We start from the raw sequence: 461,373 nt of genomic DNA, 5'->3' as shown, positions 1-461,373 counted from the left end.
CACCCGATCTGGAAATGGTGAGAAAATCGCGACCTGGACTCCTGCGCTCAAGGAGGAAGGCTTCTATGACATTTATGTTTATATGCGAGGAAAAAATCAGAATACATGGGTAGGGCGTGACAGTGAAGGCAGGCAATTCGATTATCACTACGTCATTCATAACAGTGATGGTACCGATAACATCAAGTACAACATCACCAATGCAGAACCGGGATGGAACTACCTGGGCTCGTACTATTTCAACAAAACCGGAGGAAGTGTTTCGTTAACAGATGAATGCGACCTCTGGACCGTGTATGCAGATGCCGTTAAATGGGTGAAGCAGTAAATTAATAAGTAGTAAGTAGTAAGTAGTAAGCAGTAAGTAGTAAGTAGTAAGTAGTAAGTAGTAAGCGATATAAAATGAATCAATCCGTAACGACACACTTCAAACTTAATCTCCATGAGTTTTAGAAAAACAATGAAAATAAAACATGTGCCCACTATGGGCGCTGTGCGCGTGGCGCTAGTGCTCCTGATTATCTGCTGCGTGCTGAGTTGGGAAGATGCACAAGCTCAGCGAACGCTAACCTTGAGTGAGGCTATTGAAATTGCTCAACTCAGCAGCCGCAACATTAAGAAATCGAAGTTAAATCTATACGGAAACCAACGAAGTCTGGATGCCCAACGTGCGGCATTGAAATCAAGATTTGCGTTAGATGTTACGCCATTCGATTATAACCGGAACCGAGGTTTCAATGACCTGTTTTCACTTTGGAACACCAATGAAGACTATAACTCCTTTGCCAATTTCTCTGTAAGCCAACCCATAGTAGCTACAAACGGTACCATCTCGTTGATCAACCGATTTGGCTATCGTGATAACTATTCGGAATTCCAGGATGTCAGAACCAAGACCTTTAGCAACAACCTTTACCTTCAACTTGACCAACCCATTTTTACGTACAACAGAACGAAGATGCAGTTAAAAGAGTTGGAGTTAAACCTGGAAAACGCTACGCTCAGCAACGCATTGGAATTGTTAAGCCTTGAACAAAGCGTTACCCGGTCATTTTACAATTTTTACCAGCAGCAAAACAACCTTCAGATCGCCAGGGATGAATACGAAAATCAAAAAATAAGTTACGAGATCACCAAGAACAAGGTTGATGCAGACTTACTGGCACAGGAAGAACTGTATCAGGCCGAGTTAAACCTGGCTACATCGAAATCGACATTGGAAAATAACCAGGTGCTAATGGATAACGCAGCAGATGATTTCAAGCTTTTGCTCGGTCTTGACCTGACTGAACAAATTACCGTTGAAGTAGACATTAACTTTGTAACGAGGAAAGTCGACCTCAATCAGGCACTAACCTATGCACTGGAGAACAGAATGGAACTCAGGCAACGTGCTATTGACATCGAACGATCCAAGTTTGAGTTGATCCGAACAAAAGCATTAAATGAATTTAAAGGTTCCATTGGCTTGTCGTTGGGTATTTTTGGTGACAATGAACGTGCACCTAGTGTATATGAAACGCCAACGGTAAATCCACGTGTGGCTATTTCTTTTAACATTCCCATATTCGATTGGGGCGAGAACAGGGCACGAATGGATGTGGCCAATTCTACGCTTGAAATACGAAAAGTTGACCTGGAAGTAGAGAAGAATGATATCACCATCAACATCCGAAAAATTTACCGGAATCTTCAAAATCTGGAAAACCAAATACTGATCGCGGAGCAAAATGTTAAGAACGCAACATTAACATACGACCTCAATTTAGAGCGATACAAGAACGGAGATCTTACTAGCATTGATCTCAACAGGTTTCAAAGCCAGCTCTCCGAAAAAAAGAGCGCACTCGCAGATGCACTGATTAATTATAAAATTGAATTGCTGAATCTCAAGATTCAGTCATTGTACAATTTCGAAACGCAAGAGCCACTGATCGTTCCAAACAACTAATTATCCCATTGAACTAATGCTATACACAATGAAAAAGCTTATAAACGGAATTCTTCCCCTGCTGGTATTGATTATCATTTCTTCCTGCAACTCCGATGATTCAAATATTAAAACAGAAATAAAAATTCCTGTTTCTGTAATCAGTATCAAGCCACAGAGCATCTCGCGTTTCATTGAAACGACAGGAACGGTATACTCCTTTAAAGAAGGTGCGATGAAATCGGAACTCGGTGGCATTTACAAACTTCAGCGTAATCCGGCCACGGGAAGACCTTTTGCCTTGGGTGACGCAGTCAAGGCCGGACAGACCTTGATCAGACTTGAAGACAAGGAATTTGAAAACAACCTCCAGATTGAAGGTAAAAAACTAAACCTGGAACTGGCTGATAACAACCTTAAAAAGCAACAGTCTTTGTATGACAAGGGCGGAGTAACGCAAACCGAATTAAAAAACGCTGCGATACAATATGTTAATGCCAAGTATGCATATGAGAATGCAGAAATTCAAATGGCCAAGATGTCGGTGAAGGCTCCATTTGATGGCGTGATTGTCGAATTACCGTATCACACGGATGGTGTAAAAATTGACCAGGGGCAAACATTGCTAAAAGTAATGCAATACGACAAACTGCTGATGGATGTGAAACTTCCGGAAAAGTATTTACCTGAAGTAATGATGAATCAAACGGTCCAGATATCAAACTATACGGTCGCTCGGGATACTATTTACGGAAAGATAAGTCAGATCTCCCCTGCTATTAACGCAGATACCAGAACCTTTCAAAGCATTCTTCAAATTGATAATGAAAAACGGTTACTGCGTCCCGGAATGTTTATCAAAGCCTTTATCCTTTCTGAAAAGCGTGACGACACAATCGTTATCCCGAAAGAAACGATTATTTCGAGACAGGATGGAAAAGTAGTTTTTACAGTTGAGAATGGTATTGCTACCGAAAAGAAGATCACCACCGGTTTGGAAAACGCAGATGTAATAGAAGTGGTGAGCGGATTAAAAGTCAATGACAGGCTTGTCGTCTCAGGTTTTGAAACCCTGAGAAACAAATCGAAGGTAAGTATCATTCAGTAATAATATTTAAATAACCGCCTAGTGAAAAAGATAGTCTACCTGGCCGTCTCCTACCCCGTGTCGATCCTGATGATGGTATTGGCTGTTCTTTTGTTGGGGTTTATATCGTTTGGAAAACTCGGCATTGAGTTAGTACCTGATCTGAAAAATCCTACGTTGTTTGTTGAACTCAAGGTGGGGATTAAGCCTCCATCTGAAGTTGAAAAGCAATTCATTGAATCGATCGAATCCATCGCAATCAGGCAAAGTGGAGCAGTTGAAGTAAGCTCCATTAGCCAAACGGGTTATGGCCGCGTTACCGTGCAGTATGATTGGAGCAAGGATATGGATGAAGCCTTTCTAGATCTTCAAAAATCACTCTCTTCATTTTCATTGAACGATGAGATCGATGAATTTGTCATCTCGCAATTTGATCCCAACGCAGCCCCTATTATGATAATAGGAATCTTTAATCCGGCTTCGAATGACACGGACGCATTGAGGCGGGTGGCAGAGAACAATTTTAGAAACGAGTTTATCAAACTTCCAGGAATTGCAGAAGTACGCCTCTCCGGTGAGCAGGATAAGGAGGTTGTATTGGAAACGGATCCTGCTGTGTTGGCCTCGGTTGGTTTAACCGTTAATGACCTGGTTGCAAAAATTCAAAACTATAACCGAAGTGTATCCGGTGGCTTTATCGAAGAGCTTGGACGGAAGTATGTGATTAAGGGGTTGGGCATTATTGAAAAGCCGGAAGACCTTGGAGACCTGGTAGTGGGCTACACGAGTCGTCAGAATACGACAGCCAATGCTGAAACACTTCCATCAACACCTGCAACAACGACAACACCCACCAGTACCAACGTGTCTTTATCTGATCAGGTGCCGGTTCTCCTTCGCGAAGTCGCTACCATTAAAATTCTGGATAAAGAAGCAACCAGTATTGTGCGCGTCAATCAGAAACGCAGTATCGGACTGTCGATTTATAAAGAGACGAACTACAACACGGTAAACGCGGTAAACGAATTGATGACCTCCCTGGAGCAGTTGAAGAAAACTGTTCCCGGTTACGAATTTGTAATCATTCAAAACCAGGGAAGATTTATTCAAGGTGCCATTGATGAGGTGAAGGAATCTGGTCTCTACGGGGCTTTTTTCGCGGTAATCGTTTTGTTTCTTTTTCTCCGAAGAATTGGTTCTACACTCATTATCAGTATTGTTATCCCGATCTCCATCATTGCCACCTTCAACCTGATGTACTTCAATGGCCTCACGTTAAATGTGATGACGTTGGGTGGATTGGCATTGAGTGCCGGAATGTTGGTAGATATTGCTATCGTAGTGGTAGAAAATATTTTCCGGAAACGCGAAGAAGGATTAAGCGTTATTGATGCAGCGATTGAAGGCACGAGCGAGGTAAGTGGAGCGATCACCGCCTCTACGCTAACCTGTATTGTTGTGTTTCTGCCAATCGTTTACCTGCAAGGCCCGTCTGGAGAACTTTTCAAAGATCAGGCGTGGACCGTTGCATTCTCTCAAATCGCATCGCTGTTTGTGGCCATCCTCGTAATACCCATGCTCTTTGCTCAGTTTTTCCGCAAAGACAAAGTGTTTGCGAAAGAGAGAAAAGTATTCTCTGATGAAAAACATATCCGATTTAAAAGGTATCGGTCAGTTTTGGAAAAAGTGTTGAACTACAAGGGTGCCTGGATAACTGCATCATTCGTCATGATTGTGGCAGCAGCCCTTCTGCTTCCCTACATAGGTAGCGAATATATGCCTCAGTCCGATACACGGGCCATTTCAGTGGACGTTACGCTGCCAAATGGTACTCCCCTCTCAAGGACTTCATCTACGATCCACCAAGTTGAAAGTCAGCTGCAACAGTTGTTTGAAGGACAGCTTGATAAAATTTATTCACACATCGGCCCACAGCAAAGTCAGTCGGGTATTACGAACGAAAATGTTTACAATGAAAATAAAGCCACGGTTAAACTCATTTTCCGGGAGGATATTGAATTGGACATAGCGCCCGTGACTTCAAAGTTGTCGGCTTATTTTGAAGCACTGCCGGGAATTGAAGCGAGATTTTCCAACGATGAAAGCGCACTGTATTCCGTAATGGGTGAGGATGAAATGCCTCTTGTTGTGGAAGTAAGCGGTACAGATTTCGGAAAACTAAAGCCTCTCTCCGATTCAATCCTGCTCGTGATGGCAGCCCATGAACATGTTTACGATCCTGTGTCAAACCTCGAAGAAGGTGTACCGCAAATTCATGTAGACGTTGATAAATACAGGGCCGGAATACTCAATTTATCGATCGATGATGTCATCGTTCAGATCAAAGATCAGTTGGAGGGCAAGAATGCCGGTACGATTGAGCGCGGTGGTGAAATGCAGGACATCAAAATAAAAGTACCTGAAGTCTCATTGGCAGGATTAGGAAACATAAAGATAAAGAGTGGTCAGCGCGAGTTTCCATTGAGTGAGATCGCCAGTGTGAACGTGGAATATGCGAGCAACTCCATTCACCGGAGAAATCAAACGAGGACGGTCTCTGTTGGGGCGCGTGTAAATCCGGAAGAACCTTACGATAAGGTAGTGAAGTCGATTCAGCATTCGCTTTCGAAGCTTTCGGTGCCGCCACAATACAAGATAAAAGTAGCCGGGCAAGAGATCAGACGCCAGGAATCGGTAGAGAACCTCACGTTTGCGCTTATCCTCTCTATTATATTAGTGTATATGGTTCTTGCCTCGCAATTCGAATCGCTGCTGCATCCTTTCACCATTTTGCTAACAATCCCCTTTGCAGTTGTTGGTGCAATCCTCGCCTTCTTCATTCTCGGAATGCCCCTGAACATGATGGGGTACATCGGAATTATTCTGTTGGGTGGTATTGCGGTTAACAACTCCATTATGATTGTGGATTGCATCAATCAGAACAAAGAGAGCGGCATGTCCCTGCGCGAAGCCATTCTGGACGCAGCCGAGCGAAGGCTCAGACCAATTATGATGACTACCCTATCGACAATCCTGGGTCTTCTCCCGTTAACGTTGGGATTCGGAGAGAGCGCAGCACTACGGTCTCCAATCGCTATTGCCGTGATTGGTGGAATGGTGACGTCAACGCTCTTGACACTCATTATCATTCCTTGCTATTACGAAAGCATTGAAAACATTGTCAGTTGGATCAGTCGTAAGAAGGAAGTGAAAATTAAAGTTTCGCATGGGTAATAACAGTCTGCTACAAACAATCATCCGAAGAAAAGTCTTCGTTTCGATGTTGTTCATCGGCTTCACCGTGATGGGCTATATCTCCTATACCAAACTTTCTGTTGAACTGTTCCCCAATGTTGAGTTGCCGGTGCTGATCGTGCATGTACAGTCAGTATCCGATGTTGACCCAAAATATATGGAGCGCCAGGCCATCGTGCCGCTGGAAAGTGCGATCAGTACCCTGGAAGGTGTTGCAGAAATTACCGCGAATGCCGATAGTCAACAGGGAATGATATTCATCTCGTTTCAACAGGGCGTAAACATCAAATATGCTTACCTCAAGCTTGAGCAGAAAGTGGGCGCCATCAAGTCGAGCCTCATGCCTGAATTTCTTGTGAACATCATTAAAGTTGACACAGAGGAGTTTTTGAATGGGTTTATGGATTTGCAGGTTCTTGGTAGCGGTGGTGTAGATCGCATAAGAAACATTGCCGACCAATACATAAAGGATCGGCTAAGCGATGTAGATGGTGTTGGCGGAGTAGAAGTTTTTGGCGGTCGGCAGAAGACGGTGGAGATCATCATGCATGCTGCCATCTGTGAAGCAAACGGAATTACGCCCAATACCATCAGCAATGCCCTTTCCCGTAACTCCAACAAAAGTGCTTTTGCAGGACAAGTAGAAATGGATGGACAGAAAGTTTTTGTTAATGTAACTGCGGAGCTGAAAGACATCAAGAACATTCAAAACCTGGTGATTTTAGAGAAGGGGCCATTGCTTTTAAGTGATGTGGCAGACGTACACTTTGGTGTTAAGGAACAAACATCATTAAGCCGTGTCAACGGTAAAGATGCCGTTTCGCTTCGGATATCGAAAGACCCACAAGCCAACCTGATTGCACTATCAGAAAGGACACTTGAAGCTATCGAGGCGATCAATAAAGATCTCGAGCCGATGGATGTACAGATCATCGTTGAGAATAATCAGGCGGAGATGATGTCCAGAAATATTGATCAAATCCAAAACCTGGCCGTAACGGGAGGGCTCCTGGCGATTTTTGTACTCTGGGTGTTTCTCCGCAGGTTAAAATTCATTTTGAGCATAGCGCTTGCCATTCCGATATCTGTTTTTACTGCGTTCAATTTCTTCTATGCGTACAACATTTCCATCAATAGCCTTACACTCATTGGAATGGCCTTAGCCATCGGCATGCTGATGGACAACAGTGTGGTTGTGATTGAAAATATTTATCGTCACGTTATAAACAAAGAAGATCGCGAGCAAGCCGTAGTGAAAGGAACCAATGAAGTGATGCGCTCAATTATAGCAGCAACGCTCACGACAGTGACAGTTTTTCTACCTTTTATCTTTTCTACAAATTTTCTCATCACGCTTATTGGTACGCATATTGGAGTATCCATCATATCAACGCTGCTGGTTTCATTGGTGGTAGCTTTGGTGCTGATTCCGATGTTGGCTGATTCTGCCATTCGAAAAAAAGATCAGGAAGGAGATCCGCTGATCAAGAATGCATCAATTCGTCAACGAATGATTCAAATTTATGTGGTGTTCTTGAAGTCGTGTTTCAGAAGGCCCATGTTTACGGTTATCGGAGGACTGGTTTTATTCTTTGTCACCATCGGACTCAGTCTCCTGGTCAGCATGTCGGGCCCGAGTGAAGTTGAAACTCCGGACATGAATCTGTTTGTCACCATGCCACAGGGCAGCACACTTGAAACTACCGATTCTAAAATCAAAAAGATTGAAGAAAAGGTAATGGAGATACCGGTAGTTGACAAGGTGATCAGTCAGGTTTCTGAAAACGAAGGAGTGATCACAGTCAAACTGGTGGAAGGATTTAAATATCTTGATACCATTTCGGTAGCGGATGTCCGAAGCAGGCTTTCAGGTTTTTCAAAGCTTTTCGATGATGTGAACATCTCACTGGATCAGCCACCGAGCCAAAATACCCAACAAAGTAGTGCAGGAAATTCTGCGCAGGATGATTTTCAACGGATGCTGGGCATTGGCACGGCCTCGGAGCGTATTGTCATCAAAGGACAAGACTTTGAGTTGATGAAAACAATCGCGCAGGACATCAATACCATGGTGAGCAGTCTGCAATCCGTTTCGCAAAGTTCGGTAAACCTTAGTCCGGAGCGCCCCGAAGCGCACATGGCATTCGACCAGAAACGAATGAGTGAGAATCACATTACACTGCAAAATATAGCCACTGCTTTAAACGATTTTCAGCCTTCGTTTACCTCAGGCTCTAACTTTATCAGTGGTGGTGAAGAATATGAAATTACCATCCGCACCCAAAATCAGGTGGATACCAAGGCAAAGGAAATGCGTGATTTGCGCGAGATGAAAGTCCGCAGTACAACAGGTGCGGTATACGCGTTTTCCGATATTGGTACAGCGCTCTATTCATCTGGAGAAAGTACCATCACCCGAACGAATCAGGAAAAGCGCATTCAAATTACCTATAGTTTTATTGACGAAGTTTTAAAATCAAATTCACTACAAGAAGCTTCCCGCCTGGAGATCGATCAAATTGTAGCAGGTGTTAACATTCCGTCAGGTATTGTGGTGGATGTTATTCATGATGAAGGTTTGTACGATGATTTTATCTTTTTCATTTTTGTGGCCATCGTGATCATCTTCATGATTCTTGCGGCCGTGTTCGAGTCAGTATACCTACCAATTGTGATCATGTTTTCAATTCCGTTGGCTGGTACCGGAGCACTTCTGGGCTTAACACTCACCGGTAACTCCATGCTGAGTACAAACACATTAATCGGTTTTTTGATCTTGCTTGGCGTGGTGGTGAACAACGGGATCATACTCATTGATTATTCACGCATTCTCAGAAGAGAAGGGTACACAAAATACCGTGCACTGATCATGAGCGGTATTTCACGGTTGCGACCCATTCTCATCACTTCCATCACAACCATTATTGCGATGCTTCCATTAGCCCTTGGCGAAGCAGAATATGTGATCAGCATCGGCCAACCATTTGCAGTTACCGTGATGGGTGGACTTGCCTTCGCGACTATATTGACGCTGTTCTATATCCCTACCATGAGTGCAGGATTGGAAAGTGTGCTGGACTGGTTCAGGAATTTAAAACCCGGTATTAAGGCCACACAGATTGTGCTCATGATTGTTGCCGGAGTATTTATAAGCTTGCAAATAGACGGGCTGATCTGGCAAATGATGGCCTACATTGGTGCTATTATTTTAATCCCTGGAGGAACACACTTCATCATGTCATCCTTACGGCAGGCCAATGCTAAAATGGTGGCGCCAGGTGAAGCCATGCACATTGAAATCCAAAACCTCACTAAAGTCTATGGAAGAGACAAGCGCTGGATCAGGGAGTGGAAAGGAAATAAAAGTCTCTTTGATGCGCGAGGTGAAGAACCGGTTACGATAAGCAAGGTATTGCAAGACCTGATCTGGCAGAGCGCCTTGATCAGCTTTCTGATCTATTTTATTTACTTTCATTTAGATAAAGCGTTCTGGCAATTGGTCTTTATGATTGCGTTGCACGCGCTGTTGCTGTCAATCTTCAACACCGTTAAGCATCTGCTACCTGCTTATCAAAAACTGATAAAGGGCACCAACGCATTGCTTTACTGGGGATTTCCGGTGCTTAGTGCAATCTATCTGTATAGCGATGTTCAGATCAAAGCCTTTGGGGTTATACTCATCTTCTTGTGGTTTGTCGGACTTTTCCTCGTATGGGTCTCAAAACGACTGAAGGAAAATCCTGTAGATATTCATGAGATCAACGGACGGTTTAAGAAAATTCGAAGATTGTATTATACACTACTACACTCGATTCCGTATGTCAAACCCAGGAAAGTTGAATTCAAAGCACTCAAAGGAGCAAGTTTAACGATTGAGCAAGGCATGTTCGGATTATTAGGACCCAATGGTGCGGGCAAGACTACACTCATGCGTATACTCTGTGGCATTTTGGATCAGAGCTACGGTAAGATTTGGATCAATGGCCATGATACCACCTTGCGAAGAGAAGAACTGCAAGGACTCATCGGCTACCTTCCCCAGGCCTTTGGCACGTATGAAAACATGACACCATATGAGTTTCTGGATTACCAGGCCATCTTGCGAAAAATTTCCAATGCCGCAGAAAGAAAAGCCAGGGTGCAATACGTATTGAAAGCCGTTCACATGGATGAGCATCAGCATAAGAAGATCGGCTCTTTCTCCGGAGGCATGAAACAACGAATCGGTATTGCGCAGATTTTACTTCACCTACCAAAGATATTAGTAGTAGATGAACCCACTGCAGGCCTTGATCCGCTGGAGCGTATTCGATTTCGTAACCTGCTGGTAGAGCTTAGTCGTGAACGGATCGTAGTGTTCTCCACACACATCATTGAAGATATTGCCAGCAGCTGTAACAAGTTGGCGGTTCTTATCACCGGAAATATCGAATATATCGGTAGTCCGACCACCATGGCTGAACTGGCCCATGAGAAAGTATGGGAGTTCCATTTAACGCCTAATGAGTTTGAGGCAGAAAAAGAAAACTACCTGATTGTGCACCACATGCGCGAGGGTGACCGTATACGTGTAAAGTGTTTATCTGAAGAGCGACCCCGATTCGATGCCATTTCAGTACGCGCCAATCTGGAGGATGCCTATTTATGGTTGATGAAGAGTAAATCCAAAACAAAATATGAAGAGCTACCTGCTGCTGTTGTATAAGTTGGCGACCTACAACATCAAAGTAATTTTTGGGAACAAGTTTGTCTACTTTGTAGTAGCAGCCTTTTTGTTCTTTGCCTTCATCATCACGATTAGTATCCTGGAGGGTGATGACGACATCAGCGAAGCCTTAATCTATGGCTTCCTGGTTTTCCCGGGATTGCTGCTCATCTTCTACCCCATGGCGTACGGTATTCAAAATGACGATGATGCCAAGATGCTGGAAACAATTTTTGGTATTCCAAACTACCGGTACAAAATCTGGCTGGTGCGTTTCGTACTAACGATCGTAGTCGCGGCAGTAATTTTAATGATTCTGGGCAACCTGGCCAACCTCACCCTGTATCGATTCAATATCCTTCCAATGATTGGGCAGGTACTTTTCCCCATTACATTTCTGTCTTCGTTGGCATTTATGTTGTCTACACTAATCAAGAACGGCAACGGTACAGCAATTGTACTCGTGATTGTTTCTTTCATATTTTTTGTTTTTGCAGAGCCGTTGGAATACAGTGCTTACAACATCTTCCTCAATCCATTCTCCGAGCCGCGCGGCATGAGTGAGTTTATCTGGAATACTGTTATTTTCAAGAATAGAATGTATCTCATAACCCTGAGTGTACTTTCTCTTCTCTATGGCATGTTCAACCTTCAGTTCAGGGAAAAGTTTGTGTGAGGGTGAATAGGATGATGCGAGACCTGGCAGGTCCGAATTCCAGTGTAATTAAGTTTGCTTTACTGCCCACTCCGTTACATTTTAGCGCCCGATTTAACGCCCAATACCCATTATGCAGCATCAAAAAGTTAAGACTTTTGCCTCGATAGCCTTACTGGAAGGCATTTCATATGTTTTACTGTTGGGTATTGCCATGCCTTTAAAGTATTTCTTCGATTTTCCTGTTGCCGTAACCGTTGTAGGTTGGGCGCATGGAGTTTTGTTTATGCTTTATGCCTTGTGGTTGGTGTTATGCTGGAAAGAATATGCCTGGAGCTTCAGTCGGGTGGCGGGGTATTTTATTGCCTCACTCCTGCCAATCGTGCCATTTGTGGTGGAGCGAAGATTGAAAAAGGAGTATGCATTAGTGTGATTGACTAAACCCATTCTCCATTAAAATTGCTTTACAACTGCTTTTCAAAAGTATACACCGCATCCACCTTTGTGGTCACTGTAAAATTTGGATCGCTTTCTGTTTCCTCAAGTTTGATTTTTACCTCTAATACCGTGCTGGTTTGACGGGTTATTGTTGCATCCTGAGTAATTGCTCCGTTGGTTATAGTCAACGTTCTTCCCTCCAATGTCCAGGTGCCATCAATAACGGCTTCATCAAAAGGATACTCCTCTGTAGTGGTTTGTCCCAGCATGGTGGTAGTCAAAACAATCGTATAGCTACCTTCGCTGGTAACGGTATTTGGGTTTTCACTAAAAGTGGTAGTCAAATCCATATCTTTACCAGTTCCGGTGAAATCCGCTTTAATGCTGACACCTGAAACTGTGGTGGTGGTTGATCCTTTGTAACTGATGGCGGTAACGGACCATGTGCCCAACATTCCCTCACTGGTGGGCAGCGGAGCTTCATCATCGCTACAGGAAAAAAGAACTACAAAGAGAGCGAGCAATAATAATCTTGTATAATTCATCATGTTATAATTAAGGAAAAGCAAATATAATGATCGGTAAAATAACAAACTACCGATAAGTGTTTGTATAGAATTTCAACATTATCTTACATTAAGAGCGAACCAGTAAAAGCACTCCTTATTCCTACCCCGGGGAGTAAGATTTACATCAATTTTGACTTTTTTACTCGAATAGATTCTTGCTATGCCTACACAACCTTAAATGAAGATTCATGTCCAAGAAATAGACAACACAAAGCTATATTTGGGTAAGAAGCGTAAATCTCATGAATATCAAAAGCTATCAGGTTTACAGCAAAAATTGTTACCGAACACAGCGAGTTATCTCGGCATAATTTATTGGACTGTTATAATTTCAATTATCACACCACTTGTAGTTGAACTTAAATAAAAAGGCTCTGGAGATGAAAGCACTACAAGTCTGCTACCATCACGCGCAAGAATCCAAGGGTATCCTTGTGTTTTGATCACTGTAGTGGAAATATTGTCATTAACTATGGTTGACTTTAAAATTGAGTTTTGATTGGTGACTGTAGCATAAATAGTATTCCCATTAGAGGAGAATTCAAAGTCTGCTTTATCAGAACCACCTTGATTGATTTTGGCCACATAGGTCATTGATTGATTGGCCGTGTAGATAAAACCCTCTCGAGAGGTAACTATGTAGTCATCAGAAACGCACAAGCGATCACTTTCCATTTCATAATCATACCCATACGGATCGTCTGTTCGACTAATTAGAAAGCCTTCATCGTTAAAAGTATAATAACTCATGGTAGCCGGAGTTAAATGCTTTGAGACGGTCACCAGGTTGTTATCATTTTGTAACGCTAAACCACAATTACTTTCAGCCTGTACTGCCGTAATCAATTCATGCGTGTTGCGATCATATACTCGTATATGACCAGATTCAAAAAATCCAGAGCAAAAGATTTTACCTAAACCATTAACAACTACTGCTTCAATTGGCTTGTCTACATCTATGGTATCGATGGGCAACAGATTTCGAGCATTCAAAATGTAGATATTGTTATCGGTACATGGAATAAAAAGTTCTAGTATACCCTTCCTTTGCTTAATAAACATCTGCCCTACTCGACCATCAAAAGAAAGTTCCTTGAGAATAGTACCTTGTTCAAAATTTATTAAAAAGATATCTCGGTAGCCCCTTACAATAGCTAATTTCTCATTTGGAATAAGCTCCATTTGGTAAGGAAGAATTGGCAAACTTTCTGCCCCTTCAATTTGAATCTCATTACTTTTTAATTCTTTGCCCTCAACAATTGTTGTCAAATAATAAGTTAGAGAGTGACTTAAAGGAAGGTTATCATCGATATAATGTAGCGTGGATGGGTCAACAGTACCCATGAGTTCAGGATCATTACCATTAACCTTGTTGTTTACGCGCCAGATTCTAAATTCGTCATTAGTCGAAACTGAATTCCATGTTAACAAAATCTGTGAGCTGGAAATTTTTTCAACTTCCAATTTAAGTTTTAACTCTGAATCATTTTGCTCATTACAAGCGAATAGCAGGACACCAATCAAGCATAAAAATAGTATTGTAGAACGTTTTACAATTAATACATTATCCGATATCAAACAGAAAGTAATATGGATTAACAGTTTATTTGCATAATAATTTAAAGTCATGGGGACAAGTTTATTTATACTCTCAAATATAATAAATCGAGATATCTTAAATTCAAAGATTTATGCTCAGGGTATGAATGCACAGCATTGACATCATCAATTAACAAGTTTAGCTAAAGGGTTGAGTCATTGGTCAAAAATGGAAAACCTAATCCCGTTTAAGTGTTTGTATCGAATTGCACCATTACCTTACATAAAGGAGAACCAAAAAGTACCCTCTATTCCTGCCTCAGGAAGTAATATTTACACCAATTTTGACTTTTTAGTTGAATAAACTCTTGCTAATCTTAGCCCGACCTTTACCTAAACCCTTATGCATCAAGAGACAAGCAACCCATTTGTCAGTAAAGTATTGTTGCGCCAGTCCATTGGCTCCGTACGATTGGTTATCGCCCTATTTACTGTTACCGCGGCCATAACCAAGCTATTGTATGACCGTTTTTTGCCGGACCTGAAAGACCTTGATGGTATACGCTGGGCGATCATTGCGCTGGGATGTGTATTTTTCGTTATAACGTTTTTCCGATACAAGCGTGGTACCATCATCGCGTGGTTTTCGTTCTTCCTATACATGTGCACCCTTTTTTATGTCATTGCGTTTGTGGTCATCAATAAATTCGATCCGAACGCTGTAACCATTCTAATCCTGGTTGTGGGTGCCAGTTCCATTATAATTAATAGTTTATTCTATTATGGAATCCAGTGTTTTATTATTCTGCTGGCAGCCCAGGTTGCCTATGCCGGATTTGATTTGGGCAGCGAAAACCTGATCGCCTTCTTCAATCTAATGCTTGCGCTTGGTGTTTTCGGAATTGTAATCACGGTACGCTTAAAGCTCCTATCTGGAATCAAGCACTCTCACGCTCACCTGGAAAAACTTAATGTTATGTCGATTGTAGCCAATAAGGCTGGTGAAATTGTGTTCGTAAGTCCTTCGGTGCGTAGCGTGCTTGGCTACGAACCGGGCGAGTTGGTAAAAGATGGGTGGTGGCGTTCACAGAATCTGCGAGATGGATGGATCAGTCGGGATTATATTTTGCACTACCCAAATATTCTAACAAAAGAAATCGTATCCATGGAAACAAGCATTATAAATAAAGATGGAAAGAAGCTGTGGTTCAATTGGTCGAACTCGATGTTGCCCAACGGTAACTATATGGGTATTGCTTTGGATATTACACGGTATAAGAATGTGTAGAACTCGGTATCGTCAATTAACAAATTCAGCATTAATAATTTATCTCCACCACCTTCTTACTCTGCAACTTCTGCATAGGCTTGGGCACAATGTTTAGAATTTCTTCTTTCAAGGTTTTGATCAGTTTGCTCTTGATGTAGTCGCGGTGAGTTACCAGGCTTACCTCACGTGCCGGACTTGGCTCCTTTAATCGCTTGACAAGTTTGAGTTGGGGTTTGCTGAATTCCATTACGGCCAGTTCGGGAAGAATGGTTATGCCATCACTTTTATCTACCATGCGCTTAAGGGTTTCAATGTTACCGGTTTCATACCTCACATGAAAGTCGCCTCGCTTCCGCAATTCACACAAGTTCAGCACTTGTGAGCGAAAGCAATGCCCTTCCTCCAACAGCCACAGTTGATTCGGATCAATGTCGTTGGGCAGCACGTACTTCTTGTCGATTAACGCATTTTTCTTTGAAACGTACACAAACAGCTCCTCATAAAACAAGACGTCTTCTTTTATGGAGGGGTCTTTCAATGGAGTTACCACCAATCCACAATCCAGTCTGTTGTTTTTTAATTCGTGAATCACTTCTTCGGTTATCGTTTCCTTAATCACCAGGTTAAGCTGCGGATACTTCTCCCGCATTTCTTTATATAATGGAGGCAACAAGTATGGTGCAAGCGTAGGTATAATCCCGATGCGCAACTCACCGGTAAGTGCATCTTTCTGATCGCTAATCAATTGCCGAATCATGCCAGCCTCTCGCAATACCACCCTGGCCTGCGCAATAATACTCGCTCCAATCTCCGTTGGAATAACAGGCTGCTTCGTGCGATCAAATAGTTTCACACCAAGCTCATCTTCCAATTTTTGAATCTGCATGCTTAATGTAGGCTGAGTCACAAAGCATTTTTCAGATGCCAGCAGAAAATGCCGGTACGTATCCAACGCGACCACGTATTCAAGTTGAGTTAAAGTCATAGATAATAACTATAAGACCATAAATATAATCAATTTGATTTATTACGGTATCAGGTGTAATCTTGAAGGTTGACTTTAGTCATAGACAAACTGGTGATCAGTAAGTATACTGCACAGTTGTCGGAAGGAAACTCGTAAATAATTAAACGCTTAAATACTAAACAACCATGGCAGATCACACACATTCAAGCAATGGAAACGGCATGGGCAAGTGCCCGTTTCATACCGCAAGCAGCGGTCCACAAAATCAGGATTGGTGGCCTAACCAACTGAAGCTAAATATTCTCAGGCAACACTCATCCCTATCCGACCCGATGGGAAAGAAATTCAACTATGCGGAAGAATTCAAGAGTCTTGACCTGGCAGCCGTAAAGAAAGACCTTACAGCATTAATGACCGACTCACAGGACTGGTGGCCGGCAGATTTTGGACACTATGGTCCTTTATTTATTCGTATGGCCTGGCACAGCGCAGGTACATACCGCATTGGCGATGGCCGCGGTGGTGCAGGTGCTGGTCAGCAGCGTTTTGCCCCGCTTAACAGCTGGCCGGATAACGTAAACCTCGACAAGGCACGCAGGTTACTTTGGCCAATCAAACAGAAGTATGGCAAAAAAATTTCATGGGCAGATCTGATGATCCTGGCCGGAAATGTGGCCCTCGAATCGATGGGCTTCAAAACATTCGGTTTTGCGGGTGGTCGTGAAGATGTGTGGGAACCTGAGCAAGATGTTTACTGGGGTTCAGAAAAGGAGTGGCTGGGTGACAAACGCTATTCGGGTGAGCGGGATCTTGAAAACCCACTGGCCGCTGTGCAAATGGGATTGATCTACGTAAACCCGGAAGGCCCTAACGGCAATCCTGATCCGATTGCTGCCGCCAAAGACATACGCGAAACATTTAAGCGCATGGCCATGAACGATGAAGAAACCGTAGCGTTGATTGCGGGTGGCCATACGTTTGGTAAAACACACGGTGCTGCTCCTGCTTCGCATGTGGGCAAAGAACCGGAAGCCGCAACCATTGAGGAACAAGGCTTGGGTTGGCACAGCAGCTACGGTTCTGGTAAGGGTGGCGATACCATCACCAGCGGACTGGAAGTAACGTGGACCAGTACGCCTACCAAGTGGAGCAACAACTTCTTCTGGAACTTGTTCGGTTATGAGTGGGAACTATTTAAAAGCCCTGCCGGTGCACACCAGTGGAGACCGAAGAATGGTGCAGGTGCGAACAGTGTACCGGATGCACACGACAAGTCGAAGCGCCATGAACCGCGCATGCTTACAACCGATCTTTCCTTGCGGTTTGATCCGATCTATGAAAAAATCTCCAGACGCTTTTATGAAAACCCAGATGAGTTTGCCGATGCGTTTGCCCGTGCGTGGTTCAAACTAACCCACCGCGACATGGGGCCGCGTGCGCGCTACCTCGGACCGGAAGTACCGAAAGAGGAATTGATCTGGCAAGATCCGATTCCGGCAGTAACACATAAACTTGTTGATGATAAAGATATTGAAGCCCTGAAGAAAAAAATCCTGGATTCAGGTTTGAGCACTTCTCAATTGGTTTCCACCGCATGGTCTTCAGCCTCTACCTTCCGTGGATCAGACAAGCGTGGTGGTGCCAATGGTGCACGTGTCCGCCTAGCTCCACAGAAAGATTGGGACGTGAACAATCCGGCCCAATTGAAGAAGGTAATCTCAACACTTGAAGGCATTCAAAAAGACTTCAACAGTTCGGCTTCAGGTGGTAAACAAATTTCACTTGCTGACCTGATTGTGTTGGCTGGCTGTGCCGCCCTCGAAAAGGCTGCGAAGGATGGTGGTTATGATGTAAAAGTTCCTTTTACCCCTGGCCGCGCAGATGCTACACAGGAACAAACGGATGTGGAATCATTCGAACCACTGGAACCAGTTGCTGATGGCTTCCGCAACTACCTGAAGAAGAAGTATAGCATTTCAGCAGAAGAGCTGTTGGTGGACAAAGCACAATTGTTGACGCTTACACCCCCTGAAATGACCGTGTTGGTTGGCGGTATGCGTGCCTTGAATGCAAACTTCGATGGCTCAGCACATGGGGTATTCACGAAACGCCCCGGTACGTTGACCAACGACTTCTTTGTAAACCTGTTGGATATGGGAACTGTGTGGAAAGGAATTAAAGGTTCAGAAGATGAATTTGAAGGTCGTGACCGTAAAACAGGCGAAGTAAAATGGACCGCAACCCGTGTTGACCTCGTATTTGGTTCGAACTCCGAACTGCGTGCTTTGGCCGAAGTATACGGAAGCTCCGATGCCGGTGAAAAGTTTGTACACGACTTTATCGCAGCGTGGAACAAAGTGATGAATGCGGATCGGTTTGAGTTGAATTAAGTATTTCATTATTCCAATGAACAGAAAGAGGTGATTCAGCAATGAGTCACCTCTTTTGTTTTTGTTGATGTTCACAGAATCAGAAAACGCCCGATACGCCCTGTATATGCGCTTTTATGCATTTGATTTCAATAAAAGGGATTTTGTTGTTAACTTAAATCATCAGAACCCTCAAATTCAACCTCATGTATTCTTTACAGTCAAGGCAATTTATCCTTGGAATACTGTTGCTGTGTATAGCCAGCGCATCAGCCCAAAGCATCCGTAACTTTGCGGCACATTTTGATGGAGAGCATGTAATCATGAGCTATGACCTCATTACGGATGATGTTGCAGACAGATTTGACATCAGCCTGTATTCCTCCATCGATAATTTTCAACAAAAGCTTTCTTTACTGGTTGGTGATGCCGGTGAAAATGTAGAACCAGGAGCGGCTAAAAGAATTACGTGGGATGCCAAGCGATCGCTGCCCGCGAATTTCAATCAGGAAATAGTTTTTAAAGTTAAAGCTACACTAATGGTAAGCTTGAATCACCCCAATCGCCTACAGCTAAAGCCGCTTGACTTCAATGCGTATAAACGTGGGGGTGTTGTAAACGTAGAGTGGAATGGAGGCAAAGCCAATGAGTTGATCACCATTGAATTACTTCAGGAAAAAACGGTTGTAACTAAAATTACAGATGTTGAAAACACCAACGTTTACTCATGGAATATTCCTTCAAAAGCAAAGACAGGCAAAGACTATAGCCTTCGTATTTCAAAAAGTGAAAACCCAACGATTCAATCAACCACCTTTCCGTTTGAAATAAAACCTAAAGTTTCCTTGCTTACAAAACTGATCCCCGTACTGGTTGTGGGAGGTGTAGTGGCGGTGTTATCCGGAGGATCTGATGAAGAAGCGCCCGATTTGCCCGGACCACCAAAACCTGGAGAATGAAAGCAAAGACTATACTTTTTGTCCAAACACTTTTCCTGATTGTCACTACAGGAAATGCCCAACACATTAAGCAATCCTTAATGGGCGTAAAGCATACTTCAGGGTTTGAAGAAAATAAGGGTCAGGTTGCTGACGAATCAGGTACAGTCTTACAAGATGTTTTATTCACGCTAAAACAAAATGGAGTTACCGTCTATTTTCATAAACAGGGTCTCTCCTACCAATGGAACACGTTCACAAAATCATTGCCCGATGACTTTTCTGTGAGCGAAGCCTCAGGAAAACCAGACATAAACCAACCCAGTGATGAACTAACTCAACTTGTCTATCGGGTTGATATGATGTGGGATAATGCCAACAACCATGTTCAGGTAAGCGGGCTTGATGAGCAGGATGGATATAGCAATTATTATTTGCCCCATTGCAGTGCTGGTGTAACCAAAGTTAAGCACTATAATAAAATTAAATACACCAATTTATATCCAGGTATTGATGTAGTGTATTACATCAATGAGCGCGGCAATCTAAAGTATGATATCATGATGCAGGCCAATGCTGATGCTTCACTGATTTCATTTGATTTTACTGGCGCCTCACCAAATCTTGAAAATGAAAAGCTTAAAATAGTAACACCACTTGGCCACCTGGAAGAACAAGCTCCTGTGGCCTGGGTTGCGGACAATAAGCAAGAACCTATCGATGTATCCTTTGTCAAAAGAAAAAATGGAATCGGATTTAAACTTCCCCGTATCGATAAACCCATTGTGCTGGATCCTGAAATTATCTGGACTACATACTACGGAGGCACCGCCTCTGATGATGGTAAAGCCGTTGGGGTTGATGCTTCCGGTAATGTATTTCTAAGCGGAACAACAACAAGCACAGCCATGGCCAGTTCCCCCGGCTGCATAACCACCAAACCTGCCGGTGGCACGCAAGATCTTTTTATCACTAAGCTAAGCAGTGATGGAACTACACGTTTGTGGGCAACTTATTATGGTGGAAATGCCGCAGATAACATTTCTGATTTGGTGCTTGATCCGTCCGGAGATGTTGTCGTTTCAGGTTGGACGCGAAGCAACAATCTTCCGCTACTGCTTTATGATAATCAATATAAAAGTGGGGATGATAGCTTTCTCGCAAAATTTAAGAGTACCGGTGAGTGCGATTGGGCTACTTACTATAGTACAAACGATGATGATCGTGGGCTTGCAGTAGCAACTGATAACATTGGGAATATATACCTGGCTGGAAAAACCGAAGCAGCAATCAGTGATATTAATCAGTCAACACTAGGCTTTGACAAAGATTACTCAAATCCGCAACTTGGGTACAGACCAGACGCATACCTTGTAAAGTTTAACAGCACAGGAACAACACGTTTGTGGGCAACGTACTACGGTGGCGAATATGATGAGGAAGCAGTTGCTTTGGCTGTTGATGAAAATAACAACATCTACATGGCTGGCCAAGCTACTACACAGTCAGCAGATCAGGATGCAAATCTCACTACATCCGGATCTTTAATACAAGTAAATACTGGATCGGCCAATAATTTTATAGCGAAGTTTAAAGAGGATGGGGAGCGATTATGGGGAACCTATTTTAAAGGAAATATAAATACCATAGCAGTTGATCCTTCCGGCAACCTCTATGTCGGTGGAAGTGCCTCTTTCATTTCAGATTTTTCAACAACGGGAACCTTTCAGGAAACAACTGGTGGCGGACAAGATGCATATATCGCAAAACTAAGCAGTAACGGATCGACACTCCTATGGGCCAGCTACTTTGGCGGTACGTTGGAAGATACAGGCAAATCTATTGCTGTAGACGGTAATGGACATCCTTTCCTTCTAGGAGAAACCTTAAGCAGTGACATTGCCATTAATGGTTTTGATAATACCTATTCAGCCAACTATGATGTATACATTGCCATGTTTACACCCGATGGCAGCGACATTAAATGGGCCAGCTACTTTGGTGGCAACAATAATGATTTTGCTGAAAGCATAGCTAAAGATGACGAAGCCATTTACATTACAGGTAGAACGGCTACGAGCGGACTATCCACCGCAGGAGCATTTCAAACCAACTATGCAGCCGGTGGTGCTGATGCATTTCTTTCAAAAATTCTGGTACCCGAAATTATTGATGAAGATTACCCGGAGGTTGCGGATAAAACTGCAAGTACACCCGTGAGTGTAACGTTAAATGCTATTGGTTCATCAACCGGAAAGTTCTGGAGTAAGGGAATAACCGAAGAGCAAGCCGGTTGGACATCGGAAGACATAACCCCTACCGGAAATACATTTACCAAAACCTTAAATTCATCAAACCTGACCGATCCGCTAGGGCTTACATATTATTTTGAAATCACAGATAATTCTGGTGTTCGTTACCTGAGTAGCGAAGGAAACACACATTTGCGCTATGGAAATGGTCTTGCTATTCCGGCACTGCGTTTTGGCAATAAAGTAGAAGACTACCAGATCCTCTCCATTCCCCTATCACTCGACAACCCTTCTGTCACGACCGTATTTGATGAACTTGGAACCTACGATCCAAAAAAATGGCGCCTGTTCGCGTATTACCAAAATGACAACCGTGAGTTTCCTGGGTTTTCATCCGTTGCCCCCGGTCTTGGATACTGGCTCATTTCAAAAAGCAATGTCAGTATAAACACAGGTCCGGGACGAACCGTGCCAGCAACAGAAAGCGATCCGTTTGAGATTTCTTTAACCCAGGGCTGGAACCTGATCGGCAACCCGTATGACTTTACAATCGTGTGGCAGGATGTGCTTGATGCAAACACTCAGCTTACAGGAAATGAACAACTCGTTACGTTTAACAGTGGCACCCTGGCAGAAAGCGCTACACTTGGTCGTTTTCAGGGAGGCTTTACTTTTGTCAACAGTGCAACCACCATACAGATACCCGTACTAAAAAATAATACTTCTGGTGGACGCACCGCCAAAGGCAGTAACAACACACTAGACGAGCCCGCATGGGTATTGCCCCTGCATCTTACCAACGGATCATTAACCAACCAGTTGGGCGGAATTGGCATGCATCCAGATGCGAAAATTTTAAAAGACGAGTTTGATCGAACCAGTATGCCCTTTTTACAAGGAATGGGATTTTTTGAACTTCAGGTACACAACCTAGAAGAAGGTAGACCCTTCACTAGGGACATTGTGCCAACTCAAGATGCATACACCTGGCGGGTAAAAATTCATAAAGACGATCAGGGTTCGTTAATAATGCAATGGGATAATACAAAATTTGGAAACAATGATAAGCAGTTGTTCCTATTCAATCCGCTCACACAAGAAGCCGTAAACATGCGAAAGAAATCTACTGCTCACTTAGGTACTGAAACTGAAAATATTGTGATTATGTATGGAGACCAGGCATACATTGAAGAGGAGCTGAAGCGGGAAACACTTACGTTTGCCCCGGCATTCCCTAATCCATCCATTGGCAAAATTTCAATACCGATGTATATTCCTGAATCGGCCTGGGGTATGCCTGTAAAAATATCCATCTTCAATGCGCAAGGCCAACTCCTTTCGCATGTGGTCGATAAATCGTTACCGCACGGCAATCATACGTTTGAATGGACTGCTACTCAAACAGGGTTATACTTATTAAGACTTACTGCCGGAAATAAAACCACCACACAAAAAATCATTATCCGATGAAGAATTTACTGCGCAATTTTCTGTTAGTCGGACTTTACTTGTTGCCGATACTCCTGTTTAGCCAGGAAATTGAAGCAACCAGTAACCCGGTTAAAGTAAGTTTTAAAACTCAGGAAACTAATGCGCCTGAAATTTTTATGATTTACCAAAATTCGGGTATCCCGAATGACGAGGGAAAAGTAGAAGTAAATATTCGGGTATTAGATGAAAGCGGGATTACCGAATTAAAAATCAATAATGAATCCGTTGGAGTCAATGGACAAGATACACTCATGCTGACCTATTCCCTTATATCTGGAAAGGAAATAGAAGTCTTTGCCAAAGATCGTTTTAACAATGTGCGCGAGAAATCTTTTATTGTGCAAGCTCAGGCGGTGCCTAAAACAGAAGTTACTTCCACAGCTCTGATCGATCGGTTTCATGCGTTGATTATTGGAATTGATGAATACCAGGATCCAAAAATTACTTCGCTTTCCGAAGCCATTAAGGATGCGACTGCGCTTAAAGACGTGCTAATTGAACAGTATACTTTTAAAGATGAGAACATCATCTTTCTGAAAAATCCAACCTACGAAGAGATCATCATCACCTTTGAGGAACTTAGTCGCAATATTGGCCCCGGGGATTTATTGTTGATCTTTTATGCCGGTCATGGGTACTATAATGAAAGAACAAACATTGGATATTGGTTACCCGCTGATGCGCAACAAGCGAATACAGTCAGGTGGTTTCGAAATAGTGCCTTGGTTGAAAACATCGGTGCCATTAATTCAAAACATACGTTGCTCATTTCTGATGCATGTTTCAGTGGCTCAATATTCAAGACGAGATCCGCATTTAACAATGCCAGCGAAGACATTTCCAATTTAATGAAACGAACCAGTCGTAAAGCGATAACCAGTGGCTCTTTGAGTACGGTTCCTGACAAAAGTGTATTTATGAAGTATCTTCTAAAAACGCTTACCGAAAACAAGAACAAATATCTACCTACCGAAGATTTGTTTGATGAAGTACGTATGGCAATGCGGAATAATTCAGATACACGTCCGCTTTTTGGCGAAATCAGAAATGTAGGAGATGAAGGCGGAAATTTTGTGTTTATCAGAAAAGATTGATTCACTAAGTCGTCCTGAAATTCAAAATCAGGATACCTTCAGCTTTTTGTGATGATACATGTACGATAACCCGCCCAGCACAAAAGGCACCAGCATGATCAACATCTGTGGATTAAACCCACCGGTCATGAGTCCCGAGTAAACTGCTCCGGTTAAGTCGAAAAACATCCCGGCATACGCCCACTCTTTGATCCGTGGAAAGCCAGGGACCAACAAAGCGATTACTCCTAATAATTTAGCTACGCCAATGAACGGCAACATGTACAACGGGTATCCAAGCATTTTAAATACCTCTACCCACTCAGGAGCAGAAAGAATATTGGGGATGGTAGACATCATCATGAAGGCGCAAAACAATATTGTAAAGACCCAGAATAAGATGTTGTTACGTTTTGCCGTTGGCTGTGTCATCGTAATGGTGTTTTTATTTAAGTCGTTTTAACTTTTTTAAATCGCTGGTTGAAGCCTCCTGAATTTGAATGGCATATCCCCCACCCGCAGCCGACCATTGTTTCAATTTTGATTTAGAGGTTATCAACACCTTTCTGATAACATACGCTTGCGGATTGGTTTTATAATGGGCATCAGGTGCATCGGAATAGATGGTGGCCACATACGTTTTGTTTGATTCCAAAAAGTCAAAAGTAAACGTGGATGTTCGGGGCGTCTCACCATTCACATTGCCTACAAACCAGTTTGCTTTACCTTTTGCTTTGCGTGCAATGGTGATGTACTGTCCGGGTTCTGCTTCCAGGTATCTGCTCTCATCCCAATCAAGGGCTACATCTTTGATAAACTGAAAAGCATCTGGGAAGCGTTCGTAGTTTTCTGGTAAATCGGCAGCCATTTGCAACGGACTGTACATGGTAACATACAAAGCCAGTTGGTTAGCCAGCGTACTATTGCAATGCGAATTGTTATTCGGATTTACCTTGCTGATGTCCATTTCAAAAACACCCGGAGTATAATCCATGGGGCCGCCAATCAGGCGGGTGAAAGGCAAAATGGTTACATGGTTAGGCTTCGATCCACCAAATGCCTGGAACTCTGTGCCTCTAGCCGATTCATTTCCTATCATGTTTGGCCAGGTTCGGGCAATACCGGTAGGCCGAACCGCCTCATGAGCGTTAACCATGATTTTGTATTGTGCTGCCTTTTCAATTACATATTGATAATGATTGTTTGTCCATTGATCGTAATGGTAATATCCCTTTGGCAAAATATGCCCAACGTAACCAGTCTTTACTGAATTATAATTATTGTCTTGCATAAGTTGGAAGGCCTGATCGAGGTGGCGTTCGTAATTACGTGTTGAGCCCGAAGTTTCATGATGCATCATCAGCCTCACCCCTTTTGATTTTGCATAATCGCGCAATCCGGGCAAATCAAAATCAGGATATGGTGTTACAAAATCAAATACATAATCCTTTGCCTTCCCAAACCAATCTTCCCAGCCAACATTCCATCCTTCCACCAAAACGGCATCAAAACCATGCTGTGCAGCAAAGTCTATATATCTCTTAACATTTGCTGTGGTTGCCCCATGGATTCCGTTCGGTTTAACCTTAGTATAATCTGTTACACCTAACTGAACAGAAGGCAACTCATTGGTATATGCCCACGAACTTTTACCGGTGATCATCTCCCACCACACACCAATATACTTTACTGGTTTTATCCACGAAGTATCTTCAATCTTACAAGGCTCATTCAGGTTATACGTCATCCGCGATGCAAGTATATCGCGTGCATCATCGCTTACCATAATGGTACGCCATGGTGTTTGGGTTGGGGCTTGCAGATAGCCTTTCGCACCTGTTGCATCAGGTGTTAGCCAACTTTGAAAAACCAGGGTTGTATCGTTCAGGTTAAGGTGCATGCACGAATAATTGATCAGTGCAGCCTCATGAATATTTATATAGAGTCCGTCATCCGTTTTCATCATCAATGAGGTTTGAACTCCTGTGGGCGAGAACGGAGTCTGTGATGCATTAGGTGTTACAGCAGAATGCATCAGGCTTCTGATTTGCGTGAGCTTGGAGGTAGTGTAGTCATATTCCTGCGTATCGTAATCACCGGCAATCCAAAAAGCTGTGTGATCACCGGTCATGGCAAACTGGGTTTGCTCTTCTTTTATAACAAAATATACCAGGTTGGGTTGTTGTGGAAACTCATAGCGAAATCCGAGGCCATCATTAAACAAACGGAACCGTACCACCATAATCCGGTTGGTGTTACGTTGTGTCAGTGTAACGGCCAACTCGTTGTAATAATTGCGGATACTTTTTTCTTCTCCCCAAACCGGTTCCCAAGTTGAATCGTGAGAATCGGTTTCTGTTTTGGTGATGGTAAAATCATGATCCAATGATTTCTCCTCATTCAGCAAAGCAAAACCCAATGAGCTTGGTTTGATTATCGGTCTATTTCGGAAGGATAATGTATATACAGGAACTCCCCCATGTTGTATGGAAAATTCCATAGTCAGTTCACCGTTTGGGGATTGCAGGACTTGTGCACCGGCAAAGGTTAGTATTAACCAAAGTCCGGCAAGGAGAAACATTCTTTTCATCATTACGAACGAATTGTCACAATCAGTTTTAGTTGACAATAATAGAAAGTTCCCCGCGTATATCCATGCAAGAATTAACAAACACTGCTATCAGTTAAGTGACTTATCTGATTAATGACAGTCACTTAACTTAGCTTTGAAGCCTACATCAAAACAGAGCGTGATTTCTCAGGCACATGAACCGTAACCCGTAAAAACGTAGCCGGAATAATGGTTTGGTTTTCAACTTTACTCGTATTCTGGCTCTTGAACAGATCTTCAAGTTCCCGCTGTAGCTCAAGTGCTTTTCCATTTTTTTCAGCGGCCTCAAAGGCATTCATGGTTGGGCCATAATAGGTTTGAAAGTTTTCAACCAACTTCTGTGGCGTGCCGGTAAAGTGAAAGGTATAGGTGTCGCGATGAAAGGAAATTTGTTTTGGATCAATGCCAGCTGCTCCGAAGCGTTCCACTACGTGGCTCTCAACGCCCCATAACATCGGACTGATAAATCCTTCGGGGGGCGGAGGTGTATACACGGAGCTGATCTTGAGAATTTGTGCCACCAAGGTCGGGTCGCCCGGAATCCAGTTGCCCATAATAATTCTTCCACCGGGTTTAGTAACCCGAACAAGTTCTTTAGCCACTTCGGTTGGCTTGGGGGCAAACATGGCTCCGAAAATACTCATCACCATGTCAAAGGATTTATCAGGAAGGTCCAGGCTGCAGGCATCACCATGCTGGAAGGAGATGTTCTGTAACCGCTCCTGCCTGGCGCGCATGGCTCCGGCTTCTACAAGGTTCCGGGCAATATCAACGCCAAGTACTCGTGCACCAAGTCGCGCAGTTGGTATTGCGGTAGTTCCATCTCCGCAGCCAATATCCAAAACAAAATGATCCCTCAAGATACCTAACTGCTTAACCAATGCTTCACCACTTGTGCGCATGGTTTCTGCAATGCGTGTAAAATCACCTTTTTCCCACAATGCCTGATTGGGGTTGATTGCTGTTGTCGTTGTCATGTATTTGTTTGATTTTATTTTAATAGTTGATAGAGATTTTCACAAAGCAAGACCGTCTTGCAGAATTTTCATTACGATAAAAGTCACCACACCTATGCCCATTAATAAGGCTAACACTCGTTTTCCCTTTGTTGCATTCATGTTACGTTAAAAAAGTTTAGCGATTAATTTTAATCCAATTGCCTAAATGAACGGCAAAACTACCCCGATGGCTGCATGGTGGGGTTGTGAAAATCTCCCATTTGCATGGTCTTATGTTTCAACCATGCAGCGTGGCAGTAATTTGAAACCTTAGCACAACAGGGTGGAACATAAAACCAAGCCCGATTAAGCGTGCAACTGCTCGGATGCCTCGGTGTAATGCAAATAACCGGAAGGTGAAACCCCAAAATGTTTTTTAAAGGCTTTTGAAAAATGAGAGTAATCATCAAAGCCAACCATCAGGGCAACCTGTGCGGCACTATCCACCTTACGGGCAATCAATTTGGCGGCTTTTCGCAGGCGTATGCTTCGGATGAGTTCACTTGGAGGAAATCCCGTTATCGATTTAATCTTTCGATGCAAGTTAGTTCGGCTCATGTTCAGCTCATTTGCGAGGCCTTCCACACCAAACTGAGAGTCGCTGATGTGGTGTTCAACAACGGCAATTGCCTTTTTTAATAATTTTTGATCGTGCGATTCCAGGGCTTCAGCTGAATCGTTTACCAACTGATCTTTGAACTTTGTCAGCGTTTCCTGCTGTTGGCGGGTGAGGTAGTCGATTTCCAGGTTAAGCATATCGCGATTTTTTCGATAGCGATAACGTTGAAGAAAATACAGCGCAATTAAGAGGAACGCCAGGAGCACAACCATTCCAATCATCAGGTTTTTCCAGATCGTTTGAATGCGATTTTCTGCTTTAAGCAATTGAAGTTGTTGCTCTTTGAGTTGCAGGGCATGCCGCGACTCCAGTTCAACAATCTGTCGGATTTTGGATGAGCTTAATAAACTATCGCGAACCGCATAGTATTGTTGCAGGTAAACTATCGCTTCATCTCCCCTATTCTGTTTTAATTTTATATCCACCAGACCTGCATATGCATGGCGAATGACCCTGCGTAGCCCCAATGACCGAGCCAATCCAAGCGCGCTTTGTAAGTTTAGTTCAGCATTTTTTAAATCATTCGCCCTTAAAGAAGCATGCCCGATGATATCTGTGATAGAGGCTTCTGCAATCCGGTTATTGGTTTCCTTTGCCAGTCGTAGTGCTTCATGAAAGTGTTTGAAAGCCAACCCGGGGTTATCTTCATAGCACTCACCGATGTTTGAAATAATTCGGGGAAAATTAATTGGTGCTACTCCGTGAGTTTTTCCTACTTCATAGGCTTTGGTATAATAATAGAGTGCGCTGTCCTTCTGGCCTTGCACAAACTTGATTACCCCGCGCAGGTTATAAATGCTGCAGAGTTGTTCCCAGTCGCTACCATTCAACGCTGTGTGTTCTGCCTTTGCAATGTACTCGTTTGATTTCTTCTGTTCGTTCAAATCCATGTACGCGCGGGCGAGAATGTAATAGCTTTCTGCTTCGGCACGTGTGTGACCAATGGCTTTGATGATTTCCAGGGCTTCCAACGCAACTTCAATAGCCAGGTCGTTATCACCAAACGACCAAAAGCAAAATCCTTTAAGATTATTAGCTATGGCAATACCTTGCTCATATTGAATATTTCGGGAAAGTGCCAGGGCCTGCTCAGCATACTTCAAAGATTGATAGGAGTCGATCCATTGAAAATTTTTGGCCAGCTCCAATAAAGAATCAGCTTGCGAAATATTGCCATTTGTGTGATGTTGAGAAAAAGCCGGAAAACTAAGCCCAAAAGCCAATATCAGCGGATAGCACCAATTCATATGGCTCTTCATACGTTTTTTACTGAGATTGGTTCTTAAATTCGCAACCAGCAGCATATCAAAGGTATCGAAATATTGAACGCATGAACCGATTCCAATATTCTTTAGTGGTGCTTCGGGTTACCATGGGCATCATCTTTATTACCCATGGCATTGCACGCCTTTACCACGAATCGGTAGCTGATTTTGGAACCTATTTAAACAGTAAAGGTTTACTGATTGGTGTACCCATTGCCTGGGCGATCACCATAGGCGAAATTATCAGTGGCGGTTTACTGGCACTCGGAATTAAAGTACGCTATTGTATAATTTTCCACGCATTGATTATTGCTTCAGGATTGCTTATGGTTCACTTGCCAAACGGTTGGTTTGTGGTGGGCCATGGCAGTGGTGGTGTTGAATACAGTGTACTTATTTTGGCGGTATTGCTCGTGTTATTTTTTATAGCTGATAATAAACGATAAAGGGTACAATGCGATATTCTCTAAAAACAAATCTGCACCCGCGTACCTTGTCCAGGCTCGCTCGCTATGGATAACACTCCGTTTATTCGAGACAATAATTGTAAACAAAGTGAAATGCCAATACCAATGCCATGCTCGTTTAATGTTCCGCGTGAACTAATGCCGGTTTCGGCCATCACCTTTCTAACAACTTCCGGATCCATTCCAATACCTGAGTCCTGAACAACAAGCTCATAAAAACCATTGTGCTCAGCACCTCTGATCTCAATTCTTCCGCCCATTGGGGTAAACTTGATGGCATTGGATATCAGGTTCCTCAAAACAATATTGACAACATCAGGATCTGAGATGGGTTTGTCCTCCGCTACATTCAGCGCCACATGCAGTTGCTTAATTTGAACGAAATTATCATATGCCAAAAGTACTTGCTGAGCAATCTGCTTTACATCTACCTGTATACGCTTAAACTGAATGGTGTTGAAATTTGACTTAGCCCAGAGTAAGGTGGTATCCAGCAGGTCAAGTATGTTTCGACTTCGCTCATGCAAATCACGAAGAAGTTTAATAAATTCTGCCTGCGAAAGATCATCACGAAAAGCTAGCTTCATAATACCCTGAAGACTTTGAATAGGTGAACGCAAATCGTGTGTAAGAACTGAAAGCACCTGGTTTTTATTCTCGTTTAACTTTTTCAGTTCTTGTTGCTGAAGTACTTCTTCATGGATATTAACAAAAGCCACAACCTGCATGTTGTCGATGATGGAGGCTTTAACCTCATACCACCGCATACCATTCAATTTTGTCTGGATTAATACCTTCATCATGACGGCATCTTCCCTCGCCTCCTGGGCCGCAGCAAGCTTGATCGACCATCCGCTCATCACTTCTTGTCGATACTTTTCGTCTGGATAAGCATGAAGAAACCATGCATCAATGGTAGGAATTTCCTCCAGGCCATACCCTATCTCTTGATAAAACTTTCGGTTGAGGTAAAAATTCCTGTATGTGCCCGCTTTGAGTTCAGAAAGTATAAACGGATAGGGTAGAAAATCCAGAATTCGTTCCAGAAAATCCTTATCAGAAGTGAGACTGTTGAATGTCAATGTCATACCTACTAACAAAGCCAAGCTGTAGATACCTTTGACTTGCCAATCGAATAGGAGTTAATCCCATACGAAGATAAAAATAGTTTATCGACAACCAATAAAAAACGGGCAGTGAACTAATGCTCGAAATTCAAATTACCAATTGCTAAAGAGGTAATGCAAGGCACTATAACCCAGACAGCCTTCAAAAAAAAGTCACATTCATTGAGCCAGTTTACCTGAAAACCGTGTGTGTACCGGTAGAAGAAAACCAAAAAACCTATGAAAACACATGCAAAACATCTTTTTAGTGCAATTATGCTGGTTGCGCTCATCACTTTCAACGCCTGTAAGGACGATGAACCGGCTCCGGAAAATAACGCACCTACCTTACAGATTGGTGACGATATTATCGGTCGTACGGGTACGGCAAGCAACATTACTATTACGGCTACCGACCCTGATGGCGACCCACTTGACATCACCTGGACCATTATTGAGTCCCCTGCTGGTTCAGCACCTGTACTCAACAACACAAGTGCCACCAACGCCACCTTCACTACCAATATTGCCGGATTTTACAGAATTGAGATTGAGGTTGAAGATTCAAGAGGCGCTTCGGTTTCAGCAATTTTGAAACTCTATATCGGTGGGGTGTTGCCCAATTCCATCACTTCAAACACTACTTACCCAGATTTGTTTGAAGAAGAGGCTATCCCCGATTACTATGCACCAAACACGATTCAAGCGACAGCTGGTATTACATTGGGTGCTGGTGTTGTTATTGAATTTGGAGCAGACGTATTCTTTTGGCTTAATGGAAACCCCTCGTTCCTCAATGCAGAAGGAACAGCCGAAAAGAAAATTATACTTCGTGGAATGGATAAAGTAAAAGGAAGTTGGCGCGGTATTTCATTTACCTCCAACAATGTAAACAACAAACTCATTCATGCAAATATTTTACATGCCGGAAGTTCAGAGATAGGTGGACAAAAAGCAGCAGTTCGTATCCAAAGCAATGTATCCGCACGCGCAATTATCCAGAATACATCCATCACACAAACTGCTGGATATGGTATCTTTATAGATGGGAATACTGGTTATATACCAGATTTCAGCAGCAATACGATTAGCAATAATGATGCCGCTCCAATACGGTTAGGTGCCGGTGGAGTTGTTTCACTAGATAAAAATTCAACCTACGCCAATAATGGAGCACAAGCCATTGAAGTAGCAGCAGCAGGAAATACGAATGTACGTTTTGAGAATGGAGGGACCATTCCGGCACTCACTATTCCATATCATTGGTATAGCAGCGCTGAACTGAGAAGCAATGTAACCTTTGAAGCAGGCGCTACTTCCCTATTCAATGCAGGACTTCGATTATGGGTAACTGATGAGGGTGCCTTAATCGCTGACGGTACAGCAGCCAATAAAATCACATTTAGTGCGCTTACGCAATCAGCCGGATCATGGGAAGGCATTGAAATTGCGTCACCCTCAAACCTGAATAAAATCAATCAGGGTGTTGTATCGTATGGTGGAAATCTATCCGGTCGGGGCGCCAACATTTACATGTTTGGTTCAGGTGCAGGATCACAATTAACCCTTACCAATAGTACCATATCAAACAGTCAGACGTATGGTCTATTGACTGCTGCAGGCACCATTAACTTAACACAAAATGGGAATACCTTCAGCAACAATGCATCTGGCAACATTCAGCAAAATTAATTAAGTATGTTTCAGGTACAGAAGAAATACATTTGCCACGGATAGATACACGAACGTAGTATCATAGCGTGGGTAGTAGTTTTCTTCTGTTGGCAGGCTGCAAAATGCAGCCTGCCTATTTTTATGGAGCAATCGCAGTTGAACGCAAGGAATCTGTTTCCTGTATTTTCGAACGCAAGTAGGTCAGACGCGGATCGTCATCCTGTATCATATTATCCTGGCTCAAGGTTAATGATCGTTGGTAGTACCGTAACGCTGAATCATACTGGCCGCGACTCTTAAAAATTTCACCAGCTAACCGATAGGTGACTACCCGCTGGCGGTCCTGTATGCGTTCAGAACGACTCATCATCAGTCCCTTTTCCAGGTATAAACTCGCTGAATCAATTTGTCCGGTTAAATGGAAAAGATTAATCAGGTTATTCAAAGAGATCATGGTATGAACATGTGCTTTGCCAGAAAAAATCTTCTCTCTGATCTGATGAGCCCTTGATAGATACTTGTATGCACTGTCGTATTGATCGAGATCTAACAGCAATTTACCGAGGTTTGCCATAGTGGTGCCTGTTTCACTGTGCCATTCACCAAAAAGCTTTACAGCAATTGCTGGTGTTCGTAACGCATATTGCAAGGCCTGATCGTGCTGACCAGCTTGATTATGAAGCGTGGCCAGTAAATTGAAATTGGCCAGCGTACCCGGATAATATTCACCCATTACCGATTGGCATATGGCTAGCGATTGGGAAATTTGCGCAATCGATTTTTCGTACTCCTTCTGATCTTTATAGATAGTACCAAGTATGTAATAGCTCTCGGCCAACTTAAGATTGTTGGCTTCAGGCCAGATGCTTTCTTCCAACGCTATTACTTGCTCAATTAGTCTAATGGCACTGTCCGGTTCGTCTTTTAGTTTTACTACAAAAGCCAGGTATTTTAAAGAAGTGGTGTATACACTATCCTGCTTTGGATACTGAATCTCATCATATAAGCGAAGCACATGATTCAACAGCGTTTGTGCTGAGTCATAGTTACCCACATCGCGTTGGTAAAGTGCTAACTGCTCTATGGCTTGTATGTACGAAACCGAAACCGGCAATTCGGCTTCGCGGGCAAAATCAAATGCACTGTCCAACACAGCACTTGATTTCTGATAATCGCCTAGCGAACGGTAAAGCTTACCAAATGTAGTCAGCATATCGAGCTTTATTTCGGGCGATCCATCATAAGTCGAAGAACGTTCGTAACCCAAATCAAGAAATTGAAAAACCGTGAGGGTATCACCTTTCGATTTACTGGGATGCGCAGCCATGAATAAATCAATAAGAAAATTTTTGGTTGCTGCAGATACTTGTTCGTTCCGAATGGCGAGATCGCGCTGTTCACGCGCTTCATAGGCTTGCCATAAGCTGACCATCGTTCCAACTACTAATGATGTAAACACCAGCATGGCACTTAGTGCAGCTACACGATTTCTTTTTATAAAACGATTAAACCTATACCCTCGCCCACCATTAACCGCAGCTACCGGTCGGTGATGCCTAAAATTCTCAATGTCATCAGCCAATTCATCAACATTGGCATACCGGTTCAATGAATTTTTCTCAAGGCATCGGTTAATAATGGCCCGAAGTTCAAATTGAATGGAGTCTATCGCTCTTCGTTCCTGATCAACCCAGTGAGATAAATCCGCCCGGGTTATGCCCTGATCAGATTCTTCCGGTTGACCTGGAAATTTCCCAGTTAACAGTTTGTGCAACAATATGCCCAGCTGATACACATCGGTTGCCAAGGTAAGCGGTGTATTGGACATTTGCTCGGGCGCGGCAATTTGAGGCGTTCCAAGAAAAAAATTTGCCTGAGGCACTTCTTCTTGCAATGCTGTGGCAATGCCAAAATCGAGCAACTTAACCTGACCTGTTTCTGTGACTAAAATATTTGAAGCCTTCAAGTCAAGATGGAGAATAAGGTGCCGATGTGCATACGACACAGCTTTGGTAACCTGTAGAAATAAATCAAGCCGATCGCGGGTTGTCAGGTCGTGTTGTTCAACATAATCATCGATGGGCTTGCCATCGATATACTCCATAACAAAATAAGAAATTCCCGCTGTTGTTTTACCGGCATCGTACAAGGTAGCAATACCCGGATGCTGAAGCTTGGCAAGCAATTGCTGCTCCGCTTTATTCAGCGCGATATGTTTCTGACCATGTGGCAAACACTTTACGGCAACCAACTGCTCAAATTCTCCATCCGATCGCTCAGCCAGGTACACGTTGCTCATGCCGCCCCTGCCAATTAACTTTTTAATGGTGTACTTGCCTACCTGGCTTCCTGACTCTAACTCTGGGTTTCTTGTGCCAAGCATTGAACCCGCTATTGTTTTCTGAAAAAGATCAAAAAAATCATCAGCGCCTTCATCCACGCTTAACATCCGGATAAGGGTTTGTTTTAATTCCGGATTATCAGAACAAGATTCCTCAATGAATATCAGGCGCTCCCCTTCCGATTTGTCAAGACATTCGGCATAAAGCTTTTCGAGCAGTTCAAATGAGTACCTCATAAAATATGGTTGAATCAGGAAAGGTGAATGTAAAGCCAGTTTCTGGCGAGTTGCCATTTGCGTTTTATGGTTGCCGGAGAAACCTGCAACGCTTCGGCAGTATCATCAATACTCATACCGGCAAAAAAGCGGCATTCCACTATCCGGCCATATAGTATATCCTGTTGTTCGAGTTGCTGAAGGAGATCTTCAAAGTCGATTAACTTCTCACTTGTTTCGGGAGAGAGTGTGATGAGATCATGAAGTCCATCCAATGAAGTATGTTGCACCTCTCCGCCACGCTTGTCTGAATTTTTAGCTCGTGCGGCATTCAGTAATACCTGGCGCATGGCTTTGGCTGCCACACAATAAAAATGAGAACTGCTTTGCCAGCGATTATCAGTGTTCGATAATTTCAGGTAAGCCTCATGAATAATGGCTGTGGTGTTTAATGTATCAACACCATGAAACTGAAAACGGACGCTTCTCGCAACCCGTTGCAACTCTGTATAAATATAAGGAAACGCTAACCGTGAAGCCTCCGCATCACCTTCTCCAATTCGGATTAAGTATTGTGTGAGTTCATCAGATACAGTAGTACTTTGCATGTTGTTGGCAACGTTCCTTCAAGTATACAAAATCATGCGCTAAAAATCATGTGATTTTGATTTGGTAAAACGAAATTTTGGTGAATCTAACATTCATATCGTATTTTTAGGCCATTAGATTTACTCCAGTTTTATGACTTCCCCCATTAATTATTCTATTGCTTTTGTCCTTGTCATTTTTCTTTCCGCAGAAATCAGTTTTTCACAAACAGAAAAGTCAATTGTAGATAATTATCGCCTTGCGCTTAAGCAAACACTAAACGACAGCATCTATCAATCAACCAAGTTGCAGGGTACCATGAGCATGGAAAAACTTTCATTTCCGGTGGTCGTGTATTTCAGGCTTCCCAATACCTTTCGCATGGAGATGCAGTTTCAAAACCTGACCTTTATACTAATGACAAATGACTCCATAAAATGGGAATACAATGCCCTGGAGGACAAACATAGCGTTACACCAGTTGACGAGGATGAAAGTAATAAAAATGGCGAGGACAACAATTTTGACTATGCCAACAAAACGCTTCTACAGTACCAGGAACTCGGCTACCGGTTGAAGTTGCTGGGGAAAGTAAGGCTAGATTCTATTGAAGCTTATGAACTGGAACTCACTAAAACAAAACCACGCGTAAAATCCCGTTATTACATCGGCACCAGAGACAACCTACTCTATAAAATTATAGACGAAAAGGGCGAACGCATTTTCAGTCATTACAAAATTCAGCAGGAATTTGTTTTTCCATTGTACATTAAGGATTCAGGAGATGATCAGCCTTACGAAGCCCGGTTTTCAAACATAGAAATCAATTTACCACTACCAGACACTCTCTTTGAGGTTCCAAAGCATGTGTTGGAAATGAAAGCCAACAAAACAAATCAACAAAACTCCTTATTCGATATAGCCGATGGGTTTTTTAAAACAAAGCAGTATGACAGTGCTGTGCATTACTATACCAAAATAATCACTGAAGATGCCGGTAATTTTCGCGCGCATAACTCGCGTGGTTTTACAAGGCTACAGCAAAAGGAATACTACGATGCCATTGCCGATTTTTCCAAAGCCCTTGAAATTGATCCCAATCATTCAAACGCATATAATAATCGCGGACTGGCTAAATACTACCTGGGCGACAATACTGGAGCCATTAAAGACTACGACAAATCGTTGAGTCTTAGCCCAGGTATAGTAACGTACAAAAACAAAGGAACAGCAAACATGAACATGAGCCAATACGAACAGGCGATCGCTGATTTTGATAAAGCGCTGACCCTTGACCCGGAAGATGCAGAAGCGCACTACAAGCGAGGTGTTTCGCTGGCACAGTTAAACCGGCTTGAGGATGCCCTGCTGGAATACAACAAAGCATTGTCCCTCAATTTGCGAAGCGGTGAATTGTACAATTATAAGGGCGTTTCAGAATTCAGGTTAGAGCAATACGATAGCGCCCGCAACAGCTTTGCCATTGCTGTAAAACTTAATCCTGAAAACACACAGTACATCGAAAACCATGGAAGGGCTTTGTACAAATTGCATGAATATGCGTTGGCAACAGAACAATTTGCCAGTTACCTGAAATTAGAAGCCGATAACAGCGACATTCATAATCTTATTGGGTTGTGTAAGTATCACGAGGAAAATTACAAAGGTGCCATCAAGGATTTTACGAAAGCTATAGAGCTTAAAAATAACGAGGCTGTTTATTACGATAACCGGGCTGCAGCAAAAGAGATGATTGAAGATTACGAGGGAGCCATTGCCGATTACAACGAATCCATTCGGGTTTATCCAAATGATGCCAGTGTATTTTACAAACGGGGCATGATCAAAATCCATACCTCGCGCAAACTGGATGGCTGCCTGGATCTGTCCACGGCCAAAGACATGCAATATGAACCAGCCAAGGAAGCCATTATGAAGAACTGCAACTAGCAAACCCATCCTGATGGTCGGGACTCTTCAAGCCACAAACATTCCGCCACCGCACGTACTTTGAATTAGGATTATCTCGCTTCATTGTGCTATCTTATGAAGGCAATAATTCTGCTACTATTTAAGCTGGCCAATGGAAAAAAAAATTCTCTTTAATCCGCTGGAAAAGCCTTTGCTGGCAGCCATTGGTGTATTCATTGCGGCATTATTACTTACACAAAGCCTTACCTATCAGCAATACCTGATTAATAAAAAAGCCGAGCAAGAAATTGTTTCCGCTGAACTTGGCGCGGTACAAAACAAACTAACCACAGCATTAAGCAATAGCCTTGGGGCAACTAAAACCCTTGCCTTTATGGGTGGTGGTATTTACTCAACCACCGAAGACCTGGTGCGTTGGGGGAAATTATTGTATAGCGGTCAGGTACTTAGTGCACCCTCTATGTCGTTGATGTTGGATGGTGTACCTGCTAAACTCGGACCGAATTCAAAATACGGGCTGGGTGTTATCATCAGGCAAACCCCTATGGGCACGGCATATGGCCACAGCGGATTTTTTCCGGGGTTCCTTACTGAGCTCATCTATTTCCCGGAACACCGCGTGTGCATAGCCCTTCAAACGAATAGCAGCGATTTTAAAAACTTAAAACTTGGTTTATACCGGATTGCATTAACCGTTACCGAGCAGCTTGTTAAAAAATGAACACTTTCCTGTTCACACGCGTACAAGTTGATCGCCATCACGGCATGAACCTGTGAGCATTCTCTTATTTTATTAATGGCATATTTATTGGGCTTGTCGTATACGTTGACCAAAACCCAAGCGTTACTTCAAGCATGCAGCGTATCACTTCTTTCTTTCTTTTTGCCTCCGGAGTTGATAGAAAACTACTGGACGAATGCCCTACCGAAACAAGCAAGTACGTTGGCATTGGAGCCACCATATTTTTTACAGGCGTTTTTGCTTCACTGGCTGCGGGCTATGCCTTGTTTACCGTGTTTAACAGTTACTGGATTGCCGGCTTGCTTGGACTTATCTGGGGGCTGATGATTTTTAACCTTGATCGGTACATCGTTTCCAGCTTGCGCAAGGAAAACAATTCGAAACGCGAATGGATTATGGCAACTCCCCGTTTCGTGCTGGCCATTGCTATTTCACTAATCATAGCCAAGCCGTTGGAATTAAAAATCTTTGAAAAAGAAATTGAGCCCGAGTTGATAATTATGGAACAGGAAGTTTACCTGCGGCAGGAAAACGAAACAAGAAATCGGTTTAGCCCTACCCTTTCGTCCATTCAACATCAAATCAATGAACTTAAAACAGAAATTTTTCAAAAAGAGCAGCAACGCGATGCCCTGATCAAGGAAGCTCAACAAGAAGCGGACGGAACCGGAGGAAGCAAACGCAGAAACCTCGGTCCCATTTATAAACTTAAAAAAGCAGATGCCGACAAAGCTGAAGTTGAACTTCAGGAACTTACGAACCGGAATAGCACACGAATCAAAAATCTCGAAAGCGATTTGAATTATCAAGACTCGCTGATGAATGCCAGCTTGATGAATCTTGAACGCAACAAGCGTGATGGCCCGGCTGCAAGGCTTGAAGCGCTAAGCCGGCTAACAGCACAAAGCAGTGCCATCTGGTGGGCCAATGTATTTATCATTCTCTTATTTATTATTGTGGAAACGGCCCCCATCATGGTAAAGCTCATCTCAAAAAGTGGCCCGTACGATAATCTGCTGCGCATAACAGAGCATCAGTTTATTTGCAAGGAAACAGAATCCGTAGCCATTGCAACAGCCGAAACCAAACAACGAACATCAACACTGGGCCAAACCGAGCAAGTCTTTGTGAACACCCGGTTGGATGCAGAGATAAGCTAGTACCTTTTTCGGCAAAATACACCCTAACCAATTCAGCCATTTGAATATCTTTGTCAGCGAAGGGAAACAGAATTCCAAATCACTGATGACAGAGCAACCAACCGTTAAAAACCTAAAAGGCAAAAGACTTAAGCAATTACTTGCCTTATTCATTTTGGTTCCTACTCTTTTGTTTGGCATTCTTACCGCCTTGCTCTATTGGAAACAAGATTCCGTGGTTCAGGAATTAGTAGCTACACTGAACGAAGACTTTACGGGTACCCTGGAGGTTGACGACAGTCACATCTCCCCTTTTGCCAATTTCCCATACATCTCCATTGACCTGGATCATGTTCGTATTTATGAGGATAAAGAAAAAGACGATCAACCCCTTGTTGAAGTGGAAGATGTTTACCTCGGGTTTGATATCTGGACACTGCTCAAGGGTACATTCGAAGTAAAATCTCTAAAATTTTCCAATGGAACCATAAAGCTGATTCAACACCTGGATGGAACCTTTAACATTGGAAATGCCTTGAGTAAAACAAAAGAAATTGAAGATCCGGGAGAAGAGTTTCACATGGATCTAAAGAGCATTCAACTACAAAACATAGATCTGTTAAAAATTAATGAGGCTAATGATCTGATGCTTGAGTTTTTTATCAACGATGCCAAATCCAGGTTTAAAGATGTTGAAGATCACATGCTCATCACGCTTGATAGTCGATTTCTGTTGAATATTATTTCAGGCGGAGATACCACATTTGTTAAGCATAAGCATTTTGAAATACACACGCAGCTGGACTATGATGAAGTCAAGCATATCCTTACGGTGCAGCCTTCGGAGCTGCGATTGGAACGGGCATACTTCAAGGTAGATGGCTCCGTGGATGTGGATGATGACATGAATCTCGACATCCGGATTGAAGGCAACAAACCTAACTTCGATTTATTTCTGGCGTTTGCCCCGGAAGAACTTGATCCGGTTTTTCAGCGCTATGAAAATGCCGGAAAGATTTTCTTCAACGCATCTATTACAGGCAAAGCTGCCAACGGCAACAACCCACGCGTAACAGCTGACTTCGGTTGCGAAGATGCCTTCTTCAACAATAAAATCTCAAGCAAGCGTTTAGATGACCTGTTCTTTAAGGGACACTTCACTACCGGTGATTCGGGAACGGTACAGACAATGGAATTTCATTTACTGGATTTCTCAGCAAAACCAGAGGCAGGAACGTTCAGCGGTAATCTGAAAGTAAAGAATTTCAACTCTCCGGAAATTGACATGCAAATTCGTTCTGAATTTCAACTGGATTTTCTGGCGCAATTCCTGAACATAACCGATTTACAGGATTTGAAGGGTGAAGTTGCACTCACCATGAACTTTCATGACATCGTTGATTTATCCAGGCCGGAACGAAGCATTGAACGACTGAATGAATCCTACTTTACTGAATTGGATGTTAAAAACCTGAGTTTCACCACACCTTCGTTTCACTTACCCATACACGACCTGGATATTAAAGCCAACATGGATGGACACAAAGCCATCATTGATCACTTTAACCTGAAAGTGGGTGACTCAGACGTTCAAATCAGTGCAAGCATCAGTGATTTACCGGCCATTCTGCATCACACAGCCGACCCGGTAACGGCAACTTTGCTCGTAAAATCGAATTTGCTCGACATTCAGCAACTCACCTCGGGCGATACGCTTAGGCGCAAGCCGGTTAATGAGCAAATCCGCGACATGAGTATGAAATTCAAATTCAACAGTTCTGCACGGGCATTTACCGAATCGCCTAACCTGCCGGTGGGTGAATTCTTTATTGAGGATCTATATGCCAAACTCACACACTATCCACACACCCTGCACGACTTTCATGCCGATGTATTCATTGACTCCAGTAATTTCAGGATCATAGACTTCACCGGCATGATCGATAAGAGTGATTTTCATTTTAATGGTAAGCTCAATAATTACGACCTGTGGTTTTTAAATCAACCCTTAGGCGACACCAAAATTGAATTTAACCTCACCTCAGATTTACTGCAACTTGAAGACCTGTTTTCCTATGAAGGAGAAAATTACGTGCCTGAGGATTATCGTCATGAAGAATTTAAGCAGCTTAAAATTCATGGCTTTGCTGATTTGCATTTCAACAAAGGATTGAAATCATCGGATGTTTACATCGACAAGCTGGAAGCCCAAATGAAAGTACACCCTATGCGTTTTGAGAAGTTTAAAGGGCGCATACATTATGAGGAACAACACTTGTTGGTTAAAAACTTCAGTGGCAAATTGGGAAAAAGTGAATTCACGGCTGACCTCCATTATTACTCAGGCACAGACAATACCATTAAAAAGCGCGACAACCATTTTTCATTAAAAGCAACCCATCTGGATTTTGATGAGTTGTTTGCCTACAACCCCCCGCCTCCCAATACAACTCTTACGCCTCAAGATCATGAAGATGTCTTTAATATTTATGATCTTCCTTTCACGGATATGACATTTGACTTCGACATCAAGCGCCTGAATTACCACCGCTACCTGATTGACGATTTCTTTGTTAAAGCCCGAACACAGAAAGATCACTTCATCTATATTGATAGCATGTCGTTGAAAGCTGCTGGGGGAAACATTCATTTAAGCGGCTACATGAATGGCTCAGACCGGAACAAGATTTACTTTAGTCCAAAAATGACCGTTGAAAACGTTGACCTGGACCAACTACTCTTTAAGTTCGAGAACTTTGGTCAGGATCATTTGGTTTCTGAAAACCTTCACGGGAAGCTTACCGGGAAAATTACGGGCAAAGTTCACCTACATGCCGACATGGTGCCCATCATTGATGATTCAGAAATTCAGTTGGCTGTTGAAGTAAGACAAGGAAGACTTGAACGGTACAGCGCATTGGAGGCACTTTCAGATTATTTTAAGGACAAGAATCTATCAAAGGTTTTGTTCGATACGCTTCGCAACCAGTTTGAACTGAATAACGGAACGTTAAGTATTCCAAAAATGACCATAAACTCTTCGCTTGGGTTCATTGAAATTTCGGGCAAGCAGGATATGAGCATGAACATGGAATATTACATGCGGATTCCATTGAAGCTCGTTACCCAGGTAGGCATGGCCAAATTGTTTGGCAAGAAAGAAGACACCAGCAACCAGGAAGACGAAATTCAATACCGCGATGAATCAAAACGCATTCGCTTTGTTAACCTGAAGCTTACGGGCACACCTGATAACTATAAGATTTCGTTGGGGAAGGATAAATCGGATTGATCAAGAACCTAAGCAGTAGCCAGCGCCCGATTGTATTTACTTCTATATTGTATAGGTGAAAGCCCCGTGTAACGCTTAAAGGTATTCCGAAAAGCTTTGCTATCGGTATACCCTACCCGGTACATTACTTCATTCACATTTTCGGATGAGGTCTCGAGGCTTTTCTTGGCAGCTTCAATTTTTACCCGCTGCATATACTCAACAACTGAGTTGGACGTTGCCTTTTTAAATCTGCGCTCCAGGTTTCTGCGGCCTAGGGCCAGCATAGAAGCCAGTTGCTCCACGGTAATTCGTTCCTGAAAATTATGCTCAATAAAATTCTGCGCCTTCTTTATAACATCATCGGCATGATCCTTTTGCCCCTGAAACATGATAAAAGGTGATTGACTAAAGCGGTCGATTTCAATGGCATAGTATTTAGAGAACAGAATTGCCATTTCGCGATCTGTATACTTCTCAAGTAAATACAGCAGCAGGTTCCAGAATGAATTGGCGCCACCACTGGAATAAATACCATCCTCATCGGTAATGACCTTTTCTGATACCAACTCAACATCCGGAAACATTTCCTTAAACGTGTTCACGGCCATCCAGTGCGTAGAACACTTTTTTCCATGAAGCAAACCCGTGCCTGCCAACAAAAATGCACCCACACACAAACTGGCCACTTCTGCTCCCTGCGCATGTTGATTCCTGATCCACGGGAAGAAATCTTTATTCTGATGGATGACTTCTTTCATGTCGCCATTTACGGCCGGTATGATGATGAGGTCAGTACGTTTCACTTCGTCAACAGTGCAATCCGGTTTAACCGAGAAAATCCGGTGATATTCCTGGGATTCTTCCGACAGGCCAACCAGCTGAACCTGGAACAGTGGCGCTTTGCCCATAGAAGCTAAGAATTCATTCGCTTTATTGAATAGAATAAATGGGCCTTCAATACACCCAAGCGCAACAGCACCGCGCGGTACAAGAATACTGATATGTTTCATTCTTACTAAACGGGGTTTGGTTAATCAAAACTATGAAAGTCAATTGTCGCAATCAACCCCATATAATGGCGGAATTACACCAGCATTGAGATTAGTTAGAGAAGTAAGTTTGACTCCAAATCCGGTTTGCATGAAAATCCTTCATCTTGATCACGACATTCCAACCTTTTGCGTTACAGCTGAGTCATTTCCCCATGAAATTAATAAGGCTTTTGGACGACTAATCGAAAAACTGCCTACGGAAAAAGGACGAACGTTTTTTGGTATTGCGTTTCAAGCGGATTCGGGAGGAATGATTTATAAAGCGGCCGTGCAGGAAGATTACCCGGGTGAAGCCCGACACGCGGGTTGTGAGGTCTTTACCATAAAAAGGGGAGCATATATTATGGAAACAGTTAAGAATTGGAAAAGCGATGTCACCCGTATTGGCAAAACATTTCAGAAGCTTGGCAATGCCAGGCCGGATACCACCTTTCCCTGCGTAGAGTGGTACCAGGGTGCTGATGTAATCTGTATGGTGAGAATCGAACCGTTCTAAAACTTTGTTACAGCATGATTGAAGTATTCAAGACCAATGTGAACAAACGGGCTCAGGCCGAACAGCTTGTTCAATTGATACAGCAAACTTTTGTAGGCTATAATGCCAATTTTGATCTGGAGGATTGCGACAGGATTTTGCGTATAAAATCACGTACAGTTATTAACTCGGATGAAGTCATCAGACTACTAAGCCGGATGGATATCAGCGTATCGGTTTTGGATGAAACGGTTGCGCCTGAGGCTAGTCAAAAGACCCAATAAATCAGCAGAATTTGAACCCGTGTTGAAAATCGCTGCAATTCTGCTTTTTCACATGAATTTCTTACGTGAGGAAATCAGACTAAAAATTAAAAAATTACCTTTTTGACAGAATTTTTGATCACCCAATCAAATAAAATAGTTCTTTTTACAGAATAATATTCCGATTACTGAAATCCTTCAAAATAAATTTCGCCCCATGGGCAAGGGCACAAATTTGCTCTGCCAAACAACGCAAACGAGCATTTAATATACCGTTAGAAACGCCTGCATTCTTTATTACAAGTGCATTTCATACGCGCTTTTTAACATCTGTTGGATAATTCTGAGTGGCACTTTTGTACCACATTTAAATCAGAAAACTCCATGAAATTTGTATTCAGCATTCTTGCCATTATCAGTTTAACCACTACAACGTTTGCCTTCTCTTCTACCCCGGCAACCATGGCCATTGTAGCCAATGAAAGCACCGGCATTTACAAGGTTGTTTATCAGGGTGAAAGCACCGGCAAAGTAAAAATGACGATCTTAAACAATCGCGAACAGGTTGTATTCACAGAAGTGATTACACAGGTATCCGCGTTTATCCGTCCGTACAACTTCAGCGGAATGGAAGCTGGAGAATATACCATCGTTTTAGAAGATAAGAACGGCAAGCAGGTTGAAAAAATCAGCTACAGAAAAAATACAGTAGAAAGCACCATCCATGTGGCCAGGTTGGCAAGTGAAGAAGGAAAATATGTTTTAAGCGCTACTAACAATGGAACGGAAAACATCCAGATCAACATTTACGATGCCCAAGAGAATGTGGTGTATAGCAAGCTGGAAAAAGTTACCGGTAAGTTTGCATTGATTTACAATTTAAAAGAAGTGAAATCATCTTCCATTCGTTTTGAAATTGTAAGCAGCAATGGAAAAGTAACTTCGGTTGTGTATTAAAGATAAGGTTAGGTTAATTTTGGTTGTAAAAGCTGCCTTGGGGCGGCTTTTTTTATGCCCTATTGAAGACATACGAATTCCATTAATTCCGATTAATTTGGGAAAATGAAATCCGGATTTTTTAAGTCGGTATACTACCTGCTGGTGAAAGCCAGGCGACCGGTAAGGTTGGTAAATGCCATCACATTTTTCAGGGTAGCTGTATTTCCGTTTTTCATTTTGGTATTGATACTGCACCGCATTGACATTTTTAAGTGGTTACTACTGATCAGCTTTCTTACCGATGCCTTAGACGGATTTCTTGCACGAAAGTTAAAAGCCAACAGCATTCTGGGTTCCAGGTTAGATTCTATCGGTGATGATTTAACCGTGTTGGCCGGCTTGCTGGGCATGTTCGTATTCCGGTGGGAATTTTTGAAAGCGGAATGGATGCCGATTGTAATTGTGCTGGGAATTTTTCTTATTCAAACCCTGTACGCACTCTTTAAATATCAAAAGACGACCAGCTTTCATAGTGTGGGTGCAAAAACAGCAGCCATGTTGCAAGGCATATTTCTCTGCAGCCTGTTTTTTTTTGATGCGCCCGTATATTGGCTTTTCTATACCGCTTTGGCAGTAACCGCGCTGGAGTTGCTGGAAGAGATTGTGATGGTAACGATTTTACCGAAATGGAAATCGGATGTGCTGGGTATTTACTGGGCGTTAAAAATAAAAGATAGTGAACAACAACCCGAACAGGAATAATTACCTCAATGCAGTTGGTGAAATACCAAAATGCTTTTTGAAGGCCGCAGAAAAATGATTGGGGTTTTTGTATCCGATCATCCGGGCTATGTCAATTATCCGTTTATCGCTTTCGCGGATTTGATTACGGGCAAACTCCATCCGCAAGTCATTCAAATATTCGAAAATGCTTTTATCAAACAGGCTTTTGAACAAGGTCATTAATTTATTGGTGTTCACACCAAACTGCCGGCTCAAATCACTTAGCGTATGATCGTGTAAAAAAGTTTCGGAGAGGTGAATCTTAAGTTCCTGTGCCACTTCGAGATCGCGTTTGCCAAACTTCGAAGTCAGGATATTTGCTTCTTTCCCAAACAGGCCATGAAGTTGCAACAGCAACAATTGAATGATGGAAGTCTCCATCATCATCTCCCCCAGTCGTCCTTCAAGCGGGCAGTTGAAAATATTCTGAAGGGCATTCTCCTGTACAACACTCAGGGGTAGTGAATGACCGCCCATTAAACGTTGCCGGGTCAAAATCCGCTCACGTAACTGTTCTGCCCATACTTCATTCTCAGGCAAAAACTGATTCAGGTATTCCGAAGTATAGGAGAAATGAACAAAGTGCAAAGGTGTATTGGCCGGTGCCAGGTGTAGGAAATCATTATCCGGATCGTACTTGAAGTTATGGGTGCGGTTGTAAATATCTACTCCATTATCCTCACCCGGTAACACGGATTTCAATCGTGCTTTAAAAAAAATACAACTCCCCAACAGTTCTGATCCATGTGCATGTGTATTGTAAAACACTGTGTTCTCCAGAAACTGCGCATCAATTTCCCTCAATGAAAAATTAGGCAAATACATATCACGCACACGAAGTGTTGCCAGACCCTCGGGCCAGTCATTTTCGTTCACCGTGTTCTCAATAAACTTGCCGTACTCAATATGAGCGGGCTTGGTATGCGAGAGCACCGGAATATTGGGATTATCAACCGTAATAAAATTATGGAGTTGCATAAGAGGGTGACAGATGTCAACAAGCTCCTTTCACGAAAAGCGTTCAACAAAGTTTCATAGAATCATTCTAAAGACAGCGCAAGGGTCAACAGAAGTTGATTTAGCGTATCAGAGAAGTGTTTTAGCGTAGTCTGCCAAACCCATTGGTTTCGTGTAACTCCACAAAAACAATTTTAACCAACTATGAAACCAACAGCAAAATTTCTTTTTACGGTGGTACTGGCTGGTCTGATGGCTGCCTGTATGTTCAGAACACCCGATAAAAAAGAAGTCGATACCAACTGGTTGAAGGACGAAGAAATGATTAAGCGTGGGCAACATTTAGTTACCGTTGGCGCCTGTCACGACTGTCATTCACCCAAAATCATGACCCCGCTGGGGCCTGAACCCGACCCGGAACGTTTGCTTTCCGGCCATCCGCAAGGCGAACCATTACCTCCTATTCCTAATGAAAATGAAAACTGGATACTATTTAATATGGGGTTAACGGGATTTGTGGGCCCTTGGGGCATCTCCTACGCAGCCAACCTTACACCCGATGATACCGGAACGGGAAGTTGGAGCTTTGATCAATTCAAACTCGCCATCCGAAAAGGAAAGTATAAAGGCCTTGAAGGAAGTCGTGATTTGCTGCCGCCTATGCCTTGGCAGATGTATCAACACTTCAACGATGATGAACTGAAAGCCATTTTCGCTTACCTGCAATCCCTTAAACCCGTACGCAACCTGGTACCAGCTCCGGTATCACGAGCTGATATGTAACCGAACTAAAATTTAACATCATGAAAAACTTATTTCTTCTATCCGCCATGACTATCACCTTAACCTCATTTACACCACAGCCGGAACCTTTAACGGTTAACCCAATCGGAGAGAATACGATTGAGGCGCTTCAACGTCAAGCCTTTTCATCGTATGCCGCACTGCAACCAACCCTGGCAGATTTTTATACGGTGATGGATGCGCACGCTGCAGCGTATGGCAACACCCTGTTTGAGGCGAAGAATGATTTCGCACTAACCTACGCCAAGAAAATCATTCCTGATCTTCATGAATCTTTCACCCGAATCATTGAAGAAGGGAAAGCAATCGGTATTGATTGGAATGATGTAGAATACTTACGTATTGAACATGGCCCTGCACCCAAAAGTAAGTTTGGTGTATCCACACTTACCATTGTATTCACCGCAAAAGGTCGGGAGCACAAAGTGATTGTTGAAAACGCCCTGGTGATTAACGGTGAGTGGAAGTTAAGTCAGTTTGCAAGATTAATTTAATAAAATGAAACCTGTTATGATGTTTTTCGTTTTGTTCTTCGGAAGCCTGATCATACTAACAATAGCCATGATGGTAAGTTGGCTGATACAATTGCCAAAGGAAGTATTTGGTAAAAAGTAAAGAAATCATTTCTAACGAAACCCCGGATGAAGCTGGCCTTGTCTCAGAAGTAATCCGGGGTTCGTGTTTTCAAGTCTTCAATATTCCAAGAAATTCAATCCACGGACCCACCTCATATTTATAATGCTTTGCCATAACACGCGAAATCTGCGACAAGTGGTTAAGATCGTGAACCACCCAGGTAGCCAGTAATTGGCTTAGTGTAACGGCTCCAAACACAGGATGAATCCCTGTCTTTGCAAAATCACTTTGCGTAATATTTTTTGCTCTGACAATTTCCAGGTTGTGCTTTCGCAATGCTGAGAACTCATTCAACAATTCTTCCAAACGTTTTCCTTTACTGGCTACAAACTGCGCAAACCGGTCGAATGGCTCAAAAGTTTTGTCCTCATGATCGGAAAGTATTTTCTCCAACCGAGGAATCCAATCTGTTTTCTCCCCATGAATAAGGTGACCCACTATGTCAAAAGCATTCCACGTATCAGCACCTTCGTTTGTCAAAACCCAATCGCTTGGTAAATCGCGCAACAGACTGTCAAGAACCTGTGGTGTTCTTTCCAACAAACGCAGCGTCTTTTGTAGTTCGAAAGCCATATTACCTCAAATTAAATCCGACCCCGGTTTGCCAGCAACGGCAGGTTATTCAACTTCTTCCCACTGGCATCATAAATCGCATTGCGGATAGCGGGAGCAATACCCACAATTGGTGCTTCACCCGCTCCGGTTGATCGGATATCTGGCCTGTCGATTAATACAATCTCAATGGGTGGTATATCGCTGAATCGTGGTACACGGTAATTCGCAAATGAGGGGTTGGCGATTTTTCCATCTTTAAAATCCACTGCTTCTAACAATGCTCCGCCCAATCCCTGAAGAATACAACCGATAACCTGACTTCTTAGATGACGTGGGTTGATAATTTTACCACATTCAAATGCAGAAACAATTCGAAGCACCCGTACTTCACCACCTGGTGATACTTCTACTTCCGCAGCAAGCGCGGTATACCCACCCTTTTCAAACCCACAGGCAATGCCATAACCTCTTCCCTTTTGTTTTGGCTTTGTCCAGCCAAAGGCATTTGCTGTGGTTTCTAATACTTTTATCAACCGGTCATCTTTCAGGTGCTTAACGCGAAAGGCAACCGGGTCAATGTTGAGCGATACGGCCATGTCATTCATCTGGCACTCACGGGCAAACACGTTGGCCGTTGCCGCCAATGCACGATAAGAACCTTGTCGCAACGGAGAGTCAACCGGATGGAATTGTATTTTCTGATTATCAATATCGTATGGCGTTTGAATTCCTGCAGCACCTGAATTATAATTATGAAACTCCCAGGCAGTTACATTTCCGGTTGCAGCAACCATACTCTTTACTTCGATAACCCCGGCTGGCCGGAAGTAGGCCCACTTAAATTCTTCTTCACGCGTCCACACCACTTTAACAGGCTGTCCAACAGCTTTTGCCAAGCGAGCGGCTTCAATGGCCGTTTCTCCGGTGTGCTTGCCTCCATAACCTGAACCTGTATCTGGCATAATCACCCGAATGTTGTCCTTGCTAATCCGGAAGTGTCGCTCAAGTTCCTCCTGCACGCCAAAAGGCCGTTGTGTACCAATCCACACCGTAAGCTTGTCACCCTCCCATTGGGCTACAGCAGCACGGGGCTCAAGTGGCGCATGGGCGATATAGTTGATGAGATACGTTTGTGACAACACTTCCTTTGAGGATGAGAATATCTTGTTTACATCGCCTTTGTTACTCTCCGTACGCGCATTACCAGCCTTCTCCTTCAAATAACTAAAAATATTTTCACGAGAAGGTTGTGCCGTATGCTTCCAGTCGGCCTTGATTTCCCACAGTGCGCTTTCGGCAGTTTGTGAATCGTTGGCGACAACACCAATAAAATCACTCTCCTGTACGACCGTAACACCTGATATGCCTTTAGCCCGTTGTGTATCTGCTGATACAAGTGTTGAGCCATAAGCCGGAGCCCTCAGAATTTTTCCGTATAACATTCCTGGCAATACGATATCCGATGTGTATTGGTGCTTACCGGTTATAAAATCACGACCATTTATTTTTTGAACAGATGTACCCGCCACTTTCCATTTGTCGGGTGGCGTTAATGCAGCCTTGTCATTTAATGGTTTTAGGATTTTCTTCCCTTGCGCCAATTGCTGATAGTCAACAGATTTTTTAGATGATGGGTTAAGCACCTTTCCATTATCAGCTCTTAGCGTAGTTGCCGAAATTTTCCATTCAGTTGCTGCCATCTCCACAAGAACTTCCCGCAAAGAAGCTGCTGCTTTGCGCAGAATAGGTGACATATTTGGAGTGGTGAGGCTGCCAAATGTTCCACGATCGTAGGGCACAAGACTGGTGTCACCCATGATCATGTCAATATCTTTAACTGAAACACGTAATTCTTCTGCCACAATTTGCGTAAGCGATGTTCGGATATTTTGTCCTACTTCTACTTTGCCGGTGTACACAACAATTCTTCCTGCTTCATTGATATGTATCCAGGCAGCAATGGTATTATCATCCAAGATTTCACTTTCCCGCCTTTCAAAATCCGTTATCAGCGTTGAGGCAAGAACATCTGAGACCGTTAACGCCACACCTACTCCACCGCCAACGAGCCGGAAAAAATTTCTTCGGGTTACTGGTTTTTGAATGCCTTCGTACAATTCGTATTGCTCAGGATATAATGTATTTTCTGATTTCTCCATGACTTCGATTTTTAAGCGTTAGCGACTTTTGCAATGGCATCGACAATATCGGGATAGGTGCAACACCGGCAAATATTGCCTTGCATCGCATCTTTAATCTCCTCTTTTGATGGAGACGGATTCCGTTCCAGCAACGCTACAGCCGACATTACCATACCCGATGCACAATACGCACATTGAAATGGATCTGCTTCAAGTAGTGCTTCCTGTACACGATGAAGTTTTCCGTTTTGCTCCAGGCCTTCAACCGTAATGATTTCCTTGTTCTGTGCACTGCCTACCGGAGTAATACACGACCGCACAGGAACACCGCCAATCAACACGGTGCACGCTCCACAAACTCCTTCCCCACAGCCGTATTTACTTCCCGTCAGGCCCACATGTTCCCGTAGCGCCACCAGCAAACTGGTACTGCCACTCACATCAAGCGAATAATTTTTTCCATTTACTGTGATATTCATAAAGGAGAATTTTGGTGTTACAGATCAAGTTTAAATTACCCAAAACGCAGAGCAATTGCAACTTGAACCAATTAAACCGACATAAAACTTATCTCACGGGTTTTAAGCAAAGATCATATCAACAGGTGTATATTGATGGCAGATTCATTATGGCACATACTTTTGATTGCATTGTAGTTGGCGCAGGATTCTCCGGGCTGGCAGCCGGTCGGATTCTTCATAAAGAAAACAAATCATTTCTCCTCCTGGAAGCACGTGATCGCGTAGGTGGCAGAACCCACACCCGCCATTTTGAAAATGGAAAATACGTTGACATTGGTGGCCAATGGATCGGGCCCACGCAAGATCGCATGTATGACCTGGCCCGTGAACATGGCATTGAATGGTACGAAACCTACAATGAAGGAAAAAATATTCTGGACCTGAATCGGGTTATCAAAACGTACACCGGATTAATTCCAAAAATGGATATTCCTTCTCTGATCAACATTGACATGGTGTTAAAAAAGCTTGATCGGATGGCCAAAAAAATTGAGTTGAGTAATCCGTGGTCAACTTCGCAAGCCAAAACCTGGGATAGCATGAGCTTGGAAGCGTTCGCTCGGAAGCATTGCTATACCAGAAATTGTTACAAGGTTGTTCGGGCCGGGCTTGAAACCGTATATGCCTGTGAACTGAATGAAATATCGCTTTTGCACGCCTTGTTTTACATCCGTTCAGGAACAAACCTGAATGTATTACTAAGTATTAAAGACGGAGCGCAGCAACATCGCATTAAAGGAGGCATGCAACCTTTTGCTGAGAAACTTGCTAAAAAATTTCAAACTTCGATTCGATTAAATAATCCTGTTAAACGAATTACCCAGTCAGATGATTTGATTTCCGTTTCAGGCGATGGTTTTGAATACAAGGCTAAGTGTGTTATTGTGGCCATTCCTCCTGTGTTGATTCAAGATATCGAATTCAGTCCCTCGCTCCCACTCAAAAAGCAACAGTTACTACAGAAACTTTCAATGGGCATTGTTGGAAAAGTCTTTGGTGTGTATGAGAAACCCTTTTGGAGGAAAAATGGATTCAGTGGACAGGTAGTGGCTGATGAACATGCTCCATTTCAAACGTTTTTTGATTCTTCACCGGCTGATAGTTCGTATGGCGTGTTACTGGCTTTTTGTATAGCCAATCGGGCACGTGATTTTTTTTTGCAGGATAAACAAAGTCGGAAAAAAATTGCACTTGAATATTTTGAACGCTATTTCGGAAAAGAAGCTGCACAGCCGATTTACTATACTGACCATTGCTGGGCCGATGAAGCCTGGAGCAAAGGATGTTATGCAGGGATTTACCCTACCGGGGCGTGGACAAATTTTGAAAACGAGTTAGCAAAACCATATGGATCAATTTTTTGGGCAGGCACGGAAACATCCGATGTTTGGTATGGCTATATTGAGGGCGCAGTTAGGTCGGGTGAACGAGCCGCACAGGAAGTATTAAAAAGTCTGAATCCTTGAAAAAAATTCTTTTATTCATTCTCATTGCTGTTGGACTTTGGACGATCTGGTCATCAGTAGGGCGCACTACGGAATGGAAAGAACCCAATGGTTATATTGATGTAGTAGAATCCATCTCCAACGATTCTGTCTGCTCAAAAAATATTGTTGGTATTCAACCATACATGGTTCCCGAAGATTACCTGAGTGAAGGGCACTTCTACGAAAAAATCAAGCTGTACTTTGGTAAAGCCCAACAATCAGGTTTTTTCAAAGAAAATACAGTTGTTCTTTTGCCGGAATACGTGGGTACTTGGCTCGTGATCAGTGGAGAGAAAACGAGTGTAGCTGAAACGGCACATCTCAATAAAGCCATGACGCTAATGGTATTGAGTAATCTCCCAAAATTCATTCGTTCCTATTTTGATAATAATAATGAGCAAGATGTCTTTGCTGCTTCGCTTTTTCGGATGAAAGCCAAAGAGATGGCAAGAATATACAGCGAAGTCTTCACGGAGTTAGCTTCCACCTATCAGGTTACCATCAATGCGGGCTCAATCGTTTTACCTGATCCCAGTGTAAGGGATAATGAAATTAATATTAACATAAGTGGACCTCTCTATAATGCAAGTTTCATCTTTTATCCGGATGGCTCAATCGACAAAAAACTTATTAAAAAATCCTTTCCCATTACAAGCGAGTTACCCTTTGTGCAAGCTTGTCCGATTACTGAATTACCAACGTACGATTTAAGCATTGGCAAAACCTCTGTTCTGGTTTGTGCTGATTCCTGGTATCCGGAAGCTTATGAAGAAATCAACAGGTCAGCGGCTGAAGTAATACTGGTGAATTCCTATGCAGCTGGGGATAACGCCATGGCTGCATCATGGAAGGGATATGACGGCAGCGCAATGCCCGATGATGTGAACAAAAACGACATCGGCACCATTAAAGAAGTTGATGCCTGGAAAAAATATGCGCTGCCCGGTCGAATACAATCAACTCAGGCTAAAGTAGGAGTTAACGTTTTCTTGCGCGGAAAACTTTGGGATTTGGGCAGCGATGGTCAACCCTTCTTTAGTGTAAATGGTGAATTATTGAATACTTCTACATCAGATCGAGGCGGTATATATAATATTTGCTTTTAATTCGGCATCCATGTGCGATACCTTCATTGCCCTTCCTTCCGTTACCTGCGATAGCACACTGCTATTCGCTAAGAATTCCGACCGGGAGCCAGATGAAGCACAGGCTATCGTTCACATGCCGAAAATGTTTCATGCTGAAGCTACGGTTAAGTGTACCTACATCAGCATTCCACAAGTAGCGGAAACGTATGAATGTATTTTATCTAAACCCTTTCAGATGTGGGGCGCTGAAATGGGCGCAAATGAGCATGGACTCGTTATTGGCAACGAAGCAGTGTTTACAAAAGTGAAGTTTGAAAAACACAATAACGGTCTTACAGGCATGGACATGCTCCGGCTGGCACTGGAGCGTTGCAAATCGGCCCGCGAAGCTATCGAATGCATTTCTGGTTTACTTACCGCGTATGGACAAAATGCTTGTGGTGGTTATCGGAATAAAAAATTCTACTACCACAATAGCTTTTTGATTGCCGACCCTACTGAAGCCTGGGTGTTCGAAACTGCAGGCAAGGAATGGGCAGCAGAGAAAGCAAAAGACATTCGAAGTATTTCAAACATGCTAAGCATTTCAACGTATGCAGATCAACTTAGCAACTCAGCCATAAGCTATGCCCACAGTCGGGGTTGGTGGAAGAAAGACACTCCCTTCAATTTTCAAAAAGCATACTCCGATTGGCTTTATACTACGTTGGGTCGGGCTTCGAGTCGGCAGGCTTGCACAACTGAATTGAGTCTTAGGCATGCAGGAAAGCTTGATGTAATTAATTGCATTAGCATTTTAATAACGCACAATCTCCCTGAAGATAAATTTAAGCCGTCAAAAGCCAACACTGGTTCAGTATGCATGCACGCTACCGGCTTATTAAATCCAAGTTCTACAACCGGAAGCATGGTTGCAAAAATAAGGAAGGGAGCCCCGCACACAGTTTGGCTTACCGGCACCCCCCACCCCTGTTTATCGGTGTATATTCCATTCTTTTTTGGAACGAACGTATTGGAACAACTGGTGGCACCTGGTTCACAACCGGATGATTCTTTGTGGTGGAAAGCAGAACTTGTGCATCGTTGGATCAGCAAGGATTATCGGGAACGGAAAGCACTCATTGAAACCAAAAGACATGAACTTCAATATCACTTTATTGAAAAAGAAGCTGCTCTGATACGAAACAACAGTTCAACATCTGAATTAGAACAGTTTAGTAAAGCGTGTTTACAGGACGTGATTCACGCATATTCCGATTGGATGAAGCTGATAAATTGAGCGTAAAAATTATCTTTACAGATACGCTTGTCAGAAATAATGCGCTTCCTATTCTTTAAGCTACTCCTAATTACTACCAGCCTTGCTTCTGCGCAAACCTGGGATTCATTAAACACCCAAGGGCTAAAGCTTTACCTGAAAGGCAATTATGAACAGGCACAAGCAATCATGACAAAGGCGTTGGCGCTCGCTGAAGCCGACTCAGGCAAAATAAGTACAGCTTACACGATTAGTCTTACTACACTTGCGCAAATCAATAAAGCTACTGGCAATTACACACTTGCTGCAGAGCAGTTTCTGACAACCGTAAACATTACCGACAAGCTATATGCAAGTGCTCATATTGATCGAATCGACACCCGAATTCAATTGACCAATTTATTTCTTGAATCAGGGCAGTACGATAGCTGTGAGATCTACCTGAAACAATGTTTAAAGTTATTTGAAAATGCCCTGGCTCATAATCGCGATCATTACAATGAAAACTATATATCATTTGTATTAGCCTTTGCCAATACACAAAATTCAATGGCCTCCCTTCACCGTAGAACAGGGCAACTAAAAAAAGCCACACAAGAATTGGAAGAAACTGTCTCCTTTTTAAAAGAAAGATTAGATACACTTGCCGCAGAAACTATTGAATATAAAACGCTATTGAGTAATCTTACCAGTTATTACCTGGAAGAAGGAAACATTGAAAAGGCTGGAAAAGTTAACAATGAATATATTTCATTGATTACCAATAAAAAGTCACTCTCGTACCTATATGCACTTCAAAATCAAGGCAACATCTATCGCAGATTAGAGGAGAATGATTCAGCAATACATGTGTGGAACGCTGCGCTATCCATTATTGATGGTGGGCTGTATGTGGGAAGCCAACTACACCTATCCATTCTTGTAAACCTGGGGGAGGTATATAGTTATGCAGAGAATCACGAAAAGGCCATTTTGTATTTGTTGAAGGCCCGTGAATTACTGGAAAAGCCTGGAGGTGTCAATCCCAGAATTTATCAAACCACATTATTAAACCTTGCACTTACATATTTCTATAATCTTAATTATAAGGAGGCTGATGCCGTGTTTGCTACGCTGACTGATCATCTGCTAAATGAGGTGCAACATAATTTCACTTACCTGAGTGAAAATGAAAAAATAGCGTTTTACCGAAACCAGCAAGATATTCTTACAGAGTATATATACTTTGCTTTACATGCATCGGGTGTTATTCCTACGGATGGTTCCTATCAAAATCCGGATATCACGCAAAATCTATATAACCTTCAGATTTTGACTAAAGGTATAATTCTAAATGCCAGTCATAAAGTAAAAAACGCTATAGTTAGTGGGGAAAATCAACAATTAAAAGACGATTATCTTCAATGGGAATACCTTAAAAATGAATTGGCCCGATTAATCCGAAGCGAAAATCCATCGGCCAATCAAATTGGTCAACTCTCCGCTATGGTGGAAGACCTTGAAATGAAATTGAGCCGCGAATCGGCAGCCTTCAAAAAAGGATTTCTTGTTGAGAGTATTTCATGGAAAGACATTCAACAAAAACTAAAACCCGGTGAGGCCGCGGTGGAGATGGTACGCATGTACAATGGATTGCTATACGGAGCATTAATCATCACACCGCAAACAACAGAAAGACCCATACTGGCCATTGTAAAGAGTACCGAAACCCGAAGACTTGAAAAAGAGTATGTGCGGCAGTACATCAATGCCATCAGCTACCGGTATACGGACACACTCTCCTACTCAGTGTATTGGAAGCCCATCGCGGATGCCATCAATAAGACATTACCAAAAAAACAGAAATTGAACCGTGTGTATTTCTCTCCGGATGGCGTCTACAATCAAATCAACTTGAATACCTTGTTCGATCCGCAATCCGGAAAATACCTGATCGATCAGGTAGAAATTCATCAACTCACCAACACTAAGGAATTACTGAAACCTACAACAGCAGAAAAAAATGTACTCAAGCATGCTGTGCTATTTGGAAACCCGGCTTTCACACTAGCCAACAAAGCAGACCAGGAACTATTCACCGAATTACCCGGAACTGAAAAAGAAGTAAACGCCATTCATGACCTGTTAAAATCAAACAAGTGGTCAGTGGAACTTTATAAAGGAAATACGGCTAATGAATATCAGGTAAAGTCCATATCCAAAACTTCTATTCTTCATTTAGCCACGCACGGCTTTTTTAGCGATTCCGAAAATGAATCAAATTCACTGGTGTGGATGCTGATTAATTCGGGCATTGCCTTGGCAGGTGCCAATCAACCCAACTTACTTGACTATGAAGATGGTGTACTGACTGCCTACGAAGCTGTTAACCTCAACCTGGATCAAACCCAACTGGTTGTATTGTCGGCATGCGAAACCGGTTTGGGTGAGTTTTATCCTGGTGAGGGTGTTTATGGTTTGCGGCTGGCGTTAAATGCAGCGGGCGCTTCAAATATTATGATGAGTTTATGGAAAGTAGATGACACCGCTACCCAGGAGCTAATGGTTTACTTTTACCAGGAGTGGTTACGAAAGCCTGGAAATATGCGTCAGGCTTTCCGATCGGCACAACAGCAGTTGCGCAAAAAATATACGCATCCGTTTTATTGGGGGGCATTTGTGCTATCAGGCTACTAAAGCCTTATTTTATTTTTTGAAGAAAATCAAAAATGTTGTTCCCTCACCCACTTTACTTTTAACCTCAAGCTTTCCACCCAACGCTTGCAACTGAGATTTTACCAGGTATAGTCCTAAGCCCTTACCTTCTACATGCGTATGAAAGCGTTTGTACAGCTTAAACAAATCCTGCTCAAATCGTTGTAAGTCAATTCCCAAACCGTTGTCTGATATTTCGAGTTTTACAAATCCCTGCTCCTCAAACCCACGGATCATGATCATGAGTTTTCTTTCCGGATCACGATATTTTATGGCGTTGCTGATCAGGTTGTAAAGAATGCTCTCCATATATGGACCAAGAAACGGAACCCGCGGAATGCCGTTTAGCTGAATGTCAATTTCTGAACCTGTAATTTCTAAATCAGGACGGATCAGGTCAATGGCACGAATAAGGTAATCGTGAACATCCAATCGGTTGAGTGCTTGTGTATTCAACTTATCAATTTCAAGAATAAGGTTGATATCACGAATAATTTGATCGAGCTCCTGCGTGGATGTTGTCATTAACCCCAATATCTTATTTCGTTCCTGCTCTTCAGTGGATTTGAGTAACGAGCTCAATCCCAGCAAACGCGCTACTGGCGACCGCAAATTATGAGAAACAATGTAGGAGAACTGCTTTAGCCTGTTATTATGTTCAATTAATTCGGTATTGGCGTTTCGCAAATCAACTGTTTGACGCTGCACCTCGGCATACAATTGCTGGTTTGATTGCTCGATAATTTCCTTTTGCTTTTGAATAATGATGTTGGCATGATTTAAATCTGCATTCTTGAGCAAAAGTTCATTATGCTTGGCTTCAATTTCTCTTCGCTGCAACTCAAGTTGTTCATTATGCAACGTTATCTCCTCGTTTTGCGCTTGTATTTCTTCGTTTTGCGCCTGTATCTCTTTGGTTCTTTCGTAAACTAATTTTTCAAGCTGAACATTTTGCTCGGTAAGCAATTTCCTGCGATCAATTTCAGATTGACGTAAGCGCTCTGAAATACCAAACAACGATTTTGTTTGGTATGCACCAAAAAACAATAACGGAACTGCCAAAACAAAAATAACAACCTGAATCAGGTATGAATTTCTAAGGGCTCGATGGTAATCATGATCGGCTCTGTTAGCAACCTCATCTTCAAATTGAGTTACAGATTCCGAAAAAACAACATATCGCTCAAATAAGGAGTACCCCGGATCTTGAGCTAGTCTTGCCACAAAAATTTCAACATGCCCCTCATCAATTACAGTAAACATACTGTCTACAAAACTAAAATAAGCCTCCACCGACTTTTTAAAGTCGTTGTACTCATCCATATGCGGAAACTCTTGCTGAGTCAGCGACTGATCAAGCTCATCCAGTGTTTTGCGAATTTCAACTTTTGCTGTTTGAGATGCTCCCCGAATCTGAGGATTTTCCCGTACAAGCGCATACCCTCTCAAACCGATATCAGCCAAATGCAAATACCGGATAATGTTATTGGTATTAACCGCCACTTGTTCTGCTTCCTCAGCAATCTTACGGCTTTCCCGTATGGATTGGCTATTTTGGTACGCCAGGTATATGCTTACCAAAAGTAACACCGTAGTAAGTGTAACCACTGGGTAAAGATTCCTGATCCGCAAGGGCTTATCAACTTTCATTAACACTCAATAACAACAGAAAAACAAAAGCGTTACTTTTTTGTGATACTTTAAGCTTCAAACTATAAGAATGCCAGCATATAAAGATAAAGTTTACCGCAACGCCTATAGTTAGCTTACCGGTCAGTTGCAAACCTAAGCGAAAAATCCAGATCAACCCATTCACTCACTTTTACCATGCCCATCATCCGTACCGGTGGGGTTAACCCATAGTCGGTAAGGGAAATTTTCTGCTTGCCGAATATCAGTAGACTTTCCGGATTCTCCACCTTACACCGCACTACATACTTTTTGGTCACTTGGTTAATGGTTACGTTTATTTCTGCCTTTCCCTCCCGCCAGGCAGCATTTGGCAACCATTGTGGTATCAGCGCTGCAAGCTCAACCTGAATAAACGGATTATCTTCTTCCTGCAGCATCTTCCGGAAATCCTTGTTCATAATTCCATTTCCGGAATCGAATGCCCGGACCTTCAGGTCTATAATTCCACCGGAAAGACGAAGCGCGCCCTCGTTGCGCCTAACGCGCACAGGTCTATCGAGCGTGATGTTCTCGGTATATTGAAATTTAAAATTGTTAACATTCGTAGAACCGTATACCGTTACATCGCTGGAAGGATGGATAAAAATCTGATACTCCTGGGCCCTCAATTCATTTTCTGCCCCGGCAAACAATAAACAACTGATAATAATTAACGGCAGTTTGGGCATAGGAAATTCAACTTCGCTAAGATGGCGAAATAGCAGCTTATTTTGAAGGCTGAAAAACCATTTTAAAATGAACATCAACTTCGTTACCCGTTTTAATGGTTCCAAAAAGTGCAGTGGGCGGATCAATGGAGTAGTCCGTCATCTTTATCGGTACCTTACCTTCAAACACTATACCACCTTGTTGTATTTTAGCGGTAGCCGAAATGGAAACAGATTTTGTAACACCTGCAATCCGCAGGTTTCCTGTGGCATTAACGGTGGCTAAACCATTTTGCAGACGCGTCAGGGAGGTAATTTTACTCAAAGAAAACGTTACACTTGGATGTTGCTCAGATTTCATCGCCCGATATACATTCTTATCCATTCCCTTCTCATAATAAGACCCATCTTCACGAATGCTCCGGATTGCAGCTACACTTGCTGTAGCAGAGAGGCTTTTCAGTTCACTTAGTTGATTCTGTTCCTGCACAGCCTGTAGTGTTCCGGTTAGTTGTTCGGCACGGCACCACCAATCGTGCAAGGATGATGTGCCTTTTATGATCACCTCACTTTTCGCCAGATCCAATTGATATAACGTTTGCGCTTGTGCATACAGCGTTAGCAGACTCAAAATACATGTACACCAAGTCAATCGAAAGTTCATAATCCCCAAATATAGGCAAGCGCATACTCATACACCTGATGTTTGTCAGGTTCAGTAAATGCCAAACATCATGGAAATTAAGCTTAAACACTGCTTGGTTTGAACTGAGATAACCAAAAAAGAAAATGAGCAAGCTATTAATTGAAAAAGTTGCACTGGTAACCGGTGCAGGTTCAGGAATCGGACGTGAAGCTGCTATACGCTATGCCCGTGAAGGCGCACATGTAGTAGTGTCCGATATGAATGAAGCTGGCGGATTAGAAACCGTTGAAAAAATTAAAGCGTTCGGTGGCGATAGCATCTTTATAAAGGCAGATGTAAGCCAACCCGAAGCACATGAAAAACTGATCGCAAAAACACTTGAAAAATATAAAGTACTTGACATAGCCTGCAACAATGCCGGAATAGGCGGAGAAAGTAATCCCGTTGGCGATATGAGCATTGATGGCTGGAAAAAGGTCATCGACATTAATCTTAACGGAGTTTTTTATGGCATGCACTACCAGATTCCTGCCATGTTGAAGCAAGGCAAAGGCGCGATTGTGAATGTGGCTTCCATACTCGGCCAGGTTGGCTTTATGAATTCATCGGCATATGTAGCGGCCAAACACGGGGTTGTTGGACTCACCAAAAATGCTGCAATGGAGTACTCGGCAAAAGGCATTCGAGTAAACTCGATAGGCCCTGGATTTATTAAGACTCCCCTGCTCAATCAGTTGGATGAAGCCACCATGAACATGTTAGTATCGTTGCATCCGATTGGCCGGCTGGGTGAATCGAAAGAAGTGGCAGAACTAATTGTTTGGCTCAGTTCCGATAAAGCCTCGTTTGTAACAGGAAGCTACTACGCGATTGACGGTGGCTACTTATCGCAATAGCCTTATTTAAAAACGCTCATCTCCTTCCAAAGCTGACTGAATTCCTTCAGGTACGAACGGATTACGGGTGTCTCTTTGGTAAGCAGAATATTTTCGTGATTATATCGGGCTGCACTGCGCGTCCAGTTATAGCTTCCTGTTAACAGCGCGCGTTCATCCACCACCATAAACTTATGGTGCATATGGTTAGGTGTGTTGTCTATTTTAACCGGTATACCCTCATCGGCCAACTGTTCAATGTCCGATCCTTCATCTTCCATTTTATCATTGTCGGTAATAACCTGAATCGGCACTCCTTTTTTATGGGTAGTAATAATGGCATCAGTAATCTGATCATCACTAATGGTGAATACACAGATTTTCACATCACGTACGGCCTGATTCAATTGGTTAATAATTACCGACCGGCACGCCTCTCCCGGGCTGAAGTACACATCTGAATTCTCCTGCTTATCGGAAGTAATGAGTGCACTGTTTGCTCCCTTTATCCATTCGATTATAAACCGATAGTTTTCGGGTGTAACCCGCTCGTTGGCCATTTCATAAATCCGGCTTCGTAAAAAGTTTAATTGATGCTGATCCAACGGTTTTTCACCAATGAGAGCGCGAAGACTTTTCCGTTCTGCCTTCGAGAAAAATTCATCCTGGATACTTTCCTCCAGGTGTGCGATAATTTCTTCCATAAGAATTAAACATACAAAATCTGAACAGGATTTGTAACTTGCCGACCATTTTTAAAATCAATTTAAACCATGAAAATTGCTGAGATCCACACCAAAAAGGGGGTTATGAAAATCAAATTCTTTGAAGAAGATGCCCCGAACACTGTAAAGAATTTCATTGACCTTGCTGAACATAATTTTTACGATGGCTTAACCTTCCACCGGGTTATACCCAATTTTGTTATTCAGGGCGGTTGTCCGAATGGCATTGGAAATGGCGGACCGGGCTACCAGATTAAATGTGAACTAACAGGCAATAATCAATATCATGATCGCGGAGTTTTATCCATGGCGCATGCCGGAAGAAACACTGGTGGATCGCAGTTTTTCATTTGCCACAGCCGTGATAATACCAGCCACCTCGACCGTAACCATACCTGTTTTGGTAAAGTGTACGAGGGATTAGAGGTTATCGATCAAATCCGTCAGGGAGATGTAATGGAGAAAGTCATTATTAAGGAAGTAGATTCAATTTAAGTTTAGCCCATTTGCAAAAGTATTTTCCTGATCCGAATATGGATTGGTATAGTTTATGTTACCTTCATACAGGTTTTTAAATCAACCCTCACATGAAAAATCTCATAACAGCTATGCTTGTATGCCTTACAGGTCTTTCGTTTGCACAAGGCTTTATTGCCGCACTTGAAGCCGATGATATGGCCGTAATAAACGGAAAAGAATGCACGGTAAAATTGGTGAATGGCGATGAAGTGACCGGAAAATTTTTAGGAGGCACATTAATCAATGGCTACCTCAGCAATTTCAACATTCGATTGGAGAATGGCGAAAAAGCAAAATTCAAGCCTGAAGAGGTTGCCAGGCTTTCCGTAAAAGCATCAAAGCTTGCCAAACTGGCCATGATGATGGAATCAGCATCATCTGTTAAAGAAATGACAAACTCGAATTTTGATGAAATTGTAAACCGGGAATACATTGTTTTTGAAACCGCCATGCGCCATAACAAAGCAGGTAAAGTTCGACTGATGCAGTTACTGAATCCTGGATTTGACAGCCAGATAAAAGTATTTGCCGACCCGAATGCAAAGGAAACGATGGGTGTTGGAGTTGGTGGCGTGAAACTCACTGGTGGTGCAGATAAATCCTACCTGTTCGTACAAAATGATGAAAAAGCAGTGTTGGTCAAGAAAGGGAGCTACAAGAAAAACTTTGATGAACTATATGGAAACTGTCCGGCCATGCTTCAGGTTTTTGCCGGTGAAAAAGTGAAGTGGAACGATGTGGCAGGGCATGTGTTTGCATACGATCAGGTATGTAAGTAAGCGAAATACAAAAACCTAATGTGGTAAACGTTGTTAGTACAGTATAAACCTGTATAGATGAAAAAACTATTAACCGTTCTATGTCTTATACTTTCCGTTGGTACTGGCATAGCTCAGCGATCAGCACCCGATGTGATTGAAACTTCTGCAGGAAAATTAACTATCCAACCCATTCTGCATGCTACACTGGCCATGACCTGGAACAATGTGACGATTTATGTTGATCCCTATGGAGGTGCTAAAGCGTTTGAAGGATTAGCCGCACCTAATTTAATTCTGATCACCGACATCCATGGCGATCACATGAACCTCGAAACCTTAAAAGCCATTGAGACATCACGCGCACTGATCATTGCACCCCAAGCCGTTCGGGAAAAACTGCCTGAAGAGCTCGCCAACCAAACCATTCCACTGTCGAATGGGGCTTCTCATAAACAATTTGATATTACCATAACCGCTGTACCCATGTATAACCTTCCGGAAACAGAAGATTCGCGCCACCCGAAAGGCCGGGGCAACGGGTACGTACTGGAATTGGGCGGTAAGCGTATCTACATTTCTGGAGACACAGAAGACATTGCCGAAATGCGTGCCTTGAGTGATATTGATATTGCTTTTGTTTGCATGAACCAGCCTTTTACCATGACGGTGGAGCAAGCGGCCAGTGCGGTTTTGGAATTCAAACCGAAGATTGTCTATCCCTTTCACTATCGCGGACAGGGGGGCTTCAGCGATATAGAGGCATTCAAAAAAATAGTAAATGCGGGCAATGAATCAATCGAAGTAAGGTTGCGCAATTGGTATCCGGATTATTCGAATTAGTCACTTTTTAATGAATTTCTTACATTTGAAAGGAATTTAGACCATTCAAATGAGAATTCTTAGTTGGACTTTAATCTCTGTTAGCAGGGCCATCCTGCTTATGTCATGTCTTCTGTTTCTTTCTTCGTATGCACAGGCACAAACAGCCGGACAGGTGATGTTTGTCGGCTATAATGCAGATGGCACAGATGGTTTCGCCTTTGTAACATTTGTTGACGTGGCTAACGGTACAACTATTTATTTCCATGATAGCGAATGGAATGGAAACCCAATAGGTGGCGGAGGCGCATTCGTTGCTGGTGAAGGCTCAATAACATGGTCTAATAATACGGGAAATACAATTCCTGCTGGAACAGTCCTGATAGTGGAAAATAGCGCCTCTGCTACTCCAACTGTAAATATTGGTTCGGTCTCGAGATCGGGAGGGTTTGATGTTGGAGCCGGAAATGAGGTCTTATATATGTTTTTAGGCACAGATGCTTCAACACCAACCGTATTTCTCTCCGCAATTGCAAACGATGGATTTGGTGCCAACGGAACATTAACTAATACGGGACTCACCACAGGTGTAAATGCTATATCAATTACAGGCGATGAAGACGTCATGGTATATACCGGCAATACAAATTGCACCTCAACCATTGCCGACTGCGCTTCAGAAATTGCAAATGCTACTAACTGGACCACAGCTGATGGAGGTGGAAATCAGGCTACCGGCTTCTTCCCCGATGATGTTCCATGTGTTTTCTATGGCGTTGCATTGGGCCAAATCACATATTATTCAAGAAATGTTACATCCGGTGGCAATTGGGATGACCCAAATTCCTGGACAACAAATTCGGATGGTTCAGGTGGACCGCTTGCAGCGGGTGTTTGGCCCAAACGCCATGATAATGTTGTTATTCTAAATGGTCATAACATTACGATCAATAACATTGCCGATAATATGGCCTGTGGTATTTCACCTGATGACCTTGGGCGTAGCAATGTTGGCCCTTTCGTATCATCGAACATTGCCATGTTCTACCAAACGGGTGATATTGAAATTGGTGGGACGCTTACCGTTAGCGGTATTGAAATGATGACTGAAGGCTACACACACGTTTTGGCTGGAGGCTCATTTATTTTAGGATCAAACCTGGTAAATCTTGGATACCTGGAAGCTGATGCAACTTCTACACTCACCTGTCTTGACGACCTTGTACTAACCGGTAACAGCATCACTATCATCAATACAAACTCAACCTCAACAGATGATCTGATAATTGATTTTACGAATGCCACCCTCTGCGGAAGCGGAACAGCCACATTACAGAATGGAGCCGGCAGTCAGGTTACCTATACCAATGGGGCAACACAGGCCCAGATTTGCTCAACCTTTACCATCAATTGTATTGGAGCAGGTTGTTCGGGTTTTCCAGTTGTAGGAACCGGTACTGCTGTTGGAAATGTTGGACCCGGTGGCGTTGGTCAGGCAGCTTCGAATTCAATATGGTACATGGCCAACTTCGGAACGTTTACGGATGTAGGTGTAACGCCAGCTACCAATGGTCAGCAAATCCGGCAATGGAACGACCGATCAGGAAACAACAGGCACGCCACACAAGCCACAGCCGGAAACAGACCGTTACTTCATACCAATGGCGCAAATAGTTACGCTGCTTTGCGCTTTACTGGTGACCTGTTTATTGATGGCCCATCACCGGGCATGGCAAGCACAAGCAGCTATACCTACCTGATTGTTTTCAGAGATACACTGGGTGCTGGCGTTGGATTAGGAGGAACAAATGATGGTGCCGGTCACTTTATTCTGGACAGAACTGCGGTTACGAATGAACTTGTATCACTTAAGCCTGTAACCGGTAACAGATACTTCTATCAAAAGCGAAATAATGCGGGTGGTGGACTAGGTGGCATAACGGGAACTACGGCCATTAATACCAATACGAAAATCATACAAATGCGCAGGAACTATAATGTCAATTATCAGATGTTCTATAACAATGCGCAGGAAGGCGGAAACCTGGCTGATGCTGATGGTGCCACAACACCACCAGGCCCCAGAATCGGTAGGCACACAAACACAACCAATGGCGGACTAAGAGGATACATTAATGAATTTATCGTTTATAATTATGCGATCAACACGGCTCAACGAATAATTATTAACAACTACTTAAGCGCGAAATATGGCATCACATTAGGGGCTGATGATGTGTATACAATGGATGACCCAGGAAATGGAAACTATGACCATGAAGTAGCAGGAATCGGACAAGCCAGTGATGGATCCAGTCATCGGGATGCCAAGGGAACCGGAATGGTTCGCATGACAGTAGCGGGACCAACTTTAGCAAACAATGAATGGTTGTTATGGGGACATGATAATGCATCGCTCACCAGCAACTTTGCAGACATTGGCGCCCCCATTCTTGAACGGCTCAATCGGGTTTGGCGTATAAGCGAGACCGGAGATGTAGGTAACGTAACCATTTCATTTGACATTAGTGGATTAAGTGGAAGCCCTATTGGATCTAATTTACGACTGCTAATAGACCGAGATGGCGATGGATTTTCTGATAATGATGTGACACCCATTAGTGGCGGGGTGATCGCTGGCGGAGTTATTTCATTCAGTGGAGTTAATTTTCAAAATGGAGATCGGTTTACTTTAGGTAATACTGATCTGAGTGCTCCGCTGCCCATTGAACTCAAAACTTTCTATGCTGAAGCGCGTGAACAAATGGTTCACTTGTTCTGGACAACCGCCTCAGAAACCAATAATGATTATTTTACGGTTGAGCGCTCTAAAACCGGAAGTAAATGGGAACAGGTGCTGCAAGTGGATGGCGCAGGCACCACAACATCTTTGAAAAATTATTCAGCCGTTGATGACGGGCCTTTTGCCGGACTATCCTATTACCGCCTAAAACAAACTGATTTTGATGGAACATTCTCTTATTCAAAAGTCGTATCGGTAACCATTGAACCGCGTGGCGAGTTGGAAGTTTTTCCCAATCCATCAACCGGATTGTTTACGGTGCGCTCACCTTTTCAGTTTAATCAGGTTCAGTTATTGGATCAGCTTGGGCGTAACGCGCACATTCGGGTTGAACCGATAAACAATCGGGAAGCGACAATTGATGGCACCCAAAATACACCGGGTTTGTATTTCCTCCAGGTTTCCGATGGCCACGTTGTTAAAACCGTACGAATTATTATCCGCTAACCCTTCGGTCATTATTTAATTGATATTATCGGAAAATCTCCGGAGCTTTAGTGTATTCTATTGATCCGGAAACCGATGACAAAAATCTGCCTCGTCATCTGCTGTGTTGTGTATTCATGGAGTGCCTTCAGCAATTCTATGCTCATCCCTATGGATGATCACCAACACAACCACTTGAAAGCTTATGGACTTGCCTATTTCATGTTGCAACGGCAAACTGAAGTTGATTGGTTGTTGAACTATCGGGGTGGCAGCTTTTTATTTTCTTATTCGGCAGAAGCTGAAACAGAATGTAAACTGCGTGGTATTTCATACGAAATCATCAGTGCCGCTAAAGTCAATACACTTTTAAATGAGATATCAAGTCCTGCCGTAAACATGAATGTGGTGCGTCTCGAAAAAGTACCCCGCATTGCTGTTTATTCTCCCAAAAGCGATTTTATTCAGGATGAAACGGATGCCGTTATTCTCGTACTCGAGTACGCAGAAATTCCATTTGATATTATTTATGATGAAGAAATACACAACGAGGCGCTAGCCCGCTACGATTGGGTTCACCTGCACCATGAAGACTTTACCGGACAACCGGCACGCGCCCGGTGGCGCGAATCGGCCATGCTGGAATACCAGACTCAAGAAACCACCGCTGGTCGACTGGGGTATTCATCGGTGCCCGCTATGAAACTGGAAGTGGCAAAACAGCTCAAAACTTTTTGTGCTTCCGGTGGCTACCTGTTTGCCATGTGTTCGGCTGCTGAATCGATTGATGTTGCATTGGCCGTAAATGGCCTGGATTTATTTGAGTTAGCGGATGATGAAGCACAACAACAGGCACTAGACTACTCCCTTTCACTCGCCTTTGAAAACTTTGTGCTTGAGCCACCGTACAGCAGGCGGTTCAGTGACATTAACGTGGGTCGCGGCTACGGATCCATGGGTTCCTATTTTTCATTATTTACATTCTCCGCCAAATGGGATATTATTCCTTCCCTGCTAACACAAAATCACGAACATATGATTCGTGAATTCAGCGGATTGACCACAGCTTTTAATCGCGGATTGGTAAAGCCAGAGGTGCTGATTTTAGGCGAAAACAAGGAAGCTGGGAACGTGCGGTACATGTTTAACGAACTCGGTAAAGGGTTCTGGACATTCTACAGTGGTCACGATCCGGAAGGTTATCCCGGTCGCGGCAGGTCAGCCACCGATTTGAATTTGCATCCAAACTCTCCGGGATACCGGTTAATTCTGAACAACGTATTATTCCCATCAGCACAAAAAAAGAAACAGAAAACCTGAATTGATAGACGTTAGATTTAAGACATAAGTAATAAGACTTAAGTTATAAGACGAGAATTAAAATAATAGCCATTATGAAAACTACTTTCCTATTATTTCTGATTATACACGTATCGTTCGCTCAGATACCCTCTACTGAAATCCAAATTAAAATTGCTGTATTAGCCGCACCGGAAGACAAACGGGATGGCGCGATGGTTTATGGTTACAATACAAAAGGCGAGTTTGTTGTGCTTCGAAAAGGAACAAATGAATTTGTTTGCATAACGGATGATCCGAAAGCAAGTGGCTTTAATGTATCTTGTTATCATAAAGACCTTGAACCGTTCATGGCGCGTGGGCGCGAATTGAAAGCTCAAGGAAAATCCTTCCAGGAAATTTTTGACATACGGGAAGTTGAAGTAAAATCAGGAAAACTATTCATGCCCAAGCAAGCCACCAACCTGCAGGTGTTCTCCGCTCCTTCCGAAAACTACAATGCTGAAACAGGTGAAGTAACAAAGGGAAATTTTAGATATGTAGTTTACATCCCGTGGGCCACAGCGGAGAGCACAGGACTTCCCCTAAAACCCGAAGCACCCGGCATGCCGTGGATCATGGATCCGGGAACACACAGGGCGCATATTATGATTAATCCGCCTGCGAAGAACTGAAAGGATTTAGTGAACACAGTTTCTACTTCCATTTGCCAGACCACTTATTGGCGGTACGCAGTTTTTGAAGTGTCCCGTCTGAGAGAAACTGTTCAAGTTTTTTATTCATGATACCAGTTGACGTAAGGTGAAACTGACCACATTCATCACATGGATACACCGCAATGGGGCCTGATCGCTTGCCATAGTCGAACTGTATATGCACTTCGATAAGTGCTTCAACCGCTATGTCTTCGCTTAAGTAAGATCGTTTACCAGATGAACAACCAGCCATTACCGTTTGCGTAAATGTTGAATCAATTTCGCATAAAAACCTGAAATACAATGAAAAGTTTTCGCATCTTGATCAAACGAACTTGATTTTATAACTATTTTCTTTGCTCCAGGGCCGCAGGGCCCCGCATCCCCGGTCAACACGGCTTTCTATCCGCACATGCCAATGCCAGGCCAAAGATAGAAAGAGGTGTCGCCCGGGCATGCTGAAGATTTGTAGTCGTGATGTAAGCAACTTGAACTTTTAACATTAGAAATAACCTAAACACAATGAAAAAAAATTTGCTCCTTTTCTTCCTTTGCTTACTCGCACTGGGGGTAACAGCCCAACAAAATCCTCAAGATGTTTACAATAAGCTGGCAGAAATTGCCGTCATCGATCAAAAAGTGATGATGCCTATGCGCGATGGTGTGCGACTGGCAACCGACATCTATCGCCCAAAAGGAAATGCCAAAGTACCAATTGTATTTTCACGAACACCATACAATTTCAACACATGGGTAGATGGCGAAATGCGGACCCGCACACTTGAGGCTGCGATTGATGCAGTCCAACGTGGTTACGCCTACGTAGTTCAAAATGAACGCGGCCGCTTTTTCTCTGAAGGCGAATGGGATATTCTGGGAACACCCCTTACCGATGGTTACGATGCCTTTGAATGGATGAGTAAACAGCCGTGGTCGAATGGAAAGATTGGCGTGATCGGTTGTTCTTCTACGGCCGAATGGCAAATGGCGGTAGCATCACTGAATCACCCCGCTCTTGCTGCTATGGTGGCACAAGGATTCGGAGCCGGTGTTGGTAAGGTTGGTGAATATTATGAACAGGGTAACTGGTACCGCGGAGGAGCTCAGCAAATGTTGTTTACCGCGTGGCTCTATGGAACACAGAATGATAAATACAAACCCACACTACCAAAAGACATTACGCAACAAGACCTGATCCGCATCCAACGTTTTTACGATATGGCCACAGAGATGCCGCGTCAGGATTGGGCACAAGCGCTTCAGCATTTACCCGTACAGGACATTATCAAAAATGTAAACGGCCAGGAAGGCGTGTATGAAAAGATGATCAGGCGTAAGCCAAACGACCCAGCCTGGTTTACGGGTGGCCTATATCACGACACCATGCCACTGGATGTGCCGGCCTATTGGTTTGTGTCCTGGTATGATGTGTCGTCCAGTCCGAACCTGGCCTTATTCAATCACGCTCGGAATAATCCGAACAAAGAAATTGCAGACAACCAATACCTGGTTATTGCTCCTACCCTGCATTGCGCCTATAAACGCGCAACCGAAAATACCATTGTGGGTGAGCGCAGTGTGGGCGATGCCCGCTTGAACTACGATGAGCTTACCTGGGGATGGTTTGATCTACTTTTGAAAGGTGAGCAAAATGATTTCAAGAAAAATACACCACGTGTTCAATACTATACCATGGGCAGTAACAAATGGCAAATATCTGACACATGGCCACCCAAAAATGCTGTAATGACAAACTATTTTCTAAGCAGCGAAGGCAAGGCCAACACCCGTAACGGTGATGGTAAACTCGTAGCGAAAGCACCGTCTGCTGATAACCCCGATACCTTCAAATACGACCCAATGAACCCGGTAAAATCGCATGGCGGAAATGTTTGCTGTACCGGCAATGCGGTACAAGGTGGCGCATTTGATCAATCGGAAATGGAATTGAGGGACGATATTCTCGTTTATACATCCGAGCCATTGAAGGAAGGCATTGAAGTAAGCGGGTTTATTGAATCCACGCTGTATTTGTCGAGCGATGTAAAAGATACCGATGTGACCATTAAACTTATTGATGTGCATCCGGATGGGAAAGCCTATAACCTGGATGAAACGATTCAGCGGGTTCGCTACCGTGAGGGCTATGAGAAGGAAGTGTTTATGGAAAAGGGAAAGGTGTACGAAGTAAAGCTGACTCCGATGAGCACCAGCAATTACTTTGCAGCCGGTCACCGCATTCGCATTGAAGTGTCGAGCTCCAACTTCCCGCGCTTTGAACGCAATTTAAATACTGGTGGTAACAACTATGATGAAGTTACAGGTGTGGTAGCCACAAACACTATCCATCACTCGAAGAAATACCCATCGGTAGTGAGATTGCCTATCGTTAGAAAATAATGATTGAACTAAATTCTTTGCGTCCTTGCGCCTCTGCGGTGAAAATTTAAGCTTACTGCTGAATCAATAACCGCTGAGGCGCCAAGGCGCAAAGTGAATTTCATCGCAACACTACCTAACCCCCAGCACCTTAAACGGAAACATTAAAATGGCGCCTATGAATTGAAACACCAGGCTAATGGATAGCCCGATGATCTTAAACGGAAGCAAGATCAACCAGATCAGTGGAAAGAGAAAGATCAGCAAGAGGGCCAACGGCCAGCACAGCACCAATAAAATGAACCAAAGAATAACGGCTATGAGTGTACGCATAGGTTAATAAGTCTGCGTTGGGCTATACAAAATCAGCACCACAATGGTAATACGTTGATTTTCACCCTTAAACACAAGCTACTCATTTACCTGCTATCCGGTACTGTACACCCAACTGTTCAGGGGTGTACAGCAGTTGGACATCAAAAAAATTCCTATTTTTAACCACCATGCCGAAACTTATCATCAACAGCTTTGCCGAGTTTGAGCAACACATCGGTAAAGAACTTGGGGTATCTGAGTACCACAAAATCACGCAGGAGCAAATCAACCTGTTTGCCGATTCCACCCTCGACCACCAATGGATTCACACCGACCCGCAACGGGCGGCAACGGAAAGCCAATTTAAGTCCACAATTGCACATGGTTATTTAACCCTATCGTTGGTACCGCACCTATGGGACCAGATTGCCGAGGTGAACAACTACACCATGCTGGTAAACTACGGCATCGAAAATTTAAAGTTCAACCAACCGGTGCTGGTAAATCAGGAAGTAAGGTTACGCGTGGTGTTGCAAGCCCTTACCAACTTGCGCGGCATAGCAAAAACTGAAATGAAGGTAACGCTGGAAATCAAGGATAACCCGAAGCCGGCCTTTACGGCTACTATTGTGTTCCTATATCATTTCAAGTAATATGACCTGTACCAACTGTCAGCAAGAAGTAAGCGGAAAATTCTGTACGAGTTGCGGCCAACGCACAAATGTAAAGCGGATTACTTTTCGCGAAGGCTGGAATGACTTCTGGTCGCGCGTATATGGGTTTGATGGGATGTTCCCAAGAACTCTTCGTGACCTGACTATCCGACCAGGTGTTGTTGCCAGAAAATACATTGAAGGAAATCGGGTACTCTACTATGGTCCGGTGGGGTACTTTTTTCTCATGTTAACAATTTACATACTTACTTTTTCAATGTTGGAAATCGATTTATACGAATTTTCCAAAGCGGTAAACCCATTCGATGAGGCAAAACAAGGGAGCGGACAAGAGCAGGTCAACATGGGAATAATGGGATGGGTAAAAGATAACCAACGCCTAATGTCCTTTCTTTTTATTCCGTTTTATGTTTTCGCTGCTGCATTGCTGTTCCGGAAGAGTAAACACAATCTATTGGAACACTCTGTTCTTGTATTCTATACACAAGGACACTACCAATGGCTTTCGGTTATATTTTTGATAGTCTTCAAATTTACAGGAACTTACATGCACTTACTATTATTCATGAGTTCCAGTGCACTCTACTATGCTTTTGGATGTACCCAGTTGTACGTACAATACAAACCAGGATGGGCAATGTTTCGTGGTGTTTTTGTTCATATCTTCTTCTGGCTCTCTCTTTTCTTTTTTACTTCGCTATTAATGGTTATTGCAATAATTATGAACCCTGAATTACTGGAGATGATGAAACCAAGTAATAATTAAAGACCCATTCGAATTCAATTCTAATACCACCTTAATCATTACATCAAAAATCCATTTTCATCCTTTATCGGTGGCGGAACATCCGTCTCACCCAGCATCTCCCGTAAATCGATTTCAATGGCGCGTGATATGGATGTTATCGGCACATCGTTATACGTGCCTTCAAATGGATTCTCGGAATAATCCCCGATTTTTTCGGTAAGAAAGAACACCCAGATAATTAAGGCCGAAAACGGAACCGTTAGCCACACCCATGTTCCTTCTGTAAATACATCCAATAACCCAAAAGGGACAAGCGCACTGAATACAAAAGTGGTCCATAAGGCCGTTGAAGCATACTGTCGCGGAAAGGGGAAGTTTTTAATGCGTTCACTTTTGCCTTGCTCATCATATAAATTTCCGATCAATTCCTGCAACCGAAAGTGTTCCATTTCGGTGAGGTAATTAAGTTCTTTTAATGCTTTTAACTTTTGAGTTTGGGTAGTCAGCAGTTGAGTGGCCATGTTTGTCTTTCGCTTAAGTTGTTCAAGCTCTTCCGGCCTGAGCAAATGTTCAATCTCTTTATCCAGTGAATCGAAATAAGCTTCACATATCGTAGGCACATACAAGCCGCTTAGCCGCTCGTTTGTATGTTCCCAGGGGCGGCTTAGCCTCAATTGATAACGCAGTGCGGTGAGCCAGGCAATGTGCCGGTAGATTAAGGTTTGTTTAATGGACTGTGCCTCGTCTTTATTTTCAGTTTTGACAAATGCCATAACTGCGCTGGCAAATGAGCGACTGCTATTTACAATTCCACCCCAGATTTTTCGAGCCTCCCACGTGCGGTCGTATGAACTGTTGTTTTTAAAGCCCAGGTAAAAGGCAACTGCAATACCTACTATGCTTAATGGCTGCCATGGAATAGCGATGTTGAGCGGTAAAAATTCATATGCTGCCGTAATGGATGCAGCATAGAGTAAGCCATAGAGAAAAGGTTTCTTTGACCAGTTGAAGGTCATCCATAAACCATAATTTCGTTTTATAAACATGGGCGTTTATCTGGTTATTGATCAGATCAAAATATAAGAAAAGAACGAAAAATAAATATCTAACTCCTAATCAACATATAATGTTTTACATGATTGCGTATCTTTAAAAACACATTGGAGAATAAAATGAAAAATCAACGAAGAAATTTCCTTTTTAAAGCATTGGCTGCAACGGTCGGGCTGGCAGCACTTCCCTTTCGTCATGTTGCTAAACCAACCGCAGAGCAAATGAAACCATTGCCATCCCTGAAAGACAGAAAAGTGCTTTTTACCTATGGTGGTTGGGATGGACACGAGCCTGACAAGTTTGTTGATTACCTGGTGCCTTGGTTAAAAAAAGAAGGTGCTGAAATAATACTTTCCAAAACGTTGGATTCCTATACCGATAAACAACTCATGGGTTCAATTGATTTGGTCCTTCAAATCTTCACCATGTCGCAAATCACAAAAGAACAGGAAGCAGGTTTATTGGAAGCGATTAAAAATGGTGTTGGTATAGCCGGATGGCATGGCGGATTGTGCGATGCTTTCCGAAACAATACGGAGTACCAATACATGACGGGCGGACAATGGGTTTCACACCCCGGTGGGGTAATTGACTACAGGGTTAACATTGTCGATCATGAAGATGCCGTTACGCAAGGCATCAGGGATTTCAACATGACCAGCGAACAATATTACATGCATATAGATCCGAATGTAAAAGTACTGGCCACCACGCGGTTTAATGGCAAAATTGATCCATGGATTGATGGGTGCGTGTTGCCCGTTGCCTGGAAAAAGACCTATGGAAAGGGCCGCGTATTTTACACGTCCCTCGGTCATAACCTGAAACACATTACCGATCAACCCCAAGCTGTAACCCTTATGAAACGAGGGATTATTTGGGCAAGCGCAAGCAAATACGAGCCAACAGAAGCGTGGGTAAATCCTGTCTACGGGTAGTTTTATAGAATCAATTCCAGATAGATCGGCATACCCAGTGTAATGTTCAGCGGAAACGTAACAGCTAATGTCATCGGCACAAAAATTCCTGGATTGGCCTGAGGTGCAGCCATTTTCATAGCAGCCGGCACTGCAATGTACGAGGCACTGGCCGCCAGCACCGCGAACATAAACCGATTACCCGGATCATCCGTTATCAGGCTGCTCAGCAAGGCCACGGCACAGCCATTTACAAGGGGTATCACCAAGGCAAAAGCCAACGTGAACCAACCACCATCCAGAAAGTCCTTCAGCTTTCTGCCGCTGGCAATTCCCATGTCCAGCAAAAAGAGCGCAAGAAAACCTTTAAAGATGTCGTTTGTAAATGGTTTAATACCGAGTGCCTGCTGATCATTTGCTAAAAAGCCGATGATTAAACTTCCGATAATCATAAGCACACTGCCATTTGTAAACGAGTGATGCACTACAGAACGCAACCGTGTATCTCCTGTTTCTTCACGGCCATACATGCGAATCAATATCACACCTATAATGATGGCTGGTGTTTCCATCAAGGCCATTACGGCAATCATGTGTCCGCTAAACGGCACGGCCTCCATCTCTAAAAATGAAATGGCTGTTACAAAGGTTACAGCACTTACCGATCCGTATGCAGCCGCTATGGCCCCGGCATTTGATACACTTAATCTCTTCTTTAGAATAAAGAATGTATAAAGCGGTATCAGACTGGCAATGGCCACACCAAATAACATCGACCACACAATTTCCAGCGAAAACTCGCTGTGCGCCAACTCCTGCCCTCCTTTAAAGCCAATGGCGAAAAGCAAGTACAGAGAAATAAACTTAGATGAAGTTGACGGAAGTTCCAGGTCACTTTTGAGTCGTACCGCAACAATGCCTAATACAAAAAATAGTAGCGCTGGGTTGGTCAGGTTGTCGACCAACAAGGCTAAACTCATGCTTTGACCAGGTTTATGTTAATATTTCCTTCAATCACCAGGTCGTATCCCTCCTGCTCGGCCTGCTCCAGTAATTCGCGCAACGATTCCTTTGCTTCGCTAAGTTCATGAATCCTTTTAACAGAGTTAGAAACATCTCCGTTAAAATGTTCATAAATTGAAAGCATCTCAACATTGTGGTAATTAATTTTGTCACTGATTAACTGCATCAATACACGGGCGGCATCTTTCGGATGAAAATTTCCATCAATTAATTTAATCTGGTGTTTCGTCTTCATAGTTGTTGTATTAACCGCTGCAAAAATCCATAACCGGAATCATAAATTTTTATTTATTTTTGTAATAGATAACATTAAGTATTCTTATGAATTATACGCTCCATCAACTTCAAATCTTTCTGAAAATCACGGAGACGAAAAGCATTACCAAAGCTGCCGAAGCCCTTCACCTCACACAGCCGGCTGTTTCGATACAACTGAAAAATTTTCAGGATCAATTTGATGTACCCCTAACCGAAGTAATTGGGCGCCAACTCTTCATCACTGATTTCGGAAAGGAAATTGCCAAATCTGCTGAAACCATTTTAAATGAAGTAAACGGAATTAACCAGCGACTTCAAGCCTTTAAAGGAAAGCTTACCGGAAGCCTGCGTATTTCAGTCGTCTCAACCGGAAAATATGTAATGCCTTACTTTTTAACCGGCTTTCTGCGTCAGCATACGGATGTGGAATTACTGCTTGATGTTTCCAACAAGGAGCGGGTAATTGAAAGCCTTGAGAATAACGAAGTTGACTTTTCGCTCGTATCGGTATTGCCGAAAAATATTCAGGTAGATGGTATCGAGCTCATGCAAAACAAACTTTACCTGGTTACCAATCATGAAACAAAAGCCGACAAGAAAACGCATACCAAAAAGATTTTCGAAACACTTCCGCTGATCTATCGGGAAACGGGATCGGGTACGCGTCAAACCATGGAAAAGTATTTCCGGTTGCATGGCATTCATGCCCGCAAAAAAATGGAACTCACGTCAAATGAAGCCGTAAAGCAAGCCGTAATTGCAGGACTCGGTTCATCCGTTATGCCGCTTATTGGCCTTAAGGATGAACTAAGCAATGGCGACCTGCACATCATACCTGTTAAAGGATTTCCGATAACGTCTAAGTGGCAACTTATTTGGCTGAAAAACAAAAAGTTTTCACCTGTTGCTCAGGCTTATCTAAACTATGTAAAAAAGGAAAAGAACCACATCATACATCAGCATTTTGATTGGTATGAGCGGTATTGATTCGCGCATGTAAGGAAAAAGCAAAATGTTCCTTTTTCAGGTGCCCAAAAACGTCAAACTTGGGTTCATGTCTGAAGATGTGCTTAATCGTGCTGATCTGCCGGGTACCGATCTGGAAGCCTTGCACCGTGTGGAAGAAACGCTTCGAAAGAATGAGTTTCGGTTGCGAACCCTGTTCAACACCGCCCATGATGCCATCTTTACCATGGATTACAAGACCTTTACGGATTGTAATGATGCCACCCTTCGCATTTTTCAATGTAAGAAAGAAGATATAGTTGGTCAAACTCCCTACCGATTTTCACCCGCTCATCAACCTGATGGCCGTACTTCGGAAGAAGCAGCTATGGAGAAAATCAATGCGGTGCTTCAAGGCGAACCGCAATTTTTTGAGTGGATGCACATCCGGCTTGATGGTACACCTTTTCAGGCCGAGGTTTCACTTAATCGGCTCGACCTGGAGGGTGATGTACAGATACTTGCCATAGTTCGGGACATCAGCAAACGCAAACAAACCGAGCAGGAAAATAAACGCCTGGCCCTGGTGGCTAACAATACCACTAACATGGTGGTGATCGCTAACGCTGCAGGCGAAATTGAATGGGTTAATCCTGCCTTTGAACGCACAACCGGTTATAAACTTGAAGAAATTATCGGGCGTAAACCCGGGCATTTTCTACGCGGACCGGAATCTGATCCGAAAGCAGCGCAAATGATGCGGGAGAATCTTCGCAAAGGCGAAGGCTTCAAAGAAGTTGAATTGATTAATTATACCAAAGAAGGCAAACCGTACTGGGTAAGTATTGAGGTACAGCCCATACGCGACAATCAAGGTAAGGTAACGCAATTCATTGCTATCGAAAGTGATATTACCGAACGCAAAGCAAGCCAGAAAGCACTTGAAGAACGAAATGAAGAACTGGTAAAAATCAATGCGGAACTGGATCGATTTGTTTATTCCGCTTCGCATGATTTACGTGCACCCATATCATCGTTATTGGGGCTTGTTGAAATTGCACGGATGGAAAAAGATCCGCAAAGTCTGGAGCGGCTACTCGATCTGAAAAAGAAAAGCTTGTTGCGTCTTGACCAGTTTATCAAAGATATTGTTGATCATTCCCGCAACACACGCCTTCAGGTAGAGGTGGAGCCTGTGCATTTTGAATCACTGGTTAACAGTGCCCTTGAGCAGCTTCAATTCATGGATAACATGGAGCGCATCTGGCGTGTGGTGGATGTGAAGCAAACTGGAAAATTCTATAGTGCACCCAGTCGGTTGAACATCATTTTCAATAACCTGCTTTCCAATGCAATCAAATATGCCGACATGACCAAAGAAAACCCGACCATTGAAGTTCGGGTGATGGCCAATGAAAAGGAAGCTGAAATACGAATTTCCGATAATGGAGAGGGGATTGAATCCAGTTCACTTCCCAAAATATTTGAAATGTTCTATCGGGCCTCCACAAAAGGTGTCGGTTCAGGGCTTGGGCTTTACATTGTAAAAGAAGCTGTTGATAAAATTCAGGGTACCATTCAAGTAAAAAGTGAACCGGGAAAAGGAACCGAATTTACACTTTCAATTCCAAGTCTGGGGAAAAACTAATCAGCGAAAAATAGTGGTTACCTCAATCCGATTGTTATCCGGGTCAAGGGTTTCAAATTCGTAGTAACCATCACCAGTTTTGCGCGGACCCGATAAGATTTGAAAACCCGCATTCTTCAGCTCTTCGGCTTTCCTGTCAACTTCGTCCATGGTATCAACGCCAAAGGCAAGATGAATAATTCCCAGGTATTGCTTTACAATTGAATCATTTACGTTTGCCGGTATATCCGGTCTCGACATTAACTCAAGTCGCGCACCAGATTTAAAGCGAATAAAATAGCTACTGAATTGCTTTTGTGGGTTGTTATATTTTTCATTTGGTAAACCTCCGAAATACGTCACGTAAAAATCCTTTAACTGTTCGAGGTTTTGCGTCCAAATGGCAACATGTTCTAAGGTCATAGTGTTTTGAGACGGATTTTATTCTACATTATTCAAGAGCACAGTACTCATTATTCAACTCGGTTTCAATAGTAAAATGCTCAAAGGGATAATTCTTCATGAGTTCCTTGATTCGATTCTTTACCATGAGCAATTCAGATATGCTAACACCCGACTTAAGCCGGACGTGCGTGGTAAACACATGGTGCTCACCATCCAATGACCAAATGTGCGTGTGGTGTAACGAATCGACATAATCGATTTGCAGTATCTTATCCTCAATTTCTTTCTGATTAATATCAACCGGATGCCCCTGCAAAAACAAGAACAAGGTTTCCTTTAACCGCTTACCTACATTCCACAGAATAAAAAGTGTTATGACCAACGACAGTGCCGGATCGAGGTAGTGGTTTTCTACAAACATAAGTACCACCGAAACGATTAAGACAGCAACCCATCCGAGTACATCCTCAAGCAAATGCCAGGTAACAATGCGCTCATTAAGCGTTTTTCCGGAACTTGTTTTCCATGCGGCATATCCGTTAACAGCCACCCCGACCAACGCAAAAACAAACATGCCTTGGGCATTGGAAGATTCTGGTGAAAGGATTCTGCCAATCGCAGCCTGAATCACAAAAACCGAACCTATAATCAATACAATACTGTTGATCAACGCACCCAGCAAGGAGAAGCGCCTGTAACCAAAAGAGAATGATTGACTTGCGGCCTTTTTCGATTTAGCATCCAGGTACCAGGCGGTTCCAAGCGAAAGGCAATCGCCCAAATCATGAACGGCATCCGAAATGATGGCAACACTGTTTACATAAAATCCACCAATCAATTCAAAAATGGTAAAGCCAGCATTCAAGAGAAATGCTGCTCGTAAATTTTTTCCAGAAGAATGGTGGTGATGATGTGCCATTAAATTTAATAACACGATTATTCCGCACGAAACACTTCCTTTCCTCCTACCCAGGTATTCAACACACGAACGTTACGGATTTGATCCGGAGCAACGGTGCGCAAGTCCTCACTCAATACCACAAAATCGGCTAGCTTGCCCGGAGTTAAGGTGCCCTTTAACTTCTCATCAAAAGAGGCATATGCTGCATTTCGTGTATAGGCAATAAGCGCTTGTTCAACAGTAATCTTCTGTTCCGGAACCCAACCATCCGGATTTTGATCATCAAGGGTTCTTCGGGTAACAGCCGCGTAAATTCCTTCAAGCGGTGTTGGCGGAGCTACAAACCAGTCACTACCAAATGCCACCATTGCTCCTGCATCAAATAAACTTTTAAAGGCATAAGTCGTTTTAATCCGTTCCGGACCAATTACTTTCTCTGCCCAGCGCCCATCATCAATGGCATGATACGGCTGCATACTGGGAATAACGTTTAACGCAGCAAACCTGGGAATATCTTGGTGAGCAATGTGCTGTGCATGTTCAATTCGAAAACGCCTGTCCTTCGATCCGTTTTCCCGTTCTACACGTTCATAAATATTCAGCAATGTATTTATGGCCCGATCACCAATCGCATGTACCATCAATTGCAGTCCGGCTTTGTCGGCTGCACTTATCCAGGTATATAATTGCTCGGGTGTGTTCACCCATAACCCTGTATCACTTGGCGCATCGGTAAACGGTTCAAAGAATGCTGCCGTATGTGAACCTAAGGAGCCATCCACAAAACCTTTCAAGCCTCCAACTTTCAGCCACTTGTCGCCCCTGCCTTCACGTGCTATCTTTTCATTTAATACTTCCCATTGACTGATCGGGTACATGGCATAGATGCGGGTAATCATGTTATTACTTTTTCGTGCCCGTTCCAATGCATCTATGTGCCCTGCCATATGATGAACGGATGTTACCCCAAACGAGGCCACATATTTCATGGCTGCCTGCAAGGCGTTATCCACCTGTTCAGGTGAAGGTTCAGGTACATGCCTGTCGACAATATTGGTGGCGTTATCCTTAAAAATACCCGTCAGGTTTCCATTGGCATCACGCACAATGGTACCTCCTTCAACATCTTTAACAGCACGATCAACTCCGGCAGCTGTTAACGCTGCGGTATTGGCCAACGACATATGCCCGTCAAGCCGGGTTATCCATACCGGATGATCGGGTGTTACGGCATCAATCCATTGCCGTGTTGGCAATTCACCGCCCCAGTTTTCATGATCCCAATCGCCACCCAAAATCCAGGTACCAGCGGGCACGGTTTCTGCGAAAGCCTTAATACGACTAATAAACTCCTCTTTAGTTTTTGCGTCACGTAATTGCACACCAGAGAGGTTAAAGCCACCCATTAAAAAGTGCACATGAGAATCGATAAAACCGGGGGTTACAAATGCTCCGTTTAGATCAATAACCTCTGTGTTTGGTCCTATGTACTTTTCAATTTCAGCATTGCTGACGACAGCCAAAAGCGAATCTCCGGCAATAGCCATGGCTTGCGCAGATGGATTGGATTGATCGCCTGTCCAGATATCAGCGTTTAAAATAATACGGTCGGCTTTTGGATTTCTATCTGTGCAAGAAAGCAGTAGACACAAAAAAAATCCTGTGAATAGAAGGGCAAATTTTTTCATAAACTAAAGTTAACAATTCCTGTTATCCACTACTGTTATTTTTGCCCAGGATGATAGGTGCGCTTCGCCCGTTTCTCCACATCTTCCCGGTAATAGGCCACGTCTTTAAAATCAACATCGGCATAACGCTGCGCCTGATCGGTAAAATGAGGCGAAGCAGGATCACTGTTTTGGCCTCCGGCAAGTATGCTTTTTGCCTTTACCTTTGGACCGAACTCAACCACGGCTACAAAGCTATTGCCATAGGTACCGTATATTTTTTTTGTTCCCTGATTACCACGCGCACCGTATGAAGCAAGCGCTCCCCAATTTCCGGAAGCCAACCCGACCGGGATACTGGGCTTGTTATCATCAAACTTCTGTTGGATGGCGCCATCCAAACGTTGAAAGCGATTCACTTCACCCCAGGGCATTTCCCAGGTTCCAAAATCAGTGGTGAGTTTTTCAATCACTTCTGAAAAAATGGCCAGTCGTTCTTCATGAGGCGTACTCGTTCCAAAATAATTTACACGCTCCATCATAGTAAGTCCTTCAGGTCGTGGGCCCTTCTGTAAGTAAATGGAAATATAGTAATGAGCAAGTGTCATCGCCACCGATTCTTTGGTTACCCGCATATCCCAATTACGCAACACATCAACAGCAGGCTTAAGCTTTGCAAATTTCTTACCCGATTGATCAATAGCTTGTACCAGCCCGGGTATCAGCTTTTCAAATGCAGGCAGGTAAGGATCATAGGCGGTTTGTAAAAGCATATCAAGCGTGTATCCGCTGCTACCGGTTAGCACTTTTATTGCATGCACCCCTCTAAAGTTCTCGGGTTCGGTGGCCATGTAATACGGGTAGTCTTCTTTCTTGGGGCTGAATTCTGCTGCTGAGGTAAAAGGCGTAGAGTTACAATTCTGAATCCATCCGTTTTCAGGGTTGAGTAAATGAATGCTCTCATCTACCGAATGTAATCCCTGCCAATCTGTGGCAGGGTTGCTCCCATCCACCGGATTTTCATAATCAAACTGTACATCGCGTTTTGGAATAAAATTTCCTTGAAAAAAAGCAATGTTCCCATCTGCATCCGCATATACCGTATTATTTGATGAGTTGGTACGGTAGTCCATCATTTTTTTGAACTCATTATACGAATTGGTCTTGGTTCGGATGAATGCTTGCTGCAATGCATTGGACGGATCCCACATCATGGAAGTAGTTATCCACTTATCATCTTGTTTACCGGTTACAGGGCCATGGTGCGTACGATAAAGTTTGAAATCCCTATGTTGTATGGAATCTCCAGTGGTGTAATTTAATGTAATGTCAACTTCATGAACAGCACGTTCTTCACTACCGTACTGATAAAAAAACCTTCCATCTTTCTCCGTTATGGTTTCTAAAAATTCATCCATCACATCGGTGTAGGATGATGTATGCATCCAACCATTTTTCTCATTAAAACCTTGATAAATAAAAAACTGTCCCCATGTTACCGCGCCATAGGCATTCAATCCTTCTTCACTCACCACATGAATTTCTCCGCGGAAGTAAAACGAAGTATGCGGGTTGATCAGCAGCATGGCATTGCCTGACTCGGTAAGCTTGCCTGAAATAGCAAAGCCATTAGAGCCCTGGGGTTCGTTTACTATTACATTGGGTTGGTCAGTTTTCGACTTGCTCAAACTGACAAAATGCTCCCCATTGTCATGTTGAGCTTGTCGAAACATGACAGAACTTAACTGATCAGTCTGATTGACATCACGTTGATCATAAAATTCCTTAATGCTTCTTATCGATACCGACTCAATATCGCCTCCAATACTTCCCTCACTGAAATACATCGGCATCCACGGTTCGAACCGGGTGAGCAGCTTGGGCGTAACCTCAGGATGGGTGTAGAGATAATAATTAACCCCATCGGCAAAAGCCTGACAAAGTTCCTTTAACCATTCAGGACTTTCGTTATACCGATGCATGGCTTCCTCTTGCGTCATAAAAAGGTTAGCGCGCACATCGCTATACAGCATTTCCTCCCCTTCTACTTCAGCCAATCGGCCGATGGCCCAAATGTAGTTTCGTTCCACCCGGGCAAAGTCATCTTCACATTGCGCATACAACATCCCAAAAACCGCATCGGCATCGGTCTTTCCATATACGTGTGGAACACCAAAATCATCACGGATAATCGTTACACGTGATGCCTGTTCTTCCCATTGTTGAATTTCTGTTTTAGGTACCTGGCATGAAATTACCAGGCATAGAAAAAGGATACTCAATACGAAGCGCATAGATTAGGTTTATGTCTCTCAATATTAAGTATCCTGGCGGGTGATGAGCAACCGCTAATCACAAAATTTTAATGATCGTAGCTCACTACCCTTGAAATCTTCCAGTTTCCGTTGTTATTCTTCCATACATGAACAAACTTAAAGGTGCCGCAATCCTCTTTTCCATTTTCCATATGGCAAAAGCGATGGGATGCTATCTGTACTGCTCCATAATTACCAATGGGGTAAACCTCCATACTGCCGGGTACCAGAGTACGAACCAGTCCAAGCTTTCGATCGCAATTCAATTTGATCGCCTTGACCGTGTGATCATATCCTGTTAATCCATCTTTATCATGATAGAATTCCAGATCATGGGTAAACATCGATTTGAGAGTCTCTATATCGCATGTATTGAATGCGCGGAATACAGCGCTATCGAGCGATTCAATTTTTCTGTACAACTCATCTGATGCCTGTGCTCTGGCGAATTGTGAAAGAGTAATAGAAAAGATAATAACCAAAGTTAACTTCTGAACCGAAGCTAAATTAATCAATCTTGAATGGGCGTGCATAAAAGGTAAATTGATGGTGTGTGAAAAGAATTGGAAAGTTGAACTGGTTCTTCCGGAGTTTGTCGTTGATAGTGATACCCGGTGGTTTTGGCTAACGATATAGTGAATTGATAGCTACCCCCTTCTTCCAGACTACGGGGCTTTGCCCAGGCATCCAACCATTCAATGGCCACAATAATTTTTTCATTTCTCAGGATTATGTCCTCCCAAATCCTCACTTCTACCCAGCCCTTTTTCTGATTGATTGTATGAAAGATATTTTTTTGTTGACTTGCGAGAGGAGTTAACTGTTCATTATTCGCATAAAAGAAATTAATGCGGACCAACGCACTATCAAATTCACATGCATCCAGGTGAAAAAACACACTATTAACCCGTACTGGCAAATCATTTGCGGGTATAAGCAATCCAATTGCCCTACCTCGTGAACTTGTAAAATCACCCCAACCCGTATGTCGCGAAGATTTGCTTTTATTGCCCAACACAATCATTTCCTTTTTACCATGAATAACAACTTCATTTAATTGCATGGTTGAAGGAACAAGCCTTATCTCCACTTCTTTCATAAAATCAAGTTTAGAAACCTGAATAACTTCACTGGAATAGCCTACATAACTTACCACCAGTACATCGGCTGGCATTGCATTGGCAAGATCCAATAGAAATCGACCTTCACGATCGCTTATTCCCCCAATTTGCTTGCCCTTAATTCCAATGTTCGCATAGGGCAACATTTCTCCCGTCTTACTATCCCGAACAGTACCCCGTAAAACCTGGCTATTTCCGGAAACAGTCACAAACAAAATACTTACTAAAAGAAAAACCTTATTCATGAAACAGGGTTAGATTTTCGGATCGCATTATACAAGTAAAAATTATGCCGAAATGAAAATCGGCATTACAAGGCGTTAAGATAACGTGATGAACATAAGGGTGTACATATCCGAATACTAAAATGTTCAAAATTGAACTGCATCTTGTTCTACCATAAATCTGACATAAATCATGGCGGGGGAAAAACGCGGGGTTTATCTTACTTACAAAAAAGTCATGACCATTGATCCAAAATATAAACCTATTCTCCTTGAAGCCCTGGAGGATATGATGTATAAACTCTCCATTCAGCAGGAGAAATTGAAAGGCAAACCATTAACCGCTGAACGGAAAGAAATCACCAATAAGCAAACACTGGTTGAAGAGTTACAACACCAGATCTCGAAAGCAACTAATTAATTACGCGATGGCCCGCGGTTTTCTTTTTTGCAGAATGATCAGCTCGGCCACAATCAGGTTGGGTACCCAACACAACCAGGCTATAATCTGATAGGATTCATTAAAATTCATGTTTAATGCATGTTCAAATGTGGGCAGGTAAATGCGCAAGGTTACCGCTGCCCAGGTAAGCGCATAGCTTCGTATCATCCAACGCTCATGTGCATCAATATCTTTACTTCGTACTCGCCAGTAAGCCATGGCACTCGTAAACAACCAACTTACTGCCAACCCGACAAAGCCGGCCTGTGCGGGAACTCCACCAAACGTATGCAACGCTACATAAAACCCGGCTGCCCCACTTAGCAGCACGGCCACCAGGTAAATTTTTCCAAACAAGCGATGCAACCTCAGGTTACGAGTTCGCATTTTTTTGCTGAATTGGATGAACCCACTAAGCATGGCAATACCGCCTAATGAAACATGTTGAAAAAACATCCACCGCCAAACCGACACATCGTACAATTCACGATTGATTAATACACCATGATCGGTGGTCAGCACCAAATAACTAATTGGATAAAGCCCGATAGAGATGGATAGCAGAATGAAGAGTGCCCAGAGAATATTTTTCATAAACTTAACATAAAAGTTACTGCTACAAAGCCTGACCAAAAGTTAACAAATTATGACTTGGATCAAGTAGTGCAAATTCCCTTTGCCGCCAGGGCCTATCTTGAAGGTGTCCGAGTTCAGGTATGCTGAGCTTATTCTTAAGTGCATGTGCGTATAACACATCAACATCATCGGTGCGAATGTAACACATGCCGTAATTGGTCTTCACATCAATTTCGGCATAGAGAAAAAAGTGAATTTCAATCTGATCCTTCTTTACCATTAGGTAATCCGGATAGAAATCATGTGGTGCCTCAAACCCAAGTTGATCAACGTAAAAAGCTTTAGTTTCTGCTTTGCTGCGCATGGGCAATTTAGGATGAATAGCTAATAGCATTTATGGGTTGAGTTAATTTTAACTAAAGTAGTTGAAATTTTTGTTCCACCCATCGTTAATTTGAAAAAGAGGTTGAATTGCTTAACTTGATATTGAATACATCATGAATCGGAAATCGACCTTTCTATCAAAGGAGCCCGAAGAGGATCCCTCAAAAAATTTTCATCTTTCGAAGCAAGGTGACCAGGTAACCATCAGGTGGAACGCATCATTTACCTTCATTGTCCTTTTTGGGATATTGGTGCTTTTTAACGCCTTGTTCATTGCAAATCATGCACGCTTGCCATATTGGTTCATTCAAGACTCGCTTATTACATCAAGTATTTTAGCAATCATATTCTGGTTTGCCACCCGTCATAAAATAGTAGTAACGCCAAATTCAATTTCGTACAAAGGTGGCTTTACTGCTCCCTTCGGTAAAACAATTCTGAATAGTGACATTCAGGCTCTTTATTATGCGTACCGGATGGGTGATGGTGCAGATGATGAAAGTGAATACATACTCTTCATTGTGCTCAGCCAAACCGAGCGTGTCCGAATTAGTAACAGGTTAATTCTTTCAGAAGTGAAGTGGTTACAACAACAAGTTGGAATACACATACCAGGTAAAGTAAAAGATCGATACGAGTTTCCAAGTGGTTTTCTTCGATTTGTAAAACAACATGAGTTTTCACTTGCGTTGCTATTTTCAATTATCCTTGGCATGCTGGCCTGGTTAGGACACAGTGAAGAGGATATCGAAGTGACTGAGGCTACCCAAATGGTTCTTGGCTGGGCTACTTTCCTCATAGCAGCCAGTATAAGTTGGTATCGAACCAAGTATGCGGAAATACCCATCGGATTATCAAAAAAAATTATCCTCATAATACTTAGTACACTGCTCTATTGCCTGATCTATTATTGGAAGTTTCACACATAAGGCTAAATCAAGTATTTCCTAGATGTTAAAATCTTTGATTATGTGATTAATAACCAATTAAAGCAGCGCATAGGATCTAATCATCAATTTCCTCTACGTTTTTCTTCACACCAGAAAAAATCAAAAATAACTTTCGTGAGCCCTCATTGCCAATTTGCAATTCAAACTGAGTATCACCTTGATTATCCGCAAATACTTTGGTTTCAGATTCGGGAATCAGGTGAAGTCGTCTCCTGCCACCACTAAGTAAAAAAAGGCTATCGTTCTCTATCTTTAACTCAAAAGGTTCTCCATCGAATTTATACTTGCCTTCAAAGCGAGATAGCTGAACGCTGTCTAACTGGACAGAAACATGTTCATACGGCATAATCACTGAATCACCATGCAAAAGAGCAGCAATGGCATTTGAAATTCTTGGAGACGCTGCATTATTATTGGACAATACAATGATGGTAACATCACGGTCAGCATACCGTGTCAAATATGTTGCGTACCCGGGCCAGCCACCACCATGGGCTACCTGCTTACCATATTCACTATCTTCCAACATAACGCCATAGCCGTAGTATACATTGGATGTTGTATCGACCAGGGAATGACGGCTAAGAAGTTTGTCGATAGCTGCTGATGGTAACCCTTCATGGTTTGCCAATGCCCTATCCCATTTCAATAAATCTGCTGTGGTTGAATTGATAATGCCGTCTCCCTGAATGCCATCGAGGTAGCGAACAAAATCGAGATCAGGCACAGAATCGGGCAGTACATGTTTATTTAGGCTATCAGACCAAATGTAGCCGAAGGCATAATTCTCAATCCGCTCACCTGAGCGTCTGGTGTTGTAAACACGCGTATCAGCCATCTTTAACGGATCAAAAATATTCTCCTGCATATATGCTTTGAACGATTGTCCTGAAACCTTTTCGATGATACTGGCCAGAAGTGCAAACGCAGTATTACTGTACTCCCACTTTGTGCCCGGTTTAAAATGAGCCTCCGGTTTTTCCTGTGCCAGTAAAGCAACGATATCAGCATTACCGGCAATTCGGGTACGATCCCATTTTTCATCCATTACATCCATATAATCAGGTAAACCTGAAATATGTGTAAGCATGTGGTGAATGGTAATTCCGGAATACGGAAGTTCTGGAAAAAATTTTCGTAAGGAATCCTGCAAACTCAACACTCCCTTCTGCTCCAAAAGCAAAATACCCATGGCCGTAAATTGCTTACTCACGGAGGCCAGTTCAAAGACAGATGAATCATTCAATTGACGATTAGAATCAAAGTCGGCCAACCCGAACGACTTCTCGTAAATTATTTCACCGCGCTCGGCAACCAACACGTTACCATTGAATTTAAAATACTTTGATTGGCCAGAAAGGTATTCATCAATCTGGCCAAGGCGATGATCCTCCTTTTCAGGAGAACAACTTACCAAAAGAGAAAACAAGCAGAGGTATAAAATGTATTTCATAATTAAAGATGCAAAAATTTAGGGCAGAAATACAAAAATCGATTTAACCTCAATCAAAGGTAATGCTCCAGGTTCAGTTGCATGTAGAGCTGCCGCATAAGCAGATTACTTTAGCTTTTGGTATACAAAAGCGATTGCATTGAAAAGTTTTTCCACCTGGAATTACCTGCTTCTTTCAAAAACACATTTCTTCCGAATACTTTATCCAGTATTCTACACCAAAGACGGATCAACGATCGGATTTTTTTATTTCCATGTTTATACAATTCCCTCCAAACCACCGGGTGGGTATACATGGACTTTACCGGTACACCAAAATAATTATCGCATAGTGCCCTCAATTCTGTAGGAAAGAATTCCTGAACATGCATCTCGTCTTCCGGTAATTCCGTAATCCTGACAGGTGTTGTAATGATAACATGACCTCCTGGTTTTAGTACGCGTTTTATTTCCTTTAACATTTTATCGGGGTGTTGAAGATGCTCAATTACATCGGCCATAACCACATAATTGAAATGATTATCAGGATAGTCGAATGTGTAACCTTCGGATACGTTGAATGTTCCCGAGTACCCGTGCTTTGAAAACATTTCTTTGCAGAATTTAATGCCAATTTCCGATGGCTCAACGCCTACCAGATCGCATGCAAAAGATTTATAAATGAGACCACTTAAAGCACCATCCCCACATCCAACCTCAAGTAACAAGGAATCTTTACGTATGCCACCCACTTTGAGTAATTGAATTACGATATCATAGCGGGCACGTACAAAACTGTTTATTTTAAAAACACTACCGAAGTAATTTTCCCAATGATAAGCTCCAAGCTCTTTGTACTTTATAAAATCAATTTCCTCGGCCATACTAACATACATTTGCAGGCAAGATGTTAATTATTCCAATAATATTCAAAGCATATCCATCTACATCATAATGCAGTAGATCATGAACCTTTCGTCTTTAGTATTTGATTTCCTCAAATGACCACTATTGGTCGAGGGCTTTGATTTGGGCTCGGTACTGGGCAGGTAAAATAAGGTATCGGATCATTGGATCAATCCGTAAGAACTTACTCACATTGTAGAGCGTCAAGATGGGACTCAAAAAAGATTTGCGATGAAACCCTAACCTTTCCCGCACTTTTTCAGGCGCAATCAGATGCTGCACCTCCAACAAAATCCGGTAACGAATAACACCCAGGTGCTTTTTGTATTGATGATACAGGTCATCAGTAAAAGCTGTTCGAAGCAGGTTTTGGTGCAGATGCATTTGGCGCATAATCATATAGGATGCAAACGTTTCGGGCAATCCGGTTATACCCATGCGGGTGCCCATTCGGGTAAATACATCAAACACCTCTTGCTTTTCAGCAAGCGTTAGTGTTCGTTCCAATACTTCGTAAGCGCGAATGGAATAATCAATCAGCATAAAAAGTACATCGCGGTATGCCCAATCGGGAATGGAGGCACCTCGCGAATGTTCTACACTACTATGTATGGCCGTCATGGCATCTATAGCCCTGTGCGCAGTTTCAGTTTTTGAAAAAACGATTGTTCTGGCATAGGAAACCGTGGAGAACAGCCGGCCCAGCGGATCGGCTGGCAGGCGGCCTGTAAAGTAAAGCCAGTCGACTGCCTTGTTCAAGGCGAATTCAGCAGCACCTCCTGCGAAGATGAAGAGAATGGTATCACCTTTACCCCATATCTGGCGAACGATGGAATTCTTATCGACAAAATATTCAGGGTTCATGGTACAGGAATTTTCCTAAGCAAACCTGCTATGCCGCTTTTTTATTTTGCTGTTCCAATGCCACATACCGGAACAATAAACCCGATACTATAAACGGAGTAGCAAAGAATGCATTTACGCCCACTATTTGTATCACAGAACTTTCGGGATACTCATACATTTTAGTCATAAGCGCAATCAGCGTAAGCACTACAAAGGTGCCCGCTGTCATATACATGGCACGTTCCATGCCTGCTGCTGTATAGCGTGAGAGATAAATACCAATAAGCAACACAACGATAACGGCTGCATACATCAGGTTACCTGCGTTTGGGCCTGCACCAATCAGGCCAACGGCCAGGTTAACCCACACCATAAAAAACGTGGCGCCAATGGCAAACCCCATGGCCACCTTGTACACAATGTTGCTGCTTAGCCGCATGACCAATACAAACAAAACGCCTGTTCCAAAAATCAAGCCTCCCATAGCCAGAAAGTCGGTTACGCTCCAGTTCACTTCATCGGTAAACTGCATGGCCACCAGAGGCACCATTAAAATAAGAACGGTTACCAGCGCTACAGCTGGAATGGATTGATAGAATTTAAGTTGTTTTTCCATGTTAATTGAGGTTATCCCTCCCCGCTTATGTCTCAGGGAGGGTGAATGTTTAGTGACACAAAAGTACTTTGTATTTCAAAGTAAGTCAATAGCAATTCCATACTTTTTCAAAAAAAAGTTGATTTATTCTGAAGATGATAGAATTAGGGCCTAAATTAGATTGCATACACTCACCGAAAGCCTCTTGAGTTTCCTCCCTGGATGGCATAAATTAAAAGTTCAACCAACCCCATTGTCCCATGGAACAGGTAACAGAATTTATAGTTAAACTTTTTGAGGCCGATGATTGGCCAGCACGTTGGGTATGTGGCAACTGGTCATCGTTTCATGGATGGCTCTACATCACCAGCAACATTGTCATTTGGCTCGCCTATTTTGTGATACCGAATTGTCCACCGTTACTGAACTATTCAGTTAATATCTTTAATCGGTTTAATTTCATCCGACAGGAATAATCAATTTATAATAGATTGACTTTGTGGTTCCCGTTGCATTTGGATTAGGCATAAAGGGATTCTCATTGTCTTCTATGAACTCTTGCTTAATTACCTTTTCATCAAGCATTTCAAAAACAAAGTCCTTAACGGTTTCATATTCGATTTTAGCTTTAGGAGTCACGCTATTTACCTTATGCTGAAATTCAGCGAAATTGAAATATTGATTATTGCTAAACTCAGTCAACAATATTTCTTTCATCAATTCTTTAGGTTTTTTATAGATAATCACGCTGTCTATTGTTTTAACTCTCCTTTAAATGCCTTCTGGCTCAAACTGCCATACAAATTCTCTAACTCCTGCAAGCTTTGCTGGTATTGGGTTTTCAGTGCTTCTGTTTTTTCTACGATTTGCTCAAATTGATTCTGAAGTTCGATTGATGGCATTGGTATCTTCAACCTTTCAAGCGTCTTTTGATTTAAGTTTTGAATGTTTGCGCCTTTTCCACCTTGAAGCATTACAGCCCTGAAAACTGGAATCCTAAATAAATGAGATAGATAAACAGTATTGATTGTATTGGCCGTTGGCCTGAAACGAATGCAAAAGCCACTGAAAGTTACTTTATTGTCGTTCGGATAAATTACCAAGCACCTTCCTATCAACTCCTTGTTTCCGTTTGACCGAACGAAGATTAAGTCACGATTCTTCAACAAGTATTCATTAGATGGGAACTCAATTAAATTCAAGGTGCTGAGTAATTCGATGTCGGTTAATTTGTATAGATTTTTAAAATCACCTACACCAAGGCTCTTGATACTTTTTCCGGATTCCCTTAACCTGGCCGATTATTCTTTTATCATTATTGTATAATGGGCCTCCGGAAGAGCCGGATTCCACTGTTCCGCTTGCCCAAAATGCCTTCCAAACTTGTGCTCCCAAATATGCTTGTTGTGTTAAAGTGGTGTTGTATGTAGCTATTTTCATCACATCGCCCATAGGATGGGTTATGCTTACCCCTGAAGGTGAAGCTGTGCTTGCTCTCGACCATCCCGAAAACGTAATCCCTGAATTTACAGGAGGAAGCTGATCAAGCTCAACCAGGCAAAAATCGCTACCGGCATGTCTTGCTCGCAGTGTGGAACCATTGAAAGTTAAGCCATTGGCATTTTGTGAAGGTGTACATGTGGCGCTCCAGGCCTGAAAGGTAAATTTCCATTGAGCAACATTTGGATCAAAATCAAAACAATGATCGGCTGTTAACAAATACGGAATGTTCAGGTTACATGTATTATTAATTAAAGCACCGCTACATAATCTTGTACTGCTTGCATCTAATATCAAAGCAACAGAATTCCGTTCATTCTCCCATCCATTCCCTTCTGCGCAAAGCACATTTACATTACATTCAGACGACTCTCCAAAGTTACCAACGTAAAGGCTCTTATAGCCATACGCAACGCTTGATATATGAAGCCGCAACAAGCTTTTACTCTCCGTTGGCGTTTTAAAATCCACGGTCAGCTTCCCGCCTTTATACACCCAACTTCCCCAAAAATTGTTCTCGTTGTTTTCGGCTTCGGTTACCGGGCCGGTTATCATTTCACCATTTTCGCTATATACATACAATTCAGTCCCTTCCGGCAGGTAAAACCGGTCGAAATTAGCGCTGATGGTCTTTGCCCCTGTGGCTTCAATGGAAAACTTGCCGTACGAAAACCCTTCTTCTTCCGTCCACTCCGCCTCCTTCACCACATCTATATCCACATTCACGGCTTCGGCAATCTTAAAAGGTCTGGCTTCGCCACCGGCATTTTCCAGCGCTTCCTTTTCAAGCAGGGCTTTAATGTCCCGTGCCGGAATCAGATAAGGGCTTTTACCTCGGAAATTTTTTACGAATTTTCCTTTATCAGTAACTCGTTTAGGATTATTGAAGTTTGTTCTCACCTGTGCGTTTGCCACGTTAAAAAACACAAGAAGCAGTGCCGATAGTAAAACTGATCTCATAGTATTGAGGTTTAAGATTGATTTTTCTTTTTTAAATGATACGCTATACTTACAGAGGTGCCTAAACTGAAATTGGGATGTGAGAATGTTGCAGGATCGTCTTTGAAAATTCTATCGTTTCTCCAACGAGTATAAGGCAAAAGCAAATCAAGACCTAAGGTGAATTGTTTTCCCAATTTTCTTTGCACTCCTAAAGACAACGTTATTGTTTTGGCAAAATCAATATTGTGATTATTGACTTGGGTAGGACGATTTGCTGATGTATACGGAGTGTATTCTTGCTGAAAAGAAAATAGTTGGTTATACAACAGATCACCTGATAAGAGATACTTATTATTTAGCAACAAATTATATGTTATTCCAGCAGACCATAACCAACATTGATAAACATAGTAGTCAGTAAAATATACCGGATATAATGGGGTATTGTAATCAAAAGGCCTTTGTAAATTAAATCTTTGTTTAAAATACCCTGCGCCAATATTTACAAAGAAGTGTTTGTCTTTAATAATAAGTTTTGGTTGAAATGAATAGCCTAAGTTAACACCAGAACCAATTGCTGTCCCATCAAATTGATTTTGTCTGTTAACAGCTGTTGGAGGACTCCAGTTATTTTTTGCTGTAACCTTACTATAAATCAATGGCGTAGAAATAGATAAGCTGCTCTGCCCGCAAGAAGTTAGCGGCATTAAAGCCATGCAGGCTAAACAAATAATGCCTGTTATTTTTTTCACAGTATAGCTTTTATAAACATCCGACACAATAACCCCTCAAAAGGTGGGGAACAACTTTAACTAAACCTAACGGGGGTGTGGTTGGTGGTGTCCAGTTATCCTTTACTTTAATGTTGCTCCAAATTGTGGGCGCTGAAATGGACAGGCTGCTTTGGGCATTGGCCAGCCCGCCAAATATAAGAATCAGTGCTAATAGTAAAATTGATTTCATGGCGTTATAGATTTACAGTGGTTCTTTATTGAAAGGATAAACTATACTTATTTATATGTTACCCTGCATTAACACAAGTATGCATGTTGTTTTTTCATTATTTCAGTTTGTTTACTAACTCTTAGCCTTTGGAATTGTCCAGAAAGCAAATCTACAATTTTATAATCACATGGCTCTATTGCTTGCTTTGGTGTCGCTAGGAATGTGCGGCAAGCAAATGTGCCAATGCGGGTGGTCACTACTCTGTCCCGCGGCATTGTGCATAACATCCAAATATACTCATTACATTAAAAGAAATATCCTTGTTTCCTACCAATTTAAACGGATATTCCACATTGTACATTGAATCTATTCACATAATAAAGATTAGTATCCCACCACAAAAGTTACATATATCTCCCAATACAACACTCCCTCCCCTTTTGTACCTTTAAGCAAAACGCAACACCGCCCATGATTCAATCTAACTACCTGAAAAGCAATCCCAACCTGTATGTGTTTGTGCCCCTGTTTTATACCGTTTGGTCCGATGCCATCCTCACCCCCAGTGAAGTAACCACGCTGGAAGGGCTCATCCGCAGCCAGCAATGGCTCTCAGAAGCTGAACGAAACTTTTTGCTGGAGCAATTGAATCCCGCTTCGCCCCCATCGGCTGATGATTTGATGCTATGGCGCAGTGAAATAAAAAAAGTGGCCGGTCAGCCCGGCACTAAAGACACCCTGGTCGAACTGGGTATACGATTAGCCGGCCTTTACGGCAACGGTTCGTTAGACGATACATTACAAAAGGCCCGACCTTCACTCGAAAAAATTGAAGCCACGTTGGGGTTCATCAGTCATGAGGTGGTGTATAATTTTCAGGAGGTTCATGAAACCATTACCTCACAACAAACCACGCAACTCAACTTTGAGGTTGAAGCATTGACAAAGCTGCTGGATGGTGATCAGGCGGAGGTAATCCGCAAAGTAAAGACCATCATCTCCGATCCGGAGTTTCAATACGTTGATCCGGGAAACCTGGAACAATACCGTGCACAGGTATTGACGTGGCTTGCGTATTTAGCCGAACAAGGCTATGGCGCTATGGCTTACCCAAAAGAATATGGCGGGCAAGCCGACATGAAGGCGTATTTCACCATTATGGAAACGCTAAGCTACCATGATTTAAGTCTGGTAGTAAAGTTCGGTGTTCAATTCGGATTGTGGGGCATGAGTGTATATTTCCTTGGCACAGAAAAGCATCACAAAAAATATTTGAAAGACATCGGCACGCTCGCACTGCCCGGTTGCTTCGCCATGACCGAAACCAACCACGGTTCAAACGTGAAGGGTATTGAAACCACCGCTACGTACAATCATGGCAGCAAAACATTTACCATTCACACTCCGAACGAATATGCGCGCAAGGAATACATCGGCAACGCAGCCTTGCACGGCCATATGGCTACCGTGTTTGCCAAGTTGATCATCGATGAAAAAGATTATGGTGTGAGCGCATTTGTTGTTCCGCTACGTGACAAGAACGGCAAACTTGCCAACGGTGTAGCCATTGAAGACTGTGGCCGCAAGATGGGATTAAATGGAGTTGACAACGGCATCATCTATTTCGACAATGTGGTCATTCCAAAAGAAAACATGCTGGACCGTTTTGCGGGTGTTAACGAGGAAGGAAAATTCACCAGCCCCATTGCCAGCGATAACCGCAGGTTCTTTACCATGCTGGGTACACTGGTTGGCGGGCGCATTGGTATACCCCGCTCAGGTGTGGCCGCAAGTAAATCAGGATTAACCATTGCCATTCGCTATGGTGACCAGCGCAGGCAATTCGGACCTGAAGGCGGAAGTGAAGTGCCTATTCTCAATTACCGCACGCATCAACGCAGGCTCATGCCGAAGCTGGCCACTACGTATGCCTTGCATTTTGCACTGCAGCATTTGACTGAACGGTTCTTAAACAGAACAGAAGAAGAGATGCAGGAAATTGAAGCACTCGCTGCCGGATTGAAAGCCTTTGCCACCTGGCATACCACAGATACATTACAGGAATGCCGCGAGGCCTGTGGGGGCAAAGGATACCTTTCGGAAAACCGGATTGATGCCCTGAAAAACGATACCGACATTTACACCACATTTGAAGGCGACAATACGGTGCTGATGCAGTTGGTGGCCAAGAGTCGGCTCACCGAGTTCCGGCAGGAGTTCAGCAACATGAATGTATTCACGATTTTGAACTATGTAGCTGATCAGGCGAAAACATCACTCACCGAAATGAATCCGCTGATTGTACGCAACACCGATGATGAGCATTTACTCGACCCGGAATTTCAGATGAATGCTTTCCGTTACCGCGAACGGGATATTCTTACTTCTGCTGCACGCAGATTAAAACGTCACATCGATGAAGGCATGGATTCGTTTGATGCGTTTAACGTTTGTCAGCATCATTTGGTAGAAGTGGGCTTTGCTTATGTGGAACGGATTATCCTGGAGCAGTTCCAGTTGGTGGTGGAAAAAACTGAAGACCGGGGGTGCAAAAACGTATTGAAGCGTCTGTGCGATTTGTTTGCGCTATATCACATGGAGGAACATAAGGGCTGGTATTTGGAGCAGGGGTATATGGAAGGTGTGAAGACAAAGGCCATTCGCAAATTGGTGAATCAACTCTGCTGGGAAATCCGGCAAGATGCTGTGCCGCTGGTGAATGCATTTAATATTCCGGATAGTTGTTTGAGTGCGCCTATTGCGGTGCGGGGTAATATGGGAATTGGTCATCCTTCGACAGGCTCAGGATGACAGAAATAAGTCGGTTGGACAAAGAGTTATGTCATGCTGAGCACAGTCGAAGCATGACGTGACGATAAGAAATATTTACAAGTAAAAATTTCCTTCTATGCCTCGTGATCATCATTACTTCGTTTACATAGTTGAATGCTCAGATGGACTATATTATACAGGCGTAACCAACAACCTGGATAGAAGAATCTGGGAGCACAATGAAGGCATTGACCCGAAAAGTTTTACCTACAACAGAAGGCCAGTACTATTAAAATACTATGAATATTTCTCAGATATCAATCAGGCTATCAGTTGGGAGAAACAATTGAAGGGTTGGAGTAGAAAAAAGAAGGAAGCCCTTTTCGATCGCGATTGGGATAAATTGAAGATACTTGCCAAAGGAAAGAAAAGAGCCTCCTAGAATTTAGCATGAACTAGTCACCCTTCGACAAGCTCAGGATGACAAAAAAGTTTATGTCATGTTGAGCTCAGTCGAAACATGACGTGGGGACTAGTCACTCTTCGACTATGCTCAGAGTGACAAAAAAGTTATGTCATGCTGAGCACAGTCGAAGCATGACGTGGGGACTAGTCACCCTTCGACTAAGCTCAGGGTGACAGAAGTAAGCAGAGGTAACAAAGAGCTATATCACGCTGAGCGCTGTTGAAGCATGAAGTGGGGACTAAAATAGTTTAATAAATTTCCTTCTATGCCTCGTGATCATCATTACTTCGTTTACATAGTTGAATGCTCAGATGGACTATATTATACAGGCGTAACCAACAACCTGGATAGAAGAATCTGGGAGCACAATGAAGGCATTGACCCGAAAAGTTTTACCTACAACAGAAGGCCAGTACTATTAAAATATTATGAATATTTCTCAGATATCAATCAGGCTATCAGTTGGGAGAAACAATTGAAGGGTTGGAGTAGAAAAAAGAAGGAAGCCCTTTTCGATCGCGATTGGGATAAATTGAAGATACTTGCCAAAGGAAAGAAAAGAGCCTCCTAGAATTTAGCATGAACTAGTCACCCTTCGACAAGCTCAGGATGACAAAAAAGTTATGTCATGTTGAGCTCAGTCGAAACATGACGTGGGAACTAGTCACTCTTCGACTATGCTCAGAGTGACAAAAAAGTTATGTCATGCTGAGCACAGTCGAAGCATGACGTGACGATAAGAAATATTTACAAGTAAAAATTTCTTTCTATGCCTCGTGAACATAACTACTTTGTTTACATAGTTGAATGCTCAGATAGAATGTATTATACAGGCGTAACCAACAACCTGGATAGAAGAATCTGGGAACACAATGAAGGTATTGACCCGAAAAGTTTTACTTACAACAGAAGGCCAGTAACATTAAAATATTATGAGTATTTTTCAGATATCAATCAGGCTATTAGTTGGGAGAAACAATTAAAGGGTTGGAGTAGGAAAAAGAAGGAAGCGCTTTTCGATCGAGATTGGGATAAATTGAAGATACTTGCCAAAGGAAAGAAAAGGGCCTCATAAAACTTAGTACGGACTAATCATCCTTCGACAAGCTCAGGATGACAAAAAAGTTATGTCATGCTGAGCTCAGTCGAAACATGACGTGGGAACTAGTCACTCTTCGACTATGCTCAGAGTGACAAAAAAGTTATGTCATGTTGAGCTCAGTCGAAACATGACGTGGGAACTAGTCACTCTTCGACTATGCTCAGAGTGACAAAAAAGTTATGTCATGCTGAGCACAGTCGAAGCATGACGTGGGAACTAGTCACTCTTCGACTATGCTCAGAGTGACAAAAAGATCTGGGTGACAAACAAGAAACTATCAGAATATGCTTAGAATAACTCTCGCTTTACTTCTATTCATCTCATTCACGCTCCATGGCCAATCCACGCAAGACTCTACCATCCTATCCTCAGCGCGAGAAATCATGGAAGCCTCTCCTACTTGTGTGCTCATTACATTGGACAAGAAAATACCACGGGCAAGAACTATGGATCCTTTCAAACCGGAAAAAGACTTTACGGTTTGGTTGGCTACAAATCCGAATAGCCGAAAGGTAAAGGAGATCAAAAAAAATGTAACCGTTACGTTGTACTACCAGGATGGAGAAAACGGTTATGTTTCGCTATATGGCCGTGCTACATTGGTGAACGACCAATCAGAAAAAGACAAACGATGGAAAACAGAATGGTCGGCTTTTTACCCAAACCGAAACGAAGCATACCTGCTAATTAAAGTTGTGCCCCTAAAACTTGAAGTTATCTCGTACAAAAGAGAAATAAACGGTAACGAAAAAACCTGGCAACCGGAAGTATTTGTTTTTCAAAAAACTAACTAAGAAAATTATTTTGTTAACCCAACCGTAAGGGACTGCACGATCTCTTTCATGGGCCGTACGCTATGCACGTGTTCAATGGCCGGTCCGGCACACCAAAGTGTTTTGTAGGTTGCGCCTGTAGCGGCTTTTTCTACCGCCTTCATGCCCCGAAATGCAAGAATCATTTTTATGTACTTCTTAAGTCGCTTGTTATTGTTCATCATTCGCTCAAGCCAACTGGCTTCGGTTCCCATCTGTTGAACATAGGGCGTGTTGATAACTGTTAACGGTGATCCGGAAAGTTTGTTGGTGCGAACAATATCTTTGGCACCATAATCGATCATGGCCTGTTTGTATTCAGGTGTTACATCGGCTTCTTCGCTGGCAATAAAAATGGTACCCACCGAAACACCGGCTGCACCCCATGCCATCACTTCCTTTATACCATCAGCCGAAGCGATGCCACCAGCAGAAATAATCGGAATACTGAGATTTTCTTTTAACAAGGTTACAAGGTCTTTCGGTGAAATGTTCCCGGCATGTCCGCCTGCTTCGCTGTTCACCGCAATCACCGCATCGGCTCCAAGCGATTCAACCTTTTTGGCATAGGTCAAATCAACTACATCACAAAAAACTTTAATGCCGAGTGGTTTACATTTTTCTACTACTTCTTTGGGATTGCCTAATGACGTAATGATAAAATCAACTTTCAACTCCAATAAGGTTTCCAGTTGTGCTTTGTATTTCGGATTCGACTTGTTAACGATAAGGTTTACACCAAATGGCTTGTTGGAATATTGTTTGATCTCCTGAATAGCAGCCCGCAACTCCTTATCGGTTCGGTAATTCAAAGCCGGAAATGCTGCGGTAACCCCATTGTCGAGAGCAGCCTTTACCATCTTTGTATTGGATATCAGAAACATCGGGGCCACGATGATCGGGTAATCAATACCCAGCAGTTTATCGAGCGTTTGTGCGGCCATTAGAGATCAGTTAAATGTTAAAACCTTTCCTTGCGTTTCCAGTAATTGCTTTGCCATCTTCCAATCCGGAAGTTTTTCCATCGGCAAGGTAAGTGTACGAACTTCGGTTGCAATATCCGCACTGAGCTTCATCGCCTCCAGATGTGCACCCGATTTAGCAAAGTCTTTCAACTCTTGTTCGCTGTTCCAGGCGGTCATGGTATAGTGCTTTGTCCAAAACCCATACTTTTTCATTTGCACTACATTTGTCTTCTTCAACTGAAACATAATATTCATGGCGCGATACGACAGTGCAAAAAACTTGAGCGGAGATTTAAGTTGGATACTGGTAATGGTCACCATCATAAGCAATCTGCATTTTTATGATTCAACAAGTTCGGATAACTCAAGCCAGCGCATAGTCTTCGCATCCAAACTGGCAGCAATAACCTGAAGCTGCTGTCCTAACTCCTGCAGTTTGGTATGATCGGTAATGCCTGAATTTACTTTTTCTTCCAACTCCGATTTCTGCTTTTCCAACACTTCAATTTCTTTTTGAAGTTGCTCATACTCCTGTTTGTCCTTGTACGAAACTTTCTTGGCAACAGGCTTTTCATCCTGCATGGGAAGTTTCGCGACTTCAGGTTTAACATCAACAGCTTCCTGCTCCTCTACCCAATCACGGTAATCGGTATAGTTGCCGTTAAAGAAACGGATTTTTCCTTCGCCTTCAAACACAAACAACTGATCCACCAGGTGATCCATAAAATAACGATCGTGCGAAACCAGCAACAAACACCCGGTAAACTTCTCCAGAAATTCTTCCAATACATTCAGCGTATCGATGTCAAAATCGTTGGTTGGTTCATCCAGAATTAAAAAATTCGGATTCGTTACCAACATCTTCAGCAACTGCAAACGCTTCTTCTCCCCTCCACTTAGTTTTTCTACATAGGTGTATTGCTTCTCGGGCGGAAACAAAAAGTTATCGAGAAACTTGGAAGCTGAAACCTGCGAGCCATCCGAAAGTGTAATAAACTCAGCAATATTTTTCACTTCTTCTATTACCCGGTTGGCAGGATTCAGGTTCATTGAATCCTGTGTGAAGTATCCATACTTGGTAGTCACGCCCGGCAGCACTTCACCTGCATCGGGCTTAAGGCGCTGCGTGATCAAATTCAAAAACGTACTCTTTCCTACCCCATTGTTGCCCACCACGCCAATGCGGTCGTTTTTCTTAAACACATAGGAAAAATTATCCACCATCGGTTGGCCGTTAAAGGCTTTCGAAAGGTGATTGACTTCCAGAATTTTTCCGCCCTGTCGTGCTTCTTTAATATCCAGCTCAAGCCTGTCCTTGCGCAAATCCTGTGACGCCTTTTCTTTTAGTTCATAAAATGCTTCTACACGGTATTTCGCTTTCGTTCCACGCGCTTTGGGCTGTCGCCTCATCCACTCGAGTTCTTTCTTCAATAGGTTACGCGCCTTGCTTACTTCTGCTTTTAATATTTCTTCACGCTCAGCTTTCTTTTCCAGAAAGTAAGCATAGTTGCCTTTGTACCGAAACAATTGCCTGCGGTCGAGTTCTATAATTTCAGTAGCCACCGCATCGAGAAAATAGCGATCGTGCGTAACCATGATCAGGGTAATCTGCGGACCAGCCAGGTAATTTTCCAACCATTCAATGGCTGAAAGATCAAGGTGGTTAGTGGGCTCATCCATGATGATCAGGTCTGGCTCATTCAATAAAAGCTGCGCTAAGAATATCCGTTTCTTTTGTCCGCCTGAAAGTTCACCAAACCTTTTGTCCATATCCGGTACACCAAGTTTGCCGGTAACTTCCTGAACTTTCGAGTCGTAATCCCAGGCATTCAGCTCTTCCATTTTCTCCAAAGCAGCCTGCATGCGTTCGGGAGAAACATCAGGGTGATGCAAACAATCTTCGTATTCCTTCACGGCCAATGCCACCGCATTGCCATCGTTGAAAAGTACATCCTTCACCAATAGGTTTTCATCAACCGAGGGTTGTTGCGTTAAATATCCTAGCCGGATACCATCCCGAATGACCACCGATCCGGAATCGGAAGCCAGCTCACCAGTTAATATTTTCAACAGCGTGGACTTTCCAACGCCATTATTGCCAACAAAAGCCAGTTTTTCGCCCTGGGAAATGCCCAGCGAAAGGTCTTTAAACAGCCAGCGATCATTAAACGATTTCGAAATGAGTTCAGCAGAAAGGTAATTCACAAACAAACAGCATTAAATCAAGCTACAAAGGTACGGTGAAGTGGGCAGGAATTATCCAATCGGGTGACAAATATCATTCAGGCGATTAACCCGTAACCCGTATCTTCGCTTGCGATGGATTCGATAACCCATATTGCCATTGGTGCTGTTGTTGGCGAAGTGTTGGCCGGAAAAAAACTAGGTAAGCACGCCATGTTTATCGGGGCAATTGCCCAAAGTTTACCCGATATCGATTTCGTGGCTTCCTTTTGGATGACTTTTTCAGAAAACCTGCTAGCTCACCGCGGGTTTACACACTCCTTTCTGTTTATCGGCCTCACAACTATTGGTTTTGCTTTGTTTGCCGACCGATGGTACCGCAAACCCGATATGCGTCTGGGCGCCTGGATGATTTTTCTGGGTGTACAGATGATGCTACACCTGTTGATTGATGGCTGCAACGCGTATGGCACAGGCTGGCTTGAACCCTTCAGTCATGAACGCATCTCCTTTCATTTTCTTTTTGTGGCCGATCCGTTCTTCTCCATTTGGGTTGGTGTTGCTGCCCTTGTGTTGCTTATATTAAAAAACAATCATCCCCTACGGATGAAATGGGCCATGTGGTCGTTGCTGCTTTCAACAGGCTACTTGCTATATGCTGCCTTTAACAAATTTACCATTGAGCGTGATGTTGCTTCCGCGCTAAAAAAACAAAATATCGAACATTCAAGATACCTCACTACCCCAACGCCTTTAAACAGTTGGCTTTGGTTTGTAGCTGTTGAAGATGACAGTGGATTTCATGTTGCGCATCGCTCAGTTTTTGATCGAAGTGAAACCATTGATTTTCATTACTTCCCCAGAAATAAAGAGTTACTAAACGAAGTAGCCGGGCATGAATCATTACAACACCTCATCCGCTTTTCACAAGGATATTATACTGTTAAACAAAAAGACGGCAAACTGATTTTCAATGATCTGCGCTTCGGGCAAATTACCGGTTGGGCCACACCCAATAATGAGTTTGTGTTTCACTTTTACCTCAGCCATCCCGATGACAATTTATTAGTGATTCAACGTGGCCGGTTTGCAAACTGGAATGGTGAAACGGTGCGCGCACTTATTAGAAGAATTCGTGGAGAACAGTGAAAACCTTCAATCACGTTGCTTGAAATAGAATGTGAACAAAAAGAGTATTATCCTGAAAATATCATATGCACTGCGTTGCAGAAAACGTTCTAACAACGTTTGCTTTTTTTGAAAATACTCAGGGGTTATTTGAATACAGTCATGATTGATAATTCGTTGCAATCTGGCTTCAGCATCTTTAGCAAAATCTGTATCGAGAATATCCAGGTTTAACTCCACACTCGCATATGCACTGATGTTGTTGAGGTTATAGGATCCTACCGTCACCCATTTGCCGTCATAGGTAGCCAGCTTGGCGTGCAACACTTTGGGTTGATACTCATACAACTCAATGCCATTTCGTAAAAACCAATTGTACATGTAACGCTCGGCATACTTGGCTATGGTTACATCAGATATTCCGGTTTGGATAACCCGGATTTTCACACCACGCTTTGCAGCACCGGCTATATAACGTTTCAAGATGTTACCCGGAATAAAATAACTGGATACCATGGTGATGTGTGATTTCGCTTCCTTAAACATCTCCGTATAGCTGAGCGAGATTTCGCGCCTTCTGCGAACCCAATCGTTAATGCGCGGGCGAACTAAAATTCGATTTGTGAGATCCGGAACGGGTGGCAATACAATGCGGGTAAACGTTTCATTCTTAACCCGCCTTTCACAAATCTGCTGAAGCAACAAGCCCACTGGTCCTTCCACGTAAGTTGCCCAATCCAACCAGGCCACATTCGTAGCCGTGTCATTATAATGATTTCCAATATTGATCCCCCCGACTAAACTTCGCTTAGCATCCGCCACAAAAACCTTGTGATGCATTCTCCTGCCAAAATAGAAGTACTTGCTTCTGAAATAGGCAGCAAAAAACCGAAAATAGATTCCCGCAGATCGCAAACGCTCCACTAACTCATCCGAAAAATTCTGGGAAGCATATCCATCAATTATTATATAAATCTTTACACCCCGTTGTGCTGCCAACAGCAATTCCTGAATAACTTCCTTTCCCGTTTCATCCTCCTCAAAAATGTATGTTTGTAAATGAATGGTGTGTCTGGCCTCGCGAATAAGCTGCTGCAACAACTGAAAATACTCACGACCGGCACGAACCAAACGGGCCCCATCATTGGCAACGTACCCTTGCCGGGTAATGGTTAGGGCATCATGAAACTCCATAAACACAAATCAACAGAATAAACGCCAAACGTTGTCATGTAAAGTTTGGAATGGGTATCACTTCACTTACTATCCGACCGGAAATTTCAACTAAAAAATTATTCAAACAATTTTTCCTTTTATGGAACCTTAACCAACAACTTCCGTTAGTATTCGTGAGTAACATTAAAAGAATTGATTTACAGTAAGTTACATAAAATTTTTAACGAATACGCCACCACCACATTTTCATTTGTGATGGAGCGGAAGCTCGTATGTAAATACGGTAAAAGATGAAAAAAGGAATTTTCTCTATGGAATGGACAACGATTTATATTGCCGGAAAACCTGGGTTTAAGGACGAAGTTTTGGAGAACCTGGAACGGTCTAACTTTCCGTACATGCCCGGTTCACCAGAAAGTGATTCGCTTTACTTATTGTGGGTGGATGACCGCACCTCTTTACGCGATCTGAAAAAAGCTATTGGCAGCAAAACGGTTTTTAAATTCAGGTTAAACTTCTACCCCAGCCTGGAGAAATACTTTGAAAGCATCCGCAACAAGAAAAAGGAGATTGCTTTTACCCCACAGGAAGAAGCGTTGATTCAATCCATGGCAAGCCACCAATTGGAATACCGCTACAGCGCCTGATTAAGCCACAACCGTTGACTGCTTTTTTGCCCTTTGTTTCGTGCTTGGTAAATAGGTATTGAAGTAACCTTTTACTTTTTCTATCAACTTATTATCGGATAGCTTGTCGCAGGCTTCTACGCCCAAAATGCGGGCATAGGAATTACCCTCCTTCAGTTCTTTTTTCTAAGATCAGTTTGGTTTGCGCTGGACCAAGTAAGTAAACATAATCGCTTGTATCAACCACCCGAGCTACAGCCTGGCAAAACTGTTTCAACGATTGATTATGGCGGTTTCGCTGTTGCCGTTCATAATCAAACCCCGTAAAACCACGTTTCACTTTACGAGAGGTTTCACCCTCAAAATGTTCGCGCATGTTCAAGCCCGAAAACATCCGGTTCAGGCTGATCTGCTTTCCATCCACCACCTGTACAATCCGCGCCTCGCGCGAATCGATCCAAATACCTGTATTTTTCATAATCGTTCGCTTGGATAGGTAACTTCGTATTTATTCATTTCCTTTTCCCTGATTGAAATCAAGGACTAAAGCTGATGAACATCAGCCAAAGGCTTGACTATTAAATCCTGTTCAGGAATCAAATTTTTTACAGACTTTTGTTTTACATGGATTTGGAGAGAGAAATTCTAAAAGAGCATAGCAAAGCACAAACGCTCAAAATTGTTCGTTATGTGGGCAACGACTCCGAGCGGTTCTCTGAATTAGTGAATTTGTTTTTAAAAGGTCCATACCGGGCAACACAGCGCGCTGCCTGGCCATTAAGCATTTGTGTTGAATACCATCCTGAAATCGTTAAACCCCACCTCAAAAGGCTGCTGAAAAATCTTAAACAACCAGCACATCACAATGCGGTAAAACGAAACACCATTCGCCTGCTGCAATTTATTGAAGTACCGAAAAGTCTGCATGGTGAAGTTGCCACGCTATGCTTTGACTACCTGCAGGATAACAAGGAAGCCATTGCGGTTCGTGCGTTTTCCATGACCGTATTGGCTAACATTGCCAAAACAAATCCCGACCTTAAACGGGAATTGATTATGATATTGGAAGACATTCTGCCATATGGTAGTGCCGGATTGGTTTCAAGAGCGCGTAACACCATTAAACAACTGAACAAAAAAGCAGCGTGAGCGAACAAGAAGTACATACCTGTAAAAGCTGCGGACACTCCTTCACGGGAGTTTACTGCAATCAGTGCGGTGAGAAAGTAATTCTGCCTCAGGATCGATCCATGAAATCGTTCCTCAGCAACATTCTGATTGCCATAACCTTTGCGGATAACAAGTTTATCAAGTCGTTGTGGTACATCATTTCAAAACCGGGGTTCATCTCAAAAGAATACGCGGAAGGAAGGCGGGTGAATTACATTCGGCCACTTCAATTATTTTTTATTCTCAACCTCATTTATTTTCTCTTTCCAATCTTACAATTATTCAATTCCTCGTTGCGCACACAAATGTATTACCTCTTCCACAGCGCATTCGCCCGCGATATGGTCGTAAACCGGTTGGCCCAGGAAGGGATGAGTCTGGCCGCATTTGAATTGATGTACAACGATAAAACCACCGGTCTCGCCAAATTATTAGTAATCATTTTTGTGTTGCTGGCTGCACTTCCATTGAGCCTGATTTTCAGAAAGAAAAACCGATACTTTACCGATCACACGACACTGGCCGTTGAGTTGGTCAGTTTCAACATTTTTATCAATGCCATTGTGCTTTCCGTGCTGCTATGGATTGCCAGTCGGTTGTTCCGATGGGGAGAACTAAGCTGGAATGAATATTTAAATGATGGCAGCCTGACGATCGTTTTTGTGGTTACAAACCTGTACTTCCTCTACCGGGCTGCCCGAAATTTTTATGCACAAAAAGGCAAGCGACTAATTCTGAAAAGTATATTGGGTATTTTGGGATTATTTCTGGCATTGGAAGCCTATCGCTTCATTCTTTTTCTGATCACCTTCTGGTCGGTATAATCAGATCAATGAACTTAATTGATCGATCAGGTCGTGCACCTGATGATGGTCCCCCTGCGGAACAAGTTTCAGGTACTGCTGCAACGTTTCGATGGCCTCGGCAAATTCTTTATTCACGGCCAGCGTTAACCCTAAATTGAAATAGCTGTTGGGAAAATCAGGTTCTATTTCGATGGCCATGCGGTAATGCACTTTGGCCAACGGATAATTTCCAATCTCAGCATAAATATTGGCCAGGTTGTAATGCGATTCGTAATGGCGCGGATCAGCCTTTAAGGCTTGCGTAAAATAATCGATGGCTTTGGTAGTGTTGCCCGATTGCGATTCGAGAATTCCTAAATTACAATTCGCGTCTGCGAGGTTCTCTCCTTCTGCAATAGACTTCAGGTATTGTTGCTGGGCACGTTGGGTATCACCCCCTTCATCAAGCAGAAATGCTTCTTCAAATGTGGAGTAATGGCCAAGCTTGATAACCTTGCCTCGTTCAAAAAGTGAAAGCTGCCCGTTTTTGGAATGATCCGAAGCCTTTTTCTTTCGGGCCTTTTGCAGCCCAAACTTCAACGGCTCGGTTCCTGGAAACTTCACTACTTTAGCCATGTCCCAAAGGTACGGCTGAAACGCGAAAGCAAAAAGCCAAAGCTTGAAGCTCGTAGCTTTGCAGCTCGAAGCCTCCTAGCTCGCCTTCCTTCTCTGCTTCTTCTCTGCCTCTGCAACCTTGCCTTTTGCCTTCTCCATCGGCTTCTTCTTGGCTTGTTCAATACTGGCTTTAAGGGCCGTCATAATATCCACTACTTCAGGCTCTTCTTCGGCCACGGTTATAATCTCCTTACCTTCAATCTTGGCCTGAATCATCTTCTTCAGCTCTTCAGTGTAGTGATCCTTCATTTCAATATCCACAAACTGGCGGGTCATGGAATCGACCAGGGTTTTGGCCAGCTTGAGTTGTTCCTTATCGGCATTGATTGTTTCCAAAATACCGGGCACTTCTTTAATGCTGCGCACTTCATTGGGGTAACGCAACCTGTAAACCATTAAGCCACTTTCATGGGGAGCCAGCAGCACCACAGTCTCGCGATCGCGCAATACCACACGCCCAACCCCCACACGACCGGTTTGCTTCAACGTTTCGCACAATAAGCCGTAACTCTTAGCGGCTACATCACCATCCGGGCCAATGTAGTACGGTGATTCATACAAGGTGGCATGCACTTCTTCTGCCTGCACAAACCCCTCAATATCAATAACGCGGGTGCTTTTCAGCTTAACCTTTTCAAAGTCCTCCTGTTCTATAATTACAAACTGTCCAGGCTCATATTGATACCCTTTTATGATGTCCTCCGTGCGTAATACTTCACCGGTAACCTTGTCTTTCTTTTCATACGCAACCGGGTTATGCCCTTTGCGGGATAGCAGGTTAAAGCTGATGGTTTGTGCAGAGTCAATAGCGTTGTATATCCGAACCGGTATCGTGACCAGTGAAAAACGGATATGCCCTTTCCAGATCGCTCTCATAATACTTCGTTTAAAAAATGAAATAAGGGATACTAAAGTATTGACAATGAACGTATTTAACAAATATAACCTCAGCTATTATCTTTAAGCTTATGAGAATACAGAAAGAGTGGCTTTTTACCTTGTTTTTGTGGACGATCATCCCAAACCTGTTTGCCCAAACGGATATAGACAGGCTTGAACCGTACCACCCTGCCCTGATGGACAGCCGTTTTACGCTTGATCTGGATTCGTACTATTTCGTAGCTGAGAACAAGTTCTATTCCTTCAAGCCAGGCTTTGTGTATGGCCTGGGAAAGCGGCATGCCATGGGCATTGCTGTGCCGGTCGTGCATTCTATTTTCAGTGGCGATTTTGCCGGATTTGAAAACACCACAGGCATTGGGGACATGAAGTTCTATTATCATGGTGTAGCTTATCAATCGAAAGATCCATTAGGCCTGCAGCGCATCACGGCTACATTTGAGGCCACTGCACCAACCGGCAACGCACGCCTTGGTCGTGGTACGGGTGCATGGGTATACAAACCCGGTATCGTGGTGGCAATCCGTCCCGATGAGGCTTTTCACCTTTTCCCTTCACTTAACTTTCAAATTTCATCAGCACGACTTAACAGTCTTGGTGGTGGCGATGGCGTACCCGATTTGGATAACCCTGATCTCAACGATCAACTTAAAGTCATCAGTATGAGTTTGCCGGCAACCTTTGTGTTGGATTCATGGTCGGGATGGGTTTCACTTCACCCGGAATACATTCACACGTTCGTAGAAGACACCTACTTTCTTTTTCTCCGGTTGGATTTAGGTAAGATGATCGGTACGAATACATCGGCATCACTTCAAATCACCAAATTCATTGCTGGTCAGCCGCGTTTGGAAACCTGGATAAAGTTCCGGTTGAATTTCTTTTTACGTAATGCAGGCCGTTAAGCGGCAACTGGCTTAACCCGAACATTGGCTTTCAACTCGTGCAGGATGTTGTATAACCCAAAGTAGGTACGGTTGATATACAACGCATCGCGCACGCCCCTCGCCTTTTTGGATTCACGCAATTCCTTCATATTCGATAATTTCTCTCCAAAGTTGTAAAGCGTTTCAAAGTAAGAAGCATCCGAAAAATCGAAGTAATCACTTGCGAATGGTCGGCTCAATAATTCAACCAATTGCGTAAACAATTGAATAAAGAATTGCTTGTCTTTGGCAGGATCATCCGGGTAGATAAAACGCATGGCATAGAACACACGCTCCATTTCCTTCTTATCGATTAACAGGTTCCGATCCAACAGCTTGAAATACTGATTGTAAAAATCCTCAGGAATAACTTTCACACATCCAAAGTCGATAATGCCGAGTTTGTAATCTGATGTGATGATAAAATTCCCCGGATGTGGATCCGCATGTACACTTTTTAGTTCGTGCATCTGAAACTGATAGAAATCCCACATGGCCTGGCCCAACTGCTGACCGGCATCAGCCGGTATCGATTTGCCCAACAACTCCCCTAACGGTTTGCCATCAATCCAATCCATGGTAAGAATCTTATCCGCAGAAAAATCAGGGTAATAAGTCGGGAATAATAAGTTATTGATATGCTTACTCTTAGCCGACAACTCCATGGAGCGTTTCAACTCCAACTGGTAATCGGTTTCCTCCATCATTCGTTGTTCAACTTCCTGAATAAATTCGTTGTAATCAGCAGGGTTTAAATCAAACATGCTCAACGCGATAGGTTTTACCATCGCCAGGTCTGATTTAACACTATCACCAATGCCGGGATATTGAATTTTAACAGCCAGCTTTATACCGTTTAGCGTAGCCTGGTGCACCTGACCCATTGAAGCAGCATTTACGGCTTTGTGCGTAAACGTATCAAACAACTGCTCCGGGCCCTTACCAAAATATTGCTTAAACGTTTTAACCACTAACGGAAATGAAAGTGGCGGTGCACTGTATTGTGCCATGGTAAACTTCTGTTGATACGCCTTGGGCAACAGGTTCTTATCCATGCTCAGCATTTGCGCTACCTTCAACGCACTGCCTTTAAGCTCGCTTAGCGAGTTGTAAATGTCCTTGGCATTGTCTTCATGAAGTTCATTGCGACTAACCTTTGGATCAACAAGCTTTTTGCTGTAATGCTTTAAATAGTTGGTACCGATTTTTGCGCCTGTGGCGATAAACTTGGTGGCCCGCTGAACCTTGGTTACGGGTATCTTATCAAATTCTTTCACAAATCTTCCCTCCTAATTCTTGCCGCTCTGATACAGAAACTTACCGAAATCAATGGCCGAGTCAACTGCGCCTTTTCCGATTAAGTCGAATGCCAGGTTCACCGATTTTTCAATAAACGCATCGGTCTTTTCAAATCCCACACTGTCATCACTTTTCCAGAACATCAGCAATAAAGCCAGGTGAACCCAAAACAATTGCGGATAGCGCTTGTCGAGGTACGGACGTTCTGCAACCTCTCCTTTTGTTTTACCATCATTCAGCACACTGTCGACAAACGATTCAAACCTGGATTTGAAAGTTTTTAAAAATCCTGGCACGATTTCCAGCTTCGGGTGGCGGTTAAGAAGCAACACGCAAAAACTGCGGTTTGCTTTAAGCTCTTCAGCTAATGTAAAGTAAAAGGCCAGTAGCTTTTCGCGTGCACTGAAATTTGCGTAATCCGCGTCACCCTCCAGGCGCGCGATGGTTTTTTCCATATAACCCGACCAGATCAGTTTTTCCAGCGCTTCAAATGATCCGGCAACTTTATAAAAGTCGGTTTCTTGAATACCAATGTCGCGGCAAAACCGGAATACGGTTGAGGGTTGCTTTCCCTCCATCAAAACGTGTTCCTGGTAGGCCGAAATAATGGTTTCTGCCGTTACATTATTGGCTGATTTTTTCGAAGACTTCTTAGCTTTTTCCATACCTCTAAAACATCAGGATTGTGTAAAAGTTTGAGCTTTTTAACATAAAGTTGTGTTACTTCCATGCGCGCTTTGTATTCCTTATCCGTATGGTTCGAACCGCTATCGTACTTTGCCTGGCTATTACCCTGACCACCTTTGCGCAGGACAAGATTAAACAAGCTGAAACCTTACTGGAAGATGGATTTAAGGCTCAGCATGATGGAAGGCTTGCGGATGCTGTGGAACTGTTTTCCAGAAGTCTGGCTGAGTACCCCGCTTATACCGAAGCATACAATGCCCGTGCTTCCGCCTACGAGCGCTTAAACAAACCCGATCTGGCCCTTCGGGATTATGCCATCAGTCTGGAGTTTAAATCCGACCAATATGAAGTGCTGCTGAGCCGTGGGGCGTTGTTGTTTCAACTTAAAAAGTTTGTTGAAGCCAAAGTTGATTTTAAAAAATTGCTGCACGTGGCTCCCGGTGAAACGAACATGATCTTTTACCGGCAATCGGCTCATAGCCCGGGTACCGACAGAATGATGACAGCACAAAGTGCATTAAAGGCACAGGTGTATAACTATTTGGGGCTCATTGAGTCATCACTACGAAATTGCAGTTATGCTGTGCTCTACCTCGATTCAGCCATTAGTCTTTCGTCTGATGAAGCCGATTACTATGTAAACCGTGGGCTCGCCAAACAGGCATGCAATAATCTTACAGCCATAGAAGATTTTAATAAAGCCTTGTCCCTATATCCCAATCATCCCATCGCTAAACACAACCTGGCTATTTCAAAAGCAAAGGCAGGCCATTACGATGAGGCAGAAGCTCAACTTACAGAAGCCATCCAGACCGATTCACTCATGCTTGATCCTTACCTGGAGCGCGCTTACTACAGGTTGCTGCAAAAGAATTACCGCGGAGCACTGGAGGATTACAACATGGCCATACGTTTAAACCGGCTTGACCCCGAAATCTGGTTGAACCGCGGGGTCACAAAAGAAAAACTATATGACCTTACCGGTGCTTACCGCGATTACACGGAAGCCATAGAATTGGATAATGCCTATGCCAAAGCCTGGGTTAACCGCGGTAACATTCTGGCCGCACAAAAGAAATTCACAGAAGCCATTGAAGATTACAGTGCAGCCATCACCTATCAACCCGATTATGGAGTGGCGTATTACAATCGGGCAATTGCGTATTATCGACTAAGTAGATTTGAAAATGCCTGCAACGATTTGAAGAAAGCCGAAAGATTAAAGCAACTTGTAGAGCAGAAAACTAAAGACAGGTTTTGCAAGAATCCTTAGCTCTAAATCATTTGCGCTTCTTCGCAGAATATTTTTCACGAGGCTCACGTACGGTTAAGGCGCCTTTAGATACATTCCTCCGTTTAACAGGCCTTATCAATAACTCAGCAGGCAATGAAAGTTTGCGGGAAAGTTCACGAATCATTGAAATTGAAAGTGCTCGCTGACGATTAAGCACCTTCGAAGCCGTACCCTTATCGCCAAAAATCGGGAGTAAATCATTGACTGCTAATCCAAGATCTTCCATCCTGACTTTTATGGCTTCAATTGGATCAGGGTATTGAATAGGGAAATTAGTTTCTTCATACTCTGATACAAGAAATCCAAGAAGCATCAGTTCCTTACCCTCTGAGGACTTTGGAGAAGGTGGGTTTACGGACAACTCCTCTATTCTATCGAGGGCCCGATCATATTCACGCTTGGTTTGAATGATTGTCCACATAATACACTTAATATTTTTTTACTGTTTTAACATCAATTCTATCATATTCGCGATGTGTTCCGATCCATTTAATCTGAACCTGTTTATAGGTGAACAAGACTCTTGCTACTAACCGATACCTATTTCCTTTAATATCAAATACAACTCGGTTATCACCAACTGGAAAAGCCTCAGGAAAATCTTGCTGTAACTCATGGTACGTCTTCCAATCTGCCTTGCGACATACGGCAAACCATGTATTTAAAGCCGTCTTTGCATCTGGATGCCCAATACAAAAATCCACTATCGCTTTTCGCTTAATGATGTTCACGAATTCAAAGATAGCAAAAAGTTGGCATAATGCCAACCTTAATAAGGCCTACAACGTTAAATCCTCACGCAACCGCACAAACACCGGCTCCCTGAAGTTTTTATCCGGGGTGAGGGATGCGTAGGTTACCTCAAGCATTAGTTTGGGCTCTATCCAGGTAGATACTTTTTCATCGAGCACTTTTCCTTCCACAGGTTTCTTGATTTCCTTTAATTTTTTTATTCGTGAGAAAATTTCCTTGATGGTGGCGTCATCAAAACCGGTTCCTACTTTTCCTCGATAAACCAATGTTTTACCCTCCCATTGCGCGAGATGTAAACCGCCAAAGGCATCTTTTCGATTTCCTTTTCCCTGGTTGTATCCAATTACCACACATTCTGCCGTATTCCTGATCTTGATCTTCAACCAGGAATCACTTCGCCTGCCAGGAAAATAACGTCCATCCTTGCGCTTGGCCATAATGCCTTCCAGCTGATGCACCCGGGCAGCCTCCAACAAGCCTTCCCCATCTTCCATCCACTCACTTACGCGATAAGGTGTATCCTTCTTGATGGCATCCTTCAACCAGGTTTTGCGTTGCAACAGCGGTTCATTGATCAGACTTCTTCCATCCAAATACAGGCAATCGAAAATGTAACAGTAAACCGGGCTCGACTTGGATAACTTGTTGATATTGGTCTCACCCGAAGCCATCAACCGGTTGATCACTTTTTTGAACTCCGGTTTTCCCTGCTTATTCAGGCAAACAATTTCCGCATCAAACAATCCATTTGTAGCCCGAAAGGCTTTATCCGGAATCAACAACTCAGGAAATTGCTTGGTTATGTCATTCTGGTTCCGGCTGCGAATACGAAGTTGTCCATCCTCTAACGCAATTAATGCACGAATGCCATCCCACTTCACTTCATAAACATATTCCTCATTATTCTGAGGTAATGTGTTGGCACTATCCGATAACATGGGAGCAATCTCTTCCTTCAAAAAATCAACCTGTGGAATATCCACCCGTTCCAGCAAAAATTCCTTTTGCTTAATCTGGTAAATCCGATACTCTCCTGTCAATTCCTTGCTGCTCAGTCTGAAATAAAACCCATCTTTCTTTTCTTTGGTGATGGTGTATTTACCCAAGGCATAAATCCACATATCGCCACCCCCATATTGTCCTTTTGGAATTTTGCCATCGAACGTCAAGTATTTCATAGGGTGATCTTCGGTTTGAACGGCCAACCGCTTCACACCCGGATGAGGCGGCATACCTTTCGGCACCGCCCACGACTTCAATACACCATCCTGCTCCAGTCGCAAGTCATAATGAAGATGTGAAGCATGATGCCGATGAATGACAAAATTATTTCCACCGCCTTCTACAATCCGTGCATCGGGCTCCGGTGTTTTTTTGAAGTCGCGTTTCTTTTCATACGATTCAAGTTGAGCGGGAGTCTTTCTTTTCTTTGAAGCCGGTAACTCCTTAGCCACCACACGCTTCCTATGATTATGCAATTCAACCGCAAACGCATCCATGCCTTCCCAGGCATCGCCATCATTTAATACTTTTTCAATTGCGTTGTGCATGTTGTACTCCAGCGGACTTTCCAATACCTCCAATTCTTCCCACTTCAACGGCATAGAGACAGGTGCACCTACCCGTCCGCGCAAGCTGTAAGGAGACACAATGCTTTGCCCTGAACGGATGCGATAAATATCAATCAACACCCGACCTTTTCGGGCATCTTTCTTGATATGAAGTGTAGTCTCTTTTGCGTTCGCATCCACAAACGGCTGTGCAATGAGTTGTGCCGATTCAAACACGGTGTGAAAATCAAACTTGGGTTCCAATGGACAACAGATGTGAACACCCTTTCCACCGGTAGTTTTTACAAACGCGGTATACCCAAAAGACTCAACATGAGATTTTAATTGGAATGCCAGGGAAACGATTTTCTCAAAGGAATATCCTTCCGGAGGATCAAGGTCAAACACCATGTAATCCGGAAACTCAAAGTTTGGCCTGCGGCTGTGCAGTTGATGCAATTCCAGCGATGCCAGGTTTGCCAGCCACACCAACGATGCGGGCTCTGTGGCGATTATGTAATCTTTTTCTTCTTTACCGAGTCGTTCAAACTCCAACCACTTGGGTGCCCACTCCGGCCGGTTTTTCTGGTAAAACATTTCACCATGAATTCCATCCGGAAAACGGATTAATGTTAGCGCACGACCTTTTATATGATTTAAAATGGTGGGTGCAATCTTCAGGTAATAGGCAATGACTTCCGCCTTCACAATACCATCTTCCGGAAACAATATCTTGTCAAGGTTGGATAGTTCCAACTTGCGCTTCCCCACTTGCGTCCACTGTGATTTCTTAGCCATTTATTCTTCCAAAACTTCACCTTTTATTTTTCTGGGAAGAAAAATCATTCCGATGACAAACGAAAGCACAGCTATTCCAATAGGATACCACAAACCCGCCAGTACATCACCAGAAGGATTATTTTCTGATTTACTAAGTTCATATAAGCTGGAAGCAATGAACGGAGTAAGACCACCAAAAATTCCGTTGCCGATGTGATAGGGTAACGACATGGACGTATAGCGGATACGCGTAGGAAACAATTCAACCAGAAAAGCTGCAATCGGCCCGTAAACCATGGTTACAAAAACAACCTGAATGAGCACCAGCAGAATCATCGTTCGCTTTGCATCATCACTTAACACAATTTGTTTAGTCGTTCCCAATTCTTCATCGGCCGCATTATAATTTGTGCTTTGAAAAAGCTGATATCCGTCTGTAAAATTAACTACGCTTGATATTACTTTAATAGAGTCTGTGTTATCAGTTATGTACGAAATTTCTGATTTCTCCTTTTCAATAATTTCAGTTTTACCCGACAAATCAGCCAGCGCATACATTTTACTGTAAATAGGTCGATAACAGATAACGGCCAGTATCAAACCGGTCATCATGATGTATTTTCTTCCCACTTTGTCCGACCACCAACCAAAATAGATGAACAACGGTGTGCCGATCAACAACGCAATGGCAATGATGTGATAAGATTGAACAAACTCAATGTTGCAGGTTTTTTGAATGAAGGTGAGTGCATAGAATTGTCCGGTGTACCAAACCACACCTTGCCCGGCCGTAGCACCAAACAAAGCCAGCAGCACCAACAACAAATTTTCCTTCTTGGTGAAGCTCTCTTTGATCGGATTATTCGAAAGTTTTCCTTCCGATTTGATTTTCGCAAACAAAGGCGACTCCTGCATGCGCAGCCGGATGTAGATGGAAATGGCTACCAGTACGGCAGATAAAATAAATGGAACACGCCAACCCCAAGTTGAAAAGGCTTCAATACCAACCCACTCACGCACACCTAAGATTACACCAATCGAAACAAACAGACCCAGCGTAGCAGTCGTTTGAATGAAGCTGGTATAAAAACCCCGCTTTGCAGCCGGAGCATGCTCAGCAACATACGTAGCTGCTCCACCGTATTCACCCCCCAAAGCCAATCCTTGCACCAGTCGCAATACCAAAACAATTAACGGTGCCGCCATACCAATACTTTCATAGTTCGGCACCAAACCAATGGCAAAGGTTGAAGCGCCCATCAGCGTAAGCGTTACCAAAAAGGTATACTTCCTGCCCACTATATCCCCTAACCGGCCGAACACCAGCGCGCCAAAGGGACGCACAATAAAGCCCGCTGCAAAGGTGGCTAGTGTAGACAAGAATGCTGCTGTCGGATTGGTCTGTGGGAAAAACTGCTCCGAAAGAATAACGGCCAGGCTTCCGAAAATGTAAAAATCGTACCACTCAATTAAGGTGCCGACAGAAGAAGCGGTAATGACCGACCACAGGGTTTTACGATTGCTGATATACTCCATGCACAAGGCGTATTTACAGCAAAGTAATTGAAAAAGTTAAGCTATGAAACGTTTTCGTGGTGAATGAAAGACTAACCCTGCAACAATAAATCCGATGAACATGCTGCTGATCACTGCAACAACACCATCTCCGAAGAAACGAAATCCGAACGACCATCTTATGATAAATGTAAGCGTCATCGATCCGGTCATCACCAACCAATACCCGTAAGACACAGAACTCAGGTTATCCGTTCGCTTTGGCAGGACATGGAAATACCAGGCAATAACAACAACACCAATCACGGTGCTGATGTGCTGCAGATACCTGAAGAGTGGCCTGCCGGAAAAAATTTCATGATCGATTTTCCATGAAAGAAACTCCATATGCTCAACAAAGTAGGTATTGGCATGGGTAAAGCTATCCCATAATACATGCGAGAGCACCCCGATTTGCAAACACATGAGATAGGCAAAGAAATTTTTCAGAAATTCTTTCAAAAAATTTACGTCATATAAATCGCGCAAACGACTCTGAAAATAGATAGGCAAATTATTGATGAGAGGTCGCTTCACCACCAGGTGAAAAACCAACACCAAAAAAATGGCTACCGGCAAACCCACCAAAAAAGCACCATGCCACGTATGCATAATTCTTCCCTTCAACTTCATTTGTAGAAAATATTGGAAGTCGGGTGTCATGCTGCCTACCACCAAACACGACATAGAAATATAAACAGATCGGATTTTGGCAAACGGGAGAATGATAGCCGGATGAGAAAAGGTAAAGGGCATCGTTAAAAAAATATTTCTTGTGCTAATCTATATGTATTGGCGTGCGCTTCAATAATGTCGCGGAAATTTTCGGAATAACCACCACCCATACTGGCCACCAAGGGGATCTTATTTCGCTTGGCAGCATCCAAAACAATCCGGTCGCGTTGCTTGCATCCCTCCCGCGTCACGGAAAGTTTACCCAATTTATCGGTATCCAGAATATCCACGCCCGATTGAAAGAAAATGAAATCCGGTTGAACGGTGTCCGATAAATTCTTCAGGTTAGTTTCTAATGTTTTCAGATAAAACGAATCCGTTACACCATCGGGTAAACCAATATCCAGATCAGAATGCTCCTTATGCAACGGATAATTATTCGCGCCATGCATACTAAATGTAAAAACCCGGGGTTCATTTCTAAAAATTTGTGCCGTTCCGTTTCCCTGATGAACATCCAGATCAACCACAAGAATTTTTGAAGCTTGTTGCTGATCCAACAAATAATTCGCGGCTATGGCAATGTCATTCAGCAGGCAAAACCCTTCACCCCGATTGGTAAAGGCGTGGTGCGTACCACCTGCAATATTCATAGACACACCATACTCCAGCGCATACTGCGTGCATTGAACGGTACCTTGCATGATGATCACCTCACGATCAACCAATTGCTGGCTGAGTGGAAATCCGGTGCGCCTGATTTCCTGTGGAGAAAGTTCACGTGCTTGAAGGCGTTTCCAATAGATTTCATCATGCGTGCGGGTAATCAGCGATTCTGGTGCCGGGCTCGGTGCAAAGAAACTATCAGCACTCACCGTGCCTTCATGCAACAACTGCTGAGGCAACACTTCGTACTTGCTCATCGGAAAACGATGATTAGGAGGAAGCGGTAACACGTAATTCGGTGCCCAGGCAATTTTTAACATAACGCTTAAAAAACAAAGCATCACTCAGATGGTTCTGAATGATGCTTCATCACTATACGTTTGAGATTTTAGTGCTTATGATCGCCATCATCATGTCCACCTTCACTGCCTTTATACCAGGCATCCTGAAGTCTGTGGAAAATATCGTGCAGATTAGTCAATGATGCACCAATTGCAGCTACATCACCACCTTTAACCAGTTCTGCAAAAGCAGCCGTCTCTGTTTTCAAGGTTTGCAGATCAGCTTTCACCTGATCGTTATTTACTTTTGAAGGAAGCTCGGCACCTGCCCATGTTTCAGCCAAAGAAGCCATCTCGGCAGCGTTGGCGATAGCCGGGTCAATGTTCGCGGAATCTTTAAATGGATGAAAGCTTTCAGCCATCACCATATGGAATTCATCCATCAACGGCCATTCTGCATCTTCTTCAGTTGCGGCAGTTTCAGTTTCTGCCTGCTCCTGTTTAGTCGTACATGCCAATAAAAAAGCAAAAAGAACCAGTGAGAAATACGTAACGAAATCTTTTTTCATAATCGAATTGGTTTTAAAGTGGCGCAAAAATAGGAAATTTTAGTTTCGTTCAACCCGTCTGTACCGCCTGTTTTCGATTACCGACATGATTTTTCTCAGTAAATCAAAATACAACGTAATGTACAGCACCAATGTCATGCTCCAGATTACCGCCACATTAAAAAAAAGTGTATCAATAACCATCCCGGCAAAATGCTTGGTTGGTTGATACAGGTTTGCTGAAAAGTCCAACCAATACCTGGGCTTATGTTCATCCTGATAAATGGGATAAATCCGCTGAATCAGCTGTCCATCATACTCAACTATTCGGTTGATCGTATTCAGGTTTCGAACCGCATCAGCCACTGCCTTATTCTGATAGGTGTTTCGCATTCTTTCATACTGCGCCATTTTAGCGGGCGTGGATGTCATGTCATTCACCAGTTGCTCACGCTCATCCATAGCACGGTTATGCCGAAGCAAATAAAGTTGCTTCATTGTACTTAAAAATTGAGACGTGCTCTGATACACCGTTGAATCAAACTTACCGATTGCCAGCTTGTCCACATCCTGATAACTTCCATTACCCGCAACAAGCAATTCATTTCGGATTTCGTTTTGAAGAACAGCAAGCGCTGTTCTTAGTTCTTCGGCATTCGGGTTTCGCCATTGGCTTCGGTTGTTTATGCAGTATGAAAGCTTCGACTCCAACTCCGGAATTAAAAAAACGCGTTTGAATTCAGCTTGGGACAATGTCTTATCTATTTCATAAAACTGTTGCTCAAATGGGTTATCCCGATATTGCGTAACCATATAGGCTTCAAACGCCCACCGGGATGCCATGATGTTGCCCATTAGCGGAACACCAATGGGCTTGGTTACCCGCGGATTGAACTTATCAAACTCAATCACTACACCACTCAACAACAATTGAGGAATAATTAATATCGGTATAAGAATATAAATGGTAACGGCACTGTTGAAGGACGCGGAGATGTTTAAACCCAATACGTTGGCGAAACAAGCAATTGAAAATAGAATAAACCAATACCGAAATTCCGTTAGCGGTATTTCCAAAATCAAATGACCAATTATAATAAACAGTAACGTTTGAGTAGCGGATATAGTGAACAATACGGCAATCTTCGATAATAAATAACTCGTGCGGCTCAGGTGAAGAAATTGTTCACGCTTCAGAATTTTCCGGTCCTTGAATATCTCTTCAGCACTTACCGTTAAGCCGAAGAACAAGGCTACCACCACACTCATAAAAAAGAACACGGGTATGTTCTGATTATCGTAAAACGTGTATGACGCATTTTCGCGCGCCAACACATTGTAGTATTTAACCATAAACGCAATGAAGAAGGCCAGCACCGGAGCTTCCAATAAATTTATAGTCAGGTATTGTTTATTGGCCAGCTTGGCGAGCGAATCGCGTATGGCAAAAATCTTTATCTGTTGCAGCCGTGTAGCAATGTGCTGTGCTACCGGCAACGGTTCTTTCAGGTGTTCAACCTTAGGTACTTTTAACCGTTGCTTGAAATACTGATACCACTGACCAGCAGAAATTTTTCGTGTATTCGTAAGACGGCCGTATTCGTTTACAACCTTCGTTTCAATAATGTTAAAAACTTGTTCGGGATTGATATTACCACATTCGGGGCACGCACCTTGCGATTTGTTTGCCGCATTTATGATATCGCGGAAATACACCACCGACTCCACCGGATTGCCGTAATAAATCTGAAACCCGCCCACGTCCAGAATCAGTAACGTATCAAACATTTTAAAAATGTCGGATGAAGGCTGGTGAATCACTACAAAAATCATCTTCCCGCGCAAAGACAATTCCTTCAGCAAATCCATAATGTTTTCACTGTCGCGCGAGGAAAGACCTGAGGTCGGTTCATCAACAAACAGAATCGCTGGCTCGCGCAATAACTCTAATCCAATATTAAGTCGCTTGCGTTGGCCGCCACTTATGGTTTTTTGAAGAGGTGACCCTACTTTCAAGTTTCTGATTTCAGTCAAACCCAATTGCACCAATACCTTTTCAACGCGTTCGGCACACTCCTCTTTGGGCAGTTGCCCGAAACACAATCGCGCAGCATAGTACAGGTTTTCAAAAACCGTCAGGTCTTCCATCAACAAATCATCCTGAGGAATATATCCGACTATACCTTGAACTTCATCAGGTCGCTCATGAATATCGATGCCGTTTACCTGCACCCTGCCACTGGAAGGTTTTTCAGCGCCATTCAACACGTTGAGCAAGGTAGACTTACCCGATCCACTGGCACCCATAATGCCGATCAGCTTCCCTCCTTTTTCAGCAATGTTTATATTTTGCAAACCGGCCTTACCTGATTTGAAATGATAAAAAATATGATCCGCTGTAAACGTTAACTTTTGCTGATCTTCACCAGCCAGAAATTTCCCAATAATGTCGCTGTAATAAATCGGTTCAATTTTATCACCACGAATGGTGCTTCCGGTAGGAAACACATCAATCTTACGGCTTTTCAGGTGGATGCTGTTCAGGTAAACAACCGAAATACCCAGGTACTTAATAAAGTAGGAATCAGACAGTCGCAAAATGGCAATCAAACCAGTCAGGTTCTTTTCCACAATGCGCGGGCCCGGATATGGATTCTCGTCATACCCTTCGTCAATGATTAAGATATTCTTAGATGCGAGTTCATCGATATCCTGCCCGGTTACAAAGCTTTTGAGTTCATTGATATCGTGGCGCGGTACCTTCAAGGCCTGACCGATATAATAGATTAAGTTCTCCTGCCGTTCAGATATTTCACCATCAGAAAATACGAGTTCAATAATTTTAATGATCAGCACCAGCTTTTGTTGCATGGTAAGCGCCTGATTTACCTGCTTGCTGATCTGCATGATCTTCGCCCATTCATCCAGGAACTGAGCGGTTTCCGCATCCACTGTTGAAAAATCCTGTTTGGGGTCCTCTTGCCGTCCCTTGGCGAGTTCATCAAAGAGGTCGAGGTAGTATTTTATTGCCTCGCGATTCAAGTGAAGCCCCAGAAATTCCTTGATGTTATTCCGCTCATCATCGGTAATCCGTTCGCGGGCAACAATGGCAAAGAGTTGGATAACGGCTTTCAGAAGTTCTTCACTCATAACGCGGGATACGGAATAAGGCGTGCGTGGTTTTGGCTAAAAATAGCTATTAAAATGCAGATTTTAACGATTTTATCGATCTTGAGGATTTAACGGTATTAATTTTTTTGTGTTGTGTAATAGCAAGACACCAACCCCGACTAATCGACCAAAACAACCCAAATACTATGAAAATTAAATTACTATCAATTCTATTACTTCTGATACTCGGTACAGGAGTTCAGGCTCAAACTGTCGATGAAATTTTAGAAAAATACTTTGAAGCCCAGGGAGGAAAGGCAAAACTTCAAGGGTTAAAGGGTATTAAAATGACAGCTAAAGTTAATCAAGGTGGAATGGATATTCCCCTTGAAATAGTAACCCTCGCTGATGGCAGACAGTATGTTTCATTTTCAGTTCAGGGCATGACTGGATGGCAAAATGTATTTGACGGCAATACATTATGGTCAACTAACTTTATGACCATGAAACCGGAGAAAAGTGATGCTGAAACAACAGAAAACTTTAAAGTGAATATAGGTGATTTTCCAGACCCCTTCCTGAACTATAAGGAAAAGGGATACACTGCTGAACTTTTAGGTAAAGAGACGATTGAAGGAACGGAGACTTTCAAAATTAAGCTTACCAGAAAGCCGATTACGGTAGATGGTAACAAGGAAGAAAACACAGCCTTCTACTTCATTGATGCAGAAAATTATGTTACCCTGTTAGTTGAGCAAGAGGTGAAAAGCGGACCTATGAAAGGAAAGATTTCACAAACAAGTATGAGCGATTATCAGGAAGTTGATGGTCTATTATTTCCATTTACCATGGGCCAAGGTGTTAAGGATATGGGTTCTCAACCGCTTCAGATTACCAAAATTGAATTGAATCCAACCATCGATAGCAAAACTTTCCAGTTTCCTGAAGGGAATTAACGGCTAAACTGCAACACAAATGGCTATACTTAATAGTATAGCCATTTTTATTCCCAATTAAAACTAACTCTCACACAATGAAACAGATAACCAAAAATACAATTACACTAATCATCTTATTGCTGCTGTTCATAACTATCTCTGCCGAAGCACAAGATGCAGTTTCAAAAGGCAAAGAGCTTTTTGGAGATATCAAAGCCCGCCATATTGGCCCCGCCATAATGAGTGGACGCATAACAGATCTTGAACCACATCCTACAAATGATAAAGTCATCTATACAGGAACTGCAGGTGGTGGTGTTTGGAAGAGTAGTAATGGAGGAGCCACATTCAACTCAATTTTTGATGACTATTGTCAATCAATAGGTGCAGTAACATTAGATCCATCGCAACCCGAAACCATATGGGTGGGGACCGGAGAAACATGGACACGCAACAGTGTATCGATTGGAGACGGGTTATACAGATCTACAGATGGAGGAAGCACCTGGAAACATATGGGTTTTGACAAGTCAGAACGCATTGCCGGCATCCAGGTAAACCCTAATAACTCCAATGAAGTATATGTGGCCGTATTAGGTGCGCTATGGAGTGACAGCAATGAACGTGGGTTGTATAAAACTACTGACGGGGGTGCTACCTGGCAACAGATTCTTTTTATTAACGGAACCACAGGATGTAGCGATCTGGTGATTGATTCCAAAAATCCGAATACCCTCTACGCATCCTTTTGGGAAGTTAGAAGAACACCTTGGTCATTTAACTCTGGCGGCCTTAACAGCGCCCTATACAAAAGTACTGATGCCGGTAAGACATGGAACAAAATCCACAATGGTTTCCCTAAGGGTAAATTGGGTAGAATAGCCATAGGATTGGCCCCGTCAAATACCAATATCATTTACGCAGTATTAGAAACTGAGCAGGATAAGGATAAAGGTTTGTACAGAAGTGATGATGCCGGAGCAACCTGGAAGCATATCAATGGTGATTTTGGATTAGTGGTGAGGCCATTTTACTTCTCACGTATTGTTGTTGACCCTAAAAATCCCGAGGTAGTGGTAAAGGCGGGGCTGTATGGTTCCATCTCCCGCGATGGAGGAAAGACTTTCAAAAATCTGGGCCCGATGCATGCCGATATCCATGATATCGTTTTTGATATCAACAATTCAGACCGGATGTATGTAGGAACCGATGGCGGAATTTACCGATCATGGGATGGCGGAACGACTATGGAAATCGTTGAAAATCTTCCGGTTTCGCAATTCTATCAGATCAGTGTTGATGACGAAGAGCCTTACAACGTGTATGGCGGATTGCAAGACAATGGATCCTGGTATGGCCCCTCTTCATCACCCGGTGGTGTTGAGGCACGCGATTGGAATGTGGTGGGTGTAGGTGATGGATACCGCGTACTCCGCCATCCAACCAAAAAAATTATTTACTCTGAAATGCAGGGAGCACAAAACGTATGGCGATATGACCCTGCAAAAGATTTACACAAAACCATTCAGCCATTGGCGGCACCGGGTGATCCGAAACTCAGATTCAACTGGAACTCGCCCATGGCGATAAGCTTGCATCAACCCGATCGCTTCTATATGGGCAGCCAGTTTGTTCATCGGTCGGAAGATATGGGTGATACGTGGGTGAAGATTTCTCCTGATCTAACCACTAACGATAAAACCAAAATAAATGCCGGTGACTCTGGTGGATTGTCAAAAGATAATTCGGGCGCAGAAAATCATTGCACCATCTTTACGATTACTGAATCTCCACTTGATGAGAACGTAATCTGGGCGGGCACCGATGACGGGAATGTACAAGTAACCCGCGATGGTGGCAAAACCTGGAAAAATGTAACAACAAATATCCCGGGCTTGCCTAAAAACACTTCATGTTGGCACATTGAAGCCAGCGTTTTTGGCAAGGGTAATGCGTATGCCGTATTTACCGGTTATCAGCAGGGAGATATGAAACCGTATGCATATAAAACAACGGACTATGGTGCAACCTGGACATCCATTATAAGTCCTGATGTAACTTCCTTCGTCAGAAACATTCAGGAGGACTATGTAAACGAAAACCTGTTGTTTCTTGGCACCGAAATGGGATTATACATAACCCTGGATGGTGGTAAATCATGGATGAAGTTCACCAATAATGTCCCTGCTGTTTCCGTTCATTTTATCGACTTGCATAAAAAAACAAACGATCTGATTTTAGGAACACATGGAAGAGGAGTTATTATTATTGATGATATAAGTCCGCTTCGCGAATTAAATGAAGAAGTGCTAAACAAAGAGCTACACTTCTTCGCACGAAAGCCTTCCATTATTCACGAAGCAAATGGATTTGGAGGAACAGCTAGCGAAACACAATTTGTTGGCGCAAATGCCAGCCAAGCTGCCAAAATTACCTATTACCTAAAAAAACGTCATACCATAGGGAAAATGTCGCTTGAAATTCAGGATAAGGATGGAAATCAAGTGACCGAACTTAATGCCGGTAAATCAAAGGGTATTAATATCATTCAATGGAATTATGCTACAAAAGCACCCAAAACAGCTGCTGGAAAAACTTTTGCAGCTGGAGGATTCACAGCCCCTCGTGCTACAGCCGGAACATATAAGGTAGTACTCCAAAAAGGCAGAGAAACATATACAACGGATCTTGCAGTTCAATATTCTCCTTCGTCCAGTGTGTCAGCTTCAGATCGTGAACTCCAACATTCTACAACTCGTAAATTGTTTGCAATGACTGAAGATTTGGCTTACTTGGTTTATGAAGTCGATGAATTATTGAGCGCATCTGAAAAGCTGAAAAATAAGAATGCTAAAGCAGGTAAAAGCAATTCAGTATTTGAAAATGAACTGTTGAAGTTAAAGGAAATACTTTTAATCACTACCGGAGATAATTATGTAGGTGCAGGAAATCCGCAACTCCGCGAAGATTTGAGTGAATTGTACGGAAAAGTTGCCAACTCTTTCTTCACACCATCTGCGGCTGAATTGGAGAATATGAAAGCACTTGAAGAACGTTTCGAAAAAGCAAAAGGAACATTTGCCTCACTGAAAGCCAAGCATGGCAAAAACCTGGAAAACCTGCTTGTTAAGAATGGACTCGAACCCGTTTCATTGAAGCCATTTGCCGAATTCATAAAGCTACCATAGCATCAAGAACACTTAAAAAAAATCGGGCCGCCATTTGGCAGCCCGATTTTTTTACATCATATAATAAACATGAGAACGTTATCCGATTCTTGAAGTAATCAAATCAGAAAGGATCAATAATCCTTCCCTTAAATATTCATCCTCCATGTTCAACGAACCGGTTACAGGCTTTCCTTCTTTATCCAGTTGCACGTTTCCGGGATTTCGGGTAGCGCTTACTTTACGCTCCGCCTCCTCCATCTCCTTTTTGCGAGTGGATTCGTTCAGCGAAACTTTCGTTTGGTTAAGATTTTTTCTGGCCTCTTCAATTTGGGTTACCAGATCAAGCAACTGGGCATCTGTTTTCAAACGCTCCTGATGAGTCTTGGTCAACCCGGCAAGTACCTTGCTGTTGATATAGGGTGTGCGCTGGTACAACGTTCCACGGATTTCATCCCAAGGCAAAGCTGCCGGACTTGAACTCTCACCGAACTGATCGGGGTCAAGTGCTGAAGGGAGTTTTATATCTGGAATCACACCCCGATGCTGTGTACTGCTTCCGTTAACCCGATAAAATTTCTGAATGGTAAGCTTAAGCGAACCTGCCTGTTCTTTATCCTGAACAAAACGGTCCAACTCCACCATGGTTTGCACTGTTCCTTTACCGTATGATGATTCGCCAACAACCACACCCCGACCATAATCCTGAATAGCTCCTGCAAATATCTCTGAAGCTGACGCACTGAACCGGTTGATCAACACCACAAGCGGGCCGTTGTACAAGATCGAGTTATCTTCATCCTCCAATACTTCTGTTCGCTTCATTGAATTTTTTACCTGAACTACCGGACCGTTTTTAATAAACAAACCGGTCAGGTCTATGGCTTCCTTTAGTGATCCGCCACCATTGTTTCGTAAATCCAACACAAGGCCGTTAATTCCCTGAGCTTGCATTTCCTGAATGTGCTTCTTTACATCGCTTGAGGTGCTATTGTAATTCGGATCACCCTTTTGATAGGCTTCCCAATCCATATAAAAGCTGGGAAGGGTGATAACGCCAAGCTTCATCTGCTTGCCATCCTTCGTGTACTCCACCACCTGCTTTTTAGCGGTGAGGTCTTCGAGTTTAATTTTATCGCGAACAAGTGTAATCACTACGGCAGGGCCTGTAACGCCAGCTTCTGCCGGTAATATATTTAACCGAACGCGGGTTCCCTTCGGGCCTTTGATCAGTTTCACAACTTCATCCAATCGCCAGCCAATAACATCTACCATTTCTCCGTCATCACCTTGAGCCACGCCAATAATGCGGTCATTAGCATGTAATAGTTTACTTTTTTCGGCTGGCCCGCCCGGAAGTATTTCTGCAATTTTAGTGTAATCGTTATCAGATTGAAGACGGGCACCAATCCCTTCAAACGACTGCGCCATGTTTTGTTTGAATACATCGGCTGTGCGTGGAGAGAAATAATTGGTGTGCGGATCGTATGACTCAGCAATGGTATTCAGGTAAGTGCTGAAAATATCATCGCTGTTGGTTTGACTCATGGATTTAATAAAGCGTTCGTAACGCTTTTCCAGATTCTCTTTAATTTCAGCTTGTGTTTTGCCTGTTAGTTTTAGACTTAACGCCTGATTCTTAATGATCTGAGTCCAGATTGCATTCAGTTCATTAACACTTGCCGGCCAGGGCGCCTTTTCCCGATTGGTTTCATAATACTCATCAGCCGTAAAATCAAACTCCTTCCCCACCAGATGCGTCATCACATATTCCATCCGCTCATTAAAACGCTTTTGAAAAACCTGGTACATTTCAAATGCAGGTTCAACACGTTCTTCACGAGCCAAATCATCTAACTGATTCCTGTACTTCTCAAAAGCACTAATATCCGACTTCAGGAAATAGATCTTACTGTTATCCAAACTAGACAGGTAGCCATCAAAAACAACGGATGATAGTGAGTCATTAAATGGCAGTTTCCGGAAGTGACCGGTTTCCAAAATCGAAGTAACAATGCGCACCTGTTTGCCATAAACCGGCTTAATCTGAAAAACAGAATCGGGTACAGCACGTGCGTGAGCCCCAACTATCAAAACCAACCCAACCAACAATCCAAAACGCTTCATTATGCTCATTCTTTAATCAGTTTATTATCATGTATACGGAAATACAGGCAAATGGTATGCTAGAAATCCAGCCTTTTGTCAAGATTCAAACTCCGACAGGAATTTTTGAGCCTGATCTACATTCTGAAATTCAAAATGCTTCCGCTCACCGGTAATCGAATGTATCTCCACTTTAACCAGGTCAATGTTACTATTTCGTTTAAACTTGAACTTATCTTTCTTATAATCGTCAGCTTCTTTAGTAGATATTTTGAAGGAGGTAGCCCGCACAGATTTACAATAACTGCATTGGTAATTTTTTACCAGCTCACCTGGCTCATTGCCATCCGGCATTTTAGTAACTTCTTCTTTAATAACGCGCATGGTATAAAAACCACAGCTATTACATTGAAGTGCCTGCAGGCGGCCTTCATATTTTTCAACTTTTACGTCACCGGTTTTCTCATCAATCCAAACATCATAATCAATGGAAAACACATTTTCTTCCGCAATCATTCCGGCATCCAGGTGCACATCTTCTTCCTCTTCGCTCAAAAGGCGCATAGTGTTGCCACTCTTTGGATTAATGCGGGGAGCAAAACGCCACTTCTTAAGCTTTTTGTCCAACTTGGTAGGGTAGTAATACTCCAACACCAAATAAGCGATGTACGCAACCAGGGTACCACCCGCAATGGCCATAAACATCCGAACTAAAAACCAAATACCGATTTCGGTAATCTCGCCCATGCCATAGGTATTGATGGCAAATGCCACAGCAATACCAAAGCAATAAAACACCCGCTTATAATTGGCTATTTCGTTCTTGTTCAGGTAATCGTACTTGTGGTGATATTCCTTAATGGACGATGCTTTCAGGTGATGAATGAAGTAAAGTAGCAGGCCAATCGCCACCATGGCAATTGCGCCCACAATCATGGCATAATGCCAAATATTTAAGAAAGAACCAGATTCCAAGGATTCCATAACTTTATGTGTCGTAAAGGATTTTGTTCGAGCTAAAGATAAGGATTAAAAGTATCCAACTTAAGCCTAATTCAAACAACGGTATTATGCGAAAACTATTTTTCAAAGCACTGGCCAGCATCAATAAAGTCATTCTTCCGCGCTACAGTCAGCGTAACCTAACCCAGCTGAAAAAATGGGAACAGGCCATTATTGCCTACCGGTATTGGGTCACCATTAACGCGCTTGATTAATTCTTTTTAGCTATATCAAGGAAATTAGTAACTGATTACCAGTCACTTAAAAAACTCTAATTTCTTATTTGATTTACCAGATTTATGAGGCCGCTGACATGAGATGCCTAAAGTGCGCTTAAAAATAATGTGTAAAATTGCACTTATAATATTGCTTAAGTACTATTTTTTGAATTAAATTGTGCAAAATTACACAATTGCATGAGTGACTTTGAACGAAAAAAAATTGAGTTGGAGTTCCGCTCCTTTACGGCCCGCAACTTTGAAAAGCCAACGGATTGCAGAAATCTGGACCAGGTTAGGTTTTATGTGAAAGAACTATGCGAGAAGATTGAGGAATATAACATGCGCTTTAACTACGTGCCGGGTTGGGCGTATTCTCTACTGGCCCAATACAATGCCCGTCAGAATTCATTCCTTCACCATGAATTTAAGAAGACCTATCTCTAAGTTGAGACATGCGCTACATCCCCTCCCCCATTCCCATTGCGGTAACCTTGGTTTATCGCGCTGCCGCCAACAAATCGGGACGGATGCAGTATTATCGCATACAGCCTGGACGCAGTAAGCTGCGCATCAGCAGAAGTGAGTTCATTAAGGCTTTTAACGAATCGAACATTGTTGCACTTAATCCCCTACAGGTAAAAGGCAATGACGTGGATTTTCAAATTGAATTTTACGTGTGATGAAGTATCCGCTCCAGGTTAGCCGGAGAATAACCAACTGATTTGATCGTTTTGTTATCGGATTTTCGGTAAACCAACCACTTATCGCCCTCTTGCTTGTAGTAACACTCCGTACCATCCTTGTTCAGGTAATGCTTAACGGTTGCCCGCGCTTCATCTTCGGAGGTACAGGCTTTACTCATATTCGACCGTTGTACCTCTTCGAACAAGGCTTTAAACTTCTCTCCCAAACCAAACTCAAGAATAGCCCCTGAAAGTACATATTGAATATCGCATAAGGCATCGGCCACCGCAACAATGTCCTTTTCAAGAATAGCCACTTCCAACTCTTTTAACTCTTCATCGATTAGCGCAACCCGTAGTTTGCACCGATCTTCTGCAGGAATTTGAGGTTTGTTCAAAATGGGGTGTTTGAATGTCCGGTGGAAATCGGCTACCAGGTTTAAAGCATCAGGTTGATTCATACATTGTTAATTAACCGCTCAATAAAGAAATTCTAATTCAATTTGGCAAAAATGGCGTATTTTTGACTTCATGCTAATTCGCAATTCCATATTTGGCCGGTTATTGGCGTTGGTGCTCGGATTGATCTTTTTCAACCTCAGCTTCCTCATGCTTGAAGCCAAGCTTATCGGGTTGGAGACAAAAAATAAGCAACTCTACGAAAGCATGGTTCGGTTCGTAGCCAATGGAGGCTGTGAAGAAGAAAAGGACACTTCCTCCGAATCAACAAAGGACTTCAGCGAATCAGAAGCAAAGATCAGCCCTTACATAACCTTGTCGCAGGCTAGCAATAAGCAACTAATTATTAACGACTTATACCTTCAACGATCAAGTCGTTTAGCGCAATCCATTTACCTCGAAATTCACACTCCTCCTCCAAAGAACGAATTGCCCGCATAATCCACAACTCATCTTTCGGATTATGCCTTTTGAGCCGTTTCCCGGCCAGCAATTTCGCTTCCAGTGATTATTTAAAATTTTAAAAATGAATTTCAGAAGGCTTCTGCCTGATATTACATCTGGCCTTACCGTAAGCTTTGCTGCGCTCTCCTTAGGAGCTGCGTTCGGGGTAATGTCCGGCCGCGGGGCGTTTGCGGGAATGATCGGTGCAGCCGTTATTCCCATCATCACCTCCATTTTTGGAGGTACCCGACTGCAGGCATCAGGCCCCACAGCGCCAATGACTGCCGTATCAGCGCTGGTGGTGGCATTTGCTTATGAGAATTTCCCGGTACGTGAAATGGCAGAGCAGTTTATAACGCTTGTTTTCATGCTTACCGGCCTTGTGTTGATTGTTGCCGCATTTGCCCGCCTAGGTAAACTCATCAGCCTCGTGCCCAATGTTATTGTGCTCGGCTTTATGAATGGCATAGCTGTCCTCATTTGGTACGACCAACTCGTCAAAATATTTGCAGTAGATGGGAAAAGCTTAATGCAGGGAGGCATTTGGCTTAACCTGGGTATTGCTTTGAGTACTTTTTTGATGATCTATCTGATCGTGATAACGGTGAAACGTGCAGCTCTGCGACCACAGATACGATCCCTCCTTTCAGGCGTTCTTCTCAGCATCATCATCATGACCGCGTTCACCACCCTATTCAACATTCAGGTTGAGCACGTACAGCTCGGCAGTACAACCGGGTCGCTTTCGGAATTCGGCCAACTGCTGGCAAGCTATTTCCCGAATGAAATCCTGAAGGCGGAGTACATCATTATGGCGTTGCCCTTTGCTTTGCAACTCACGTTACTGGCCTACCTCGACTCACTGCTCACCGCTTTGGTGGTGGATAAATTGACACGGGAAAAATCAAATCTGAACAAAGAGCTATTTGCCCAGGGATTGAGTAATGCGGTATCCGGAGCCCTTCAAGGCATACCGGGGGCACAAGCAACCATACGCTCCGTATTGCTGATAAAAGAAGGCGCACAAACCCGACTGGCTGGGGTATTAATGGGTATATTTATTTTGGTCAGCATTCTGGCATTAAAAGATTTGCTAACCCTGGTGCCGGCCGCTGTCTTCATTGGCGTCCTCTTTAAGGCTGGGCTTGATGTAAGCGACAAGGATTTTCCACGAACCTACCTTTTGAAACGGTGGTTCCGACAACCCATGCGAAACATTCAGTTTGCATTCATCATTTTTACTACTGTTGTAACCGTACTGGTGGACTTAAACATTGCGGTTGTATCAGGCACCGTTTTATTTTATATAGGAAAATATTTCTGGGGCATTGTGGATGTTGAGCCCGATTTCCAGGAAATATCAGAACAAGAAAGAAAATTAGTAACCGGTTAAATTATATAAATATGGACATGTACAAATCCCTTTTAGAAGGAAACAAAAAATGGGTTGAAGAACGATTAAAAGAAGACCCTGAATTTTTCAACACACTTGCTAAAGGACAAACTCCGCAAGTACTTTGGATAGGTTGTTCCGACAGTCGCGTACCCGCAAATGAAATCACCAACACAAAACCCGGTGACATTTTTGTACACCGGAATATTGCCAACATGGTTGTTCACACAGATATGAATATGCTTAGCGTACTCGACTATGCGGTTAACGTATTGAAAGTACGGCATGTTATTGTGTGTGGCCATTACGGATGCGGGGGTGTAAAAGCTGCAATGGGTAATCAACAATTTGGCATAATTGATAATTGGCTACGTAACATCAAGGATGTGTATCGCCTGCATGCAGAAGAACTGGACAAGATTGAAAATGAAGAAGCGCGGTTCAATCGATTGGTAGAAATCAATGTGATGGAACAGGTATTTGATTTATCCAAGACTTCAATCATCCAGAATGCATGGCGCGATCGCAACCTGCCCTATATTCATGGCTGGGTGTACAGCCTGCACACGGGTATCATTAAGGACCTTGGCGTAACATTTGACAGTTCAACTAAGTTGGCTTCTATCTACAACATAACGGCATCGAAAGTAGAAGTTGCTTGATTCCAAATACCGTTAGTATTAAAAAACGAAAGGGATTATGCCATAAGGTATAATCCTTTTTATTTAACATTGCATCAATACTACTTATGAATCATCCGTTACATCCGCTCAATAATTTACGCCATGATCTTCCGGCCTCCATTGTAGTCTTTCTTGTGGCACTACCATTGTGCCTTGGCGTGGCGCTTGCATCAGGTGCTCCACTCTTTTCAGGAATTATTGCCGGCTTTGTTGGCGGAATGGTAGTGGCCTCCTACAGTAAATCTGCACTTAGTGTAAGCGGTCCCGCTGCCGGCCTAACTACTATAGTATTTGCGGCCATTCAACAACTGGGTGAATACCCGGTATTTCTGACTGCCGTAGTATTGGCTGGAATTATTCAATTGATTCTCGGTTTTGTTAAAGCCGGAACCATAGGCAATTACTTTCCCTCTTCGGTTATCAAAGGAATGTTGGCTGCAATTGGGCTAACCCTTATTCTTAAGCAAATACCCCACGCAGTTGGTTACGACAGTGATTTTATCGGAGACGAAAACTTTGTGCAAGCCGATGGTGAAAACACCTTTACGGAAATACTTAAAGCAATCGACTACATTCAGCCGGGAGCTGCTATCATATGTCTCGTATCCATAGTGATCTTACTGCTTTGGGAAAGGCCATTCATCCGACAAGCAACTTTTTCCAAAATTATTCCGGCTCCGTTGGTTGTTGTTATGGTTGGAATTATGCTTAATGAAATTTTCAGAAGTTATAGCACCGACTTGCTGATTTTGCCGGAGCACCTTGTATCCTTACCTGTTGCGGATAGCGTAGGTGCATTCTTCGGACAATTTACTTTTCCTGTACTTTCTGCACTTACTAATCCGGATGTATGGATTGTGGCTATTACCATTGCCGTAGTAGCCAGCCTTGAATCGCTATTAAGCATTGATGCCATCGATAAACTGGATCCGTATAAACGCCTTACTCCTTTAAACCATGAACTTAAAGCTCAGGGGCTCGGTAACATCGTGAGCGGTTTGATTGGCGGCCTGCCGGTTACGTCCGTGATAGTAAGAAGTTCGGCTAACGTAGGCTCCGGAGCCCGAACCAAAACATCGGCTATTGCGCATGGTAGCTTGTTATTGATCACAGCCATGCTTATTCCGAATTTATTAAACAAAATTCCACTGGCCAGTCTCGCAGCCATATTGCTGATGGTGGGTTGGAAACTCACCAAACCAGCATTGGTAATCGATATGTTCAGGAAAGGTTGGGCACAATTTATTCCATTTGCAGTAACCATCCTGGCAATATTGTTCACCAATCTGCTTCAAGGTATTTTTATCGGGTTAGGAATCGGGTTGATCTTCGTACTCAAATCCAATTTTCACCAGGCATTGTTCTGTGTCAAAGAGGGCAATCGATACCTGGTAAGGCTCACCAAAGATGTTTCATTTTTGAACAAGGCGCTGCTGCGAAACACCCTCCGCGAAATTCCTGACAACAGTCATGTGATTATTGATGGATCGCGCTCAACATTTATTGACAACGACATTATCGAAACGATTCAGGACTTTCAACAATCAGCCATAACCCGAAATATACACGTGGAGTTAAATCAATCCGTGTCCGCCTCAAACCCGATTTTTAAATCATGACCACCCGCGAACGAATTTTATTGGAAAGCAAAGCCTGGGTGCAGGAGAAACTCGCCCTTGATAAAGGATACTTTAAACGCCTATCGGCTATGCACAATCCTGAGTTACTTTGGATTGGATCTTCCGATAGTCTTGTGCCGGTACGCGAAATCACCAACACAGAGCCCGGAGAAATTCTGGTTTACCGGAATGTGGGCAACTTGGTTAAAGAAAATGATCTAAGCTTGATGGCCCTTTTGCAAGATGCGCTGGAAGTATCCAGAATTAAATACATCATTGTATGTGGCTATAGCCATTGCAGCAGTTTACGGGAAGTAATTCAGGGAACAGAAAAGCCCTTGTTACGGGAGTGGCTGGTTGACTTACGGGCCACTTATGAACTTCATCATCAGGAATTGGATCCCCTACCCTATGAACAAAAAGAACAACGCCTTGCGGAATTAAATATTGAACAACAAGTTAAAAACCTAAGTAAGCTGGACTTAATTCAGAAGGCCTGGAAACATGGCACCTATCCGAAACTTTACGGCTGGTATTTTGACTTGAACACAGGTTTGTTTAATGAGATTACCCACATTGATCCGGCAGAACCATTTAACCTTCCATCCAACTAGGCTTCTTCTTTGATTCAGGCTATTATATTTGCAGCAAAATAAGGAGAATGAAAAATTTTGTTGAAGAGTTGCGTTGGCGGGGCATGTTACACGACATCATGCCAGGTACTGAGGAGCAGCTACAAAAAGAACCAACAGGCGGATACATTGGCTTTGACCCTACGGCAGATTCCTTGCACATTGGTCACCTCGCCCAAATCATGACCTTGGTACATTTCCAGCAATGCGGACACAAGCCCTTTGCACTGGTGGGTGGCGCTACTGGCATGGTAGGCGATCCTTCCGGAAAATCTGCTGAGCGCAACCTGTTGTCAGAAGAAGTGCTGCAGCATAATGTAACCTGCGTGAAAAATCAGTTGGAAAAGTTTCTTGACTTTGGGGCAGGCGTATCTGGTGCCGAGATGGTGAACAATTACGATTGGTTTAAGGATTTTCGTTTTCTGGATTTTATACGCGATGTGGGTAAGCACATCACCATCAATTACATGATGGCCAAAGATTCTGTTAAGAATCGACTCGAAACTGGTTTGTCGTTTACTGAGTTCAGTTACCAGTTGGTACAGGGTTATGATTTCTACTACCTCTACACACATAAAAACTGCAAGCTGCAAATGGGAGGCTCAGACCAGTGGGGAAATATTGTTACCGGAACAGAACTCATCAGACGAAAATCAAATGGTGATGCCTTTGCCCTTACTACACCCCTGATTAAAAAAGCCGATGGAACAAAATTCGGAAAAACGGAAGGTGGAAACGTTTGGCTAGACCCCAAGAAAACATCTCCGTATGCGTTCTATCAGTTCTGGCTTAATACTTCCGATGAAGATGCGGTGAATTACATCAAAATTTTCACACTGAAAGAACAGGAAGAAATTGAGGCCTTGATTCGTATGCACCAGGAAGCACCACACAAACGCGAGTTACAGCAAGCCTTAGCGAAGGATATTACCATTCGTGTTCATTCCCAGGCTGATTACGATCAAGCGGTTAAAGCATCGGGTATTTTGTTTGGCAACTCAACCACAGAAGACCTGGAAAGTCTGGATGAAGAAACATTGCTGGCTATTATGGATGGCGTACCAAAAGCTACCATCAGCAGACAGGTTTGGGAACAGCAACCGGGTGTGGTCGATTTACTTTCTGAAATAACCGGCAACTTAATCTTCCCCTCAAAAGGTGAAGCACGCAAAATGATACAGGGTGGAGGTGTAAGTCTGAATAAGGTTAAAGTGTCTGATGCGACCGCGAAAGCCGAACAAGCCTTGCTGCACAACAAATACCTGTTGGCACAAAAAGGGAAGAAAAACTATTACTTGATTACTGTGGAGTAGCCATTCACGATGTTTAACCACATAGAAATATAGGCACATAGCTTTCACAATTCTATGTTACCTATGTGCCTATGTGGTTTTATTATTGAAACAAGCTAAGAAAATAGTCTTATTACTTAAGAAAGTTCCAGCCTAACGATACTTGAAATACGCGGCTTTTTGCTTCTTCACCATCAGCCTGATCGTTGATGTCCTGAACACCAATGTTATAACGAACATCAACATTGAGTCCAAACGGAAAATCCCAACCGCCTCCAAGAGAAACAGAAATATCACTATTCTTATAATACTCCTTAACATCATAGCTGAAATCCTGACCAATTAGGTCTGTTCCCTTCATCTCGCCATCCAATAAAAATCCGAATTGAGGACCAGCTTGAATGTTCAATCCACTGACCACATAAAATTTCAGCATAATAGGAATACTGAGATAGGTAAAATTAGTTTTGTAATCACCTAAAAGTGTCTCTTTTGCGTCAGTGCTTTGTGTGAAAAGTAGCACTTCAGGCTGAATGGCCACCTTCGAAAATTTTCCTCTCACAAAAACACCGGCATGATAGCCTGTACGGGAATCATAACTGGCTTCCGGATCATCCACTTTAAGGTTTGCCAGGTTCAATCCACCTTTTAAACCAAAGGCTGCCTGGGCCAAAACATGACTACTCGCGAATACTGCGAATAAAAGAAATGCAAAGCAGGAAATGATTGATTTACTCTTCATGTTTAAAAAAGTTGGTTACAATGCTAAATTACTAGATAAAGTAATTAGTAACCTTCATAGATTTCAAATGTCCGATAATCGGCTTTATGGTAAGATGAATTGCTTTTCAACTAGGAGGAATATCAAAAATGGATTAGATACAAAAAGAAAGAGGCTATCTTTTCGAGATAGCCTCTTTTCTCTCTTATTACTAAAATTAATTTCTACCTAAATAAACAGAGATACCAACATTTAGACCAAATGCGCCACCTTCACGGTCACCCCCAAATAATGTATAGTTCAAGTTAGGTTCAATAGCTACAGCATCATTCAAAAATATTGCATAACCAACCTCTAATGGAATTTGACTTGCAGAAGCTTCTCCAGCCTTTTCAAAAAGGAATCCCGCTCCAGCAAAAATTTTACCATCAAAGTAATACCGGGCAAAAGGTCCAATACCAACCCATGCATCATCGGCCTCACTAAATTTGTAGAGGGATAGGTTCAGACCAACTGCCAGGTTTTCAGCAAAGAAATAACCACCTTTTACACCCACATTAAATTCACTAAAATCACCAGCATCTTCATTGTAGGAAGTAAAGTCGAAGCTTGAGGCTCCATTAATAATTATTGTTCCTTGCTCAATCTGAGCAGACGCAGCAAATACTGTAATTGCTGCAAAAAGTGTCAATAGTGTTTTTTTCATAGTAATTTGGGTTTGAATTTTAAGTTTAACAAAAATAAATAAAAAGTCTAATTGTCAAATAGTTATGTAATATTTAAGTAAGGTTATTTACCGATCTTGATGATCTTATATCCCAAGGAAACCTGAATTACCTGATTTTTAACGGCTTCATAGGCAGGATCGTTGTCATCAATTTTAGATAACCCCAGGTTATAGCGAGCATCGATGGTTAGTCCAAAAGGAAGATCCCAACCAGCGCCAATACCCAAACTCAAGTCAGAACCCTTGAAACTGCTTTTAACATTATCACCATCAATTTCAGCCCTGCTTAAAAAGCCAAACTGTGGCCCTACCTGCAGGTTGATACCAGCTATGGTATAGAGTTTTAGCATGACCGGAATGTTGATGTAATCAAAATTACCTTCCCCTTTTCCTGAGTCAAATGTGGCTTTCGATCCTTGTTGCGAAAAGATTAATTCTGGTTGAATACCAATCTTAGAAAACTTGACTAGTGCAAATGCACCACCATGAAAACCAGTTTTACCTTTCACACTTTCACCGAATTCAGTAGCATCAAACTTTGCAAAATTTAATCCGCCCTTTATCCCAACTGCAAACTGCGCCTGCGCCATGGCCGCACCCGCAGTAATAAGGATAGCAAAAAATAAGAGATTGATTTTTTTCATAGTTATTTGGTTTATGCAAAGATATAAGACAATTACTGTACCAATACGTAAATCATCAGAACTGGTTTAATAAAGTTAGGGATACCGGATATGGAACGGTAGTCTTAATTCCACTAATTGACTGATTTTCAATACCAATGGTTGTTAATGCATGTTCATTCCCTGCCCAGGCCCTACGGGCAATTCCGTTGTTCACATCAAAATAAAGCATGCTCCTCAACTTTCGATCAGCTGCGGCTGTGCCATCCAACAATAGCCCAAAACCACCGTTGATTACTTCACCCCAACCTACTCCCCCGCCATTGTGAATGGAGACCCAGGTAGCGCCTCTAAAGGAGTCACCAATCACATTATGAATGGCCATATCGGCTGTAAATTTTGATCCATCGTAAATATTCGAAGTCTCGCGGAAGGGACTATCCGTACCAGATACGTCATGATGATCACGACCCAGTACAACTGTTCCGATTTTTCCTTCCCTGATCGCCTGATTAAATGCCGCTGCAATTTTTATCCTGCCGGCTGCATCTGCATATAATATTCTTGCCTGCGAACCCACCACCAAACGGTTGGTCTTTGCGTGTTTAATCCAGTTTATATTATCAATTAATTGTCCATGTATTTCTTCAGGAGCCTGTGTTAACAACTCCTCCATCACCTTCAGTGCCAGGTTATCCGTATAATCGAGATCTTCTTCTTTACCGGAAGTGCACACCCAGCGAAACGGACCGAATCCATAATCGAAACACATGGGTCCCATAATGTCCTGCACATAGGATGGATACCTGAAATCAATACCATCAGCAGCCATTACTTCGGCCCCGGCACGCGAAGCCTCCAGCAAAAAGGCATTGCCATAATCAAAAAAGTAAGTGCCCTTTGCTGCATGTTTATTAATGGCCGTGGCCTGCCTGCGTAATGATTCCTGAACGTGCTTTTTAAATACTTCCGGGTCACTGGCCATCAATCGGTTTGATTCTTCAAAGCTTAACCCCGCGGGATAATACCCACCCGCCCAAGGATTATGCAACGAGGTTTGATCAGAACCCAGATCAACAAAAATATTTTCTGTATCAAAGCGCTCCCACACATCCACAATATTTCCCCGGTAAGCCAACGAAACAACTTCTTTCTCCTGCTTTGCCTTTCTTACGCGATCAACAAGTTGATCAAGATCATCACAAATTTCATCCACCCAACCTTGTACATGACGCTTTTCGGTTGCTTTATCATTAACCTCCGCTACCACCGTAATGCATCCGGCAATATTGCCGGCCTTGGGTTGCGCACCGCTCATGCCCCCTAACCCAGATGTCAGAAATAGCTTTCCTGCAAGCCCCTCGCCTGCTTTTGAAATTTTGCGTCCGGCATTAAGCACGGTAATCGTTGTGCCGTGAACAATGCCTTGCGGACCGATATACATATATGATCCGGCTGTCATCTGGCCGTATTGCGTAACACCTAATGCATTGTACCGCTCCCAATCATCTTGTTTGGAATAATTCGGAATCATCATACCGTTTGTTACCACCACACGCGGTGCATCGGGTGATGACGGAAACAAACCCATCGGGTGGCCAGAGTACATGTGCAGCGTTTGTTCATCCGTCATGGTAGCGAGGTACTGCATGGTTAGTAAATATTGCGCCCAGTTTTGGAATACGGCTCCATTTCCGCCATACGTAATCAGTTCATGTGGGTGTTGGGCTACGGCCGGATCCAGGTTATTCTGAATCATCAGCATAATGGCACCTGCCTGCTTCGATTTGCATGGATATTCATGCAACGGCCGGGCAAACATCTCATAATCAGGACGGAACCGATACATATAAATCCGTCCGTATGTTTGCAATTCGTTAAAGAACTCTTTGGCTAATACTTCATGATGCTTTGGATGAAAATACCGCAAGGCATTTCTTACAGCAAGCTTTTTTTCGTCCGGTGTAAGTATGTCTTTACGCTTAGGTGCATGGTTTATGGTAGGATCATAAGGCTTTGCTGGAGGAAGTTCATCCGGTATGCCCTGAAGGATGGCGTCTGTAAATGCGCTCATGAAAGTTTCGTGTGTTCGTTTAGGGTGAAATCGATGGCTTTGTAATTGGATTTGGTGTACTTGTAGCCAATATCAAATATCTCCTTACCTTTTGCGAGATCAAATGTACTGAACTTGCCCAGATCGGGAGGTTCGATTACCTGGTTGCAATACGTTTTGCTTTTTGTTGTATTCACATTGATGGCAATCAATAAACTTCTTTCCGTAACATCCTTTACGCTGTTTATATCGAATCGTTGTGCTACCGGGTTGCAATGACTTCCAATAATAAAATCACACTTCCCTACCAATGGCCTTACCGGCAGGTTATCCATAATACCACCATCTACATATACATTTCCATTTTGCTTTACCGGGTTGAACAGGGCAGGTATGGTCGATGATGCCAACACAGCAGGTATCAATTCACCCTCCTCAAAATAGACAACTTTACCCAACCTGATCTCCGTTGCAGCAACGGTTAACGGAATTTTCAACGCACTAAAATTATTTTCAGGCATGCACCTGCACATCATTTCTTTAAAACCATCCATGCTTAGCAAACCTGTCCAAGCCCATGCCGGTCGCACAGATTTCAAGAACCCCATTTGCGAAATTCGATCAAGAATCTCATCCGGGGTATACCCGTAACAATAAAATGCTCCGGCAATTGAACCCGCGCTAGTACCTGCTACATGGTAGAACCTCAAACCAAATTCTTCCAACGCCTTGATTACGCCCAAATGAGCAAAACCGCGCGCCCCTCCACCCGAAAGCACTAAACCAATCTTCATAATTCAGCAAGTTTAAAAGTTTGATCCAGTCGTACACCTTTTTCCGTATGCTTCACGGTACAACATTCGTGTATGGGATCATGCTCAAAAAATAATACATATCCATAATCAGCTGCTTCTTTCAGAAACCGCTCTTTCTCTTCCAATGTAATCAGTGGCCTGGTGTCGTACCCCATTACATAGGGCAATGGAAGGTGACCGACCGATGGAAGCAAGTCAGCCATATAACACACCGTCTTTCCTTTGTAGCGGATCATGGGAATCATCATTTTATCGGTATGACCGGAAGCAAAGAAAATATTGAACTGATTAAATGGTGATTCACCGTGTTGATCAATAAACTCAAGCTGCCCGCTTTCTTTCATGGGTAAGATGTTCTCTTTCAGAAAGCTTGCCTTCTCGCGGGCGTTGGGTTGGGTAGCCCATTTCCAATGATCTTCGTTCGACCAGTACCGCGCATTTTTAAAAGTCAATTCAAGTTTCTTCCCTACTTTTTTTACACCACCTCCACAATGATCGAAATGCAGGTGTGTCAGGAACATGTCGGTTATATCATTTTCAGAAAATCCTGCGCGGTTAATTGATTTAATCAGATTGTCGTCACCATGTAGGTAATAATGGCCAAAAAACTTCTCATCCTGCTTATTGCCGATTCCGTTATCAATTAAAATTAACCGATCACCATCTTCAATTAACAGGCACCGCATCGCCCAGGTGCAAAGATTATTCTCATCAGCCGGATTGGTTCGTTGCCATAGTGATTTCGGTACTACACCAAACATGGCGCCACCATCCAACTTAAAAAATCCGGTATCGATTACGTGAAGTTTCATTGTACATTCAAGTTAGAAAGTAGTCTCCCAAAGGTAAAAAGAATCTGAAGGGAATAAATACCGTAGTAAAACAAAAGAGCTTGCCTTCATATAAAGACAAGCTCTTACTTAAATGTTCGTCTGATTCTTAAGCCTTAATCACAAGCCAGATCCGCCAGGTATTCATCTCGTTCAATTTCCATTGCATCTATATACTCCTCAATGTTGTCATAACCAGCATCGTCCATAGTTTGTTGAATGATACTACACGATTGTCCCCTCCGGATAAGTTCGATGAAATCCGCATACGAACTTTCAATACCTGCACAATCTTCAGCGGATATTGCCTCTGTCATCGCTTCAAATATCGGTCCGATTTCAATAACTACCCGATTACAATCCACGCTATCATCATCTCCACATGAAACAAACATAAAGAGGCCGGCTAGTACGAATACAGATAAAATTTTTGAAAAGAAATTAACGGATGCATTTTTCACTTGATTCAAATTAAGGTTAAACAATAAGTACACATACACCAATCGATAGGTATAGTTTTTTAAAGATACAATAAGATCATAGGTAATAACACAATATCAGACCAAATAATGAATACGGGTCATGAATTGAATCCAATGGCTACAAGTAGTAGGCGTTTGAGCTAATACTTTATTCTTTCACAACACCCATTGAAGAGAACTTGGCAATACGCTCTTCAATGCGTTGATCAGCAGAAACAGCTTTAAGCTCTTTTGCGGTAGACAGAATGACCTTCTTTATTTCATTAGCCATCCATTTTACATCAGTATGGGCACCTCCGAGAGGCTCTCTAATAATCCCATCAATCATTTTATGCTCAAGCATATCTTTAGCGGTGAGCTTCAATACTTCAGCAGCCTGCTCTTTGTAATCCCAACTGCGCCAAAGAATAGATGAACAGGACTCGGGTGAAATTACGGAGTACCAGGTGTTCTCCAGCATGAACACACGATCACCAATACCAATACCAAGTGCTCCACCAGAAGCTCCCTCACCAATAATAATGCAGATTACAGGAACCTTCAGCATAAACATCTCTTTCAGGTTGCGGGCAATAGCCTCCCCTTGTCCGCGCTCTTCTGCTTCCAGTCCGGGAAAAGCACCCGGTGTATCAATGAAAGTAACGATTGGCTTATTGAATTTCTCTGCGATCTTCATCAGGCGTAACGCTTTGCGATAGCCTTCAGGATTGGCCATGCCGAAATTACGAATCTGACGTTGTTTTGTATTGCGACCTTTCTGCTGACCGATGAGCATAAAGGTTTGACCATCTATAGTCCCCAGGCCACCCACCATGGCTTTATCATCCGATACGCTGCGATCGCCATGCAGTTCAATAAAATCGGAGGTTATTTCATAGATGTAATCGAGTGTATAGGGCCTGTCGGGGTGGCGGGAAAGTTGAACACGCTGCCAACCGGTCAGGTTTTCGAACGTTTCCTTTTTCAGATCGAGTATTTTCTTCTCCAACGCCTTGATGGCATTGTTTACAGATTTATCGTTATCACCGGCCAACTGCTTCATGTCGTTTAACTTGGCTTCGAGTTCGGCAATGGGTTTCTCAAATTCCAACAGCATAGCTCAATTTTCTTGAGGCACAAAGTTAACAGGATTGAGCAATAATGGAATGTAAACGGTTTAAATCACATAAAATACAAAAGCCCTGCAACCATTTGGTTTACAGGGCTTTTGCGGTCCGGACGGGACTCGAACCCGCGACCTCCTGCGTGACAGGCAGGCATTCTAACCAGCTGAACTACCGGACCTCTTTAGAATCCCTTTTTAATTATCCGGCATTCTAACCTCCCGATAACTATCGGGAGAACTACCGGACCTTGAAAGGGAGTGCAAAGATAGCTTTGGCGTTGGTTTCTCCAAAAATTAGTTTCAATAAAAATTAAACACTTTTTACCGATTGGTCTGACTGTCGATCCGCAGCTTTTGAATCATAATCGGGCTGATGGCATCGGCATAAACACCATACGCGTCAACCAAAACTCCCTTCACGCCAGAAGTGGAAGATATAGCAAACAGAATCGAACTGTCATCCGGACTAGTCATCCCTTCAAACCGGTGTACCTCATCCACATGAAACTCTTCAGGAGCTAACCGTAACCGCAATGGTGGACATTCTATCCATTCAGGGTGAAGATTAAAGTCGTGCGTGTAGCCCCTAGATTTTAGGGCCTTCAACGCAACCGAAAGTGATTCATACGTTGTCATGATTATTTAAGAAAAGCAGAATACATCCAAACCAATTTCTCCTGTTCCCGAATGTAATCGCTCATCAGGGCGTTGGTACCTTCATCGTCAGCTTCGGCAGAAAGCCTCAGCAACTCGCGTTCTTTCACCAACAAAACTTTAAACCCATCCACCACAGCTTTTACAGCCTGCATGCCATCCGAAACATTTTTGCTTTCTTTTATCTCCGAATTTTTGATGTAATCCGAGAATGTATGAAACGGTGTATGCCCTAACGTTAAAATACGTTCGGCTATCTCATCAATCTTGACCAACGCATTGGTGTACAACTCCTCAAATTTGGCGTGCAGTTCAAAAAACTTCTCTCCTTTTATATTCCAATGGAAGCCACGTGCGTTCAGGTAAAATACCTGGTAGTTGGCCAGCAAATCGTTTAAGTCTTCAGCTAATTTCTGTGTATCCTTTGTTGCTAATCCAATTTGATTTGTCTTTGTCATGATTGCATCTGTTTAGTTAAAAATACTACTTTTATAACACAAATGCCGATGAAAAAAGTCACCTGTTTTGCATTTATCCTGCTCTTGATACTGTCATCGTGCAGCAAATCAACCACCACAACCACGGTGGTAAAACCACGCTATCACCGCACGTGGTACAAGAATCATGTGTACAAAAAGAAGTGGCAGGTTTGGCGGATAAAATTTCAGCCCGAGAAACAAGGCGTAAAAAAAGTGAGGATGAAGGGGTAACGAAACGCTACTGTAAACCCTTTAATACCAGGTCAATATTCTTCCTGAAGAAAAATTTCAACGGACTAATCTGATTGATATGCCCCGTTACAATAGAGCCTAACAAAACAGTAGTGAACAGATTGGAAATATCGCGGGTAGAAGATGACTTGGTGATTTCTTTTCTGAAGATGGCTTCCAGCGTAAACTTTTCCAACATCTGATCCAGCGATTGGATTTCAAGCAGGTGTATATCCTTTCTTTCCGGATGCAGGATAACCTTCTCCTCCACCTTTACCGGAAAAGGTTTTGGGGTACGCTTTACATCCGCCAGGTAACCCAGCAAGCTGAGCATCAGGCCGGGATGCTTTTCACAGGCCTCGCTCAGCTTATCGCTCAGGTAATAAATTCCTTGTATGCCCTCTTTTGGTTTTTCACTTAACTCAACAGCCCGGTCAAGGCACCAGATGCGAAAATAATAGAGTAACAAATCCTCTTTCTGCGGGAAGTATTTAAAGAATGTAACCTTGCTCACCTTAACACGGGCGCATAGCTCGTCCACATATAAATCAGCAAACGGGCGCTTGCCAATCAGCTTCAAGGTGCTGTCCAGAATATGAACTTTAAGGCGGGCGGCCTTCTCTTTTCGTAATCCCATACCGAAACTTAACTTAAGTTTGGATTAATTAATACTTTAGCGGATTCGTAACCAAAATAATTATGGTAAAGCGCGCTTTCTTCCTTTCAGTTGTTATTGTTGTCGTTACCTGTATCTCGTGTAAACGGTCGGAACCCGTTACCGGACTTGTGGCCGACTCGGCCATGGTGGTGTCGGCTCACCCACTGGCATCGAAAGTTGGGGTAGAAATTTTAAAGAAAGGAGGCAACGCGGTTGATGCAGCAATCGCTACGCAACTGGCGTTGGCTGTTGTCTTTCCGGCTGCCGGTAACATTGGCGGAGGAGGTTTTATGGTATTGCGCAATGCCGATGGGGAAATTGCTGCCTTGGATTTTCGTGAGAAAGCCCCCGCAGCAGCCACCACCAATATGTATCTTGATTCGGCCGGGAATGTTATAGAAACCCTGAGCACAGCTGGGCACCTCGCCAATGGTGTACCGGGTGCAGTGGCCGGCATGGTGGAAGGGCATAAAAAGTATGGATCACTTCCGTGGAAAGATATTGTACAGCCAGCCATTGATCTGGCGTTGAACGGGTTTCCGCTTACTGAACGTGAAGCACGCGGTTTAAATGCATTGAAAGAAAATCTGTTAAAGTATAACACGGTTACTCCCGATTTTCTCATTCGTGAGCAATGGAATACCGGTGACACCATTTACTGGAAAGACCTGGGCCATACTCTTGAGCGCATTCGTGATGAGGGGCGTGTTGGTTTTTACGAGGGCAAGACTGCTGATGATATTGTGGCTGAGATGCAACGCGGCAACGGATTAATTACGCATGAAGATTTGAAAAACTACGAGGCCGTGTGGCGTGATCCGATAACGGCCACATACAAGGATTACAAAATCATTTCAATGCCACCCTCAAGCAGTGGTGGAATTTGCCTCGTACAACTTTTGAAGTCTGTTGAGCCTTACCCGATCAACGAATGGGGTTTCAACTCACCTAAAACCGTTCACCTGATGGTGGAAGCCGAGCGCAGGGTATATGCCGATCGTTCCAAATACCTGGGCGATCCGGATTTTTTTGAAGTACCTGTTGAGCAATTGCTTTCAGAGACTTACAACCGCGAACGAATGAAGACGTTCAATCCTGAAAAAGCTACACCTAGTGACTCCATCAAACCTGGAGTTATCACCGGTTATGAATCGGAGGAAACCACACACTTATCCGTTGTGGATAAAGATGGTAACGCGGTCTCCATCACTACCACCATCAATGGCTGGTATGGAAATTTCGTTGTGGTAGCGGGTTCCGGATTTTTCCTGAACAATGAAATGGACGACTTCAGTTCAAAGCCCGGTGTACCCAACATGTTTGGTGTACTCGGTGGTGAAGCCAATAAAATTGAACCCAACAAGCGCATGCTTAGCGCGATGACACCAACCATCGTAGAGAAAGATGGAAAGCTATTTATGGTGGTGGGCACACCCGGAGGAAGCACGATTATTACATCTGTCTTTCAGACTATTCTGAATGTGGTAGAGCATGGCATGGGTATGCAAGAGGCGGTAAACGCTGGTCGCGTTCATAGCCAGTGGTACCCCGATGTGATTGCACCGGAATACAAAGCCATTACCGAAAAAGATAGTTTGAAACTTGTTTCCATGGGCCATACATTCAATTCGCGCAGGGCGATTGGCCGTGTGGATGCCATTCTGGTTTTACCTGATGGTAAACTGGAAGGCGGGGCAGATCCACGAGGGGATGATGCAGCTGATGGATACTAACGGGTTGCGTGTTACGCGTTACAGGTTGTGGGTTTGCGGGTCTGATTTAATTCTTTTTGATCGTGAATTCCACTCTTCTGTTCAGCATTCTGCCTTCTTCCGTATCATTGTTGGCTACGGGTTTTGACCCACCATATCCTTTACCTGTAATTCGCTTTTTATCAATGCCTTTTGAAACCAGGTATTCTTTTACGCGATTAACACGCTGTTGAGAAAGCTCCATTAACTGGCGGAATGAACCTCGGTTATCGGTATGACCGGAAAGTTCAATTTCAACATGTTCGTTCGATTGCATAAAAGATACTACCAGATCGAGCTCCTGATATGATTCAGGTAACAACGCAGGCTTGCTTTGCGCGAACAATACGCTCTTCAAGTTAACTGTTGCTCCAATTTCAATGGGCTGCAATCTAAAATTCATTTCAAGCTCTTTCAGCTCCAGCGTGTGCAGATCAAGTTTTTCAAATGAACTGATATAACCGGGTGCCGTAACTTCCAGCGTATAAGATTCTGTTGAAGGCACTTTCAACGAATAGCCCTGACCGTTTTGTGTGGCGGCCGGATAAGAACCGGTTGGTGACGTAAATTTCAAACTGGCTTGAACAGGTTGATCGTTGGAGGCACTCACCACCTTTCCAAAAATCTTCACTTCATTTTCACCAATAACCTCTTCATATTTCTGTTCACGGATTTTTATCACCGTATCCGGAGGAACAACGGCAATCAGACTTGAATCTCTTTTCTCCGGAATGAAGTACCGGATATCACCATACCCATCGCTGTTGGTGGTTGATGTAAACAAAGAATACCCCAACCGTTCAAATGGTCTGAAAAACAATTCACGGCCGGATGAATTAAAGGATGTTCCCAGATTAACCGGTTCAGACCAATTCTGAAATGAATCATCCAATCGGGTGCTGGAGTAAATATCAAAACTACCTACTCCTCTTCTTCCGTTGCTGGAAAAATACAACGTGCTTCCATCAGCACTTAACGAGGGGCACAACTCCTGAAATTGTGTATTGATTGTTGATCCCAGGTTTTTCGGTTCGCTCCATTTTCCATCATTTCCTTTTATGGAAACGTAAATATCTTCAACACCACGTGTACCGTAGGTTTCTGCACTATAAACAAACACGCGACCATCCGGAGTAATTTGTCCGCTTTGGATCGATGATTTATTCTGGAAATATGGAATATAAATATTTTCCGGTGTTGACCATCCCGCGCCACTCTTTCGCGAAATGGAAATGCCTTGTGTACGGGCTTCACCTGAGGGGTCGTAATGACTGAGCAGAAAAAGCTGTGTTCCATCTGCTGAAAATCCGGCCACGCCATTGTAACCGCGATGATTAAGCGCTGGTCCGGCATGCACGGGCGCTGACCATCCGTTGCCCAACCACTGCGACACCCAGATATCACCGGGGTCGCGCTGTCCGCCAACATTCTGCGGATGATGGCTTAGGGTGACATACAAGGTCTTTCCATCAGGCGAGACAACGGGGTTTTGCTCATCATAGGTAGAATTGACCAGCGAAAATGAATTTGAAGAAAACAAGGTTTGCGAAAATCCATCAACGCATTGTAGAAACAGAATGAAAACTAAAGTAACTCTAAGCATAACCATACCGCATTACCGGCTTACCCATTTATTATCACGAATTGAAAAACGCCAAAGCAAGTTAGCATCCTCACCGGCATAATCAATGCCAATTCGTTTGCTTATATCAAGTTGCCGGGCAGACACTTTTTTGCCAATATCTTCAATCCAAACATCATCATTCCACAACACTTTTCCATTCCACGACCGATCAATGCCTAATGCACGGGTTAATTTGCCCGGACCGGAGGTAAGTTGATGAACCGGTACATCACCTCTTCGTTCAATCATAATCTCTACGCCTTGCAACGGTTCAACCGCACGAACCAAAACAGCCTCGGCAATTCCTTCGCGATTAGTTACCACATTGAACAAGTGGTGCATACCATAACACAAATAAACATAGGCTTTGCCACCGGCATCAAACATTACTTCATTCCGCAGCGTTTTTCGGCCATTGTAGGCGTGACAACCACGCTCCTTCCACGAATAGGCCTCCGTTTCAACAATGATGCCGGAAGATACCTGACCTTTTATGCTGGTAATCAACACTTTGCCCAGTAAATCACGGGCAATGGTAGTCACATTTCTCCGGTGGTAAAATGAGGGCTGAAGCTTCATGCGTTAACCTTTCGCAAACCAAAAGAATCGCTAATTTTACGACCCTCAAACGTTTAAACCCTAAAAAATGATAAGTACCATGAAAAAAATGCTGACTCTTTTGTTACTGGTGGTATTTGCTGCCGCTGAAGCTCAAATACAGACGCCAGCCGCAAGCCCTGCTGCCAGTGTAAGCACCACCGTTGGCCTTACCGATGTAAAAATCAACTACGCCCGCCCAAAAATGAAAGGACGAAAAATTTTCGGTGAGGGAGGTGATTTCCTTGTACCCTACGGTCAGCTTTGGCGCACCGGTGCCAATGCGGGTACCGTAATCAGCTTTGGTGATGAAGTTACCGTTGGTGGCAAAAGCCTGAAAAAAGGTGACTACCTGTTGTTAACTATTCCTGGCGCAGACGAGTGGACAGTAATTCTATACAGCGATCCTTCCATGGGTGGAAACACCCCAGCATACGATCAATCAAAAGATGCCGTAAGACTCACTGCAAAACCTGCAAAACTTGCTGACCGCGTTGAGACTTTTACCGTAAACATTGCTGACATCTCTGATGATAACACCAAAGCGAATATTGAAGTAGCATGGGAAAACACATCAGTGAAATTCGGCATTACCGTTGATTACGACAGCAAAGTAATGAAGTCGATCGAAGCCGGTACACGCGTGAGCCCGGGTAATTACATTGCTGCCGCCAACTACTACTTTGAAAACGGCAAAGACCTGAAGAAGGCATTGGAGTGGATTACCATTGGTATTGAAACCGGTAATCGCGATGCATTCTGGAATATTCATACTAAAGCAAAAATTCAGCATGCATTAGGCGATTATGCTGGCGCATTAGCAACTGCACAACAATCGCTTGACAAAGCAAAAGCAGCACCCAGCGATTTCGGTTATGTAAAACTGAATGAAGACCTGATGGCGAAAATCACTGCAGAAATGCCTAAGACTCCCGCCAAAAAGAAGAAGTAATTCATTCTTTTAAGCGCAACAAAAAAAGGCAGCCCAATAGGGCTGCCTTTTTTTTGAATCTCAAATATGAGTATCCGATTTTAATTCTAAATGTTTCCGTCATTGCGCCTGCCTGCTGCAGGCAGGAGCGCTAGCGAAGCAATCCCAATATAGTATCCGGGATTAGATTGCTTCGGTCGTGCCTCCCTCGCAATGACGGCCGATCTTTACTCTAGGACTTTAAACGGATACTCACAATCTCAAATTTGATTTTACTCTACTTTCTTAAGCTTCTCTTTGTTCAGGGTTTCTGTGCCATTCTTCAAATTTCCATTCACATCCAACTCCACAATTTCATAGTTCAGGCGTTTTAACCCTGGTAAAATTTTATTCTTATCTCCTACCAGAAGAATACTCATGTTATCGGGCTTAATCCACTTTGCGGCCAATGCATCCACTTCAGCTTTGGTCAGGTTGGCAAGAATTCGGTTTTGCTCATCCACGTAATTGGCCGGAAGGTCATAGCGAAGTATTCTGCCAATAAAGCCTGCCTTTTGAAAACCGGTTTCATACAACAACGCATCACGTTGCCCAAGGGCGCTTTTCATAAATGACAGTTCGTCATTGGTAATACCACCTTTCGCATATTGTGTAAGCTCGTTCATAACTTCATACAGGGCACTGTCGGTAGCATCTGCTCTAATGCCCGAACTAAATGAAAACGAACCGCTGTACTTATCAGCAGAAAAACCGCTGCGGGCACCGTACGTCCAACCTTTATCTTCGCGCAGGTTAATGTTCAATCGACTATTGAATGAACCGCCTAATACGTAGTTCATCAGCATCGCGCGGTAATACTCACCGGTTGCATCATAGGTAAGGCCGGTTAACCCTCCTACCCTGAATTGTGTTTGCGCGGCACGCGGTACATCAACCAAATAGATTCGTGTCTTCTCAGCTGAAGGTTTGGTGTCTACTTTTGGTAACTTGATCTCCTTGTTAGGGAGTTTCTTCAAGAAATTAAGCTTACCAAGTATTTCATTCTGACTCACATCACCTACCACAACTACCTCCATCCCGCGCGAGGTCATGTAATTGTTATAATACGCTTCCACATCTTTCAGCGCAAGATTCTTCACGGAATGTTCCGTTCCAAACTCACTCATGCCTAGTATATGGTTACCGCCATAATTCATTTTATCAAATACTTCACTGGCTATGGTAGCCGGTTGTGCTTTACGTTGGCGGAATCCTTCCAGCGATTGCTTCTGCAGGCGACTGAACGCTTCTTCTGTAAACTTTGGTTGGAACATCCGCTCTTCCAGCAATACCAATGTTTTATCCAGGTTTTTCTTCAACGTTTGCACCGTAAACGAAATACCATCTACACTGCTACTTACATTTACTGAACTGCCCAGTTTCTGAAGCTCGGCTTGCATTTGCTCGGCAGAATAATTCTTTGTGTCTTCGTTCATCATGGCCGCAAACATACGGGCAAGTCCAACCTTAGCCGTATCATATGCTTGCAACAGATGCCCACCCGGAATGGTTATTGACATCGTTACAACGGGTAACTCATTACTTACCGTACCTATTACTTTCGCACCATTATCAAGGTCTTTACGCCAGAAAGCTGGAACAGCAACAACCGGATTCGGACCGCTGCCAGGAATCTTGCTGCGATCGAAGTTATCTTTTGGCTTTACATAGGTTAAACCGGCATAACCGTAATCCGGTGCTTTATATCCGTCCGTTTTAACTGTGTAATTATCCGGAGCTACAACATTTGATTCCTGACCTTTGGGAACCACACTTACAATCACAGATGGTTTACCTTTCAGGTATTGATTGTACACCCGTAATACATCTTGCTTTTTGACGCGTGTATAGCGCTCAAGTTCTTTTGCAATCTGATTAGGATTACCCGTATAGGTTTGGTAAGCGGCTAACTGCGATACCTTTCCACTAACGCTTTGCAACCGGTTTATATACTGCGATTCAAAAGCACCCACAAATTTCTCAATATCATCATCGGTAACGCCACGGGTTTCAAAACTCTTAATGCCATCATCAATCATTTTCTTTGATTCAGCCAAGGTTTTTCCCGGGGCCGGAGTAAGGCTTATGGCAAATTCACCGGCCAACTCACTTGTCCGATTGAAGGCGAACGCATTCAGAGCATATTGATCCTTAATGATCTGCTGATAAAAAACTGAATTCTTACCCTGACCCAAAATTTGCGCGAGGCAAGCCAGCGGTGCCTCATCTTCATGATAGGTTGGTACAGACGGGAATGTAATGGATAATTGCGGGGTACGGGCGTAGTTATCAACTAAGGTTACGTACCGATCACCTTCAAGTACAGGTGCCGGTATTTTCATGTTCTTTACTTCGGGGCCACGAGGAATAGAGCCGAAATACTTTTCAACCAGCTTTACAATTTCAGCAGGCTTAACATCACCACCAACAGTTAGGGTGGCATTGTTCGGGCCATACCAACGAAGGAAAAAGTTTTTCAAGTCGTTAACATCTACCCGGTTCAGGTCTTCAATGTAACCAATGGTTAGCCACGAGTATGGATGGCCATAAGGATAGAGGTTTTTAGCAGTCACCTCACCTACCAACCCGTACGGGCGGTTATCGTAATTCTGGCCTCGTTCATTCTTCACGGTTTCGCGTTGGATTTCGAACTTGCGCTGCGTTACCGCATCCAATAAAAATCCCATACGGTCGGCTTCCAGCCATAAAATTTTCTCTACCTGGTTATTCGGAATGGTTTGGTAATAATTTGTGCGGTCACGATTAGTCGATCCATTTAAGGTTCCGCCAGCCTCAGTAATGATTTTAAAATGCTGCTCATCACCAACGTTATCGCTTCCCTGAAACATCATGTGCTCAAAGAAATGGGCAAACCCCGACTTTCCGATTTCTTCACGCGCTGAACCCACATGGTACGTTACGTCTACATGAACAACTGGGTCGCTATGATCTTCATGGATAACCAAAGTAAGGCCATTGGGCAACACGTACTTTTCATACGGGATAACCAACTGGCTTCCCCTCTTCTCTACCTTTTCAACAAGCTTTGTCTGGGCATTAACCAAAAAGGGGATAATCAGCACAAGGCCTGTAATAATTCTGTTGAATTGTTTCATATGGTTTTCTGGATTTTAGCATGAACAAGTATGTTAAAATCAGGATGTCCGGCAAGAGAAATTACAGGATTGGCAAATGGCTTCGAATTGATTTTTCGTGTATCCTTGTCTCAGGACACCATGAAAAGCAATCACTTCGATTATATCGTTATCGGTTCTGGATTCGGAGGGTCGGTTTCGGCTATGCGGTTAGCTGAAAAGGGATACCGGGTTTTGGTTGTTGAAAAAGGGAAGCGATGGAAATCACAGGATTTCCCTAAGTCCAACTGGAACCTGAAAAAGTATCTTTGGCTTCCTGCCCTGCATTGGTTCGGATTTTTGAGACTCAGTTTTTTCAAAGAAGTATTTATTCTTAGTGGTGTTGGCGTGGGAGGCGGATCGTTGGTATATGCCAACACGCACATGATGCCCCCCGATGCATTTTTTAATAATCCCGTTTGGTCTGGAATCAAAGATTGGAAAAACATCCTTTCGCCACATTATGAAACCGCCCGCTTCATGCTGGGCAGTGAAAAGTATAAAAAAGAAAATGCCGAAGACCTTGTGCTAAAGGAAATTGCTGAAGAGATGGGCCGCGGGCATACCTACGATCGTGTTGACCATGTTGGCGTTTACCTCGGTGATCCCAAAAAGGAAATTGATCCTTATTTTAAAGGATTGGGTCCTAAACGAAAGGGATGCATTGAATGTGCCGGCTGTATGGTCGGCTGCCGGTATGAAGCCAAAAACACGCTTGACAAAAACTACTTATGGTTTGCTGAAAATCTTTTTGGCGCTACCGTACTTGCCGAAACAGAAACCATCAGGATTGAGGTTCAGGAAGATCAGACCTACAAAATTCTAACCCGAACCAGTACAGGGTTTATAAAGAACACACAAACATTTACCGCCAATGGCATTGTGGTGAGTGGCGGTGTGTTGGGAACGCTTGATCTGTTACTCAAGCAAAAACACGTACACAAAACTTTACCCAACCTATCCGATAAATTGGGTCATAACCTGCTCACCAATTCGGAAATGCTTTCGGGTGTAGTAGCAGCCGACCGGAAATTAAATCATGGACTTGCCATCAGCACCGTCTTCAATCCGGATGAGCATACGCATATTGAGCTATGCAAATTTCCGGATAAGTCTGGCGCGATGATTCGATTGGCTACCATGGCTGCCGGAAATGGAAATCCGATCGTGCGAACACTGAAAATGCTGGGCAACATCATTACGCATCCTATTGATTTTTTCCGGTCATTGTTCCAGCGCAATGTCGCGAAGAATTCAGTCATCTTCCTCATCATGCAATCGTTACCCAACGCGATGCGCATGAAACTGAAGCGTGGTTTGTTCGGGCATTCGTTATCTTTTAAAAATGATAGTGGCGAAAAAGTACCCAGCTACATACCCATTGGGCAGGAGGTGCTTTACAAATACGCAGCAAAAGTAAATGGGGTACCGCAAAATGCATTCAGCGAAGTGGTGTTTGGGTTAGCCTCAACTGCGCATATTCTTGGTGGCTGCCCGATGGGAAAAACAAAGGAAGAAGGTGTGGTAAATGAAAACTTTGAAGTACACGGGCACAAAAACTTTTACATCCTTGATGGATCCATTGTGCCCTGCAACCTGGGGGTAAACCCTTCCCTGACCATAACTGCGCTGAGCGAATATGCCATGAGCCATATTCCGGTAAAACCCGGAACAACCGCCAAAACACTTAGCGAAAGGCTGGACGATATAAAAATTAACTGATTCTTTATATCTTTAATTGTGCAACAGCAATGGATCATATTGCTAGTCCTCGTTTTGGTAATGGCATGTACTAAACAAAAGCCGGTAGTCACGGACAGTGCACCGGTTATTCAAAACGTACCCGAACCACGTTATATCTTTCCTCAGGATGCCTTTGCCTTTACACCAAAATCAGATACAACGGAACAACCATGGATGAAAGATCATCACTTTGGTAAATTTTTTCAGGATCGGGCTGAATTTTTTGTTATTCAGAATTCTAAATCTGAAATTTTTGGAACACCGGTTAAAACAATCGTTTTGTATTATCTGGATGAACAACATTGCCAATCGAAGTTCATCTTATCGGAAAATATTGCAGATAAACTCATCGCACGTTATGGAACGTTCAGCCTGACTGCGTTGGATGACTACAACCGCGAATTGGCAGAGAATGAAAACGTATTGATAGAAGAAAATGGAAGTAAAAAATTGAACCGAGCTTTTACACACGTTGAACTTTCGTGGAAACTTAACGATAAGATTGTTCGTTTTCGATTGAATGAACAACACAAAACAGAACCGTTTGTGTACACCGAGCATGTTCCGGAATATCAGAACTTATACCGTTCGGTAGAAATGGCCAGCCTCTAAGATTTCGATTTCAGAAAAAGCTGAAGTAGTAATCCGGTTACGATCACAATAGCACAACCGATGATGTTGTATAACAGGAATGCAAGATCGGTAAAGAAATAGCAATACAACACAACCAATTCAGCCAGAATAGCCGCCCAAAAAACGGCAGTACCCTGAACACGCTTTACATAAAACGCAGTAAGAAATATACCGAGAATGGTTCCGTAAAATAGCGAACCTACAATGTTTACAAACTGAATCAGGTTTTCAGCAAAACTGGCCAGCATGGCAAACACCATCGCCAGTAAAGCCCACATAATGGTAAACCCACGCGATGCTTTCAGGTAATGCTCGGGCGAAGCCTTTCGGTTAATAGAACGTCTGTAGATATCAGATGCGGTTGTAGAGGATAATGCACTGAGTTCCCCTGCCATTGACGACATAGCCGCCAGAAACATAACGGCCAGCAACAACCCGATAATGCCATGAGGGAAATTATTCAATACAAAGTTTAGGAAGATGTAATCACGATCTTGAGTCTTGGCTGATGGAATTGCCGCCTGGATAGTTTCCTTAACAGCATTACGAACGGATTTCTCCTTTTCTGTAATTTCCCAAACCTCGCGTTTCGCGTTGGCAATCCCCTCAGTATTTTCTGTATGAATGGACTCCACAAGTTGATCTACAGCCGTCCGTTTTTCTGAATAAATCGTATTATACTCCGCTTCAAGTTCGTTCAATACAACAGCCTTTTCTGTTTGCATGGCCCGCTCTTTCAACACCTGGTTGTGAAATACCGGGGGTTGATGAAACAGGTAAAATACAAACACCAAAACCCCGATAAACAGAATGATGAACTGCATGGGGATTTTCAACAAGCCATTGAACATCAACCCCAACCTGCTTTCGGCTATAGATTTACCGCCAAGATATCGACCCACTTGCGATTGGTCTGTGCCGAAATAAGAGAGAAATAAAAACGTACCGGCAATCAACCCCGACCAGATGTTATACCGGTCATTAATGTTAAACTCTAATTCAACCAGGTTCAACTTTCCCAACTCACCTGCAATCTGTACGGTATCGGAAAACGAAATAGAATCGGGTAACATGGTAAAGGCCAGAATTCCGGCCAAAATCATTCCGCCCATCACAACAGAAAGCTGCATGCGCTGCGTTAAGCTCACCGCCCGCGATCCGCCCGACACACTATAAACAATCACCATTACCCCGATGAGCAATGTGGTGGCGGTGATCGGCCAACCCAAAATGGTTGATAACACCAACGATGGCGCAAAGATGGTAATGCCGGCAGATAGTCCGCGTAACAACAAAAACAACCCGGCTGTTAGCGACCGTGTTTTTAAGTCGAAGCGCGACTCCAGGTACTCGTAAGCGGTGAGAACATTGAGCTTGTAATAAATGGGAACAAAGGTTACGGAGATGATGATCATCGCCAGCGGCAAACCAAAATAGAATTGCAAAAACCGCATGCCGTCTTCTATGGCCTGCCCGGGTGTAGATAAAAAAGTAATGGCACTGGCTTGTGTGGCCATAATGGAAATACCAATCATCCACCATTTGAGTGATCCGTCTCCCTTCAGGTAGCTCTCCATGGTTTTGTTACCACGGGTTTTCCATACTCCGTACGAAACAATAATCAGGATAACACCAAAAAGAACAATCCAATCAATCAGGCTCATGAAAACAACAGGGTTAACCAGAGATACAAAACGATTTGAAACAGCAATGCACCGAGCAGCAATGCATACCACCCCGACCAGCTTTTAAAAACAGGTGGCTTTTCGTCTATCGAAGTTTCAGGCTTATGCTTCACTTTTGTTTTGATTTCTTGACATTCTTTTTTGGAATTGCTCCTTGCAACGGTTGTTGTTTTTCAAGCGAAACTAAATTAGCAAATAGTTTATAAGCGCCTGCTACACCTTCAGGCAACTCGCGAAAAAAGGATAAACCCGTGTATACATAATATCCATTGCCGTATTTTGCTACGAGCAGACTACCCTCTTTTGGATCCTCCCCTTTATCATTCATGGATAAGATGGCTTCGAAGTCGTTTGTCCAGGTATTGGGAAAATACAAACCACGCTCCTGCACCCAGTTTTCAAAATCGGCTGCGGTGATCTTGTTCGGATAATTCAACACCGGATGATCGGGTTTTAAAAAACGAACTTCTGAGTTTTCATCCGTTACCCGATCACGTGAAAGTTTTAGCGTATAGGGTGTGAAGGTTGTACCTAAATCAACCGTGGTGTTATACTGCACCACAAGCGTTCCGCCCTGTTTAACATATTCCAACAAGGCGGGCATTAAGAAACGAAGCCGGTCATTGGTATTGATGGCGCGCACGCCAAGAACAACCGCATCCATGCGTTTCAGGTTTTCATGATTAACATCTCCGTTCTTCAACTCCACAACTTCATATCCCATGGTGCGCAACGCTACTGGTATATCATCGCCTGCACCGGGAATGTAACCTATGGTACTACCTTCACGCTTCAGGTTAATGCGCACAACCTTTGCTTCAGCCTTCGGCAAAAGTGTTTGAACAGGAATGTGGTCATAACTAATAGTCTGAAGAGATTGATTAAACGTTTTATCACCCACAGTGAATGAGGCTGATAGCGTGCCCGTTACTTCTTCGTTACCCGGGTAAATTACAAAAGCCTGTGTTATTTCTTCTCCCCGATTAGATATTGTTAAAGAGGCTGCAGGTGGTTCTGTTTTCCATCCTGCTGGAACATTGAGTTTAAGTGTTCCGGTTATTCCCTGATTAACTGCGGATTTAATTTGAACGTTTATGGTTTTCGGACTGGCATCACTGAACACCAAAACCGGATCAGAAAGGTTTACAAATACTGGCGGCACAATTTCAAACGGACGGGTTTGTTCGCCTTTCACCGGATCAGTCCACTTATAAACAACCGGAACGCGAACGGAAATCAATTCCTTATCAACCAATAAATCAACCACCATAGTCAGTGCCGGATCATTCTCGGGTTTTCCGATTAAGCGTTCATCCGGCACCTCAAACAAACCAATTGAATGTGGTTCACGCAGCCAGTATGGATCAGAATAGTTTTTGGCTGAATTGATTTTCTTTTGAATCCGAAAGGATACAGGAATATTATTCTGAAGCGGTTGCTGAAAAAGCGTGTCGAGTTTTACATCAACACACACAATTTTTTTCAATGTAACCGGAAATGCGGATCGGTTGATTAGCTCATAATTCAGCACAACGGGTTCGCCCGGTGAACCATAAAAATTACCAGCCGAAACTTCTGCATAGAATCCCAGACAGTCCTTAATCAATTGATCTGTTTCCTGAAGTTTGCGCTCACGCCAAATGCCTGGCTCAACCTGCCTGATTGCATTTCGAATCTGAACTAATAAAGGAATACTTAAGTACGGCATTTCCAGATCAAACTCTTTAATCGCCTTGTCGACAAGAGGCTGAACTTTTTCTCCACCCTTTACGCGACTCCACGTGGTATTAACTCCGTCAAAAATGTCTTTGGCTGCGTCACCGCGCGTGAGTTCAAAAAATTCCTGTGCATCACCGCGTCTTCCGGAAGAACCAAAGCCCTGGCTCTTGTGCTGCGTTCGACTGGTGGCTGCCATTTCTGAATACGATTCACCCAATAGCGTATTATAGCCACCCACATTCAACGCGGTAACGCCCGGAGTATTTTCGTTTATGGATTCATTCCACCAACGGCCTGTATTTACATACAATCTCTTCGGCTGCCAGGTATTGAATGTTTTTAATTGATTGGGATACACCGTTGACTTGCCCGCCACATCAAACGCTTCAATGGCCAACATGGCTGATGCCGTATGGTGACCATGACCGGCACGTTCATCGGGAGGAAAACGCGTGAGGATAACATCCGGCTGAAAAGACCGGTAAACCCGAACTACATCCGAAAGAATTTCATCTTTATTCCAGATGTCAAATGTTTCTTCAGCAGACTTGGAGTAACCAAAATCATTCGCTCGGGTAAAAAATTGTTCGCCACCATCAATCTTTCGGGCAGTTATCAACTCCTGTGTTCGGATAAGTCCCAACAGATCGCGCATCTCAGGGCCGATGAGGTTTTGCCCCCCATCGCCACGCGTCATGGAGAGGTAAGCGGTGGCCGCCAAACGCTCGTTGGCGAGATAGGCAATCACGCGTGTGTTCTCATCATCCGGATGAGCCGCCACGTACAGGGCCGATCCAAGAAAATTTAGTTTCTTCAAAGCCAGCTTAATTTCAGCCGCGCTGGGCTGATCAGACTGACCGAAAGTAAAGAATGATACGAATAGAAACAGGGGTACAAAACGAATCATGCAATGCCGGAATTTTGTGCTAATAAACATAAAAATTCAGGTAAGGTTACGCAAAAAATACAGACTTACATGATGCAGGTGAATGACGGGCTAAGCGGTAAATGATCAGGGTTAACGACTGCTACACCCTGCCACGTTTCTGACCGTTGATAAAGTAATCGCCATTTTCATCGATGGTGATGATGATGCGGCTCACCTCCTTTTTATCATCAGAAAGAAAATACACAATATGTTCGTAACCAGAAATCTTGTCTTTGGCATCATCCGTGAATCCCACATCAAGTTTAATTTCTTTCCCAATAGTAAACTTCCGATTACTTGCTACGGTCTTTCCATCCCGCATAATTTTCATACGCACTTCATTGGCAGCTGCTTCCTTAACCAGTAAGTATAAGGTCATGTGCGGAAGCGGATCGGTGCTGATTCGTTTGAGATACTCTGCACGGGTTTCATCCACCTTTACCGTGCCCGGATCAACAGCAGGGCGTTGCATAAACTTCATGTCAAGTCGAACCGAAAATTCCTCACTTGACTTATAGGGCACCTCCTGCTCGGGATAAACAAACACATAGAGGACGACTATGATCAATAATATGGGCATGGCATTTATTTTATTTTAAAATAATCCTCTCTTTGACCTGCGGGTTGATGTTCCAAACAACACACCAAATACCCCACGTACCAACTCTCTCCCTATCTGCCTGGCCATCGGTGAACCAACCACCTGATCAAACGTAGATTTTTCCTTTCGCGTTGCCCGGCCCGTGGAAGTTTGTCGCGTGGTGGTGGTTGTACGAGGTTGCTTCACCGTTTCCTGTTGTTGTTCCTCATATTGCTTCATTCGCGCCTCCAGCAATTCGTGCGCACTTTGTGGGTCAATCGGATCTTTGTATTTCCGGTACATATCGGAGTTGCTAAGTACCTGCTGATATTCCTGCTCGGATAATGGGCCCATCACCGAAGCCGGAGGCCCCAAATGTGTTACCACTGTTTCTGTAGGAATACCCTTTTCATTAAGCACCGTAATAAACGCCTGCCCCGTACCCAGTTGGGTAAATTGTTGTTCCATGTCATAGAAATCCGACCTTGGAAACGTTTTGATGGTTTCGCGAAGTGCCTTGACATCATTGGGAGTGAATGCACGGATAACATGGTGCACGCGATTACCCAGTTGTGATAACACATTTTGTGGAACATCCTGTGTTAATTGTGTACAGAAAAAGATACCCACACCCTTTGAACGAATTAAGCGGATAACCTGATCGATCTGATCCAGAAAAGCTTTAGGCGCATCCTTAAACAACAAATGAGCCTCATCTAAAAAGAAAACCAATCTCGGCTTATCCAGATCACCTGCTTCCGGAAGGGTCTGATAAATTTCTGCCAGCAACGCCAACATGAACGTAGAAAAAACAGCTGGCTGATGTTGTACATCCGAAACATTCAATAAACTGATCACGCCTCTTCCATCCACTTTCTCAAACAGGTCTTCAACATCAAACGAACGTTCACCAAAAATGTGCTGCACACCCTGCTGTTCCAATGCTACAATCTTTCGAAGAATGGTTCCCGCTGTTGAACTACTGATTTTTCCATAGTCACTTTTTATTTCTTCTGCACCCGGTCCTTCGGTGAGGTAGTTCAATACTTTCTTTAAATCATTGAAATCCAAAATCGGCAAAGCCTTATCATCCGCATACTTGAAAAGCATGGTGAGTACGCCAGTCTGCGTATCGTTGAGTTCAAGAATCTTGCTTAACAAAACAGGTCCGAACTCCGTAACCGTGGCGCGCATTTGTGCGCCAAGCTTGCCGCTGAGCGAATAAATCTCTACCGGAAAGGAAGCTGGTTGGTACGTGCTGCCGATAGCTGTTGCCCGTTCAGTCAACTTATCATTCGGTGTAGCCGCTTTTGCCAATCCGGAAATATCGCCCTTCATATCGGGCATAAACACGGGTACGCCTGCAGCAGAAAGTTGTTCAGCAATCAGTTGCAGGGTTCTGGTTTTTCCTGAGCCGGTTGCCCCGGTAACCAACCCGTGTCGCGTCATCATTTTTAACGGCAGGTTCACGCGGGCATCCGCCACTATTTCCTGTTGATAAATTCCGGCTCCCAGAAAAATGGAAGAGCTGGTAAATCCGTATGACTTTTTAATGGCTTCAACAAACGCGTCACGACTCATAAATAAAACATTTTGTAGCTACGAATATACAATAATGATCAGGTTATTAAACCCGCTACTACCAGAAGCTGAAGCTATTGGAATCAACATCCATTCTTCCATAATGCCGCACGTGAAGCCTGCCTTCTTGTGTGACTTAAGTTACAGAGCATCAGTGCTCTATGATTAAAATCACAGCACAATGTGAGCGCAGTCATTACATAGATGTACAGGCGGTTCTACTTTCGATTAACCAATCAGCAGAACCATTATGAAAAACATACTCATTCTCGGAGCCGGTACAGCAGGTACCATGATGGCCAACAAGCTGTATAAAAATCTGAATAAAGATTTATGGCGCATTACGATCATCGATAAAGACGAAGCGCATTACTACCAACCCGGATTTCTTTTCATTCCATTCGGCATTTACAAGCCCGAAGATGTAGTGAAGCCTAAACGGAAGTTTTTACCAGAAGGTGTGGACTTCAGAATCAACGAAGCCGCCAAAATTAAAGCCGAAAGCAACCTGGTGATTATGCAAGATGGTAGCATGATTCCGTACGACATATTGATTATTGCTACCGGAACGACACCTGTACCCGAAGAAACAGAAGGGCTAAAAGATAAATTGTGGTATACAGATATTTTCGACTTTTATACTTACGAAGGCACCACCCGGTTGGCTAAAAAACTGGAAACGTGGCAAGGTGGAAACCTGGTCATTAACCTGGCCGAGACCATCATTAAATGCCCGGTAGCACCGCTGGAATTTACCTTCCTGGCCGATGCCTATTTCACTGAAAAAGGCATACGCGATAAGGTGAACATCACTTATGTTACCCCACTTTCGGGAGCATTTACAAAACCAAAAACAACGGCACTGCTCAACAACCTGATGGCAGAAAAGAAAATCAACGTTGTTCCGGATTTTTATCTGCAACGCGTGGATAATGACCGCAAGGTTTTGATTTCCTATGACGAACATGAAGTTCCTTTTGATTTACTCATCTCTGTTCCTGTAAACAAAGGCGATCAGGTTGTAGAGGCCAGTAAAATGGGTGATGAAGATGGACTTAATTTTATCCCAACGGATAAACATACCCTTCAATCTAAAAAACGCGAAAATATTTTCGTGATTGGTGATGCGACTAACCTACCCACTTCAAAAGCAGGCTCTGTGGCACATTTTGAAGCGGAAATTTTGCTGGAGAATATTTTGAGCTACATCAATGGCCAACCGTTGGAAGCAAAATTTGACGGGCACGCCAACTGCTTTATTGAAACCGGATATGGAAAAGGAACCCTTATTGATTTCAACTACGATACCGAACCCCTACCCGGAAAATTTCCATTTGCCGGCTTCGGCCCGATGGGATTATTGAAAGTAAACCGTGCTAACCACCTCGGTAAGCTTGCCTTTCGGTGGATTTACTGGCACATGCTGTTAACTGGTAAAAAACTTCCGGTAAGCACCAATATGTCGATGGCAGGAAAAATTACAGAATAACTATTACCAACATTAAACCAATATTTATGGAAACCTTAACATTAAATGGAACCGCGGTAGCTGTAAATGCAGAAGGCTACCTGACCGACATGAATCAATGGACCCCCGAGCTGGCCAAAGAAATGGCGGCTGAAGTAAACATTGAATTAACACCCAAACATTTCGAAGTCCTGAACTGGCTTCGCGAAAAACAAAGAGAAGGTGTACAACTAAGTATTCGTAAGTTAGGCAACTCCGGAATTGTTGACATCAAAACATTCTATCAACTCTTTCCGGGCGGACCGCTTAAAATTTCAAGCAAACTGGCAGGTATACCTAAACCCGCAAGCTGCGTGTAACATCATTAACCTTCAAAATTAATTTTTATGCAAGACGTATTAGAGAAACCCGTAACTAAAGTAGCTGACGTTCCGGTAAATAAAGATAAAGGCAAACTGAAAAAAGTATTGATCATCTGCTCCAAAGGAAAACTGGAAGACGTATATGCGGCCCTGGTCATGGCCAATGGTGCGTTGATGGAAGGATTGGAAGCAAAAATGTTCTTCACATTCTTTGGGTTGGAGGCCATCACAAAAAAACATGCAGATAATTTGCACACAGCCACGGTGGGTAACCCGGCTTTTATGCCCGGCATGCCAACTATGGTTGCAGGTTTACCAGGGTTTGAAGCGTTCGCATCCTATATGATGAAAAAGGAAATGGACAAACTTGACATCCCGCATGTCACTGAATTTATTCAAATGATTGAAGCGGGTGGTGGTGAGATTTATGCCTGCAAGCTGGCTGCCGATATGTTCCACCTCAAGAAAGAAGATTTTGTGGATGAAGTAAAAGGCATCATCACGGTGGGTGATATGTATGCGTTGGCCGAAGGCGAAGGCACACAGATCATCTTCATCTGATGGGTTCTGGTTAAGGTTGGTGAAGCCGCCCTGAAATTCGGGGCGGCTTTTTAATTCGCCCCAATTTCTAATTTCTATATTGCTTCATCATTCAGTATCCATGCACCGCGAGCTTGTCCTTCAGGAAAACGATCTCACCATCTGGAAATACCACGGCATTCCGGAAACCGGCATTGCATTTTTTGAACGCACCAACTGGGGAAGTGCCGGCATGGTGTATGAGCGCAAAAACTCCAATGAACTTATCCGCCTACTGAAAGATCCTTACCTGTATGCCATTGAACAGGATAATACCATTGTCGGAACTGCCGTATTCTGTCATACACACCCCCGTGTAAACAATCAACCCTTCAACTCCTACATAATCCGGTATTTTGCGGCTTCAGCTGCCATTCAGGGTAAAAAGCTAATGAAGTATTATGCAGGTAAAGTGATGGAGGTGGTGCAACAGGAAGAAAGGGAAAAAACCATTTATGTGGGTTGCCTGGAAAAGGGAAATCTTCGCTCCTACCGTGTGGTTGAAAATGCAGGCTATGAAAAACTCGGCTTGCTTTGTGTGAATGCGTTCAGTCGCTTCTACCCTAAAGCTCAACCCGATGTAGTTCGCTTAAAACCCGAAGAGCAAAGTCAAATGCTCGACCTGATTCATGATCAATACAAACATCATTCACTGGTACATACAGATTATCTATTCTTAAAAGATAATTATTTTATAATTCGAGAACAGGGCGAAATTGTAGCAGGCTGCCAATACCACCGTGTACATTGGGCGATTAATAAAATGCCGGGGCTCATGGGCAAAATTATCATGAACGTACTGCCGCGTTTACCGCTGATCAACAAACTATTCAACCCAAAACGGTTTGAGTTTCTTGCACTTGAAGGCTTGTATTTCAAACCCGGCCATGAGAAAACACTTCTACGTTTGTTTGAAGGATTACTCCATCGCGAAAAAATAAACTCGGCACTTTTCTGGATGGGTGAAAATTGTCCGCACCGTAAGACCATCCTGAATTACGGCAAACTTGGCTTGCTGAATTCTTTTGTAAAAGATTCCGGGGTGTACATCATGACTTCCTATCAAAACATGAATGAAGAGGAAATAAAAATCTTAAAATCATTGCCGCTTTATGCATCTGCATTTGATTATATATAATCATCATACTTTGCGTTCTTAGCACATTTGCGTGAAGAATTAAAATAAAATCAATAACTATATGAAAAAGATCTTTACCGAACACGCACCCAAAGCCATTGGCCCTTACAGTCATGCCATTCGTAGCGGCAACCTGATTTTCTGTTCCGGCCAAACACCACTCAATCCACAAACCATACTGATTGAAGGTGCCACCGTAACGGAGCAAACCAACCTGGTGTTGAGCAATCTTGAAACCGTTCTGAAAGCCGAAGGTTGCAACCGCTCGCATATCATTAAAACTTCGGTGTTCTTAAAAAACTTTGCCGACTTTGAAAAAATGAACAAAGCCTATGAAACCTTTTTTGGTGATCATAAACCGGCTCGCACCACCGTTGAAGTAAGTCGCTTACCAAAAGATGCCTTGGTAGAAATTGAGTGTGTGGCTGAGGTGCCGTCTTAAAATCAAACAATTATGGGATGTCGCTCAACCGGTGAACCATCAAAATTATATCGGTAGGTTATTAACCTGCGACTTTGTAACCCTCCCAGGTTTTTAGAAATGTTCAACATCTTTGGATTGAAGTCGCCCTGCCATAACAATTCAACTGTTTTGTAGCGGCCGTGTTGTTTGATCACTTTCTCCGCTTCTACAATCATGAAGTAATCCACGCCAGTGCCTTGAAACTCAGGCACGATACCATAAATCAAACCAACAAACCGGTCACATACCCCGCGCTTGAGATAATAGATAAATTTCAACTTTTCCCACCAGCCAAATTTTCCGTGCATGTGCCGGAACACCTGGTTCAGGTCGGGAATATTGATCCACATGGCAATGGGATTTTCATTATGGTACACAAACCAGGCGATGGTTTCATCCATTACCGGTTTCATGGAACGAAAAAGTTTTATTGCCTGATCGTTCGACATTTCCTTATTGCCTTCGTGCTTGGCCCAAGCCTTGTTGTACACGGTAACAAAATCGCGGGCATACTTATCCAGGTTTTTCTTGCGAACCTGCACCGCTTTAAACTCAGGCTTGCCAGAAAAGATCGCATGTGCTTCATAAAACTTCGGTTGAAGTTGCGTCTTCTCTCCGGCTACCGGTAAATGCCAGCAAATCTGGTTGTAGAAAAGCTGAAAGCCGTATTGCTCAAACAACTTTTGATAATATGGTGGATTGTAATTCATACCGTACAAGGGCGGATGAAATCCTTCCACCAACAAGCCCCACCAACGATCGCGTTCACCAAAGTTGATTGGGCCATCCATAGCCTTAACACCTTTTGTTGTCAACCATGAACGTGCCGTATCAAATAACATATTGGCTGCCGATTGACCATCGATGCAATCAAAAAAACCAATGCCACCTATCGGGCCTTTATCTCCCTTGTTGGAATATTTCTTGTTAACAAACGCTGCAATTCTGCCGATGTATGAACCATCATCGCGCTGGAGCAGCCAGCGAATAACTTCGCCATGACGAAATGCCTTGTTGGTTTTCGGATCAAAGACTAACTCAATGTCCTTATTCAGCGGTTGAATCCAATCCGGATTATTGCGGTTACACCACACATGTACCTGCAAAAAGGCATCTGCCAGTGGCTTGGAATCAACAACAAGAGTTTGCACGCAACACCTGAATTAGATGTTGCGAAGGTAAACCGGAAGCCGGTAAAATCGCAAACGAAATGACAAAAGTCAGTTACAACGAACTTCCCATTCGTTCCAGCAATGCTTTAGTGGCCTTTATTCCGTCAGGTTCAGAAAGCTTGCCCCCTTCATATTCAATTCCGATATAACCGGTGTAGCCGGAATCCTTAACAATCGAAAGCATTTTTGCATAGTCGGTTTCGATGCAGTTACCCTGTTCATCAAAGTCGTAACTCTTGGCGCTTACGCCCTTGGCAAAAGGCATCATCTCTTCAACGCCCTTGTACCGGTCGTACCACTCCACACATTCCGATCCCCATTCTGAACCATCGGCACGCTTTACACAAAAGTTTCCAAAATCCGGTAATGTACCGCAATTGTTCATACCTGTATTTTTGATTACAGATGAAAGCCATTGTCCGTCTGAAGAATAGCTGCCGTGATTTTCAACAATCACGTTGATGTTAAAATCTTTTGCAAACGCTGATAACGAAGCAAGTCCATCGGTTGCCGCTGCGGCTACTTCTTCCCGTTCTCCAACACCAAAGGCATTCACCCGAATGGAATGACAGCCTAAAAACTTCGCTGCCTCAACCCACTTCTTATGGTTATCAACTGCTTCGGCACGTTTGGCTTCATCCAGGTCACCGAGGTAGCCTTCGCCATCACACATAATTAACAAACTGGTTACGCCATTATCAGCACAACGTTGCTTAAGGTCAGTCAGGTAAGCCTGGTCCTGTGCCTTATCCTTAAAGAAAGCATTTACGTACTCAATCGCATCAATACCATAATCACGTTTGGCAATTAACGGAAAATCAAGGTTGGTGAATTCATTAGCGAAGAGCGCTTTATGCAGCGACCATTCAGCAAGCGATATTTTGAAAAACATACCAGAAGAATTTTCAGATTTGTGCGAACAAGATGACAACCATGACGGAATAATTGCTGCGCCAGCAGCGGCCAGTCCGAGGTTGCGAAGAAATAGTCTGCGTGAGGCTTCAGTATTCATAGGATTCAGGTTTATGCGTTTAATATAGACATTATCGCGAATTGTTAAAACGATTTTTTATTCAGTGCACGCATGAAAAACCATCCATCCTTAACAAAATTAGTTTTATATCAATCTGCGATGGCCTTATCTCTTTCTTTCCTACATTTCCACACCTGAAATCTAACATTACAACTATGCGTTACCTGATTTACATACTCCTGCTGATCACCACCTTTTCGTTTGCTCAACAAACTGTTCCGCCCCAAGCTGATTTACGGATATACGACATCATCAACGCGGTATCGGCTGAACGGTTGGAAAACGACATCCGCATACTGGCCAACTTTGGCACACGCAATACGTTTTCGGATACCGTTTCCAACACCCGAGGCATTGGTGCGGCACGGAGGTGGATAAAGGCTGAGTTTGATAAAATTTCAAAGGCGTGTAATAACTGCCTGGAGGTATTCTATCAAAAAGATCTGGTTACCAAAGAAGGAAATCCACGTGTTCCGAAAGATGCCTGGGTGGTGAACGTAGTAGCCATTCAACGCGGAACGGAATACCCCAACAATTTCATCATCATGTCGGGCGATATTGATTCACGCGCCAGCAACACCATGAATTATGAAATTGATGCACCCGGAGCAAACGATAACGCAACCGGAATGGCGGGCGCAATTGAAGCGGCACGTGTACTTTCAAAATACAAATTCAGGCACAGCATTGTGTACGTTGGACTATCAGGTGAAGAGCAAGGGTTGTTTGGTGGTGCCGGATTGGCACGTTACGCAAAAGAGAAGGGTTGGAATATTATTGGTGTGCTCAACAACGATATGATTGGAAATATTGAAGGAGTTGATGGCGTGATTGATAATCGTTCCTTCCGGATTTTCTCCGAACCCGTACCTCCTACCGAAACCGAACAACGCAGAAATCAACGAAGATTTTATGGTGGCGAAGTGGATGGCATTTCACGCCAATTGGCACGCTACGTTCACAAGCAAACCAAAACGTATATGCCGGAAATGAACCCGATGTTGATCTACCGGCTCGATCGGTTTGGTCGCGGTGGGCATCATCGTCCATTCAATGATCTGGGTTTTGCAGGCATCCGCATTATGGAAGCCCACGAAAATTACAATCGTCAGCATCAGGACATACGTGAAGAAAACGGAATCAAGTATGGAGATGTAATTGAAGGTGTGAATTTCGAGTATGCTAAAAAACTAACAGCAGTAAACGCCATTACCATGGCCGGATTGGCGTGGGCACCACCCGCCCCAACCAACGTGGCCATTGGTGGCGCAGTTCAACCCTCCACCAAACTTTCGTGGGATGCGCTGCCAGCCGATAAAGTAGGCGGATATAAAATCTACTGGCGCGACACCACTTCTCCTACCTGGGATTATTCTCGTTACGTTTCTAACGTATCCACATTTACGTTAGAAGGTATTGTGATTGACAACTTTTACTTTGGCGTTGCGGCAGTGGATAAAAGTGGAAATGAATCAGTGATTGTATTTCCGGAAAGATTGATCCGTTAACATGATTTGGATCATCCTGATATTACTTTGGATATCGGTGAAACTGAAACTCACTCAACGAAAAGCTATGATTCAAGCCAGCTATAAGAACAAGCAAAACGAAGAACTACCAATCGTTAAAGAGTCAAAGTGAAGTTTTAGGTAACTACGGTAAATCAGTTCTTGTCCACTACCCAGGTATCTGTCCAACTGTCGTGCCAACCTCGCGCACTACCTAAAAAGGAAAAAGCTTCGAAGGGCACAAACCTCGATAAGGTACGGAGCATGATCGTTGACGTTTTTGGAACTCGGCCATGTTTGTCGACCACTCGGGTTCCGGTAATCAGCTTCCCAACGGTAACGCCAAAAACAGATTCCATTAAAGTGTAGTAAACGAAAAAGACGGAGAAACCTAATAAATAAGAGACTGCAGTAAATCCAGGATCGTTTTCATCTACATTATCAATATAACCAGGCGTAGTTAGCTCCGTTCCTATTGCCAAAATAAAACCAGACAGAAAAGCAAGAAAGTATACAACGATAGTATCTACAATATGATTGGCAAATCGCTTTCCAGCTGAAGCCATCCTACTGTCAACGTTGATGGCTGTTGACGGATAGTCGTATGGAGTTGTATGTATATCCGCTTCAGCAGTCGGCTTGAATGTAGGGCAACTGCCTTCAAAGTCGGCTTGCTTACCAGTAAGGGAACAAATAACGCCTTGTCGTGCATCAAAATCTTTGAGCTGACAAACTGTACAGAATTTTAGGTGATCTTCTCGTGTCATGGGGGGACATGTTTAATTTTCGTTTCAAGATAAAGAAAACCAAAACATGTTAAAATCCTCAGCCAAATTGCAAACAGTTATCATCCCAAATGAGTCTTTAACCAATTTGCTTCAGAGGTTGATCAGCCTTGGCATAAGCATATCTGGCCAACCGTGTTGGATTGTAATACGCATCCAACCCCAGGCTGCATAATGATCCAGCCCTTTCCAACGCCAAAAAGCCATCCGCTGTGATGAAGGATGAATCCAATAAAACCGATTGAATCTCACCGATCACAAAAAAAGTATTGTTCCTGGAAATGGGAATAACCTCACGAAGTGCAAGCGCGTACTTCACCCGACTTTCCTGAACAAAAGGTGCTTTAATGCCTTCAACAAATTGAGGCGTTAAGCCAACCGCATCAAATTCACTTACGTACTCCGGATATTTGGCACTGGTCTGATGCGCCCTCGACAGAATTTCTTCATGGATGTGATTAATGGTATACACACCCGTTTTCTGAATGTTGGCTATGGTATGGGGTGCGGCTTCCAGCGGCCGGTTTACGTAGCCCACCAAAGCAGGATCTGCACCCAGGTGAACGATGTTGCTGAATATAGCCAGATTTGTTTGTCCTGTTTCACTGATGGTGCCAATCAGACCTACCGGCTTAAATCCGGAAAGTGAGTTGATAAAATTTCCCCGATAAAAACGCGACCAGGATGATATTTCAGATGAGGATATTTGATTCATAACCTCTAAACACCAGCTAAACGTTTATGTTTTTTTGCTCCGATCGACTATGAAAGAATTTTCTAATTTTTGAGTCAGCTAACAGCCATTACTTGAAATAATCTACCATTAATCCCTACCTGATCGCCAATACCCTTACCCAATAATTCCCTACCCAAAGGCGCCTCCGGAGAAATGCAATAGAAACTTTGCCCATCCAATTCAATCATTCCAAGGCTTACAGAAATGTAAAAATATCCCTGTGATGTGTGCACCAATGATCCTGCCACTACCCTGTCTTGTATTTGAACTTCTTTTAATTCAAGTAATCGATTCAGGAGCCTTTCAGTTTCCAACAACTGCTGAGTGAATCGCTCAATTTCAAGCTGAGCCATAGCCCTGCCGGTTTCATATTTGTCACCCACACTGCTTTTGGTTTCTTCGTTAGCCGATGCCTGTACCTGTGCCCGCTCATGTTGTACCTGTTTGATGCGCTCCTGAAGCACATCCACACATTTTTGAAATATCAGCGATTTATCAAGCATAATCAGGCATCCGGAATAATTCCCATCTTTTTCATCAAAAACGTTGCGTTCATTTTCTGTGCAATACCCGTTCGTAGTTTATAATCGAACGAAAGTTTATCCCCTTCCATGGTAGGCTCAAAACAATAATTGGCAACTTGATTGGGATAATCCGTTTCCAGTTTGCCTAATGCCAGGTCGTGCGTGGCGATGAGTGCCAGGCAAGAATGATTAAGTAATTGCTGAACGAGTGCAATCGAACCGGCTTGCTTGTCGGTTGAATTGGTGCCTTTTAAAATTTCATCCAACAGAATCAACAAGGGTTTACCGCTTTGCAATTCATCCACGATAGACTTTAGTCGCGTGAGTTCTGCGTAAAAATACGATTGATGATCTTTCAGCGAATCAGCCGTGCGCATACCGGAACGTAAATCCACAACAGGACATATAAAAGTTTTTGCACAAACCGGAGCGCCATTCAACGCCAGCACCAGGTTTACACCCAACGTCCGCAGAAATGTGCTCTTGCCGGCCATGTTGGCACCCGTAATGATTAGCACCCGGTGTGGATTGCCAATCGTTACTGTGTTAGCCACACATTCTTCCGGTTGCAGCAACGGATGCCCAATATCTTCAGCCTGAATTTTGAATTGCTCTTGTATAATCGGAAACGAAAATGCAGGATGATTGACATGCCATGTAGCCAGGCTAATAAGTACTTCGGTATCGCGAATGGCCTTAAGCCACGTGATCAATTTATCGCCATGCGCTTCCCGCCACTTTTCCAACCGGTAAACACATTGCAAATCATAAAGAAACAGTCCGTTCACCAACAGGTTCATCATAAAATTCAACCGCGCATTCAACCAACTGACCAACGAAGCCAGCTCTTTTACCTTCTCTCCTGCTTCATACGCCTGACCCGCAAACTTCTTCATCAATTCGGAAGAAAATGATTGAGTTTGAATATGTCCAAGGAGTGATCCGTATTTCTCCAACAACGTTTTCTTGCGACTGATGTATTCATGAAAGGCATTGATGCGCTTCAGGTGTAATCCTAATATCACCCATTGGGCGAGCACCAAAAACATAGCCACGATTTTCAGTACAGGACTAAAAAATGAACCCGCAACCGAAAGCACAGTAAGCACGGGCACCACCATCAGGAGAATGCGGTAAAAACTCTTTCCATATAAAAATGAAGGACGCTTCACCCATTCCACCAACTCAGCATGATCATGCACCTGTTCATTCATTTCCATCCCCGATGCCTGAACATGTTGACAAAAATCCGTCATGACCGAAAGCTCTTTTGCCGCTTCCTGATGATTGACTATTGCTTCCTTTGTTGCCAAATGACCGGACAACCTTTCCGCCAGTTGTTTCTTTCCTTCACGGGTATTGCATCGATTTAATGCCTGGAATAATGATCCCTCACCAAAAATGTCGAGGTCATGCGTATAGGGATGATGCGGATCAATGAATTCACTTCCGCTATCGAAAAATGAAAAATCACCTTCAAGGGCCTTTAGCTCACCTTCATTTAACTTAACCAGGTTTTCAAGATGCGTTTTTTCTACAAACAACCTGGAATGATACAACACCAGCCAAACAAACGCACCACCCGCCAGAATGGCTCCGTAAAATGCAGACGACTCAGTAAACCCGGCATAGATCAGGGCGATGGTTACCAGCACTATAACCAGCCGAAGGTTGGAAACACGATTTATGCGTTTACTTATCTTCTGCAGTTGGGCATAAAAATCATCCCTCCTCTTTTGGTAAAAATCTGCGCGTTCGGCCATGCCTCCTGTTTAAAACGCTAAAGAAAACAAATTGGGTAACCAGAATTAAATCCGCCCCGAAAGATTATCAGATTTTTTATGGAAAAAGAAAGTCAACTGCATCATAGCGCTAAACTTACCCTAAACCACTATGAAAAAATCGTTACAACTCACCATTCCCAAGCCTTGCCACGAAAACTGGAATGCTTTTACCCCCACCCGCAAAGGCGGTTTTTGCCAAAGTTGCAGTAAGGAAGTGGTCGATTTTACCCGATACACCGATGAACAGGTAAAAGATTATTTCAAGTCACGGCCGCAAAATACCTGCGGAAGATTCCGGCCGAATCAATTAAAGACCTACATGGTAGTTGAACCAAAGGCCACACCTCGTCTGGGTTGGTTGTCCTTGTTTCTTGGCGGCATCATGCTTTTCTTCACTTCCCGCTTCACGCAGGCACAAAGTTCACCCAAAACCAACACCGAGCAAATTCATGTGAAGGGAGAATTGAATCAGTCAACAAGCACTACAAGAAAACTGCGCATTACTGGTGTAGTTAATTCATTGGAAGATGGCACCCCACTGCCAGGAGTTAATGTGATACAAAAAGGTACAGTTAATGGCACTGTCACGGATGCAAACGGGGAATTTGAATTGCAGATCGCGAAGCTTACCGGCACCGAAGTGCTGGTATTTTCTTTTATTGGTTTAAAGACGATTGAGTATCCATTGGGAACCACTCAACCAACTCAAAACATAACAATAGAAATGGAAATGGATATAGTCGCACTTGGAGAAGTAATAATGGGTGGTGTGGGTACCCGCAAAATCAGCTTTCGCAGATTGTGGTGGAAAATCAAAGGATTGTTTTAACCAATCAGTTGCTGGCCAAAAGCTCTTTTAGTCGTTGTACTTTCTCTGGTGAAAAAGAAACAGTAATGATATTCGGTCCTGAATAATACCTGAACTGTATTGTGGTGGTCGCTTGAATTTGATTCACAGTTTCTGATGTTAGCAGATATTCCAATCGGGTAATCCGATATTTGTTTTCACTGTATCCGGTAACTACCGAGATCTTAGTAGAGTCTGCAGTTAGTATATCATCCCGCTCCACATCACGCGATACCATCACATCATCTTCCCGTTTAAGTGGCTGAAGGTTTACAGGCTTTTCATCCAATAACATAAATATCTTGTCTTCGAGGCGAAACGCATTCGCATGGAGCACCACAACATCGTATAACCTATACTGTGCAACACCATGTCTATCAAGTTGCTTTACAAAAGATTGATCAACATAGGCCAAGGGTGACCGAAAATTGATTTGTTGAATACGATGATTCCATCGGAAATTTTTGGTATCGGTTGCATTGTCGTATTGTGTTTGTATGGTTTGCGTGAAACTGGGACTCGTGCATGAAGCAGCAAACAACAACAGCGAGAATAGTGTGGCTGAAGCAATTTGAAAGGCTTTCATAAGGACGAAGTTTGAGGACTCTTGTAAACTTTTTGAGCAAGAATTGAGCCAGAGGTACACGCAACCGCTAATTTTCATAGCTTAATTGCGAGTAACCTGACCTTTCATCAAGAATTTACAACAGCAAAGGCTAGGTTGCCATTGAAGCCGAATTCTGACAATTGTCAGCCGGCTGCCCTATCCAGATCATTTTGATTTGAGCCCTGGACGCTTTTCTTTCCAACACGAATCCCTCAATCTGCATGAAACCCAATACCAAACTGATCGGCATAAAAGTTCTCCATACAGTCATCTGGATTTTTTTCAACGTAGTCATTTTCTACTTGCTTTATGCTGTAGTCACTGACCAGATTGATTATTGGGTGTGGATAGGGTTGGGCTGCTTCCTTGCCGAAGGTATTGTGCTGTTGATTTTTAAAAACTATTGCCCACTAACTGTATGGGCGCACAAATACTCCAACTCTACCCGCGATAATTTTGATATTTATATACCAAATTGGCTAGCCAGGCATAACAAACTCATCTACACGAGTCTGCTGGGAGTTGTTATACTGATTCTAATCTATCAGTTAGTAAGATGAGCTAAATATCTCTTGTTGCGATTACTTCTTCTCCATCATATACATAGGAAATGCGGATTCAGTAAATCCTCCTTGTTATATGCAAGTTCTTGTTCGCTATCCTTTTGCTTCACTGAAATTCCCACCGCATTAACGATGGCATGAGCAGCTGCTGTATCCCACTCCATCGTAGGAGCAAAGCGTGGATATACATCTGCAAGTCCTTCCGCCAGTAACATAAACTTCAGGCTACTGCCTTTTGAAACGAGAGAAGGTTCTTTCAGGGCACTGATGAAATCCTGTGTCTCCGGACTCATGTGTGAACGCGAAGCCACGACACGCAAACCGGGTTGTGCTAACGAAACCAGATTTCTTTTAGGTAAGTCAATGATTTGTCCGCTGCGTTTTAAAAATGCTTTTCCTTCCGCTGCATAAAACACATCGCCACTCACCGGAACAGCAACTACACCGAGTATTGGCTTTTGGTTATGGATTAGCGCAATGTTTACTGTAAACTCTCCGTTTCGTTTTAAAAATTCCTTGGTTCCGTCAAGTGGATCGACCATCCAGAAGTATTCCCATTGCTTTCGCTCTTCATAGGGAATCGTTTTTCCTTCCTCACTAAGAACAGGCAGTCCAGTTTCCTTCAATACAGATACAATAGCTGTGTGCGCCTGTTTATCTGCCAACGTTAAAGGCGACTTATCCTCTTTCGACTCAGCTTGAAAATCATTGGAGTGGTACACGTTAAGGATTTCCCCACTTGCAGTTTCGGAAGCTTTGATTGCGATTTGAAGTAATTCAGAATAGTTCATGTTTAAACAGTAGGGTTGAATAATTTACCGCAAAGGCGCTGAGACGCTAAGGGTTCAGAAGTTATTTACAAATCGTTTAAAACCATTTTTTAACAACGGTACATTGAAATTGATAAGAAATCCAAGCCGTTTGTTGGCCAGCTTCAGGTAACTGATGATCTGAGCTTCATGCACGGGTAAAAAACTCTCAATAGACTTCAATTCAATAATTATTTCATTTTCAACAAGGATATCAATAACATAGTCTTTATTCAATACATGACCTTTATAGACAAGAGGAATGGGCACCATAGTCTCCACAGTAATGTTTCGCATTCGCAACTCTTTAACAAGACAATGCTGATAAACAGCTTCTAACAATCCAGGACCCATTTCCTTATGCACAGTAATCGAACTATCCAGAATCTCCTTTGATAAAAAATTATAATGTTCTCTTTCCATGGACTTTTTTGGCGTTTACTTTGCGCCTTTGCGCCTCCGCGGTAAAAATTCCATCCCTCAAACAATCATCCCCGCTGCTACCGTTTCATTCGTGCCTTCATCCACCAAAATAACACTACCGGTAATTCTGTTTTTGCGATAGCTATCGAAAGGTAAAGGTTGTGCAGTACGAATTTTTACACGGGCAATGTCATTCATGCCCAACTGATCAACACACTCCAGACGCTGCAGCGAGTTAATATCCAGTTTGTATTGAATCTCTTTTAAGATTCCACGCGTTTCACGTGTGGTGTGACGCACATAGAATTTTGAGTTGAGATTAACCGGTCGTTGATTCATCCAGCAAAGCATCATATCAATATCCTGCTCAACTAAGGGCTGATTGTTTGGCTTACAAATCACATCTCCCCTACTGATATCAATCTCATCTTGAAGGGTCATCACCACCGACATCGGAGCAAACGCTTCCTGAATCACTTCCTCACCCAATTGTATGACTTTGATCTTTGTTGTAAAACCGGATGGCAACACCAATACCTCATCGCCTGCTCTAAAAATACCTCCAGCAACACGACCTGCATACCCACGGAAGTCCTGGTGCTCGCGGGTCTGTGGCCGAACCACATATTGCACCGGAAACCGACTATCAATATGATTGTGATCACTCTCAATGTGCACCGTTTCCAGCATGTGTAGCAATGTAGCCCCTTGATACCAGCTCATCTTTTCAGAACGATTAACAACATTATCACCGAGCAAGGCACTGATGGGTACAAACTGAATATCGGAAACCTCCAGTTTTGAGGAGAATGCCTTGTAGTCTTCTACAATTTTATCAAACACCGCCTCATCATAATCCACTAAATCCATTTTGTTGACACAAACAATGATGTGCGGTATTTTCAACAACGATGCGATGAACGAATGCCGGTACGTTTGCTCAATTAATCCTTTGCGTGCGTCTATAAGAATCAAAGCCAGGTTTGCGGTAGAGGCGCCCGTTACCATGTTGCGTGTATACTGAATGTGACCAGGCGTATCCGCAATAATAAATTTACGTTTGGGTGTAGCGAAATAACGGTATGCCACATCGATGGTAATGCCTTGCTCGCGCTCCGACTTCAATCCATCGGTCAGCAATGAAAGATCGACATAGTCGAAACCCTTTTTTACACTGGAGGCTTCTACGGCCTCGAGTTGATCTTCAAAAATCGATTTGCTATCGTATAACAATCGGCCGATCAGTGTGCTCTTCCCATCGTCAACGCTACCTGCGGTTGTAAATCTTAATAATTGATTCATTTGAGTTTCGGGTTACGAGTTAAAAATACCCCTGCTTTTTTCTATCCTCCATTGCTGTTTCACCACGTTTATCATCGGCACGTGTCCCGCGTTCGGTTTTGCGGGAAGCCGCTACTTCCACAATGATTTTTTCCATGGTGTCAGCATCGGATTCAACCGCTCCGGTAATGGGCATATCGCCACAGGTACGAAAACGTACTTGCTTCATCACAGGCTTCTCATCAGGCTTGAGTTTTAACCACGGAGAAGTTGACAAAATGGTTCCATCACGCACGACTACTTCACGGTTGTGTGCGTAATACAATTTTGGAATCGGAATATTTTCTGTAAATAAATATTGCCACACATCCATCTCTGTCCAGTTTGAAATCGGAAACACACGAAAGTGCTCACCCATGTGCTTTTTTCCGTTGAAGATGTTCCACAACTCGGGTCGTTGATTTTTAGGATCCCACTGACCAAATTCATCGCGATGCGAAAAGAAACGTTCCTTGGCACGCGCTTTTTCTTCATCCCTGCGCGCTCCACCCATGGCCGCATCGAATTTGTGCTTCTCAATTGTATCTAACAAGGTTACGGTTTGTAATGCATTACGACTGGCGTTATAACCCGTTTCTTCTTTCACGCGACCGGTGTCAATACTTTCCTGAACAGAACCCACAATCAGTTGTACGCCCAGTTCATTCACCAGCCAATCGCGGTACTCCATGGTTTCCGGAAAATTATGACCGGTATCGATGTGCACCAATGGAAAGGGAATTCGTGCCGGGTAAAATGCCTTGCGAGACAAGTAAGCCAACACAATTGAATCTTTACCGCCTGAAAACAACAAGGCAGGTTTTTCAAATTGCGCCACCACTTCGCGGATAACATAAATGGCTTCGGCTTCAAGTTCTTTTAAATGACTGAGATAATATTGACTCATGGCTTAATCAGATACTTATTTTCGTTAACACAAAATTCAACAGTCGCTCAACAGATTGCTCAACAGTAAGCGTTTCCGTTTTTATTACCAGGTCGGCAGATTCTGGTCTTTCGTAAGGAGAATCAATTCCTGTAAAGTTTTTCACTTCACCGGCCCGGGCTTTTTTATATAAGCCTTTAACATCACGCTGTTCACAAACCTCCAGCTGAGTATCTACAAATACTTCCATATAATTGGAGGGGCCAACAATGGTTTTTACTTGTTCACGATCGGCCTTAAACGGAGAGATAAAGGCCGACAATACAATCACACCTGCATCAAGCAGCAGCTTACTCACCTCACCGATTCGTCTGATGTTCTCGACCCTTCCCTCATCTGCAAATGATAAATCCTTATTCAGTCCCGTACGAATGTTATCCCCATCAAGCAAATACGTTTTAAAACCGCGAGCAAAAAGTTGTGCCTCCAACTGAACCGCCAATGTTGATTTTCCCGAACCCGAAAGACCCGTAAACCAGATTAACTTCGCGCGCTGCTGCATCAACTGCTCACGCTGCTCTTTTGAAACTTTTGTTTGTATTGGATAAAGGTTATTCATCTAGTAAAGATTATAAAACCAGGCTATAAAGATGATACAAATAACCGCATAAATAACTGTTAACGGTGTGCCTACCCGAACGAAATCCTTGAATGTGTAACCACCCGGCCCGTACACCATCAGGTTTGTTTGGTAGCCGATGGGCGTCATAAAATCACCGGAGGCGCCAAAGGCAATGGCCACGAAAAACGGTGTTGCCGGCAGCGACAATTGTTCAGCAAGCGACATGGCAATGGGAAACATAATGGAAACCGCTGCAGGGTTAGTCACCAATGCAGTTAAAAAGATAGTCACCAAAAACAAAGCACTCAACACACCAACAGGTCCGATCGATTCACCCACGTTAATCAGCGCGGTAGCCACCAATGCCGCTGTTCCTGATTTCTCCAGCGCAATGCCAATAGCTAAGGAACACACCAACACCATCAACAAATTAAAATCAAGTTGGCGCCTGATTTCTTCCAGGTTCAATATTCCTAAAAAAATCAGGGCTGACAATACCACCAACGATGCCGTGAACAACGGAATAAAACCCAATATGCCAGCCAACAACATCAGGAAACTCCCCACTCCTACCCAATATTTCCATACAGGCCTTTTATACTCTACTTTTTTCGGAACCGACAAATAGAATAAATCCTTCTCGTGATTAACCGAATTATTTTCATCGCCCGATAACAGCAGCATAAAGTCGCCACCGGCAATATGCATTTCACCTACCTTACCCGAAACACGTTTACCGTTTCGATGAATCGCTACAATGGAAGAATTGAATTTTTTTCGGAAATCAGAGTCTTTAATTCTTCTGCCGATCAGGCTTGAACTGGCGGGGATAACCGCTTCAACAAAATTAAATTGATTCTCCGCTTCCATGCCATCCTGTTCAGGAATGCGCAGTCCGTTATCCTGATGGATCAGGTCATATATGGATTGGGTGTGCCCGGAGAAAAAAAGTGCATCACCCGATTGCAGCTTTTCTTCTGGTGATACCGGTGAAATCACTTCATCGTTGCGAATGATTTCCACTAAAAACAAATCCTGAAGGTTACGCAGTCCCGCCTCCTTTACACTTTTACCAATCAATTTTGAATCAGCAAAAACTTCCGTTTCAATAATGTATTCTTTGAGATTCTGGCGCACGGTGTCAAGCTTACTCACATTCTTTGGCAACAACTTGTATCCGAAAAAATACAGATAAATCCATCCAGCCAGGGTTACCAGTAAGCCGAGATAAAGAAAATCCTGAAATCCGAGCAAGGGCAAATCATATTCGGTCATTAAACCAATCAGAACCAGGTTGGTTGATGTACCAATAACGGTAATCATACCGCCAAGAATGGTAGCATACGAAAGCGGAATCAATAATTTTGATGCAGGTGTTCCGGTGCGGTCGGCCCAATCTTTAACGTAAGGAATCAGAAAAGCTACAATGGGCGTGTTGTTTAAAAATGCCGACACCGATGAAGAAATCACCATCATGCGCAACAGAAAAGCTTTGGGTTTCAGTGTGGCCTTAAACAATCGGGTAAAAAATTCCGGGCCGAATACCGACCGGATTCCTGCCGTTACCAGAATCAGCAAAAAGATCACAACGATCTGTTGATTACTTAACCCTTTCAGCAACTCAGCCGGGTTAATTACGCCAATAAGCAGCAAAGCCAACACCGCAATAAAAAACGACAAGGCAGGATTGAACCACTCCCGATAGAGTGATACCACCAGCAAGATGACAATACCCAGAACAAGGCCTTGAATGAGCGTAAACTCCACTAATTCGGTAGATTTAAGAGGCAAATATAAGCAAAAGCACATAGGTGAAAAGCCTTACCTGCCACGAAGATGGATCAACAAAGGGCTAAAAATCGTGGACAAAGAACCAACCATTCAGTCACTAAACAGGTCAATGCGCCCATTAAAAGCCAATAAGCTGTATTTAGGCCGGTGCAGAATAATTAGGCTGTGAATTTCCATTGGCCGTCAATAATTATTCTAATTTTGCAGGTTATGGATAATCATTTTTCATCCGCTCCGGTAGATTTGGTGTACTTATGGGTAGATGGAAACGACCCAAACTGGCAGAAAAAAAAACGGGCTTTTACAGGCGCCTTAAGTGATACTTCTGAGCAAAATAACATTGGCCGATATATGAGCAACGAGGAATTGAAATATTCCTTACGTTCAGCAGCAAAACATGTACCGTGGATCAGAAAGATTTTTATCGTAACCGATGACCAAAAACCCGAATGGTTAAACACGGAAAATCCGAAAATTCAGGTAGTGGATCACAAGGAGATAATGCCTGCAGAAATTCTTCCGTGTTTCAATTCCAGTGTGCTGGAGTACTACTTGCATAAGATACCGGGGCTGTCGGAATATTTTCTGTTTGCCAATGACGATATGTTTTTCAACGCTGATCTTTCTCCGGATTACTTCTTTGGGAAAGATGGATTTCCAATTGTCCGGTTAAAGCGCAAACCATTGGGCAAATGGCATTACCGGTTAAAAATACTTGTCGGAAAAAAACTTGGACAGTACAATCGAATGGTGGTGGATTCATCACTTATGGTTGAGACGCGATTTGGTAAATACTACCCGGGCGTTCCCCATCACAACATTGATGCATTCCGGAAATCGGATTACAAAAAAGCAGTTGAAGAGGTGTTTGCGAAGGAGGTGGAGAAATCAAAATGCCACCGGGTTAGGACCTATGGCGACCTGCACCGCTCAGCATTTGCGTTTTATACGCTAGCCATAAATCATGCGCACCTCAAATATGTTGGAAGAAGAGAGTCCATCAGAATCCTTGCCTACAAGCACAACCTGCAGGAATACCTGAATCACTACAATCCCAAACTGTTCTGCGTAAACGATAACCAACGCGTTAACTCAGAAAACAGGAAAATGATTAAACCCTTCCTGGAAACACATTTTCCCTTAAAATCAGCCTTCGAAAAACCATAATACAGCGATTTCAGCCATCTGTGCTTGCCCTAAAAAATTTTCTTTTATTATTGCTTTTGTATGAGCAGTATAGTAGAAGAAGGAATAGACTTGGTTTACTTGTGGGTGGATGGCTCCGACCCGGAGTGGCAGAAAAAAAAGCGTGCTTTTACCGGTATTATCAGTGATGATTCCGAAACCAATAACATTGGGCGATACATCAATAATGATGAACTAAAGTATTCGATGCGGTCCGTGATAAAGCATGCTCCCTGGATTCGGAAAATTTATATTGTAACCGATGGCCAAAAACCGGAATGGCTGAATATCCATCACGAAAAAATTCAGTTGGTAGACCATCAGGAGATTATGCCATTGAAAATTTTGCCTTGTTTTAATGCTATGGTCATTGAGTATTTTCTGTATAAGATTCCGGGCCTATCAGAACATTTTTTGTTTGCGAATGATGATATGTTCTTCAACGCAGATCTATCACCAGACTATTTCTTTGCCAGAGACGGTTACCCCATCATTCGATTGAAGCGAAAATATTTTGGAAAATGGGGCCATCGCTGGAAACAACTAATGGGCAAAAAATTAGGGCAGTATAGAAATCAGGTCACTGAGGCAGCAATTCTGGTTTCAGAAAAATTCGGGAAATACTACGCCAGTATTCCGCATCATAATATTGATGCCTATAAAAAATCAGACTATCGAAAGGCTGTAGAAGAAGTGTTCTCGGAACAGGTTCAAAAATCACAAATGAGTCGTGTACGGAATTATGGCGACTTGCAGCGAGCTGCCTTTGGGTATTACGCACTCGCTATAAAGCACGGACACGCCAGGTATATTACGCGCAAAGACTCTTTGCGCCTATTAACCTATAAGCACGATTTTAACGAATACATACAACGCTATCAACCTAAGCTCTTCTGCATTAACGACAACGAAAAAGTTAATAACGAGCATAGAAAAAAAATCAAACCCTTCCTGGAAGAACTTTTCCCTACGAAAGCACCTTTCGAGAAATAGATTTCTGCTTCATCTGAATAATGAATAACCCTAACAGGTACCATCGCACCCGACCGGAATTATATACACGCCTTTTAACCAAAGGCAAGATGCCCAGTAAAGCATAATGATACGTAATATAGCGGGGCGCACTAAGTACTTTGATCCGATGCTCGTCAGCAAATTTTTTACAAAACTCATTAGCCCTGGCAATGCTTCTGTTTCGTATCAATCGTTTCTTCCATGATAGTGAAGTAACAAGCGAATTACTTCTGTCTTTATAATAATAGACTGCGCCCGGAACCGAGATAATTTTATTGGAGAAATAAACGGCCTGAATGGCAAACACTTTATCATGGGCATTTCGCAAGTCTGCATCAAAAAGTAGTTTTCTTTCTTTTATGAAAGCAGTCCTGTACAAATATTTCCAAACATTTCCCTGATGGAAAACATTCGCAAATCGCATCTTGTCATCGGTGTTTACATACAGAAATTTTTCTGTAACCATACTCGTGAAGGCAGGCAATCTCTCATGAACATATCCGGCACAGGCCATATCTGCCTCAACAGATTCAATCGCCTCCAGCATCTTATTATAAAAATCAAGATTTATCAGGTCATCCACATCCATAAAATGGATATACTCGCCTGTGGCCGCATGAATACCTGCATTTCGTGCCGCAGCGGCTCCTTGATTTTCTTGCTGAATAAGTTTGACCGGACAACGTTTGATTATTTGAACCGTATCATCTTCTGAGCCATCATCCACAACAATAACCTCCAGATTTGTATACGATTGAGCGAGTACCGTTTCCAGGCACTGACTTACATATAATGATGCATTGTATGTTGGAATGATTACCGATATCAGTCGCTTCGTATGCATGCACGATTACCTCACTTTTCAAAACTTGACTTCTCCGGCAGTATACTTTCAAATGCAGCCTGAATACCCTGCATAGTTTGCTCAAAATTCCTGATGAATTCGCTATCATTCAAACAAACCAGGGAATACGACTGATCGCGAACGGCTTGAATAGCCTGAGCTGACCTAAACACCAACGGAAACATCTTCGTATCCTGATAGGTGTTATACGGCATAAAATTCGATTGACAGATTTGCCAGGTCTTGAAAAGCTCCAGCGTATAATCCTTCGGGCTACGGAAACGATGTTTCGACATCTCCGTCAGTTCATCTCCTGCATAATCCCAAACTTCTTCAAATGTTTTTTTAAGATACGGCTGGGCATTGTGTGGGGTGCGTAGCGTAACAAACTTATTGTAAAAGGAAAGCAGTCGCGTTAATCGTGCTTTACTGCCATACGCTTCGGTAAACCATTTGTCATGGTCGCGTTTCATAATCTCCTTCTTGTTGAATCGCTTATTAATCAACCGGATATTATTCCTCAGGCACTTGTTCCATAACGAAAATCCAAAATTCATCCGGAAGGCCGCGATATCATTGGGCAAACCCTCAGTAAAAAATCGTTTTGGCGTAATGTGATTGATGACAAAAAAGTCATCATTGAAATACACAAAGTGCTCCGTTAAATCCGGTATGCGGTGCATGTAAATCTCAATCACGTTGGAGTTATAGCACGGCAAAGATTCCTTCGGCATGTAATCTTCATGATTGACAAACTTTATCTTAGGATGGTTTGCATTTATCCAATCTGGTTTTTGGCCACAGGTTACAAAGTGAATCTTGCGTACCCAGGGCGCAAACTTTTCCACCCCCCTAAACCAGTATTTAAGAAAACCGTAATCCCTGAAGCGTGCTACCGACACTTCGTTTTTAGTGTTGTCAATTTTTCCTGAATTCTTTGCAAATTCCTTTTGCCACTCCGGGTCGTTCATGTCCACCCAGGTTATTACAAAGTCTATATCCATAAGCATTACGTGTCCAAAACTACGATCTTTTCAACACAACGGATTAAAAGTTTTTAGAAGAAAGTAGTTCGAAAATTAGGAAAAGTTTTTATGTTGGAAAGTTGTTGAAATCCACACACACATGAACCTGAAATTCCTGATTAGTCTCGCCATTACCCTTACCTTGATCTGGGCACTCAATAAAAGCTGGGAAGTTGGCTCCATACGAATTCCGCCCCTGGGCAAATTCCTTGATCCAGCACATGGTTTTTGGCAAAATATCGAACCCAAAGGATTCAGGCTTCCCGAATCATTAAACATTCCCGGATTACAGCAACCCGTTACGGTTGCGTTCGATAGCATCATGATCCCGCACATTTTTGCACAAAACGATGCAGACCTTTACGTGGCACAAGGCTATGTAACTGCGTTTCATCGGCTGTGGCAGATGGAATTTCAAACCCATGCCGCTGCAGGCCGGTTGGCAGAAATTTTAGGAAGCGGACCCGAGGATGCCATTTTAAATTACGACCGCAACCAACGTAGATTAGGAATGGTATACGCTGCCGAAAATGCTTACCGTGGCATGGAGAAAGACCCGGTGGCCAAAATGGTTGCCGAAAAATATGCCGAGGGAATAAATGCCTACATCCAATCACTCTCATACAAAGACCTTCCCCTGGAGTACAAAATACTAGACTATAAGCCAGAGGAATGGACCATGCTGAAATCAGCTTTGCTCCTGCGCAGCATGGCTCAAACCTTGAACAGTGGTGATAAAGACATACAGATGACGAATGCATTGAAATTATTTGGCAAGGAGATGCTTGAAGTGCTTTATCCCGATCGCGAGCCCATGGGCGACCCAATTGTAGATAAACCAGGTGGCTGGAATTTTGAACCCGCTAACCTCAATGATAGTGTTCATGCATTACCGGATGAACTGATTGCCATCAGCGGACTGACCACACCCGAGCCCAACATCGGTAGCAACAACTGGGCTGTAAGCGGCAGCAAAACACAATCGGGTTACCCGATTTTATGTAACGATCCGCACCTGAGTATAACCCTACCTTCCATCTGGTATGCCATTCAATTGAATGCCCCCGGGATTAACACCATGGGAGTTTCTCTTCCGGGCGCCCCGGGTATTATCATCGGGTTTAATGATTCGATAGCCTGGGGGGTTACCAACGCGCAACGCGATTTGGTGGACTGGTACCGCATTACGTTTGAAAACAACAAAAAGGAAAAATACCTGTTGGATGGTGAATGGAAGGACACCCGAAAAGTGGTTGAGGAATTTACAATTCGTGGTGGTGAGGTACTTTTTGATACGGTTGTCTACACCCATTGGGGTCCGGTTCCATACGATGAACACTTTCGCGCGGAAAATGAACGAAAGCACTATGCTTTCCGGTGGATTGCACACGATGAATCGGAAGAGTTATTGACTTTTTACAAACTGAACCGGGCTAAAAATCACAGCGATTACATGAGCGCATTGGATCATTTCTCGTCCCCCGCTCAAAACTTTGTTTTTGCTTCCGTTACCGGAGATATTGCCATGCGTATCCAGGGAAAATTTCCGGCTCGTAAAAAATATGAAGGTAAATTTGTACTGGATGGGAGTCGTTCAACACAAGGCCCGATTGGATATATTCCGTTTGAACATAATGTGATGGATAAAAATCCGGAGCGAGGCTTTGTCAGCTCTGCCAATCAATACCCAGCCGATTCAACCTATCCGTATTACATCAATGCCGTAAGCTATGAAGGGCATCGCAACCGAAGAATAAACAATGTGCTTCGTGAGAAGAATAACCTCACTGTAAAAGATATGATGAATCTTCAACTGGATAACTACAGCATTAAGGCTGAAGAAATTTTACCCACATTGCTTCAGGCTGTTGATGAAACAACATTATCTCCAGAAGAAAAAGAAGCATACAACAGTTTAAAAGTGTGGGATTACTATTACCATAAAGATGCACAGGCGCCACCCTATTTTGAGGGCTGGTGGCGAAACCTGGTCGTTTCCATTTGGGATGAGATACGAAACGATTCTGTTTCCTTATCCTATCCAACATCATGGAACACAAGTTATTTAATCCGTACACAACCCGACTTACCTTTTTATGATGTCCAATCCACACCCGAAAAGGAAACGATCACTGATCTGATCAGACAAGCCTTTAAAAAATCCATGGAAGAGGTAGAAGCGTGGAAAAAAGAAAACACAAAACCATTGCGCTGGGCTGACTACAAGGATACATACGTTGAACACCTTACCCGTCAGGCGCCTTTTAGCTTTCATGTTGAACATGGCGGACATGGCGATGCCGTGAATGCCTCATCCCGAAAGCACGGCCCATCATGGCGGATGATTGTAAGTGTTGAACCAGACGGCCCTAAAGCCTTTGCCACGTACCCGGGTGGGCAATCCGGAAATCCGGGAAGTGTTCACTACAACTCCATGCTTGATCGGTGGGCAAACGGAACGTATTTTAGGATGCTATTTCTGCGGCAAGCCGATCAGTCTGCCGATAGAATTTTATTTTCCACCACCTTAAACCCAAAATGACATGAAATTTACAGTACAACTGGTCGCGATTGTCATTATGAGTTGGCTGCTTGAAATGTTTTTACCCTGGTGGAGCATAGCGATTGCCGGATTCATCGGGGGCTTTGCCTTCAGATCTAAATCAAATTTCATAGCGGGCTTTCTGGCGATTGCCTTGCTGTGGTTTATTCATGCCTTCATCATCGACTTGCAAGCGTCTGCTCCACTTGCAGAAAAAATTGCAGTATTGCTGATGGTCCAAAACAAGATACTGCTGTTCTTGCTCACCGCAGTAATCGGTGGACTGGTTGGAGGTTTCGCTACGCTATCGGGCGCGTTGTTAAAGAGTGGTCGTAAGGGAAGGTGAGTCTGCTACAGTTGCGGAGAATTTACCGATAATCACCGCAAAATTTGCGGTGATTACCTTTTGTTAAAACCAATTGCCATGGCCTGTACGCAGAGGTGAATTTTTCATAACCCAGGTTATGTCGCTCCAAACGATTGGCTAGATCTTGTGTTTGACCAACGTAATACTTGTCATGATCTGCCGAGTACACGATATAAACGAATGTCTCCACAGATACAAAATAAAAAAGTCCTGGCGTTACCACCAGGACTTTCTTTTGTCGGGGTAGCAGGATTCGAACCTGCGACCCCCTGGTCCCAAACCAGGTGCGCTAACCGGACTGCGCTACACCCCGAACATTAAATGAGGCGCAAAGATATACTTTTAATCTTATGCACCAAGTGATCCGACAGGGACTCGAACCCCGAACCTGCTGCTTAGAAGGCAGCTGCTCTATCCAGTTGAGCTATCGGACCAATTTAAAAGCCCTGCTACTAACAGGGCCTTGCGGAGAGGGGGGGATTCGAACCCCCGGTACACTTTGACATGTACGACAGTTTAGCAAACTGCTGGTTTCAGCCACTCACCCACCTCTCCGGGGCTGAAAGAACTGCAAATATAAGGGATGAACAGAAACTGCCTAAAATTAATTTGATCAAAGATTTTTAAGCTCCATCCATCCGAAATCGGCTTGCAACCGTTAACACTTCGTTGTTACTTGCAGACCGTGAGTTGGTATCGTGAATTCGGCATTACGGAAATAGTCTTCATCACATTGTTTGTGGTGTTGTATGGCTTTTACATGGCTCGGGTTATTCGCATTGCCCGATCACTCAACACTCCGTTCAGTTCAATTTTCTTCAAGGTATTTCTCCGCAGCACTGCTTTTGCACTGTTGATTGTAGCCTTATTGGGACCCTCTTTTGGAGCCGCGAAACGCGAAGTTCAATCGGTCGGTAAGGATATCATGATCTGTGTTGACTTGTCGAAATCCATGGACGCATTCGACATCACCCCTACCCGGCTGGAGAAAGTGAAGTATGAAATGAAGCGGATAGTGGCCGCATTCAATTCAGACCGAATCGGGGTCATCATCTTTTCATCCGAGGCCTTCATGCAAAGTCCGCTTACCTTTGACCAGAACGCACTGAACTTATTTATTGAAGCCATGAACACCAACCTGGTGCCCAGTGCCGGTACCGACTTTGGCCCACCCCTGCGTATGGCGGTTGAAAAACTTGAACAGGACAATAGTCGTATTTCTCAAACCACCTCCAAGATTATTATCTTGATTAGCGATGGTGAGGACTTTGGAGAAGAAACTTCAGAAATCTCCCAGCAAATTGAAGCGAAAGGATATAAATTATTTACACTGGGTGTTGGCACCGAAGCCGGAGGAAGCATCCGCGCTGGCTCAGGGTATCGAACCGACAGGCAGGGTAATGTTATTGTTACAAAACTTAACCCAAAGGCGTTGCAGTCGCTGGCTAACCAAACCGGAGGCCGCTACTTTGAAATTAATGACAGCCGTAATGATGTATCGCGCATGATCAACACCATTAACAGCATTGAAGGCGAGCTTATGGATGCCCGTTTGGTGGATGTATCGGCCAACAAATATTTCTACTTTCTGCTAATCGCTGTAATTTTACTGGCCCTTGATGTGTTATTACACGTAAAGACGATTAAGATATGAAAGGCGGACTACTCCTATTATTTCTGTTGTCGGCAATCATCACCGATCCGGCTAAAATCGGTCAAATCAATCGTGCCAAAGAGGAAGCTAAAAAAGCCTACCTCGCAGGCGACTATGAAACGGCTGCAGCCAAATACAAATACCTGGCGGATTCCCTGTCGGTAACCGAGGATGAAGTGCTGATGAACCTCGGTAATTCGTATTTTAACCTGGGCGACACAGCTTCCGCGATCGGACAATATCAAAGCCTGACCCAAAGCGCGAACAAAAACATTCGCTCCATTGCTCAACAACAATTGGGTGTAACGCGAAATAAACAAGGAAAATTTGAAGAAGCCCTGAATCATTTCAAGGAAGCCATCAAGGCTAACCCTGCCAATGAAGATGCGCGTTATAATTATGAATTGCTGAAGAAGAAACTGGACGAACAGAAAAAACAGGAGCAGCAAAATCAGGATCAGAATAAAGACCAGCAAAAAGAACAAGAGCAACAGAAGCAGGATCAACAAAAGAAAGACGAGCAAAAAGAACAGGAAAAGAAAGACCAGGAGCAAAAGGATCAGCAAAACAAAGACAATTCCGGAAAGCCTGATGAGCAAAAAGATCAGGAGCAAAAGGAACAACAAAGTGAAGAAAAGCAGGAACAACAAGAGGGTGAAAAGAAAGACATCCCTCCTTCTTCAGAAAAACTGGAGCAGATGAAAATCACTCCAGAGCAGGCGGCCAAAATTCTGGAAGCCATGAAAAATCAGGAGTTTCAATATCTTCAACAAAATAAACGAAAGGCTACCAAACCCAAGGATAAAGGAAAACCAGATTGGTAAGACTGGGTTCGAGACAAACTCACTATCGTTCAAGTGACCTTTGATGATAAGTGAAATTAACAACTCGTAACTTGCAACTCATAACTCGTAACTAATTAAATATGAACGAAGTATATATCATCTCTGCTGTACGCACACCCATTGGAAGTTTTGGCGGAAGCCTGGCCAGTGTTTCAGCCGTTGACCTCGGAGCCATTGCCGTAAAAGGTGCCATGCAAAAAGCAGGCGTTGACCCAAAACTGATACAGGAAATATTTATCGGTAACGTTATTTCTGCAGGGCTTAAGCAAGCACCCGCCACACAGGTTGCAGTAGCTGCAGGTTTAGGTTATGAGATTCCGTGTACACTCATAAACAAAGTTTGTGCTTCGGGTATGAAGGCCGTTATGTTGGGCGCTCAATCCATTATGCTGGGCCAGAACGATGTTGTTATTGCGGGTGGAATGGAGAGCATGTCGAACATTCCATATTATTTATTGAAAGCCCGTTATGGCTACCGATATGGAAATGGAGAGGTAGTTGATGGACTTACCTACGATGGCTTAACCGATGTGTATAACCATTGCGCGATGGGCGTTTGTGCCGACAATACTGCAAAGGAGATGAACATCTCCCGCCAGGATCAGGATAACTATGCCATCAATTCATATAAGCGCTCTGCTGCTGCCTGGGCTGCCGGTAAATTCAAGGATGAAGTAGTACCCGTTGAGATTGTTGACCGCAAGGGCAACAAAACCTTGTTCAACGAAGATGAAGAATATAAAAATGTAAACTTCGATAAGATTCCGGGCTTGCGTCCGGTATTTACAAAAGAAGGAACGGTAACGGCCGCCAATGCATCAACCATTAACGATGGCGCCTCTGCCCTGTTGCTGATGAGCAAACACAAAGCGGAAGCGCTTGGATTAAAACCGATTGCTAAGATACGTGGTTTTGCCGATGCAGCACAGGATCCGATGTGGTTTACCACTACCCCTTCGCTGGCAATTCCAAAGGCTATGAAGGTGGCGGGGATCAGTGCAAAGGACGCTTCGTATTATGAAATCAACGAAGCCTTTTCTGCGGTAGCGATTGCGAATAACATCAAGCTCGGACTTGACCCGGAAAAAGTTAACGTAAATGGTGGTGCCGTTGCGTTAGGACACCCCCTTGGTGCTTCCGGTGCCCGCATCATCACTACGCTGGTTAATGTGCTCAAACAAAACAACGCAACCATAGGTGTTGCCGGCATTTGTAACGGTGGCGGTGGCGCATCTGCTATTATTATTGAGAATAAATAGCATTAATCGACTAAATCAGCACAACATCAACGATAGCCTTGCGTTATTTGCAAGGCTATTTTTATTTTGTACACACTATGCCGATACGCCTTATCTGTTTTATACTCCTGATTTTCCCGATCATCACATTTGCACAACGTGAAATCAGAACGTACTATGATGGCTCGCGCCAACATGTTCAGGAAGTTTATGTGGTCGCCAATGATGATCATGAAAAACTGGTAGGCAAATACCAGCGCTTCTTTCCGGATGGAAAACTTGCTGTTGATGGAAATTTCAACAACGGCAAAAAATCAGGGCAGTTTACCGAGTATCACGAAACGGGCCAACCTGCTCGTAAATTGGTTTACGTTAATGGCATGCGTCATGGTCCCGTTGAAGTATTTGATGAGACTGGAAAAAAAATTCAACGTGCCTATTACCAAAATGATATGTTGGTTGACAGCGTACAATCTTATTACGATAACGGGGTAATGAAAAGCGAAACGGTATTCAAGAAAGGAAAACCAGAAGGCGTGGTTCGTGAATATTATCCAAATGGAAATCTGAAAAGCGAAATCTATTACGCACAAGGAAAACCAAATGGCATTACCCGTCACTTCTATGAAACAGGTGTAGTTGAAACAGAAGCCAATTATAAGCATGGTGTACTAACCGGTTACTTCAAAACATACTATACCAACGGTCAGCTTGAAACCGTTTCAACCATGGCTGAAGGTTCTAAAAATGGACTGTTTAAAAATTATGATCGTGAGGGGCATTTAATATTGGAGGGTTCGTTCCTGAATGGAAGCCTACATGGCGACAACACCGCCTACTATACAGATGGCACTGTAAAACATAAATTCAATTATAAAGAAGGCGCAAAATCCGGTACCGGATTGGTTTATCATCCCAACGGGAAACTCAAACTCCGCGAACAGGCATCCATTACCGGCAAAGATTGGGTGACCGATGAGTTTTCAGCCACAGAAAAGAAACTCTCTCAAAAACGCTATCGGGATAACCTGCCTCACGGCCTTTGGGTTTATTATCATGAAGACGGAACGACCGAAAAAATAAAAGAGAATTACGAGGCTGGAAAATTAACCGGGTTACGGACTGAATATTACGCCAACGGAAAAGCTAAACTGGAGGAGACCTACAAGTTCAACATGTTGAACGGGCCATTCAAAACTTTCTACGAAACCGGTACACTGGAATCGCAAGGCGAATGCAAATCACAACGTAAGCATGGCCTTTTCACCGCGTATCATGCAAATGGAAAAATCAAGGAACAAGGTGAATACGTTGCCGACAAAAAGCACAAAGAATGGAAAGAGTTTGATGAAAACGGAAACCTGGTGCGCACCCTGATTTTCAAAGCAGGCATTTTGGTGGATTGACCTCCATCCCCCTTGTACACCTTGCACAAGTTTCCTTACCTTGCGGCTTACAATTTTCCATGCAAGCCCTGAAAGAAACCAATTTCAAGTTTCCCGGCCAAACGGGTTTCTACCGCGGCAAAGTCCGTGATGTGTATTACTTCGGCAACATCATGGCGATGGTGGCTACCGACCGCATATCGGCATTTGATGTCGTGCTGCCACGGGCCATCCCCGACAAGGGAAGAGTACTCAACCAAATTGCGGCCAAAAATCTCGAGGCCACTAAAACGCTGGTACCCAATTGGGTGCTTTCGGTGCCCGATCCCAATGTAACCATTGGCTTTACCTGCGAAACCTTTCCAGTTGAAATGGTGATTCGTGGGTACCTGGCGGGGCATGCCTGGCGCGAGTACAAAGCCGGTAAACGCATGCTTTGTGGTGTTCCGCTTCCGGAAGGATTAAAAGAAAACGACAAACTTCCCCACCCCATTATTACGCCTACGACTAAGGCACACGAGGGGCACGATGAGGATATCTCCAAAGAGCAAATTCTCAGTCAGGGTTTGGTGAGCGAACGCGACTACACCCAACTTGAAGAGTATACCCACACCTTATTCGCGAAAGGAACCGCATTGGCTGCCGAACGCGGACTGATTCTGGTGGATACCAAATACGAGTTCGGAAAAAATCAGGGTAAGATTTTTTTGATTGATGAAGTACATACACCAGATTCATCGCGGTATTTCTATGCCGATGGTTATACCGAAAGACAGGCGAAGGGCGAACCACAAAAGCAGTTATCAAAAGAATTCGTTCGCCAGTGGCTGATTGAAAACGGGTTTCAGGGAAAGGAAGGTCAACAGGTACCGGAAATGACCGATACCGTTGTGGCATCTATTTCGGCCCGATACCAGGAGTTATATCAGCAAGTAACCGGAAACACACTGGAACCGTTAACGGGTGTGCCCATGGAGCAAAGAATCGAACAAAGCATCCTTAATTCGCTAAAATCCGTTAATTTAGAAGCTTAATTGAAACGTTAATTCCATACAATGAAGTATACCATAGACAAAAAAGAGAAATACAGCTTACTGCACCTGCACGAAGAGAAACTGGATTCAAGTGTTGCCCCGGGGTTAAAATCAGAATTGATAACCCTTCATGCAGAAGGCGTAAAGAATATCATACTGGATTTAAACGAAGTTAAGTATACCGATTCATCCGGATTAAGTGCCCTGCTGGTAGGTAACCGAATTGTGCAGGAAGATGGTGGTATCTTTATTCTTACTTCCCTTTCCGATCACACCATGAAGTTGATCAAAATTTCACAACTCGACAGCGTATTGAATATTCTGCCCAAAGTGGAAGAAGCCATTGATGCCGTGTTCATGCACGAAATCGAAAAGGATCTGAAAAACTCGGATGAGAATTAATTTTATTAACAGCATACACATAAACCAAAACTCATATGGGTTTTGGTTTTTTGTTTTACAGGATTGAGCTTCAAAATAACCATATTAGGATCAAGCGGTGCGGTACCAGCCTACGGACGATTTCCCTCTGCACAATTGATCGAAATCCAGAACAAATTTTTCCTGGTGGATTGCGGAGAAGGCACACAGATGCAACTGATGCAATACGACTGCCCCATTCATCGCATCCATCATATTTTTATTTCGCACCTGCATGGCGATCATTACCTCGGCCTGATGGGCTTGCTCTTCACCATGCACCTGAATCACCGCATAACTGATCTGCACCTCTACAGCCATCGTGGATTGGATGAAATCATTATCGCTCAACTCAAACACTCCAACTCAGCACTGCGTTTTAAACTCATCTTTCACACCTTAAATGCAGGTGTAACCGAAGTTATTTACGAGGATAACCAACTGACCATTGAGGGCATTCCACTTAAACATAAATTGGATTGTACCGGCTTTTTATTTCGCGAAAAGCAAAAACCAAGAAGAATCGACAAGGACAGACTTCCTGAGGGACTGGGCTTACAACAAATTGCGGGTTTAAAAACAGGTGCCGATGTAATAGATGAATCAGGAAAGCTGCTTTATAAAAATACGGACCTCACGCATTCTCCCCGCAAATCACGAAGCTATGCCTATTGTTCCGATACCGCTTTTGATACAACTCTCGTAAACATCATTCAGCAGGTTGATGTTTTATACCACGAAGCTACCTTTATGGAGCGTGAAAAAGACAAAGCTGTTGAAACCCTGCACAGCACAGCTGTTGAAGCTGCCACCATTGCCAAACAAGGTAATGTTGGTAAATTACTACTCGGGCATTTTTCTGCGCGGTACAAGGAACTTGAACCGTTGCTTGATGAAGCCCGTGCTGTATTTTCAAATTGTTACCTGGCCTGCGAAGGGAACACATTCACCATTGATGAATAATGGCAACACTTGAACAAAAAAAGAACCGGTTGTTTATTATCCTTTGCGGGATATTTCTGACCAATGCCTTATTGGCCGAGATGATCGGCACAAAAATTTTCTCAGCCGAATCAACCGTGGGGCTGAATCCGGCAAACCTGAACATCCTGGGGTTTGTCATGGACTTCAACCTCACAGCCGGTGTGGTGATCTGGCCGATCGTTTTCATCACCACCGATTTGATCAATGAATACTTCGGCAAACCCGGTGTTAAACGCATCAGTTACCTCACCGCCATCTTAATTGCCTATAGTTTTATCGTCATCTTCTTTGCCATTGAACTCCCCCCGGCCGAATGGTGGCTCGATGCCAACAGCAAAGACGCGCAAGGAAATCCTTTCAACATCAACTTTGCATTTGGAAAAATTTTTGACCAAGGGTTACGGATCATTGTTGGTTCACTAACCGCCTTCCTCATCGGTCAATTGGTTGATGTTTTTGTCTTTCAACGACTACGAAGATTCACCGGACCGAAAATGTTGTGGCTCAGGGCAACAGGCTCAACCCTGGTATCGCAACTGGTGGACAGTTTTGTTGTATTGTTTATTGCTTTTTACGGAGTATTCTCAAACACACAGATCATCGCCATCGGCATTACCAACTACATCTACAAATTTTTGATTGCCATTGCACTTACCCCCGTAATCTATTTGGGTCATGGTATAATCGATCGGTATTTGGGTAAAGATCAGGCGGACAAAATTTCGGATGAAGCTGCTGAGCAGAGTAAAGGATTCTTTTAGGGCAGGATTCAGTTTCACGCAAAGATAAATACTATCTACTCCTTCTGAGGTTATCGCAGATCACAGCTGTGGCCACACCCGCATTCAGCGACTCGGCATTTCCATAGCGTGGTATGGATATCTTCTTTGTTACAAATTGTTCAACTGCTTGCGAAATTCCGTGCGCCTCGTTACCAATAACAATCAATCCACCAGAACCAAAGTTTACGCGATGCACATCCTCACCCGCCAAAAATGTTCCGTAAACAGGCAATCCGGAGGTTGAAAGAAATTCAGGAAGGTTTGTATAGTACACCGGGATACGCGTAAAAGATCCTTTACTGGAATGGAGAACTTTTGGGTTATACAACTCTGCTGTTTCATCGGAAGCAATAAGGGCTTTAATCCCGTACCAATCGGCAATACGGATAATGGTACCGAGGTTACCCGGGTCTCGGATGTCATCCAATACCAACGCAAAATCATTTGACGTTAAGGCCGGAGCAACATTTGGTTTACTTCGTGCGATAGCCAACGCACCATCATTTGTGCGATACTCACCCAGCGTGGCAAGCACCTCGGGTTTAACCTCAATTACTTCACCTGAAAATACGTTTGACCTGGAGCGCAGTTGCTCAAAAAAAGCAGGTGTTCCGAGCACAACTTCAGTGGTATAATCGGAGTCGAGCAATTCCAGCACTGTCTTTGCTCCTTCCACTACAAACCGTTGTTCCAGTTGCCGGTATTTCTTTACTTGCAGAGATTTAATGTACTTAATCCGGGCTTTTGAAAGCATTTGTTTAACCTTGGTATTCGCGAAAATTAGATATTATTTTTTGATCCTCATCGGTTTTACCGTGTTACAAGGGTGCCTCGGAACCAGGCATTTGGGTAAAGATCAAAAAATGCTGCTCAAGCAACGCATAGAAGCCCCTAAAAGCGTGAGCACCAGTCCACTGAAAGACCTCTATGCACAACCCACCAACAAGAAATTTCTGGGCATGCGCATACACAGCCTCGTGGCCATGTATTACTTTGGAAAAAAACGCTTCAAACCGGCCAAAATCGAAAAGAAAATAACCCAAACTGAGGCAAAATTCAATACAAAAATAGAAAATGCTAAAACTGAAAAGAAGGTAGCTAATCTTCAGTTTAAAAAGCAACGCAAAACCACCGCCCTTAAAGAGAAGCTGACAAACGGCAACATTTGGATGAAATGGGGCGAACCGGTTAGTGTTTATGACACAGCCAACGTTCAACTCACTGCCGAAAGGTTTAGGGACTATTTGTTCAATCATGGTTATTTCAAAAATCAGGTACTGACACGCACTTCTACGGAAGGTCGCAAGCTGGTATCGGTTGTATACGAAGTGATTCCCGGCCCTTTGTATCGGATAGATTCCATCATGTACCGCATTCCGGATTCAGCGTTATATGCATTGACTATGAAATCACTGCCTGCAAGTCACCTGAAACCTGGCAATCCATACGATCAGGATAATTTCTCGCGTGAGCGCGAGCGCATCGATTTATTGTTTAAGGAAAACGGGTACTATGATTTCAGCAGGCAATATGTAGAGTTTGATGTGGATACAGCCTTTCGTGAAGGACACAACGTGGGGGTGCTCATGATCATCAGCGAACCTGCCAAACGAGGCTACCACAAAAAGTTTATAATCGATGAGGTGCACTTCACTCCGGATGCAGGAATAAGTTTACCGGGCGTAACTCGCACCACGCAGCACTATCGTGGCACTGATTTCGAATACTACGAGCGCTTGTATAGTGCTAAAATTCTGAGTCAGCGTATTTTTATTAAACCGGGTGAACACTACAGCCGTGACAAAACATTCAACACGCAACGGCAACTTGCTAACCTCGATAATTTCAAATTTGTAAACATCAACTACGACACAACAGGCGGAAAATTCATTGCTAACATTTTCACCAATCCGCTGGATCGCTATCAATGGTCGAACGAGGTGGGCGTTAACGTAACTCAGGGGTTTCCGGGTCCATTCTATAACATCAATTTTAAGAAGCGAAACATTTTTAAAGGGCTGGAGAATTTTGAAATAAACGGACGGATTGGGTATGAAGGTGTTGCTTCTGCTACGGCCTCCAGCAACATTTATCAAAGCGTGGAAGCGGGTATAAATGCTTCGGTAACGTTTCCCCAATTTTTATTTCCGCTAAAAGAAGAAACACGTTACAACCTGGGAAGAATAAATCCGCGAACCCGGGCAACCCTGGGATACAATTACACCAATCGCCCGGAATACAAACGATCAGCCACAACCTTCAATTACGTGTACAGTTGGGAGAACTTACGCATACGCAGATTTGAGTTCACGTTAAATAACCTAAGCATTATCAACTCCAAACTTGATCCCGCATTTGATCAAGTGTTATCCGAATTATTCACCAATGAGGGAAATACCCTTTTCCGAACATTTGAACCTTCGTTTGTCAGCAGTATGATCTTTTCCATGACCTGGAATCACCGGAATTACGGTAATCTGGAAGAGAGTTCGAATTTTTTCAGGTGGTCGGTAGAAAGTGGCGGAACGTTACAAAATTTGATTAACTACCGCATCATTGAGCGAAATGGCCTGAAGTCGTTTCGGTACGTTCGGGTAAATGCTGATTTCAGAAGGCTAAGCGTTATCGATAAAAATACCATTCTCGCTTACCGCATAAATGGCGGAGTTGGTATTTCGTATGACGAAAACAAAGTACTGCCCTATGAAAAGTACTTCTTTGCCGGGGGAAGTAACAGTGTACGGGCCTGGCGACCACGAAGACTTGGACCGGGAAGCTACCGACCGCGCGAAAGTGCAGACCCCGATCAGGATGGCTTGTATGACTACCGGTTTGAACAACCAGGCGATGTATTGCTGGAAGCCAGCGTAGAACTACGCAGAAAACTTTTTGGCTTTGTAGAAGGCGCTGTATTTGTGGATGCCGGAAACGTGTGGACTATTGAACCGCGTATCATCCGCGATGCCGATGACAACATTATTGAAAATGGAAACTCCCAGTTCAAGATCAATCAATTCTATAAAGAGTTTGGCGTGGGTACCGGCTTCGGTTTACGCTTTAACTTCTCTTTCCTCATCCTTCGTTTCGATGTTGGTTTGAAAGCATATGACCCTGGCCGACCGGAAGGTGAACGGTTTGTATTGAATAAAATCAAATTTTTCAGACCGTTTGGTACGGACCGTGAACCGGTTATCTACAATGTGGGTGTAGGATTTCCTTTCTGATCTCAGTACCTGAACAATTCATCCAATGCGCGTACCACCTTATCCGCGTTGGGTAACATCATTTTTTCCAGATCAACATTTAACGGAACAGCCGGCAGATTGGCTGCGCCTAATGTCCACACGGGTGCATCCAGATGCCTGAAACATTCGCGTTGAATTCTTCCGGCCAACGATTCAGCAAATGAGTTTAATAAGGGTTCCTCCGTTAATACAAAAGCACGATTATGTTTTAACACGGATGCTTTAACCCCTTCCCAATCCAGCGGATTAAGTGTGCGCAAATCCAAAATCTCCACTTGCCCGGCAAACGACTTACTGGCTTCCTTCGCCCAGTACACACCCATGCCATACGTTATGATTACGGCCGATTCACCCTTTTCGATTTTTTCTTCACTTGCTTCCTGAACAATTCGGGCTTTCCCTAATGGGATGATGTAATCATTATCCGGCTCAGTAGTTTTCGCATCCAACGTTCCGGGCACTTTACTCCAATACAAACCTTTGTGTTCCAATAGCACCACCGGGTTAGGGTCGTAGAAAGAAGCCTTCAATAATCCCTTCATATCCGCAGCATTGGATGGATACACCACCTTGATACCGCGTATCGTCAACAATGTTGACTCCACACTGCCCGAATGATACGGGCCACCACCACCATATGCACCAATCGGTACACGTATTAAGGATTGTATCGGAAATTTTCCTTTCGACAGGTAACAACTTTTTGAAAGCTCTTCTACCAGCTGATTGATACCCGGCCAGATGTAATCGGCAAACTGAATTTCAACAATGGGTTTCGCCCCTACTGCCGACATACCTGCGGTTGAACCAACAATGTATGCTTCCTGGATGGGTGTATTGAACACGCGATGGTCGCCATATTTTTCGGCCAACGTGGCCGCCTCACGAAACACGCCACCCAACCTGCGACCAACATCCTGACCATAGAACAACGCTTCCGGATGCTTGCGCAAAATTTCATCAACCGCATGCAAGGCAGCGTCCACCATGATAATTTTCTCAGCGCCTTTTGGTGCACGTACTCCTATTTCTTCGGTAACGGGTGTAGGTGCAAATTCATACGAATCAAATTCAGCTGTATCCGGATCGGCTGATGCCAACGCTTGCTCATAGTCGTGTTTTACTTTTTCAGCTGCTTGCTTTCGGATATCGCTTAATGTTTTTTCCGTTTCGCCATGCTTTTTCAGATAGAACTCAAACTTAACAATCGGATCATCCTTTTGATGCGCTTCCAGGTCTTCACCACGATACCATTCCCTGCGCACACCAGAAGTATGATGCCCGAGCAGCGGACATTTGGCATGCACTAAAATCGGAGCGCGATTCTTCCGCACATACGCAAGAGCTTTCTTCATGCCTTCATACGAATCCACAAAGTCGGAACCATCTACGCGCATGCGTTGCATGCCTTTGAAGCCGGCCGCATATTCGTAGGCATCCATGGCGCGCATTTCATCACCCGTTGCCGAAATGCCCCAGCCATTATCCTGAACCAGGTAAATGATTGGCATCTGTTTCAACACGGCCATCTGAAAAGCTTCTGCCACTTCACCTTCTGTTACCGAGCCATCACCCAACGAGCAGAGCACAACGGGTTTCTGTTTTGTGTCTAATAAATTTTGCGACTCCAAATACGCAATACCTTGTGCCATGCCCGTAGCGGGGATGGCCTGCATGCCTGTGGCTGAACTTTGATGGGGAATTACTGGAAAACCTTCTCGCTTCAACGATGGGTGACCGTAATACGATCTGCCACCGGAGAACGGATCATCGCGCTTGGCCATTAATTGAAGCATCAGCTCATACGGCTGCATGCCTATCGCCAACAAAATAGATTCATCGCGGTAATATAAAGAAGCATAATCCCACGCCTTCAACTGCAACCCTGTAGCCAACTGAATGGCTTCGTGCCCGCGTGATGTACTGTGTACATATTTGCTACAGATTTCCCGATTCTCCTCATAGGTTTCTGCCATTCCTCTGGCCGTGCACATCAGCGCATACGCCTTCAGTAAAATAGCCCGGTCAATACCCTTTTTCTTGGTCGTTTTTTGCTCCTTCACTTGCTCCATTTCGGCCATAATATTAGTCGATCAGGTTAAGGCCTAAAGATAAGGATTTTGTGGTATTCAATCGGTTGAAATTCCGTGCGATACTGATAAAGATCAGCCAATGGTATGACCGAAAACATAGTTTTTCTAAATCTGCAAATGCACCTTAGTACCAGCAAAAAAATATAAGTTCTTAAACCCAAAAATAAAGGAGGTAGTTATGACACTGCTTAAGTCACCGGTATTACCCAACTTGTTTACCGACAAGTGGCTGTCTGATTTCTTCGATAACGATCGGTTCTTTGATGCAGACTGGATGAAAAGAATTCAGGTCGTTCCCGCAGTAAATGTAAAAGAACTGGAAAAAGGATTTGAAATTGAAATGGCCGTTCCCGGAATGACCAAGAAAGATTTCAACATCAACATTGAAAACGGTGTGCTGACCATCTTCACCGAAAAGAAAGAAGAGAAGGAAGAAAAAGAAGATGCCTACACCCGCAAAGAATTCAATTACTCCAGCTTCACTCGCTCCTTCAACCTGCCGGAAAACATCAATCCGGAAAAAGTTGAAGCTCGCTATGAGGACGGCATGCTCAGGATTATGATTGCCAAAAAAGCGCTCACTCCTGAAAAGCCCGTGAAGATGATTGAGGTTAAGTAAGTTGAACAGGTAAAAACAAGTGCACATCCACCGCACGGTTTAACGGGATCACAAAGCATCCCAACCAGTCAACAAGGGGTACGGTTTGATTTGGTTATGTGCATACGTTTTGAGTCCCGGTGTTAGTGGCACCGGGACTTTTTTGTTAATCTATTAAATCATCCTTAAATTAGATCAACAATTATTGCCCTTAAAAAATGACACGAGAAACACTGATCAAAAAAACCATTGATAATCTGGCGAAGCTACCTGACCAAAAGTTGAAAGAAGTTTCTGATTTTGCAGAGTTTCTATTGAATAGAATTGAAAACCAACTCACAACGGAAGGAATCCAGAAATTAGTAACTGACTCAAAAGCATTTAAGTTTTTAGAAGAGGATGAAGACATTTATACAGTAAATGACTTAAAGGAAAAGTATAAATGAATAAGGGTGATATTGTTTTAATACCTTTTCCATTCACTAACCTCTCAGGAATAAAAAACAGGCCGGCACTGATTCTTGCTGCCGGAGAAAATGACATAACAGTTTCATTCATCACAACTCAGCTAAAATGGCAAGAAGATTTTGATCTAAGGATTGAACCCACCTCCTTAAACGGACTTAAGCGAGTATCGCTAATCAGGTTAAGTAAGCTGGCAACTATAGATAAAGACCTCGTACTCGGAAAACTTGGTCATCTCTCGCAAGAAGAATTAACTGGCATTAACCGTAAATTGGTAAAACTATTCAAACTAGAAGCGTGAGTTCAATCCTCCTCCGTCAAATCATCCAAACTCGAAAACTTTCTACCCAATCCGGAAACGGAAGCCACATTAAAGAACCCGACCACTTTTTTTCCGGCAGGATTTACGTTTGCCACATTGGATGAAACGTTGGCCAGCGGTATAGCAAACAACTCGCTAAAACCACCGGGCCGATCGGTTTGAATGGCTACTTGTGTCAGAAAATCGAATGAAGCTTCTGACAGCGAATGAATCTCAACATACAGCGAATCGCCTACCACATAAGGTGACAACAAACGATCATCTTCGTCTGTATCAAACGGATTGATGGCCGTACGTATTGGCGCAATGAAGTATGCCCCGGTAAAATTGCCTCCGCGTGTAAAGCCTGCATCATAGGCGAGGTTCAGATCGGAAGGCTTATTCAGCAGTTGACCATTCTTGAACGTTTTGATCCAGTAACTATCACCCGGCTCTACCGGATCAAAAGCCCAGAACTCCGCCAGAAACAATTCATCAATAAACTGGTTTCCTTCTTCTCTTCTAAACGTAATACTGTCGATAGCCGGAACACGACCCATGCGGGTAACGGACTGATAAGTCTCTCCTTCTGCCACCACAGTAAGTGTGTACGTAACACCGGTTTCACCAAACACCTCATCCACACCGGGTGTCCACGTATATTCACCCGGAGCACTTTCTGTAAATATGTATTCGCTTCCATCGCTACCCACAACAACAACCTGTGCACCGGTTACACCCGGTGGCAGCGACTGGTCAAAATAAGGTTGCGTTTTGGTAAGCTTGACGACTTGCGGTTCGGGTTTATTGTTCACCCAGGCATCCACCACCAAAATCGGTTCCGCAGTTTGCAAGGTTGGATCAATTACCGTCTCACAAGAAAACAGGAAAATGATACCAAGAAAAAATACTATGCTTTTTATCAGACTATTCATATGCATCAAAAATGAAAGTTGTAAGAAATGGATGGCACCACGGTACCGATAATGGATAGTTGTCGCGCCTGACTCTCAATGGCCTGACCCGATGGAATGCGTTCATCATTCTGCGCAAAGAAAATGGAGAACGGATTTTTACGACCATACACATTGTATAAACCAAATACCCAGTAGTCGGTGTTCTTCCGCATCTTTCCTTTCCGGTTCACTTGCTTTCCTTCTAATCGTGCTGAAATATCCAACCGGTGAAAAGCAGGCAAGCGAACATTGTTTCGCGTTTCATTGGCGTTATACGGAATCAGGATATCCTGAATGATATACCGCGAGGTTGGAAACGTAGTAGGCGTACCCGTAACCAACGTAAAGTTAGCCGACAAGGAAACACGCTTTGATATATCATAGAACCCGGTCACCTTTAGGTTATGCGTTTGATCAAAACGTGCCGGGTACCATTCGCTGTTGTTGATACCGTCTATCTGAAGTTCGGAGCGACCCAATGTATAGGCAATCCACCCGTTCAGTTTACCGGTTTTCTTTTGCAGATAAAGTTCAAGTCCGTACGCACGGGCATCACCGCTCAACAAATCACCTTCCAGAAATTCATTGATCAGCAGATCAGCTCCATCAATGTAGTCGATTTGGTTTTGTGCAGTACGGTAATAAAGCTCCGCGGAAAATTCGTACTCCTTTTCTTTACCTAAACTTCTGAAGTATCCAACGGTATATTGATCACCAATTTCGGGTTTGATGTTTTGCGTGGTGGGTGTCCACACATCCAACGGGTTCGATGCTGTTGTATTGGAAATTAAATGCAGGTACTGCGCCATGCGGATGTAACTTGCCTTGATGGAGCTTGCCTCATTTACCTGAACCTTTACGGCTACACGCGGTTCCCAGTTTCCATAGGTACTCGTTACTTCTCCCCTTCCGAATTGTGTTTGCGCCACCGGAAACCTTCGCACACCGGCTGTGGTGTCGTTGTAGGTGTATTGCGTACCCGGACCAAAACCCCAGAAGCGTGAATAGCGCAAACCGTACTCAACAGAAAATGTTTCATTGATTTTTTGATTGTTGCTCAGGTATACAGCCGATTCCAGGTTATACTTCTCCGGCAGACTTATATCCGTAACTTCACCATTAGATGCACCCGAGGCGTTGGCCGGCTCAAATGTGTAATAGGTACTCTCTATACCAAATGAAACTTCATTTTCGCTGTTGATGAAATAACTGAAACTGGGTTTGAACGTGTAATTGGTGATCGATGAATTCCACTTAAAATAATCGCGGTCATCCTCACCGAACTTCAAGGCATAATCATATTTACTGAAAATTCCGGATACGTTTAAAAACAACCGGTCATTTAAAATAGAATTCCAGCGCAGGGTTGCGGTATTGTTTCCCCACGAAAAACCCTGCTCCCTATCAAAGAAAAAATTATCACGACCGCTATACGCAGAAAGGTAAACACGATTGCGTTTGTTGAGGTTGTAGTTCAGCTTTCCGGTAAGGTCATAAAAATTCAAGCGCGCGCCATCGCGCAACACATCCACAAAAGGTCGTGCGAGAATATCAATGTACGATCGTCTTGCCGCTACGATAAACGAACCTTCATTTTTAAACAATGGCCCTTCCACTGACAAGCGACTGAAAATGGTACCGATACCACCGTTCGCTTCGTACTCCTTATTATTTCCTTCCTTCATGCGCACATCCAGCAACGAAGCAATGCGCCCGCCAAATTGTGCCGGTATGGCGCCCTTGTACAGCTTTACATCCTTAACCGCATCGGGATTGAAAACCGAAAAGAATCCCAGCAAATGAGAAGAGTTATACACGGTGGCTTCATCCAGCAAAATCAGGTTTTGCCCCACGCTGCCACCACGTACATTAAAACCGGAAGCTCCCTCACCCACAGTGGTTACTCCGGGCAACTGCTGAATGCTCTTGATCACATCCACCTCACCCAAAAAAGCCGGAATGCGGGTAATGGTAGCAATGTCAATTTTATTCACGCTCATTTCAACGGCTTGCACGGGCGACATATCTTTTGATCCCGTGACCACAACTTCCTGCAATTGTCGGCTCTCGGAGATGAGCTCCAGATCCAGGCGCTGATTCTGCCTCAAGTCAACCGTTCGTAACTCGCGGTTATACCCCACGTACGAAAACTCCACCTCGTATTCGCCTGCGGCCACGGTGAGGGAGTAAAATCCATACACGTTGGTGGTGGTTCCTGCGCCCAGGCTGCGTATGTAAACGGTTGCACCAATCAACGCCTCGCCATCAGCGGCATCTTTCAGGTAGCCGCTCAGGGTTGCCTTATCCTGCGCGGAAAGTGGAAATAAAAAAAACAGAAATAAACTTGCTAGAAGCCGCTTCAAAAATGGCTCCGTCATTGCGAACGCAGTGAAGCAATCCCCCACTTTGAGGTTGGAACTAGATTGCTTCGGTCTCCCGATAGTTATCGGGATCCCTCGCAATGACGATCTTTCTATTTTTGAGATGGCTTTTAATATGATCTTACGCATAACGAGTCAATCTGTCGCTTAAAAACGACAAACATTACCCGGTTGTTTAGCGGATTGGTGTTAAATAATTTAGTTTTTGTAGAATTGTTTTACAGGATTTACAGAAAATTCTCTAACTAGGCATCGAACACCAAATTAATACGACACATGCGCATCATTTCCACACTCATCGTCTTGTTGATTTTCACAACAGCCCTTCATGCTCAGAAAGTCTCGGCCAACAAAAAGCAGGTATTGAGCTCGATTGAAAAGCATGCTTCCAAACTCATTGAAACCAGCGATAAAATCTGGGCGCATGCCGAAATCGCTTTTCAGGAAACGGAATCATACCAGGAATTAGCCAATCTGGCGGAAGCCAATGGGTTTAAAGTCGAGCGCGGGGTGGCGGAAATACCAACTGCATTCGTTGCCACCTACGGAAGTGGCAGCCCCGTGATTGGCATACTGGGCGAGTTTGATGCTCTGCCCGGACTATCACAAAAAGCAGTACCACATAAAAACCCGCTTATGGAAGGCAAACCCGGCCATGGTTGCGGACATAATCTGTTTGGCACGGCCAGTCTTGGTGCAGCCATTGCCATCAAAGAATTAATTGAACAAGGAAAACTAAAAGGCACGATCAAGTTTTTTGGAACACCTGCTGAAGAAAAGTTTTTCGGAAAACTGTGGATGATCCGTGCCGGACTTTTTAAGGATGTAGATGTAGTGATGGACTGGCACCCGGGCGCGGAAACCAAAGCTGCCGTACAAACCGGGTTGGCACTCGTTGACTTTACCGTAGAGTTTAAAGGTCAGGCGGCCCATGCTTCTGCCGATCCGTGGAACGGACGCAGCGCCTCCGATGCATTGGAGCTTTATACCACAGGCATCAACTACTACCGCGAGCATGTGAAGCCTACGGTGCGCATTCATTACCACATACAGGATGGCGGTCAGGTGGTGAATGTGGTTCCCGATTATTCCCGATTGTGGGTGCGCGTACGCGATGTAAAGCGCGAAGGCATGAACGAAGTGTACGCGCGCGTTAAAAAGATGGCCGAAGGTGCAGCCATTATGGCGAACGTGGATTATGAAGTGAAATTGGTTTCCGGAATTTATGAAGTGCTCGTGAACAGAACCGGAGCAGGCTACCTCCAAAAGAATCTGGAGTTTCTTGGTCCGCTCACCTACACGCCCGAAGAAACAGACTTTGCCAAAAAAATACAGCAGGCCACCGGCAAACCCCAGGTGGGCTTGCACAGCAAAGTTGAGCCGCTGGAAGAAACCAAGGAAAATGCCGGGGGCGGTTCCACCGATGTGGGCGATGTGAGCTGGGTGGTTCCCACTATCCGCTTGAGCGCAGCAACAGCACCTATTGGCACACCGTGGCACTCATGGGCGGTTGTTGCCTGTGGGGGCATGTCTATCGGGCATAAGGGCATGCTTCATGCTTCCAAGGCGTTGGCGTTAACCATGGTTGACTTATACGAAGACCCGAAGAAAGTTGAAGCCGTAAAAGCAGAGTTCAAGCAACGCAAGGGCGACCATGTTTACTCAGGGTTAATTCCGGATGGCCCGCCTCCCATTGGCAAAGAATGAAGGAGGCTTACAAAACAGATCAATCACTGGGTGAAGAAATTGCCAACAGCATCAGCCACGGACTGGGCGCTGTTGGTGGTATTGTCATCATCCCGTTTCTGATCATCAATGCTATACCACATGGCACAGCTGCCATAGTGGGCGCGGCTATATTTGGTGCAGCCATCATTATCATGTACCTGAGCTCAACCCTGTACCACGCGTTTCCCATTAGCCGAACCAAAAAGCTATTTCAGATTTTTGATCACAGCGCCATTTACATACTCATTGCCGGAACGTATACGCCCTTTGCGCTTGGTATTTTACAAGGCTTTTGGGGCTGGGTGATGCTAACCGTTATGTGGACGTTAGCCATTGCCGGTATTGTATTCAAATCCATTGCCGGTGCGCGCAAGAATGTACTCTCCACTATTTTATATGTGGCCATGGGTTGGATGGGCATACTGATGATAAAACCCCTGATGGCAAACATGGAGCGCGAAGGACTGTACTGGCTTTTGGCTGGTGGAGTTTCCTATACCGTAGGTGTAATCTTCTACCTGATGAAGCGATTACCCTATGCCCATTTTATCTGGCACCTGTTTGTGCTGGGCGGTACGGCTTCCCATGTGGTTACGGTGATGCGGTTTGCGAATTGATAATATTTAATTCACCCGCTCAACGCGGTGAATCAATTTCAGGTCCGTCCCCTTTAATTTGGCCTCATATTTATATCCGTTGTCTGAGGTCTCTAAAATTTGAATTGATAGCGTTTTGCCCTTAAAGAAATTCATCGCCTCTTCATTTGCTTCCAGGATATCGAGTTCGTATTCACAGTCTGTCACCCACGTCACCTTAAATCTTGACATTGTATTTTTCTTCAGGTCATTTTCGATTTGAATGGAGTCATTTCGTTCAATTATGTATTCCTGGTCTTTATCCACCAATCTAAATTTCCCTGTTCTAAATGTTTTGCAGTCAATTTCGCTATCACTATCAATAGGCAATAAAACTGTCCAAAGAATAAGCGTTAAAAGTAATTTCATATTTGGTTAAAAATCATATAACGGTTTGGCTATGCGCAGTGTCCCGTAGGGCATTGCGTATAGGTGTTGTTGGCATCAGTTTTTTATTCTTTTACATAGTAAGATTCATTCATTTCCTCATTTGGTTTTAAATCGTTGTAAACAATTCGAACACTTTCAACATCCGATTCATTGTGTTCGATTTTTTTTCTTAGTTCATTTATTTTAAGGCATTCTTCTTGACTTAAATAAAATTCAACACTCTTAAAAAAGCTCATTAATTGATTAAAATCTTTTCTGTTAGGTTCGCTCTCCAAGCTTAAATCGCTTAAATTTTTAATGGAGTCAATGATTACCGAATGCTTTATTTGAGGCCGAAGATTTGGTACTATATTAATCATACCATCTTCTGAAATAACAACTATTGCTGTTGGGCTTTGAATTCCCATATATTCATAGTAGCGAATTGCTGAATTGTACCTCGAACCTCTTGAAGAATCTCCTTTGTCGGTGGCAATTCCATCTAGAATAACCCCAATAGCATGACAGGTTGAATCTCGGTCAACCAAAATACCACCGTCAATAGATGTTATTTGTTGTACAAAATTCTTTTCAGTCTTTAGCGGCTTAATTTTAAAGCATTGATTACCAAGCCTCTCAGACTCTTGCTTAGCAGAATCTGTAATAATCAGCATAGTACCATGCTTTTGAAGGGTTGCTTCCAATGTAATATCCCATAATTGATCTATTTGCTCATTACTTATACCTGCAAATATTCTTCTGAAATCACTAAAGAATTTATCCATATCAATTTTTTCACTTGGTAATCTTGGTTCTCTATATGAAACCGACATCAATGGGTTGTTATCATGGTAAAGTGTCCATTGGTAGTGTTTTGTGAAATTTATCGTGAATAATGACTCGGATTTTGGATTGTATCGCCCTCGAATTTCTCCAAGGCCATAAATCAGAGCTGAATCAGATACAATAATCGAATCGTTGTCGGAGAGCTCTAAGAATTTGCGTACTTTTCTATAGTCTCTTATTGGGATAGGATTCTCCAACTCCAGAGTAATCTTGATACTTGGATGTCCTTTTTTAGCAACTACCAATGTACCAAGTCCTTCAGCTCCTTCGTATTTTAAGGATGAAATGATGTTACAAGCATCATACAAACCATGCAGTCCATCAAAATTATTCCCAACATTTGATACAGTATACATAAACTGCTTGGCTGACTCAGTTAGTAATTCTGATGTTTGTCTTTCTATTGCTCCTATTCCTCTATTTGGATCTTTAAGGGCATTCGAGCATTCCTTTAAAAAAGTGTCAATATTACTTTCAATGAAAGACCGGCTAATTTTATATCTATCTTGAAATCTGTCCTTTGTCAAAGAGTAATGATGGCTTAAACCTTCTTTATTAATTTCAAGTACTACAAATACCAAATACCCTTCAACATAGCACGGGTATGAAATAAACTTCTCTGTGTCTCCATATAAATCTTCTTTCCTAAGAATTTTCGCTATTGCCTCAACATATGCTTTATTGCTAATTCTGTTATTGTGATTTTCTTGAGCAATAGGGTGACTATGAAAGATCTTTTTTTCTTCATCTACTTTCTCAAGCTCACTGGCGAGTGAAGTAATTTCTTGAAATGGTTTTACATTATATCCACAGTCCTCTGGTTCTAAACAAATCGGATGACGATCGTCACGGTGATCAACAAGGACTCCCAACAAAAAAGTCTTTGGTTTTAATCGTTTATCAATTTCGTTAAAAAGACTTTCAGCTGTGACTTGAATAGATATTTGAACGTGTTGTTGGTAACCCCACATAAAAAGATTTATTACATTTCTTTTCATTTTAAGTCGAATAACTTAATGATATCCTTTTCATATTTAGCATATGAGGATCTTCCTAGTTGAATCATTTTATTTAGCTTACCAATATCTGATTCAAGCATGTTAGTGCCATGTTTTGGTTCGGGAAAAGCTTCACTTATTCTTAAAATATTTAAATCTGGAAATAAAAGTTTAGTAATAATGGTATTACTGTTTGTGCTGGCTGTGAGAACTCTTTCGATAAAGTTAAATATTCCAAATAGCTTTAAAAACTGATGTTTCAGTCCCGATTTATTTTCAACATATTGCCCAACCCCAACATTAAGTAGTCGTATATCTGATTCATTATAATTTAAAGCTTTATAGGCATCTATCATCGAATACAAGGTTGAGTTGTTTGCTATAAAGCCACCATCAACAACCTCTATTACGCCATGATTCTCGGTAACTATTTTCATTTTTTCAAAGAATGGATATGCAGCGCTTGAGCACCTCACTGCCGTTTCAATGGTACAGTCAAATCCTGCCTTAAATGATTGTTTCATTCCATGGGCTTGCTGAATATCAGTCTTAAAGATTAAGGGCATCTGTGTTTCAAAATTTAAAGCGACAATTCCAATGTTTGTCTTAAATGCATCAAATTTCTGAGTACCGAGTAATTTTTGAGCTTCTTCTTTGAGTGCTTTACTTCTTCCTTTTTTTGATGTCTTGGACATTATTTTAGGAATGAGATCTATGTAAAGTTTCTCGATCTCTGGAACTTTATAGCCGAGGCCAATAAGAGCTGCAATAATTGAACCTGTACTAGTGCCGAATATTAAGCCAAAATGTTCATGCAAGGGTTTTCCTAGCTTAAGTTCGAGTTCTTTTAAAACACCAATCGTGTAGACTCCCTTAGAGCCACCTCCATCTAAAACTAGAATATTTAATTTCTTTTCACTCATTAGTATTCATTCCAAAATTTGATTAAATGATTTCTAAATGTTTTACACTCACTAGTATTCCATTGTTGGTCAGATTGACCAAATAAATATCTTTGTCTATTTTGACAAACTAAATTTTCTAATTCTAAGTCAGTATAACTATGAAATGTATTTAAACAGGCTAGTATTCTAGATTGATGTGTGCTGTGCAGAAAATTACTATTTGGCATATTATAAAATAGGCCCTCTATAAAATAGGAAGGCGCAAGAGAACTCGGAATTATTCCGCTACTAACAAGTCTTGTCTTTATATTCTTAATTATTCTGATAGATGGTTTGTAGTGTGAATTACAACTTTGATTTTTTGAGGCTCCATTATCAAAATGTAGCTTAGGAAAGTTCACAACTTTCTCATTTGTATTATTTGTCCAAAAAATTACACCTGGTGCGTAATTAGAAGTATTCGTCTTGTTAAAACTTTTGTATTCTCTATATTCTGCACAACAGACAACATCACAATCTAATCTTCCTGAATTAGCAAGAACTTTAATGGATTTGTTGCCTACCTCAACATAATTTTCTCCATAATAATCCTGCAATCTCTTTATGACGGCCTCCTTAAAAGAGTCAAGAGTATATTTTCCATCTGAATAGTACTCATTGAATTCATTCAATTGTTGAGGTGGCAATTCATTCTTGTTTGAATAAAACACAGAACTAAACTCAACAACTACATCCACATCACTATCTCCTCGAATATTAGTGGAGTTTCGATAAGAACCTTGCAAGTATATATTGAAGCTTATATCGTCCTTCCAATTATTTCCTTCAATACAAGTCTTAATTGAGTTGTATGTATTAGCCGATGACGTTGTCGCTCCTTGATTTGACCAAGCTTGTAATTGTGCTTCTGGTATCGCCATTAGTTTTTCAAATTGATGCCAACAATTGTATATATACAATTGCACATATTTCCATTACATAAAGCGTCTGCTATTTCAAATCATAAATGCCCGGCAGGTTGCCCACCATAAATGGAGTTTCGTAGCCTTCCTCAAAAATCCGGTAAAAGCCTATTTTATCTTTCTTACGCAGGGTACGTATGAGTGAACCTTTAAAGCCATCGTTGCAATCAACCCTCAGGCTTATTTCGCGGAGCTTATTCTTGCGATCAAACGTCAGGTAATAGCTTAGTGTGATGTTCCGCTCTTTCTTCAGCCGGGTTTTGTAGGCATCCAGTTCTTCTTTCGTGGTTTGCTGGTCAATTACCAGCATCACCAGATCTTCTTTCATGATCAGTCCGCGGCCGTCTTCACTGAACGGCAGCAGCAGGAGAATACTTGCAAGCAGTGTTTTCATGGCTTGTTGCTTTAAGGGGAATGGATTTATGTCATTAAATATAACAGAATCCTGTTGGTAGTTCAAATAGGAGTTTCTCCTATGCCTAAAGGAAGACTTGGTATGCCTTTCTGATTTAAATATTATAACCACATAGGCACATAAGTACACATAGAAAAATGGCAAAACCAACTATGTGCTCTATGTGTCTATGTGGTTAATCAAACAAGGTTACTCTCCAGTTTTAAAATGTATTATTATATACCCCTTCATCAAACCCCAACGCCAGCACTTTGCCATCTTCCTCAATCAACGGCCGTTTAATCACACTGGTCTTTTCCAGCATCAGGGCAATGGCTGCTTTTTCTGAGGTAATTTTCTTTTGTGTGGCTTCATCCAACTGGCGCCAGGTGGTGCCACGTTTGTTTACCAGGCTCTCCCACCCTACCTGTTTGCACCAGGCTTTCAGTTTGGCTTCGGTAATGCCTTTCGATTTATAATCGTGAAAATCGAATTCAATTTTTTTCTTCTTCAGCCAGTCGAGGGCGGACTTTACCGTGTTGCAGTTTTTAATTCCGTAAACCGTCATAACAGATTTTGGATTTTAGATTTCGGATTTTGGATTTAACTTCTGCTCAATATACGCATCAATCTGTGCTTCCAAAACGGTTAGCGGCACGGAGCCGTTTTGAAGAATGGCCTGATGAAAGGCACCGATCTTAAACTGATCTCCCAATGCCTCTTCCGCTTTCTTTCGCAGGGCTTTAATTTTTATTTCGCCAATCTTATAACTCAACGCCTGTCCGGGCCAACCAATATACCGATCAATTTCGGTGGTTACTTCATGTATCGACAACGCGGTATTTTCTGCCAGGTAATTCAACGCCTGTTCGCGTGTCCACCCTTTGTAATGAATGCCGGTATCCACCACCAACCGGCAGGCGCGCCACATCTCATAGGTATAACGCCCGAACATATCGTAAGGGGTTGCATACATGCCCATCTCCTCGCCCAGATATTCACTGTACAAGCCCCAACCTTCACCAAACGCGCTGATGTAATAGCGTGTGCGGAAGCGGGGCAAGTCCTTTAACTCAGCCGCCAACATAATTTGCAGGTGATGGCCGGGTACAGCCTCGTGCAGCGTTAGCGCGGGTAACGTATACAAGGTTCTGCTTTTCAGGTTATAGGTGTTCACCCAATAAATTCCCGCACGCTTACCATCCCATGAACCCGGCACATACCGTCCACCGGTGTAGGTTGGCGCGATGGCATCAGGAACAGGTTCAACTGTAAACGGCAGGCTGTAGAGTTTATCAAAAAGCTTGGGCAAGCCTGCCTCTGCTTTTTTGCTTAACCATGAAGCATAGTTGAGCAATTCTTGTGGTGTTTTGGCGTAGAACTGCGGATCGGTGCGCAGAAAATGCAGGAAGTCGACAAACGATCCTTTAAAGTTCACTTCTTTGATAACAGCTTCCATAGCTGAACGAATACGCGCCACTTCCGCCAAGCCAAGATTATGTACCGAATCAGGCGTTAGCGGAAGCGTAGAGAAATGATGTACTCTGTTTTCATAGTACTCCTTACCACCGGGAATAAACGAAACACCGGGTTGCTCACGTGCAGCTTGCAGGTAGTCGCTGCCCATGTAGGCGTATAGCTCCTGATAGGTGCGCTGAAGCGATGACACGACTGCGTCTGCTTTTTGCAACACCGACTGCCTGTCCGTTTCATCCATGTTTTCAGGAAGCGTGGCAAGCGGAGTATAAAACATCAGTTGTTTATAATCAGAAACTACGTAGGGCTTCATCAGCGCAAGCGTATTGTTCACAATTACCTTTGGCGCAACAATGCCGTCCTTCACGCCTTGTTTCAGTAAGTCGAGGTTTTCACGCAACCGCTTTTCATAGTTAGGCAACCATCCCAGGTAGCCGTTGTAATCGTCAACGGTTTTGAAGGGCCACCGCGAAAAGGAATAGCCCATGGAATTATAAAAGCCTCCTTCAGCGTTGAATGGAATCAGGTACATGCGGTAACGAATGCGATCAACCTGATCCTGCAGGTCCATAATCATCAACTGTTTGCTGATGCGGTCTTGCTCATCAAGTGATGCATCATTAATGGCCTTTACTTGTTCAATAAATTTTTCAAGACTATCTGCACGTTGTTGCTGTGCCGATTCCGCGATGGATGACCAGGCCCCTTTCGGGTGTTGACCGCGTGAAACGCTGTCTTCTGATGATTCATCGAATTTTTCGATTGAATCAAATAAACTGATCAGGCGATCGTGTGGTGTAGAAGAATCAGTTTTATCCTGTTTTGGTGAACATGAAACAAGTAACACCAATACAGCAAGGAACATGTTTTTCATTATCTGAGATTTAGCTCATTAAATTTACAGGAAATCTATGAGTTCTGATCCATCAAGTGAAGCCACTTGCGTATTTTATTCTGAGCTCCTTAGCAGCAAATCTATTAAACCACAAAGGCACCAAGTAGGCACAAAGGTCACGAAGCTTTGCCCTTAAGTAAGGATACAAAATTCTGAATATCAGCAGGAATATCGTTCGACTGCTTAAGCATATTAATAAACGCGCTACCCACAATAGCACCCGCTCCATATGCACAGGCTGTAGAAAACGTATTGGCATTAGAAACCCCAAAGCCGATTAAAAATGAATTTTTCAGATTCAATTTTTTCAATCGCTCAAAGTATTGTATCTGTTCCGTTTGGAATCCTTCTCTCGCACCGGTTGTGCTGGAGGATGATACTGCGTAAATAAACGCGTTGGTAGCCTCATCAATTTTTCGGATACGGGCTTCTGACGTTGTGGGTGAGATCAGAAAAATATTTCGCAGCCCCGCTTGTTCCATCGACTGTTTGTAAACCGATTCATACTCATCAAATGGCATATCGGGTAAGATGAGCCCGTCTACTCCTGCATGGGCGGCATCGGTAAAAAATTTCTCCATTCCATATTGCATCACCGGATTCAGGTACCCCATTAAAATGATCGGTATGTGCACTTGCTTGCGGAGTTCACGCACCTGCTCCAACAAAAGCTTCAGCGTCATGCCGTTATCAATAGCTTGTTTGCTGCTCTGCTGAATCACCGGGCCATCGGCTATGGGATCGGAAAACGGAATACCAATTTCAATCAGGTTGACACCGGCTTGTTGCAAACTCAACGCAATCGTTCCGGTATCATTCAATGATGGGAAACCCGCGGTAAAGAATACCGACAGGATATTCTGTTTCTTCTTTGAAAAAAGTTCTTCAATGCGATTCATCGTCTCAATGTGTTCCATAGTTCTTCTCTCCTGCCGGGATGGCAAACGGTAATACATTTTGTTTTGGGGGCAACGGACAAGTGGCAAATTCGGTAAAGGCACAAGGCGGATTGTAGGCTTTATTGAAATCGATGATTACACGATCGCCTTCTTTCGGAACGGGCACATACATATACCTTCCTGCTCCATATGTTTCCCTGGCGTTTGTCTCGTCTCCAAAAATGATGAAAAACTCATCGCCTCCTTCATCCAATGCATCCAGTGTGTATTCCTTGTCCTCGTATTCAAATACCAATGTACCTACTGAACGTTGCGGACCAGTCTGCCCCAACACATTGGTAATTTCAATGGTGCGCGAAGAATCAGCCCATGCTATTCTGCCTTCCAATCGCCAGTTCGGATCAATCGGAAAATATTCAATCGGAATAAAGGATTTTAGTAACGGATTTTCAAAGTCGCGCAACCGTACACCATATTTATCATCGCGCCTGATAACAAACCAACGCAATGAACCATGCGCTACAGTCACCCTTGCCGAATCCGGATGATAAACAATGCCCGATGAACGCATTGCATCATTAAGCATAATCTCCACACCCGGTGCTGCTTCGATGGTAATCTCACCTTGTTTCAGCAACATAAAGCCGCCCTGTTCAGCAATGCTGCCTTCCGGAAAAACCAGATCGTTATTTGCTCCGCTACCAAACGTATTGATTCCTTCCTTCAGCCAAAACAACCCCGCCAGGTTTACCCAACCTTGTTCACTTACCTGATACGCATTTCGCTTTTGTTGCCATTCTTTAATCTCCGCAACATAGGCTTCTTTATTCAAACCACTTGTTGACTTTTCATTTCCTGTACATGCGGCAATCGCCAGATTGAACAAAACAAAAATCTTAATAGCATTTCTCATAAATCAAAAATCAACAATCCAAAATCGTAAATCCTAATACTTCCCCCACCGAATATATGTCTCCAAATCCTTATCTCCCCTTCCGGATAGATTTACAACCACCACATCATCCGGATTAAATTCCATTTTACTCAATACCGCAATGGCATGTGCCGTTTCGATAGCCGGAATAATGCCTTCCGTGCGACTCAATTCAATGCCAGCCTTCATGGCCTCATCATCCGTGGCACTTAGGAACTGCACACGACCGGTTTCAAACAAATGTGCGTGTTGCGGACCAATACCCGGGTAATCGAGACCGGCAGAGATGGAGTACGGCTCTTCCACCTGGCCATCTTCGGTTTGCATCAATAACGTTTTACTTCCATGCAACACACCCTGTTTACCTAACACAGTCGTTGCCGCAGACTCACCGGAGGTTAATCCATGACCGGCAGCTTCGATACCAATCAAATGTACATGTTCATCGTTAAGAAAATGATAGAAAGCGCCCGCAGCATTTGACCCGCCACCTACACAGGCCAATACATAATCCGGATACGGATTACCTTCCTTTTCCAGCAATTGCTTTTTCATCTCCTCACTGATAACCGATTGAAAGCGAGCCACCATATCGGGATATGGATGAGGGCCAACAACCGACCCTATAATATAGTGTGTATCGGTTGGATGGTTAATCCAGTGGCGCATGGCTTCGTTGGTAGCGTCTTTCAGCGTCATGTTACCCGAAGTGGCCGGAACTACTTTTGTACCGAGGATGCGCATGCGTTCTACATTGGGTCGTTGGCGTTCCATATCCAGTTGACCCATATACACAATGCATTCCATGCCCATCAAGGCACACACGGTAGCGGTGGCCACACCATGCTGACCAGCACCGGTCTCAGCAATGATCTTTTGCTTACCTAAACGCTTGGCTAATAATATCTGACCAATGGTATTGTTAATCTTATGCGCACCGGTATGGCACAGGTCTTCGCGCTTCAGGTAAATTTTTGCACGGTATTGTTCCGATAGGCGGGCAGCAAAATATAACGGAGTGGGGCGGCCAACGTAATCCCGAAGTAGCTGATGAAACTCTTGCTGAAAAGAATCATGCTGAATGATGCTCAGGTAATTCTCCCGAAGTTCTTCAATGTTTGGATACAGCATTTCGGGAATGTAGGCTCCGCCAAAATTTCCGAAATATCCTTTTTCATCAACGTGGTAATTCATAATTTTTAATTTACATATGCTCTTTATCCTACCTGATTTTTAAACCACATAGACACATAAGGTCACATAAGGAATTGTTCAAAATAATCTATGTGTTCTATGTGTCTATGTGGTTCATATTATAGTTTTCTAATTTGCCTAACAGCTTCTTTAATCCGTAAAACATTCTTAACACCCGGAGAATCCTCGACCCCACTGTTTAAGTCAAGCGCATGCAGGTTCATCTGTTTCAACCGTTGAACGTACTGAATGTTCTCGACCGTTAACCCTCCGCTTAAAAAAAACGGAATTTCCTGATCGCACCCTTCCAGTATCGACCAATCGAATACCTGTGCATTGCCACCGTAGTGTTTTCCCTTTGCATCAAATAGAAAATAATCTACAACTTCCTTGTAAGGCCGTGTGACTGAAAAATCAAAATCTGATCCAATCCTAAAAACCTTAATCATCTTTAATCCCTCAACCTTCAATTGCTCACAGACCGCCACTGGTTCATCGCCATGAAGCTGCACATGTGAAAGATTATGCTTCGAACATAACTCAATTATCCGATCCACTCGTTCATTCACAAAAACCCCCACCCGATTAATCGATGGATTCAAATCAGCAGGCAGCTGAAAATCATCACCCACATACCGTGGTGATGGTGGATAAAATATAAACCCCATATAATCCGGAAGCAGTTTTCCGACTTCCTGAATATTGGACTCATCTCTCATGCCACAAATCTTCAACTTGACCATACTTTTCATTAACTAATTATCTTCACAACCCGAGCCCTGAGGCTCCCGAAGGGCGTATCTCACTTACCTGCCCTCAACTCCTCAACAAACTTCCTACACGCCACCTCCGGCCTTTCATGCTTCATAAAATTTTGTCCCATTAAAAAACCTTCGTATCCATATTCTCTAAGTTCAAGCACCGTGTTCACCTGATCAATTCCACTTTCCGAAATTTTAACAAAAGAAGAAGGAATTTTCTCAGCCAGCCTACGTGATACATCAACCGACACTTCAAACGTTTTCAGATTCCTGTTGTTAACGCCCAATAAATCAGCACCTGAGTCCAGGTTGCTCATCAACTCGGCTTCATCATGGACCTCCAATAAAACCTCTAACCCCAATCCGTGTGCAACAGACGTGAACCATTTAATTTTCTCGGGTTCCAGACAAGCAGCAATCAGCAGGATCACATCAGCCCCGATAGCTTTGGCCTCTGTAATTTGATATTCATCCACGATAAAATCTTTTCGCAGCACCGGCACATCAACCACTTTTCGGGCAGCAACTAAATCATCCGAAGTTCCACCAAAAAATTCAAAATCGGTTAGCACAGATAGCCCTGAACATCCGGCAGCTGCATATCCCAAGGCAATCTCATCCACCAACACATTCGGATGAATTATACCTTGTGATGGCGACTTCCGCTTGATCTCAGCAATGATGCCGGAAGCACCAGGTTGTTTTAAACGCTGTACCAACGAAATACACGTTCGTGAAAAACTAACTTCCTTCTCCAGCACCGCAAAAGGAACTTTCTCCTTTTGTATGGCAACTTCCTTTCGCTTATGCGCGGTTATTTTTTCAAGAATATTCACGTGTTCAGTAATTTTTTAAAAACTTCATATGCTTTTCCTGAAGTAAGCGCTTCGTTGGCTTTGGCTACCGCAAGTTCAATGCCTGCATCCTGATCTGCACAAAACAACGCCATAGCTGCGTTGGCGATTACGGCCGCGTTTTGTTGTTTAGTCCCCTTTCCTTCCAGAATGCTCAGAAAAATTTTTGCCGATTCCTCTACCGTATTTCCACCGGCTATATCCGCATATTTTACCTGCGGCAATCCCAGATCATCAGGAGTGGCGATCCGCTCACCTTTGTTGAAGAAATACTTAAAAGCACCTGTCAATGAAATTTCATCATAGCCATCCAATCCATGCAGAATAACAAAGTCCTTATCAGTATCCTGATACAAATATCCATATTGGCGCGCCAGTTCCAGACTAAACACACCTACCAACTGTCGCGATGGAAACGCAGGATTCACCATCGGGCCCAGCATGTTGAAAAATGTTTTTACACCCAACTCCTTTCGGATGGGTGCTACATTTTTCATGGCGGGATGAAACAACGGTGCGTGCATGAAACAAATATTGGCACGGTCAAGGCTCCGCTTTAATTCATCTACATCGTTGGTAAACTGATATCCAAAATATTCCAGCACATTAGAAGAACCACACGCAGAGGACACGCCATAGTTGCCGTGCTTGGCTACGGGCTGACCGGCTGCTGCCACTACAAAAGAAGAAAGCGTAGAGATGTTAAAGGTATTCTTCCCGTCACCGCCCGTTCCGCATACATCCATTACGGGCCTGTCAACCCGCACGGGAATACACAACTCCAGCATCGCATCACGGAAGCCCTCCAACTCCTCCACGGTAATATTCCGCATCATGTACACCGTCATGAAGGACGACATCTGACTCGGATTGTATTTTCCTGAGGCCAACTCTATCAGCACTTGCCGGGCTTCCTGCTTGGTCAGGGATTGATGGTCGATTAATTCATTTAATACGTGTTTCATAACTACTTCAATTCTTTAACCAGTTTGCCATCATCCTCGGTCCTTCCGGTGTCATAATCGACTCCGGATGAAACTGCAGTCCACGCACATCATATTTTTTATGACGAACACCCATGATCATACCTTCCGTGTTTCGGGCGGTAACTATCAAGTCAGGTGTCAACGATTCAGGTGACACGGCCCATGAGTGATAATGACACACCTGAAAGGTTGTTGGTAAATCTTTAAAAAGAACTTCACCTTCATCCGTCACTGAAGTCTGTGATGTAACCCCATGCAACACCTTAGGAATATTAAACAGCGAAGCACCAAACACTTCAGCAATACCCTGATGCCCGAGGCAAATCCCCAGAATACTCTTGGTTGTCGAGTAAGTCCTGATAAGTGCCTTCATAATTCCTGCTTCATCCGGAATGCCCGGGCCTGGCGACAATAAGATCTTATCGTACTTGCCAACTTCTTCAAGTGCAATTTTATCATTGCGGTATACATCGTAGTCGTAATTCAGTTCGCGTACAATGTGCACGAGGTTGTAGGTAAATGAATCGTAGTTATCGAGAATCAGAATTTTCATAAGATCAGATTTCTTCAGCCATTAAAATTGCTTTGCGCAATGCACCAAGCTTATTGTTTACTTCGTTTAATTCACTTTCAGGATTTGATTTGGAAACCACACCTGCCCCGGCTTGATAGATCAGCTCATTATCCTTACTCAAAAACGTACGGATCATAATCGCATGGTTAAAATCGCCATTAAAACCGAGAAAGCCGATGGCACCACCATAAAACCCACGGCTAATATTTTCATATTTATCGATCAACGTAAGTGCCTTGTGCTTGGGCGCACCTGACAACGTGCCCGCAGGAAAAGTTGCAGCCGCCATATTTACAGTCTCTGTTTGATTGTTGAGTTTCCCTGTTACTTCTGAAACGAGGTGAATGACATGCGAATAATACTGTATCTCTTTGAACACCGCTACATTCACATCATGCGCATGGCGACTCATGTCGTTACGGGCAAGATCAACCAGCATAATGTGTTCGGCATTTTCCTTTTCATCTTCAGCAAGTTGATTCGCCAGCGTTGCATCTTTCTGGTCATCGCCCGTTCTGCGGAAGGTTCCAGCAATCGGAAAAATGCTCGCCTGATTTTTACTCACCTTCAATTGCGCCTCCGGTGATGAGCCAAACAACTTGAAATTACCATAATCGAAATAAAACAGGTATGGAGATGGGTTGATAGACCGTAACGCACGGTACACATTGAATTCATCGCCTTTAAACGAGGTTGTAAATCTTCTGGAAAGCACAATTTGAAAAACATCACCCCGGTTACAATGTTCAATGCCTTTTTCTACGGATGCCATGAACGCGTTATCGTCCAGGTTGGAGGTTTCTCCATTCACTTTTTTGAAAGAATAGGTTGAGAACCGGTTACTGTAAATCAGCTTTTCGATCCGCGAAAGTGTACTCCCCTCTTCATCGGCCCGATGTTCGGTAAGGGTTAACTCATTTGAAAAATGATCGACTACAATTACATATCGGTAAAGCTTGTAGACAATATCCGGAACCTGATATTCTCGTTGCGTAACATCCACATCTTCGAAATACCGAACCGCATCATAGGCCATAAAACCAAACAATCCGCTTCCGGGGGTGGCTTTCGTTCCATTTTGTTTGATGGAGAAAGAAGATCGGAATTTTTCGAGTGCCGTTAATACCTGAGCTCGCTCAGTGATCGTTTCTGTTTTGGTTTTTCCGTCAGGTTGAGTAATCTTTATTTTATTCTGATCCACCTCAAACGAGGCAATCGGGTCGCAGCAAATTAACGACAAGCTGTTTTCATGCCCGTGGTAGTCGGAGCTTTCCAACAGAATACTTCCAGCAAACACATCCCGCAGTTTGAGGTAGATGTTAACCGGTGTGAGGGTATCGGCCAATAACTTTTTTGTAAATACGTTCAGTTCAATTTTCATTCTTCATTACATTAAAAACAAAAAGGCCCGCTCCTTGAATCGGGGCGGGCCTTCCGCATGTATACTTTTCAGTTATTCTAAAGCATAGCCATCCACCGATTCGATTTGAACCCGTGCCACCACCATGCAGTTGAATAATTATTAATCATAAAATTCTATTCAGCCTTTTTACGTGCTGTCTTTTTAGGCTTTTCAGCCTTTGATTCATCCTTAGGTTTACCAACTTTCTTCGAACTGGCGCGCTTCAAACGTGCCTTGATCGATTTTTTATTACGGGATACACCGTATGAGCCTCTCCAGCGTTTTCCTTGTTTCGATTTCTTATCGCCTTTACCCATTGACGTAAACTTTTGTGAGGCAAGTATAAGAAGCGTGTTTGAAATTACAAAATCCAAGGCCAAATCGAGGTTATTTTATAACTTAATCACCGGTTAAACGGTTATAGAATAAAAGTGAGGTTATGGCTAAGGCATCTTTACAACTCGTTGACGCTTTGCGCAAAACAGCCCGTAAACTTTCCCAAAGTTCCGAATACCAATGGGGGCATATGGGCTCCTGTAACTGTGGTTTTCTGGCACAGGAAATCACCCGGTTAAACAAAGCCGAAATTCATAGAAGAGCCATGGAACGCTATGGCGATTGGAACGAACAACTAAACGATTACTGCCCTACCAGTGGACTGCCTCTGGACGATGTGATTTCAGAAATGATTGCCTTTGGCTTTGATGCCGATGATCTGAAACACCTGGAGAGACTTTCCGATCCTACGATTTTAAGAACTTTCCCGCTGGAGGAACGGAACCTGAAGCATAATATTAAATCAGATGTAGTTCGCTACCTGGGTGCCTGGGCTAATCTGCTGGAGCAACAATTGGTCAACTCGGTTTCATTACCCGAGTTTGAACTGCCCGTTAAAGCGGAAGTGTAAACAAAATGCAGTCTTTCGGCTCATTGCCTTGATTGACAAACCGAAACCAGTTGGGAAGCCGGGCTTCTTCTTTCAACCCGCATTTCTCCAACACCCGTATGGAGGCCAGGTTCTCCGCATCCACAAACGTCCCGATCCGATAGATGTCAGGCTGTGTCTTTAACATTCGCAAAACCGTTTGCGTGGCTTCCGTGGCAAACCCCTTCCCCCATTGGGTCGGACTTAAAATATACCCGAATTGAATTTTCCCAAAATCATTTATTATTCCAAAGCCACCAATAAGCCTGAACGAATCTTTCAACCGTATGGAAAAAGAAAAATCCAGGCCTGCAGTCCAGGCTGATCGGGCATACCGTAAAAAACTACGGGTATCGCGAATGGATTGATGGGTTGGCCACGATACAAACCGGGTAGCCTCATCCTTGCTGGCGTAGGCATAAAAGATTTCCTCGGCATCTTCGTACCTTAGCCGCTGAAGCACCAATCGCTCCGTTTCTATTTTCTCCGGAATTTTTAAACGTTGCACAGCTTAAACATAACAAATTTACATGCCCAAAAGTCAGAACATTGTTCACCAGTATTTTAAAAAACAATTGGAAGACGGCATCCGGATTTTGGTGAAGGTAAACCCCTATCGGTTTACCGGAACGGAGATTACCATTTCTCCGCAGAACGAAACACACATCCGCGAACTCACATTTGATGAGCAAATTTTTGAAGATCTGGAAGCCGATGGGTTTGAAACCTGTAACCCACTGGAATTCAACCTCTATTTATCCGGTCTCGCCTGAATTTAACCGAATCAAAACCGGAAAACCTTTTATATTTGCACCCGGCAAGCCGGCACGACCAGCTCCTGCTGAACTCCCCCAGGACCGGAAGGTAGCAAGGGTAGGCGGTTGTAGCGGTGCGATGTTCGGTTTGCCATTTTTATTTTCTCCCCTCCGATCAGATTCCTTATTTTTACCCTGTTAAACCACTACCACACATGAAATTTTTTATCGATACCGCGAATCTGAACGAAATCAAAGAAGCTTACGACCTGGGCGTACTGGATGGCGTTACCACCAACCCCTCGTTAATGGCTAAAGAAGGCGTTAAAGGGCATGATAATATCAAGGCACATTACAAAGCCATCTGTAATATTGTTGACAACAACGTAAGCGCTGAAGTAATTGCTACCGATTACGAAAATATCATTAAAGAAGGTAAAGAACTGGCCAAGATTGATGATAAAATTGTGGTGAAGGTGCCCATGATTAAAGATGGCGTAAAAGCCTTGCGCTATTTTTCGAATGAAGGCATTCGCACCAATTGTACATTGGTTTTTTCTGCCGGGCAGGCGCTTTTGGCGGCTAAAGCCGGAGCAAGTTATGTATCTCCGTTTCTCGGAAGATTGGATGATGTGTCACAAGATGGTTTGGATTTGATTGCCCAGATTCGCCACATCTATGATAACTACGGATTTGAAACCGAAGTATTGGCCGCTTCCATCCGCCACGTCATGCACCTGATCAAGTGTGCCGAAATTGGTTCCGATGTTGCCACGTGTCCACTTAGTGTAATCACCGGATTGCTCAAGCATCCGCTCACAGACATTGGCCTGGAAAAATTCCTTGCCGATCACAAAAAAGTAAACGGATAACCCGAAGCATGTTCTCCACCGATCCCGTAGTTCGCGTTAAAGAAGCCAGCATTTTTCAAGACCATAACACGGTTTTGGGAAGCATCAGCTTTGATATTGAAAAAGGTGAGTTTGTTTTTTTGGTAGGAAGAACCGGTTCGGGTAAATCATCGCTGCTTAAAACGATGTATGCCGACCTGCCCCTGCGTTTGGGTGATATCGAAATTGCAGGCTTTAACATCCGGGGAATTAAACATTCGGAAGTTCCGATGTTGCGCAGGAAACTGGGTATCATCTTCCAAGATTTTCAACTTTTCCCTGATCGTACCGTGGCAGAAAACCTGCTGTTTGTGATGAAAGCCACCGGCTGGAATGACAACAGCAAAATGAAAACACGTTTACAGGAAGTGCTGATGAAAGTAGGATTAGGCGCTGTAGAGAAAAAAATGCCGCACCAACTTTCGGGTGGCGAGCAGCAGCGTGTAGTCATTGCGCGTGCACTCATAAATGAACCATCCATCCTGATTGCTGATGAACCGACCGGAAACCTGGATCCGGAAGTATCGTACGGCATTCTGAAAGTCTTTCAGGAAATCAATAAAAGTGGAACCGCAGTATTAATGGCCACCCATGATTACGGGCTGATTAAAAAATTCCCTTGCCGGATTTTAAAATGCGAAGAAGGTAAAGTGATCGACTCGGCTAAAGAGCCATTTGAGTTGACCACCGGGTACTAAGCTTCGGTCTGCTCACGCTCTTCTTCTTCCTGATTTTGTTGATCAATCTTATGAAGCTGCTGGTTCAGTAAATCAATACGAATCAATAAATTCAACACCAACGCCTCCTTTACTTTTTTACTTGGGCTCGTACGCATTTCTTCTTTCAACACTTCATACATGGCTTCCAGTTGCTTGAAGTCGTTTGTAAAACCGTTCAGGTTTGGCTCACCATGGTATGACTCAATCATCTCCACTTTATCAGCAATTTCGCGGAAATAGAATTTCTCCACATCCTGCAATTCTTTCAGCGCAACCTGGTTATCGCTTACCGGAATGAGTTTTGGATACAACAAGTAAGCCGATAGTGCCATAAAAAATACGGCAGCAGCGCGCCAGAAAATCAGGCTTACAGAAGATTGGCTACCAAAAAAAGTGGTTTTGATATTCTTCCACACACGTTCGGATGGCTCCTGGTCATCAAACGCCTGCCGATTGGCCTGTACAAATTCTTCCAACTTTTTACTCATAACATTCCGGTTAACAGTTCCTTCAATTTCTTTTTCGATCTATTCAACTGCGACTTCGAAGTTGATTCGGTTACTCCTAATATCTCAGCAATCTCCTGGTGATCGTAGCCTTCCAGTAAATACAACGAAAGCACCGACCGATACCCATCCGGAAGCGACTCAATGGCGCGCTTCACTTTATCCACCGTCAGCTCCGCCTTATATACTTCCTCTCCTTCTTCTTCAGGTAAATCAAAATCTTCACCTTCGGGCAACAACTCAAACCTTCGCTTCTTCAACGCATTAATCGACTTGTTTACCACAATGCGTTTCAGCCATGATCCAAACGTGGCATCGCCTCTGTAATTGTCGAGATTACGAAAGGCGTTGATGAATGACTCCTGCAACACATCCTCGGCTTCATCTTCACGCCCGGTTATCCGGTAAGCCACGTTGTACATCGACCTGGAATACAGCTTGTAAATCCTGTAATGCGCATCCTGGTCGCCCGCCCGGCAGCGCTCCAGTAAATCATGATGCAAATTCAGGATATTCTGATCCAACACAACAAGTTCCGGTTTAATAGACACCTCATCAGCCCAACCGTTGCATGAAAAGGTTAATTTTTTAGCTCAGAAAGCCCCTTTTCTTCTGCGATTTTGCGCATAAAAGCTAAGGCCTCCTCCCGATCGTTCCGGATTTCACCCTCCAGGATGGCTTCCTTAATCCGATCCTTAATTTCACCTACGACCGGCCCTGGGGTCAATTTGAAAATACGAATAATCTCATCACCGGTAACTGGTGGTTGAAAATTCCGTACCTGATCCTTTTCTTCCACTTCGGCCATCTTCTTCTCTACCAAATCAAAGTTCTTCAGAAAACGATCCACTTTCAGCATGTTCTTGGAGGTGATGTCTGCCCGGCAAAGTTTCATCAAGTCATCAATATCATCACCCGCATCGAACAACAACCTACGTATAGCCGAATCGGTCACTTCTTTTGCCAACGGTATCGGACGAAGATGTAATCGCACCAGGTTTTGCACCTTGGTCATCTTATCATTCATCGGGAGTTTCATTCTGCGAAAAATTCCCGGAACCATCCGCGCACCCCTGTCTTCATGACCGTGAAACGTCCAACCGTGTTCTTTATCGTAGCGTTTGGTTTGTGGTTTGGCAATGTCGTGCAGGATGGCCGCCCAGCGCAACCACAAATCATCCGAAACTTTGGCCACATTATCCAACACCTGCAACGTATGGAAGAAATTATCCTTATGCGCGCGATTGCCTACATACTCTACACCATGGAGTAATACCAGCTCAGGAAAGAAAATTTTTAACAATCCACAATGAAACAACAGTTTAAACCCATACGAGGGCACCGGACTTAAAATGATTTTATTTAACTCATCCGTAATACGCTCCTGCGAAACAATTTTGATACGATCAGCCTGGCTGATCATCGCCTCGTAGGTATCGGGATCAATGTCGTAGGTAAGCTGTGAAGCAAAGCGTGCGGCTCGCATCATCCGCAGCGGATCATCCGAAAACGTCACAACCGGATCAACCGGTGTGCGGATAATTTTCCGCTTCATATCGCCCACTCCATCGAATGGATCAATCAACTCCCCAAAGGAGCTTGCATTCAAACTGATTGCCAACGCGTTAATGGTGAAGTCGCGCCTGAGTTGATCGTCTTCCAAGGTACCATCTTCAACAATGGGTTTTCGGGAATCCGATCGATAGGATTCCTTTCGGGCACCAACAAACTCCAGGTTAAAATCGTGATACGGGATGTGGGCCGTTCCAAAATTCTTATAAATATGAACCTGCACATCCGGACCCAATGCTTTTGCCACAGCCTCAGCCAATTTTATACCACTGCCCACACAAACAAAATCGACATCCGTAGTTTTCCGGTTCAAGATCAGGTCGCGCACAAACCCGCCTACCACATAGGTTTGCAACTGAAGCCGATCGGCTACCTCGCCTATTGTTTTAAAGATGGGATGAGTTAAGGACGTTGCGTTGTTCATGTAAACCTGAAAAACTCAAATTTACAGATAAATCGCGGGCTAACCTGAATACTAGAATCAACTCAAAAGTCAGTTTTCACATGTCAGCCTGAGCTTGTCGAAGGCTATTTTTAGTTACCAAAATCGGTTTCGACAGGCTCAACCTGACATTTAGGTGTGCTTTTTGAGATGGCTTTTAATCTTTAATAAAGGTGGGGCAAGGAATCAGTTTTTCCTTCTTCTTGTTTCGGGTTTGAATGCTGCCAGCCAACCGGTACTTTACACCAATTTCATGTGCGCCACCTCCTATCGGTCCAAGTTCGGAGATGGTTAAGTCATAGCTGTAGCTGATCTCAATCTTTTCAAGATGAAAGCCCAGCACGACCACCATGGCATCTTGGCTGATGTTATCGCTCACATTTTGCTGAATAGGAATTCCACGATACCACAAACCCAACAACACGGGTTCATACAGGAAATACGTTCCAATATCCAACTGATCGAACATGCCTTGGTTTTTATACACAAACGAAGGCATGATGGCCGCCACACGATCACGTTTTAGCATGCCTTGGTATAATGGAATCCGTATTCCTCCATGTATGGTAGTCTTGATAGGAATGATAGCCTCCTCATCGATCAACGACCGGTTGGGTCGGTTAAGGTGGGAAGCCGAGAAGCCCAGCCACAACGTACGACTATAAATCAATGCACCCGCACCAAAATCGAAATAGGTGGCACTTTGGATGTTGTTGTAATCGGCACTGGGTGGTGGATCACCATTGCGATCGAATTCCAATTGATCACTGAAAATCAATTTATTAAAATCAATATTTCGATTGCCCACACCGAAATTCAATCCGGATGAAAACACAAACTTATTTGATACATTTACCTTGTAGGCATATTGTAAATTGATTTGTGTGGATTTCAATCCGGCCGTTCCTGCTTTATCTACCATCGCAAGCACACCAAAACCGCTATTGAGATAATCAATACTGAAGTCATAGGAGAAAGCATAGGTAACATATCCACGCGTGATGTTAGGCCATTGATTACGATGGTTGGCAATGAAGCGCTGATCGTTACCGGTACCACTGAAAGCGGGGTTGAGATACAACGGTGCCGCATAGTATTGTGAGAATTCAGGATCTTGCGCCTGGATCAATTGATGCACAAACAAAAGAAAAGCAATATGCAATCCCCGCTTCATCATCTGATCAAATGAATATCGCCTGTACGCGTAATGCTGTTCCCATTCTCATACTTGGCCGTTATTTTGTACACATACACATCCTGCTGACACAAGGCTCCTTTATAATAACCATCCCAGCCTACTTCAGCGTTGTTGGTTTCAAACAGTAATTCACCCCATCGGTTGAATACCATCATGTTAAACTCCACTACTCCACGCATCAGGGGCAAGAATACATCATTACGACCATCGCCCGTGCCCGGACCTGAACGTCCGGGTGAAAATGCATTAGGAATCAATAACTGAGATCCCTTCTCCACACGCACAGCCGATTGAAGTGTAGTGGTGTCTGTACAACCCGATGAATTGGAAGCAATCAGGGTAATATCATATATCCCCTCCTCCGCATAGTCATGAATAGGTTCAAAAGCAGTTGATGTTGTACCATCACCAAAATCCCAGATAAAGCTTGACGCACCGAAGCTTCTGTTACTGGTATACAACCTGTCGCCTGGAATAAATACTACCTGGGGCATAATGGCAAAAAGCGCGGTCGGACTTTCATACACTTCAATGATGGCTGTTTTGGTTATCTGAACTGTTTCGCCAGTTGCGTTGCTGGCAGAAAGTGTTACCGAATAAATTCCCGGTCGCGTATAGGTATACACTGGATTGATTGCACGCGAGGTTCCTTCATTCGTGCCGAATTCCCAGTAATACGTTGTGGGGTCGGCAAATTGTGATTGATTCGTAAACGTAACGGTTAGTGGCGCACAGCCTGCAGCAGGATCATAGGTAAATTCAAGTATGGGCGGAATGGGATTAATGGTAACTGTGATTGATTGCTGCTGAACACAAATATTATTGGTTACCGTAAGCAAGATGGTGTAAGTACCATACATGGCATACGTATGTGATCCAGGATTCGCCACAGACGAAGTTGTTCCGTCACCAAAATCCCATTCGTATTGCCATGGTCCTGCTGTTGTGTTGTTGGTGATGGTTACGGTTGAATTTGGTAGTGTTTGATTGGTTGGGGTTGCAGTAAAATCTACGGTGATGTTATCAAAGACAGGCACCGTAAACAGGCGCTCGCTTACTCCACTCTGGCAGTTTGCAAAATTTCGGGTTTGTAACGTAACGCGAACATCTTGTTGCGTGGCTGTACGGTTGAAATCAAAATCCAATATGGCATTGGCTGATGTCGTGCTGGAAATGACAACGCCATTCACCTCAATTACCCAGGTGTATTCAGGTAACCCTTTCTGCTCAGCCTCAAAACGCATGAGCATATGGTTACAATCAAACTCCAGCGTATCGGATATAAAATCGGAAGAAGGCACGGGTGCAATACGAATCGTTCGGGTTGAATCCCGAAAGCAACCGGTATTTAATGTGGCACGAAGCGTAACTTGAAAATCACGGATTACCTGGATGTTGTTTTCAAACAAGTAACTAAACGAAGGCGTTGTACCCGTACTGATGTCATCCAACACACCATTCACATCGCTTACTACCCATCGATATTCAGACGGGTTAAGGGCCTGCGTTGAATTGTCGACAGAAAAGTTTACGGTTTGAGGCGAGCAATTCGCATTGAAAGGAGAATAGTTGGTTGAAATAAATCCGGATTGCGGCCCTGGAAACACGGTAATCGTAATCGGTGCTGCAATACGTTCACAGCCATCAACAGTTACTACACGCAGGCGAATCTGGTAATCTTTGTTGACTGTGCCAAAGTTATCAAAATCACGAATGAACTGATTTGAAAAACCCGGATCGGTTGGTCGTTGAATCGAATCTTCCTGAAAGCCTGAACCCGAATCCACTTCCCAAACAAAACGATCGATGGTTACTGGTTGTCCGACTACTGAATTATTGGTGAACGTTACACGCAATACACTGCAACCCGATGTGATGTCAGAAATAAAAGCCGCATTCGGAAGGGGATCAACCACCACGGTCTGCACAATCATTTCTGAACATCCCCCTTGATCGGTCGTTACACGCAGTGCTACATCGTAACTTCCGGCTGGCCCCAGGTTGTGCGTAAAGTTTCGCTGATTGTCCAATGCAGGATCTTTTGTAAACGTTACACCATCGTAACTCATATCCCACTCCCACAATACCATTTGCTGACCGTTAACTGAATTGTGCGTACTGATGTCAGTAAAAGAAGTTTCAGTTCCTTCACACACTTCGTTGAATGTAAATCCGGGATCAGGCTTGTTCCATACCCGAATCTGTATTTCATCAATGCTTTCGCAAGAGGTCACGTTATCACGAATAATCAATCGTGCCCGGTAGATACCTGGATTCAAATAGCTTTCATCAAACGGACCGAGTTGTGTGTTCGAAAACCCCGCAGCGGGCTCACGTCTTACAAGTGCATTGTTCTCATCATAAAACTCCCAACGCCATTGCGTTTCGGGAGTAATAATCCCAACCGAAACATCGGCCAGTCGTACATTGAACGTAGTGAAAGGTGTATTGGCTTCCTGGCAAAAATCCGGAGCTATCGGGTTGCCACTTAAATCCTGTACCTGAATTTGTGCCACCAACGAAGGCGAAATGGTTACGGTGCTTTCAAAAATCACCTCGCAGTTTCCGGCTGCATTGGCATCGCGAACGGTTAGCCGGATAAGTTTCTGACCAGAGGTTGGATAACTGAATGTCGGATTGGTTTGCGAACTGGTGCCCAAGGGTGCTCCTGCACCCGTGTTGTTATCATAAAACTGCCAATTGTAAACGAAGTTTGCTCCTGCTATGCCTGGCGTTTCATTATCAAAGTAGATGTCATCTCCAATACAAAAGATGAACTGAACCGGTCCGCCTGAATTACCCAAACGTGTTAGAAAGGAAGGCACAGGTGCCGGTACAATCACAACACGTCCTGTTGTTATTTGCGGAGGATTGTCACCGTTAACCAAATCACCATTAACGGGATTGAATGGATTGGCATCTAATAAATTATTGTCATACGGATTACATTGATTCCAGTTTTTTAAGGTCAGTTCAAACTCGCGACCAATATCTGCAAGCGTAGTAACGGGAACATCAATCAACAAACTCTGTTGTCCGGGTGCCAACACGGGATAAATGGGATTTGTGTTCGGTGCAGGATTGAAGTATGGAAAACCACCCGGAGTAACACCCCCAACCTGCACACCTGGAATCTGATTGCCTAATGGACCTGTTCCATAAATCCATTGAATCCAACGTGCTTCATTATTCTCGCGTGTGGCGCGCGGAAAACAATTCCAGTCGCTGTTATCGGTGAAGCGAACACTTGCAGCATATCCGGCACACACCCGGTACTCGGCAGGATCCATGGATATGATATCATTCGTCCAGACAACAACTTGTGTTTGAATAGGTACCACACTTCCACGTGGGTTGCAGGCGTTCGATGCATCAATGATTACATCATACCCACATTCAACCGGAGAGTTCGGATAGGTGTGTTGAATCACAACACCTGTGGGATTTACCTGAACGTACACTTCTTCAGGACTACCATCTCCCCAATTAACAAAATACTGTGTACCCGGTGTTGAAGATAGATAGAGTGTTTCAATCTGAACCGTAAAAGGCGCACACCCACGACTGCTGGTAAGAAAGGCAAAACCGGGCTCCATAATCCCGGCACATTGTGCAGACGCCTGATACCAACCTAAAAATAATAATGCAAACAGCAGGATAACTCCTGACCTCACTCCCATCTTAATAACCGATTAGTTAGCTAACCGATTAAAGTCAAAACACTACAGACAACTGCGAATTAATACCTATGGAACCGAAAAGGAACCATGTATATTACCGATTGTCGATGAGTGGAACTTTAGGGGAACCAGTTACCGGAATATGGGGATAAAGGACGGGGTTAATTCCAGAAGCCCTCTTTACTATTGAAGGTGGGACACGGAATGAGGCGGTATTTCTGCTTTACGCTACGTTGTACCGGTTTGGTTGAAAACTGGTACACCAGTGAAATTTCATGCGCACCTCCTGAAGTGGTTTGCAACTCGGATATGGAGAAATCATAACTGTATCCGATGTTCAGGTTCTTCATGTAAAGGCCGAGTTGAATGATCAACGCATCAGAAGACATATTATTGATCACATTCTTTTCCCATGGCTTGCCGCGATACCAGATACCCACTGAAACAGGATCAATGTGATAGTTAACACCCATATCAAATTGCGAAAAGGACTTTCCTTGCCAGCGATACATGATAGAGGGTGTAAGGTAGGAAACACGGTATGACCGGGAGCGAAGCCCTCCATCCGAGAGATCCAAACGAAAACCAGCATGCACAGTTCCTTTCATAGGTAAGCGACTTACATCACCAAGAACAGAAAGGTTTGGTTGATTCATGTGATGAAAAGCAGTACCGATCCAGAAGGCACGGTTATACAACAAGGCACCTGATCCAAAATCAAAATAACTTTGTCTCCCGATACGATCCTGATCCGGATCAATGGAGTAGTATTGACCATCGCGTTCAAACTCCAGACCATCACCCAAGCGCAAGCGGCTTCTGTCGATTCCGTTTGTTCCGTATCCAAAATACAATCCAGGAGAAAACACCCAGTTATCCGTAATCTTAACTTTGTAGGAATACAACACCCCAACGGTTGTGGTTCGCCATCCGGCCGATCCCATCTTATCTGTTGTTGCCAGAATACCAAAACCACTTCGTAATTCATCAATAAAAATATCGTACGAAGCGGCATACGTAGCAAAAGCTTGTGGCAGGTTGGGCCACTGTACCCGGTGATTGAATGTTACTCGTTGCTGCGGTGTGATGCCCGTAAAGCCCGGGTTCAAATACAACGGAGCCTGGTAGTATTGCGAAAACTGAATGTCCTGCGCATGCAAAGTCAGTACAATCAACATTCCAAAAAATAAACCTGATAGTTTCAAGCGCATAGGATCTTCAAGTTATCGAATCAAGGTTACATCTCCAATCTGTGTGGTTCGTTGCCCATCTACGAGGCGCAGCACCAATTTATATACATACACACCCGAAGGAAGCAAGTTTCCATTTCGGTCGTAGCCATCCCAACCGCGCAACGGTTGCCCCGGTGAGTTTCGACTTTCAAAAATCAAATTCCCCCACCGATCAAAAATCTGCATATTGAACGAGTTGGGTTCGTTGATGTTGATACCCCTTACATATGGCAGGAACACATCGTTCACACCACCCGGTCCCGGTACACCACCATTCGGTCCGGATGGATCCGGTGTAAAGGCATTGGGTATGCGTACCTGACCACCTTCACGGGCCACAATCTCTTGTGTTGCGGTATCTCTACACACTACATTACCACGTGTTTCCTGCATCACCAAGGTAATGGTATAAAGCCCCTCCACCGGATAGAAATAGGTGGGATCAGATTCTCCCAACAGTCGGGTTACAATATCATCTGTGTCACCAAAATTCCATAAGAAAGAAACTTCATCGGAAGGCACATTGGTTGGTTGTGAGAAATTAAACGTCACCAACTCGGTATCCGGAACAAACAACGTTGTAGGACGTGCCTGGAAGGCAGCTTGAGGGGTCGGGTAAATTCTTACCGGGCTTTTCCCGGGCATTGCGTTCGCTCCCACACCAGAGTTATCGGCTAAGGCGAATTGTCCGGTAATGGTATTGGACGCGCGCAAGAAAATAGTGTAGTCACCCGGGTTAGCAATAAAAAAAGTTGGATTATCCAGATTCGAAACAGCCTGTACCACTCCGTTTTGATCGATCAATTGCCACTCAAATAAATTACCGGTAGAGTTATTCGTAACCTGGATAGCGGAAGGGAAGCACGCCTCAAACGGAGTGTAATCAAAATCTGCCACCAAAGGAGGAAGAATGAGGTTGATTGTTTTAGTAAAGGTATTGCTACAATCAAGGCCAGCAGCCTGTGCATCAATATTGATGGCAGTTATACTGACATCTCTTGGACCCGGACCGGTATAATCAACAACAAACGGTCCAACTCCAGATTGTGTTTGAGGAGTAGCTCCTATACCAAAATCCCATTCATACGAGAAATCAGAACCATCAACCGGACTTGATGTATTTGTGAATGTAAGTGTTGCAGCATTGCCGATCATAGGTGGAATAACTCCTTCATCAAATGAAGCTGTAACCGACCTATAAACCGTAATCGGAATAATCATTTCCGGTGAAGGACAATTTCCATTATTTGCCACATACACCACTTCGTAAATGATAGGATTAAGTGTGGATGTATTCGTAAAGGTATAGCTAACCTGTTGCGTGGTGCGCACATCAAGTTCTTGACCAACATTTCCTTGCTCGCGATAGAACCAACGATGCGTGGCCGCACCGATGGAGCTGTTGAAGAAGTTGATGGTTTCTCCACTACAGATCTCATCTTTATCCGGGAAGATGTTTACAAAAATTTCAGGGAATACAGAAATAGTTTCAAAGTGTACATCCTGGCAAATATCCAATGGCGGATCAAGTGTAGTCTGTAGCGTCACCTTGTAATCGATGGTACCCGTAGGTGAAGGATTCACAAACTCATGAGTAATGGTGGCATTGGCCTGCGTTGATCCTGCGGTGAACACCGTTTCTGTTCCATCAAACCAGCGCCAGGTATACGTTACACCTGCTACCTGGTTGTACTGAAATTCAGCAGTGAACGGAGAGCAACCATTTACCGGTCCAACAATGCTAAACGTTGCATCGGTCTCCCCTACCGTTACGGTTACCGTCTCTCCTGCCGGAGTAAACGGACAACCATTCACATCGGATACTGCTGTTAATTCATATGTTGTCGTTTGTGTTGGTGATACCGGAATCACGCGAATGTTTCCAAGTCCGGTTAACGTAATCGGTGTTGATCCGTTTGCATCTGTGGCTGTGTAGGTAGCTTCAAACGGAGGCTGACCATCCAACTGCAATACCAGGAATTGAGTTTGTCCCACACAAAGCGCCAGGTCATTCGTTAACCAGCGACCACCTACTGTAGGTGCAACCGTAACGACCATCGTGGCAGGGTTCCCTACGCATGCAGTTGGAGCCGGACCTGTTGGTGTTATCTGGTATAAAACGGTACCTGGGAAGAAATCAGCATTACTTAACGTCTCGTTTATAGCATTGCCTGTATTCGGTGTTGTGAAGCCCGTAATATTTGTACTGGATGATGTGGCTGTCCAGTTAAATACGGTACCCGCCACCGGACTGTTTAATGGAACATTAATGGCATCGTCATCACATATCGTAATGGCCGGAGGCAAGCCGGTTACACTCGGTATAGGGTCAACTGTTACATTAATCACTACTGGTGTTCCTTGACATCCGGCAGGGCTTGTTGGTGTTACGGTGTACACCACATTGCCCGGGGTATTACTATTATTAAATAACGTCTGGAATAACAAGCTTCCTGCACCGGGTGATGCACCCACAATATTGGCGTCAGCAACAGCCGTCCAAACTCCAATGGTATTCGTCACATCGTAGGTAAACGAAATATTGATGTTGCTTCCACTACAGATTTGTTCGGCTAGTGAAGACGCTGTAATTGTTGGCCTTGGATTTACAGTAACAACCACCTGAACACCATCACCAACGCAACCAACTGTAGGCGTTTGAGGACGCAGTGTATACGTTACTTTTTGTGGCAACGCAGTTGGGTTATCCAGAATATCATCCAACAGACTGTTGTTCGTAAATATGGTGCCCACCGGAGAAAATCCGGTAACACCACCTTCCGGTACTACATTAACCAATTCAAACTCAACCACCCCGGCAGATGGAGCAGTGGTGGAGGTTAAACTAAATCCGGTTGGAATTCCTTCACAAACCGTAACATTGATTGGCGTAACGGTAACTTTTGGTTTTGGTTCAATGTTCACCACCACATCTACAAAATTGCCCGTACACCCATTGCCGGTTTTAGCACCATTGGCTACAGGTGTGATGCGATAGGTTACCGTTTGAGGTGAGTCGTCATTATTGACCAGGTTATCCGTAATTACATGCCCTTGCGGCAAGTTGCTTTGAATCGGGAAGAAACCTGAAACAAGACCTGAACTGGCAAACGCCTGATAATTAAAGGTGATGATACCGGCAGAAGGAACTGTTGGTGAATTTAATACAATGTTGGTAAGGGTATTACTACAAATATCAGTTGTATTGTTAACAGGCGCAGCAACAACCGCAGGCTCAACACGCAATACAATGGCACGTTCAGGTCCGCGGCAACCCGCTGCGGTAACCGGAACAACATTGTAGGTTACGGTTAATACCCCGTTGGTGTTGTTGACAAATACATCGTTGCGGATTTCATTGATGTCGGTTGTATTGCGTGGTGTTGCTGCATTAAAGGTGATCGGTGTTAACCCGGCATCCACCACAATCGACATGATATCATAGTCGGAGGCAATGGCACTGGTCGGACTGGTGCCTAAAATAATATTCGAGGTTTCATTGCTACACACAATCGCATCGAGGTTTGAGGCCATGGATGGCGCAGGATTTACCGTAAAGATCACGGTTCCTTCATCACCTAAACAACCGTCAGCTGAAACCGGTACCACGCGATAACGTGCCTGTAACGGACTGTTTGTTGTATTGGTGAAGAAGTCATTTTGAATAGCCGTTGCCGGTTGTGCATTGCCAATGGAAGCATTACCGGGACCTGGTTGTAAACCAATATCCCAATTGATTTGGGTTATGTTATAGGATACGGCTGGCGCAGAACCCGGTGCCACTGCAAGCAGTACACTTGTGGTAACATCACTACATGCCGGCAGCGGACTTAATGCAGGATCAAGTACCGGTTCAGGATCAACTGTAACAACAACTGTTGCAGGATCACCCAAACAGCCTTGCGCACTTACCGGAACAATCGTGTATTCAACAGTAAGACTTCCATTTGTCGTGTTTGTAAAACGATCATTCAAAATGGCATTTGCATTCACACCATTCTGGACACTTGAATTTCCTGCTGCAGGTGTTAGTCCACCTGCAACTGTTATATTCACAATATTGAATGCGGCTGCAGGAACAGACAAACCGTTAGTAGAAAGTACAATGTTTGTTCGAACATCGCTACATACCGTTACATCCAGATTCGGGTTCAATACAGGCTCAGGATTAACCGGAACCGTAATCACAAATGGATTACCCACACAACCTTCCGGATTCGATGTAGGCGTTACCGTATAAACAGCGTTCAATGGCCCACCGGTTTCATTGTGTAACGTTTCAGCAAGCGGACCTACACCAGCTCCTGCCCCACCGGTAATACCAGGAGCATATGTGGCTGTCCATGTAAAGGTGGAAGGAACAAGATTCGAAACATCATCCTGCGGGTTCAGGTTGAAAGGAACATCGGAGCAAACCGCAGCACGCGTTACATTAGCACCAACCGGTTGCGGATTAACCGGCACCGTAATGGTGAATGTACTTCCCGGACAAGAACCACCGGAAGCCGGTGTAAGCGTAAACACTGCATTTAACACACCACCCGTAAGATTTTGTAATGTACCGGTAACATTTCCGGTTCCATTAGCGGCACCTCCGGAAAGACCAAAGTCGTAAACCGCAGTCCACGTAAACGTTGAAACGATTCCATTGGTGATTTCATCTTGCGGATCAAAAGAGAAAGCTACATTGGAGCAAACAGCAGCCTTGATGGCATCTGCACCAACCGGTTCAGAACTTACTGGAACAGTGATCACAAAAGGAGTTCCCGGACAACCGTTGCTGGATGTTGGTGTTACGGTATAAACTGCATTCAATACGCCTCCCGAATTATTACTTAATGTTTCAGCAATAGGCCCGGTACCTGCTGCGGCACCACCACTTAGTCCGGCATCATACGTGGCCGTCCAGGTGAACGTTGACGTGATGCCGTTGGTAATATCCAGTTGCGGATTGAAGTTAAATGGAACATCTGAGCATACAACCGCCTTGGTATCATCGGCACCAACAGGTTCAGAACGAACCGGAACAGTGATGGTAAAGTTAGACCCCACGCAGTTTGTAACTGTTGAGGTTGGCGTGATGGTGTAAACAGCATTTAACGTTCCACCTGATACGTTATTCAGTGTTTCTGCAATCAATCCCGTTCCATTGCCCGATCCACCAGTAAGGCCCGGATCGTACACGGCTGTCCACGTATAGGTTGCAGTAATAGAATTTGAAACATTATCCTGCGGATCGAAAGAGAACACTGCATCGGAGCACACCGCTGTCTTTACCGTATTGATGGCCAAAGGCTCGGGATCAATCGGTATGGTGATGGTGAACGCGGTGCCCGCACATCCATTTGTTGAAGTAGGCGTAACGGTATACACAACATTTAATTGTGCAGATGTGAGATTGGTTAGCGTTTCTGCAACCGCACCATTTCCATTACCCGAACCACCTGTAATACCAGCAGGGTATGCTGCTACCCAGCTAAATGTTGAGGTAACGCCATTGGTGATTTCTGCTTGCGGATTGAAACTAAATGCCACATCGGAACATACCGGAGCTTTAACTGCATCCGCACCAACTGGTTCAGGATTGACCTGAACCGTAATGGTAAAATCAGCACCTACGCATCCGTTGTTAGAGGTTGGCGTGATGGTATAAACGGCATTTAACTGACCACCGGTTAGGTTGGTTAATGTTTCTGAAAGCAATCCTGTACCAGCACCTGCGCCACCCGATAACCCGGCATCATAAACGGCTGTCCAGGCAAACGTACTGGTAACACCGTTGATGATATCATTTTGCGGATTAAAATTGAAAGCAACATCGGAGCATACCGGAGGGCGAACCGCATTTGAACCCACCGGTTCAGGATTGACCGGAACTGTAATCGTGAAGTTTGTACCCACACATGAACCTGCTGTGGTTGGTGTGATGGTGTACACCGCGCTGAGTTGCCCTCCTGTTTGGTTGGTGAGGGTTTGATTGATTATACCCACACCATTGGCAGCACCACCTGTTAATCCGGCAGGATATACAGCAGTCCACGTGAACGTGGCTACCGTTCCGTTTGTGATCTCTGCCTGAGGATCAAAACTGAATGGACTATCAGAACATACAGCGCCCTTTGTACTGTTGGCGGCTACCGGTTCTGAATCAATCGGAACAGTTATCGTGAACTGATCACCCACACAACCATTAGATGAGGTTGGCGTAATGGTGTAGGTGGCATTCAATGCTGCACCCGTAAGGTTTGTTAATGTCTCGGCAATATTTCCAACTCCGGCACCTGCACCTCCACTTAGTCCTGCTGCATAGGAAGCCGTCCAGGTGAACGTTGATGCCACACCGTTTGCTACGTCATCCTGTGGATTGAAGTTAAAGGCAACATCAGAACATACGATGGCCTTAATATCATTAGCGCCAACTGGTTCAGGGTTAACTGGAACGGTAATAGTAAATGAATTTCCAACACAGCCAGCCGTTGAGGTTGGTGTAACGGTATAGACCGCATTCAAAGCGCCACCTGTTAAATTCTCAAGCGTTTCAATTATGGTTCCCGTTCCGTTATTCGCACCTCCGGCTAAGCCGGCATCATACGCAGCTGTCCACGTGAAATTTGAAGCAACACCGTTGGTGATATCCAATTGTGGATTAAAGCTGAATTGAACATTTGAACATGCTGCGGCTTTTGTAACATTGGCGCCAACAGGTTCCGGATTAACCGGAACGGTGATCGTGAAGTTTGCGCCCACACAGCCATCAACAGATGTTGGCGTAACGGTATAAACTGCACTCAACTGACCAGCAGTTAAATTCACCAACGTTTCGGCTACGTTGCCCGTACCGTTTCCTGCACCACCGGTTAGTCCGGCAGGATAAACAGCGGTCCATGCAAAGTTGCTGGCTACGCTGTTGGTGATTTGTGTTTGCGGATCAAAACTGAACGCATCATTGGAACAAACCACTGCTTTGGTTTGGTTGACGGCAACCGGTTGAGGATTTACCGGCACTGTAATAACGAATGGTGGATTACCCACACAACCTCCGCCTACAGCAACCGGCACAACCGTATACACAGCATTGATTGGCGCTGAAGTGAGGTTTACCAACGTCTCAGCAATCGCTCCATTTCCATTGCCGGCTCCACCGGAAAGTCCTGCGCCATACGAAGCGGTCCAGGTAAACGTGCTGTTTACACCATTGGTGATATCATCCTGTGGATTAAAGCTGAAGGGAACATTGGAGCATTGTGCAACCTTGGTCACATCAGCACCAACAGGTTCCGTATCTATCGGCACCGTAATGGTGAACGGATTGCCATCGCAATTGGCGGCTGAACGTGGGATGATCGTATAAACCACATTGAGCACACCACCTGTTAAGTTAGTTAATGTTTCAGCAACCGGGCCTGTACCGTTGGTTGCGCCACCGGTTATTCCTCCCGGATAAACGGCTGTCCAGCTAAAGGAAGCGGGAACTCCATTAGTAATTTCGGCCTGCGGATCAAAACTGAATGGCGCATCGGAGCACACCACGGCTTTAATTGAATTCGCTCCTACCGGCTCAGGATTAACCGGAACAGTTACTGTAAAAGGTGTTCCCACACAAACATCAGGAGTTGATGTTGGTGTTACGGTAAATACTGCGTTCAGTTGAATGTTGGTCTGATTCACCAACGTGCCCACCACATTACCTACACCGTTGGCTGCGCCACCAGTTAATCCGGCTGGATAGGCTGCTGTCCATGTATACGTAGCGGTTACCCCGTTGGTAATAAACGTTTGCGGGTCGAAACTGAACGCAACATCGGAACATTGAACAGCCACGGTGGTATTGGCACCAACCGGTTTCGGATTGACCGGAACCGTGACTGTAAAAGTAGCGCCTGCACAACCGCTGGCTGAAGTAGGTGTAACGGTATACACCGCGCTTATCTGAGCAGTAGTAATATTTGTAAGTGATTCATTGATTGAACCCACTCCACTACCCGCTCCACCTGTTAAACCAGCCGGATAAAAGGCCGTCCACGTAAATGAACTGACGAGGGTGTTTGTAATGTTCGCCTGAGGATTGATGCTAAACGCTACATCGGAACAAAATACAGCGGCTGTTGAATTGGTTGATGTCGGCTCAGGATTTATGGTAATGACAATTGTCTCAGCAACACCTACACATCCTGCTCCAGAAGTTGGCGTTATGGTGTAGGTTGCGGTAATCGGAGCATTCGATGTATTTACCAACACATCTGTTATGTGCAGGGTGCCCGGAGCTCCCGCTGCTACATTTGTCCCTGCTGATCCTTGCGTGGATCCATCCGACATAACCGGAGCCGCCCAATTAAATACTGTGCCTGGTGGAAGGTTAAGCGGAGATAAGAAAATTTCTTTGTTAACCGGTTGATTGCTACAGATGGTTCGGGTTTGACCGGATGCAACTACCGGAGCTGGATTAACTGTAACAATCACATCTTGTGCAGGTCCTGCACACCCTGCCGGAGATGTAGGAGTTACCCGATAGGTAACGGAACCTACAGCACCAGAAAAATTAGTCAGTGCCTGGTTGATTTGTCCGGTGCCATTGTTACCCACAGCTGTTCCGTTAACCAAGCCCGTAACACTCGTTACAATCCAGTTGAACGTAGAGCCGCCAATGCTCGAGGTAAGGGTCAATACATCCTGAGTTGCCTGACCGCTACAAATGGATGCAGTTGGCAAGGAAGTCATAACGGGACGATCGTTGGCATTTATTACCAATGTAGCTGCTGCACCGGAGCACCCTGTAGGAGAAACCTCTTCTACACGAAGAGTCACCGAATTGGCCGTTCCAAAATCAACCGTTACCTGATTTAGTCCTACCCCACTGGCCGCACCGACAATGGCCGCATCGCCAGCAATAACCGACCATGTATAGGTTGATAATGGGTTAGATGTTACTGTTTGATAGACTACACCCGTTTGTTGCTTACATACCGGATTCGGTCCAGTTATTACGTTGGCTGCAGGACTGGATTCAACCGTAATAGTAAAGGGTTGCGGATCACCCACACAACCATCAGCTGAAGTTTCGGTAACGCTAATGTTATATACATCTGGGTTTGGTGCATTGGTAAGACCTGGGAATTGGAGCAAAACAAAGAAATCATTCACTCCACCACCGGCAAACCGTTGATAGATGCCCGGGTTATCAGGAGGTAAATTCCAGGTATAGGTAGAGCCTGGATTGATGGTTTGAATTTGATACAACACAGTTGTCGGTCCAACGCAAACATTCGTACCACCTATAATTGGATTGATACCCGGGCGTGGATTAATTTGGAACTCTACCTCGGCCACGTTAACGCAATTCGTTAGCGTGTTAGTCACGCGTGCGAAAAACGTTTCACCATCGCTTACATTATCCACATCCGTTGGAGAAGCAACTGGTGTGGTGAGGGTAACATCCGTAAACCACGCCACTGATCTGTTTGCTACTATGCCGTCAGCAACAGCTGCATCATAAATAGTAAGGTCTAAATTGTTGATTTCACCACCACCAATGTTTTCTTCACAGAAGGCCGGGTTTTGATTCGCAACTGCTGGACTAGGGTTAACCGTAAAGGTAATAAAGCCATCTTGGGTACAACCAGGAGCAACATCTGTTCTGGTTACACGGGTATAAAGGATCTCTCCGTTTGATACTACATCAGGTCCAACAAATGGAATTGTTCTGGGCGCATCTGTAAAATATTGTACAGTTCTTCCCGCTGAACCTGCAATTCCCGTTATCGCATCGTTCAAAGAATTTAAAAAGGCCAATGTAACCGTTGCGTCTCCAGATCCAGGAGTATCCTCGCATAGGGCAGGCAATGGGTCATTATTAACAGGTAGGGCGTGTCGCGTTACTACAACTTGATCGTTACTTGAACTACAAATACCCAGCGCACTGGTTACAGTCCAGGTAAACGTTGTAGTACCTACAGGGAGATTGGTAACAGTCGAAGCCGGATCATTAACATCCGCAATAAAAGGAAGGCTTGCACCAGCCCCCGAAACAAATACATTATCAAAACGATGGATCTCAGCGCCAGCGTTATTCAGCACACGAACAACGATCTCAAGCGTATTTCCCGCAAGACCTGTTACGGTAAAGGTATTGAACGCATTATCCACTGCACTTTCACCAACCAGTTCTCCGATGAGCACCTCAGCGCCACCATTTATCCGGTAGAATGCACGGATATAATCGGCTGGTTCCATCAATCCTGTTTCAGCTAGCTGGATTGAAACCGTTACATTCGGTATCGCTGTTATATTTATTGATGACGATCTCCATACCAACTCATTATTCACATCCTGCGCTTCCATTACACCATTCACAACACGCAAGTAATCATCAGCAGCAAGAAGTGTATTTGCATCAGGTGCAGTAATAGTCCAGTTGTTTGCAGGATGAGTGAAAGACAACGCGTGTGGATTTGGACCAAAAAGTCCTAATCCATTATCAGATGTTGGAAAGGTCTCATAATACAAGGCATTGCCGATTGTCCATGTTCCGGTGCCACCATTATTAGCAGATATTGCTGCAAGGTTAGTATTGGGATCGCAGGTTGAAAAATCACCACCTGCTGCGGCCGGAGAAGGAAGGCGGTCGAAGGTGATGGTTATTGGGTCGTTTACTGCTGTACACGCACCTGCTGGATCATCAGTAATGAGTCTTAACTGAACAGAACCTGCAGTAAAATCTCCGGCAGATGGTCTATACACATCATCTACCGGGTTAGCGTTATCAAAATTTCCGTTTGCCCCTCCACTTGATTGAAATGTTCCTGTCCCAGAAACAACTTCCCAACGAGCCTGCGATGCACCTCCTCCGAAAGTACCTGATAAATTAATATTGAATGCAGGAGTAGGTGGGTTATCAAGACATGTAGTGAAATTGGCAGGTGCTGTTACAGTAGGAGGATTTCTAAAAATAATATCTACAAAATCATCTGAAGGTGCGCAAGTCCCAGAAGTGAGTCTCCAGCGATAGGTATAAGTGCCCGGAACGGTTACAGTAACAGTTGCATTACGTGTGTTTGCATTCGGAACAAATGAGGAGGTTCCTGGCCCAGCAGTTTGAAGCCATGTGCCGGTTGCAAAAGTAGGGTCATTTCCATTAAGCGTAGCAGAAAGACCGCAAACATCTTGATTGGTGCCTGCATCAGATGCTGGAGGAGCGGTTCCATAGTCAACGGTTATATCGGCAAAGCTCGAACAACTTCCGTTTACAACGGTCCAACGAAATACATAAATTCCATTTGAAGGTGCAGTTGCAGTAGCATTGGGTGTGTTTGCGTTGGGTGTAAAAACCACAGCACCAGGAGGGCCGCTTTGTTTCGTCCAGGTCCCCGTTCCAACACCCGGATTACTTCCAACAAGAGGATCTGAAACTAATGGGCCTGCTGGGAAACATAAAAGTTGATTTGGTCCGGTGCTGGCTGGGGTTGGATTAGCAGAAATATTAACAACAGAATTATCGACAGCCGAATTACAAAACACTCCGCCTCCAAAATCAGCTGTGGCTACGTATGTTAAATTATAAGTTCCTGAAGTAGCGGATGCCTGAACAGTGGGCTGTTGAATATCTACAGCATCAAGTATCCCAGTGTTACCACCCCATGTATGGGTAGATATTGTTCCAAAAGCAGCTACAGGATTACCATTTAACTGTATCGTACTTCCTTCGCAGATATTGGCGGGATCAGGTGTGATATTTACTGCAGGTCGGGCCCTTACATTGACGCCAAGTGTCCTGGCTGTACCGTTACATTGGGTTCCATTTGAAGTACTCGTAACATACCGATTAAGAACAGAAATATTTCCCGATCCGGTAGCCGCAGCACTTTGAATAGTTATAGATTGCCCGCCATTTGCACTGGTCAGCGAACCAACAGCTCCTGGAACGGTCCAGAAATATTCCGTTGCGAGGTTAAAGGTTCCGCCAGTCGTAACATCCGTAATGGTAACACTCGCTGGTGGGCTGGCAACACTATAACTATAAGGTTGCGTTGAAGGACATAAATTTGTCGGACCAGTAATGACCGAAGGTTGCGGTAGGCTTGGTCTTTTCGTTAACGTTACTTCTGTAGGTGCACTTCTACAATTTCCGGCTGCATTTGATTCAACAGTAACCCACCAATGTTTTCGTTGCCCAGGATTTATTTGACCCGCTCCACCACCAGTACCTGGTGTAAATGTTGTGCCCATTGCAACCTGATTGGTGAGCGCTGCATCTGACCACCAGCGATAAGTAAAACCAGCACCCAAAGGTGCTGAGACAGTTAACGCATTTGATTCACCCTGACAAACATCTCTGCTTGGAACAACAGGTGGATTTGGAGAGTCGATAATTCGAATTAATGCTGTTCTCTCTACAGGAGGGTTATCTCCATTAATTAAATCACCATTAACAGGAGGATTACCCGGACCATTATTAGAATAAGGGTTACAAAAATTCCAATAGCGTAAAGTAATTTCAAACTCATCTCCCACTACTGGAAAACCAGGCCCAAAACCACCGGGTGCAGTAATTTGAAGTGTAGGTCTTCTTCTTCCATCGTTTATAACAACCAAAGGAGTCATAATGAACACTCCCCTTGTATCCTGATAATTTGCTAAAATATTAGCGCCTCCAGCACCAGTTACCGGCACACCATCAACTGATACATTGGGAATCTTGGCTCCACCAATTGGTGTATTGTAAACAATTTGCTGCCAACGAACCTGTTCATTTGGTGTTTGGATGGGGTCGCCAGGAGGATAATTTGCTGGGTAATTGGCGTTACAATTCCAATCTGTCAAGTCATCAAAGATTACATCAACATCTACACCCTCACACACCTCATGAACGGCATTACCAGTTACAGGTGAAATGAGTTGCACATTGCCCCCATTAAATGCATCCGTACGCCAGGTTGAAATGATTTGATTTTGTAAGGTCGTATTACAGACTGTGCCATTTACTCGAATTGCAATAATAACTTGGTATTCACAATCACTGTCTGCGGGAAAAGTATGATTTTGAGTAACAGTATAATTGGTGGACCCTGGCGTCAAGTTCACATTGGAGGATGGCGAGCCATCTCCCCACCTGAATGTGACTACATAAGTATTTCCAGCCGGAAGAGCATTCGCAAATCGAATTGTATATTCAACATCTGCATTGACTGGAGAACACAATTTGTCAGGGAATTTATTACTACCTAAACCTAAAATTGGAGGAAGCAGATTGCATTGAGCTGTTGCAATAGAGGGTATTGATAGAACTACTAGTAAGGTTAAAAGGTAAAAGAGTCTTTTCATCAGGGCGCTTAAATTCCGTTAAAATAAAAATACTTATCCGTTCAGCCAAACGTGTAGCGCAAGTCACACAAATCCAGATTTTGAATACGAGATGCCGGTTTTTCGTAACCCGAGTAAATGTCAGGAATAACCTTAAATGGGTTTAGTTTATTAGCCCTAAAAGCCTACCTTTGCACCCCGTAACAACCATCCATGTCGGCAGCTAAATACATCTTCGTTACGGGAGGGGTGACCTCATCCCTGGGAAAAGGAATCATTTCCGCCTCGTTAGGCAAGCTTTTGCAGGCCCGCGGCTTTAAGGTGACCATCCAAAAGTTCGATCCCTACATTAATATAGACCCCGGAACGCTTAACCCATATGAGCATGGGGAATGCTATGTGACCAATGATGGCGCTGAAACCGACCTTGATCTTGGGCATTACGAGCGCTTTCTGAATGTGCCCACCTCGCAGGCTAACAACGTAACAACCGGTCGCATTTATAACAACGTCATCACCAAGGAGCGCCAAGGCGAATACCTGGGCAAAACGGTTCAGGTGATTCCGCACATTACGGATGAAATCAAACGTAACCTGTATCTATTGGGCGAAAGCGGTGATTACGATTTCATCATCACTGAAATCGGTGGTTCGGTGGGTGACATTGAATCGCTTCCATTTATTGAGGCCGTGCGCCAGGTACGCTGGGATTTGGGACCCAACAACGCGTTGGTTATTCACCTGACGCTTATACCGTATTTGAAGGCCGCCAAGGAACTCAAAACAAAACCAACACAACACTCTGTCAAAGAGCTTCTCTCCTACGGTATACAGCCGGATATTCTGGTCTGTCGTACGGAAATGCCGTTGCCTTTGGATATTCGTAAAAAACTGGCGTTGTTCTGCAACGTACACCTGAATTCTGTTATCGAAGCCATTGATGCGGACACGATTTATGATGTACCTATTTTAATGAGAAAGGAAAAGCTGGATGAGCGCGTGCTCGCCAAGCTGAAAGTTCAAAGTAAATCCGAACCCGACCTGGAACAATGGAAAGACTTCTTAGGTAAACTCAAAAACCCGATTGAAGAAGTGACCATCGGATTGGTTGGGAAGTATGTTACACTTCCCGATGCCTATAAGTCCATTGTAGAAGCATTTGTCCATGCTGGTGCCCAGAACGATTGCCGTGTGAATCTAAAATGGATTTCATCGGAAGAGATTCAGAAAGAAAGTGTAGAGTCTATTATTAAAGGACTGCACGGTGTTTTGGTTGCGCCCGGTTTTGGAGAACGAGGTATGGAAGGAAAAATTGAAGCGATCAAATTTGTACGCGAACATAAAATTCCATTCTTCGGTATTTGTTTGGGGATGCAGTGTGCGGTGATTGAATTTGCGCGCCATGTTGTCGGACTGGATGGCGCAAGCTCAACGGAGCTGAATCCGAAAACCAAACATCCGGTTATCGACCTGATGGAGGCACAGAAGAAAATTACAGCCAAAGGCGGAACGATGCGACTGGGTGCATATACCTGTAAGCTTAAAAAAGGAAGCAAAGCTGCGAATGCGTATGGTGAAACCACCATTCAGGAGCGTCATCGCCATCGCTATGAATTTAACAATGCGTACCTCGAACAACTGGAAGAAGCCGGATTAAAACCGGTTGGTATAAATCCGGAATCGAACCTGGTGGAAGTGGTTGAACTAAAAGATCATCCATGGTTTGTTGGCGTTCAATACCACCCTGAATTGCGCAGTACCGTAATGAATCCGCACCCGTTGTTTGTGAAATTTGTGGAGGCTTCCGTGAACTATAAAAAATCGACTACTTAACTTTTTAATATTTACTAATGGATAGAAACTCAGCCATAGGACTGACCCTGATAGCCGCCTTATTATTGGCTTATTTTTATTGGTTCGCTCCGGCCGCCCCAGAACCTCAACCAACATCTGCACAAACAACTACTGAAACCAAAGCAGATAGCACAACAACTCCTCCAGCAGTTTTGGCAGACAGCACAATCGCTGCTCAAGCAGGAATTCCCATCGAACCGGTTCAGACTGAGGAAATCACAACAATCAACACACCCGACCTGGCGATTGCGTTCACCAACAAAGGTGGCGTTATCCGTGAACTGGAACTGCTCAACTATAAAACCTATCACGGACAACCATTGAAATTGGTTGATCCTTCTTCAAATTCTTTCAAGCTCAAAACCCGTTACAACGCGCAGGAGATTGACTTGAACAGTTTATTCTATACGGCATCGCAAACCAAAAATGGCGATACCACTGTACTCACATTTACCCGGTCACTTTCTGAAACTACACAACTGATTCAACAGTATTCCATTCCACCTTCAGGTTTTAAAATTGGTTATGATCTGAAAATAACCGGTGGTGCCAATAATTTTTCTGAACAGCTTACGCTGGATTGGCAAAATACCTTGCGCCCCTTGGAAAAGGATTTAACGGATAGTCGTAATAACACAACAATCACCTATTACTATAACGATTCATTTGATGAATTATCGCAACGCTCTACCTCCACAGAGCGAGAAGTGTTTTCCGGTAATCTAAAATGGGTCTCCATCAAACAAAAATTCTTCCTGGCTTCCATTATTTCCGAGAAAGGATTTCCGGGCGGTGAAGCGGAAACGGTTTACAATGAATCAGATACCTCTGTTGTAAAGCGTGCCAATGTTAAGATCAATATTCCCATTCAGGAAGTTGCCAACGGAACTGCGAAGTATGCGTTCTACTTTGGTCCTAACGACTATAAGGAATTAGGGAAAGTAACAGAAGACTTCGCTAAAAACGTGTACCTCGGTTGGCCTCCGGTATACTGGATCAACAAGTATGTCATCTTTCCTGTATTTCATTTCCTTACGAATGTGATTGGCAGCTTCGGTCTCATCATCATTATTCTGGTGATCCTGCTGCGCATCATTTTGTTGCCGCTCTCCTATCGCTCGTACCTGAGCATGGCAAAAATGAAAGTACTGAAGCCCGAGTTGGATGAGATTAAGGAAAAATTTGGTGAAGACATGACCAAGGTACAGCAGGAGCAAATGAAGCTGTATCAACAAGCCGGTGTTAACCCGTTGAGCGGCTGCATTCCGTTGGTGTTGCAAATGCCCATCCTGTTTGCAATGTTCTACTTGTTCCCAAACAGTATTGAGTTGCGTCAGCAATCCTTCTTGTGGGCTGAAGATCTTTCTACATACGATTCCATTTTAAATCTTCCATTCTCCATTCCGTTTTATGGTGATCACGTGAGTTTGTTTACGATTTTGATGACAGCTTCTACACTGATCTACACCTGGCAGAACAACCAGATTTCTTCGGTTCAAGGCCCGATGAAATCCATGTCGTACATCATGCCGTTGATCTTTTTGTTTGTATTAAACTCCTTCCCTGCCGGATTGAGTTACTACTACTTTGTTTCCAACCTGATCACGTTTGGTCAGCAAGCCATCATCAAACGGTTTGTGGATGAAGATAAAATCAAAGCGGTTATGGAGAACCATCGAAAAATGATGGTTTCGGGAACGGTAAAGAAATCACGCTTTATGAGCAAGCTGGAAGACGCCATGAAAGCCAGCGAAGAAGCCCGCAAACAGGCGGAAGAAAACCGGAAAAAGAAGAAAAAGAATTAACCCATGACTAAAACTTTGTTTTGTCAGGGTTGACCTGTACTGAAGCAAAGACGCTCAAGTATTTACCAATTTTAAACCAAATTGGTTTACAGATAATCAACATTCACCTGTGAATGGAATGTGGACAAATACGTTCCACAAGGTTCCACGCCCCATCGTCATTCGTCTATATTTGCAGTCCTGATGCCGAGCACTCGGGATCGGGACTCATTTTTTAAACTTGCCGGTCTGAAAATCAGGCAAAACATTAACAGGATTACGACAAGATGGGAAAGATCATTGCGATTGCAAATCAGAAAGGTGGCGTAGGAAAAACCACATCCGCCATTAACCTGGCCGCCAGTTTGGCGGTGCTTGAGAAGCGCACACTTTTAGTGGATGCCGATCCGCAGGCCAACTCTACTTCGGGATTGGGCATTAACCCCAAAGAAGTGGAAACCGGATTATACGAATGTATGATTGATGGCATTGACCCGAGAGGTGCCATTGTAAAAAATGACCAACTGAAATTTTTAGACATCCTTCCTTCCCACATCGACCTGGTTGGTGCTGAAGTAGAAATGGTGAGCATTGAAAGTCGTGAAGAGAAAATGCGCGAAGCGTTGGATAAAGTGAAGGAAGATTATGACTTCATCATCATCGACTGCTCCCCTTCACTTGGATTGATTACCATCAATGCCCTTACTGCGGCAGACTCCGTAATCATTCCGGTGCAGTGTGAATATTTTGCGTTGGAAGGATTGGGTAAGTTATTGAATACAATAAAAATTATTCAAACACGCCTGAATCCCCGGCTGGAGATTGAGGGCATCTTGTTGACGTTGTACGATTCTCGAACCAGTCTGGGTAACCAGGTGGTTGAAGAAGTACGCACGCACTTTAATAAGATGACGTTTCAAACGATCATCCCACGAAATGTAAAACTCAGTGAATCACCGAGCTTCGGATTGCCGGTAATCGTGCACGATGCTGAAAGCAAAGGAGCCATCAGCTACCTGAACCTGGCGCATGAGGTCATTGATAAAAATATGGTAACAGCATGAGTAAGAAAAAAGCATTAGGCAGAGGACTAAACGCCCTGTTAAGCGACAGCGAAAAAGAAGAACGCCTGGAAACTGATCTTCCCGTGGTGCATACCTCACCATCCGGAAGCATCTCAGAAATTCCGGTTGAGCACATTGAAGTAAACCCGTTTCAGCCGCGTACCCACTTCGATCAGGATGCGCTACAAGAGTTGGCTGAATCCATCAAGATACACGGCATCATTCAACCCATTACGGTTCGCAAACTCGCGCGTGACCAGTATCAATTGATATCGGGTGAGCGCAGGTTTCAGGCTTCACAACTGGCTGGGTTAAAAACAATTCCGGCTTACGTTCGCTCTGCTGATGACCAGCAGATGCTGGAGATGGCGTTGATTGAAAACATTCAGCGCGAAAACCTGAATGCCATAGAAATTGCGTTAAGCTACCAACGCCTTATTTCGGAATGTAACCTGAACCAGGAAAAGTTGGGTGAACGCGTAGGCAAGAACCGGGCTACCGTAACCAACTACCTGCGTTTATTAAAACTTCCACCCGATGTACAGATTGCCGTGCGTGATAACCGCATTACCATGGGGCATGCACGCGCCATCATTAATGTGGAAAATCCGGAACAGCAGTTGTACATCTTCAAAAAAATTCTGGCAGAAGATCTTTCCGTACGAAAAGTGGAGGAACTGGTGCGCTCACTAAGCGAAACCACTGCGGAGAAAGGAAAAACTACAACACCCGCGACTTCGAACCGGGAAATTTCTCAGCTTCAATCACAGCTTTCATCACATTTTGGTACGCGTGTTGTTGTGAAAAGCGATGGTAAAAAGGGTGAAATCAAAATTCCTTTTTTGTCGGTAGAGGATTTAAACCGGATACTGGACATCTTAAAGATGCAGTAAAACCGATACCTTTACGCGTTACCGGTTATGAAGAAACCAGAAGCCATCTCAAAAATAGTAAGATCGTCATTGCGAGGGATCCCGATAATCCCGATAGCTATCGGGATCGGGAGACCGAAGCAATCTCGTTTCAGCCTCAAAATAGGAGATTGCTTCACTGCGTTCGCAATGACGGAGCCATTTTTAAAACGACTTTCAATTCTTTTTTGCTTGGTAGGTTTTACATTAGGCGCCTATGCTCAGCGTGATTCTATACAGGTAGTGCAACCGAAAAGCGATACCGTTACAATAGCTTCTTATTCAAATCGTTACGATCCGCGCAAAGCGTTGCTCTATGCTGCTGTTTTACCCGGCTTAGGACAGGTGTACAACAAAAAATATTGGAAGCTGCCTTTGGTTTATGGAGGCTTTGCAATTACAGGATATTACTTAAATATCTATCAAGAGGGGTATTTGACTTTTAGAGGGGAATTGTTTTATAATCTTGAAAATGGGCTTTCTGGTGACACTCAGGTTAATCCTAATACACTATACACAACATCCCAGCTTCGCACCATTGTCGATCGCTACAGGCGTGAACGCGATTATATGATCATCATCATGATGGGGGTTTACATTTTGCAAATGGTAGATGCGCATGTGGATTCCCACCTGAAAGAATTCGACCTGAATCCAAACCTACAGGTGCGGATTGAACCCGCTTTTTCCAATGAACTTTTAACCGGACGCATGGGGGGCATTTCTCTGAAGATCCGGTTTTAATTCAACCACTTCATCCGTATACTTGCACCGACCAATCCGGAACTTTCCGGGTAAATCACCTATGAGAATTCTTTTACTAGGATACGGAAAAATGGGCAAAATCATTGAGCGCATTGCCCTCGAGCACGGTCATGAAATTGCCGGCCGGATCACCTCAGCCAATCGTCATGAGCTCAGCAACATCAAAGCCGATGTAGCCATTGAATTCTCCAATCCGGAAGCCGCTTTTGATAACATTCGGCATTGCCTTGAAAAAGGTATTCCTGTTGTTTGTGGCACTACCGGCTGGCTTGATCAAAAGCCCGAGGTTGAAAAACTTACCGCTTCCTGTAATGGAGCCTTCTTTTACGCGTCTAATTTCAGCGTTGGAGTAAACATCTTTTTCAGGTTAAATGAGTTTCTGGCCAACATGATGAATGCGCACAATCAGTATAGCGTACACATCGATGAAATTCATCATACGGAAAAGAAAGATGCTCCCAGCGGAACGGCCATTACGCTTGCACAAGGTATTGTGAAGCACATAAAACGTTTAACCAAATGGGTAGGTGGCAATAATGCAGAACCTACTGAGCTACCCATCAGTTCGTTCAGGATTGACCAGGTACCGGGTACGCACCATGTAAAATATGCTTCGGGCATTGATGATATTGAAATACGCCATACCGCTCACTCCCGCGAAGGCTTTGCCCTTGGGGCCGTTCAGGTGGCAGAATGGATATCCGGAAAAAAGGGCGTATTGGGTATGGAAGATTTCTTACAATTCTGATCGATAATCCTTTTATTTGCAGGCTTTTAAACTGATAAAAACGTGAACGCAATACTGATAACTTTTCTGATTATCCGACTGGGTGTTACTGTTGGCTACTGGAAGCTTTTTGAAAAGGCTGGTGTCGATGGATGGAAAGCCATTATTCCATTTTACTCAGAGTATGTTTTAATGGCAGAGATCGTGGGCAAACCCAAATGGTGGTTTATATACCTGGTTATACCTGTTGTCAATTTCTTTGCGTACTACGTGTTGATCTTTGAAGTATTGCGTTGCTACGGGAAAAACTCATTGTGGAGTCAGATCCTGATCATCTTCACCGGATTTTTCTACCTGATTTATTTGGGATTCAACCCGAATGCGAAATACATCGACAAACTCGATAAGCTGCCACCGGAAGCAAAAAAATCTCCTCTTGTTGAATGGACTGAGGCCATCACATTTGCAGTGGTAGCGGCCACGTTAATTCGTTGGCTGATTATGGAGGCGTATACCATTCCAACACCTTCCATGGAGAACTCGTTACTGGTAGGCGACTTCCTGTTTGTCAGCAAATTTCATTACGGCACCCGCACACCAAAAACTCCGCTTCAACTTCCACTAACCCATCAAAAAATATGGTTCACGGAAGTTCCCTCCTACCTCGATTGGATTCAACTTCCGCAATATCGCTTGCCGGGAATAAGCGAAGTAAAAAGTGGCGATGTGGTGGTGTTTAATGTTCCTCCCAAGCGACTGAATGACAACAAGGACTATCCGGTTGATTTAAAGACCAACTACATTAAACGATGTGTGGCTGCTGCCGGAGAAACACTTCAGGTGAAAGACAAAACCATTCTGGTCAACGGAAGTGAACTCAAAAATCATCCGTTGGTACAATGGAGTTATCAGGTTATTGCCAAAGACCTGATCAATGAACGCAACCTGAACAGGCTTGGCATTGGACAAGAAGATTATCATATTCTTGGAAGGCCAAATGAAAGCAGTGTCGAGTACACCATGTGGTTAACAGAGGACAAGGCAGAAGAACTTAGAGGCTTACCTTTCATTACCTCGGTTACGCAGGATAACCAAAACAATTCAGGGGGTATTTTTCCCTATTCTGAGTACTATGGATTTGGTGCAGGAACTCAAAACAACACAAATTGGTCGCTGGATAATTTTGGCCCGCTATGGATTCCCAAGAAAGGCGAAACCATTTCGATAAATGATTCCACTCTCGCATTGTATGGATTTATTATCACTGCATACGATCACCAAGCGGATGCAAAAATCACTGATAAGAAACTTTTGATCAATGGTCAGGAAGTTACCTCGTATACCTTTAACCAAAATTACTATTTCATGATGGGTGACAACCGTCACAACTCCCTCGATTCACGGTATTGGGGCTTTGTTCCGGAAGATCATATTGTAGGTAAAGGTTTCTTCATTTGGTTATCCATTGATCCGAATGAGAAGTTCCTGAATAAAATCAGATGGAGAAGATTCTTTAAGATGATTGAGTAAGCGAGTTGCGCGTTACAGGGTCCGGGTTGCCTTTTATAAACTAACAACACGAAACTCGTAACCCGAACCCAGATCTACCAGTCAATCTCCTCTAATCCTTTACTCTTCAGGTACGCATTGGCCTTGCTGAAATGCTTGCAGCCGAAGAATCCCCTATCGGCAGAGAAGGGTGACGGGTGTGCTGACATCAGCACCAGATGCTTGTTGCGGTCAATCACTTCGCCTTTGTTTTGTGCATAAGCACCCCATAAAAGAAACACCACATTTTCCTTTTCATCGGATACTTTTTTGATGACTGCATCAGTAAACGTTTCCCACCCTTTATTTTGGTGCGATCCGGGTGTTGAAGCCCGAACCGTTAAGGTTGCATTCAACAGCAACACACCTTGTTTTGCCCAACGCTCCAGGTTTCCTGTGGCAGGAATGGGTTTACCTAAGTCCTGATGGATTTCTTTAAAAATGTTCATCAACGAGGGCGGCATACGTACCCCCTCACGCACGGAAAAGCACAACCCGTTCGCCTGCCCCGGGCCGTGATAGGGATCCTGACCGATAATAACCACCTTCACCTGATCGAAATTGCAGGCATCGAAAGCATTGAAAATTTCTTTCCCCGGTGGGTACACCACAGCTGTCTGATACTCAGCCTTAACAAAGGCAGCGAGTTGCTGAAAGTAGGGTTTTTCGAATTCGTGCTGTAAATGTTCCTTCCAGGAATGTGCTATTTTAACCTCCATGGGCTGTTTCTGACTGAAAATAAAAACGAAGTTTCGCGAAACATTTTTAATTCTAAAAAATTAATATTTTTGAAACGCATGGTAACAGAAGTAACGCAGGGAATACGGGTAACCGTTGAAACAGAATACCAACCGGCTTATTCAAGTCCGAGTCAGTACCACTACGTGTTTACCTATAAGATTACCATCGAAAACCAAAGCGAAAATACCATTCAATTGTTGCGCAGGCATTGGCATGTATATGATGCAGGTTTTACCATGCGTGAAGTTGAGGGTGACGGTGTAGTGGGTCAACAGCCCGTGCTTGAACCCGGTCAGGTTCATCAATACGTATCCGGTTGTAATTTAAAATCGGGCCTTGGTAAGATGACCGGCACCTACCTGATGGAACGCATAGTGGATGGCGTAAAACTCACGGTAAACATTCCGGAGTTTGTGATGATTGCGCCCATTCGCCTGAACTGATTGTCAGCTTTTTTTAAAATAAAAACCTACCTCAACTACTGGCTGGATGCCGTAGACGAACATTCTTTGCACGCCCCCTTCCTGTTTGATTTCTACACACGGGTAATTAAACGCGAAACCATTCCAATTCCGAAATTTGAATCGTTGCGTAAACAGCTGGCGAATGATCATCGGGAAATTGAGGTGGTGGATCTCGGTGCCGGCTCGAAACATTTCGCAACCAACAAACGAAAAATAAGCGACATCGCTACACTTAGCCTGAGTGATGCCAAATTCTCAACCTTATATTCCCGGATTGCGGGTCATGTACAAGCAAAAACAATTGTAGAACTAGGAACCTCATTGGGGATAAACACCCTTTACCTGGCCACACAACCTGGCAGCAAAGTGTACACATTCGAGGGCGCTGAAGCGATAGCCGAAATTGCATCGATAAGTTTTGAGTTTGGAGAAGCAGCAAATATTGAATTGATAACCGGTAACCTTGATCAAACACTTTACGCCACCCTTTCACGCATTCCTAAAATTGACTTGGCATTTTTAGATGCCAACCATCGCTATGAACCCACCCTCCGGTATTTCGATCTGGTGGTGAATCGATCGCATCACAAAACCATCATTATCCTGGACGACATTCACGATTCGCCCGAAATGGAACGGGCCTGGTCCGCCATCAAAAAGAATCCGCTGGTGTATACCACTGCCGACCTGTTCCGGTGCGGAGTGGTATTTCTTGATCCTTCATTGAGCAAACAACACGTTGTATTGCGTTTTTAGGCGTTGGATTAGCTACAAATACCCTTATTTTTGCACAATCCTAATCTGAGTAAACGTTATGAGCGAACCTGCAAAGACCGAATCTCCAGCACCTGCACCTGAACCAAAAAAATCTAATAAGAAGTACCCCATCATTATTGCGGTACTTTCGGTTATCATCATCATTCAGTTTGTAAGCGGGTACCTGAACAAGCAGGAACGTGACCAACTGAAGCTGGAGAAATCATCTACCGAAGAACAACTAGCCACTACCATGAACCGGTTGGATGAGATCAGCGCAGAATTGGATCAACGCATTGCGGAGATTCAACGACTTGGTGGCGATATCTCAGAACTCACCAAGGCAAAAGAAGAAATAGAAACCGAACTGAAACGCACACGCAGGGCTAACGGTCAGGTGATTAAGGAATTGAAAGACAAAGTGGAAGGCTATGAATTGCTGTTGAAAAACAAAGACGAGGAGATCGAAAAGCTGAAGAATGTTAATAAAGAATTATTGACCGAAAACACCACCCTTAAAACGGAGAAAAATCAATTAGGCGATTCCATCAACCGACTGGCACAAACCCGCGAAGAACTCGCCAGCAAAGTAGCCATTGCTTCGCAGTTAAAGGCCGAGAACATTCGCATTGTAGCGGTGAATGAAAAGGGGCGCGAACGTGAATCACCCTTCCGCAACCGTCAGGTAGGAACCATTAAAGTTGAATTTAACCTGGCTGAAAACAATGTTGCGCCCATTGAAGGAAAGAAGATTATGATTCGCATTATCGATCAGAACGATCAGGTATTGTTTGATGTAGCCCGCGGATCTGGAACATTTATCTATAACGGTAAGGAGGAATTCTACACAGCCTCGCAGGAAATCCTATTTGATAATACGCGACAAAAACTTACCTATTTATATGATAAGGGTTCTGATTATGCAGCAGGAACCTACACGTTGGAAGTGTATTGCGATGATTACAAGATGGGCTCCGGACAGTTTACCGTTCGGTAATCCGAATTAATCCTTTACCCGGTTAACGGCCAGCATACCCAACATCCAATTAGGAAGCGGCTTTTCCATAGGTCTGTTTTTGATATTCAGGAACAGACCTAATTTTTCGATAATTGGAATTTTGTGGGTTTCTACAAATTCAATCAGCGTGCCGTCACGATCTTCAATGTATGAGAAATGACCGGCAGCTTTTCCCATATCGAATGAGTTGCTGCTGTCAACGGTAAAGGCATGTCCGTAATCGGCACAACGCTTGCCCAGGTTTTTCATTCCACGAATGTCGAAGCAAACATGAATAAAACCGAGGTCGCCCCAATTTCTGCTTTCATAGATTTTTGTTGCCTTCCGGTCTTTTACTTCAACCAATTCTATCTCGGTTGAACCTAACAGGTTTCCGAACGCTCCCTTGCAAGGCGTTTGTGCCTTGAGTAACACCCTTCTGAAATTGGATTCTCCCCCGGCAAGTCCTTTTAAATCATCGAACGTCCCCGATTCATCATACGCTACACACTGATGACCCAAAATATCTTTATATAATGCAATAGACTGATCCATATCGGTAACACCAATCGTTACGCCCGATACGCCACCATTTGGGAAGGACTTTCGCTTAAACCAGTTTCCACTCTCCACAATCTCAAATAGGTTTCCGTATGGATCTTCTACATAAAAATGCAATCGCCCATCGGGAGATTCCGATGGCTGGGTTTTAATGTTTACATTTTTCGATTTAAGAAATTCGTATGCCTTGTTAACATCACTCGATTTCAGTTTGGCGGCAAAAACACCCGTGTCCCCCAGCAAGGGTTTCTGATTGGAAGCAACCGGTTCTTTGGAAGTGTATTGCCAGATTTCAAAACCTCCTCCTCCTTGCAAGTTCATAGCCAGAATGGCGTATCGGCTTTCAGCAATTCCCGAGGTATACCGCGTCATCAATGAAGCCTGGGCTGAATCTTTAAAAATGGGCACATCAAAACCGAAATGCTTGCGGTACCACGCCCATGCCTCATTGGCATTTTTAACTCCAATGCCAATCTGCTGAATTCCACTTACAATATAATCCATAAGGCAAGATAATATTTTTTCAATTCTGTAGATACATGTTTGTCTATTCCGGCCTATCCGTTTTCATCTTCACGCAGCACAATCTCATAATTTTTAATCGCATTGTCCATCACCGCCCGATGCAACTTGCCATCCTTGTAAAAGTATTTGTTGCGCTCACCCCGCACATTCACTTCATAGTACGAGTTTTTTAAAAATGATACAGGTGCCAGCAAACCATTGCTATCGGCCAGCACCTTTTTAATTTCCTTTGGCTCATCGAAAAAAAAGCGCATCACATTGAAGTGGATGGGGTCCAGAATGGTGGTGTCATTCTTATACTTGTACATATCCACCTTAACATCGTACTGCTTTTTATTCCAGATTACTGAAGCACTGAAATCCCCTTTGTTCGATTTGGTTTTTACCGTTGAGTGCAGCAGCTTTTCGCCATGGTAAACGGCTGTTTGAATGTGGTGCACATTAACCTTTACAAAAAGCCAAAAACTAACTTTGGTTTCGATGTGATAATGCGTCAGGGTATCACGTGCTACCCGGGTTGCGGTTAACTCCCCTATTTTGAGGCCGGCCAGTTCAATATCAAACCGCTTTACCTCAGGGGTGGCCCAAAGCGGGGCAGCAAGCAAAATCAGCAGCAAGATTTTCCAAAAACGGGGTACCATGGCGTAAGCTAAATCCCAAATATGTTGATTCTGGCCCTAAAATGGCCCATTTTACGTAAAAAGAACTCCTGATGTTTATTTTTTCCTTTTAGCGGCATTTTCTATCTTTGCACCTCATTTTAAAAACACAAAACAATCTATGAACAATTACGAGACAGTATTCATTTTGAATCCCGTTTTGTCTGAAGATCAGATGAAGGATACTGTTGAGAAGTTCGTAAAGGTGTTGAAGAAAGGCAATGCCAACATTCTGAATGTTGAGCATTGGGGACTTCGTAAACTGGCCTATCCAATCCAGAAGAAGTCGACCGGATTCTACAGCCTGATCGAATTTTCGGCAGCTCCTGAGTTGATTGACACGCTCGAAACCGAGTACAGAAGGGATGAGTCAGTGATGCGTTTTATGACCATCACACTCGACAAGTATGCCTTGGCATACAACGAAAGAAGACGCAAAGGCGAATTCAAGAAAACAGATCGCAAACCGGTACGTAAAGCTGAGGAGGAGCTTGCCAGATGACATTAATGAACGAACCCATCAAGCGGGTTGAGCAAAAACCCAAGTACTGCCGCTTCAAGAAAAACGGCATCAAGTACATTGATTACAAAGATCCCGACTTCCTGTTGAAGTTTATCAACGAGCAGGGTAAGATTCTTCCCCGCAGATTAACCGGAACAAGCTGGAAGTTCCAGAAGAAGGTGTCGCAGGCTGTAAAGCGTGCCCGTCATATGGCCATTCTTCCATACACCGGTGATTCATTAAAATAAGGGTTAACCGATAAACTGAATAGAAAATGGAAGTGATATTAAAACAAGATGTTCAGGGCCTCGGCTACAAGAACGATACCGTAAAAGTAAAGGCCGGCTATGGTCGCAATTACTTGATCCCGAACGGACTTGCATTGATCGCCAATGATTCCAACAAGCGCCTGATTGAAGAGAACATTCGTCAGATGGCGCATAAAGCTGCTAAGCTGAAGCAAGATGCTGAAGCCTTGTCGGCTAAAATTGGTGAACTGACTATTGAATTGAAAACCAAAGCCGGAGAAAGCGGAAAGATATTTGGTGCCGTTACGGCCATCCAGGTATCCGATGCCTTAAAAGCAAAAGGCTTTGAGGTTGATCGCAAGAAAGTTCATTTCAAGGAACAGCCTAAGCAACTTGGCTCATACACCGTTACCCTTGATCTTCACAAAGAAGTGAAGCACGAAATCAAGGTGAATGTGGTAGCTGAATAAGCTGAAGTAATCATAAATAAACCCCGGTTGGTATCCAGCCGGGGTTTTGTTTTTTCAGTAGTATCCAATTTAGGACTAACTTTACATACGCAGTCTAATGAATACCTTTCGAACCATATTGGATGTTAACCGATCGGCTGAATTGATTTCCATTAGAGATCAATTGCTTACCATCGGATCGTGTTTTGCGGATACCATTGGCGAGCAACTGATTCAACACAAATTCTATACACTTAAAAATCCATTTGGCACAGTCTACAATCCAATATCTATTCACCATCAACTTAGCGGTGCCATTCACAACCATTTACCTTCCCCGCATACCTTCTTAATCAATCATGATATTCACCAGAATTATAATTTTCATTCTTCCTTATCGGCTTTATCGCAACCCGCACTTGAAAAAATACTGATTGAAACCATTGGCAAAACCCACTACTTTCTGAAAGATGCCAAGTGGTTGATGATTACGTATGGAACTGCGTGGGTCTATACCCGAAAAGATACCGGAGAAGTGGTGGCCAATTGTCATAAAATTCCCGCCAACCAGTTCAATAAAGAACTCAGCACACAAAAACGCATGCTCGATTCGTTTGAAGAACTGTATACCAAACTAAAAGCCTTCAATCCGAACCTGAACATTATTCTAACAGTAAGTCCGGTGCGACACCTGAAAGACACCTTAGAATTAAATAGCGTAAGCAAATCCGTTTTGCGGTTGGCCTGCCACACGCTAACACAACAACACGAGGATGTTTATTATTTTCCGTCCTACGAAATTCTGTTGGATGATTTACGCGACTATCGCTTCTACAAGTCGGATATGATTCACCCTTCAACAGATGCGGAGGAGTACATCTGGGCAAAATTCTGCCAGAAATATTTTGATGAAAACACCTTAGCTTTTCTGGAGAAGTGGAAAAAAATCCGATCCGGATTACAGCACAAACCATTTCATGTTACATCTTCAGCGCATCAAACCTTTTTACGTGGGTTACTGGCGCAACTGAACGAAGTAAGTAATCTGGTTTCAGTGGATGAAGAAATAGAATCGATAAAAAATCAGCTGATATGAGGGGCGTGTTCATTACGTTTCTAAGTCTTCTCATTTCACTGGGATTTTCCCAAACCGATGCCGTAACCTTATCGGATGCTGCCATTGCCTTAACAAACGACCGGGTTACCTATGATCCATCCTATTTTTCGATCCCTTACCCGAATGGGGATGTTCCCGCTGATAAAGGTGTCTGCACCGATGTCATCATTCGGGCATACCGGAAACTGGGTATAGATCTTCAGAAAGAGGTGCATGAAGACATGAAAAAGAATTTCAATCTGTATCCAAACAAATGGGGACTTACCAAACCGGATAAAAATATTGACCACCGCAGAGTACCGAATCTGATGACCTACTTTTCACGTTTTGGAACCACCAAAGTGATTTCGAAAAATCCTGATGACTACAAGCCCGGAGATATCGTAGCGTGGAACCTGGGCGGAAACCTGACGCACATCGGGATTGTTATCAATAAAAAATCGGAAGACGGAGAACGTTACCTCATAGTTCACAACATTGGCAACGGGCAGGAAATTTCCGATTGTTTATTTTCATACAAAATCATTGGCCATTACAGCTATCCCAAACCTTGACAACCGCAGCACATAAAAAACCAAACCGGCTCATTCACTCCGCTTCACCCTATCTGTTGCAGCATGCCTACAACCCGGTAGATTGGTTCGAGTGGAACACTGAAGCACTCGAAAAAGCTAAGCGAGAAGACAAGCCCATTCTCGTCAGCATCGGGTATTCTTCCTGCCATTGGTGCCATGTGATGGAACGCGAGTGCTTTGAACAGGAAGATTTGGCTAACATGATGAACGAATACTTTGTGTGCATAAAAGTTGATCGTGAAGAACGACCGGATATTGACCAGGTATATATGGAGGCCGTGCAGGCGATGGGCATCAATGGCGGCTGGCCGTTAAATGTATTTCTAACATCCGATCAGAAACCTTTTTACGGTGGCACCTACTTTCCGCCTAAGGTTTGGGCGCAGGTGTTGCGAAACATCCATCAAGCTTACCACGAAAGACGATCAGAAATTACGGACTCAGCTGAAGAGCTGACCAAAATTCTCTCATCAAACGACAGCAATCGCTTTCGATCATCCGGTAAAGATGAGATTGCATTTCAAGAATCATTGCAACGCATTTACAATAACCTCGAACGCAATTTTGATTACACCTGGGGCGGCCTTGAAAAGGCACCCAAGTTTATCATGCCATCCATTTGGTTATGGTTGCTACGGTTTCACCACCTTACAAATAATGAGAATGCATTAAAGCACCTTACCCTTACGTTAGATAAAATCGCACAAGGTGGAATTTACGACCAGGCAGGTGGCGGCTTTGCCCGTTACTCCGTGGACGGAGAATGGTTCGTTCCGCATTTTGAAAAAATGTTGTACGACAATGCCCAACTGCTGAGTTTATATGCGGAAGCTTACTCCCTAACAAAAAAAGCATCCTACAAACGAGTTCTTTTGCAAACCATCAGTTGGCTGGAGCGGGAAATGATGCACCCGGATGGTGGATTTTATTCTGCCCTTGACGCGGACAGCGAAGGCGTTGAAGGGAAATTTTATTGCTGGACAAAAGCTGAATTGGAAAATGCATTAGGTGATGGCGCTCAACTGTTCTGTACATATTACGGTGTAACCGATGTCGGAAATTGGGAACACGGACAAAATATCCTTAAACGTGTGTTTCCTGACGATGAATTCTTAATAGAACACAAGCTTACCGATATAGCATGGCAGGAAAATCTTAAACGTTGTCATGAAAAACTGCTGTCCCTCAGGGAACAGCGCATTTGTCCGGGGCTTGATGACAAAATCCTTACAGGATGGAACGCCATGACCATTGTTGGACTGGTGGACGCCTACCAGGCCCTTCAGGATGAATCCATCCTTGCATTGGCCAGAAAAAACATAACGTTTCTGGAAACGCATCTGATGGAGGGCACTGTTTGCTTTCGTTCTTTCCGAAATGAACGCTCAAGCACAGAAGGATTTCTGGAAGACTATACCTGCCTGGTTCAGGCTTACCTGAAACTTTATGAAGCTGACTTTAATGAAGCGTGGATTGTAAAAGCCACTGCACTTACTGAATATGTTTTGGAACATTTCTATGACCCCACGGATAACCTGTTTTTCTTCACCAGCAGCCGCGCTGAAAAACTGATTGCCCGAAGAAAGGAATTGTTTGACAATGTTATCCCCGCTTCAAACAGCATCATGGCCCGCAACCTGTTACAATTGGGTACGCTACTGGACAATTCGAGTTGGAAAGAAACGGCTCACGCCATGATCAGCGGATTTTCTGAATTAATTACCAAAGAGCCCAACTACATGTCGAATTGGGCCATTGCGTTTACCGAATGGCAATCAAACCCTGCGGAAGTAGTAATTGTGGGCGATCAGGTCAAACAAGCGTATGCGTCCTTACGTGAACATTATCTTCCGCTAACCCGGTTTATGGGCTCATCCGATAAAAGTAGTCTGCCCTTGTTGCGCGAAAAAGTAGCCATTAACAAGCAGACGACTTTTTACGTTTGTCGCCATTTCACGTGCAAACAACCGGTACAAAAGGCGCAGGAAGCACTCGAACAGATTCTAAATAAATCTTAGCTTTACGATTTACCGAAACGTGCAGCATGAACTAACCACCGATTCGCGGACGACCTTGTTCGCAGAAGTTTTGTTGCCGGTTCCAGTGCCCCGACTATTCACGTATCGGATACCGTTCGAGTGGAATAACAAGGCAGGGATCGGTCAGCGCGTTATCGTGCAATTTGGTGACCGGAGAATCCTGACGGGCATCATGGTCTCTTTACACGAAAATCCACCAACGGAATACGAAGCCAAATACATTCTGGAAATTCTGGATGAAGAACCCATCGTCAGCGCCCAGCAACTTACCTTCTACAACTGGATAGCCGACTATTATCTTTGTTCGCCCGGTGAAGCACTGAATGCTGGCCTTCCATCCGGTTTGAAACTCTCCAGCGAATCGATGGTACAACTGCACCCGGCCTTCGACTGGGAAACAACGCTATTTGATTTTTCAGAAAAGGAAAGCATGTTACTTAAACACCTGGCTTCAGGTGCTATGAAATATTCTGACATTGCTTCCTTGCTGGGCATTAAAAGCATTTACAGTATCCTGAAATCGTTGGCCGGAAAAGAGGCTATAATTTTATTTGAAGAAGTAAAAGAGAAATACAAGCCAAAAAAAGAAAAATATATTCGACTTCGTGCTGCGTATACGCAACACAAAGCATTGGAAGAACTTTTTAACGAGCTAAGCACAAAACCCAAGCAGGAAGCCATCCTGCTTAAATACCTCCAAGATGTTCCCGTATTACACGACACGGCAGCGAACAAAACCGGTCTGCGGAAAAGTATTTTATCCACAGCCGAGTTTTCAACTTCAGCACTGAATACACTTATTAAAAACGGTATACTGGAGGAATTTGAAATTATTGTTTCGCGTTTCGATTTACCAACCGAAACTGAAATACCAGATGTCGCCCTAAGTGAAGATCAGCTCCAAGCCCAGCAAGCCATACTGAAAGAATTAGAGACCCACTCCACGGTTCTGTTTCACGGCATTACCGGAAGTGGAAAAACAGAAATTTATGTAAACCTGATCCGAAAGGCATTGGAAAGCGGAACACAAGTACTTTACCTGCTGCCGGAAATTGCTTTGACCACCCAAATCGTACAACGATTAAGAAAAATATTCGGAGATAAGATGGGCGTGTATCACTCTCGCTTTTCTGATAACGAGCGCGTGGAAGTCTGGAATGGAGTACTAAGTGGACACTTTAAATTTGTGGTAGGCGTACGGTCGTCCATATTTCTACCATTCGATAACCTGGGGTTGATTATCGTGGATGAAGAACACGACACATCCTACAAACAACAGGAACCTGCGCCACGCTATCACGCTCGCGATGCTGCCCTGATGATGGCACATTTGCATCATGCTAAAATTATTCTTGGGTCAGCCACACCATCGGTTGAATCATACCATTTGGCAAAAACCGGAAAGTATGGTTATGTACACTTAAGCAAACGATATGGAGACGCACAACTCCCACAAGTGGTATTGGCGGATGTAATGGCAGAGCGGAGGCGCAAAAGCATGAAGGGTGAGTTTACCGGAATTTTATTGAAGGGTATTGAATCGTCCTTAAAAGAAAAGGAACAAGTGATTATTTTTCAAAATCGCAGGGGCTACTCACCTATTCTTCATTGCGAGGACTGTGGCTGGATACCGAAGTGCATCAACTGTGCGGTGAGTCTTACCTATCACCAATACAAACATGCACTGGTTTGTCATTATTGCGGATACAAGGAGCCTATGCCCGGTAGTTGTCCGACTTGTTCATCCACGCGATTGCACACGCCAGGCTATGGAACAGAAAAGCTGGAAGAAGAATTGAAGCTTCATTTTCCGGAAGCACATATTCAGCGAATGGACCTGGAGACCACACGAAGTAAAACCGGATACGAAACCATTATCGAACAGTTTGAACAAGGCGATACTGACATTTTGGTCGGCACGCAAATGGTTACCAAAGGATTGGATTTTGATAAGGTTAGTTTGGTTGGTGTTTTTAATGCCGACAAAATGTTGCACTTCCCGGATTTCCGTTCGTATGAACGGGCGTTTCAGTTACTCACACAGGTAAGTGGTCGTGCGGGAAGGCGTGAGAAAGTCGGCAAGGTGGTCATTCAAACATCACAACCGGATCATCCGGTTATTCAGCATGTTGTTCATCACCGTATGGATGAATTCTATCAACAGGAAATTGACGACCGAAGAAATCATTTATATCCACCCTTTAGCCGGCTGATTGAATTAACGCTAAAGCACATCGATAAAAAAACGGTACAGGAAGCGATTGGTCAACTTCACCGAATGATCGTTCAGGAGATACAGGGTATTCGCGTGTTAGGACCGGGTGAACCGATGGTTTCACGCATACGCAATCAGTACCTGATGAATATGCTGATTAAAATTCCGCGTGATTCGGGAAATCTATCGCAAATCAAAAGAACGCTATCACAACTTGCCACAAAAATTCAAACGGAGAAAGAATTTCGCAGCCTACGGATTATTATAGATGTTGATCCGGTATAGTAAGCAACTCTACTGAAGGATATCCCAATCCTCATTTAGTACCGGAATGGCCTGATGCGCTGTTAAATCAAACTGGCAAGGCACCACGGAAATGTAGTTGTTGGCAATAGCCCACTCATCGTTATCCTCGCCTTTATCGAAGTTTACAAAGTTGCCCGTCATCCAGAAATAACTTCTTCCATTCGGATCATGGCGTTGCAAAAATTCCTCCACCCATTTGGCATTTGCCTGCCGGCAGATGCGTACACCCTTTATCGCTTCGTTTCGTTTTGGCGGAAAGTTAACGTTCAAAGCTACACCTTTTGGTAATCCTCTCTTTAATACCTGCTCAGTAATGGATTTGATGTAGCCTTCCGTATGTGAAAAATCGGCATCGTGTGAATAATCGCACAACGAAAAACCAATTGAAGGCGTGCCTTCAATGGCACCTTCAATAGCAGCCGACATGGTACCGGAGTATAACACGCTGATAGAGGTATTGCTTCCGTGATTCACACCGCTCACCACCACATCGGGTTGGCGTTTGTCTTTCAACACGAAGTGGCGCGCCATCTTCACGCAATCGGCCGGGGTGCCTGAACATTCAAAGGCTGTTATCCCTTCAAAGATGTGATTCTTTTCCAGCCGTAAGGTTTCACCAACGGTAATCGCATGCCCCATCCCCGATTGCGGGCTATCGGGTGCAACCACCAATACCTCACCGATCTGCTTCATCACATTCACCAACGTGCGAATACCTTTCGAGGTGATGCCATCATCATTCGTAACTAAAATCAACGGCTTTGCCATACTATTTTATAAGAAATTCAAAATTGAAACAAGGTGCAATCTACTTGACTACGCGCACAATAAGAAATCAGGAATTCAGAATAAGGAATTGTAGTACGCAACGGTACGTGTAAAGTCTGAAGGGTCTTCAATTTTCAACCGGTTTTTCCGCATGTATTGATCCACATCGTTGGCTTGCCTGCCCATCATACTCAACAACTCTCCTTTTTTACCGGTAAATTGATTGATGTTTCCCTTCTCATCCATTAAAAAAAACTTGTACACCAAAACCAGTCGTGTAAACGAGCCATAATAGTAAGGTGAACTGAACGTTCGGTACTCCAATGCCTCGCGGGCCAGGAGTGTCATCTTTCCATCTTCCAACAATTCAAAAAATACGGGCGTTAAATAGTTTGTATTATTTGCAGTGTAGGGCAAAGCGAAAAAATTACGGTAACGTTTTTGCGTATTATCGAATATTTCAAAGAAAAGCACCTTCCGCGATGTATAGGCAGCTATATTATCCTTTTGGTCATTGAACTGTACGAGATCTTGTTCCAGATCATACTTCACCAAACCTTTCAATGTATCACCGGATGTGAGAACAATTTTTCCCTCATGCCACAACTCAAACGGCCATTCCTGTGCCTGTACTGTTGTGACAATAAAACTAAAAACAATACCTGCTATTACTCTGCCTGTCACTTCCTTCACTTAATGTTTTAAAATTGTATGTCCCAGTTTATCGCGTTTGGTAACGAGGTACTTTTCGTTATGCGGATTTGGAACCACTTCAATCGGAAGGTTCTCCACAATCTCTAATCCATACCCCATTAACCCTACACGCTTCTTAGGGTTATTCGTAATTAACCTGATTTTAGTTACGTTCAGATCGCGAAGAATCTGCGCACCCACACCATAATCGCGTTCATCCATATCAAAACCCAGTTGAATATTGGCTTCAACCGTATCCATCCCATCCTCTTGTAATTTATATGCCCGCAGTTTGTTCAACAACCCGATTCCTCTTCCCTCCTGTTTCATGTATAACACCACACCCTTACCTTCGCGTTCCACCATATCCATGGCATGATGTAGCTGTGGTCCACAATCGCACCGGCACGAACCAAAAATATCGCCTGTAACACACGATGAGTGTACCCGTACCATTACCGGTTCATCTTTTTCCCACGTTCCTTTAACCAGCGCGAGGTGTGTTTCCTGCGTATTCGTTTGTTGAAATGCAATTAACTTGAAATGACCGTGATCGGTTGGCATATCAACCTCCACTTCACGACTGATCAATGACTCTTTCTTGATCCGATACTCGATTAAATCTTTAATGGAAACCAGCTTGAGATTAAACCGGTCAGCCACTTTTTTCAAATCCTGAAGACGGGCCATGGAGCCGTCCTCATTCATGATTTCAACCAGCACGCCACCGGGCTTGAAACCTGCCAGTCGCGCAAAGTCGATGGTGGCTTCGGTATGTCCTGCCCTACGTAATACACCACCACGCTTGGCGCGAAGCGGAAAAATATGGCCGGGTCTACCCAAATCTTCAGGTTTTGTTTCCGGATCAACCAATGCGCGGATGGTTTTAAACCGGTCGTGCGCAGAAATACCGGTTGTGCACCCGTGACCTATTAAATCAACCGAAACAGTGAAAGGTGTTTCAAATGTGGCAGTGTTTTTCCCTACCATCAGATCGAGTTTAAGCTCATCGCAACGATCCTCAATCAGTGAGGCACATATCAATCCACGGCCATGGGTGGCCATAAAGTTTATGATTTCGGGCGTTACGCACTCCGCGGCACAGATAAAATCGCCTTCGTTTTCGCGGTCCTCATCATCGACAACCACGATTACCTTCCCGTTCTTAATATCTTCAATCGCGCTTTCGATTGAATCCAGCTTAATTGGCTCTTCCATTCGTTTTTAAACAAACTTGTTATTCAAACATATTCACAATCACTATTGTTCCGCTACTTGGAAACCACTATCCCCAGGAAAGAAGCCAACTGCCGTTCGGATTCTTTAAGTTGGGCGTGTATTGCCAGGTGCTTATCAACAGTTATATCATCTTTACTTGCTTTCAAGTCTTTCAGGTTTTCCTCCATCATTTTCTGTATCAGACGGAATTTCAGGCGCAGCACATTTGACATCGCCACATCATGAATTACCTCTTTCTCGTGCGGGAAATAGATGTGATACTTGTCGCTCCAATGCGGTGACGTTTCGTACCGCGATGTCATCAAATCTGCCACGGCACGCTTTACCGGATCCGATCCATTTTCAAGAAAGTAGAAATTATCAATTCGCGTATCACTTTCGGCTCCGGTTTTAAATGCATCAAATATTTCCCGGTAAACCGGATTGATAAATTCCACATCATCCAATTCACTCAACAGGAAATCAATTACTTTCTGATCATCACCCACACCATTTTCAGCATAATTCAATAACAATCGAATCGTTTCCCGTTCCTGCATCTGCACCATCGTTTGTGCGTCTGTCTTGCTGGCCTGAACAACTTCATCGATAATTTCGGGAAGTGGTTCAACAACCTCGTCACGCATGCGTTCCTGATCGCGTTTCTTTTTCTCTGCAATCAGAATTTTATTTAGCTCCGTAAGCAATACCGACTCCTGAATCTTCAGTAAATCACCCGTTTCTTTTATGTATACCGACCGTTTGATCGGATCAGGGATAAGCGCAATGCTGGTAACAATTTCACGAATTGCCTCTGCCCGTTTAATCGGATCGTTTGAGGTGCCGGCAGACAGCAAATCAATCTTGAACGAAATAAAATCTTTGGTGTGCGCCTTCAGGTACTCCTGAAATTTTGAGCTGCCTAACTTTTTTGAATAGCTGTCCGGGTCTTCTCCATCCGGTAACAACACTACGCGTACATTCAATCCACCTTTCAGAACAAGATCAATTCCGCGCAACGCGGCTTTAATACCGGCCGCATCACCATCAAACAACACCGTTACGTTTTCGGTGAACCTGCGCATCAGGCGAATCTGCTCTTCGGTTAATGCCGTACCCGAAGAAGCTACTACGTTTTCAATTCCAGAAAGATGAAGGGAGATGACATCCGTGTACCCTTCCACCAGGAAACAGAAATCGTATTTGCGAATTTCATTCTTGGCCTGATACAACCCATACAATACCTGGCTCTTGTGATAGATGTCGGTCTCCGGTGAGTTGATGTACTTCGGTTGGTCTTTTTCTTTGGTGAGAATACGCGCACCAAAGGCAACCACTTTGCCGGAGAGGTTATGCACCGGAAATATGACACGTCCGCGAAAGCGATCGTAAACCTTATCCTCTTTTTTGATGATCAGTCCCGCCTTTTCGAGAACACTTTCACTGAAACCCTTTTTCAACGCTTCATCGTGAAGATGCCTCCATTCATTTAAGCTGTACCCCAACTCGAATTTCTCCAGGATGCGATCGTTAAAACCCCGTTCGCGGAAATAACTCAGACCGATGCTCTTTCCCTCGTCATGCTTATGCAGGGTTTCCTTGAAGTAATCCTTCGCAAACTGCATCACGATATAGAGGCTGTCGCGCTCACTCTGCGCGGCAAGGTCTTCAGGGGTTCGGTCGTCTTCTTTGATTTCAACCCCGTATTTCCTGGCCAGGTATTTCAGGGCTTCCACGTAGCTCATGCCCTCATGTTCCATCACGAAAGTGATGCCATCACCCCCTTTGCCACTGCTGAAATCCTTAAAAATGCCCTTGGAGGGAACCACGTAAAAAGAAGGCGTTTTTTCGTTGGTAAACGGGCTTAACGCCTTGTAATTCTGCCCCGACCGCTTCAGGGAAACAAAGTCGCTGACCACATCCACAATATCAATGCGGTTGCGGATTTCATCTATGGTTTGGCGGGAGATCATTTCTCAGATTGCAGAAATAAAATAAGGGTACAAAGATAGTTTATGGCATGGAAGATTTTGCCGAAAAGGCTTTAAAACCGAAATTTGGGGTTTTACTATTAAAATGCTCAAATTTCTACTGTCCCCCACACTACTGACCTTACTGGCTGTTTCCATCGGGTTGTCCAAGCCCACATTAGACAGCCAGACAAATATTGATTTGGAGCTATTTGGTCCAGGACGACCACTGATCAGCCACTCACCAGGTCAGCCAATGAGTATTTTTGTAAATATGCGAAACAACGGCACTGATGATGCCATTGGCTATGGGATTGATTTTTACTTTTCACTTGATGAGACCCTTGATGTCAGCGATTACAAAATATACTATGAAAGCGCAACGCATTCATCCTACCTATTAGCTGGTGGTGAATCAAAGGAAGGTTGGACTTTGCATGTTAGCAGTCTTCTGGAAATACCACCCGCTGGAGAATATTATGTAATAATAAAATTAAACCCAGACCAGAATATTGAAGAAACCAATTACGATAATAATACTCAAACTTCATACAATACAATAGCGTTTACCACACCCGTACTCACTTTCGAACATATTTCAACAAGCCAGGCATTTACAACAGACGAATCAATTTCTATTTCTTATGCTGCAACAGTACAGAATGATGGTATTTCAGTCGCTAACTATTTGTCTGTTCCAACCAACTTTAGCATTCAGATCAAGAACACTGATGGGATAACAATATTTGCCACTACAACATCCGACTTCACAAACATAAATCTTCTATATCCTTATCCTTATGATGCATATGGTTATTTTTTGGTTCCGCTTGGCGATACCGAGTTAGCAGAAGGAACTTATACTATTGAAGTCAGCTTTTCTTGCATAAGCTCGCCTCCCTATCATGTTGAATGCAATAATTCAACACTTACTACACAACTCATAGTAAATCGTTCTCCAAGCATTTCGATTGAGACAGCAACATTTAATGCTGAATATAATGATTTAAATAGCGTATTTGGATTAACCGTGGAGCTAAAGAATGTCGGGGAAAATTCCTTTAGTAATACTGGACAAAATTACACCATTGAGTTTGAGAATGAACAGGGCGTCATAGTTAAAACAGTACACATAAATCGAAGCATAACATTAAATCAAGGTCAATCATTGGTACAGACTTGGGTATTGAATTTAACAGATCCCCTACCTGCTGGACACTATACTGTCCATATTGAGTGCCATACTGGTACACGATGTTTTACAACACCTTTTGCACTGAATTTCCAAGTTAAGGAAAGTGTTCCTCTCCTACAGGTTGGGATGTCGTTTCCAGATGATCTAACCACCGCAGATGACAAAATTGATCTACTTGCATTAATAATAAACTATGGAAAAAGTACATCAAATCTACTCCAGGAATATACCTTAACTTTAGGTGATACACTTGGTAATGTCTTATTTACACAAAATATCTCTGAAAGTATTACATTAAATTATCAGCAATCGACAACGTACGCCTGGCAAATCATTCTCCCACAACCATTGGATAGTGACTACTATCGGATATCAATTGCATGTACCAATTCTGAGAATTGCTTCACGTTACCACAGGAACGGTTTGATTTTTTTGTTCATGAAAAATATTTTGACCTTGTAGTTAATACACATGACGAAAACCAACAGACGGTAACTTCCGGAACACTTTTTCTATACCGACAAGGAAAGGATTCTTTAGAACTGATTGATACCCGCTTAGTAACTGATGAACTTATTTACCGCATTAATCCAAAACCACATACATTATATTACCTACCAGATTCTAATAACCCCTCCAACCATATCCCCACCATCTTTAATGCGTCACTTTTTCTTACACCAGAAAGCTTCTTCAAACTCAGATCGGACAGCACCATAACCTTTGAAATACTGTCCCTCACCGGAACCACAACCGGCCCCAATGAAATCAGTGGCAATGTATTTACAAATTCATCATCGGGCAGATTAAAGGATATTATTCCTCTAACAAACTTACCCATAGTATTGCTTTCTGAAACAAATACACCTTTGAGATTAACCCATACGAACCCCCAAGGAGAATATACCTTTGAGCAAATCGGAAACGGAACATTCAACGTTGTTTTACTGTTTAAACCAATTGACTTTTCGATGAATGAGCCCATTGCCGTTAATGTTAACAATAATAATGCGATCGTTGATTTCACCTTTACAGGAACAAGCATTGAGACCGTTATTGAAACGATTACTTCAACAGAATCTGATATCTTTAAAAACCTTAGAATATACCCTAACCCAGTTGTAGATAAACTTGTTATTGAGAATGAAACGCACGCTGATTCAATGGAAATACTGGATGTATTGGGAAGGAAAAAATTAATTTCCCTCAAAACAGGAATGAACGAAATCAATATGCAGGAATATCCCCCTGGTTTATTACTATTACAAATTAGGTCAAACCATAATAATACTGGATTCTATAAAATTCTAAAATCTAACTAATGTCTGTAACTCAAGAAATTATCCTCAAAGCCCTCTCCACCGTTAACGACCCTGACCTGAAGCGCGATCTGGTGAGCCTGGGGATGATTAAAGATGTGTCAGTTTCGGATAAAGGTGTTGCTTTTACCGTAGTGCTCACCACTCCGGCCTGTCCGTTGAAAGAGATGATCCGGCAAGATTGTATGGATGCCGTTGAAAAGGTGGTTGGTAAAGACACACCCATCGACATTACCATAACTTCTTCGGTTACATCCACTCGAAACAATGCTCCACTCCTTCCGCAGGTAAAAAACATTGTGGCCATTGCATCCGGAAAGGGTGGCGTGGGCAAATCTACCGTTACCAGTAACCTGGCTGTTGCGCTTGCGCAACAAGGCGCTAAAGTAGGATTGATTGATGCTGATATTTATGGACCTTCCATACCTACCATGTTCAACTGCGAGTTTGAACAACCCGAAGTGAAGGAGATCAACGGCAAAACTATGATCATTCCACTGGAGCAATATGGTGTAAAGTTGATGTCGATTGGATTTTTAACTCCACCCGACAGCGCAGTGGTATGGCGTGGGCCAATGGCCAGTGCAGCCCTGAAGCAGTTCTTTAGCGAAACCGTGTGGGACGAACTAGACTATTTATTGATTGACCTCCCTCCAGGAACAAGTGACATTCACCTTACGTTGGTACAAACCGTTCCGGTAACTGGTGCGGTTATCGTTACCACACCACAAAAGGTAGCGATTGCCGATGCGAACAAGGGGTTAGCCATGTTCCGGCAGCCGCAGATCAACGTACCAGTGCTTGGTGTTATAGAAAACATGGCCTACTTCACTCCGGAAGAATTGCCCGATAACAAGTATTACATTTTCGGGAAAGATGGTGGCAAGAACTTATCGGAAAAATATGGTGTTCCTTTTCTCGGACAAGTTCCGCTGGTACAGGGCATCCGCGAAAGCGGTGACTCAGGCTTACCGGCTGTAATGAAAGAAGGGCCTACGGCAGAAGCATTCCGCACCTTGGCAGAATCACTGGCACGACAAATTGCCATTAGAAATGCTAACTTAGCGGAAACAAAACGGGTTGAATTGAAAGTTTAATGAATACGCTCACGGATCTTACACAACGCATTGAAGCCTCTCTGGATACGATTCGCCCCTACCTGGAAGCAGACGGAGGCAACGTGAAAATCCAGCAGATCACTGATGACCACATTGTAAAGCTTGAGTTCCTTGGCGCCTGTGGTTCCTGCCCCATGTCGACCATGACATTTAAAGCTGGCGTTGAAGAAGCCATTAAAAAGGCCGTGCCTGAAGTGAAAGGCATTGAGGTGGTGAATCTTACAACTTCTTAGTGTTGCGTATTTAGGCTTGAGTATTGGTTCTAACCAATCTTAAGGGCATTCTAATTAATTCAATACAAAAACCGCGGAGAACAAGCTCCAAACCCGATTCCAAAATTCCGGTTACGATTACTATCTTTGACTGATATAGCTTTGTCTAAATTGGGGTCTGTGCGTCAGCTGGTTACATTCTTACTTTTATCATCTCTTTTCTCCTTATCGGGATTTTATGCGCACGCTCAAGAACGCTGCGAAACCGTGCAGTACATGCAGCAACTACGCAACCAGGGAAAGCTACCCCAATCTGATGCTCAGTTTGAGCAGTGGTTAAAGCAGAAACGCGATCTGCAGAAACGAATGCTTCAACAGCAGGGTGAAACACATCGGCAACAAGATGAACCCTACCAGATTCCGGTTGTCGTTCACGTTATTCATAACGGAGAACCTGTAGGTACCGGAACCAACATTTCAGATGCACAAATTTTTTCCCAACTGGATGTGATTAATAATGATTTTAAAAGACTGAATACCGATGCTTCCAATACGCCTGCTGAGTTTCTTCCAGTGGCCGGAAGCATGGATATCGAATTTGTTTTGGCTAAAAGCGACCCAAACGGATTGTGTACAAATGGAATTGTGCGGGTGCAAGGAAGTAAGTCATCGTGGTCGCGGGTGCCAGATGATGCCACACTAAAATCGCAGAGCTATTGGCCCTCGGAAAATTACCTGAACATTTGGGTGACTGATCTATCCGGGTTATCACTGGGCTACGCACAATTTCCTGTATCAAACCTTGAGGGACTTGAAGAATACCAAAGTGGCTTGGCGCAGACCGATGGTGTAGTTATTGACTATGAAGCTTTCGGAAGCAATGACTACGGGCCGTTTGTTCTGGAACCTGACTACAATAAAGGAAGAACAACTACGCACGAATTAGGGCACTTCTTTGGCCTTCGCCACATTTGGGGAGATAGTAACTGTGGAAATGATTACGTGACAGACACGCCAACTCAAGAAGATAGTACAACCAGCTGCCCTACCAACCCACAGAGTTCCGGTTGTGGTGCTTTTAATCGTATGTTTCAGAATTATATGGACTACACAGATGATGCGTGCATGAATATTTTAACCACTGGGCAAGTTGAAAGAATGGACTTCATTTTGAATGACCCTGCTGTGCCTAGAAGAATGAGTTTACTTACTTCACCGGGACTCGAAACACCCGCTATTTGTGAACGGATAGATGTAGCTGTCAATAGAATTGATTCCCCTTCTCCAATTTCCTGCTCAACTACCGCCCCACTAAGCATAACTATTCTGAACCGAAGTGATGTTGAGCTTAACTCCATTACCTTAAGTTACCAGGTAAATCAATTAAGCCAGTCTAACGTTGTATTACCAATAACACCTGCACTGCCCAGTGGTGCAACACGGTTAATCAATCTTGCCTCAGCCGTAAACCTGACCACTGGCTTGAATAATGTTTTCATAGAGATTACGGAAGCCAACGGTGAGGCCGATGAAGATCCTTCCAATAGTTTTATAAATGCCACCGTTCTTGTCGATCAATCTGAAGATTATCTACCACTGCGACAACGATTTGATGTGTTGAATTGGCCAACAGTTAGTCCGCTTGGTGGTGTTGAATGGGAACTTACATCCACCAACTTCGGGAATTCAGCTACTGTGCAAGCCTTCAACCAGGGAATAGTTGGTGAAGAGGTGTGGTTGACAACCCCCATAATAGACCTTAGTAGCATCACAAAAGCTAGTATATTTTTTGATTACTCATACGCACTCAACGAAACAAAAAATGACGGACTTCGAGTTTTAATTTCAACAGACTGCGGAAAAACTTATCAACCTTCCACATTTAACAAACAAGGTCAAGCGCTATCCATTGAAACCTCCAATCAACCCTGGCAACCAACAACTGACTTTGGTTGGCACAAAGATAAATTCCTGAGTCTCTCTGAGTATAGCGGTGAACAACAGATCCGAATTGCCTTTGTATTTACCAATGCAAGGGGCAATAACCTGTATCTTGATAACGTTGAATTTTTTCTGGACGATGATCCAACACGCCTCGATGTGAACGAACCCTACTCTATTTATTGGAAAAACGGTGATGAAGCCACAGTTACCTTTAATCTTTCAGAACGCCAGGCTATCGGTATCTATGTGGTCGATGTAATGGGACGTGAGTTTATAAACACTACAGCCACCAATATTCTCAACCAAACCTTCCCCATTGAACTGGGTAATGCAGCTGATGGCATTTACATCATGCGGATACAGGTTGGCGATCGCTTTTACGCGTCTAAGTTTTATCTTTCCCGGTAAAAAGCACCCGGTCGTTGCCCCGGAATTGATTATCTTTGAAGCTGCTAAACTACTCTGAATGTCAGGAAAAAAGAAAGTTGCCTTGCTCTATGGCGGGCGCTCTGTAGAACATGGTGTTTCCGTTAACTCCGCCCGCAACATCCTCGAGTTTATCGATAAGGAAAGCTTTGAGCCCCTGCCCATAGGTATCAGTCAGACCGGCCAGTGGTTTTTGACCCAGGGAGTTACTAAAGACATTGAGCAGGGAAAATCGTTAGGCCTTATTCTTGACCCGAAAAATGCCGGACTGATTTTACTGGCTAGCGGAGATCGCGTTAAAGTAGACTTGATTTTTCCGGTACTGCACGGCACCGATGGTGAGGATGGCAGCATTCAGGGACTCATCAAAGCCATGGATTTGCCTATGGTTGGAACGGGCGTGTTGGGCTCTTCCCTTTCCATGAACAAGGTTGTTGCAAAGCGCTTACTCAAAGAAGCCGGAGTACCCGTAACGAAATTTGTTACCTATCGCTTCAGTGAAAAAAGGAAAATCGGATTTGACGAAATCGAAAAGAAATTAAAGCTGCCCTTCATGGTGAAATCGGCAAGCCTGGGTTCTTCAGTTGGCGTTTCGAAAGTCTCCAAAAAATCTGAATTTAAGAAAGCGCTGGATGAAGCCTTTCGGTATGATGATGAAGTGATCTTTGAAGAATTTATTACCGGAAGAGAGATTGAATGTGCCGTGATGGGCAACACTCCTGCTCAAGCGTCAAATCCGGGCGAAATTGTTTTAAAAAAGAATTACGAGTTCTACACGTTTGATGCGAAATACGTTGACCCCGATGCGGTCTCCATCGAAGTGCCTGCACAACTTGATAAACCCACTATAAAACTGGTTCGTGAAGTTTCAGTTAAAGCGTATGAAGCCTTACGCTGTGAAGATTTTGCACGCGTTGATTTATTTCTGACCAAAAAGGGGAAAGTTTATGTAAACGAAATCAACACCATTCCCGGATTCACCAACTCATCGATGTTTCCGATGATGTGGAAGGAACGCGGAGTGAGTTTTACTGAACTGATCAGTAAACTCATTAACCTGGCGCTGGAACGATATGCAGCCGGAAAACGAATTGAACGTGGTTTTGATTCAGCGCTGAAGTTTTAACTTTTTTAAAGCATGAAATTGAATTTGAAAAAATATACCTCAACACTGGGCGGAGTACTGGGAAGCGTTGCAGCAACGATTATTGTTATTCTGTTGCTCGCAGTCATTTACTTCTATATGTATTTGCCGGCTGCTACCAACCACGGTGAAACCATTACCGTACCCAGCATTGAAGGATTGCATGTAAGCGAACTGGAAGATTTTCTGGTAAAGCGTACGTTACGGTATGAAGTGAACGATTCATCCTACACCGAGGAATATCCTCCCCTTACCGTGTTAAGGCAGTTCCCTGCCGCGGGATCGAAAGTAAAAGAAAACCGGGTCATTTACATTTCATTGAACCGCGTAACGCCACCAACCGTACCCATGCCCAACCTGGTTGATGGTTCATTAATCAATGCCGAAGCCATTTTGCGCGGTAATGAATTGAAGCGCGGCCGCATTCAACTGGTACGCGGACCGTTTCTAAACCTCGTAAAAGAAATGCGGTACGAAGGCACCAAGATTGAACCGGGTACACGCATCCCGAAAGGCTCGGTTATCGACCTGGTAGTTGAAGACGGGGGTAACAACTCCTTTCCCGCTCCAGATGTTCGCGGATATACATTGGAAGATGCCAAGATTCCCATTTTTGGTTCACACCTGAACATTTCCATTGAAGTTGTGGGTGACACACTTGGGGGTACCGAACCAGTGGTGGTATTGAAACAAAAGCCCCAACCAGGAGAAAATATTAAGGTGGGCGATGTCGTTGAAGTATGGGTGGGCAAAAAAGGTACGCCTTTACCCGATGAAGAAGGTGAGGATAACGAAGAGCTCGAAGATCCATTGAATTAATAGCAGGTGATTACCCGATTTTTTCTTGCTTCGATTATTTTTCTGATTCCGGTTGTGGTATCAGCACAACTTACTCTTTATCCGATCCATCAAAGCAACCAACAAAAAACGGTTGAACGCCAGAAATCCCATCTAGAACCCATGTCACTTCCCTTTTGGGATGACTTCTCAACACCCACCCATACCGATACCCTATGGGAAGATAAGGCCAATGTATGGATCAACTCAGGTGCCGCCATTAAACCACCTACTATAAATGTAGCCACCTTTGATGGTGTTAACGGAGCAGGTGTAGCCTATGCACCCAACCCCAACCAGAACCTGGATGTGGGACCAACCGATGTAATGGTTTCGCGTAGAATCAAAATGACGGAGGTACCTGTCGCTGGTCAGAATGATATATTTCTTAGTTTTTATTACCAGTGGGGTGGTTCTGTTGAACCACCGGATGCCAACGATAAGCTTGAATTGCAATTTTTTGATAAGGATGATAACTGGGACCTCCGTGCAACCTTCCAGGCTACCGCCATGCAACAACCGGATTCATTCTACTACTACACCATTCGCATTAATCAAGGAGAATACATCCACGATGATTTTCAATTTCGCTTTCAGGCATATGGCAGGCAGTCGGGGAAATTTGATTCGTGGCATATTGATTATGTGTACCTCGATAAAGAAAGAACAGATGGAACCCCATCATTTCCAGATCGCTCGCTTTACACCCCCCTATCATCCGCTTTCAGTAATTACCATGCTATTCCGGTAAAGCATTTCTTTTCTCAACAGAATCAATCCTTCCCCGCGTTTGGGTTAAGTAATCTAGAATCAATCCCGCAACCCATGAATTACAAGTATGCGGTAAATATTCAATCATATACCAATAGTGCATTAAGTTTAGAATCAGATTTCCTGCTGAAGGACTCGGTGGCCATCTCACCAACCATTACACCCTTCGAAAAAAGAAAAATTGTGACGGATATTGTACCGGACATCAGCAATTTTGATTCAAATGCCGACTCGCTGATTATCCGATATACCGTTACCCTTCAGGCAGATGACACCATCCGTGCAGATTTCTCGAACATTGATTTCAGGTTTAATGACACACTAACTACTTCCTACACGTTAACCGATTACTACGCTTACGATGATGGCATAGCAGAGTATGCAGTAGGACTTGCCGGAAACGGTAACGTAGCTGCTTATCGTTTTGAGCTGTTGACACCCGATCCGGATACGGTAAATGGTGTATACGTGCACTTCCCAAATTCATACGGAACCTTTGCCTCCACCGTTACTTTTTATGTTTGGAACGATGATAATGGCAAACCTGGAGACTTACTTCTTGAAGAACTGGTTCCCATTCAGCGAAACAGCAATAATGAATTTGTACTGCGAGAGTTTATTCAATCCACAGTTGTGCAGGGAATATTTTATATAGGCTGGCAACAACCATCCTCCGGTCGGGTATTGATCGGGTTAGATTCCAATAATGAAACCGGTGATCAACTCTATACCAATACTGCAGGCGTTAACAATCCGAATACCTGGTTACAGAATGTGCTTATAAAGGGAAGCCTGATGATTCGTCCGCGCTTTGGCCCCGGAGCTGTGGTTACGGACTCGGAAACTCCTTTAACTAAACATATTTCACTTTACCCAAATCCTAACCGCGGAGAGTTTTTTATTGACGGAGAAGTTACCCGGATTCAGATCCTCACTACCTCTGGCTATCCCATCGCATTTGATGCGTTTCAGGAAGCAGAAAACAAAACAAGAATCAGGATGACTCACACGCTTCCCGGGTTATACCTTGTTCGTTACTTCGATGGGGATTCATTCCAATCCCAAAAAATTATTATTCAGGAATAGCCGCTGTCATCTCAATCGGCACCGGACTAAAGCACAGCACAAAAATAATCAGGGCAATCCAACCTAACAGCTGGCGGTTAGTATCCAGCTCTTCTTCAATTTCAGCGCGTGGATGTTCTACGCCTGCCAGCCGCCCTATGATGAACGCAAACAACAACCATCCGGTAAAGCCATTCACGGTAGGTTGAAGCCAACTCCACACAAACTGTGCGGCAAAGATCAGTAGCGCGATCATAACCGTATTTTGAGTTGAAAGTTTAAGCCCTCGTAAACACAATACCAGAAAGATGACATAAGCCGGTGCGTAAAAAATCAAATCATCCATCGGTTGAAGCGGAGTTACCAAACCCAGGCCCGCATAAAAAATAAACACGATAAACACACCGGATGCAATTAGTTTGTGGTTTTTGTAACCGACTAACCCGTACAATACGTGACCGCCATCCAACTGACCAATCGGAAGAAGATTTAAGGCTGTAAATATGAGTGCCAGGAATCCGGAAAATAGATACGGATAATGCATGATCTCATGTGGATTAGGCACGCGTTCTGGGTCAGCCACGAATTTCTCAAAAATAAGAAACAGTAAATTTTTTCCAATTACCACATCAATTACACCTTCTTGATTTCCATATACGTGATCCGCGTACGCCAATCCATATTGTTCATATTCCGGATGAATCTCGAAAATATATTCTGCGGGGGGAAGGTTGGAGAATCCATAAAAAAGGACAATCAACGCCATTACAAAACCCGCCAGTGGACCGGCAATACCAATATCAAAATTCACCTTAAGCGAGGTTACACGCTGGCGCAGCCGAATAATGGCGCCCATGGTACCAATTGAAAACGGAAAAGGAGGAATCGGAATATAGTACGGCAAACTGGAGTTGACCTGATTTTTTCTTGCCGTGAAATAGTGCCCGAATTCATGTACCGTGAGGATCAACAAAAACGGTATTGAGAAATGCATTCCTGAAACAAAATCATCCCAGGTAAAGGCTACATAAACTGATTTTCCGTAAGTCCACTCAGCCCCGGCAATAGTAGTGGTGACAAACGTTGCAATAAATAAAAAAGCCTGAAGAATAATTCGTTTCGTCTCTTTACTCATAACGTGTTAAAAAAATCAAATACCTCATCCGGATGCTTCACCAAAAATGTTTGAATACCTAACCGCGCTGCTGATTGAATGTTTTCCGGGTTATCGTCCAGAAACACGGTCTCCTGCGGAACAAACCCGTTCTCTTCCAGCACCTGCTGAAAAATTATCGGTTCGGGTTTTCGTTTCCCTACCAAATGGGAATAATACGTCCCGTGAAAATACGCATCCAATTTTATCTGTTCAGAAACCTTGGGCAACATTTGCTGGTTCACAAAATCAAGATGAATGTTATTGGTATTGCTCAGTAGCGTTACGCGGAATTTACTGCGCAGGCTATCCAACAGGTTCAGTTTCGCCTTTGGCAGGTCAACCAGCATGGCATTCCATGCCCGGTCAAATTCATGAACGGTGGTTTCAAAAGACAGTATTCGCTGTACCGCAGTTCTGAATTCCATATCCGAAATTTCACCCCGTTCATAAGCAAAAAATTCCAGTTCAGTAAGGTAAGCCTTTCGTACATCGTCAGGCGCAACACCCGATAATGCAGAAAACGCATCAACCGTTCGGACGGGCGACAAATCAATAATTACTCCGCCCAAATCAAAAATTAAGTTCTTAACCTTCACGTTCTAATCTTAAAGTCAAATATGCAAAAGAATCAATCCTTAAAGATTATCATATCAAATATTTAAGAACAGATTATTTCATTGATATTCCCTTCCCGAATTTTTATCTTTCAACTCGAAAAACCTGAACCATGAAAACGTTGAAATTCTGGGCTACTCTACTCACAGTAACGTGCCTGTGTACCGCAACCTACGGTCAATCCTATCAAAAACGGTTGGCGCTGATTATTGGCAACTCCAGCTACCAGCATGGTGGCTCCCTGCGCAATCCTGTAAATGATGCCCGTGCCATGGCAGGAACCCTGCAATCGATGGGATTTGAGGTGATGAAGTACGAAGACCTCTCCAGCAACGATATGAAGCGGGTTATCAACGAATTTGGAAAACGCCTCGCAGGAAATGATGTGGGTCTGTTCTACTATGCAGGCCATGGCATTCAGCACAACGGATCAAACTATATGATTCCCATAGAGGCCAACCTTCAAAATGAAGAGCAGATTGAATTCGATTGCGTTTCAGCCGATCGGGTGGTGAGTTTTATGGAAACGGCCAAAGCCAAGGTGAATGTAATTATCATGGATGCCTGCCGCAACAACCCGTTTGAGCGTAGCTGGCGCAGAAGTACCAATGGCAACGGATTGGCCATGATGAACGCACCCAGCGGAACGTTGATTGCTTATGCCACTGCACCGGGCACAACGGCAGCCGATGGTGATGGCATAAACGGATTGTATACCAGCGCCATTTTAAAATATATTAAAGATGAGTCCCTTACTCTTGAACAAGTGTTCAAAAAGGTTCGTACCGAAGTGGAGGAGCGCTCAGGACGGATGCAGATTCCGTGGGAAACCACATCCTTAAAAGGGGAAGATTTTTACGTAGCACGTGGAGCCAAACCGGTAAAACAGCAGCAAGCGATTGTTGAGCGCGTACCCGTATCACCTGAAAATGAAAAGCAAGCTGAAATTCATTATAAAAGTGGTTTAACCAATTTTGAAAGTGAATTGTACAACGATGCCATGTCGGATTTCTCAAAAGCTATTGGACTGAATCCTAACTATGCAGAAGCCCATTATATGATGGGACGAGTGAAGTACGCGTTAAAACTGGATTATGACGCTTTAGCAGATTACACAAAAGCCATACAGCTTAAGCCAGAGTTTGGAGACGCTTATTATTGGCGGGGCAATGTGTACTATGCCATGCGAATGGATGCTGAGGCTATTTATGACTTTTCTGAATGCATTAAAGTCAAACCTGATTTTGTTGATGCCCATTATTATCGTGGCCAGGCATATTATGGTTCACAGAATTATGAGGAAGCGATAAAAAATTTCACAGCGGCCATCTCCTTAAACCCTCGTCACTTGAATGCATTGTATTACAGAGGAAACTCCTATTATTCTTTGCGGATGCACAACGAAGCCATAGCCGATTTTAACCAGGTGATTAGGCAAGATCCCAATTATACGCAGGCCTATTTTTATAGAGGTAACTGTTATTATTTATTGGGTAACGATATTGAAGCGATAAAAGACCTTACTACTACCATTCAGCAAAAACCCGACCATGTAGAGGCACATTTTTGGAGAGGTGTGTCTGAATTCATGTCAGGAAAAAATGATAATGCAGAGGCCGACTTTAACAAGGCACTTCAATTACGTCCAAATTACCCCGAAGCCTATTATTGGAAAGGGCGTGTAAAGTTTGCGCAGGTAAAAGACGAAGAGGCCATTGCTAATTTTACGACTGCTATCAACTTACGACATGATTATTCAGAGGCCTGGCATTATCGAGGATTTGTTAAGTATTTCAGTAAACAGTACGATGAGGCCACTAAAGATGCCAACAAAGCAATTGAGTTAAATCCGCTAAATGCTGAAGCTTACTATGTACGCGGGCTGATTGAATTTGATAAGGCCAATGATGAAAAAGCATTGGAGGCGCTCAACCAGGCGCTTGAAATACGCCCCGCATATTCTGAAGCGCTGTTGTTAAGAGGTAAGGTTAAACACTTCTTGAAACGTTATAGTGAATCTACAATTGACCTCACAAAGTCTATTGAAATAAAGCCCACGGGTGATGCGTACTACTGGCGTGGCTATTCAAACTATATGCTCAAGTTTGACAACCAGGCGCTATCGGATTACACAAAAGCCATTGAATTAAAACCTAACTATCCGGAAGCCTTCTACCGGAGAGGCGACTTACATTATATCTTGGAGAAAGATCAGCAATCACTTGCTGACCTGAACGAAGCCATACGGTTAAAACCAGCCTATGCAGAAGCTTTTTGCCTGCGAGCACGCACTAAACTAGCGCTCAATCAAACCGAAGAAGCCTTGCAGGATGCCAATAAAGCATTGGAGTTAAAGGCTGGCTATGCTGAAGCGTATTACTATCAAAGTCAGGCGTACGCCAAAATGGGCAAACGCAATGAGGCGCTTACGGCCATCGATAAAGCCCTGGAATTTGCCCCGGGAAATGCCACGTATTTAAACTACAAGACTTCGCTGGGGAATTAAGGAAACAGGTTGGGATTTTACCCTTCAAAATGCTAACATTGCGACCTGATTTTTGACCGAATCAGGGCCCATAGCTCAGCTGGTTAGAGCACCTGACTCATAATCAGGGGGTCGCAGGATCGTGCCCTGCTGGGCCCACAAAAGCCGCGGAAGTTTCTGCGGCTTTTTCTATTTTAGACAAATGCCAGGATGTTATATCATCGTAAGCAAGTCGCTGAATCAATTCTATATAGGGGCCACTCATGAAAATGTGGATACCCGAATCTTGAAACATAATCAGGGTGAATACGGAAAATCTAAATTCACCTCAAAAGCTAAAATCAACCACCCCTGGCCCCTCCTTTCCAAGGAGGGGAATAGTACAGTGAAGCACAGCTTAATTTCTCTTTTTTGATTTATATGATTACAGAGTTGAAAAATCCAGAATCAGTTTCAACTAATTAAAATCATCACGCTAACACTTCCCCTCCTGATGCAGGAGGGGTGGCGGCAGGCCGGGGTGGTGAATTTCTTGGCATCAATAATTGATTAAAATCAACCACCTCTGGCCCTCCTTCCACGGAGGGGAATAGTACCGTGAAGCATAACTTAAGCTTTGCTTTGATTTAGAAGATTGAAGAGATGAAAAACAGCAAAGCCGCGGATTTTTCTGTGGCTTTTACTTTTTAAGGGATACTTTTTTACCCGTCCTGGCGCTTTCCTTAGCCGCTTCCAAAATCTCTACTACGATCATATTGTTTTCCAAAGACGATAGATCATAATCGGGTAAAACTACTTTTTTTCGAATTACTGCTTCAAATAATGCAAAGGGATCATCATGCGGTGAGGTGCGTTCACGCAACCTTTCAATCCTGAATTCATTCTCCCCTTTCAAGCGTATTTGCATGCTAGTACGGTCAAGACTATGGGCATAACCCGTGCTTCCATATACCTCCATATCTTTCCGGCTAAACGGCCAGTTCCAGGAAGCCTGAATAATGCCCTGCATATCGGGGTATTCCAAAATAATAGTGGCTTCGTCATCTACTTTTGGATAAACATCAAGTTTGAACTGTTGAAGTACAGCTGTAACGGATACAGGTCTCTTACCTTGCGCCAGCCATGTGATCAGGTTTGCGCCATAGCAGCCAAAATCCGTTACCGCGCCTCCTCCATTTTGTATGGGATCCGTCAGCCAGTCTAGAAATTCTTTATTCACACCGATTTCTTTCGGCCCCTCATGTCCATCGTGTATCACTATTTTTCGAAGTTTACCAAGTTCTCCCCCATCAGCAAGTTGTTTTACTTGATGATTCGTGGCATACCAGGTGGTTTCGTAGTTGGTGAGTAACTGAATGCCGTGTTTGTTTGCCAGATCCTTCATCTTAAGCGCATGATCCATACTCACAGCCAACGGCTTTTCAACCATCACATGTATTCCTTTAGGCGCACATAATTGAACCACCCTCAAATGCTCGTAAATAGAACCAAATGCGGTAACGGCTTCCGGTTTTGTTTTTGCAATCATTTCTTCCAACGATGCAAACCACAAATCTTGAGGCAAATTATGCTGCTTAAGATAACGAAGGGCTAATTCCTGATTTGGTTCTGCAATACCAACAAGTTGAATATCTCCACGGTCTGCTCTTCCCAGAATCCAATGAACGTGCGTATGGGTCAATCCCGCAACGCCTACCCGCAAGGGCGCAGCTGTACACGTTAGGAGAATCGCAAATAAAAAAACAGAAAGGAAAATTAACTTCTTCATATTGAAAGGCATTAAATCGAACGAGAAACTAACCATTTACTTCACTACATGCAACCAACTTTTGCACGTAGCCTGATCGCCAATGGTTAGTGTATAATAGTAGACACCGGCATCAAGATCATCTGCCGACCAGTCGTATTGATAGTCAGAGGATTCGTATACCAGTTTACCCCACCGGTTGTAAACTTTTAAAGACACCTTCAAACCAACATCTGCTGGAGTTTGACCGGGAAAATTTTCAGGATTGCCGTATTGAATGGTAAACACATCGTTTTGACCCGCAGTAATTTCGGGTGTAATCACATTGGGAACAGTCATAGAATAGATCGGCAAATCGATCAGTTTCTCATACACGCAAAACTCCTTTACACCCGTTAACCGCATCGTAAACGTTCCGTCCTGTTGGTAGGTGTGCTTTACTTCCGGTAAATCAGTTGTTGTACCGTCACCAAAATCAAACTGAAAAAGTTCATCCGGGTTTGTGTCCGTCAAGTTTCGCACCAATACCTCCGGCCTGGAAATGCAATCGGTAATGAATTCATACTCCCACTTCACATCGATAAACGGAACTACCTCAATGTTTACTGTGTCTTTCAGTTTACATCCATTGGCATCTGTGACGGTTACAAAATACGTTGTAGTTTCTTCAGGTTTCACAACAGGAGAAGTAAGAGGTCCCTCATCCGTGCTCCATTCATAAACAGTACCTCCGGTTCCCTTTAACTCATAGGTTGTGCCGAAACAAATCGCATCATCGTCCTGTACCTTTAACAAATTCCGAAACACACGAATGGTGGTAAAGGTGGAGTCTATTCCAATACAGGTATTCAGATCAATCGCTTTCAGTTTTACCGTATAGATTCCTTCATCTTCATATTGATGTACGAATGAAGTGGTATCTGTTTTTACTAGTGTGGTACCATCACCCAAATCCCATTCATAAAATTCTCCGCCTGTACTGAAGTTTTGAAATCGAATGGAATCCGGAAAGCAAACCTGATTTAATCCCGGAGCATCAAATGCAACTGAATTGGTTTGAAGCCGTGCACGCAGGGATGACAGATCGAATTTAAAGGCGGCATTGTTGCAATTCGGACTATTATTGGTTCTTGACCAGGCACCTGGTGTAGTTGGAAAATCAGAGGTGGGACCTCCCGTTGCATTTCCTGCCGCACACCCTGAACACACTGCATGGTAAACAATGCCGCTTTTATCAAATCGACTGGTTCCTCCATCAACATGAGTTCGGGATTGTGTTCCACCCAGAAATGTTGCATACAACAATTCGCTTGCATCAGCCGTAAGGACAATGAAATAAAAATCAGAACCACTGGTAGTTCTTTGGAGAGCATCCGAAGTTGTAGGCATACCAGCAGTGGTGCTACCTGGCCAGAAGTTACCCCCTTGGTTTATTGCTCCTCCCCAACCCGACATGTATAGGTTGTTGCAATCGTTAACCAAAAAAGCTGTAGGCGAAATATTGGGTATACCTATACCTGATCCAAAAACTGTTGAAAACTCCAACACCCTCAAATCTTCCGAAAACTTTTGCACAAACTGACCACTATTTGGATTACTGTAAACACCAGTTGTAACTGGGAAATTTCCATTGGTTTGTCCGTACACATATACCGCACCTTCCCGATCCAGATCAATAAAATAAACCTGATCAAAATTTGGGGTACCTGTAAATGTTGCTGCCATTATAGAATCTCCATTTGGGGCTATTCGGGCAATCCACCCATCTGCGCCTCCAGCAAAAAGCGACTGATATACTCCATCTGTAACTGGAAAATTTGAACTGGTTGTGCCGCCTGCTATGTAAACCGATTTCATACTATCTATTTTCAACGTATGCGAAGCATCAACCCCACTACCGCCAAGGAAACTTGACCACTCAATATTTTCCAACATAGGATCCATTTTAACCAGTATAGCATCCGTAGATCCACCATTATATGTGGTACTGAAACTATTGACTGCCGGAAAATCTATAGAAGAAGTAACTGAACTAATATACACATAACCAAGCGAGTCAGTAATTACGTCACCCCGCATTTCATCACCGTAATTGCGTGTTAGTGGTCCAGATATCGGATTAAGGCCATCGTTACCTGATCCGCCTAAGAAAGTTGAAGCCTTCAATTCATCACCAGCAGAACTAATACGAGCTACAAAAATGTCCGATCCGTTTGGGTACTGCTCAATAACATTTGATGACGTGAATGACCCCCCTGAAAAAGTCTTCCTTAAAGCCATTTCAGAAGTCGGGAAATCCATCGAACTTGTGGTCCCCAGAACAATAAGGTCACCATTATAGTCTGTTACAAGGCTATGTGGTGTTTCATTACTGGTACCACCTAAATGACTTGCATATAATAACTGGCTTCCGGTGGAATCATACTTCAGTATAGCTACATCATAACCCCCACCAAACTGCACTTGAAAAGCTCCAGGTGTAGCCGGAAAGGTACCCCCTACAGCACGAACAATACCAGCTGAATAAAGCGTGCCTCTTTCACCCGGAGTTGCCGTACTTCCCCAATTATCTGCTGTCGAACCTGAATAGGTCGAGAATATAAGTAATGGATCGATCACGAGTTCATAGCATGCATCGTAGCCATCGGGAAAATAGAATCTAAGAATGTTATCCTCCAGCACGTACTCGCTTTTTACTTCACATACCATACCATCTATAACCTGGTATGTGAACGGCTTCTTTTCAATCAAATCCCCAACCGATGTGCCGATATATACATTGCCATTCTCAAGCCTGAGTTCATCTGCACCATCGATTTGAATCTGGACAACATCTGGATACGCATCCGGTTTTACAATGAAATCATACTTCAAATTTTCATTAACGGAACTAATGCGCAGGTCAACTCCCGCATAAACATCCGGATAGATGATGTTATACCAGGCGTTAGCACGTGAAGCCCATTTGGATTGATCGTTACCCAGGAAAAAATTGTAGTATTCTTTCGCCTTAACTGAGGGAATTGGTCTGGATGCCGTATTGGAACCCGGAAAGGTTATTCGCACATGGTGCGCATCCATCATGTTCTCTGCTCGTCCATCCGATTCATTCACCTGATGATCCATGTGGTCATGCGCATGATCATCTTGCTGCTCAAACAGGTAAAGTGAAAACTGGCCCGGTGAAAGCATCAACCGGCCACCCGGTGTTCGTGCTGCGAAATCAACATGCGCGGGCCATTGGTTCTTATTCTCAATAAACTTGAGTTGCGGATCTTGAGTCCGGCCTACCAAAAAGGAAATAATAAAAACAGAAAATAATACGCTACGGATCGCCATATTCGTTCCCATAAACCAACCAGGCAAGCAAAATACGAAATTCTACAACTTGCTCACCCCTCCTTTCGGAGTACCTGTAAGGGAGGCGTGGCAATAACCTCGCGGGAATTCCACCAACCGATGAACATGGTGAGCAATACCACGCCAACGGTAATGGTAACCAATTCAATAGCATCAAACGCGAACTGAATTTTAAAGAAAAATGTGGTAAGCAAATAGCCGCCACCAATAGACAAAATCATGCCGGTAAGCGCTGAGAAAATTCCCAGGTAGGCATATTCAATTAGCGTGATTCGGGTAATTTGACGGGTGCGTGCACCTATGGTTCGTAGCAGTACATTTTCCTTCATACGTACAAATTTGCTGTTGATAACTGCGCCACTTAGCACCACCAGTCCGGTGATAATACTAAACAGCGCAAGAAACCGGATAACTGACCCCAGTTTATTAAACAAATCATTAACGGTGCTTAATATCAACCTCAAATCGATTAGTGAAACATTCGGATAAGACATGATCAGTTCGCGCTGAAATTTGTTGGCGATTTGCTGATCATCTACACGGGTGGCCGTAACATACACTTGGGGAGCCTGCTCCAACACACCGGTTGGAAACACAAAAATAAAGTTCGGTGGATCCTTTGGCCATTCCACTTTACGAATACCACTGATGCGAACTTTCACCGGAATTCCCTGCACATCAAACACCAATGAATCGCCTTCCTTCACATCCAATTCTTCATGTAAGCCTTCGGATATCGTAACCCAAATGGAATCTGGCCCTGAAGTTTTCTTTTGCAATTCCCCACTGATTAACTCTTCTGATAAATGTAAACTGTCGCGGTAGGTAACACGATACTCTCGGGTGAGCGCCCAGTTGGGCACACGATCGGTGGTGTCCTTTTGCACTTCTTCAACACTCCTTCCTTTTAATTCACTTAATCTGCAGGTAACAATCGGTACTACCTGGTTAACCGGCAGTTTATTTTCTTCCATCAACTTCACCACACCATCTTTCTGCGATGGTTGAATATCAAACAAAATGGTGTTGGATTGATTTTCCTGACCACTAAACTCCACCTGGCTTAACAAACTCTTCTCCACCACATTCAAGGTAGTGATGATAAACGCTCCCAGGCCAATGGCCACCATGAGCATGCGGGTTTGATTGTTTGGCCTGAACAGATTTGACAGGGCATGACGCCAGATAAATGTGGAGTTGACAGGGAAATATTTTCTTACCAAAAACAAAAGCAACATGGCAACGAGCGTGAGTAACCCCAGGGCAACAGCTAACCCACCGAAAAAGGCAAGACCAATCCACACACTTCTGGTTTGAAGTGCCGCAAAAAACATCGGGAACAAAACTATGAGAACAACAACGGCCAGGCGTGCTTTTGAAAAAATTCGGGTAGGTTCAAAATCTGCGCGCAAAACCGTTAAGGGCGGTACGAAGCGAACGGCCATCAGCGGAAGCATTGAAAACAACACGGACACTACCGTTCCAATCGCAATCCCCATTCCGAAAGAAACCCATGATACCGTGAAGCTTACTTCCACCGGCAACATATCCTTAAACACAACCGGAATCAATTGCTGAATTCCAAGACCCAGTGCCGCACCCGCTACACTGCCCACAATCCCCAGCAGGAAAATCTGGATGAAGTAAATATTAAAGGCCTGCCAACCGGATGACCCCACACAACGCAACACGGCCACTTCATCACGCTTTTCGCGAGCGTAAATATGAACCGAACTGGCCACACCAATACAGCCTAATATCAATGCCAGGAAGGCAAGCAGTGAAAAGAATCGGTAAACGGATTGAAATGCTTCACCCAACTCCTCTTTACGCTCCTGAACGGTATCGTAACCATGTCCACGCTTACGAACCTCCGGACGGATTGTTTTCTCCAACGCTTCAGTGGCTACATCACTTTCAGTTTTCAGGTATTTCCTATAATTCACCCGACTGCCAAACTGAACCAGTCCGGTTGAATCCAATTGCGACATGGCGATGTATACGGAAGGTGTAAACGTTGACAGAATACCGCCACCGCCCGGAATTTTTGTAACCACACCGGCTACTTCAAAAAATGAATTACCGACCTTAATGGTATCACCTGAACTGACTTCGTATTGACTGGCCAACGTTTCATCCAACAAGGCGTATCCCTGTTCGCGCATCAATGAGTACGCATTAGCGGGCAATGTTTCTACTGATCCGTAAAAAGGAAAATCACCTTCTAGCGCCACCAACCGTATTAACCGCGATTGTCCGCTTTGTTTAAACAACACCATCGAAGCCATATCTGCCTCATTGGCTTGCGGATGTTTCAGCGAATCGAAAAGAACTTCCAGCTCAGGCTCAAACTTCCGGTTCCCATTAATGACCATATCTGCGCCAAGCAATTCCTTGGCATTGCGGTCAATGTCTTGCTGCAGAGAATTATTAAGCGAATCCAATGAAACCACTGCGGCAATACCCGTGATCAATGAAGCCACAAAAAGAAATAAACGGGAGAAGTTATGACGGGCATCGCGCCAAGCCATTTTCCACACCCAACTATCTTGCAGTATGTTGCGTGTTTTGCGCTTTAATTTGATGATGTACTCAATCATGCGCCAACCAGTTCTTCTTCCACCAGTTTGCCACCTTTCATGCGCAGGATGCGTTCGGTCTTTCGGGCCAGTTCAAGGTTATGTGTAACCAATACCAACGTAGTGCCCTGCTGCTTATTCAAGGAAAAAAGTAATTCCGTAACATGCGATGCATTCTCATCATCCAGGTTTCCGGTGGGCTCATCGGCAAACAAAATTTTTGGATCGGTTATAAAGGCACGCGCCATCGCCACACGTTGCTGTTCACCGCCTGATAGTTGTGAAGGGTAGTGATCCACACGCTTTTCGAGTCCCACCCGAACGAGCAACTCTTCTGCTTTCTGCTTCACATGCTTTTCCCCGCGCAGTTCAAGTGGCACCATCACATTTTCCAAAGCTGTTAACGTGGAGAGCAATTGAAAATTCTGAAACACAAATCCTACATATTGATTACGAATGTATGCGCGGTCATCTTCACTCATGGAATTTAACTTAAAACCCATCAATGAAATGATGCCGCTGGTTGGCACATCCAGTCCGGCACATAAACCCAACAACGTGGTTTTACCACTACCGCTGGGCCCCACAATGGATAAGGTATTTCCTTGACGAACGGAGAAGCTCACATTATCAAGTACCGTTAACGAACCTGAGCCCGATCGGTATGTTTTGGTTAATGCTTCGGCTTGCAGAACATGCTGACTCATACGAATGTATTATAGTAATGATTTATGCTTACTGGCACCTTTTTTGACCTATTGAACGTTACATAAGCGTGTAAGTTAATGTAACTTTAACCCTTATTGGAACAAACAAATAACTAATTACATGGTCGGAAAGTTTTTAGGAATTATTGTAGCCTTGCTCCTTTTTCAGGGATCATCAACAACGAAAACCATTATGTTCTTTGGCGATAGTCTGACAGCTGGCTATGGGCTTTCGCCCGAAGAGGCCTTCCCCTATCTGCTGGAGCAAAGGCTGAATGAACAAGGGAAAAATTGCAAAGTGATCAATGCCGGGCTGAGCGGAGAAACGACTGCGGGTGGACTATCGCGTATTGATTGGGTATTGCGTCAGCCCATTGATGTTTTTGTGCTCGAGCTTGGCGGAAATGACGGCTTGCGCGGGCTTCCTTTGGAACAAACCAAATCCAACTTACAGGCTATTATTAATAAAGTAAAAGCCAAAAACCCGAATGCAAAAATTGTGGTTGCCGGTATGATGGTGCCCCCAAATATGGGTGACGATTACAGTACTGCATTCCGCAAAGTATTTCCGGAAATCGCAAAAAAGAACAACGCCACGTTGATTCCCTTTTTACTGGAAGGTGTTGCCGGAAATGAAAAGTTAAATCTACCGGATGGCATTCATCCGAATCCGGAGGGACATAAAATAGTGGCCAACAACCTGGTTAAAGTTATCGGACCAATACTATAACTTGCGCAAACAATCTTGAAGGAAAACCAACACATCCTGACCAACAGGGTCCCCCTCTTTCCCAAATTCACGATGAATAGAGAGGCTGTTTTTCTTAGCGTAACTCTTCACCTGAATGGTTATTCCTGAATCCTTGAATTTTTTAGCGAGATTTAATGCATCACTTTCAGTGGGCGTTTTAACTCCTGAATAAGCCAGAAAAACGGGTGGCACTTTCATCCCCGGCACAATATGCGTTACCGGTGATGCTTCGCGCCATTCTTGTTCAGTTAAACCGAATGTATCCAGGCACCAGTCTTTCACTTTATTGTTGTTATCCGGAATGATCTTCGCCACATCAAAACCAAGTCCATCCACAGAGATTACACCCTTAATCATATCCAATGAACCTTGTGCCTCATCCAGGTACTTTTTGTTCACGGTTATCATCACCGACATCTGGGCACCGGAAGCGTATCCCATTAAAAAAATCTTTTCCGGATCACCACTGTAGTGCACGATGTTGTTGTATACCCATACCAAGGCATGCGCTACATCCTGCATATGACCGGGATGTTTGATATCAGGCGAAAGCCGGTGATTGATACTAACAAAGATGTAGCCCTTCTCAGTAAAGTAAGCCGGCTTAATGCCCACATCACTCTTATCACCAAATGCCCACAGGCCACCGTGCACCCAAATAATTACCGGAGACTTGCTGCCCTTCTTGGGCATGTAGATGTCCAGGGCATTTAACCTGGGCTCTTTGGCCAGCTTGGCGTATGGAATGTCGGCTACCTTGAAGAAAGGACCTTCGCCCTTCTTTTGGGCCAACAGCGATCCTGACCCGATGAAAATAAGTGCGCAAAAAATGACCAACCGGTTAAAACGCATACACTAAAATAACGTAAAACATAGTCTCCTATCTGGGAGTTAAAATATCAATTATTTAACCAAAATAACAACCGGAAGAATCAGCCCTCCCGTATTTTCGCCACTTCAATGAAAAACGAACGTATTCTGCTCTTTATTCTGGCCGCGGCCATGTTTACCCACATCATGGACTTCATGATTATGATGCCATTAAGTCCATCACTCATGAGCATTTTTGACATCAATGCCCAGCAGTTCAGCTTGCTAGTATCTTCCTATACCATTACGGCAGGTATTACCGGATTTCTGGCAGCTTTTTGGATCGACCGTTTCGACCGAAAGAGCATGATGTTGTTCATGTACTTTGGCTTTACGCTGGGCACCCTAGCCTGTGCCTACGCACCAACCTATCCCTTTCTGCTCATTGCCCGTTCTTTAGCTGGTGCTTTCGGAGGTGTGTTAGGCGCCTTAATCCTTTCCATTGTAAGTGATGTTATACCCCTGGAACGCAGAGCCAGCGGACTTGGAATCGTGATGGCTTCATTTTCAGTAGCCTCCGTATTTGGTGTACCCTTTGGCTTATTTCTGGCCAGCAAATTCACGTGGCATGCACCCTTTTTATTTCTGGGGCTCGTAGCGGTTGTAGTATTCGTTTTGATGTTCGCGTTCATCCCGCCCTTACGATCACACCTGAATGGAACACATAAAAAACCACTTGAAATTCTATCCAAAATATTCGGGCAACGCAGCAGTTTGCTTGGGCTCTCCTTTGTTTCGGTGCTGACGCTGGGGCACTTTACCATTGTACCGTTTATTGCAGCATACATGGTTGGTAATGTGGGTTTTTCCAACGATGACCTCTCCTACATTTACCTGGTGGGAGGTGCGCTTACGATTTTCTTTTCTCCGTGGGTGGGTAAAATGGCCGATAAACATGGCCGGTTAAAAATCTTTACCATTTTTGGCAGCCTGGTAATCCTTCCGATTCTGTTCATTACCAACATGCCGCCCATGCCATTGTGGTCAGCCTTAGTGGTAGCTGGAATATTTTTCATTTTCAGCAACGGCAGAATGGTTCCATCTACCACGATGGAAACCGCGATTATCAGTCCGGAAAGTCGTGGCAGTTACATGAGCATTCGTTCATCCGTTCAACAGCTCACTTCCGGGTTGGCTTCCTTTCTGGCCGGTACCATCATCAGTGAAAAAGCTTCGGTATTCAGTCCGGAAGCCAAAGCGTTGGTGAACTATGGTTATGTGGGATTGATTGCAGTGTTCTTCAGCCTGGTTTCGTTGTGGTTGGCGAGGAAGCTGCAGGTGGCTGAGGGAGCATAACACGAACAAAGGAATGTAACCATTAGTAATTCCTGGGCTCTTGTTTTACATGACGAACCCTTAAAATGATGATACGGTCATCTGTAACCTTATATGCTATCCGATAAGAAAATTTTTCAAAGCCCGGTAATTGCCTGTATTCGACTTCTTGAATTTATCAGGCGGATATTTTTCGGGATGCTCAGGCAAACTAGCTGTCATTCTCAAGATTTCCGACCGAACCTTTTCTGCGTTGACTATTGATTCTTCTCGTATGTAATCGTATAATTTTTGAAGAGCTGAGTAGGCCTGTTTATCCCATACTACCGCAAGTTTAGGCTTCTTCACCATTCCTTCGCCATCTTCTCTACCTCATGCTGGGAATAAAATTCACCTTTTGCAACCCGCAATTCCGCTTCATCCAGTTCCTTATTGTATTGTTCAATACTAATATGGCCCTCATTTTTTAATGCATAATGAATCATATGTTTCAATGCCCGTAAAAAGGAGATATCATTAACATGCTGCAATTCCTTGATTATAGCTGATCATTACCGTCAAAATCTCCATACCATCCCTTAAATACAAATCGCTCCCGACTGTTTTCCGGATAAAATGCAAAGACCTGTCCTATTTTGTCCATTCGTGCAGGAACAAAATCTTTATGCACCATATAGGAAGCATAAGGCATTGAACCCCGTAAGCAAGCTGTAAATTCAAAAAGAATAAACAGGATTGGAGAAATAATAATCAAGCGAGTGATAAATCGTCTTTTCATGAGTTTCGTAATCTACCCATGAAATCTAGCCAATTACCGATACGATTCCAATATGACTAGAGATCGGTAATCTTCTTGAACTTAGGCACCAGCAAATGCATGATAATCCAGGCAATCAGGTAGGCAGAACCGCAAACTACAAACAAAATGCTATAGCCCTTCTCTACCGTGCCCAATGCTGTAAAATGTTTCAACAATAAGCCTGCTGCCCATGCAATTAATATACCTCCAAAAGCACCCGACATACCCCCTATGCCGGTAACTGAAGCGACAGCTTTCTTGGGAAACATGTCCGAAACGGTTGTAAAAATATTGGCCGACCAGGCCTGATGCGCTGCGCATGCCATGGCGATCATGGCAACGGCATACCATGTGTTGATTTCTCCTAATGTTGATGCAAACAACACACACAAGGGTATAATGGCGTAAATGAGCATAGAGGTTTTGCGTGCTTTGTTGGCATCCATACCTCCATTAATTAATCGCTTGGGCAGCCATCCACCTAACACGCTGCCAACGGTGGCTACCATGTACACCACTGCAACTGCGAGCGGCCATTCAATCACCTTTTCCGGACGGCCATCAGCCAAATGGCGTGCATTTTCTCCGGTAAGAAAGGCTGGTAACCAAAACAGAAAAAACCACCAGATCGGATCGGTCATGAATTTACCAAAAAAGAATGCCCATGTTTGGCGGTAGCCCAACAACCGGAACCACGATACCTTTTCTTTGGTCTCATCTTCTACAATCGCTTCGTCCTGATCACTGTGGATATAGTCGTACTCGGCTTGCGAAAGTTTTCCTTCTTTGAGTTTTTCTAACGGACTTTTATAACTTCTGTACCAAAAGAATAACCAGATCAATCCTACCGCACCTGTAAGGATGAACGCCCACTCCCACCCCATCGATTCTGCTATGTACGGAACAGAAAGTGGTGCAATAATGGCCCCAACGTTTGCGCCTGAGTTATAAATGCCCGTGGCAAATGCCCGTTCCTTTTTCGGAAACCAATTCGCGATAGTTTTATTGGCGGCTGGAAAATTTCCAGCCTCGGTTACTCCAAGTGCAGCACGCCAGAAGCCAAATCCAAATGTTGTTTTCGCAAAGGCGTGGCCAATGGCAGCCAGGCTCCAACCGAACAATGCAATGCCGTATCCATTCTTCGTTCCGATTTTATCGATTACACGACCAATGCCCAGCATCCCCAACGCATATGCCACCTGAAACGACATGATCACATACGAATAATATAATTCCTGATTGGCTTTGTCATCACCGAACATACCAATGTCCGACAAAGTTGTTTTCAACAATCCCAAAACATTCCGGTCGAGGTAATTCACCGTAGTAGCAAAAAACACCAACGCACAGATCGTCCAGCGATAGTTTGTCATTTTTGAATTCAGGTTTTCCATTACACGTGAGGTTAGTGAGCGTGATCGAATGAGAAATTATTTTATGATTTCCTTGATGATGGACATAGCATCCGCCACACTCTTTTCAAGTGCAGGCCAATCTTTCTTTTCCATGATCTCTTTTTTGAATAATTGCGAACCCATGCCAACACACATCACACCCGCTTTGAACCAGGCGGAAAGATTTTCTTTGGTTGGCTCAACTCCTCCTGTTGGCATAAGTTGATAACCGGGAATAACCGGTAAAACAGAAGACACAAAGCCAGGGCCGAGTACAGACCCAGGGAAAATTTTAATCACCGCTGCGCCATGCTCTTTCGCGGCAACAATTTCGGTAAGTGTGGCGCAACCGGGTATCCAGGGAATATGATGCTTTTTGCACACCTCAGCCATTTCGGGTTTAAGGATTGGAGACACAATGAAATGAGCGCCCGCTTGAATAAATTTCTGCGTGGTCTCCGCATTCATAATGGTGCCAATACCCAGTACCATATCCGGATATTGTTGCGCATGTACTAAAAGTTGTGTGAATACATCAAATGCATTTCCGCCCCGGTTGGTAAATTCAAACACACGCACGCCTCCTTTATAAGAAGCATCCATCACCGCTTTAGCAATTTCAATATCAGCATGATAAAACACGGGAATCATTCCCGTTGATTTCATAGCCTGTACAATGGATTCAGGTGTAAATGTTGGCATAAGTCGAATCATTATCGTGAAACACGTCCGGAAGCATCACCTTTCATCAGCTTCTCCACTTCATCAACAGTGACCAAGTTAAAGTCACCTTTAATAGTATGCTTTAGGCATGATGCGGCAACCGCAAAGTTGAGGGCTTTCTGATCATCCGTTGGATATTTGATCAATCCATAGATTAATCCGCCCATAAACGAATCACCCCCCCCTACTCTGTCTACAATATGCGTTATCTGATAGGTTGGCGCTTCGAATAATTTCTTCCCGTCCCACAACACACCCGACCATGAATTATGACTGGCACTGATTGATCCGCGCAGCGTAATAATCACCTTCTTTGCCTTCGGAAACTTTTTCATCAATTGCTTTCCTACCGATTCGTATGCTGCCCCTTCCACATGACCTGATGTTACGTCTACACCTTCAGGCTTAATACCAAACACCATGTCGGCATCTTCTTCGTTACCTAAGATTACATCACAATGTTTTACCAACTCCTCCATCACTTCGCTTGCAGGTTTTCCCCACTTCCATAATTTATTCCTGAAGTTTAAGTCGGTTGAAATGGTAATGCCTTTCTTAGCAGCTACTTCACATGCCTCCTTACACACTTCAGCTGCACCTTCAGAAACAGCCGGTGTAATGCCTGTCCAGTGAAACCAGGTAGCACCTTCAAATGCTTTATCCCAGTCGATCACGCCTTTCTTCAATTTTGCAAACGAACTGTTGGCACGGTCATAGATTACCTTGCTCCCGCGACTCACCGCACCGGATTCCAGAAAATAAATTCCAATCCTGTCGCCACTACGGTTGATAAATGAAGTGTCAACACTACGGGCACGCAACGAAGCGATGGCTGCATCACCGATATCATTATTGGGTAAGCTGGTAACGAAGCGCGCATCGATGCCATAATTGGCTAACGATACGGCTACGTTGGCTTCACCACCACCGTATGTTGCCTCTAATTCTGTTGCCTGAGAAAACCGAAGAAAGCCAGGCGTTGCCAGCCTGAGCATGATTTCACCGAACGTTACTACTTTATTCATGGGTATTAATTAATTGATTTTTAAACGCGTTTGTCTTTTAAAACTATGGTTAAAAACTCACTAAAAACACTCGAAAAGGGCATTTATCAAGCATATTTTAACTCATTCGTTTGCTACCCAATTTTTTTTACTAAATTGTGCAATCGATTGCGCAAGTTAAGAGTTTTATTGAAATGTCAAACAAGTTCTTAAAGATACATCCCGAGGATAATGTTTTAGTGGCGTTATCCGATCTGAAAGCCGGTGAAGAAATCCGGTACAATGGAAGTTCCATTATATTGAATCAGGATATCCCCGCCAAACACAAATTCACCCTGAAGAATTTGAATCCGCAGGATGAAATCAAAATGTATGGTATACTGGTTGGCAAGGCGCTTCATCCTATTCCGGCCGGTGGTGCCATTACCACACAAAATGTAAAACACCAGGCCTCCTCCTATTCAGGTAAATCAGATACCATAACGTGGAAAGCTCCTGACGTTTCACGATGGAAGGATAAAACTTTTGATGGCTATCACCGTGCAGACGGTCAGGTGGGTGTGGCCAACTACTGGCTGGTTGTTCCGCTTGTATTTTGCGAAAACAGAAATGTGAATGTGATCCGGCATGCGTTCGAAGAAGAACTGGGCTTCGCGAAACAAAATGACTACAAGAATTACGTGCACGAGTTGGTAGAATTATACAAAACGAATAAACTTGACGATTCTCACAAACCTGCATTTAATCACCATCAAACAAATGGAAGATCACGACTTTTCAAAAATGTAGATGGTATAAAATTCTTAACCCACGAAGGTGGATGTGGTGGCATTCGTCAGGATTCAGAAGCCCTATGTGCATTACTGGCCGGTTACATCAACAACCCTAATGTTGCAGGAGCAACTGTATTAAGTTTAGGATGTCAAAACGCTCAAATCGATATTCTGCAACAAAAGCTAAACAGAATAAATCCTTCCTTTTCTAAACCACTCATTATTCTTGAACAACAGAAAGAAGGTACCGAACAAGACATGTTGGTGCGCGCCATACATGAAACGTTTTTGGCACTGGTTGAAGCCAATAAACTGGAACGCAAACCTGCTCCTTTAAGCAAACTTAAAATCGGGTTGGAGTGTGGTGGCTCCGATGGCTTCTCCGGAATTTCAGCTAACCCGGCCGTAGGCCATGTTTCCGATTTGCTTGCTGCATTGGGTGGTTCTTCCATCCTCTCTGAGTTTCCGGAGTTATGTGGTGTAGAACAGGAGTTGATCAATCGCTGCACGATCAATGAAAACGCGGATAAGTTTGTACACCTGATGCGGGCGTACGCACAATCAGCTGAAGCTGTAGGTTCAGGGTTTGATATGAATCCCTCACCCGGAAATATTAAAGACGGTTTGATTACCGATGCGATGAAATCTGCCGGTGCTGCAAAAAAGGGCGGGACATCGCCCGTAGCTGATGTACTTGATTATGGTGAGTATGTAACCAAACCCGGATTGAATTTGTTGTGCACTCCGGGCAATGATGTAGAAAGCACCACAGCCATGGCCGGATCTGGCGCTTCCATTATTTTATTTACCACCGGTTTGGGTACGCCAACCGGAAACCCCATAGCGCCTGTTGTCAAAATTTCATCGAATACAAAATTGGCAGAAAGAATGCCTGATATTATTGATGTGAATGCAGGAACCGTAATTGAAGGAACAAAGTCGATTGAAGAAGTAGGCGAAGAGATTCTTGAATTTATTATTGATGTTGCCAGTGGTAGGCAGCAAACCAAAGCACAACAACTCCATCAGGATGATTTTATTCCGTGGAAACGTGGCGTGTCATTGTAGTTTTATATAAGATGCCGCTCCTACGGAGCTCAGAAAAAAATATCCGATCTCTAACAAGATGTCGCTCCTAATGAGATATCGCTCCTTTGGAGCTTTAAAAAACATCACAACAGAACTCAGAAAAATTTTATACAAATCGCGCAGTATAATAATTAACTACTCAGTCACCTCCAGCACCACCACTGAGTTTGGAGGCAGACTAACTTTCAGATTTCCTTTTATGAGGGTTGCACTTTTAAAAGGTTTGGGTGAAATGTTTGTCGGATTATCAAACGTATTATGATCCTGAACTTTTGTTGATGTCAAAATCCTGCCACTTAATTTGTTCGCTTTAAAGCCATTGATTGAAATGTCAATTTCCTGACTGTTCTTATTATCAATATTGGTCAGCGAGATGTACAACTTTCCGTTTTGATTTTTTGATGCGGAAACCGTTACTGCCTGAATGCGACTATTACCCTGCACAAAATCATTTGAAATAAGCTGACTGGGTACAAGCAGAGCATCCTGATGCACGTTGTACATTTCCATTACGTGATACGTAGGCGTTAGAATAATTTTCTCTTTATCGGTTAGGATTACCGCCTGAAGCACGTTTACAATTTGCGCGAGGTTGGCCATTCGCACGCGGTCGGCATGGTTGTTAAAAATATTGAGTGTTAAACCTGCAATCATCGCATCGCGAATGGTATTCTGCTGATAGAGTTGTCCCCTTCCTTCCGGATCGGTTTCATACCATCCTCCCCACTCATCCACAATTAAAGCAACACGTTTTTGCGGATCATACTTGTCCATAATTTCAGCATTCTTCCGGACCATTTCTTCCATCCGCCATGCTTGCTGCATGGTCTTGAAATACTCCTCATCTGTAAAGGCCGTTGAAGAACCCTTTTTACTCCAATTGATTACGGAGTAATGATGAATGGATACACCCTCAAAACGCCTCGCAGGAATATTTTTCATCAGCGCTTCCGTCCATGCATAATCGGGTGAACCCGGACCAACTGCAATCCGAAACAACTTCTCTGTGTTGCCATAGCTAGTCATGGCGGTGGCGTATTGTCTGTATAGATTGATATAATGCTCAACGGTCATGTCACCGCCACAATCCCATGATTCATTACCAATGCCCCAATACTTTACATTCCAGGGTTTGGCGCGACCGCTTTTCTCGCGCAAATCGGTCAGGTAGCTGGTGCCATTTGCATGATTGGTATACTGAACCCACTCCACCGCCTCTTGTACAGTGCCTGTGTTCATATTAACGGCCAAATAAGGTTCAGCGCCAAGCAATTCACACAAATTCAAAAATTCATTCGTACCAAAACTGTTGTCTTCCCTTACATTTCCCCACGACAGGTTTTCAATGTGCTTGCGCTCTTGCTTTGGACCGATTGCATCCTTCCAATGATAGGTGTCCGCGAAGCATCCTCCGGGCCAGCGAAGGTTCGGTATCTTCAAATCTTTCAGCGCTTTTATCACATCGTTCCGAACGCCATCGGTATTTGGAATAACAGCATTATCGCCAACATACATGCCGTCATAAATGCATCGGCCAAGATGTTCTGCGAAGTGCCCGTAAATATGCCTGCTGATTTGCGTATTCGCCTGATCAACGTGAAGCGTCACTTTGTTCTGTGCATGGATAGTCAGAACTATAGAAAGGCTAAAGAAAATCAGCAGGGCATATTTCATGTCGGAAAATTTTATGTGAAAGAAAAACTTAAATAAACCGATTAATCAAATTCTCCAGGTATTCCTGTCTTCCACTTTGTATTTCAGGTTCTCCATTTTTCAGGGCATCACCATGCAGGCTTTCAAGCGTAAGCTTGCCTTGTTCAAATTGCTTACCTCTCCCGGAATCAAAGCTGGAATACCGTTGCTTACGCAGCTTTTTATACTCGCCATCATCCAGAATTGCCTGAGCAGTGAGCAATGCCCGTGCAAACGTGTCCATACCACCAATGTGAGCGTACACAATATCTTCCAGATCAGTTGAGTTTCGTCTTGTCTTTGCATCGAAATTAATACCACCGGTTTTAAATCCACCTGCTTCCAGAATGATTAACATGGCTTCAGTTAGTTCATTCACGTTGTTGGGGAATTGATCCGTGTCCCAACCGTTTTGATAATCACCCCGGTTGGCGTCAATGCTACCCAGCATGCCCGCATCAGCTGCCACCTGCAATTCGTGTTGGAAGGTGTGCAAGGCAAGTGTGGCGTGATTCACTTCCAGGTTAAGTTTGAAATCATCCAGCAAATCATACTGACGAAGGAAAGAAATGACAGTAGCTGCATCAAAATCGTATTGGTGTTTGGAAGGCTCCATGGGTTTGGGTTCAATGAGGAATGTTCCTTTGAATCCATTCTTCCTCCCATAATCGCGCGCCATATGTAAGAAGCGCGCCAGGTGTTCCTGCTCGCGTTTCATATCGGTATTCAACAACGACATGTAGCCTTCGCGACCACCCCAAAAAACGTAGTTGCTACCCCCTAACTCAATGGTTGCATCAAGTGCATTTTTCACTTGCGCACCAGCCCAACTCACAACCTTATAATCCGGATTGGTTGAGGCGCCATTCATATACCTTGGATTTGAAAACAGGTTTGCCGTACCCCACAGTAGTTTAACACCGGTTTCTTTTTGCTTTTGTTTGGCGTACTTAACAATTGTTTGAAGTCGTGCTTCTGATTCTTTAAGCGTGGGTGCTTCATCTACCAGATCATAATCGTGAAAGCAGTAGAAGTTTATGCCCATTTTAACGGCAAACTCAAAGGCCGCATCCATTTTATCTTTTGCTCGCTGGATAGGGTCAGCGTTTTGTAACCATGGAAAATTTTTTGTGGGCGCTCCGAATGGATCGCCTCCCGTACCACAGAAGGTGTGCCAATACGCGATAGCAAAGCGAAGATGCTCCGCCATAGTTTTCTTTCCTACTTTTCGTTTGGCATCATAGTACCGAAAGGCTAATGGATTTTTTGATTGAGGGCCTTCGTACTTAATAACCGGGATTCCTTTAAAAAATGTTGTGGTTGTGTCTTTCATATAAATTAAGAATGAGTGTTTACTTGTTTATTCAAAATAGATTTCCATTGACCAAATGTGTTTTGCACGACTGTTTGTTGGCTATCCGGTTCAAAACTTTTTATACAACTGAGAGTGCGAAATGCCTCATTATAATTTTTATAATATCCGATTCCTATCCCTGCACCACGCGCAGCACCCTGCGCGCCATCGGTATTGTATAATTCCAACCGGGCACCTGTTGTGTTTACAAATGTTTGACAAAACAGATCGCTCAAAAACATATTGGCATGACCTGCCCGAATTACTTTAGATTGTATACCCAGCTCATTCATTACCTCAAAGCCATATCCCAACGCATACACAATACCTTCCTGCGCTGCACGACAAATGTGTGAAGCATTATGCCGGTTTAAGTCAAGTCCATGAATGCTTGCACCCAGGTTTACGTTTTGCAACACACGTTCAGCCCCATTGCCAAACGGAAGAATCAACAGGTTATCGGCACCAACAGGTGCTTTACTCGCCAACGCATTTAGTGTTTCGTACGAAACAGATGCATTTGTAGAAAGTAACTTTCTCAACCAACTGTTCATAATACCTGTACCGTTCACACACAATAATACACCATACCTGGCAGTATCGGCTGTGTGATTGACATGAACAAACGTGTTCACCCTGGAAAGTTTATCGGCTGTGGGCTTATCTACAATGCCATAGATCACACCTGATGTTCCGGCTGTAGCGGCAATCTCACCCGGATTAAGTGCATTTAACGAAAACGCATTATTGGGCTGATCACCCGCCCGATAGGAAACGGGTGTTTCTGGTTTGAGGCCGAGTGAATGTGCAGCCTCAGCTGTAAGCTTACCTTGATCAGAAAATGTAGGCACCGCTTCCGCAACAAGTTTCGCATCAAGTCCATAATAATTAAAGAGTCGTTCGGGTATGGCGCTTTTTTGGTAATCCCACATAATACCTTCCGACAATCCCGAAACTGTTGTGCGAACATCGCCAGTCAGTCGCATGGCCAAGTAATCTCCTGGCAGCATGGCTTTGTGTATCTGCTTATATATATGGGGCTCGTTGTCCAATACCCACTTAAGCTTCGAAGCGGTGAAATTCCCAGGGGAATTCATCAGTCGTTCCATGCAATACAACTCGCCCAACTGGTTATAGGCATCCTCCCCAATTGATACCGCCCGGCTGTCACACCATATTACAGAGGGGCGCAAAACCTTGTGACTTTTGTCGACTACAACCAACCCATGCATTTGATAGGCTATTCCAAGGGCCAGCACATCATCGGCTTTGGCGCCTGCGCTCTTCATCACTGATTGAACGGCAAACGTAGCATTCTCCCACCACTGGTTGGGGTCTTGTTCAGCCCACCCATGTTCGGGACTGGATATTTCCATTTCAGTTTCCGGATAGGCTACTGAAGCTTTTAGCAGACCGGAGTCAGCTTCAATAAGGGAGGCTTTTACCGATGAACTCCCCAGGTCAATTCCTAACAGATAGCGCGACATCATTTAATGAATGAAAAATAACTCAAAAATACCGGAGTCCATCGAAACAGAGCCCTTGCAGGAAGCAAAATAAGCCAATTTTTATAAATCGGTTGCATACAAAACAAACGATTATTTGGGTTAAATAACGTTTTAGTAAAAAATATTTATGCAATCGGTTGCATTATTTGAGGGAATCTCTGACCTTAGTGAGCCGTCTGGAAATTGCCCCTTGATGGTGCATTCAGATTCGATATATGACACACCAAACAATCATCAAAACCCAACGCTATGAAGCAAAAAATTCTACGCATGTTGCCTGATCGCGGAAAAGCACCCGGCCTGATCAGATCGTTGCCTTTTTTATGCCTTAGTCTCTTCCTATCGGTAACTGTCTTAGCACAATCAACCGTCAGTGGAAGAGTTACAGATGAATCCGGCTCCGGCTTGCCTGGGGTAAACATCCTGATAAAAGGAACTACCTCAGGTACTACCTCTGATGCCAACGGGGATTATACGTTAGAGCTGTTATCGGGAGCAGATCAGGCCGTGCTTATCTTTTCATTTATTGGGTATGAAACACAGGAAGTACCCGTAGGCGGCCGAACCAAGGTTGATGTGAATATGACTGTCAGCGCCCTTACGCTTGGTGAGGTAGTTGTGGTTGGATATGGTACTCAGCGGAAAGCTGATGTAACTGGTTCACTCGTTTCGCTAAGCAGCGATGCCTTAAAAGAAGTTCCCGTTGCAAACCTGCAACAGGCCTTGCAGGGAAGAATGGCAGGGGTTGAAGTTCAACGCATTGGAACCGCGCCCGGAGCCACGGCAAGAATACGAATCCGGGGTGAACGTTCCGTTTTGGGTTCAAACGATCCTTTGATTGTTTTGGATGGTATTCCCTTTGAAGGCAATCTGAACGATATAAATCCAGATGAAATTGAAACTATAAACGTACTGAAGGATGCTTCGGCAACTGCTATTTATGGTTCACGGGGTGCCAATGGCGTTATGCTCATTACCACACGCAGAGGTGAAGCAGGCGAAACCTCCTTATCCTATAGTAGCTATGTGGGCGTAACAACCGTTGCCCGGAAATACCCGCTATTTAATGCAGAAGAATATCAAGCCATGCGCGACTACACAGGCGTATGGCCTTATCGTCCGGAAGAAGTGGAAGGCATTGCACTTGGTCGTGATGTAGATTGGCAAGAGCTCATGTACCAGAATGGTTACATTACCAATCATAACTTAACCATTACGGGTGGAACGGAAAGAGGTTCTTATTCTGTAAGCGGTGGGTATTTTAAAGAGACCACTGTTCTACCTGAACAGGATTTTGAGCGTTTTACCTTAAGAGTATCTACAGATTCAAAAATCGGAGAAAAGTTAAAGATTGGTATTACAAGCCTGAACTCAGTTAACTATGCAAACGGAACGCAGTTTGTAAATCCACAACCAGGAAATCCAGGCGCGTTTGGTGGTGGTATCATGTATAACATTTTAGCTACCAGCCCATTAATGCCACCTTATACCGAAACCGGGGAAATATTTCCTGAACCATTCGGAAACCTTGATGATGCTTCAGCCAACCTGAGCCCGCTATACATCAAAAGAAATAACAGCGATTGGGTTGACCGGGTAAGAAGGTTACGCACATTCAACAGCATGTATGCTGAATATAAAATACTTGATGGTCTAACCTACCGTTTTAACTTGGGATTGGAATATGGCCAAACCAATTCTGCTCAATTTCAAGGTGAAGGCACGTACTTCAGAAAACTGGTTGACAACAGAGCGAGTGTAAGAAACAGCGAAAATTATTCCTGGACAGCAGAGAACATCATTACCTACGAAAAAACTTTTGCAGAAGATCATCGCTTAACATTTACTGGTCTTTACAGTGCACAACAGAGTAGAAGCTATGCCACTCAAGCAACGAAAGATGCGATAACTGCAAATTTCATTGAGTTCTACGATATGTCACAGGCAGATCCTTCGCTTGCACCAATATTAGGTGGTGGTGAACAAACCTGGGGCATCTTGTCATACATGGGGCGTTTAAACTACGCTTACAAAGATCGCTACTTGTTAACCGCAACATTCCGAAGAGATGGATCATCGCGATTGGCCAACAAATGGCACAACTACCCTGCCTTCGCATTAGCCTGGAACGCAATCAACGAATCCTTCTTACAGGATGTAAATTTTCTTAGCAACTTAAAGGTTCGCGTAGGTTATGGTCAAACCTCAAACCAATCTGTTGCACCTTATACAACTTTAGGTGGAGTAGTTAATACGGTTGGAATAGCCGGAGGAACTGTACCGCTTCGCTACAATTACGGCTCAACACAGGTATCTGGTTACCTGGCAGCCCGTATTCCTGACACCACGCTTGATTGGGAGTATACTAACACACTTAACATCGGTCTTGATTTTGGATTATTTAACGATCGTGTTACCGGTAGTGTAGATTGGTATGATGCACAAACTACTAATCTGTTATTCAACCTAAGATTACCTATTTCTTCCGGTTATGAACAAGAGTTTCAAACCAATATTGGCGGAATGGAAAACAAAGGACTTGAAGTGGTGCTGAGTGGAAAAGCATTGAAGCTTTCCAATGGATTTACATGGGATATTGATCTTAACTGGTACGTTAACCGAAACAAGTTAACAAAATACCTGCCGGGTGTTACACAGAATATTGCGGAAGGATTATTCGTAGGCCAACCCATAACAGCCATTTACGATTATGAAAAAGTTGGCATTTGGCAACTTGGTGAAGATGCTGCTGCTTATGGCCAACTGCCCGGCTCCATTAAATTTAAGGATCAGGATGAGAATGGAGTTATTGATGCAAACGACCGCGCCATAATCGGAAGTCAACAAGCAGATTGGCAAGGTGGTATTACCAACCGGTTTACCTTCAAGGGATTCGATATGTCGTTTGTGGTTTATGTTAGGCAAGGTGGAACCCTGTTAAGTTACCTGCATGCTCCAAACGGTGCATACCTGACCAACCTCACCGGTCAACGTAGCGGCTTGAAAGTGGACTACTGGACACCGGAGAATCCAACCAATGAATTCCCTGCGCCCGGTGCAGCACTTCCCGGAGGAGCCGCAACAGCATGGACAACGTTAGCCTACTATGATGCATCATTTGCCCGCGTAAGAAGTATTAACCTTGGCTATACCATTCCCAAGTCAATTGCAAGCCGAATTAAGGCACAAAATGCCCGCGTTTACTTTACTGCACAGAATCCATTCTTGTTATGGAGCCCGTATGTATTTAAACACAACGGTGTAGATCCGGAACCAACCGGACAAGGCGGTACGGGTATTGTGGCTACAGGTGGCAACTTCAGAACTGGCGGTAATAACCCTGCACTTGTTATCTCAGCTTCAACACCACCAACCAGATCATTCATTGTAGGCTTAAACCTTACGTTTTAACTGATAATAACATGATCGTTATGAAAAAATATAAATTATTTACGTTGATAACCGCAGCTCTGATGGTAGTATCGCAGAGTTGCAATGACATTCTCAATGAGAACCCGAAGACAACCTTTACAACAGATTACTTTAAAACTGCACAAGGTTATCAGGACGGGTTAAATGCTGCATATTCTTACCTACGCTTTCAGTATGGATCGAACCCGGCACTTGGTCTTAATATTACAGGCACGGATGAGTTTACATTTGGACCTGAACCGAATTACAATCCCTCAGGTGACAATCAACCGCATAAACTGTTGGGTACCTATGATGTTACTCCGCAAGCCGGTTATTTAGGGATAACGTTTAACAGAACCTTCCCTGTGATAAATACACTGAATGGCCTTGTTGCATTCGCCTCTGAAGTACCAACGTTTACCGAGCAACAACGCAATGAGTCACTCGCTCAAGCTCGGTACTTACGGGCTCACTATTATTATCTACTCGTTGGTCAGTTTGGAGCAGTGCCGCTTGACCTTGGCAGTGGTGAGTTGGCTTTGAATACCCTGCCCTTTTTAGGTTTTAATCGCGGTTCAGCAGAAGATCGTGAAGAGTTATTAGCTAAGAATTACCAGGTAATGATTGATGACCTGACTTTTGCAGCAGCCAATCTTCCCACGCAAAGAAATCCTGGCGAATTCAGATTATTCAAAGCTGTAGCTTTTCACTTGTTGGCGAAAGTATACCTGGCAAGATCATATTCATCAGTAGCACAAGCCAACGATGCTCAAGCTGCCTTTGATGCAGCTAATGAAGTTGTGTCTAAACTAGGTGTCTATGGAGTAGCCCTTCAACAAGATTTTGCTGAAGTGTTCAGGCAAGGAAATGACTACAACAGCGAGATATTATTTGCTGCAGAACGCATTCCACTTGAGTATGTTAACAATGGATATTTGAACGCAAATGCGGATGGTATCGGTGATGGTGAAAATATGGCATCAAACTGCTTCACCAGCAATTATGAACAACCCGTACTCCAAACGCCAGCTGGATTGGACATTATTGATGGCCGTCCGCTTGCCTTTCAAAGACCGTTAAGAAAATTAGCTCCAACACGCTGGTTAACCAATGTTGCCTTCGCGGATAAGGAGAATGACAGCCGTTACCACAATTCGTTCCGTACATTATGGACAGCCGCCACACAGAATGCGTCAGGAAGTACGAACTATAACAATTTTGTTACTACACTAACAAATAATGGCCTCGCACTTGGTGATACTGCATTTTACCTGGCAGACACTCCCGCCCAGGCAGCAGCAATGGGCGTAAGTGAATCAAATCCATTTGGCACCAAGTATTACAGGGTGTATTCTTCCGACAATTGGTATAGCAATCAGCTGTACCCAGGTCCTCCGGCTCCATCGAATACGATTCTTGTTTATCCTTCCTTGAAAAAATTTGCGGATGCACAACGTGCTAGCCCTAACGGATCATCAGGAAGACCCATGCCCATCTTCCGCCTGGCCGAAACTTATTTGTTGGCAGCCGAAGCAGCCTTTAAACTTGGAAACAATGGCGTTGCTGCAAACCTGATCAATGAAGTAAGAAGACGGGCAGCTTTCAGACCCGGCCTATCACCAGCAGAACTAACTACTCGCAGAACTGCGATGGAAATAACTGCAGGTGACGTAACCCTTGATTTCATTTTGGATGAACGTGCTCGTGAATTGGCTGGTGAAGGCGGAAGATGGACTGACTTGGCACTACGTGGTGAAACGGTCTTTCTAAATCGGGTAAAGCTTAATGAAGATGTATTGGCCGCAAACAGAGTGGAAGCCAAGCACAGGTTGCGTCCCATTCCGCAATCGCAGTTGGATGCGATAAACGATACCGACAAACAGAAATATCAAAACCCAGGATATTAATAACGAAAAACGAATCGCTATGAAATCAAAAAGATTAATACTTAACCTATTCGTTTGTGCGGTGGTACTGTTTACCATCCGCTGTAGCGATGATGAGGGAATTACATTCAACATGAAGGATGTAAGTTCCAGAATTACCGGGTTCAGCAATCCGAAGACAGGCCCCGGTGCCGAGCTTACCATCAATGGAACACAGTTGCAAAATGTGCAACGCATATTTATTGGAAATGAACGCGTGTTGGCAAAAGACTTTGTAAGCCATACGGAATCAGCGATTACATTCAATGTTCCTACAACCGTTGAAGTTCACACAGACGGAACCTTAACGGATGTGTTGGTTGTATTCTCAGGTCCGGAACGCGCGTTTACAGAAATTGAAGTTGTACCCCTGCAAGCAATCAGTAGCTTTACTCCTTACTCGGCCACAGCCGGTGAAACCATAACCTTGCTAGGTGTAAATTTTGATTTAGTAACCAGTGTAAAATTAGGAGATGTAGAGGCTACGATTACATCACAAACTGAAACACTAATCAAGTTTACCATGCCCGCAGGAGCCTCCACTGGTAAGATCACCTTAAGTGGTGAAGCCGGTAGTTCAAGAAGTGCTGCAGATCTGGTGGCCTGTTCTGGCTCACCTGGCTCACCTGATTGTGCTGCCGCACTCAACCTAAACAGCGGCCTGGAGGATGGAGATGGCGATAATTTCACCAACTGGGGTAAATGGAACGGTGGCGGTTTTCAGGTTGCCACCACTGTGCCGGGCGAATACTACCGGGGAAACCGCGCGCTTAAAGTAATTCGTGATGGATCGCTCGGCAACGGACAATGGCGCATTCAATTTGTTTCTGACCCTATTGAAACTGAAATTGGAGCTTCGTATACAGTTTATGTATGGGCAAGGGCAGCCGTTGCCAATGCAGGATTTAGGGTATCCCTCAACCCAGACACTGGTTTTTATCCAGGTGATGTAGCTGTAACAACCCAGTGGCAGCAATTTAGTTTTGTGATCCCAGGTGAACGGATTCAAAATACAGCAACACGGATTGTGCTTGACCTGAATGGCACCAATACTGCTGTAACTACCTTCTATATTGATGATATTAAAGTGGTTAAGAACTAGTAATATTTGTTAGGTTTAGTGTTAGCCCCAATCGCGCCTAAATAGGCGCGATTGGCTTTTTAATCGAACGCGTTATAGACTATGAAGAAATCTCTACGGAAATATTTAAGCTCAATTCTTTTTTTATCACTCGGTTTTGGAATATGCACCATCCCATCATATGCACAGATTGCAGATGGAAAATGTAAATTTTTGGGTAATGTGATCAGTAACAGTGTACCCCCTACCTTCAACACATACTGGAATCAGGTAACACCCGAGAATTCAGGCAAGTGGGGATCAGTGGAAGCTACCCGCGATGTGATGAGTTGGGGTGCTCTTGATATTGCCTATAATCATGCGAAGAACAACGGACTTCCTTTTAAACAACACACTTTTGTTTGGGGGCAACAACAGCCGGCATGGATTACCGAATTGATGAACAACACTTCCATACCCCTTGAAGAGCGATACGAAGAAGTTCGTCAAGAAGTTGAAGAATGGATACGGTTGTATTGCGAACGCTACCCGGCAACAGATTTCATTGATGTAGTCAATGAACCTTTTCATGCCACCCCCTCCTACGACCTGGCTTTGGGGTCAGGATGGAATTGGGTAATCTGGGCATTTCAGAAAGCGAGAGAATATTGTCCCAATGCAAAACTTATCCTGAATGATTACAGTATTATTAATGTTGACGCGGCTACCAATGATTACCTCGCTTTGGTAAATCTCCTCAAGGCACAGAACCTTATTGATGGTATTGGGATACAATGCCACCGCTTTGAAGTGGAGAATACACCGGTTAATACGTTGAAGAATAATCTTGATAAACTTGCCACTTCCGGCTTGCCCATTTATATCACAGAATTTGATATTGGCAATTACGATAACACCAGCACAGGCAATCTCACAACCGATGACAACATCCAACTTGAAATTTACCAGCGTGTTTTTCCTGTATTATGGACTCACCCGGCTGTTCAGGGAATTACCATTTGGGGATACCTGCAAGGGCAAACCTGGCAATCAACCGCTTACCTGTTGCGCAGCAATGGTACGGAACGACCTGCTTTAAACTGGCTTAAAACCTATGTCTCTTCCGTTTCCGGAGGTTCGTTTTGCTTAACAACAAGCATCGAAAATGAAATGATGAATCTCAAGGTCTTTCCAAATCCTTCGGCAACAGGAAAATTTATAATTGAGTCTACAGAGCATGATTTGACTATTGCCATTCGCGATACGCAGGGTAAAGTCATTAACCGAAAACGTGTATTTGCCAACAAACCCGCTGAAATAGAAATAGATGGAACATCAGGATTATACCTAATGGAAATCTTCAATGGTAAGCAAACATCTTTCAAAAAACTTATTGTGCAGAAATAGAAAATCATGAACCTGACTACCACCGGATACAAAGTTCTTCTCTGCTCCTGCTTATTACTTGCAGGGTCTGTAGCATGCGATAAAAACAGTGAACCTTCGCCAACACAAACCATCCCACCAAAGGTTCTTGCTATTGACCCCACCGTAACCTACCAAACCATTGCCGGGTTTGGAGGTGCAAACCAAATGTGGGGAACCACTTTTCCTACTGTCAACGATATGAAACTGGCGTTTGGAAATAATGAAGCTGATCTCGGGTTAAGCATCTTCCGTGTGCGGGTGGCTTCCGATCCCAACGAATGGCCGCTCATTGTAAACGTTATCAAGGAAGCTAAAAAATATGGTGCCATCATTCAAGCTTCACCCTGGTCGCCACCAGCGGCTTTAAAAAGTAACGGCAGCGATGTTGGCGGTTATCTGCCTGAGGAAAATTACGAAGCATTTGCTGACCATCTGAACGATTACATTTCCTATATGGCATCACAAAATACCGACATTGACGTTATATCTATTCAAAATGAACCCGACATTCAGGTAAGTTATGAATCGTGCGATTGGAGTTCAGCACAAATTAGAAATTTCCTTAAAAATTACGGACATCTCATCAACACCAAACTGGCCGCACCTGAATCTTTTAACTTCAATCAAACTTTAACCAACAGCATACTCAATGATGCGGACGCAGCCGCAAACATGGATATTGTTGCCGGGCATATTTACGGCAGTGGCCTCGCTCCTTTCCCATTGGCTGAATCAAAAGGAAAGGAAATCTGGATGACCGAATACCTGATGAACCTGAACACTGGTAATGCAGGCGCTCCGGCATGGACATCCTACAGCGAGGAAGCCAAATGGAATGAAACCATGCAGATGCTCGGCACAATCCATCAGGCCATGCAACATAATTGGAATGCCTATATCTGGTGGTACCTGAAAAGGTATTACTCCTTCATTGGTGATGGCACGAACGGAACAGTATCGGGTCAGGTATTGAAGCGAGGTCATGCATTCGCTCACTTTTCAAAATTCATCAGGCCGGGTTTTGTACGAATCAAAACTGAATTCGTAACATCAGACGCACTAATATCTGCTTACAAAAGTGATGACCAAACCGTTGTGGTGCTGATCAATCCCGGTACGGTTGCCATTACCAACATCGGGCTTAAGATAGCTGGCCAGGCTCCCGCTTCTGCTACGCAATATGTTACTACCCTTTCGTCAAGTAGAGAGAAAACAACTTTACAAGAACAGGACTCGAACCTTATCATAGCACTCCCTTCTAAGAGTGTTACAACGATTGTGGTTGACAACTAGTTTAGTTGTTGGAGTGGTAAATAGACCATTTACGGTGGGTAAATAAACCATGTAAAGACAGCGTTAAATTCAGATAGCAAAAAGTTAGGAAGACAGAACTCTATACTGGAATTAAATAGTAATTTCAAAACAAGTCCCTGAGAGCAGCCAACTAATATTCAATAGATTAAACAAATAGAGCATGACAAAATTCCATTTACCTTCAATCATTTTACTGAGCGCATTGACCGCTTTCACCGGATGCAACAAACAATCTTCTCAAGAAATTGAACAAACCGAAGAAGCAACCGAAAGAAAACCTGAACCCATTTCTCAACCCTTGGTAAGCCACATTTACACAGCTGATCCCTCTGCACATGTATTCAATGGAAAAATTTACGTTTATCCATCACACGATGTAGAAGCCGGCATACCGCAGGATGATCTCGGCTCGCACTTCGATATGCGGGACTACCATGTTTTTTCCATGGATGAAATAGGTGGTGAGGTGACCGATCATGGTGTCGCACTTGACATCAAAGACGTACCCTGGGCCGGTCGGCAGATGTGGGCGCCTGATGCAGCATTCGCCAATGACACATACTACCTGTACTTTCCTGTAAAGGACAAAGAAGATGTATTCCGTCTTGGTGTGGCTACCAGTAAAAAACCGGAAGGGCCTTTTGTTGCCGAAAAGGAACCCATTAAAAATAGTTTCAGCATCGACCCTGCGGTATTTAAAGATGACGATGGCGCTTACTACATGTACTTTGGCGGCATCTGGGGTGGACAACTACAACGTTGGGATAACAACCAATATAATCCGGAAGGACAAAACCGAAAAGGAGAAGAGCTAGCCGTTCTTCCGCGCATAGCCAAATTGTCGAAAGACATGAAAAGCTTTGCTGAAGATGTTAAGGAAGTAAAGCTTGTTGATGAAAATGGAAACCTCTTTACAGAAAGTCAGAACGATAAACGCTTTTTTGAAGCCGCCTGGGTACACAAGTACAATGGCAAATACTACTTCTCCTACTCTACCGGAGACACACACAATATTTGCTATGCAACCAGTGATTCACCATACGGACCATTCACCTATCAAGGCGTGATACTCGAGCCTGTTCAGGGTTGGACCAATCATCATTCTATTGTTGAGTTCAACGGCAAGTGGTATTTATTCTATCACGATGTTCAGCTTTCTGGTGAAACGCATCTGCGCAACATCAAAGTCACGGAACTAACACACAACCCTGATGGAAGCATTCAAACGATTTCACCTTACAAATAGCGACATGAAAAAGATCATCTTGATCCCCATCGTACTTTCTTTAATAAGCTTACTTGTTTCATGCAGTTCAAAACCTGAAACCATTGATATAAAGGGACTGAAAGATTACTATGCAGAATACTTCCCTGTGGGTGTGGCCATCGGGCCGCGATCGCTATCAACCGATGAGGCCGGGTTAATCACAAGGGAGTTTAACAGCATTACCGCAGAAAATGCCATGAAGATGGGGCCTATTCATCCAAAAGAAGATGAATACTTCTGGGAGCATGCCGACTCGATTGTAAATTTTGCTGTGCGCAACAACATGAAATTGCGCGGCCATACCCTGTGTTGGCACAACCAGGCACCATCATGGTTGTTTGTAGATGCTGAGGGCGACACAGTATCCAAAGAAGTATTGCTGGCACGGTTGAAGGATCACATCACCACGGTAGTAAGTCGTTACAAAGGAAAAATTTATGCATGGGATGTGGTGAACGAAGCTATTTCAGATAAGTCCGGTGAATTTTATCGCAACTCTCCGTGGTATAAAATCTGTGGTGAAGAATACATCGCCAAAGCCTTTGAGTATGCCCATGAAGCCGACCCGGATGCCTTACTCTTTTATAACGACTACAACGAAATGTATCCGGCCAAGCGAGAAAAAATTTTTAAACTGGTACATGATCTCAAAGCAGCGGGCGTACCCATACATGGATTGGGCTTGCAGGCCCACATGGGAATTTATGAACCCATCGCAGAATATTTAGATAGTGCATTGATCCGTTTTTCCGAATTGAATATACCGCTACACGTTACCGAGCTGGATATTTCCGTGTACAAAAAAGAACATGGCAGAAGAGAACGCAAACCGGAAGATGACAGCACCACGTTTACACCCGAAATGGAACAAAAACAGCTTGAACAATACAAACTCACATTCGAAGTATTCCGTAAACATAAAGATGCCATAGAGAGTGTTACCTTCTGGAATATTTCTGACCGATCAAGCTGGCTGGATAATTTTCCGGTACGGAACAGGAAGGACTATCCCCTATTGTTCGATAAAGATTTAAATCCGAAAAAGGCATATCATGAAGTAGTAACCTTCTAGGTTCATGTACGCTGTTAAAACTTTACCTGCAAAATTCTTACCTACAAATTCTATTCTTGTTAGGTCGCTTATTATTTTCTCTCTTCTATTGGCTATAAAGGCACATAGCCAAATTAAATTACCAAAATTAATCAGCGATGGCGCGGTTTTGCAGCGCGAATCACAACTTAACCTTTGGGGTTGGGCTTCAGCAGGCGAAACTGTTGAACTCACATTCCGCAAGAAAAAATTTAAAACGAAGGCTGATGCATCAGGCAATTGGACGATAAAAATTCCCGCCCAACCAGCAGGTGGTCCTTATGAGATGACCTTTAAAGGAAAAAATGAAATTACGGTAAAGAACATTCTGTTTGGCGATGTCTGGCTTTGCAGCGGTCAAAGCAATATGGTACATCAAATGAATATTCACGATGTCACGTATGCAAAAGATATTACGGAAGCCAACTACCCACACATACGACAGTTTCTTGTACCTACCCGAACCAACCTGCAGCAACCTGAATTGGATTTACCTTCCGGCTCCTGGGAAGCCGCCATTGGTGATAACGTGCGACCCTTCTCCGCAGTGGCCTATTTTTTCGCAAAGAAACTTTATGACAAATACAACATACCCATTGGCTTGATTAATGCCAGTGTTGGCGGAACGCCCATTGAAGCCTGGACGAGTGAGGAAGGCTTGAAGGATTTTACTGAAATGATTAAGACCATTCAGCAGAACAAAGATACAGCCTACGTAAACGAAAAAAACAGAATTGCTGCTGCGGCAAACAAGCCAAGACCTGAAACCGATTTAGGGTTAACCACCGAACCCAAATGGCATGATGTAACCTATCATCCCATAGGCTGGCGCAACATCAACATTCCCGGCTATTGGGAAGATCAGGGTGCTAAAGAATTAAACGGTGTGGTATGGTACCGGAGGGAAATTGAAGTACCTGCATCCATGACGGGCAAACCGGCTAAAGTTTTTTTAGGAAGAATTGTTGATGCCGATGTGTTGTACATCAACGGCAAGCAAGTTGGTCGTACAACTTATCAATATCCGCAAAGGCGTTACCCGGTTCCTGCCGATGTTCTTAAAGTGGGCAAGAATATTCTCGTTATACGGGTTACCAACTATGCAGGTAAAGGTGGTTTCGTGCCCGATAAACCTTACTGCTTGTTTACTGAAAACGACACCATCGACTTAAAAGGAACATGGCAGTACAAAGTTGGTGATGTCTTCCCTCCTCGTCCGTCAGCACCTCAACCCATCTCAGCGCAAAATCAACCAACTACTTTATTCAATGCCATGGTGGCACCATTGCAAAAGTATTCACTAAAAGGAATCCTGTGGTATCAAGGTGAAAGCAATACTGACAGACCGGACGAATATGAAAAACTTCTTCCGGCACTCATAGCCAATTGGAGACATCAATTTAATCAACCACAATTACCATTCATCTACGCGCAACTTCCCGGGTTTATGGATTATACTTATCTACCCGTTGAAAGCAACTGGGCAAGATTACGGGAATCGCAGCGCAAAGCATTATCCGTACCCAACACGGCCATGACTGTGAACATTGATTTGGGTGAATGGAACGATGTTCATCCATACAACAAAAAAGATGTCGGTGAACGAATGGCATTGGCTGCCTTGAAAATTGTTTACCACGAAGAACTTATATACTCGGGACCCTTATACCAAAGCGCTTCTATTGAAGGAAATAAAATCATTCTTTCCTTTAAACACGTTGGTGGTGGATTAATCACAGATGACGGTGAACCCCTTCGTGAATTTGCCATAGCTGGTGCAGATAAAAAGTTTGAATGGGCTAAAGCAAAAATTGAAGGCGATAAAGTGATTGTTTGGAATGATCAGATTTCAAATCCACAATACGTGCGATACGCCTGGGCTGATAATCCGGATGTTAACCTATACAATAAAGAAGGCTTACCAGCCTCACCTTTCTCCACCGAAAACTGATTTTACATGGCTAAAAAACTTCGCAGTTATGACTGGTTTGGTAAATCCGATAAAATGGGATTTGTTCACCGTTCGTGGCTGCGTAACCAGGGCTATCCCGATGACTACTTCAAAGACAAACCGGTAATCGGCATATGCAATACATGGTCGGAATTGACACCTTGTAACGGCCACTTGCGCGACTTTGCCGAAATTGTAAAGCGTGGCGTACGCGAAGCAGGAGGTTTTCCACTTGAGTTTCCGGTAACGTCCCTTGGTGAAACCATTATGCGACCTACAACCATGTTGTTTCGCAACCTCGCCAGCATGGATGTGGAAGAATCTATTCGCGCCAACCCAATTGATGGCGTAGTATTGTTGACTGGTTGCGATAAGACAACACCATCTACCGTTATGGGAGCTTGTAGCGTTGATCTGCCAACCCTTGTTGTTCCGGGAGGACCGATGTTAAACGGACGCTTTCGCGGAGAATGCATTGGTTCAGGTTCATTCAATTGGATGATTAAAGAGAAACGTTCCGTTGAACAATACACCGATGAAGATATTCACGAGGCCGAAGTGGGTGTAGCACGAAGCCAGGGGCATTGCATGACCATGGGTACTGCTTCTACCATGGCGTGTATGGTGGAAGCATTGGGCTTAACGCTTCCGGGAGCCGCTGCTATTCCGGCAGTTGATGCCCGCAAGAAAGTGATGGCGCATCTCTCGGGGAGAAGAATTGTGGAGATGGTAAACGAAGACCTGAAGCTTTCAAAAATCCTTACGCGACAAGCGTTTGAAAACGCTATTGTGGTGAATGCTGCTGTAGGCGGATCCACAAACTTCATCATTCACCTGTTGGCCATTGCGGGCAGAATGGGTGTTGATCTTAAGTTGGAAGATTTTGATGCTATCGGCAGTAAGATTCCGTTACTCGTTAACCTGAAGCCATCTGGAAAATACCTGATGGAAGATTTTTATTATGCCGGTGGATTGCCAGTCGTTATTCATGAATTAAAAAAATACCTGCACACAGAAGCCATAACCATAAACGGAAAAACTATTGGAGATAACAACGCAAACCCACCCTGCTATAATCGTGAGGTTATTGCCTCAATCGATGAACCACTTCAACATGAAGCAGGAATTGTTATCCTAAAAGGAAATTTGTGTGAAAATGGTGCGGTCATTAAACCTTCAGCCGCTTCAAAAGCTTTAATAAAACATAAAGGTCGGGCTGTGGTTTTTGAAACCATGGAGGATTACCATGCACGCATTGATGATCCGAAACTCGACATTGATGAAAGTTGCGTGATCGTACTAAAAAATGTTGGCCCTGTTGGTTATCCCGGAATGCCGGAAGTAGGCAATGTGGATTTACCGGAAAAACTTCTTCAGAAAGGCGTTCGAGATATGATTCGTATATCCGATGGCAGAATGAGTGGTACGGCAGGCGGCACAGTGGTGCTACACGTTTCACCTGAGTCGGCCATTGGTGGCACGCTTGCCTTGGTTCAGGATGGAGACATGATTGAGCTGGACATTGAAAAAAGAAAGCTTCACTTGGATGTAAGTGATGAAGAACTCAAGAAGCGAAAAGCAAACTGGACTCCTCCACCTGCACACACCGAAAGAGGCTATGTAAAATTCTTCCTCGATCATGTACAACAAGCCGACCTCGGTTGCGATTTTGATATTTTACGCGGAGGTTCCGGAAGTGAAGTTAAGGGCGATTTGCATTAAAGTTTGTCTATCGCATGGTTTTAAATTTAACCTTAAATCAAACAATAAATCCAAACCACAAAGCGCACGAAGCTATTACACAAAGTTCACAATGAATTATCATATCATCACCCTTCGTGATCTTTGTGCACTCTTTGTGTCTCTTTGTGGTTTAGCCAATTAGTAGTTAGCGGAAATATGAGAGTCTATCACACATCATCCGGAATACTCATCGAAAAAGATAATATTTTTTTTCTCCATCAGGAAGATTGGAACACGTTTATCAATGATGATAACCTGTATGCAAAACTCAAACAACTTACCTCAGCTTCGTTATCACATTCACAGGCTAAAGATTTTATAGAAAATTCGATTCTTCCTCCCATCGACCAACAAGAACTTTGGGCCTGTGGTGTAACGTACCTGCGCAGCAAAGTGGGACGGCAGGAAGAATCAAAAACCACCGGTGGTGGCGATTTCTATGCGCGGGTGTATGAAGCTGAACGTCCTGAAGTGTTTTTCAAGTCAACCGCACACCGGGTGGTGGGCCATCACGACCACGTAAGAATCAGAAAAGACTCTACCTGGGATGTTCCAGAACCAGAACTTACGCTAATGGTTGCGTCATCCGGAAAGATAATCGGATATACCATCGGCAACGACATGAGCAGTCGCAGCATTGAAGGTGAAAATCCACTGTATCTTCCACAAGCTAAAACATACGATGGTTGTGCCGCTATCGGGCCATGTATTTATGTTACAGATAAACCGATTGACCCCACAACTACAATCCATCTTAACATTCTCCGAAACCAGGTTAACGTTTTCGCTGATTCCATAGCCATAAATCAAATGAAACGCTCCTTGGAAGAACTGGCTTCGTTTGTATTCCGCGAATGTTCATTTCCTTATGGCTGCCTGATTATGACCGGCACCGGAATTGTGCCTCCCAATGATTTTACGCTGCAATCAGGCGATGAAATCCGGATTAAAATCGATAATATCGGAACGCTTATCAATACAGTTCGCTAATGCCGTTACTCATCATTGCCTTTGGTGTTGCCCTGCAGGTTTACCTGACGTACAAGAAGATCAGTCCGTTTTTATCCTTACTGATTGTCGCGATTATTGTTGGCTTATTATTGGGCATGGAACCCATGGCGCTTGCAGCCTCCATTGAAAAAGGCGTGGGCAGTACCCTCAGCGGTTTGGTTTTGATTCTTTGCCTTGGTGCAGTGTTAGGAAAAATACTGGAAATGAGTGGCGCCATCAATCAAATTACATCCAACCTGATCCGGAACTTTGGTGAACGTAATGTGCAGTGGGCTGTTTTGCTCACCGGATTTCTTGTTGGACTCCCACTCTATTATAATGCCGGATTTATCATACTCGTTCCACTTGTTTTTTCCGTTGCGCGAAAAACAGGGTTACCCCTGTTATACATTGCCATACCAACTGCTGCTTCGCTCTCAGCAACACATTGTTTTCTCCCGCCTCATCCGGGCCCCGTTGTGTTGGTGAATGCATTTGGTGCCGATCTTGGATTAACACTGCTCTATGGATTGGTATTGGTTATCCCTACGGTGATCATTGCGGGTCCATTTCTTGGACGCCTGCTCAAAAACATCGGGGCAACAAATACTGAAAACACCAATCATAAGTCCCCTGAAGAAATCACCAATCCACCCTCGGTTTTTGCAAGCTTTGCAATTGCTCTATTACCGGTTTTGCTGATTACGTTTTCTGTTGTTATTAATTTAATCTCCACAACACCAGGAGTGTTCCATTCCGTTGTAAACTTTCTGGGTAACCCAAACATAGCGTTGTTGGTTTCGGTGTTGATAGCGGTATATGTATTCGGAATAAGAAGAGGCATTGCCATGCCTGAAGTAATGACCTGGCTGACCAATGGAGTGACCGGCATTGCGATGATTTTATTAATCATTACCGCGGGTGGCGTATTGAAAGAAGTATTGATCGATAGTGGGACAGGTAAATATATCACCTCATTCAGCAGTCAATGGAATATCAATCCATATCTGTTCGCATGGATTATCACCGCGCTCCTCCGCGTATCACTCGGCTCAGCCACTGTTGCCGGACTTACTGCGGCAGGTATCGTATCGCCATTGGTTACCGGTGGAGCTGTTTCACCTGAACTGATGGTGTTGGCTGTAGGTGCCGGCAGTGTATTTTGTTCGCATATCAATGATACTGGTTTCTGGATGTTTAAAGAATTCTTCAATCTTTCGCTAAAAGAAACATTTCTATCCTGGACAGTAATGGAATCATTAATGTCTGTATTGGGATTAATTGGAGTCTTAATATTGCAACTTGTTCTCTAAAATCTCGCCATTAGAAAATCAACAAGATAAAATGAACACAACAACCGGAAAATGGGAGAAACGCTGGCATCCATTGAGAGAAGAGTGGGTTGTGTATTCGGCACATCGTAATGCCCGGCCCTGGCAAGGAGCCGAAAAAATTCTACCCAAAAAAAATCCATCTTATGACCCCAGCTGCTACCTCTGTCCGGGAAATAAACGCGTTAATGGCGATGTTAATCCCGCATACACCAACATCTTCACCTTTGAAAATGACCACCCGGTTGTCAGTCTGCAGGCACCTGATGTAAACAGTAATGATTCAACCTCATTATACAAACGGGCAAAGGCCTCTGGCATTGCCAAGGTCATCTGTTACGATCCGCGGCATAACGTCACGCTATCTCAAATGAAACCGGAAAAAGTGAGTAAAGTATTTGAAGTATTTCAAGCGGAAATGATAGCGTTTGAAAAAAATCCCGCCATCAAATTTGTTCACCTCTTTGAAAACAAGGGAGAAGCTGTTGGGGTTAGTAACCCGCACCCCCATTGTCAGGTGTACGCTACCGATTTTACATTCAAGTTTGTTGAGCAACAAATTCAAATCGCACAGGCCCATCAGCTAAATCATAAAAAAAATATTTATGAAGAAATTATTTCATTAGAACAGCGTGATGGCATACGCATAATTGCAGAGAATGATTTTGCTATTGCTTTTATTCCATTTTTTGCGCGATATGCTTACGAAACCCTGATCTTCCCCAAGAAAAATCATCAAAGCCTGATCACCTTAACTCCGGAAGAGTTAATTGCTCTTTCAGCTGTATTCCACGAAACCGTTCGCAAAATGGATATGAATTTCAATATGGATTTTCCGTATGTGATGTCCATTATGCAAGCGCCAGTAGATGGAAATGCACACCCCGATTTCAGAATGCACCTTTGGCTTCAACCGCCATACCGCCAACCCGGACTGATTAAATACCTGGCTGGGCCAGAAATTGGCGGTGGTAATTTCATGGCCGACACCATGCCAGAAGACAAAGCAGCCGAACTCAGAAAAATCAATGTAAAAGACTATCCATTCGAACAATGAATCACGAGCGAATCAAAAACATGCTGATCGAAACGGGAAAAGCCGTGCGACAAAATATCAGGCATAGTCTTTCGGTATCCTCTACACACGAACTATCACAGGTGTATGCGGAGAAGAAAGAAGATACCATTTATATGATCGATCGGGAAGTTGAAGAACATGTGCTGAAAATTATAGAACCCCTAAGCACTGCATTGGGGGGTATTGTGTTGTTGGCTGAAGGAATTGGTGAGGATGAAACCGGTGTTGTGTTGCCAGCAGAGAATGTTCAACCGAACCTCCGCATTCTGATGGATCCAATTGATGGAACACGTGGACTGATGTACGATAAACGATCGGCCTTTTTCCTGGCTGGCGCTGCACCCAATAAAGGAAGCAATACTGCCTTTTCGGATATTGAAGTAGCCGTGATGGTTGAATTGCCCACTACCCGACAATATCAGGCCGATGTATTGTGGGCCATAAAAGGAAAAGGAAGCTTCGCATATCGCGAGAATATGTTGACAGGTGAAGTTCAAGAAAAAACGATCATACCCTCTAACGCCACCTCCATTATCGGTGGCTTTGCACAACTGGCCCGCTTCTTTCCGCCAGGTCGCGAAATACTGGCTGCTATCGAAGATGAACTTATCCACACCTTGGCTCCTTCCAATCCATCAGGAAAAGCTTTGGTGTTTGAAGATCAGTACATATCCAGTGGTGGGCAACTATATGAATTGCTAATGGGGCATGATCGGTTCGTAGCAGACTTGCGCGGATTGCTCTACAACAAACTTAGAAATGAAGGAATAGAGGGCGGACATGTGTGTCATCCGTACGATGTGTGTGCTCACCTCATCGGCCAGGAAGCGGGCATCATCATAACGGATGGTACCGGAAATCCTTTACATGCTCCACTCAACCTTACAGCCGATATCAACTGGATCGGTTATGCCAATAAAGCCATTGAACACGAAGTGAAGCCCGTGCTAATGAAGTTATTAAAAAAGCATCGGCTAACAATATGAGCACATCCACCTTTACTGCTTCCGCTCCCGGCCGACTGGATGTTATGGGCGGCATTGCTGACTACTCAGGTTCGCTTGTCTTGCAAAAAGCCATCAACCAACAAACATCTGTTGAAATCATCTTGCGAAATGATTATCAGTGTAACATTACCAGCTATCTATCAAATGGTGAAGTGTTGACTTTTAAGGATGACTTCCGGAGATACCTCAACCAGGAACAAGTCGATTACCGATATGCACAACAGGCGTTTCGGAAAAACACAGAAACATCATGGGCTGCCTATATCCTCGGCTGTGCGTTGATTTTAATGAAAGAAAAAAGCATTGATTTCAAAGGTGCCGACTTTACATTTCATTCAACCGTACCACACGGAAAAGGTGTTGCCTCTTCTGCCTCCGTAGAAGTCGCCACCATGAAAGTACTGGAAAAAGCTTTTACCCTTTCATTCTCCGGAACCGAGCTGGCCCGATATGCGCAGCAGGTTGAAAACCACATTGCCGGAGCACCATGCGGGTTGATGGATCAACTCGCCAGTTACCTGGGCAATCCCGAAGCGTTGCTTCCGATCATTTGTCAACCCGATCGCATACTTGAACCTATCCCAATACCAAAACAAATTGCCTTTGTTGGCATTGACAGTGGGATTCGCCATCAGGTTTCAGGTGCTTCATATGGCGATGTGCGTTGCGCAGCTTTTATGGGATACACCATTATCGCCCGATCGCTTGGCATTGATAAGAAAGATTTATTGCGTGCTAAAGTCAATCAAGATTTTTCATCTCTCCCCTTTCAGGGTTATCTCAGCAACGTGACCGCGGATGATTTTGACCATCGGTTTAAAAATCTTCTACCCGAAAAAATCACAGGAAAAGATTTTATTGAACACTATGGTGATACCATCGATCCAATCACTTCGATAGCAGAAAACAAAACGTACGCTGTTAAGATCTGTACGGCCCACCCCATCTATGAAAATAAAAACGTACATCGTTTCCGGGAGTATTTAATAAACCTCAGCATGCAAACCAGGCATGTTGAACAAGAAGAAATCATCAGGGAAATGGGCGCGTTGATGCTGGCATCACATAAAAGTTATTCGGCTTGCGGACTAGGAACCGGCAGAACAGATGACATGGTAAACCGCGCAATGGCCCTTCCCGGAATAACCGGAGCACGGATTACAGGCGGTGGAAATGGTGGAACAGTGTGCTTCCTGACTGCTGGCGAAACCGGAATGGAGTCGGCCAAACAATTACACCATCAACTTTCTACTCAGTACAAGGAAAGATTGGAATGGTTTACCTGACTATTGATCTTCACTCAGCACTTCAAACCAATCAAAATTCACCATGCTGGTGGATTTCCTCCCAAGTGAGGTTGCGTACATCGCATACATGCAACCCACAAAACCTCCTGCTTCACGTGTACTGAGAAAACGTGCGTCAATGTTTTCCTTCAGCAGTGTCCAGTCACCATCAAGAACAGAAAAGAAAAATGCATAGGTGTCTCTTCGGGCCTCAATTTTCAACCGAACAACCTCACCATCAATTTCCTCACTGACCAGTAGCTTCATCTCCTCTCCATCAACAGATGATTGATACAAGGCTATTGCGGGCTTGCCTTCGACCAGGGTTTTTGCGAGAAAATAAAAATGCGTTTCATTTTGAAAAATCATCAAACCGGCCATTTCATTTTCCGTTGCAGGCGAAAAGGCCATAGATGTACTGGCCGATCCGGTAAGATGCGGTTGACGATGCGCCACAAAAGACGGGTTCATTTTACCCGAACAGGTTTCTGGTCGCACAGCTAAAGTCAAATGACCTGAATGATCAGATAAGCTGTACCACTTTTCGCGCACGGTACGTAAAAATTGAAAATTGTAATGGAGTTTATCCTCATCAAATTCATACCGGTGATTGAACCGTGAATAGTTAGACGCTGATTGCGTTGTGCCCGAAACGGGTACAGGATAACGATACTGCACTTCTTCAAAATCCGGGTTGATGACCGGCCATCTGTCAATCCACTTTACCGGAGCAAGAAACGTTTCCCGTCCGGTGTTGAAATAATCCTTATCCGCATACGGCCTGCAACCTAAAAATACAGCCCACCACTCACCATTTTCAAGTTCAACAAAATCGGCATGACCGGTTGTGGTAATCGGGTTTGGTCTTGATGGATCAAGATGACGCTGTGTTAAAATCGGATTTTTATCCCAAGGCACATAAGGACCTGTTGCGCTTTCACTTCGGAAAACAACTTCAGAGTGATTGTAAGCTGTCCCGCCCTCGGCACAAATCAGGTAATAGTATCCGTCTTTCTTAAAAATGTGGGGCGCCTCAATCCACACCGGGTTCTTTGAAATATCAACGCCTCCATTCACCAACAAGATTTCATCACCTGTTACGCGCATACTATCTACATCAAACGCAAACATCCGTATGGTACGATGACCACTATATAATGATTTGTCATCGGGAGGAATGCTGTTGTAAAGAATATACGCTTTGTCTTCATCAAAATACATGGAAGGATCGATACCGTTCACTTCCGGGAGCCAGTATGGATCAGACCACGGACCGGCCGGATCAGTAGCGGTGATCACAAAATTTCCTCCCGTGTCAATCAGTGTACATGTGATGTAATACAAGCCATTATGATAACGAATGGATGGTGCAAACAACCCGCGCGAAACACCGTGTCCATCCAGGTTAAGTTGCTCAGGCCTGTCCATGGCAAAGCCAATAGTCTCCCAATTCACCAGGTCTTTACTATGTAGAATTGGCAAGCCGGGATAGTATGCAAAGGTTGATGTGACCATATAAAAGTCATCACCGACTTTGCAGATACTGGGATCTGGATAAAATCCGGATAAAATCGGATTTGTAAAATACTGCTGCGTTTGTTCCTGCTTTTGTGAACAGGAGAACGTAAGCAAAAGAAAAATGACTACTACGATCGGTTTCATGGTATTATCCTCCAACGCCAAGCAGTGAGAAATACATGAAAATCATGACGATCAATACAACCACGATTAACGAAAGTACAATATCGGTTTTATTGTAACTCGCTCTTGTTTTCGCACGATCTTCTGCAACAGTTGTTGCAAACGTCAATCCTTTAATTTGCTCTTCAGATGGTTTCTCGGTTAATAAGCTAACGCCCACCAACACCACTACAGAAAACACAAACAATGCAATACAGAAATACAGGAAATTCAGGTTGGCAAACTCATACAAAAATCCGGATAAGGAACTCTTATTAAGCTCCAGGAATATACGAAGTGCACCAATGATAGCCCCTCCAACCAATACCGTCATGGCGCCCTTGGCGTTAATGCGTTTGTAGAACAAGCCTAACAAAAACACCGCAGCAATCGGTGGCGCCAGGTACGACTGCACACTTTGTAAATATTGATACAACACACCGGATATTCCACTCATTACCGGTATCCACAGAATACCCAACACCACCACAACACCCGTTGCAATACGACCTACAGTTACCAGGTTTTTCTCAGATGTTTCCGGCTTTATTTTCTTGTAGATGTCCATGGTGAACAATGTGGAGCAGGAGTTAAACACAGAAGCCAGCGAACTCATCAATGCGGCCAGCAATCCGCCCGCAATCAGTCCCTTTAATCCAGTAGGCAACAATGTCTTCACCAAAGTAGGGAAAGCGCTGTCGGCACTGGTGAGTTCAATTTTACCTTGAGCTGCCAAAGCCGTTGCAATCAGTCCGGGAATGAGGAAGATGAAGAACGGAAACAATTTCAGGTACGCTGCGAAAATGGTTCCACGTCTGGCTTCAGTTTCATTCTTGGCCGTAAGACAACGCTGCACAATGTATTGATCGGTACACCAATACCACACGCCCACAATGGGTGAGGCAAACAAAATACCGGCCCACGGAAAATCAGGGTGACTCAAGGGCGGAAACATGTTGAGCTTTTCCTTGGGCGCTGAAGCAATCATCGCATCCCATCCACCCAGTTCATTAAGCCCGATGAGTGTTAAAATCAGTGAACCGATAATCAACAATACAGCTTGAAGGGCTTCGGTGTACACTACTGCACGCATACCGCCCAACACCGTATAAATACCCGTAAGAATTACCAACACCAACGCGCTGGTCCAGAAATCGAAACCCATGAAGGTTGCAATTACAATGGCCCCCGCATACACAGTTACTGAAACTTTGGTGAGCACATAGCTGAGCAACGACACAACCGACAAGAACCAACGGGCCGAAGAGTTATACCTGCGTTCCAGAAACTCGGGCATGGTAAACACACCGCTGCGGATGTAGAATGGAATAAACACCCAGCCGAGCAGCAACACAATCCATGAGTGAAGCTCATAGTGTCCCATTACCAATCCACTCTCAGCCGCTGTTCCGGATAGGCCAACCACGTGTTCGCTGCCCACATTGGAAGCCAATATAGAGGCACCCACCACAAACCAACCTACGTTTCGGCCAGCCAGAAAATATTCCTGCGCAGTGTCCTTCTTGCTTTTCATCGTCCAGGCCGCAATGCCTGCAATAGCCAGGAAGTACAGAATAATTACTACCCAGTCGATTGTTGTAAAAAGTTCCATGTATTGTTTAGGGTTTAGTGTACTGAAGAATTGAAAATTTAATCACAAAGCACACAAATAAAAATACACACAAAGGGCACAGCACTAAAAATCTTTGTGAACTTAGTGAGAACCTTTGCGTTCTTTGTGGTTTATGAATCGCAGCGTAGTTCAAAGCGATAATCGTGAGCGTGATTATTTAATTGCAAAAGTATTCTGCAAACCTTTAGATGCACCCAGCGCCTCACTGCGGCTACCGGGAAGTGACCCGCCAACCGATACACGCACGTTACCGGGTTGTATCACGGATACGCCCTTCTCATTCACAATGGAATACATATCAGCTGTAATCGTAAACTTGACTTTCTCCGACTGGCCTGGTTTCAAGGCTACACGCTTGATGCCGGAAAGGGTAAACAAGGGCGCAGGTATTTTGGAGTTGACATGCGATACATAGAGTTGAACAACTTCTTCACCCTCCACTTTTCCGGTGTTGGTAACTGTAACTTCAACTTCAACGGGTTGATTTTTCTTGACAGATGCAGCTGATAATTTTAAATCGCTATAGGCGAATGAAGTGTAGCTCAATCCATAACCAAACGGATAAAGCGGCTCAGCTTCCATGTAGCGATACGTTCTTCCTTTCATGGAATAATCTTCATAGGCAGGAAGTTGATCCAATGACTTGGGAAACGTAATCGGCAACCTGCCGGAAGGCGAAGTTTTTCCGAAAATAATATCGGCTACTGCATTGCCTCCCTCCTGACCCGGATACCAAACTAACAGTACCGCATCGGCCAACTCATGCACCTCAGCCAGGTTCATGGGGCTACCTCCATTAATGATGGCGATAACCGGATTGGAATGCCCTTCTTTTAATTTCTTCAAAAATTGTATCTGATGTGCCGGGAGGTTATAGTCTAACCGATCACCAAATGTGGGTGATGCAATCGACTCACCTTCTTCACCTTCCAGCAAGCCACTGATGCCCATTACCACAAAGGTGGCATCACTATTCTTTGCATTTCCAGTCGACCAGTCTTGTGGGTTGGCATTGGGACGATCCAGCATAATACCTTGACGGTATTGTAGCTGGCTTCCGGGTTCGATGGCCGCAGCAATTCCCTCCACTACCGTAACCATCTGTGGATTTACGCCATAGTAATTGCCGAGCAGCACCTCAACGTTAGCAGCATTCGGGCCCGTGATAAAATATTTATTCAGATCATTACGCAATGGCAACGCACCATTGTTCTTCAACAGTACTATGGATTTCTGAGCAGTCTCCCTGGCGAGTGCACGGTGTTTCTCACTATTTATCACATCTGTTGAAATGGCGTTGTACGGATTTCGTTCTTTCGGATCGAGCAGACCCAGCTTAAAACGCGTGCGCAACAAAATGGCGAGCGCATCATCAATTTCCTTTTCCGTAACCAGCTTCTTTTCAACGGCTTCTATCAACGCACTATATTCACTTCCACAATTTAAACTTACGCCTTGCTTCACCACCATGGCAGCGGCTTCCGCTTGTGTCTTCACCACGTTGTGTCCGTTATAGTAATCGGCAACCGCCCAGCAATCGGTAACAATATGGCCTTTAAAACCCCACTCCTTGCGAAGCACTTCATTCAGTAAAAAATTGTTGGAGCAACACGGTTCACCATTCGTGCTGTTGTACGCACACATCACCGCTTCTACATTGGCATTCACCAACGCCTTAAAGGCAGGTAAATAAGTTTCGCGCAAATCCTTTGCCGATGATACCGCATTGAATTCATGCCGAAGTTTTTCCGGTCCGCTGTGTACCGCAAAGTGCTTGGCGCACGCTGCCGTTTTCAGATAGTTTGGATTATCGCCTTGCAAGCCACGAACAAATGCCACACCCAATCGCGACATTAAATACGGATCTTCACCATATGTTTCCTGTCCGCGGCCCCAACGCGGATCGCGGAAGATATTGATGTTGGGTGTCCAGAAGGTTAACCCGCCATATTGCTGGTGATAGCCTTTTGAGACAGCAGCATTGTACATGGCCCGGGCCTCATCTGAAATAGCAGACGACACTCTATATATAAGGTGTTCATCAAATGTAGCGCCCATGCCAATGGCCTGCGGAAAAACTGTGGCCACACCCCCACGGCCTACGCCATGCAAAGCCTCATTCCACCAATTGTAGGCCGGTATTTGGAGCCTTTCAATAGCTGGGCTCGCATGCATCATTTGGGAAACCTTTTCCTGCAGTGTTAAACGCCCGATCAGGTCTTGCACTCGGGTCTCCATGGGCTGCTCCGGATCGAGATAGGGAGCAACTTGTTGTGCTTGAGCACCTAAAAAGCATAAAAATGCTATCAACGAAATGATGTACTTTTGTTGCATAACATTAAAAATGGGTTTTTGATAAAATCTGGCCATTTTGATCGGGTTTTGGCGTTTTTCAGGGTTCAAAATTGAACCATTAATAGAATAAATTACCCTTTATAATGCAACCGATTGCACTTAATTATTTTATAACACGTATTTTTTGCCATTTTTAGTGTTAATTTGTCATGTAATCGATTGAAATGACACACCACAAAGATGTCACCATTTACGATATCGCAGAGGCTCTCAACGTTTCCCCTGCCACCGTTAGCCGCGGACTGAAAGATCATCCAGGCATCCGAAAAGATACGAAAAGGAAAATTCTGGATACCGCAAAAAAGATGGGGTACCAGTACAACACCTTTGCGAGTAACCTCAGGCGAAAAAAAACCAACACGATAGGCGTGATCGTTCCGCGCCTTAACAGTTATTTCATGTCGACTGTAATTGCTGGTATGGAGAAACTGGTGAATGAAAATGGATACAACCTCATCATCTCTCAATCGCAGGAATCATTCAAAAAAGAAATTGCAGGCGTAAACACCATGTATAACAGTCGCATTGATGGGCTGATGGTGTCGCTGGCATTCGACACAAAAGATACCGATCACTTCGAAGCCTTATTGAAGAAAAACATTCCCATCATTTTCTTCGACCGTATTCTCGAACACCCGGGCTGTACGAGTATCGTGATTGATAACAAACAAGCTGGTTACGATGCAACCAAACACCTATTGGAGCAAGGCTGTAAACGCATTGTTCACCTTTCCGGAAGTTTAAACCGAAATGTATATGCCGATCGTTTGGCCGGATACAAACAAGCCCTTCAGGAAAAAGGAATTGCGTTTGATCCGGAGTTGGTGATCAGTAACAACCTGAGCGATATGGGTGGCGAAGAAGCCGCGCGACAGATTTTAAATATGAATGAAAAGCCTGATGGTGTTTTTGCTGCCAACGACACTTCGGCAGTTGCTTGCATGCGTGAACTAAAGTTAGCAGGAATAAAAATACCAGAAGACATCGCATTTGTTGGCTTCAACAACGACCCGGTCTCAAAAGTAATTGAACCTAACCTGACTACCGTGAATTATCCCGGCCAGGAAATGGGAGAAGTGGCCGCTGCCACGCTGTTGAACAAGCTGAATAAGAGCAATACCGCCAACCTCAATACCATCGTATTACGACATGAATTGATCATCCGTCAATCTTCACAGAAGAAATAAGCCGTCCTTTCAGCCACATGAAAAAACTGCCACTCCTTCTTACGCTGCTTCTTACGCTTACTCTTGCTGCCCGGGCAGAAGATGGGTACCGCCTATGGTTGCGGTACGATTGCGTGGATAACACTACAGTTCTTGCTCATTACCGAAAACAAATCAAAGGTTGGAAGGTAGAAGGAAATTCCCCTACCCTTTCGTTGGTACGCAAAGAACTGGCGCAAGGTCTTGGTGGTTTGCTTGGCACGAAGGTTCCGGAATCAAATGCTGTTACCGCTTCAACTGTGCTGGCCGGAACATCCAATACACCGGAAATAAAAAAACTCAACCTTGAGGCACGACTGAAAAACCTGGGGCGTGAAGGTTTTCTTATTCTCACCATCACACAAAAAGGAAAAAAAATAACCGTCATTACTGCACCGGAAGAAATTGGCGTGCTCTATGGCACATTTCATTTTCTTAAACTGTTGCAAACCCATCAATCCATTGACAAACTTGATATTGAAAGTTCACCGCGCATTGATCTTCGCGTTTTAAATCATTGGGATAATCTTGATCGCACCGTTGAACGCGGCTATGCCGGGTTTTCATTGTGGGATTGGCATAAACTTCCCGGCTATATCGACCCGCGTTATCACGACTATGCCCGTGCAAATGCCTCCATCGGCATAAACGGAACAGTGGTGACCAACGTAAATGCAAACGCACGTGTACTTTCCGAACACTATCTTGAAAAAGTAGCCGCACTGGCAGATGTGTTTCGTCCGTATGGCATAAAAATTTACCTCACGGCACGCTTCAGTGCGCCCATTGAATTGGGTGGATTAAAAACAGCAGATCCCCTGGATGAAACCGTTCAGCAATGGTGGAAAGACAAGGTGAAGGAGATTTACACACACATTCCCGACTTCGGGGGCTTCTTGGTTAAAGCAAACTCGGAAGGACAACCGGGCCCGCAAAACTACAACCGCAACCATGCTGATGGCGCAAACATGTTGGCCGATGCAGTAGCCCCATTTAATGGTGTGGTGATGTGGCGTGCCTTTGTATACGATGATAAAGTGCCTGATGATCGTGCGAAGCAAGCCTACAACGAATTCAAACCACTTGACGGAACGTTCAGAAAAAATGTGTTGATCCAGGTTAAAAACGGGGCCATCGATTTTCAACCGCGCGAACCGTTCCACCCCATGTTCGGTACGATACCCAACACTCCGCTCATGATGGAGTTTCAACTAACACAGGAATACACCGGCTTCAGTACGCACCTCGTTTACCTGGCCAATCAATTTAAAGAATGCCTGGATGCCGATACGCATGCCAAAGGTCCAGGATCGACAGTAGCAAAAGTGATTGACGGATCAGTCGACAGCCACCAGCTTTCCGGTATTGCCGGTGTAGCCAACATCGGTACAGATAGAAACTGGACTGGCCATCCGTTTGCACAAGCCAACTGGTATGCCTATGGAAGGTTGGCGTGGGATCATCAACGCTCTGCACAAGACATCGCGGAAGAATGGTTACGCATGACCTTCACCAATGATGCAAGCTTTGTAAACCCTGCGAAAGAAATTATGGATAACTCGTGGGAAACCACTATATCATACATGACGCCACTCGGGTTGCACCACATCATGGGTTGGAGCCATCATTACGGTCCCGCTCCATGGATTAAAGATAAACACCGTGCCGACTGGACATCTGTATACTACCATCAGGCCAGCAAAGAAGGTATTGGTTTTAATCGTACAGCAACAGGTAGCAATGCCATTGCTCAATATGCAGAACCTGTAGCCAAATTGTTTGGTTCGCGTGAACAATGTCCTGAAAAGTTTCTGTTGTGGTTTCATCATGTAGGTTGGAACGAAAAACTGAAATCGGGAAAAACGTTGTGGGAAGAAATTTGCCACCACTACTATGCTGGTGCAGAAGAAGTAAAATCGTTTCAACAGCAATGGAATGCACTGGAGGGCAAAATCGACCGTGAACGCTTTGAACACGTGAAGATGCTGCTGACCATTCAATACAACGAAGCCATCTGGTGGCGCAATGCCTGTGTGTTGTACTTTCAGACGTTTTCGGGTTTGCCGATACCAGAGGGATTGGAAAAACCCGACAAGACATTAGACTATTATATGAATTTGGAATTCCCTTATGCACCTGGCATCAGGCCGCAATGGTGATAAGGCTTAATTGTTATACAGCATGGGAAAAAAGATTGCCATTGTAACCGGAGGATCATCAGGAATCGGTTTTGCTATTGCCCGAAAGTTTTCACAACAAGGCATCCACACCATCATATTGGGCAGGGATGAGCAAAAGCTGAATGAAGCAGTTGCCCTATTGGGCAGCAACGGTGAAGCCATTGCCTTTGATGTAACCAACCTGAACAGCATTCCTGAACTCATTAAGAAAATCATAAACCAACACGGCCAGGTGGATGTACTGGTAAACAATGCCGGCATCAACCTGAAGAAAAGTGCACTCGAAGTTACCGATCAGGAGTTTCAGCAAATTCTGCTCACGAACCTCACCAGCGTGTTTGCGCTTACGCGAGAAGTAGCAAAAAACATGGTGGCAAAAAAATCAGGCAGCATCATCAATATCAGTTCAATGGCTGCGCAATACGGCTTGCCCGGAGTGGTGGCGTATGCGGCATCCAAAACAGCCATTGAAGGAATGACACGAACCCTGGCTGTTGAACTTTCTCCGCATGGCGTTCGTGTGAATTGCATTGCCCCTGGTTTTATTGCCACGAAAATGTCGGCCACAGCTTTGAATGGCGACCCCGAAAGAAAACAAAAAGTATTGTCGCGTACCCCGATGGGCCGTTTGGGAGATCCTAACGATGTAGCCAACGCGGCATACTTCCTCGCCTCCGATGATTCAACTTTCATTACCGGAACAGTAGTGCCTGTGGATGGAGGGAATTCGATTGGGTTTTAATCAATTACAATTAACAATTAGCAGTTAACAATTGGCAATTGACAATAAAATTGTTAACTATTAATTGCTCATTGATAATTGAAAATTGTTAATTGAAAATTGAAATGAAAAGAATGGAGCAAACCATGCGGTGGTTCGGGCCAAATGATCCCGTAAGCTTAAGCGATATACGCCAGGCCGGATGCACAGGCGTGGTTACCGCCCTGCATCACGTTCCGGTTGGGGACGTGTGGACAAAGGAAGAAATCAACAAACGAAAAAAAGTAATTGAAGATGCCGGTTTAACGTGGACCGTGATTGAAAGTCTGCCCGTACATGAAGACATCAAAAAACAAACCGGCAACTACGAGCAATATATTGAGCAATACAAAACCAGTCTGCGTAACGTAGCAGCTTGCGGCTTAAAAGTAGTGACCTACAATTTTATGCCCATACTGGATTGGTTGCGCACCAATGTTTCGTACACCTTGCCCAACGGAAGCAAAGCCCTGTACTTTGAACGCGCAGCTTTTGTAGCGTTCGATTTATTTTTATTAAAAAGGCCAAACGCTGATAAAGATTACGCACCCGAAGAAATAGAAAAAGCAACCGCACGCTTTAAACGCATGAGCGAAGAAGAAAAGAAATTTCTTTTTCAGAACGCCATGCTCGGCCTGCCCGGCAGCGATGAAAGCTTTACACCCGAACAAGTACTGACTGCCCTGAAACAATACGAACACATAGACGCGGCCAAACTGAAGCAGCACCTGTTTCATTTTTTGCAAGAAGTGACACCCGTTGCTGAAGAAGTGGGATTGAAACTAGCGATACACCCCGATGACCCACCCTACCCCGTGTTGGGTTTACCACGTGTGGTAAGCACTGAAAAAGACGTGCAGGAATTACTGGAAGCCGCACCCTCTCCGGCAAACGGCTTGTGCTTTTGCACCGGCTCCTTTGGTGCCCGAGCCGACAACAACATTTTAGGCATGATTCAAAAATTTGGGGAGCGTATTCATTTTTTACATTTGCGCAACACCAAACGCGATGCCGAAGGAAATTTTTACGAAGCCAACCACCTGGAAGGCGACACCGACATGGTAGCGGTTGTACATGAAGTACTCAAACTCATGAATCGCACCGGCAACCCCATACCCATGCGCCCCGACCATGGCCACCAGATGCTGGACGACCTGAACAAGAAAACCTACCCCGGCTACTCGGCCATTGGCAGGCTAAAAGGCCTGGCCGAATTGAGAGGGTTGGAGGCAGGGCTTGCACGTTTGCTGAAGTAAACAGTTGGCGTAATTAGACTATAGCACAATATAAATATCCTCTTTTTCACACCGGAAATGAAGCATATTTGCTTTGAGTAATGTGTATATTTGGTTGTTGGCAGCCATAACTTTAGGGACGATTAGGCATGACGCGAATTATATTGACAGTATTTCTTATTGCGACAATTAGTTGCGGTAATAGAGACTCCGAGAGTGAAACAATAAAACCTAAGTGGACAACTGGTGACTATAGATTTTTTAATGAACAGGGGTCAATATTTGTCAGGACAGACTCGGATACAATTATTAATACCGAGTACGAAAAAAAACTTAAAGTGACAGTAGTTGAAAAAGTTGGACAGGATTACATAGTTGAAATTGCACTCCAACCCTTAGGTGATTTATCAATAACTACAACGGTAGACTCATTACGAGATTTGTCAAGCAGAATGAATAATGTCTTTGAGATTACAAAGGACTTGGTCAAATTTAATATCCCATACAAAGTTAAGATTTCCGAAAATGGAAAATTAATTGACATCATTGACTTTGATAATCACTTTGAAAAGTACATGGACACATTCCTTAGTACCAGAGATTCAATTAAGATAAGTGACAAAGAAAGTGAAGACTTTAAACGAATAACTCGAAACAATGGGATAATTGCTGACCAGCTCCAGGCCGCAATTGTGAAAGAAGCTTCGGAACTATTGGCAATTTATAACATTAAAAATCCTGTAAATGGTGACATTGTTGAAGAAACGACTATGCCCAACCCTAAGACTGGAGAAATTTTTCCTACAACATTAACATATCATTCAAAGTCGTTTTCAGGCGACATTCAAGAAATTGAATTAAATATTAAGTTCGAAAAGTCTCTAAATGATATACTTGCTGACAGCACAGCGACTATGGAGAAATTCAACTACGATGATATGATTAACTTGACGACCTATATTCTTAATCACAAGACAGGTTGGTTAGAAAGTTCTAAATCGACCGTTGACTACAAGTCTGACAAATTTGAAATGAAAATGCGGACTTTTGTAAAAGTTTCGGAGTGAAAAGTTACCGCTGCCAACAACAGGTTTGGTCAATGGCGGGATGATGTGTTTGTATAAAATATTTATCTTCGTTACAACGTTTGCCCACGGTAGACAGTGACGACCTTGTCGGCCTTAGCATTCCACGATGCTTCATTGCTAAGGCCTCCTAAGCACGTCACTGCCCAAACCCAAACGTTAGGCGCAATTCATTTTATTGGAGATTTTGTGAATAGAATTTTAGGACTAGTATTTCTCTTTTCAAGCACGATTTGTGTCTATTCTCAGGACAACACCTTGGCCGACTTTGGTATTGAAATAATTTTCTCAGCAGACCATAAGATATTCCCAGAGGCATGGTTAACAGAAGAGATAAACGGAAGAGCGACACCGTTGGACACAGGTGAGTTCAAAAGAAGTAAAGCAATCATAACAAAGGCGCTAAATAAATATCCCGTAGAATTAATTAGAAAGCATTTGACCAAAATATATGTAGTCGGACAGCTTGAATTTTACGGACAAGAGTATGGTGGAACAAATTCGATATCGGAAATTTACTTAAGCAACGGTGGTAGCAATTTGGGATACACTGACTTCTGGATTGAACAAGCATTCCACTCGGAATTTTCTTCCATTTTGCTTAGAAATTATTCGTTCCTCTTTGATAAGAAAAAATGGATTTCTCAAAATAAAGGCATTCACTATGGGAAGTCTGGAACTGATGCTTTGAAGCACGGAAAGGCATCAGAGACGTTTGACTTAGAATTAAACAAGAAAGGGGTACTATCATTGTATTCTACGGCAAGTATTGAGGAAGACTTCAATTCATTCGCTGAAAACCTATTCAAAAGTAATACTGGGTTTTGGGAGATTGTGAAAATGCACAAAAGGATACGAGAGAAGACAAGTCAGATCATTGAATTCTATCATCGCCTAGACGGAAGATTCGATGAGAAGTATTTTAAATCAGTGTCACAAAAATGAACTGCGCCTAACAAAATGTTTATGCAATTCGGGGGTTTGGTGCAGGTATTAAAAGTAATTTCTTAATTTAGTTCGGTGTCGGGGGACAGGGACGTGCAGGTCGGGCTTAACATTTCGCTGCGCTTCATTTTTAAAGCCTCCTATGCCCGCAACTGCAAATAGCCAAACGTTAGCGGCAATGATTCTTTGACAATGATTCGACACTTTAACATACTGACATTCATTTTACTTACAACGACTGTACTCGGACAAGACAAAAATGTTTCGTTCGACAAACTAATAAGCAACTTTAAGAATTCATGGCGCGACCCATTTTCGGGACGGAAAAATGACTCTGTTGCAATTTCATCATTGTACAAGACCGACCAGTTCAATGTTTCAATAAGTGAAAGCCCGATAGCATTTGAAACCAATCATTTAGTCATAAAAAACCCATACTACACGAACGACTTTGATGACTACGATGATAATTACATTAATTACCCCGTTTCATATTCGGTTATCTATGACAATAGACTGGTCTCATTATTCAGGACTGGGAAATTCGTTTGCTATAAGGTTGAGAATATGGAGCGAGACTTTGATTTTGAGAAAAAGTTAAACACAAAGAAGTTTAGATACCATTGGATAGTAAATGACAAATTAGCGGCTGTTGCTGGCGGAGTCACTTATGTTTGGAATAACAAATGGACTACCTTAAAAACAAAGTTTCCGTTAGACAAGCAGCCCAAACTATTTGAAGACAGTGAATTCATCGTATTTGGAGATTGTCACGGAGAGTGGGGAGGCACAATTTATTTCTTCGAAAAAGATTCCGGAGATATTTTCTTTACAGAATCCACGTGCGCAAATTCGGTTTATAAAAAGGACAATAAATATTTAGTATTAGCACAATTAGGTCATGGAATGGGCTCCACTGAGATTAAATCAATCGACAATCCTCGAAAATTAACTAAGGCAAAGAAAAGCGAAATAGGAAAAACCAAAGAGGGAGGGGCACTAGGTTATTCGGACAAATCAGAAGCTTATCAAAAACTACTTGATTTATATAGTATTCAAATATTTTCGACCTTCAATTACCAAGGGAGACAACTGTACATAGTTCGTTTGAACGAAATGACTTTTTTATCAGAGATTAAAGAAACCGAAATTCAAATAGTAAATCCATTGTTTGAAAAAGCATTCTACACGCATCGACCTGTGACAACCACTTACGGAGATTATATTTTAGTGAATTTAGACTTTTATGGTATAGCCTTGGACAAGGAAGTCTCTGTGATTATCGTTGGACAAAATAAGATAACAAAGGTGGACTGGAACGAGAGAGTGGAGTAAGAATCACTGCCGCTAACAAAATGTTTGCGCAATGGTGGGGTTCAGTGTAAGTTCAAAGTGTTATCTTCGCTACAACGTTTCCCCACGGGGGACTGTGACGACCTTGTCGGCCTTTAGTATTCCGCGATGCTCATTTCCTTTATATCCATCATTGCAAAATACCTAAGAGATATTATACAATATCTCCAGCTAAAACTCGTTTTTCGGAATATACCCCCCGAAAAATGAGAAAAATCAACACGTTAACGGTCGCGATGCTGCTGACCGGAACTTTCGGTGTGTCCGCACAGGAACAACAACCGGAAAAAATCAAAAACATAAACATCTATGACATCGCTGTTCAGGCAGGCTACTTTTCAAATCCGGTCAGCAATGGAAAGCTGGCCGATTTCAAAACGCTTTATCCCGAATCTACTTTATTAAACAACAACCTCGCAGACTTTTCTGAGTCGGGTGACTTCAGCCTGATCAACAATACATTGTTTTCGGTATTGTTGGGTATTCGGTTCAGCGACAAGCAACAAGAACGATACAAAGCCAACCCGGTTTTACGTTTGGGTATTAGCTACCTATCCGGCAAAACCTTGCAGGGTGATTTATACAAAACGAATCGCAGCCCTTACGATACCTTAACATCCTCCCAAACCAGTCAAACAATTTATATTGATTCAATAACCACAGAATATTACAGCATGAATTATGCCTCGGAACAAATCCGGCTTGACGGGTCGGTGATTTTCAGAACCGATGAAAAAGCCCGACTTACCTTATTTGCCGGCATCGGCCTCACAACCGGGGTATCTATTCATGCTACCACAGAGGTTCATTACAGCAAATACAACCGGGAGGAAATGCGTTTCCCTACCGGACATTATGCCTATCCCTATACATATCATTACCCAGGTTCAAACATCAGTAAAACCGAAACATCCCAAAACAAAACCCATCTTGTTGTATCAACCTACATACCCATGGGGATTGATTTTCGGGCAGGAAAGAAAAAAGAACCCTGGAAGCGAACGCATTTCTTTTATGAGATACGGCCAAGCCTGAACATCACATCCATTCCGGAGCTTAGAACAATTACACATACTCATGTTCAGCATGGATTGGGATTACGTATCTTGTGTACATCATAAAAAAATATGGTAACCCTCGAAACTTTTCGCAAGCTGGCCCTCTCCTTTCCGGAAACCACGGAGGAACCACACTTTGAGAAAACTTCTTTCCGGGTAAAGAAAAAGATTTTCGCTACCTACGACCACGCCAACAACAAAGCCTGCCTCAGGCTATCGGAAATTGATCAGGATGTTTTCTCCCGTATGAACACCTCCAGTATTTATCCGGTTGAAAACAAATGGGGCAAGCAGGGCTGGACACTTATTGAACTGAAAAAGGTTCGCAAAGATGTGTTTACAGATGCCCTCACCTCAGCCTATTGTGAAGTGGCCCCACAAAAGCTGGCCAACCTGCTGCGGCCCGAGGAAGACGCCTGACTGTCCAGAAAAAAAAATCAGCGAAAATTTTGTGTAGTTATTTAACTACATATATTTGTAGCCAAATAGCTACACAATGAACCTGAGACGAGATGTTTTTCAAGCCATAGCCGACCCCACGCGCAGGGCCATTTTACTGCTGGTGGCTTCACAATCCATGACTGCCGGTGCCATCGCCTCAAACTTTGATACCGCCCGCCCTACTGTATCAAAACACCTGCAAATACTTACTGAATGTGAGCTGCTCAGGCAAGAGCAAAGCGGCCGTGAGGTATACTATCATTTCAACCCCAAAAAAATGAAAGCTGTAGCTGATTTTCTCGAGCCCTTCCGGCAATTGTGGGACGATCGCTTTACAAAACTGGAAACCGTAATGAAAAAATATAAAACGAGATAACATGGAGCGCAAAACAAAAATACATGCCGAAGACGGCAAACAGGATTTAACCATTACCCGTGAATTTGATTTACCCGTTGCCCTGCTCTTTACCGCTTATGTTGAGCCGGAAATCGTGGCACAATGGATGGGAACACAAGTATTGAAACTCGACTCAAAACAACATGGCAGCTATCAGTTTGAAACCACCGATCCGATGGGAAATAAACACCGCTTTAACGGAACCATTCATACCTGCATACCCCATGAGAAAATCATCCGGACATTTGAAATGGAGAACACTCCATTTCCGGTTCAGCTCGAATACCTGACGTTCGAAAAACTTACTGACCACACCAGTAAGCTTACCATGCACATTGTGTATAAATCGGTAGCCGACCGTGATGCCATGCTACAATTACCTTTTGCCCAAGGCATCAATATGGCGCATAACCGTTTACAGGAAATAGCATTGAAACTAAAATAATCAACCATGAGCAAGCGAAATAAAATCATTTACTGGGTTTCCACCATCTGGCTTAGCCTGGGAATGGTATCAACCGGTATTGTACAATTGATTCCGCTGGAAGAAGAAGCAGAAAAGATGACGGCTCTGGGTTATCCGTTGTATTTCATAACCCTGATTGGTATTTGGAAATTATTAGGTGTTGTAGCGGTGCTTATGCCCGGCTATCCCCTGCTAAAGGAATGGGCCTATGCAGGGTTTTTCTTTTTAATGTCAGGAGCTGTATTTTCACATGCTGCTGTTGGCGATCAGGCCAGCGAATATTTCGGTCCAACGCTATTGCTTGTGTTAACCGTTATTTCATGGTATATGAGGCCCGCAGAACGAAAAGTAATGATAACCCGATAATCGAATACGCATGTCCGGTAAAATGAAATTGTCTGCCAAAGAACGCGATGCGTTGCTTGGCATTTTACAAAATCGCTTTGAAAAAAACATGAAGCGGCACAAAGGCCTGGAGTGGAAAAACGTGGAAGCCCGTCTGGCGAAGGCAAAACCTGAAAAACTGTGGTCGTTACACCAGATGGAACAAACCGGTGGTGAGCCCGATGTGATTCAATTCGATAAAAAAACAGGAACGTATACCTTTTGCGATTGCTCTGCCGAAACCCCTAAAGGCCGCAGGAGCATTTGCTACGACCACGAAGCGCTTGAATCACGAAAAGAACACAAGCCGGATAACAGTGCTGTACAAATGGCTGAAGACATGGGTATTGAATTGCTAACCGAGGAACAATACCGTGCGTTACAAACGGTGGGGCCATTCGATACCAAAACATCAAGCTGGCTAAAAACACCAGCCGATATCCGCAAACTCGGAGGCGCCATTTTTGGTGACTATCGTTTTGGACACGTCTTCATTTACCACAACGGGGCTGAATCCTATTATGGTGTAAGGGGTTTTCGGGGAATGCTTCAGGTGTAGTGATTACTTAGTTGAAGTTCAATGAACAAGGAGATAACCGCATACAACAACAAGCAAAACACAACCGACAAAGCCATTTGCACGTTGCTGGCCTCCACCATTGATAAGGCGTTAACAGAAGCCGAAAGAAAAATCTGGCATGCGCACCCGGTTTGGTTTTTAGATGGCAACCCTGTGGTGGGCTACAGCAAACTCAAAGATTGCGTCCGGTTGATGTTTTGGAGCGGTGCTGACTTTGAGGAAGAAAAGCTTGAACCCGGCACGGGTAAATTCAAAGACGCCTCTATCCGATATACTTCAGTTGAAGAAGTACGCGTGCACGATGTAACCCGCTGGGTCAAAAAATCGCGCGACATTCAGTGGGACTATAAGAACATTGTAAAGCGGAAGGGGAAGCTGGTGCGGTTAAAGTAATTCTCACTAAAAATATAAAATCATAAATCCGGATTCAGAATATGAGTATCCGCAAGTATTCCTAAAATTAAGGAAACCTCTAAAAACATTAAAATGAATTTTACCGCGGAGAGCACAGAGAGAATACACGCAAAGAACGCAGAGAAATACACATTCTTTCATTCTCTGAGGCTCTCTGCGTCTTCTTTGCGTTCTCCGCGGTTTTGTATTGGTTTTTTAGAGATGCCCTCTCACAATTCAGAATTTAAAATTTAAAATTCAGAATTCCGAACTCACCCCAAACCAATCCACATCCACATGCCCGGCATCGTTGGTGATGCCCTCACGAATACAAAACAAGCCAACCTTGGCGCCAATCCACATACCTTCACGTGCCTGGAAAGGTTCACCTACTGATTTAAATTTTTTGCCATCTTCGCTGTAGCTGAACGTACAAACGCCTCCCTGCTTTACCTGCACACGCAAGTAAAGGATATTACCTGTTAAAGCTGTTTCTGTACCAGAAATCTCCGCTGCTCCCTTATCGGCATTTTTACAAAGGGCCTGACGTATGAAAAGCTTACCGTCTTTACTTTTAATAGTCAGTCGCGCGTAGTCGCGCCCCATAATAATCAAGCCGGCTTCTTCGCCTTCAAAACGAGATATAAAAGTGAGTTTGGTTGTTACCTGGAACTGCGGTGCAGGAAATTTTTGCAACAACAGATTGGGTACATCCCAAAAACTTTTTGCATCCGGTGGTTTTGGAACTGCAAACAGGCGAAGCGTACTTTTGTCTGCCACCGGGTAAGCCCAATGCAGTTGCGGATTGGCATGCCACTGCCATTGCAGACCCAATGTTCGTGAATCAAATTCATCCGACTCAGGAGGAAAAATAACCGGATAGGTTTTTCCGACATCCGGCTTTTTATGTTTTAACACCGGTTCTCCCTTTCCGCTCTTTTTAACATCAGCGCCAATTACCGGCCAGTGGTTGTTCCAAACCATGGGTTGCAGGTGTACAATTCTTCCGTACACACCCGCATCCTGAAAATGAAAGAACCAATGCTCACTGTTATCCAGTTCGACCCACGCGCCCTGGTGCGGGCCGTTTACGTTCGTTGAACCCTGATCCATCACCACCTTGTGCTCATATGGACCAAATGGACTTTTTGCCCGCAACACCAACTGCCAGCCTGTTGCCACACCACCTGCTGGCGCAAATATGTAGTAGTATCCGTTACGTTTGTAAAACTTCGGTCCTTCCACGGTGGGATGCGCATCGTGTCCGTCAAAAACAATCGCATCATCACCCAATGTTTTGGTGCCTTCTGCATTCATGGAACACACCATCAACAAACTTTTAATACCTGCACGGCTTCCCGCGAATGCATACGTGAGATACGCCTTTCCGTCATCATCCCACAATGGAGAAGGATCAATCAATCCCTTCCCTCCTTTTACCAACACCGGCTCCGACCATGCACCAGCCGGATCTTTTGTCTTAATCATATAGATGCCGTGGTCGGGATCAGGAAAGTAAATGTAAAATTCATTGTTGTGATAGCGGATGCACGGTGCCCATATGCCCTTACCGTGTTGCGGTTTATCAAAACCTTCTGCATAGGAAAGTGTGGGCAATGCATAATTGATCAACCTCCAATTCACCAGATCTTTTGAATGCAAAATGGGCAAACCCGGAACACAGTTGAATGAAGATGCAGTCATGTAAAAATCATTTCCCGCCTTGCATACATCAGGATCTGAATAATCAGCATGAAGGATGGGATTGATGTAGGTGCCGTTGTCTTGATCTGATTTCCAGGTTTGTGCAAAGGATGAAGTGGCTGCGAATAGAAATAAGAAAAATATAAGCCAGCGTTTTAATTCTACTGCACGCCAACTTAGTAATAGAGTAGTCCAGTTCATAACTTACTAAAACAATAAATAAAAATATATTTTTCAATTCCAAATTTCATCGTCATTACGAGGAACGTTTAAGTGATTTAATCAACTTCACAAAACGTTACGTGACGCCCGCCTGACCTGACGGGCAGGAAGCAATCCCTCATTACATAGTGAGAACTAGACAGAAGTTTGGGATTGCTTCGGTCGTTCCTCCCTCGCAATGACGGGCCATTCACAAATAATCAATCAGGATTCCAATCCCGAAAAATATGCTTTACCGTATATTGCTTAGCTTCCTTCTTAGTTAGTTGCTTCGACCAGCCTACCCGTTGATTGACATCAGCACCCGGTCCGAAATTTTTATACTCAGCATAAAATGCGGTCTTGTCCTTATCCGGAAACATGGCATCACCCTTCCAGGGATCCCAACCTTCAGCACGGATATGATTACCCAATTCACAATGCATAAAAACGGTGCGCGCGTAGGGGCGCCAAGGCCGACCAAGGTAAACCTGGGTTGCCTCGCTATCCGCAATCAGTTTGCAGTGTTGGAAAACAAAACCATAAGGCGTATGCTCACGCGTTGAGGCCGCGGTAATAAAGGAGTTCGAAAGACTTTTAATCGTGCAATTCACAAACAACACAGTGGCTTCACCAAAAATAAAATCAGTAGTTCCTTCAATGTAGCAGTCGCTGAAATATTGTCTGCTACCATCGCGTGTAACCAGCAGCGTATCCTGATTACCGGTGATGTTGCAGTTCCTTACCGAAACCCGGTCGCCCTCTACGTGCAACGCTACCGCCTGCCCTACCCTGCCCGCTGTGTTTTGTATGGTAAGGTTTTCGAGCGAGATGTCGTTACCTTGTATCAACATCGTGTACGATGTGAATGTGCTAAGCTTAGGCTTTGCGTTGGGTTCACTTGCATTCGGATTGTCCTTTCCGGAATAATCATCATAGGTAATTATGGTATGATCACGACTTTCACCAATCAGGCTGATGGCGGTTTTCCAGGAGGGAATAACCAGCTTCTCTTTATAGTTGCCATTTTTGATGTGAATGGTTACACGCGCATACCCCAAATCGCGACACGCATTAATGGCCTCCTGAATGGTGGTGTAGTCACCGTTTCCATCTTGAGCAACGGTAAGCTTTGTTGGTCGGATGTCTTGGGCATGCACATTCTTAACCACAGGGAACACCAGGAAGGCACAAAGTGTACAAAGAGAAAATATTTGTCTCAGATTACTTTGTGAACTTTGTGTAAACCTCCGTGTGCTTTGTGGTTTCATTTCTTCTTTAATGTTTGATTCAGGAATTTTACAATATGACCCGTCATCGGGGTAAACCACGGTTCAAAAAACCAATAGGAATGTGGTGCATCTTCCAATGCTATTACTTCAGCTTTAACACCAAATGATTGCAGTTTCTCCACCATCTCCTTACACCCGGCATGAAACCGCGTTTGACTGCTGTTGATAAACAGAAAGGGTGGCGTTGATGCTGAAACATGGGTTATGGGTGAGGCTTCCTTCCATACCTCAGGAACTGAGTCATAAAATCCGCCCAACCAAAATACATCGGCACTGTAATCCGTACGCTTTATGGCCAGATTTTCTTCATGCGTAAAATCCAGCAACCCATCCAGATCAACAACAGCCTGAACCTCACTTGAAAATGGAGCATGTCCGTCATTTCCCTCAAATTTCTGATTTCCATTGGTAGTACCAATTAACGAAGCCAGTTGTCCCCCTGCCGAGCCACCGATGATGGCAATCTTGCTCTCATCAAGCGAATATTCACTTGCTTTGCTTCGCAACCAGCGTATGGCGGCTTTGAGATTATGCACAGCAGCCGGATACTTTGCTTCGAGCGATAACTGATATTCCACGCTCATCACCACAAAACCCTCCAACGCCAGTTGCCGTGCCAGCGGTATGTTCATGGTTTTATCACCCGATCGCCAGCCACCACCATGCACCAGAATCACGCCCGGAAGCTTGCGCTTTACTTTCTTCGGATAAAACAGGTCGGCTTTTAATTCTCTATGATTTTCTGCTTGTTGAAGGGTTGTATAAACAATGTCATTTTCTTGAACGATGTGTGAATTTTCGTACGGCCTTACAAGTTGAATAGTCGGGTACTGCTTTTTTAGTTTATTGTATGTACCCGATACAGTATACGTGGTATCACGTGGAATCTGAGGCTGTGCCCATAACTCAACACCACTCAAAAATATAAATACAAAGCAGAGATACCGGCTTACGCAGTGCATTACCTAACTTTATTCTTTGCCGTCATTTTACCATCTACCAGACTATTGATGTAGACCTCAATGTTCGTATAGGTTTTACTCAACGTATGTTGAGCAGCATCCTCCGGATTTTCCGGATTCATTTTATTCTTTCGCTCCCATTCATCGGGCATGCCGTCCTGATCGGAATCCTTTGGGGTAGCCGCATTTTTTAGCTCAGGCCAGCCGCCCACATCCTCCTGTGAGTCGATTATACCGTTCTTATTCGTTCCGGCTGAAGATGTTCCTTTGCGGGCTTCTTCAATAACGCGCACATCCACCGGATCGCGCTTCAGACTGGAGCCTGCATGCGCCAATACCAACTCAAATGCCTGCGCAGCATTATGCTCCATAATGTTTTCGAAAGGAAATGGATCTGTAACCCAGGCAGAATCAACAGCATCTGCAACAACACCTCGCTTATTGGCTTTGGTTATATCATCAAACCCTTCCAATACATTTCCAGACACAAAAAACTTTCCATAAGGTTCACTGGGATTAAGAATCCGTTCGCGCTTACTTTTAGTTGTAAAAGGTCCCGGCTTAAAATAATTATTCACCACATTATACCTTCCTTTTTCCCCGCCATAAATATTGTTGTTCATCCAGTTGTAGATCACATTGTTTCGAAAATCCACCAACTCGTCCGGAGAATTGGGAACCGTGCGCGATCCGCTAAAGCGAGGCAACCTACTGCTGTGATTGGCAATCAGGTTATGATGAAACGTGGCTTTCTTACCACCCCAGATACCACCATATCCATGATCGCCTTTGGCATGCACCGAACTATTCAGACTTTCCGAAATGATACACCATTGCAAGGTGAAGTTTTCATTTCCATAAAAAGATGCACACTCATCCGTTGCCCAACTCATCGAACAATGATCAATGATGATGTTTTTTTGCCGTGTGCCGCTGATGGCGTCATCCTGCGTTCCGGAAACATCGCCCAACCGAAAACGCAAATACCGGATAATCACATTATCGGTGCTGATTTTCATAGGGAAGTGACGAAGAGTAATGCCATCACCCGGGGCGGTTTGACCGGCAATCGTTACATCCGGGTTATTAATAAAGAGTGGCTCTTTCAAATCAATGTAGCCAGAAACAGCAAATACGATTATGCGCGGTCCTTTCTTGCGAATGGCCTCGCGTAAGCTGCCGGGACCATCATCATTCAAACTGGTTACAACATACACTTTTCCCCCACGACCTCCTGTGGTGTATTTTCCAAAACCTTCTGCACCTGGAAAAGCAAGGGGTTGATTAAGTTCTTGCTGAGATGTGCTCTGTTGCGCGCACCCTGTTAGTGTTACAAAAAATAAAATAATAAACCTGTACATAGTTGTGATTGAAAACTTAGTGACTCCGCGCCTTAGTAGCAACATATCCAAACCGCAAAGGCGCAAAGACGCTAAGAAATTATCGATTTAATTCAATACTTAAAAACAATAACGAAGCCAATCCCTTATAATCATCAATTCTTCGTTCAGTGGTAACGTAATACTCAAAATCTCCTTTTGAGTTCTTTGGATTCAGCGTTCCGATCTTCACCGTTTGATCAAGGTGAAGGTTTCCAGAATCATCAACAAACACATACTGATCAATCAAAGCGTCAAATGCTTCGTTTGCGGCAGTTAAATATATTTCGTCTAAAAATCCTTGTCGATGTCCTTTCGCAAACGCATACGCAAACATGGCCGAACAAGAGGTCTCAATCCAGTTGCCTTCCTGATTCCCCTTATCCAACACCTGGTACCATAACTTGGATTGAGTATCCTGATATTTTTTAACAGCTGTGGATAAGTCTTGCAATATTTTTATCACATCCTTATGCTCCGGATGATTTTCCGGAATGTAATCCAGGCTTTCCACCAATGCCATCAAATACCAACCTACTGCCCTGCCCCAAAATTCGGGCGAAGTACCCCGCTCAGGATGGGCCCACACCGGGTTTTTCGATTCATCCCAACCGTGATACAACAAACCGGTTGTAGGATCAAGCGTATGCTCGTAAATCAATTTAATCTGATGGATGGATTCATCGTACCATTCAGGCGCATTAAACGCACTGGCATATTGCATCGAAAAAACATCGGCCATAAAAATTCCATCCAACCACATCTGATATGGATAAATTTCTTTGTGCCAGTATCCGCCATCGCTCGTCTTGGGCTGTTGCGATAGATGCAGCATCAACGTATCGGCAATGGATTTATACTTGGCGTCACCGGTCTCCTCATGGAGATACAGTACCACACGTCCGGGCAGAATATCATCAAGTTTATATTCTTCCATTTCATACACACCTGGTTTGAATGTTCCTTCATCTGTAATAAATCCGTCTATCCATTGCCTGGCGTACGAAACATAATCAGGGTTATTAACTTTCTTTCCCTGCCGATAGGCACCTGCCATAAAAAAGCTATACTCGTAATTCCAACGATGTGGAGCATAAACCGGAAAATCTTTCAGGTCAGGATACTGATTCATGGTGCTCTTCACCAGCGCTGATGAAAAGTCGACTATTGGTCCATTCTTCTTTTCGTACTCACGCAGTGGAGTAAGAAAAGAAACACTAAATCGTGCATCAGCCTCTTGTGTTGAAGACACTACATCCTGCCGCTTCTCTCCTGCGTGAATTAAAAAAGTAAATACTGGCTCATTTGAATTCAAGGTATACTCCAGCACCAGGTAATCGGGTTGGTTGTCGCCATTGGTGTCCGCTAATTTTACAGGCACACCTGCACCAAAATTTTTATCGGTAACAACCGGTGTTGTTGACGCTACACCAGGAGCGCGAGAAATCAATTCATTCCATGGAATAGAAATGACAACCGCTTCAGATTTCTTTGGAATATCGTAATTACGTTTAACCGTAATCATTACCTGATCAGGCCCTGACGCAGGTTTGTTACACGCGAATAAAACAATTAACGCTAAAAAAAGGAATCGATTCATTTCTATTTTACTTCTACTAGTACCGGATTAGCCAACTCTTTTGCTACCTGATTGAGATATGCTAAGAATTCTTCTTCAGTTTTTATACCACCGGGTTCGCCTTCCCATGCCGCTAAGAAATAATAGGCCAGCTTGCCATCCGCTGGTTTCATTTTTACGATATGACTGAATTCATCCTGGGTAAACTCTATGAAATCAGCTTTGCTGAAGAGCACAGCGATCCCAAGGTTATCGTCATTCAGGCTTTGCTTGCCATAAGTGGCGATGAATCCAAATTGCTGATCATTGGAGGTGTGCGTAAATAATTTTGCTTTAGGATCATTGATTAGTCCGGAACAGATATTATCCACCTCAGCAGAAAGATCTAATTTATTTAAGGTTAACCGAGTACCGGCATGAATAGAAAGTCGTGAGCTGACATTCGTTTTTGCGCTGCCTGTATTCCATCCATAATAATTGGTTGTAATGGAAGAGAACAGATTTCCGTTTTCCACAATTTTACATTCTACGCTGTCGGTCACTTCAACACGAACCGCATTTGTACCATTAAAATAGCCGATAGAACCTACACCCAGCGACTTTGCCACCTTCAACACGTCCATTCCCCACTCCTGCATTTCGTGATAGGAATCAAAACCATCAAGGCCAGCCTTTTGAAGGGATGGCTCTGATGTTGTCTTCCCAAACACATCAACCGCATTGCGTTGATCAAGGTAAAAGCGATACCCGACTTTATCTGATTCCCAACCCGGACCTTCGTAGCGTATAAACCACGAATGATCTTTATGCTCAGGCGGAACACGCAGGTAATCTACATTTTTAAAATCACCACCGATATACTCTCTTTCCTTCCATTCACCACCAACCTTGTGCGAAAGTTCAGCCTGAGTTCGTTTCGGATATTGCCGCGCGATTTCTCCCTCTTTATTGTATTGAATCGTTAACGCCCGTGTTTCATTGGCTTTCATTTGATCAAGCACAACAACAATTCCTTTGAAATCATCATCGTGATGATTAAACTGACTCGGAATTTCTGTTTCTCCATCCACCACCACAAATGCTTTGGGATTGAAGTCAGACGAAAGTTTTTCCTGAGGGATAAAGACCAGTACATCCCTCCGATCAAACGCTGCAGGGTTAGTTGCCGTAACACTAATGGATTCAGCAAATTCTCCTTGCTTTTCACTTGAACCACAAGACCAGATAAGCAAGGGTACGATTAAGAAGATTATATTTTTCATAGATTTAGTTTGAAACAAACAATAGTTAACGTCATTGCGAGGAACAAAATCAGTCTTTAATGATCATACAAATCGTTCGAGTGACGAAGCAATCCCAGGCTTTACGTCAAATCCTTAATTATATAGTGAGAGATTGCTTCGTCACCCAACTCTCCTTCCAGCCCTTCGCTCCTCGCAATGACGAGAATAATCAATCAATTTTTACCTCCTCACCATTCACCTTCACATTTTTCAACTCCAAATTTTTATAGCCCTTTAAAATGTTTCCATCTGATACATTTTCAAAGGAACAATCCTCGAGGTAAATGCCTTCAACCGGATGATCTTCATCCGCTTCAATTAATATTCCATATTTCGATTTTTTACTGGTAACATTCTTTACCTGCACATTGCGAACAATGGGGTAGTTATCCCCTGTTTCATTCGCGTAGAACATAAAGATACGCACAACAGCATCGGCTACATCACCAACCGTCACATTTCGCATGTACACATTCTCAATAATCCCTCCCCTTCTTGGATTCGATTTAATGCGTAATGCCCGATCCAGGTTCGGACTGCTCATTTCGCAATCTTCTGCAAATACGTTGCGCACATTTCCGGAAACTTCACTGCCGATAACCACACCACCATGTCCATCTTTCATCACACATTTTCGTACAATAATATTTTCGCTTGGCACGTTCACGCGTCTACCATCGTGATCACGCCCCGACTTGATCGCAATACAATCATCACCGGTATCGAACACACAACCTTCAATCAACACATCCTTCGAAGATTCAGGATCACAGCCATCGCTATTCGGACCATGACTGATTACCGTAACATTACGAATCGTAACATTTTCACTCAACACAGGGTGTAGCACCCACATCGGTGAGTCTTTAATAGTCACCCCTTCAATCAGTACATTCTTACACTTATAAGGCTGCACAAAACTGGGGCGCAGGTAATCGCCCTCACCAAAAATACGTTCACTTACCGGCACACCATCTTCGGCCATTTTCTTCAAACGTTCATTGGCCGGCTTTTGCTGGTGTTCACGCGCTTCACGGGTAACACCGGCATGTCCCCACTTCCCTTTCCAATACCACCAGTGATCATCATCGGCCTGACCATTCAATTCACCTTCACCGGTTACGGCAATGTTTTCCTGCTCATAGGCATAAATCAATGGAGAATAGTTCATCAACTCAATAGCCTCGAAACGGGTGTACACCTGAGGTAAATATTTATTCGGGTCGCGACTGAATAAAAGTCGTGCACCCTTTGAAACATGAAGATTCACATTACTCTTTAAATGAATAGCGCCTGTTGAGAAGTCCCCTGCAGGAACCACAACTCTTCCACCCCCTGCTTCGTGGCAAGCGGCAATCGCTTTTGCAAAGGCATCAGTACAATCGGTTAGGCTATCGCCAACAGCACCATAATCGGTAACCAGAAAATCTTTATCCGGAAATGTGGGTGGAACGATACGCGCCAGAATAGCTTCCGCTTCCAGCCAGGGATCAGCCGCCACAGGCGCAGACTTGTTGGAACAAGAGTTCAGCGCGAAAATCAGCGCAGTGAGTACAAGCAATTTTTTATTCATCGTTTTACTTCATTTTTTATAATACGATTTGCGAGTTCAAGCTTCAGGTTTTGAATTTCTTCCAATACGATTTGTGCAATGAGTCGCGCCCCCAATTCATTAAAATGCGTATTGTCATCTTTTCCTTCAGGATAATTGGGATGTTCACCAGGTTTTAATTGAAGGAATAACAGCTTCGAGTTTTCCTTGCCAAACTGTTGATACAACGCTTGACTTCGCTTATCCAGATCAATGAACGCCACGTTCAATTGCTTAGCCACTTCATGCACCAAAGGTGAATACTCCGGATGACTTTCTCTTATATTTCCCTGCTCATCAAACCTTCTTCGGGCAACAGGAGTTAACAACACCGGAACAGCGCCCTTTGCAAGCGATTCATTTATAAAGCGTGCTAGATTTTTTTTGTAATCCTCCGGTGACGTATAGCGATCCGCCTTCTCTTTCGATTCATCGTTATGACCGAATTGAATAAACACATAGTCGCCCTTTCTTAACTTATCAGAAACCGTCTGCCAGCGACCTTCCGTGATAAAGGTGCGCGTGCTCCTTCCATTACGGGCATGGTTCTCAACTACCACCGTTTCATTAAAGAAGTAACGAAAGGGCATGCCCCATCCTGTTTCCGGATATGCCTTTACCTCTTTTTCCGACATTGTAGAATCACCCACGAGATAAACGGTGATTGCATCGGTAGGCGCATGAGCCGACAACACAAACAATAGAAGAATCAGACTAAGTAACTTTACTTTCATTGCTGATTACTGATAAGTTCGGCCACAAGGCTATTCAAATACACTTCAATGTTATCATAAGCCGTACTCAACTCTCTTCCGTTGGCATTGGCTTTATTCGGATCGAGTTTCATTTCAATTTCCCACTCATCGGGCATTCCATCGCCATCCGAATCAAGTGGAGGTGTAAGACTTTCCAATTCAGGCCACCCACCAACATCTTCCTGACTGTCGATAACACCCGGAAGTCCTGTCTCGGAGCCGTTGTAGGTTGCCGTTCCCGTACTTACTTCCTCTATCACACGTATATCAACCGCATCGCGCTTAAGGCTGGCACCTGCATGCGCCAATACTTTTTCATAGGCTTCTTGGGCGGTATGTTGGGTGATCATGGTAAATTCCAATGGGGTGCTCAGCTTTGAAGCCAATTCTGTCGCGCCATTTTTAAAAGTTACCCCACTCCAATTGTTAGCCGTAACCGAAGCACTGCCATGAACATAATTCCCATCGATATAAAACTTACCATCTCCGGTACGATCTTGAAACACTTCTTTATAGGCTACCAAAATGCGGGATTGATTAGACGTGGTGGCTGGTCCGGGTTTATAGTAGTTGTTCACTATATTGTAATTCCCGTTTTCTCCACCATACGTGCCCTCACCCACCCAGTTGTACACTACATTGTTACGGTAATCCACATGTTCGTTTGGATACGGATTGCCTGCACTGTAGGTGCCTGACCGAAAGCCATTAAATCGCGGTGTACGACTTTTATGATGCGCGATGAGGTTGTGATGAAAACTGGCGCGATCACCTCCCCAAATACCACCGTAGCCGTGTGCTCCTTTATCGTGCAACGATTCATTAAGGCTTTCAGAAATAATGCACCACTGCAGTGTGAAATCCTGGTTGGCATAAAACGAGGCCGTTTCATCGGTGCACCAACTCATGGAGCAATGATCGATGATGATATTTTTCTTGAAGCGTCCCCAGATGGCATCGCCTTCAATTTGCTTTTCATTACCCAACCGAAAACGCAAAAAGCGGATAATCACATTGTCGGCACCCACAAATACCGGATAGTTTTTTATGGTGATGCCATCACCCGGAGCGGTTTGTCCGGCAATGGTAATGTTCGGATTAGTAATATTGAGGTTACTGAGCAATTCGATGGTACCTGAAACTTCGAACACGACAATGCGCGCACCCGATGCACTAATAGCTGCGCGCAAACTCCCAACACCAGAATCATTCAGGTTAGTTACTTTAATCACCTGGCCACCTCTTCCACCTGTGGTTTTATATCCAAAACCATCAGCACCCGGAAAAGCAAATGCCTCTTCTTCAACCGGAGTTGGCCCTTCAACTTTTGGTTCCGGGTCGGATGATGAGCATCCACTCATGATTCCTAACACAATCAAACAGAGATATCTTTTAAAGCAATTTCTCATTCTAACTACCACTCAGATGTAAAACAAAGGGTGTGAATTCACACCCCTTGTCACACTAACCTAACTCTACTTTAACCAAACCTGTTAATTTCTCCATCTCGGATCACCCACTTGTCTGTCTATAAGCGACTGATTGGAAATGGTAAAGTCTCCATTGGCCGCATCGGCAAAACCCGGATCCAGTGTTGTGAAATTTGCTGAAAGATCAATCTTAGCGTTTGCGACATAAGCTTCTGTATAAAAGCCTGCCGCACTGAAATAATTATTATTTGAACATGTTGGCTGCGAAGTACCGCCTTGATTCGAATAATATCCGTCAGTTGCCGCAATGAGTGTATTCTGAACCGTTAATGAGTTTGAATTGAATCGTACATACAGAATTCTGTCGGCAGTATTGGATACGCCATACAATGTACAATGATCAATTAACACATTAGAGTTAAGCCCTGTACCACTAAAACCGGATGCCGCATCCATGCGGATAAAATCACGACCAGGAGAGCTGTTATTAAATGTGCTGTTTACCACTTTTAAATCGACCACATATGTATTTCTGAAATCAATAAAATCGCCACCAGATGTAAGCACATTGGTTACAATACAATCATTTACTTCGATGGCATTAACCGTTGAGGCTACGTTTCCAGCAATAAATGATCGTGCAAAGTCGTGTATATTACACCCTTCAAGTTTTAGTGTACCGTAAGTAACAGCAGCCGTGTTGTAACGAACCACATCATTAAGCGTCTCATCTCCGTCCAGGTCAAGGTCACCTAATACTACAGATGCCGCTGCGTCCAGAATGCTAAATTGAACATGAAGCAATGGCCTATTGTATGGCAAATAGCCTCTGATCTCAATAGACTTATTTATGTCGATTGAGCCGGTATAGGCCAAATAATCACCAGGGTGAAGCACCAAGATGCTTCCAGGAGCAGCACCAGCAATTACAGCGCTCAGGTCATCTGTTGCCTGTACCTCAATGGTATTCGGACCGGCAGGATCCACCAGTGTTCTGAATTCAATAAAACCCCGTTGGCTGCTACCCGAGTACATGGTAACTGAATAATTGGTAAGACCGCTAAGACCCGTAATCGTTGCTTCACCGGCTGCTTTTTCGCCCGCAGATATATTCCTTTCAACATTACCAGGATTAATCACAAACCGGGTAACCTCACTTCCTGCTGGCCATGAAAGCGTTACCTCCGTTGAACCGATGTTATCATTAGCCAACGGAAGGAAAATATTTTCAGATTCAGTAAGCACGGTAATTGCCGACCACTTAGAGTCTGCTACACCTGCAGCACTTACTCCCTTTACCCGTGCGGAATATCGCGTGTCACCAAAAAATACTTCCTGCACCGGAAGTTCATCGGGTTGCACGGTAATGGTGCGAATGATGGATGTGAACAACAAACTATCCTCGCTAAACTCCACAACATAATGATCCACATCATCACGAACATTCCAGGTAAGTTCAATGGTTGTTCTGTTTCGTATAAAAGCCTGAAGTCCGTGAGGGGACAATACACGCGCCAACTCAAGCTCTTCCACCAGCGGGTCAATATTATCGTCACAGGAAACGGAGAATAATCCGAATGAACTGATGAACAACAATGTTTTGATATATATATGCTTCATATCTGTTATCATTTTAATATCCGTAGTCGTTTACCAACGTACCATTGCTCGCATCAATAAATACCTGAAAGATGGGCCATAACTGTTTTGTATCTGGATCATTTCTGTAAATAGTATTGATTTTATCATCGCTTATGGCACCGGGTCTCACAAAAGGATCACCTCCACCAGTTACAAACTCTATATAATCACCACCGGGATTTGCTGTTTCTCCACGATTAAAACCATATAATTGCAACGTTTCTCCATCAGCAGCATATTTGTAATACACGTTAGCAGGTACATCGGCATACTCACCTGTTCGATTTCTGAGCCTGTCCATTTTTTCTTTGGCTTCATCCAATTTTTCTTTAAGTAAATTCCACCGAATAAGAGCTTGTTTACGCTCCATTTCTCCACAAAACTCAAATTTATGCTCATCCACAATTGCATTAAATAGAGCAACCCCACTTAATGCATTTACATAAGCATCCACTTTAGTAGCGTGTTCAGATGCCGGAAAAGCTCTTCTACGGATTGTCTTAAGATGATCCTTAGCAACCCCCTCCTGTCCAAGGAAGTAAGCAGCCTCAGCAGCCATCAATAACACCTCTGCATAGCGCATATACATTTTATTCACACCATCGTCATTGGAATTATCAACAAAACGATTCATCCATTCATACCGGTACTTGCCGAAGAACCAAGTGTTCAGTCCAACCAGCTCTTGTTTAGCAAAAGGTCTGGATAATCCGTTTATCGGGCTAACTATCGTTCCGGATGTTGTTCCATATCGATAAGGTACACAAGTAACATCGCGTCTTGCGTCCATTGCATCGTAGTCATAAAATACATGAGGCAAAGGACCAGCTACACCACCGCGATTTGATCCATTATTATGATACTGGTCCCCTGCGTTTTGGTGGCGCACTGCAAATGTGAATAACATCCGCCCACGACCATCAGAAAAGGGTATTTCCCAAAGCGATTCTCCACCAGCAGCGAGTACTTCTTGATTGTATTTCCTCCAAAGGCCTTCAAATGTTGGCTCCAAATGCGCTTTTCCACTCTCAATTACATCTGTACATTCCTGTAGCGCAATTTGATACAACTGTTGCTCAGTAAAATCAGGTAATTGGCCTTTCCGAATACCATCTGGTCGTTGAGAATACCCTGCGGCAGCTAACGCTATACGTGCGCGCAAGCCTTTTACAAATGCCTTGTTTATTTGCTCCACCGTAGCTGTATTTTCTGATTCATTTGGCCAGGAGGCTAAAGCCGCGGCTTCTTCCAAATCTTTCAGCAATTGATTGTAAATAAGGTCACGGTCAACTTTCGGCTTATAAAGCGTTTCTGATGTAATTGGTTCAAAACGTTCAGGCACATCACCCCAAGCTTTGATCAAATCGGCATAATATATGGCACGGTAAGTAAGCGCAGTGGCAAGCAATTCACCCATACGCCTGTTTGATGTCGGATTACCATATGTACGAAGCCCACGAATACAAAGGTTAGCGCGCTCAATACCAGAGAACATCATTGCCCAAGCAGAATTTGCCAGATTCATCTGGTCATTATTCGCAAGAGCATTATAGGTTGCCAGATCAGATGCACCGCTTATCGTTTGTGAATTGTTGTGCCACTCCACATCCGTATTCATGCCATACATTGGTAAAAAACGGCCACGGTAGGAGTTGGTTTCCATCATGGGAATCAACACACTATTCACTGTTTCCTGTGCCAAACTTGGCGTTGAGAAAATCACCGATTCGTCCAACGAAGACTTACTTGGCGCATCAAAGAAATCATTGCATGATGTAAGTACGCTGGCAAAAAATATTATGATTATATATTTCGTTTTCATAGTCAAATTGCCTCAGGTTAAAAATTAAAGTTTAAACCAAATACCACTTGCCTGCTGCGAGGATATGCAGAGAAGTCTACACCAGGAGTATATGGTGTATTCCTGCGTGTTGACACTTCAGGATCAAAACCACTATAGTTGGTAAGTAAAAACACATTATAACCGGTTGCATAAACCCTGAAGTTCTTAATCCTTACTTTTGAAGTTATGGCTGATGGAATTGTATACCCAAGCGTAAGGGTGTTTAGTCTAAGAAATGACCCATCTTCAACAGCCCAATCACTAAATACATAACGACTCATAAATGGCGACCACATTGTAGTGTTACTATTTAGCGAAGCCAATTCGGTGGGGTCAGTTACCAATTCTCCGGATGCGTTGATGTTTGTCCATCTTGACCCCTCAGCCATTATATCGATTAAATTTCTGTACTGATTATTTGGGTTGGCGGTTGTGTACTCTATTTTATTTGCGTTATATACCTGGTTACCGTAACTCCAATTAAAGTTTGCTGTGATATCGAAACCATATGCATAGCCATTTAGAGAAAAGCCACCTGTATGTTTGGGAAGTGCACTACCTATAACTCTTAGGTCATTAGCATTAACAACACCGTCACCACTTACATCTCGCAACTTCATCATTCCTGGCCTGGGGTCACCCAAAGTACCAACCACACCTGATGCATCAGCCACACCTGCTTTCAAAATCCACCTATCCGTACCGTCATCGTATCCTTCAAATCTGACACTTCGTAACGACCATCATTCAAATAACCGTACATCTGTCCTAACGCATAGCCAACTGCCACCTTGTAGTCATTACCGATTTGTGTGGATGCCCAGTTAGAGTTTGTTCCCGCGGTTATCTCTTGTAGTGAACCAAGCGAGATTATTTTATTTCGATTAAAACTAATGTTGGCACTAATATTAAGTCCATAGTCCTCTTTATCTATGGCCGCATATGTAAGCGACAACTCAATACCCTTATTTTCTGTTTCACCCATATTTCGGTATTGATCTTCATAACCTGTGCCCGTTGTGGGGAAACGTACAAGGAGATCCTTCGTAAGATTTCTGTATAGTTCAATCGTACCAGTGATACGATTTTGCAACAAGCCATAGTCCAGGCCTATGTTGGTCGTAACGGTTGTTTCCCATTTCAAATCTGGATTAGCCATTGTTTTAGAAGGTGTTAGATAAGTGGTAACTCCATTCATCCAACCTAGCGATGTGCCTGTTGCAGGCTCAAAAAACTGGAAAGTTTGTCCTGTAGGAATATTATTGTTGCCAGACTCTCCGTAGCTCGCTCTCAATTTCAAAAGGTTAATTCTATTCAGAAGGCCTGACATAAATCCTTCTTCCGAGATTTTCCATCCGACCGACATCGAAGGGAAATAGCCCCATACATTATCTCCTAAGAAACGACTTGAACCATCCGCACGATACACACCTTCCACAAAATATCGACCTCTGTAATTGTAATTCGCACGGGCAAAAAATGAAAGCAAGTGATCGTTCGGACTATAAAAGTTACTTACGGAGATAGGAAACTTTGCCAGAGAGGTTAATCGGAACGCCTCTTCAGAAGTGAAGAGCACATCAAAACCATGAAGCGTTGATCTCAGGGTGTTATCATTACTGGTAAGCACTTCATGTCCCACGAGCACATTAAGATTGTGGTCACTATTGTTAAATAATCCTCTGAAATCATAACTCAAGGTGTTGGTGTTACGGAGACGAAGTCGTTTCCCCTCTGCCATAATCACAGCGGGCATCCTGTTACCAGTAGGTGTGTTTTTTACTATAGTACGTTGTTGTTCCGTAAAACCTATAGTCACGTGTATTATATCGATCTATACCACCTTCTATTTTCAGTTTAAGATTGTCAATTATAGTCCATCCAAAACTTCCTCCAATGTTGAAATTGTGCGTTCCTGATAGCGGTTATTATCGTAAGTAGCCCTGATGGGATTTGTGAGATCTCCTACTAGCTGTTCATTCGTATCATCAGCATCAGACACCAATCCCGGAATAGAAAGCGGGGAATAACTTACGCTGTGCTTCAACCGGGAATCTGCTGATGAAACTTCATTTTGTTCGTTCGCTCCACCTCCATTGATTTCCGTGTTAGAGTAACGCAGAGTAAAACCAATTTCAACCTTATCCGTTGGCTTGTTATTCAGTCTAACCGTAATGTTATCGCGTGTATAGTCAGAAGCAAGCATAATAGCATCCTCCTGGAATCGTGCATAATTGATGGAGTAATTAAATTTCTCAGTTCCACCCCTTACGCTAAGATCATTATTAAATACCTTTCCGGTGTGCCCATAGATTTGGGACTGCCAGTTATTACCTCTCAAACCAGCATACAAATCAATATCCTGAAAAGTGCCAAAGAAATTTTCAAATGAAGAGATATCATCTTCATCTCTCATCATGGCATATTCATATTGCCATTTCACATAGTCCTGCGGTGCGAGTACATCAAGGGTTTTGGCAATTCGCTTAAAACCGGTAAACGTGTTAAAATTTACCGACACCTTCCCATCGGTGGTACCGCCTTTGGTGGTAATCAATACCACACCGTTAGCACCACGTGAACCATAAATGGCTGTTGATGAAGCATCCTTTAATACGGTGATGGTTTCAATATCGGATGGCGATACATCGGAAATGCTGTTCACCGGGAAACCATCTACTATATATAATGGATTATTATCCTGCGAAATGGAAGTTCCGCCCCGCACACGAATATTGATTTCAGCATCGGGAGATCCCTCTGTGGAAGTTACCTGTACGCCAGCCAAACGACCAGTAAGTGTTTCGGCTACGGTGGCAACCGGCATTTTCTTCAAGTCATCGCCACCTACCGATACAATTGATCCGGTCAGGTCGGCCTTTTTAGCAGTACCATAACCAACAATCACAACTTCTTCCAATTGTGAAATATCAGCTACCATCTCAACCGCAAGATTCGTTTGGCTACCTACCGCCACTTCCTGTGGTGTCATTCCCACAAACGTGAAAACCAAGGTGGCGCTTCCCGAAACAGAGATGGTGAATTTGCCATCACTGTCGGTTACCGTTCCGTTAGAGGTTCCTTTCTCCGTTACTGTTACACCCGGCAAAGCCTCTCCCTCAGACGTTACCGTTCCGGTTACGGTGCGGGTCTGCGCAAGGAGGTCTGGAGTGCACAACAGCAACAAGACAACTGCTGAAGCAATTGTAAGCTTTACTGATCGTACAATTCTATTCATAAAGGAGTATTAAGGGTTATTAAGTAAGAAAATGCCAGCCTGACTGAGCCTGAAATTGCCTTGTCGCAATCGATTTTTAGCAATTTTATGCGCAATCGATTGCATATTATAAAGTCTTCGTATATTTACCAAAACAAATTTTAAATTTTTGAAAATAAGTGGCTTTATAATCTGAATAAAAGGCTTTTGACAGAAGTAAAGATTGAAAGCACAACGCTTTTGGATATACACCTGTCTGATCCAATCACATGAATTATCGATTATATTGCGCAAACGATTACACACTATGAGTTCAATTGTTCCAGATTCTGTGCGTCATGCCGTTCATCCGTCTCAAAGTAAACACTTCACCACCCCTGAGCTTCGGGAGCACTACCTGATTGATACCATTTTTGCTGCAGATAAGGTTACTGCTCACTATACTTTGTATGATCGCTTTATGGCGGGAGGTGCTATGCCCTCCTCAAAACCACTTGCTCTTGAGGTACCGGAAATTTTAAAAGCGGATTTCTTCCTGCAGCGCAGAGAGATGGGGATTATCAATGTTGGAGCAACTGGCTCAATTGAAGTGGATGGAAAGGAAATTGAACTTCAACCCAAAGAAGCATTATATATAGGAATGGGAACAAAAAAGGTAGTGTTCCTTCCTGGGAAAAATGGCACTCCCCTATTCTACTATAATGCAGCACCGGCACATCATGCTTATCCGGTAAAAAAGGTTTCGCTTGATCAGGCCGAGACAGTGGAATTAGGATCACAACAAACGGCAAACCAACGAACCATCCGCAAACTGCTTATCAGTGGAGTAATTGAAACGTGTCAGCTTCAAATGGGGCTAACCGAATTGAAACCGGGCAGCGTGTGGAATACCATGCCACCCCATACTCACGACAGGCGCATGGAAATTTACCTGTATTTTAACGTTCCCGATAATCAGGCGGTCTGCCACTTCATGGGAGAACCTGAGGAAACCCGGCCACTGTGGGTAAAAAATCACCAGGCTGTTATATCACCCCCGTGGTCGATTCATGCTGGTGCCGGCACCAGCAACTATTCCTTTATATGGGGAATGGCCGGAGAAAATCTTGACTATAACGACATGGATGTGGTGCAGCCGATTAACTTGCGATAATAATGATGCCTGAACTTTTTAATTTAAAACACAAACGGGCGCTTATTACAGGCGGCACCCACGGCCTTGGTATGGCAATGGCCAAAGGCCTGGCAAGTGCAGGCGCTACCCTATTAATCAATGGGCATACTGAAGAAAAAATGAAATCCGCTCTGGCAGAATACAAAGCTGCAGGCTTTACCGCGCACGGATTTCTCTTTGATGTAACCAACGAAGCAGAAGTTAAATCAGCAGTCGATAAAATCGAGCAGGAAGTTGGCCCGATTGATATACTTATTAATAATGCCGGAATTATAATGCGCACACCCATGTTGGAGATGGAGGCGGCTGACTTCAGAAAAGTAATTGACATTGATCTGGTTGGTCCCTTTATCGTATCCAAACATGTTGGTAAGTACATGATTCAGCGCAAGGCAGGAAAAATCATCAACATCTGTTCCATGATGAGTGAGCTTGGTCGCAACACAGTATCCGCCTATGCAGCCGCTAAGGGAGGATTGAAAATGCTAACCAAAAACATGGCAACCGAATGGGCCAGGCATAACATACAGGTGAATGGCATCGGCCCCGGCTACTTTGCCACCGCCCAAACCGCTCCGATCCGAACGGAGGGGCATCCGTTCAATGAATTTATCATTAACCGAACACCGGCAGGCCGTTGGGGTGATCCGGAAGATTTAGCCGGTGCTGCTATCTTTTTGTCATCCGCAGCCAGCAACTTTGTTAACGGACAAATTATTTATGTTGATGGTGGCTTGTTGGCAACCATTGGCAAACCTTCAAACGAAGTATGAGAAGAGAACGCGCAACCATACACGACATCGCAAAAAAATTAAACATTACGGCTTCAACCGTTTCGCGCGCGCTTAAAAACCATCCGCGGATCAGTGAAGAAACCAAGAAAGCCGTATTGAAAGCAGCAGAAAAACTTAACTATCAACCCAATCACATTGCAGCCGCCTTACGAAACGGGCGCAGTAAAATCATCGGCATTATCGTACCCACAGCCGATCGTAGTTTCTTTTCTTCTGTGGTTCGCGGCATTGAAGAAATTGCCAACACCGCGCAGTACAACGTAATGATCTGCCAATCATACGACAACTACGAAAAGGAAGTTGCCACGGTTGAAGCGTTACTCAATGCGCGAGTGGATGGCATCATCGCCTCCTATGCAAAAGGTACGGAAGACTTTGAACACTTTTTAAAAGTCAAGAACAAAGGAATTCCCTTGATCATGTTCGACCGATCGAACGAAGAACTGGAGGTGAGCTCTGTAATTATTGATGACTATCAGGGCGCATACAATGCCGTAAAGCACCTCATCAACCAGGGATGCAAGCGAATAGCCCATTTCACGGGAATAAAAAAAATAAGCATCTATCGTGAACGCTTCCGCGGATACAGAGAAGCCTTGCAAGATCACGGCATTGCCTATGACGAATCACTCGTTGTTGGCAGCAACCTGCAGTTGGATGATGGCCGTGAATCGATGTTAAAACTACTGTCCCTACCCGAACCACCGGATGCCGTATTTTCTGCCAGTGACTATGGCGCCATGGGCGCTATGCAGGTATTAAAGGAACGCAACATCAGAATCCCGCAAGACATTGCCCTGGTTGGTTTTGGTAACGAACCCTTTACCTGGTTCTCAGAACCACAACTTACCACCATCGATCAGCGTAGCAAACAAATGGGAAATGCCACAGCCGAAATATTTTTAGAACAAATTGGAGCCGGAAACAAAACATTTGTTCCGAAAAAGACTGTGCTTAAACCTGAATTGATCATTCGAAAATCATCACAACGCAAATAGACACCCGAACATCATGAGTGAAGCCCTATTAAACACCTCATTTTTAACGGAAGATTTTTTATTGCAAAACGAGTTTGCCAAGATTCTGTATCACGATTACGCCAAAAATCTTCCCATTATAGACTACCATTGCCACCTGCCGCAACGAGACATTGCCCGTAACCGACAGTTTGAAAATGTGTCACAGATCTGGTTGGCCGGTGATCATTACAAGTGGCGCGCCATGCGCACATTGGGCATCAATGAAAAGTACATTACCGGTAACGCATCCGATAAAGATAAATTTGAGAAATGGGCATACACGGTTCCGTATACTGTACGCAATCCGTTGTACCATTGGACGCACCTTGAACTACAACGATACTTTGGCATCAACCAGTTGCTAAATCCTGATAGTGCCAATGCCATTTACAAGGATTGCACAGAAAAACTGAATACCCAGGAATACTCAACACGCGCGTTGCTGAAGAAAATGAATGTTCAGGTTGTCTGTACCACGGATGATCCAGCCGACTCATTGGAAGACCATCTTCAGCTCAAACAGGAAAATTTTGAAATTAAAATTCTGCCTACGTTTAGGCCCGATAAGGCATACGCTGTTGAAAATCCGGCAGCCTACCTCACCTACCTCGGTCAGCTTAGTAGCGTGGCTAATGTGGACATCAACCGCTATGCGGATTTATTGAAAGCATTGGAAAAGCGAATTGAGTTTTTTGTAAGCGTTGGGTGCAAATTAGCAGATCATGGTTTGGAACAACTCTATCACTTCCATGCCAATGCATTTGATATTGAGGCCCTCTTTAAAAAAGTAAAAAAGCTTGAAGCCCTTTCGGCTGACGAAGTGCGCTTCTTTAAATATAAAACGCTATTGGAATTGTGTCGCCTGTATCACAAACAAGGCTGGACGCAGCAATTTCACTTAGGCGCCTTGCGTAACACCAACGAACGCATGCTTCGCGAGCTCGGACCCGATACCGGTTTTGATTCCATCGGTGATTTCTCACAAAGTGTAGCATTGTCGCGATTTTTGAATGATCTTGACTCAACCAATCAGTTAGCCAAAACCATTCTTTATAACCTCAACCCATCAGATAACGAAGTGATGGGCACCATGATTGGCAACTTTAATGATGGCTCCTCAAAAGGAAAAATCCAGTTTGGTTCTGCCTGGTGGTTCCTCGATCAGAAGGATGGAATGGAAAAGCAAATCAATGCGCTTTCCAATTTAGGTTTGCTGAGTTGCTTTATTGGTATGCTTACCGATTCACGAAGCTTCCTCTCCTATCCGCGTCATGAATATTTCCGGAGAATACTATGCAACCTGATTGGGCGTGATGTAGAAAATGGTGAATTGCCTAAAGATGAAAAGTGGTTAGGCAAGATCGTCTCGGACATCTGCCACTACAATGCAAAGGAGTATTTCAAATTTTAAATAAGGATCATAACATTTTAAGATGTTAAAGAAATTAAACCGAGAAAATGCTGGTGTTAAACAACAGCATCCCGTTAAGGTATTGCAATTTGGGGAAGGGAATTTTTTGCGTGCATTTGTCGATTGGATGGTTGACCTGATGAATGAACGTGCTGGATTCAACGGTTCGGTACAAATCGTTCAGCCACTTGCCAATGGCATGGGAGAACTCATCAATAAACAAGAAGGATTATACCATGTCGTGTTGAATGGAATCAAAAATGGAAAATCATTTTCCGAAACCAGGTTGATTACCTGCGTTACCGGTGTGATCAATCCGTTTGAAGATTTCAATGGCTTTTTAAAAGCAGCCGAAAATCCAGACCTGGAGTTTGTTATTTCCAACACTACCGAGGCTGGTATTGCATTTGATGAAAACGACCGCTCCTTACAAACTTTACCTAAGAGCTTTCCTGGAAAATTAACGTTACTGCTTCACCATCGATTTTGGTTTTTTCATGGTGATCCAAAAAAAGCATTAACCATCATTCCGTGCGAACTGATTGATAAAAACGGACTAGAGCTGAAAAATGTAATACTTCAATACATACAACTTTGGCGCTTGCCACACGAATTCAGACAATGGATTGAAAACCATACAACGTTTTGCAATACGTTAGTCGACCGCATTGTTCCTGGCTTTCCAAAAGAAACGATTGGTGAGATTCAGCAACAACTTGGCTATGAAGATAACTTAGTTGTTACCGCAGAACCCTTTCACCTGTGGGTAATTGAAGGGCCTGAAGAGTTAAAGCATAAGTTACCCGCTAAACAAGCAGGACTGGACGTAAAATTTGTTTCCGATCAATCACCTTACCGCACCAGAAAGGTGCGCATATTAAATGGTGCCCACACAGCCATGGTGCCGGTGGCTTATTTGCATGGCTTGCGTACCGTACGGGAAGCAGTTGATGATGCCTATATCGGGAAATTTATTCGCGAAGCAGTTATTGAAGAGATTATCCCAACACTGGACTTACCCCAAAGCGAATTAAAACAATTCGCGCATGATGTAATTGAACGTTTTCAAAATCCATTTATTAAACATGAGCTGATTACCATAGCACTTAACTCAATCTCAAAATATAAAGTGCGGGTGTTGCCTTCACTTATTGAATACATCAACCGCAAGCAATCCTTGCCGCATCGATTGATTCACTCGCTCGCAGCCTTGATCTGTTTCTATAAAGGAACCTGGAATGGCTCCACCATTCCACTCAATGACGCACCAGAGGTACTGGCCTTTTCCAAAGAAGCCTGGGGCAGCGGCTCTCTACAAGAAACAGCAACCCGATTTTTATCCAACCAGTCTTTCTGGGATCAGGATTTGACGGACATCACTGGCTTGACAACGCTTGTAGTGGCTGAGATGGAGAAACTTATCGCTACTCAAAAAGGCTAGAAAAAAATTTGCGGAGAGAGAGGGATTCGAACCCTCGGTACGGTTACCCGCACAACGGTTTTCGAGACCGTCCCATTCAACCACTCTGGCATCTCTCCTCTTAGCTGCCGAAGATCTGGCGCAAAGTAAAATACTTTTGTGCTCAAATCTGGTTTTGTTTGTCAAGAAAAGTTAGTTTCGTCAGCAGAACATAACTAAATCCCACGCATATGAAACGCAAAGCAACAGCCGTTTGGCAAGGCTCAGGTAAAGAAGGTAAAGGTCATTTGAGCACACAAAGCACCGTGCTGAACAAAACGCAATATTCATTCAGTTCCAGGTTTGAAGAAGGCGTAGGTACAAACCCGGAAGAACTAATTGCTGCGGCTCATGCAGGATGCTTTACGATGAAGTTGAGTTTTGTATTAGGCGAAGCGGGGTTTACACCTACTGAATTATCCACTACCTGCACCATCACATTGGAGAACGGAGCGATAACGAATGCTGATCTTGAGCTCAAAGCATCTATTCCTGATATCTCTAAAGAGAAGTTCATGGAGTGTGCGGAAAATGCAAAAGTGAATTGCCCGATTTCGAAATTGTTGAATACTAAGATTTCGTTAAAAGCAGCGCTCGCTTAAGCAAGTCTTTATTCGAAGCGTAAGGATTCTATTGGATCAAGCTTGGAGGCCTTGTGTGCCGGGTAATAACCCGACAAGAGTCCAACAAACACACAAACAAACAAGCCAAAGAAAATCCATACCCATGGAACGATGTAGCTATCCATGCCTAGAAAACGTGCGCCCAGGTTTCCGATAAGAATACCCAGCAGGATACCCAACGCACCTCCCAGCAAACACACGACAATCGCTTCCGTTACAAATTGCTGGCGAATACGAAGCGGGGTGGCGCCCAAAGCTTTGCGTACACCAATTTCACGCGTGCGCTCGGTTACGGAAACCAGCATGATATTCATAAGCGCTATGGAAGAACCCAGTAGCGTAACAAAACCAATTAGAAATCCGGCCGTGCGCACATATCCTGCCATTTGAGCCGTTCGTTCAGCCAAGGAAACACTGCGTTCAAGCTCAAACGAATTTTCATTTCCAATCCGGTCTTGACGTATTCTGCGCATTAAGCCGGTGGCTTCTCCCATGGCGTTATCAACATTGTTAATATCATCAATACCAACGGTAAGCCTGTACCACAAACTTCTTCCCTTTGCCATTTGGTTGGCCACCCGAATGGGCACAACAACCATATTATCAAAATTGCCTTCCAGTGATTGACCCTTCTCTTCAATCACACCAATTACCTTAAACTGAACGCCAAGAAATGAAATCTTTTCTCCGATTGGATTTTCATTTTCATTGAACAAACCGGTGTAAATCTTGTATCCGATCACAGCCACATGAGTACCGTACTCCACCTCCATAGTGGACAAATTTCTGCCTGCCCTCAGGTTAAGTCCTTTAATGGGCAGGTAATTCTCGTTTGAACCCAAGACCTGAATATTTGGGTTAGTCTTTTTTGAAAGACGCTTTACCTCAGCCGTTCCGGTTAAAAAAGCCGAAAGACTGACGGTAGCGGGAAATGAATAGTCGTTTTCAAACTGACTTACCTCACGAAAATTAAGATTTGGATATCGCTTTTCTGAAACACCCTCCGTACGTCCACCCCGATTGGTTTTAGAGGTAATATCAAATGTATTCGCTCCAAGCGATGACAAGCTCTCATTAATTGACCGTTCAACACCATCAACTGCGGTAAGCGCTCCTACAAGCGCGGTGATGCCGATGGCAACAATAAGGGCGGTAAGTACGGAACGAAGCAGGTTTGCCTGCACCGACCGCAATCCTTCCCGCATATTTTCTATCACATTCATGAAACCGGTTTACTATGCCAATACGTTGATTAAAGAGTCGAAATGTTACAATATCTGTGATTTTTTATTCATTGGGGCATTTACCTAACTTTGAGATGGCGGAATACACAAATAATCACTTGATTTAATGCATATGATGAGGGGGAGTGTTTTGATTGGATTGTTGCTGATTGCAGCCCTTGCAAGGGCTAATTACCTGTTTATTCCCATGGATGAGAAGCAGGCCAACCACCTGAAAGCCTACGGAATAGCTTATTGGATATTGCGCAGCGAAACGGAAGTAGATTGGCTGTTGAATTACCGCGGGGGCAGTTTCATGGTTAAATTTCATCCTGCTATTCAGAATGAGCTCGTCATACGTGGGGTGAGTTATGAAGTGATCTCCGATGCACAAGCCAATCAGATTATTCTGGAAATCTCCAGTCCGGCCGTAAACTACGACATCATGAAACTGGAGAAGTACCCACGTATTGCCGTGTACTCACCCAAAACGGCTCAGCCGTGGGATGATGCTGTAACCCTGGTACTCACGTACGCTGAAATTCCCTATGATGTGGTCTACGATGATGAAATCCTTTCAGATGTGTTGCCGCGCTACGATTGGCTGCACTTGCATCATGAAGATTTCAGCGGGCAGTATGGTAAGTTTTACGGATCCTTCAGCAACATGCCTTGGTATATTGAAGCCCAAAAGGAGGCAGAAGAAACCGCGCGCAGAAATGGCTTCAACAAAGTATCCCAGCTTAAGTTGGCAGTAGCCAAACGCATTAAAGAATTTGTTGCAGGTGGTGGCTTTATGTTTGCCATGTGCTCGGCTACCGATAGCTACGACATAGCCCTTTCAGCCGAAGGTGTTGATATTTGTGAGCGTATGTTTGATGGCGATGGAGCCGATCCGCAGGCACAGGAAAAAATCGATTACGAAAAAACGCTGGCCTTCACCAATTTCAGATTAGTGAGAGACCCATATCAATATGAATTCTCCGATATCGATAATCCACCCAATGAACGCGGCCTGCGTCAGGCCAATGATTACTTCTCCATTTTTGAGTTCTCGGCCAAATGGGACCCTATACCCACCATGCTTACCCAAAACCACACCCGCGTGTTGAAAGGTTTTTTCGGACAAACCACCGGATTTAAAAACCACCTCATCAAACCCGATGTAGTGGTTATGGGAGAAAATAAAGATATTAAAGAAGCGAAATATTTACACGGAGTTCTTGGCAAGGGCTTCTGGACATTCTACGGTGGACATGATCCAGAAGACTACCAGCATCAGGTAGGTGAAGAGCCAACCGATCTCAATCAGCATCCGAATTCTCCAGGCTACCGACTCATTCTTAATAACGTACTTTTTCCTGCTGCCAAGAAGAAAAAGCAGAAAACCTGAAGTACTAATGCATCCGATCTCCTCTAACCTCCATCTTTTTCATAATCCCGGCTTCATCGGCCAGCAATTGTCGCCAACGATTTTCAACATACTCCTCGGGCATGTACGTCTTTGCCAATTGAAGGAAGTTTTTATAGTGACCCGCTTCAGAAACCATCAACTCATAGTAAAAGATGGCTAGCTCCTGATCGGCTATATTTTTCCACAATTGTTTAAATCGCTCCGCACTCCGAGCCTCGATCAACGCATTCATCAGCAGCTTTTCAACCAACTGTTCTTCCCGGCTTCCACCTTTTCTTATCGAGCCATTTAAAGCCTCCACATAAGCATCCTTGCGTTGCTTGCCTAATTTATAGCCGCGCTTTTTTAACTCTTCAATCACACGCTCGAAATGCCCCCACTCCTCAGCTACTACCGGAGTCAGCATTTCTACCAATTCTTCCTTTTCGGGATATTGAACAATTAAGGAAATGCAGGAAGAGGCTGCCTTCTGTTCACAGTAGGCATGATCAACCAGAATATCTTCAATATTCTTCTCTGCAATATTCACCCACCGCGGATCGGTGGGCAACTCAAGCCCTAACGTGAATTTGTCTTTCATTAAAATCAATCATAAAACGACCAATCAAAACCAAAATCAAACACGTTAACCACACCCGGATAAAAAGGTGTTGGCACCTGCGCTGATTTTGAAAAAGCCGCCATGATGTTATTATACTTTAATAATATTCTGCCGCGGATAATCTTGGCGCTCAAAAAAACATCTACCAACGGAAACGATGGACTTATAAATTCTCGTTGCGTATGAAACTGTTGGATCACCGGATCGTACCCATATGCGTAATAAGCTGATTTCCAATGCAGGTCTAATCCAACCTGAAAATCAAAGTTACCACCAAACCAGATATTGGCATACGACAGTTGCGCATTAACCAAAAGTTCAGGTATCTGTAAGGCGTCATCTGCATTCTCCAATATGCGGGTGTAAATGGTGCGCGTGGTCAACCACGTGTTCTTCAGTGGCCTGATGTGCAATGCCAATTCAGGTGAAGCAATAGTTTGGTAACCCGATGACTGAACAGGAAGTACAGTCTGGTCGATACCAAAATCTCCTTTCTTAAAGAACACCAGGTTACGAAATGTAGATAACCGAATGCCCGGATATATTTTGAACCAATCCGAATTGTAAATAAGCTTTCCTCCTATTTCACTGGCTTCAACGGGGCTGAAGTTATTCATCCATATATCATGACTTCCCCGATAAGCCTGCTGCAAAAACGAAGGCGATGAAACCGAGCGTTTCAGAAAAGCTGAAAACCACTTGGTGTCAATACTTCCGGAAATGCGGTAGCGCTCGTCCAGCATAGACTCTATGTGCCCGCGTACCTGAATAAGGGAATCCAACTGAAGCTCCATGCGGCCTCCAACATAAAATTCCGTTCCACTGGTTGGTAAATAGAATCCATCATCCAGAAAATACTTGTAATCAATTGAATACTGACGTAGCGCCACATACCCATTATAAAACAATTTTAAGAGATTACCCTTTATTCCGCCTTCATTGCGCAGCGTATTGAATTTTGTCTGATCACGCGTAAGGGCACTATCAACTACTACTGCATCAAAAAACAAATCCCGATTGGGCTCAGAATTATAGTTGTTGTTAAAGCGAACATTTTGACGATCTCCATCAAGCCGGTGATATACCTGAAGCGCTTCTCCTACCTTGTACTGATGGTAAAAATGATAGTTCCTTCTCAAATCACTATTTTGAGCGGAGAGCAACATGGGCTGCGCATTCTCTTCGAACAAATCGGAAAGCAGAAAATTATTTGGATCATCAACCCGAACACCGCCATATTCAAAAACGCGATGAAACATGCGCTTGAATCGAATAAGTGCTGTGTACGAACTATCCTTATTGTGATAACTCATAAACATACCGTACGCCTCTGCCCGTGCGTTCCGATCACCTTTACCCTGTCGCTGTATCTGCTTATCAATAAAAATGCCGTTATAATGAAAGCCGAAATTCCACCGGGGATTAATGTTACGGCTGTACATGATGTTGGTGAGCGATCTTCCCTTTCCGCCAAGAATAACATTAAGATTCGTATACGGTGAACGCGTGTTAAAAAAATGCTGTGGCATTGAATTCCAATACAGATCGTATGCATTAAAGCCGGATGTAGCACCAATCACATCAGGTACCTCCTGATATATTGACCGGATGGCCGTTCCGATGTTGCCGAGATCCTGATACAGATTTTGCCTGCGTTGACTAAACGAGAACTGATGAAAATTTCGGATCACCGTATCAATGGGATAGGAAGTCCACTTGTTTCGGAATAAATCTTCTTCTAAGAAATATTGTGATGTGGTGGGACCGTAAATCTGCTTGGTAGAGTCATCAACTATGCTTGAACGTGACCTTGGTTCGACCGGCATATCCTGAGCCAACGTTGAGATACTCATAAGAACCAGATACACTCCAATTATAGACCGTCTAAAAAAATCGAATATCATTGTATAAAAATCAACCACGGCTTATAAAATCCTGCACAAGCATATCAAAATCCTTACCATTCTTTATGAATTTCATCTCGATCGGCAGATAAAATATAGGAAGCTCCTGTATCATGGACTTCAGTTCATCACTCATTAGCTTTACACGATCCTTTTCAGTAGTGAGTATACTCAGATTGGAATTTGAAGAGACAACTGATGATAACTTCTCTACATCGCGCTTTGTATAGTTGTAATGATCGCGGTACTCAAGGTGCTGCACAAGCTTAAAGTTTTTTTCAACATACGCTTTTAAAGGTTGCGGACGTGCTATACCACTAAGAAGTATAACCTCATTTGAAAAAACAGGATACTTATCTGACATCGGCACAGGCTCGCCATACCGGATGGTTGAAAAAAATACCGGCTTCTGCGTAAACATATGAACCGCATGCATCATCTTCATCATTTCATTTTCACTCAACGTATGTGGGCATTTTGTAATCACGATTACATCCGAACGATTTGCACCTTCCTGTCCTTCACGCAACCGCCCAAATGGAAGCACATGATCTTCATAAAAAGGCTTGCTGTACTCCGACAATAAAATTGAAAATCCTGCATTTACCTTTCGATGTTGAAATGCATCATCCAATACTACTACCTGAACCTCCGGATGCTGATCGAGGATTTGTGGAATAGCGAGCGCACGTTCTTCACCAACTGCAACCACCACCTCCTTACCGTACTTGGTGAAAAGTTGAAATGGTTCGTCACCGATCGTCTTGGCTGTAGCAGACGAATCGGCCAATAAAAAACCCTTTGTCTTTCTGCCATAGCCCCGGCTCAGAGCAGCCAATTTCACCTGACTGCCCAACAATCGAATCAGGTACTCAACCATCGGGGTTTTACCTGTTCCACCAACAGCCAGATTTCCCACACCAATCACCGGAATATCAAAGGTTACAGAGGGCTTAAGTTTTAAATCATATAGCTTGTTGCGGATGTTCATCACCACATCATAAACCACCGCAAACGGCCACAGCAAAAGCTTTAAAACAGACATGAATAATTTTACCTTTGACCCTAAACGCCAAAGGTACAATTAACGCATTGATTCATGAAAGTTTCTGAAGTTACACAATACCTCGAGTCGATTGCACCGCGCGCCTACCAGGAATCATACGATAACTCCGGGCTGCTTACCGGTAGTCCTGATCAGGATGTTACTGGTATCTTGATTACGTTGGACTGCATAGAAACTGTTGTTGAAGAAGCCATCCAGAAAAAGTGCAACCTCATCATCGCACACCATCCCATTATTTTCAAAGGCTTGAAGAAGATTACCGGAAGCAACTATGTGGAGCGAACGGTACTAAAAGCGATTAAAAACGACATTGCCATTTACGCCATCCATACCAACCTGGACAATGTGCATACCGGGGTAAACCTGAAAATTGCGGAGAAGATCGGGCTAAAGAATCTGAAAATCCTGGCGCCAAAAAGCAATACCCTGACCAAGCTGGTAACCTTTATACCCAAAGGCAATGCTCAAGAGGTATTGGATGCCTTACACAAAGCCGGGGCCGGCCAGATTGGCGACTACAAAAACTGCAGCTTCAGTGTAACCGGCACAGGTACCTTTATGCCCACCGAAAAGGCCAATCCCCATATCGGACAGGCACTTCGGCAAGAACGCGTTGAAGAAGATCGGGTTGAAGTCATTTTTCCGGCTCATCTCGAAAGAAAAATGGTTCAGGCCTTGAAAAAAGCGCATCCATATGAGGAAGCAGCGTACTACCTAACAGCGCTAAACAATGAAAATCAAGAAGTTGGATCGGGCATGGTTGGTGAACTGGAGGTTGCTTTGGAGCCGATTCAGTTTCTGAAGCACCTGAAAACCGCCATGAATCTGGAGGTTATCAGGCATACCCTATTAATGGAAAAGCCGATAAAACGGGTGGCCATTTGTGGGGGCTCAGGCAGTTTTCTACTTTCAACTGCCATCCGAAACGGGGCACAGGCTTTTGTAACCGCAGATTTTAAATACCACGAGTTCTTTGATGCTGATAATCAGATTGTTGTAGCCGATATCGGGCATTACGAAAGCGAGGTATATACGAAAGAACTCCTGGGTGATATTTTGAAAGAAAAATTTCCTACTTTTGCAGTCAATTTTTCAGAAACTAGCACAAATCCAGTACGTTACTTTACATAGATTTTAAATACTGAATGGAAACTCAAACCGTAGCACAAAAACTCGAAGCCCTTGTAAAACTTCAATCCATCGACAGCAAACTAGACGAACTGATTAAACTAAGGGGGGACCTGCCCGATGAGGTGCAGGACCTGGAGGACGAGATGGAAGGGTACAAAACCCGCCTGCAACGACACGAGAATGAGCTCAAGGAAATTGAGGAAAACATCAAAAAGAGCAAGGAAGGAATCAAAGAGGCTGAAAAGCTGATCAAAAAATACAACGAGCAGCAGAAAAACGTACGAAACAACCGGGAGTTTGACGCCATCACCAAAGAAGTTGAACTTCAGGAACTTGAAATCCAGATCTGCGAAAAACGCATCAAAGAAGGCAAAGACCTCACCCAAGCCAAAAAAGACGAAATCGAAAAAACAGAAGCCTTGATCAAAGAAAGAGGCGAACACCTGGACATCAAAAAGAAAGAACTTGACGGCATCCTTGCCGAAAGCCAGGAAGAAGAAAAGAGGCTGATGGCCGAACGCGACAAGGCCGTTAAGAAAATCGAAGACAAAGCTATATTAAAATATTACGAACGCCTGAGAGGTAGCCTGAGCAATGGCTTAGCTGTTGTACGCGTAGTGCGCGGTGCCGCTGAAGGATGTAACATCGTTATCCCTCCGCAAAAGATTGCCGAGATCCGCGAGAAGAAAAAAATTGTTATCGATGAGCATTCCGGTCGTATCTTAGCCGATGTGGATATGGATTCACTGGATGACAGCGATAAGCCTAAGAAGGCCGGTGCTCCTGCCACGCCTGTCAGGAGAAGAAAAGCCGTTGGGTAACCAGACAACGATATCGTGGAAAAAGGCAGGGCAGTTTACCTGCCTTTTTTTTTGGATGCTGCCTGCATTCAGTCAACCTGCTACATGGCTTACACAGGAACCGTATACCCAAGCACATGAACTTACGCTAAGCCTACAACTGGATGAAAGCAGGAAACTCCTCTCCTCTTCCACCACACCCGAAGCGATTTACATTAACTCACTTTCGGATGTATTCCAGTTATTGATTTCCGAAGATGCGGAACGCTTTACGGAACTCGAAAAAGTTTATGAAAGCCGAATCAACACGTTAAAGAAAGCATCGCCACAAACGGCAAAGGAACTATTTGTATTGGCTGAGTTGCGGTTGCAATGGGGATTCGTGTACCTGAAATTTGGTCACGACTTCACTGCGGCATGGAGTGTACGACAAGCCCATGTGGTTAGTCAGGAATGTCTGCGAAAGTTTCCTGAATTTATGCCAACTAAAAAAACAGCGGGCCTACTGGAAATCATGTTGGGATCAGTGCCCGAAAAATATCAATGGGTGCTGAACTTGCTGGGCATGCACGGCTCGCTGGAAAAGGGTTTGACCATGCTTACCGACATCAAATCCATGGACAACCCGCTTGCTGATGAAGCAGAATTACTTCATCCGTTGATTAATGGTTTTGTCTTGCAGCAAACCGATTCGGCCCTTACCCATCTTGAGTTACTCCACCGAAATCAACCACAAAACCGATTGATTCTCTTTCTTGGCGCTTCTTTAGCGATCAAAAACTCATCCAGTGAGTTGGCGATGATTATGCTGGAGAAACTCAAGGGGCTCTCTACAGGGTTACCCCTGTACTATTCCGACTACCTTCTGGGTGAAGTGTACCTGCATCAGGGGAACTATTCCAAATCCATTGCTGCTTACCAGAATTTTATCAATCAATACAAAGGCATTAACTACATCAAAGATGCACACTATAAAATAGGGCTCGCCTATTGGCTGCAACATCAACCTGATCGGGCAAAGGTGTATTTTGAATTGGCAAAATTAAAAGGCAGAGAAGTTACCGAAGCCGATAAATACGCAGCTCGTAGTCTTGCTGAAAATGATTTTTTCAACATACCGATTACACGTGCACGGTATGCCATTGATGGTGGTTATTATGATGAGGCCGTTCGTCTGCTAAGAAGTATAAAGAAGGAAGACCTGAACACAACGCACGATCTGACAGAATATCACTATCGCTTTGCGCGACTCTACCACAAAACCAATTTGATGGCGGAAGCCAAACGCTATTACGAACAAACCATAGAATTTAGTGGATCGGAAACCTGGTACTTTGCACCGAACGCATGTCTCCAACTGGGGTACATTTATCGCGATGAAGGAAACAAAGATGAGGCGCGAAAATATTTCAGCAAAGCCCTCAGTTATAAGAAGCATGCGTATAAAAACAGCATCGACAGTAAGGCGAAATCTGCGTTAGCGCAGTTGAAGAAGTAACCACCCCGACTCAAGTAGTAAAAAACCATCCCTGCCCCTCCTTATCAGGAGGGGAATTATATAAACTCATTGCTCACGTTTGCTAATTCAGCTCCAGAGGAGCGACATCTTATTAGAAAGAAAATTAAATTCGATATGAGCTCCGTAGGAGCGGCATCTTGCTTAAAAATTAAAAAAACCACCCCCAGCCCCTCCTTGTCAGGAGGGGAGTTGGGTCTACCCTAAAACTCTACCAGAAGCAAGGAGTTTCTTATGCTACCTTGGCAAGTTGCTTTTGTAATTCTTTAAGATGTGTGGTGTCGTTGTACCGCTCAACACTAAACATCGAACCCGAATAGTTCAATACATACAGGCAAGCATTTTCATGTTCAAACATATCCATGCTTCGCAACGGGTAATTCAGCAGGTAACACAACAAAATTCGTATCGCCCGGCCATGCATACAAATCAGCACGGTCTTTTCATGGGTTTTATTCATTATGTGATCAACCGCAGGTTGCATGCGCTTGATCACATCTTCCGGACTTTCACCACCTTCAATGCGCAAATGCGTTTCTCCTTTTCTCCACTCGGCCAGCATGTGGTGGTAGTAAGCATCTTCTTGCGGTGTTATTGCCTGCCCCTCTTTCTTCCCCCACGAAATTTCATTTAGTCCTGCCAGCCGTTCATGCTTAAATCCGGCATCAATAAAATGTTGTACCGATTCGATGGTTCGCTTTAGGACGGAGGTGTAAACTTTATCAAACGGAACGGTTCTATATGCCTCGTAAAATGCCTTGGCCTGGGCACGCCCAAAATCATTCAGACTGCTATCCACCCCGCTGCCCTGAACGATACCACGAAGGTTAAAATCTGTCTGTCCGTGGCGAACAATGTATATTTTTTTCGTGTTCAATTTGTAGCTATTTTGGCCCTGTTTTCAGGGAAAAACCCAGAAAACTGCCGCAAAAATAGAAAAATTGACTAAAGTATTCGGAACAATAAACTATCAGATTCAGAACAGCTATGAAAGCAACTGACGCAAATTCGATCTTGGTTCAAAGCTATCTTGGCATTCTTGAGCGGCTAAATCCAGAATCACAACTTGATCTGATCTCCAAACTTTCGGAAAAGCTGAAAAAAGGAGGTCAACGAGAGAAAAACACTTTTCAAAAGGCGTTTGGAGCCTGGGACACCCGTGATTCCGCTGAAGAACTAATTCGGACTATCAGAAAAAGCAGGAAGCTAAATAGAAAAATTGAAGGATTGTGAACAAGTATTTATTAGATACAAATATCTGTATTTACTACATGAAAGGTCTTCACAACCTAAAGCAGCAGATTGAAAGGGCTGATCAAGAAAATTGTTACATATCCGAAATTACCTTAGCAGAGTTAAAATTTGGTGTTGAGAATAGCGCACATCCACAAAAAAATAAAAAAGCGCTTGATTACTTTTTAAGCGGGATTTCTGTATTACCAATTTATGAAGCTATTGACATCTATGCTAAAGAGAAAGCAAGATTACGTAAGGCTGGCACTTCGATTGACGATTTCGATTTACTAATTGGTTCAACTTCGATCGCCTTTAAAATGACCTTAATTACCAATAATACAAATCATTTCAAACGGATAAAGAATATTAAACTTGATAATTGGGTTCCCAAATGAGTCTTTTTCAAAAGCACCTAACTCTTGATCTTCTCAATAAAATGTCTGCCAACACCATGGTGGAACACCTCGGCATTGTGTTCACCGCCATAGGTGAAGATTACATTCAGGCCACCATGCCGGTTGATCACCGAACCCATCAGCCTTATGGACTGCTGCACGGGGGCGCATCCGTTGCCCTGGCTGAAACATTAGGCAGCGTTGCCGCGCATTGTTGTATTGATACAACCATTCAATATTGTGTTGGTCTCGACATTAACGCGAACCATGTGAAAGGAATTAAACAGGGAACTGTTACCGGTATTACAAAACCCATTCATATCGGCAAGCGCACGCATGTTTGGGAAATTCGGATTACCAACGAACAAAACGAACTGATTTGTATCAGTCGCATAACCATGGCTGTAATTGACAAGCGTTAACGATGAGCCACACACAATCTGTTTCAGAAGTTATTGATTTGCCGGTTGCCCTTGAAGAGTTGATGGATAATCTCCTCACCTTTTCCATGGAGAACGAATATGCATTAGCCGCCTGGCGAACACCAGATTCACAAGAGACAACTGTTATCCTGACCATAAAACCAGAACCATTTCTGCTGACCGATTCCTTCGAAGAAAGCGGGTCAGGGTTTATCTTTCATCCTTTTGATATTACACAACCGGGCATCTTCATCAAAGCCGATGTTCAATTCAGTTTTCGTCAAGGCAAACTCCAGTCGAAACAACCGGAAAACCAAAAAGCGATGGAGTGGTTAAGCACTCACCTTAATGGTTTTAGTGAGCGACAAAAAAGAAGATTGCCGCCAACAAAGTTAAGTCACCATAACACTATTGATTTCAGAGATCTTGTGCAGCAAGCCATCCGGTACATTGAACATGGCTATGCTGAAAAAATTGTTCCTTCACGCATCAAGCACGTTGCTCTTTCGCCATCCTTTGATGTAGCCGAAGCTTTTGTTCGTTTAGAATCGGCTTACCCTAATGCCCTTGTGTCATTCGTGTACACACCAAAACATGGCGCATGGTTAGGTGCATCACCCGAAACGCTGGTGTCGGTTGAGAAAAATGTTTTTCGTACGGTGGCGCTGGCCGGGACGCAAGCTTATCAAACAGGTGCAAACCTGAAACATGTGGCATGGACACAGAAAGAAATTGAAGAACAGGCGTTGGTGAGCCGGTACATTATCAATTGTTTTAAAAAAATTCGGCTTCGTGAATTTGAAGAACACGGACCAAAAACAGCTGTGGCCGGAAACCTCATGCACCTGAAAACCGATTTCTCAGTCGACATGAAGGCTACCAACTTTCCGCAATTGGGTTCGGTAATGCTTCGTCTCCTCCACCCTACTTCAGCGGTGTGTGGTACACCATTGGAAGCAGCACGTAAATTTCTGTTAGAGCATGAAGGCTACTCACGCGAATTTTATTCAGGCTTTTTAGGCCCAATCAATATGAATGATGCCAGCCATCTGTTTGTCAACTTGCGCTGCATGCAACTCTTTGCTGGTGAGGCATGGCTCTATGCCGGTGCTGGTGTCACAGCTGATTCCATTCCTGAAAAAGAGTGGGAAGAGACAGAAATGAAAATGAACACCCTGCTGGACATTATCCGCTGATGATGAGTCGCTACCAACCGATATATGATATAGCCGAGTTGTGTGCACAGAAAGGTGTTGAAAACATTATACTTTCACCCGGTTCTCGTTGTGCACCCCTGACGTTAGCATTTACACGACATAAAAACTTAAACTGCAAAACCATCAGCGATGAGCGCAGTGCAGCCTTTATTGGTTTGGGCATGGCACAACAAACCAAAATGCCAACGGCATTGGTGTGTACATCAGGTACCGCAGTTTACAATTATGCACCAGCGGTTGCAGAAGCTTTTTTCTCCAAAACTCCGTTAGTCGTCTTCACGGCTGATCGTCCGGCTGAGTGGGTGGCTCAACAGGATGGCCAGACGATTTTTCAACAAGGTATTTTTGGCAATCATGTAAAAGGTTTTTTCCAGCTTCCACAGGATTACGATCACCCCGATTCGATTTGGGCCATCAATCGCATGGTGAATGATGCCCTTAACCTGGCGATGCAATACCCGCAAGGGCCTGTACATATTAATGCGCCTTTTCGTGAGCCGCTTTATCCGGAAACACCTGATGAATTTTCCTATACGAAATCAATAAACGTTCAGCAAGTAGTATCCTCCGAGCTTACACTTTCCAAATCAACGCGCAAGCAACTGACAAAAGAGCTTTCGGGCTTTCATAAAATCCTCTTGATAGGCGGTCAGCAGCATAACGATGCACCGGTGATTCAGTTCATGGAACAGGTGAGTCAAAAACACAGCCTACCTTTTATAGGCGACATCATCTCCAACCTGCATAGCATCGCCAACCTGGTTCGTCATGCCGATTTGTTTCTGGGTCAGGCCAGTGACGCAGTGAAGAAATCGCTTCAACCCGATCTGCTGATAACGTTTGGTGAATCTGTCATCTCAAAAAATGTAAAACTTTTCTTGCGCCAGTTTCCTGCGAAAGCACATTGGCACATACAATCCACGGGCATACCGGCTGATACCTTTCAGGGATTAACAAAAATCATTCATAGCGAACCGGCAGAATTTTTTGATTTTTTAGACAAGCTCGAAACACCAGAAAACTTCGAACGTCAGAAGCAAAGCAACTACCAAAAACTTTGGGAGGTGGAAGAACGGAAAGCGCTTCGTTGTCTGGAAGACTTTTTTCCACAAACAGAATTTGCGGAACTTGAACTGGTACACGAGCTGATGAAAGCCCTTCCGGAAAATTGCAGCTTACACTTAGCCAATTCCATGAGTGTGCGCTACGCTAACTTTATTGGATTAACGAGTGATAAAAAAACTGTTTCGATTTTCAGCAACCGCGGAACCAGTGGCATTGATGGCTGCACGAGTACTGCAGTCGGACATGCGCTCACGAATAATAAACCAAGCCTTCTGCTTACGGGTGACATGGCCTTCTTCTACGATCGAAATGCCTTCTGGCATAACTATCCCATACCAAACTTGCGGGTGGTTGTGCTTAATAATCATGGAGGAACAATCTTCAACATGATTGATGGACCAGCCTCACTGCCCGAATCGGAAGAATATTTTGTAACACGACAATCCTTATCTGCCAAAAAGCTATGTGAAGAATTTGGTTTTGATTACCTGAAAATCGACAACCGCAGAAAAGTGCAGAACACCCTGAAAGATTTTCTTGATTTTGATGGCCGTACTAAAATTTTGGAATTAGAATCATCCCATAACCTGAACAAGACTATTTTTGAAGCGTTAAAACTGAAAATAAAAAAGAGCTATGAATCTTAAGTATCCCTGGAAACCGATTAAAGAATACAAAGAGATTTTGTTTCACAAATATGAAGGCATTGCGCGCATCAGCATCAACCGTCCGCAGGTGCACAACGCCTTTACGCCTCTTACCGTGCAGGAAATGATTGACGCCATGCACATCTGTCGCGAAGATGCCGATATACGTGTAGTGGTATTAACCGGAGAAGGTGGCAAAGCCTTTTGTAGTGGTGGTGATCAGAGTGTGCGCGGCCATGGCGGGTATGTTGGGCAGGATGCCACTCCTCGCCTAAACGTGCTCGATCTTCAGAAAATGATCCGCTCCATCCCCAAGCCCGTTATCGCGGCAGTAGCCGGTTGGGCAATTGGTGGTGGCCATGTGTTGCATGTGGTTTGCGACCTATCCATTGCCGCTGAAAATGCCCGCTTTGGTCAGACCGGTCCTAAGGTTGGCAGCTTTGATGGCGGTTTTGGTGCTTCCTATTTGGCTCGTATTGTTGGTCAAAAGAAAGCCCGTGAGATCTGGTACCTGTGCGATCAATACGATGCGCAGGAAGCGTTGGATATGGGGTTGGTGAACAAGGTCGTTCCACTTGATCAATTAGAAGAAACCTATGTATCCTGGTGCAAAAAAATAATTGCCAAGAGTCCGTTGGCCATTCGTATGCTCAAAGCTTCGTTTAACGCAGAACTTGATGGTCAGGCTGGCATACAGGAACTAGCCGGTAATGCTACGCTGTTGTATTACCTCAGCGATGAAGCCAAAGAAGGTAAAAATGCCTTCCTTGAAAAGCGCGAGCCTGACTGGGATAAATTTCCTAAGTTTCCATAGTCATTCGAATTGTTGAGTACATGATCTTTACAGTTTGTAATCGCTGAACATTTATCAAGTTACCCGTCAGCATTTCCTGGTAAAAAATTATTCATTTTTAAACTGGCAGGAAAATAGTTTCCAATTATGGAAACTATTTTTTAATTTGCCTCGTTGAATCAAGACAGGTTGATGAGATACTTTAACACCTTATTTTTAGAAGAGGCAGACGAATTTATAGCCTCCCTAAAAACAAAGACTGCTAAGAAAGTACTTTACAACATTGACCTGGCAGAACAGACAAATGATCCACGGCTTTTTAAAAAACTACAAAAAGATATCTGGGAGTTTAGAACCAAGTACGAAGGACAACAGGTACGGCTTTTGGCATTTTGGGATAAAACAAGTAAAGTGCAAACCTTGGTCATTGCAACTCATGGATTCATTAAGAAGGTTAGTAAAGTTCCCGAAAATGAAATTGATAGAGATGTACGAATCAAAGAACAATACTTCAGAAGTAAAACAAAAAATTAATTCTTATGGCTAAGAAAATGAAAGTACGCACACTTGCAGAAATGAAAGACAAGTACATCGGTAAAGCGGGCAGCAAGGAGAGAGATGAATATGAATATGAATATGAACTTCGTATGGACGTTCTTGGAAAAATGATTAAAGCCGCCAGGCAGGAACGTAACCTTACACAAGAAGAATTGGGAAGACTCGTAGGAGTACAAAAGGCACAAATATCTAAACTTGAAAGCAGCACAAATAGTGCAACAATTGACACGGTCATTCGGGTTTTCAAGGCATTAAAAGCCGACATCAACTTTCATGTAAAAATTGAAGATAATTTTGTTAGGCTGGCCTAATCCAACTATAAACCAGATATCAGTTACGAAAAAGTATCCGAAGGGATAGGCGTTGTGACGCATAGCTAGCAATTTTGTACATTTGTTCGCATGAACGTGAGAAATAAACTCAGAAATACCTTGATTAGAAGGCTTCAGCAACTGTCGGCAGACAAGTTGAATGAAATCAATAATTTATTGGGCAAAATCGAAAGTCAGTTAAAATCCAAAGACAAGACTTTAAAACTTGCAGGAACATGGAAGGATCTTGATGACGATTTCTTCATTGAGATGACAGAAAAACTTCACAACAACAGGGCTAACGACAGACAAATCAATTAATCGTGACGGAATCTCTTGTTGATACAGACATTCTATATTTCTATTTCAAAGGAGACCCAAAAGTAATTAGTAAGTTCAACGACTATTTACAGAGATTTGATGTGATCAACATTTCAATAATTACCTATTACGAAATCCTCGGTGGACTAAACTTCAAGAAAGCAGAAAAACAGTTAAAAGAATTTGAAGAATTCATAGCTAACAATACGATTATCCATATTTCAGAAGAATCCGCCAAAATATCCGGCAATATTTATGCAGACTTAAGGCAAAAGGGAATCACCATAGGCACCTCAGATATTTTAATAGCAGGAATTGCCATTGAAAACGAGTTGACGCTGATTACAAATAATGAAAGACATTACGCCTCCATTCATGGGTTGAAGATTGAGAACTGGAAAAAGTAGACAACACACTGCAACATCTAAACACATTAATGGACTCTAAGTAATATAAATAAGAAAGAAAAGAAATTTGTGACTGCTGAGCAGGAAGAATTAGAATATTTCAAAAAAATCCGAGGAATTAGAAAGCGCAAGTGAATCTGTCATATAAACCATGAACATCCCCATCCGCGAAATATACCGCTCCATTGCCGAGGTGGCTTACGTCATCGCCAAAGCTGATAAAGGATTAAGCGCTACCGAACGCATTGCCTTCAACACCATCATACAGGAAGAACTGGATTACAATTCGTGGGTGGCACAAAGTAGGTTTGAGTTGTTGGATGAAGTGACACAACCCTCGTTAGAGGAAGCCTACAAAGATGCGATGATTGACCTGAAACGGTACAAAGGCAGCATCACCCCTGAATTAAAAGAGAAAGCAAAGCGCGTAGTAAAACGTGTGGCTGAATCCTGTTGCGGCTTCTCTGCCAAAGAAGCACTCATCCTGGTAAAATTTGAACGCGACCTGGACGCACTTTAATTGAACCCGGTGTGTATCCGTATACTTCCATTCAACTGAATCATCGCGAGGTATTAATAGACTCAATCCTTAAGCGGGAGTTTCAGTCTGAAAATAATTTTGAACAATCAACCCTTGCATTCATAAACGATTGGCTTTCAGGAACAGCATCGTTCTCTTTCCAAACCAGCGGCTCAACGGGCACACCCAAACTTTTCACCTTTACCCGACAACAGATGCAACGAAGCGCTGCCCGAACAGTCAAGGCACTTGGATTGCAACCGGGAGATAAAGCGCTGGTGTGTCTGAACACCCAGTACATTGCCGGGAAAATGATGCTGGTTCGGGCGTTGGAATATCAGCTACCATTAACCATAATTGATCCAACATCAAATCCCTTCGGGCAACTTCCATCCAACTATCAACCCGATTTCATGGCCGTTGTTCCGATGCAGTTGAAGTCGCTTGTTGAAAATCAAAAAAATTATCCACGATTAAACAACATGAAGGCCATATTGGTCGGTGGCGCTGCTATTGGTATATCTCTTAGAAATGATCTGCAAAAATTAAGCTGCCCGGTATACGAAACCTATGGCATGACGGAGACCCTCTCCAACGTTGCCCTCAGGCTAACAAATACGACATCCAAAACCGAACAATTCTCTCCACTCGAGGGAGTTAATATCACTATCGACAACAGGGGTTGCCTGGTCATCCACGATAGTATCCAGCCTGAGCCACTCGTTACCAACGATTTGGGAGAAGTTGATTCAAATGGCAACTTTATTTGGCTCGGCAGGTTTGATAACGTGATTAACACCGGGGGCATTAAAGTCTACCCGGAGAAAGTCGAGCAAGCCCTGGAACAACACCTGAGCAAATTCACCCCTACGTTCAACTATTTTATCGGCTCTACACCCGATGACAGATTTGGCCAGGTTGTTACACTTTTTGTGGATAAGAATGCATTGTCGCAAACCGACCTCAAAAGGATTATTACGAAAGTGAACTCGCTGCCCTCAGGCCCTGAAAAACCTAAAAGAATAGCGCTTATCGGCATTTGGAGGCTAACCGAAACAGGCAAAACAGACCGAAAACACATCATTTCTTCTTTACCAGACCCAAAAAATCAAATAATTGACACTTTCGTAAAACAGGGTTAATTCAACCCTTACCGCTATACGCTATACTTTATCACGGAATTATTGACGCATGTAAGATTACCTTTCCTAAAGAATTAGCATTCAGCAAGGCTTTACTTAAGGAAATTTTACTAAGTTTGTTTGTCTATAGGTTTTGGCTTTAAATCCCCGCCTTTTAATCCAGGGCTTTAAAGCACGTTGTTTTACTTAACTGTGAACCATGAAGAAGGTACTGGTCATCGAAGATGACGAGCCTTTGTGCTGGCTGCTGGAGAAAATCCTTGGCCAAACGTACGAAGTTTTTATTATGCATGATGGAATGGAAGCATTGTCCTGGTTATCTTCGGGCAATACACCAGACCTGATTATTTCCGATATTCGCATGCCGTCTCTTGACGGGGTGCAATTGCTGGAGAACCTGAAGCAAAGTGGGCTGTACAAGGATATTCCTGTTATCATCCTGTCGAGCTTTGAAGATCCGCGAAAGCGTAAAGAGTGTATGGACCTGGGGGCCACCGATTATTTTATCAAGCCCTTTGAGCCACAACACCTGGTAAGCCGGGTAAAGGAAATATTTTTTAAGAATATGATCGTTAAGAAATGAACGCAGACCTGCTAAACCTCTCTACTTCTGCACCGTCTACTATCGAGCAAGCATCGGTATCTCCACCTTTACCAAAAGCTGTGGTAATCGATCATATTGTTAAGATTAAGACCGAAAACAGCCGCCAGTTGGATGACTACCAATTGGACAATACGTTTATTTCTTTCCTTTCAACCGAGGAAGTCATCAGTAAAATCTCCAATCGCTCCATAAAACCATCGGCCATTTTTGTCGATGCAGATGCCGATAAAAATTCTATGGAAGAACTTCGGAGTGTTTTGGCTACACAATGCATCCCTTATATTTTATTTACTGGAAAATTTGATCCGGATGCCAAAAACAAAGCTGTACGTTTACAGGTTGATGATTACTTGTTTGGCGCCCTCAATTACAGCTTGTTAAAACGAATTGATGTAATTCGCAAGTTGAAGATTTACAAGGCTAACCGGGAGAGCATTATTAAAAAACAATATGCCAAGGCGATTCCTAGAGTAAAGCTTTGGAGGTTAAAGCGCACCGTTGATATTCTGGCCGCCTTAACAGCACTTACCATCTTGTCTCCTGTGCTGTTGCTCATCGCCCTGATCATTAAACTTGAATCACGCGGTCCGATATTTTACATATCAAAGCGTGCAGGCTCAGGTTATAAAATCTTTGACTTCTATAAATTCCGCTCTATGCGTCTCGGAGCAGACGCAGAACTCAAAAAATTTGCTGCTTTAAACCAATACGGTACCGATGAAAGTGATAGTGTCTTCTTTAAAATCAAAGACGACCCACGCATTACGAAATTTGGTATGTTCCTACGCAAAACCAGCCTGGATGAAATCCCCCAATTGATCAACGTTTTGAAAGGCGACATGTCGTTAGTAGGAAACCGGCCACTCCCCCTGTATGAGGCTGAAAAATTAACGAAAGATCAAATTGCCTGGCGCTTCCTTGCTCCTGCCGGCTTAACTGGGCTTTGGCAAATTACCAAGCGCGGCAAAGACGACATGTCGCCTGAAGAGCGTATTCAACTGGATATGGATTATGCCATGAATAATTCCTTCTTCGGAGACATGATGATCATCCTGAAAACTTTTCCGGCCTTATTGCAAAAGGAGAAGGTTTAATCAACATTCTTCCTTACCTGAAATGATCGAACTGATCCTATTTGTATTCTTTTTTACAAACACGTTATATGTGTTTACACTTTCTGCAGCAGGACATTTCTACCACCGGATAGTCCCCATAAGACAAAATTCTTACAAGAGAATTGCTGTATTTGTTCCTAGCTACAAGGAAGACAATGTAATTATCCATACAGCAAAGGAACTTTTGGAAGTAGAATACCCCGAATCCTTTTTTGATGTGATCATTATTGCTGACTCCCTTAAAGAAGAAACGCTGGAACAACTAAGAAAGACTCGTGCAATTGTAATTCCTGTGCAGTTTGAAAAAAGCATGAAAAGTCGATCGCTGAATTTTGCCTTTAATTCAGTGAATAAAGAATATGATATTGCTATAATTGCAGATGCTGACAACATCCTTGAACGAGAATTCCTTTCGGATATTAATAATCTATTCAATCAAGGTCATCAAATTATCCAGGCTCAGCGAGTTGCAAAAAATCTAAACACACCCATGGCTGTTCTGGATGGATTAAGTGAAGCCATCAATAATCATTTATTTCGGCAAGGAGCCAACGCACTGGGGCTCTCCTCTGCACTGATTGGGTCAGGTATGGCGTTTCCGTTTAATTTACTGAAAAAAGAGCTATCGACAATTGATTCTGCCGTTGAAGACAAGGCACTCCAGGTGGCGTTAGTTGAGAAAGGACATAAGATAGTCTATCAAAAAGGAACGCTTGTATTTGATGAGAAAGTTGATTCGCCCGATGCGTATAAAAATCAGCGAAGAAGATGGATAGCCGGACAATATGATATGCTAAGGAAGAATTTTATTAAAGGCATACGTCTATTGTTTAGAGGTAACGTAAATTTTTTCAATATCGCTGTCTGTCAGAATATCTTTCCATCAAGAATTAATAGCATAATTGCTCTTTTTTTTCTTTCCATAACGTTTTCACTATTCTATTCTGAAGACAAGGAAGTACTTATACGCTGGTGGGGCACCACATCATTGTACTTCTTTGCATTAGCCATTGCCACCCCCCGACACTATTATTCATTAAAATTGATTAAGGCTTTAACACTGATGCCCATAGTTATAATCAAAACAATTCAGGCTATATTTCTATCCAGAAATGCCAACAAAACCTTTATTCACACTGAACATAAAAATAGTAACATAGATCACACCTATCTACCGAAATAATAATGACCGTGACCCCCCTCATATCGATCATTACGATAAACTACAATAGCCTGAAAGAGACGTGTGAGTTTCTGGAGTCAACTAAAAGACTCACATATAGAAATTTTGAAATAATCGTTGTCGATAATGCTTCTAAAGAAGATCCGACAAAAATAATTACCAGCCGGTTTCCAGAGGTCAAACTTCTTGTTAACAGTTCAAATCTCGGCTTTACAGGTGGGAATAATACCGGCATGGCAGTAGCCAAGGGGGACTACCTTTTTATCGTAAATAACGACACCGAGGTTACTGACAATCTATTGAATGAGCTTTTGAAACCCTTTGAGCAAGATAACTCAATTGGAGTAGTAAGTCCTAAAATTAAATACTTTGATCACCCCAACATTATCCAGTACGCAGGATTTACAGAAATCAATCCAATTACCGGACGTAACAAGACCATTGGAGATAGAGAACGCGACCAAGGACAGCATGATACTCCAGGTTACACTTTATATGCACATGGTGCTGCCATGTTTCTGAAAAAGGAGGTGGTTGAACGGACGGGAATGTTTGCCGATATCTTTTTTTTGTATTACGAAGAACTTGATTGGTCTGCCCGAATTCAACGCGCTGGTTTTAGAATTTACTATCAACCAACTGCAGTTATTTATCATAAAGAATCCATTTCTGTTGGCAAAAGCTCAACACTTAAAACATACTACCTCACGCGCAACAGGATATTATTCATGCGAAGAAATGTTAGGGGTATTCATACATTGATCTGGCCTTTATTTCTTGTCACTTTCTCTATACCTAAGAATTCAATTCAATTTTTTCTTACAGGTAAAATAGACCATTTAAAAGCCTTTTGGAGAGCGCTGATATGGAATATTATGCACTTGAAAAGCGGTGATAAAATCTCAATCTTTAATAAGGCATAGAATGAAAATCGGGATTGAGGTTCAAAGACTTTTTAGAAAAGAACGGTTCGGGATTGAGACGTCAGCCCTGGAACTTATTCATGAACTCTACAAATTGAATACAAAGCACACCCTTGTTGTGCTTACAAAAAAAGGAGCAAATCATAATCTTTTTAAAGGCTGTGAAGAATTCAATTTCAGACAAGTTGGTGGCAAGCTATTTATTGATTTTGAACAAATATTTTTACCAATCGCTGCACGCAATGAAAAACTGGATATACTCCATTGTACAGGAAATACAACGCCCATCTACTGCCCTGTGCCCATCGTTCAGACTTTACATGACATAATTTTCATGGACCCAATTCCAAAAACCGACTCCTTATATCAGCGTTTTGGAAATTATTACAGGCGATTCATTGTACCCATTGTTTCGAAAAAAAGTAAGGCCATAATAACGGTATCTCAACATGAAAAGAACCGGATTATAGAACGACTAAAAATTCCGGAAAATAGAATTCATGTTATTCATAACGGAATAAATTCAAGGTTTAAAAAGAATGATGACAAACGTATTTTAGAAAGCTTTACCAAAAAATATAACTTACCCGAACGATACATTTTATTTATTGGAAATAGCTCACACCGAAAGAATCCTGAACGGGTGCTTAAAGCCTACGTAAAGTACTATTCTAAAAAGAAAGCAGATGCGTTGGCATTGGTTACACCTGGGCTTTCACGCAATTATGTAAATGAGTATCTGAAAATCATTAATGAAGAGCACGCACAGAATCACATCTATACCCCGGGATACGTAGATTCAGATGACTTGCCGCTACTTTATTCGTGCAGCACATTATTCCTATTCCCATCACTATCTGAAGGTTTTGGTATGCCTGTATTGGAGGCCATGGCATGTGGCGTACCCGTTATTACATCAAACCTTTCATCAATACCCGAAATAGCAGGTAATGCAGCTAAATTAATTGACCCTTACAACACAGAGGCAATAACCAGTGCCATTGAAGATCTATTGGAAAATCCTACGCTAATGTACAGTCTAGGAGAAAGAGGAATACAACAAGCAGAGAAGTTTCGATGGGCCAAAGTCGCAGAGAAAACAATGGAAATTTACGAGCAAGTTTATTTCACCAGCTCATCGCACCCTTTGAAAGGCGTTACAAATGACTTATCCATTCAATAAATATGTACTAGCAAATTTTCTGATTTGGTTTTGCCATATGTCTGTCTATTGCCAGGATCAAACAAGGCAATTAGACAATTCCATCAGAATCCTGAAGATTCCCAAGCATGCCTTCAAAGAAACGGGTAAATTACCAGCACATATAAACGAAGCCTCAGGACTGGTCATTACTTCTCCCGGAAAATTATGGACACATAATGATGACGGTCTTCCAGTTCTTTTTTGTGTTGATAGTACAGGAAAGATAATACGCAGCATTCACATCAACAGCGCCAATAAGGGTTGGGAAGCATTGGCAATAGATAAAAATAAAAATGTATACATAGGGGCCTTTGGCAACAATAAGAACGACAGAGACGATCTTAGAATTCTGAAGATCAGTAATCCTGAAACAATAGAGGCTCCAATAACAAACCCTGAGATCATCAACTTCAAATATGAAGATCAACATACCTTTCCGCCATCAGCAGCCCTGCGAAATTTTGATGCGGATGCACTGATTGCTCTGGATTCTTCTTTATATATCTTCACAAAAAACAGAACAGTTCCATTTACAGGATTCACCAAGATCTATCGGCTGCCCAATAGGCCCGGAAATCACACCGCAACACTGATTGACAGTATCCAATTGGGTGGAAAAACCATGATGGATTATTGGGTTACTGGCGCAGATTTAAGTCCTGATCAAACTACTCTAGCCTTGTTGGGTCACACGTATATATGGGTAATCTCAGACTTCAAAGAATATCAATTCTCATCTGGCAGAATTACTAGGTTGGAGTTAGACCATTATACCCATAAGGCTGGAATTGTCTTTGTCTCCAACAATGAATTGTACTTGGTCGATGAAAACGAAATGGGCATTTTAGGTGGTAAAATTTACTGCCTCAACCTGAGAGAAATAATCAGAAAGAACTAAAAATATTGATGTTTCTGCATAAATTAGCTTTAGTCTATCAGAAAAGATAGATTTGACATCAAACCGGAAGAATTACCTACTTACCTGTTTTAGTATATAAACTTATATTAAAACCGCCCCATTATGCGTCAGATCCTTAATACCTCAAAATTCCAGGCTCTTTTTTTTATTCTGAACCTGTTGACTCTACTCGCACACAGCCAAAATCAGACTGCGAAATTAACCCCAACAAGCCAGATTGGATACTATGAATATCTTCCGCCTGATTACAATTCAAACTCTAATAATTACCCTATAGTAATCTTCTTTCATGGTATTGGTGAAAGAGGTAATGGAACAACAGATCTTCCCAAAGTAGCCTATAATGGCCCTCCTAGATATGTCGTTGAGGGATACCAGTTTCCATTTATTCTGATTTCTCCGCAATTGAAAAGTAATTATGGAACTTGGCCAGTATGGTACATGGATGAGGTAGTTGAACACGTTAGAAGCTATTTGCGCGTTGATCCCTCACGGATTTACATCACAGGTTTAAGTCTTGGAGGTGGAGGTGCATGGGAGTACACATACAACTTCCCGCAAAAGGTTGCAGCCTTGGTTCCTGTCTGTGGAGGGTATAATAGCACAGGATGGGCATGCACATATGCACAAAATAATATTCCAATATGGGCATCGCATGGAGATACTGATACTGTGGTACCCATTTCAAGGACTACCAATATGATCAACGCGATAAATGCGTGTAATCCGGCAATTATTCCGGCACCCATTTATACAATATATAACGGAGTCTGGCATGATGCCTGGAATTATGCCTATCGCACGGATAATTCACTACACACACCCAATGTCTATGAATGGATGATGCAACAGGTTAAACAGGGAATTTCAGTCAGTGCAGGTGCCGACAAAACAATTGCATTACCAACAACTTCTACAACCTTAAATGGAGTAGCTTCAACCACAACCGGAACAATCACTTCATATAGCTGGACGAAAGTTAATGGCCCCGCAGTTACCATGAACAATGCAAGCACACCAAATTTATCTCTATCCGGTATGGTAGTGGGTGTTTACACATTCAGACTAACCGCCACAAATAGTGGCGGACAGAGTGCTTTTGATGACATTAAGGTAACTGTTTTAGGTAGCAATCAAAATCCGATTGCCAATGCTGGTACTGATAAGATATTAACCTTGCCATCAAATTCACTTAACCTTGTCGGAAGCGGATCTGATCCAGACGGTTCCATTGCCTCTTATCTATGGATAAAAGTAAGTGGCCCATCTGCTACACTTGCTGGCGCCACAACTGCCACGCTCAGTTTAAGCAACCTTGTTCAGGGAAGTTATGTTTTCAGACTTACCGTTACTGATAACGTTGGTGCTTCTGCATCTGATGATGTAAACGTTACCGTTGCAGTCAATCAGCCACCCACCGCTGAAACAGGTGGAAATAAAACTATTTTCTTACCCACAAACTCTGTAAATCTAAATGGATGGGGTAGTGATGTGGATGGTTGGGTTGCAGCATTCTTATGGGAAAAAATTAGTGGCCCCTCTGCTACACTGACCAATGCCAATACGCAAAACCTCACCATGTCAAACCTGGTTGAGGGCATCTATGTTGTACGACTTACCGCTACCGACAATAATGGCGCATCTGGAAGTCAGGAGGCAACTGTGACTGTAGTAGGATCCAATCAATCACCTACAGCAAATGCCGGCTCCAATATTACGTTAACACTTCCTACGAACTCAACCAATATTACCGGATCCGGTTCTGACCCGGATGGTTCTATCGCTTCATATTTATGGACTCAAGTTAACGGACCTAATACGGCTACACTAACCAATGCAACTTCCTCAACTGTAAGCGTAGGCAACTTGATACAAGGTTTGTATACATTCAGACTTACAGTTACAGATGATGATGGGGCAACGGGTTTTGCTAATGTTAATGTGACAGTGAACGCTGCTCCAGTTAACAATCCGCCTACGGCAAATGCCGGAGCCGATCAATCCATCACCTTACCTACAAATTCAATCGTAATAAATGGTTCCGGATCTGATTCTGATGGCTCGATTGTGTCATATGCCTGGATAAAGCAAAGTGGTCCGGCAGCAACAATCGCCAATGAAACTACTGCGAATCTTACTGCGTCAAATCTTGTAGAAGGCAGCTATGTGTTCAGGTTAACCGTTACTGATAACCAAGGAGCCACTGGCACAGATCAAATGAATTTAACTGTTTTACCTGCGGCCACAAATCAATCCCCAGTTGTTAATGCTGGTGCCGATGTGAACCTTACCTTGCCAAACAACAGCACCACCCTTCAGGCCACAGCAAGCGACCCAGATGGGTCTATTGCATCTTATGAGTGGCAAAAACTCAGCGGTCCATCTTTCTCCGGTACCGGAAATACTACTGCTAATTTCCTAATCAACGATTTACAGGAGGGAACGTATGTATTTCGCATTACTGTAACCGATAATTTAGGCGCCACTGCAAGTGATGACATTAGTGTAGTCATTTTTGCGGCTAACCAACCACCTGTTGTTAATGCACCTGCAGACCAAGTCATTACATTACCTACATCAACAGTTAATCTTACCGCTGTAGCATCTGATGCGGATGGAACAGTAAATTCTTATCTATGGATTTATGTTTCTGGTCCTGCAAGCCCAACGTTAAGTGGCGCCACGACTACCTCTTTAACAGCAAGCAACCTGATTCAGGGTACCTATACATTTCGGATTACCGTTACCGATAATGATGGAGCAACCGCCTTTGATGAAGTCGATGTTGTGGTACAAGCCGCAACAAATCAATCACCTGTTGCAAATGCGGGACCAAATAAATCTATAACCCTACCTACCAATTCAACCAACTTTACAGGCTCAGGAACAGACCCGGATGGAACAATCGTAAGTTATGCCTGGGTACAAATCAGCGGATTGGCAGCCACACTCTCAAATGCAAATACCCCTACCCTTACGGTACAAGTATCATCGGAAGGAACTTACATTTTTCGTTTAACGGTTACGGATAACAATGGTGCAACAGGATCCAGCAATGTAACATTAACTGTTAATCCTGCAGCGACTAACCAGCCTCCAGTGCCTAACGCAGGAACAAATCAAACCTTGACACTTCCTGTTAATTCAACAAATCTGGTAGGTTCCGGATCAGATCCGGATGGCACCATCGCCTCATATTTATGGACAAAGATGAGCGGTCCAACAGCAACCATTACCAATGGTAGTTTTCCAACTGCTTCCGTAAGCAATTTGGTAGAGGGAGTTTACGTTTTTAGATTAACGGTAACCGATAATCTTGGTTTAACCGCCTTTGCAGAAACTACAATAACTGTATTACCTGCTGCTGTTAATCAACCACCACAGGCATTTGCCGGAGCCGATCAAATCATAACGCTACCTACAAATAGCATAACCATCTTTGGTTCTGGTAGCGATGCTGATGGAATTGTTACCTCTTATCAATGGTTAAAATTAAGTGGCCCAACAGCCACACTTACCAATGAAACAACAGCCACACTCTCTCTTTCAGATTTGATTGAGGGTGCATATGTTTTCAGATTAACGGTAACGGATGATTTAGGAGCAACCAACAACGATGATGTAACAGTTACTGTCAATGCAGCAACTGCAAACCAGTTACCAGTTTCAAATGCTGGACCAAATTTAACTATTACACTACCTACAAACAGTGCTAATATTAACGGCTCAGGAAGTGATGCTGATGGCTCTATTGCTTCTTACTTATGGGAGAAAGTTTCAGGACCAAGTGTTACAATGAGCGGAGCAAATAACCCAACCCTCTCGGTTTCAAATCTCCTTGAGGGTATTTATGTATTCAGGTTATCTGTAACCGACAATGATGGCGCTTTGGCAAGTGATGACATGACAATTACTGTAAATCCTGCAACGATAAATCAATCCCCAATTGTTAGTGCAGGACCGGACAGGACAATTTTTCTTCCAATCAATACAATCCAACTTTCAGGTAGCACAAGCGACCCGGATGGAACAATAGTTAGTCGCGCGTGGACACAAGTTAGTGGGCCTTCAGCTGCTGCCTTGGTAAATACCACAAGTACGTTGCTTACCGTAAATAATCTTGTTGAAGGTGTTTATCGGTTCAGATTAGCCGCAACGGACGATGATGGATCAACAGCTTCTGATGAAGCCCAGGTTACTGTAAATGCCGCGACAGTCAACCAGCCACCGTTTGCAAATCCTGGATCAAATCAGACAATAAAGCTCCCTACAAATAGTATAATTCTTAATGGAAGCGGAAGCGATCCTGATGGAACAATTGAAGCTTATAGTTGGACAAAATTGAGCGGCCCCTCCTCTACACTTTCCAACGAAACAACTGCATCTTTAACAGTTACCAATATGCTGGAAGGTACTTACGAATTCAGATTAACCGTAACGGATAATCTTGGTGCTACGGGTTCAGGGCAAGTTACAGTTACCGTATTACCAGCAACAGCTAATCTTCCGCCAACTGTTGATGCTGGTAACAACGTGACAGTTGTTTTACCTAATAATACAGCTACATTAACCGGATCAGCATCCGATGATGGCTCAGTTGCCTCTGTTCTTTGGACAAAACTTTCAGGACCTGCAGTAACCATGAGCGGTAACACAACTACAACTTTGTCATTGAGTAATTTAGTTGAGGGAAACTATGTTTTTCAACTTACAGCAACTGATAATGAAGGACTTGAAAATTCTGATAATGTGTCCGTTAGTGTTTTCCCTGAACCTCTATCAAATTTACCTCCTGTTGTAGATGCTGGGGGGGATCGTACAATCCAACTTCCGGAAAACTCAATTAAAATTACAGCCGATGCTTCTGATCCAGATGGAATAATTTCCTCTTATCTGTGGACTCAAACCGCTGGAGATTTGGTAACAATTGACCCAAATGATACCCTGTTTCTTGATCTCACTGATCTTCTACCAGGATCGTATCAATTTACGGTAAGCGTTACCGATGGTGAAGGCTTATCAGCAAGCGATGTAGTAAATCTTTTGGTACGCGAAGAGGATCCGATAGTAAAGCCAAGAAATACGTTTTCTCCAGATGGCAAGGGAGAAGTTGAAACCGAAACTTGGAAAATTGCCAATGCTGATCTGATTGACGATTGTACGGTGGAGGTATTTAACCGTCAAGGCCAAAAAGTGTATTCAGCAAAAGGCTATACTTCTGAATGGAATGGTACTTTTAATGGGTCATTGCTTCCACAAGGTGTTTATTTTTACGTTATTCGTTGCCCCGATAAAAAACCAATAAATGGATCAGTGACCTTAATCCGATAGATCTGACATGACATTTATAAGACCCCTCATTCTTCTCATCCTTTTTCAGACTTTTACGAGCCGTGTTGAAGCTCAGCAAAACCTGAACTATAATCATTACTTTCTTAACCCCTATTTACTAAACCCTTCGTTTATTGCTCCAAATGGGTACAGTGAATTAAACCTGAATTTCCGTAAGCAATGGACTCAATTTGAAGGGGCACCTACTACAATTTCAGCGAACCTACAGATGCCCATTAATTATAAGATGGGATGGGGTATTAATGTTAATAATGATAGAGCAGGTGTGCTTCAAACCAATACCGCTCTTGCATCTTTTGGATACCAAATCTATTTAGGTAGTAGCACTGAGGTTAACCATAAAATCGGCTTTGGTTTATCCACAGGTTATTCCATGAGCCAAGTTGACTTAAGCCGGGTTGACGATCCAACCGATCCATCACTGACCAATTCAAATACCTCGAATCTGGTAGGACAATTTGGTATGCACTACCAATTTAATAATCTGAAAATAGGTTTTGCATTACCAAGTTTATTTGCCACCAAAGTTATTTCAGAGGATGCTTTCAATTCACCTGAGTTTGATGCCTTGAAAAATACCTTCTCTTCCATTAGCTACAATTTAAAACTAAGTGACCGGTTTGCTTTTGAACCTTACTTTTTATTCAGAACAAACGAAATAAAAGAAAATCAATTTGAAATACTTGGTGTAATAAAGATTGATAACCTGTTATGGATAGGTGGTTCTTACCGGCAAGATTATGGACCAGCCGCCTTTCTTGGATTCTTTCTTAAGGAGAAACTAAGGGTTAGCTATGCATACGAATTTGCGCCCGATGTAGTAGACGGCTTTGGTACCGGATCTCACGAATTTCACGTAGGCCTTCGACTGGGCAAAAAACAGGTAAGTCGACCAGCACGAACTACCCAAACTACAGAATCGGTACCAACAGAAGAAACAGCCAAACAGGAGGAAGTAATTGAAAAAACTGAAAAGCCGGATGTACAGGAGCCTGTTGCAGTAGAACCAAAACAGGAAACTCCTGTTGAACAGCCTAAACAAGAGCTTCCAATTGAACAACCTAAACAAGAAGTGCCTACAGAACAACCTAGGGCTACTCCACAACCCAAAACAGAAGAGCCTAAAGTGGTAGAAGAAAAATCAGATCTGCCTCCTGGATATTATGTGATTGTTGGAACATTTAAGTATAGTCCGAATGCAAATAAATACGCATCTCAACTAAAAGCTGATGGCTACCCAGCTACCGTCACATACTCTGCTCTACGAAATTACAATTATGTGCACGTGGGGACATTTGCAACTATGGACGAAGCGAGGAGAATCAGGGATGAATATCGAAGCAAAAGCAGATTTTATTTTAGAGATGCCTGGATTCTCTATGTAAAAGAATAAACCATTTAAACTGAATTCGGTTATGTTCTGTCCTTAGCTTTGTAAGACACTATTTGATGTATTGATTATTGATCAGGTACATACCTATCTGATCTGCTATTTCATGATATCCATCCTGATTTGGATGTCCGTCAAATTTAAAAAAGTATTTTCTTTTGTCTGCAAGGCTTTTAAAATGGGATGTCAGTTCCAAATACGGAATTTGATTAGTGCTGGCAATGGATGAATAAATAGAATCAATTCGATTATTTTCTATAAAATAATCATTCAGTATATCAGAAGGCATTCTCTCAACGATATGACCCGTGAAGTAATTCATGGGCAGATTGATGAACATTAACTCCGCATCATTTGAGGCACATACCTCCTTCATTTTTTCAAAATCAGAACTCATAGTCCGAATTGCCTCTTGCGTTACCGGATGATCAGGGTTATTAAAAATAATTACGCGATCAGGAAAATCGATATAGTTATTTAATAAGCCTGGATTCAAATTTCCAGTTCTGAATAAAGTCTGAATAGTATCTGATAAAGTACCGAAACGTAACTGACGAAGACCGCTGAAGTCGTCAATCAAGCCCCTGTTACTGTGCTCCCATTCAGCCTTGATATCCACCACTTGATCGCCATTTCTGTTGAACAAAGTAAGGTAATTACCGAACGAGGCGGATAGAAAAGACTTCAGCATATACTTAGAACTCCTAATATCTCCTTTGGATTCTGTTAGTTTATGTTCAAACAATTGTGCCAGATCGTCAAGCTGAAGTACACCAACCAAAACCAAATCGGGTTTTAATAATGGCACCGCCTTCGATACAAATTCTTTATACGTTGATGTAAACTGACCGCCTTGTCCACAGTTAATAACTTCAACGTTGGTATATCCGTTTTCTTTAAGATAATTCTCCAGTTGCATGGGCCAACTGTATTCCAAGTCAACTCCCCACCCAAAGGTCCAACTGTCTCCAAAACACAAAATTCTATACGTACCCTCACCCTTTTTAATTTCAATCTCTCTGTTGCGCAACCCTAAACCATTGATCTCCGCCCGGTAATTAAACTCAACAGTTGCATAAGCTGCTACCGAATTAGGCTTAAAAATTAAACCTTCATTTTCCTTATCGTCTGAGCCGGCAAACAATCCAATTAAAAAATTAATGAATATCAGAAAGGCAAATGCTATTCCAATAAAGGAGCTGCTAAAAATGATGTTCTCCAATCGCTCGGATATACTTTTCAATCTTTTCACATAGAAGAAAGTTAAAAATCCAAGAATTGGGATCATCCAAAAAATTACATGTAATATCCTCGATTCGTATATATTATAACTTGAGTAATAGATATAGAACGTTAATGGATTCCACAGGAGAATAAGAAAAGCAATAAAGAATAAGAGTATGTTCTTTGAATTTTTCATGTAACCGATTAAAAATTTATTGATCTTGTTTCAATGAAGGGCCTCACTCATTGTAAATTGTAAATTGTAAATTCTACGGATTGGTTGGAAGGACTTTTTTGATCACTTTACCAGGCACCCCAACTACGGTACAGTTGTCCGGAATATCATGCGTTACCACACTACCCGCTCCAATAATCACATGGCTTCCAACCTGTATGTTAGGAAGAACAATGGCTCCGCTACCCACACTACTGAAATTCCCTATTGAAGCACCCCCTAGTAATGTTGCCCGTGGTGAAATTTCGCAGTAGGAACCTACCGAAACATCATGGTGAATGGCCGAAAATGCGTTAATGAGACTCCCCTCACCGATAACAACACTGTTACTGATTAGCACAAACTCCATAATGTTCACTCCCCTACCCACCGTTATCGCAAAATGACCTATGCGTGCAGATTCAGCAATAACTGAATGAAGGCTTCCACCTGCTTTCAATAATTTTTCTGCTACCAAAGCCCTCGATTTTGTACCTCCCAATCCCAAAACAAACCGATTATCCGTTTTGAAAATGGTGTGGGCATCATCTACGTGCTTAACTATCGGAAATCGTTCGTAAAATAAGTCAGGGCCATTCGTAGTAATATCATCAAAAAATCGCAGATCATCCAGTTGATTCTGCACATACAGCAATTCAAGTACTTCTTTGGCATGTCTGTTGGCTCCGGCTACTAACACGATCAATTATTTTGAACCCGTAACATGATGCGTGCAACAAAATCAATTTCCTCGAAGGTAAGCGTATGGTATAGCGGCAGGCACAACACCCGGTTGCAAACCGATCGGGTTATGGGTAATTCCGCTCTTTCCAAATACGGCAATTCATCAAGTGAAGGGAAAAAGTACCTGCGTGGGTAAATCAAATTCCGATTTAACTCCTCCACCATCCGCACGGCAATTTCCTCTGTTGGTAACACTACCGCATAGTATGCATAGTTAAACGTAGCCTCCTTCGTAATGGTTGGCTTCTGACACTTCAGGTTCTTCAGCACCTTGTCATAATATTCGCTTTGTACTTTTCGCGCCTGGCGAATAGCATCAATGTGCGAAAGATTAACCAGCCCCATAGCGGCATGGTACTCGGAATTCTTTCCGTTAATGCCCACCTCCGCAAATCTTTCAGGACCATCGTGTCCGAAGTTGCGCATGTAGGCCATGCGCTTCAGCAACTCCGCTGAATTCGTAACCACCCCTCCTCCTTCGATGGTATGAAAAAGCTTGGTGGCATGGAAACTCGCGGTACTGACATCTCCAAATTCAAAAACCGACTTACCCTTGTAGAGCGTGCCAAACGCGTGGGCCGCATCGTAAATCACTTTTAAGTTATACTTTGTTGCAATGGCCTGCAGCGCGTCAATGTCACATGGGTTGCCATAAACATGCGTAGCCAGAATTGCCGTAGTGTTGGCGGTTATGGCCGCTTCAACCTTTTTAGGATCGATGTTGAGTGAATTCTTATCTATATCAACAAACACAGGCTTGCAGCCTTCCCACACTATGCTGCTAGTAGTGGCCACATAGGAAAAGGGGGTAGTGATGATTTCACCTTTTAAATCCAGTGCTTTAATGGCAATCTGAATGGCTATTGTTCCATTCGTTAAAAAAAGCAGGTGATTAACCTTCAGGTATTCCTTTAGTTTTAACTCCAACTCATTTACCAGCGGACCATTATTAGTCAGCCAGTTGCGCTGCCAAATTCCATCCAGGTATTTTTCATATTCTTCTTTAGGGGGAAGAAAGGGCTTGGTCACGGGAATCATATTGCAATTCGAAAATTAGATAACTTTTTGCTCTTTTAAAATATTTGCAGCGTAGTCTCCAAACCTGAAACCACTACATATTCCTTAAGGCTCGCTTTACATTGCGAATCTTTTGAAAAAAATCAGGGCTTATGATGCGAAGGGTCGTTTTAAAAAAATCATTAAGACCTGTTAGGCTTAACGGATTATTTCTAAATGTCTGTGTGCTCAATTTAAAGGCTGCTCTTCGGTTTCCGTTCAGGGCCTCCCCTTGGGCAATATCGTAGTATTTAAGCTGAATCGATTTATGGAGGTGTTGCATCCTACTGCTATCCAGGTTAACCAGGCTTCCTGTTTTTACCAACTCCATAAATTTCATCTCCTTTTGGGCAATGGCCAACCGGGTACTTCGTCCATTAATGCTACCCTCGTTAATTCTGTACACGGCAAATGTATGGCTCAGGTATCGTATTTTACCATGATTCAGTAACTTCATGTACATATACCAGTCACAGCTAATGATCGAAAAGAAATCCGGTGTAAAATCTTCACGCTTCAATACATTTCGAAACATGATGGTTGCGGTGGTGATGCAGTTAAACCTGATGAGCTTCTCGAATTTGATGTCATGATCCTTCACAGAAGGCGGGTTACCTTTATCAAACTCATTACTGTTTTGTATAAATTTCTTGTGGTTACCGCACACTAAAACGTAATCAGGGTTTGACTCCAGAAACTGGTACTGAAGATTCAATTTATCAGGATTAACCCAATAGTCATCCCCCTCACATAAGCACAAATATTTTCCGCGACAACTAAAAAGTGTTCGCAGGAAATTTTCATGCATGCCGACATTGGTCGTATTTTCAATGACCCTGATTTTATCAGGATATTTTTCCTTAAAGTTGTTAATGACCGCACGTGTATTATCGGTGGAGCAATCTTCACCGATCACCAATTCATATTCCAAATCAGTTTTTTGATCCAGAATGCTTTGTATAGCCTGAGCGATATAAGGCTCATGGTTATACGCCAACATGAAAACACTTATAACAGGTTGTTGAGTGGACATAAATTAATAAACGACTACTAATCATACAACAGAAAGGAATCTCAGTTTGCGTCAAATTGGTAAGGCCATCAATACTTATGAGTTTCCTTGTAACTTTTAAAAAATTTAAACCGGAAAAGGAATGAGGGTGGATTTTTAGATGACTTGGCATCATGTGGTTTGATCTTTCTGAAATATCCGGTAAACCGCGTTAACTCAAGCAAAACCCTGACGATAAGCGACCGGAGAAAACTGCCCTCCTTATCCAGGGTTCGGGTGGTTGTCCACACCCTATTATTAAAACCCCGCACCATCTTAACTTTTCCATAGCGCATCAACTCATAGCAAAACCGGCCGTCCTCGCCCCAGGCGTTCATGTGATCAATAAAGCCGGCATCCACACCAAACTGCCTCACATAGCCCATTGACATACCCAATGAATTCAAATAAGGCCGTTTAAAGTGCCTGAATTCTACCAGTATGTCCCGCAATCTTTCATAGAAAAAAAATTGCCAGCGCGGGTTCTTCTTTGAACCCAAAAAAGAATGCCTTCCGTAAACGCATGCTACGTTTTTCTTCTTCAATACGCGCATCATATTTTCAACCCAGCCCGATGGATAAAAACAGTCAGCATCGGCCATCAGAATATACGTTCCTTTTGCATTTACTTGCCCCAGTTGGCGGGCAGGGCCAATGCCCTGCTTTTTTTCCATGTACGAGGTTACGTTCAGGCTATCCAGTACCTGCTGCGTTCTGTCTGTTGAGTTATTGTTCACCACGATAATTTCCAACGGTATGTTGGTTTTGGTTTGTACCAGTGTGGAGAGCGCCTTCACGATATTCAATTCTTCGTTCCATACCGGAATAACAATGGAAACCTCCGGCTGCTGGCTAACCAACTGGCTGAGCTTTTGTTTTATTTCATCCAACAACGACTGGGGTACCTCATCCAGGGTGTTGTAGGCTAGTATCTCAGGTTTAATCCAGGCAGGATTTTTAAAAAAAGACATAGATAGTGGAATACTTAAAAAAATCTGGGAACACTTAATTTGGGCAGCTAAGGTAGATTTTTTCAGCCTTTTTAGGCGGGTATTTTATTGATTTTCATCAAAACGGTGTCTTTTTGAGTCATTAATTAACTATTGTTCAACAGAACTACCCCTTGCACAAACTACCGGAGTTACATTTGGCACGGAAGAACAAAAAGGTACGTGGCGTTTTCAGGCTTAAAAATACCCATTTCTGTATCATGCCCGACTTAAACCCTGTTTTTTAGGGCAAAACCTTGAATTATTGCTAAAATTTAATGTTAAATATTACGCCTTGGGTTGTCACTTTTACGACCTTTGTCGGATATTAGTAGGTAGCTTTAATCAACCACCTTAGTCTATGAAATTACCGGCTAAACTGCCCCTTCTTATTGCCGTTCTTGCATGCTTTTACAATACCTCAAAAGCACAGATTGATCCAACTTGGGAGTACTTCCACTACAAAAATGATGGAACGAGAGGCCCTGGGCCAGGAACATCTGGTACTTTCATTAACATAGATATTCGTCTTGCAGCAGATTACCCTAACGACCCAGGACGTCAATATTATTTAACCGAAGGCTCGACCTTCAGTTTCCGAAGGACGAGTAGCACTGGGCCACTAACAAACACCTATCACCCAATGGCTGGATTCAACTCTACGAATTACACTCAGGGTCAATTGCGTTCTGTGGGGCAGTGGCAAGGAGACATATTCCAAATGAATTACCGTTTATTATTCCCACGAAATTATGCAACCAATCCTGATGTAGAAGGAGGTTATCCGATGATAGTAATGATACATGGTTTTGGGGAGCGTGGAAATTGTTGGGATAATAACTGCTATCATAATAACAAAAACTGGAATCCAAATGCAAATAATCCCGCTGCTGCCTGGAACAATAATTCATTACTTAACAACGACCATAGCATGACACACGGTGGAGCTGTTCACCAAACAGCTGTGCGAACTACTACACCTGCAGGTATGCCCCCGGACGATCCGAACATGCCAGCTCGTGCCTTCCCAGGTTTTGTACTATTTCCCCAAAACTTAAACGGATGGGCACACTGGGATAGTCCTGATGAAAATGTTGTTAGAATTATAAGGTTACTCATTCTAACCTATAACATTAACCCAAACAAAATCTACATCCATGGCCTTTCGGACGGTGGTGCGGGAGTATACAGGATAATCCGATGTGCACCTTGGCTATTTGCTGGAGCATTACCTATGTCAGCTGTGAATGGTGCAGAAACCAATGAATATAAAATGCACCCATACATTGCAAGTATACCAATTTGGACTTTCCAAGGGGGGACAGACAGAAACCCATGGCCATGGCAAACAGAGGCCCGTGTACTTGATTTCCGTAACAACGGAATGGATGTACGGTACACACTATATCCTACATTAGGGCATGGAGTATGGAATAACGCCTATAATGAACCTGATTTCTTTAGCTGGATGATGAAAAAAGATAAGGCAAACATCCATGTTAAATTTAATAACCCAACTGTCTGTAGCACTTCAGGCGCATCTGCAGAACTGATTCTTGCTCAGGGCTTCAGAGCCTATCAGTGGGAAAAGGATGGTGAACTGATACCAGGAGCTAATTCACATAGTTACTCTGCCAGCTTACCCGGCACATACAGGGCACGTTTTAGCCGAGTACTCAACCCGGGACTGAACGATTGGAACAGGTGGTCCGACCCTGTGGTAGTAACAGAAAGTGCTCCAGACAAACCAGTTATTGAGGCTTTAGGGTCAACCATTTTTCCAACAATCAACGATCCTAGTCAACGAACAGTGATATTAAAATCCAGTGAGAAGAATACAAAATATTATTGGTACAAGAATGGTAGCCTGGTAACAAATGCAAATACGTTTGATGACAATTACACTGGTGTGCAGGATACCCTATCATTATTATTGAGAAAAATCGATAACCTTGATGCTGGAACGTATACCTTACGAACAGCTGATATCAGTGGTTGCGAGAGTTTACAATCTACTCCGGTATTTATTACCTTTAATTCACCTTTAGATATTCCATTACCTAGTAATTTTACCGGATCAGCAAAATCGCCTTCCAGTATTTTTTTATCCTGGAATGATAACTCTCCTAGCGAAGTTGGTTTTGAAATCTGGAGAAGAAAAGCAGGCGAAACTACATTTTCATTTATCGCACTCACAACAGAAGATGCAGTAGGATACCTTGATACACAATTGGCACCAAACACCACCTACCACTATAAATTGCGAGCTGTCAGCAATACAGCCCGATCGAACCACGTTCCAAGCGATGACCTGAATACGAATCTAGTGGTGATTACTCCGGGAGAAACCACTTTACCAACCCCTCCACAAAATGTTGAGGTGATATTTAACTCCATTAACTCAATTTCTCTTTCATGGGATGCAGGCAGTGACGATAATGGTGTAAACCGGTACAAGGTGAATTACGGAAGTAATTCAGTATATACCTCATCACCGACTACTAGCTATACCATTAGCGGTTTACCGATTAACAATGCCTACCCGATTACTGTGCAAACTGAAGATCTGGCAGGTAACTTATCACCACCGAGTAATCAGGTAATTGGTACAACCTTTATTGATGGTCTATATTATGAGCACTCCACTGGTGCGTGGAAATCATTAGATCCAGTGATTTCTGCATCAACAACTGGTGGTGGTTCCATCCCTCCAGATAACCCTCCTATTGATTGGGTTACCGCAGAATTTACAGGTAAAATTGCCAATTTCAATGCTAGTCCAATTACTTACCCTGTTGATGCAAACGGGGTTAAAGGAATTGCAACACAAGAAGAATTTTACAAGATAAAGTTTGACGGGTACATAAATATTACAACTGCAGGATTCAATGACAACTACCAGTTTCGTACGAATTCAGATGATGGAAGTATGTTATTCATTGGAGGATTCAACCCAAATGATGTAACTCAATTCCGAGTAGTTAACAATGACGGATTACATGGCCAGCAATGGCGTGAGACTGATGCAAATAGCACTAACGTATTAGCTCCTGTTGGTTACCATAGGATTGTAGTGCTGTTCAATGAATATACAGGTGGGCAATCGCTTCAGGTTCAGTACCGGAGAAGAACAGGTTCAAGTAGTTATACCTCATGGATGCCCATTCCTAATTCAATGCTGAAATCCGGAACATATACATTACCTGATCCTCTTGTTCCACCGTCTAATATAATCGCATTAGGATCCGGGATGACAAGCATTGATTTAACCTGGGCATATGGTGTATCACCTGCTCACGAGTTTGAAGTATACCGCGCCATAGCTTTTGATGGAGACTATAGCATTGTTGCTCGAGCAATTGGCTTGGCTTTTACCGATGAAACTACGGAACCTGGTACTACATACTTCTACAAACTAAGAACGATAGATACGAGTAATGGAGCCTCTTCTCCATTAAGTTCAGCAGTCAGTGCCACTACAGACTCAGACGCCATCGCTCCATCCATTCCTATCAACCTTACCTTAGTCAGCAAAACGTTTTCAAATGTGGTATTCAATTGGGCTGAGTCTACCGATAACGTAGCAGTTACCGGATATGAAATCCTAGTCAACAATATTCCAGTGGATACTACAACAGTCACCAGTTATATGGCTACCGGTCTTGAGCCCGGCACGCTGTATAACTTTACTGTTAAAGCGTTTGATGCCTCGGAAAATAAATCTGCTGCCTCTTCAGTGTTGGCCGTTACCACCAATGTGGGGCAGATGTATTTTTCAAAAGCCACTGGTGCTCTGGGTAATGCTGGCACCTGGGGTATAAACCCTGACGGTTCTAACCCAATTGGAGTTAATCCACCTGATTTAACTTATAACGGTCAGTATTACATGGTAGCTAACCGCACTTCAACAGACCTCGGTGGGGTAGCGCTCAATATTGGCGGAAGTATTTCAAAAGTTATTATTCCAAGTGGCACTACCTTCACAGTGAATAGTTCTATCTCTGCCAAATTAGAAGTGCAAGGGACTGCCGTGGTTAACTTAAACCACGCCACTGCTCCTGAGTTTTTAAGTGTGTCACCCACCAGTACCGTTTACTTCAATACCTATAACTACATCCCTGCCGGCACGTACGGTAATGTAAACCTTACCGGAACGGGTAATAAAAATTTTGAAGCCGGTGACATTACCATTATGGGTAACCTTACTGCAACCAATGGTATTGCCTTAAAAGGTGTTCCCGGTAATGCTTCTCGGGTAACGGTACACGGTGATATTACCTTGGCAGGCACACCGGGCGTAGTAGCCACCGATAATGCACTGGATTTAACCTTGGCAAAAGCCGGTACACAAACGCTAACCGTAAATGGCACACTGGATTTGTTTCGCATTTCAACCGCTGCCAGTACCACGGCAAATGTGGTGAATGGCGGCAGTGCAGTAACGATTAACATGGGTTCACCCAATGGTGGTGGGCTGGCATTAGCCAACGGCAGCACCCTGAATCTGGGCAACAACCACCTGGTAATGAAAAATGCCGCGAGTATAAACGCTGGTGGCCAAACCGGCAGGCTGGCCATTAACGGCAGTAACTTAACGCTAAACAGCAGCAGCGCTCAAAACTCAAACCTGCACATTGATAATGTATTGAATACAGCCGGTATGGTTACCTCTAATTTCACCAGCACCGGCAAACTGAATATTCAAACACCGTTACGGATTACAGATGGGTTGAAAATAAAGGCAGGTGAATTTAACGCAAGTGGTAGTGATATTTTAGAACCTGCTAACGTAACTCTTGTCTCTACGGATACAAAAACTGCTTACCTGCAAGAGATTGAAGGCAACGGAAGCATCACCGGGAACGCCAAGGTTGAACGCTGGGTGAGTATAGCCCGGAAATACCGGTATATGTCGTCATCGGTAGCTAATATGACCGTAGCCAACTGGCAGTTACACATGCCTATTACCGGGCCGTTTACCGGTAGCAGTCCCAATTCACCTAACCCTTCCATGTTTTATTATGTAGAAAACGACAATGGGTATAAGAACTACCCTCATACAGGTACCGACAACTCGGTAACCTTTGAGAGAGGTCGCGGCTATTCCATATTCAACTACAATGGTAACAGTCCGCTTACCCTTACCATGACGGGCCAACCCTACCAGGGAAGTGTACCTTACACTTTAACACCGGGTACAGGTAGCACCCAAAATGGTGGCGATGGCTGGAACCTGGTGGGTAATCCGTATGCTTCGGCCATCTCCTGGAATAATCTGGTAAGCGACTGGACTAAGAGCGGGCTTTCACCGGTTGTACATGTTCCGGACAATACCGACCCTCAAGGGTTGCAATTCAAAACCTGGAATGCCAACACGAACACTGGAACATTAACTGATGGAATCATTGCTCCAGGGCAGGCATTTTGGGTGCAGACTGTTACAAGCAACCCAACATTAACCATACATGAAAAGGCAAAGCGCACCAACACGTCAACGTTTTTCCGAGAAAGTGAAGCTGCTTCTGGCAGCATCACCATTGTGCTCTCCAATGGTACGCGAGAAGATGAAGCGTATATTATTATTGGCGATGCGTATGTGGATTCCTATGAGCCTGGTGTTGACGGCATGAAATTGAAAAATCAGGTTTTGAACCTCAGCACCTTGTCTTCAGAAGATGCCAAGCTAACGTATAATAACATTTCAAGCAGCTTCTGTGAGAAAATCGTTCGGTTGAGTATTGATGATGTAACACCCGGAACGTACTTACTCGCTTTTGAAAACATAGAGAACCTGGTAGGCGTTGGCACCATTGAGCTTACCGATCATTTCACCGGCAATACACTATCGCTCACCGGTAATGATTCTTACAGTTTTGCAGTTACCTCAGATGCCGCAAGCTATGGTGCCGAAAGATTCACACTTACCATTTATCGTCCTGAACTGCATAAGGATGCCATTGCCACAATAGGTGATGTATGTGTGGTCAAACAGCATCTATTCAACTCAGCAACACGCAGGAAGGTGTGTTCTATTATGCTTCGCTTGTTGATGACGAAACCGCGTTATCTGAAATCATGTCGGGTGATGATGGGAACATCACGCTTACCGTGCCTGTTGATGCCTTGCAAACGGGTGTAAATAATCTGGTAATCCGTACGGGATATACCGGCTGCAGCAATGAACTGTTGTCAGCAACATCGCTTGAATTTACCTATACACCGGCTCCACAGGTATCGGTAGACAAGCCATTCTACTCGCTGTGTGAAAACGCGCAAGTTGTGTTAAAAGTAGAAACTACTACAGGAAATAGTTTTACGTTGGTATCGGGACGGACAGTTGATCGAAAACCAAACGAATCCCACCTGGAATTCGGGGCCGATTGGTAGCTCAACCCGATTTGAAGTGGGCAGCCGTAGTGAATGGTTGCGAAGGCCCTAAAGCATCTACCTATGTAGAAATCAATCATATACCGATGCCATTAATTGAATTCGATGGAGAGGTGCTTGAAATTGTCAACGACATCCCAGCCGGAACCTTTATGCAATGGTATAAGGATAATGAACCGATGGATGCATACGATTGGGGCATTAAACTGATTGAGGATGGAGCCTACTCGGTATTGGTTTCTCAGGGTGGTTGCTCTAAAATTTCAGATCCATTCCAATACCTGGTAACCGGTACTGAGAATCCGGGAGTTGACGGATTCAACGCGTATGTTTATCCGAACCCAGGAACCTATAGCGAGCTCTACACAAAAATTGAAACAACTTCTACACAGAATGCTGAAATTTCGTTGGTTGACCTGAGCGGACGTAACGTGTTTGCTGTTCAGATACCGGGAGCAGAAGCAAATGGTGTTCATAAATTAAACCTATCGGAGGATACCACCCCGGGATTATATATCATGCACATACGCCAGGGTGCAGCCGTGCTCCAGCGGAAAGTGATACTTATTTTTAAATAAGTAATCTTAAACAAAACTTAATGTTGAGCCGGCCTATCAACCGGCTCAACTTATTTGATAGCCGGACGTAATTTGTTAATTTCAATTCCTTAACCCACGAAGGAAGTGAATAAGAATACTAAAACATACGGGCTCTTATTTTTACTCACCTTACTGGCAGGTGTTCCGGTTTTATCAGTTGCACAAACGCAGGTGGGTAAACGGACAGGGGATCATGACAAGTCCGGGCAATACCGAATTTCTAATCTACACCCCTCCGGGGTATGTGGAAGGCACTCCTTCCCCTTTATTGATTAATCTTCACGGACAAGGACAAATCAATCCAAATCCCAATACTGGGTGCTCATCAATTAATTGCTTGCGAAATCAACCAAGTGATGCAACTCCTGCTTACTTGATTGATAAAGGACAATGGCCAACCACAAGGCCTTTTATCGTTGTATCGCCTCAACTGAAACGCGATGCTACTCCTAACATTGCTGACCAGGATTGGTCTGCTCCATACATTGATGAGGTAATCGAATATGTAAAAACCATTCGCACCATTAATCCGGATAAGATTTATATCATGGGGTTAAGCCTGGGTGGACAAGGGTGCATGATCTATGCCGCGGCTTATCCTGAAAAGGTTGCTGGTATGGTGCCTATGTGTGGAAGATCGTATGACAACGATGAAGAAACCCCGGATATTATTGATCAAGCGTGTTCACTGGCCAATATTCCGATATGGTTTTTTCATGGAACGGAAGACATTCTGTTGACTTACGACAATGCAACCAAAATGGCTGCTGCCATTAACGAATGCCCCAATCCGGGAAGTATCAGGCCGCACGTAACCTTGCTGGATGCCATGGAACACAACGCTATGTGGAATCCTATCTATAACCAGTCTGCTGGTTATCCAGTATATGATTGGCTTTTGCAATTCACGAAGAATTCAACGGTCAATGCTCAACCCTATGTAAATGTGGGCTCAGATAAAAAGTTTATGGTCAGTGACGGCACCATCTATTTATTCGCTGACTATTTTGATGCTGATGGATCCGTCACAGCCGTTTCCTGGTCACAAACACAAGGTGCAGCACTCACATTAGAGCAAACCAATAGCCAGATTTTAAAAGTAAGCAACCTGCAGGCAGGTACGTTTCAATTCCGTCTTACAGTAACCGATAACCTGGGCGCTGTGAGCAGTGATGACATTTCGGTTGAATTATTAAGCACAGCGGGGTCACACAACCGAGTTACAGGCTTTACCCTTACCAATGCGGCTACTGGCAATACCAACATCAGCCCATTGGTTAATGAGCAAGTGATTAATAAAAGGTGTTCTAGGCACCAATGACTTTAATGTGAGGGCAGCTATCGCCAACGGAGGTGGAAGTGTTGTATTTAAGGTCAACGGCAACCAGCACACCAGGCAATTAGATGGATGGAGTAGTAGTCTTTATGTGTATCCCAGTGATCCTTGGTATTTCCCAAATGGCTGGAAAATTTTACCGGGTGATCATGTTGTGTGCGCAACACCTAATTCAAGCAGCTTTGGGAGTGGAACAGATGGGATTTCCAGAATGCGTTAAATTTTCAGTCGTCACCCAAACTCCACAAAACTACTACCCAAAGCCTGGGCAAGATTTGAGTCAGTTAAGTTCGTGGGGGTACTGATCCTGCTACCGGGAATGGTACTCCCCCCACTTCTTTTAGCGGTAACTTCCAGGTATTTAACGTTAACAAAGCTGTTCCTCAAAACGGGGCCATAACCATTAGCGGTAATGAATCGGCCTTGTGGGTGCGTAACGGGGGTGAGATGACGGTGAACAATGCGTTTACCGGGGAGATTAATGTGGAAGGCGATGGTATGGTAAATATCCATACAACTCAGCCGATATCGTTTGGTGCTATTTCACCAACATCAACCATACGCTTTGGCGCCAATGCTACAACCATACCCGCGCGTGCCTACGGCCATGTGGAAATTCTTGGAGCGGGCACCACAAAGACACTTGGCAGTGGGGCAACTATAGTAGCCGGCAATTTGGTGATCGTAAATGGCGTAACCTTAAATGGAGCTAGTGACAACACCAGTACCATTCAACTCACCGGTGATCTCACCTTGCAGGAAGAAGATGAATTCAATCCCGCCTTGAAGTTTGGTATAACCCTTTCCGGTGGCCGGCCACATGCCTTAATTTTTTTTGGCAGCAAAGCAGCGTTTAATCAACTCAACATTTTGGAGGCTTCGGTTGTGAGTGTTACGGAAGGCACCTTACCAAGAACACTGGAGCTGGGATCAGCCAGTGGTGGTGGATTAACCATTCAAAATGGAAGTGAATTAAATCTCGGCAAAAATCATCTGAGCATTTTTGGCAACGGTACGCTTAACAGTGAAAATCAAACCGGTCGTATAGCTTTTGACCGAAGTAAGCTTTCTATTACTTCACAATCTGCTGCTCATTCCAATCTTTACACCAAAAGCTTATCGGATACAGTGTCTGTTGTTGCTACTAATCTTAGCGGTGGTGGCGCATTGTTTCTTCGCGATTCATTATTTGTGCTTGACTCTGTAAAAAATTTACAATGGAATACTCCATGCAAATGGCTTACTTACCCTTGTTTCATCTACCAATAAAACGGCTAATATCGGCCGTGTTGAAGGCACCGGAAACATAACCGGTGATGTTCGTTTTCAACGCTTTATCCGACCGGGAAGAATGTATCGTTACCTCAGTTTTCCTGTGCAAAACGCTACCGTGAGCGACCTTCAGAACTACATACCCGTGACGGGCACCTTTGCAGGAAATTCTCCTGGAACAACTAATCCATCGCTTTTCCATTACCAGGAACCTGCAGGGTGGCTCCCCTACCCGACAACATCTCACACCGAAAACTTCGCGTTAGGAAAGGGATACGCGGCATATATTCGAAAGAGTACAGACCCTACCTTGGTTAAATTGGCAGGAGAAATTCACATAGGAGATTTTTCGTTTCAACTTAACGATGGGGCTGTCAATGACCAAAGTGGGTGGAGTCTTTTGGGTAATCCATATGCTGCACCCATTCAATGGGGCAATGCAGGCTGGATAAGCAGTGGAATTAATGCAACGGCATATTTACGAGACAATGAGTATGAGAATGGTCGTTTCCTCGTATGGGATGGCGAGGAAGGAGATGAAGAATTTGCCGGACTGATTGCTCAAGGACAATCATTTTGGGTAAAGGCATTTGACCCGAATACCACTCCATCACTAACTGTACAAGAAACCGCCAAAGCCAATGCACAAGCCACCCTATACAGGACAAAAGAAGAATCAAATTCAAATCTGATAATTTCATTAAACCACAACGGCCTAACTGATCGAACGTTCTTAAAATTTAATGATCGCTCAGGTTTGAAGTTCGATCCAAGATTCGATGGTATAAAGCAGCGAAACAGCTATTACAATTTAGCTGTCCTTACAACTGATTCAGTTCAAGTATCTATTAAAAACATGCCCGATACATGCAGAGCAACGCTTGCCCTTTCTGTAGAAAATGTGAAAGCTGGAACCTACGCGCTGAATTTTACTGGCTCAGTATTTAATCACAATCGTGAGTTCAAATTAAGAGATCTATATCTTGATTCCCTTCTACAGGTTAAGGCCAATGACGCGTATGTGTTTCAAGTTACCGAACATCCTGATACTTATGGCAACCAGCGTTTTGAACTAATTGCTACCGTTGAAATACCCCAGCCTGAAATTTCGGTTAAAAATGGTGACTTGGTATCCAGCATTGCCTCCGATATTAAATGGCTGTTGGATGGTGAGGAGATACCTGGAGCAACCCAATCGGTTTATACTCCGCTCGTCAGTGGTCAATATCAGGTTCGCATACTGCGGTCATCCTGCACAAATACCTCACTGCCTTTTACATATATCATTACTGGAGTCGAATCCAAACACAATGCTTACCAACTGTATCCTAATCCAGCGCAACATCTGGTTACCGTGAAAGGGATATCAAAACCTACGCCCTACGCCCTTTTGAACATATGGGGCCAGGTTATACAGACCGGACTACTATCTTCAGAGCGTATGGAAATTGACCTGAATGTTCCTGCTGGGCTTTATGTAATTTTCCTTGAGGATGAATCAGGTTTTCACCGATACAAACTACTTATAAAGTAACTCCGATAGGTTTCATTTTCCCTACTGCCCTATTACCTTTACTGACAAGATCTTCCCATGAAAAAACTGCTCACGTACGCCAAAAACTCCCTTATTAGTGTTTGTATTTTTCTGATTCTTCTGGCCATTACCAATTGGGCCGCTGGTATATACCTGCGAAAAATTGGTGGTGAAAAACGGCATCTCCTTCCAGCGTATCAGGATAATCACGACTATGCAGAGGCCATATTCAATGATTACCACAGCATTGCTCATCGCTACAAGCCTTTTGCAGAATGGCAAATGCTACCCTACAAAGGCAAAACGTTACAGATCAATGAACAAGGCCTTCGGGTACATACCCCTCCTTCCACAGCATCACCCAGTCCCATTATTCGCTTTTTTGGCGGCTCAACTATGTGGGGTGAAGGGTCAGACGATGCCAATACAATTCCGGCACTCGTACATCAAAAAATCAATACAGGTACAGTCGTTAATCATGCGCAGCTCGCCTACAATTCAAGACAAAATCTGGATGCGTTAATATCCATGTATGCAAAAGGTGAAAAGGCAGACATTGTCATATTTTATGACGGTGTGAATGATGCTGCATTCCTGTGTCCAAAGGAAATCGAGGAACTACCAGGCCACCGATTAATCCCGCTATTCCAAAAAAAAATTTATGGTGGCGCCAGGCAGTTTATCTTTACCGTACTCAATAATCTTTTTACCGAAAATATTTTATTGGCAATTCAATACCACCAAAGCAAACGCGAAAGAAAAACCGCTAACTATAATTGTGTTGACTCTGAAAAAGGGATAACAGTGGCCAAGATGTTAATTGAAAATTGGGAAATGGCTCATGACTTGGTTACGAGCAGGGGCGGTAAATTTATAGGTGTGTTACAACCCGTAGCTTACATCGGGTCACCTCAACTCACTCACCTTCAACTTGATGAGGAGTTGGGTACAAACTTTCGATTTGTTTATGATGAACTACAAAGAATCATTAAACAAAAAGAACATCCATGGATACATGACTTATCCCAAGCATTTAATGGAGAACAATACATTTATATTGATTTCTGTCATGTGACAAAGACAGGAAACAAAATTATAGCTGACAAGTTAAGCGATGTTATACTATCGGATTTAGAAGACAAACAGTAACCAGAATCCTTAACTACATGAGTTCGATTAAACTAACCCACGAAGATACCATACAGGACGGAATCAAATATGCAGAGGAAGCAATACTAGATAAGTCTTCTCATCTTGACATTGACAAGAAAATATTAAAAAGTCATTTTGATCTGAAAGGAAAATCTGTATTGGATTTTGGTTGCGGTGTAGGAGCCATGAGTATCTGGATGGCTAAAAATCTTGATGCTGTTGTCGATGGGTACGATATTGATGAGAAGCACATTGAAATAGCTTTTGCTGTGCTGAAAAAATACCCTACCAAAAATGTCACTCTCTCACAAAAAAATATCATTGAAACCCCCATTGATAAAGAATACGATGTCATTATTTTAAACGATGTTATTGAGCATATAAAACCACATTGGATTCCTGGCATTCTGGATATTCTGGTAAACAGAAATCTTAAAAAAGGAGGAATTATTTTTTTCAGTTATCCACCTTGGGAAGGGCCGTATGCCAGTCACATGAATAGAATAATTAATATTCCTTGGATACAATATCTTCCGCAGAAGATGCTGATCAATATGATAAAAAAACGTAATCAAACCACACTTGGACAGTATGATTTAGTACAGGAATACCTAGAACTAAATCATATGACCCATAAAAAGTTGATGAAATTCATGCAACCCCTTCCTGTGAAGCAGGAATTCAGGTACAGCCATACCAAACTTAACACCATTAAGCTATTTTCTAATATTTCATTTTATTGGTGGCCTGCCAAATATTTGATCTCCAAGGAGTTTATTGTATTCAAAAAAAATTGATACAAAAATCCAAAATCAAAGTTTTAGTCTCTTAAACATGAACTCGGGGATGTTTCGAATCATGAGCATGATCCATCGCCATACAGGCAGTATATAAACAACATTTTTTCTTTTATAAATAGCTTTGATGATCTGGGATGCTACATGAGCAGGCTGAGCAGTTAGAAACTGTGGTGTTTTTATACCTTCTATCATCCTAGTTTTCATGAAACCCGGTTTAACCGTAAGTACATGAACACCACTTTTAAAAAGTCTGTTTCTCAAACCGGATATGTAGGCAGTAAATCCAGCTTTAGCACTTCCATATAAATAATTGCTTTGGCGGCCGCGCTCTCCGGCTACAGAACTAATGCCCACAATTATCCCCTCCTTTCTCCTTTCAAAATCATTCGCTACTATATTCAGAATTGAAACTGGACCTACATAATTTGAGGCTAGTATTTCAGCGCATTCTTTCCAATCAACTATTGCCCTTTCATGATTCCCCAGGAAGCCGATGACAGAAATTACCACATCCGGCTTGGGATTAATGTTTTCATAAAAAGTCATATGCGTGTCGGGTCGCGATGCATCGAATTCAGAAAGCACTACTGTGGCCCCAAAACGAACTGACAAATCGCTTTTCACCGGAGCCAATCTTTCGCAATTGCGGGCCGCTAAAATTAATTCGTTTGACTTTGCAGCTAACTGATCGGCTATGGCCAGTGCTATTTCCGATGAAGCGCCCAGGATAAGAAATCTCTTCATAGGTTATTTTATTTCAAGGCGCCTGGAAAGTGATGATACGATCTTTTTATCAGGGTCAATCTTCTTTAAAAAAGAAGTAAAACTTGATGCATTAGGATATGTACTGTGGAAAATTTCCGCCTTCATACGCGCATCCTTTGTTAAATAAATACGTCCTCCATAGTCCTTAACCATTAAATCAAGCTCATCCAGAAAGGAGAAAAGTTTAGCATTAATTGGAATATCAAGTGCGAGGGTATACCCTTCCATATTGAAAGAAATAGGCCCTTGTTGTGTTCCGAAAAGCTTAAGCACAGCCAAAAAAGAACCCCACCCCTTATTACTGATTCTTGTTAAGATATCCCGTACACCTTCTTTGCCATTAGCTTTAGGAATCACAAACTGGTACTGAACAAATCCTCTCTTGCCATAAATTCTATTCCAATGTAAAATTGAATCCAACGGGTAAAAAAAGCTTTCATAAGACACAACAGAACTCATTTCTCGTTTATAATTCTTATTGTAGTACACTGAATTGAAAGCCTTTACCGCTAACCCGTTTAATACAAATGACGGAAATTGGAACGGTACGGTTAAAGTTTTTGACTTTTTGGGATAGGCCTGCGTGTGATCGTTCATCTCCGGAATAATAGCATGTTCGCCCAACATTAGAATGCTTCTTCCAAAACGGCTACCGGTTTTAAGACAATCGATCCAGGCGACAGAATACGTATAATGTCCATATTCCTCGAAAAGGTTGAGCACTTCATCAAGGCCACCCGATTTAATCTGAACCTGCTTAATGTATCCCGTTTCAACCCTCTTTAATCTGAATGTTACTTCCAATATAACACCTGTCAAACCCATCCCACCGCATGTAAACCAAAATAACTCACTATTTTCAGTTGCACTGCACGTAACATACTCACCTTGAGGAGTAAGAATTTTCATAGAAACTATATGCTGGGAAAAGGAACCGTCCTTATGATGATTTTTACCATGCACATCAGAAGCAACCGCCCCTCCCACGGTAATGTATTTTGTACCAGGTGTTACAGGTAGAAACCAACCTTTTGGCATAATCACATCCAATATATCGGATAGTATCAAACCCGCCTGACAAGCAAGGACACCATTTGAATCATCAAAGAACAATATTCTATTGAACTTGAGCGTACTAACAATAAAGGGAGCTAATGAGGCATCACCATAGCAACGGCCATTACCTCGAATAATAAATGAGGGACTCTCCTTTAAAAGGAGATTGCTAAAATCGTCACAAAAATTGGGATGCCTGAGGCTGGAGTTTTCCTTAGGATAATTGTTCCAATTTGTGGTAAAATCTGCAGCCATTCTATCAAAATCTCATAACTTTAACACCGATAGTTACGCTTTAATTTTTTGTTTATGAAGAAATTTCTACAGGAAATTCTATCCTTTCAGAATCTAAAATGGAAGCACTGGATTCTGATTTTCTCTTTATACCTGGTTGTTCATATTCCTGTTATCTATAAAAACTCATACGATTCTAATTTGGCTGTATTTCAGGCGCAAGCATTCCTTAAAGGCAAGCTTGATATTGATCATTATTTCTGGGACGCATCCGTATTTGAGGGGAAGTACTACGTGAGCTTCCCCCCCTTTCCTTCTATCCTCATAACACCAGTTGTAGCCCTGTTTGATAATGCGATTAATACCGTCTTTCTAAGCCTGTTGATTTCATGCCTTAACATGTTTCTATTCTATCGCCTGCTTGCAAGATTTATGGGGGATTCAACCGGAAAACTTTGGGTATTTCTAGCGTTCTTTTTTGGCAGCGGATATTGGTGGGTAGTTCTTACGAGCGACCACATCAATGGATTCGCTCATGTAATTTGCACCTGTCTGTTACTCATGCTTCTACTTGAATTGAAAGATAAAAAGAGACCATTACTTATTGGCATACTCTGGGCTTTGGCATTTTTAACCCGGCAAATGACTATCTTCTATGGAATTATAATCATTTACTTCCTTTACGTTGACCAACCAGACAAAAGAATTGCTGTCCGTACTACGGTTATTTCTTTTGCAGTAGCATTTGTTTGTGTAACCCCCTATTTCATTTTTAATTACTTGAGGTTCCACAATTTTCTTGACACAGGATATCAATACCTGATCTATTCCGCTCCGATTCAGGAAAGAATTAATCAGTATGGTCTGTTTAGTACAAAATACCTCTTTTACAACCTCTACCACCTGATCTTAAAAGGGCACAATATTATCTTTTCTGGCACCATGAATTTACAGGCGCTCGGCATGGATCAGTATGGCACATCAATCCTTGCGGCTTCCCCGTATGTGATTTTCTCATATAAAGCAAATGAAGAAACCCGGTTTAAGGTTGCCTTTTGGTGCACCATCTTGCTAATACTAGCCGGTACATTACTGTATCACAACAATGGTTGGATGCAAGTTAATACTCAGCGATTTTCCCTGGATTTTTTTCCTGCGCTTCTGGTTCTTATTGCCTCTAGCTATACTGCAATACCAAAATGGTTGTTCCATTCATTTGTTGCTTATTCTATAGCTTTAAATTGTCTAAGTTTCGTTATCCACAGTTTAAAATAACATGAAAGAGCGGATAATATTTGCCGTTGAACTGCTCCCAATAATTGGATGTTCATTGTTTCCATTATTCTTTGATCTATCATACCAAATCAACCTATATATGATATGGGAAGGAGCTTACCGGCTTTACCTGGGAGAGCTACCGTACAGAGACTTTGGTATTCCCATGGGTTTTTGTTCTTGGCTGATCCCCGCTCTCTTCTTCAAATTGTTTGGCCCCACACTTTTCACTCTTGCCAAGGCGCATGCATTTATGAATATCATATCCGGGTTATCCTTTCGTTGGATCCTTGTTAGTAATGGGGCCACCCTATATACACGACTCCTTGCCATATTCATCTTTTCCCTAACATTTATCCTGGGCCTATATTGGCCGCAATACAATCATACCGTTATCATTTTTCAGCTCATTGCTCTTGGCTTTCTATTTCACTATTTAAAAAATGTAGAGCAACGTCACTCCTGGATTTTACTAATAGGCTCAGGTTTTTTCTTTGCCGTGGCATTTTTCACCAAACAAGACGGAGGCGCCTTAGGTCTGCTTATTGGTTTGATTATTATTGGAATCCACTCCTATCTATACCGAACCATTAAACCTGCCGTTGTATTTTCGTTAACCCTCTTATTCTTTTTCTTTCTTTTCATCGTACCATTTCTCCAATATGATTTTGGTTATTGGTTTAATTATGGTCAACCACCGCACTACGCTAGAATATCACTTCAGGATATTCTTAGAATTAACATGGAAGAATCCCGATGGGAAAAATTCTATTTGGTAGTAATAATAATGATACTCTACATTAATTGGAGAAACGGTGCACTCAATCGTCAGAACCTTTTATTTACACTTTTAGTGATCGGCATAATTTTTCAGGCGATGATTTATCAAGTTACCAGTTATGTGCCAAAGGATAATAATTTCTTCTTTCATGCCTTCTCGAGTGCCTTTATACTCATTCAACTACAAGAAGTCAAATGGTTTCAATCACGTATCACATTTGTCGTTTTACTAACATTGGTCAGCATATGGTGGTCAGAGAAATATTGGAAATATGCTGAAAAAATACTAGCCAAAACTATATTATCAAGCACAACCAAAAATGTCGTCTCAATAAATACGTACATTCTTGAACCACCAGAATGCAACTTTTATTCAGATCTATCAACCTGGAAAAAAACTACATTGTCATCATTTGAAGGGATCAGGATGCCTGAAAGTACCATTGATGGTCTTAATCGCAGTATTACGCTCATTAATAAAATCAGAAAGGAAAAGGAGCCTATTGTTTTAAACATGTCTGAATTAACACCTCTCACTATTGAGGCGAACTTCAAATTAGAAAAGGGCCCTTTGTGGTATCATTTAGGTGTAGGAATGTTTAATCAAGAGCTTGAAATGTTCTCAACCCGTATCGAAGGTCAATATTATGACGTGGTCATCTTCGAGAACATTCCAATGTTAAATAATTTCTATCCATTTTCTATCAGAGATAGGTTGAAGGAACATTATGTAAAAGTGGATTCATTTGAGGCGCCTAGAATTGTGTATCCGGGAACTATTGAGGTTTACTTGCCCCATAAATCAAATTTTTTACCCGTTGAGGGGGCACAAATAAACCATTAAATCCTAGCCTTAGAAGTATTCTGTAGCAAGCAATGGGTATAAAAACACCGCCTATCATGATTACAATCAACATGAATACAGGAGGTGCCTCTGGATAAATCTTCATTAAAACCACCCGAATTGCACTAGTAAAAATTAAATGCATTATATAGATGTATAATGAATGACTGCCTATAAATCGCAGTATTTTTAATAAACCCCATTCATCAAGCTTGTAAGAAATAAAAAATATTAATAATGCCCCGATAATTGTTGTGGGGACAAATAGCATGAAGCCGATATAATCCAAGTCATCCAGTTTGCTAGTGTCTGGATACCACATTCTCCACAAAATTTGTATGGCTAGAAATACCGGAAGAACATAAATCAACCACCTGCCCCGAAAAAAATTACTTTCAACTGGTAATAAATTCCCAGCCATTAAAAATCCAAAAACAAGGAATAGATAATAAAACAATATATCATGAAGTGAAAACAGATCAGTCTTAATGTAATACGAAGCAAAGTACAGACAAAGCGCGATGATAACGTTTAGCCATAAATTGAATTTTAAAAGCTTAAAATTCAAAGAAGCAAAGACTACCATAACTGCAAATAATGCATACAAATACCAAAACTGGTCAATCGCCCGAGGAAAAGTAAATAAATAAATATAATAGTTAACGTCCTTACTAAAATTTGAGTACTGGCTAAATAATATCTGAATTGTAAGATGAATAGTAGCCCATATAAAATATGGATACATCAAAGACTCCAGCTTAAATCGGACAAATGTTCCAAATCCTCTCTTTAAAGCACTGGATGATATGAAGACGCCCGATACTATAAAGAAAACCGGCATACTGGATTCCTGAACCAAATAAATGGCATTCTTTATATCCACGCCAGCACCCAGGAGACCCGTTAGCGCATGACGATAAACAACATATATGATTACAACGCCTCTGGCATAATCAATCCAGCCTCGTCTATGGTTTTTTATGTTACTTACTACTGCAGAACTCACGTAAGATCAAAATCAAGATTAAAGATCACATCACATCCTCAAGTCTTACCCCTATCAATTGTTCCAAATCCAGTTTGGCATTTTTTAAATCCCGTTCAGCCTCAAGTAACTGAATTGATGCTCTGTTCAGATCTGATTGTCCGGCAGTAAATGTCTCAAAGGTTAATTCTCCATTCTTAAAACGTTGCTCAATCAACTTAAAGTTACTCTCAATATCTGAAAATTGTTGGGATTGGATCCTGAAAATTTTCTCACGCAATTGATACTCATTATATGATTTAAGTACTACTCGTCTTACCTCAAGCTTCTGAGCGTTAATCTCCTCCTGAGCAATAGATAATCGTTGTCTGTTTTGCTTTGTCTCATTAGGATTAGCTACTAAAACTCCAAGCGGTATTGATATACCGAAATTATATCGTGGTAAAAACACAGGAACAGCGGCATCTTGAGCTTTAATATTAAACTCATTTATGTTTCCCTGAATCGTTATTAAATCCAGCCAATCGGCTGCTGAGCGACCAACCTGGTATTGAGCAATCATCAATTCGCGCCTCAAAATTTCATTTGTCGGATGATTCTTCCAAGCAAGCTGAACTAACTTTTCCCCAAAATCAGAGCTTTGAGCCCGATCAGGCAATATAATTTTGTTGTAGTCAATAGTTTGGGCCCGTAAAGAAGGCAATCCGAACATAACAAAAACGATAAATAGGCTAATGGTTTTCATATTTCAGAGAATTGAATCTGATTTTAGTTTTTCAAATTGAGGTAAACGAATCAACAAGGCATAAGTTGCAATTACAATAAGATTTACTGGTTTCGAAAACATAGCATGCTGAGTAAAATGCCCAACCGTAAGGGCAAAAAAAGGTATGACATACACTAAATTCAAATTACGAAGTAACGGATCAGTAATCGAAAAATGATTATTTATACCTTTTATCATTACCATGGCAAAGAAAGATACAAATATAAGTAAACCAATCCATCCCAACTCCAGCGCTGTCGCTAGATATCCACTATCAGGGTCCCATCCCCCCGCTAAAGGATGGCCAGGAGAATAGATGACTCCGCTTGTTCCTGTAGTCATTAGTCCCCCACCAATTGGATGACTGCGTATGTAGTGTTGATTGTTAAGTCGTTTATAATCCCGAACGCCCATGGACGGATCTTCGGAGGGAGTAAATGTTGATCGCAAGCGGATTATTGTACCACTGTAAAATGGCCCAAAAAAAACAACCCCACCAACAAAGACCATAGCCAATGTAAACATGATTACTTTTGAATTATTAATGTTTAATAATATCAAAAGAACAAGTCCAATAGCCACCATAGCTGTTGCCGTACGGGTTCCTGAATAAGCCATAGCTACGAATGAGATAATTCCTGAGGTAACAAAACCAAATTTCCATGGCATTTTGAATGGGCCAAACGCTAGAGTAATAAAAGCTAAACCACCGAATGCCAGGAACAAACCATAGCTTGAAGGATCAGAAAGAAAAGAGAACTTTCTCATACTACCCCATTGGTAATATAACTCAAAACGACCTGGGGCTTCGTAAACCCAACGCCATTCAAAATCAGTCAGTCCAACATATTCTTGGTAGAATCCATAAAGAGCAACAATCAATACTACTCCAAGCCAAACCATCGTAAACTTCTTGATGTTTCGTATGGTTACAAAAAGCTGAAAGAAAATGATGTAAGATAAAAGCGAGGTGTTGTTACGCATTGATACTAACCAACCAGTAATTGAAACTGCATTTGGATTAAAAAGCTGGAGCAGTTGATATGCTGTAATAATTACAAAGAAAAAAGTAAAAACATTATTGAAGGAAGTCCAATCCTTCGGTTTTCTGGGATTCAGGAAGATACAAATGAAGGTTACAACCACTAAAGCATCGTAAACAACCCCTAATGGAATAGGCACATTGATTAGTCGTGTAACGTAAAACATAAATGCACCCATTAAAAAAAGAATGTATGCACCTATACCAAAATCAAACACAATGGCACTAACCACAAAGAATCCAACAATACCAAGGATCACCAATGGCCCCACTATTAAACTAGTAGTAGCTATAGCATAAGAAATCGCTAATGATGCAAGCGTCACTAATAATATTATAAGAATAGAATTAGTACGACCTCTCATTGAAGGATTAGAATTTTAAGTGTCATAAAAAGGTAAACAGTAAGCACAAATACGAGCACTGATACCTTAATCAAATCCTTCTCTGTAAATTTTGCTTTCAAAACAGGATGAAGTATTTAAATGTTAAGAAATATAAAGCATTAGTGATTTCTATCGCTCCTTGTCTTAAAGAAATTTCCAATATAGCGCCACCCATAAACATACCAACCCACCAATTCAACAAAGACCATCCATGTATTAATCTTAAATTTGGAGTAAAGAATTATTTGATTAACAATAAAAATAAAACCAAAAGAAATAACAGTTCCGTAAGCAGCACCTATAATACCAAAGGATCGAAGTAAAAAATAGTTTAAAACAATATTGAGCAGTGCCATGAGTAAAGATAAATAGAAATTTAATTTAGGCATTTGCAGGGCATCCATGATTGTCCCAAACTGCCGACTAAAGGGTAGTAAAATTGTATAAAATATTGTCACTTGTAAGATCGGAACAGCTTCTAAGTACTCTTTACCAAAAATAACAGTGATAATAAAATCTGCCATAAAATAAATCGGAAGCACAACCGGTAGCATTACAGCTAAAATCAAACCTACAGATTTATAGTAAATGGATTGCACTCCCTCTATACCAGACTCCTTCATTTTACTACCAACTTGAGGGAATACAATATTAGCAATAGCCATAGTGGGCACTTCAACGATATTCGAAATTCTTAATGCCGGATTATACATTGCAACACCAGCCGTAGAAATGAGTCTGCCGATCATCCAGCTATCCGTATTCCTGATTAAAATAGCACTAATATTTGTTCCAAACGTATATTTACCTAAATGAAACAATTTTTTAAGTACTTTACTATCGAGCAAATCTCTTCGGAAAAATGGAATCCTGCCTTTAACTAATTGATATGAGAAAAAAGAGGCTATACCCGTTGCTAAAAGTTGCACAACTGCCAATTCGAGGAGTGTTGGGTTACTGCCAGTGGCGAAATAACCCAAGATGTAAGCAAAAAAGACAAATAAGCGGATAAAATTAGCAATAAAAATTGCCTTGAACTGCAAAGCTGACTGCAAGAAATATTCAAAATGAAGAAATGCTATTAAAATGAATGAATTAACTGAATAAACATAAAATAGCTGCTCAAGTTTTTCAGCATACCAAAATTTTGCAAGCCACCCCGCACAAATCGCCAATAAAGACACTACTACAAAAGTTAACAAGATGTGAAGAAGCAGAGAATTGATGATGATTTTAGCCCGTTCATTCTCCTCCGAAACAACCAGCAAACTAATAAAAGGAATTCGTATAAAGCCTACTCTTAACGTCTCCAATATACCTCCCACACTTGTAAATAAAACCCAAACTCCAACATCAGAAGGGGGAAGCATTCGAACAAGCAAGAAAATAGTCACGAAACCAAATAAAACTACAGATATCTGATTCAATAGGGAATATGCCCCATGATTTATCCATTGATTTGAATTACCGCTTGGTGCCAACAGTAGTAGATTTAGCGTAAAGATAACTAGCCCCAGTAACTTTATATTAAAATGCGGGCTTTAGTACCAGATTATTTTAAAGAAGGCTAAGTTCTCATAATTTTATAAGAGATTTCCAGGAATTATTCAAAACTCAGTAAAACTTACAATTTATCATGGTCAAAAAATTAATAATAATTTTCATTACACTGATATCAGGTTTACTAATAAGCTATGGCATTTATAAACTTTATGCTCCAACAATAATAGTGAATGAGCTTCTAAAGGAAACTGAACCAACCTTTCTTCCCAAGAAAATTGCCGAGAAAATAAAGGAAGTAAAGACTCAAACTAATCAATTATCAACCGATATAATTAAAGATATTCATAAGTCAAACATCTCACTTGATCAGCTCTTGAATGAGCTTGATGAAGTTACGGAAGATGAAGCCAATTCCTTCTTAGATGAAATCAACAGTTTGGAGGAACTCAATTCGCCTGATCAAATATTTGATTTAGCAAAGAAACACTTTCCTGTAGATTTTGACATTGAACCACTAAGAGAGCCTTTCAGAGATAAAGCAGACATCCATAAACTTGAAACGCTAATTCACAAAGCCAATGAATATAGGTATAACAACTTAATAGATTTTGAATCAGGTAAAGCCATTATAAAGCGTATCCTTATAGAAAAGGAAAAAGAATTAAAATTATACACGGAATAACCTACGATCTATAATCTTTTGGATCAATTCGATTAAGAATGCATCCTCCAAATTTACTTCCTAGTGAACCGAGGTAATGTATTGATTCACGATCTTGTTGAGCAATTACTGATTGTGCAGAAAATACAGTGATAACCTTGTCTACGTATTGAACAAGTTCTTTCGTATCCGCATAATCATTCAACGCGCCACCTTCCAAAAGAATAAAGTCGAAATTAGCCTTAAATCCATCAATCAGACTTTTAAAATTTCTCCCACTCAAAATTTCAGCTGGGGAAGCTGCATCTCCGCCCGCATTAGTTACAATGAAAACGTTTTTATAAACAGTTGGGGTTATTAATTCATACGCCATCTCATTATCCTCAGACTCAACATCTGGTTTTCCTTGCGAAGTGGCTGTTAAAAGACCGGCAACCTGGCGATCTTCAATAGATTTAACTTTCGATCTACTCTTGGGTAAAATCTGAGAAAGTGTATTATTCCTAAAATTTGTATCAACAATTAGCACTCGCTTATTAACTAGACTTAGAATATAAGACAACGCAATTATCAGAAAAGTCTTACCCTCATTTCTACGCAAGCTTGTTATTAAAATTACGGAAGAGTTGAGAGAAACAACTTCATGCCGGAGTTTCCTTAAGACCGACTTAAAAAAATCACCCTGTTCATTCCCTGCTTGATTAAATATTTGTGGAATGTTATAATTGCTAAAACTCAGCCGGATTACTGAACCAATCAACGGGAGATTAACAATCGAATTAAACTTTTCGGTTGAGCGAATTGATTGATCTAAAAACTCAAATAGTGCAATGATAAAAATACAGATTGAAAAACTGCTAAAGCCCGCTAGTCCCACTATTAATATACGCTTTGTGGATAGTGGGTCTTGTGGTGGAAATGCAGCAGATACTTGCTTGAGATTATTTGAGGCCAGAAGCCTGTTATTGGCCTCATTAAATTTTGCCACTGCCTCCAAGTATTCTTGGGAGGCTAAATCAACTTCTTGCTGAATAGCTGCGAGCTTTGCTTCTTTAGATGCATATCCAGAGAAATTATATTGTAGATTCCTGATCTTTGCCTCAACTGTGCTTAAATTAGACCGTTCAACCTGTTGCTCAACATTCAACTCATTTAGCTTATTTTGAATCTCGGCTTTTGTTAAAGTAGGCGCGGTCGTTTGACTGTTACCAACATTCATGGTTTGAATTCTCAACTGTTCACGCAAAAAACTAACGGAATCCCTTAACTTGCTATCAACTTGCCCACCAGTGATGTATCGGTCATTCAACTTATTGATTTCGTTTCGCAATTCGATAATCTTTTGATTATCCGAAACATTTGAATTATTTCCTGAAATACCATTGAGTTGTTTGAGCAAATTATCCTTCGTGAGCTCAATACGATGAAGTGAACTCCTTATGTCATCCCGCTGCTTTTCAAGATCAGATAATTGAACCAACTTATTCTCTCCCTCCTTATCAATACTAAAGAGATTATTACTTGTCTTAAATAAGCGCTGAGTCTCCAATTTTTCATCCAAGTCAGCTTTCTTCTTGGTTACTAATTGATTCAAGAAATCAACTGATTCGCCAGCTCGCTCAGATGTTAAAGATTTACTGAAACGAATGAATTCTTCACAAAAGGAGTTAGCAGCTAATGCAGACAATTGCGGATGATCAGAAACATAATCTACCTGTATAAAATCAGTATTTGGGATACGGTAAAATGACAAATTGGATTTAATAGCTAGATAGTCATAGTTGTAAGCCAACAAAAACTTCTGGATTTCCGAATAACCTGGTGAAGAAGTTGATAACGGGGTTAAAGTTTTCAGCATTTCAGTAACCAGATCTCTAACGTGATTTGTTTCATCAACTGTGGTCTGGAATTTCTCAGGATCAGGCCGGTGGAACGGAATTTCCTTCTCATCTAAATCATGAAGCAATAATCTATAAGAAAGAAAATTTGTGGCCGCTCCTGAATTCATTGAGCTAAACAAGTTGCTGAACTTTATATCAGCATCTCTAGGGTTAAACCATTCCTCTTTCAAATGAACCTGATCGTTCATAGTAAATCCAGTGGATAGTTGTGTAGATGCCTTATATCTTGCAACTTGCTTTAGTGTGAAAAAATAAGCAGCTCCACTTGCCAGAATGGGAATAATGATCCACAACCATTTCTTCCTCCATATAACCTTTAAAAGGAAAAGAATATCCATATTACCCAACTGTTAGTATTTGCAAAGTTATCAAATTTTCATGCCAATCTTAAGGTCCCTTAAGCAGTCTCCGTGGAGAGTTTAGAGTGCATTTTATCAGGACAAGTTAAACCTCAAAAAAATCACTTTGTAAAGCTGAGTAAATCCCTCTCAACACCATAGAGTTGGTAAAACGACCTGATTAACAAAAAAGTTGCGGATGTACTCGCTAAAACCCTTGAATCTCGCTAAATTTCCGTGTTTTTTGAGCACTTTTAAGCCCTTTTTAACCCTATTGACTACCTAATCCCTCATGAAAATACTCGGTATTTCTGCCTTTTATCACGATTCCGCAGCTGCTATTATTGAAAATGGTGAAATCATAGCCGCAGCACAGGAAGAGCGCTTCACCCGTAAGAAACATGACCCCGGCTTTCCCTCAAACGCGGTAAAATTCTGCCTGGACTATTGCGGCACTTCTATTGATAAACTGGATGCCATAGCCTTCTATGATAAGCCCCTGCTGAAATTTGAGCGCCTCCTGGAAACCTATTATGCCTTTGCTCCAAAAGGAGTTTCTTCTTTCATAACAGCCATCCCTGTATGGCTCCGGGAGAAAATGTTCCTCAAACGATTGATCCTTGAAGAGCTTGCTAAGGTAGGAGACTTTGATAAGAAAAAACTCAAGCTCTTGTTTCCAGAACACCACCTTTCGCATGCGGCTAGTGCCTACTACTCCTCACCTTTTGACGATTCCGCCATCATGACCATTGATGGGGTGGGTGAATGGGCAACCGCCTCCATTTGCCATGGAACGGGTAAGGACATCAAAATTCTGAAAGAACTAAAATTCCCGCATTCACTTGGTCTATTGTATTCTGCTTTCACCTATTTCCTTGGATTTAAGGTTAATTCAGGTGAGTACAAGCTCATGGGACTTGCCCCCTATGGCGTACCTGGAAGTGAGCAAGTGAACCAATATATCGCGACCATTAAGGAGAAACTTGTCTCGCTTAAAGAAGACGGTTCCATTTGGCTGAATCAGGAGTACTTCAATTATGCCACAGGGCTTCGGATGGTCCATGAAGATAAATGGGAAAAGCTCTTTGGCTTCAAAGCACGGAAGCCTGAGGATGAACTGGAGGCACACCACTGCAACCTGGGGTTGGCCATTCAATACGTGACCGAAGAGGCCGTCATTCTTATGGGGAAAGAAGCCAAACGCCTCACCGGCTCAAAACACCTTTGCCTGGCCGGAGGGGTGGCCTTAAACTGTGTGGCCAATGGCAAGCTACTCAATACGGGCGTTTTTGATGAGGTGTTTATCCAGCCTGCAGCGGGTGATGCCGGAGGCGCCTTGGGAGCAGCGCAGGCAGCCTACCACATCTACTTCGGTATGGAGCGGGTTACGCCAAAAGCCATGGATGGCATGAAGGGCTCCTATCTGGGGCCTGAATTCTCCGATTTAGATGCTGAACATGTGATCCGAAAATATGCCGCTAAAGGGCAACATTTCAAGAATTATGACGAACTGTGCGCGTATGTGGCGCAGCGAATCGCGGAAGACAACGTGGTGGGTTGGATGCAAGGACGGATGGAGTTTGGTCCCCGAGCACTGGGTGGCCGAAGCATCTTGGGAGACCCAAGAAGTGCTGAAATGCAGCGAAAGCTTAACGTAAAAATAAAATACCGCGAGTCTTTCCGTCCGTTTGCTCCTTCTGTTTTGGCTGAAGATTGTGCGCAGTATTTCGATCACAAATCCATTTCGCCATACATGCTGCTGGTTCAACCCGTACTTGAATCCAGGCGCAAACCGTTACCGGAAGGCTATAATTCCTTTTCACTGAAGGATAAGTTATATCACCTACGCTCCGATATGCCTGCCATCACGCACATTGATTTTTCCGCTCGTATCCAAACGGTACATAAAGAAACCAATCCCAGGTATTACCAGCTTATTGAGGCCTTTAAAAATCTAACCGGGTATGGAGTTATTGTAAATACCAGCTTCAACGTTCGAGGTGAGCCTATCATTTGTACCCCTGAAGATGCTTATCGCTGCTTTATGCGAACGGAGATGGATTTTCTGGTAGTCGGCAACTATGTCTTTGACAAAAAAGCGCAACCAGAATGGCAAGAAAAAGACAATTGGAAAGAAGAGTTTACACTGGATTAAAGTATATTTGAACGTCTAAAAATCAGTTGGTTATGGAATTCCTCAGAGACGTCCTTAAGTTCATGGCGGCCCGCAAAAAATGGTGGTTAACTCCTATCATTTTATTACTCATTTTTATCGGAGTCTTATTGGTAATCGGGGGTGGCTCTGCTGTAGCACCTTTCATTTATACACTTTTCTAAGCTTTTACCGTGCAAAAGCAAGACAGATACAAAACCATACTGGTCATGGTTACCGGGTTTCTGGTTATTGCCTGGGTTTTATTTGCAAAAGAATACACCCGCGCAGCAGAAATTTTAGCCAAGATAGCCCTTGGCATAGCACTAGTATCGATTTTTATACCACTTGTAGCAAAAGGGATTGAATGGATTTGGCTCAAATTTGCACACGTATTAGGCTGGATCAATTCAAAAATACTTCTAGGGCTGATTTTCTTTATTTTTCTTCTCCCAATCGCATGGTTGTCGCGCCTTTTTACCAAAGATCCCCTTCGCTTAAATGGGAGGCAACTGAAGTCGATGTATAGTGACCGCAACCACCTGTATACAAAGGAAGACCTGGAAAACATCTGGTAAATGATGCGGCCTGTTCTACAAATGATACGGCCCTCCCACTGGATTAAGAATCTTTTCCTTCTCATCCCAATTTTTTTTGCGGGTAGACTTTTTCAAATTGAACAAGTTGAAGTAATTCTGGCCGGCATCGTAGCTTTTAGCCTGGTGGCTTCGGGCATTTATATCATTAATGATTTCAAAGATCTGGAGGTTGACAAACTCCACCCGCTAAAAAAAAAACGTCCCTTACCATCGGGATCAATCTCAAAATCAACCGCTATCATTCTGCTAACCATTCTCCTATCAATTGGGTTAACATTAGCTTCTTTTCTTAATACAACATTTTTAATTCTATTAGGAGTCTACCTGGTGCTGAATATCGGATATTCGTTTGGCTTGAAAAATATACCCATCGTTGACCTGTTCATTGTTTCATTAGGATTTTTACTCCGCATACATAGCGGGGGTATACTTTCAGGTGTAGAAGTCTCTCATTGGCTCTCTATAATGATTATGTTGTTGGCACTCTTTCTTGTTTTAGCCAAAAGACGGGATGACCTCGTACTTCAAGCATCCACGCATTCCGTTATCCGAAAAACTTCATCCAGCTATAACCTGGAGTTTATCAATGCATGTCTAACCATGTTTGCGGCTGTAATTGTAGTGGCATACATCATGTACACCGTTTCGGAAGAAGTAATTCAACACTTTAACAGCTCATACCTGTTCATCACCACACTTTTTGTCATTGCCGGCATTATGCGATATCTTCAAATTACACTGGTCGAGCAAAATAGCGGTTCACCAACCAGCATTCTGGTAAAAGATAAGTTTATTCTGATAACGATCGCTCTCTGGATTATCTCATTTTACATCATCATTTATAATTAACGTGAATCGACTGGTACTTTTTGATTTCGATGGGACCATCACGACAGAAGATTCCTTAAAAAAATTCCTACTGTTTTATCACGGGTTTACCAAGGTCTTCATTGGCTTAACCATCCTTTCTCCCATCTTGATAGGGTACCTTTTAAAAATCGTTTCCAATAGTATTGCCAAGGAAATTTTGATGCAATGGTTTTTTAAAAATGAATCAATAAGCAACTTCAATGCAAAGTGTGATCAATTTGCACGGGAAGAAATCCCTAAAATACAACGTCAAGAAGCCATCAATCTAATCAACGAGCATAAGGCTAACGGAGATACTGTAGCTGTAGTAACCGCATCTCCGGAGAATTGGGTTATACCCTGGTGCATGCAGCTGAATATTCAATGTATTGGCACAAGGCTCCACGTATGCAATAATGACTTAACCGGAAAATTTGAAGGCAAAAATTGCTATGGTCCTGAAAAGGCAAGACGCATAAAGGCTTTATTCAATCTTAAAGAGTTTTCTGAAATTATCGCCTATGGTGATTCGCTTGGCGATAAACAAATGTTCGAGCTGGCAACAAGGCATTACTACAAACGCTTTCCGACTAATGATACAGTAGTATCTCGATAACGCCACCCCCACTTTTGCTTTGCTCAGGTTTAACCCGTTGCGTAGAGACCGAAATTCTATCTTCAGTCAAACCGGTTAGCCGCAATGCCCGTATGATTTCAGTAGTTCGTTCCAGCGTGGTTTTACTATCTTCTTCTTCCCGAATCCAAACCAATATCTGAATTCCTTCGCGCTGGAGCACCCGATTGGCCACAAACCAAAGTATCTCAGTCTGATCACTGGAGAGAGTAGAAATACCTTTATTGTAATCCATTCGCGTGGATATGCGTTTCGGATAAATAGCATTTAATTCCTCATCAGAGAGAAATGTGGATCCTGCAGGCAGAACGTTACTGACATAAGAAATCTGTAAATTCTTAATCGATGATTGATTTCCGGCAACTCCCTGGGAATGATAGGCAGTCGTGTCAGCATAAATTGAAAAATAGGCATCAAAACCAGTCGAGTTTACTACTTTACCCAGATTTCTTGGAACTGACCATATATCCCAAGTACCATACTGACGTTCACTTACAAAAATATCAGCATCTCCATAACCGCCATGCCCATTACTGGCGAAATATAATTTCGACTTATCTGAGCTAAGGAAGGGTGCAATTTCAAATCCTGCTGTGTTTACAGAAGGCCCTAAATTTCTTGGTGCAGACCATTTGCCCGTACTATCTCTAAGACTGACGCATAAATCCTCTTCTCCACGACTTTCATCAGCATTCATCGACAACACAATCACTTCAAAATCAGGTGAAACATAGGCGCTAAAAAAATCATCCCGATTGATGCCTGGCACTGGAATAAATTCCGGCTTTGTCCATTTTCCTGCCACTAACTTTGAAAATGAAATTCCGCTTTTGTTATTGTAGGCATTCAACAAATAAACGGTTGTACCATCTGCGCTAATACCAATCACAGCGTTGGAACGCTTGTTGTTCCACGGCTTTCCTGCATTTACTGCAGGCGTCCAGTTTCCATTGGCATCCTTCCTGGAAATCCAGATATCGGTGCCTGCATACTTGCCCCCTATGTTCTCGCTGTGAAATGCCCTTGAAAAATATAGTGTCTGTCCGTCAGGTGAGAGCATGGGTGCCAACTCTTCATCTTCAGAGTTTATGACTGTACCCAGCTGTTCAGGCTGACTGAATTGAAGCTCCTGGGCACGCGCTTCCAACGCAGCAATCAAAATGAGACTATGTAGAACTAAACGCTTCATGCTTGCGATCACCAAAAACGAGGTTTTAATTTATAAGGATTAAATAAGGTAAGCCCCAATACCAGTTCGTGGGTGTATACATCAAAATTATTTAGTCCACCTGTGTACATATCGTAGGCATAATTGATAGACACTACATTGGTCGTTAAACCAACAAGTAAGGAACCTTTCAAATCAGGTTCAAATGCCGACCCCACATAGATGAGGTCTTTATACTTCAATCGGAGATTAGCCGCCCACCTTACATCAAAACCTTCTCTATAGTTCGCGGTAATACCGGGGGATAACATCCATTCTGGATTGAGTGGAAAAAAGGCCCCTACTTGTGCCCTGTACCTTGTGCCCGCATTTAAGTTGAATAACTGATCGCCATCCATTTTATGCGCAACCAGGTTATCCGATGACAGTCCCAGAAAGAACTTCCTGGAGTAAAGAACCAACCCAAAATCAACCAATACTGTATTCTGATTCCCCTGCCCTGCCGCCAGCAAACTTTGATAAAACAAGTCGTTTACATCATCGCGTACCTGAAGGCCACTAAAATCAATCCGTTGATTTATATAGCCAATCCGGGTACCAAAAGAAATACTAAGCCTGGGTGCCAATGGCAAATGATACGCGTAGTTTAAGAAGCTTCCGAACGATTTATATGGGTCTACCGTCCTGCTGGTCACGATACCGCCCAACCCATGACGCCTTCTGTATTTATTCTCGTTCTGTATCGATTCAAAGATGGTCGGATCGGATGTGCGCAATGCATTATTTCTTCGTCCGGAGCGGCTGCCATTGTTTAACGCGCCAAAGAAACTGAAAAAGGAATTATCATTTTTTATTCCGAAGTTATTCCAGCCTTCCCTTACGCCAACATTCAAACCAAAAAAGTCATCCATACCAGTAAAAGCAGAATTAACAGCCGGCAGATTCAAATAATATTGTGTGTAGTCATCTTCTTGCGCAATGGATTGTGCTGTGCAAAAAATAAACACCATCACCAAAAGGCCCCGATAAAGTATAATTAGATGTCTCATTTCAATATCGTTACAGTGCCCTGATATTTCCGTTTTCCTCCATTCAAATAGATGGTATAAAAGTATGGGCCAGCGGATAGCTCCACACCATTCTTTCTCCCATCCCACTTGCAATCAACCGACTGGCAATGAAATACCAATGAATTGTTTCTATCGAACACGCGTATCTCTATATCAGAGTAAAAATCCAGACCTACAAAATCCCAATAGTCATTAACACCATCACCATTTGGCGTAAACGCATTGACAATACTTACTTCGGGAAATACTTCCGTGATGGAAACAATCCTGCTGACCACATTGCTGGCATCCAAGCTATCGCGCACCACAAACGCTATTCGCTTATCAGAGATGGTAGCAGCACCAGTAACCGGGCTGCTGAACGTTATTTTTGCTAACGCAGCCTCATAATTGGCACGTGTATCCTTTCCTGTTAATTCTAGCATACCGATAGCTGAATTATATGTAACCGTAATGGGCGATCCGGTTTCCGGTCTGTACGAAAGCAAATCACCATTCGTGAAGTTCTCAACAATCGAAATGGTTGCCGAAAACATATTCGCATTATCGATATCGCTTATCAATATGGAAGTCGACACCGGTATGGCGGGATCACCCAAGCTGTATAAAACAGGAGTCAATTCAATATTGCTTAGCACAGGAGGATCGTTCACGCTGACAACAGAAATCGACACATTGGCATTCTGCGCTGCCGAAAAAACGCCCTCAAATGCATTCCATATAAAGGAATCTGAACCACTAAATTCAGGTTTTGGTTGATACACAAAGTTATTGATGGCACCACTTTCCACCGCAATTTCGGCACCCGCAGCCACTGGATTTCCTTTCCAGAAGAGTGTGCCTTGAGCGGGCAATGAAATTACTTTTACATACTGAATTGGACTCCCCGAAAAACTTGAAAAATTATCTGCAAATGTTTCATACGCAAATGTGTACAGCACATCTTCAGGGGTTTGAATAGAAAAACTAGTCAGCGTTGGCGGAAAATTAGGCGTAACCGTTAACGTACCTTGCTCATAAGTGAAATTGTAATTGTTATCACTGCCCCCAGAAACCGTGATCGGATATCCACCCTGTGGTGAAGAAACTGTAGCCGCAGTAGAAACAGTTGGCTTCTCATCAATATCATTGGTATCATCGCTATTGGCAAATCCGGTATAACTGATTGTTAATTCAGGATTAGGTGTACCAAATAACTTGGTTTTATTATCCGCTGTAGCGGTTAACGTTGCCTTGGTAATGGTGAGTGTACCCGCTGCATAAACAAAATTATAATTATTGTCCGCACCCCCGGATACCGTGATCGGATAGGCACTTACCGAACTAGTTCTCGTTGCGGTTGTACTGGCAATAGGCTTGTTATCCAATACCGATTCAAGTTCACCGTTTACAAAGCCTGTGTAGGTTATGGTCAATGGAGGGTTATCCAAACCATAAACACGGCTGATGTTATTGGCACGTGCAGTCAGGTTGATTTTATTAACCGTAATGGTTACGGCAGTCTCTTCAATGGTATTGTAATTATTGGTATTCGTTGGCACGAACCGAACAGCCAGTTTTTGATTAGCTCCTGCATTAAGCAGTGTTCCTGAAGGCGGTGAATACGTAAACGTTCCGGACACAGAAGCAGTTGCATTAAGCTGTGTTGCGCCTAAAGCCGTTCCATAATTTATTGCTGATGGATTACTCCAGCTAATAACAGGATTTGCCTTATTTACAGTGATTAAAACCGTAGTGCCATTCACACTGTTGAAGTTATTGGTGTTTGACGGAGTGAAATTTACGGATAACACCTGGTTAGCACCTGCGTTTAACACGGTACCGCTGGCGGGCGTATAGGTAAAGGTACCCGCTGTGTTTGCCGTGGCATTTAGTTGTGTAGCAGAAAGAACTGTGCCATAGGTGATCGCGGAAGGGTTAGCCCATGTGATTACCGGGGTAGCTTTATTCACGGTAATGTTTACCGTAGTTCCATTTATCGTATTGTAATTATTGGTATTGGTTGGAGTGAAGTTAGCTGACAAAGTTTGATTGGCACCGGCATTTAATACGGTTCCTGCGGCAGGCGTATACACAAACGTACCCGATACATTGGCAGATGCATTCAATTGCGTTGCTGAAAGTGCTGTACCGTAGGTGATAGGTGCAGGTGTGTTCCAGGTAATAACCGGGTTGGCTTTATTTACGGTAATCTGTACCGTTGTACCATTAACAGCATTGTAATTGTTTGCATCTGTTGGCGTGAAGTTAACTGACAATACCTGGTTTGCTCCTGCATTTAAAACTGTGCCTGCCGAAGGATTGTACACAAAACTTCCCGCCACATTGGCCGTTGCATTTAGTTGTGTAGCAGAAAGTGCCGTACCGTAGGTGATGGCTGCCGGGTTATTCCAGGTAATTACCGGTGTAGCCTTGTTCACCGTAATCAACACCGTAACGCCTGTAACTGAATTGTAGTTGGTGGTGTTACTAGGAGTAAAATCTACGCTTAATACCTGATTGGCACCGGCATTTAAAATCGTACCGATCGCAGGTGTGTAGGTAAATGTTCCCGCTACACTTACAGAAGCATTCAGTTGCGTAGCACTTAAGGCTGTTCCGTAGGTTATCGCAGCAGGATTATTCCAGGTAACTACAGGGGTTGCTTTTACAATGGTAAGCGTTCCACTCACATACGTAAATGTGTAATTGTTATCGGTGCCTCCGGAAAGCGTAATAGCATACGTGCCCACCGGACTGGAAGCAATGGCAGTGGTAGAAGCCGTAGGAGGATTATCCAGCACCGCTGAAGTCTCCCCATTCCTGAAACCTGTATAAGAAATTGTAAAGGTAGGATTCGCCACACCAAACTCACGACTTGCATTCTCAGCTGTAGCGATAAGCGTTGCTTTTGTGATTGTCAGCGTACCGGACACAAAACTGAAACTGTAATTATTGTCTGTACCACCACTTAAGGTAATTGGATAAGTGCCTGTTGCACTGTTTACCGTTGCCGTAGTGGAGGCAACCGGTAACACATCAATTACTGTTGCATCCTCTGAGTTGACAAAGCCGGTGTATGTAATTGTGAAAGTTGGGTTTGCTGCTCCGTAAGTACGGCTTGCATTTGCTGCAGTTGCCGTTAACACCTTTTTGGTTATGGTTAGCGTACCAGCAACATAGTTCAGATTATAGTTATTGTCTGTGCCACCGGAAACATTGATTGGATAATTTCCTACCCCACTGAGTACCGTTGCGGAAGTGGAAGTAACCGGAGGCGTATCAATCACAGATGCGTTTTCACCATTCACAAAACCGGCATACACAAAAGTTAATGAGGGGTTAGCTGCACCATAAACACGCGACTGATTGTTTGCCGTAACCGTAAGCTGAGCTTTATTTATGGTTAACACTCCGGATTGTAATATGATACTGTAATTTGTCGCGCTACCCCCTGCAAGCGTAATGGGATAGGTGCCCACTGAACTGGTGGTGGTAGCGGTGGTGCTTACAGTTGGCTGTGTGATGGCACTCACATTATCGCCATTCAAAAAGCCACTATACGTTATGGTAAGCGCAGGAGTGGCCTGACCATACGTTTTACTCACATCGGCAGGTCGTGCAATAAGCGGAGCAGGATTGACAGTAAGCGTTCCGTTTTGTAAGACGAAATTATAATTTATAGATACCCCTCCGCTTAACGTAATCGGATAGCTTCCAACATTACTTAACGCGGTAGCACTGGAGGCAGCGGTTGGTGCAGTAATTTCACTTTCTGTATCTCCGTTCACAAATCCCGTATAGGAGATTGTAAAAACCGGATTCGGCAAACCATACGACCTTGACTTATCATCTGCGCGTGCGGTTAACGTAGCCTTTGTGATGGTAAGCGTGCCATTTACATAGTTGAAATTGTAATTATTATCTATACCTCCTGATGGAATGATCGGAAATGTGCTTCCTGCATTATCACCTGCAATGGCCGAGCAAGTTGCTATAGGTGGCGTGTCAATCACACTGATAGTTTCACTATTTACAAACCCCGTATAGGTAATCGGGAACGATGGGTTAGCGGCACCATAAACACGGGTTCTGTCTGTTGCCGTTGCCGTGAGCACAGCTTTGTTTACGGTAATTTGTACGGTGCGTACTACTGTATTATAATCGATAGTATTGGTGGGCACAAATGTTACCGAGAGTGTTTGGTTCGCTCCTGCATTCAATAAGGTTCCGATTGCAGGTGTATACGTGAAAGTTCCTGGTACACTGGCTGTCGCATTTAACTGTGTAGCGCTGAGTAATGTACCATACGTAATGGCCGCAGGATTTGACCAGGTCACGTTCGGATTATCCTTATCATTAACCGTAATCTGAACTTGCGTACTGGGTACCGAGTTATAATTTAATGCATCTGTTGGTGTAAAGGATGTCGTGAGCGTATACGTCCCGGCAGTAGCAAATGATGCCCCGATTGCCGGTGTGTATGTAAATGTGCCCGCTACATTGGCCGTAGCATTGAGTTGCGTGGACGATAATGGCTCATTGATTTTAATCGGCAGTGGTGTAGCCCAGGTTACAACAGGCGTTGCTTTGGTCACGGTTATTAATGCAGTACGCCCAATAACGGAATTGTAGTTCAACCCATCTGTAGGTGTAAAGTTCAAAGACAACGTCTGATTAACGCCTACGTTTAATATGGTGCCGCTGGCCGGTGTGTATAAAAATGTTCCAGGCACATTTGCGGTGGCGTTTAGTTGAGTCGCGCCAAGTGGTGTACCATACACGATGGATGCAGGATTAGCCCAGGTAATTACAGGATCGGCTTTGTTTACGGTAATTGTACGTTGGAAATTAGTTACAGCATTATAATTAGCTGCATCGGTTGGGGTAAAATTAACCGATAATATCTGGTTGGCACCCGCATTCAGTACCGTGCCCGCTGAAGGCGTATAAACAAATACTCCCGAAACGTTGGCAGTTGCATTTAGCTGTGTCGCACTAAGGGGCGTTCCATAGGTAATGGCAACCGGGTTATTCCAGGTGATTACCGGAGTTGCCTTATTCACCGTGATTAAAACCGTGGTTCCGTTTACCGGATTATAGTTGTTGAGATCAGTCGGAGAAAAATTAACAGACAAAACCTGATCAGCACCTGCATTGAGTAAGGTACCGGATGGAGGAGTGTAAACAAATGTTCCCGCTACACTGGCCGTGGCATTCAATTGCGTGGCACTGAGCAACGTACCATACGTAATGGCGGCAGGGTTATTCCAGGTAACGGTTGGCGTTGCTTTGTTTACGGTAATAAATACGGTAGTACCATTAACCGAATTATAATTCAATGCATCCGTTGGGGTAAAATTAACGGATAGCGCCTGATTGGCACCTGCGTTAAGTACCGTACCCATTCCGGGTGCATAGATGAATGACCCGGCCACACTGGCTGTGGCGTTAAGTTGGGTAGCAGAAAGCGGAGTACCGTAGGTTATCGCTGCAGGATTTGACCAGGTTACAATAGGAGTTGCCTTATTCACGGTAATTAAAGCGGTTGCCCCGATAGCATTATAGTTCGCATTATCAGTTGGCACGAAGTTGACAGACAAGACCTGATTAGCGCCTGCATTTAAGATTGTTCCGGCTGCTGGTGTATACGTGAATGTACCGGCTACATTGGCAGATGCATTTAATTGCGTTGCACTAAGGGCTGTTCCGTACGTAATGGCCGAAGGATTTGACCAGGTGATTTCCGGATTGGCCTTATTCACCGTTATCTGAACAGTCGTTCCATTTACCGGGTTATAATTGGCAGCATCGGAAGGGGAAAAATTTACAGTAAGCACTTGATTGGCCCCTGCATTGAGTACAGTTCCGAGTGCCGGTACATAGGTAAATGTTCCGGCTACGCTGGCGGTGGCATTTAATTGTGTTGCACTCAGTGCGGTTCCATAGGTAATGGGCGAAGGATTATTCCACGTAACCACTGGAGTTGCTCTGGTAATGGTAAGCGTACCACTCACATACGCAAACGTATAATTATCATCAGAACCCCCTGCCACAGTGATTGGATAGGTACCCACAGGGCTCGAAAGTATCGCGGTAGTGCTGGCAACAGGTGGTGTGTTTAACACGGAAGAATTTTCACCATTCACAAAACCCGTATAGTTAATGGTAAATGCCGGGTTGGCCGTCTGATATACTTTGGTTGCATTTGCAGCAGTGGCCGTAACCGTTGCTTTGTTGATTGTCAATGTTCCTGAAACATAAGCAAACGTATAATTATCATCTGTTCCACCTGACACGGTAATCGGGTAAGTACCTACGTTACTGGTAACTGTAGCTGCCGTAGTAGCCAAAGGCGCACTATTGATAACGGATGCATTATCACCATTCACAAATCCGGAATAACTGATTGTAAATGTCGGATTAGCAGCTCCATATAACCTGCTTTGATTATCGGCCGTGGCGGTCAAGGTAGCTTTATTCACCGTAAGGGTGCCATTCACGTAAGTGAAATTGTAATTGTTATCTGTTCCGCCTGTAACGGTTATCGGATATGTTCCCACCGGTGAGGCGGTTGTAGCTGCACTACTCGCGGATGGCGCGGTATCCAATACTGCCGGTGTATCGCCATTTACAAATCCGCTGTAGCTTATGGTAAACGCAGGGTTGGTGGCACCGTACGTGCGACTCTGATTATTGGCAGTGGCGGTTAGGGTAGCTTTCGTTACTTCCAATACCACGGTGGTGCCGTTAACTACATTGTAGTTTGTGATATCAGTCGGTGTGAAGTTCACAGACAACACCTGGTTGGAGCCGGTGTTTAATATCGTGCCTGCTGACGGAGTATATGCGAATGTACCTGATACGCTGGCAGTGGCATTTAGTTGCGTGGCCGATAGCGGAGTACCGTATACAATGGGTGCAGGCGTATTCCACGTAACAGTTGGAGTAGCTTTGGTAATGGTTAAGGTGCCACTTACATAGTTGAATGTATAATTGTTATCATCTCCACCCGATACAGTGATTGGATAGGTACCTACTGAACTCGAAAGTGTAGCAGTAGTGCTGGCTACAGGCAGTGTGTTTAACACGGTAAAGTCTTCACCATTCGCAAAACCGGTATAGTTGATTACGAACACCGGGTTGGCCGTCTGGTATACTCTACTGGCATTGGCAGCAGTAGCCGTTACGGTTGCCTTATTTATGGTAAGCGTACCGGCATTGTAACTAAAATCATAATTGGTAGCCGTACCACCAGAAACCGTGATCGGATACGTGCCTACATTACTGGTTTGCGTGGCTGTTGTCGAAGCAGTGGGTACTGAGGTAAGCACCGCGGCTGTCTCACCATTTACAAATCCTGAATAATTGAATGTAAAAACAGGGTTGGCTGCGCCATACACCCGACTTGCATTCTGAGCGGTAACCGTGAGTGTGGCTTTGGTAATCGTGATGGTGCCCGCTGTATTGACGATGTCATAGTTATCATCCGATCCACCCGTCAATGAAATTGAGTACGAGCCTACCGGTGTAGTAGCCGTAACAGTTGAAGAAGCAACCGGTGCAGTATTCAGTACGGCTGGTGTTTCACCATTTACAAAACCCGTATATGCAATTGTAAACACCGGGTTGGCGGCTCCATACGTGCGTGTTTTGTTTTCGGCTATAGCCGAAAGTATGGCCTTGTTTATCGTGAGTGTTCCCGATACATAGTTAAATGCATAATTATCGTCAACACCACCCGACACCGTGATCGGGTAACTGCCCACATTACTGGTAGTCGTAGCTGTGGTCGTTGCCGTAGGTGGCGTGTCTAACACTGCTGCATTTTCGCTATTTACAAATCCGGTGTAGGTAATCGTTAAGGCAGGAATTGCAGCGCCATACGCTTTGCTTCTATTATCAGCCGTGGCCGTCAGCGTAGCTTTGTTTATCGTTAGGGTACCATTCACGTAGGTGAAATTGTAATTGTCGTCTACACCACCCGTCACCGTTATCGGATACGCACCCACAGGTGAAGCGTTTGTAGCTGTACTTCCTGCGGTTGGGGCGGTGTTCAGTACACCCGCGTTATCACCATTAACAAAACCTGTATAACTTATTGTAAAGGCCGGATTGGCTGCACCGTATGTTCGGCTCTGATTATTGGCCGTGGCTGTAAGGGTAGCTTTCGTTACCTCCAATACCACAGTGGTGTTGTTAACTATATTGTAGTTTGCTGCATCTGTCGGAGTAAAATTCACAGACAACGTTTGATTGCCTGCATTCAAAACAGTGCCTGAAGCAGGTGTGTAGGTAAACGTACCCGCCACACTCGCAGTGGCATTCAGTTGCGTGGCGCTCAATGCAGTACCATATGTTATCGAGGCCGGTGTAGCCCAGGTAACGGTTGGTGTTGCTTTATTCACCGTAAGGTTTACCGTAGTGCCTGCAACAGCATTGTAATTCGCTACATCGGTCGGAACAAAATCAACACTTAAAACCTGAGCGCCTGCATTCAGCACAGCGCCCGCAGCCGGAGTGTAGGTAAATGTACCCGGCACGCTCGCAGTGGCATTCAGTTGCGTAGCACTCAATGGGGTACCATACGTTATCGCGGCTGGTGTAGCCCAAGTAACAGTTGGTGTAGCCTTGTTCACCGTAAGGTTTACCGTAGTGCCTGCAACAGAATTGTAATTTGCTGCATCGGTCGGAACAAAATCAACACTTAAAACCTGTACCCCTGCATTTAACACAGCGCCCGCAGCCGGAGTATAGGTAAACGTACCTGCCACACTCGAAGTGGCATTCAGTTGCGTAGCACTCAATGCAGTACCATACGTGATCGCGGCTGGTGTTGCCCAGGTAACGGTTGGTGTAGCCTTGTTCACTGTCAGGTTAACTGTAGTGCCTGAAACAGCATTGTAATTCGCTGCATTGGTTGGAACAAAATCGACACTTAAAACCTGTACCCCTGCATTCAACACAGCGCCCGCAGCCGGAGTATAGGTAAACGTACCTGCCACACTCGAAGTGGCATTCAGTTGCGTGGCGCTCAATGCAGTACCATACGTTATCGCGGCTGGTGTTGCCCAGGTAACGGTTGGTGTTGCTTTATTCACCGTAAGGTTGACCGTAGTGCCTGCAACAGCATTGTAATTCGCTGCATCGGTTGGAACAAAATCAACACTTAAAACCTGAGCGCCTGCATTCAACACTGCGCCCGCAGCCGGAGTATAGGTAAACGTACCAGCCACACTCGCGGTAGCATTCAGTTGGGTGGCACTCAATGCTGTACCATACGTTATCGCGGCTGGTGTTGCCCAGGTAACGGTTGGTGTTGCTTTATTCACCGTAAGGTTTACCGTAGTGCCTGCAACAGCATTGTAATTCGCTGCATCGGTTGGAACAAAATCAACACTCAAAACCTGAGCGCCCGCATTCAGCACAGCGCCCGCAGCCGGAGTATAGGTAAACGTACCCGCCACACTGGCGGTAGCATTCAGTTGCGTGGCACTTAACGCGGTACCATATGTTATCGCGGCTGGTGTTGCCCAGGTAACGGTTGGTGTTGCTTTATTCACCGTAAGGTTTACCGTAGTGCCTGCAACAGCATTGTAATTCGCTGCATCGGTTGGAACAAAATCAACACTCAAAACCTGAGCGCCCGCATTCAGCACAGCGCCCGCAGCTGGTGTATAGGTAAGGGTACCCGCCACACTCGCAGTAGCATTCAGTTGGGTGGCACTTAATGCAGTACCATACGTTATCGCGGCCGGTGTAGCCCAGGTAACGGTTGGTGTAGCCTTGTTCACTGTAAGGTTTACTGTAGTGCCGGCAACAGAATTATAATTCGCTGCATCGGTCGGAACAAAATCAACACTTAAAACTTGTACGCCTGCATTCAACACAACACCCGAGGCGGGTGTGTACGTAAACGTGCCCGCCACACTCGCAGCAGCATTCAGTTGTGTCGCACTTAGTGCTGTACCGTACGTTATGGCTGAAGGTGCATTCCAGGTAATTACCGGTGTGGCTTTATTAACCAAAAGATTTTGATTGACTACTGGAGCTGCGTTATACGTATCATTACCCACTTGAGAGGCAGTGATAGTGGTTGTTCCCGCTCCTACTATGGTTACTGTATTGCCACTAATGGTGGCCACCGAAGGATCGCTACTCGAATAGCTTATAGGTAAACCTGAAGAAGCGGTTGCGCTTAATGCAAAGCTTCCATCACCGAAGGTTACTGAACTTAATGGATTGAATGTGATGGTTTGATCCAGTTTAACTCCAGTACCCTCCAGGTTAATTACAAAAGGATTTGTATCCGGGTCATCGGAAACTATTTGTATTGTTGCTGTTCGCACACCACTCAAAAGCGGTGAAAATGAAATCGTAAAAGTAGCGGTAGCCGCAGGCCCTAGTGTTACGGGTAAACCGGATGTGGTTAAATTAAAATCAGCAGTATGGGCACCGCCTAACGATATTGTGTTTACGGTAAGGTCTTCCGGTGATCCAATATTCTCGATGGTGATGGTAATAGCTGACGAAGCGGATAATAAATTAATTGAACCAAAATCCTCCGTATAACCGCTGGAAACGGGTGATCCGCCAATTGAAACCTGGATATCTTGTGCGAAACTGTTTTTAGAGCCAGGCCCAGTCTCTGTTGCAAAGGCGGTGGCAATTGCTAATCCCAAAAACAGACTACTGATACCAAATCGAAAAACGATATGGATAATACTATTCCTCATAATTAAAGCCAACTAGAACAGACAACTGAATAATAAGGATTAAACAACACTCCTCATTACCCTGTATATTGTCAGATTGAAAAGGGTAACAAATATCGGCTATTTACTGATGTATTTTCGCTCAAAAAGGGATTTTTTCACCATTTTTAGGGCCATTTTTAGCGCCCATGACCGATTTTTACCTCTTTTTGTTTTGGATCAGTTCAGGCATTCTTCTATACACATATTTAGTTTACTTCCTGATAGCCGTGGTGCTGGCAAAGTTCAGTTCCCGAAAAGCACCCAAAACCCAAGAAACTACCGATTGGCCTGCCGTTACGGTGGTTATTGCCGCCTACAATGAAGAACGGTTCATCGCTGAGAAGCTGCAAAACTCATTGTCGCTGGATTACCCGCATGAAAAACTATCCATTTTAGTCGTCACCGATGGATCATCAGACAATACGATAAACATCGTTAACACGTTTGATCGGGTACAGCATTTTCATGAACCGGAACGCAGAGGTAAAATTCATGCCGTTGACCGGATCATGAAACACATTCAAACCCCCATTACAGTTTTTACAGATGCCAACACACTGCTTAATGCGGAAGCCATCAAAAATATCGTGCGTCATTACCAGGATGAAAAAGTTGGTGGAGTGGCCGGAGAAAAACGCGTGATTAGTAAAGAAGCCGACAGTGCTTCAGGGGCTGGCGAAGGTCTGTATTGGAAATATGAATCGATGCTTAAAAAAGCAGATTCCGATTTACATACCGTGGTTGGCGCGGCCGGAGAATTATTTTCTATACGAACACATCTGTATCAAAGTCCCCCACCCGACACCATCATTGAAGATTTTTACCTCTCTATGAAAATTGTTGCACAAGGCTATCGTTTTGTTTATGAACCGGATGCCTATGCTATGGAAGGGCCATCCGCCACCACCGAAGATGAGTGGAAACGAAAAGTGCGCATTTCAGCGGGTGGCCTCCAAGCAATAGCCAGACTAACCAATCTGTTCAACCCGTTTCGCTACGGTGTTACCTCATTTCAGTACATCTCACACCGCGTATTGCGCTGGACGTTAGCTCCCCTATCGCTTGTGACTCTTCTCATCAGTAATGCTTTTTTATTTTCTTACGGATACATCTTTGAACTAACCCTATATGCGCAACTTGCCTTTTACTTGTTAGCATCGATCGGTCACATCTTTCGAAACAAAAAAATTCCGATTAAAGGATTTTTTGTTCCCTATTATTTTACCCTGATGAACCTGAGTGTGTTCTTCGGGTTGATCAGAATACTGAAAGGCCGGCAATCGGTTGTTTGGGAGAAGGCAGAAAGGGCTTGATGGATTGGAAGGTGGACTTTACGCAAAGACCTAAGAACTATTGTCAGCCTGAGCCTGTCGAAGGCTATTTCAGGAAGAAAACCGGTTTCGACAGGCTCAACCTGACAGGCTCACTTTAGTTTGCGTAAGTCCAGTTGGAAGAATAAGCGCGAAAAATTTATTTTTGACCCCTTAACTGAATTACCATGGGACGGATTTTTGAAAAACGAAAACACAAGATGTTTGCCCGGTTCGACAAGATGGCAAAAGCCTTCACCCGGATTGGAAAGGATATAGCCATTGCCGTAAAGCAAGGCGGGCCGTTACCGGAAAACAATCCCAAGCTGCGCATGGCCATTCAAAACGCCAAGGGCGTGAACATGCCCAAGGATCGTGTGGAGGCTGCCATCAAACGTGCCTCCTCAAAAGAAGAAAAAGATTTTCAGGAAGTAACCTATGAGGGCTATGGTCCGCATGGTGTACCAATTTTAGTGGAGTGTGCCACCGATAACCCCACGCGCACCGTGGCTAATGTACGGTTGCACTTTTCAAAAAATGGCGGCAGCATGGGTAACTCCGGATCCGTGTCCTTCATGTTTGAACGAAAGGGTGTTTTCAAATTCGATCCGGATAAACTAGATTTAGATGAACTGGAGCTTGAACTGATTGATGCCGGGGCTGACGACATTGAACGTGGAGAAGAAGAAACCATTGTGTACACCAAATTCACGGAGTTTGGTCACATGCAAAAGTATCTGGAATCAAAAAACCTGGAGCCTAAGAGTTCAGAACTACACTACATTCCAGCTACCACAAAAGAGCTCACAGAAGAGCAACAGGATGAAGTGCTGAAATGTGTGGAAGCCCTGGAAGGTGATGATGACGTGCAGAACGTGTATCATAACCTCGCGTAATCAAATCCAAACAAACCCTTTGCTTATTGCATGCCCTTCAGGGATTTGGATCATTAATCCATCGTTAACAAACCCTTTTGCATCATTAAGTGCCCTTTCCCTTAATTGGGATTA

The 461,373-nt window shown here is 43.4% G+C and carries 387 protein-coding genes, 6 tRNA genes, 1 other RNA gene and 1 pseudogene (1 of these 395 cut by a window edge); 208 read left to right on the top strand and 187 right to left on the bottom strand.

Annotated features, from left to right (window positions below):
* The 7 genes from QY309_07530 to QY309_07500 all read left to right on the top strand — a co-directional run.
* Positions 1 to 328, top strand: the final stretch of a protein-coding gene (locus QY309_07530) for a hypothetical protein (GenBank protein WKZ61328.1). The gene continues 3,002 nt to the left of window position 1, outside the view; only the last 328 of its 3,330 coding nucleotides appear in the window; its start codon lies beyond the left edge, outside the window; its stop codon occupies positions 326 to 328.
* Between the two features lie 114 nt (positions 329 to 442).
* The gene (locus tag QY309_07525) at positions 443 to 1,951 is read left to right on the top strand and encodes a TolC family protein (protein WKZ61327.1); all 1,509 of its coding nucleotides are present in this window, start codon (positions 443 to 445) and stop codon (positions 1,949 to 1,951) included.
* A 28-nt stretch (positions 1,952 to 1,979) separates the two neighbouring features.
* Positions 1,980 to 3,038: an efflux RND transporter periplasmic adaptor subunit gene (locus tag QY309_07520; GenBank protein WKZ61326.1), complete on the top strand. Its 1,059-nt coding sequence runs from the start codon at positions 1,980 to 1,982 to the stop codon at positions 3,036 to 3,038.
* A gap of 21 nt (positions 3,039 to 3,059) precedes the next feature.
* Entirely contained in the window at positions 3,060 to 6,251 is a 3,192-nt protein-coding gene (locus QY309_07515) for an efflux RND transporter permease subunit (protein ID WKZ61325.1), read from the top strand.
* Positions 6,244 to 10,977 carry an efflux RND transporter permease subunit gene (locus tag QY309_07510; protein ID WKZ61324.1) on the top strand — a complete coding sequence of 1,578 codons (4,734 nt, stop codon included), beginning with the start codon at positions 6,244 to 6,246 and terminating at the stop codon, positions 10,975 to 10,977. The genes QY309_07515 and QY309_07510 overlap by 8 nt, the downstream gene beginning before the upstream one ends.
* Complete coding sequence (locus QY309_07505) at positions 10,949 to 11,653, top strand: hypothetical protein (GenBank protein ID WKZ61323.1); 705 nt, start codon at positions 10,949 to 10,951, stop codon at positions 11,651 to 11,653. Before QY309_07510 ends, QY309_07505 begins: the two co-directional genes overlap by 29 nt.
* Before the next feature lie 112 nt (positions 11,654 to 11,765).
* Complete coding sequence (locus QY309_07500; GenBank protein WKZ61322.1) at positions 11,766 to 12,065, top strand: DUF3817 domain-containing protein; 300 nt, start codon at positions 11,766 to 11,768, stop codon at positions 12,063 to 12,065.
* A 31-nt stretch (positions 12,066 to 12,096) separates the two neighbouring features.
* Here the strand turns inward: QY309_07500 and QY309_07495 are convergent, their stop codons facing one another.
* Together QY309_07495 and QY309_07490 are read right to left on the bottom strand one after the other, a co-directional pair.
* Positions 12,097 to 12,618 carry a hypothetical protein gene (locus QY309_07495; protein ID WKZ61321.1) on the bottom strand — a complete coding sequence of 174 codons (522 nt, stop codon included), beginning with the start codon at positions 12,616 to 12,618 and terminating at the stop codon, positions 12,097 to 12,099.
* Positions 12,619 to 12,951: 333 nt separating this feature from the next.
* Positions 12,952 to 14,268: a hypothetical protein gene (locus QY309_07490; protein ID WKZ61320.1), complete on the bottom strand. Its 1,317-nt coding sequence runs from the start codon at positions 14,266 to 14,268 to the stop codon at positions 12,952 to 12,954.
* A gap of 313 nt (positions 14,269 to 14,581) precedes the next feature.
* Between QY309_07490 and QY309_07485 the strand changes: the two genes are divergently transcribed.
* Entirely contained in the window at positions 14,582 to 15,466 is an 885-nt protein-coding gene (locus tag QY309_07485) for a PAS domain S-box protein (GenBank protein ID WKZ61319.1), read from the top strand.
* A 31-nt stretch (positions 15,467 to 15,497) separates the two neighbouring features.
* On the opposite strand, the gene QY309_07480 is transcribed toward QY309_07485, so the two are convergent.
* Positions 15,498 to 16,433 (bottom strand): LysR substrate-binding domain-containing protein, encoded by a 936-nt coding sequence (locus QY309_07480; GenBank protein ID WKZ61318.1) that lies wholly within the window; start codon positions 16,431 to 16,433, stop codon positions 15,498 to 15,500.
* A gap of 203 nt (positions 16,434 to 16,636) precedes the next feature.
* On the opposite strand from QY309_07480, the gene katG reads away from it, so the two are divergent.
* From katG to QY309_07460, 4 genes are all read left to right on the top strand, one after another.
* Positions 16,637 to 18,805, top strand: coding sequence for a catalase/peroxidase HPI (gene katG / locus QY309_07475; protein WKZ61688.1), 2,169 nt, complete (start codon positions 16,637 to 16,639; stop codon positions 18,803 to 18,805).
* Positions 18,806 to 18,990: 185 nt separating this feature from the next.
* Entirely contained in the window at positions 18,991 to 19,743 is a 753-nt protein-coding gene (locus QY309_07470; GenBank protein ID WKZ61317.1) for a Ser-Thr-rich GPI-anchored membrane family protein, read from the top strand.
* Positions 19,740 to 23,444, top strand: coding sequence for a T9SS type A sorting domain-containing protein (locus QY309_07465; GenBank protein ID WKZ61316.1), 3,705 nt, complete (start codon positions 19,740 to 19,742; stop codon positions 23,442 to 23,444). Before QY309_07470 ends, QY309_07465 begins: the two co-directional genes overlap by 4 nt.
* On the top strand, positions 23,441 to 24,559 hold the full coding sequence (locus QY309_07460) for a caspase family protein (protein WKZ61315.1): 1,119 nt from the start codon (positions 23,441 to 23,443) through the stop codon (positions 24,557 to 24,559). Before QY309_07465 ends, QY309_07460 begins: the two co-directional genes overlap by 4 nt.
* A 27-nt stretch (positions 24,560 to 24,586) precedes the next feature.
* Here QY309_07460 and QY309_07455 read toward each other — a convergent pair whose 3' ends face one another.
* The 4 genes from QY309_07455 to QY309_07440 form a co-directional block, all read right to left on the bottom strand.
* On the bottom strand, positions 24,587 to 24,970 hold the full coding sequence (locus tag QY309_07455) for a DoxX family protein (protein WKZ61314.1): 384 nt from the start codon (positions 24,968 to 24,970) through the stop codon (positions 24,587 to 24,589).
* A gap of 13 nt (positions 24,971 to 24,983) precedes the next feature.
* A complete protein-coding gene (locus QY309_07450; protein WKZ61687.1) occupies positions 24,984 to 27,128 on the bottom strand; it encodes a glycoside hydrolase family 97 protein in 2,145 nt (714 codons plus the stop codon).
* A 143-nt stretch (positions 27,129 to 27,271) separates the two neighbouring features.
* On the bottom strand, positions 27,272 to 28,126 hold the full coding sequence (locus tag QY309_07445) for a class I SAM-dependent methyltransferase (GenBank protein WKZ61313.1): 855 nt from the start codon (positions 28,124 to 28,126) through the stop codon (positions 27,272 to 27,274).
* Positions 28,127 to 28,453: 327 nt separating this feature from the next.
* Positions 28,454 to 30,013 carry a helix-turn-helix domain-containing protein gene (locus QY309_07440; protein WKZ61312.1) on the bottom strand — a complete coding sequence of 520 codons (1,560 nt, stop codon included), beginning with the start codon at positions 30,011 to 30,013 and terminating at the stop codon, positions 28,454 to 28,456.
* Positions 30,014 to 30,096: 83 nt separating this feature from the next.
* Between QY309_07440 and QY309_07435 the strand changes: the two genes are divergently transcribed.
* Complete coding sequence (locus QY309_07435) at positions 30,097 to 30,477, top strand: DoxX family protein (protein WKZ61311.1); 381 nt, start codon at positions 30,097 to 30,099, stop codon at positions 30,475 to 30,477.
* Positions 30,478 to 30,497: 20 nt separating this feature from the next.
* Here QY309_07435 and QY309_07430 read toward each other — a convergent pair whose 3' ends face one another.
* A complete protein-coding gene (locus QY309_07430) occupies positions 30,498 to 31,586 on the bottom strand; it encodes a sensor histidine kinase (protein WKZ61310.1) in 1,089 nt (362 codons plus the stop codon).
* Between the two features lie 258 nt (positions 31,587 to 31,844).
* Between QY309_07430 and QY309_07425 the strand changes: the two genes are divergently transcribed.
* On the top strand, positions 31,845 to 33,296 hold the full coding sequence (locus QY309_07425; protein WKZ61309.1) for a hypothetical protein: 1,452 nt from the start codon (positions 31,845 to 31,847) through the stop codon (positions 33,294 to 33,296).
* 121 nt (positions 33,297 to 33,417) lie between these two features.
* Here the strand turns inward: QY309_07425 and QY309_07420 are convergent, their stop codons facing one another.
* Both QY309_07420 and QY309_07415 read right to left on the bottom strand, forming a co-directional pair.
* Entirely contained in the window at positions 33,418 to 35,856 is a 2,439-nt protein-coding gene (locus QY309_07420; protein ID WKZ61308.1) for a serine/threonine-protein kinase, read from the bottom strand.
* Between the two features lie 14 nt (positions 35,857 to 35,870).
* On the bottom strand, positions 35,871 to 36,443 hold the full coding sequence (locus tag QY309_07415) for an ECF-type sigma factor (GenBank protein WKZ61307.1): 573 nt from the start codon (positions 36,441 to 36,443) through the stop codon (positions 35,871 to 35,873).
* Positions 36,444 to 36,576: 133 nt separating this feature from the next.
* Here QY309_07415 and QY309_07410 point away from each other — a divergent pair, with 133 nt between their 5' ends.
* From QY309_07410 to QY309_07395, 4 genes are all read left to right on the top strand, one after another.
* Positions 36,577 to 38,373 carry a tetratricopeptide repeat protein gene (locus QY309_07410; GenBank protein WKZ61306.1) on the top strand — a complete coding sequence of 599 codons (1,797 nt, stop codon included), beginning with the start codon at positions 36,577 to 36,579 and terminating at the stop codon, positions 38,371 to 38,373.
* A 133-nt stretch (positions 38,374 to 38,506) separates the two neighbouring features.
* Positions 38,507 to 39,076, top strand: a complete 570-nt coding sequence (locus QY309_07405) for a serine hydrolase domain-containing protein (GenBank protein WKZ61305.1) — start codon at positions 38,507 to 38,509, stop codon at positions 39,074 to 39,076.
* A gap of 134 nt (positions 39,077 to 39,210) precedes the next feature.
* Complete coding sequence (locus tag QY309_07400) at positions 39,211 to 40,257, top strand: DUF4407 domain-containing protein (GenBank protein ID WKZ61304.1); 1,047 nt, start codon at positions 39,211 to 39,213, stop codon at positions 40,255 to 40,257.
* Between the two features lie 85 nt (positions 40,258 to 40,342).
* Positions 40,343 to 43,528, top strand: a complete 3,186-nt coding sequence (locus QY309_07395) for an AsmA-like C-terminal region-containing protein (GenBank protein ID WKZ61303.1) — start codon at positions 40,343 to 40,345, stop codon at positions 43,526 to 43,528.
* 8 nt (positions 43,529 to 43,536) lie between these two features.
* Here QY309_07395 and QY309_07390 read toward each other — a convergent pair whose 3' ends face one another.
* Entirely contained in the window at positions 43,537 to 44,520 is a 984-nt protein-coding gene (locus QY309_07390) for a helix-turn-helix domain-containing protein (GenBank protein ID WKZ61302.1), read from the bottom strand.
* A 130-nt stretch (positions 44,521 to 44,650) separates the two neighbouring features.
* Here QY309_07390 and QY309_07385 point away from each other — a divergent pair, with 130 nt between their 5' ends.
* The 4 genes from QY309_07385 to QY309_07370 all read left to right on the top strand — a co-directional run bounded on the left by QY309_07385 (position 44,651) and on the right by QY309_07370 (position 47,001).
* Complete coding sequence (locus tag QY309_07385; GenBank protein WKZ61301.1) at positions 44,651 to 45,058, top strand: hypothetical protein; 408 nt, start codon at positions 44,651 to 44,653, stop codon at positions 45,056 to 45,058.
* Positions 45,059 to 45,072: 14 nt separating this feature from the next.
* Positions 45,073 to 45,321, top strand: a complete 249-nt coding sequence (locus QY309_07380) for a hypothetical protein (protein WKZ61300.1) — start codon at positions 45,073 to 45,075, stop codon at positions 45,319 to 45,321.
* A gap of 363 nt (positions 45,322 to 45,684) precedes the next feature.
* Positions 45,685 to 46,257 carry a hypothetical protein gene (locus QY309_07375; protein WKZ61299.1) on the top strand — a complete coding sequence of 191 codons (573 nt, stop codon included), beginning with the start codon at positions 45,685 to 45,687 and terminating at the stop codon, positions 46,255 to 46,257.
* A gap of 105 nt (positions 46,258 to 46,362) precedes the next feature.
* A complete protein-coding gene (locus QY309_07370; protein ID WKZ61298.1) occupies positions 46,363 to 47,001 on the top strand; it encodes a CDP-alcohol phosphatidyltransferase family protein in 639 nt (212 codons plus the stop codon).
* On the opposite strand, the gene QY309_07365 is transcribed toward QY309_07370, so the two are convergent.
* Positions 47,002 to 48,000, bottom strand: a complete 999-nt coding sequence (locus QY309_07365) for an AraC family transcriptional regulator (GenBank protein WKZ61297.1) — start codon at positions 47,998 to 48,000, stop codon at positions 47,002 to 47,004. It abuts the gene before it with no gap.
* A 183-nt stretch (positions 48,001 to 48,183) separates the two neighbouring features.
* Here QY309_07365 and QY309_07360 point away from each other — a divergent pair, with 183 nt between their 5' ends.
* Together QY309_07360 and QY309_07355 are read left to right on the top strand one after the other, a co-directional pair.
* Complete coding sequence (locus QY309_07360; protein ID WKZ61296.1) at positions 48,184 to 48,762, top strand: diheme cytochrome c-553; 579 nt, start codon at positions 48,184 to 48,186, stop codon at positions 48,760 to 48,762.
* 20 nt (positions 48,763 to 48,782) lie between these two features.
* The gene (locus QY309_07355) at positions 48,783 to 49,277 is read left to right on the top strand and encodes a hypothetical protein (GenBank protein ID WKZ61295.1); all 495 of its coding nucleotides are present in this window, start codon (positions 48,783 to 48,785) and stop codon (positions 49,275 to 49,277) included.
* A gap of 190 nt (positions 49,278 to 49,467) precedes the next feature.
* Here QY309_07355 and QY309_07350 read toward each other — a convergent pair whose 3' ends face one another.
* Genes QY309_07350 through QY309_07340 form a run of 3 tightly spaced genes read right to left on the bottom strand, consistent with a single transcriptional unit; the run spans position 49,468 to position 52,594 of the window.
* A complete protein-coding gene (locus QY309_07350) occupies positions 49,468 to 49,992 on the bottom strand; it encodes a DinB family protein (GenBank protein WKZ61294.1) in 525 nt (174 codons plus the stop codon).
* An 11-nt stretch (positions 49,993 to 50,003) separates the two neighbouring features.
* The gene (locus QY309_07345; GenBank protein WKZ61293.1) at positions 50,004 to 52,133 is read right to left on the bottom strand and encodes a molybdopterin-dependent oxidoreductase; all 2,130 of its coding nucleotides are present in this window, start codon (positions 52,131 to 52,133) and stop codon (positions 50,004 to 50,006) included.
* A gap of 11 nt (positions 52,134 to 52,144) precedes the next feature.
* The gene (locus QY309_07340; GenBank protein WKZ61292.1) at positions 52,145 to 52,594 is read right to left on the bottom strand and encodes a (2Fe-2S)-binding protein; all 450 of its coding nucleotides are present in this window, start codon (positions 52,592 to 52,594) and stop codon (positions 52,145 to 52,147) included.
* 149 nt (positions 52,595 to 52,743) lie between these two features.
* Here QY309_07340 and QY309_07335 point away from each other — a divergent pair, with 149 nt between their 5' ends.
* Genes QY309_07335 through QY309_07320 form a run of 4 tightly spaced genes read left to right on the top strand, consistent with a single transcriptional unit; the run spans position 52,744 to position 59,145 of the window.
* Complete coding sequence (locus tag QY309_07335; GenBank protein ID WKZ61291.1) at positions 52,744 to 54,102, top strand: flavin monoamine oxidase family protein; 1,359 nt, start codon at positions 52,744 to 52,746, stop codon at positions 54,100 to 54,102.
* Entirely contained in the window at positions 54,099 to 55,229 is a 1,131-nt protein-coding gene (locus QY309_07330) for a carbon-nitrogen hydrolase (GenBank protein WKZ61290.1), read from the top strand. Before QY309_07335 ends, QY309_07330 begins: the two co-directional genes overlap by 4 nt.
* A gap of 10 nt (positions 55,230 to 55,239) precedes the next feature.
* Positions 55,240 to 56,490 carry a C69 family dipeptidase gene (locus tag QY309_07325; GenBank protein ID WKZ61289.1) on the top strand — a complete coding sequence of 417 codons (1,251 nt, stop codon included), beginning with the start codon at positions 55,240 to 55,242 and terminating at the stop codon, positions 56,488 to 56,490.
* A gap of 39 nt (positions 56,491 to 56,529) precedes the next feature.
* Positions 56,530 to 59,145 carry a CHAT domain-containing protein gene (locus QY309_07320; GenBank protein ID WKZ61288.1) on the top strand — a complete coding sequence of 872 codons (2,616 nt, stop codon included), beginning with the start codon at positions 56,530 to 56,532 and terminating at the stop codon, positions 59,143 to 59,145.
* 9 nt (positions 59,146 to 59,154) lie between these two features.
* On the opposite strand, the gene QY309_07315 is transcribed toward QY309_07320, so the two are convergent.
* From QY309_07315 to QY309_07305, 3 genes are all read right to left on the bottom strand, one after another.
* Complete coding sequence (locus QY309_07315; protein WKZ61287.1) at positions 59,155 to 60,813, bottom strand: HAMP domain-containing sensor histidine kinase; 1,659 nt, start codon at positions 60,811 to 60,813, stop codon at positions 59,155 to 59,157.
* Between the two features lie 116 nt (positions 60,814 to 60,929).
* Entirely contained in the window at positions 60,930 to 61,523 is a 594-nt protein-coding gene (locus QY309_07310; protein WKZ61286.1) for a YceI family protein, read from the bottom strand.
* Positions 61,524 to 61,560: 37 nt separating this feature from the next.
* A complete protein-coding gene (locus QY309_07305) occupies positions 61,561 to 62,166 on the bottom strand; it encodes a YceI family protein (GenBank protein WKZ61285.1) in 606 nt (201 codons plus the stop codon).
* A gap of 125 nt (positions 62,167 to 62,291) precedes the next feature.
* Between QY309_07305 and QY309_07300 the strand changes: the two genes are divergently transcribed.
* Positions 62,292 to 63,044, top strand: a complete 753-nt coding sequence (locus QY309_07300; GenBank protein WKZ61284.1) for an SDR family oxidoreductase — start codon at positions 62,292 to 62,294, stop codon at positions 63,042 to 63,044.
* 2 nt (positions 63,045 to 63,046) lie between these two features.
* On the opposite strand, the gene QY309_07295 is transcribed toward QY309_07300, so the two are convergent.
* Positions 63,047 to 63,727 (bottom strand): phospholipase D-like domain-containing protein, encoded by a 681-nt coding sequence (locus tag QY309_07295; GenBank protein WKZ61283.1) that lies wholly within the window; start codon positions 63,725 to 63,727, stop codon positions 63,047 to 63,049.
* 69 nt (positions 63,728 to 63,796) lie between these two features.
* Between QY309_07295 and QY309_07290 the strand changes: the two genes are divergently transcribed.
* From QY309_07290 to QY309_07265, 6 genes are all read left to right on the top strand, one after another.
* Positions 63,797 to 64,243 (top strand): peptidylprolyl isomerase, encoded by a 447-nt coding sequence (locus tag QY309_07290; GenBank protein ID WKZ61282.1) that lies wholly within the window; start codon positions 63,797 to 63,799, stop codon positions 64,241 to 64,243.
* Positions 64,244 to 64,335: 92 nt separating this feature from the next.
* On the top strand, positions 64,336 to 65,046 hold the full coding sequence (locus tag QY309_07285; protein WKZ61281.1) for a hypothetical protein: 711 nt from the start codon (positions 64,336 to 64,338) through the stop codon (positions 65,044 to 65,046).
* Positions 65,047 to 65,103: 57 nt separating this feature from the next.
* Complete coding sequence (locus QY309_07280; GenBank protein ID WKZ61280.1) at positions 65,104 to 65,868, top strand: MBL fold metallo-hydrolase; 765 nt, start codon at positions 65,104 to 65,106, stop codon at positions 65,866 to 65,868.
* Between the two features lie 49 nt (positions 65,869 to 65,917).
* Complete coding sequence (locus tag QY309_07275) at positions 65,918 to 69,097, top strand: T9SS type A sorting domain-containing protein (GenBank protein ID WKZ61279.1); 3,180 nt, start codon at positions 65,918 to 65,920, stop codon at positions 69,095 to 69,097.
* Positions 69,098 to 69,172: 75 nt separating this feature from the next.
* Positions 69,173 to 70,396: an asparagine synthetase B gene (locus QY309_07270; GenBank protein WKZ61278.1), complete on the top strand. Its 1,224-nt coding sequence runs from the start codon at positions 69,173 to 69,175 to the stop codon at positions 70,394 to 70,396.
* Between the two features lie 74 nt (positions 70,397 to 70,470).
* Positions 70,471 to 71,049: a hypothetical protein gene (locus tag QY309_07265; protein ID WKZ61277.1), complete on the top strand. Its 579-nt coding sequence runs from the start codon at positions 70,471 to 70,473 to the stop codon at positions 71,047 to 71,049.
* A 22-nt stretch (positions 71,050 to 71,071) separates the two neighbouring features.
* On the opposite strand, the gene QY309_07260 is transcribed toward QY309_07265, so the two are convergent.
* Positions 71,072 to 71,323 (bottom strand): hypothetical protein, encoded by a 252-nt coding sequence (locus QY309_07260; GenBank protein WKZ61276.1) that lies wholly within the window; start codon positions 71,321 to 71,323, stop codon positions 71,072 to 71,074.
* A gap of 269 nt (positions 71,324 to 71,592) precedes the next feature.
* Between QY309_07260 and QY309_07255 the strand changes: the two genes are divergently transcribed.
* Positions 71,593 to 73,470 (top strand): CocE/NonD family hydrolase, encoded by a 1,878-nt coding sequence (locus tag QY309_07255; protein WKZ61275.1) that lies wholly within the window; start codon positions 71,593 to 71,595, stop codon positions 73,468 to 73,470.
* A 111-nt stretch (positions 73,471 to 73,581) separates the two neighbouring features.
* Here the strand turns inward: QY309_07255 and QY309_07250 are convergent, their stop codons facing one another.
* Positions 73,582 to 73,782: a hypothetical protein gene (locus QY309_07250; GenBank protein ID WKZ61274.1), complete on the bottom strand. Its 201-nt coding sequence runs from the start codon at positions 73,780 to 73,782 to the stop codon at positions 73,582 to 73,584.
* A 170-nt stretch (positions 73,783 to 73,952) separates the two neighbouring features.
* On the opposite strand from QY309_07250, the gene QY309_07245 reads away from it, so the two are divergent.
* Both QY309_07245 and QY309_07240 read left to right on the top strand, forming a co-directional pair.
* A complete protein-coding gene (locus QY309_07245) occupies positions 73,953 to 74,417 on the top strand; it encodes a MaoC family dehydratase (protein WKZ61273.1) in 465 nt (154 codons plus the stop codon).
* A 1-nt stretch (position 74,418) separates the two neighbouring features.
* Entirely contained in the window at positions 74,419 to 75,204 is a 786-nt protein-coding gene (locus tag QY309_07240) for a DUF3667 domain-containing protein (protein ID WKZ61272.1), read from the top strand.
* A 38-nt stretch (positions 75,205 to 75,242) separates the two neighbouring features.
* Here the strand turns inward: QY309_07240 and QY309_07235 are convergent, their stop codons facing one another.
* Positions 75,243 to 76,232, bottom strand: coding sequence for a bestrophin family ion channel (locus QY309_07235; protein ID WKZ61271.1), 990 nt, complete (start codon positions 76,230 to 76,232; stop codon positions 75,243 to 75,245).
* Positions 76,233 to 76,358: 126 nt separating this feature from the next.
* On the opposite strand from QY309_07235, the gene QY309_07230 reads away from it, so the two are divergent.
* The gene (locus tag QY309_07230) at positions 76,359 to 77,177 is read left to right on the top strand and encodes a ThuA domain-containing protein (protein WKZ61270.1); all 819 of its coding nucleotides are present in this window, start codon (positions 76,359 to 76,361) and stop codon (positions 77,175 to 77,177) included.
* A gap of 2 nt (positions 77,178 to 77,179) precedes the next feature.
* Here QY309_07230 and QY309_07225 read toward each other — a convergent pair whose 3' ends face one another.
* The gene (locus tag QY309_07225; GenBank protein ID WKZ61269.1) at positions 77,180 to 78,136 is read right to left on the bottom strand and encodes a sodium-dependent bicarbonate transport family permease; all 957 of its coding nucleotides are present in this window, start codon (positions 78,134 to 78,136) and stop codon (positions 77,180 to 77,182) included.
* Positions 78,133 to 78,414, bottom strand: coding sequence for a hypothetical protein (locus QY309_07220; protein WKZ61268.1), 282 nt, complete (start codon positions 78,412 to 78,414; stop codon positions 78,133 to 78,135). Before QY309_07220 ends, QY309_07225 begins: the two co-directional genes overlap by 4 nt.
* 86 nt (positions 78,415 to 78,500) lie before the next feature.
* On the opposite strand from QY309_07220, the gene QY309_07215 reads away from it, so the two are divergent.
* Both QY309_07215 and QY309_07210 read left to right on the top strand, forming a co-directional pair.
* Positions 78,501 to 79,424, top strand: coding sequence for a LysR family transcriptional regulator (locus QY309_07215; protein WKZ61267.1), 924 nt, complete (start codon positions 78,501 to 78,503; stop codon positions 79,422 to 79,424).
* Positions 79,425 to 79,491: 67 nt separating this feature from the next.
* Positions 79,492 to 81,030 carry a PAS domain S-box protein gene (locus tag QY309_07210; protein WKZ61266.1) on the top strand — a complete coding sequence of 513 codons (1,539 nt, stop codon included), beginning with the start codon at positions 79,492 to 79,494 and terminating at the stop codon, positions 81,028 to 81,030.
* Here the strand turns inward: QY309_07210 and QY309_07205 are convergent, their stop codons facing one another.
* The 6 genes from QY309_07205 to QY309_07180 all read right to left on the bottom strand — a co-directional run bounded on the left by QY309_07205 (position 81,031) and on the right by QY309_07180 (position 87,663).
* Positions 81,031 to 81,432 carry a VOC family protein gene (locus QY309_07205; GenBank protein WKZ61265.1) on the bottom strand — a complete coding sequence of 134 codons (402 nt, stop codon included), beginning with the start codon at positions 81,430 to 81,432 and terminating at the stop codon, positions 81,031 to 81,033.
* Between the two features lie 28 nt (positions 81,433 to 81,460).
* Positions 81,461 to 82,333: a cation diffusion facilitator family transporter gene (locus tag QY309_07200; GenBank protein WKZ61264.1), complete on the bottom strand. Its 873-nt coding sequence runs from the start codon at positions 82,331 to 82,333 to the stop codon at positions 81,461 to 81,463.
* A 17-nt stretch (positions 82,334 to 82,350) separates the two neighbouring features.
* Positions 82,351 to 84,003, bottom strand: a complete 1,653-nt coding sequence (locus QY309_07195) for an amidohydrolase family protein (GenBank protein WKZ61263.1) — start codon at positions 84,001 to 84,003, stop codon at positions 82,351 to 82,353.
* Between the two features lie 35 nt (positions 84,004 to 84,038).
* A complete protein-coding gene (locus QY309_07190; protein WKZ61262.1) occupies positions 84,039 to 86,276 on the bottom strand; it encodes a penicillin acylase family protein in 2,238 nt (745 codons plus the stop codon).
* 68 nt (positions 86,277 to 86,344) lie between these two features.
* On the bottom strand, positions 86,345 to 86,779 hold the full coding sequence (locus QY309_07185; GenBank protein WKZ61261.1) for a nuclear transport factor 2 family protein: 435 nt from the start codon (positions 86,777 to 86,779) through the stop codon (positions 86,345 to 86,347).
* 29 nt (positions 86,780 to 86,808) lie between these two features.
* A complete protein-coding gene (locus tag QY309_07180) occupies positions 86,809 to 87,663 on the bottom strand; it encodes a carboxypeptidase-like regulatory domain-containing protein (protein ID WKZ61260.1) in 855 nt (284 codons plus the stop codon).
* A gap of 172 nt (positions 87,664 to 87,835) precedes the next feature.
* Between QY309_07180 and QY309_07175 the strand changes: the two genes are divergently transcribed.
* The gene (locus QY309_07175; GenBank protein ID WKZ61259.1) at positions 87,836 to 88,063 is read left to right on the top strand and encodes a hypothetical protein; all 228 of its coding nucleotides are present in this window, start codon (positions 87,836 to 87,838) and stop codon (positions 88,061 to 88,063) included.
* Here QY309_07175 and QY309_07170 read toward each other — a convergent pair whose 3' ends face one another.
* Together QY309_07170 and QY309_07165 are read right to left on the bottom strand one after the other, a co-directional pair.
* Positions 88,064 to 88,678, bottom strand: a complete 615-nt coding sequence (locus QY309_07170) for a DUF2306 domain-containing protein (protein WKZ61258.1) — start codon at positions 88,676 to 88,678, stop codon at positions 88,064 to 88,066.
* 22 nt (positions 88,679 to 88,700) lie between these two features.
* Positions 88,701 to 89,054 carry a VOC family protein gene (locus QY309_07165; protein WKZ61257.1) on the bottom strand — a complete coding sequence of 118 codons (354 nt, stop codon included), beginning with the start codon at positions 89,052 to 89,054 and terminating at the stop codon, positions 88,701 to 88,703.
* A gap of 103 nt (positions 89,055 to 89,157) precedes the next feature.
* Here QY309_07165 and QY309_07160 point away from each other — a divergent pair, with 103 nt between their 5' ends.
* Entirely contained in the window at positions 89,158 to 89,973 is an 816-nt protein-coding gene (locus QY309_07160; GenBank protein WKZ61256.1) for a hypothetical protein, read from the top strand.
* A gap of 76 nt (positions 89,974 to 90,049) precedes the next feature.
* On the opposite strand, the gene QY309_07155 is transcribed toward QY309_07160, so the two are convergent.
* The 4 genes from QY309_07155 to QY309_07140 form a co-directional block, all read right to left on the bottom strand.
* Positions 90,050 to 91,447 (bottom strand): serine hydrolase domain-containing protein, encoded by a 1,398-nt coding sequence (locus QY309_07155; GenBank protein WKZ61255.1) that lies wholly within the window; start codon positions 91,445 to 91,447, stop codon positions 90,050 to 90,052.
* A 110-nt stretch (positions 91,448 to 91,557) separates the two neighbouring features.
* Entirely contained in the window at positions 91,558 to 92,310 is a 753-nt protein-coding gene (locus QY309_07150) for a class I SAM-dependent methyltransferase (GenBank protein WKZ61254.1), read from the bottom strand.
* 124 nt (positions 92,311 to 92,434) lie between these two features.
* On the bottom strand, positions 92,435 to 93,196 hold the full coding sequence (locus QY309_07145) for an oxygenase MpaB family protein (protein WKZ61253.1): 762 nt from the start codon (positions 93,194 to 93,196) through the stop codon (positions 92,435 to 92,437).
* A gap of 28 nt (positions 93,197 to 93,224) precedes the next feature.
* Positions 93,225 to 93,794, bottom strand: coding sequence for a hypothetical protein (locus QY309_07140; GenBank protein ID WKZ61252.1), 570 nt, complete (start codon positions 93,792 to 93,794; stop codon positions 93,225 to 93,227).
* A 239-nt stretch (positions 93,795 to 94,033) separates the two neighbouring features.
* Here QY309_07140 and QY309_07135 point away from each other — a divergent pair, with 239 nt between their 5' ends.
* Positions 94,034 to 94,249, top strand: coding sequence for a hypothetical protein (locus tag QY309_07135; protein ID WKZ61251.1), 216 nt, complete (start codon positions 94,034 to 94,036; stop codon positions 94,247 to 94,249).
* On the opposite strand, the gene QY309_07130 is transcribed toward QY309_07135, so the two are convergent.
* Genes QY309_07130 through QY309_07110 form a run of 5 tightly spaced genes read right to left on the bottom strand, consistent with a single transcriptional unit; the run spans position 94,233 to position 97,178 of the window.
* Positions 94,233 to 94,520, bottom strand: a complete 288-nt coding sequence (locus QY309_07130) for a hypothetical protein (GenBank protein ID WKZ61250.1) — start codon at positions 94,518 to 94,520, stop codon at positions 94,233 to 94,235. The two genes, QY309_07135 and QY309_07130, sit on opposite strands and share 17 nt — an antisense overlap.
* A 5-nt stretch (positions 94,521 to 94,525) precedes the next feature.
* Positions 94,526 to 94,975 carry a restriction endonuclease subunit S gene (locus QY309_07125; GenBank protein WKZ61249.1) on the bottom strand — a complete coding sequence of 150 codons (450 nt, stop codon included), beginning with the start codon at positions 94,973 to 94,975 and terminating at the stop codon, positions 94,526 to 94,528.
* A gap of 46 nt (positions 94,976 to 95,021) precedes the next feature.
* Positions 95,022 to 96,233 carry a serine protease gene (locus tag QY309_07120; protein WKZ61248.1) on the bottom strand — a complete coding sequence of 404 codons (1,212 nt, stop codon included), beginning with the start codon at positions 96,231 to 96,233 and terminating at the stop codon, positions 95,022 to 95,024.
* Positions 96,234 to 96,244: 11 nt separating this feature from the next.
* Positions 96,245 to 96,967 carry a hypothetical protein gene (locus QY309_07115; protein WKZ61247.1) on the bottom strand — a complete coding sequence of 241 codons (723 nt, stop codon included), beginning with the start codon at positions 96,965 to 96,967 and terminating at the stop codon, positions 96,245 to 96,247.
* A 10-nt stretch (positions 96,968 to 96,977) separates the two neighbouring features.
* The gene (locus QY309_07110) at positions 96,978 to 97,178 is read right to left on the bottom strand and encodes a hypothetical protein (GenBank protein ID WKZ61246.1); all 201 of its coding nucleotides are present in this window, start codon (positions 97,176 to 97,178) and stop codon (positions 96,978 to 96,980) included.
* A gap of 453 nt (positions 97,179 to 97,631) precedes the next feature.
* Here QY309_07110 and QY309_07105 point away from each other — a divergent pair, with 453 nt between their 5' ends.
* From QY309_07105 to QY309_07085, 5 genes are all read left to right on the top strand, one after another.
* Positions 97,632 to 99,971: an acyl-CoA dehydrogenase gene (locus QY309_07105; GenBank protein ID WKZ61245.1), complete on the top strand. Its 2,340-nt coding sequence runs from the start codon at positions 97,632 to 97,634 to the stop codon at positions 99,969 to 99,971.
* A gap of 97 nt (positions 99,972 to 100,068) precedes the next feature.
* On the top strand, positions 100,069 to 100,374 hold the full coding sequence (locus QY309_07100; protein ID WKZ61244.1) for a GIY-YIG nuclease family protein: 306 nt from the start codon (positions 100,069 to 100,071) through the stop codon (positions 100,372 to 100,374).
* Between the two features lie 289 nt (positions 100,375 to 100,663).
* Positions 100,664 to 100,969 (top strand): GIY-YIG nuclease family protein, encoded by a 306-nt coding sequence (locus QY309_07095; protein WKZ61243.1) that lies wholly within the window; start codon positions 100,664 to 100,666, stop codon positions 100,967 to 100,969.
* A gap of 198 nt (positions 100,970 to 101,167) precedes the next feature.
* Entirely contained in the window at positions 101,168 to 101,473 is a 306-nt protein-coding gene (locus QY309_07090) for a GIY-YIG nuclease family protein (protein ID WKZ61242.1), read from the top strand.
* Between the two features lie 311 nt (positions 101,474 to 101,784).
* Complete coding sequence (locus QY309_07085) at positions 101,785 to 102,294, top strand: pyridoxamine 5'-phosphate oxidase family protein (GenBank protein WKZ61241.1); 510 nt, start codon at positions 101,785 to 101,787, stop codon at positions 102,292 to 102,294.
* A 5-nt stretch (positions 102,295 to 102,299) separates the two neighbouring features.
* On the opposite strand, the gene QY309_07080 is transcribed toward QY309_07085, so the two are convergent.
* From QY309_07080 to QY309_07070, 3 genes are read right to left on the bottom strand one after another with little or no spacing between them, the layout of a single operon-like run.
* Positions 102,300 to 103,256 carry a nitronate monooxygenase gene (locus QY309_07080; GenBank protein WKZ61240.1) on the bottom strand — a complete coding sequence of 319 codons (957 nt, stop codon included), beginning with the start codon at positions 103,254 to 103,256 and terminating at the stop codon, positions 102,300 to 102,302.
* 6 nt (positions 103,257 to 103,262) lie between these two features.
* Positions 103,263 to 103,601, bottom strand: coding sequence for a DUF3291 domain-containing protein (locus QY309_07075; GenBank protein WKZ61239.1), 339 nt, complete (start codon positions 103,599 to 103,601; stop codon positions 103,263 to 103,265).
* 15 nt (positions 103,602 to 103,616) lie between these two features.
* Positions 103,617 to 105,482: an ABC-F family ATP-binding cassette domain-containing protein gene (locus QY309_07070; protein WKZ61238.1), complete on the bottom strand. Its 1,866-nt coding sequence runs from the start codon at positions 105,480 to 105,482 to the stop codon at positions 103,617 to 103,619.
* A 114-nt stretch (positions 105,483 to 105,596) separates the two neighbouring features.
* On the opposite strand from QY309_07070, the gene QY309_07065 reads away from it, so the two are divergent.
* Positions 105,597 to 106,610 (top strand): metal-dependent hydrolase, encoded by a 1,014-nt coding sequence (locus QY309_07065; protein WKZ61237.1) that lies wholly within the window; start codon positions 105,597 to 105,599, stop codon positions 106,608 to 106,610.
* Between the two features lie 6 nt (positions 106,611 to 106,616).
* Here QY309_07065 and QY309_07060 read toward each other — a convergent pair whose 3' ends face one another.
* Entirely contained in the window at positions 106,617 to 107,783 is a 1,167-nt protein-coding gene (locus tag QY309_07060; protein ID WKZ61236.1) for a phospholipase D-like domain-containing protein, read from the bottom strand.
* 272 nt (positions 107,784 to 108,055) lie between these two features.
* Here QY309_07060 and QY309_07055 point away from each other — a divergent pair, with 272 nt between their 5' ends.
* Entirely contained in the window at positions 108,056 to 108,412 is a 357-nt protein-coding gene (locus tag QY309_07055; GenBank protein ID WKZ61235.1) for a hypothetical protein, read from the top strand.
* Between the two features lie 142 nt (positions 108,413 to 108,554).
* Here the strand turns inward: QY309_07055 and QY309_07050 are convergent, their stop codons facing one another.
* Complete coding sequence (locus QY309_07050) at positions 108,555 to 108,869, bottom strand: hypothetical protein (GenBank protein WKZ61234.1); 315 nt, start codon at positions 108,867 to 108,869, stop codon at positions 108,555 to 108,557.
* A 146-nt stretch (positions 108,870 to 109,015) separates the two neighbouring features.
* Between QY309_07050 and QY309_07045 the strand changes: the two genes are divergently transcribed.
* Both QY309_07045 and QY309_07040 read left to right on the top strand, forming a co-directional pair.
* On the top strand, positions 109,016 to 109,540 hold the full coding sequence (locus QY309_07045; GenBank protein ID WKZ61233.1) for a hypothetical protein: 525 nt from the start codon (positions 109,016 to 109,018) through the stop codon (positions 109,538 to 109,540).
* Between the two features lie 101 nt (positions 109,541 to 109,641).
* A complete protein-coding gene (locus tag QY309_07040; GenBank protein WKZ61232.1) occupies positions 109,642 to 110,385 on the top strand; it encodes a DUF3667 domain-containing protein in 744 nt (247 codons plus the stop codon).
* Here the strand turns inward: QY309_07040 and QY309_07035 are convergent, their stop codons facing one another.
* The gene (locus QY309_07035) at positions 110,386 to 110,982 is read right to left on the bottom strand and encodes a tetratricopeptide repeat protein (protein ID WKZ61231.1); all 597 of its coding nucleotides are present in this window, start codon (positions 110,980 to 110,982) and stop codon (positions 110,386 to 110,388) included.
* Positions 110,983 to 111,057: 75 nt separating this feature from the next.
* Positions 111,058 to 111,897 (bottom strand): Ku protein, encoded by an 840-nt coding sequence (locus QY309_07030; GenBank protein ID WKZ61230.1) that lies wholly within the window; start codon positions 111,895 to 111,897, stop codon positions 111,058 to 111,060.
* Positions 111,898 to 111,989: 92 nt separating this feature from the next.
* Here QY309_07030 and QY309_07025 point away from each other — a divergent pair, with 92 nt between their 5' ends.
* Complete coding sequence (locus QY309_07025; GenBank protein ID WKZ61229.1) at positions 111,990 to 112,826, top strand: hypothetical protein; 837 nt, start codon at positions 111,990 to 111,992, stop codon at positions 112,824 to 112,826.
* On the opposite strand, the gene QY309_07020 is transcribed toward QY309_07025, so the two are convergent.
* Together QY309_07020 and QY309_07015 are read right to left on the bottom strand one after the other, a co-directional pair.
* A complete protein-coding gene (locus QY309_07020) occupies positions 112,823 to 114,124 on the bottom strand; it encodes an AarF/UbiB family protein (protein WKZ61228.1) in 1,302 nt (433 codons plus the stop codon). The genes QY309_07025 and QY309_07020 overlap by 4 nt on opposite strands.
* 12 nt (positions 114,125 to 114,136) lie before the next feature.
* A complete protein-coding gene (locus tag QY309_07015) occupies positions 114,137 to 114,811 on the bottom strand; it encodes a TetR family transcriptional regulator C-terminal domain-containing protein (protein ID WKZ61227.1) in 675 nt (224 codons plus the stop codon).
* A gap of 89 nt (positions 114,812 to 114,900) precedes the next feature.
* Between QY309_07015 and QY309_07010 the strand changes: the two genes are divergently transcribed.
* On the top strand, positions 114,901 to 116,106 hold the full coding sequence (locus QY309_07010; GenBank protein WKZ61226.1) for a tetratricopeptide repeat protein: 1,206 nt from the start codon (positions 114,901 to 114,903) through the stop codon (positions 116,104 to 116,106).
* Between the two features lie 7 nt (positions 116,107 to 116,113).
* On the opposite strand, the gene QY309_07005 is transcribed toward QY309_07010, so the two are convergent.
* The 8 genes from QY309_07005 to QY309_06970 all read right to left on the bottom strand — a co-directional run bounded on the left by QY309_07005 (position 116,114) and on the right by QY309_06970 (position 126,084).
* Complete coding sequence (locus QY309_07005) at positions 116,114 to 116,548, bottom strand: XRE family transcriptional regulator (protein WKZ61225.1); 435 nt, start codon at positions 116,546 to 116,548, stop codon at positions 116,114 to 116,116.
* A 7-nt stretch (positions 116,549 to 116,555) separates the two neighbouring features.
* Complete coding sequence (locus tag QY309_07000) at positions 116,556 to 116,858, bottom strand: type II toxin-antitoxin system HigB family toxin (protein ID WKZ61224.1); 303 nt, start codon at positions 116,856 to 116,858, stop codon at positions 116,556 to 116,558.
* Positions 116,859 to 116,906: 48 nt separating this feature from the next.
* A complete protein-coding gene (gene ligD, locus QY309_06995) occupies positions 116,907 to 119,228 on the bottom strand; it encodes a non-homologous end-joining DNA ligase (GenBank protein ID WKZ61223.1) in 2,322 nt (773 codons plus the stop codon).
* Entirely contained in the window at positions 119,229 to 120,746 is a 1,518-nt protein-coding gene (locus QY309_06990; protein WKZ61222.1) for an MFS transporter, read from the bottom strand. It abuts the gene before it with no gap.
* Positions 120,747 to 120,782: 36 nt separating this feature from the next.
* Positions 120,783 to 121,520 carry a DUF4184 family protein gene (locus QY309_06985; GenBank protein WKZ61221.1) on the bottom strand — a complete coding sequence of 246 codons (738 nt, stop codon included), beginning with the start codon at positions 121,518 to 121,520 and terminating at the stop codon, positions 120,783 to 120,785.
* 2 nt (positions 121,521 to 121,522) lie between these two features.
* Complete coding sequence (locus QY309_06980) at positions 121,523 to 122,425, bottom strand: histone deacetylase (protein ID WKZ61220.1); 903 nt, start codon at positions 122,423 to 122,425, stop codon at positions 121,523 to 121,525.
* 68 nt (positions 122,426 to 122,493) lie between these two features.
* On the bottom strand, positions 122,494 to 122,955 hold the full coding sequence (locus QY309_06975; protein WKZ61219.1) for a hypothetical protein: 462 nt from the start codon (positions 122,953 to 122,955) through the stop codon (positions 122,494 to 122,496).
* Positions 122,956 to 122,994: 39 nt separating this feature from the next.
* On the bottom strand, positions 122,995 to 126,084 hold the full coding sequence (locus QY309_06970; protein ID WKZ61218.1) for an ATP-binding cassette domain-containing protein: 3,090 nt from the start codon (positions 126,082 to 126,084) through the stop codon (positions 122,995 to 122,997).
* A 167-nt stretch (positions 126,085 to 126,251) separates the two neighbouring features.
* On the opposite strand from QY309_06970, the gene QY309_06965 reads away from it, so the two are divergent.
* A complete protein-coding gene (locus QY309_06965; protein WKZ61217.1) occupies positions 126,252 to 127,001 on the top strand; it encodes an outer membrane lipoprotein-sorting protein in 750 nt (249 codons plus the stop codon).
* Positions 127,002 to 127,078: 77 nt separating this feature from the next.
* Positions 127,079 to 130,171: a hypothetical protein gene (locus QY309_06960; GenBank protein ID WKZ61216.1), complete on the top strand. Its 3,093-nt coding sequence runs from the start codon at positions 127,079 to 127,081 to the stop codon at positions 130,169 to 130,171.
* A 78-nt stretch (positions 130,172 to 130,249) separates the two neighbouring features.
* On the opposite strand, the gene QY309_06955 is transcribed toward QY309_06960, so the two are convergent.
* Both QY309_06955 and QY309_06950 read right to left on the bottom strand, forming a co-directional pair.
* The gene (locus QY309_06955) at positions 130,250 to 132,286 is read right to left on the bottom strand and encodes a carboxy terminal-processing peptidase (GenBank protein WKZ61215.1); all 2,037 of its coding nucleotides are present in this window, start codon (positions 132,284 to 132,286) and stop codon (positions 130,250 to 130,252) included.
* 69 nt (positions 132,287 to 132,355) lie between these two features.
* Positions 132,356 to 133,240 (bottom strand): hypothetical protein, encoded by an 885-nt coding sequence (locus QY309_06950; GenBank protein ID WKZ61214.1) that lies wholly within the window; start codon positions 133,238 to 133,240, stop codon positions 132,356 to 132,358.
* Between the two features lie 86 nt (positions 133,241 to 133,326).
* Here QY309_06950 and QY309_06945 point away from each other — a divergent pair, with 86 nt between their 5' ends.
* From QY309_06945 to QY309_06935, 3 genes are all read left to right on the top strand, one after another.
* A complete protein-coding gene (locus QY309_06945; GenBank protein ID WKZ61213.1) occupies positions 133,327 to 133,473 on the top strand; it encodes a hypothetical protein in 147 nt (48 codons plus the stop codon).
* Between the two features lie 201 nt (positions 133,474 to 133,674).
* Positions 133,675 to 133,923: a hypothetical protein gene (locus QY309_06940; protein ID WKZ61212.1), complete on the top strand. Its 249-nt coding sequence runs from the start codon at positions 133,675 to 133,677 to the stop codon at positions 133,921 to 133,923.
* An 8-nt stretch (positions 133,924 to 133,931) separates the two neighbouring features.
* A complete protein-coding gene (locus QY309_06935; GenBank protein WKZ61211.1) occupies positions 133,932 to 134,159 on the top strand; it encodes a hypothetical protein in 228 nt (75 codons plus the stop codon).
* On the opposite strand, the gene QY309_06930 is transcribed toward QY309_06935, so the two are convergent.
* Positions 134,150 to 134,623: a nucleoside triphosphate pyrophosphohydrolase family protein gene (locus tag QY309_06930; GenBank protein WKZ61210.1), complete on the bottom strand. Its 474-nt coding sequence runs from the start codon at positions 134,621 to 134,623 to the stop codon at positions 134,150 to 134,152. The genes QY309_06935 and QY309_06930 overlap by 10 nt on opposite strands.
* Positions 134,624 to 134,693: 70 nt before the next feature.
* On the opposite strand from QY309_06930, the gene QY309_06925 reads away from it, so the two are divergent.
* From QY309_06925 to tyrS, 6 genes are all read left to right on the top strand, one after another.
* Positions 134,694 to 135,062, top strand: coding sequence for a hypothetical protein (locus tag QY309_06925; GenBank protein ID WKZ61209.1), 369 nt, complete (start codon positions 134,694 to 134,696; stop codon positions 135,060 to 135,062).
* A gap of 85 nt (positions 135,063 to 135,147) precedes the next feature.
* Complete coding sequence (locus tag QY309_06920) at positions 135,148 to 136,458, top strand: SulP family inorganic anion transporter (GenBank protein WKZ61208.1); 1,311 nt, start codon at positions 135,148 to 135,150, stop codon at positions 136,456 to 136,458.
* An 11-nt stretch (positions 136,459 to 136,469) separates the two neighbouring features.
* Entirely contained in the window at positions 136,470 to 137,120 is a 651-nt protein-coding gene (gene can / locus QY309_06915) for a carbonate dehydratase (protein WKZ61207.1), read from the top strand.
* An 86-nt stretch (positions 137,121 to 137,206) separates the two neighbouring features.
* Positions 137,207 to 138,760 carry a SulP family inorganic anion transporter gene (locus QY309_06910; GenBank protein WKZ61206.1) on the top strand — a complete coding sequence of 518 codons (1,554 nt, stop codon included), beginning with the start codon at positions 137,207 to 137,209 and terminating at the stop codon, positions 138,758 to 138,760.
* Positions 138,757 to 139,374 (top strand): carbonic anhydrase, encoded by a 618-nt coding sequence (locus QY309_06905; GenBank protein WKZ61205.1) that lies wholly within the window; start codon positions 138,757 to 138,759, stop codon positions 139,372 to 139,374. The genes QY309_06910 and QY309_06905 overlap by 4 nt, the downstream gene beginning before the upstream one ends.
* Before the next feature lie 47 nt (positions 139,375 to 139,421).
* Positions 139,422 to 140,705, top strand: a complete 1,284-nt coding sequence (gene tyrS, locus QY309_06900; protein ID WKZ61204.1) for a tyrosine--tRNA ligase — start codon at positions 139,422 to 139,424, stop codon at positions 140,703 to 140,705.
* Positions 140,706 to 140,817: 112 nt separating this feature from the next.
* Here the strand turns inward: tyrS and QY309_06895 are convergent, their stop codons facing one another.
* From QY309_06895 to QY309_06845, 11 genes are all read right to left on the bottom strand, one after another.
* Positions 140,818 to 141,426: a porin family protein gene (locus QY309_06895; protein ID WKZ61203.1), complete on the bottom strand. Its 609-nt coding sequence runs from the start codon at positions 141,424 to 141,426 to the stop codon at positions 140,818 to 140,820.
* Positions 141,427 to 141,622: 196 nt separating this feature from the next.
* Entirely contained in the window at positions 141,623 to 142,111 is a 489-nt protein-coding gene (locus QY309_06890; GenBank protein ID WKZ61202.1) for a hypothetical protein, read from the bottom strand.
* 83 nt (positions 142,112 to 142,194) lie between these two features.
* Complete coding sequence (locus tag QY309_06885; protein ID WKZ61201.1) at positions 142,195 to 142,776, bottom strand: porin family protein; 582 nt, start codon at positions 142,774 to 142,776, stop codon at positions 142,195 to 142,197.
* 55 nt (positions 142,777 to 142,831) lie between these two features.
* Positions 142,832 to 144,829: a urocanate hydratase gene (locus QY309_06880; protein ID WKZ61200.1), complete on the bottom strand. Its 1,998-nt coding sequence runs from the start codon at positions 144,827 to 144,829 to the stop codon at positions 142,832 to 142,834.
* On the bottom strand, positions 144,826 to 145,602 hold the full coding sequence (locus QY309_06875; GenBank protein WKZ61199.1) for a patatin-like phospholipase family protein: 777 nt from the start codon (positions 145,600 to 145,602) through the stop codon (positions 144,826 to 144,828). The genes QY309_06880 and QY309_06875 overlap by 4 nt, the downstream gene beginning before the upstream one ends.
* The gene (locus QY309_06870; protein WKZ61198.1) at positions 145,599 to 146,435 is read right to left on the bottom strand and encodes an MBL fold metallo-hydrolase; all 837 of its coding nucleotides are present in this window, start codon (positions 146,433 to 146,435) and stop codon (positions 145,599 to 145,601) included. Before QY309_06870 ends, QY309_06875 begins: the two co-directional genes overlap by 4 nt.
* 134 nt (positions 146,436 to 146,569) lie before the next feature.
* On the bottom strand, positions 146,570 to 146,914 hold the full coding sequence (locus QY309_06865; GenBank protein ID WKZ61197.1) for a hypothetical protein: 345 nt from the start codon (positions 146,912 to 146,914) through the stop codon (positions 146,570 to 146,572).
* Positions 146,915 to 147,083: 169 nt separating this feature from the next.
* Positions 147,084 to 148,031 (bottom strand): acetyl-CoA carboxylase carboxyltransferase subunit alpha, encoded by a 948-nt coding sequence (locus QY309_06860; protein WKZ61196.1) that lies wholly within the window; start codon positions 148,029 to 148,031, stop codon positions 147,084 to 147,086.
* Positions 148,032 to 148,145: 114 nt separating this feature from the next.
* Positions 148,146 to 148,219: transfer RNA gene (locus QY309_06855), tRNA-Asp, on the bottom strand.
* 142 nt (positions 148,220 to 148,361) lie between these two features.
* Positions 148,362 to 148,676 (bottom strand): phosphoribosylpyrophosphate synthetase, encoded by a 315-nt coding sequence (locus QY309_06850; protein ID WKZ61195.1) that lies wholly within the window; start codon positions 148,674 to 148,676, stop codon positions 148,362 to 148,364.
* A gap of 2 nt (positions 148,677 to 148,678) precedes the next feature.
* Positions 148,679 to 149,152, bottom strand: a complete 474-nt coding sequence (locus QY309_06845; GenBank protein ID WKZ61194.1) for a Dps family protein — start codon at positions 149,150 to 149,152, stop codon at positions 148,679 to 148,681.
* Positions 149,153 to 149,200: 48 nt separating this feature from the next.
* Here QY309_06845 and QY309_06840 point away from each other — a divergent pair, with 48 nt between their 5' ends.
* Positions 149,201 to 149,404 (top strand): hypothetical protein, encoded by a 204-nt coding sequence (locus QY309_06840; protein ID WKZ61193.1) that lies wholly within the window; start codon positions 149,201 to 149,203, stop codon positions 149,402 to 149,404.
* A 7-nt stretch (positions 149,405 to 149,411) separates the two neighbouring features.
* Here the strand turns inward: QY309_06840 and QY309_06835 are convergent, their stop codons facing one another.
* Positions 149,412 to 150,041 carry a helix-turn-helix domain-containing protein gene (locus QY309_06835; GenBank protein ID WKZ61192.1) on the bottom strand — a complete coding sequence of 210 codons (630 nt, stop codon included), beginning with the start codon at positions 150,039 to 150,041 and terminating at the stop codon, positions 149,412 to 149,414.
* Positions 150,042 to 150,103: 62 nt separating this feature from the next.
* Here QY309_06835 and ggt point away from each other — a divergent pair, with 62 nt between their 5' ends.
* A complete protein-coding gene (gene ggt / locus QY309_06830; GenBank protein ID WKZ61191.1) occupies positions 150,104 to 151,795 on the top strand; it encodes a gamma-glutamyltransferase in 1,692 nt (563 codons plus the stop codon).
* A 46-nt stretch (positions 151,796 to 151,841) separates the two neighbouring features.
* Here the strand turns inward: ggt and QY309_06825 are convergent, their stop codons facing one another.
* Both QY309_06825 and QY309_06820 read right to left on the bottom strand, forming a co-directional pair.
* Positions 151,842 to 153,416: an OmpA family protein gene (locus tag QY309_06825; protein WKZ61190.1), complete on the bottom strand. Its 1,575-nt coding sequence runs from the start codon at positions 153,414 to 153,416 to the stop codon at positions 151,842 to 151,844.
* Between the two features lie 12 nt (positions 153,417 to 153,428).
* Positions 153,429 to 154,016 (bottom strand): DNA-3-methyladenine glycosylase, encoded by a 588-nt coding sequence (locus QY309_06820; protein ID WKZ61189.1) that lies wholly within the window; start codon positions 154,014 to 154,016, stop codon positions 153,429 to 153,431.
* Positions 154,017 to 154,095: 79 nt separating this feature from the next.
* Between QY309_06820 and QY309_06815 the strand changes: the two genes are divergently transcribed.
* Positions 154,096 to 154,986 carry a DUF2911 domain-containing protein gene (locus QY309_06815; GenBank protein WKZ61188.1) on the top strand — a complete coding sequence of 297 codons (891 nt, stop codon included), beginning with the start codon at positions 154,096 to 154,098 and terminating at the stop codon, positions 154,984 to 154,986.
* Between the two features lie 251 nt (positions 154,987 to 155,237).
* Here the strand turns inward: QY309_06815 and QY309_06810 are convergent, their stop codons facing one another.
* A complete protein-coding gene (locus QY309_06810; GenBank protein WKZ61187.1) occupies positions 155,238 to 158,120 on the bottom strand; it encodes a pitrilysin family protein in 2,883 nt (960 codons plus the stop codon).
* A 30-nt stretch (positions 158,121 to 158,150) separates the two neighbouring features.
* Between QY309_06810 and QY309_06805 the strand changes: the two genes are divergently transcribed.
* A complete protein-coding gene (locus QY309_06805) occupies positions 158,151 to 159,860 on the top strand; it encodes a GMC oxidoreductase (protein ID WKZ61186.1) in 1,710 nt (569 codons plus the stop codon).
* Positions 159,861 to 159,920: 60 nt separating this feature from the next.
* Complete coding sequence (locus QY309_06800) at positions 159,921 to 160,493, top strand: hypothetical protein (GenBank protein WKZ61185.1); 573 nt, start codon at positions 159,921 to 159,923, stop codon at positions 160,491 to 160,493.
* Here the strand turns inward: QY309_06800 and QY309_06795 are convergent.
* From QY309_06795 to QY309_06780, 4 genes are all read right to left on the bottom strand, one after another.
* A complete protein-coding gene (locus QY309_06795) occupies positions 160,490 to 162,178 on the bottom strand; it encodes a sodium:solute symporter (protein WKZ61184.1) in 1,689 nt (562 codons plus the stop codon). The genes QY309_06800 and QY309_06795 overlap by 4 nt on opposite strands.
* A gap of 130 nt (positions 162,179 to 162,308) precedes the next feature.
* Positions 162,309 to 164,825: a PIG-L family deacetylase gene (locus QY309_06790; GenBank protein ID WKZ61183.1), complete on the bottom strand. Its 2,517-nt coding sequence runs from the start codon at positions 164,823 to 164,825 to the stop codon at positions 162,309 to 162,311.
* A 121-nt stretch (positions 164,826 to 164,946) separates the two neighbouring features.
* Positions 164,947 to 165,426, bottom strand: coding sequence for a hypothetical protein (locus QY309_06785; protein ID WKZ61182.1), 480 nt, complete (start codon positions 165,424 to 165,426; stop codon positions 164,947 to 164,949).
* 15 nt (positions 165,427 to 165,441) lie between these two features.
* Positions 165,442 to 167,007, bottom strand: coding sequence for a DUF853 family protein (locus QY309_06780; protein WKZ61181.1), 1,566 nt, complete (start codon positions 167,005 to 167,007; stop codon positions 165,442 to 165,444).
* A gap of 250 nt (positions 167,008 to 167,257) precedes the next feature.
* On the opposite strand from QY309_06780, the gene QY309_06775 reads away from it, so the two are divergent.
* The 5 genes from QY309_06775 to QY309_06755 all read left to right on the top strand — a co-directional run bounded on the left by QY309_06775 (position 167,258) and on the right by QY309_06755 (position 170,996).
* Positions 167,258 to 168,496 carry an FAD/NAD(P)-binding oxidoreductase gene (locus QY309_06775; protein ID WKZ61180.1) on the top strand — a complete coding sequence of 413 codons (1,239 nt, stop codon included), beginning with the start codon at positions 167,258 to 167,260 and terminating at the stop codon, positions 168,494 to 168,496.
* Between the two features lie 26 nt (positions 168,497 to 168,522).
* Positions 168,523 to 168,834 (top strand): TusE/DsrC/DsvC family sulfur relay protein, encoded by a 312-nt coding sequence (locus QY309_06770; protein ID WKZ61179.1) that lies wholly within the window; start codon positions 168,523 to 168,525, stop codon positions 168,832 to 168,834.
* Positions 168,835 to 168,861: 27 nt separating this feature from the next.
* Positions 168,862 to 169,398, top strand: coding sequence for a DsrE/DsrF/DrsH-like family protein (locus tag QY309_06765; GenBank protein WKZ61178.1), 537 nt, complete (start codon positions 168,862 to 168,864; stop codon positions 169,396 to 169,398).
* A 100-nt stretch (positions 169,399 to 169,498) separates the two neighbouring features.
* Positions 169,499 to 170,554, top strand: coding sequence for a GNAT family protein (locus QY309_06760; GenBank protein WKZ61177.1), 1,056 nt, complete (start codon positions 169,499 to 169,501; stop codon positions 170,552 to 170,554).
* Between the two features lie 61 nt (positions 170,555 to 170,615).
* A complete protein-coding gene (locus tag QY309_06755; protein WKZ61176.1) occupies positions 170,616 to 170,996 on the top strand; it encodes a RidA family protein in 381 nt (126 codons plus the stop codon).
* Between the two features lie 2 nt (positions 170,997 to 170,998).
* Here QY309_06755 and QY309_06750 read toward each other — a convergent pair whose 3' ends face one another.
* Together QY309_06750 and QY309_06745 are read right to left on the bottom strand one after the other, a co-directional pair.
* Positions 170,999 to 172,168 (bottom strand): hypothetical protein, encoded by a 1,170-nt coding sequence (locus tag QY309_06750; protein WKZ61175.1) that lies wholly within the window; start codon positions 172,166 to 172,168, stop codon positions 170,999 to 171,001.
* Positions 172,169 to 172,241: 73 nt separating this feature from the next.
* On the bottom strand, positions 172,242 to 173,201 hold the full coding sequence (locus tag QY309_06745) for a sugar phosphate isomerase/epimerase family protein (GenBank protein WKZ61174.1): 960 nt from the start codon (positions 173,199 to 173,201) through the stop codon (positions 172,242 to 172,244).
* Positions 173,202 to 173,377: 176 nt separating this feature from the next.
* Here QY309_06745 and QY309_06740 point away from each other — a divergent pair, with 176 nt between their 5' ends.
* On the top strand, positions 173,378 to 174,730 hold the full coding sequence (locus QY309_06740) for a M28 family metallopeptidase (protein ID WKZ61173.1): 1,353 nt from the start codon (positions 173,378 to 173,380) through the stop codon (positions 174,728 to 174,730).
* A 155-nt stretch (positions 174,731 to 174,885) separates the two neighbouring features.
* Here the strand turns inward: QY309_06740 and QY309_06735 are convergent, their stop codons facing one another.
* From QY309_06735 to QY309_06720, 4 genes are all read right to left on the bottom strand, one after another.
* Positions 174,886 to 175,497, bottom strand: coding sequence for an RDD family protein (locus QY309_06735; GenBank protein WKZ61172.1), 612 nt, complete (start codon positions 175,495 to 175,497; stop codon positions 174,886 to 174,888).
* Positions 175,498 to 175,594: 97 nt separating this feature from the next.
* Positions 175,595 to 176,230 carry a flavin reductase gene (locus tag QY309_06730; GenBank protein WKZ61171.1) on the bottom strand — a complete coding sequence of 212 codons (636 nt, stop codon included), beginning with the start codon at positions 176,228 to 176,230 and terminating at the stop codon, positions 175,595 to 175,597.
* A gap of 74 nt (positions 176,231 to 176,304) precedes the next feature.
* Positions 176,305 to 176,754, bottom strand: coding sequence for a hypothetical protein (locus QY309_06725; GenBank protein WKZ61170.1), 450 nt, complete (start codon positions 176,752 to 176,754; stop codon positions 176,305 to 176,307).
* Positions 176,755 to 176,756: 2 nt separating this feature from the next.
* The gene (locus tag QY309_06720; protein WKZ61169.1) at positions 176,757 to 178,538 is read right to left on the bottom strand and encodes a hypothetical protein; all 1,782 of its coding nucleotides are present in this window, start codon (positions 178,536 to 178,538) and stop codon (positions 176,757 to 176,759) included.
* A gap of 130 nt (positions 178,539 to 178,668) precedes the next feature.
* Here QY309_06720 and QY309_06715 point away from each other — a divergent pair, with 130 nt between their 5' ends.
* Positions 178,669 to 179,388 carry a carboxypeptidase-like regulatory domain-containing protein gene (locus tag QY309_06715; GenBank protein WKZ61168.1) on the top strand — a complete coding sequence of 240 codons (720 nt, stop codon included), beginning with the start codon at positions 178,669 to 178,671 and terminating at the stop codon, positions 179,386 to 179,388.
* A 4-nt stretch (positions 179,389 to 179,392) separates the two neighbouring features.
* Here QY309_06715 and QY309_06710 read toward each other — a convergent pair whose 3' ends face one another.
* Positions 179,393 to 179,992 carry a hypothetical protein gene (locus tag QY309_06710; GenBank protein ID WKZ61167.1) on the bottom strand — a complete coding sequence of 200 codons (600 nt, stop codon included), beginning with the start codon at positions 179,990 to 179,992 and terminating at the stop codon, positions 179,393 to 179,395.
* A gap of 242 nt (positions 179,993 to 180,234) precedes the next feature.
* Here QY309_06710 and QY309_06705 point away from each other — a divergent pair, with 242 nt between their 5' ends.
* Positions 180,235 to 180,573, top strand: a complete 339-nt coding sequence (locus QY309_06705) for a hypothetical protein (protein ID WKZ61166.1) — start codon at positions 180,235 to 180,237, stop codon at positions 180,571 to 180,573.
* A gap of 35 nt (positions 180,574 to 180,608) precedes the next feature.
* Here QY309_06705 and cysQ read toward each other — a convergent pair whose 3' ends face one another.
* The 6 genes from cysQ to QY309_06675 are packed head-to-tail and all read right to left on the bottom strand — an operon-like array spanning position 180,609 to position 186,403.
* Complete coding sequence (gene cysQ, locus QY309_06700; protein WKZ61165.1) at positions 180,609 to 181,367, bottom strand: 3'(2'),5'-bisphosphate nucleotidase CysQ; 759 nt, start codon at positions 181,365 to 181,367, stop codon at positions 180,609 to 180,611.
* A gap of 54 nt (positions 181,368 to 181,421) precedes the next feature.
* Positions 181,422 to 181,808 (bottom strand): GxxExxY protein, encoded by a 387-nt coding sequence (locus QY309_06695; GenBank protein WKZ61164.1) that lies wholly within the window; start codon positions 181,806 to 181,808, stop codon positions 181,422 to 181,424.
* Positions 181,809 to 181,865: 57 nt separating this feature from the next.
* Positions 181,866 to 183,110, bottom strand: coding sequence for a GTP-binding protein (locus QY309_06690; GenBank protein WKZ61163.1), 1,245 nt, complete (start codon positions 183,108 to 183,110; stop codon positions 181,866 to 181,868).
* 19 nt (positions 183,111 to 183,129) lie between these two features.
* Positions 183,130 to 184,035 carry a sulfate adenylyltransferase subunit CysD gene (cysD, locus tag QY309_06685; protein ID WKZ61162.1) on the bottom strand — a complete coding sequence of 302 codons (906 nt, stop codon included), beginning with the start codon at positions 184,033 to 184,035 and terminating at the stop codon, positions 183,130 to 183,132.
* A 7-nt stretch (positions 184,036 to 184,042) separates the two neighbouring features.
* Positions 184,043 to 184,633, bottom strand: coding sequence for an adenylyl-sulfate kinase (gene cysC / locus QY309_06680; protein ID WKZ61161.1), 591 nt, complete (start codon positions 184,631 to 184,633; stop codon positions 184,043 to 184,045).
* A complete protein-coding gene (locus QY309_06675; protein ID WKZ61160.1) occupies positions 184,634 to 186,403 on the bottom strand; it encodes an SLC13 family permease in 1,770 nt (589 codons plus the stop codon).
* A gap of 234 nt (positions 186,404 to 186,637) precedes the next feature.
* On the opposite strand from QY309_06675, the gene QY309_06670 reads away from it, so the two are divergent.
* The gene (locus tag QY309_06670) at positions 186,638 to 187,594 is read left to right on the top strand and encodes a Stealth CR1 domain-containing protein (protein ID WKZ61159.1); all 957 of its coding nucleotides are present in this window, start codon (positions 186,638 to 186,640) and stop codon (positions 187,592 to 187,594) included.
* A gap of 60 nt (positions 187,595 to 187,654) precedes the next feature.
* Complete coding sequence (locus QY309_06665) at positions 187,655 to 188,605, top strand: Stealth CR1 domain-containing protein (GenBank protein WKZ61158.1); 951 nt, start codon at positions 187,655 to 187,657, stop codon at positions 188,603 to 188,605.
* Here QY309_06665 and QY309_06660 read toward each other — a convergent pair.
* A complete protein-coding gene (locus QY309_06660; protein ID WKZ61157.1) occupies positions 188,580 to 189,470 on the bottom strand; it encodes a glycosyltransferase in 891 nt (296 codons plus the stop codon). The genes QY309_06665 and QY309_06660 overlap by 26 nt on opposite strands.
* A gap of 11 nt (positions 189,471 to 189,481) precedes the next feature.
* Complete coding sequence (locus QY309_06655) at positions 189,482 to 190,474, bottom strand: Stealth CR1 domain-containing protein (protein ID WKZ61156.1); 993 nt, start codon at positions 190,472 to 190,474, stop codon at positions 189,482 to 189,484.
* A 121-nt stretch (positions 190,475 to 190,595) separates the two neighbouring features.
* Here QY309_06655 and QY309_06650 point away from each other — a divergent pair, with 121 nt between their 5' ends.
* Complete coding sequence (locus QY309_06650; GenBank protein ID WKZ61155.1) at positions 190,596 to 193,037, top strand: penicillin acylase family protein; 2,442 nt, start codon at positions 190,596 to 190,598, stop codon at positions 193,035 to 193,037.
* Position 193,038: 1 nt separating this feature from the next.
* Positions 193,039 to 193,383, top strand: a complete 345-nt coding sequence (locus QY309_06645) for a hypothetical protein (protein WKZ61154.1) — start codon at positions 193,039 to 193,041, stop codon at positions 193,381 to 193,383.
* A 259-nt stretch (positions 193,384 to 193,642) separates the two neighbouring features.
* Here QY309_06645 and QY309_06640 read toward each other — a convergent pair.
* From QY309_06640 to QY309_06630, 3 genes are all read right to left on the bottom strand, one after another.
* Positions 193,643 to 193,717, bottom strand: a tRNA-Pro gene (locus QY309_06640).
* A gap of 47 nt (positions 193,718 to 193,764) precedes the next feature.
* Positions 193,765 to 193,838 (bottom strand) — tRNA-Arg (locus QY309_06635).
* Between the two features lie 32 nt (positions 193,839 to 193,870).
* Positions 193,871 to 193,959, bottom strand: a tRNA-Ser gene (locus tag QY309_06630).
* 130 nt (positions 193,960 to 194,089) lie between these two features.
* On the opposite strand from QY309_06630, the gene QY309_06625 reads away from it, so the two are divergent.
* From QY309_06625 to QY309_06590, 8 genes are all read left to right on the top strand, one after another.
* The gene (locus QY309_06625) at positions 194,090 to 195,058 is read left to right on the top strand and encodes a VWA domain-containing protein (protein WKZ61153.1); all 969 of its coding nucleotides are present in this window, start codon (positions 194,090 to 194,092) and stop codon (positions 195,056 to 195,058) included.
* Complete coding sequence (locus tag QY309_06620) at positions 195,055 to 195,882, top strand: tetratricopeptide repeat protein (GenBank protein WKZ61152.1); 828 nt, start codon at positions 195,055 to 195,057, stop codon at positions 195,880 to 195,882. The genes QY309_06625 and QY309_06620 overlap by 4 nt, the downstream gene beginning before the upstream one ends.
* A 101-nt stretch (positions 195,883 to 195,983) precedes the next feature.
* Complete coding sequence (locus QY309_06615; protein WKZ61151.1) at positions 195,984 to 197,162, top strand: acetyl-CoA C-acyltransferase; 1,179 nt, start codon at positions 195,984 to 195,986, stop codon at positions 197,160 to 197,162.
* A 77-nt stretch (positions 197,163 to 197,239) separates the two neighbouring features.
* Positions 197,240 to 198,547: a toxin-antitoxin system YwqK family antitoxin gene (locus QY309_06610; protein ID WKZ61150.1), complete on the top strand. Its 1,308-nt coding sequence runs from the start codon at positions 197,240 to 197,242 to the stop codon at positions 198,545 to 198,547.
* A gap of 59 nt (positions 198,548 to 198,606) precedes the next feature.
* Positions 198,607 to 199,560, top strand: coding sequence for a phosphoribosylaminoimidazolesuccinocarboxamide synthase (locus tag QY309_06605; GenBank protein WKZ61149.1), 954 nt, complete (start codon positions 198,607 to 198,609; stop codon positions 199,558 to 199,560).
* Between the two features lie 21 nt (positions 199,561 to 199,581).
* Positions 199,582 to 199,962, top strand: a complete 381-nt coding sequence (locus QY309_06600; protein WKZ61148.1) for an STAS domain-containing protein — start codon at positions 199,582 to 199,584, stop codon at positions 199,960 to 199,962.
* 63 nt (positions 199,963 to 200,025) lie between these two features.
* Positions 200,026 to 200,943 carry a ribonuclease Z gene (locus QY309_06595; protein WKZ61147.1) on the top strand — a complete coding sequence of 306 codons (918 nt, stop codon included), beginning with the start codon at positions 200,026 to 200,028 and terminating at the stop codon, positions 200,941 to 200,943.
* Positions 200,943 to 201,725 (top strand): queuosine precursor transporter, encoded by a 783-nt coding sequence (locus QY309_06590; GenBank protein ID WKZ61146.1) that lies wholly within the window; start codon positions 200,943 to 200,945, stop codon positions 201,723 to 201,725. The genes QY309_06595 and QY309_06590 overlap by 1 nt, the downstream gene beginning before the upstream one ends.
* A 31-nt stretch (positions 201,726 to 201,756) precedes the next feature.
* Here QY309_06590 and QY309_06585 read toward each other — a convergent pair whose 3' ends face one another.
* Positions 201,757 to 202,500, bottom strand: coding sequence for an RNA methyltransferase (locus QY309_06585; GenBank protein WKZ61145.1), 744 nt, complete (start codon positions 202,498 to 202,500; stop codon positions 201,757 to 201,759).
* Between the two features lie 40 nt (positions 202,501 to 202,540).
* Between QY309_06585 and QY309_06580 the strand changes: the two genes are divergently transcribed.
* Positions 202,541 to 204,970: a BamA/TamA family outer membrane protein gene (locus QY309_06580; GenBank protein WKZ61144.1), complete on the top strand. Its 2,430-nt coding sequence runs from the start codon at positions 202,541 to 202,543 to the stop codon at positions 204,968 to 204,970.
* 2 nt (positions 204,971 to 204,972) lie between these two features.
* On the opposite strand, the gene QY309_06575 is transcribed toward QY309_06580, so the two are convergent.
* Positions 204,973 to 207,063 (bottom strand): thiamine pyrophosphate-dependent enzyme, encoded by a 2,091-nt coding sequence (locus QY309_06575; GenBank protein ID WKZ61143.1) that lies wholly within the window; start codon positions 207,061 to 207,063, stop codon positions 204,973 to 204,975.
* A gap of 199 nt (positions 207,064 to 207,262) precedes the next feature.
* On the opposite strand from QY309_06575, the gene QY309_06570 reads away from it, so the two are divergent.
* From QY309_06570 to QY309_06560, 3 genes are all read left to right on the top strand, one after another.
* The gene (locus QY309_06570; GenBank protein ID WKZ61142.1) at positions 207,263 to 207,703 is read left to right on the top strand and encodes an Hsp20/alpha crystallin family protein; all 441 of its coding nucleotides are present in this window, start codon (positions 207,263 to 207,265) and stop codon (positions 207,701 to 207,703) included.
* Between the two features lie 197 nt (positions 207,704 to 207,900).
* On the top strand, positions 207,901 to 208,128 hold the full coding sequence (locus QY309_06565) for a hypothetical protein (protein WKZ61141.1): 228 nt from the start codon (positions 207,901 to 207,903) through the stop codon (positions 208,126 to 208,128).
* On the top strand, positions 208,125 to 208,448 hold the full coding sequence (locus QY309_06560; protein ID WKZ61140.1) for a type II toxin-antitoxin system PemK/MazF family toxin: 324 nt from the start codon (positions 208,125 to 208,127) through the stop codon (positions 208,446 to 208,448). The genes QY309_06565 and QY309_06560 overlap by 4 nt, the downstream gene beginning before the upstream one ends.
* A gap of 2 nt (positions 208,449 to 208,450) precedes the next feature.
* On the opposite strand, the gene QY309_06555 is transcribed toward QY309_06560, so the two are convergent.
* A complete protein-coding gene (locus QY309_06555; GenBank protein WKZ61139.1) occupies positions 208,451 to 209,383 on the bottom strand; it encodes a DUF4249 domain-containing protein in 933 nt (310 codons plus the stop codon).
* A 5-nt stretch (positions 209,384 to 209,388) separates the two neighbouring features.
* Positions 209,389 to 211,767 (bottom strand): TonB-dependent receptor, encoded by a 2,379-nt coding sequence (locus tag QY309_06550; protein ID WKZ61138.1) that lies wholly within the window; start codon positions 211,765 to 211,767, stop codon positions 209,389 to 209,391.
* Positions 211,768 to 212,061: 294 nt separating this feature from the next.
* Here QY309_06550 and QY309_06545 point away from each other — a divergent pair, with 294 nt between their 5' ends.
* Positions 212,062 to 213,492 (top strand): amidohydrolase, encoded by a 1,431-nt coding sequence (locus tag QY309_06545; protein ID WKZ61137.1) that lies wholly within the window; start codon positions 212,062 to 212,064, stop codon positions 213,490 to 213,492.
* Positions 213,489 to 214,130 carry a hemolysin III family protein gene (locus QY309_06540; GenBank protein ID WKZ61136.1) on the top strand — a complete coding sequence of 214 codons (642 nt, stop codon included), beginning with the start codon at positions 213,489 to 213,491 and terminating at the stop codon, positions 214,128 to 214,130. Before QY309_06545 ends, QY309_06540 begins: the two co-directional genes overlap by 4 nt.
* Before the next feature lie 6 nt (positions 214,131 to 214,136).
* Here the strand turns inward: QY309_06540 and QY309_06535 are convergent, their stop codons facing one another.
* From QY309_06535 to QY309_06460, 16 genes are all read right to left on the bottom strand, one after another.
* Positions 214,137 to 214,517 (bottom strand): hypothetical protein, encoded by a 381-nt coding sequence (locus QY309_06535; GenBank protein WKZ61135.1) that lies wholly within the window; start codon positions 214,515 to 214,517, stop codon positions 214,137 to 214,139.
* A gap of 83 nt (positions 214,518 to 214,600) precedes the next feature.
* Positions 214,601 to 216,361, bottom strand: coding sequence for a hypothetical protein (locus tag QY309_06530; GenBank protein WKZ61134.1), 1,761 nt, complete (start codon positions 216,359 to 216,361; stop codon positions 214,601 to 214,603).
* Positions 216,358 to 217,284, bottom strand: a complete 927-nt coding sequence (locus tag QY309_06525) for a patatin-like phospholipase family protein (GenBank protein WKZ61133.1) — start codon at positions 217,282 to 217,284, stop codon at positions 216,358 to 216,360. Before QY309_06525 ends, QY309_06530 begins: the two co-directional genes overlap by 4 nt.
* Positions 217,284 to 218,186 (bottom strand): nucleotidyltransferase, encoded by a 903-nt coding sequence (locus QY309_06520; protein ID WKZ61132.1) that lies wholly within the window; start codon positions 218,184 to 218,186, stop codon positions 217,284 to 217,286. Before QY309_06520 ends, QY309_06525 begins: the two co-directional genes overlap by 1 nt.
* A 70-nt stretch (positions 218,187 to 218,256) precedes the next feature.
* Positions 218,257 to 218,622 carry a hypothetical protein gene (locus QY309_06515; GenBank protein ID WKZ61131.1) on the bottom strand — a complete coding sequence of 122 codons (366 nt, stop codon included), beginning with the start codon at positions 218,620 to 218,622 and terminating at the stop codon, positions 218,257 to 218,259.
* Positions 218,623 to 218,845: 223 nt separating this feature from the next.
* Positions 218,846 to 219,190, bottom strand: coding sequence for an ArsC family reductase (locus tag QY309_06510; GenBank protein ID WKZ61130.1), 345 nt, complete (start codon positions 219,188 to 219,190; stop codon positions 218,846 to 218,848).
* Positions 219,191 to 219,205: 15 nt separating this feature from the next.
* Entirely contained in the window at positions 219,206 to 220,972 is a 1,767-nt protein-coding gene (locus QY309_06505; protein ID WKZ61129.1) for a DUF885 domain-containing protein, read from the bottom strand.
* 137 nt (positions 220,973 to 221,109) lie between these two features.
* Positions 221,110 to 221,910: a tryptophan synthase subunit alpha gene (trpA, locus tag QY309_06500; protein WKZ61128.1), complete on the bottom strand. Its 801-nt coding sequence runs from the start codon at positions 221,908 to 221,910 to the stop codon at positions 221,110 to 221,112.
* Complete coding sequence (locus QY309_06495; GenBank protein ID WKZ61127.1) at positions 221,897 to 222,805, bottom strand: DUF1684 domain-containing protein; 909 nt, start codon at positions 222,803 to 222,805, stop codon at positions 221,897 to 221,899. Before QY309_06495 ends, trpA begins: the two co-directional genes overlap by 14 nt.
* A 33-nt stretch (positions 222,806 to 222,838) precedes the next feature.
* Complete coding sequence (trpB, locus tag QY309_06490) at positions 222,839 to 224,020, bottom strand: tryptophan synthase subunit beta (protein WKZ61126.1); 1,182 nt, start codon at positions 224,018 to 224,020, stop codon at positions 222,839 to 222,841.
* Between the two features lie 119 nt (positions 224,021 to 224,139).
* The gene (locus tag QY309_06485; GenBank protein WKZ61125.1) at positions 224,140 to 224,763 is read right to left on the bottom strand and encodes a phosphoribosylanthranilate isomerase; all 624 of its coding nucleotides are present in this window, start codon (positions 224,761 to 224,763) and stop codon (positions 224,140 to 224,142) included.
* A 59-nt stretch (positions 224,764 to 224,822) separates the two neighbouring features.
* Complete coding sequence (trpC, locus tag QY309_06480; GenBank protein ID WKZ61124.1) at positions 224,823 to 225,617, bottom strand: indole-3-glycerol phosphate synthase TrpC; 795 nt, start codon at positions 225,615 to 225,617, stop codon at positions 224,823 to 224,825.
* A complete protein-coding gene (gene trpD, locus QY309_06475) occupies positions 225,614 to 226,600 on the bottom strand; it encodes an anthranilate phosphoribosyltransferase (GenBank protein ID WKZ61123.1) in 987 nt (328 codons plus the stop codon). The genes trpC and trpD overlap by 4 nt, the downstream gene beginning before the upstream one ends.
* Before the next feature lie 7 nt (positions 226,601 to 226,607).
* On the bottom strand, positions 226,608 to 227,174 hold the full coding sequence (locus QY309_06470; GenBank protein WKZ61122.1) for an aminodeoxychorismate/anthranilate synthase component II: 567 nt from the start codon (positions 227,172 to 227,174) through the stop codon (positions 226,608 to 226,610).
* Between the two features lie 4 nt (positions 227,175 to 227,178).
* On the bottom strand, positions 227,179 to 228,576 hold the full coding sequence (locus QY309_06465; GenBank protein ID WKZ61121.1) for an anthranilate synthase component I family protein: 1,398 nt from the start codon (positions 228,574 to 228,576) through the stop codon (positions 227,179 to 227,181).
* A gap of 155 nt (positions 228,577 to 228,731) precedes the next feature.
* Positions 228,732 to 228,977: a 30S ribosomal protein THX gene (locus QY309_06460; GenBank protein ID WKZ61120.1), complete on the bottom strand. Its 246-nt coding sequence runs from the start codon at positions 228,975 to 228,977 to the stop codon at positions 228,732 to 228,734.
* A gap of 59 nt (positions 228,978 to 229,036) precedes the next feature.
* On the opposite strand from QY309_06460, the gene QY309_06455 reads away from it, so the two are divergent.
* Positions 229,037 to 229,504: a hypothetical protein gene (locus QY309_06455; GenBank protein ID WKZ61119.1), complete on the top strand. Its 468-nt coding sequence runs from the start codon at positions 229,037 to 229,039 to the stop codon at positions 229,502 to 229,504.
* Here QY309_06455 and QY309_06450 read toward each other — a convergent pair.
* Positions 229,488 to 230,030, bottom strand: coding sequence for a GNAT family N-acetyltransferase (locus QY309_06450; GenBank protein WKZ61118.1), 543 nt, complete (start codon positions 230,028 to 230,030; stop codon positions 229,488 to 229,490). The genes QY309_06455 and QY309_06450 overlap by 17 nt on opposite strands.
* A gap of 22 nt (positions 230,031 to 230,052) precedes the next feature.
* Here QY309_06450 and QY309_06445 point away from each other — a divergent pair, with 22 nt between their 5' ends.
* The 4 genes from QY309_06445 to QY309_06430 all read left to right on the top strand — a co-directional run bounded on the left by QY309_06445 (position 230,053) and on the right by QY309_06430 (position 231,865).
* The gene (locus QY309_06445; GenBank protein WKZ61117.1) at positions 230,053 to 230,295 is read left to right on the top strand and encodes a hypothetical protein; all 243 of its coding nucleotides are present in this window, start codon (positions 230,053 to 230,055) and stop codon (positions 230,293 to 230,295) included.
* Positions 230,296 to 230,338: 43 nt separating this feature from the next.
* Positions 230,339 to 230,433, top strand: an RNA gene (gene ffs, locus QY309_06440) — signal recognition particle sRNA small type.
* Between the two features lie 59 nt (positions 230,434 to 230,492).
* Entirely contained in the window at positions 230,493 to 231,149 is a 657-nt protein-coding gene (fsa, locus tag QY309_06435; protein ID WKZ61116.1) for a fructose-6-phosphate aldolase, read from the top strand.
* An 8-nt stretch (positions 231,150 to 231,157) separates the two neighbouring features.
* Complete coding sequence (locus QY309_06430) at positions 231,158 to 231,865, top strand: ATP-binding cassette domain-containing protein (GenBank protein WKZ61115.1); 708 nt, start codon at positions 231,158 to 231,160, stop codon at positions 231,863 to 231,865.
* Here QY309_06430 and QY309_06425 read toward each other — a convergent pair.
* The 7 genes from QY309_06425 to QY309_06395 form a co-directional block, all read right to left on the bottom strand.
* Positions 231,862 to 232,374, bottom strand: a complete 513-nt coding sequence (locus tag QY309_06425; GenBank protein WKZ61114.1) for a hypothetical protein — start codon at positions 232,372 to 232,374, stop codon at positions 231,862 to 231,864. The genes QY309_06430 and QY309_06425 overlap by 4 nt on opposite strands.
* Positions 232,371 to 232,919: an RNA polymerase sigma factor gene (locus QY309_06420; protein WKZ61113.1), complete on the bottom strand. Its 549-nt coding sequence runs from the start codon at positions 232,917 to 232,919 to the stop codon at positions 232,371 to 232,373. The genes QY309_06425 and QY309_06420 overlap by 4 nt, the downstream gene beginning before the upstream one ends.
* A 53-nt stretch (positions 232,920 to 232,972) precedes the next feature.
* The gene (locus QY309_06415) at positions 232,973 to 234,388 is read right to left on the bottom strand and encodes an HD domain-containing protein (GenBank protein ID WKZ61112.1); all 1,416 of its coding nucleotides are present in this window, start codon (positions 234,386 to 234,388) and stop codon (positions 232,973 to 232,975) included.
* 175 nt (positions 234,389 to 234,563) lie between these two features.
* Positions 234,564 to 235,583: a type IX secretion system membrane protein PorP/SprF gene (locus QY309_06410; GenBank protein WKZ61111.1), complete on the bottom strand. Its 1,020-nt coding sequence runs from the start codon at positions 235,581 to 235,583 to the stop codon at positions 234,564 to 234,566.
* Positions 235,580 to 239,284 (bottom strand): PKD domain-containing protein, encoded by a 3,705-nt coding sequence (locus QY309_06405; GenBank protein WKZ61110.1) that lies wholly within the window; start codon positions 239,282 to 239,284, stop codon positions 235,580 to 235,582. The genes QY309_06410 and QY309_06405 overlap by 4 nt, the downstream gene beginning before the upstream one ends.
* 161 nt (positions 239,285 to 239,445) lie before the next feature.
* On the bottom strand, positions 239,446 to 240,495 hold the full coding sequence (locus tag QY309_06400; GenBank protein WKZ61109.1) for a type IX secretion system membrane protein PorP/SprF: 1,050 nt from the start codon (positions 240,493 to 240,495) through the stop codon (positions 239,446 to 239,448).
* Between the two features lie 12 nt (positions 240,496 to 240,507).
* Positions 240,508 to 253,413, bottom strand: a complete 12,906-nt coding sequence (locus QY309_06395) for a gliding motility-associated C-terminal domain-containing protein (protein ID WKZ61108.1) — start codon at positions 253,411 to 253,413, stop codon at positions 240,508 to 240,510.
* A gap of 612 nt (positions 253,414 to 254,025) precedes the next feature.
* Here QY309_06395 and QY309_06390 point away from each other — a divergent pair.
* The 8 genes and pseudogenes from QY309_06390 to lepB all read left to right on the top strand — a co-directional run bounded on the left by QY309_06390 (position 254,026) and on the right by lepB (position 262,447).
* On the top strand, positions 254,026 to 255,645 hold the full coding sequence (locus tag QY309_06390) for a CTP synthase (protein WKZ61107.1): 1,620 nt from the start codon (positions 254,026 to 254,028) through the stop codon (positions 255,643 to 255,645).
* A gap of 17 nt (positions 255,646 to 255,662) precedes the next feature.
* Positions 255,663 to 257,471, top strand: coding sequence for a membrane protein insertase YidC (yidC, locus tag QY309_06385; protein ID WKZ61106.1), 1,809 nt, complete (start codon positions 255,663 to 255,665; stop codon positions 257,469 to 257,471).
* A 266-nt stretch (positions 257,472 to 257,737) separates the two neighbouring features.
* Positions 257,738 to 258,514: an AAA family ATPase gene (locus QY309_06380; protein ID WKZ61105.1), complete on the top strand. Its 777-nt coding sequence runs from the start codon at positions 257,738 to 257,740 to the stop codon at positions 258,512 to 258,514.
* Positions 258,511 to 259,407, top strand: a complete 897-nt coding sequence (locus QY309_06375; GenBank protein WKZ61104.1) for a ParB/RepB/Spo0J family partition protein — start codon at positions 258,511 to 258,513, stop codon at positions 259,405 to 259,407. Before QY309_06380 ends, QY309_06375 begins: the two co-directional genes overlap by 4 nt.
* Before the next feature lie 27 nt (positions 259,408 to 259,434).
* A complete protein-coding gene (locus QY309_06370) occupies positions 259,435 to 260,169 on the top strand; it encodes a DUF5683 domain-containing protein (GenBank protein WKZ61103.1) in 735 nt (244 codons plus the stop codon).
* 61 nt (positions 260,170 to 260,230) lie between these two features.
* The gene (gene dapB / locus QY309_06365) at positions 260,231 to 260,938 is read left to right on the top strand and encodes a 4-hydroxy-tetrahydrodipicolinate reductase (GenBank protein ID WKZ61102.1); all 708 of its coding nucleotides are present in this window, start codon (positions 260,231 to 260,233) and stop codon (positions 260,936 to 260,938) included.
* 42 nt (positions 260,939 to 260,980) lie between these two features.
* Positions 260,981 to 261,301, top strand: a pseudogene (locus QY309_06360) (DUF5684 domain-containing protein).
* Between the two features lie 6 nt (positions 261,302 to 261,307).
* On the top strand, positions 261,308 to 262,447 hold the full coding sequence (gene lepB, locus QY309_06355; protein ID WKZ61686.1) for a signal peptidase I: 1,140 nt from the start codon (positions 261,308 to 261,310) through the stop codon (positions 262,445 to 262,447).
* A 74-nt stretch (positions 262,448 to 262,521) separates the two neighbouring features.
* On the opposite strand, the gene ung is transcribed toward lepB, so the two are convergent.
* A complete protein-coding gene (gene ung / locus QY309_06350; protein ID WKZ61101.1) occupies positions 262,522 to 263,184 on the bottom strand; it encodes a uracil-DNA glycosylase in 663 nt (220 codons plus the stop codon).
* Between the two features lie 78 nt (positions 263,185 to 263,262).
* On the opposite strand from ung, the gene apaG reads away from it, so the two are divergent.
* From apaG to QY309_06335, 3 genes are read left to right on the top strand one after another with little or no spacing between them, the layout of a single operon-like run.
* Positions 263,263 to 263,649, top strand: coding sequence for a Co2+/Mg2+ efflux protein ApaG (gene apaG, locus QY309_06345; GenBank protein ID WKZ61100.1), 387 nt, complete (start codon positions 263,263 to 263,265; stop codon positions 263,647 to 263,649).
* Positions 263,650 to 264,426 (top strand): class I SAM-dependent methyltransferase, encoded by a 777-nt coding sequence (locus QY309_06340; GenBank protein ID WKZ61099.1) that lies wholly within the window; start codon positions 263,650 to 263,652, stop codon positions 264,424 to 264,426.
* A gap of 58 nt (positions 264,427 to 264,484) precedes the next feature.
* Entirely contained in the window at positions 264,485 to 265,423 is a 939-nt protein-coding gene (locus QY309_06335; GenBank protein ID WKZ61098.1) for a chromosome segregation protein SMC, read from the top strand.
* A gap of 6 nt (positions 265,424 to 265,429) precedes the next feature.
* On the opposite strand, the gene QY309_06330 is transcribed toward QY309_06335, so the two are convergent.
* The gene (locus tag QY309_06330) at positions 265,430 to 266,488 is read right to left on the bottom strand and encodes a VOC family protein (GenBank protein WKZ61097.1); all 1,059 of its coding nucleotides are present in this window, start codon (positions 266,486 to 266,488) and stop codon (positions 265,430 to 265,432) included.
* A 53-nt stretch (positions 266,489 to 266,541) separates the two neighbouring features.
* Positions 266,542 to 267,150, bottom strand: coding sequence for a hypothetical protein (locus QY309_06325; GenBank protein WKZ61096.1), 609 nt, complete (start codon positions 267,148 to 267,150; stop codon positions 266,542 to 266,544).
* Between the two features lie 139 nt (positions 267,151 to 267,289).
* Between QY309_06325 and rpsF the strand changes: the two genes are divergently transcribed.
* The 7 genes from rpsF to priA all read left to right on the top strand — a co-directional run bounded on the left by rpsF (position 267,290) and on the right by priA (position 274,598).
* The gene (rpsF, locus tag QY309_06320; protein ID WKZ61095.1) at positions 267,290 to 267,670 is read left to right on the top strand and encodes a 30S ribosomal protein S6; all 381 of its coding nucleotides are present in this window, start codon (positions 267,290 to 267,292) and stop codon (positions 267,668 to 267,670) included.
* The gene (rpsR, locus tag QY309_06315) at positions 267,667 to 267,918 is read left to right on the top strand and encodes a 30S ribosomal protein S18 (protein WKZ61094.1); all 252 of its coding nucleotides are present in this window, start codon (positions 267,667 to 267,669) and stop codon (positions 267,916 to 267,918) included. The genes rpsF and rpsR overlap by 4 nt, the downstream gene beginning before the upstream one ends.
* 26 nt (positions 267,919 to 267,944) lie before the next feature.
* Positions 267,945 to 268,388 (top strand): 50S ribosomal protein L9, encoded by a 444-nt coding sequence (rplI, locus tag QY309_06310; GenBank protein WKZ61093.1) that lies wholly within the window; start codon positions 267,945 to 267,947, stop codon positions 268,386 to 268,388.
* Positions 268,389 to 268,485: 97 nt separating this feature from the next.
* Positions 268,486 to 269,463, top strand: a complete 978-nt coding sequence (locus QY309_06305; GenBank protein ID WKZ61092.1) for a GSCFA domain-containing protein — start codon at positions 268,486 to 268,488, stop codon at positions 269,461 to 269,463.
* Complete coding sequence (locus QY309_06300) at positions 269,460 to 270,038, top strand: DUF1287 domain-containing protein (GenBank protein WKZ61091.1); 579 nt, start codon at positions 269,460 to 269,462, stop codon at positions 270,036 to 270,038. Before QY309_06305 ends, QY309_06300 begins: the two co-directional genes overlap by 4 nt.
* Positions 270,035 to 272,077, top strand: coding sequence for a thioredoxin domain-containing protein (locus QY309_06295; GenBank protein ID WKZ61090.1), 2,043 nt, complete (start codon positions 270,035 to 270,037; stop codon positions 272,075 to 272,077). Before QY309_06300 ends, QY309_06295 begins: the two co-directional genes overlap by 4 nt.
* Before the next feature lie 19 nt (positions 272,078 to 272,096).
* On the top strand, positions 272,097 to 274,598 hold the full coding sequence (priA, locus tag QY309_06290; GenBank protein WKZ61089.1) for a primosomal protein N': 2,502 nt from the start codon (positions 272,097 to 272,099) through the stop codon (positions 274,596 to 274,598).
* 9 nt (positions 274,599 to 274,607) lie between these two features.
* Here the strand turns inward: priA and surE are convergent, their stop codons facing one another.
* The 4 genes from surE to dnaG all read right to left on the bottom strand — a co-directional run bounded on the left by surE (position 274,608) and on the right by dnaG (position 279,271).
* On the bottom strand, positions 274,608 to 275,387 hold the full coding sequence (surE, locus tag QY309_06285; GenBank protein WKZ61088.1) for a 5'/3'-nucleotidase SurE: 780 nt from the start codon (positions 275,385 to 275,387) through the stop codon (positions 274,608 to 274,610).
* Positions 275,388 to 275,462: 75 nt separating this feature from the next.
* A complete protein-coding gene (locus tag QY309_06280) occupies positions 275,463 to 276,071 on the bottom strand; it encodes a hypothetical protein (GenBank protein WKZ61087.1) in 609 nt (202 codons plus the stop codon).
* Positions 276,072 to 276,080: 9 nt separating this feature from the next.
* A complete protein-coding gene (locus QY309_06275; GenBank protein ID WKZ61086.1) occupies positions 276,081 to 277,298 on the bottom strand; it encodes a bifunctional 3,4-dihydroxy-2-butanone-4-phosphate synthase/GTP cyclohydrolase II in 1,218 nt (405 codons plus the stop codon).
* Positions 277,299 to 277,351: 53 nt separating this feature from the next.
* Positions 277,352 to 279,271 (bottom strand): DNA primase, encoded by a 1,920-nt coding sequence (gene dnaG, locus QY309_06270; GenBank protein ID WKZ61085.1) that lies wholly within the window; start codon positions 279,269 to 279,271, stop codon positions 277,352 to 277,354.
* 103 nt (positions 279,272 to 279,374) lie between these two features.
* Here dnaG and QY309_06265 point away from each other — a divergent pair, with 103 nt between their 5' ends.
* The 7 genes from QY309_06265 (at position 279,375) to QY309_06235 (ending at position 289,321) form a co-directional block, all read left to right on the top strand.
* The gene (locus tag QY309_06265) at positions 279,375 to 281,786 is read left to right on the top strand and encodes a T9SS type A sorting domain-containing protein (GenBank protein ID WKZ61084.1); all 2,412 of its coding nucleotides are present in this window, start codon (positions 279,375 to 279,377) and stop codon (positions 281,784 to 281,786) included.
* Entirely contained in the window at positions 281,786 to 282,880 is a 1,095-nt protein-coding gene (locus QY309_06260) for an Mrp/NBP35 family ATP-binding protein (GenBank protein ID WKZ61083.1), read from the top strand. Before QY309_06265 ends, QY309_06260 begins: the two co-directional genes overlap by 1 nt.
* Complete coding sequence (locus QY309_06255) at positions 282,880 to 283,134, top strand: NifU family protein (protein ID WKZ61082.1); 255 nt, start codon at positions 282,880 to 282,882, stop codon at positions 283,132 to 283,134. Before QY309_06260 ends, QY309_06255 begins: the two co-directional genes overlap by 1 nt.
* Before the next feature lie 159 nt (positions 283,135 to 283,293).
* Positions 283,294 to 285,465 carry a M43 family zinc metalloprotease gene (locus QY309_06250; GenBank protein WKZ61081.1) on the top strand — a complete coding sequence of 724 codons (2,172 nt, stop codon included), beginning with the start codon at positions 283,294 to 283,296 and terminating at the stop codon, positions 285,463 to 285,465.
* A gap of 58 nt (positions 285,466 to 285,523) precedes the next feature.
* Complete coding sequence (locus QY309_06245; protein ID WKZ61080.1) at positions 285,524 to 286,609, top strand: D-alanine--D-alanine ligase family protein; 1,086 nt, start codon at positions 285,524 to 285,526, stop codon at positions 286,607 to 286,609.
* A gap of 12 nt (positions 286,610 to 286,621) precedes the next feature.
* Positions 286,622 to 287,446, top strand: a complete 825-nt coding sequence (locus QY309_06240) for a PASTA domain-containing protein (GenBank protein WKZ61079.1) — start codon at positions 286,622 to 286,624, stop codon at positions 287,444 to 287,446.
* Between the two features lie 141 nt (positions 287,447 to 287,587).
* The gene (locus QY309_06235) at positions 287,588 to 289,321 is read left to right on the top strand and encodes a T9SS type A sorting domain-containing protein (protein ID WKZ61078.1); all 1,734 of its coding nucleotides are present in this window, start codon (positions 287,588 to 287,590) and stop codon (positions 289,319 to 289,321) included.
* Here the strand turns inward: QY309_06235 and QY309_06230 are convergent.
* Positions 289,308 to 290,435: a site-2 protease family protein gene (locus tag QY309_06230; protein ID WKZ61077.1), complete on the bottom strand. Its 1,128-nt coding sequence runs from the start codon at positions 290,433 to 290,435 to the stop codon at positions 289,308 to 289,310. The genes QY309_06235 and QY309_06230 overlap by 14 nt on opposite strands.
* Positions 290,432 to 291,052 (bottom strand): HAD family phosphatase, encoded by a 621-nt coding sequence (locus QY309_06225; protein WKZ61076.1) that lies wholly within the window; start codon positions 291,050 to 291,052, stop codon positions 290,432 to 290,434. The genes QY309_06230 and QY309_06225 overlap by 4 nt, the downstream gene beginning before the upstream one ends.
* A 131-nt stretch (positions 291,053 to 291,183) precedes the next feature.
* On the opposite strand from QY309_06225, the gene QY309_06220 reads away from it, so the two are divergent.
* On the top strand, positions 291,184 to 293,577 hold the full coding sequence (locus tag QY309_06220; GenBank protein ID WKZ61075.1) for a tetratricopeptide repeat protein: 2,394 nt from the start codon (positions 291,184 to 291,186) through the stop codon (positions 293,575 to 293,577).
* Positions 293,578 to 293,641: 64 nt separating this feature from the next.
* Positions 293,642 to 293,715 (top strand) — tRNA-Ile (locus QY309_06215).
* Positions 293,716 to 294,235: 520 nt separating this feature from the next.
* Here the strand turns inward: QY309_06215 and QY309_06210 are convergent.
* The 4 genes from QY309_06210 to QY309_06195 are packed head-to-tail and all read right to left on the bottom strand — an operon-like array spanning position 294,236 to position 301,949.
* Positions 294,236 to 295,324 carry a Gfo/Idh/MocA family oxidoreductase gene (locus QY309_06210; protein ID WKZ61074.1) on the bottom strand — a complete coding sequence of 363 codons (1,089 nt, stop codon included), beginning with the start codon at positions 295,322 to 295,324 and terminating at the stop codon, positions 294,236 to 294,238.
* Positions 295,325 to 295,360: 36 nt separating this feature from the next.
* On the bottom strand, positions 295,361 to 298,642 hold the full coding sequence (locus tag QY309_06205; GenBank protein WKZ61073.1) for a PKD domain-containing protein: 3,282 nt from the start codon (positions 298,640 to 298,642) through the stop codon (positions 295,361 to 295,363).
* 53 nt (positions 298,643 to 298,695) lie between these two features.
* Positions 298,696 to 301,263, bottom strand: a complete 2,568-nt coding sequence (locus tag QY309_06200) for an ABC transporter permease (protein ID WKZ61072.1) — start codon at positions 301,261 to 301,263, stop codon at positions 298,696 to 298,698.
* A complete protein-coding gene (locus QY309_06195) occupies positions 301,260 to 301,949 on the bottom strand; it encodes an ABC transporter ATP-binding protein (GenBank protein ID WKZ61071.1) in 690 nt (229 codons plus the stop codon). The genes QY309_06200 and QY309_06195 overlap by 4 nt, the downstream gene beginning before the upstream one ends.
* A gap of 121 nt (positions 301,950 to 302,070) precedes the next feature.
* On the opposite strand from QY309_06195, the gene QY309_06190 reads away from it, so the two are divergent.
* Positions 302,071 to 302,679, top strand: coding sequence for an arylesterase (locus tag QY309_06190; protein WKZ61070.1), 609 nt, complete (start codon positions 302,071 to 302,073; stop codon positions 302,677 to 302,679).
* Here the strand turns inward: QY309_06190 and QY309_06185 are convergent.
* A complete protein-coding gene (locus QY309_06185; protein ID WKZ61069.1) occupies positions 302,674 to 303,552 on the bottom strand; it encodes an alpha/beta hydrolase in 879 nt (292 codons plus the stop codon). The two genes, QY309_06190 and QY309_06185, sit on opposite strands and share 6 nt — an antisense overlap.
* A gap of 108 nt (positions 303,553 to 303,660) precedes the next feature.
* On the opposite strand from QY309_06185, the gene QY309_06180 reads away from it, so the two are divergent.
* Positions 303,661 to 304,866, top strand: a complete 1,206-nt coding sequence (locus tag QY309_06180; GenBank protein ID WKZ61068.1) for an MFS transporter — start codon at positions 303,661 to 303,663, stop codon at positions 304,864 to 304,866.
* Positions 304,867 to 304,962: 96 nt separating this feature from the next.
* Here the strand turns inward: QY309_06180 and QY309_06175 are convergent, their stop codons facing one another.
* The 6 genes from QY309_06175 to QY309_06150 are packed head-to-tail and all read right to left on the bottom strand — an operon-like array spanning position 304,963 to position 308,786.
* Positions 304,963 to 305,196: a type II toxin-antitoxin system RelE/ParE family toxin gene (locus QY309_06175; GenBank protein WKZ61067.1), complete on the bottom strand. Its 234-nt coding sequence runs from the start codon at positions 305,194 to 305,196 to the stop codon at positions 304,963 to 304,965.
* Positions 305,190 to 305,330, bottom strand: a complete 141-nt coding sequence (locus QY309_06170) for a hypothetical protein (protein ID WKZ61066.1) — start codon at positions 305,328 to 305,330, stop codon at positions 305,190 to 305,192. Before QY309_06170 ends, QY309_06175 begins: the two co-directional genes overlap by 7 nt.
* 53 nt (positions 305,331 to 305,383) lie before the next feature.
* On the bottom strand, positions 305,384 to 305,623 hold the full coding sequence (locus QY309_06165; GenBank protein ID WKZ61065.1) for a hypothetical protein: 240 nt from the start codon (positions 305,621 to 305,623) through the stop codon (positions 305,384 to 305,386).
* 56 nt (positions 305,624 to 305,679) lie between these two features.
* Positions 305,680 to 307,038 (bottom strand): MFS transporter, encoded by a 1,359-nt coding sequence (locus QY309_06160; GenBank protein WKZ61064.1) that lies wholly within the window; start codon positions 307,036 to 307,038, stop codon positions 305,680 to 305,682.
* A gap of 36 nt (positions 307,039 to 307,074) precedes the next feature.
* On the bottom strand, positions 307,075 to 307,740 hold the full coding sequence (locus QY309_06155; protein WKZ61063.1) for a bifunctional 4-hydroxy-2-oxoglutarate aldolase/2-dehydro-3-deoxy-phosphogluconate aldolase: 666 nt from the start codon (positions 307,738 to 307,740) through the stop codon (positions 307,075 to 307,077).
* Positions 307,741 to 307,751: 11 nt separating this feature from the next.
* Positions 307,752 to 308,786 carry a sugar kinase gene (locus QY309_06150; GenBank protein WKZ61062.1) on the bottom strand — a complete coding sequence of 345 codons (1,035 nt, stop codon included), beginning with the start codon at positions 308,784 to 308,786 and terminating at the stop codon, positions 307,752 to 307,754.
* A 173-nt stretch (positions 308,787 to 308,959) separates the two neighbouring features.
* On the opposite strand from QY309_06150, the gene QY309_06145 reads away from it, so the two are divergent.
* Positions 308,960 to 310,606, top strand: coding sequence for an altronate dehydratase family protein (locus QY309_06145; GenBank protein WKZ61061.1), 1,647 nt, complete (start codon positions 308,960 to 308,962; stop codon positions 310,604 to 310,606).
* A 156-nt stretch (positions 310,607 to 310,762) separates the two neighbouring features.
* Here QY309_06145 and QY309_06140 read toward each other — a convergent pair whose 3' ends face one another.
* From QY309_06140 to QY309_06130, 3 genes are read right to left on the bottom strand one after another with little or no spacing between them, the layout of a single operon-like run.
* Positions 310,763 to 312,301: an alpha-L-arabinofuranosidase C-terminal domain-containing protein gene (locus QY309_06140; protein WKZ61060.1), complete on the bottom strand. Its 1,539-nt coding sequence runs from the start codon at positions 312,299 to 312,301 to the stop codon at positions 310,763 to 310,765.
* Positions 312,302 to 312,329: 28 nt separating this feature from the next.
* Positions 312,330 to 313,652: a xylose isomerase gene (xylA, locus tag QY309_06135; protein ID WKZ61059.1), complete on the bottom strand. Its 1,323-nt coding sequence runs from the start codon at positions 313,650 to 313,652 to the stop codon at positions 312,330 to 312,332.
* A 5-nt stretch (positions 313,653 to 313,657) separates the two neighbouring features.
* Positions 313,658 to 315,160, bottom strand: a complete 1,503-nt coding sequence (locus QY309_06130; protein WKZ61058.1) for an FGGY family carbohydrate kinase — start codon at positions 315,158 to 315,160, stop codon at positions 313,658 to 313,660.
* 270 nt (positions 315,161 to 315,430) lie between these two features.
* Between QY309_06130 and QY309_06125 the strand changes: the two genes are divergently transcribed.
* The 14 genes from QY309_06125 to QY309_06060 all read left to right on the top strand — a co-directional run bounded on the left by QY309_06125 (position 315,431) and on the right by QY309_06060 (position 336,065).
* Positions 315,431 to 318,592, top strand: a complete 3,162-nt coding sequence (locus QY309_06125; GenBank protein WKZ61057.1) for a TonB-dependent receptor — start codon at positions 315,431 to 315,433, stop codon at positions 318,590 to 318,592.
* Positions 318,593 to 318,612: 20 nt separating this feature from the next.
* A complete protein-coding gene (locus QY309_06120; GenBank protein WKZ61056.1) occupies positions 318,613 to 320,502 on the top strand; it encodes a RagB/SusD family nutrient uptake outer membrane protein in 1,890 nt (629 codons plus the stop codon).
* 19 nt (positions 320,503 to 320,521) lie between these two features.
* Entirely contained in the window at positions 320,522 to 321,622 is a 1,101-nt protein-coding gene (locus QY309_06115) for an IPT/TIG domain-containing protein (protein WKZ61055.1), read from the top strand.
* Positions 321,623 to 321,703: 81 nt separating this feature from the next.
* Positions 321,704 to 322,987 carry an endo-1,4-beta-xylanase gene (locus tag QY309_06110; protein WKZ61054.1) on the top strand — a complete coding sequence of 428 codons (1,284 nt, stop codon included), beginning with the start codon at positions 321,704 to 321,706 and terminating at the stop codon, positions 322,985 to 322,987.
* A 6-nt stretch (positions 322,988 to 322,993) separates the two neighbouring features.
* Positions 322,994 to 324,301 (top strand): hypothetical protein, encoded by a 1,308-nt coding sequence (locus tag QY309_06105; protein ID WKZ61053.1) that lies wholly within the window; start codon positions 322,994 to 322,996, stop codon positions 324,299 to 324,301.
* Positions 324,302 to 324,482: 181 nt separating this feature from the next.
* Positions 324,483 to 325,568, top strand: coding sequence for a glycoside hydrolase family 43 protein (locus QY309_06100; GenBank protein WKZ61052.1), 1,086 nt, complete (start codon positions 324,483 to 324,485; stop codon positions 325,566 to 325,568).
* Between the two features lie 4 nt (positions 325,569 to 325,572).
* Positions 325,573 to 326,661 carry an endo-1,4-beta-xylanase gene (locus QY309_06095; GenBank protein ID WKZ61051.1) on the top strand — a complete coding sequence of 363 codons (1,089 nt, stop codon included), beginning with the start codon at positions 325,573 to 325,575 and terminating at the stop codon, positions 326,659 to 326,661.
* 4 nt (positions 326,662 to 326,665) lie between these two features.
* Entirely contained in the window at positions 326,666 to 328,630 is a 1,965-nt protein-coding gene (locus QY309_06090) for a sialate O-acetylesterase (protein WKZ61050.1), read from the top strand.
* A 6-nt stretch (positions 328,631 to 328,636) separates the two neighbouring features.
* A complete protein-coding gene (locus QY309_06085) occupies positions 328,637 to 330,352 on the top strand; it encodes an IlvD/Edd family dehydratase (GenBank protein ID WKZ61049.1) in 1,716 nt (571 codons plus the stop codon).
* A gap of 177 nt (positions 330,353 to 330,529) precedes the next feature.
* Positions 330,530 to 331,363 (top strand): fumarylacetoacetate hydrolase family protein, encoded by an 834-nt coding sequence (locus tag QY309_06080; GenBank protein WKZ61048.1) that lies wholly within the window; start codon positions 330,530 to 330,532, stop codon positions 331,361 to 331,363.
* Positions 331,363 to 332,676, top strand: coding sequence for a gluconate:H+ symporter (locus QY309_06075; GenBank protein WKZ61047.1), 1,314 nt, complete (start codon positions 331,363 to 331,365; stop codon positions 332,674 to 332,676). The genes QY309_06080 and QY309_06075 overlap by 1 nt, the downstream gene beginning before the upstream one ends.
* A gap of 31 nt (positions 332,677 to 332,707) precedes the next feature.
* Entirely contained in the window at positions 332,708 to 333,751 is a 1,044-nt protein-coding gene (galT, locus tag QY309_06070; protein WKZ61046.1) for a galactose-1-phosphate uridylyltransferase, read from the top strand.
* On the top strand, positions 333,748 to 334,758 hold the full coding sequence (locus QY309_06065; protein ID WKZ61045.1) for an inositol monophosphatase family protein: 1,011 nt from the start codon (positions 333,748 to 333,750) through the stop codon (positions 334,756 to 334,758). The genes galT and QY309_06065 overlap by 4 nt, the downstream gene beginning before the upstream one ends.
* Positions 334,755 to 336,065 (top strand): galactokinase family protein, encoded by a 1,311-nt coding sequence (locus QY309_06060; GenBank protein ID WKZ61044.1) that lies wholly within the window; start codon positions 334,755 to 334,757, stop codon positions 336,063 to 336,065. Before QY309_06065 ends, QY309_06060 begins: the two co-directional genes overlap by 4 nt.
* Here QY309_06060 and QY309_06055 read toward each other — a convergent pair whose 3' ends face one another.
* From QY309_06055 to QY309_06045, 3 genes are all read right to left on the bottom strand, one after another.
* Positions 336,066 to 337,727, bottom strand: coding sequence for a glycoside hydrolase family 43 protein (locus tag QY309_06055; GenBank protein ID WKZ61043.1), 1,662 nt, complete (start codon positions 337,725 to 337,727; stop codon positions 336,066 to 336,068). It abuts the gene before it with no gap.
* Positions 337,728 to 337,731: 4 nt separating this feature from the next.
* Positions 337,732 to 339,357, bottom strand: coding sequence for a sodium:solute symporter (locus tag QY309_06050; GenBank protein WKZ61042.1), 1,626 nt, complete (start codon positions 339,355 to 339,357; stop codon positions 337,732 to 337,734).
* A gap of 174 nt (positions 339,358 to 339,531) precedes the next feature.
* Positions 339,532 to 341,748 (bottom strand): glycoside hydrolase family 3 N-terminal domain-containing protein, encoded by a 2,217-nt coding sequence (locus QY309_06045; GenBank protein WKZ61041.1) that lies wholly within the window; start codon positions 341,746 to 341,748, stop codon positions 339,532 to 339,534.
* Positions 341,749 to 341,897: 149 nt separating this feature from the next.
* Here QY309_06045 and QY309_06040 point away from each other — a divergent pair, with 149 nt between their 5' ends.
* The 14 genes from QY309_06040 to QY309_05975 all read left to right on the top strand — a co-directional run bounded on the left by QY309_06040 (position 341,898) and on the right by QY309_05975 (position 354,215).
* Complete coding sequence (locus QY309_06040; protein WKZ61040.1) at positions 341,898 to 342,920, top strand: LacI family DNA-binding transcriptional regulator; 1,023 nt, start codon at positions 341,898 to 341,900, stop codon at positions 342,918 to 342,920.
* Between the two features lie 17 nt (positions 342,921 to 342,937).
* Positions 342,938 to 345,097 (top strand): alpha-glucuronidase family glycosyl hydrolase, encoded by a 2,160-nt coding sequence (locus QY309_06035; GenBank protein WKZ61039.1) that lies wholly within the window; start codon positions 342,938 to 342,940, stop codon positions 345,095 to 345,097.
* 22 nt (positions 345,098 to 345,119) lie between these two features.
* On the top strand, positions 345,120 to 345,860 hold the full coding sequence (locus tag QY309_06030) for a glucose 1-dehydrogenase (GenBank protein WKZ61038.1): 741 nt from the start codon (positions 345,120 to 345,122) through the stop codon (positions 345,858 to 345,860).
* A gap of 104 nt (positions 345,861 to 345,964) precedes the next feature.
* A complete protein-coding gene (uxuA, locus tag QY309_06025; GenBank protein ID WKZ61037.1) occupies positions 345,965 to 347,134 on the top strand; it encodes a mannonate dehydratase in 1,170 nt (389 codons plus the stop codon).
* Between the two features lie 128 nt (positions 347,135 to 347,262).
* On the top strand, positions 347,263 to 348,180 hold the full coding sequence (locus QY309_06020) for a hypothetical protein (GenBank protein ID WKZ61036.1): 918 nt from the start codon (positions 347,263 to 347,265) through the stop codon (positions 348,178 to 348,180).
* Between the two features lie 207 nt (positions 348,181 to 348,387).
* Positions 348,388 to 349,143, top strand: coding sequence for a hypothetical protein (locus tag QY309_06015; protein WKZ61035.1), 756 nt, complete (start codon positions 348,388 to 348,390; stop codon positions 349,141 to 349,143).
* A gap of 567 nt (positions 349,144 to 349,710) precedes the next feature.
* A complete protein-coding gene (locus tag QY309_06010) occupies positions 349,711 to 350,478 on the top strand; it encodes a hypothetical protein (GenBank protein WKZ61034.1) in 768 nt (255 codons plus the stop codon).
* A 224-nt stretch (positions 350,479 to 350,702) separates the two neighbouring features.
* Positions 350,703 to 351,617, top strand: coding sequence for a hypothetical protein (locus QY309_06005; GenBank protein WKZ61033.1), 915 nt, complete (start codon positions 350,703 to 350,705; stop codon positions 351,615 to 351,617).
* Between the two features lie 6 nt (positions 351,618 to 351,623).
* The gene (locus QY309_06000; protein WKZ61032.1) at positions 351,624 to 351,974 is read left to right on the top strand and encodes an MmcQ/YjbR family DNA-binding protein; all 351 of its coding nucleotides are present in this window, start codon (positions 351,624 to 351,626) and stop codon (positions 351,972 to 351,974) included.
* Between the two features lie 76 nt (positions 351,975 to 352,050).
* Positions 352,051 to 352,371: a metalloregulator ArsR/SmtB family transcription factor gene (locus tag QY309_05995; GenBank protein WKZ61031.1), complete on the top strand. Its 321-nt coding sequence runs from the start codon at positions 352,051 to 352,053 to the stop codon at positions 352,369 to 352,371.
* A gap of 1 nt (position 352,372) precedes the next feature.
* Entirely contained in the window at positions 352,373 to 352,837 is a 465-nt protein-coding gene (locus QY309_05990; protein ID WKZ61030.1) for an SRPBCC domain-containing protein, read from the top strand.
* A 6-nt stretch (positions 352,838 to 352,843) separates the two neighbouring features.
* Positions 352,844 to 353,224: a DoxX family protein gene (locus QY309_05985; GenBank protein WKZ61029.1), complete on the top strand. Its 381-nt coding sequence runs from the start codon at positions 352,844 to 352,846 to the stop codon at positions 353,222 to 353,224.
* Between the two features lie 10 nt (positions 353,225 to 353,234).
* A complete protein-coding gene (locus QY309_05980; protein ID WKZ61028.1) occupies positions 353,235 to 353,801 on the top strand; it encodes a DUF4256 domain-containing protein in 567 nt (188 codons plus the stop codon).
* A gap of 21 nt (positions 353,802 to 353,822) precedes the next feature.
* Complete coding sequence (locus QY309_05975; GenBank protein ID WKZ61027.1) at positions 353,823 to 354,215, top strand: DUF1801 domain-containing protein; 393 nt, start codon at positions 353,823 to 353,825, stop codon at positions 354,213 to 354,215.
* A gap of 258 nt (positions 354,216 to 354,473) precedes the next feature.
* Here the strand turns inward: QY309_05975 and QY309_05970 are convergent, their stop codons facing one another.
* The 14 genes from QY309_05970 to QY309_05905 all read right to left on the bottom strand — a co-directional run bounded on the left by QY309_05970 (position 354,474) and on the right by QY309_05905 (position 373,113).
* A complete protein-coding gene (locus tag QY309_05970; protein ID WKZ61026.1) occupies positions 354,474 to 356,120 on the bottom strand; it encodes a glycoside hydrolase 43 family protein in 1,647 nt (548 codons plus the stop codon).
* A gap of 221 nt (positions 356,121 to 356,341) precedes the next feature.
* Entirely contained in the window at positions 356,342 to 357,391 is a 1,050-nt protein-coding gene (locus QY309_05965) for a pectinesterase family protein (protein WKZ61025.1), read from the bottom strand.
* Entirely contained in the window at positions 357,388 to 358,374 is a 987-nt protein-coding gene (locus tag QY309_05960) for an alpha/beta hydrolase (GenBank protein ID WKZ61024.1), read from the bottom strand. Before QY309_05960 ends, QY309_05965 begins: the two co-directional genes overlap by 4 nt.
* A complete protein-coding gene (locus QY309_05955; GenBank protein WKZ61685.1) occupies positions 358,374 to 359,744 on the bottom strand; it encodes a pectate lyase in 1,371 nt (456 codons plus the stop codon). The genes QY309_05960 and QY309_05955 overlap by 1 nt, the downstream gene beginning before the upstream one ends.
* Before the next feature lie 70 nt (positions 359,745 to 359,814).
* Entirely contained in the window at positions 359,815 to 361,353 is a 1,539-nt protein-coding gene (locus QY309_05950; GenBank protein WKZ61023.1) for a glycoside hydrolase family 88 protein, read from the bottom strand.
* Positions 361,354 to 361,355: 2 nt separating this feature from the next.
* On the bottom strand, positions 361,356 to 362,594 hold the full coding sequence (locus QY309_05945; GenBank protein ID WKZ61022.1) for a DUF4861 domain-containing protein: 1,239 nt from the start codon (positions 362,592 to 362,594) through the stop codon (positions 361,356 to 361,358).
* A gap of 190 nt (positions 362,595 to 362,784) precedes the next feature.
* On the bottom strand, positions 362,785 to 364,188 hold the full coding sequence (locus tag QY309_05940) for a glycoside hydrolase family 28 protein (protein WKZ61021.1): 1,404 nt from the start codon (positions 364,186 to 364,188) through the stop codon (positions 362,785 to 362,787).
* Entirely contained in the window at positions 364,185 to 364,940 is a 756-nt protein-coding gene (locus QY309_05935) for a rhamnogalacturonan acetylesterase (GenBank protein WKZ61020.1), read from the bottom strand. Before QY309_05935 ends, QY309_05940 begins: the two co-directional genes overlap by 4 nt.
* On the bottom strand, positions 364,937 to 366,322 hold the full coding sequence (locus QY309_05930) for a pectate lyase (GenBank protein ID WKZ61019.1): 1,386 nt from the start codon (positions 366,320 to 366,322) through the stop codon (positions 364,937 to 364,939). Before QY309_05930 ends, QY309_05935 begins: the two co-directional genes overlap by 4 nt.
* A gap of 132 nt (positions 366,323 to 366,454) precedes the next feature.
* Positions 366,455 to 368,011 (bottom strand): DUF4957 domain-containing protein, encoded by a 1,557-nt coding sequence (locus QY309_05925; GenBank protein ID WKZ61018.1) that lies wholly within the window; start codon positions 368,009 to 368,011, stop codon positions 366,455 to 366,457.
* Between the two features lie 13 nt (positions 368,012 to 368,024).
* Complete coding sequence (locus tag QY309_05920; protein ID WKZ61017.1) at positions 368,025 to 369,854, bottom strand: RagB/SusD family nutrient uptake outer membrane protein; 1,830 nt, start codon at positions 369,852 to 369,854, stop codon at positions 368,025 to 368,027.
* A 17-nt stretch (positions 369,855 to 369,871) separates the two neighbouring features.
* Entirely contained in the window at positions 369,872 to 370,498 is a 627-nt protein-coding gene (locus tag QY309_05915) for a hypothetical protein (protein WKZ61016.1), read from the bottom strand.
* Between the two features lie 59 nt (positions 370,499 to 370,557).
* On the bottom strand, positions 370,558 to 371,631 hold the full coding sequence (locus tag QY309_05910; protein ID WKZ61015.1) for a TonB-dependent receptor: 1,074 nt from the start codon (positions 371,629 to 371,631) through the stop codon (positions 370,558 to 370,560).
* A gap of 114 nt (positions 371,632 to 371,745) precedes the next feature.
* Entirely contained in the window at positions 371,746 to 373,113 is a 1,368-nt protein-coding gene (locus tag QY309_05905; GenBank protein ID WKZ61014.1) for a SusC/RagA family TonB-linked outer membrane protein, read from the bottom strand.
* 286 nt (positions 373,114 to 373,399) lie between these two features.
* Here QY309_05905 and kduI point away from each other — a divergent pair, with 286 nt between their 5' ends.
* From kduI to QY309_05880, 5 genes are read left to right on the top strand one after another with little or no spacing between them, the layout of a single operon-like run.
* Positions 373,400 to 374,245 (top strand): 5-dehydro-4-deoxy-D-glucuronate isomerase, encoded by an 846-nt coding sequence (kduI, locus tag QY309_05900; GenBank protein WKZ61013.1) that lies wholly within the window; start codon positions 373,400 to 373,402, stop codon positions 374,243 to 374,245.
* Positions 374,246 to 374,250: 5 nt separating this feature from the next.
* Positions 374,251 to 375,039, top strand: a complete 789-nt coding sequence (locus tag QY309_05895; GenBank protein ID WKZ61684.1) for a gluconate 5-dehydrogenase — start codon at positions 374,251 to 374,253, stop codon at positions 375,037 to 375,039.
* A complete protein-coding gene (locus QY309_05890) occupies positions 375,036 to 376,058 on the top strand; it encodes a LacI family DNA-binding transcriptional regulator (protein ID WKZ61012.1) in 1,023 nt (340 codons plus the stop codon). The genes QY309_05895 and QY309_05890 overlap by 4 nt, the downstream gene beginning before the upstream one ends.
* A gap of 13 nt (positions 376,059 to 376,071) precedes the next feature.
* Complete coding sequence (gene uxaC / locus QY309_05885; GenBank protein WKZ61011.1) at positions 376,072 to 377,490, top strand: glucuronate isomerase; 1,419 nt, start codon at positions 376,072 to 376,074, stop codon at positions 377,488 to 377,490.
* 22 nt (positions 377,491 to 377,512) lie between these two features.
* Positions 377,513 to 378,931 (top strand): tagaturonate reductase, encoded by a 1,419-nt coding sequence (locus QY309_05880; protein WKZ61010.1) that lies wholly within the window; start codon positions 377,513 to 377,515, stop codon positions 378,929 to 378,931.
* An 11-nt stretch (positions 378,932 to 378,942) separates the two neighbouring features.
* Here the strand turns inward: QY309_05880 and QY309_05875 are convergent.
* Positions 378,943 to 379,029, bottom strand: a tRNA-Ser gene (locus QY309_05875).
* A gap of 111 nt (positions 379,030 to 379,140) precedes the next feature.
* Here QY309_05875 and QY309_05870 point away from each other — a divergent pair.
* Positions 379,141 to 379,551 carry an OsmC family protein gene (locus tag QY309_05870; protein WKZ61009.1) on the top strand — a complete coding sequence of 137 codons (411 nt, stop codon included), beginning with the start codon at positions 379,141 to 379,143 and terminating at the stop codon, positions 379,549 to 379,551.
* An 8-nt stretch (positions 379,552 to 379,559) separates the two neighbouring features.
* Here QY309_05870 and QY309_05865 read toward each other — a convergent pair whose 3' ends face one another.
* The gene (locus tag QY309_05865; protein WKZ61008.1) at positions 379,560 to 380,795 is read right to left on the bottom strand and encodes an ABC transporter permease; all 1,236 of its coding nucleotides are present in this window, start codon (positions 380,793 to 380,795) and stop codon (positions 379,560 to 379,562) included.
* 133 nt (positions 380,796 to 380,928) lie between these two features.
* Here QY309_05865 and QY309_05860 point away from each other — a divergent pair, with 133 nt between their 5' ends.
* Entirely contained in the window at positions 380,929 to 382,188 is a 1,260-nt protein-coding gene (locus tag QY309_05860) for an asparagine synthetase B (GenBank protein WKZ61007.1), read from the top strand.
* Between the two features lie 4 nt (positions 382,189 to 382,192).
* Here the strand turns inward: QY309_05860 and QY309_05855 are convergent, their stop codons facing one another.
* From QY309_05855 to lpxK, 3 genes are all read right to left on the bottom strand, one after another.
* Positions 382,193 to 382,789: a tRNA-(ms[2]io[6]A)-hydroxylase gene (locus QY309_05855; GenBank protein ID WKZ61006.1), complete on the bottom strand. Its 597-nt coding sequence runs from the start codon at positions 382,787 to 382,789 to the stop codon at positions 382,193 to 382,195.
* Positions 382,790 to 382,794: 5 nt separating this feature from the next.
* On the bottom strand, positions 382,795 to 384,663 hold the full coding sequence (locus tag QY309_05850; protein ID WKZ61005.1) for a hypothetical protein: 1,869 nt from the start codon (positions 384,661 to 384,663) through the stop codon (positions 382,795 to 382,797).
* A gap of 61 nt (positions 384,664 to 384,724) precedes the next feature.
* The gene (lpxK, locus tag QY309_05845) at positions 384,725 to 385,759 is read right to left on the bottom strand and encodes a tetraacyldisaccharide 4'-kinase (protein WKZ61004.1); all 1,035 of its coding nucleotides are present in this window, start codon (positions 385,757 to 385,759) and stop codon (positions 384,725 to 384,727) included.
* Positions 385,760 to 385,813: 54 nt separating this feature from the next.
* On the opposite strand from lpxK, the gene QY309_05840 reads away from it, so the two are divergent.
* Genes QY309_05840 through QY309_05830 form a run of 3 tightly spaced genes read left to right on the top strand, consistent with a single transcriptional unit; the run spans position 385,814 to position 389,209 of the window.
* Entirely contained in the window at positions 385,814 to 386,911 is a 1,098-nt protein-coding gene (locus QY309_05840) for a Nif3-like dinuclear metal center hexameric protein (GenBank protein ID WKZ61003.1), read from the top strand.
* A 14-nt stretch (positions 386,912 to 386,925) separates the two neighbouring features.
* Positions 386,926 to 387,732 carry a C4-type zinc ribbon domain-containing protein gene (locus QY309_05835; protein WKZ61002.1) on the top strand — a complete coding sequence of 269 codons (807 nt, stop codon included), beginning with the start codon at positions 386,926 to 386,928 and terminating at the stop codon, positions 387,730 to 387,732.
* Positions 387,662 to 389,209: a tetratricopeptide repeat protein gene (locus QY309_05830; protein WKZ61001.1), complete on the top strand. Its 1,548-nt coding sequence runs from the start codon at positions 387,662 to 387,664 to the stop codon at positions 389,207 to 389,209. The genes QY309_05835 and QY309_05830 overlap by 71 nt, the downstream gene beginning before the upstream one ends.
* 250 nt (positions 389,210 to 389,459) lie before the next feature.
* Here the strand turns inward: QY309_05830 and QY309_05825 are convergent, their stop codons facing one another.
* Positions 389,460 to 390,104, bottom strand: coding sequence for a histidine phosphatase family protein (locus QY309_05825; protein WKZ61000.1), 645 nt, complete (start codon positions 390,102 to 390,104; stop codon positions 389,460 to 389,462).
* Between the two features lie 110 nt (positions 390,105 to 390,214).
* Between QY309_05825 and QY309_05820 the strand changes: the two genes are divergently transcribed.
* The 20 genes from QY309_05820 to QY309_05725 all read left to right on the top strand — a co-directional run bounded on the left by QY309_05820 (position 390,215) and on the right by QY309_05725 (position 410,954).
* On the top strand, positions 390,215 to 390,460 hold the full coding sequence (locus QY309_05820) for a hypothetical protein (GenBank protein WKZ60999.1): 246 nt from the start codon (positions 390,215 to 390,217) through the stop codon (positions 390,458 to 390,460).
* Entirely contained in the window at positions 390,457 to 390,858 is a 402-nt protein-coding gene (locus QY309_05815; protein ID WKZ60998.1) for a type II toxin-antitoxin system VapC family toxin, read from the top strand. The genes QY309_05820 and QY309_05815 overlap by 4 nt, the downstream gene beginning before the upstream one ends.
* Complete coding sequence (locus QY309_05810) at positions 390,855 to 391,280, top strand: hotdog fold thioesterase (GenBank protein ID WKZ60997.1); 426 nt, start codon at positions 390,855 to 390,857, stop codon at positions 391,278 to 391,280. Before QY309_05815 ends, QY309_05810 begins: the two co-directional genes overlap by 4 nt.
* 2 nt (positions 391,281 to 391,282) lie before the next feature.
* A complete protein-coding gene (locus QY309_05805) occupies positions 391,283 to 392,476 on the top strand; it encodes a chorismate-binding protein (GenBank protein WKZ60996.1) in 1,194 nt (397 codons plus the stop codon).
* On the top strand, positions 392,425 to 394,209 hold the full coding sequence (menD, locus tag QY309_05800) for a 2-succinyl-5-enolpyruvyl-6-hydroxy-3-cyclohexene-1-carboxylic-acid synthase (protein ID WKZ60995.1): 1,785 nt from the start codon (positions 392,425 to 392,427) through the stop codon (positions 394,207 to 394,209). The genes QY309_05805 and menD overlap by 52 nt, the downstream gene beginning before the upstream one ends.
* Positions 394,199 to 395,023, top strand: a complete 825-nt coding sequence (gene menB, locus QY309_05795; protein ID WKZ60994.1) for a 1,4-dihydroxy-2-naphthoyl-CoA synthase — start codon at positions 394,199 to 394,201, stop codon at positions 395,021 to 395,023. Before menD ends, menB begins: the two co-directional genes overlap by 11 nt.
* A gap of 171 nt (positions 395,024 to 395,194) precedes the next feature.
* On the top strand, positions 395,195 to 395,536 hold the full coding sequence (locus tag QY309_05790) for a type II toxin-antitoxin system RelE/ParE family toxin (GenBank protein ID WKZ60993.1): 342 nt from the start codon (positions 395,195 to 395,197) through the stop codon (positions 395,534 to 395,536).
* Positions 395,537 to 395,553: 17 nt separating this feature from the next.
* A complete protein-coding gene (locus QY309_05785; GenBank protein ID WKZ61683.1) occupies positions 395,554 to 395,871 on the top strand; it encodes a helix-turn-helix transcriptional regulator in 318 nt (105 codons plus the stop codon).
* A gap of 120 nt (positions 395,872 to 395,991) precedes the next feature.
* Positions 395,992 to 396,192: a hypothetical protein gene (locus QY309_05780; GenBank protein WKZ60992.1), complete on the top strand. Its 201-nt coding sequence runs from the start codon at positions 395,992 to 395,994 to the stop codon at positions 396,190 to 396,192.
* A gap of 2 nt (positions 396,193 to 396,194) precedes the next feature.
* On the top strand, positions 396,195 to 396,599 hold the full coding sequence (locus QY309_05775) for a type II toxin-antitoxin system VapC family toxin (GenBank protein ID WKZ60991.1): 405 nt from the start codon (positions 396,195 to 396,197) through the stop codon (positions 396,597 to 396,599).
* A 151-nt stretch (positions 396,600 to 396,750) separates the two neighbouring features.
* The gene (locus QY309_05770; protein WKZ60990.1) at positions 396,751 to 397,119 is read left to right on the top strand and encodes a hypothetical protein; all 369 of its coding nucleotides are present in this window, start codon (positions 396,751 to 396,753) and stop codon (positions 397,117 to 397,119) included.
* 11 nt (positions 397,120 to 397,130) lie between these two features.
* Positions 397,131 to 398,261 (top strand): AMP-binding protein, encoded by a 1,131-nt coding sequence (locus QY309_05765; GenBank protein WKZ60989.1) that lies wholly within the window; start codon positions 397,131 to 397,133, stop codon positions 398,259 to 398,261.
* 199 nt (positions 398,262 to 398,460) lie between these two features.
* A complete protein-coding gene (locus tag QY309_05760) occupies positions 398,461 to 398,844 on the top strand; it encodes a response regulator transcription factor (protein WKZ60988.1) in 384 nt (127 codons plus the stop codon).
* On the top strand, positions 398,841 to 399,959 hold the full coding sequence (locus QY309_05755) for a sugar transferase (GenBank protein WKZ60987.1): 1,119 nt from the start codon (positions 398,841 to 398,843) through the stop codon (positions 399,957 to 399,959). The genes QY309_05760 and QY309_05755 overlap by 4 nt, the downstream gene beginning before the upstream one ends.
* A 22-nt stretch (positions 399,960 to 399,981) precedes the next feature.
* Positions 399,982 to 401,163, top strand: a complete 1,182-nt coding sequence (locus tag QY309_05750; protein ID WKZ60986.1) for a glycosyltransferase family 2 protein — start codon at positions 399,982 to 399,984, stop codon at positions 401,161 to 401,163.
* Between the two features lie 2 nt (positions 401,164 to 401,165).
* Positions 401,166 to 402,086 carry a glycosyltransferase family 2 protein gene (locus QY309_05745; GenBank protein ID WKZ60985.1) on the top strand — a complete coding sequence of 307 codons (921 nt, stop codon included), beginning with the start codon at positions 401,166 to 401,168 and terminating at the stop codon, positions 402,084 to 402,086.
* A 1-nt stretch (position 402,087) separates the two neighbouring features.
* A complete protein-coding gene (locus QY309_05740; protein ID WKZ60984.1) occupies positions 402,088 to 403,269 on the top strand; it encodes a glycosyltransferase family 1 protein in 1,182 nt (393 codons plus the stop codon).
* Positions 403,250 to 404,188, top strand: a complete 939-nt coding sequence (locus tag QY309_05735; GenBank protein ID WKZ60983.1) for a hypothetical protein — start codon at positions 403,250 to 403,252, stop codon at positions 404,186 to 404,188. The genes QY309_05740 and QY309_05735 overlap by 20 nt, the downstream gene beginning before the upstream one ends.
* Before the next feature lie 123 nt (positions 404,189 to 404,311).
* The gene (locus QY309_05730) at positions 404,312 to 409,540 is read left to right on the top strand and encodes a PKD domain-containing protein (GenBank protein WKZ60982.1); all 5,229 of its coding nucleotides are present in this window, start codon (positions 404,312 to 404,314) and stop codon (positions 409,538 to 409,540) included.
* Positions 409,541 to 409,547: 7 nt separating this feature from the next.
* Positions 409,548 to 410,954, top strand: a complete 1,407-nt coding sequence (locus QY309_05725; GenBank protein ID WKZ60981.1) for a PorP/SprF family type IX secretion system membrane protein — start codon at positions 409,548 to 409,550, stop codon at positions 410,952 to 410,954.
* 49 nt (positions 410,955 to 411,003) lie between these two features.
* Here QY309_05725 and QY309_05720 read toward each other — a convergent pair whose 3' ends face one another.
* From QY309_05720 to QY309_05700, 5 genes are all read right to left on the bottom strand, one after another.
* A complete protein-coding gene (locus QY309_05720) occupies positions 411,004 to 412,203 on the bottom strand; it encodes an SGNH/GDSL hydrolase family protein (protein WKZ60980.1) in 1,200 nt (399 codons plus the stop codon).
* Positions 412,204 to 412,444: 241 nt separating this feature from the next.
* A complete protein-coding gene (locus QY309_05715) occupies positions 412,445 to 413,089 on the bottom strand; it encodes an acetyltransferase (protein ID WKZ60979.1) in 645 nt (214 codons plus the stop codon).
* 2 nt (positions 413,090 to 413,091) lie between these two features.
* Complete coding sequence (locus tag QY309_05710; GenBank protein ID WKZ60978.1) at positions 413,092 to 414,171, bottom strand: DegT/DnrJ/EryC1/StrS family aminotransferase; 1,080 nt, start codon at positions 414,169 to 414,171, stop codon at positions 413,092 to 413,094.
* A 73-nt stretch (positions 414,172 to 414,244) separates the two neighbouring features.
* Complete coding sequence (locus QY309_05705; GenBank protein ID WKZ60977.1) at positions 414,245 to 415,222, bottom strand: glycosyltransferase; 978 nt, start codon at positions 415,220 to 415,222, stop codon at positions 414,245 to 414,247.
* A gap of 68 nt (positions 415,223 to 415,290) precedes the next feature.
* Positions 415,291 to 416,211 (bottom strand): glycosyltransferase family 2 protein, encoded by a 921-nt coding sequence (locus QY309_05700; GenBank protein ID WKZ60976.1) that lies wholly within the window; start codon positions 416,209 to 416,211, stop codon positions 415,291 to 415,293.
* A gap of 379 nt (positions 416,212 to 416,590) precedes the next feature.
* Here QY309_05700 and QY309_05695 point away from each other — a divergent pair, with 379 nt between their 5' ends.
* The 8 genes from QY309_05695 (at position 416,591) to QY309_05660 (ending at position 429,306) form a co-directional block, all read left to right on the top strand.
* The gene (locus QY309_05695) at positions 416,591 to 422,368 is read left to right on the top strand and encodes a hypothetical protein (protein WKZ60975.1); all 5,778 of its coding nucleotides are present in this window, start codon (positions 416,591 to 416,593) and stop codon (positions 422,366 to 422,368) included.
* Positions 422,305 to 422,616 carry a hypothetical protein gene (locus tag QY309_05690; protein WKZ60974.1) on the top strand — a complete coding sequence of 104 codons (312 nt, stop codon included), beginning with the start codon at positions 422,305 to 422,307 and terminating at the stop codon, positions 422,614 to 422,616. Before QY309_05695 ends, QY309_05690 begins: the two co-directional genes overlap by 64 nt.
* Before the next feature lie 11 nt (positions 422,617 to 422,627).
* Positions 422,628 to 423,194: a T9SS type A sorting domain-containing protein gene (locus tag QY309_05685; GenBank protein WKZ60973.1), complete on the top strand. Its 567-nt coding sequence runs from the start codon at positions 422,628 to 422,630 to the stop codon at positions 423,192 to 423,194.
* Between the two features lie 214 nt (positions 423,195 to 423,408).
* Positions 423,409 to 424,536, top strand: coding sequence for an alpha/beta fold hydrolase (locus QY309_05680; GenBank protein ID WKZ60972.1), 1,128 nt, complete (start codon positions 423,409 to 423,411; stop codon positions 424,534 to 424,536).
* Between the two features lie 444 nt (positions 424,537 to 424,980).
* Positions 424,981 to 425,820, top strand: a complete 840-nt coding sequence (locus QY309_05675; GenBank protein ID WKZ60971.1) for a hypothetical protein — start codon at positions 424,981 to 424,983, stop codon at positions 425,818 to 425,820.
* An 82-nt stretch (positions 425,821 to 425,902) separates the two neighbouring features.
* Positions 425,903 to 427,357, top strand: coding sequence for a T9SS type A sorting domain-containing protein (locus QY309_05670; protein WKZ60970.1), 1,455 nt, complete (start codon positions 425,903 to 425,905; stop codon positions 427,355 to 427,357).
* Between the two features lie 57 nt (positions 427,358 to 427,414).
* Complete coding sequence (locus tag QY309_05665; GenBank protein ID WKZ60969.1) at positions 427,415 to 428,506, top strand: hypothetical protein; 1,092 nt, start codon at positions 427,415 to 427,417, stop codon at positions 428,504 to 428,506.
* Positions 428,507 to 428,523: 17 nt separating this feature from the next.
* On the top strand, positions 428,524 to 429,306 hold the full coding sequence (locus QY309_05660) for a methyltransferase domain-containing protein (protein WKZ60968.1): 783 nt from the start codon (positions 428,524 to 428,526) through the stop codon (positions 429,304 to 429,306).
* A gap of 15 nt (positions 429,307 to 429,321) precedes the next feature.
* On the opposite strand, the gene QY309_05655 is transcribed toward QY309_05660, so the two are convergent.
* Positions 429,322 to 430,053, bottom strand: a complete 732-nt coding sequence (locus QY309_05655) for an SDR family oxidoreductase (GenBank protein ID WKZ60967.1) — start codon at positions 430,051 to 430,053, stop codon at positions 429,322 to 429,324.
* A 3-nt stretch (positions 430,054 to 430,056) separates the two neighbouring features.
* Positions 430,057 to 431,385, bottom strand: coding sequence for an FAD-binding oxidoreductase (locus tag QY309_05650; protein ID WKZ60966.1), 1,329 nt, complete (start codon positions 431,383 to 431,385; stop codon positions 430,057 to 430,059).
* Between the two features lie 180 nt (positions 431,386 to 431,565).
* On the opposite strand from QY309_05650, the gene QY309_05645 reads away from it, so the two are divergent.
* Both QY309_05645 and QY309_05640 read left to right on the top strand, forming a co-directional pair.
* Entirely contained in the window at positions 431,566 to 432,639 is a 1,074-nt protein-coding gene (locus QY309_05645; GenBank protein ID WKZ60965.1) for a glycosyltransferase family 39 protein, read from the top strand.
* 1 nt (position 432,640) lies between these two features.
* Positions 432,641 to 434,263, top strand: a complete 1,623-nt coding sequence (locus QY309_05640) for a hypothetical protein (protein WKZ60964.1) — start codon at positions 432,641 to 432,643, stop codon at positions 434,261 to 434,263.
* Here the strand turns inward: QY309_05640 and QY309_05635 are convergent.
* From QY309_05635 to QY309_05620, 4 genes are all read right to left on the bottom strand, one after another.
* Entirely contained in the window at positions 434,196 to 435,269 is a 1,074-nt protein-coding gene (locus tag QY309_05635) for an acyltransferase (GenBank protein WKZ60963.1), read from the bottom strand. The two genes, QY309_05640 and QY309_05635, sit on opposite strands and share 68 nt — an antisense overlap.
* A 25-nt stretch (positions 435,270 to 435,294) precedes the next feature.
* Complete coding sequence (locus QY309_05630) at positions 435,295 to 435,993, bottom strand: TolC family protein (protein ID WKZ60962.1); 699 nt, start codon at positions 435,991 to 435,993, stop codon at positions 435,295 to 435,297.
* 3 nt (positions 435,994 to 435,996) lie between these two features.
* Positions 435,997 to 437,421 carry an O-antigen ligase family protein gene (locus QY309_05625; protein WKZ60961.1) on the bottom strand — a complete coding sequence of 475 codons (1,425 nt, stop codon included), beginning with the start codon at positions 437,419 to 437,421 and terminating at the stop codon, positions 435,997 to 435,999.
* Positions 437,422 to 437,561: 140 nt separating this feature from the next.
* On the bottom strand, positions 437,562 to 438,923 hold the full coding sequence (locus QY309_05620; GenBank protein WKZ60960.1) for a flippase: 1,362 nt from the start codon (positions 438,921 to 438,923) through the stop codon (positions 437,562 to 437,564).
* 155 nt (positions 438,924 to 439,078) lie between these two features.
* Between QY309_05620 and QY309_05615 the strand changes: the two genes are divergently transcribed.
* Positions 439,079 to 439,627, top strand: a complete 549-nt coding sequence (locus QY309_05615) for a hypothetical protein (protein WKZ60959.1) — start codon at positions 439,079 to 439,081, stop codon at positions 439,625 to 439,627.
* A gap of 1 nt (position 439,628) precedes the next feature.
* Here QY309_05615 and QY309_05610 read toward each other — a convergent pair whose 3' ends face one another.
* On the bottom strand, positions 439,629 to 441,845 hold the full coding sequence (locus QY309_05610) for a Wzz/FepE/Etk N-terminal domain-containing protein (protein WKZ60958.1): 2,217 nt from the start codon (positions 441,843 to 441,845) through the stop codon (positions 439,629 to 439,631).
* 292 nt (positions 441,846 to 442,137) lie between these two features.
* Between QY309_05610 and QY309_05605 the strand changes: the two genes are divergently transcribed.
* Genes QY309_05605 through QY309_05585 form a run of 5 tightly spaced genes read left to right on the top strand, consistent with a single transcriptional unit; the run spans position 442,138 to position 446,061 of the window.
* Positions 442,138 to 444,000, top strand: coding sequence for a carbamoyltransferase (locus QY309_05605; protein ID WKZ60957.1), 1,863 nt, complete (start codon positions 442,138 to 442,140; stop codon positions 443,998 to 444,000).
* A gap of 32 nt (positions 444,001 to 444,032) precedes the next feature.
* Entirely contained in the window at positions 444,033 to 444,182 is a 150-nt protein-coding gene (locus QY309_05600; GenBank protein ID WKZ60956.1) for a DUF5989 family protein, read from the top strand.
* 9 nt (positions 444,183 to 444,191) lie between these two features.
* Positions 444,192 to 444,575, top strand: coding sequence for an SxtJ family membrane protein (locus QY309_05595; protein WKZ60955.1), 384 nt, complete (start codon positions 444,192 to 444,194; stop codon positions 444,573 to 444,575).
* Positions 444,576 to 445,445, top strand: a complete 870-nt coding sequence (locus QY309_05590) for a UbiA prenyltransferase family protein (GenBank protein ID WKZ60954.1) — start codon at positions 444,576 to 444,578, stop codon at positions 445,443 to 445,445.
* A 1-nt stretch (position 445,446) separates the two neighbouring features.
* A complete protein-coding gene (locus tag QY309_05585; protein WKZ60953.1) occupies positions 445,447 to 446,061 on the top strand; it encodes an HAD-IB family hydrolase in 615 nt (204 codons plus the stop codon).
* On the opposite strand, the gene QY309_05580 is transcribed toward QY309_05585, so the two are convergent.
* The 3 genes from QY309_05580 to QY309_05570 are packed head-to-tail and all read right to left on the bottom strand — an operon-like array spanning position 446,036 to position 459,032.
* Positions 446,036 to 447,268: a hypothetical protein gene (locus QY309_05580; GenBank protein WKZ60952.1), complete on the bottom strand. Its 1,233-nt coding sequence runs from the start codon at positions 447,266 to 447,268 to the stop codon at positions 446,036 to 446,038. The two genes, QY309_05585 and QY309_05580, sit on opposite strands and share 26 nt — an antisense overlap.
* An 8-nt stretch (positions 447,269 to 447,276) precedes the next feature.
* Positions 447,277 to 448,296 (bottom strand): PorP/SprF family type IX secretion system membrane protein, encoded by a 1,020-nt coding sequence (locus tag QY309_05575; GenBank protein ID WKZ60951.1) that lies wholly within the window; start codon positions 448,294 to 448,296, stop codon positions 447,277 to 447,279.
* A complete protein-coding gene (locus QY309_05570) occupies positions 448,293 to 459,032 on the bottom strand; it encodes an MBG domain-containing protein (protein WKZ60950.1) in 10,740 nt (3,579 codons plus the stop codon). The genes QY309_05575 and QY309_05570 overlap by 4 nt, the downstream gene beginning before the upstream one ends.
* A 167-nt stretch (positions 459,033 to 459,199) precedes the next feature.
* Here QY309_05570 and QY309_05565 point away from each other — a divergent pair, with 167 nt between their 5' ends.
* Both QY309_05565 and QY309_05560 read left to right on the top strand, forming a co-directional pair.
* Positions 459,200 to 460,366, top strand: a complete 1,167-nt coding sequence (locus QY309_05565) for a glycosyltransferase family 2 protein (GenBank protein WKZ60949.1) — start codon at positions 459,200 to 459,202, stop codon at positions 460,364 to 460,366.
* 185 nt (positions 460,367 to 460,551) lie between these two features.
* Positions 460,552 to 461,259, top strand: a complete 708-nt coding sequence (locus tag QY309_05560; protein ID WKZ60948.1) for a YebC/PmpR family DNA-binding transcriptional regulator — start codon at positions 460,552 to 460,554, stop codon at positions 461,257 to 461,259.
* Positions 461,260 to 461,373: the final 114 nt, after the last annotated feature.

The sequence above is a fragment of the Cyclobacteriaceae bacterium genome, from assembly GCA_030584025.1.
In the GTDB taxonomy this organism is placed as follows: domain Bacteria; phylum Bacteroidota; class Bacteroidia; order Cytophagales; family Cyclobacteriaceae; genus UBA2336.
Note: the sequence above shows the minus strand (reverse complement) of the source record. Positions and strands in the feature narration are given on the sequence as shown.

Coding starts and splice junctions, on each gene's coding strand:
- QY309_07525 (WKZ61327.1), top strand. CDS start 443: ATGAGTTTTAGAAAAACAATGAAAATAAAACATGTGCCCACTATGGGC.
- QY309_07520 (WKZ61326.1), top strand. CDS start 1,980: ATGAAAAAGCTTATAAACGGAATTCTTCCCCTGCTGGTATTGATTATC.
- QY309_07510 (WKZ61324.1), top strand. CDS start 6,244: ATGGGTAATAACAGTCTGCTACAAACAATCATCCGAAGAAAAGTCTTC.
- QY309_07505 (WKZ61323.1), top strand. CDS start 10,949: ATGAAGAGCTACCTGCTGCTGTTGTATAAGTTGGCGACCTACAACATC.
- QY309_07500 (WKZ61322.1), top strand. CDS start 11,766: ATGCAGCATCAAAAAGTTAAGACTTTTGCCTCGATAGCCTTACTGGAA.
- QY309_07495 (WKZ61321.1), bottom strand. CDS start 12,618: ATGATGAATTATACAAGATTATTATTGCTCGCTCTCTTTGTAGTTCTT.
- QY309_07490 (WKZ61320.1), bottom strand. CDS start 14,268: ATGACTTTAAATTATTATGCAAATAAACTGTTAATCCATATTACTTTC.
- QY309_07485 (WKZ61319.1), top strand. CDS start 14,582: ATGCATCAAGAGACAAGCAACCCATTTGTCAGTAAAGTATTGTTGCGC.
- QY309_07480 (WKZ61318.1), bottom strand. CDS start 16,433: ATGACTTTAACTCAACTTGAATACGTGGTCGCGTTGGATACGTACCGG.
- katG (WKZ61688.1), top strand. CDS start 16,637: ATGGGCAAGTGCCCGTTTCATACCGCAAGCAGCGGTCCACAAAATCAG.
- QY309_07470 (WKZ61317.1), top strand. CDS start 18,991: ATGTATTCTTTACAGTCAAGGCAATTTATCCTTGGAATACTGTTGCTG.
- QY309_07465 (WKZ61316.1), top strand. CDS start 19,740: ATGAAAGCAAAGACTATACTTTTTGTCCAAACACTTTTCCTGATTGTC.
- QY309_07460 (WKZ61315.1), top strand. CDS start 23,441: ATGAAGAATTTACTGCGCAATTTTCTGTTAGTCGGACTTTACTTGTTG.
- QY309_07455 (WKZ61314.1), bottom strand. CDS start 24,970: ATGACACAGCCAACGGCAAAACGTAACAACATCTTATTCTGGGTCTTT.
- QY309_07450 (WKZ61687.1), bottom strand. CDS start 27,128: ATGAAAAGAATGTTTCTCCTTGCCGGACTTTGGTTAATACTAACCTTT.
- QY309_07445 (WKZ61313.1), bottom strand. CDS start 28,126: ATGACAACGACAACAGCAATCAACCCCAATCAGGCATTGTGGGAAAAA.
- QY309_07440 (WKZ61312.1), bottom strand. CDS start 30,013: ATGAATTGGTGCTATCCGCTGATATTGGCTTTTGGGCTTAGTTTTCCG.
- QY309_07435 (WKZ61311.1), top strand. CDS start 30,097: ATGAACCGATTCCAATATTCTTTAGTGGTGCTTCGGGTTACCATGGGC.
- QY309_07430 (WKZ61310.1), bottom strand. CDS start 31,586: ATGACATTGACATTCAACAGTCTCACTTCTGATAAGGATTTTCTGGAA.
- QY309_07425 (WKZ61309.1), top strand. CDS start 31,845: ATGAAAACACATGCAAAACATCTTTTTAGTGCAATTATGCTGGTTGCG.
- QY309_07420 (WKZ61308.1), bottom strand. CDS start 35,856: ATGAGGTACTCATTTGAACTGCTCGAAAAGCTTTATGCCGAATGTCTT.
- QY309_07415 (WKZ61307.1), bottom strand. CDS start 36,443: ATGCAAAGTACTACTGTATCTGATGAACTCACACAATACTTAATCCGA.
- QY309_07410 (WKZ61306.1), top strand. CDS start 36,577: ATGACTTCCCCCATTAATTATTCTATTGCTTTTGTCCTTGTCATTTTT.
- QY309_07405 (WKZ61305.1), top strand. CDS start 38,507: ATGGAAAAAAAAATTCTCTTTAATCCGCTGGAAAAGCCTTTGCTGGCA.
- QY309_07400 (WKZ61304.1), top strand. CDS start 39,211: ATGCAGCGTATCACTTCTTTCTTTCTTTTTGCCTCCGGAGTTGATAGA.
- QY309_07395 (WKZ61303.1), top strand. CDS start 40,343: ATGACAGAGCAACCAACCGTTAAAAACCTAAAAGGCAAAAGACTTAAG.
- QY309_07390 (WKZ61302.1), bottom strand. CDS start 44,520: ATGAAACATATCAGTATTCTTGTACCGCGCGGTGCTGTTGCGCTTGGG.
- QY309_07385 (WKZ61301.1), top strand. CDS start 44,651: ATGAAAATCCTTCATCTTGATCACGACATTCCAACCTTTTGCGTTACA.
- QY309_07380 (WKZ61300.1), top strand. CDS start 45,073: ATGATTGAAGTATTCAAGACCAATGTGAACAAACGGGCTCAGGCCGAA.
- QY309_07375 (WKZ61299.1), top strand. CDS start 45,685: ATGAAATTTGTATTCAGCATTCTTGCCATTATCAGTTTAACCACTACA.
- QY309_07370 (WKZ61298.1), top strand. CDS start 46,363: ATGAAATCCGGATTTTTTAAGTCGGTATACTACCTGCTGGTGAAAGCC.
- QY309_07365 (WKZ61297.1), bottom strand. CDS start 48,000: ATGCAACTCCATAATTTTATTACGGTTGATAATCCCAATATTCCGGTG.
- QY309_07360 (WKZ61296.1), top strand. CDS start 48,184: ATGAAACCAACAGCAAAATTTCTTTTTACGGTGGTACTGGCTGGTCTG.
- QY309_07355 (WKZ61295.1), top strand. CDS start 48,783: ATGAAAAACTTATTTCTTCTATCCGCCATGACTATCACCTTAACCTCA.
- QY309_07350 (WKZ61294.1), bottom strand. CDS start 49,992: ATGGCTTTCGAACTACAAAAGACGCTGCGTTTGTTGGAAAGAACACCA.
- QY309_07345 (WKZ61293.1), bottom strand. CDS start 52,133: ATGGAGAAATCAGAAAATACATTATATCCTGAGCAATACGAATTGTAC.
- QY309_07340 (WKZ61292.1), bottom strand. CDS start 52,594: ATGAATATCACAGTAAATGGAAAAAATTATTCGCTTGATGTGAGTGGC.
- QY309_07335 (WKZ61291.1), top strand. CDS start 52,744: ATGGCACATACTTTTGATTGCATTGTAGTTGGCGCAGGATTCTCCGGG.
- QY309_07325 (WKZ61289.1), top strand. CDS start 55,240: ATGTGCGATACCTTCATTGCCCTTCCTTCCGTTACCTGCGATAGCACA.
- QY309_07320 (WKZ61288.1), top strand. CDS start 56,530: ATGCGCTTCCTATTCTTTAAGCTACTCCTAATTACTACCAGCCTTGCT.
- QY309_07315 (WKZ61287.1), bottom strand. CDS start 60,813: ATGAAAGTTGATAAGCCCTTGCGGATCAGGAATCTTTACCCAGTGGTT.
- QY309_07310 (WKZ61286.1), bottom strand. CDS start 61,523: ATGCCCAAACTGCCGTTAATTATTATCAGTTGTTTATTGTTTGCCGGG.
- QY309_07305 (WKZ61285.1), bottom strand. CDS start 62,166: ATGAACTTTCGATTGACTTGGTGTACATGTATTTTGAGTCTGCTAACG.
- QY309_07300 (WKZ61284.1), top strand. CDS start 62,292: ATGAGCAAGCTATTAATTGAAAAAGTTGCACTGGTAACCGGTGCAGGT.
- QY309_07295 (WKZ61283.1), bottom strand. CDS start 63,727: ATGGAAGAAATTATCGCACACCTGGAGGAAAGTATCCAGGATGAATTT.
- QY309_07290 (WKZ61282.1), top strand. CDS start 63,797: ATGAAAATTGCTGAGATCCACACCAAAAAGGGGGTTATGAAAATCAAA.
- QY309_07285 (WKZ61281.1), top strand. CDS start 64,336: ATGAAAAATCTCATAACAGCTATGCTTGTATGCCTTACAGGTCTTTCG.
- QY309_07280 (WKZ61280.1), top strand. CDS start 65,104: ATGAAAAAACTATTAACCGTTCTATGTCTTATACTTTCCGTTGGTACT.
- QY309_07275 (WKZ61279.1), top strand. CDS start 65,918: ATGAGAATTCTTAGTTGGACTTTAATCTCTGTTAGCAGGGCCATCCTG.
- QY309_07270 (WKZ61278.1), top strand. CDS start 69,173: ATGACAAAAATCTGCCTCGTCATCTGCTGTGTTGTGTATTCATGGAGT.
- QY309_07265 (WKZ61277.1), top strand. CDS start 70,471: ATGAAAACTACTTTCCTATTATTTCTGATTATACACGTATCGTTCGCT.
- QY309_07260 (WKZ61276.1), bottom strand. CDS start 71,323: ATGGCTGGTTGTTCATCTGGTAAACGATCTTACTTAAGCGAAGACATA.
- QY309_07255 (WKZ61275.1), top strand. CDS start 71,593: ATGAAAAAAAATTTGCTCCTTTTCTTCCTTTGCTTACTCGCACTGGGG.
- QY309_07250 (WKZ61274.1), bottom strand. CDS start 73,782: ATGCGTACACTCATAGCCGTTATTCTTTGGTTCATTTTATTGGTGCTG.
- QY309_07245 (WKZ61273.1), top strand. CDS start 73,953: ATGCCGAAACTTATCATCAACAGCTTTGCCGAGTTTGAGCAACACATC.
- QY309_07240 (WKZ61272.1), top strand. CDS start 74,419: ATGACCTGTACCAACTGTCAGCAAGAAGTAAGCGGAAAATTCTGTACG.
- QY309_07235 (WKZ61271.1), bottom strand. CDS start 76,232: ATGTTTATAAAACGAAATTATGGTTTATGGATGACCTTCAACTGGTCA.
- QY309_07230 (WKZ61270.1), top strand. CDS start 76,359: ATGAAAAATCAACGAAGAAATTTCCTTTTTAAAGCATTGGCTGCAACG.
- QY309_07225 (WKZ61269.1), bottom strand. CDS start 78,136: ATGAGTTTAGCCTTGTTGGTCGACAACCTGACCAACCCAGCGCTACTA.
- QY309_07220 (WKZ61268.1), bottom strand. CDS start 78,414: ATGAAGACGAAACACCAGATTAAATTAATTGATGGAAATTTTCATCCG.
- QY309_07215 (WKZ61267.1), top strand. CDS start 78,501: ATGAATTATACGCTCCATCAACTTCAAATCTTTCTGAAAATCACGGAG.
- QY309_07210 (WKZ61266.1), top strand. CDS start 79,492: ATGTCTGAAGATGTGCTTAATCGTGCTGATCTGCCGGGTACCGATCTG.
- QY309_07205 (WKZ61265.1), bottom strand. CDS start 81,432: ATGACCTTAGAACATGTTGCCATTTGGACGCAAAACCTCGAACAGTTA.
- QY309_07200 (WKZ61264.1), bottom strand. CDS start 82,333: ATGGCACATCATCACCACCATTCTTCTGGAAAAAATTTACGAGCAGCA.
- QY309_07195 (WKZ61263.1), bottom strand. CDS start 84,003: ATGAAAAAATTTGCCCTTCTATTCACAGGATTTTTTTTGTGTCTACTG.
- QY309_07190 (WKZ61262.1), bottom strand. CDS start 86,276: ATGCGCTTCGTATTGAGTATCCTTTTTCTATGCCTGGTAATTTCATGC.
- QY309_07180 (WKZ61260.1), bottom strand. CDS start 87,663: ATGAATAAGGTTTTTCTTTTAGTAAGTATTTTGTTTGTGACTGTTTCC.
- QY309_07175 (WKZ61259.1), top strand. CDS start 87,836: ATGGCGGGGGAAAAACGCGGGGTTTATCTTACTTACAAAAAAGTCATG.
- QY309_07170 (WKZ61258.1), bottom strand. CDS start 88,678: ATGAAAAATATTCTCTGGGCACTCTTCATTCTGCTATCCATCTCTATC.
- QY309_07165 (WKZ61257.1), bottom strand. CDS start 89,054: ATGCTATTAGCTATTCATCCTAAATTGCCCATGCGCAGCAAAGCAGAA.
- QY309_07160 (WKZ61256.1), top strand. CDS start 89,158: ATGAATCGGAAATCGACCTTTCTATCAAAGGAGCCCGAAGAGGATCCC.
- QY309_07155 (WKZ61255.1), bottom strand. CDS start 91,447: ATGAAATACATTTTATACCTCTGCTTGTTTTCTCTTTTGGTAAGTTGT.
- QY309_07150 (WKZ61254.1), bottom strand. CDS start 92,310: ATGGCCGAGGAAATTGATTTTATAAAGTACAAAGAGCTTGGAGCTTAT.
- QY309_07145 (WKZ61253.1), bottom strand. CDS start 93,196: ATGAACCCTGAATATTTTGTCGATAAGAATTCCATCGTTCGCCAGATA.
- QY309_07140 (WKZ61252.1), bottom strand. CDS start 93,794: ATGGAAAAACAACTTAAATTCTATCAATCCATTCCAGCTGTAGCGCTG.
- QY309_07135 (WKZ61251.1), top strand. CDS start 94,034: ATGGAACAGGTAACAGAATTTATAGTTAAACTTTTTGAGGCCGATGAT.
- QY309_07120 (WKZ61248.1), bottom strand. CDS start 96,233: ATGAGATCAGTTTTACTATCGGCACTGCTTCTTGTGTTTTTTAACGTG.
- QY309_07110 (WKZ61246.1), bottom strand. CDS start 97,178: ATGAAATCAATTTTACTATTAGCACTGATTCTTATATTTGGCGGGCTG.
- QY309_07105 (WKZ61245.1), top strand. CDS start 97,632: ATGATTCAATCTAACTACCTGAAAAGCAATCCCAACCTGTATGTGTTT.
- QY309_07100 (WKZ61244.1), top strand. CDS start 100,069: ATGCCTCGTGATCATCATTACTTCGTTTACATAGTTGAATGCTCAGAT.
- QY309_07095 (WKZ61243.1), top strand. CDS start 100,664: ATGCCTCGTGATCATCATTACTTCGTTTACATAGTTGAATGCTCAGAT.
- QY309_07090 (WKZ61242.1), top strand. CDS start 101,168: ATGCCTCGTGAACATAACTACTTTGTTTACATAGTTGAATGCTCAGAT.
- QY309_07085 (WKZ61241.1), top strand. CDS start 101,785: ATGCTTAGAATAACTCTCGCTTTACTTCTATTCATCTCATTCACGCTC.
- QY309_07080 (WKZ61240.1), bottom strand. CDS start 103,256: ATGGCCGCACAAACGCTCGATAAACTGCTGGGTATTGATTACCCGATC.
- QY309_07075 (WKZ61239.1), bottom strand. CDS start 103,601: ATGATGGTGACCATTACCAGTATCCAACTTAAATCTCCGCTCAAGTTT.
- QY309_07065 (WKZ61237.1), top strand. CDS start 105,597: ATGGATTCGATAACCCATATTGCCATTGGTGCTGTTGTTGGCGAAGTG.
- QY309_07060 (WKZ61236.1), bottom strand. CDS start 107,783: ATGGAGTTTCATGATGCCCTAACCATTACCCGGCAAGGGTACGTTGCC.
- QY309_07055 (WKZ61235.1), top strand. CDS start 108,056: ATGAAAAAAGGAATTTTCTCTATGGAATGGACAACGATTTATATTGCC.
- QY309_07050 (WKZ61234.1), bottom strand. CDS start 108,869: ATGAAAAATACAGGTATTTGGATCGATTCGCGCGAGGCGCGGATTGTA.
- QY309_07045 (WKZ61233.1), top strand. CDS start 109,016: ATGGATTTGGAGAGAGAAATTCTAAAAGAGCATAGCAAAGCACAAACG.
- QY309_07040 (WKZ61232.1), top strand. CDS start 109,642: ATGAAATCGTTCCTCAGCAACATTCTGATTGCCATAACCTTTGCGGAT.
- QY309_07035 (WKZ61231.1), bottom strand. CDS start 110,982: ATGGCTAAAGTAGTGAAGTTTCCAGGAACCGAGCCGTTGAAGTTTGGG.
- QY309_07030 (WKZ61230.1), bottom strand. CDS start 111,897: ATGAGAGCGATCTGGAAAGGGCATATCCGTTTTTCACTGGTCACGATA.
- QY309_07025 (WKZ61229.1), top strand. CDS start 111,990: ATGAGAATACAGAAAGAGTGGCTTTTTACCTTGTTTTTGTGGACGATC.
- QY309_07015 (WKZ61227.1), bottom strand. CDS start 114,811: ATGGAAAAAGCTAAGAAGTCTTCGAAAAAATCAGCCAATAATGTAACG.
- QY309_07010 (WKZ61226.1), top strand. CDS start 114,901: ATGGTTCGAACCGCTATCGTACTTTGCCTGGCTATTACCCTGACCACC.
- QY309_07005 (WKZ61225.1), bottom strand. CDS start 116,548: ATGTGGACAATCATTCAAACCAAGCGTGAATATGATCGGGCCCTCGAT.
- ligD (WKZ61223.1), bottom strand. CDS start 119,228: ATGGCTAAGAAATCACAGTGGACGCAAGTGGGGAAGCGCAAGTTGGAA.
- QY309_06990 (WKZ61222.1), bottom strand. CDS start 120,746: ATGGAGTATATCAGCAATCGTAAAACCCTGTGGTCGGTCATTACCGCT.
- QY309_06985 (WKZ61221.1), bottom strand. CDS start 121,520: ATGCCCTTTACCTTTTCTCATCCGGCTATCATTCTCCCGTTTGCCAAA.
- QY309_06980 (WKZ61220.1), bottom strand. CDS start 122,425: ATGTTAAAAATTGCCTGGGCACCGAATTACGTGTTACCGCTTCCTCCT.
- QY309_06975 (WKZ61219.1), bottom strand. CDS start 122,955: ATGAAAAAAGATTTCGTTACGTATTTCTCACTGGTTCTTTTTGCTTTT.
- QY309_06970 (WKZ61218.1), bottom strand. CDS start 126,084: ATGAGTGAAGAACTTCTGAAAGCCGTTATCCAACTCTTTGCCATTGTT.
- QY309_06965 (WKZ61217.1), top strand. CDS start 126,252: ATGAAAATTAAATTACTATCAATTCTATTACTTCTGATACTCGGTACA.
- QY309_06960 (WKZ61216.1), top strand. CDS start 127,079: ATGAAACAGATAACCAAAAATACAATTACACTAATCATCTTATTGCTG.
- QY309_06955 (WKZ61215.1), bottom strand. CDS start 132,286: ATGAGCATAATGAAGCGTTTTGGATTGTTGGTTGGGTTGGTTTTGATA.
- QY309_06950 (WKZ61214.1), bottom strand. CDS start 133,240: ATGGAATCCTTGGAATCTGGTTCTTTCTTAAATATTTGGCATTATGCC.
- QY309_06945 (WKZ61213.1), top strand. CDS start 133,327: ATGCGAAAACTATTTTTCAAAGCACTGGCCAGCATCAATAAAGTCATT.
- QY309_06940 (WKZ61212.1), top strand. CDS start 133,675: ATGAGTGACTTTGAACGAAAAAAAATTGAGTTGGAGTTCCGCTCCTTT.
- QY309_06935 (WKZ61211.1), top strand. CDS start 133,932: ATGCGCTACATCCCCTCCCCCATTCCCATTGCGGTAACCTTGGTTTAT.
- QY309_06930 (WKZ61210.1), bottom strand. CDS start 134,623: ATGAATCAACCTGATGCTTTAAACCTGGTAGCCGATTTCCACCGGACA.
- QY309_06925 (WKZ61209.1), top strand. CDS start 134,694: ATGCTAATTCGCAATTCCATATTTGGCCGGTTATTGGCGTTGGTGCTC.
- QY309_06920 (WKZ61208.1), top strand. CDS start 135,148: ATGAATTTCAGAAGGCTTCTGCCTGATATTACATCTGGCCTTACCGTA.
- can (WKZ61207.1), top strand. CDS start 136,470: ATGGACATGTACAAATCCCTTTTAGAAGGAAACAAAAAATGGGTTGAA.
- QY309_06910 (WKZ61206.1), top strand. CDS start 137,207: ATGAATCATCCGTTACATCCGCTCAATAATTTACGCCATGATCTTCCG.
- QY309_06905 (WKZ61205.1), top strand. CDS start 138,757: ATGACCACCCGCGAACGAATTTTATTGGAAAGCAAAGCCTGGGTGCAG.
- tyrS (WKZ61204.1), top strand. CDS start 139,422: ATGAAAAATTTTGTTGAAGAGTTGCGTTGGCGGGGCATGTTACACGAC.
- QY309_06895 (WKZ61203.1), bottom strand. CDS start 141,426: ATGAAGAGTAAATCAATCATTTCCTGCTTTGCATTTCTTTTATTCGCA.
- QY309_06890 (WKZ61202.1), bottom strand. CDS start 142,111: ATGAAAAAAACACTATTGACACTTTTTGCAGCAATTACAGTATTTGCT.
- QY309_06885 (WKZ61201.1), bottom strand. CDS start 142,776: ATGAAAAAAATCAATCTCTTATTTTTTGCTATCCTTATTACTGCGGGT.
- QY309_06880 (WKZ61200.1), bottom strand. CDS start 144,829: ATGAGCGCATTTACAGACGCCATCCTTCAGGGCATACCGGATGAACTT.
- QY309_06875 (WKZ61199.1), bottom strand. CDS start 145,602: ATGAAGATTGGTTTAGTGCTTTCGGGTGGAGGGGCGCGCGGTTTTGCT.
- QY309_06870 (WKZ61198.1), bottom strand. CDS start 146,435: ATGAAACTTCACGTAATCGATACCGGATTTTTTAAGTTGGATGGTGGC.
- QY309_06860 (WKZ61196.1), bottom strand. CDS start 148,031: ATGCTGTTGGAATTTGAGAAACCCATTGCCGAACTCGAAGCCAAGTTA.
- QY309_06850 (WKZ61195.1), bottom strand. CDS start 148,676: ATGACAACGTATGAATCACTTTCGGTTGCGTTGAAGGCCCTAAAATCT.
- QY309_06845 (WKZ61194.1), bottom strand. CDS start 149,152: ATGACAAAGACAAATCAAATTGGATTAGCAACAAAGGATACACAGAAA.
- QY309_06840 (WKZ61193.1), top strand. CDS start 149,201: ATGAAAAAAGTCACCTGTTTTGCATTTATCCTGCTCTTGATACTGTCA.
- QY309_06835 (WKZ61192.1), bottom strand. CDS start 150,041: ATGGGATTACGAAAAGAGAAGGCCGCCCGCCTTAAAGTTCATATTCTG.
- ggt (WKZ61191.1), top strand. CDS start 150,104: ATGGTAAAGCGCGCTTTCTTCCTTTCAGTTGTTATTGTTGTCGTTACC.
- QY309_06825 (WKZ61190.1), bottom strand. CDS start 153,416: ATGCTTAGAGTTACTTTAGTTTTCATTCTGTTTCTACAATGCGTTGAT.
- QY309_06820 (WKZ61189.1), bottom strand. CDS start 154,016: ATGAAGCTTCAGCCCTCATTTTACCACCGGAGAAATGTGACTACCATT.
- QY309_06815 (WKZ61188.1), top strand. CDS start 154,096: ATGAAAAAAATGCTGACTCTTTTGTTACTGGTGGTATTTGCTGCCGCT.
- QY309_06810 (WKZ61187.1), bottom strand. CDS start 158,120: ATGAAACAATTCAACAGAATTATTACAGGCCTTGTGCTGATTATCCCC.
- QY309_06805 (WKZ61186.1), top strand. CDS start 158,151: ATGTTAAAATCAGGATGTCCGGCAAGAGAAATTACAGGATTGGCAAAT.
- QY309_06800 (WKZ61185.1), top strand. CDS start 159,921: ATGGCATGTACTAAACAAAAGCCGGTAGTCACGGACAGTGCACCGGTT.
- QY309_06795 (WKZ61184.1), bottom strand. CDS start 162,178: ATGAGCCTGATTGATTGGATTGTTCTTTTTGGTGTTATCCTGATTATT.
- QY309_06790 (WKZ61183.1), bottom strand. CDS start 164,825: ATGATTCGTTTTGTACCCCTGTTTCTATTCGTATCATTCTTTACTTTC.
- QY309_06785 (WKZ61182.1), bottom strand. CDS start 165,426: ATGCCCATATTATTGATCATAGTCGTCCTCTATGTGTTTGTTTATCCC.
- QY309_06780 (WKZ61181.1), bottom strand. CDS start 167,007: ATGAGTCGTGACGCGTTTGTTGAAGCCATTAAAAAGTCATACGGATTT.
- QY309_06775 (WKZ61180.1), top strand. CDS start 167,258: ATGAAAAACATACTCATTCTCGGAGCCGGTACAGCAGGTACCATGATG.
- QY309_06770 (WKZ61179.1), top strand. CDS start 168,523: ATGGAAACCTTAACATTAAATGGAACCGCGGTAGCTGTAAATGCAGAA.
- QY309_06765 (WKZ61178.1), top strand. CDS start 168,862: ATGCAAGACGTATTAGAGAAACCCGTAACTAAAGTAGCTGACGTTCCG.
- QY309_06760 (WKZ61177.1), top strand. CDS start 169,499: ATGCACCGCGAGCTTGTCCTTCAGGAAAACGATCTCACCATCTGGAAA.
- QY309_06755 (WKZ61176.1), top strand. CDS start 170,616: ATGAAAAAGATCTTTACCGAACACGCACCCAAAGCCATTGGCCCTTAC.
- QY309_06745 (WKZ61174.1), bottom strand. CDS start 173,201: ATGAATACTGAAGCCTCACGCAGACTATTTCTTCGCAACCTCGGACTG.
- QY309_06740 (WKZ61173.1), top strand. CDS start 173,378: ATGCGTTACCTGATTTACATACTCCTGCTGATCACCACCTTTTCGTTT.
- QY309_06735 (WKZ61172.1), bottom strand. CDS start 175,497: ATGACACGAGAAGATCACCTAAAATTCTGTACAGTTTGTCAGCTCAAA.
- QY309_06730 (WKZ61171.1), bottom strand. CDS start 176,230: ATGAATCAAATATCCTCATCTGAAATATCATCCTGGTCGCGTTTTTAT.
- QY309_06725 (WKZ61170.1), bottom strand. CDS start 176,754: ATGCTTGATAAATCGCTGATATTTCAAAAATGTGTGGATGTGCTTCAG.
- QY309_06720 (WKZ61169.1), bottom strand. CDS start 178,538: ATGGCCGAACGCGCAGATTTTTACCAAAAGAGGAGGGATGATTTTTAT.
- QY309_06715 (WKZ61168.1), top strand. CDS start 178,669: ATGAAAAAATCGTTACAACTCACCATTCCCAAGCCTTGCCACGAAAAC.
- QY309_06710 (WKZ61167.1), bottom strand. CDS start 179,992: ATGAAAGCCTTTCAAATTGCTTCAGCCACACTATTCTCGCTGTTGTTG.
- QY309_06705 (WKZ61166.1), top strand. CDS start 180,235: ATGAAACCCAATACCAAACTGATCGGCATAAAAGTTCTCCATACAGTC.
- cysQ (WKZ61165.1), bottom strand. CDS start 181,367: ATGAACTATTCTGAATTACTTCAAATCGCAATCAAAGCTTCCGAAACT.
- QY309_06695 (WKZ61164.1), bottom strand. CDS start 181,808: ATGGAAAGAGAACATTATAATTTTTTATCAAAGGAGATTCTGGATAGT.
- QY309_06690 (WKZ61163.1), bottom strand. CDS start 183,110: ATGAATCAATTATTAAGATTTACAACCGCAGGTAGCGTTGACGATGGG.
- cysD (WKZ61162.1), bottom strand. CDS start 184,035: ATGAGTCAATATTATCTCAGTCATTTAAAAGAACTTGAAGCCGAAGCC.
- cysC (WKZ61161.1), bottom strand. CDS start 184,633: ATGAATAACCTTTATCCAATACAAACAAAAGTTTCAAAAGAGCAGCGT.
- QY309_06670 (WKZ61159.1), top strand. CDS start 186,638: ATGGATAATCATTTTTCATCCGCTCCGGTAGATTTGGTGTACTTATGG.
- QY309_06665 (WKZ61158.1), top strand. CDS start 187,655: ATGAGCAGTATAGTAGAAGAAGGAATAGACTTGGTTTACTTGTGGGTG.
- QY309_06660 (WKZ61157.1), bottom strand. CDS start 189,470: ATGCATACGAAGCGACTGATATCGGTAATCATTCCAACATACAATGCA.
- QY309_06655 (WKZ61156.1), bottom strand. CDS start 190,474: ATGGATATAGACTTTGTAATAACCTGGGTGGACATGAACGACCCGGAG.
- QY309_06650 (WKZ61155.1), top strand. CDS start 190,596: ATGAACCTGAAATTCCTGATTAGTCTCGCCATTACCCTTACCTTGATC.
- QY309_06645 (WKZ61154.1), top strand. CDS start 193,039: ATGAAATTTACAGTACAACTGGTCGCGATTGTCATTATGAGTTGGCTG.
- QY309_06620 (WKZ61152.1), top strand. CDS start 195,055: ATGAAAGGCGGACTACTCCTATTATTTCTGTTGTCGGCAATCATCACC.
- QY309_06615 (WKZ61151.1), top strand. CDS start 195,984: ATGAACGAAGTATATATCATCTCTGCTGTACGCACACCCATTGGAAGT.
- QY309_06610 (WKZ61150.1), top strand. CDS start 197,240: ATGCCGATACGCCTTATCTGTTTTATACTCCTGATTTTCCCGATCATC.
- QY309_06605 (WKZ61149.1), top strand. CDS start 198,607: ATGCAAGCCCTGAAAGAAACCAATTTCAAGTTTCCCGGCCAAACGGGT.
- QY309_06600 (WKZ61148.1), top strand. CDS start 199,582: ATGAAGTATACCATAGACAAAAAAGAGAAATACAGCTTACTGCACCTG.
- QY309_06590 (WKZ61146.1), top strand. CDS start 200,943: ATGGCAACACTTGAACAAAAAAAGAACCGGTTGTTTATTATCCTTTGC.
- QY309_06585 (WKZ61145.1), bottom strand. CDS start 202,500: ATGCTTTCAAAAGCCCGGATTAAGTACATTAAATCTCTGCAAGTAAAG.
- QY309_06575 (WKZ61143.1), bottom strand. CDS start 207,063: ATGGAGCAAGTGAAGGAGCAAAAAACGACCAAGAAAAAGGGTATTGAC.
- QY309_06570 (WKZ61142.1), top strand. CDS start 207,263: ATGACACTGCTTAAGTCACCGGTATTACCCAACTTGTTTACCGACAAG.
- QY309_06565 (WKZ61141.1), top strand. CDS start 207,901: ATGACACGAGAAACACTGATCAAAAAAACCATTGATAATCTGGCGAAG.
- QY309_06560 (WKZ61140.1), top strand. CDS start 208,125: ATGAATAAGGGTGATATTGTTTTAATACCTTTTCCATTCACTAACCTC.
- QY309_06555 (WKZ61139.1), bottom strand. CDS start 209,383: ATGAATAGTCTGATAAAAAGCATAGTATTTTTTCTTGGTATCATTTTC.
- QY309_06545 (WKZ61137.1), top strand. CDS start 212,062: ATGCGCATCATTTCCACACTCATCGTCTTGTTGATTTTCACAACAGCC.
- QY309_06540 (WKZ61136.1), top strand. CDS start 213,489: ATGAAGGAGGCTTACAAAACAGATCAATCACTGGGTGAAGAAATTGCC.
- QY309_06535 (WKZ61135.1), bottom strand. CDS start 214,517: ATGAAATTACTTTTAACGCTTATTCTTTGGACAGTTTTATTGCCTATT.
- QY309_06530 (WKZ61134.1), bottom strand. CDS start 216,361: ATGAAAAGAAATGTAATAAATCTTTTTATGTGGGGTTACCAACAACAC.
- QY309_06525 (WKZ61133.1), bottom strand. CDS start 217,284: ATGAGTGAAAAGAAATTAAATATTCTAGTTTTAGATGGAGGTGGCTCT.
- QY309_06520 (WKZ61132.1), bottom strand. CDS start 218,186: ATGGCGATACCAGAAGCACAATTACAAGCTTGGTCAAATCAAGGAGCG.
- QY309_06515 (WKZ61131.1), bottom strand. CDS start 218,622: ATGAAAACACTGCTTGCAAGTATTCTCCTGCTGCTGCCGTTCAGTGAA.
- QY309_06510 (WKZ61130.1), bottom strand. CDS start 219,190: ATGACGGTTTACGGAATTAAAAACTGCAACACGGTAAAGTCCGCCCTC.
- QY309_06505 (WKZ61129.1), bottom strand. CDS start 220,972: ATGAAAAACATGTTCCTTGCTGTATTGGTGTTACTTGTTTCATGTTCA.
- trpA (WKZ61128.1), bottom strand. CDS start 221,910: ATGGAACACATTGAGACGATGAATCGCATTGAAGAACTTTTTTCAAAG.
- QY309_06495 (WKZ61127.1), bottom strand. CDS start 222,805: ATGAGAAATGCTATTAAGATTTTTGTTTTGTTCAATCTGGCGATTGCC.
- trpB (WKZ61126.1), bottom strand. CDS start 224,020: ATGAATTACCACGTTGATGAAAAAGGATATTTCGGAAATTTTGGCGGA.
- QY309_06485 (WKZ61125.1), bottom strand. CDS start 224,763: ATGGTCAAGTTGAAGATTTGTGGCATGAGAGATGAGTCCAATATTCAG.
- trpD (WKZ61123.1), bottom strand. CDS start 226,600: ATGAAACACGTATTAAATGAATTAATCGACCATCAATCCCTGACCAAG.
- QY309_06470 (WKZ61122.1), bottom strand. CDS start 227,174: ATGAAAATTCTGATTCTCGATAACTACGATTCATTTACCTACAACCTC.
- QY309_06465 (WKZ61121.1), bottom strand. CDS start 228,576: ATGAAAATTGAACTGAACGTATTTACAAAAAAGTTATTGGCCGATACC.
- QY309_06455 (WKZ61119.1), top strand. CDS start 229,037: ATGGCTAAGGCATCTTTACAACTCGTTGACGCTTTGCGCAAAACAGCC.
- QY309_06445 (WKZ61117.1), top strand. CDS start 230,053: ATGCCCAAAAGTCAGAACATTGTTCACCAGTATTTTAAAAAACAATTG.
- fsa (WKZ61116.1), top strand. CDS start 230,493: ATGAAATTTTTTATCGATACCGCGAATCTGAACGAAATCAAAGAAGCT.
- QY309_06430 (WKZ61115.1), top strand. CDS start 231,158: ATGTTCTCCACCGATCCCGTAGTTCGCGTTAAAGAAGCCAGCATTTTT.
- QY309_06425 (WKZ61114.1), bottom strand. CDS start 232,374: ATGAGTAAAAAGTTGGAAGAATTTGTACAGGCCAATCGGCAGGCGTTT.
- QY309_06415 (WKZ61112.1), bottom strand. CDS start 234,388: ATGAACAACGCAACGTCCTTAACTCATCCCATCTTTAAAACAATAGGC.
- QY309_06410 (WKZ61111.1), bottom strand. CDS start 235,583: ATGATGAAGCGGGGATTGCATATTGCTTTTCTTTTGTTTGTGCATCAA.
- QY309_06405 (WKZ61110.1), bottom strand. CDS start 239,284: ATGGGAGTGAGGTCAGGAGTTATCCTGCTGTTTGCATTATTATTTTTA.
- QY309_06400 (WKZ61109.1), bottom strand. CDS start 240,495: ATGCGCTTGAAACTATCAGGTTTATTTTTTGGAATGTTGATTGTACTG.
- QY309_06390 (WKZ61107.1), top strand. CDS start 254,026: ATGTCGGCAGCTAAATACATCTTCGTTACGGGAGGGGTGACCTCATCC.
- yidC (WKZ61106.1), top strand. CDS start 255,663: ATGGATAGAAACTCAGCCATAGGACTGACCCTGATAGCCGCCTTATTA.
- QY309_06380 (WKZ61105.1), top strand. CDS start 257,738: ATGGGAAAGATCATTGCGATTGCAAATCAGAAAGGTGGCGTAGGAAAA.
- QY309_06375 (WKZ61104.1), top strand. CDS start 258,511: ATGAGTAAGAAAAAAGCATTAGGCAGAGGACTAAACGCCCTGTTAAGC.
- QY309_06370 (WKZ61103.1), top strand. CDS start 259,435: ATGAAGAAACCAGAAGCCATCTCAAAAATAGTAAGATCGTCATTGCGA.
- dapB (WKZ61102.1), top strand. CDS start 260,231: ATGAGAATTCTTTTACTAGGATACGGAAAAATGGGCAAAATCATTGAG.
- ung (WKZ61101.1), bottom strand. CDS start 263,184: ATGGAGGTTAAAATAGCACATTCCTGGAAGGAACATTTACAGCACGAA.
- apaG (WKZ61100.1), top strand. CDS start 263,263: ATGGTAACAGAAGTAACGCAGGGAATACGGGTAACCGTTGAAACAGAA.
- QY309_06335 (WKZ61098.1), top strand. CDS start 264,485: ATGAGCGAACCTGCAAAGACCGAATCTCCAGCACCTGCACCTGAACCA.
- QY309_06330 (WKZ61097.1), bottom strand. CDS start 266,488: ATGGATTATATTGTAAGTGGAATTCAGCAGATTGGCATTGGAGTTAAA.
- QY309_06325 (WKZ61096.1), bottom strand. CDS start 267,150: ATGGTACCCCGTTTTTGGAAAATCTTGCTGCTGATTTTGCTTGCTGCC.
- rpsF (WKZ61095.1), top strand. CDS start 267,290: ATGAACAATTACGAGACAGTATTCATTTTGAATCCCGTTTTGTCTGAA.
- rpsR (WKZ61094.1), top strand. CDS start 267,667: ATGACATTAATGAACGAACCCATCAAGCGGGTTGAGCAAAAACCCAAG.
- rplI (WKZ61093.1), top strand. CDS start 267,945: ATGGAAGTGATATTAAAACAAGATGTTCAGGGCCTCGGCTACAAGAAC.
- QY309_06305 (WKZ61092.1), top strand. CDS start 268,486: ATGAATACCTTTCGAACCATATTGGATGTTAACCGATCGGCTGAATTG.
- QY309_06300 (WKZ61091.1), top strand. CDS start 269,460: ATGAGGGGCGTGTTCATTACGTTTCTAAGTCTTCTCATTTCACTGGGA.
- surE (WKZ61088.1), bottom strand. CDS start 275,387: ATGGCAAAGCCGTTGATTTTAGTTACGAATGATGATGGCATCACCTCG.
- QY309_06275 (WKZ61086.1), bottom strand. CDS start 277,298: ATGGAAGAGCCAATTAAGCTGGATTCAATCGAAAGCGCGATTGAAGAT.
- dnaG (WKZ61085.1), bottom strand. CDS start 279,271: ATGATCTCCCGCCAAACCATAGATGAAATCCGCAACCGCATTGATATT.
- QY309_06265 (WKZ61084.1), top strand. CDS start 279,375: ATGCTCAAATTTCTACTGTCCCCCACACTACTGACCTTACTGGCTGTT.
- QY309_06260 (WKZ61083.1), top strand. CDS start 281,786: ATGTCTGTAACTCAAGAAATTATCCTCAAAGCCCTCTCCACCGTTAAC.
- QY309_06255 (WKZ61082.1), top strand. CDS start 282,880: ATGAATACGCTCACGGATCTTACACAACGCATTGAAGCCTCTCTGGAT.
- QY309_06245 (WKZ61080.1), top strand. CDS start 285,524: ATGTCAGGAAAAAAGAAAGTTGCCTTGCTCTATGGCGGGCGCTCTGTA.
- QY309_06240 (WKZ61079.1), top strand. CDS start 286,622: ATGAAATTGAATTTGAAAAAATATACCTCAACACTGGGCGGAGTACTG.
- QY309_06235 (WKZ61078.1), top strand. CDS start 287,588: ATGTCACTTCCCTTTTGGGATGACTTCTCAACACCCACCCATACCGAT.
- QY309_06230 (WKZ61077.1), bottom strand. CDS start 290,435: ATGAGTAAAGAGACGAAACGAATTATTCTTCAGGCTTTTTTATTTATT.
- QY309_06220 (WKZ61075.1), top strand. CDS start 291,184: ATGAAAACGTTGAAATTCTGGGCTACTCTACTCACAGTAACGTGCCTG.
- QY309_06210 (WKZ61074.1), bottom strand. CDS start 295,324: ATGAAGAAGTTAATTTTCCTTTCTGTTTTTTTATTTGCGATTCTCCTA.
- QY309_06205 (WKZ61073.1), bottom strand. CDS start 298,642: ATGGCGATCCGTAGCGTATTATTTTCTGTTTTTATTATTTCCTTTTTG.
- QY309_06200 (WKZ61072.1), bottom strand. CDS start 301,263: ATGATTGAGTACATCATCAAATTAAAGCGCAAAACACGCAACATACTG.
- QY309_06195 (WKZ61071.1), bottom strand. CDS start 301,949: ATGAGTCAGCATGTTCTGCAAGCCGAAGCATTAACCAAAACATACCGA.
- QY309_06190 (WKZ61070.1), top strand. CDS start 302,071: ATGGTCGGAAAGTTTTTAGGAATTATTGTAGCCTTGCTCCTTTTTCAG.
- QY309_06185 (WKZ61069.1), bottom strand. CDS start 303,552: ATGCGTTTTAACCGGTTGGTCATTTTTTGCGCACTTATTTTCATCGGG.
- QY309_06180 (WKZ61068.1), top strand. CDS start 303,661: ATGAAAAACGAACGTATTCTGCTCTTTATTCTGGCCGCGGCCATGTTT.
- QY309_06175 (WKZ61067.1), bottom strand. CDS start 305,196: ATGGTGAAGAAGCCTAAACTTGCGGTAGTATGGGATAAACAGGCCTAC.
- QY309_06170 (WKZ61066.1), bottom strand. CDS start 305,330: ATGATTCATTATGCATTAAAAAATGAGGGCCATATTAGTATTGAACAA.
- QY309_06165 (WKZ61065.1), bottom strand. CDS start 305,623: ATGAAAAGACGATTTATCACTCGCTTGATTATTATTTCTCCAATCCTG.
- QY309_06160 (WKZ61064.1), bottom strand. CDS start 307,038: ATGGAAAACCTGAATTCAAAAATGACAAACTATCGCTGGACGATCTGT.
- QY309_06155 (WKZ61063.1), bottom strand. CDS start 307,740: ATGCCAACATTTACACCTGAATCCATTGTACAGGCTATGAAATCAACG.
- QY309_06150 (WKZ61062.1), bottom strand. CDS start 308,786: ATGAATAAAGTAGTAACGTTCGGTGAAATCATGCTCAGGCTGGCAACG.
- QY309_06145 (WKZ61061.1), top strand. CDS start 308,960: ATGTCAAACAAGTTCTTAAAGATACATCCCGAGGATAATGTTTTAGTG.
- QY309_06140 (WKZ61060.1), bottom strand. CDS start 312,301: ATGAAATATGCCCTGCTGATTTTCTTTAGCCTTTCTATAGTTCTGACT.
- xylA (WKZ61059.1), bottom strand. CDS start 313,652: ATGAAAGACACAACCACAACATTTTTTAAAGGAATCCCGGTTATTAAG.
- QY309_06130 (WKZ61058.1), bottom strand. CDS start 315,160: ATGTCGCGCTATCTGTTAGGAATTGACCTGGGGAGTTCATCGGTAAAA.
- QY309_06125 (WKZ61057.1), top strand. CDS start 315,431: ATGAAGCAAAAAATTCTACGCATGTTGCCTGATCGCGGAAAAGCACCC.
- QY309_06120 (WKZ61056.1), top strand. CDS start 318,613: ATGAAAAAATATAAATTATTTACGTTGATAACCGCAGCTCTGATGGTA.
- QY309_06115 (WKZ61055.1), top strand. CDS start 320,522: ATGAAATCAAAAAGATTAATACTTAACCTATTCGTTTGTGCGGTGGTA.
- QY309_06110 (WKZ61054.1), top strand. CDS start 321,704: ATGAAGAAATCTCTACGGAAATATTTAAGCTCAATTCTTTTTTTATCA.
- QY309_06105 (WKZ61053.1), top strand. CDS start 322,994: ATGAACCTGACTACCACCGGATACAAAGTTCTTCTCTGCTCCTGCTTA.
- QY309_06100 (WKZ61052.1), top strand. CDS start 324,483: ATGACAAAATTCCATTTACCTTCAATCATTTTACTGAGCGCATTGACC.
- QY309_06095 (WKZ61051.1), top strand. CDS start 325,573: ATGAAAAAGATCATCTTGATCCCCATCGTACTTTCTTTAATAAGCTTA.
- QY309_06090 (WKZ61050.1), top strand. CDS start 326,666: ATGTACGCTGTTAAAACTTTACCTGCAAAATTCTTACCTACAAATTCT.
- QY309_06085 (WKZ61049.1), top strand. CDS start 328,637: ATGGCTAAAAAACTTCGCAGTTATGACTGGTTTGGTAAATCCGATAAA.
- QY309_06080 (WKZ61048.1), top strand. CDS start 330,530: ATGAGAGTCTATCACACATCATCCGGAATACTCATCGAAAAAGATAAT.
- QY309_06075 (WKZ61047.1), top strand. CDS start 331,363: ATGCCGTTACTCATCATTGCCTTTGGTGTTGCCCTGCAGGTTTACCTG.
- galT (WKZ61046.1), top strand. CDS start 332,708: ATGAACACAACAACCGGAAAATGGGAGAAACGCTGGCATCCATTGAGA.
- QY309_06065 (WKZ61045.1), top strand. CDS start 333,748: ATGAATCACGAGCGAATCAAAAACATGCTGATCGAAACGGGAAAAGCC.
- QY309_06060 (WKZ61044.1), top strand. CDS start 334,755: ATGAGCACATCCACCTTTACTGCTTCCGCTCCCGGCCGACTGGATGTT.
- QY309_06055 (WKZ61043.1), bottom strand. CDS start 337,727: ATGAAACCGATCGTAGTAGTCATTTTTCTTTTGCTTACGTTCTCCTGT.
- QY309_06050 (WKZ61042.1), bottom strand. CDS start 339,357: ATGGAACTTTTTACAACAATCGACTGGGTAGTAATTATTCTGTACTTC.
- QY309_06045 (WKZ61041.1), bottom strand. CDS start 341,748: ATGGCCAGATTTTATCAAAAACCCATTTTTAATGTTATGCAACAAAAG.
- QY309_06040 (WKZ61040.1), top strand. CDS start 341,898: ATGACACACCACAAAGATGTCACCATTTACGATATCGCAGAGGCTCTC.
- QY309_06035 (WKZ61039.1), top strand. CDS start 342,938: ATGAAAAAACTGCCACTCCTTCTTACGCTGCTTCTTACGCTTACTCTT.
- QY309_06030 (WKZ61038.1), top strand. CDS start 345,120: ATGGGAAAAAAGATTGCCATTGTAACCGGAGGATCATCAGGAATCGGT.
- uxuA (WKZ61037.1), top strand. CDS start 345,965: ATGAAAAGAATGGAGCAAACCATGCGGTGGTTCGGGCCAAATGATCCC.
- QY309_06020 (WKZ61036.1), top strand. CDS start 347,263: ATGACGCGAATTATATTGACAGTATTTCTTATTGCGACAATTAGTTGC.
- QY309_06010 (WKZ61034.1), top strand. CDS start 349,711: ATGGAGCGAGACTTTGATTTTGAGAAAAAGTTAAACACAAAGAAGTTT.
- QY309_06005 (WKZ61033.1), top strand. CDS start 350,703: ATGAGAAAAATCAACACGTTAACGGTCGCGATGCTGCTGACCGGAACT.
- QY309_06000 (WKZ61032.1), top strand. CDS start 351,624: ATGGTAACCCTCGAAACTTTTCGCAAGCTGGCCCTCTCCTTTCCGGAA.
- QY309_05995 (WKZ61031.1), top strand. CDS start 352,051: ATGAACCTGAGACGAGATGTTTTTCAAGCCATAGCCGACCCCACGCGC.
- QY309_05990 (WKZ61030.1), top strand. CDS start 352,373: ATGGAGCGCAAAACAAAAATACATGCCGAAGACGGCAAACAGGATTTA.
- QY309_05985 (WKZ61029.1), top strand. CDS start 352,844: ATGAGCAAGCGAAATAAAATCATTTACTGGGTTTCCACCATCTGGCTT.
- QY309_05980 (WKZ61028.1), top strand. CDS start 353,235: ATGTCCGGTAAAATGAAATTGTCTGCCAAAGAACGCGATGCGTTGCTT.
- QY309_05975 (WKZ61027.1), top strand. CDS start 353,823: ATGAACAAGGAGATAACCGCATACAACAACAAGCAAAACACAACCGAC.
- QY309_05970 (WKZ61026.1), bottom strand. CDS start 356,120: ATGAACTGGACTACTCTATTACTAAGTTGGCGTGCAGTAGAATTAAAA.
- QY309_05965 (WKZ61025.1), bottom strand. CDS start 357,391: ATGAAACCACAAAGCACACGGAGGTTTACACAAAGTTCACAAAGTAAT.
- QY309_05960 (WKZ61024.1), bottom strand. CDS start 358,374: ATGCACTGCGTAAGCCGGTATCTCTGCTTTGTATTTATATTTTTGAGT.
- QY309_05950 (WKZ61023.1), bottom strand. CDS start 361,353: ATGAATCGATTCCTTTTTTTAGCGTTAATTGTTTTATTCGCGTGTAAC.
- QY309_05945 (WKZ61022.1), bottom strand. CDS start 362,594: ATGAAAAATATAATCTTCTTAATCGTACCCTTGCTTATCTGGTCTTGT.
- QY309_05940 (WKZ61021.1), bottom strand. CDS start 364,188: ATGAATAAAAAATTGCTTGTACTCACTGCGCTGATTTTCGCGCTGAAC.
- QY309_05935 (WKZ61020.1), bottom strand. CDS start 364,940: ATGAAAGTAAAGTTACTTAGTCTGATTCTTCTATTGTTTGTGTTGTCG.
- QY309_05930 (WKZ61019.1), bottom strand. CDS start 366,322: ATGAGTGGATGCTCATCATCCGACCCGGAACCAAAAGTTGAAGGGCCA.
- QY309_05925 (WKZ61018.1), bottom strand. CDS start 368,011: ATGAAGCATATATATATCAAAACATTGTTGTTCATCAGTTCATTCGGA.
- QY309_05920 (WKZ61017.1), bottom strand. CDS start 369,854: ATGAAAACGAAATATATAATCATAATATTTTTTGCCAGCGTACTTACA.
- QY309_05915 (WKZ61016.1), bottom strand. CDS start 370,498: ATGATGAAGTTGCGAGATGTAAGTGGTGACGGTGTTGTTAATGCTAAT.
- QY309_05910 (WKZ61015.1), bottom strand. CDS start 371,631: ATGCCCGCTGTGATTATGGCAGAGGGGAAACGACTTCGTCTCCGTAAC.
- QY309_05905 (WKZ61014.1), bottom strand. CDS start 373,113: ATGAATAGAATTGTACGATCAGTAAAGCTTACAATTGCTTCAGCAGTT.
- kduI (WKZ61013.1), top strand. CDS start 373,400: ATGAGTTCAATTGTTCCAGATTCTGTGCGTCATGCCGTTCATCCGTCT.
- QY309_05895 (WKZ61684.1), top strand. CDS start 374,251: ATGCCTGAACTTTTTAATTTAAAACACAAACGGGCGCTTATTACAGGC.
- QY309_05890 (WKZ61012.1), top strand. CDS start 375,036: ATGAGAAGAGAACGCGCAACCATACACGACATCGCAAAAAAATTAAAC.
- uxaC (WKZ61011.1), top strand. CDS start 376,072: ATGAGTGAAGCCCTATTAAACACCTCATTTTTAACGGAAGATTTTTTA.
- QY309_05880 (WKZ61010.1), top strand. CDS start 377,513: ATGTTAAAGAAATTAAACCGAGAAAATGCTGGTGTTAAACAACAGCAT.
- QY309_05870 (WKZ61009.1), top strand. CDS start 379,141: ATGAAACGCAAAGCAACAGCCGTTTGGCAAGGCTCAGGTAAAGAAGGT.
- QY309_05865 (WKZ61008.1), bottom strand. CDS start 380,795: ATGAATGTGATAGAAAATATGCGGGAAGGATTGCGGTCGGTGCAGGCA.
- QY309_05860 (WKZ61007.1), top strand. CDS start 380,929: ATGATGAGGGGGAGTGTTTTGATTGGATTGTTGCTGATTGCAGCCCTT.
- QY309_05855 (WKZ61006.1), bottom strand. CDS start 382,789: ATGAAAGACAAATTCACGTTAGGGCTTGAGTTGCCCACCGATCCGCGG.
- QY309_05850 (WKZ61005.1), bottom strand. CDS start 384,663: ATGAGTATCTCAACGTTGGCTCAGGATATGCCGGTCGAACCAAGGTCA.
- lpxK (WKZ61004.1), bottom strand. CDS start 385,759: ATGTCTGTTTTAAAGCTTTTGCTGTGGCCGTTTGCGGTGGTTTATGAT.
- QY309_05840 (WKZ61003.1), top strand. CDS start 385,814: ATGAAAGTTTCTGAAGTTACACAATACCTCGAGTCGATTGCACCGCGC.
- QY309_05835 (WKZ61002.1), top strand. CDS start 386,926: ATGGAAACTCAAACCGTAGCACAAAAACTCGAAGCCCTTGTAAAACTT.
- QY309_05830 (WKZ61001.1), top strand. CDS start 387,662: ATGACAGCGATAAGCCTAAGAAGGCCGGTGCTCCTGCCACGCCTGTCA.
- QY309_05820 (WKZ60999.1), top strand. CDS start 390,215: ATGAAAGCAACTGACGCAAATTCGATCTTGGTTCAAAGCTATCTTGGC.
- QY309_05810 (WKZ60997.1), top strand. CDS start 390,855: ATGAGTCTTTTTCAAAAGCACCTAACTCTTGATCTTCTCAATAAAATG.
- QY309_05805 (WKZ60996.1), top strand. CDS start 391,283: ATGAGCCACACACAATCTGTTTCAGAAGTTATTGATTTGCCGGTTGCC.
- menB (WKZ60994.1), top strand. CDS start 394,199: ATGAATCTTAAGTATCCCTGGAAACCGATTAAAGAATACAAAGAGATT.
- QY309_05790 (WKZ60993.1), top strand. CDS start 395,195: ATGAGATACTTTAACACCTTATTTTTAGAAGAGGCAGACGAATTTATA.
- QY309_05785 (WKZ61683.1), top strand. CDS start 395,554: ATGAAAGTACGCACACTTGCAGAAATGAAAGACAAGTACATCGGTAAA.
- QY309_05770 (WKZ60990.1), top strand. CDS start 396,751: ATGAACATCCCCATCCGCGAAATATACCGCTCCATTGCCGAGGTGGCT.
- QY309_05760 (WKZ60988.1), top strand. CDS start 398,461: ATGAAGAAGGTACTGGTCATCGAAGATGACGAGCCTTTGTGCTGGCTG.
- QY309_05755 (WKZ60987.1), top strand. CDS start 398,841: ATGAACGCAGACCTGCTAAACCTCTCTACTTCTGCACCGTCTACTATC.
- QY309_05750 (WKZ60986.1), top strand. CDS start 399,982: ATGATCGAACTGATCCTATTTGTATTCTTTTTTACAAACACGTTATAT.
- QY309_05745 (WKZ60985.1), top strand. CDS start 401,166: ATGACCGTGACCCCCCTCATATCGATCATTACGATAAACTACAATAGC.
- QY309_05740 (WKZ60984.1), top strand. CDS start 402,088: ATGAAAATCGGGATTGAGGTTCAAAGACTTTTTAGAAAAGAACGGTTC.
- QY309_05735 (WKZ60983.1), top strand. CDS start 403,250: ATGACTTATCCATTCAATAAATATGTACTAGCAAATTTTCTGATTTGG.
- QY309_05730 (WKZ60982.1), top strand. CDS start 404,312: ATGCGTCAGATCCTTAATACCTCAAAATTCCAGGCTCTTTTTTTTATT.
- QY309_05725 (WKZ60981.1), top strand. CDS start 409,548: ATGACATTTATAAGACCCCTCATTCTTCTCATCCTTTTTCAGACTTTT.
- QY309_05710 (WKZ60978.1), bottom strand. CDS start 414,171: ATGATTCCCGTGACCAAGCCCTTTCTTCCCCCTAAAGAAGAATATGAA.
- QY309_05705 (WKZ60977.1), bottom strand. CDS start 415,222: ATGTCCACTCAACAACCTGTTATAAGTGTTTTCATGTTGGCGTATAAC.
- QY309_05700 (WKZ60976.1), bottom strand. CDS start 416,211: ATGTCTTTTTTTAAAAATCCTGCCTGGATTAAACCTGAGATACTAGCC.
- QY309_05695 (WKZ60975.1), top strand. CDS start 416,591: ATGAAATTACCGGCTAAACTGCCCCTTCTTATTGCCGTTCTTGCATGC.
- QY309_05690 (WKZ60974.1), top strand. CDS start 422,305: ATGTCGGGTGATGATGGGAACATCACGCTTACCGTGCCTGTTGATGCC.
- QY309_05680 (WKZ60972.1), top strand. CDS start 423,409: ATGACAAGTCCGGGCAATACCGAATTTCTAATCTACACCCCTCCGGGG.
- QY309_05670 (WKZ60970.1), top strand. CDS start 425,903: ATGTATCGTTACCTCAGTTTTCCTGTGCAAAACGCTACCGTGAGCGAC.
- QY309_05665 (WKZ60969.1), top strand. CDS start 427,415: ATGAAAAAACTGCTCACGTACGCCAAAAACTCCCTTATTAGTGTTTGT.
- QY309_05660 (WKZ60968.1), top strand. CDS start 428,524: ATGAGTTCGATTAAACTAACCCACGAAGATACCATACAGGACGGAATC.
- QY309_05655 (WKZ60967.1), bottom strand. CDS start 430,053: ATGAAGAGATTTCTTATCCTGGGCGCTTCATCGGAAATAGCACTGGCC.
- QY309_05650 (WKZ60966.1), bottom strand. CDS start 431,385: ATGGCTGCAGATTTTACCACAAATTGGAACAATTATCCTAAGGAAAAC.
- QY309_05640 (WKZ60964.1), top strand. CDS start 432,641: ATGAAAGAGCGGATAATATTTGCCGTTGAACTGCTCCCAATAATTGGA.
- QY309_05630 (WKZ60962.1), bottom strand. CDS start 435,993: ATGAAAACCATTAGCCTATTTATCGTTTTTGTTATGTTCGGATTGCCT.
- QY309_05625 (WKZ60961.1), bottom strand. CDS start 437,421: ATGAGAGGTCGTACTAATTCTATTCTTATAATATTATTAGTGACGCTT.
- QY309_05615 (WKZ60959.1), top strand. CDS start 439,079: ATGGTCAAAAAATTAATAATAATTTTCATTACACTGATATCAGGTTTA.
- QY309_05610 (WKZ60958.1), bottom strand. CDS start 441,845: ATGGATATTCTTTTCCTTTTAAAGGTTATATGGAGGAAGAAATGGTTG.
- QY309_05605 (WKZ60957.1), top strand. CDS start 442,138: ATGAAAATACTCGGTATTTCTGCCTTTTATCACGATTCCGCAGCTGCT.
- QY309_05600 (WKZ60956.1), top strand. CDS start 444,033: ATGGAATTCCTCAGAGACGTCCTTAAGTTCATGGCGGCCCGCAAAAAA.
- QY309_05590 (WKZ60954.1), top strand. CDS start 444,576: ATGATGCGGCCTGTTCTACAAATGATACGGCCCTCCCACTGGATTAAG.
- QY309_05580 (WKZ60952.1), bottom strand. CDS start 447,268: ATGAAGCGTTTAGTTCTACATAGTCTCATTTTGATTGCTGCGTTGGAA.
- QY309_05575 (WKZ60951.1), bottom strand. CDS start 448,296: ATGAGACATCTAATTATACTTTATCGGGGCCTTTTGGTGATGGTGTTT.
- QY309_05570 (WKZ60950.1), bottom strand. CDS start 459,032: ATGAGGAATAGTATTATCCATATCGTTTTTCGATTTGGTATCAGTAGT.
- QY309_05565 (WKZ60949.1), top strand. CDS start 459,200: ATGACCGATTTTTACCTCTTTTTGTTTTGGATCAGTTCAGGCATTCTT.
- QY309_05560 (WKZ60948.1), top strand. CDS start 460,552: ATGGGACGGATTTTTGAAAAACGAAAACACAAGATGTTTGCCCGGTTC.